Annotated in this window: 419 protein-coding genes, 4 tRNA genes, 76 pseudogenes and 1 riboswitch (2 of these 500 cut by a window edge); of the genes and pseudogenes, 210 read left to right on the top strand and 289 right to left on the bottom strand. The window is 65.8% G+C overall.

Annotation, left to right across the window (positions count from 1 at the left end):
• The 5 genes from eno to M5I08_RS07960 all read right to left on the bottom strand — a co-directional run.
• Positions 1-434: the 5' portion of a phosphopyruvate hydratase gene (gene eno / locus M5I08_RS07980; protein ID WP_219067458.1), read on the bottom strand. 856 nt of this gene lie to the left of the window's left edge; 434 of the gene's 1,290 nt are visible here — the first part of the coding sequence; it begins with the start codon at positions 432-434; the stop codon falls past the left edge of the window.
• A 91-nt stretch (positions 435-525) separates the two neighbouring features.
• The gene (locus M5I08_RS07975; protein ID WP_219067457.1) at positions 526-1,257 is read right to left on the bottom strand and encodes a lytic transglycosylase domain-containing protein; all 732 of its coding nucleotides are present in this window, start codon (positions 1,255-1,257) and stop codon (positions 526-528) included.
• Between the two features lie 53 nt (positions 1,258-1,310).
• Positions 1,311-2,402 carry a nucleoside triphosphate pyrophosphohydrolase gene (locus tag M5I08_RS07970; RefSeq protein ID WP_219067456.1) on the bottom strand — a complete coding sequence of 364 codons (1,092 nt, stop codon included), beginning with the start codon at positions 2,400-2,402 and terminating at the stop codon, positions 1,311-1,313.
• On the bottom strand, positions 2,399-6,079 hold the full coding sequence (gene mfd, locus M5I08_RS07965) for a transcription-repair coupling factor (RefSeq protein ID WP_219067455.1): 3,681 nt from the start codon (positions 6,077-6,079) through the stop codon (positions 2,399-2,401). Before mfd ends, M5I08_RS07970 begins: the two co-directional genes overlap by 4 nt.
• 187 nt (positions 6,080-6,266) lie before the next feature.
• Positions 6,267-6,860: a TetR/AcrR family transcriptional regulator gene (locus M5I08_RS07960; protein ID WP_219067503.1), complete on the bottom strand. Its 594-nt coding sequence runs from the start codon at positions 6,858-6,860 to the stop codon at positions 6,267-6,269.
• Positions 6,861-6,990: 130 nt separating this feature from the next.
• On the opposite strand from M5I08_RS07960, the gene M5I08_RS07955 reads away from it, so the two are divergent.
• The 6 genes from M5I08_RS07955 to M5I08_RS07930 all read left to right on the top strand — a co-directional run bounded on the left by M5I08_RS07955 (position 6,991) and on the right by M5I08_RS07930 (position 12,191).
• Positions 6,991-7,062: transfer RNA gene (locus M5I08_RS07955), tRNA-Gln, on the top strand.
• Positions 7,063-7,204: 142 nt separating this feature from the next.
• Positions 7,205-8,941 carry a fatty acyl-AMP ligase gene (locus M5I08_RS07950; RefSeq protein WP_219067454.1) on the top strand — a complete coding sequence of 579 codons (1,737 nt, stop codon included), beginning with the start codon at positions 7,205-7,207 and terminating at the stop codon, positions 8,939-8,941.
• Positions 8,941-9,801: an acyl-CoA desaturase gene (locus M5I08_RS07945; RefSeq protein ID WP_249763195.1), complete on the top strand. Its 861-nt coding sequence runs from the start codon at positions 8,941-8,943 to the stop codon at positions 9,799-9,801. The genes M5I08_RS07950 and M5I08_RS07945 overlap by 1 nt, the downstream gene beginning before the upstream one ends.
• Positions 9,802-10,677 carry a class I SAM-dependent methyltransferase gene (locus M5I08_RS07940; protein ID WP_219067452.1) on the top strand — a complete coding sequence of 292 codons (876 nt, stop codon included), beginning with the start codon at positions 9,802-9,804 and terminating at the stop codon, positions 10,675-10,677.
• Positions 10,678-10,766: 89 nt separating this feature from the next.
• Complete coding sequence (locus M5I08_RS07935) at positions 10,767-10,982, top strand: acyl carrier protein (RefSeq protein WP_219067451.1); 216 nt, start codon at positions 10,767-10,769, stop codon at positions 10,980-10,982.
• A gap of 483 nt (positions 10,983-11,465) precedes the next feature.
• Positions 11,466-12,191 carry a hypothetical protein gene (locus tag M5I08_RS07930; RefSeq protein ID WP_219067502.1) on the top strand — a complete coding sequence of 242 codons (726 nt, stop codon included), beginning with the start codon at positions 11,466-11,468 and terminating at the stop codon, positions 12,189-12,191.
• A 23-nt stretch (positions 12,192-12,214) separates the two neighbouring features.
• On the opposite strand, the gene M5I08_RS07925 is transcribed toward M5I08_RS07930, so the two are convergent.
• The 3 genes from M5I08_RS07925 to M5I08_RS26640 all read right to left on the bottom strand — a co-directional run bounded on the left by M5I08_RS07925 (position 12,215) and on the right by M5I08_RS26640 (position 17,111).
• The gene (locus M5I08_RS07925) at positions 12,215-14,050 is read right to left on the bottom strand and encodes a putative bifunctional diguanylate cyclase/phosphodiesterase (RefSeq protein ID WP_219067450.1); all 1,836 of its coding nucleotides are present in this window, start codon (positions 14,048-14,050) and stop codon (positions 12,215-12,217) included.
• Positions 14,051-14,066: 16 nt separating this feature from the next.
• Positions 14,067-16,187 carry an Rv1355c family protein gene (locus tag M5I08_RS07920; RefSeq protein WP_219067449.1) on the bottom strand — a complete coding sequence of 707 codons (2,121 nt, stop codon included), beginning with the start codon at positions 16,185-16,187 and terminating at the stop codon, positions 14,067-14,069.
• A gap of 81 nt (positions 16,188-16,268) precedes the next feature.
• Positions 16,269-17,111 (bottom strand): hypothetical protein, encoded by an 843-nt coding sequence (locus tag M5I08_RS26640; protein WP_219067512.1) that lies wholly within the window; start codon positions 17,109-17,111, stop codon positions 16,269-16,271.
• Positions 17,112-17,417: 306 nt separating this feature from the next.
• Here M5I08_RS26640 and M5I08_RS07905 point away from each other — a divergent pair, with 306 nt between their 5' ends.
• From M5I08_RS07905 to M5I08_RS07890, 4 genes and pseudogenes are all read left to right on the top strand, one after another.
• Positions 17,418-17,900, top strand: a complete 483-nt coding sequence (locus M5I08_RS07905; RefSeq protein WP_219067448.1) for a GAF domain-containing protein — start codon at positions 17,418-17,420, stop codon at positions 17,898-17,900.
• 96 nt (positions 17,901-17,996) lie between these two features.
• Positions 17,997-18,797: a transposase family protein gene (locus tag M5I08_RS07900; RefSeq protein ID WP_249762759.1), complete on the top strand. Its 801-nt coding sequence runs from the start codon at positions 17,997-17,999 to the stop codon at positions 18,795-18,797.
• Complete coding sequence (locus M5I08_RS07895; protein WP_219067649.1) at positions 18,739-19,470, top strand: GGDEF domain-containing protein; 732 nt, start codon at positions 18,739-18,741, stop codon at positions 19,468-19,470. The genes M5I08_RS07900 and M5I08_RS07895 overlap by 59 nt, the downstream gene beginning before the upstream one ends.
• A gap of 773 nt (positions 19,471-20,243) precedes the next feature.
• Positions 20,244-20,371: pseudogene (locus M5I08_RS07890) on the top strand (integrase core domain-containing protein); the annotation flags it as partial.
• A 34-nt stretch (positions 20,372-20,405) separates the two neighbouring features.
• On the opposite strand, the gene M5I08_RS07885 reads toward M5I08_RS07890, so the two are convergent.
• A complete protein-coding gene (locus M5I08_RS07885) occupies positions 20,406-21,095 on the bottom strand; it encodes a class I SAM-dependent methyltransferase (protein ID WP_219067650.1) in 690 nt (229 codons plus the stop codon).
• 17 nt (positions 21,096-21,112) lie between these two features.
• Entirely contained in the window at positions 21,113-22,150 is a 1,038-nt protein-coding gene (locus M5I08_RS07880; RefSeq protein WP_219067651.1) for an NAD-dependent epimerase/dehydratase family protein, read from the bottom strand.
• 378 nt (positions 22,151-22,528) lie between these two features.
• Between M5I08_RS07880 and M5I08_RS07875 the strand changes: the two are divergent.
• A pseudogene (locus M5I08_RS07875) lies at positions 22,529-22,717 on the top strand (transposase domain-containing protein); the annotation flags it as partial.
• Between the two features lie 314 nt (positions 22,718-23,031).
• On the opposite strand, the gene M5I08_RS07870 reads toward M5I08_RS07875, so the two are convergent.
• The 11 genes from M5I08_RS07870 to M5I08_RS07820 all read right to left on the bottom strand — a co-directional run bounded on the left by M5I08_RS07870 (position 23,032) and on the right by M5I08_RS07820 (position 34,989).
• Positions 23,032-23,802, bottom strand: coding sequence for a class I SAM-dependent methyltransferase (locus M5I08_RS07870; protein WP_219067652.1), 771 nt, complete (start codon positions 23,800-23,802; stop codon positions 23,032-23,034).
• A 16-nt stretch (positions 23,803-23,818) separates the two neighbouring features.
• A complete protein-coding gene (locus M5I08_RS07865) occupies positions 23,819-25,081 on the bottom strand; it encodes an MATE family efflux transporter (RefSeq protein WP_219067653.1) in 1,263 nt (420 codons plus the stop codon).
• A 355-nt stretch (positions 25,082-25,436) separates the two neighbouring features.
• On the bottom strand, positions 25,437-25,574 hold the full coding sequence (locus tag M5I08_RS07860) for a hypothetical protein (protein ID WP_219067655.1): 138 nt from the start codon (positions 25,572-25,574) through the stop codon (positions 25,437-25,439).
• A gap of 119 nt (positions 25,575-25,693) precedes the next feature.
• Complete coding sequence (locus tag M5I08_RS07855) at positions 25,694-26,005, bottom strand: hypothetical protein (RefSeq protein ID WP_219067656.1); 312 nt, start codon at positions 26,003-26,005, stop codon at positions 25,694-25,696.
• A 314-nt stretch (positions 26,006-26,319) separates the two neighbouring features.
• The gene (locus tag M5I08_RS07850; RefSeq protein ID WP_219067657.1) at positions 26,320-27,456 is read right to left on the bottom strand and encodes a glycosyltransferase family 4 protein; all 1,137 of its coding nucleotides are present in this window, start codon (positions 27,454-27,456) and stop codon (positions 26,320-26,322) included.
• Between the two features lie 48 nt (positions 27,457-27,504).
• Complete coding sequence (locus tag M5I08_RS07845; protein WP_249763193.1) at positions 27,505-28,722, bottom strand: hypothetical protein; 1,218 nt, start codon at positions 28,720-28,722, stop codon at positions 27,505-27,507.
• Positions 28,723-28,805: 83 nt separating this feature from the next.
• On the bottom strand, positions 28,806-30,197 hold the full coding sequence (locus tag M5I08_RS07840) for a hypothetical protein (protein WP_219067659.1): 1,392 nt from the start codon (positions 30,195-30,197) through the stop codon (positions 28,806-28,808).
• Complete coding sequence (locus M5I08_RS07835) at positions 30,194-30,931, bottom strand: SGNH/GDSL hydrolase family protein (protein WP_219067660.1); 738 nt, start codon at positions 30,929-30,931, stop codon at positions 30,194-30,196. The genes M5I08_RS07840 and M5I08_RS07835 overlap by 4 nt, the downstream gene beginning before the upstream one ends.
• Positions 30,918-33,653, bottom strand: a complete 2,736-nt coding sequence (locus M5I08_RS07830; protein ID WP_249763192.1) for an MATE family efflux transporter — start codon at positions 33,651-33,653, stop codon at positions 30,918-30,920. The genes M5I08_RS07835 and M5I08_RS07830 overlap by 14 nt, the downstream gene beginning before the upstream one ends.
• A gap of 108 nt (positions 33,654-33,761) precedes the next feature.
• Complete coding sequence (locus M5I08_RS07825) at positions 33,762-34,457, bottom strand: hypothetical protein (RefSeq protein ID WP_249763191.1); 696 nt, start codon at positions 34,455-34,457, stop codon at positions 33,762-33,764.
• Positions 34,458-34,623: 166 nt separating this feature from the next.
• The gene (locus M5I08_RS07820) at positions 34,624-34,989 is read right to left on the bottom strand and encodes a hypothetical protein (protein ID WP_219067663.1); all 366 of its coding nucleotides are present in this window, start codon (positions 34,987-34,989) and stop codon (positions 34,624-34,626) included.
• 300 nt (positions 34,990-35,289) lie between these two features.
• On the opposite strand from M5I08_RS07820, the gene M5I08_RS07815 reads away from it, so the two are divergent.
• The 5 genes from M5I08_RS07815 (at position 35,290) to M5I08_RS07795 (ending at position 41,379) form a co-directional block, all read left to right on the top strand.
• On the top strand, positions 35,290-36,561 hold the full coding sequence (locus M5I08_RS07815) for a glycosyltransferase family 4 protein (protein ID WP_219067664.1): 1,272 nt from the start codon (positions 35,290-35,292) through the stop codon (positions 36,559-36,561).
• A gap of 225 nt (positions 36,562-36,786) precedes the next feature.
• Positions 36,787-37,716, top strand: a complete 930-nt coding sequence (locus tag M5I08_RS07810; RefSeq protein ID WP_249763190.1) for a right-handed parallel beta-helix repeat-containing protein — start codon at positions 36,787-36,789, stop codon at positions 37,714-37,716.
• Between the two features lie 165 nt (positions 37,717-37,881).
• Entirely contained in the window at positions 37,882-38,550 is a 669-nt protein-coding gene (locus tag M5I08_RS07805) for an acyltransferase (protein ID WP_249763189.1), read from the top strand.
• Between the two features lie 52 nt (positions 38,551-38,602).
• A complete protein-coding gene (locus M5I08_RS07800; protein ID WP_219067667.1) occupies positions 38,603-39,625 on the top strand; it encodes a class I SAM-dependent methyltransferase in 1,023 nt (340 codons plus the stop codon).
• A 125-nt stretch (positions 39,626-39,750) separates the two neighbouring features.
• Positions 39,751-41,379, top strand: coding sequence for an alpha/beta hydrolase family protein (locus M5I08_RS07795; RefSeq protein WP_219067668.1), 1,629 nt, complete (start codon positions 39,751-39,753; stop codon positions 41,377-41,379).
• A 45-nt stretch (positions 41,380-41,424) separates the two neighbouring features.
• Here M5I08_RS07795 and M5I08_RS07790 read toward each other — a convergent pair whose 3' ends face one another.
• Entirely contained in the window at positions 41,425-45,021 is a 3,597-nt protein-coding gene (locus tag M5I08_RS07790) for an indolepyruvate ferredoxin oxidoreductase family protein (RefSeq protein ID WP_219067669.1), read from the bottom strand.
• A gap of 214 nt (positions 45,022-45,235) precedes the next feature.
• Here M5I08_RS07790 and M5I08_RS07785 point away from each other — a divergent pair, with 214 nt between their 5' ends.
• On the top strand, positions 45,236-46,387 hold the full coding sequence (locus M5I08_RS07785; RefSeq protein ID WP_219067710.1) for a cytochrome P450: 1,152 nt from the start codon (positions 45,236-45,238) through the stop codon (positions 46,385-46,387).
• A 32-nt stretch (positions 46,388-46,419) separates the two neighbouring features.
• Positions 46,420-47,460 (top strand): alpha/beta hydrolase, encoded by a 1,041-nt coding sequence (locus M5I08_RS07780; protein WP_249763187.1) that lies wholly within the window; start codon positions 46,420-46,422, stop codon positions 47,458-47,460.
• 170 nt (positions 47,461-47,630) lie between these two features.
• Here the strand turns inward: M5I08_RS07780 and M5I08_RS07775 are convergent, their stop codons facing one another.
• From M5I08_RS07775 to M5I08_RS07760, 4 genes are read right to left on the bottom strand one after another with little or no spacing between them, the layout of a single operon-like run.
• Complete coding sequence (locus tag M5I08_RS07775) at positions 47,631-48,221, bottom strand: hypothetical protein (protein ID WP_219067670.1); 591 nt, start codon at positions 48,219-48,221, stop codon at positions 47,631-47,633.
• Between the two features lie 29 nt (positions 48,222-48,250).
• Positions 48,251-48,676 (bottom strand): holo-ACP synthase, encoded by a 426-nt coding sequence (locus M5I08_RS07770; protein WP_219067671.1) that lies wholly within the window; start codon positions 48,674-48,676, stop codon positions 48,251-48,253.
• Positions 48,673-48,918 carry an acyl carrier protein gene (locus tag M5I08_RS07765; RefSeq protein ID WP_219067672.1) on the bottom strand — a complete coding sequence of 82 codons (246 nt, stop codon included), beginning with the start codon at positions 48,916-48,918 and terminating at the stop codon, positions 48,673-48,675. Before M5I08_RS07765 ends, M5I08_RS07770 begins: the two co-directional genes overlap by 4 nt.
• 36 nt (positions 48,919-48,954) lie before the next feature.
• Positions 48,955-49,866 carry a phytanoyl-CoA dioxygenase family protein gene (locus tag M5I08_RS07760; protein ID WP_219067673.1) on the bottom strand — a complete coding sequence of 304 codons (912 nt, stop codon included), beginning with the start codon at positions 49,864-49,866 and terminating at the stop codon, positions 48,955-48,957.
• 79 nt (positions 49,867-49,945) lie between these two features.
• Here M5I08_RS07760 and M5I08_RS07755 point away from each other — a divergent pair, with 79 nt between their 5' ends.
• Entirely contained in the window at positions 49,946-50,884 is a 939-nt protein-coding gene (locus M5I08_RS07755; protein ID WP_370328594.1) for a TIGR03621 family F420-dependent LLM class oxidoreductase, read from the top strand.
• Between the two features lie 49 nt (positions 50,885-50,933).
• Entirely contained in the window at positions 50,934-52,472 is a 1,539-nt protein-coding gene (locus tag M5I08_RS07750; protein ID WP_219067675.1) for an amino acid adenylation domain-containing protein, read from the top strand.
• A gap of 154 nt (positions 52,473-52,626) precedes the next feature.
• Here the strand turns inward: M5I08_RS07750 and M5I08_RS26635 are convergent.
• A pseudogene (locus tag M5I08_RS26635) lies at positions 52,627-52,872 on the bottom strand (glycosyltransferase); the annotation flags it as partial.
• Between the two features lie 10 nt (positions 52,873-52,882).
• Between M5I08_RS26635 and M5I08_RS07745 the strand changes: the two are divergent.
• On the top strand, positions 52,883-53,497 hold the full coding sequence (locus tag M5I08_RS07745; protein ID WP_219067676.1) for an FMN-binding negative transcriptional regulator: 615 nt from the start codon (positions 52,883-52,885) through the stop codon (positions 53,495-53,497).
• Between the two features lie 126 nt (positions 53,498-53,623).
• On the top strand, positions 53,624-55,012 hold the full coding sequence (locus M5I08_RS07740) for a phenylacetate--CoA ligase family protein (RefSeq protein ID WP_219067677.1): 1,389 nt from the start codon (positions 53,624-53,626) through the stop codon (positions 55,010-55,012).
• A 1-nt stretch (position 55,013) separates the two neighbouring features.
• Here M5I08_RS07740 and M5I08_RS07735 read toward each other — a convergent pair whose 3' ends face one another.
• The 17 genes and pseudogenes from M5I08_RS07735 to M5I08_RS26300 form a co-directional block, all read right to left on the bottom strand.
• A complete protein-coding gene (locus M5I08_RS07735) occupies positions 55,014-56,294 on the bottom strand; it encodes an O-acetylhomoserine aminocarboxypropyltransferase/cysteine synthase family protein (RefSeq protein ID WP_219067678.1) in 1,281 nt (426 codons plus the stop codon).
• A gap of 4 nt (positions 56,295-56,298) precedes the next feature.
• Positions 56,299-57,294, bottom strand: a complete 996-nt coding sequence (locus M5I08_RS07730) for a homoserine O-acetyltransferase/O-succinyltransferase family protein (RefSeq protein WP_219067679.1) — start codon at positions 57,292-57,294, stop codon at positions 56,299-56,301.
• Between the two features lie 3 nt (positions 57,295-57,297).
• On the bottom strand, positions 57,298-58,572 hold the full coding sequence (locus M5I08_RS07725) for an ATP-grasp domain-containing protein (RefSeq protein WP_249763186.1): 1,275 nt from the start codon (positions 58,570-58,572) through the stop codon (positions 57,298-57,300).
• A gap of 4 nt (positions 58,573-58,576) precedes the next feature.
• On the bottom strand, positions 58,577-60,394 hold the full coding sequence (locus tag M5I08_RS07720; RefSeq protein WP_219067681.1) for an FAD/NAD(P)-binding protein: 1,818 nt from the start codon (positions 60,392-60,394) through the stop codon (positions 58,577-58,579).
• Positions 60,391-61,554, bottom strand: coding sequence for a threonine aldolase family protein (locus M5I08_RS07715; RefSeq protein ID WP_219067682.1), 1,164 nt, complete (start codon positions 61,552-61,554; stop codon positions 60,391-60,393). The genes M5I08_RS07720 and M5I08_RS07715 overlap by 4 nt, the downstream gene beginning before the upstream one ends.
• A 215-nt stretch (positions 61,555-61,769) precedes the next feature.
• Entirely contained in the window at positions 61,770-62,054 is a 285-nt protein-coding gene (locus M5I08_RS07710) for a WXG100 family type VII secretion target (RefSeq protein WP_219067683.1), read from the bottom strand.
• A 34-nt stretch (positions 62,055-62,088) separates the two neighbouring features.
• A complete protein-coding gene (locus M5I08_RS07705) occupies positions 62,089-62,385 on the bottom strand; it encodes a WXG100 family type VII secretion target (protein ID WP_219067684.1) in 297 nt (98 codons plus the stop codon).
• Positions 62,386-62,470: 85 nt separating this feature from the next.
• Entirely contained in the window at positions 62,471-63,895 is a 1,425-nt protein-coding gene (locus tag M5I08_RS07700) for a PPE family protein (protein ID WP_219067685.1), read from the bottom strand.
• Between the two features lie 18 nt (positions 63,896-63,913).
• Complete coding sequence (locus M5I08_RS07695; protein WP_219067686.1) at positions 63,914-64,213, bottom strand: PE family protein; 300 nt, start codon at positions 64,211-64,213, stop codon at positions 63,914-63,916.
• A gap of 396 nt (positions 64,214-64,609) precedes the next feature.
• Positions 64,610-65,578, bottom strand: a complete 969-nt coding sequence (locus tag M5I08_RS07690; RefSeq protein ID WP_219067687.1) for a phosphotransferase family protein — start codon at positions 65,576-65,578, stop codon at positions 64,610-64,612.
• A gap of 320 nt (positions 65,579-65,898) precedes the next feature.
• Positions 65,899-66,414 (bottom strand): annotated as a pseudogene (locus tag M5I08_RS07685) (hypothetical protein); the annotation flags it as partial.
• Positions 66,415-66,511: 97 nt separating this feature from the next.
• Positions 66,512-66,874 (bottom strand): hypothetical protein, encoded by a 363-nt coding sequence (locus M5I08_RS26630; RefSeq protein WP_370328593.1) that lies wholly within the window; start codon positions 66,872-66,874, stop codon positions 66,512-66,514.
• A 244-nt stretch (positions 66,875-67,118) separates the two neighbouring features.
• Positions 67,119-68,636: a sugar transferase gene (locus tag M5I08_RS07670; RefSeq protein ID WP_219067689.1), complete on the bottom strand. Its 1,518-nt coding sequence runs from the start codon at positions 68,634-68,636 to the stop codon at positions 67,119-67,121.
• On the bottom strand, positions 68,633-68,983 hold the full coding sequence (locus tag M5I08_RS26625; RefSeq protein WP_370328592.1) for a hypothetical protein: 351 nt from the start codon (positions 68,981-68,983) through the stop codon (positions 68,633-68,635). The genes M5I08_RS07670 and M5I08_RS26625 overlap by 4 nt, the downstream gene beginning before the upstream one ends.
• Before the next feature lie 71 nt (positions 68,984-69,054).
• Positions 69,055-69,324 (bottom strand): annotated as a pseudogene (locus M5I08_RS27270) (hypothetical protein); the annotation flags it as partial.
• A 125-nt stretch (positions 69,325-69,449) separates the two neighbouring features.
• Positions 69,450-69,998: a dTDP-4-dehydrorhamnose 3,5-epimerase gene (gene rfbC / locus M5I08_RS07660; RefSeq protein WP_219067691.1), complete on the bottom strand. Its 549-nt coding sequence runs from the start codon at positions 69,996-69,998 to the stop codon at positions 69,450-69,452.
• A 369-nt stretch (positions 69,999-70,367) separates the two neighbouring features.
• Positions 70,368-71,624, bottom strand: coding sequence for a PPE family protein (locus tag M5I08_RS26300; protein WP_219067692.1), 1,257 nt, complete (start codon positions 71,622-71,624; stop codon positions 70,368-70,370).
• 484 nt (positions 71,625-72,108) lie between these two features.
• Between M5I08_RS26300 and M5I08_RS07645 the strand changes: the two genes are divergently transcribed.
• Together M5I08_RS07645 and M5I08_RS07640 are read left to right on the top strand one after the other, a co-directional pair.
• The gene (locus M5I08_RS07645; RefSeq protein ID WP_219067693.1) at positions 72,109-72,795 is read left to right on the top strand and encodes a TetR family transcriptional regulator; all 687 of its coding nucleotides are present in this window, start codon (positions 72,109-72,111) and stop codon (positions 72,793-72,795) included.
• 136 nt (positions 72,796-72,931) lie between these two features.
• On the top strand, positions 72,932-73,591 hold the full coding sequence (locus tag M5I08_RS07640; protein WP_219067694.1) for a ScbR family autoregulator-binding transcription factor: 660 nt from the start codon (positions 72,932-72,934) through the stop codon (positions 73,589-73,591).
• A 19-nt stretch (positions 73,592-73,610) separates the two neighbouring features.
• Here the strand turns inward: M5I08_RS07640 and M5I08_RS07635 are convergent, their stop codons facing one another.
• Positions 73,611-73,970: a PAS domain S-box protein gene (locus M5I08_RS07635; protein ID WP_219067712.1), complete on the bottom strand. Its 360-nt coding sequence runs from the start codon at positions 73,968-73,970 to the stop codon at positions 73,611-73,613.
• Between the two features lie 155 nt (positions 73,971-74,125).
• Between M5I08_RS07635 and glmU the strand changes: the two genes are divergently transcribed.
• From glmU to pth, 7 genes are all read left to right on the top strand, one after another.
• Positions 74,126-75,598 (top strand): bifunctional UDP-N-acetylglucosamine diphosphorylase/glucosamine-1-phosphate N-acetyltransferase GlmU, encoded by a 1,473-nt coding sequence (gene glmU / locus M5I08_RS07630; protein WP_219067695.1) that lies wholly within the window; start codon positions 74,126-74,128, stop codon positions 75,596-75,598.
• Between the two features lie 89 nt (positions 75,599-75,687).
• Positions 75,688-76,668, top strand: coding sequence for a ribose-phosphate diphosphokinase (locus tag M5I08_RS07625; protein WP_219067696.1), 981 nt, complete (start codon positions 75,688-75,690; stop codon positions 76,666-76,668).
• Complete coding sequence (gene arsC / locus M5I08_RS07620; protein ID WP_219067697.1) at positions 76,669-77,016, top strand: arsenate reductase (glutaredoxin); 348 nt, start codon at positions 76,669-76,671, stop codon at positions 77,014-77,016.
• Positions 77,017-77,042: 26 nt separating this feature from the next.
• Positions 77,043-77,663, top strand: a complete 621-nt coding sequence (locus M5I08_RS07615; RefSeq protein WP_219067698.1) for an LpqN/LpqT family lipoprotein — start codon at positions 77,043-77,045, stop codon at positions 77,661-77,663.
• A gap of 39 nt (positions 77,664-77,702) precedes the next feature.
• Positions 77,703-78,572, top strand: a complete 870-nt coding sequence (locus M5I08_RS07610; RefSeq protein ID WP_219067699.1) for an oxidoreductase — start codon at positions 77,703-77,705, stop codon at positions 78,570-78,572.
• Positions 78,573-78,722: 150 nt separating this feature from the next.
• Positions 78,723-79,388, top strand: coding sequence for a 50S ribosomal protein L25/general stress protein Ctc (locus M5I08_RS07605; protein WP_219067700.1), 666 nt, complete (start codon positions 78,723-78,725; stop codon positions 79,386-79,388).
• Positions 79,389-79,391: 3 nt separating this feature from the next.
• Complete coding sequence (gene pth, locus M5I08_RS07600; RefSeq protein WP_219067701.1) at positions 79,392-79,967, top strand: aminoacyl-tRNA hydrolase; 576 nt, start codon at positions 79,392-79,394, stop codon at positions 79,965-79,967.
• A gap of 72 nt (positions 79,968-80,039) precedes the next feature.
• On the opposite strand, the gene M5I08_RS07595 is transcribed toward pth, so the two are convergent.
• The 5 genes from M5I08_RS07595 to M5I08_RS07575 all read right to left on the bottom strand — a co-directional run bounded on the left by M5I08_RS07595 (position 80,040) and on the right by M5I08_RS07575 (position 86,041).
• Positions 80,040-81,677 (bottom strand): fatty acyl-AMP ligase, encoded by a 1,638-nt coding sequence (locus M5I08_RS07595; protein WP_219067702.1) that lies wholly within the window; start codon positions 81,675-81,677, stop codon positions 80,040-80,042.
• A gap of 304 nt (positions 81,678-81,981) precedes the next feature.
• Positions 81,982-82,938 (bottom strand): 4-(cytidine 5'-diphospho)-2-C-methyl-D-erythritol kinase, encoded by a 957-nt coding sequence (locus M5I08_RS07590; protein ID WP_219067703.1) that lies wholly within the window; start codon positions 82,936-82,938, stop codon positions 81,982-81,984.
• A 50-nt stretch (positions 82,939-82,988) separates the two neighbouring features.
• Positions 82,989-83,924 (bottom strand): 16S rRNA (adenine(1518)-N(6)/adenine(1519)-N(6))-dimethyltransferase RsmA, encoded by a 936-nt coding sequence (rsmA, locus tag M5I08_RS07585; protein WP_219067704.1) that lies wholly within the window; start codon positions 83,922-83,924, stop codon positions 82,989-82,991.
• Positions 83,897-85,015, bottom strand: a complete 1,119-nt coding sequence (locus M5I08_RS07580; protein ID WP_219067705.1) for a resuscitation-promoting factor — start codon at positions 85,013-85,015, stop codon at positions 83,897-83,899. Before M5I08_RS07580 ends, rsmA begins: the two co-directional genes overlap by 28 nt.
• Before the next feature lie 180 nt (positions 85,016-85,195).
• Positions 85,196-86,041, bottom strand: a complete 846-nt coding sequence (locus tag M5I08_RS07575; RefSeq protein WP_219067706.1) for a TatD family hydrolase — start codon at positions 86,039-86,041, stop codon at positions 85,196-85,198.
• Between the two features lie 18 nt (positions 86,042-86,059).
• Here M5I08_RS07575 and metG point away from each other — a divergent pair, with 18 nt between their 5' ends.
• From metG to M5I08_RS07560, 3 genes are all read left to right on the top strand, one after another.
• Positions 86,060-87,604, top strand: coding sequence for a methionine--tRNA ligase (gene metG / locus M5I08_RS07570; protein WP_219067707.1), 1,545 nt, complete (start codon positions 86,060-86,062; stop codon positions 87,602-87,604).
• A 44-nt stretch (positions 87,605-87,648) separates the two neighbouring features.
• Positions 87,649-88,428, top strand: coding sequence for a sigma factor-like helix-turn-helix DNA-binding protein (locus M5I08_RS07565; RefSeq protein ID WP_249763183.1), 780 nt, complete (start codon positions 87,649-87,651; stop codon positions 88,426-88,428).
• 90 nt (positions 88,429-88,518) lie between these two features.
• Complete coding sequence (locus M5I08_RS07560; RefSeq protein WP_219067708.1) at positions 88,519-89,835, top strand: aminodeoxychorismate synthase component I; 1,317 nt, start codon at positions 88,519-88,521, stop codon at positions 89,833-89,835.
• On the opposite strand, the gene rsmI is transcribed toward M5I08_RS07560, so the two are convergent.
• On the bottom strand, positions 89,779-90,627 hold the full coding sequence (gene rsmI, locus M5I08_RS07555; RefSeq protein WP_219067709.1) for a 16S rRNA (cytidine(1402)-2'-O)-methyltransferase: 849 nt from the start codon (positions 90,625-90,627) through the stop codon (positions 89,779-89,781). The genes M5I08_RS07560 and rsmI overlap by 57 nt on opposite strands.
• A gap of 596 nt (positions 90,628-91,223) precedes the next feature.
• Between rsmI and M5I08_RS07550 the strand changes: the two genes are divergently transcribed.
• The gene (locus tag M5I08_RS07550) at positions 91,224-92,774 is read left to right on the top strand and encodes a dolichyl-phosphate-mannose--protein mannosyltransferase (protein WP_249763182.1); all 1,551 of its coding nucleotides are present in this window, start codon (positions 91,224-91,226) and stop codon (positions 92,772-92,774) included.
• A gap of 125 nt (positions 92,775-92,899) precedes the next feature.
• Here the strand turns inward: M5I08_RS07550 and arcA are convergent, their stop codons facing one another.
• A complete protein-coding gene (gene arcA, locus M5I08_RS07545; protein ID WP_219066261.1) occupies positions 92,900-94,108 on the bottom strand; it encodes an arginine deiminase in 1,209 nt (402 codons plus the stop codon).
• Positions 94,109-94,394: 286 nt separating this feature from the next.
• Between arcA and M5I08_RS07540 the strand changes: the two genes are divergently transcribed.
• Positions 94,395-95,000 (top strand): alpha-ketoglutarate-dependent dioxygenase AlkB, encoded by a 606-nt coding sequence (locus M5I08_RS07540; RefSeq protein WP_219066262.1) that lies wholly within the window; start codon positions 94,395-94,397, stop codon positions 94,998-95,000.
• 3 nt (positions 95,001-95,003) lie between these two features.
• Here M5I08_RS07540 and M5I08_RS07535 read toward each other — a convergent pair whose 3' ends face one another.
• Genes M5I08_RS07535 through pat form a run of 3 tightly spaced genes read right to left on the bottom strand, consistent with a single transcriptional unit; the run spans position 95,004 to position 97,338 of the window.
• Positions 95,004-95,663: a DUF5642 family protein gene (locus M5I08_RS07535; RefSeq protein WP_219066263.1), complete on the bottom strand. Its 660-nt coding sequence runs from the start codon at positions 95,661-95,663 to the stop codon at positions 95,004-95,006.
• Between the two features lie 15 nt (positions 95,664-95,678).
• Positions 95,679-96,347: a DUF5642 family protein gene (locus M5I08_RS07530; RefSeq protein WP_219066264.1), complete on the bottom strand. Its 669-nt coding sequence runs from the start codon at positions 96,345-96,347 to the stop codon at positions 95,679-95,681.
• A 1-nt stretch (position 96,348) separates the two neighbouring features.
• Complete coding sequence (gene pat / locus M5I08_RS07525) at positions 96,349-97,338, bottom strand: acetyltransferase Pat (RefSeq protein ID WP_249763181.1); 990 nt, start codon at positions 97,336-97,338, stop codon at positions 96,349-96,351.
• Positions 97,339-97,462: 124 nt separating this feature from the next.
• Here pat and M5I08_RS07520 point away from each other — a divergent pair, with 124 nt between their 5' ends.
• On the top strand, positions 97,463-98,002 hold the full coding sequence (locus M5I08_RS07520; protein WP_219066265.1) for a class I SAM-dependent methyltransferase: 540 nt from the start codon (positions 97,463-97,465) through the stop codon (positions 98,000-98,002).
• A gap of 110 nt (positions 98,003-98,112) precedes the next feature.
• On the opposite strand, the pseudogene M5I08_RS07515 reads toward M5I08_RS07520, so the two are convergent.
• A pseudogene (locus M5I08_RS07515) lies at positions 98,113-98,430 on the bottom strand (M24 family metallopeptidase); the annotation flags it as partial.
• On the opposite strand from M5I08_RS07515, the pseudogene M5I08_RS27425 reads away from it, so the two are divergent.
• Together M5I08_RS27425 and M5I08_RS07510 are read left to right on the top strand one after the other, a co-directional pair.
• Positions 98,374-98,490, top strand: a pseudogene (locus M5I08_RS27425) (hypothetical protein); the annotation flags it as partial. The pseudogenes M5I08_RS07515 and M5I08_RS27425 sit on opposite strands and share 57 nt — an antisense overlap.
• A gap of 87 nt (positions 98,491-98,577) precedes the next feature.
• Entirely contained in the window at positions 98,578-99,246 is a 669-nt protein-coding gene (locus M5I08_RS07510; protein ID WP_249763180.1) for a tyrosine-type recombinase/integrase, read from the top strand.
• 303 nt (positions 99,247-99,549) lie between these two features.
• On the opposite strand, the pseudogene M5I08_RS07505 reads toward M5I08_RS07510, so the two are convergent.
• The 6 genes and pseudogenes from M5I08_RS07505 to M5I08_RS07480 form a co-directional block, all read right to left on the bottom strand.
• Positions 99,550-99,951: pseudogene (locus tag M5I08_RS07505) on the bottom strand (DISARM system helicase DrmA); the annotation flags it as partial.
• A gap of 430 nt (positions 99,952-100,381) precedes the next feature.
• On the bottom strand, positions 100,382-100,573 hold the full coding sequence (locus M5I08_RS07500; RefSeq protein ID WP_219066268.1) for a hypothetical protein: 192 nt from the start codon (positions 100,571-100,573) through the stop codon (positions 100,382-100,384).
• A 5-nt stretch (positions 100,574-100,578) separates the two neighbouring features.
• Positions 100,579-101,010 (bottom strand): hypothetical protein, encoded by a 432-nt coding sequence (locus M5I08_RS07495; protein ID WP_219066269.1) that lies wholly within the window; start codon positions 101,008-101,010, stop codon positions 100,579-100,581.
• Positions 101,007-101,222 (bottom strand): hypothetical protein, encoded by a 216-nt coding sequence (locus M5I08_RS07490; RefSeq protein WP_219066270.1) that lies wholly within the window; start codon positions 101,220-101,222, stop codon positions 101,007-101,009. The genes M5I08_RS07495 and M5I08_RS07490 overlap by 4 nt, the downstream gene beginning before the upstream one ends.
• Before the next feature lie 548 nt (positions 101,223-101,770).
• On the bottom strand, positions 101,771-103,222 hold the full coding sequence (locus M5I08_RS07485; protein ID WP_249763318.1) for a hypothetical protein: 1,452 nt from the start codon (positions 103,220-103,222) through the stop codon (positions 101,771-101,773).
• 130 nt (positions 103,223-103,352) lie between these two features.
• Positions 103,353-104,102, bottom strand: coding sequence for a hypothetical protein (locus tag M5I08_RS07480; RefSeq protein WP_219066272.1), 750 nt, complete (start codon positions 104,100-104,102; stop codon positions 103,353-103,355).
• Positions 104,103-104,398: 296 nt separating this feature from the next.
• Here M5I08_RS07480 and M5I08_RS07475 point away from each other — a divergent pair, with 296 nt between their 5' ends.
• Positions 104,399-107,011, top strand: coding sequence for a DUF4236 domain-containing protein (locus M5I08_RS07475; RefSeq protein ID WP_219066273.1), 2,613 nt, complete (start codon positions 104,399-104,401; stop codon positions 107,009-107,011).
• 501 nt (positions 107,012-107,512) lie between these two features.
• On the opposite strand, the gene M5I08_RS07470 is transcribed toward M5I08_RS07475, so the two are convergent.
• From M5I08_RS07470 to M5I08_RS07450, 5 genes are all read right to left on the bottom strand, one after another.
• Positions 107,513-107,585 (bottom strand) — tRNA-Ala (locus M5I08_RS07470).
• A 45-nt stretch (positions 107,586-107,630) separates the two neighbouring features.
• Positions 107,631-108,608 (bottom strand): divisome protein SepX/GlpR, encoded by a 978-nt coding sequence (gene sepX / locus M5I08_RS07465; protein ID WP_219066274.1) that lies wholly within the window; start codon positions 108,606-108,608, stop codon positions 107,631-107,633.
• Positions 108,609-108,744: 136 nt separating this feature from the next.
• Positions 108,745-109,356, bottom strand: a complete 612-nt coding sequence (locus tag M5I08_RS07460; RefSeq protein ID WP_370328625.1) for a GNAT family N-acetyltransferase — start codon at positions 109,354-109,356, stop codon at positions 108,745-108,747.
• A 63-nt stretch (positions 109,357-109,419) separates the two neighbouring features.
• Positions 109,420-110,730, bottom strand: coding sequence for a molybdotransferase-like divisome protein Glp (glp, locus tag M5I08_RS07455; protein ID WP_219066276.1), 1,311 nt, complete (start codon positions 110,728-110,730; stop codon positions 109,420-109,422).
• 56 nt (positions 110,731-110,786) lie between these two features.
• Positions 110,787-111,695, bottom strand: a complete 909-nt coding sequence (locus M5I08_RS07450) for a UTP--glucose-1-phosphate uridylyltransferase (RefSeq protein ID WP_219066277.1) — start codon at positions 111,693-111,695, stop codon at positions 110,787-110,789.
• Positions 111,696-111,771: 76 nt separating this feature from the next.
• On the opposite strand from M5I08_RS07450, the gene M5I08_RS07445 reads away from it, so the two are divergent.
• From M5I08_RS07445 to M5I08_RS07435, 3 genes are all read left to right on the top strand, one after another.
• Positions 111,772-112,383 carry a 5-formyltetrahydrofolate cyclo-ligase gene (locus M5I08_RS07445; protein WP_219066278.1) on the top strand — a complete coding sequence of 204 codons (612 nt, stop codon included), beginning with the start codon at positions 111,772-111,774 and terminating at the stop codon, positions 112,381-112,383.
• 72 nt (positions 112,384-112,455) lie between these two features.
• Positions 112,456-112,788 carry an FmdB family zinc ribbon protein gene (locus M5I08_RS07440; protein WP_219066279.1) on the top strand — a complete coding sequence of 111 codons (333 nt, stop codon included), beginning with the start codon at positions 112,456-112,458 and terminating at the stop codon, positions 112,786-112,788.
• A 65-nt stretch (positions 112,789-112,853) separates the two neighbouring features.
• Entirely contained in the window at positions 112,854-113,516 is a 663-nt protein-coding gene (locus M5I08_RS07435) for an SAF domain-containing protein (protein ID WP_219066280.1), read from the top strand.
• Between the two features lie 19 nt (positions 113,517-113,535).
• Here the strand turns inward: M5I08_RS07435 and M5I08_RS07430 are convergent, their stop codons facing one another.
• The 6 genes from M5I08_RS07430 to rpmF form a co-directional block, all read right to left on the bottom strand.
• On the bottom strand, positions 113,536-113,955 hold the full coding sequence (locus M5I08_RS07430; protein ID WP_219066364.1) for a large conductance mechanosensitive channel protein MscL: 420 nt from the start codon (positions 113,953-113,955) through the stop codon (positions 113,536-113,538).
• 307 nt (positions 113,956-114,262) lie between these two features.
• The gene (locus M5I08_RS07425) at positions 114,263-114,757 is read right to left on the bottom strand and encodes a MogA/MoaB family molybdenum cofactor biosynthesis protein (protein ID WP_219066281.1); all 495 of its coding nucleotides are present in this window, start codon (positions 114,755-114,757) and stop codon (positions 114,263-114,265) included.
• A 47-nt stretch (positions 114,758-114,804) separates the two neighbouring features.
• Entirely contained in the window at positions 114,805-116,223 is a 1,419-nt protein-coding gene (locus M5I08_RS07420; RefSeq protein ID WP_219066282.1) for a S1C family serine protease, read from the bottom strand.
• A gap of 56 nt (positions 116,224-116,279) precedes the next feature.
• Positions 116,280-117,809, bottom strand: a complete 1,530-nt coding sequence (locus M5I08_RS07415) for a HAMP domain-containing sensor histidine kinase (protein ID WP_219066283.1) — start codon at positions 117,807-117,809, stop codon at positions 116,280-116,282.
• A complete protein-coding gene (locus M5I08_RS07410) occupies positions 117,809-118,495 on the bottom strand; it encodes a response regulator transcription factor (protein WP_219066365.1) in 687 nt (228 codons plus the stop codon). The genes M5I08_RS07415 and M5I08_RS07410 overlap by 1 nt, the downstream gene beginning before the upstream one ends.
• A 124-nt stretch (positions 118,496-118,619) precedes the next feature.
• Positions 118,620-118,793 carry a 50S ribosomal protein L32 gene (gene rpmF / locus M5I08_RS07405; RefSeq protein ID WP_219066284.1) on the bottom strand — a complete coding sequence of 58 codons (174 nt, stop codon included), beginning with the start codon at positions 118,791-118,793 and terminating at the stop codon, positions 118,620-118,622.
• 206 nt (positions 118,794-118,999) lie between these two features.
• Between rpmF and M5I08_RS07400 the strand changes: the two are divergent.
• The 5 genes and pseudogenes from M5I08_RS07400 to M5I08_RS07380 all read left to right on the top strand — a co-directional run bounded on the left by M5I08_RS07400 (position 119,000) and on the right by M5I08_RS07380 (position 122,409).
• Positions 119,000-119,832 (top strand): annotated as a pseudogene (locus tag M5I08_RS07400) (acyclic terpene utilization AtuA family protein).
• Positions 119,829-120,461: pseudogene (locus tag M5I08_RS07395) on the top strand (acyl-CoA dehydrogenase family protein); the annotation flags it as partial. The pseudogenes M5I08_RS07400 and M5I08_RS07395, both read left to right, overlap by 4 nt.
• Positions 120,454-120,897: pseudogene (locus M5I08_RS07390) on the top strand (acyl-CoA dehydrogenase family protein); the annotation flags it as partial. The pseudogenes M5I08_RS07395 and M5I08_RS07390, both read left to right, overlap by 8 nt.
• Complete coding sequence (locus tag M5I08_RS07385; protein WP_219066285.1) at positions 120,897-121,760, top strand: enoyl-CoA hydratase family protein; 864 nt, start codon at positions 120,897-120,899, stop codon at positions 121,758-121,760. The pseudogene M5I08_RS07390 and the gene M5I08_RS07385, both read left to right, overlap by 1 nt.
• A gap of 46 nt (positions 121,761-121,806) precedes the next feature.
• Positions 121,807-122,409, top strand: a complete 603-nt coding sequence (locus M5I08_RS07380) for a DUF1707 SHOCT-like domain-containing protein (protein WP_219066286.1) — start codon at positions 121,807-121,809, stop codon at positions 122,407-122,409.
• 197 nt (positions 122,410-122,606) lie between these two features.
• Here M5I08_RS07380 and M5I08_RS07375 read toward each other — a convergent pair whose 3' ends face one another.
• The 6 genes and pseudogenes from M5I08_RS07375 to M5I08_RS07350 form a co-directional block, all read right to left on the bottom strand.
• Positions 122,607-124,598 (bottom strand): vWA domain-containing protein, encoded by a 1,992-nt coding sequence (locus M5I08_RS07375; RefSeq protein WP_219066287.1) that lies wholly within the window; start codon positions 124,596-124,598, stop codon positions 122,607-122,609.
• Positions 124,591-125,976 carry a sigma 54-interacting transcriptional regulator gene (locus M5I08_RS07370; protein WP_219066288.1) on the bottom strand — a complete coding sequence of 462 codons (1,386 nt, stop codon included), beginning with the start codon at positions 125,974-125,976 and terminating at the stop codon, positions 124,591-124,593. The genes M5I08_RS07375 and M5I08_RS07370 overlap by 8 nt, the downstream gene beginning before the upstream one ends.
• Positions 125,977-126,080: 104 nt before the next feature.
• Positions 126,081-127,673: a bifunctional phosphoribosylaminoimidazolecarboxamide formyltransferase/IMP cyclohydrolase gene (gene purH / locus M5I08_RS07365; RefSeq protein WP_219066289.1), complete on the bottom strand. Its 1,593-nt coding sequence runs from the start codon at positions 127,671-127,673 to the stop codon at positions 126,081-126,083.
• Positions 127,670-128,299: a phosphoribosylglycinamide formyltransferase gene (gene purN / locus M5I08_RS07360; protein WP_219066290.1), complete on the bottom strand. Its 630-nt coding sequence runs from the start codon at positions 128,297-128,299 to the stop codon at positions 127,670-127,672. The genes purH and purN overlap by 4 nt, the downstream gene beginning before the upstream one ends.
• A gap of 103 nt (positions 128,300-128,402) precedes the next feature.
• Positions 128,403-129,581 (bottom strand): annotated as a pseudogene (locus tag M5I08_RS07355) (cell division protein PerM); the annotation flags it as partial.
• Between the two features lie 72 nt (positions 129,582-129,653).
• Positions 129,654-130,508 (bottom strand): DUF5336 domain-containing protein, encoded by an 855-nt coding sequence (locus tag M5I08_RS07350; protein ID WP_219066292.1) that lies wholly within the window; start codon positions 130,506-130,508, stop codon positions 129,654-129,656.
• A 197-nt stretch (positions 130,509-130,705) separates the two neighbouring features.
• Here M5I08_RS07350 and M5I08_RS07345 point away from each other — a divergent pair.
• Positions 130,706-131,151 (top strand): annotated as a pseudogene (locus tag M5I08_RS07345) (LLM class flavin-dependent oxidoreductase); the annotation flags it as partial.
• On the opposite strand, the pseudogene M5I08_RS07340 reads toward M5I08_RS07345, so the two are convergent.
• The 3 genes and pseudogenes from M5I08_RS07340 to sucC all read right to left on the bottom strand — a co-directional run.
• Positions 131,107-131,400: pseudogene (locus M5I08_RS07340) on the bottom strand (acetyl-CoA acetyltransferase); the annotation flags it as partial. The pseudogenes M5I08_RS07345 and M5I08_RS07340 sit on opposite strands and share 45 nt — an antisense overlap.
• A gap of 8 nt (positions 131,401-131,408) precedes the next feature.
• Entirely contained in the window at positions 131,409-132,323 is a 915-nt protein-coding gene (gene sucD, locus M5I08_RS07335) for a succinate--CoA ligase subunit alpha (RefSeq protein ID WP_219066293.1), read from the bottom strand.
• Positions 132,324-132,339: 16 nt separating this feature from the next.
• Entirely contained in the window at positions 132,340-133,521 is a 1,182-nt protein-coding gene (sucC, locus tag M5I08_RS07330; protein WP_219066294.1) for an ADP-forming succinate--CoA ligase subunit beta, read from the bottom strand.
• A 228-nt stretch (positions 133,522-133,749) separates the two neighbouring features.
• Here sucC and M5I08_RS07325 point away from each other — a divergent pair, with 228 nt between their 5' ends.
• Together M5I08_RS07325 and M5I08_RS07320 are read left to right on the top strand one after the other, a co-directional pair.
• A complete protein-coding gene (locus M5I08_RS07325; RefSeq protein WP_249763179.1) occupies positions 133,750-134,811 on the top strand; it encodes a M23 family metallopeptidase in 1,062 nt (353 codons plus the stop codon).
• Positions 134,812-134,814: 3 nt separating this feature from the next.
• A complete protein-coding gene (locus M5I08_RS07320) occupies positions 134,815-135,432 on the top strand; it encodes a hypothetical protein (protein WP_370328590.1) in 618 nt (205 codons plus the stop codon).
• A gap of 94 nt (positions 135,433-135,526) precedes the next feature.
• Here the strand turns inward: M5I08_RS07320 and pcrA are convergent, their stop codons facing one another.
• Positions 135,527-137,899 (bottom strand): DNA helicase PcrA, encoded by a 2,373-nt coding sequence (gene pcrA, locus M5I08_RS07315; protein WP_219066367.1) that lies wholly within the window; start codon positions 137,897-137,899, stop codon positions 135,527-135,529.
• 318 nt (positions 137,900-138,217) lie between these two features.
• Here pcrA and M5I08_RS07310 point away from each other — a divergent pair, with 318 nt between their 5' ends.
• Together M5I08_RS07310 and pgi are read left to right on the top strand one after the other, a co-directional pair.
• A complete protein-coding gene (locus tag M5I08_RS07310; protein ID WP_249763178.1) occupies positions 138,218-138,481 on the top strand; it encodes a chorismate mutase in 264 nt (87 codons plus the stop codon).
• Between the two features lie 82 nt (positions 138,482-138,563).
• Positions 138,564-140,228, top strand: coding sequence for a glucose-6-phosphate isomerase (gene pgi, locus M5I08_RS07305; RefSeq protein ID WP_219066297.1), 1,665 nt, complete (start codon positions 138,564-138,566; stop codon positions 140,226-140,228).
• A 95-nt stretch (positions 140,229-140,323) separates the two neighbouring features.
• On the opposite strand, the gene M5I08_RS07300 is transcribed toward pgi, so the two are convergent.
• From M5I08_RS07300 to cobF, 4 genes and pseudogenes are all read right to left on the bottom strand, one after another.
• Positions 140,324-140,791, bottom strand: a complete 468-nt coding sequence (locus M5I08_RS07300) for a zinc finger domain-containing protein (RefSeq protein WP_249763316.1) — start codon at positions 140,789-140,791, stop codon at positions 140,324-140,326.
• A gap of 201 nt (positions 140,792-140,992) precedes the next feature.
• Positions 140,993-141,187 (bottom strand): annotated as a pseudogene (locus tag M5I08_RS07295) (DNA-formamidopyrimidine glycosylase family protein); the annotation flags it as partial.
• Between the two features lie 17 nt (positions 141,188-141,204).
• Positions 141,205-141,606, bottom strand: coding sequence for a phage holin family protein (locus M5I08_RS07290; RefSeq protein ID WP_219066299.1), 402 nt, complete (start codon positions 141,604-141,606; stop codon positions 141,205-141,207).
• 5 nt (positions 141,607-141,611) lie between these two features.
• Entirely contained in the window at positions 141,612-142,361 is a 750-nt protein-coding gene (cobF, locus tag M5I08_RS07285; protein WP_219066300.1) for a precorrin-6A synthase (deacetylating), read from the bottom strand.
• Between the two features lie 89 nt (positions 142,362-142,450).
• Between cobF and M5I08_RS07280 the strand changes: the two genes are divergently transcribed.
• The 5 genes and pseudogenes from M5I08_RS07280 to M5I08_RS07260 all read left to right on the top strand — a co-directional run bounded on the left by M5I08_RS07280 (position 142,451) and on the right by M5I08_RS07260 (position 148,289).
• On the top strand, positions 142,451-143,353 hold the full coding sequence (locus M5I08_RS07280) for an AurF N-oxygenase family protein (RefSeq protein ID WP_219066301.1): 903 nt from the start codon (positions 142,451-142,453) through the stop codon (positions 143,351-143,353).
• On the top strand, positions 143,350-144,486 hold the full coding sequence (locus M5I08_RS07275; RefSeq protein WP_249763177.1) for a DUF4873 domain-containing protein: 1,137 nt from the start codon (positions 143,350-143,352) through the stop codon (positions 144,484-144,486). Before M5I08_RS07280 ends, M5I08_RS07275 begins: the two co-directional genes overlap by 4 nt.
• 105 nt (positions 144,487-144,591) lie before the next feature.
• Positions 144,592-145,598: pseudogene (locus M5I08_RS07270) on the top strand (chemotaxis protein CheB).
• Positions 145,591-146,346, top strand: a pseudogene (locus tag M5I08_RS07265) (STAS domain-containing protein). The pseudogenes M5I08_RS07270 and M5I08_RS07265 overlap by 8 nt, the downstream one beginning before the upstream one ends.
• A 103-nt stretch (positions 146,347-146,449) precedes the next feature.
• Positions 146,450-148,289 (top strand): annotated as a pseudogene (locus M5I08_RS07260) (CheR family methyltransferase).
• 8 nt (positions 148,290-148,297) lie between these two features.
• Here the strand turns inward: M5I08_RS07260 and M5I08_RS07255 are convergent.
• Positions 148,298-149,014: a Crp/Fnr family transcriptional regulator gene (locus M5I08_RS07255; RefSeq protein WP_219066302.1), complete on the bottom strand. Its 717-nt coding sequence runs from the start codon at positions 149,012-149,014 to the stop codon at positions 148,298-148,300.
• A 67-nt stretch (positions 149,015-149,081) separates the two neighbouring features.
• Here M5I08_RS07255 and M5I08_RS07250 point away from each other — a divergent pair, with 67 nt between their 5' ends.
• Complete coding sequence (locus M5I08_RS07250; protein ID WP_219066303.1) at positions 149,082-149,723, top strand: chemotaxis protein CheB; 642 nt, start codon at positions 149,082-149,084, stop codon at positions 149,721-149,723.
• 12 nt (positions 149,724-149,735) lie between these two features.
• On the opposite strand, the gene M5I08_RS07245 is transcribed toward M5I08_RS07250, so the two are convergent.
• Entirely contained in the window at positions 149,736-150,431 is a 696-nt protein-coding gene (locus M5I08_RS07245; RefSeq protein WP_219066304.1) for a GAF and ANTAR domain-containing protein, read from the bottom strand.
• Between the two features lie 255 nt (positions 150,432-150,686).
• Here M5I08_RS07245 and M5I08_RS07240 point away from each other — a divergent pair.
• Both M5I08_RS07240 and M5I08_RS07235 read left to right on the top strand, forming a co-directional pair.
• Positions 150,687-151,428 (top strand): annotated as a pseudogene (locus M5I08_RS07240) (class I SAM-dependent methyltransferase).
• A 57-nt stretch (positions 151,429-151,485) separates the two neighbouring features.
• Positions 151,486-151,986 (top strand): PAS domain-containing protein, encoded by a 501-nt coding sequence (locus tag M5I08_RS07235; RefSeq protein ID WP_219066369.1) that lies wholly within the window; start codon positions 151,486-151,488, stop codon positions 151,984-151,986.
• Positions 151,987-152,008: 22 nt separating this feature from the next.
• Here M5I08_RS07235 and M5I08_RS07230 read toward each other — a convergent pair whose 3' ends face one another.
• Positions 152,009-154,261 (bottom strand): ATP-dependent DNA ligase, encoded by a 2,253-nt coding sequence (locus M5I08_RS07230; RefSeq protein ID WP_219066305.1) that lies wholly within the window; start codon positions 154,259-154,261, stop codon positions 152,009-152,011.
• 140 nt (positions 154,262-154,401) lie between these two features.
• Between M5I08_RS07230 and M5I08_RS07225 the strand changes: the two genes are divergently transcribed.
• The 5 genes from M5I08_RS07225 to ku are packed head-to-tail and all read left to right on the top strand — an operon-like array spanning position 154,402 to position 160,087.
• Positions 154,402-155,940: a mannitol dehydrogenase family protein gene (locus M5I08_RS07225; RefSeq protein WP_219066306.1), complete on the top strand. Its 1,539-nt coding sequence runs from the start codon at positions 154,402-154,404 to the stop codon at positions 155,938-155,940.
• The gene (locus tag M5I08_RS07220) at positions 155,937-156,794 is read left to right on the top strand and encodes an HAD family hydrolase (protein WP_219066370.1); all 858 of its coding nucleotides are present in this window, start codon (positions 155,937-155,939) and stop codon (positions 156,792-156,794) included. Before M5I08_RS07225 ends, M5I08_RS07220 begins: the two co-directional genes overlap by 4 nt.
• A 13-nt stretch (positions 156,795-156,807) precedes the next feature.
• Positions 156,808-158,217: a mannitol dehydrogenase family protein gene (locus M5I08_RS07215; protein WP_370328589.1), complete on the top strand. Its 1,410-nt coding sequence runs from the start codon at positions 156,808-156,810 to the stop codon at positions 158,215-158,217.
• Complete coding sequence (locus M5I08_RS07210) at positions 158,214-159,146, top strand: carbohydrate kinase family protein (protein WP_219066307.1); 933 nt, start codon at positions 158,214-158,216, stop codon at positions 159,144-159,146. The genes M5I08_RS07215 and M5I08_RS07210 overlap by 4 nt, the downstream gene beginning before the upstream one ends.
• A gap of 38 nt (positions 159,147-159,184) precedes the next feature.
• On the top strand, positions 159,185-160,087 hold the full coding sequence (gene ku, locus M5I08_RS07205; RefSeq protein WP_219066308.1) for a non-homologous end joining protein Ku: 903 nt from the start codon (positions 159,185-159,187) through the stop codon (positions 160,085-160,087).
• A gap of 184 nt (positions 160,088-160,271) precedes the next feature.
• Here the strand turns inward: ku and M5I08_RS07200 are convergent, their stop codons facing one another.
• From M5I08_RS07200 to M5I08_RS07150, 10 genes and pseudogenes are all read right to left on the bottom strand, one after another.
• Positions 160,272-160,601 carry a type II toxin-antitoxin system PemK/MazF family toxin gene (locus M5I08_RS07200; protein ID WP_219066309.1) on the bottom strand — a complete coding sequence of 110 codons (330 nt, stop codon included), beginning with the start codon at positions 160,599-160,601 and terminating at the stop codon, positions 160,272-160,274.
• Positions 160,598-160,849: pseudogene (locus tag M5I08_RS07195) on the bottom strand (type II toxin-antitoxin system antitoxin MazE5); the annotation flags it as partial. The gene M5I08_RS07200 and the pseudogene M5I08_RS07195, both read right to left, overlap by 4 nt.
• Positions 160,850-161,202: 353 nt before the next feature.
• Positions 161,203-162,144: a class I SAM-dependent methyltransferase gene (locus M5I08_RS07190; protein ID WP_219066372.1), complete on the bottom strand. Its 942-nt coding sequence runs from the start codon at positions 162,142-162,144 to the stop codon at positions 161,203-161,205.
• Between the two features lie 98 nt (positions 162,145-162,242).
• A pseudogene (locus tag M5I08_RS07185) lies at positions 162,243-162,371 on the bottom strand (hypothetical protein); the annotation flags it as partial.
• Positions 162,358-162,615: pseudogene (locus tag M5I08_RS07180) on the bottom strand (type II toxin-antitoxin system Phd/YefM family antitoxin); the annotation flags it as partial. The pseudogenes M5I08_RS07185 and M5I08_RS07180, both read right to left, overlap by 14 nt.
• 180 nt (positions 162,616-162,795) lie before the next feature.
• Positions 162,796-165,105 (bottom strand): annotated as a pseudogene (locus tag M5I08_RS07175) (GH92 family glycosyl hydrolase); the annotation flags it as partial.
• A gap of 89 nt (positions 165,106-165,194) precedes the next feature.
• Entirely contained in the window at positions 165,195-165,686 is a 492-nt protein-coding gene (locus M5I08_RS07170) for a DUF309 domain-containing protein (protein ID WP_219066312.1), read from the bottom strand.
• Positions 165,687-166,181: 495 nt separating this feature from the next.
• On the bottom strand, positions 166,182-167,126 hold the full coding sequence (locus M5I08_RS07160; protein WP_219066313.1) for a class I SAM-dependent methyltransferase: 945 nt from the start codon (positions 167,124-167,126) through the stop codon (positions 166,182-166,184).
• Between the two features lie 257 nt (positions 167,127-167,383).
• A complete protein-coding gene (locus M5I08_RS07155) occupies positions 167,384-167,614 on the bottom strand; it encodes a hypothetical protein (RefSeq protein ID WP_219066314.1) in 231 nt (76 codons plus the stop codon).
• Complete coding sequence (locus M5I08_RS07150) at positions 167,604-167,984, bottom strand: nucleotidyltransferase domain-containing protein (RefSeq protein WP_249763176.1); 381 nt, start codon at positions 167,982-167,984, stop codon at positions 167,604-167,606. Before M5I08_RS07150 ends, M5I08_RS07155 begins: the two co-directional genes overlap by 11 nt.
• Positions 167,985-168,085: 101 nt before the next feature.
• Between M5I08_RS07150 and M5I08_RS07145 the strand changes: the two genes are divergently transcribed.
• The 3 genes and pseudogenes from M5I08_RS07145 to M5I08_RS07135 all read left to right on the top strand — a co-directional run bounded on the left by M5I08_RS07145 (position 168,086) and on the right by M5I08_RS07135 (position 169,845).
• On the top strand, positions 168,086-168,244 hold the full coding sequence (locus M5I08_RS07145; RefSeq protein ID WP_219066315.1) for a hypothetical protein: 159 nt from the start codon (positions 168,086-168,088) through the stop codon (positions 168,242-168,244).
• A gap of 372 nt (positions 168,245-168,616) precedes the next feature.
• Positions 168,617-168,736: pseudogene (locus tag M5I08_RS26615) on the top strand (SEC-C metal-binding domain-containing protein); the annotation flags it as partial.
• Positions 168,733-169,845 carry a plasmid pRiA4b ORF-3 family protein gene (locus M5I08_RS07135; protein ID WP_219066316.1) on the top strand — a complete coding sequence of 371 codons (1,113 nt, stop codon included), beginning with the start codon at positions 168,733-168,735 and terminating at the stop codon, positions 169,843-169,845. The pseudogene M5I08_RS26615 and the gene M5I08_RS07135, both read left to right, overlap by 4 nt.
• Before the next feature lie 9 nt (positions 169,846-169,854).
• Here the strand turns inward: M5I08_RS07135 and M5I08_RS07130 are convergent, their stop codons facing one another.
• Positions 169,855-170,190 (bottom strand): type II toxin-antitoxin system PemK/MazF family toxin, encoded by a 336-nt coding sequence (locus M5I08_RS07130; protein ID WP_219066375.1) that lies wholly within the window; start codon positions 170,188-170,190, stop codon positions 169,855-169,857.
• Positions 170,150-170,386, bottom strand: coding sequence for a ribbon-helix-helix protein, CopG family (locus M5I08_RS07125; RefSeq protein WP_219066376.1), 237 nt, complete (start codon positions 170,384-170,386; stop codon positions 170,150-170,152). Before M5I08_RS07125 ends, M5I08_RS07130 begins: the two co-directional genes overlap by 41 nt.
• Positions 170,387-170,616: 230 nt before the next feature.
• Here M5I08_RS07125 and M5I08_RS07120 point away from each other — a divergent pair, with 230 nt between their 5' ends.
• Positions 170,617-172,992, top strand: a complete 2,376-nt coding sequence (locus M5I08_RS07120) for a lysylphosphatidylglycerol synthase transmembrane domain-containing protein (RefSeq protein WP_219066317.1) — start codon at positions 170,617-170,619, stop codon at positions 172,990-172,992.
• Positions 172,965-173,334 (top strand): annotated as a pseudogene (locus tag M5I08_RS07115) (SPFH domain-containing protein); the annotation flags it as partial. The gene M5I08_RS07120 and the pseudogene M5I08_RS07115, both read left to right, overlap by 28 nt.
• Before the next feature lie 54 nt (positions 173,335-173,388).
• Here M5I08_RS07115 and M5I08_RS07110 read toward each other — a convergent pair.
• Positions 173,389-173,631, bottom strand: coding sequence for a DUF1918 domain-containing protein (locus tag M5I08_RS07110; protein ID WP_219066318.1), 243 nt, complete (start codon positions 173,629-173,631; stop codon positions 173,389-173,391).
• 22 nt (positions 173,632-173,653) lie between these two features.
• A complete protein-coding gene (locus M5I08_RS26145; RefSeq protein WP_256469592.1) occupies positions 173,654-173,788 on the bottom strand; it encodes a hypothetical protein in 135 nt (44 codons plus the stop codon).
• Positions 173,789-173,967: 179 nt separating this feature from the next.
• Between M5I08_RS26145 and M5I08_RS07105 the strand changes: the two genes are divergently transcribed.
• The 3 genes from M5I08_RS07105 to M5I08_RS07095 are packed head-to-tail and all read left to right on the top strand — an operon-like array spanning position 173,968 to position 176,458.
• On the top strand, positions 173,968-175,269 hold the full coding sequence (locus tag M5I08_RS07105; RefSeq protein ID WP_219066319.1) for a DEAD/DEAH box helicase: 1,302 nt from the start codon (positions 173,968-173,970) through the stop codon (positions 175,267-175,269).
• 51 nt (positions 175,270-175,320) lie between these two features.
• The gene (locus M5I08_RS07100; RefSeq protein WP_219066320.1) at positions 175,321-175,836 is read left to right on the top strand and encodes a hypothetical protein; all 516 of its coding nucleotides are present in this window, start codon (positions 175,321-175,323) and stop codon (positions 175,834-175,836) included.
• Positions 175,829-176,458: an RES domain-containing protein gene (locus M5I08_RS07095; RefSeq protein ID WP_219066321.1), complete on the top strand. Its 630-nt coding sequence runs from the start codon at positions 175,829-175,831 to the stop codon at positions 176,456-176,458. The genes M5I08_RS07100 and M5I08_RS07095 overlap by 8 nt, the downstream gene beginning before the upstream one ends.
• On the opposite strand, the gene M5I08_RS07090 is transcribed toward M5I08_RS07095, so the two are convergent.
• From M5I08_RS07090 to galT, 4 genes are all read right to left on the bottom strand, one after another.
• Entirely contained in the window at positions 176,459-176,680 is a 222-nt protein-coding gene (locus tag M5I08_RS07090) for a hypothetical protein (RefSeq protein WP_249763471.1), read from the bottom strand. It abuts the gene before it with no gap.
• 138 nt (positions 176,681-176,818) lie between these two features.
• Positions 176,819-177,031 carry a type II toxin-antitoxin system VapB family antitoxin gene (locus M5I08_RS07080; RefSeq protein WP_219066322.1) on the bottom strand — a complete coding sequence of 71 codons (213 nt, stop codon included), beginning with the start codon at positions 177,029-177,031 and terminating at the stop codon, positions 176,819-176,821.
• Between the two features lie 31 nt (positions 177,032-177,062).
• On the bottom strand, positions 177,063-178,151 hold the full coding sequence (locus M5I08_RS07075; RefSeq protein WP_219066323.1) for a galactokinase: 1,089 nt from the start codon (positions 178,149-178,151) through the stop codon (positions 177,063-177,065).
• Positions 178,148-179,224 (bottom strand): galactose-1-phosphate uridylyltransferase, encoded by a 1,077-nt coding sequence (gene galT, locus M5I08_RS07070; protein ID WP_219066377.1) that lies wholly within the window; start codon positions 179,222-179,224, stop codon positions 178,148-178,150. Before galT ends, M5I08_RS07075 begins: the two co-directional genes overlap by 4 nt.
• Before the next feature lie 126 nt (positions 179,225-179,350).
• Between galT and M5I08_RS07065 the strand changes: the two are divergent.
• From M5I08_RS07065 to M5I08_RS07055, 3 genes and pseudogenes are all read left to right on the top strand, one after another.
• A pseudogene (locus M5I08_RS07065) lies at positions 179,351-180,232 on the top strand (FUSC family protein); the annotation flags it as partial.
• Entirely contained in the window at positions 180,206-180,706 is a 501-nt protein-coding gene (locus M5I08_RS07060; RefSeq protein ID WP_370328624.1) for a VOC family protein, read from the top strand. The pseudogene M5I08_RS07065 and the gene M5I08_RS07060, both read left to right, overlap by 27 nt.
• A 34-nt stretch (positions 180,707-180,740) precedes the next feature.
• On the top strand, positions 180,741-181,559 hold the full coding sequence (locus M5I08_RS07055) for a polysaccharide deacetylase family protein (RefSeq protein WP_219066325.1): 819 nt from the start codon (positions 180,741-180,743) through the stop codon (positions 181,557-181,559).
• 10 nt (positions 181,560-181,569) lie between these two features.
• Here M5I08_RS07055 and M5I08_RS07050 read toward each other — a convergent pair.
• A tRNA-Tyr gene (locus M5I08_RS07050) sits at positions 181,570-181,655 on the bottom strand.
• Positions 181,656-181,737: 82 nt separating this feature from the next.
• Here M5I08_RS07050 and M5I08_RS07045 point away from each other — a divergent pair.
• Genes M5I08_RS07045 through M5I08_RS07025 form a run of 5 tightly spaced genes read left to right on the top strand, consistent with a single transcriptional unit; the run spans position 181,738 to position 185,959 of the window.
• Positions 181,738-182,229 (top strand): YajQ family cyclic di-GMP-binding protein, encoded by a 492-nt coding sequence (locus tag M5I08_RS07045; RefSeq protein WP_219066326.1) that lies wholly within the window; start codon positions 181,738-181,740, stop codon positions 182,227-182,229.
• Between the two features lie 55 nt (positions 182,230-182,284).
• Positions 182,285-182,791 carry a hypothetical protein gene (locus M5I08_RS07040; protein ID WP_219066327.1) on the top strand — a complete coding sequence of 169 codons (507 nt, stop codon included), beginning with the start codon at positions 182,285-182,287 and terminating at the stop codon, positions 182,789-182,791.
• Positions 182,785-183,402, top strand: a complete 618-nt coding sequence (locus M5I08_RS07035) for an RES family NAD+ phosphorylase (protein ID WP_249763173.1) — start codon at positions 182,785-182,787, stop codon at positions 183,400-183,402. The genes M5I08_RS07040 and M5I08_RS07035 overlap by 7 nt, the downstream gene beginning before the upstream one ends.
• A 21-nt stretch (positions 183,403-183,423) precedes the next feature.
• Complete coding sequence (locus M5I08_RS07030; RefSeq protein WP_219066329.1) at positions 183,424-184,914, top strand: flavin-containing monooxygenase; 1,491 nt, start codon at positions 183,424-183,426, stop codon at positions 184,912-184,914.
• Between the two features lie 19 nt (positions 184,915-184,933).
• The gene (locus tag M5I08_RS07025; RefSeq protein WP_219066330.1) at positions 184,934-185,959 is read left to right on the top strand and encodes an NAD(P)H-dependent glycerol-3-phosphate dehydrogenase; all 1,026 of its coding nucleotides are present in this window, start codon (positions 184,934-184,936) and stop codon (positions 185,957-185,959) included.
• A 66-nt stretch (positions 185,960-186,025) separates the two neighbouring features.
• On the opposite strand, the gene M5I08_RS07020 is transcribed toward M5I08_RS07025, so the two are convergent.
• The 3 genes from M5I08_RS07020 to grcC1 form a co-directional block, all read right to left on the bottom strand.
• A complete protein-coding gene (locus M5I08_RS07020) occupies positions 186,026-186,238 on the bottom strand; it encodes a type II toxin-antitoxin system HicB family antitoxin (protein ID WP_219066331.1) in 213 nt (70 codons plus the stop codon).
• A gap of 79 nt (positions 186,239-186,317) precedes the next feature.
• Complete coding sequence (gene htpX / locus M5I08_RS07015) at positions 186,318-187,181, bottom strand: zinc metalloprotease HtpX (RefSeq protein WP_219066332.1); 864 nt, start codon at positions 187,179-187,181, stop codon at positions 186,318-186,320.
• Between the two features lie 69 nt (positions 187,182-187,250).
• The gene (gene grcC1 / locus M5I08_RS07010) at positions 187,251-188,267 is read right to left on the bottom strand and encodes a nonaprenyl/(2E,6E)-farnesyl/geranylgeranyl diphosphat synthase (protein ID WP_219066333.1); all 1,017 of its coding nucleotides are present in this window, start codon (positions 188,265-188,267) and stop codon (positions 187,251-187,253) included.
• Positions 188,268-188,288: 21 nt separating this feature from the next.
• Here grcC1 and menJ point away from each other — a divergent pair, with 21 nt between their 5' ends.
• Positions 188,289-189,500, top strand: a complete 1,212-nt coding sequence (gene menJ / locus M5I08_RS07005) for a menaquinone reductase MenJ (RefSeq protein ID WP_370328588.1) — start codon at positions 188,289-188,291, stop codon at positions 189,498-189,500.
• Between the two features lie 83 nt (positions 189,501-189,583).
• Here the strand turns inward: menJ and M5I08_RS07000 are convergent, their stop codons facing one another.
• Both M5I08_RS07000 and M5I08_RS06995 read right to left on the bottom strand, forming a co-directional pair.
• Complete coding sequence (locus M5I08_RS07000; RefSeq protein ID WP_219066335.1) at positions 189,584-190,276, bottom strand: demethylmenaquinone methyltransferase; 693 nt, start codon at positions 190,274-190,276, stop codon at positions 189,584-189,586.
• Between the two features lie 27 nt (positions 190,277-190,303).
• The gene (locus tag M5I08_RS06995; RefSeq protein ID WP_219066336.1) at positions 190,304-191,431 is read right to left on the bottom strand and encodes a glycosyltransferase family 4 protein; all 1,128 of its coding nucleotides are present in this window, start codon (positions 191,429-191,431) and stop codon (positions 190,304-190,306) included.
• Between the two features lie 130 nt (positions 191,432-191,561).
• Here M5I08_RS06995 and M5I08_RS06990 point away from each other — a divergent pair, with 130 nt between their 5' ends.
• On the top strand, positions 191,562-191,933 hold the full coding sequence (locus M5I08_RS06990) for a hypothetical protein (RefSeq protein ID WP_219066337.1): 372 nt from the start codon (positions 191,562-191,564) through the stop codon (positions 191,931-191,933).
• Here M5I08_RS06990 and M5I08_RS06985 read toward each other — a convergent pair.
• The 3 genes from M5I08_RS06985 to M5I08_RS06975 all read right to left on the bottom strand — a co-directional run bounded on the left by M5I08_RS06985 (position 191,897) and on the right by M5I08_RS06975 (position 194,939).
• The gene (locus M5I08_RS06985) at positions 191,897-192,418 is read right to left on the bottom strand and encodes a DUF3592 domain-containing protein (protein ID WP_370328623.1); all 522 of its coding nucleotides are present in this window, start codon (positions 192,416-192,418) and stop codon (positions 191,897-191,899) included. The genes M5I08_RS06990 and M5I08_RS06985 overlap by 37 nt on opposite strands.
• A 26-nt stretch (positions 192,419-192,444) precedes the next feature.
• Positions 192,445-194,076, bottom strand: a complete 1,632-nt coding sequence (gene menD / locus M5I08_RS06980) for a 2-succinyl-5-enolpyruvyl-6-hydroxy-3-cyclohexene-1-carboxylic-acid synthase (protein ID WP_219066338.1) — start codon at positions 194,074-194,076, stop codon at positions 192,445-192,447.
• 74 nt (positions 194,077-194,150) lie between these two features.
• Complete coding sequence (locus M5I08_RS06975) at positions 194,151-194,939, bottom strand: alpha/beta fold hydrolase (protein ID WP_219066339.1); 789 nt, start codon at positions 194,937-194,939, stop codon at positions 194,151-194,153.
• 121 nt (positions 194,940-195,060) lie between these two features.
• Between M5I08_RS06975 and M5I08_RS06970 the strand changes: the two genes are divergently transcribed.
• Complete coding sequence (locus tag M5I08_RS06970; protein WP_219066340.1) at positions 195,061-195,888, top strand: alpha/beta fold hydrolase; 828 nt, start codon at positions 195,061-195,063, stop codon at positions 195,886-195,888.
• Between the two features lie 396 nt (positions 195,889-196,284).
• Here M5I08_RS06970 and M5I08_RS06965 read toward each other — a convergent pair.
• From M5I08_RS06965 to M5I08_RS06940, 6 genes and pseudogenes are all read right to left on the bottom strand, one after another.
• Positions 196,285-196,766: pseudogene (locus M5I08_RS06965) on the bottom strand (helix-turn-helix domain-containing protein); the annotation flags it as partial.
• A gap of 44 nt (positions 196,767-196,810) precedes the next feature.
• Positions 196,811-198,484: a hypothetical protein gene (locus tag M5I08_RS06960; RefSeq protein WP_219066341.1), complete on the bottom strand. Its 1,674-nt coding sequence runs from the start codon at positions 198,482-198,484 to the stop codon at positions 196,811-196,813.
• A gap of 698 nt (positions 198,485-199,182) precedes the next feature.
• Positions 199,183-199,569: pseudogene (locus M5I08_RS06955) on the bottom strand (IS607 family transposase); the annotation flags it as partial.
• Between the two features lie 131 nt (positions 199,570-199,700).
• The gene (locus tag M5I08_RS06950; protein ID WP_219066342.1) at positions 199,701-200,246 is read right to left on the bottom strand and encodes a DoxX family membrane protein; all 546 of its coding nucleotides are present in this window, start codon (positions 200,244-200,246) and stop codon (positions 199,701-199,703) included.
• A gap of 10 nt (positions 200,247-200,256) precedes the next feature.
• A complete protein-coding gene (locus tag M5I08_RS06945; RefSeq protein WP_219066343.1) occupies positions 200,257-201,225 on the bottom strand; it encodes an o-succinylbenzoate synthase in 969 nt (322 codons plus the stop codon).
• A gap of 197 nt (positions 201,226-201,422) precedes the next feature.
• Positions 201,423-202,133, bottom strand: coding sequence for a VIT1/CCC1 transporter family protein (locus tag M5I08_RS06940; protein WP_249763172.1), 711 nt, complete (start codon positions 202,131-202,133; stop codon positions 201,423-201,425).
• A gap of 203 nt (positions 202,134-202,336) precedes the next feature.
• Here M5I08_RS06940 and M5I08_RS06935 point away from each other — a divergent pair, with 203 nt between their 5' ends.
• The 9 genes and pseudogenes from M5I08_RS06935 (at position 202,337) to M5I08_RS06895 (ending at position 210,878) form a co-directional block, all read left to right on the top strand.
• A complete protein-coding gene (locus tag M5I08_RS06935; protein ID WP_219066344.1) occupies positions 202,337-203,239 on the top strand; it encodes a 1,4-dihydroxy-2-naphthoyl-CoA synthase in 903 nt (300 codons plus the stop codon).
• A gap of 97 nt (positions 203,240-203,336) precedes the next feature.
• Entirely contained in the window at positions 203,337-204,230 is an 894-nt protein-coding gene (locus M5I08_RS06930; protein ID WP_219066345.1) for an SDR family oxidoreductase, read from the top strand.
• A 13-nt stretch (positions 204,231-204,243) separates the two neighbouring features.
• Entirely contained in the window at positions 204,244-204,669 is a 426-nt protein-coding gene (locus tag M5I08_RS06925; protein ID WP_219066346.1) for a VOC family protein, read from the top strand.
• A 77-nt stretch (positions 204,670-204,746) separates the two neighbouring features.
• A complete protein-coding gene (locus M5I08_RS06920) occupies positions 204,747-206,000 on the top strand; it encodes an inorganic phosphate transporter (protein ID WP_219066347.1) in 1,254 nt (417 codons plus the stop codon).
• Positions 205,997-206,287 carry a hypothetical protein gene (locus M5I08_RS06915; RefSeq protein WP_219066348.1) on the top strand — a complete coding sequence of 97 codons (291 nt, stop codon included), beginning with the start codon at positions 205,997-205,999 and terminating at the stop codon, positions 206,285-206,287. The genes M5I08_RS06920 and M5I08_RS06915 overlap by 4 nt, the downstream gene beginning before the upstream one ends.
• A 59-nt stretch (positions 206,288-206,346) precedes the next feature.
• A complete protein-coding gene (locus tag M5I08_RS06910) occupies positions 206,347-206,649 on the top strand; it encodes a DUF3349 domain-containing protein (RefSeq protein WP_219066381.1) in 303 nt (100 codons plus the stop codon).
• 68 nt (positions 206,650-206,717) lie between these two features.
• Positions 206,718-207,809 (top strand): o-succinylbenzoate--CoA ligase, encoded by a 1,092-nt coding sequence (gene menE / locus M5I08_RS06905; protein WP_370328622.1) that lies wholly within the window; start codon positions 206,718-206,720, stop codon positions 207,807-207,809.
• 29 nt (positions 207,810-207,838) lie between these two features.
• Entirely contained in the window at positions 207,839-209,575 is a 1,737-nt protein-coding gene (locus tag M5I08_RS06900; RefSeq protein ID WP_219066349.1) for an NAD-binding protein, read from the top strand.
• An 11-nt stretch (positions 209,576-209,586) separates the two neighbouring features.
• Positions 209,587-210,878 (top strand): annotated as a pseudogene (locus M5I08_RS06895) (hypothetical protein).
• Between the two features lie 53 nt (positions 210,879-210,931).
• Here the strand turns inward: M5I08_RS06895 and M5I08_RS06890 are convergent.
• Both M5I08_RS06890 and M5I08_RS26610 read right to left on the bottom strand, forming a co-directional pair.
• Positions 210,932-212,098, bottom strand: coding sequence for a hypothetical protein (locus tag M5I08_RS06890; protein WP_249763171.1), 1,167 nt, complete (start codon positions 212,096-212,098; stop codon positions 210,932-210,934).
• A 248-nt stretch (positions 212,099-212,346) separates the two neighbouring features.
• Positions 212,347-212,484, bottom strand: a pseudogene (locus tag M5I08_RS26610) (tRNA-binding protein); the annotation flags it as partial.
• 516 nt (positions 212,485-213,000) lie between these two features.
• On the opposite strand from M5I08_RS26610, the gene M5I08_RS26140 reads away from it, so the two are divergent.
• Positions 213,001-213,342, top strand: a complete 342-nt coding sequence (locus M5I08_RS26140) for a cysteine hydrolase family protein (protein WP_255564665.1) — start codon at positions 213,001-213,003, stop codon at positions 213,340-213,342.
• A 67-nt stretch (positions 213,343-213,409) separates the two neighbouring features.
• A complete protein-coding gene (ltaE, locus tag M5I08_RS06880) occupies positions 213,410-214,423 on the top strand; it encodes a low-specificity L-threonine aldolase (RefSeq protein WP_219066351.1) in 1,014 nt (337 codons plus the stop codon).
• A gap of 431 nt (positions 214,424-214,854) precedes the next feature.
• On the opposite strand, the pseudogene M5I08_RS06875 reads toward ltaE, so the two are convergent.
• Positions 214,855-215,690 (bottom strand): annotated as a pseudogene (locus M5I08_RS06875) (class I SAM-dependent methyltransferase).
• A 218-nt stretch (positions 215,691-215,908) separates the two neighbouring features.
• Between M5I08_RS06875 and M5I08_RS06870 the strand changes: the two are divergent.
• The 4 genes from M5I08_RS06870 to M5I08_RS06855 all read left to right on the top strand — a co-directional run bounded on the left by M5I08_RS06870 (position 215,909) and on the right by M5I08_RS06855 (position 217,680).
• Positions 215,909-216,505, top strand: coding sequence for a DUF6431 domain-containing protein (locus M5I08_RS06870; protein ID WP_249763170.1), 597 nt, complete (start codon positions 215,909-215,911; stop codon positions 216,503-216,505).
• Between the two features lie 235 nt (positions 216,506-216,740).
• A complete protein-coding gene (locus M5I08_RS06865; protein ID WP_219066352.1) occupies positions 216,741-217,016 on the top strand; it encodes a type II toxin-antitoxin system Phd/YefM family antitoxin in 276 nt (91 codons plus the stop codon).
• Positions 217,013-217,279, top strand: coding sequence for a type II toxin-antitoxin system RelE family toxin (locus M5I08_RS06860; RefSeq protein ID WP_219066353.1), 267 nt, complete (start codon positions 217,013-217,015; stop codon positions 217,277-217,279). The genes M5I08_RS06865 and M5I08_RS06860 overlap by 4 nt, the downstream gene beginning before the upstream one ends.
• 158 nt (positions 217,280-217,437) lie before the next feature.
• Positions 217,438-217,680: a hypothetical protein gene (locus M5I08_RS06855; protein WP_219066354.1), complete on the top strand. Its 243-nt coding sequence runs from the start codon at positions 217,438-217,440 to the stop codon at positions 217,678-217,680.
• Positions 217,681-217,847: 167 nt separating this feature from the next.
• Here the strand turns inward: M5I08_RS06855 and M5I08_RS06850 are convergent, their stop codons facing one another.
• Together M5I08_RS06850 and M5I08_RS06845 are read right to left on the bottom strand one after the other, a co-directional pair.
• Positions 217,848-219,443 carry a Na+/H+ antiporter gene (locus M5I08_RS06850; protein WP_219066355.1) on the bottom strand — a complete coding sequence of 532 codons (1,596 nt, stop codon included), beginning with the start codon at positions 219,441-219,443 and terminating at the stop codon, positions 217,848-217,850.
• Between the two features lie 917 nt (positions 219,444-220,360).
• A pseudogene (locus tag M5I08_RS06845) lies at positions 220,361-220,664 on the bottom strand (IS5/IS1182 family transposase); the annotation flags it as partial.
• On the opposite strand from M5I08_RS06845, the pseudogene M5I08_RS06840 reads away from it, so the two are divergent.
• A pseudogene (locus M5I08_RS06840) lies at positions 220,663-220,788 on the top strand (IS21-like element helper ATPase IstB); the annotation flags it as partial. The pseudogenes M5I08_RS06845 and M5I08_RS06840 sit on opposite strands and share 2 nt — an antisense overlap.
• 110 nt (positions 220,789-220,898) lie before the next feature.
• Positions 220,899-221,369, top strand: a complete 471-nt coding sequence (locus M5I08_RS06835; RefSeq protein WP_219066356.1) for a transposase — start codon at positions 220,899-220,901, stop codon at positions 221,367-221,369.
• Here M5I08_RS06835 and M5I08_RS06830 read toward each other — a convergent pair.
• The 3 genes and pseudogenes from M5I08_RS06830 to M5I08_RS06820 all read right to left on the bottom strand — a co-directional run.
• Positions 221,366-221,638, bottom strand: a pseudogene (locus M5I08_RS06830) (ATP-binding protein); the annotation flags it as partial. The gene M5I08_RS06835 and the pseudogene M5I08_RS06830 sit on opposite strands and share 4 nt — an antisense overlap.
• Positions 221,639-221,653: 15 nt before the next feature.
• Complete coding sequence (locus M5I08_RS06825) at positions 221,654-222,559, bottom strand: hypothetical protein (RefSeq protein ID WP_219066357.1); 906 nt, start codon at positions 222,557-222,559, stop codon at positions 221,654-221,656.
• A 353-nt stretch (positions 222,560-222,912) separates the two neighbouring features.
• Positions 222,913-223,065, bottom strand: coding sequence for a hypothetical protein (locus M5I08_RS06820; RefSeq protein WP_219066358.1), 153 nt, complete (start codon positions 223,063-223,065; stop codon positions 222,913-222,915).
• 218 nt (positions 223,066-223,283) lie between these two features.
• On the opposite strand from M5I08_RS06820, the gene M5I08_RS06815 reads away from it, so the two are divergent.
• Positions 223,284-223,538: a type II toxin-antitoxin system Phd/YefM family antitoxin gene (locus tag M5I08_RS06815; protein WP_219066359.1), complete on the top strand. Its 255-nt coding sequence runs from the start codon at positions 223,284-223,286 to the stop codon at positions 223,536-223,538.
• Positions 223,535-223,927, top strand: coding sequence for a type II toxin-antitoxin system VapC family toxin (locus M5I08_RS06810; RefSeq protein ID WP_219066360.1), 393 nt, complete (start codon positions 223,535-223,537; stop codon positions 223,925-223,927). Before M5I08_RS06815 ends, M5I08_RS06810 begins: the two co-directional genes overlap by 4 nt.
• Here the strand turns inward: M5I08_RS06810 and M5I08_RS06805 are convergent.
• Positions 223,924-224,235, bottom strand: a pseudogene (locus tag M5I08_RS06805) (NAD-dependent epimerase/dehydratase family protein); the annotation flags it as partial. The gene M5I08_RS06810 and the pseudogene M5I08_RS06805 sit on opposite strands and share 4 nt — an antisense overlap.
• A gap of 146 nt (positions 224,236-224,381) precedes the next feature.
• Between M5I08_RS06805 and M5I08_RS26605 the strand changes: the two are divergent.
• Genes M5I08_RS26605 through M5I08_RS26600 form a run of 4 tightly spaced genes read left to right on the top strand, consistent with a single transcriptional unit; the run spans position 224,382 to position 225,601 of the window.
• Positions 224,382-224,705, top strand: coding sequence for a transposase family protein (locus tag M5I08_RS26605; protein ID WP_370328621.1), 324 nt, complete (start codon positions 224,382-224,384; stop codon positions 224,703-224,705).
• Positions 224,642-225,205, top strand: coding sequence for a transposase (locus tag M5I08_RS06800; protein WP_249763169.1), 564 nt, complete (start codon positions 224,642-224,644; stop codon positions 225,203-225,205). The genes M5I08_RS26605 and M5I08_RS06800 overlap by 64 nt, the downstream gene beginning before the upstream one ends.
• Positions 225,087-225,485, top strand: coding sequence for a transposase (locus tag M5I08_RS06795; RefSeq protein WP_256469591.1), 399 nt, complete (start codon positions 225,087-225,089; stop codon positions 225,483-225,485). Before M5I08_RS06800 ends, M5I08_RS06795 begins: the two co-directional genes overlap by 119 nt.
• Entirely contained in the window at positions 225,413-225,601 is a 189-nt protein-coding gene (locus M5I08_RS26600; protein WP_370328620.1) for a transposase, read from the top strand. The genes M5I08_RS06795 and M5I08_RS26600 overlap by 73 nt, the downstream gene beginning before the upstream one ends.
• On the opposite strand, the pseudogene M5I08_RS06790 reads toward M5I08_RS26600, so the two are convergent.
• Both M5I08_RS06790 and M5I08_RS06785 read right to left on the bottom strand, forming a co-directional pair.
• Positions 225,514-225,858 (bottom strand): annotated as a pseudogene (locus tag M5I08_RS06790) (NAD-dependent epimerase/dehydratase family protein); the annotation flags it as partial. The gene M5I08_RS26600 and the pseudogene M5I08_RS06790 sit on opposite strands and share 88 nt — an antisense overlap.
• A complete protein-coding gene (locus M5I08_RS06785) occupies positions 225,855-226,631 on the bottom strand; it encodes an S-methyl-5'-thioadenosine phosphorylase (protein ID WP_219065731.1) in 777 nt (258 codons plus the stop codon). The pseudogene M5I08_RS06790 and the gene M5I08_RS06785, both read right to left, overlap by 4 nt.
• Positions 226,632-226,685: 54 nt before the next feature.
• Here M5I08_RS06785 and M5I08_RS06780 point away from each other — a divergent pair, with 54 nt between their 5' ends.
• Positions 226,686-227,558 (top strand): 1,4-dihydroxy-2-naphthoate polyprenyltransferase, encoded by an 873-nt coding sequence (locus M5I08_RS06780; protein WP_219065730.1) that lies wholly within the window; start codon positions 226,686-226,688, stop codon positions 227,556-227,558.
• 73 nt (positions 227,559-227,631) lie between these two features.
• Here the strand turns inward: M5I08_RS06780 and M5I08_RS06775 are convergent, their stop codons facing one another.
• From M5I08_RS06775 to M5I08_RS06765, 3 genes are all read right to left on the bottom strand, one after another.
• The gene (locus M5I08_RS06775; RefSeq protein WP_219065729.1) at positions 227,632-228,180 is read right to left on the bottom strand and encodes a Clp protease N-terminal domain-containing protein; all 549 of its coding nucleotides are present in this window, start codon (positions 228,178-228,180) and stop codon (positions 227,632-227,634) included.
• A gap of 3 nt (positions 228,181-228,183) precedes the next feature.
• Positions 228,184-228,396, bottom strand: coding sequence for a helix-turn-helix domain-containing protein (locus M5I08_RS06770; protein ID WP_219065728.1), 213 nt, complete (start codon positions 228,394-228,396; stop codon positions 228,184-228,186).
• A 73-nt stretch (positions 228,397-228,469) separates the two neighbouring features.
• The gene (locus M5I08_RS06765; protein ID WP_219065752.1) at positions 228,470-228,751 is read right to left on the bottom strand and encodes a DUF4229 domain-containing protein; all 282 of its coding nucleotides are present in this window, start codon (positions 228,749-228,751) and stop codon (positions 228,470-228,472) included.
• Between the two features lie 116 nt (positions 228,752-228,867).
• Here M5I08_RS06765 and M5I08_RS06760 point away from each other — a divergent pair, with 116 nt between their 5' ends.
• On the top strand, positions 228,868-229,029 hold the full coding sequence (locus M5I08_RS06760) for a hypothetical protein (RefSeq protein WP_219065727.1): 162 nt from the start codon (positions 228,868-228,870) through the stop codon (positions 229,027-229,029).
• Positions 229,030-229,042: 13 nt separating this feature from the next.
• Here M5I08_RS06760 and M5I08_RS06755 read toward each other — a convergent pair whose 3' ends face one another.
• The 7 genes from M5I08_RS06755 to hemL form a co-directional block, all read right to left on the bottom strand.
• Entirely contained in the window at positions 229,043-230,326 is a 1,284-nt protein-coding gene (locus M5I08_RS06755; protein ID WP_249763168.1) for a MinD/ParA family ATP-binding protein, read from the bottom strand.
• Between the two features lie 76 nt (positions 230,327-230,402).
• Positions 230,403-231,377, bottom strand: coding sequence for a c-type cytochrome biogenesis protein CcsB (gene ccsB, locus M5I08_RS06750; protein ID WP_219065725.1), 975 nt, complete (start codon positions 231,375-231,377; stop codon positions 230,403-230,405).
• Positions 231,374-232,933, bottom strand: a complete 1,560-nt coding sequence (gene resB / locus M5I08_RS06745; protein WP_219065751.1) for a cytochrome c biogenesis protein ResB — start codon at positions 232,931-232,933, stop codon at positions 231,374-231,376. The genes ccsB and resB overlap by 4 nt, the downstream gene beginning before the upstream one ends.
• A gap of 101 nt (positions 232,934-233,034) precedes the next feature.
• Positions 233,035-233,799, bottom strand: a complete 765-nt coding sequence (locus tag M5I08_RS06740) for a cytochrome c biogenesis CcdA family protein (protein ID WP_219065724.1) — start codon at positions 233,797-233,799, stop codon at positions 233,035-233,037.
• The gene (locus M5I08_RS06735) at positions 233,796-234,398 is read right to left on the bottom strand and encodes a TlpA disulfide reductase family protein (RefSeq protein WP_219065723.1); all 603 of its coding nucleotides are present in this window, start codon (positions 234,396-234,398) and stop codon (positions 233,796-233,798) included. The genes M5I08_RS06740 and M5I08_RS06735 overlap by 4 nt, the downstream gene beginning before the upstream one ends.
• Positions 234,395-235,003, bottom strand: a complete 609-nt coding sequence (locus M5I08_RS06730; protein WP_219065722.1) for a histidine phosphatase family protein — start codon at positions 235,001-235,003, stop codon at positions 234,395-234,397. Before M5I08_RS06730 ends, M5I08_RS06735 begins: the two co-directional genes overlap by 4 nt.
• On the bottom strand, positions 235,003-236,301 hold the full coding sequence (gene hemL, locus M5I08_RS06725) for a glutamate-1-semialdehyde 2,1-aminomutase (protein ID WP_249763167.1): 1,299 nt from the start codon (positions 236,299-236,301) through the stop codon (positions 235,003-235,005). Before hemL ends, M5I08_RS06730 begins: the two co-directional genes overlap by 1 nt.
• A 178-nt stretch (positions 236,302-236,479) precedes the next feature.
• Here hemL and M5I08_RS26135 point away from each other — a divergent pair, with 178 nt between their 5' ends.
• The 3 genes from M5I08_RS26135 (at position 236,480) to M5I08_RS06715 (ending at position 237,544) form a co-directional block, all read left to right on the top strand.
• Positions 236,480-236,614 carry a hypothetical protein gene (locus M5I08_RS26135; RefSeq protein ID WP_255564646.1) on the top strand — a complete coding sequence of 45 codons (135 nt, stop codon included), beginning with the start codon at positions 236,480-236,482 and terminating at the stop codon, positions 236,612-236,614.
• A 96-nt stretch (positions 236,615-236,710) separates the two neighbouring features.
• A complete protein-coding gene (locus tag M5I08_RS06720) occupies positions 236,711-237,127 on the top strand; it encodes a hypothetical protein (protein WP_249763166.1) in 417 nt (138 codons plus the stop codon).
• 21 nt (positions 237,128-237,148) lie between these two features.
• The gene (locus tag M5I08_RS06715) at positions 237,149-237,544 is read left to right on the top strand and encodes a nitroreductase family deazaflavin-dependent oxidoreductase (protein ID WP_219065720.1); all 396 of its coding nucleotides are present in this window, start codon (positions 237,149-237,151) and stop codon (positions 237,542-237,544) included.
• Between the two features lie 35 nt (positions 237,545-237,579).
• Here the strand turns inward: M5I08_RS06715 and M5I08_RS06710 are convergent, their stop codons facing one another.
• The 6 genes and pseudogenes from M5I08_RS06710 to M5I08_RS06685 all read right to left on the bottom strand — a co-directional run bounded on the left by M5I08_RS06710 (position 237,580) and on the right by M5I08_RS06685 (position 240,831).
• Positions 237,580-237,888 carry a hypothetical protein gene (locus M5I08_RS06710; RefSeq protein ID WP_370328587.1) on the bottom strand — a complete coding sequence of 103 codons (309 nt, stop codon included), beginning with the start codon at positions 237,886-237,888 and terminating at the stop codon, positions 237,580-237,582.
• 117 nt (positions 237,889-238,005) lie between these two features.
• Positions 238,006-238,275: an SHOCT domain-containing protein gene (locus tag M5I08_RS06705; RefSeq protein ID WP_249763313.1), complete on the bottom strand. Its 270-nt coding sequence runs from the start codon at positions 238,273-238,275 to the stop codon at positions 238,006-238,008.
• A gap of 60 nt (positions 238,276-238,335) precedes the next feature.
• Positions 238,336-239,241 (bottom strand): annotated as a pseudogene (locus M5I08_RS06700) (M56 family metallopeptidase); the annotation flags it as partial.
• On the bottom strand, positions 239,238-239,621 hold the full coding sequence (locus M5I08_RS06695; RefSeq protein ID WP_219065717.1) for a BlaI/MecI/CopY family transcriptional regulator: 384 nt from the start codon (positions 239,619-239,621) through the stop codon (positions 239,238-239,240). The gene M5I08_RS06695 and the pseudogene M5I08_RS06700, both read right to left, overlap by 4 nt.
• Positions 239,622-239,638: 17 nt before the next feature.
• Positions 239,639-240,289, bottom strand: coding sequence for a class I SAM-dependent methyltransferase (locus M5I08_RS06690; protein WP_219065749.1), 651 nt, complete (start codon positions 240,287-240,289; stop codon positions 239,639-239,641).
• A 194-nt stretch (positions 240,290-240,483) separates the two neighbouring features.
• A complete protein-coding gene (locus M5I08_RS06685) occupies positions 240,484-240,831 on the bottom strand; it encodes a hypothetical protein (RefSeq protein WP_219065716.1) in 348 nt (115 codons plus the stop codon).
• Between the two features lie 105 nt (positions 240,832-240,936).
• On the opposite strand from M5I08_RS06685, the gene M5I08_RS06680 reads away from it, so the two are divergent.
• Positions 240,937-241,425: a hypothetical protein gene (locus M5I08_RS06680; protein ID WP_249763164.1), complete on the top strand. Its 489-nt coding sequence runs from the start codon at positions 240,937-240,939 to the stop codon at positions 241,423-241,425.
• 61 nt (positions 241,426-241,486) lie between these two features.
• Here M5I08_RS06680 and M5I08_RS06675 read toward each other — a convergent pair whose 3' ends face one another.
• The gene (locus M5I08_RS06675; RefSeq protein WP_249763163.1) at positions 241,487-241,747 is read right to left on the bottom strand and encodes a hypothetical protein; all 261 of its coding nucleotides are present in this window, start codon (positions 241,745-241,747) and stop codon (positions 241,487-241,489) included.
• Positions 241,748-241,848: 101 nt separating this feature from the next.
• On the opposite strand from M5I08_RS06675, the gene M5I08_RS06670 reads away from it, so the two are divergent.
• Both M5I08_RS06670 and M5I08_RS06665 read left to right on the top strand, forming a co-directional pair.
• The gene (locus M5I08_RS06670) at positions 241,849-242,382 is read left to right on the top strand and encodes an LGFP repeat-containing protein (protein WP_219065713.1); all 534 of its coding nucleotides are present in this window, start codon (positions 241,849-241,851) and stop codon (positions 242,380-242,382) included.
• A 104-nt stretch (positions 242,383-242,486) separates the two neighbouring features.
• Positions 242,487-242,723 (top strand): hypothetical protein, encoded by a 237-nt coding sequence (locus tag M5I08_RS06665; protein WP_219065712.1) that lies wholly within the window; start codon positions 242,487-242,489, stop codon positions 242,721-242,723.
• A 45-nt stretch (positions 242,724-242,768) separates the two neighbouring features.
• On the opposite strand, the gene M5I08_RS06660 is transcribed toward M5I08_RS06665, so the two are convergent.
• The 3 genes and pseudogenes from M5I08_RS06660 to M5I08_RS06650 form a co-directional block, all read right to left on the bottom strand.
• Positions 242,769-244,625 carry an amino acid permease gene (locus M5I08_RS06660; RefSeq protein WP_219065711.1) on the bottom strand — a complete coding sequence of 619 codons (1,857 nt, stop codon included), beginning with the start codon at positions 244,623-244,625 and terminating at the stop codon, positions 242,769-242,771.
• A 39-nt stretch (positions 244,626-244,664) separates the two neighbouring features.
• Positions 244,665-245,264 carry a TetR/AcrR family transcriptional regulator gene (locus M5I08_RS06655; protein WP_219065710.1) on the bottom strand — a complete coding sequence of 200 codons (600 nt, stop codon included), beginning with the start codon at positions 245,262-245,264 and terminating at the stop codon, positions 244,665-244,667.
• Positions 245,245-245,850: pseudogene (locus tag M5I08_RS06650) on the bottom strand (oxygenase MpaB family protein); the annotation flags it as partial. The pseudogene M5I08_RS06650 and the gene M5I08_RS06655, both read right to left, overlap by 20 nt.
• Positions 245,851-245,917: 67 nt before the next feature.
• Between M5I08_RS06650 and M5I08_RS06645 the strand changes: the two are divergent.
• The 3 genes from M5I08_RS06645 to M5I08_RS06635 all read left to right on the top strand — a co-directional run bounded on the left by M5I08_RS06645 (position 245,918) and on the right by M5I08_RS06635 (position 249,157).
• Positions 245,918-246,070, top strand: coding sequence for a hypothetical protein (locus M5I08_RS06645; protein ID WP_219065709.1), 153 nt, complete (start codon positions 245,918-245,920; stop codon positions 246,068-246,070).
• A 91-nt stretch (positions 246,071-246,161) separates the two neighbouring features.
• A complete protein-coding gene (locus tag M5I08_RS06640; RefSeq protein ID WP_219065708.1) occupies positions 246,162-247,010 on the top strand; it encodes an alpha/beta hydrolase in 849 nt (282 codons plus the stop codon).
• A 56-nt stretch (positions 247,011-247,066) separates the two neighbouring features.
• The gene (locus M5I08_RS06635; RefSeq protein WP_249763312.1) at positions 247,067-249,157 is read left to right on the top strand and encodes an acyltransferase family protein; all 2,091 of its coding nucleotides are present in this window, start codon (positions 247,067-247,069) and stop codon (positions 249,155-249,157) included.
• Here the strand turns inward: M5I08_RS06635 and M5I08_RS06630 are convergent.
• From M5I08_RS06630 to M5I08_RS06595, 8 genes and pseudogenes are all read right to left on the bottom strand, one after another.
• A pseudogene (locus M5I08_RS06630) lies at positions 249,144-249,419 on the bottom strand (hypothetical protein); the annotation flags it as partial. The gene M5I08_RS06635 and the pseudogene M5I08_RS06630 overlap by 14 nt on opposite strands.
• Positions 249,416-249,964: a transport-regulating membrane protein Mce1N gene (mce1N, locus tag M5I08_RS06625; RefSeq protein WP_219065707.1), complete on the bottom strand. Its 549-nt coding sequence runs from the start codon at positions 249,962-249,964 to the stop codon at positions 249,416-249,418. The pseudogene M5I08_RS06630 and the gene mce1N, both read right to left, overlap by 4 nt.
• A 57-nt stretch (positions 249,965-250,021) precedes the next feature.
• Positions 250,022-250,462: a hypothetical protein gene (locus tag M5I08_RS06620; protein WP_219065706.1), complete on the bottom strand. Its 441-nt coding sequence runs from the start codon at positions 250,460-250,462 to the stop codon at positions 250,022-250,024.
• Positions 250,459-251,448: a porphobilinogen synthase gene (gene hemB / locus M5I08_RS06615; RefSeq protein WP_219065705.1), complete on the bottom strand. Its 990-nt coding sequence runs from the start codon at positions 251,446-251,448 to the stop codon at positions 250,459-250,461. The genes M5I08_RS06620 and hemB overlap by 4 nt, the downstream gene beginning before the upstream one ends.
• Before the next feature lie 103 nt (positions 251,449-251,551).
• A complete protein-coding gene (locus tag M5I08_RS06610) occupies positions 251,552-253,219 on the bottom strand; it encodes a bifunctional uroporphyrinogen-III C-methyltransferase/uroporphyrinogen-III synthase (RefSeq protein WP_219065704.1) in 1,668 nt (555 codons plus the stop codon).
• Between the two features lie 34 nt (positions 253,220-253,253).
• Positions 253,254-254,180: a hydroxymethylbilane synthase gene (gene hemC, locus M5I08_RS06605; protein ID WP_219065748.1), complete on the bottom strand. Its 927-nt coding sequence runs from the start codon at positions 254,178-254,180 to the stop codon at positions 253,254-253,256.
• A 13-nt stretch (positions 254,181-254,193) separates the two neighbouring features.
• Complete coding sequence (locus M5I08_RS06600) at positions 254,194-255,549, bottom strand: glutamyl-tRNA reductase (RefSeq protein ID WP_219065703.1); 1,356 nt, start codon at positions 255,547-255,549, stop codon at positions 254,194-254,196.
• Positions 255,550-255,646: 97 nt separating this feature from the next.
• A complete protein-coding gene (locus M5I08_RS06595; protein ID WP_219065702.1) occupies positions 255,647-255,910 on the bottom strand; it encodes a glutaredoxin family protein in 264 nt (87 codons plus the stop codon).
• A 71-nt stretch (positions 255,911-255,981) separates the two neighbouring features.
• Between M5I08_RS06595 and M5I08_RS06590 the strand changes: the two genes are divergently transcribed.
• The 4 genes from M5I08_RS06590 to M5I08_RS06575 are packed head-to-tail and all read left to right on the top strand — an operon-like array spanning position 255,982 to position 260,118.
• On the top strand, positions 255,982-256,293 hold the full coding sequence (locus tag M5I08_RS06590) for a WXG100 family type VII secretion target (RefSeq protein ID WP_219065701.1): 312 nt from the start codon (positions 255,982-255,984) through the stop codon (positions 256,291-256,293).
• A complete protein-coding gene (locus tag M5I08_RS06585; protein WP_219065700.1) occupies positions 256,286-256,576 on the top strand; it encodes a WXG100 family type VII secretion target in 291 nt (96 codons plus the stop codon). The genes M5I08_RS06590 and M5I08_RS06585 overlap by 8 nt, the downstream gene beginning before the upstream one ends.
• Positions 256,577-256,580: 4 nt before the next feature.
• Positions 256,581-259,481 (top strand): glycohydrolase toxin TNT-related protein, encoded by a 2,901-nt coding sequence (locus M5I08_RS06580; protein WP_219065699.1) that lies wholly within the window; start codon positions 256,581-256,583, stop codon positions 259,479-259,481.
• A gap of 1 nt (position 259,482) precedes the next feature.
• Positions 259,483-260,118 carry a hypothetical protein gene (locus M5I08_RS06575; protein ID WP_219065756.1) on the top strand — a complete coding sequence of 212 codons (636 nt, stop codon included), beginning with the start codon at positions 259,483-259,485 and terminating at the stop codon, positions 260,116-260,118.
• 1,297 nt (positions 260,119-261,415) lie between these two features.
• Here M5I08_RS06575 and M5I08_RS06570 read toward each other — a convergent pair.
• A complete protein-coding gene (locus tag M5I08_RS06570; RefSeq protein WP_219065698.1) occupies positions 261,416-261,715 on the bottom strand; it encodes a hypothetical protein in 300 nt (99 codons plus the stop codon).
• 732 nt (positions 261,716-262,447) lie between these two features.
• Here M5I08_RS06570 and M5I08_RS06565 point away from each other — a divergent pair.
• The 5 genes and pseudogenes from M5I08_RS06565 to M5I08_RS06545 all read left to right on the top strand — a co-directional run.
• Positions 262,448-263,632, top strand: coding sequence for a DUF5631 domain-containing protein (locus M5I08_RS06565; RefSeq protein ID WP_219065697.1), 1,185 nt, complete (start codon positions 262,448-262,450; stop codon positions 263,630-263,632).
• Positions 263,633-263,652: 20 nt separating this feature from the next.
• A complete protein-coding gene (locus M5I08_RS06560) occupies positions 263,653-264,171 on the top strand; it encodes a hypothetical protein (protein WP_219065696.1) in 519 nt (172 codons plus the stop codon).
• Between the two features lie 211 nt (positions 264,172-264,382).
• On the top strand, positions 264,383-265,285 hold the full coding sequence (locus tag M5I08_RS06555) for an HAD family hydrolase (RefSeq protein WP_219065747.1): 903 nt from the start codon (positions 264,383-264,385) through the stop codon (positions 265,283-265,285).
• A gap of 42 nt (positions 265,286-265,327) precedes the next feature.
• A complete protein-coding gene (locus M5I08_RS06550; RefSeq protein ID WP_219065695.1) occupies positions 265,328-265,840 on the top strand; it encodes an FAS1-like dehydratase domain-containing protein in 513 nt (170 codons plus the stop codon).
• A gap of 36 nt (positions 265,841-265,876) precedes the next feature.
• A pseudogene (locus tag M5I08_RS06545) lies at positions 265,877-266,164 on the top strand (class I SAM-dependent methyltransferase); the annotation flags it as partial.
• An 18-nt stretch (positions 266,165-266,182) separates the two neighbouring features.
• Here the strand turns inward: M5I08_RS06545 and M5I08_RS06540 are convergent.
• From M5I08_RS06540 to M5I08_RS06500, 9 genes and pseudogenes are all read right to left on the bottom strand, one after another.
• Positions 266,183-267,247 (bottom strand): lysophospholipid acyltransferase family protein, encoded by a 1,065-nt coding sequence (locus M5I08_RS06540; protein ID WP_219065694.1) that lies wholly within the window; start codon positions 267,245-267,247, stop codon positions 266,183-266,185.
• 19 nt (positions 267,248-267,266) lie between these two features.
• A complete protein-coding gene (locus M5I08_RS06535) occupies positions 267,267-268,325 on the bottom strand; it encodes an SDR family oxidoreductase (protein ID WP_249763310.1) in 1,059 nt (352 codons plus the stop codon).
• A 135-nt stretch (positions 268,326-268,460) separates the two neighbouring features.
• Positions 268,461-268,562, bottom strand: coding sequence for a 30S ribosomal protein bS22 (locus M5I08_RS06530; protein WP_003402602.1), 102 nt, complete (start codon positions 268,560-268,562; stop codon positions 268,461-268,463).
• 221 nt (positions 268,563-268,783) lie between these two features.
• On the bottom strand, positions 268,784-269,047 hold the full coding sequence (locus tag M5I08_RS06525) for a helix-turn-helix domain-containing protein (RefSeq protein WP_219065692.1): 264 nt from the start codon (positions 269,045-269,047) through the stop codon (positions 268,784-268,786).
• 139 nt (positions 269,048-269,186) lie between these two features.
• Positions 269,187-270,062, bottom strand: coding sequence for a pyrroline-5-carboxylate reductase (proC, locus tag M5I08_RS06520; RefSeq protein ID WP_219065691.1), 876 nt, complete (start codon positions 270,060-270,062; stop codon positions 269,187-269,189).
• Between the two features lie 37 nt (positions 270,063-270,099).
• Positions 270,100-270,264 (bottom strand): annotated as a pseudogene (locus M5I08_RS06515) (thioesterase family protein); the annotation flags it as partial.
• A gap of 52 nt (positions 270,265-270,316) precedes the next feature.
• Positions 270,317-271,159, bottom strand: a complete 843-nt coding sequence (locus tag M5I08_RS06510; protein WP_219065690.1) for a sugar phosphate isomerase/epimerase family protein — start codon at positions 271,157-271,159, stop codon at positions 270,317-270,319.
• A 17-nt stretch (positions 271,160-271,176) separates the two neighbouring features.
• Positions 271,177-272,064 (bottom strand): Rv0497 family membrane protein, encoded by an 888-nt coding sequence (locus M5I08_RS06505; protein WP_219065689.1) that lies wholly within the window; start codon positions 272,062-272,064, stop codon positions 271,177-271,179.
• Complete coding sequence (locus M5I08_RS06500) at positions 272,061-273,080, bottom strand: Ppx/GppA family phosphatase (protein ID WP_219065688.1); 1,020 nt, start codon at positions 273,078-273,080, stop codon at positions 272,061-272,063. Before M5I08_RS06500 ends, M5I08_RS06505 begins: the two co-directional genes overlap by 4 nt.
• A 107-nt stretch (positions 273,081-273,187) precedes the next feature.
• Here M5I08_RS06500 and M5I08_RS06495 point away from each other — a divergent pair, with 107 nt between their 5' ends.
• Complete coding sequence (locus tag M5I08_RS06495) at positions 273,188-273,982, top strand: DUF3109 family protein (protein WP_219065687.1); 795 nt, start codon at positions 273,188-273,190, stop codon at positions 273,980-273,982.
• 147 nt (positions 273,983-274,129) lie between these two features.
• Positions 274,130-274,294, top strand: a pseudogene (locus M5I08_RS06490) (AarF/ABC1/UbiB kinase family protein); the annotation flags it as partial.
• 134 nt (positions 274,295-274,428) lie between these two features.
• On the opposite strand, the gene regX reads toward M5I08_RS06490, so the two are convergent.
• The 6 genes from regX to M5I08_RS06460 all read right to left on the bottom strand — a co-directional run bounded on the left by regX (position 274,429) and on the right by M5I08_RS06460 (position 280,584).
• Positions 274,429-275,112: a two-component sensory transduction protein RegX gene (regX, locus tag M5I08_RS06485; RefSeq protein WP_219065686.1), complete on the bottom strand. Its 684-nt coding sequence runs from the start codon at positions 275,110-275,112 to the stop codon at positions 274,429-274,431.
• A complete protein-coding gene (locus M5I08_RS06480) occupies positions 275,109-276,389 on the bottom strand; it encodes a sensor histidine kinase (RefSeq protein ID WP_219065685.1) in 1,281 nt (426 codons plus the stop codon). Before M5I08_RS06480 ends, regX begins: the two co-directional genes overlap by 4 nt.
• A 130-nt stretch (positions 276,390-276,519) precedes the next feature.
• Complete coding sequence (locus tag M5I08_RS06475) at positions 276,520-277,272, bottom strand: phosphoglyceromutase (protein ID WP_219065684.1); 753 nt, start codon at positions 277,270-277,272, stop codon at positions 276,520-276,522.
• A gap of 13 nt (positions 277,273-277,285) precedes the next feature.
• Positions 277,286-277,924: a type III secretion system chaperone family protein gene (locus M5I08_RS06470; protein ID WP_249763162.1), complete on the bottom strand. Its 639-nt coding sequence runs from the start codon at positions 277,922-277,924 to the stop codon at positions 277,286-277,288.
• A 52-nt stretch (positions 277,925-277,976) separates the two neighbouring features.
• Complete coding sequence (gene mshA, locus M5I08_RS06465; protein ID WP_440271473.1) at positions 277,977-279,320, bottom strand: D-inositol-3-phosphate glycosyltransferase; 1,344 nt, start codon at positions 279,318-279,320, stop codon at positions 277,977-277,979.
• Between the two features lie 46 nt (positions 279,321-279,366).
• On the bottom strand, positions 279,367-280,584 hold the full coding sequence (locus M5I08_RS06460; RefSeq protein ID WP_249763309.1) for an ROK family protein: 1,218 nt from the start codon (positions 280,582-280,584) through the stop codon (positions 279,367-279,369).
• A 276-nt stretch (positions 280,585-280,860) separates the two neighbouring features.
• Between M5I08_RS06460 and M5I08_RS06455 the strand changes: the two genes are divergently transcribed.
• Positions 280,861-281,604 carry an SDR family NAD(P)-dependent oxidoreductase gene (locus M5I08_RS06455; RefSeq protein ID WP_219065681.1) on the top strand — a complete coding sequence of 248 codons (744 nt, stop codon included), beginning with the start codon at positions 280,861-280,863 and terminating at the stop codon, positions 281,602-281,604.
• On the opposite strand, the gene M5I08_RS06450 is transcribed toward M5I08_RS06455, so the two are convergent.
• Together M5I08_RS06450 and M5I08_RS06445 are read right to left on the bottom strand one after the other, a co-directional pair.
• Positions 281,579-282,892, bottom strand: coding sequence for a L,D-transpeptidase (locus tag M5I08_RS06450; protein WP_249763161.1), 1,314 nt, complete (start codon positions 282,890-282,892; stop codon positions 281,579-281,581). The two genes, M5I08_RS06455 and M5I08_RS06450, sit on opposite strands and share 26 nt — an antisense overlap.
• Before the next feature lie 57 nt (positions 282,893-282,949).
• The gene (locus tag M5I08_RS06445) at positions 282,950-284,026 is read right to left on the bottom strand and encodes a UDP-N-acetylmuramate dehydrogenase (protein ID WP_219065679.1); all 1,077 of its coding nucleotides are present in this window, start codon (positions 284,024-284,026) and stop codon (positions 282,950-282,952) included.
• A gap of 301 nt (positions 284,027-284,327) precedes the next feature.
• Between M5I08_RS06445 and M5I08_RS06440 the strand changes: the two genes are divergently transcribed.
• The 3 genes and pseudogenes from M5I08_RS06440 to M5I08_RS06430 all read left to right on the top strand — a co-directional run.
• The gene (locus M5I08_RS06440; protein ID WP_255564645.1) at positions 284,328-284,858 is read left to right on the top strand and encodes a transposase; all 531 of its coding nucleotides are present in this window, start codon (positions 284,328-284,330) and stop codon (positions 284,856-284,858) included.
• Positions 284,764-285,222, top strand: coding sequence for a DUF2505 domain-containing protein (locus M5I08_RS06435; protein ID WP_249763308.1), 459 nt, complete (start codon positions 284,764-284,766; stop codon positions 285,220-285,222). Before M5I08_RS06440 ends, M5I08_RS06435 begins: the two co-directional genes overlap by 95 nt.
• A 37-nt stretch (positions 285,223-285,259) precedes the next feature.
• Positions 285,260-285,675, top strand: a pseudogene (locus tag M5I08_RS06430) (protein kinase domain-containing protein); the annotation flags it as partial.
• 9 nt (positions 285,676-285,684) lie between these two features.
• Here M5I08_RS06430 and M5I08_RS06425 read toward each other — a convergent pair.
• Together M5I08_RS06425 and M5I08_RS06420 are read right to left on the bottom strand one after the other, a co-directional pair.
• Positions 285,685-286,878: pseudogene (locus tag M5I08_RS06425) on the bottom strand (IS110 family RNA-guided transposase); the annotation flags it as partial.
• A gap of 203 nt (positions 286,879-287,081) precedes the next feature.
• Positions 287,082-287,231, bottom strand: coding sequence for a hypothetical protein (locus M5I08_RS06420; protein ID WP_249763159.1), 150 nt, complete (start codon positions 287,229-287,231; stop codon positions 287,082-287,084).
• Between the two features lie 45 nt (positions 287,232-287,276).
• Here M5I08_RS06420 and M5I08_RS06415 point away from each other — a divergent pair, with 45 nt between their 5' ends.
• From M5I08_RS06415 to M5I08_RS06405, 3 genes are all read left to right on the top strand, one after another.
• Positions 287,277-288,092, top strand: coding sequence for a carbon-nitrogen hydrolase family protein (locus tag M5I08_RS06415; protein WP_219065677.1), 816 nt, complete (start codon positions 287,277-287,279; stop codon positions 288,090-288,092).
• On the top strand, positions 288,089-289,066 hold the full coding sequence (locus M5I08_RS06410) for an LmeA family phospholipid-binding protein (protein ID WP_219065676.1): 978 nt from the start codon (positions 288,089-288,091) through the stop codon (positions 289,064-289,066). The genes M5I08_RS06415 and M5I08_RS06410 overlap by 4 nt, the downstream gene beginning before the upstream one ends.
• 537 nt (positions 289,067-289,603) lie before the next feature.
• Positions 289,604-290,311: an LmeA family phospholipid-binding protein gene (locus M5I08_RS06405; RefSeq protein ID WP_249763158.1), complete on the top strand. Its 708-nt coding sequence runs from the start codon at positions 289,604-289,606 to the stop codon at positions 290,309-290,311.
• On the opposite strand, the gene deoC is transcribed toward M5I08_RS06405, so the two are convergent.
• The 6 genes from deoC to M5I08_RS06375 all read right to left on the bottom strand — a co-directional run bounded on the left by deoC (position 290,308) and on the right by M5I08_RS06375 (position 294,256).
• Positions 290,308-290,985 carry a deoxyribose-phosphate aldolase gene (gene deoC, locus M5I08_RS06400; RefSeq protein WP_219065674.1) on the bottom strand — a complete coding sequence of 226 codons (678 nt, stop codon included), beginning with the start codon at positions 290,983-290,985 and terminating at the stop codon, positions 290,308-290,310. The two genes, M5I08_RS06405 and deoC, sit on opposite strands and share 4 nt — an antisense overlap.
• Positions 290,985-291,416: a DUF2599 domain-containing protein gene (locus tag M5I08_RS06395; protein WP_219065673.1), complete on the bottom strand. Its 432-nt coding sequence runs from the start codon at positions 291,414-291,416 to the stop codon at positions 290,985-290,987. Before M5I08_RS06395 ends, deoC begins: the two co-directional genes overlap by 1 nt.
• Positions 291,417-291,420: 4 nt before the next feature.
• On the bottom strand, positions 291,421-291,660 hold the full coding sequence (locus tag M5I08_RS06390; RefSeq protein ID WP_249763307.1) for a DUF2516 family protein: 240 nt from the start codon (positions 291,658-291,660) through the stop codon (positions 291,421-291,423).
• Positions 291,661-291,776: 116 nt separating this feature from the next.
• Positions 291,777-292,355 carry a heparin-binding hemagglutinin gene (locus tag M5I08_RS06385; RefSeq protein ID WP_219065672.1) on the bottom strand — a complete coding sequence of 193 codons (579 nt, stop codon included), beginning with the start codon at positions 292,353-292,355 and terminating at the stop codon, positions 291,777-291,779.
• An 86-nt stretch (positions 292,356-292,441) separates the two neighbouring features.
• Complete coding sequence (locus M5I08_RS06380) at positions 292,442-292,834, bottom strand: helix-turn-helix domain-containing protein (protein ID WP_219065671.1); 393 nt, start codon at positions 292,832-292,834, stop codon at positions 292,442-292,444.
• A gap of 96 nt (positions 292,835-292,930) precedes the next feature.
• A complete protein-coding gene (locus M5I08_RS06375) occupies positions 292,931-294,256 on the bottom strand; it encodes a DUF445 domain-containing protein (RefSeq protein WP_219065670.1) in 1,326 nt (441 codons plus the stop codon).
• Positions 294,257-294,486: 230 nt separating this feature from the next.
• On the opposite strand from M5I08_RS06375, the gene M5I08_RS06370 reads away from it, so the two are divergent.
• The gene (locus M5I08_RS06370; protein ID WP_370328583.1) at positions 294,487-295,224 is read left to right on the top strand and encodes a TetR/AcrR family transcriptional regulator; all 738 of its coding nucleotides are present in this window, start codon (positions 294,487-294,489) and stop codon (positions 295,222-295,224) included.
• 77 nt (positions 295,225-295,301) lie between these two features.
• Positions 295,302-295,454 carry a 1,4-dihydroxy-2-naphthoate prenyltransferase gene (locus M5I08_RS06365; protein ID WP_249763157.1) on the top strand — a complete coding sequence of 51 codons (153 nt, stop codon included), beginning with the start codon at positions 295,302-295,304 and terminating at the stop codon, positions 295,452-295,454.
• Position 295,455: 1 nt separating this feature from the next.
• Here M5I08_RS06365 and M5I08_RS06360 read toward each other — a convergent pair whose 3' ends face one another.
• Together M5I08_RS06360 and M5I08_RS06355 are read right to left on the bottom strand one after the other, a co-directional pair.
• On the bottom strand, positions 295,456-296,343 hold the full coding sequence (locus M5I08_RS06360) for a cyclopropane mycolic acid synthase family methyltransferase (RefSeq protein WP_219065668.1): 888 nt from the start codon (positions 296,341-296,343) through the stop codon (positions 295,456-295,458).
• A 183-nt stretch (positions 296,344-296,526) separates the two neighbouring features.
• Positions 296,527-297,777, bottom strand: coding sequence for a KasA/KasB family beta-ketoacyl-ACP synthase (locus M5I08_RS06355; RefSeq protein ID WP_219065667.1), 1,251 nt, complete (start codon positions 297,775-297,777; stop codon positions 296,527-296,529).
• Between the two features lie 175 nt (positions 297,778-297,952).
• On the opposite strand from M5I08_RS06355, the gene M5I08_RS06350 reads away from it, so the two are divergent.
• Positions 297,953-298,867, top strand: a complete 915-nt coding sequence (locus M5I08_RS06350; protein WP_370328582.1) for a cyclopropane mycolic acid synthase family methyltransferase — start codon at positions 297,953-297,955, stop codon at positions 298,865-298,867.
• A gap of 9 nt (positions 298,868-298,876) precedes the next feature.
• Here the strand turns inward: M5I08_RS06350 and M5I08_RS06345 are convergent, their stop codons facing one another.
• The 4 genes from M5I08_RS06345 to M5I08_RS06330 all read right to left on the bottom strand — a co-directional run bounded on the left by M5I08_RS06345 (position 298,877) and on the right by M5I08_RS06330 (position 303,225).
• Positions 298,877-299,740, bottom strand: a complete 864-nt coding sequence (locus tag M5I08_RS06345; protein ID WP_219065666.1) for a cyclopropane mycolic acid synthase family methyltransferase — start codon at positions 299,738-299,740, stop codon at positions 298,877-298,879.
• Between the two features lie 133 nt (positions 299,741-299,873).
• Complete coding sequence (locus M5I08_RS06340) at positions 299,874-300,689, bottom strand: 3-hydroxybutyryl-CoA dehydrogenase (protein WP_249763306.1); 816 nt, start codon at positions 300,687-300,689, stop codon at positions 299,874-299,876.
• Between the two features lie 132 nt (positions 300,690-300,821).
• Positions 300,822-302,108, bottom strand: a complete 1,287-nt coding sequence (aceA, locus tag M5I08_RS06335) for an isocitrate lyase (protein WP_219065664.1) — start codon at positions 302,106-302,108, stop codon at positions 300,822-300,824.
• A 319-nt stretch (positions 302,109-302,427) separates the two neighbouring features.
• The gene (locus M5I08_RS06330) at positions 302,428-303,225 is read right to left on the bottom strand and encodes an acyl-[acyl-carrier-protein] thioesterase (protein ID WP_219065663.1); all 798 of its coding nucleotides are present in this window, start codon (positions 303,223-303,225) and stop codon (positions 302,428-302,430) included.
• 169 nt (positions 303,226-303,394) lie between these two features.
• Here M5I08_RS06330 and ramB point away from each other — a divergent pair, with 169 nt between their 5' ends.
• Entirely contained in the window at positions 303,395-304,810 is a 1,416-nt protein-coding gene (gene ramB / locus M5I08_RS06325; protein ID WP_219065662.1) for an acetate metabolism transcriptional regulator RamB, read from the top strand.
• On the top strand, positions 304,807-305,358 hold the full coding sequence (locus tag M5I08_RS06320) for a carboxymuconolactone decarboxylase family protein (RefSeq protein WP_219065661.1): 552 nt from the start codon (positions 304,807-304,809) through the stop codon (positions 305,356-305,358). The genes ramB and M5I08_RS06320 overlap by 4 nt, the downstream gene beginning before the upstream one ends.
• A gap of 7 nt (positions 305,359-305,365) precedes the next feature.
• Here M5I08_RS06320 and M5I08_RS06315 read toward each other — a convergent pair whose 3' ends face one another.
• The 6 genes from M5I08_RS06315 to exaC form a co-directional block, all read right to left on the bottom strand.
• Positions 305,366-305,638 carry a hypothetical protein gene (locus M5I08_RS06315; RefSeq protein ID WP_219065660.1) on the bottom strand — a complete coding sequence of 91 codons (273 nt, stop codon included), beginning with the start codon at positions 305,636-305,638 and terminating at the stop codon, positions 305,366-305,368.
• A gap of 5 nt (positions 305,639-305,643) precedes the next feature.
• A complete protein-coding gene (gene lpdA / locus M5I08_RS06310) occupies positions 305,644-307,038 on the bottom strand; it encodes a dihydrolipoyl dehydrogenase (protein ID WP_219065659.1) in 1,395 nt (464 codons plus the stop codon).
• A 286-nt stretch (positions 307,039-307,324) separates the two neighbouring features.
• Entirely contained in the window at positions 307,325-307,909 is a 585-nt protein-coding gene (locus tag M5I08_RS06305; RefSeq protein ID WP_249763156.1) for a hypothetical protein, read from the bottom strand.
• Positions 307,910-307,919: 10 nt separating this feature from the next.
• On the bottom strand, positions 307,920-308,198 hold the full coding sequence (locus tag M5I08_RS06300; RefSeq protein WP_219065658.1) for a putative holin: 279 nt from the start codon (positions 308,196-308,198) through the stop codon (positions 307,920-307,922).
• 28 nt (positions 308,199-308,226) lie between these two features.
• Entirely contained in the window at positions 308,227-308,715 is a 489-nt protein-coding gene (locus tag M5I08_RS06295; protein ID WP_219065657.1) for a DUF779 domain-containing protein, read from the bottom strand.
• Positions 308,715-310,238 carry an acetaldehyde dehydrogenase ExaC gene (gene exaC / locus M5I08_RS06290; RefSeq protein ID WP_219065656.1) on the bottom strand — a complete coding sequence of 508 codons (1,524 nt, stop codon included), beginning with the start codon at positions 310,236-310,238 and terminating at the stop codon, positions 308,715-308,717. Before exaC ends, M5I08_RS06295 begins: the two co-directional genes overlap by 1 nt.
• Before the next feature lie 64 nt (positions 310,239-310,302).
• On the opposite strand from exaC, the gene M5I08_RS06285 reads away from it, so the two are divergent.
• Both M5I08_RS06285 and M5I08_RS06280 read left to right on the top strand, forming a co-directional pair.
• On the top strand, positions 310,303-312,300 hold the full coding sequence (locus tag M5I08_RS06285; RefSeq protein ID WP_219065655.1) for a prolyl oligopeptidase family serine peptidase: 1,998 nt from the start codon (positions 310,303-310,305) through the stop codon (positions 312,298-312,300).
• Positions 312,301-312,611: 311 nt separating this feature from the next.
• Positions 312,612-312,701, top strand: a pseudogene (locus M5I08_RS06280) (crotonase/enoyl-CoA hydratase family protein); the annotation flags it as partial.
• 95 nt (positions 312,702-312,796) lie between these two features.
• Here M5I08_RS06280 and M5I08_RS06275 read toward each other — a convergent pair.
• The 3 genes and pseudogenes from M5I08_RS06275 to M5I08_RS06265 form a co-directional block, all read right to left on the bottom strand.
• On the bottom strand, positions 312,797-313,036 hold the full coding sequence (locus M5I08_RS06275) for a hypothetical protein (protein WP_219065654.1): 240 nt from the start codon (positions 313,034-313,036) through the stop codon (positions 312,797-312,799).
• 329 nt (positions 313,037-313,365) lie between these two features.
• Positions 313,366-314,103: pseudogene (locus M5I08_RS06270) on the bottom strand (aldehyde dehydrogenase family protein); the annotation flags it as partial.
• The gene (locus M5I08_RS06265; protein WP_219065653.1) at positions 314,046-314,570 is read right to left on the bottom strand and encodes a mycothiol transferase; all 525 of its coding nucleotides are present in this window, start codon (positions 314,568-314,570) and stop codon (positions 314,046-314,048) included. The gene M5I08_RS06265 and the pseudogene M5I08_RS06270, both read right to left, overlap by 58 nt.
• Positions 314,571-314,616: 46 nt before the next feature.
• On the opposite strand from M5I08_RS06265, the pseudogene M5I08_RS06260 reads away from it, so the two are divergent.
• Positions 314,617-316,345: pseudogene (locus M5I08_RS06260) on the top strand (N-acyl-D-amino-acid deacylase family protein).
• Positions 316,346-316,421: 76 nt separating this feature from the next.
• On the opposite strand, the gene M5I08_RS06255 reads toward M5I08_RS06260, so the two are convergent.
• From M5I08_RS06255 to M5I08_RS06240, 4 genes and pseudogenes are all read right to left on the bottom strand, one after another.
• The gene (locus M5I08_RS06255) at positions 316,422-317,075 is read right to left on the bottom strand and encodes a hypothetical protein (RefSeq protein ID WP_219065652.1); all 654 of its coding nucleotides are present in this window, start codon (positions 317,073-317,075) and stop codon (positions 316,422-316,424) included.
• Positions 317,076-317,154: 79 nt separating this feature from the next.
• Positions 317,155-317,397, bottom strand: coding sequence for a hemophore-related protein (locus M5I08_RS06250; RefSeq protein WP_249763305.1), 243 nt, complete (start codon positions 317,395-317,397; stop codon positions 317,155-317,157).
• A 259-nt stretch (positions 317,398-317,656) separates the two neighbouring features.
• A pseudogene (locus M5I08_RS06245) lies at positions 317,657-318,004 on the bottom strand (TCP-1/cpn60 chaperonin family protein); the annotation flags it as partial.
• A pseudogene (locus tag M5I08_RS06240) lies at positions 318,005-318,607 on the bottom strand (M24 family metallopeptidase); the annotation flags it as partial. It lies immediately after the preceding pseudogene.
• On the opposite strand from M5I08_RS06240, the pseudogene M5I08_RS06235 reads away from it, so the two are divergent.
• Positions 318,607-318,738 (top strand): annotated as a pseudogene (locus M5I08_RS06235) (cupin domain-containing protein); the annotation flags it as partial. The pseudogenes M5I08_RS06240 and M5I08_RS06235 sit on opposite strands and share 1 nt — an antisense overlap.
• A gap of 111 nt (positions 318,739-318,849) precedes the next feature.
• On the top strand, positions 318,850-320,544 hold the full coding sequence (locus M5I08_RS06230) for a DEAD/DEAH box helicase (RefSeq protein ID WP_219065651.1): 1,695 nt from the start codon (positions 318,850-318,852) through the stop codon (positions 320,542-320,544).
• Here M5I08_RS06230 and M5I08_RS06225 read toward each other — a convergent pair.
• Both M5I08_RS06225 and M5I08_RS06220 read right to left on the bottom strand, forming a co-directional pair.
• Complete coding sequence (locus tag M5I08_RS06225; RefSeq protein ID WP_219065650.1) at positions 320,541-322,040, bottom strand: PH domain-containing protein; 1,500 nt, start codon at positions 322,038-322,040, stop codon at positions 320,541-320,543. The two genes, M5I08_RS06230 and M5I08_RS06225, sit on opposite strands and share 4 nt — an antisense overlap.
• On the bottom strand, positions 322,040-322,516 hold the full coding sequence (locus tag M5I08_RS06220) for a PH domain-containing protein (protein ID WP_219065649.1): 477 nt from the start codon (positions 322,514-322,516) through the stop codon (positions 322,040-322,042). Before M5I08_RS06220 ends, M5I08_RS06225 begins: the two co-directional genes overlap by 1 nt.
• 112 nt (positions 322,517-322,628) lie before the next feature.
• Here M5I08_RS06220 and M5I08_RS06215 point away from each other — a divergent pair, with 112 nt between their 5' ends.
• The 4 genes from M5I08_RS06215 to M5I08_RS06200 all read left to right on the top strand — a co-directional run bounded on the left by M5I08_RS06215 (position 322,629) and on the right by M5I08_RS06200 (position 327,449).
• Positions 322,629-323,552: an SDR family NAD(P)-dependent oxidoreductase gene (locus M5I08_RS06215; protein WP_219065648.1), complete on the top strand. Its 924-nt coding sequence runs from the start codon at positions 322,629-322,631 to the stop codon at positions 323,550-323,552.
• A gap of 97 nt (positions 323,553-323,649) precedes the next feature.
• Positions 323,650-324,372 carry a phosphatidylserine decarboxylase gene (locus tag M5I08_RS06210; RefSeq protein WP_219065647.1) on the top strand — a complete coding sequence of 241 codons (723 nt, stop codon included), beginning with the start codon at positions 323,650-323,652 and terminating at the stop codon, positions 324,370-324,372.
• A gap of 78 nt (positions 324,373-324,450) precedes the next feature.
• Positions 324,451-325,308, top strand: coding sequence for a CDP-alcohol phosphatidyltransferase family protein (locus M5I08_RS06205; RefSeq protein ID WP_219065646.1), 858 nt, complete (start codon positions 324,451-324,453; stop codon positions 325,306-325,308).
• Positions 325,305-327,449, top strand: coding sequence for an AAA family ATPase (locus tag M5I08_RS06200; RefSeq protein ID WP_219065645.1), 2,145 nt, complete (start codon positions 325,305-325,307; stop codon positions 327,447-327,449). The genes M5I08_RS06205 and M5I08_RS06200 overlap by 4 nt, the downstream gene beginning before the upstream one ends.
• Positions 327,450-327,453: 4 nt before the next feature.
• Here M5I08_RS06200 and M5I08_RS26595 read toward each other — a convergent pair whose 3' ends face one another.
• Together M5I08_RS26595 and M5I08_RS06195 are read right to left on the bottom strand one after the other, a co-directional pair.
• Positions 327,454-327,561, bottom strand: coding sequence for a hypothetical protein (locus M5I08_RS26595; RefSeq protein ID WP_370328581.1), 108 nt, complete (start codon positions 327,559-327,561; stop codon positions 327,454-327,456).
• Positions 327,554-327,787, bottom strand: coding sequence for a TetR family transcriptional regulator (locus M5I08_RS06195; RefSeq protein ID WP_249763155.1), 234 nt, complete (start codon positions 327,785-327,787; stop codon positions 327,554-327,556). The genes M5I08_RS26595 and M5I08_RS06195 overlap by 8 nt, the downstream gene beginning before the upstream one ends.
• Before the next feature lie 344 nt (positions 327,788-328,131).
• On the opposite strand from M5I08_RS06195, the pseudogene M5I08_RS06190 reads away from it, so the two are divergent.
• From M5I08_RS06190 to M5I08_RS06155, 8 genes and pseudogenes are all read left to right on the top strand, one after another.
• Positions 328,132-329,801, top strand: a pseudogene (locus M5I08_RS06190) (nitrite/sulfite reductase).
• A gap of 15 nt (positions 329,802-329,816) precedes the next feature.
• Complete coding sequence (locus tag M5I08_RS06185) at positions 329,817-330,569, top strand: phosphoadenylyl-sulfate reductase (RefSeq protein WP_219065644.1); 753 nt, start codon at positions 329,817-329,819, stop codon at positions 330,567-330,569.
• Positions 330,570-330,639: 70 nt separating this feature from the next.
• A complete protein-coding gene (locus M5I08_RS06180; protein ID WP_219065643.1) occupies positions 330,640-331,998 on the top strand; it encodes an FAD-dependent oxidoreductase in 1,359 nt (452 codons plus the stop codon).
• Positions 331,999-332,062: 64 nt separating this feature from the next.
• A pseudogene (gene fdxA, locus M5I08_RS06175) lies at positions 332,063-332,393 on the top strand (ferredoxin).
• Between the two features lie 228 nt (positions 332,394-332,621).
• The gene (locus M5I08_RS06170) at positions 332,622-332,906 is read left to right on the top strand and encodes a YgaP family membrane protein (protein WP_249763154.1); all 285 of its coding nucleotides are present in this window, start codon (positions 332,622-332,624) and stop codon (positions 332,904-332,906) included.
• Positions 332,907-333,109: 203 nt separating this feature from the next.
• The gene (locus M5I08_RS06165; protein ID WP_219065642.1) at positions 333,110-334,390 is read left to right on the top strand and encodes an NAD(P)/FAD-dependent oxidoreductase; all 1,281 of its coding nucleotides are present in this window, start codon (positions 333,110-333,112) and stop codon (positions 334,388-334,390) included.
• Positions 334,391-334,487: 97 nt separating this feature from the next.
• Positions 334,488-335,117 carry a class I SAM-dependent methyltransferase gene (locus M5I08_RS06160; RefSeq protein WP_219065641.1) on the top strand — a complete coding sequence of 210 codons (630 nt, stop codon included), beginning with the start codon at positions 334,488-334,490 and terminating at the stop codon, positions 335,115-335,117.
• Between the two features lie 500 nt (positions 335,118-335,617).
• Positions 335,618-336,523, top strand: coding sequence for an SAM-dependent methyltransferase (locus M5I08_RS06155; protein ID WP_219065640.1), 906 nt, complete (start codon positions 335,618-335,620; stop codon positions 336,521-336,523).
• Positions 336,524-336,527: 4 nt separating this feature from the next.
• On the opposite strand, the gene M5I08_RS06150 is transcribed toward M5I08_RS06155, so the two are convergent.
• From M5I08_RS06150 to sodC, 3 genes are read right to left on the bottom strand one after another with little or no spacing between them, the layout of a single operon-like run.
• Positions 336,528-337,175 carry an LON peptidase substrate-binding domain-containing protein gene (locus tag M5I08_RS06150; protein WP_219065639.1) on the bottom strand — a complete coding sequence of 216 codons (648 nt, stop codon included), beginning with the start codon at positions 337,173-337,175 and terminating at the stop codon, positions 336,528-336,530.
• Complete coding sequence (locus M5I08_RS06145) at positions 337,175-338,350, bottom strand: glutamate--cysteine ligase (protein ID WP_219065638.1); 1,176 nt, start codon at positions 338,348-338,350, stop codon at positions 337,175-337,177. Before M5I08_RS06145 ends, M5I08_RS06150 begins: the two co-directional genes overlap by 1 nt.
• Complete coding sequence (gene sodC / locus M5I08_RS06140; protein ID WP_219065637.1) at positions 338,307-339,014, bottom strand: superoxide dismutase[Cu-Zn]; 708 nt, start codon at positions 339,012-339,014, stop codon at positions 338,307-338,309. Before sodC ends, M5I08_RS06145 begins: the two co-directional genes overlap by 44 nt.
• 236 nt (positions 339,015-339,250) lie before the next feature.
• Between sodC and M5I08_RS06135 the strand changes: the two genes are divergently transcribed.
• Positions 339,251-339,520 carry a metal-sensitive transcriptional regulator gene (locus M5I08_RS06135; RefSeq protein ID WP_219065636.1) on the top strand — a complete coding sequence of 90 codons (270 nt, stop codon included), beginning with the start codon at positions 339,251-339,253 and terminating at the stop codon, positions 339,518-339,520.
• A gap of 220 nt (positions 339,521-339,740) precedes the next feature.
• Here the strand turns inward: M5I08_RS06135 and M5I08_RS06130 are convergent, their stop codons facing one another.
• The 6 genes from M5I08_RS06130 to M5I08_RS06110 form a co-directional block, all read right to left on the bottom strand.
• Positions 339,741-342,620, bottom strand: coding sequence for an MMPL/RND family transporter (locus M5I08_RS06130; protein ID WP_249763153.1), 2,880 nt, complete (start codon positions 342,618-342,620; stop codon positions 339,741-339,743).
• Positions 342,617-343,048, bottom strand: coding sequence for an MmpS family transport accessory protein (locus M5I08_RS06125; protein WP_219065741.1), 432 nt, complete (start codon positions 343,046-343,048; stop codon positions 342,617-342,619). Before M5I08_RS06125 ends, M5I08_RS06130 begins: the two co-directional genes overlap by 4 nt.
• A 61-nt stretch (positions 343,049-343,109) precedes the next feature.
• On the bottom strand, positions 343,110-343,358 hold the full coding sequence (locus M5I08_RS06120) for a metal-sensitive transcriptional regulator (protein WP_219065739.1): 249 nt from the start codon (positions 343,356-343,358) through the stop codon (positions 343,110-343,112).
• Positions 343,359-343,410: 52 nt separating this feature from the next.
• Positions 343,411-343,560: a DUF8730 family Cys-rich protein gene (locus M5I08_RS27420; protein WP_502213839.1), complete on the bottom strand. Its 150-nt coding sequence runs from the start codon at positions 343,558-343,560 to the stop codon at positions 343,411-343,413.
• Positions 343,560-344,174 (bottom strand): mycothiol-dependent nitroreductase Rv2466c family protein, encoded by a 615-nt coding sequence (locus M5I08_RS06115; protein ID WP_219065635.1) that lies wholly within the window; start codon positions 344,172-344,174, stop codon positions 343,560-343,562. Before M5I08_RS06115 ends, M5I08_RS27420 begins: the two co-directional genes overlap by 1 nt.
• Positions 344,171-344,581, bottom strand: coding sequence for a DUF302 domain-containing protein (locus M5I08_RS06110; RefSeq protein ID WP_219065634.1), 411 nt, complete (start codon positions 344,579-344,581; stop codon positions 344,171-344,173). The genes M5I08_RS06115 and M5I08_RS06110 overlap by 4 nt, the downstream gene beginning before the upstream one ends.
• Before the next feature lie 676 nt (positions 344,582-345,257).
• Between M5I08_RS06110 and M5I08_RS06105 the strand changes: the two genes are divergently transcribed.
• Complete coding sequence (locus M5I08_RS06105) at positions 345,258-346,715, top strand: NAD(P)/FAD-dependent oxidoreductase (RefSeq protein ID WP_219065633.1); 1,458 nt, start codon at positions 345,258-345,260, stop codon at positions 346,713-346,715.
• Positions 346,716-346,735: 20 nt separating this feature from the next.
• The gene (locus M5I08_RS06100; RefSeq protein ID WP_219065754.1) at positions 346,736-346,912 is read left to right on the top strand and encodes a hypothetical protein; all 177 of its coding nucleotides are present in this window, start codon (positions 346,736-346,738) and stop codon (positions 346,910-346,912) included.
• A 304-nt stretch (positions 346,913-347,216) separates the two neighbouring features.
• Here the strand turns inward: M5I08_RS06100 and M5I08_RS06095 are convergent, their stop codons facing one another.
• Together M5I08_RS06095 and napA are read right to left on the bottom strand one after the other, a co-directional pair.
• Entirely contained in the window at positions 347,217-347,681 is a 465-nt protein-coding gene (locus M5I08_RS06095) for a LytR C-terminal domain-containing protein (protein WP_219065632.1), read from the bottom strand.
• Positions 347,682-347,745: 64 nt separating this feature from the next.
• Positions 347,746-348,054, bottom strand: a complete 309-nt coding sequence (gene napA, locus M5I08_RS06090) for a nucleoid-associated protein NapA (protein ID WP_219065631.1) — start codon at positions 348,052-348,054, stop codon at positions 347,746-347,748.
• Positions 348,055-348,292: 238 nt separating this feature from the next.
• On the opposite strand from napA, the gene M5I08_RS06085 reads away from it, so the two are divergent.
• From M5I08_RS06085 to M5I08_RS06065, 5 genes and pseudogenes are all read left to right on the top strand, one after another.
• Positions 348,293-348,886, top strand: coding sequence for a peptide deformylase (locus M5I08_RS06085; RefSeq protein WP_219065630.1), 594 nt, complete (start codon positions 348,293-348,295; stop codon positions 348,884-348,886).
• The gene (locus M5I08_RS06080) at positions 348,886-349,761 is read left to right on the top strand and encodes an N-acetylglutamate synthase, CG3035 family (RefSeq protein WP_219065629.1); all 876 of its coding nucleotides are present in this window, start codon (positions 348,886-348,888) and stop codon (positions 349,759-349,761) included. The genes M5I08_RS06085 and M5I08_RS06080 overlap by 1 nt, the downstream gene beginning before the upstream one ends.
• A 67-nt stretch (positions 349,762-349,828) precedes the next feature.
• On the top strand, positions 349,829-350,716 hold the full coding sequence (locus M5I08_RS06075; protein WP_219065628.1) for an exodeoxyribonuclease III: 888 nt from the start codon (positions 349,829-349,831) through the stop codon (positions 350,714-350,716).
• 201 nt (positions 350,717-350,917) lie between these two features.
• Positions 350,918-351,358 carry a hypothetical protein gene (locus M5I08_RS06070; RefSeq protein ID WP_219065627.1) on the top strand — a complete coding sequence of 147 codons (441 nt, stop codon included), beginning with the start codon at positions 350,918-350,920 and terminating at the stop codon, positions 351,356-351,358.
• Between the two features lie 155 nt (positions 351,359-351,513).
• Positions 351,514-355,674: pseudogene (locus tag M5I08_RS06065) on the top strand (cation-translocating P-type ATPase); the annotation flags it as partial.
• Here M5I08_RS06065 and M5I08_RS06060 read toward each other — a convergent pair.
• Positions 355,643-355,921, bottom strand: coding sequence for an Rv1535 domain-containing protein (locus M5I08_RS06060; protein WP_249763304.1), 279 nt, complete (start codon positions 355,919-355,921; stop codon positions 355,643-355,645). The pseudogene M5I08_RS06065 and the gene M5I08_RS06060 sit on opposite strands and share 32 nt — an antisense overlap.
• A 63-nt stretch (positions 355,922-355,984) precedes the next feature.
• Between M5I08_RS06060 and M5I08_RS06055 the strand changes: the two genes are divergently transcribed.
• Positions 355,985-356,260: a hypothetical protein gene (locus tag M5I08_RS06055; RefSeq protein WP_219065738.1), complete on the top strand. Its 276-nt coding sequence runs from the start codon at positions 355,985-355,987 to the stop codon at positions 356,258-356,260.
• On the opposite strand, the gene M5I08_RS06050 is transcribed toward M5I08_RS06055, so the two are convergent.
• The 3 genes from M5I08_RS06050 to M5I08_RS06040 all read right to left on the bottom strand — a co-directional run bounded on the left by M5I08_RS06050 (position 356,257) and on the right by M5I08_RS06040 (position 357,792).
• A complete protein-coding gene (locus tag M5I08_RS06050) occupies positions 356,257-356,502 on the bottom strand; it encodes a hypothetical protein (RefSeq protein ID WP_219065625.1) in 246 nt (81 codons plus the stop codon). The genes M5I08_RS06055 and M5I08_RS06050 overlap by 4 nt on opposite strands.
• Positions 356,503-356,657: 155 nt before the next feature.
• Positions 356,658-357,029 carry an STAS domain-containing protein gene (locus tag M5I08_RS06045; RefSeq protein ID WP_219065623.1) on the bottom strand — a complete coding sequence of 124 codons (372 nt, stop codon included), beginning with the start codon at positions 357,027-357,029 and terminating at the stop codon, positions 356,658-356,660.
• 76 nt (positions 357,030-357,105) lie between these two features.
• Complete coding sequence (locus tag M5I08_RS06040) at positions 357,106-357,792, bottom strand: PAS and ANTAR domain-containing protein (RefSeq protein ID WP_219065622.1); 687 nt, start codon at positions 357,790-357,792, stop codon at positions 357,106-357,108.
• Between the two features lie 141 nt (positions 357,793-357,933).
• Positions 357,934-358,043: riboswitch (TPP riboswitch) on the top strand.
• Here M5I08_RS06040 and thiC point away from each other — a divergent pair.
• From thiC to M5I08_RS06025, 3 genes are all read left to right on the top strand, one after another.
• Positions 358,036-359,685: a phosphomethylpyrimidine synthase ThiC gene (gene thiC / locus M5I08_RS06035; RefSeq protein WP_219065621.1), complete on the top strand. Its 1,650-nt coding sequence runs from the start codon at positions 358,036-358,038 to the stop codon at positions 359,683-359,685. It overlaps the preceding riboswitch by 8 nt.
• Positions 359,682-360,509: a bifunctional hydroxymethylpyrimidine kinase/phosphomethylpyrimidine kinase gene (thiD, locus tag M5I08_RS06030; RefSeq protein WP_219065620.1), complete on the top strand. Its 828-nt coding sequence runs from the start codon at positions 359,682-359,684 to the stop codon at positions 360,507-360,509. Before thiC ends, thiD begins: the two co-directional genes overlap by 4 nt.
• Positions 360,506-361,183, top strand: coding sequence for an alpha/beta hydrolase family protein (locus M5I08_RS06025; RefSeq protein ID WP_219065619.1), 678 nt, complete (start codon positions 360,506-360,508; stop codon positions 361,181-361,183). The genes thiD and M5I08_RS06025 overlap by 4 nt, the downstream gene beginning before the upstream one ends.
• On the opposite strand, the gene M5I08_RS06020 is transcribed toward M5I08_RS06025, so the two are convergent.
• Positions 361,166-361,870, bottom strand: coding sequence for a GAF and ANTAR domain-containing protein (locus tag M5I08_RS06020; protein ID WP_249763152.1), 705 nt, complete (start codon positions 361,868-361,870; stop codon positions 361,166-361,168). The two genes, M5I08_RS06025 and M5I08_RS06020, sit on opposite strands and share 18 nt — an antisense overlap.
• A gap of 82 nt (positions 361,871-361,952) precedes the next feature.
• Entirely contained in the window at positions 361,953-362,402 is a 450-nt protein-coding gene (locus tag M5I08_RS06015; RefSeq protein ID WP_219065618.1) for an Hsp20/alpha crystallin family protein, read from the bottom strand.
• A gap of 172 nt (positions 362,403-362,574) precedes the next feature.
• On the opposite strand from M5I08_RS06015, the pseudogene M5I08_RS06010 reads away from it, so the two are divergent.
• Positions 362,575-362,733: pseudogene (locus M5I08_RS06010) on the top strand (MerR family DNA-binding transcriptional regulator); the annotation flags it as partial.
• Positions 362,734-362,837: 104 nt separating this feature from the next.
• On the top strand, positions 362,838-364,322 hold the full coding sequence (locus tag M5I08_RS06005) for a flavin-containing monooxygenase (RefSeq protein ID WP_219065616.1): 1,485 nt from the start codon (positions 362,838-362,840) through the stop codon (positions 364,320-364,322).
• Between the two features lie 120 nt (positions 364,323-364,442).
• Here M5I08_RS06005 and M5I08_RS06000 read toward each other — a convergent pair whose 3' ends face one another.
• Entirely contained in the window at positions 364,443-364,838 is a 396-nt protein-coding gene (locus tag M5I08_RS06000; protein ID WP_219065615.1) for a helix-turn-helix domain-containing protein, read from the bottom strand.
• Between the two features lie 47 nt (positions 364,839-364,885).
• On the opposite strand from M5I08_RS06000, the gene M5I08_RS05995 reads away from it, so the two are divergent.
• Positions 364,886-365,653, top strand: a complete 768-nt coding sequence (locus M5I08_RS05995) for an LLM class flavin-dependent oxidoreductase (RefSeq protein ID WP_219065614.1) — start codon at positions 364,886-364,888, stop codon at positions 365,651-365,653.
• A gap of 86 nt (positions 365,654-365,739) precedes the next feature.
• On the opposite strand, the gene M5I08_RS05990 is transcribed toward M5I08_RS05995, so the two are convergent.
• The 6 genes and pseudogenes from M5I08_RS05990 to thiO form a co-directional block, all read right to left on the bottom strand.
• The gene (locus M5I08_RS05990) at positions 365,740-367,230 is read right to left on the bottom strand and encodes a M28 family metallopeptidase (protein WP_219065613.1); all 1,491 of its coding nucleotides are present in this window, start codon (positions 367,228-367,230) and stop codon (positions 365,740-365,742) included.
• Between the two features lie 11 nt (positions 367,231-367,241).
• Complete coding sequence (locus tag M5I08_RS05985) at positions 367,242-368,204, bottom strand: anti-sigma factor RsbA family regulatory protein (protein WP_219065612.1); 963 nt, start codon at positions 368,202-368,204, stop codon at positions 367,242-367,244.
• Positions 368,205-368,238: 34 nt separating this feature from the next.
• Positions 368,239-368,860, bottom strand: a pseudogene (locus M5I08_RS05980) (SGNH/GDSL hydrolase family protein).
• On the bottom strand, positions 368,857-369,615 hold the full coding sequence (locus tag M5I08_RS05975) for a thiazole synthase (protein WP_219065611.1): 759 nt from the start codon (positions 369,613-369,615) through the stop codon (positions 368,857-368,859). The pseudogene M5I08_RS05980 and the gene M5I08_RS05975 overlap by 4 nt, the downstream one beginning before the upstream one ends.
• Positions 369,608-369,805 carry a sulfur carrier protein ThiS gene (gene thiS, locus M5I08_RS05970; protein WP_219065610.1) on the bottom strand — a complete coding sequence of 66 codons (198 nt, stop codon included), beginning with the start codon at positions 369,803-369,805 and terminating at the stop codon, positions 369,608-369,610. The genes M5I08_RS05975 and thiS overlap by 8 nt, the downstream gene beginning before the upstream one ends.
• A complete protein-coding gene (gene thiO / locus M5I08_RS05965; RefSeq protein ID WP_219065609.1) occupies positions 369,802-370,881 on the bottom strand; it encodes a glycine oxidase ThiO in 1,080 nt (359 codons plus the stop codon). The genes thiS and thiO overlap by 4 nt, the downstream gene beginning before the upstream one ends.
• Positions 370,882-370,911: 30 nt before the next feature.
• Between thiO and thiE the strand changes: the two genes are divergently transcribed.
• The gene (thiE, locus tag M5I08_RS05960) at positions 370,912-371,583 is read left to right on the top strand and encodes a thiamine phosphate synthase (RefSeq protein ID WP_219065608.1); all 672 of its coding nucleotides are present in this window, start codon (positions 370,912-370,914) and stop codon (positions 371,581-371,583) included.
• On the opposite strand, the gene M5I08_RS05955 is transcribed toward thiE, so the two are convergent.
• Positions 371,555-372,178, bottom strand: a complete 624-nt coding sequence (locus M5I08_RS05955) for an NUDIX hydrolase (protein ID WP_219065607.1) — start codon at positions 372,176-372,178, stop codon at positions 371,555-371,557. The two genes, thiE and M5I08_RS05955, sit on opposite strands and share 29 nt — an antisense overlap.
• Positions 372,179-372,345: 167 nt before the next feature.
• Between M5I08_RS05955 and glnX the strand changes: the two genes are divergently transcribed.
• The 3 genes from glnX to M5I08_RS05940 are packed head-to-tail and all read left to right on the top strand — an operon-like array spanning position 372,346 to position 376,978.
• A complete protein-coding gene (glnX, locus tag M5I08_RS05950; RefSeq protein WP_219065606.1) occupies positions 372,346-373,665 on the top strand; it encodes a protein kinase G-activating protein GlnX in 1,320 nt (439 codons plus the stop codon).
• Entirely contained in the window at positions 373,662-374,690 is a 1,029-nt protein-coding gene (locus M5I08_RS05945) for a glutamate ABC transporter substrate-binding protein (RefSeq protein WP_249763151.1), read from the top strand. The genes glnX and M5I08_RS05945 overlap by 4 nt, the downstream gene beginning before the upstream one ends.
• Positions 374,690-376,978: a serine/threonine-protein kinase PknG gene (locus tag M5I08_RS05940; protein WP_219065605.1), complete on the top strand. Its 2,289-nt coding sequence runs from the start codon at positions 374,690-374,692 to the stop codon at positions 376,976-376,978. Before M5I08_RS05945 ends, M5I08_RS05940 begins: the two co-directional genes overlap by 1 nt.
• A 91-nt stretch (positions 376,979-377,069) precedes the next feature.
• Here M5I08_RS05940 and M5I08_RS05935 read toward each other — a convergent pair.
• Positions 377,070-377,601: pseudogene (locus M5I08_RS05935) on the bottom strand (putative endonuclease domain-containing protein); the annotation flags it as partial.
• Between the two features lie 63 nt (positions 377,602-377,664).
• Between M5I08_RS05935 and M5I08_RS05930 the strand changes: the two are divergent.
• Positions 377,665-377,817 (top strand): annotated as a pseudogene (locus M5I08_RS05930) (hypothetical protein); the annotation flags it as partial.
• Between the two features lie 59 nt (positions 377,818-377,876).
• Positions 377,877-379,427 carry an acetolactate synthase large subunit gene (locus M5I08_RS05925; protein WP_219065604.1) on the top strand — a complete coding sequence of 517 codons (1,551 nt, stop codon included), beginning with the start codon at positions 377,877-377,879 and terminating at the stop codon, positions 379,425-379,427.
• Here the strand turns inward: M5I08_RS05925 and M5I08_RS05920 are convergent.
• From M5I08_RS05920 to M5I08_RS05905, 4 genes and pseudogenes are all read right to left on the bottom strand, one after another.
• Positions 379,413-380,111, bottom strand: a complete 699-nt coding sequence (locus M5I08_RS05920; RefSeq protein ID WP_219065735.1) for a serine hydrolase — start codon at positions 380,109-380,111, stop codon at positions 379,413-379,415. The genes M5I08_RS05925 and M5I08_RS05920 overlap by 15 nt on opposite strands.
• A 423-nt stretch (positions 380,112-380,534) precedes the next feature.
• On the bottom strand, positions 380,535-382,049 hold the full coding sequence (gene fadD17, locus M5I08_RS05915) for a long-chain-fatty-acid--CoA ligase FadD17 (RefSeq protein WP_219065603.1): 1,515 nt from the start codon (positions 382,047-382,049) through the stop codon (positions 380,535-380,537).
• A gap of 3 nt (positions 382,050-382,052) precedes the next feature.
• Positions 382,053-383,151, bottom strand: a pseudogene (locus M5I08_RS05910) (acyl-CoA dehydrogenase family protein).
• A 43-nt stretch (positions 383,152-383,194) separates the two neighbouring features.
• A pseudogene (locus M5I08_RS05905) lies at positions 383,195-383,562 on the bottom strand (acyl-CoA dehydrogenase family protein); the annotation flags it as partial.
• A 156-nt stretch (positions 383,563-383,718) separates the two neighbouring features.
• On the opposite strand from M5I08_RS05905, the gene M5I08_RS05900 reads away from it, so the two are divergent.
• Complete coding sequence (locus tag M5I08_RS05900) at positions 383,719-383,910, top strand: ferredoxin (RefSeq protein ID WP_219065602.1); 192 nt, start codon at positions 383,719-383,721, stop codon at positions 383,908-383,910.
• A 128-nt stretch (positions 383,911-384,038) separates the two neighbouring features.
• Positions 384,039-384,808, top strand: a pseudogene (locus M5I08_RS05895) (3-oxoacyl-ACP reductase); the annotation flags it as partial.
• A gap of 309 nt (positions 384,809-385,117) precedes the next feature.
• Here the strand turns inward: M5I08_RS05895 and M5I08_RS05890 are convergent.
• The 4 genes and pseudogenes from M5I08_RS05890 to M5I08_RS05875 form a co-directional block, all read right to left on the bottom strand.
• Positions 385,118-385,624: pseudogene (locus M5I08_RS05890) on the bottom strand (IS110 family transposase); the annotation flags it as partial.
• A 750-nt stretch (positions 385,625-386,374) separates the two neighbouring features.
• A complete protein-coding gene (locus M5I08_RS05885; RefSeq protein WP_219065601.1) occupies positions 386,375-386,515 on the bottom strand; it encodes a hypothetical protein in 141 nt (46 codons plus the stop codon).
• 40 nt (positions 386,516-386,555) lie between these two features.
• A complete protein-coding gene (locus M5I08_RS05880) occupies positions 386,556-388,034 on the bottom strand; it encodes an alpha,alpha-trehalose-phosphate synthase (UDP-forming) (protein WP_219065600.1) in 1,479 nt (492 codons plus the stop codon).
• The gene (locus tag M5I08_RS05875; RefSeq protein ID WP_219065599.1) at positions 388,035-388,199 is read right to left on the bottom strand and encodes a hypothetical protein; all 165 of its coding nucleotides are present in this window, start codon (positions 388,197-388,199) and stop codon (positions 388,035-388,037) included.
• Positions 388,200-388,334: 135 nt separating this feature from the next.
• On the opposite strand from M5I08_RS05875, the pseudogene M5I08_RS05870 reads away from it, so the two are divergent.
• Together M5I08_RS05870 and M5I08_RS05865 are read left to right on the top strand one after the other, a co-directional pair.
• Positions 388,335-388,982: pseudogene (locus tag M5I08_RS05870) on the top strand (enoyl-CoA hydratase); the annotation flags it as partial.
• A 147-nt stretch (positions 388,983-389,129) separates the two neighbouring features.
• Positions 389,130-389,958, top strand: a pseudogene (locus M5I08_RS05865) (SDR family oxidoreductase).
• Here the strand turns inward: M5I08_RS05865 and M5I08_RS05860 are convergent.
• Positions 389,941-390,662 (bottom strand): annotated as a pseudogene (locus M5I08_RS05860) (NAD(P)-dependent oxidoreductase). The pseudogenes M5I08_RS05865 and M5I08_RS05860 overlap by 18 nt on opposite strands.
• A gap of 84 nt (positions 390,663-390,746) precedes the next feature.
• On the opposite strand from M5I08_RS05860, the pseudogene M5I08_RS05855 reads away from it, so the two are divergent.
• Positions 390,747-391,139: pseudogene (locus M5I08_RS05855) on the top strand (hydroxylase); the annotation flags it as partial.
• Positions 391,085-391,564 (top strand): annotated as a pseudogene (locus M5I08_RS05850) (alpha/beta fold hydrolase); the annotation flags it as partial. The pseudogenes M5I08_RS05855 and M5I08_RS05850, both read left to right, overlap by 55 nt.
• Here M5I08_RS05850 and M5I08_RS05845 read toward each other — a convergent pair.
• Both M5I08_RS05845 and M5I08_RS05840 read right to left on the bottom strand, forming a co-directional pair.
• Positions 391,519-393,060, bottom strand: coding sequence for an LCP family protein (locus tag M5I08_RS05845; RefSeq protein ID WP_370328619.1), 1,542 nt, complete (start codon positions 393,058-393,060; stop codon positions 391,519-391,521). The pseudogene M5I08_RS05850 and the gene M5I08_RS05845 overlap by 46 nt on opposite strands.
• 250 nt (positions 393,061-393,310) lie before the next feature.
• Complete coding sequence (locus tag M5I08_RS05840; protein ID WP_219065598.1) at positions 393,311-394,057, bottom strand: MBL fold metallo-hydrolase; 747 nt, start codon at positions 394,055-394,057, stop codon at positions 393,311-393,313.
• A gap of 179 nt (positions 394,058-394,236) precedes the next feature.
• Between M5I08_RS05840 and M5I08_RS05835 the strand changes: the two genes are divergently transcribed.
• On the top strand, positions 394,237-394,620 hold the full coding sequence (locus M5I08_RS05835; RefSeq protein WP_219065597.1) for a hypothetical protein: 384 nt from the start codon (positions 394,237-394,239) through the stop codon (positions 394,618-394,620).
• A 340-nt stretch (positions 394,621-394,960) separates the two neighbouring features.
• On the opposite strand, the gene M5I08_RS05830 is transcribed toward M5I08_RS05835, so the two are convergent.
• Positions 394,961-395,035, bottom strand: a tRNA-Thr gene (locus tag M5I08_RS05830).
• Positions 395,036-395,223: 188 nt separating this feature from the next.
• Here M5I08_RS05830 and M5I08_RS05825 point away from each other — a divergent pair.
• Positions 395,224-396,516: a hypothetical protein gene (locus M5I08_RS05825; RefSeq protein ID WP_249763150.1), complete on the top strand. Its 1,293-nt coding sequence runs from the start codon at positions 395,224-395,226 to the stop codon at positions 396,514-396,516.
• Entirely contained in the window at positions 396,513-396,695 is a 183-nt protein-coding gene (locus tag M5I08_RS05820) for a hypothetical protein (protein ID WP_249763149.1), read from the top strand. The genes M5I08_RS05825 and M5I08_RS05820 overlap by 4 nt, the downstream gene beginning before the upstream one ends.
• Before the next feature lie 69 nt (positions 396,696-396,764).
• Here the strand turns inward: M5I08_RS05820 and M5I08_RS05815 are convergent, their stop codons facing one another.
• The gene (locus tag M5I08_RS05815; protein WP_219065732.1) at positions 396,765-397,493 is read right to left on the bottom strand and encodes a hypothetical protein; all 729 of its coding nucleotides are present in this window, start codon (positions 397,491-397,493) and stop codon (positions 396,765-396,767) included.
• Between the two features lie 115 nt (positions 397,494-397,608).
• Here M5I08_RS05815 and M5I08_RS05810 point away from each other — a divergent pair, with 115 nt between their 5' ends.
• Together M5I08_RS05810 and M5I08_RS05805 are read left to right on the top strand one after the other, a co-directional pair.
• Positions 397,609-398,328, top strand: coding sequence for a response regulator transcription factor (locus M5I08_RS05810; protein WP_219065596.1), 720 nt, complete (start codon positions 397,609-397,611; stop codon positions 398,326-398,328).
• A gap of 21 nt (positions 398,329-398,349) precedes the next feature.
• On the top strand, positions 398,350-399,810 hold the full coding sequence (locus M5I08_RS05805) for a sensor histidine kinase (protein WP_219065595.1): 1,461 nt from the start codon (positions 398,350-398,352) through the stop codon (positions 399,808-399,810).
• A 42-nt stretch (positions 399,811-399,852) separates the two neighbouring features.
• Here the strand turns inward: M5I08_RS05805 and M5I08_RS05800 are convergent, their stop codons facing one another.
• Positions 399,853-400,257, bottom strand: a complete 405-nt coding sequence (locus M5I08_RS05800) for an HIT family protein (RefSeq protein WP_219065594.1) — start codon at positions 400,255-400,257, stop codon at positions 399,853-399,855.
• Positions 400,258-400,429: 172 nt separating this feature from the next.
• On the opposite strand from M5I08_RS05800, the gene M5I08_RS05795 reads away from it, so the two are divergent.
• Positions 400,430-400,978, top strand: a complete 549-nt coding sequence (locus M5I08_RS05795; RefSeq protein WP_219065593.1) for a YceI family protein — start codon at positions 400,430-400,432, stop codon at positions 400,976-400,978.
• An 81-nt stretch (positions 400,979-401,059) separates the two neighbouring features.
• On the opposite strand, the pseudogene M5I08_RS05790 reads toward M5I08_RS05795, so the two are convergent.
• The 3 genes and pseudogenes from M5I08_RS05790 to M5I08_RS05780 form a co-directional block, all read right to left on the bottom strand.
• A pseudogene (locus M5I08_RS05790) lies at positions 401,060-401,505 on the bottom strand (ketosteroid isomerase family protein).
• 101 nt (positions 401,506-401,606) lie between these two features.
• Positions 401,607-402,734, bottom strand: a complete 1,128-nt coding sequence (locus M5I08_RS05785) for an NDMA-dependent alcohol dehydrogenase (protein ID WP_219065592.1) — start codon at positions 402,732-402,734, stop codon at positions 401,607-401,609.
• Between the two features lie 132 nt (positions 402,735-402,866).
• Positions 402,867-403,150: pseudogene (locus M5I08_RS05780) on the bottom strand (nuclear transport factor 2 family protein); the annotation flags it as partial.
• A gap of 24 nt (positions 403,151-403,174) precedes the next feature.
• Between M5I08_RS05780 and M5I08_RS05775 the strand changes: the two are divergent.
• The 3 pseudogenes from M5I08_RS05775 to M5I08_RS05765 form a co-directional block, all read left to right on the top strand.
• Positions 403,175-403,640: pseudogene (locus M5I08_RS05775) on the top strand (SDR family oxidoreductase).
• Positions 403,637-404,262: pseudogene (locus tag M5I08_RS05770) on the top strand (NAD(P)-dependent oxidoreductase); the annotation flags it as partial. The pseudogenes M5I08_RS05775 and M5I08_RS05770, both read left to right, overlap by 4 nt.
• Positions 404,258-404,356, top strand: a pseudogene (locus M5I08_RS05765) (carboxymuconolactone decarboxylase family protein); the annotation flags it as partial. The pseudogenes M5I08_RS05770 and M5I08_RS05765, both read left to right, overlap by 5 nt.
• 113 nt (positions 404,357-404,469) lie before the next feature.
• On the opposite strand, the pseudogene M5I08_RS05760 reads toward M5I08_RS05765, so the two are convergent.
• Positions 404,470-404,808 (bottom strand): annotated as a pseudogene (locus M5I08_RS05760) (cytochrome P450); the annotation flags it as partial.
• Positions 404,809-405,052: 244 nt separating this feature from the next.
• On the opposite strand from M5I08_RS05760, the gene purD reads away from it, so the two are divergent.
• Entirely contained in the window at positions 405,053-406,321 is a 1,269-nt protein-coding gene (gene purD / locus M5I08_RS05755; protein ID WP_219065590.1) for a phosphoribosylamine--glycine ligase, read from the top strand.
• Here purD and M5I08_RS05750 read toward each other — a convergent pair.
• Both M5I08_RS05750 and M5I08_RS05745 read right to left on the bottom strand, forming a co-directional pair.
• On the bottom strand, positions 406,318-407,991 hold the full coding sequence (locus tag M5I08_RS05750; RefSeq protein WP_219065589.1) for a YhgE/Pip family protein: 1,674 nt from the start codon (positions 407,989-407,991) through the stop codon (positions 406,318-406,320). The two genes, purD and M5I08_RS05750, sit on opposite strands and share 4 nt — an antisense overlap.
• Positions 407,988-408,674 (bottom strand): ATP-binding cassette domain-containing protein, encoded by a 687-nt coding sequence (locus M5I08_RS05745; RefSeq protein WP_219065588.1) that lies wholly within the window; start codon positions 408,672-408,674, stop codon positions 407,988-407,990. Before M5I08_RS05745 ends, M5I08_RS05750 begins: the two co-directional genes overlap by 4 nt.
• A 1,391-nt stretch (positions 408,675-410,065) precedes the next feature.
• Between M5I08_RS05745 and M5I08_RS05740 the strand changes: the two genes are divergently transcribed.
• The 5 genes from M5I08_RS05740 to M5I08_RS05720 all read left to right on the top strand — a co-directional run bounded on the left by M5I08_RS05740 (position 410,066) and on the right by M5I08_RS05720 (position 412,641).
• Positions 410,066-410,308, top strand: coding sequence for a hypothetical protein (locus M5I08_RS05740; RefSeq protein ID WP_219065587.1), 243 nt, complete (start codon positions 410,066-410,068; stop codon positions 410,306-410,308).
• Between the two features lie 221 nt (positions 410,309-410,529).
• A complete protein-coding gene (locus tag M5I08_RS05735) occupies positions 410,530-410,817 on the top strand; it encodes a transposase (RefSeq protein WP_249763148.1) in 288 nt (95 codons plus the stop codon).
• Complete coding sequence (locus tag M5I08_RS05730) at positions 410,706-411,413, top strand: IS3 family transposase (protein ID WP_370328618.1); 708 nt, start codon at positions 410,706-410,708, stop codon at positions 411,411-411,413. Before M5I08_RS05735 ends, M5I08_RS05730 begins: the two co-directional genes overlap by 112 nt.
• A gap of 131 nt (positions 411,414-411,544) precedes the next feature.
• A complete protein-coding gene (locus M5I08_RS05725; RefSeq protein ID WP_249762759.1) occupies positions 411,545-412,345 on the top strand; it encodes a transposase family protein in 801 nt (266 codons plus the stop codon).
• Positions 412,273-412,641 carry an integrase core domain-containing protein gene (locus M5I08_RS05720; RefSeq protein ID WP_370328580.1) on the top strand — a complete coding sequence of 123 codons (369 nt, stop codon included), beginning with the start codon at positions 412,273-412,275 and terminating at the stop codon, positions 412,639-412,641. The genes M5I08_RS05725 and M5I08_RS05720 overlap by 73 nt, the downstream gene beginning before the upstream one ends.
• Positions 412,642-413,015: 374 nt before the next feature.
• On the opposite strand, the gene tnpC is transcribed toward M5I08_RS05720, so the two are convergent.
• Both tnpC and M5I08_RS05710 read right to left on the bottom strand, forming a co-directional pair.
• Positions 413,016-414,512 (bottom strand): IS66 family transposase, encoded by a 1,497-nt coding sequence (gene tnpC / locus M5I08_RS05715; protein WP_249762911.1) that lies wholly within the window; start codon positions 414,510-414,512, stop codon positions 413,016-413,018.
• A 241-nt stretch (positions 414,513-414,753) separates the two neighbouring features.
• Positions 414,754-415,254: a hypothetical protein gene (locus M5I08_RS05710; protein ID WP_219070893.1), complete on the bottom strand. Its 501-nt coding sequence runs from the start codon at positions 415,252-415,254 to the stop codon at positions 414,754-414,756.
• 329 nt (positions 415,255-415,583) lie between these two features.
• On the opposite strand from M5I08_RS05710, the gene M5I08_RS05705 reads away from it, so the two are divergent.
• Both M5I08_RS05705 and M5I08_RS05700 read left to right on the top strand, forming a co-directional pair.
• Positions 415,584-415,889 (top strand): transposase, encoded by a 306-nt coding sequence (locus tag M5I08_RS05705; protein WP_219070894.1) that lies wholly within the window; start codon positions 415,584-415,586, stop codon positions 415,887-415,889.
• Complete coding sequence (locus tag M5I08_RS05700; protein WP_219070895.1) at positions 415,886-416,194, top strand: plasmid mobilization protein; 309 nt, start codon at positions 415,886-415,888, stop codon at positions 416,192-416,194. The genes M5I08_RS05705 and M5I08_RS05700 overlap by 4 nt, the downstream gene beginning before the upstream one ends.
• 72 nt (positions 416,195-416,266) lie before the next feature.
• On the opposite strand, the gene M5I08_RS05695 is transcribed toward M5I08_RS05700, so the two are convergent.
• Positions 416,267-417,702, bottom strand: a protein-coding gene (locus tag M5I08_RS05695; RefSeq protein ID WP_370328484.1) for an IS3 family transposase whose coding sequence is annotated in 2 segments (ribosomal slippage) — positions 416,267-417,342 and positions 417,342-417,702 — 1,437 coding nt in all. Because the reading frame shifts where the segments join, the coding sequence is not laid out codon by codon here.
• Between the two features lie 109 nt (positions 417,703-417,811).
• On the opposite strand from M5I08_RS05695, the pseudogene M5I08_RS05685 reads away from it, so the two are divergent.
• Positions 417,812-418,060 (top strand): annotated as a pseudogene (locus M5I08_RS05685) (hypothetical protein); the annotation flags it as partial.
• Between the two features lie 224 nt (positions 418,061-418,284).
• Here M5I08_RS05685 and M5I08_RS05680 read toward each other — a convergent pair.
• Complete coding sequence (locus M5I08_RS05680) at positions 418,285-419,085, bottom strand: transposase family protein (protein WP_249762759.1); 801 nt, start codon at positions 419,083-419,085, stop codon at positions 418,285-418,287.
• A 1,278-nt stretch (positions 419,086-420,363) separates the two neighbouring features.
• Here M5I08_RS05680 and M5I08_RS05675 point away from each other — a divergent pair.
• Positions 420,364-420,489 (top strand): annotated as a pseudogene (locus tag M5I08_RS05675) (DinB family protein); the annotation flags it as partial.
• Between the two features lie 74 nt (positions 420,490-420,563).
• Here the strand turns inward: M5I08_RS05675 and M5I08_RS05670 are convergent.
• Positions 420,564-420,692 (bottom strand): annotated as a pseudogene (locus M5I08_RS05670) (mycothiol transferase); the annotation flags it as partial.
• Positions 420,693-420,993: 301 nt separating this feature from the next.
• Between M5I08_RS05670 and M5I08_RS05665 the strand changes: the two are divergent.
• Entirely contained in the window at positions 420,994-421,722 is a 729-nt protein-coding gene (locus M5I08_RS05665) for a CTP synthase C-terminal region-related (seleno)protein (protein WP_219067160.1), read from the top strand.
• Between the two features lie 5 nt (positions 421,723-421,727).
• Here M5I08_RS05665 and M5I08_RS05660 read toward each other — a convergent pair whose 3' ends face one another.
• The 16 genes from M5I08_RS05660 to sepIVA form a co-directional block, all read right to left on the bottom strand.
• A complete protein-coding gene (locus M5I08_RS05660) occupies positions 421,728-422,234 on the bottom strand; it encodes an NUDIX hydrolase (RefSeq protein WP_219067161.1) in 507 nt (168 codons plus the stop codon).
• A gap of 22 nt (positions 422,235-422,256) precedes the next feature.
• A complete protein-coding gene (locus M5I08_RS05655) occupies positions 422,257-423,555 on the bottom strand; it encodes an FAD-dependent oxidoreductase (protein WP_219067162.1) in 1,299 nt (432 codons plus the stop codon).
• A 115-nt stretch (positions 423,556-423,670) separates the two neighbouring features.
• The gene (locus M5I08_RS05650) at positions 423,671-424,741 is read right to left on the bottom strand and encodes a metal-dependent hydrolase family protein (RefSeq protein ID WP_219067163.1); all 1,071 of its coding nucleotides are present in this window, start codon (positions 424,739-424,741) and stop codon (positions 423,671-423,673) included.
• Positions 424,742-424,749: 8 nt separating this feature from the next.
• Positions 424,750-426,321: a signal recognition particle protein gene (ffh, locus tag M5I08_RS05645; RefSeq protein ID WP_219067164.1), complete on the bottom strand. Its 1,572-nt coding sequence runs from the start codon at positions 426,319-426,321 to the stop codon at positions 424,750-424,752.
• A gap of 129 nt (positions 426,322-426,450) precedes the next feature.
• Complete coding sequence (locus tag M5I08_RS05640) at positions 426,451-426,903, bottom strand: hypothetical protein (protein WP_219067165.1); 453 nt, start codon at positions 426,901-426,903, stop codon at positions 426,451-426,453.
• Between the two features lie 534 nt (positions 426,904-427,437).
• Entirely contained in the window at positions 427,438-429,900 is a 2,463-nt protein-coding gene (locus M5I08_RS05635) for a [protein-PII] uridylyltransferase (RefSeq protein ID WP_219067166.1), read from the bottom strand.
• A gap of 51 nt (positions 429,901-429,951) precedes the next feature.
• Entirely contained in the window at positions 429,952-430,290 is a 339-nt protein-coding gene (locus M5I08_RS05630) for a P-II family nitrogen regulator (RefSeq protein WP_219067167.1), read from the bottom strand.
• Positions 430,287-431,702 (bottom strand): ammonium transporter, encoded by a 1,416-nt coding sequence (locus tag M5I08_RS05625; protein ID WP_219067217.1) that lies wholly within the window; start codon positions 431,700-431,702, stop codon positions 430,287-430,289. Before M5I08_RS05625 ends, M5I08_RS05630 begins: the two co-directional genes overlap by 4 nt.
• Before the next feature lie 213 nt (positions 431,703-431,915).
• Positions 431,916-433,196, bottom strand: coding sequence for a signal recognition particle-docking protein FtsY (ftsY, locus tag M5I08_RS05620; protein ID WP_219067168.1), 1,281 nt, complete (start codon positions 433,194-433,196; stop codon positions 431,916-431,918).
• Between the two features lie 56 nt (positions 433,197-433,252).
• Positions 433,253-436,876, bottom strand: coding sequence for a chromosome segregation protein SMC (smc, locus tag M5I08_RS05615; RefSeq protein WP_219067169.1), 3,624 nt, complete (start codon positions 436,874-436,876; stop codon positions 433,253-433,255).
• A gap of 11 nt (positions 436,877-436,887) precedes the next feature.
• Positions 436,888-437,178: an acylphosphatase gene (locus tag M5I08_RS05610; protein ID WP_219067170.1), complete on the bottom strand. Its 291-nt coding sequence runs from the start codon at positions 437,176-437,178 to the stop codon at positions 436,888-436,890.
• The gene (locus M5I08_RS05605; RefSeq protein WP_219067171.1) at positions 437,156-437,578 is read right to left on the bottom strand and encodes an OsmC family protein; all 423 of its coding nucleotides are present in this window, start codon (positions 437,576-437,578) and stop codon (positions 437,156-437,158) included. The genes M5I08_RS05610 and M5I08_RS05605 overlap by 23 nt, the downstream gene beginning before the upstream one ends.
• Positions 437,579-437,689: 111 nt before the next feature.
• Positions 437,690-438,541 carry a DNA-formamidopyrimidine glycosylase gene (gene mutM / locus M5I08_RS05600; protein WP_219067172.1) on the bottom strand — a complete coding sequence of 284 codons (852 nt, stop codon included), beginning with the start codon at positions 438,539-438,541 and terminating at the stop codon, positions 437,690-437,692.
• A 16-nt stretch (positions 438,542-438,557) separates the two neighbouring features.
• On the bottom strand, positions 438,558-439,247 hold the full coding sequence (gene rnc / locus M5I08_RS05595; protein ID WP_249763147.1) for a ribonuclease III: 690 nt from the start codon (positions 439,245-439,247) through the stop codon (positions 438,558-438,560).
• Positions 439,240-439,827 carry a YceD family protein gene (locus M5I08_RS05590; RefSeq protein ID WP_219067173.1) on the bottom strand — a complete coding sequence of 196 codons (588 nt, stop codon included), beginning with the start codon at positions 439,825-439,827 and terminating at the stop codon, positions 439,240-439,242. Before M5I08_RS05590 ends, rnc begins: the two co-directional genes overlap by 8 nt.
• A 54-nt stretch (positions 439,828-439,881) precedes the next feature.
• Positions 439,882-440,619, bottom strand: coding sequence for a cell division protein SepIVA (sepIVA, locus tag M5I08_RS05585; RefSeq protein WP_219067174.1), 738 nt, complete (start codon positions 440,617-440,619; stop codon positions 439,882-439,884).
• 313 nt (positions 440,620-440,932) lie between these two features.
• Between sepIVA and M5I08_RS05580 the strand changes: the two genes are divergently transcribed.
• Together M5I08_RS05580 and purU are read left to right on the top strand one after the other, a co-directional pair.
• Positions 440,933-442,066: a permease gene (locus tag M5I08_RS05580; RefSeq protein WP_249763300.1), complete on the top strand. Its 1,134-nt coding sequence runs from the start codon at positions 440,933-440,935 to the stop codon at positions 442,064-442,066.
• Between the two features lie 73 nt (positions 442,067-442,139).
• Positions 442,140-443,060, top strand: a complete 921-nt coding sequence (gene purU / locus M5I08_RS05575) for a formyltetrahydrofolate deformylase (RefSeq protein ID WP_219067176.1) — start codon at positions 442,140-442,142, stop codon at positions 443,058-443,060.
• 20 nt (positions 443,061-443,080) lie between these two features.
• On the opposite strand, the gene M5I08_RS05570 is transcribed toward purU, so the two are convergent.
• The 5 genes and pseudogenes from M5I08_RS05570 to M5I08_RS05550 form a co-directional block, all read right to left on the bottom strand.
• A complete protein-coding gene (locus M5I08_RS05570; RefSeq protein ID WP_249763470.1) occupies positions 443,081-443,299 on the bottom strand; it encodes a thiamine pyrophosphate-dependent enzyme in 219 nt (72 codons plus the stop codon).
• A 16-nt stretch (positions 443,300-443,315) separates the two neighbouring features.
• Positions 443,316-443,609: pseudogene (locus M5I08_RS26130) on the bottom strand (thiamine pyrophosphate-dependent enzyme); the annotation flags it as partial.
• A 542-nt stretch (positions 443,610-444,151) separates the two neighbouring features.
• Positions 444,152-444,547 (bottom strand): thiamine pyrophosphate-binding protein, encoded by a 396-nt coding sequence (locus M5I08_RS26125; RefSeq protein ID WP_256469590.1) that lies wholly within the window; start codon positions 444,545-444,547, stop codon positions 444,152-444,154.
• Between the two features lie 32 nt (positions 444,548-444,579).
• Positions 444,580-445,533, bottom strand: coding sequence for an amidohydrolase family protein (locus M5I08_RS05555; RefSeq protein ID WP_219067177.1), 954 nt, complete (start codon positions 445,531-445,533; stop codon positions 444,580-444,582).
• Between the two features lie 72 nt (positions 445,534-445,605).
• A complete protein-coding gene (locus tag M5I08_RS05550) occupies positions 445,606-446,082 on the bottom strand; it encodes a MarR family winged helix-turn-helix transcriptional regulator (RefSeq protein ID WP_219067178.1) in 477 nt (158 codons plus the stop codon).
• 191 nt (positions 446,083-446,273) lie between these two features.
• On the opposite strand from M5I08_RS05550, the gene M5I08_RS05545 reads away from it, so the two are divergent.
• The gene (locus tag M5I08_RS05545) at positions 446,274-446,981 is read left to right on the top strand and encodes a hypothetical protein (protein WP_249763146.1); all 708 of its coding nucleotides are present in this window, start codon (positions 446,274-446,276) and stop codon (positions 446,979-446,981) included.
• 51 nt (positions 446,982-447,032) lie between these two features.
• On the opposite strand, the gene coaD is transcribed toward M5I08_RS05545, so the two are convergent.
• The 6 genes from coaD to M5I08_RS05515 form a co-directional block, all read right to left on the bottom strand.
• On the bottom strand, positions 447,033-447,527 hold the full coding sequence (gene coaD, locus M5I08_RS05540) for a pantetheine-phosphate adenylyltransferase (RefSeq protein WP_219067179.1): 495 nt from the start codon (positions 447,525-447,527) through the stop codon (positions 447,033-447,035).
• 100 nt (positions 447,528-447,627) lie between these two features.
• Complete coding sequence (gene rsmD / locus M5I08_RS05535) at positions 447,628-448,182, bottom strand: 16S rRNA (guanine(966)-N(2))-methyltransferase RsmD (protein ID WP_219067220.1); 555 nt, start codon at positions 448,180-448,182, stop codon at positions 447,628-447,630.
• Complete coding sequence (locus tag M5I08_RS05530; RefSeq protein ID WP_219067180.1) at positions 448,179-451,571, bottom strand: pyruvate carboxylase; 3,393 nt, start codon at positions 451,569-451,571, stop codon at positions 448,179-448,181. Before M5I08_RS05530 ends, rsmD begins: the two co-directional genes overlap by 4 nt.
• A 22-nt stretch (positions 451,572-451,593) precedes the next feature.
• Positions 451,594-452,241 (bottom strand): vitamin K epoxide reductase family protein, encoded by a 648-nt coding sequence (locus M5I08_RS05525; RefSeq protein WP_219067181.1) that lies wholly within the window; start codon positions 452,239-452,241, stop codon positions 451,594-451,596.
• Positions 452,238-452,996, bottom strand: coding sequence for a DsbA family protein (locus M5I08_RS05520; RefSeq protein WP_219067182.1), 759 nt, complete (start codon positions 452,994-452,996; stop codon positions 452,238-452,240). Before M5I08_RS05520 ends, M5I08_RS05525 begins: the two co-directional genes overlap by 4 nt.
• 89 nt (positions 452,997-453,085) lie before the next feature.
• Positions 453,086-454,201, bottom strand: a complete 1,116-nt coding sequence (locus tag M5I08_RS05515) for an alpha/beta hydrolase (RefSeq protein ID WP_219067183.1) — start codon at positions 454,199-454,201, stop codon at positions 453,086-453,088.
• A 10-nt stretch (positions 454,202-454,211) separates the two neighbouring features.
• Here M5I08_RS05515 and M5I08_RS05510 point away from each other — a divergent pair, with 10 nt between their 5' ends.
• A protein-coding gene (locus M5I08_RS05510; RefSeq protein WP_370328617.1) for an aldo/keto reductase crosses the window boundary here: on the top strand, positions 454,212-454,943 show its 5' portion. 111 nt of this gene lie beyond the right edge of the window; 732 of the gene's 843 nt are visible here — the first part of the coding sequence; the start codon lies at positions 454,212-454,214; its stop codon lies beyond the right edge, outside the window.

Raw genomic sequence — 454,943 nt, 5'->3', positions numbered from 1 at the left:
ATCGGCACCGGCAGGATGTGCGCGTTGGGACCGCCGAGATAGCGGAACAGCGGCAACTCGGCGGAATCGGCGGCCGCCTTGCTGACCGCCAGGGATACCCCGAGGATGGCGTTGGCGCCCAACCGCGACTTGTCCGGGGTGCCGTCCAGGTCGAGCAGCGCCTGATCGACCAGCCGCTGATCGTCGGCGGACAGCCCGATGACAGCCGGTGCGATTTCGTCGAGCACAGCCTGCACGGCCTTCTTCACACCCTTGCCGCCGTAGCGGTCGCCGCCGTCGCGCAATTCGACGGCCTCATGCTCGCCGGTCGACGCTCCGGACGGCACCGCGGCCCGTGCGAATGTCCCGTCGATGAGGGCCACCTCGACCTCGACCGTCGGGTTGCCGCGCGAGTCCAGGATCTCGCGGGCTCCGACCTGCTCGATAATCGGCACTGAGTTCTCCTTAGCGTGGTAAGGGCGTGGTAAGGGCTAAGTACTGCCATCGGTAGCCTAGAGGTACTGCCATCGGTAGCCTAGAGCCTGCTCAGAGCGGGCGCCCCGCGGCATAGGCGGTCGCCCAGTCGCGTACGGCTCGGGCATACACGTCGGAGTAGTTGTACGCCCGCAGCGCCTCCATCCACCCTCGCGGTGTGGCGAGGTCCTTCCCGCGCCAACAGAGATAACCCGCGGCCGACAACGCGGCATCGTCAATGTTGTCCACGCTGACCACGCCGTCGTTGTTGGCATCCACCCCGTACTCACGCCACGTCTCGGGGATGAACTGCATCGGTCCCATGGCCCGCACGGCATTGAAGCCGGCGTCCATGCCGCCCGCCTCGCTGTCGACGATGCGCAAGGTGCCATTGCTCCCGTCGAGCACCACGCCCCTGATCGGGGGGCGCACATCTCCGTTGGCAGACAGGACCGCGTGGTGGTAAGTGCCGTGGTGGCTCTCGACCTCACCGATACCGGCCAGGGTCGTCCACGCGACGTGGCAGCTCGGGTTTTCCACCTCGGCGACCCGCGCGGCGTAGCCGTAGGCCTCCAGCGCGGTGACCGGGATTTTCAGTGCCGGAGCATGTGCAATGGCCCACTGGCGCAGCTGATCGGCGGGCCGGCCTTTGACGTGGGTGCCGACCGGTGGCACTGCAGCCCCCGGGGGCGGCGGCACACCCTTGAGAATGTAGGGGCCCAGCTGCCAGCTACAGCTTGATGCCAAGAGCAGCGCTGTCGCCCCCACGACGGCGAACGCCCGCAGCCAACGCACCGGCGACACGACAGCCCCCTACATACGATTACCCGACCATGGTCCCACGGGATTCGAGTAGGTCAGCAGCCCCTCGCCGCCGCGTCTGGGCCAATCCCCAGTTGTCCAGCGACGATGCCCGACGATTTATTGAGGTTCGCTGAGCCGATTGGCTCGTCGTCCGCCGGCTCCTCGGCCTCGTCGGCGACCACCTGCGCCTCGGCGTCAGGCAGCCAGTGAACCCGCCACTCCTTCTCGGTGATCACGCCGACTGGAGCCACATCGAGCTCTGCGGGTACGTCGTCTCCGCGGCGGTCAGCCGTGATCGCTTTCTCGGCACTTCGGACAGTATCCATGAATCCCAAAACTACTGCGCGTAAAGCATTTTCAGCGTCGACATCCGCAGTAACCGTGATCGAGGTAACTTCCGATGGGATCAGATCGGCCGGTAAGCCCGCCCGGGTGACGCGTTGAACCACCTTGTGCGCCAACGCTAGAGCCGGCTGAGCGGTCGGCAGGTCGTCAAACACCGAGGGCGTCGCTTTCTTTGCCCTTTTTGCCCGCTTCTCTACGGCCTTGCGCTCCTCCCACTGAGCCAACTGGTCGTGGAGCGAAATCTCTTCTCCGGCGAGGACCCGTGGAGCCCGGTTGCCCAATTTGCGGAGCAGTGTATCGGCGACATCGTCAATGCCGAACGGATGCTGCGGCGCGTCCTCGGCGATGCGGGCGTGGAACAGCACCTGCAGCAGCACGTCGCCGAGCTCTTCGCGCAACGCGTCGGCATCGCCGCTACGCACGGCGTCGAAGACCTCGTAGGTCTCTTCCAACAGGAACCGGCGCAGCGAGTCGTGAGTCTGCTCACGTTCCCACGGTCCGGCGGTTCGCAGTTTGTCCATCATCGCGACCGCGTCGAGCAGCCGCTCCCCTGGCTGTTGATCGGGCGCAGAAATCAGTCGCTCGCCGGCGGCTAATCGAGCCTTGACCGACGGGTGGTCGGGGTCTGAGGACAGCAGCACCGGGGCGTCGCGTCCGGTGTGCGCGGGGCGTGCTGCCGGCAGCGTCCAAGGCACCGCGACCGGCATCTCCTCGGTGTACTGCACATCACCGGCGAGCAACTCGACGGCTTCCACCGGGACCAGCGACGGTCGGCGAGGGTCGGCCAAGACGACAGTCACCTTGCTCGCCGCTCCTCACTGCGCATAGCCGACGGTTTTGTTATATCAACCCTGCTGGAATCTCCCGGCTTTCCATCCAGCGCCGATACCAAATCGGCCACCATTTGCACCAGCTCGAGATCACGGATTCGTGGGGCGCCGACGCCACCGGCGCGCGGAATCGGTACCTGCACCGTCGACGTCGTCGCCCGGTAACGCGCACCCGGATACATCCGCGCCAATCGCACCTGCGCGGAGTCCGGCAGGGTGATCGGCGCCAGCCGCACCGTGGCCGCCGACGCCGCCGACACTTCGGTGATGCCGACGGCCCGGCACAACAGCCGGAGCCGTGCCACCGCCACCAGCCGCTGCGCGGTTTCGGGCAGCGTGCCGTAGCGGTCAAAAAGCTCTTCGACAACAGCATCGACTTGGGCGTTGTCGGCCGCGGCGGCCAGCCGTCGGTAGCCCTCCAGCCGGAGCCGATCGCTGGGGATGTAGTCCGGCGGCAGGTGCGCGTCGACCGGCAAGTCGATCCGCACGTCTTTGGGTTCCTCGGCAGTAGTGACGGTCTTTCCGTCAGCCGCGGCGCGATAAGCCTCGACGGCCTCGCCCACCAGTCGCACATACAGATCAAAGCCGACCCCAGCGACATGTCCGGACTGCTCGACACCCAGCACATTGCCGGCGCCGCGAATCTCCAAATCCTTCATCGCCACCGCCATGCCGGCGCCGAGTTCGTTGTTCTGTGCGATCGTCGCCAACCGGTCGTAGGCGGTCTCCGTCAGCGGGGCGTGTTGGGGATAAAGGAAATAGGCGTAACCACGTTCGCGGCTCCGGCCCACCCGGCCTCGTAGCTGGTGCAGCTGGGCCAGCCCGAAGGTGTCGGCGCGCTCGACGATCAAGGTGTTGGCGTTGGCGATGTCCAGACCGGTCTCGATGATCGTGGTGCACACCAGGATGTCGATTTCGCGGTTCCAGAAACCTTCGACGGTGGTTTCCAGCAGGTCCTCGGGCATTTGTCCATGCGCGACGGCAACTTTCGCCTCGGGCACCATCTGCCGCACCCGAGCCGCCGCCTGGTCGATGGAGCTGACCCGGTTGTGCACGTAGAAAGCCTGCCCGTCGCGCAGCAGTTCTCTGCGCAGCGCCGCGGCGACTTGCTTGTCGTCGTGCGGCCCGACGTAGGTCAGCACCGGGTAGCGGTCCTCGGGCGGCGTCAAAATAGTTGACATCTCGTGGATCCCGGCCAAGCTCATCTCCAGCGTGCGCGGGATGGGGGTGGCGCTCATCGTCAGCACGTCGACATGGGTGCGCAGCGACTTGATGTGCTCCTTGTGCTCGACGCCGAAGCGCTGTTCCTCGTCGACGACCACCAAGCCGAGGTCCTTCCACCGCACCCCGGTCTGCAACAGCCGATGGGTGCCGATGACGATGTCCACTGAACCGTCGGCCAGCCCGTCGAGCACCGCGCGCGATTCGCTGCCATCGGTGAAGCGCGACAAGCTTTTGATCCGGACCGGGAAGCCTGCCATCCGTTCGGTGAAGGTCTGCAGATGCTGATCGGCCAGCAGCGTGGTGGGCACCAGCACCGCGACCTGCTTGCCGTCCTGCACCGCCTTGAACGCCGCCCGCACCGCGATCTCGGTCTTGCCGTAGCCGACGTCGCCGCAGATCACCCGGTCCATCGGGATCGGTTTCTCCATGTCTGCTTTGACCTCGGTGATCGCAGTCAGCTGGTCATGAGTTTCGGTGAAGCCGAAGGCATCCTCCATTTCGGCCTGCCACGGGGTGTCCGTGCCGAACGCGTGTCCCGCCGAGGCCTGCCGCTTGGCGTACAGCGACACCAGCTCGCCGGCGATCTCCCTGACCGCTTTGCGGGCCTTGGTCTTGGTGTTGGTCCAGTCGCTGCCGCCGAACCGGCTCAGCGCCGGCGCCTGCCCACCGACATAGCGGGACAGCTGGTCCAGCGAATCCATTGGCACATAAAGCTTGTCGGTGTCATTGCGGCCTCTTTTGCTCGACGCGTACTCCAGCACCAGATACTCTCGCCGGGCTCCGCCGACGGTGCGCTCGGTCATCTCCACGAATCGGCCGATGCCGTGCTGGTCGTGGACCACCAAGTCGCCGGCGGTCAAAGCCAGCGGGTCGACAGTGTTACGGCGTTTAGCGGCAAGCCTTTTCCCGTCCGTTGCGGTTATCCGGTTGCCGGTCAGATCGGTCTCCGTGATGATGACCAGCCCTGCACCCGGCGGCCCGCCGACTATCAAGCCGTCGCGCAGCGGGCCTTTGAGCACCCCGACCACGCCCGGCTGGGGTTCAGCTCCCGGCTCCAACGTCGTCGCGGGCGTGTCAGATTCGGCCAGCTGCTCGACCACCCGGTGTGCGGTCCCGGTTCCCGGCGCGACAACCGCGGCGACCCCACCCGTCGACACATGGGCACGCAGCATCGCAAAGATCTCGTCGATGTCGCGCTGATGACCGCGGGCCGACGGCGCGGCCCGGACGTCCAGCTCGATCGCCGACTCATCGGAAAGCTGGCTCAGCGTCCACCACGGGTGGCCGGATCGCCGGGTAGCGGCCCGCACCTCGTCGAGTTCGCGGAATCCCGAGCCGCCGAGCTGCTCGACGTCGATGGGCGAATCGCCGCCTAACGCGGCCACCGACCAGGACGCCTCGAGGAACTCGCGCCCGGTCTTGATCAGGTCGGCCGCCCGGGTGCGGACCTTTTCCGGGTCGCAGACCAGCACCGGTGCGCCGTCGGCCAGCTGGTCGGTCAGCAGCGACAAGTCGTCGGGCCTTAGCATCGGCAGCAACGCCTCCATCCCATCGACCGGGATGCCCTCGGCGAGTTTGGCCAGCATGTCGGCGACACCGCCGCTGCCGCCGTGCTCGGGTGGCGGCTGCTGCCGGGCCAGCTCGGCGGCCCGGGCCCGCGCCTCGCCGGTCAACAACAGCTCGCGGCAGGCGACCGCGACCAGGTGCCCGACGCTGATCTCGGGCATCGACCGCTGGTCGGCAACCGAGAACATCCGCATCTCGGTGACCTCGTCGCCCCAGAACTCGACCCGCACCGGGTGCTCGGCGGTCGGGGCGAAGATGTCGAGGATGCCCCCGCGGACGGCGAATTCGCCGCGTCCAGCGACCATGTCCACCCGGGTGTAGGCCAGCTCGACCAGCCGGGTGACAACCCCTTCGAACCCCCCGTCGGCGGCGGTGTCCTCGCCGACGGCCAAGTTGAGCGGCTCCAGCAAGCCCAGCTGCGGGGCCATCGGCTGCAGCAGCGAGCGGACCGCGGTGACCACCACCCGCAGCGGCGGGCCCAGCCGGGCGTCGTCGGGGTGGGCCAGCCGGCGCAGCAGCATCAGCCGGGCGCCGACGGTGTCGACACCCGGTGAGAGCCGTTCGTGGGGCAGCGTCTCCCAGGACGGGAACATTGCGGCGGAGTCGCCGAAGACGCCGCGCAGTTCTGCGGTCAGGTCATCGGCCTCGCGGCCGGTCGCGGTGACCACCAGTATTGGACCGTGTCGGGCCAGCGCGCTGGCAACGACCAGCCGGGCGCCGGCCGGGCCGACCAGCGTCAGGTCGTCGGGTCGATCGGCGGCGAGGTCGACGAGTCGCTGCAGCGTCGGCGCGCGCAACGCGAATTCGACGAGCCCCGCGATCGGGGTCGTGGTTCCGGCAGGCCCCGGTGCGGTCATGATGGCGCCATTCTATGCGGGCGAAGTTGAGGGCCGAACGTCGTCAATTTCTAGCCCGGCGGGCGCAACTTCGTAGCCGTCGAAGGCGGAATGAGCGACAAGCAGCGGGTCTCAACATGCGGCGCGAAATACGAAATACACTGTCGCGCCCGCAAATACCCAGTCCCTTGCACGCGCGGCCGCAAGCTCATTCGTCCTGCAGGTGCGGGTCGGCTTCCAGATGGGTCAGGCCATTCCACATCAGGTTGACCAGATGCGCGGCCACGACTTCCTTCTTGGGTTCGCGGGTGTCGAGCCACCACTGGGCGGTCATCGACACCGAGCCGACCAATGCCTGGGCGTACAGCGGCGCAAGACCGGGATCCAGGCCCCGACGGGCGAAATCGCCGGCCAGGATCGAGCTGACCTGGCTGACAGCGTCGTTGAGCAGACTGGAATAGGTGCCCGAGCTGATGGCCGCCGGCGAGTCGCGGATCATGATGCGAAAGCCGTCGGTGCGTTCCTCGACGTAGGTCAGCAACGCCAGCGCCACCCGCTCGACCCGCACCCGCGATCGATTGTTGGTCAGCGACGACGTGATGCCATCCAGCAGGGCCGACATCTCCCGGTCGACGACGACCGCGTACAGCCCCTCCTTGCCGCCGAAGTGCTCGTAGACGACGGGTTTGGACACGTTGGCGCGCAGCGCGACCTCCTCGATCGAGGTGCCCTCGTAGCCGCGCTCGGCAAACAGCGACCGGGCAATATCGATGAGCTGATGCCGCCGCTCGCTGCCGGTCATCCTGGCGCGCGGGGCACGCACCTCTTTCTCCGGCGCTGCCACGCCTACCACGTTATCGGTTGCACTACAGTCTGACGAAGGCAGCAGCGTGCGTAGCCGGCTGGCAGGCCTGCTCGCCGCGGGCGCACGGTCCGTCGTGGTGTAATCGGCAGCACATCAGATTTTGGTTCTGAGAGTTCAGGTTCGAGTCCTGGCGACGGAGCGAGCACGGTGCGCGATCCACCACATCCGGGCCTCGTCGGCGCAATCTGTGCCGCGATCCGGCCCGCGTCGCTCCATAACTGTGGGTATGCTGTGTGTTTAACGCAGCCGTTGGGGGCCCGGCTGTTACAGGGGAGACGGACATGACGGCATTGCCAACCGCAAACCAGGCGCGAGGCTCCGGCGCGGGCGCGCACACCGACGACGGCATCACCATCGCGCATCTCCTCGAGCAGCATGCCCTCGCGCACCCGGATCGCCGCGCGTTCTCCTTTCTCGGCGACGGCGACGGCGACGGCGTCAGCACCCGCACTTGGTCCGAGCTCGCCGCCGGTGCACGGGCGGTGGCCGTCGAACTGAAACGCCTTGCACGCACCGGGGAGCAGCCGCGCGCGCTGTTGCTGCTGCCGCAGGACACGACCTTTCTCGACGCGCTGTTCGGCTGCCTGTCGGCCGGAGTATGCGCGGTTCCCGCGCACGTCCCGATCCCGTCGCGGCTCGCGCAGGCACTGCCGCGGCTGCGCTCAATCGCCGCCGATGCCCGACCGCACGTCCTGCTCACCACCCGCGAACTCCTCGCCGCGCGGGACCTGGTTCCCGAGCTGGCGCAAGTCCCGTGCGTCGCGATCGACGAGGTAAGCACGACGCACGCACCGGCGGAGCCGTTGACCGTCGCGCCGGAGGATCTGGCCATCCTGCAGTATTCGTCAGGCTCGTCCGGCGTGCCGCGGGGCGTGATGGTGACCCACGCGAATCTGATCGCCAACGAGGTGATGATCCGGGACGCGTTCGGGCACGGCCCGTCGACGGTGGTTCTGGGCTGGCTGCCGTTCCAGCACGACATGGGGCTCATCGGCAACGTCCTGCAACCGGCGTTCGCCGGTTTCGAATGCGTGATCATGACGCCGCTGCAGTTCCTCAAGCACCCGCTGCGCTGGTTGCGGGAGGTCACCCGGTATCGCGCCAACACCAGCGGCGGGCCGAACTTCGCCTTCGAGATGTGCGTCGCCGCCGTGGCGCGCCACGGCGACAAAGCCCTGGCCGGGCTGGATTTGTCGAGCTGGAACCTCGCGTTCGTCGGCGCCGAGCCGGTGCGCGCGGCCACGCTCGACCGGTTCGCGGCGACGTTCGCCGAAGTCGGCTTTCGCCGCGAGGCGTTCTACCCGTGCTACGGGCTCGCCGAGGCGACGCTGATCGTGTCGGGCGGACAGCACGGCAAGCCGTCGCCGGTGTGGCGCGACCCCAGCGGCCGCGCCCGGGTGAGCTGTGGACACGCGCGTAGCGGCCTGCAGCTCGCGGTCGTCGACAATGACAATGGGGTGCGCTGCGACGACGGCGTCGAGGGCGAGATCTGGGTAACCGGAGCGAGCGTCGCGCGCGGCTACTTCGGCCGGGAGCAGGCCTCGCGGGAGACGTTCGGCGCCGAGTTCGACGGCGGGACCTGGCTGCGCACCGGTGATCTGGGCTGCGTCGTCGACGGCGAGCTGTACATCACCGGCCGCGCCAAAGACGTCGTGGTCAAAAACGGCGTCAACTATGCCGCCGAAGATCTTGAGCACACCGTTGACGAGCTGCGCCTGCCGCCGTTGCACCCGAGCGGATGCGCGGCGTTCGGCTACGACGACGGCACCCACGAACGGCTGGTGATCGTCACCGAGATCGCGCGTGACGCGGTCGCCGCCTGGAACGACGTGGCAGATCAGGTCGTCGCTGCGATCGCCGCCGCACACGGGACACCGCCCGACGCGGTCATGTTCGTTCACCGCGGCAGCATCCCCCGCACCACCAGCGGCAAAATCCGGCGCAGCGAGTGCCGGGCGCACTATGCCCGCGACGAGCTCGCCGAGGTCCACCACCACCTGACGGCAGCGACGCCGTGATGCGCGGCTACCTGCTGGCGGCCTTCGCGGTCTTCGCGCCGGCCGCGAGCCTGATCGCGGCAGTGGCGTTGTGCTTTGTCGGGATCGGACCGTCGCGGACCGACCTGATCGTGTTCGTCGTCGGGACGCTGGCCACGATGGCGGGCGTGGAGCTGGGCTTGCACCGCTACTTCGCGCACCGCGCGTTCACCGCTGCGCCCGCGCTGGTCTGGGTGCTGGGTGCGCTCGGCTCGAGCGCCTTCCTCGGCCCGGTGATGTGGTGGGTGGCGACGCATCGACGCCACCACGCGTCCACCGACCGCGAGGGCGATCCGCACTCGCCGCACTGGCCGGTCGGTGGCGTGCGCGGGCTGCTGCACGCGCACGTCGGGTGGCTGTTTCGGCCCGAACACACCGCAATGACGATTTCCGCGCGCGACGTGAAGGACCTGTGGCAAAGCCCACGCGCCATGTCGCTGCACCGGAGCTACTTGTGGTGGGGCGCGCTTGGGTTGGCGATCCCGACGTTGATCGGTTGGGCCGCCGGCGGCCCACGAGGCGCTCTGACCGGTTTTCTGTGGGGCGGAATGACCCGGATATTCGTGGTGAGCCATCTCACGTGGGCCGTCAACTCCTTCGGCCATGCGCTCGGCGGCCGCGCGCGGTTGCCACACTCGGGGCAGGCGCGCAACAATTTCTGGCTCACGCTGCCCGCCCTCGGCGGCGGCAACCACGGCAATCATCACGACGCGCCGCGCTCATACACCACCCGGGTGCGCTGGTGGCAGGTCGACCCGGGCGGCGCGTTGATCCGCGGGTTGTCGTGGTGCGGATTGGCCGGTGACCTCAAGCAGCCCGAGCGCAGCAGGACGGAGTCCTGAATGGGCGAGACCTATCTGGGCGCCGGCTCGGCCGCGATCCGCCACCATTACGACATCGGCAACGAATTCTGGCAGGTGTGGCTCGATCCCACGATGACGTACTCGTGCGCGATGTGGGAGACCGCGGACGACGATCTCGAGCAGGCACAGCGCCGCAAGCTCGACTACCACGTCGCGCAGGCAGGCGCGGCCGGGACGGCGCGGGTGCTCGACGTCGGCTGCGGCTGGGGTTCCCTGCTCACCCATTTAGTGGACTCGTCGGACGTCGAGCAGGTGGTGGGCCTCACCCTGTCCGAGGCGCAAGCCGAGTACCTGCGTGCGAGCGCCCCGGCCAACGCCGAGGTCTTGGTGCGCAATTGGACTGACTACGAACCGGACGCGCCGTTCGATGCCATCATCTCGATCGGCGCTTTCGAGCATTTCGCGCGTCAAGGCTTGTCGTCGGAGGAGCAAATCGAGGCTTACCGCCGGTTCTTTTGCGCTTGCCGCAGCTGGCTCAAGCCGGGCGGACGGCTCTCGCTGCAGACCATCGCCTACGGCGACGTCCCGCGCGATCGACCGCTGCGGGATCGGTTCATCGTCGATGAGATCTTTCCCGAGTCGGAGCTGCCGCGGCTGGCCGACATCGCCCGCGCCGCCGAGATGGTGCTCGAGATCGAACGAGTGCGCAACGATCGCGCCGACTATGTCAAGACCTTGCGTGCGTGGTTCGACCGCCTGCGCACGCGACGAGCCGATGCGGTCGTGGCGTCGAGCGAGGAGATGGTCGTGCGCTACGAGCGTTACCTGCGCATGTTCGCCTACTCGATGGAGCTGGGCGCGTTCACGTTGCTGCGCTTGACGATGCGACGGATCGACCTGCCAGGCCGCTGGTAGCGGTGAACACCCCCGGCGCAGCCAGCTAACGGCGCCCTATCGACAATCCGCAGGAGGACGAGATTAAGAGCTACCAGGAGATCGAAGCGATGCTGGCCGCATATGTCGCGCAGCGGACGAAGACCCGGGCTGACGAGGTCGATCGCAGTCGCCGCTTCGACCACCTAGGCCTCGATTCGGCCGATGCGGTCGCGCTGATGGGCGAGCTGGAAGACTTCGTCGGCCGCCCGCTATCTGCCTTTCTGCCGTACACGTTTCCAACGATCGAGCAGCTCGCTCGTGAGGTCGCCGCCGGCGCGGCCTGACCGCACCGGCGGCCGACCCGGCTGCCCTCGGTTGGTTTGCTGGCTGCCCCTGCCCGTCACGACCCGCATGTGTGGTGCGGCGGGGAAGCTCTGCGCGCGCCGGCGGGAAACCTGAGTTGATTCTTAACCCCGGCTGAGTATATGTCCGGCCTCCATTCAGCTAACTATCGCCGATGGGGGCGCCGCGGTACATTGGCACCGGCAGGGAGCACCCTTGGTAAGTTTTCGGGTCATCGTTCGCCGATACAGCGGCCCTACTTTTATTTACCGTTGTTGCCTGCACGTTCGTGGCAGAATATCGCCGACCCGCACAGTGTTTTTTCTTAGCAGAAACGGCCGCGAGTTAGAATTCAATTCGCGGAGAGAATTAAGTAGGCAAGAGGCCGTATTAGATCCGATTCGTACCTAGATCGGGGAATAACAATACTGGAGTTCGGCAAAATGCATCAACGGATACCAAACAGTGATTTTCCGGTGGATTCTATGGCTGGCGGTAGCTTCGAGCTGCGCCAGCGACTTAGCTGGCCCGACCCCGACATCGGCTGCACGTTGATCTTGTCCCAACCGACGATCGACCCCGATTTGTGGGCCGAGTTCTGCTCAGGCGCTGAGGGCAGTTATCGCCAGCACGGCGTCGAGTGCGCCCTTGACATCGACGTGCTGCGGACCGGGGCCGACACGATCATGTTCTGCGCGGCGATCGACGACGACGGACGGATGGCCGGCGGATTGCGTGCCATCGGACCGCTGCGGTCGCCCGACGACTCACATGCGGTCGTCGAATGGGCGGGACAGCCCGGGGAACAGGCGGTTCGCGACATGATCGGCGACCGGATCCCGTTCGGCGTCATGGAGATGAAGACGGGCTGGGTCGCCGACGATTGGGATCGGGATCGTCCGGTGACCACTGCGCTGGCCCGCAGTGGTTTCTACATGGCCACATTTCTCGGTTTCCAGTTCTTCATGGCGACCGCAGCCACCTACGTGCTGAACCGCTGGCGGTCGTCTGGCGGCGTGGTGGCGCCGATTCCAGCAACCCCCTATCCCGACGATCGCTACCGAACCAAGATGATCTGGTGGGACCGGTACGATTTCATCAACCACGCCGAGCCCAAGCAAGCTGCCAGGATCCTTACCGAGAACGATCAGCTGACCAGCGAACTCTACCGTCGAGGTGATCTCGCGTTCACCCGCCAACATGTGGTCTAGGAATTCGCCGGTCTACACCAGGTCTAAAGCTTTATCGGTATGCGACGTTGGGCGAGCAGCGACTCCATCGCAACCCTGTGCAGCGGACGGGACAGCAGAAAACCCTGTGCCCGATAGCAACCCAATTCGAGTAGGGCTCGGGCCGCCCCAGCGGTCTCGACGCCTTCGGCGATCACGCCGAGCCCGAAGGCATCGGCCAAGGCGACAACCTGCCGCAGGATCGCCAGGTCGGCCGAGTCGGTCCCCAGGTCGCGGACGAATTCCTTGTCGATCTTGAGCGTGTCGACAGGCAGTGACTTCAGATATGTCAAAGCACTGTAACCCGTGCCGAAGTCATCGATCGCCACCCGCACGCCGATCTCCTTCAAGCCCGCCAAGGTCTTGCGGGTGGTTTCGACATCTTTGACGACGACATGCTCGGTGACCTCCAAACACACTGTGCCAGGGTCGAGAGCGAACTCGTCCAGCGTTGCGGCGACCATGGCGACAAAGCCGTCGGTGACGAGTTGCGCGGGCGACACGTTGATGCTCAACACGATGTCGCGTCCGAGGCCCTGGTCATGCCAATCACTGAACTGCGCGCAGGCTGTGCGCATAACGAGGCGCCCGAGCTTGCCGGCCAAGTTGATGGATTCCACCACACCCAGGAACGAGTCCGGCATCAGTAGCCCACGCGTGGGGTGTCGCCACCGGATGAGCGCTTCGGTGCCGAGAATCTCACCGGTGCGCATGTCGAACTCCGGGAGATAGTGCAGGACCAGGGCGCTGCTGTCCCTGTCGATGGCGCCTTCCAAGTGCAGCTCGATATCGTTGCGAATGGCGTACTTTTCCGCCATCTCCGGGTCAAAGGCCACCACCGTGTTTCCGCCGACACTCTTGACGGATAGCAGGGCCTGGTCGGCTCGGCGGAGTAGGTCTGATGCGTCGTCTCTGCCGGGCACACCCACCGCGACGCCGATGCTCGCGGTCCGAGTGACCTTCTCGCCATCGACTGCCACCTGCCGGTGAACTCGCTGCTGCAGCTGTTGGGCCAACGATTCGGCGGCCGCAGCATCCATGGAAACCGCTGGCACAATGGCGAACTCGTCACCGCCGAAGCGTGCCACGATCGCCGACGGGCCAGCGGCTTCGCGCAGCAGCGCAGCAAAGGCCTCGATGAACCGGTCGCCGGCCTTGTGGCCGAGGTGGTCGTTGACTGCCTTGAGGCGGTCGAGATTGAGAAACACCAGCGCCACGGGCCCCGGCTGGCCCTCAGCGAGCCGGTCGTCGAGGCATTCGATCAGCGCCCTGCGATTCAGCAGCCCGGTCAGGTCATCGTGTTCGGCGAGATAGTGAAGTCGTTCTTCGGCCAGGATGCGCGCCTGCACCTGAGCGAACAGTGTCGCGATAGCCTGCAGTGCACTGAGCTCCTCCGGCAGCCATTCGCGGTCACCGAACTTGACGAAACCCAGGATTCCGATGGTGAGGTCGCCGGACAGCAGCGGCACGCAGGCCAGCGAACTAGCCGGGATACCGGTTCCCTTCTCGATATTGCGTTGGTAGTCGGCGTTCCCAACGTCGGGACGCACAACCTTTGGCGCCTTGAGGTTTTCAGCAATCGCGAAGACGGAGTCGGCCTCGGCGAAGTAGACCACACCGATCGGGTCGGGGTCGGGAACATTCTCGCGTGGTGGCCATTCGGCGACGAGCACGGTCGCGCGGATCCTGTGGTCGTTATGGCGCAGAAAGCCATTATCGACATTGAAGTGGCTCACCAAATTGCGGAGCACGCGCTGGCTGATCGCCGCGTGGTTGTATGCGGTGGCAGCCATCAACTCGGTGGCCGCCGCTGTCACCAACTGGTCCAGCGTGCGGGGCATACCCCCACGATAGTCGCTACCGGCCCCCCAGCAAGTGAACGCGGCCGACGCTGCGGCGGCTGCGCACCGAAGCCGGGTCGCTCACCGCGAATCGCAAGACCAGCGCGGCAAACTCGTCCGCAGGCATGCCGACCAGCTTCCGAAATTCGCGATGAAGCTCCGTCAACTCGCCGGCCCAGGGCGCCGACAACACGGTGAGGTCGTCGGCGTCCCGGGCGTACAAAAAGACCGGCGAGACCGGCTGCACGGCCAGCCCGTCGCGCTGTGCGGCAATCCACACCGCCTCGACCGCGGCCCCCCCGCGCGCGTAGTCAGTCAGGGCGCCACCATGCACCGAGATCACCGCGATCGCAGAACTCGCCGCAATTCGGCGCAGGGTGTCCTCGCCCAAGGCGCTTCCCCCGCGCCACTGCGCCAAGAGGGTCATCACGTCCGCGCGACGCAAGATGCCCAGCGCGGCGAGATTGCCCGGGTCGAGTTCAAGGCCGTGCACATCGATTCCGGTGTCGGGACACGGGTCACCGGGCCAGCGCAGTTCGCAGACAATCTCGGCATGCAACCCTGGCGTCAGATAGCGAGTCCGGTCGGTCGCGGCGAGAATCGTTGCAGCCCGGGCAATGTCATCGCGCGAGGTCAGCAGGTACAGCCGCGCACCTTCCCGCCGCGCGATGGTGTGCAGCAGTTCGATCGTGTCGGCGGCCATCGCCCGGGGGCGCCCGAGGCGTCGATTGGTCTCCCGCGCCAGCATCGGGGCGTACAACGCGGCCAGGTCGGGGTCAGCGCCGGGACGCAAATCCAGTGTCACCTGCAACGGGATGCCGTCAACATCCTCCCGCACGCTCACCGGTCCCAGCATCTGCTGGCTGGCGGCGGCCACTTTGGCGTTGAACAGCGCCGCTCCGAGCGCGACTGCGCTGCCACGGAATTCAACGTCCATCATCGAGGTGTATTGCGGCGCCAGGCGAATAGTGACGGCGTCAGGAGTGGCATCGATATGCCAGGGCTGTGCGTTGCCGCCCGAAGGCGCCCGAAGAGCGGCCCCGGCGACGATGCCCGGCAGCCCTGGCAGCGCAGGATCTGAATACTGTTCGGCAGCAAAGTGATCCGTCGTCATTTCCGGCGTGTCGAGCTGATCGAGGCGGCCGCTGACGTCAATACGCGCACGGCCCGAACACAGATCTTCACCTAAACCGATCCGGCGCACCGCCTCGCCAACTGCCGTCGCCCCCAACACCACATCGCCGGCCAATTGCGGCCACGTCGAGAGTTGGCGATCGATCTCGACCACCGACGCCGCCAGGCGGGGCGACAGTTTGTCCGCCTCGAGAAAACGCAACAGGTACGGAACCTTCTCCCGGCTACTCATCTGCGGGAGCCGGGCAAAATCGACGTCGCCGAGCAGGCCGTGCAGAATCGGACGCCGCGGTTCGCAGTCGAAGCGTTCCACGTCCACCATGCCACGGTCGCTGGTCGCCATCAGCACCGGAATCCCACGCGCGCGAGCGCCCTGCCGTACGACGACCTTCATATCCAGCGAATCGCACTCCTCGACAACGATGTCGAGGCCGTCGAGGAATTCGTCGACGGTATCGATTGTCAGACCCGCGTCGAGAACGCGAACCGGCACATAGGGATCCAGCTCGGCAATCCTGCGGGCCGCCAACTCTGCTTTGTTGACCCCGAGATCGAGCACCGTCGCCGGCACCCGGTTGAGGTTGGAGAGCTCGAGGTGGTCGAAATCCGCCAACCGCAGCTCGCCGCACATGCCCTGCGCGGCCAGGGTGTGGGCGATGACATGCCCGACGCTCAGGCCGGCGACACCGATGCGCAGCGCACCCAGGCGGCGCTGCTCCTCGGTCGTGATCATGTTCCGGTTGCGGTCCAACCGCACCGCCCGGAACGCCCGGGGAGCCAATACCGACACCACGGTCCGCCGCCACGGGTAGTACGCCCACCGAAAGGGCTCGGCGACAAGTTGCGGGTCGGGTGGTGGCAGCAGCTTCCGCAATTCCTCGAGTTGTCGCTCGCTATCGTCGATGAGCTCGATGACGGGATCGGCACGCAGCTGCTCCAAGACCACTCTGTCAGCCGGGTCTGCGGCGTCCAGAACCAGTGCCGTGCAGGATCCTATGGTCATCTCCGTGACTTCGAAGTTGTGCCCAAGCCCATGCCCAGGATGGCAGGCCTTAACCCAGCCGACACATCGATACCCGGCGGCTCATCGACCGGCCCAGCTGGGGTGGACAAAGCATACCCGAGATGCACGGAATAGGGTGCGCGACAGATTTGTAGGTAGATTCAGGATCGATAGTCGTTGATCTTGATTTGCGCCTGTCAGGCGCTGGCGGCGGTGAGCCCGGCGGCTAGGCCGTGGAGGTGTTCGCGGGCGTGGTAGAGGTCCACGATGGGGGTGGCTTCGGGTGCGATCGTGGTGGCCAGGTTCCAGATCCGCGCGCTTGTCGATCGGGATGAGGACTCGGGTGGGCGGCCCTGCTGTCGCGCTGCGCAGCTCGACGGCTCCGAGATCGTGGATCTCGATCGTGCCGCCCGACGCCCGATGTTGTCGCTGCCATTCGTCGACCGCTTCGTGCGCGGCATGGTCGATGAAGTCGACCGCCAATTCGATGGTGGCATCCGCGCCGGGTGGAATCGGTGCCAGCACGCCGGAGAGACGGGGGAGTGACAGGAACGTGCGCCAGGTGTCTGCGCCGATGTGCTCGGCGTGGATGGACGCCTGCGTCTTGTGCTTGCCCGGATAGCACCGGTGATTGCCCTCCTCGGTGCGCTCACCGGCCCGGTCGATTTCGATCGGGGTCCCGTCCAACGTGAGGTGCGACCATCCTTCACGCTTGGCCTGATCGAGCACTTCGTGCAGGTCAGGTGCGTGCTCGGCGATGACGTCGATCGCCTCGTGCAGATAGCGATAACAGGTGGAGATCCCCAGAGTGGCCTCGGCGGCCAGTATGCGGATCGCCGCGCCGTCGCGAAACCACCGCAACAACCAGCTTCGCCTGGGCGCGGGCCGTGCCGGCACGTCGTCCGGCCCGGGCGCCGATCTCACGTCGATGCGTGCGCAACACGGCGGTGACACACAGCAGGGTTTGTTCGGGCACGTCGCAGACGGCAGAGTAGGCGAACACGCGGAATCCTCCTGAGGCGCAGTCGATTTCGTGGTAGAATCCGATCCTCAGGCAAGGACCCCGCGTCCATCAGTTAGACACGCCGGCATCACCAATCACACCAGCATCACAAGCCCCAAGTGAGAAATTCTCACTTGTCGTACTGCAGCATTTCATGCATGATGCACACTAGCCAGACGCCGAGTTTGGGCGGACCAGGCCTAAACATTCGCCCGCAGGAGGCTACCGTGGCGCGCAACTTGGTCGTCGCTGTCGCGGAAAGACTAATGGAGGCAACGGCATCCACCGCTGCCCAAGTGAGCGAACAAGTGCTAGCCCAGTTAATCGAGCACTTCAATGCGGACGCCAGCTTCTTGCGCCACAACGACCACGGTCTCCGAGCCTCGGTGTTGGTCGCCGAGTGGCCACCGCGATCCGACGTTCCAGACCCCGACCCGCACGCAGTTATCCACTTCGCCAATGCTGACCCCGCCTTCGCGGCGTGTGAAAACGGCAAGGAGCCGGTCGTGATTGGGCCCAAACAGGCGGAGGGTGCCTACCGACAGTGGACCACCGTCATCGTCGTACCGATGGTCTCGGGAGAACTGACCACCGGAACGATTGGCGTCGTCAAATTCGGTCGCAAGAAGTGGAAACCGGAAGCGATCAACACCCTTGAGGCAATCGCCTCACTGAGGTTTTCTCACTTGGGGCTCGTGAGTCTGGTGTGACTGGAGTTTTCGGCGTGTCGTAGTGGCTGGGCGTGGGGTCCTTGCTCAAGGATTCGGTTTCGACGAGGAAACCCGCTCCGCTGCAAAGGACCCCACGTGTTCACCTACTCTGCCATCTGCGACGTGCCGGAGGAAACCCTGCTGCATGTGACCGCGCTGCTGCACGTTCACCGGCGCGAGATCAGAACGCGGGCCGGGCGGCGGTCGGGTACGGTGCGCACGCAGGCCAAGCTGGTGCTGCGGTGGTTCCGCGACGACGCCCCGATCCGGTTGTTGGCGATGGAGGCCGGGCTGCCGATCTCCACCAGCTACCGCTATCTGCACGAGGCGATCGACGTGATCGCCGAACAAGCTCCTGACCTGCACGAAGTGCTCGACCGGGCCAAGGCCGAACAGTGGTCGCACGTGACGCTGGACGGGACGCTGATCGCCATCGACCGGGTGGACGAGCGCAACGAGGCCGGCCATCACCGGTGGTATTCGGGCAAGCACAAAACCCAGGGCGGCAATGTGCAGATACTGGCCGACCCGGGCGGGTTCCCGGTGTGGTCGAGCGAGGTCGAGCCGGGCAGCGTGCACGACATCACCGCCGCCCGCGCGCACTGCCTGGGCGCGCTGTACAAGTCCGCGGCCGACGGGGTGCCGACGCTGGCCGACAAGGGCTACGAAGGAGCGGGGATCGGGGTGCACACTCCGGTCAAGGGCCGCGGCCTGGCCGTGGAGAATCAGAGCTACAACATGCTGCTCACCGCGGCGCGTGCCATCGGTGAACGCGCCAACGCCGAACTCAAACAGCGTTGGCGCTGCCTCCGTCGAATCCGCCTGTGTCCAACCAGGATTGGCGCAGTTGTTGCCGCCGCGATCGTACTATCGACTCTCCAACGCGGAAATTACTGAGAAAACGTCACTGTTTGCGCGGTTGCATGCCCGTATTGCCGCTGAAGAGCGGCTCCAATACCTCGTCGACCATGATGACTTGACCGCTCTGCATAATCGCCGGGCTCTCATTGCGTACCTTTCCGAGAGGCTGGAAGCGGGACGACCCGGACCCGTCTCCGTCTTGTATCTCGACCTCGACCGACTGAAGTCAATCAACGATCGCTTTGGTCACACCGCCGGCGATGGGTTCATCGAGGTATTCGCCGAACGGCTGAGGATGAGCGCGGGAAAGAGCATGACTGCCCGAATCGGTGGGGACGAGTTCGTCGTGGTTCCGGACCGGGCCATGCCGATCAGTGCTGCAGAAGCATTTGCTCAGCGGCTCAGGACGACGCTGTGTCCTTGCATCACGATTGGCGACGAGTCGATCACCCTCGCTGTCAGCATTGGGGTGGCGGCGGGCATCCCAGGACGTGTTGAGGTCATTGATTTGCTCAACCGTGCCGACGAAGCCGTCCTGGCAGCGAAACGCGCCGGCGGCGACCAAGTCGCGATGACCACCGGCTCCAGCTCGCTCAAGAATGCGCTGCACAAAGATATCGGACCGCATCTACTGGGTGACAGATACATCGAGGTTTTCTCACTTGGGGCTTGTGATGCTGGTGTGATTGGTGATGCCGGCGTGTCTTAACTGATCGACGCGGGATCCTTGCCTGAGGATCGGTTTTTACCACGAATTCGACTGCCCCTCAGGAGGATCCCGCGTGTTCACCTACTCTGCCGTCTGCGACGTGCCCGAACAAACCTGCTGTATGTCACCGCCCTGTTGCGCACGCGTCGACGTGAGATCGGCGCCCGGGCCGGACGACGGGCCGGACGACGTGCCGGCACGGCCCGCGCCCAGGCGAAGCTGGTTGTTGCGGTGGTTTCGCGACGGCGCGGCGATCCGCATACTGGCCTGTCAATGGCCATCTGAAATTGCCCACCGGTGGCCACGAGAACTGCCCGTTGGTGGCCAATAAGAACTGCCCGGTGGCCGGCGGGGCCTTATCGGCGAACGTGATGTAGCACGTCAACGGTGAGGCTCTTCTGCTGTTTCCGTGGGTGCCCGACGGAGCGCTGGTCACGGGTTCGGTTGGGTGAACGCGGATCTGGGCCGCGCCTGCTACGGACGCACCCCTCACGCGTCAAGGGCGCTGCGCGTCGCTTCGCGATGGCCTTTGGCCACCCTTGACCCGCGAGCCTCTATGCGCCCTCCCGGCAGGCGAAAGGGCAGGTCACAGACCTGCCCTGGCCACTGGCGCGGCCCAGAGAACAAGCCTGTCCGGGCCTCGAAAGCCACCCACGGAAACGTCAGTAGATCCAACGGTGATTGGTAGGTTCCGGAGTAGTTGTTCCGTCAGGGCGTCGCCGAGTTTCGGAACATCATGTGTGCAAGAGGCGCGAACTAGACTAGGTGACTGCAATTTCGGCAGCTTCTGGTCACTGGCGCATGCCCGCGTGATTATCAGCCGCCGGAAACACGACTACAACCACCATCGCCGGCCCCATCACTGGGCTACTTACCCCCCGCTCGCATGGCCGTATCCTGCCCGCCGCTTAAGGGCAACCGTCGTTTGGCGATTTTCAGGCTTTTTGGAACAGCATCAAGACTTGGCTTTGCCAGTAGGGACTCTTAAACGGCAGCGGGGAAAACTCGATATTGACGCACCCAAAGCTCCCGAGAAGAGTTCGCTGCGTTGCACGCCAGTCAAAACCGCGGTGCGATGCCTTGATATCGTCGGCGCGGCGCGCAGGAATTCCTAGAAATGCCGCTTTGAATAGCTCTGATCCGGTCATGTCCGAACGCCGACGGAAAAGAATACTTCGACTCAGCTCCTTCAACAGGACGGCGGGGCCAGTCATAATCGGAACGGTTACCAAGAGCTTGCCGTTCGGTGCGAGGGCATTCAGAGCGAAGTCTATGAACTCTTGCGTTTCCGAATCCGTCAAATGCTCGCAAACTTCTAAGCATGTGAGAATAGTGACCGATTGTGCCGCGATAGCAGTTGGATCAGAGACGATGCGGTAGCCGTCGTACTGCGCGTTCATATAAGGGTCGTATCCCAGGAGCTCTACGCGCGGTCTTTGTTCGTTGATATCAGTAGCGATATCGTGCAGAAATCTCCCTTGGCCACAGCCGTAGTCCAGCAGCACAGCCGACTCCGTCAAAAAGGGCATCAGAAGTCGTTTCGACTTCTTCAGCCGTGTGCGATGGGCGAAGCGTGCGATCGGATTCGGATTATCGACGGTCTGCTTCTCGTAGGAAACGTCCATCCGTACCCCCTCCTTGGCTAAGCGACGGTGCGATCTCCTGCTGAGGCGTTGACTCGTGTGGTGCGATCGCCAGTGGCACCGCTGGCTGAGAGCTGGTCGAAGATCCACCGATATGTGCGTTCGAGGCCGTCCGCAAGAGTGATCGACGGCTCCCAGCCGTAGATCTCTTTAATCAGCGTGTTGTCGCTGTTGCGGCCGCGCACGCCCTTGGGGGCGTCCAGGTTGTACTTGCGCTTGACGGTGATCCCGGCGATCTGCTCGATGATGCTGACCATCTGGTTGATGCTCACCAATTCGGAGCTGCCGACGTTGACCGGCAGGGCGCTGTCTCCGGCGGTTATACGCAGTGTCCCCTCGATGCAGTCGTCGACGTACATGAAGCTGCGGGTCTGCTCGCCGTCCCCCCAGACTTCGATCTCATGGCAGCCGGTCAGCGCAGCCGTCGCAATCTTGCGGCAGAGGGCGGCGGGAGCCTTCTCCCGGCCACCGTCGAAAGTACCGTCGACGCCGTACACGTTGTGGTAGCGGGCGACACGCGTCTGTAGGCCGAAGTCCTCGCGGAAATGCCGACACATGCGCTCGCTGAAAAGTTTCTCCCAGCCATAGCCGTCTTCTGGCATAGCGGGATACGCATCGCACTCGTTGAGCGCCGTCACGTCGGCGTTCACCTGCTTGTCGGCGGCGTAGACACAGGCCGAGCTGGAGAAGAAGAACCGACCCACGTTTGCCTCTTGCGCCGCGATCAACAGATGGGTGTTGATGAGCACCGAGAGCATGCAATCGGCCTTGTGCGTTTCGATGAAACCCATCCCGCCCATGTCGGCCGCGAGATTGTAGACAGTGTCGATGCCACGCAGGGCCTCACGGCAGTCGGCTAGCACGGACAGGTCGAGCTGACGGGCCTCAACGTCCAGGAGAATCTGATACCAGTCGTCGAGGGGTTTTTTGTCCACACTTCGGACCCGAAAACCTTGCTCGCACAAAGTCCTGGTGAGATGACCCCCGATAAAGCCACCTCCCCCGGCGACCAAGACGGTTCCTCGCCCTCCAACCATGTTCTAGTCCTCCTAGATGAAGCAGGGGCTGGCCCGGCAAGCGGGCCGCGGTTACTACGGAAGGCTCCTGCGGGCCGATAGCCAGATACCAATAGTATTATCTATACGCATTATACATACCAGTTGAAGGTATACAAGCGATCTACCAACTTCCAGTCTTTGCGCGTTAGCGAAGCTTAGCGTCAATGCCAGGAGTTAAGGGTGTGACTGTTGCGTCAAGCGCGGCACGCGGGGCATTTGGGGCTGTTGCGGTGAGATAGGCGCGGCTCCTGGTAGAAGAACGATCGCCAAGATCACGTTCTACCCAGGAGCCGCGATGCGGGATTGTGCCATGCCCGTCGAGCCCGGGGCCGGGCCGGGCGTGATGCCCGTGGCGCGTTGAGGCGGGTTGTCGAGACCGTGACCAGGACGACCACCGTCGCGGCTGGCGTGTTCGCGCCCGGGCACCTGGGTGAGCTGACCGGGCAGGCGCCGTTCGAGTTGGTGGATTCGGTGTTGGAGCAGGCCCGGGCCGCCCAGCGGCGGTTGCGGGAGCTGCCGTCGCGGGTGGGGGTGACCAGAGTCCTCGGGCCTTAACTTCCCGGCATTGAGCTTAGGCGGGAAGGCGCGCTTGGACTGGTTTCCCTGGAGAACGACCGTCGGAAGCAACTGAAGCCCTCGGGCCGGCGGCGGCGCAACGGAAAGTCAAATGCTAAAGCCAGTGCTCGAATACATGAGCAAAGTCGCGTACCTGTCCGTCCCTCGGCCGCCCAGTTGGAGAAGCCACGCGGCGACCGCGGCAAATTTTGCGGAAGACCGACACCGCGAACAGGGTCTGCGCCAGCGGACCTTCCGTTCGGCCGCCTATCACGTGTGGCAGGTAGCGGGCCCAGCGAAGATGCTCAGACGCGCTTCATCTCCGTCGGCGATTCCATCCACGGATGGAGTTTCGCGAGGCCTTTGCGGATGATGGCCGCGAAGATGTTGCCCTGCCACGGGATGGCAGCGTTGAGAACCCGATAAGCCCAGCCAAAGCCTTGTTGCGCCTGCTCATCCGACAGGTGCAGTTTGCGCTGGAGGAGTCGGGTGGCGACCCGGCCCGAGCCGAGGTTCCATTCGCAGTGAAACTCAATCGGGACGTCGTAGGCCGGGTCGAATGACGCGACAGCCTTGCGGACCTCCCGGCGAGTCCATCGATAGACGAAGTTCGGGACTCCTGTGCCGTCGACGCCACCTGACTTGTACTCTGCGTCGATCACCGCAACCAGCTCGTGCCAGGTGACAACTCCGGCCCGCGTGGCTGCACGCATCATGAGTGAGTCCTGATTCTCGACAAAGATCACCGTCTTGCGGGCGAGTCGATACATCTCGTGTAGCGCCTCATGCGGGCGAGAACAGTGGTGCAGGCCGGAGTGTCCCATCACATGGTCGAACGACCCGGGCGGCTGCGGCATCCGGTGGGCATCGAACTTTACCGCCGATGTCTGGCCAGTGCTGCGGCTATGGGGCGCGATGTTGCTGAAACTGCAATTGGTTAGGCCCACCTCGGCGCATACAGCTTCATCGAATGACCCAGCGAACTGAACTAACACGGAGTCGTCCGTACGAATGGTTCCATCACCGATGAGCCGCCGGAGCAGCTTTGTGAACGTTGCAGCGCTTGGCTCTTCCATACCGTCTCAGTGCTCCCTAGAGTTCTGCGGCATCAAGTCTCAGGCTGCGATTGTCCACGGACGACATGCCAGTACGTACCTCCCAGGGCGCGTAATAAGCTAGTGCGAGGAAGGACATCAGAATCGCTGCCACAGCCAGTCCGACAGCGACGCCACTTGCGCTGTGAAATAACAACGTGGCGCCGGTGGCGCCCACGAGCGTTACCATCGTCGATGCGATTTTCCACCGCATCAAATCCGAACTCCGATTGAACGTCTTGAAAAACACACTCACCACGAGACCGATTGCGGTCGCGAAATACCCGACTAGCACGATGGGAAGCACATGCTGGGCCGGTTCGAACGACTGGCCCAAGAGATAAGCCCCCACGCTGGCCGGCAATGCACACAGCACCACGCCTACCAGCACAGACAACGCTGCGATGCCAGCCATGTATCGCAATGCCGCGTACCAGACGTCCCGGGGTTGCGCGGAATTGCGGGTGCTTTCTGAGATGACGATTAGCTGCAGGGCCCCTGCCAGTATCGCAAGCGGAGACAACAGGACCGTTGCGCCGCGAAGGGCCGCCGTGGCTGTGGGGCTCAGCAGAGCCGCCACCATCGAAAGAACCAGGAAGCCACCAGTCAGCTCGGCCCCTGCGTCGATGCCGAACCTGGCGCGGTGTTGCCAGCCGGCTCTGGCCCAGCGCCCGAAGCCCTCGAGTTGGGGCATCATCCGAAGATCCGCCGCCATACCTGCGAAGGCCATCAGGCCGAGGACTGCCCACCCTCCGATCAACCACGGCACGGTCGAAAGCTTCAGCCAGGCCGAAACGAGGAGCAAAAGACTTCCAAGGAACCAGGCGCCATCCCACGTCGCCGCAACATGGGGTCTTCCTTCAGCGAACGTGACATACCTCAAGACGTCTTGGCACAGCAGGATCGGCGCAGAAACGCCGAGCAGGACCGCGGGCAGCCCGACTGCGTGCCCGAAGGTCACCATCGCGCCGAGTACGGCGCAGCCGGTCGCCAAGCCTGCGACCAGCGCGAAGGAACCGTCTCGGCGTATTTGCTCGGGCGTTTGATCGGATTTCAGCAGCAGTGGAGTTCCCACCGCGCCGCGCTGAACTCCCAGTACGGTGAGAAGGGCCGTTAACATCAGAACGATCTCGCCGAACGATTGCGTCGGAGACGCGACTGCGACGGCGAATGTGAAGATCCCGTTGCTGGCGCTGGAGAAGACTTGGTCGATCACCGTAGACCAGACACGTGCCTTGCGGTTCAGCGTCGAGATGGTCACTTTACCTCGCACATGTCATTCACTGACCGGCATCGGATATCGGAGACTTGCGGCTTCTGACGCTGGTGAATATCTGAGGTAGTGGTCTGTGGGCTGCACCTCGCTGTCAGCAGGGCGTTTACCGTGGAGGAAAACGAAGTACAACGTCAGCGCCGCCAACACCGTGAGGACGATCGCCGCAATCATCCGCGTCATGAGCCCCATGTTTGTCGAGCCCACCCTCTTCCGTTGCATGGTGATTAGTCCCCTGTTACCGGTGAACCCGGGCCGAAATCGAATATACCGATGATGCATCCAGACGGCACACTTTACGCACGTTGTCATGCTATACCGTGAGATATCAGACTTAAAGTCTTTAGATCAGGCCAACGCTGCCCTTTCCGTACGCGCCGGCCATCGACGAGACGAAGGCGAGTGCGGGACCCAGTACCTCGAAGTTGTCGAGGAAGCTGGCCCCGGTACGCAGGCGCACTTCTGCGCGGACGGGTCCCACAGGTGCATCCAGCGGCGCAGTAGCGAGGTGACCATGCCGACATCGACCGAGTGGCCAGATCGGTCAGGACGTGGGTCTACGACTTAAGGCCGTAGTCCAATCTTGCGGCGGTGTGTCGCTCACTGGCGCTTTTCCGTAATGTCGAGGTTTTCGGTAGCGGACTGGTCGCTGCGCACGTCCCGGCGGAGCCTCATCGCCTGAATGAGCGCGATCACCGCTGCCAGGACCGACAACAAGTCCGACACCGTAATTCCGTTGGTGCTGTTGAGCTTAAGAAGGATGTTTCCTTCCAGGGGCCCGTTGACAAACGGCCAAATGAGCGCAAACGCCAAGACTGCCAGTATCGACCATTGATCGGGTTTGGCTGCACACCATGCTATTGAGGAGAAGAGCGCGTTCATTGCCAAGATGCTGTAGAAAAGCTGGTTCATTAGTAGCCTCCTGAGAGTTCGACGCGCCGAACGATTCTCGTCAGCTCAGCGAATCGAACGGGGCTGCGTCGAGACTAGCAGCCTAACCGTCACATACCTTGTCTTCGAACCAGAAGCCTTGACCTGCTCTGTGATTCGCGAGTGGGCGCTCAGGCCCAGGACTCCTGCCACGGAAACCCGATCAGCGCTAGTGCTGGAAACCGGACCATCGGATAGTCCGAATATACCTGTGGCAGTGTATCTTTCACGTCTACGGAACTCGCAAACGCCGAATTAAGGTATCTGAAATCGAGGTCACCAACCACGAACGGCAGTCAGCCGGCCATAGCCAGGACGTCGCCGTAGACGCCCTGCACCGCGCTCACCCATGCCGCTTCGGTGTAGAACTTCTCATAGACATTGCGGCAGTGGGCAATCAACCCGGGGAATTCGGCGTCGGCTCTGTCGATGTCGTCGGCCACCGACCCCGACATGACGATTCCGGTGCCATCGCGCTCGACGAGCTGACCGACGATCGATCGAGCTCCTGCAATCACCGGTAGACCGGTGGCCAGCGCCTCTAGGTACACCGTCGGCAGTCCTTCGGGCCAGATACTGGGGAAGAACAAACCGCGTGCTGCTGCCATCAGCGCGCGCACCTCCGTGGGCGACCGGTGCCCGAGCAGCTCGACGTTATGACGCGCCATCCGGCGTAAGTCCTCGTCGAGCGGGCCGCAGCCCACGACCTTGAGCCTTGGCCCGTTAGGCCAGTCGCGCACAAGCGGCAGGATGCCTTTCTCGTGACTGATTCGGCCGACGAAGAGCCAGAAGTCACCGTGCTTGTCGCCACCACGCGTTCCCGGTGAGGTTGCGGCCGACGTGAAGTTGGGCACCGTCACGACCTTGTGTTCGGGCAAACCCAAGGCGGTGTAGCGCGACCGCATGTCGTCGTTGATGGTGATGACCCTGGCCGCGGCGGCCAGCAGCGGGTCGCGGTCGAATCTCATGCCCAGGGCGACCGGGAGCGTCGCGACCCGACTGCCCTTGAAGCAGCGGTATTTCAGGGCAGGAAGGGCGCTGTGGCGCTCCGGGCACAGGGTGCAGGACTCACCGTCGCGCAGCAACGTCGCCGCCGCACAGAGCGGCCGGTAATTGTGAACCGTGGTGACAAGACGTGATGAATACCGTGATGCCCAACTGCGTCCGAAATTGGGGAACAGGTTGTGCACATGCACGATGTCGGGGTCGAATCGGTTGATCTCGTCGACGGGACGCGGTCCCCGGTTGGTTGCCACACCTACGGCAGTCACAGCAGGGTAGGCCCTCGACTTCTCGACGTCTTCCTGGTGCCGACTTATCAATCGGACGTCGTGCCCGGCGCGGCGAAGCGCCTCAACCTGCAAATCGACGATAACGTTTTCGCCGCTGGGAACCCGGTTCGAATAGTAGCTGTGTACCACCGCGATGCGCATGACCAAGCAACTCCCTCAACCTAATTCGCGCGGCTTAGTCGAATTCCATCAGAGGTAAAATCCTTCTACCGTCGCGGACTCAGTCGCCAGATTGACGACAACACCGAGCACCGGCATATCGAGCGCCTTGACCGCGGCGACCAGTCGATATAGCGAAAGTGTCGTGTTAGCGATCGGCCGCACGACGAGCACCACGGCATCCGCCGCGCAGAGCGCCAGTTGGGCCTCGATCGACTCGTGGAACGCAGGTGTGTCGATCAAAATGACGTCGCTCTCCAGGAGCTGGGCGTCTCGACCGCGGATCTCGGCAGTCAGCGCCGCTGTTGAGCAAGACACGGTCGTCACCGGATCGATTCGGTTGTCCTTCTCCGCCAACGCAGACCCCGCAACAACCGGCTCGGCCTCCTCCAACTCCCGGTTGGGTGCGTCCAAACTCACGACGCCTGCCGCACGTCCACGTTCGGCGAACGCCCGCGCAAGCGCCCGCGTCGCGACAGTGCTTCCATCTCCGCGATGGCCGGCCACAACGGCGACGACGGGTGGGATTTCGGCTTTGATTCTGGGCAGGCGATGCAGCACGGACTCGACATTCAGGCTGAGTCGCAATGCCGCCTGTTTGAATTCCTCAGACTCGTCGAAGGCTTGGAGGACGTTGCAATTGGAACCGAGCGCCCGGGTTTTGGGCAGCTTGCCGACGACGTCGCATCCGGTGATCTCCTCGACCTGGCGTCGCGACCTCACCCTGGTGTCGAAACGGTCAAGGAACCAGATGATGCCGGTCGCAACGAGCAGAGCCATAATGACCGCCGCAAACAGGACCATCGACATCGGATATCCCGAAGCCGTTGCACTGGCCGGATTCGCCTTTGTCACCACCTGGACCAGAGGCCCAACCTTCGGGTCACCGACGACGTTTTCGAGCTTGGCAACGTAGGTTGGCAGGACTTGCCCGTATCCGTTGGCGATATTGGCCGCGTGCTGGGCATTGCCGTCGGTGACTGAAACAACGATCAGCACCGTGTTTTTCACCGTAGTCGCTGAGACCTTGGACGCTAACTCTTGTGCTGTTATGGACAGGCCGAGCTTGTCGACCACCATCTGCGCCAGATCGTCGCTGTGAAACATCTTGACGTATGTTTGCGCCCTCTGCCGAGAGAACAGGTCACCCTGGTACGCACCCACGGATGTCTTGACATCCGGGGCCCGGAGGAACAACTCGGTGGACGCGGTGTAATCGTTGCCGGCGTCAACGTGGTAGACCGTCACACCCATGATGGCGACGGCCAGGCATGCAGCCACGATCGGCCATCGCTGCCGGACCTTAGTCCAGACTCGTGTCAATAGCTCCATCATTCTCCGCTCACGGTGGTTGACTGGCTCATGCGGCTAGACGTCGGCTGGTCGAACTGCGGCAACCCGACATGCTTTGCGAACGCCCGAGCGGCAACAATCACCCGTCCCAGGCAGGTGCCCCGGGCTAGGCTCAGCAGCCTTTCGCTTTCGCGGAGCTCCGCCGCGGTGGTTTCCGGGACGAGGTCGACCAGAATCGATGCGCCGACTTGGCTCGCCAGGTCCACGGCATCGGCTGACTCCAGTACGCCCGGGCCGACAACGATGACATGCCGGTAGCGGCGGGACAGCTCGATCAGAAGGCCACGCATCTTCGCGCCCATAAGTTCCCTCGTCGGATTTGCCGGCGCCGTGCCGGCCGGAATCCAGCTGATTCCGCTCTGCTCATCCGACTGGATGGCCGAGTCCAAAGCCAAAGGCGTACAGAGCAGTTCGCCCAGGCCGACGGTCGAGTCGTCGTGTCCGGCGGTGAAGTCGGCGCTTACAACGACGGTGGGCGATCCTGCTTCCGTTAAGGCGGTCGCGAGTACTGCGGCGAGGATGCTGGTGGCCGGGGTAGCTCGCGGCGATGTCATCACGAGCGAGTGAGCCTCGGCCTCAATTAGGCGGTCCGCAATTTCCAGGCGAAGCAACTTGGCGTCGCCGTGGACCTCGTCGAGCGTTAGGTGGTCTTCGGCGGTGAGCACACCGAGCACGCCCGCGAATTCATCGGTACCGGTGCCGTCGCCCCGGAACCGCACTAGCTCTGGACTTGCGCGCCGGGCGGCATACACGGCGAGCCAGGTCAGACCCAACAAAAACCCCACGATCGCTCCGCAGACGATGTTCGACAGTGTTCGCGGCGAGATGGGTTGTGACGGAACGGCCGCGGGTTCGCCGAGCACCGGTTGAACCGGAGACACCACGCTGTAGGGCGGGCGCTCAAGTTCTTTGATGGCTTCGGCGGTCTGCTGCGCTGCCGCATCGGCGATCGTCGCCGCTCGCACCGGGGAGGCGTCTTGGGCCAGCACTTGCAATATCACCGTGTCAGGGACCATGTGGCCGCTTAGCTTCTTGGCAAGGCCTTCCCCGGAAGTCCCCAACCGCAATCGTTCGTTAACGCGGTTGGTGACGAGCGGTGTTGTCACCAGCCGTACATAGCTCGCCATGCGCTGCTGGGTGAATTCGTCACCGTACGACTGGGGCGTTTTGCCGGCAAAGCTCGGATCGGGGATAACCGCGGTGGTGTCGTTCCAGTACGGCGTCGCGATGACAATTTTCGCGGTTGCCTCGTAGACCACCGGCAGCAGCAGGTTGATCACGCCGGCAGCGGCAGCACCCAACAAGGTCCAGGTGATCAGCACCAGGGACTTGCTGCGCGCGACGGCGAGCAACGCGACCATACTCGTCATGATCCGAACCCCATTAGCTTCAGGCTTTCGGTGATCTTGTCTGCGTAGTAGGTCTCGCCGACGTCGCCGGCCAGGTGGATGCCGTCCTGCCACAGCAGCGGCTTCACATCAATGTCGCGATACCAGCCCTGCGCCACCGGATCGATCACATGAGCTCCCACGCTTTCGGCCGTCCGGCGAAGTCCGTCCGCCACGGCGGGGTAGTTCGCGTTCTCATTCGGGGTGGCGGAGGCGGGAAGCACGATGACGATCTTGGCGTTTGGCCAGTCCGAGCGAACCTTCTTGACGTACTCATCGGCCGCCGCCACCACCGGCTCCGCTGGTTCGCCAAGATCATTCCGACCGCCGTCGATGAGAACGTAGTCGACGTGATAGGTGGCCGCATCGCCGTCCAGGCGATCGATGAACGGCACACGCCCAGGATTGCGCGTGTCGATACCGCTCACAAAGCCGGTCCCGTCTTGGCCATCGAGGGCCAAAGTCCAATCCATTCGATCGGCGACCAAATCGGGATAGGCGACGGCGTACGAGTCGCGCACGACGAGCAAGATGGGCTTGTGGTCGAACTTCAGTGCTACCGGCGGCGCGACGTCGTGAGCTTCGACTTGGCTGCGAGGGGACTCGGTGCTGTGCAACTCATAGCAGGCCAGGCCGACGACGGTCGACGCCAACGCCGCGACGGCAGCGACCTTGATTCCGCGGCGCGCGCCGCGCAGCGTGCTACGCGCCGACACAATCGGTCCTTAGCTGCGCCATGCCCAAACCGGGCAGTGGTTCAGGGACGACGCCAGGCGCACGAGGTCGCGTCTTGAGCTTCTTTCGCTGCGAAACGAAAGCCGCGAACGCCAGAACGCAAGCCAGGAAAGAAGCGGCCTGCAGAAGAGAGCCGCGCAGCAGGATCATCGAGTAGAACGGCAGAATGCATCCAAGCAGACCTGGCATTCGGTAGAAGTTGAGTTCAGCGTTCAGCCGGGTGTCCCAGCGGTGCACGGCGTAGCCCACGGCGAACATACCGACGGCGAGCAGCAGCCAGCTACCATTCAGATACAACTCGATCCACAAGGGTGCAGATAAATTAGTGAAGAAGTAGCCGCGCCCCTCCGCGATGTATGGCCCCGTATCCATCGGCTTGGTGGTCCACAAAGTCCTCGGCACCCAAAACAGCAGTACACCGGAGAATTGCCTGAAGGGCACAATTCCGTCCCGCGCGCCAACCAGGTATCCGTTCATCAATTGCGCGAAAGAGTCGTAATCGCCTTGCAGGAGCGACTCGATGGGATTCGTCGACTTCAGGGTCGCCTCGCGGCTGACGCGGAATGCATCAGCGAGCGGGAAGATTAGGAGCATCCCGACCAGAAACCCGCACGCGGTAAAGCGGAAACGCTGCCTGGTGGCAAACAGTCCAAACGCCGTGGCGACGGCAAGCATTGCCGTGCCGAAGAAGTAACGCGCGTTGGATACCGGGTTCATGACGACGGCCAGGACAATTCCCACGACGACGAGGAGAACCGTGTTGCTGCCCATGACACGTGAGGAAATATTCTCGCCCAGCATGCGTGCGCTCTTCGCTTCTCTCCGGAAGCGAATCAGCGCCAGGAAGGCTACGAGCGGCGCCGTCGCGGCGGCCCCTCGCATGATCGCGAATGTGCTGGATTGCCCCCAGACATCGCTTTGGCCTTCCACTACTTCCGTACGGCTCTGCAGAAAGATCGTCCAGCCGAGCATTGAGAGGAAGTAGGTGTCGATGGCGAGGGCAATAACCGAAAGCACAATGGCGCGTGGATAATTGATGGTGAATACCTGCTTGACGACGTCATAGGTGCGCTCGGCGTTCCGGCGCCGCCGCACTGAAGCGACGCCGTCAAAACCGGCCCCGCAAAGGAATGCGCCACATCCGACCAGGACGATCAGCGTGGCCGCGGCGACGTAGGTGTTGTCGATGCGGGGAACGCTGAAGGGCCAGAAGTCTTCTCGCAGCTGAGCCAGCGGGGCCAAGCCCAGAAATGTGTAGGTGAAGCACCAGAACATCATTTCGAACAGCCGCCGTTCGCCCTTGCCAATCAGGAAGGCGAACCGTGCGGCTGAGATTGCTATCGCCGGAAGCGACCACAACCAGGACGCGTTAGTGGGAATTCCGGTGTAGCGGATGATCGCTGCGGGGCCGAAAACTGCCAATGCGGCAAAAACCCACAGCGCGATAAGCGCCTCGTTCACCTGTGTCGTCTCGCCCAAGCGCAGGCTTGTCGCGCGTGGCAGCGGTCTCGGCCCGCCGACGTCCACAAGGTCGCGGGCGGCGCCGAAAGCCGGCGCCGACTGGCGGCGTTCGGGTCTGGCGGGGTGGGTCGGCGTGGCCCACGGCTTGAACCGGAGCAGTGTCATCGCGCTGATGAACGTGGTCGCTGTCGCGATACCAACCGCGACCCCCGCCGCTGTGTGGAAGAGCACCGCACCGCCGAGTGCCATCACGAGTACGACCAATGCGTCACAGGCCCTGAGCTTGAGCGCACTCAGGCTTCGGTTGAAGCATCGCAGCCAGATTGCGACCGCGAAGAGCCACACGCCAATTGCGTATTGGAAGGCGACGACGGGAATGATGGCTCGCGCTGCTTCGAATGTCGGGCCGAGGACCAGTCGTTCACCGACCGGGCCAGGCAGGAAGGACAGCGCCAGGCCAAGGAGGATTGTCGCCGAAATCGAGACCAGAGCGATTCGGGCCAGAGAGCTCCAGACCTGCGCCGGTGGCATGCCTAGTCGTTTGCTCTCTGCGATCACCCTCAATTGGTTTGCACTCACTGCGATGACCACGGGCGCCAGTAATGCCGTGGCGCCGCGCAGTGCGGCGGCGGCCTCGGGACTCAAAACGACAGCGGTGAGGAGCAGCACCGCGAACGCCGTCGTTTGCTGGAGGCCGGAGTCGGTGCCATACCGCGCGCGGTGCCGCCAACTCTTGGAGATCCAAGCCGGGTACTGTCTGAGCCGCGGGGCGATGCGAACTGCGACCAGCAATCCGACTAAAGCAAGGACGGCAAGGGCCGTCCAGCCACCAATGAGGTAAGTGGTGGTTGCCACCGACAAGTGCAACCATGCCGCCACCAACAACGCGGCCGAACCGGCGAAAAACACGCTGTCCCAGAGGGTCGCAACGTGTGCACGGCCTTCCGCGATGGCGACGGACCGTAGCACCTCTTTTACGAGCGCGCTCGGTGTCGCAACGATGATCAAGAGTGTCGGCAGACGGATCCCTGACCCCTCAACTGCCCACATGACGATCCCGACAATGGGGCTGACCAGTAGGGCACTGGTGAACGCGAACGAGCCCTCACGCCGGATGTCAGACCGGGCGCTTCCCGCCATCAGCAGCAGGGGTGTTCCCAACGCACCGCGAAGGACGCCGACAGCCGCGGCGAGCAGCGTCAAAAGCACCGCGATTTGGCCGAACTTCTGGGCGACCGTCACCACTGCGACGGCACAGATGATCGGGCCGTTGCTGAGACCGGAGAAGACTTGGTGGGCGCCGCTCGAGAGGGCGCGGACCTTGCTCATCGAGGAACCGTCGGTCATGGCTCAGTCCCTGTTGCCCGCGGCCCAGATCTTCTCGAAAGCTCCGATCGGGTCGGTGGCTCCGTGATTCGAGAAGAGGTCGAACGTGGCGTAACTTCCTTGCCACTCCGAAAACCGCGGATCTGACACGTGCTTGTGGATGCCCGGCAAATCCACGGTGACTTGAGCGCCGTCGATGGTCAGGCGTGCCTCGTAGACAGTGTTTCCGTCTTGGCGCAGCGGTCGTGGAAAACTATCGGCCGCGACCACTTCAAGTGGAGCGTTCTCGGTCCGCGAGACGCTGATGTTCCAGTTGATCGGCGTCACCACGAAGTAAATCGGCACCGCCCCGACGACCGGTGGAGCGCGTTTCCCGATGCCTCGCGACACCGCAAGTCCGATTGCGCCACCGGTCCCGGATCCGGACCGGAAGACGAACCGCGCACCCATACTCTTCACCGGCGAACCGAGGTCGGGAGAACTGAAGTATGCCGTGGCAGTGCCTCGCGTTGTGGGTTGGTAGGTCAACCTGCCGTGCTGAATTCTGAGTTGGTCGCCCGGGTCGTCGGGACTAGCCAGTACGCTCGCAGGCTGGCCGCCGTCGAAATGGTCGGGCGCCGGCCCGTCGGGCATGGCGGTGAAGTCTGCTTGGACCCGAATGCCCCGAGCGCCCATCGGCGCGTTCTCACGCAGAAACCCCCACCAAAGTGTCACGGCCACAATAACTGTCAGCGTTATGGCGAAGGCAACTTGCAACGCTGTGCCGTCTCTGCGGCCGGTTGTGAGCGTTATCATTCAGACCCCTCTTCGGGAGTCTGGGTGTAGATCTGTTCCAAGTCGCAACGCCTCTGACGATGCCGAAGTCGGATCACCACATGAAGAACTTTCATGCGACAGCATTCCGGACAGCGGCGCGCGGGCTCCCTTGCGCCGTGCGCAGATTTTGTGATGTGAACGCCCTCCGCAGAGCGCTTCGCACGGTGTCGGGATCCACCAACGCCGCTGAGAAAGTTGCCGTTGCCGCGTCCGGCAGAAAGCGCCGAAGATCGACCGGCACCTCGCAATCGTCGGCCAGTGTGATATCGGCGTCTCGCAGCGCGCGGTAGATCGACGACATGACCAGCCCGGTCACGGAAGCACGCGTGTTGGTGGCGTCTCGCCAGGCGCGCAACTCGTCGGCGAAGTGCGGCTCACTCTCGACGAAGGCCGGCAAGCGCTCGACAGCCGAGGAAACGTCATCGCGCCATGTCATCAGTAGTGCACCATCCTTGTGCTCCTCCTGGCGAAAGCCCGGGTGGACCAACCATCCCGGGGCGACTCGGGTATACCGATGATCTACTTGAATGGCGACGATACATACTATACGGTGGTAGTATCCTATTTAACAAACTTATAGTATTCCCACGATGCCAACACATCCATAGATTCGGGATACCAGGTGCAAAGCAGACCGCAAGCCGCAGAGGTGTCTCGACCGCGCGAGCGTCGCTCCCCAGGGGGAGCTACGCGCACCGTCCTATCGCCCTGCCCCTCACAAGGCCAAAAGGCTGATTTGAGGCTGGTCATCCACGATTACTCCGGCCACCCCGGCCAGATACACCTAAGCCGGGAGCTCGCCCGCCGAGGGCATCATGTCGAGCACCAATATTGTGCGTCGTACACGACCGGTCGGGGCGCGACAGAGCGACGTGACGGAGATCCCGAGTCGTTTGCCGTCCTTGCTATCGAGCTAGGTAGCGAGTTTGCGCGCTACTCACCGCTCGTCCGACTGCGCCAGGAGTTGGAGTACGCCCGGATGTCGTCGCGTGCCATCCTGGCCGCGCGGCCGGACGTTGCGGTTCTATCCAACATCCCCTTGCTGTCATTGTTCATGCTCACCTTCTTGCTCCGGATGCGACGGGTGCCGTACGTCTTTTGGCAGCAAGACATTTACAGCGAAGCGATCAGGGTCATTGCTCGTGATCGGTTCGGCTGGCCGGGTCGCCTCATCGGCTGGGTTGCGGGACGTGTCGAGCGTCGGGTCGCGCGCGGTGCGGCCGCCATCGTCGCCATCAGCGACACGTTCGTCGAACAACTCGAAGCCTGGGGAGTCCAGACGAGCAAGGTACACATCGTGCCGAACTGGGCCGCGGTCGACGAGATGCCATTGCGGCCGCGGGACAATGCCTGGGCGAAAGCTCACGATCTCGTCGGCATGCCCGTCGTGATGTACGCGGGAACGCTTGGCGCGAAGCACGACCCATCCGTGATATCCGACCTCGCTCGGATGGCGCCGACGGGTAGCCGCATGGTGGTTGTGTCCGAAGGCCGGGGCCGCGAGTGGCTCGAGCCGAAAGTGGACGAGCTCCCCGGGCTGATGCTCCTCGACTATCAGCCCTACGAGCAGCTGCCCGACATGCTCGCGAGCGCAGATGTGCTGCTCGTCGTGCTGGAAAGTAACGCCAGCCGCTACTCGGTGCCGTCAAAGGTTCTCAACTACTTCTGCGCCGGCCGCCCCGTGCTGGCGCTGCTACCGCCGGACAACGCGGTGGCCAAGATGGTCGAAGCGGCAGAGGCGGGGCTAACGGTGGCCCCGGGAGACGCCGATGCGGCGTCTGCCGCGCTGAGAAGTCTGCTGGCTTCTCCCGTCGCACGAGCAGCGATGGGGACCGCGGCCCGCCGCTATGCCGAACGCACATTCGACGTAGAACGCGTGGGTGATCGCTTTGAATCGTTGCTCAATGGCGTCTGCGACGGCCGAGTTTCATTGCCCGACAAGCGAAGGGGACACGTGAACATCGAGATTGCACATTTGTCTGGGGCGAACGAGGCTGAAGGTGTTTAGCGGGCGAGGTACAGTCCTGGTTCGCCGGGGACCGCGATGAGTAAGCCGGCGCTAGGGACGGTCGCGATGATCTCCTTCGTCGCCGCCGGTATCGCCTTCGGGTGCGGCCAGCCCGCCCGAAGTGACACGTCCGATGACGGCACGGCAGCTCTGCAGGCGATGCTCAACAATGTGCAGCCCGGCTCCACCCTGACGCTGGACCGCAGGGTTTACCCGCACGGTGGCGTGGTCACCATCACCGTGCCGAAGGTGCACATCGAAGGAAACGGCGCGACGTTGGCGGCCACCAACGACCTCACCTCGTCGGTGCAGATCCGTGCGGACGGCGTCTCGGTCTCGAACCTGAACCTCACCGCGCCGATCGGCGGCCCGCGCTACAACGGGCTCGAACAACAAAAGCTCTACGTTCACGGCGACGGAGTCCGACTCGATGACATCACGGTCACAGGCTCCGCGGCCGCAGGTGTGCTCCTCGACGGCGCAAGCAATTTTGTGCTCAACCGCGTGACGGTGCGCGACAGCCGCGCCGACGGTATCCACATGACGCGCGGGTCGAACCACGGCCAGGTCAACAACCCGGTGACCGAGCGCACCGGCGACGACGGTGTCGCGGTCGTTTCCTATGGCCCACAGTTCGGCGTCAACGACCCGCCGTGCCGCAACATCACCATCGAATCGCCGGTCGTCAACGGCACCACGTTTGGCCATGGCGTGACGGTACGGGGCGGCGAGAACATCGCGTATCGCAACGTGCGAGTGTCCGGCACCAGCGGCGCCGGGGTGTACATCTCCACCGAGGGCGACCCGTTCTTCCTGCAGTCGGTCAACGGTGTCACCGTCGAGGGCGGAACAGTGACCGGGGCCAATACCACCCCGGGCGGCGCGGCGGGAGCGCTCGTCGCCTACGGCGAGAACCCCGGCGCGGTTACCGGTAACGTCACTTTTTCCGATCTCACGGTCGTCGACACTTCCGAGCCGGCGCAGAGCAATCTCGCGGTGGTGATCGCAAACGGGGGCGCGGTCAGCAATATCGTGTTCCGTAACATCGCCATCCGGCAGCAATCGCAGAAGCCGGTTCTATTTGCGAACGCGCCGCGGGAGACCTACGCGCTGTCGGGCATCACGCTCAATGGGTCGCCGGACAATGCGCCCTGAGAACCAATCAGGCTCCACGGCAGCAAATGTGCCGGGAAAGGTCCGGGTCAACCTACCGCTAATTGCGATAAGTTTTCCGGGTATGGCGATGATCCAACAAGAGCGGATCCGTAAAGCAAAAGGCTGGGGATGGCCCACTTGCGATCGATCAACGAAGGACTGCACATGATTGTACGTGGCGCGCTGGTGACTTTTGTTGCGTTACTCCCTGGCAGTGAGCTAAAAAACTCTCTCCTCCGTCACTTGGGGTGGGCCATTGGCGACGGCGTGCGCATCGGCCCATGTTTAGTCTTTGGGGTCGAGCGCGTCGACATTGGCGGCGGAGCATATATCGGCTCGTTCAACGTCATAAGGGACCTGGCGTCGCTCAAGCTTGAGGAACACGCAGAGCTCTGTCATTGGAACTGGGTGACTGCTTCTCGACGGCTGGGCGAAGCGGGCGCCGCTTGTCTGCTGCATCTGGGACCCCATTCCAACATAACTTCTCGCCACTACATCGACTGCACCGGCGGCGTACGTGTCGGGTCGCACACCGCAATCGCTGGTGTGCGGTCGACGTTTCTCACCCACGGAATCTCCTGGAAGAGCAGCGCTCACACTTGCAGCCCCATAGAGATAGGCGATTACTGCCTCATTTCGTCGAACGTGCAAGTTTCCCCAGGGACGGTAGTCGGCAGCAGGATTGTCGTCGGAATGGGAGCAACCATTTCCGGCCGACTCCTGGACCCGGGGTTGTACATACAATCCCGTGCGACACTAGTGAAGTCGAACCTGGACGGCGAGTACTTCCACAGAGAGGAAGGGCATATCGACACTGTTCAGGCCCACGAATGAAATTGGCGGGCGCCTCGACCGGCTTGCCGCTTAGGAGATAGGTTTTCCTGGTATGGCCCTGATCCAACAGGCGCGGATCCGTAAAGCAAAAGACTGGGGAAAGGCCCGCTGGCGAGGGGTCTTTGAAATGGGTCAGCGCGTCGGCGTCGATGTGTTGCCTCGGCACTTCTACAGTGAGATCCCGAACATTCGCGCCCTGAAGCAAAACCGCGGCTGGCAGCGACCGTATTCGCTGGTGGGCGTGGCCGGCACGGATATCGATCACCAATTGCAATGGCTTCGCGAGATTTGCCAGCCCGAGTTGGCGTCGACGCTGCCGAGCCTCGAATTGCAACGACGGGCCGGCGAGGCCAACGGCGCCCTGGGTTACGGACCGATCGAAGCAGATCTCTTGTACTGCTTCGTTCGGAAACACGCACCGCGTCGCATGGTCCAAGTGGGCGCCGGTGCTTCGACATGGGTCGCATTGCAGGCAGCGCAGGACGCGGGCAACAATATAGACATAACCTGCATTGATCCCTTTCCAACCGAATACCTTAAACAATTGTCCGCCAACGGTTCGATCGAACTGCGCGATGTTGCCGTCCAGCAGTTAAGCCTGGCCGAATTGAGCGATCTTGGGCCGGGGGATTTGCTGTTTATCGATTCAACGCACACCGTGTCTACGGGCAGTGATGTCAACTACCTGATCCTGGAGGTGCTGCCGCGGCTGAAGAAAGGCGTGTTCGTCCATTTCCACGATGTGTCGATACCGTACGACTACACACCTTACGTGCTCACCAGTGACATGTTCTTCTGGACAGAAAGCGTTCTGCTACACGCGTTTCTCATCGGTAACCCGCGGTTTGAAATTAGGTTGGGATGCGCGATGGTGCACAGTGCGGCCCTCGAGCGAGCGCAAGAGATCCTACCGACGTATGGTTCGCCGATGAGCACAGAGCGCGGGCTTGCTGTAGGGAATGAAAGCGGCATGTTCCCTTCCTCGATGTGGCTTGAGGTGGTTGCAGAACGTCAAGAGCACGACGATCCGCTAGCGGCGGAAGCCGACCGTGGAGCCAGGGCAACATGCCGTTGACGACGACAGAGGCGCCGACATTTTTCGGACCGCCTGATTCGCCATTGTTCGGCGTGATTCATCTGCCGGTCGATAACCAGATCAGGGGCGGGGTACTGATCTGTGGTTCGCTCGGAAAGGAGGGGATGGACAGTGTCCGCCTACAACGGGTCCTCGCCGGCGACTTGGCGCGCCGCGGTTTCGGCGTGCTGCGGTTTGACTATCTGGGCTGGGGTGATTCTGCATACGCTCAGGGCCGTGATGACGCCGTGGCCAACTGGGCGGCAAGTGTGGGCCACGCGCTCGACTACCTCACGCTGATCGGCGCGGAGTTCGCGACCGCTATCGGCATACGTGCCGGATGCTTGATCCTCGACCAGTACCTGGCCCAATCCCACACGGTCAACCGCGTGGTCTACCTCGATCCCTATGGAACGGGCAGGCGTTACCTTCGGGAACACGCTGCGCTCTACCGGTTTTCGATGGGCGAGGACGCTGCTACTCCCGGCGAAGTGACAATCATGGGTGGGCGGTTCAGCGACCACGCCGCCGCAGAATTCGCCGCGCTGCGGATGGGCGCCAATCCCGTCAGCGCCTATGGCGTCGACAACGCACTTCTGGTGGGACGCCCGGCCGAGACCGACAAGCACATCACCGCCCTGGCGTCGGCCGAGGGAGTTGATTCGATCGTTACCGGCGGTCTGCCGGAATGCGCCGCGCCGACGCCAATTCCGTTACCGATCCCGTTCACCGCGGTCGATTCGGTCATCGAGTGGATCGACCGGCAGGTTCCCACTCGCACCCATCGTGCCGTACCCCAATACCTGACAACGGTAACGATGCCGGCCGAAGGGCCCGACGGGGCCGACGTTTTCGAGAGCATCGAACGCATCGAGCCGAACGGCATCTTCGCCGTGCGCACGCTGCCCCGCTACCCCAGCCCCGCGCCCGCAAAGACCGTGGTGTTCTTCGTGACCGCCAACGACCTGCACGTAGGACCCGCCCGGGAGTGGGTCGAATTGTCACGTCGCATTGCAGCGGCCGGGTCACAGGCGGTGCGCTGGGACCCTGCTCGACAGGGCTTATCGGGCCCGGCCAGCCGGAACCGGTGGCGCAGAGTGTATTCCAAAGCTGACATCACCGACTCGATGGCGGTGGCCAGACATGCGTGCCAAGACGCCGGCGAACTCGAGCTTGTCGGTATCTGCTCCGGCGCGTGGTACGCCGCTCAGGCCGCCCGCGGTATCGGTGCGCGCTCGGCGATCCTTGTCAACCTGCTGGTGTGGAATTGGCGCGTCACCCCCACCTTGCTGTCGCAGTGGGGCTTTCGGGCGGAAACGCGAAACACCAACGCGCCCAGTGACACCGGCGGTCCCTCCGAATCCAGCGCAAAGCGCCTCAAAGCACTTCTCGACCCGGCTCGGGAGCCGACGAAAAGCTCCCTGCACAACCACCTTCCGGGATACGTCCTGCGGGTGTTGAGCCGGGTCGGACTCGTGTACCTGCCGGAGGATGTTCTGACAGCGCTTGTCCACCGTGGAACCGAGGTGACGCTGATTGCCTCGCCTGAGGATGCGGACCAGTTCACTGCCAAAGGCGGTCGGGCAGCCCTTGACCGGCTGCAACGAACGTCGCATCCGCCCCGCCTGGTCGTTACACGCGCCGGCGATCATTCTGCCCATCACCCGGCGATGTTGGCTGCGATCCGCAACGCAGTGTCGCCGCTAGCCACCGTTCCCCATCGGAGCACATCCCCGTATCGGGCATCACGTTGATTGAGAGTTGCCGAATTCCCTAGTGCCCGTGATGGAGTTCGCCGCTCATCGCACCGCAGTCGCAGTCGTCATGTACCGATCGTGTTCTCGCATCGAGTTGTCTCGGTATGCGGACACATTGGCCATCTTCACCTTTTCGTACCCGCGCACGATGTCTGGCAGCTCCGCTATCGCGACGGCGTGCGCGTGGTTATGGGGGGACAGATGTGGCAGCAATGTCTCCAAAGACCTGCGGTACTCATCGATCAATGCGCGCTCAGTGCGCCGTATTCGACCGTATCCGAACACATTCAGAGGCGTGCCGCGCAGTCGCCGGGCGGCATAAAGCACCGCGAAAACGGGACGGATCCACGATCCCAGAGAGATTTTCGACCTCATCCCGAGCGCCCGCAGGATCGGCGGATGCAGCCGGTACGCGATCTTGGCGCCCGACCCGAACTGCTCGTTGATCTGCTGGCGCAGTTCGGGGACAAGGCTAAGTCGCGCCACTTCGTATTCATCCTTGTAGGCCATCAGCTTGTGGAGGTAGCGCGCAACCGATTCGGTAAGTTCGGTCGATCCTGGCACCGTGGCGGTCTCGGCTGCCCGCACGCGCTCGACAAATTCGGCGTAACGCTCAGCGTACTTAGTGTTTTGGTAGGCCACGAGATCACCTACCCTCTGGACCACCAGGCGTTCGAGTTTAGAGCCAGAAGCCGCCCGCACTATCGAACTCAGTGACGTATACGCGGGCACGCCCTCCTCGTCGCAAGACGCACGGTTATCCCCCGGCCCAGGAACGCTTTGCGGATCAGCTATCACCTGACGACCCAAGCGGAAGGCTTGGATATTGGCCTCGACCTGGACACCATTGGCACGGATCGCGGCTTCAATCGCGCTCGCCGGGACAGGGATGTGACCGGCCTGGTAGGCGGTGCCAGCGAGCATCACGTTGGCGAGGTGATCATGGCCGAAGACCTCGGTGGTTACGCGGCGCGCATCAACAAAGATGGCGTCGGATCGCACTGTCGCAGATTTGATGCGCTCCACCAGTTGGTCTCGGTCGGGAAATGTCACGGTCGGGTCCGAAACCATGGCTCCGGTGGCCACCTCGCCACTCGATACGACGGCTACCGTGCGGTCCGGATCCGCCTGGGCCAGGTTGTCGGGCGCCGCCGCCACCAACAGGTCGCATCCAAGCAGCAGATCGGCTTCGCCCTTCGCGGCTTTGTTCGCGAGGGGACGTTGTTCACGGGTGAGCTTGACATCTGAGATGACGGCGCCACCCTTCTGCGACAATCCCGTCTGATCAAGTGCACGGACCTCAAAGCCTGCGGTCGCGGCTGCGGTTGCAAGTAGCTGAGACAGCGTGGCCACCCCGGTGCCGCCGATACCCGCCATGCGGATCGTGTACTGGTCGCCGGAAAAGTGACATTCGGGCTCGGGAAAGTGTTCGGTCGTCAAGACTGCTCCCACGGCAGGCGCCGGGGCGCTGCTTGGCACAACCGATATGAATGCCGGGCAGTCACCCTCGAGGCACGTGTAGTCCTTGTTACAGGACGATTGGTCGATCTGCGTCTTGCGACCGTAGTCGGTCGTCACCGGTCGCACGGACAGACAATTGGACTTGCGCCCGCAATCGCCGCACCCCTCGCACACGCGTTCATTGATGTATATCCTCTTGGGCGGCTCCGGGGCCAGGCCGCGCTTGCGCTTCCGGCGCAACTCCGTCGCACATTCCTGGTCGTGAATGAGAACCGTTACCCCGGGTACCCGAGAGAGGCGTCTTTGGGCTTCGATCAACCGGTTCCGATGCCAGACCTCGACGTTAAGTCGGCGGCTGAGCCTACGCAGGGAGCGTGGATCGTCGGATGTGATGAGTACTTCGGCTACGCCCTCGGCGCGAAGCGAGTTCACGATCTGCGGCAGCGCAAGCTCACCTGCAGGCCGTTGGCCACCGGTCATTGCGACCGCCGAGTTGCGTAATAGCTTGTATGTGACGTTGACTCCTGCCGCGACGCTTGCCCGGACCGCCAGGCTAGCTGAATGGTGATAAGTGCCGTCTCCCAGATTTTGGATGAAGTGGTCGTCATGGACGAAGGGCGCCATACCGATCCACTGCGCGCCCTCACCGCCCATCTGGGTGAGCCCCGTTACGTTGCCGAACTCGCTGGGATCCATGCCAAGAACCAAGCCGCTGCAACCAATCCCACCTCCGACCTGGCTGCCGGCTGGCGCCTTCGCCGAGCTGTTGTGCGGACAGCCCGAGCAGAAGTACGGCGTGCGTGACACAAGCGGGAGCTCGATGCGTGTGCCGATGTCCGTCGATGTCTGGACCCAGTGTTCGACCGATGGAAACTCACCCAGCGGCAGCAGGATTGATGAAAGCCAGCGGGCGATTGTGTCGGTGTCCAGTTCGCCGTTGAGCGGCAAGGTTGCAGCCGGTCCCATGCCCAGCTTCCCGATGACACGCGGAGAATGAGGGCCGCCGTACAAGATCTCCTTGAGCGCCGTTTCCAGGAGGGGTCGCTTCTCCTCGACAACGATGATCTGGTCAAGACCCTGGGCGAATCGCGAAAGTGCGTCCCGGTCAAGAGGATAGATCATGGCAAGCTTCATCAGGCGAACGCCGCGTCGGGCAAGTTCGCGGTCGTCGAGCCCCATTGCGCGCAGCGCCTGCCGAAGGTCGGCGGAGGTTTTCCCCGCAGCGAGGATACCGACGCGGTCGTCGATATGGCCATCGACCCTGTTGAGGCCGTTAGCTGTGCAGTACTGACGGGCGAGTTCAAGACGAACCGTATCGCGCGAGATCTCGAGCCTGTCGAGCGTCGGCTGTACGACATGCGCGTTGACCTCATGTCTGTATGGTTTGCCTTCGTATTCGACCGTCGGAATGATTGGTGTTATCCGCAGCGGACTCACGCCGGCGACACCGGAACCATCCGCTACATTGGTGGCGATTTTCAGGGCAGTCCACAGCCCGCTGCACCGCGACAGGGCCACTGCATGTAATCCCAGATCGAGCACATCCTGAACATCGGCGGGATATAGCGTTGGCACGCCGAGATCGGCGAGCAGTGCGTCCGATGACCCGGGGACTGTGGAGGATTTGGCAGCCGGGTCGTCGCCGACCAACGCGATAGCTCCGCCGAGGGGGTGTGTGCCCATCAGGTTGTTATGCCGTATTGCATCGGCCGCTCGGTCCAGGCCAGGCGACTTCCCGTACCACCAGCCAGTGACTCCGATGATTCGGGACCGAGACGACGCCGACGCTAGCTGGGTGCCTTGGACGGATGTCGCGGCGAGCTCCTCGTTTACCGCGGGGCGAAATACTATGTCGTGCGCTTCCAGCAGATCGCTTTGCCGGCCTAGTTCCAGGTCATACCCGGCCAGTGGGGAGCCCTCGTAGCCGGAGATGAAGCCGGCGGTGTTGAAGTTCGCCCGAAGATCTGCGCGTCGACTGTCGACTGGCAGCCGCGCCAGCGCCTGGATGCCGGTCAGATATATCCGGCCGGATTCGCGGCCGAACCGATCGTCGACCGCGATACCGCCCTCGGAAACGAGCACGAACGATCCACCTTCCTGTGCGTTGCTGTTGGTGGCCGTGCCGCATACCACATGGTGGTTGTCGTACTCTACGCACGTGATTTGACTTGTACCCATTTGAAAAGTATGTAATACTGCCGATATCTGAATCGCCGGTTTTGGGTGGTTCACTGCTCGATTGCCCACGACAAGGAAGACGAAGGGGCTGGGCGATGTCGCACGACATGCTGGCGCTCCCTCGCCGGCGCCTGGTATCGGCCGGGACGTGACCGAAGACGCGATCAACATCGGCGGTGTCGACCTCGCTGATCCGTACACATACGGGGCAGGAATGCCCTTCGATTCGTTCCGGAAGCTCCGCGAGTGCGCACCTGTGGCATGGCACCCGTACAAGGATGGGCCTGGGTTCTTCGCGCTCACCGGCTACGACGAGGTCTACGCCGTGTCCCGCGACAGCGCCACGTGGTCGTCGGAGGCGACGGCAGTGTACTTCGACGTGCCCGGTCCCGACGCCATCGCCGACCAGCGGGGCGTGATGATGTTGACGATGGACCCGCCGCGGCACACCGCGCTGCGCGCTCTGGTCAGCAAGGGCTTCAGGCCGCGCCAGGTAGCGAAGCTGAACGAGCGCATCACGGAGATAGCGCGCGACGTGGTCGACAGCGTCATCGAGCGGGGCGAGTGCGACTTCGTCTCCGACGTCGCCGGGGCGCTGCCCTCATACGTCATCGCCGAACTGCTCGGCATTCCGCTGGAAGACGGCTACCGGCTTTACGAGCTGACCGAGATCATGAACACCGGTCTGATAGGCGGCTCGCATGCCATAAGGGCGGGCGCCGAGATGTTCAGGTACTCAACGGAACTCGTGGCCCGCAAACGTGCGGATCCTTGCGATGACATCGCGACATCCCTGCTGCATGCCGAGGTCGACGGACAGCGCCTCACCGAAAGGGAGTTCCACTTCTTGTTCACGCTGCTGATCAATGCGGGTGGCGACACGACCCGTAACCTGGTCGCCGGAGGCGCGTGCGCGCTGATGGACCATCCGGAGGAGCGGGCAAAGCTGGAGGCGGATCCGTCGCTGCTGCCGACTGCAGTTGAAGAAATGCTCCGCTACGTCAGCCCGGTCAACGCGTTCTTCCGCACGGCCACGAAGGACACCGAACTAGGCGGGGTGCCCGTGAAGGAGGGCGACCGGGTGGCGATGTTCTACCCGGCGGCCAATCGGGACGAGGCCCACTTCGTCGACCCCGAACGCTTCGATGTGACCCGTAAGCCCAACCCGCACTTGGCATTTGGCGGCGGCGGCAGCCATTTCTGCCTAGGGGCGAACCTGGCCCGGGTGGAGGCGGCCGCCCTCGTGTCGGAGGTGCTGAGCCGGATGAAGAACATGGAGTTGGCCGGGCCGGTCGAGCGCATGCCGTCGACACTGATCAACGGGATTCACTCCATGCCTGTTCGGTTCACACGGAGGCAGCCATAGCACACAAGCGGCCCAAACCCCGCCCTCTCGCGGTGAAAAACGCGGCGCGTGACGTCGGTGTCAAGGTCATGCCGTGGATTCCGCCATGGCTAAAACGCCTCCTGGCTGGCGGCAGACGGATCACCATCGACGGCAACACTCTTGACGCCACGCTTCAGTTGATACTGATCGCCCAACGAAGCACGCGTACTGGCGGTTTCTCGGCTGACGGCGATCCGGGCGTTGCCCGCGCCTTGATGCGGAAATCGCATGCGGCGATGAACAACCACGTAGGAGTCCCCACCACCGATCTCACGATTCCCGGCCCCGACAGCCCCCTTCGAGCGCGACACTATCGACCGGGCGTCGCGGAGGCGGCCCCGTTACTTCTCTTCTTCCACGGCGGTGGTTTTGTTGTGGGCGACATCGAATCCCCCGACGGGCTGTGTCGGATGATTTGCAGAGACGCCGCGATACACGTGTTGTCGGTGGACTACCGGCTCGCACCCGAGCACAGGGCCCCGGCTGCGGTCGATGACTGCGTCGCGGCCTATCGATGGGCACGTGGACACGCCGCCGAACTGGGCGCTGACCCGTCCCGAATCGGCGTCGGCGGTGACAGCGCCGGCGGAAATCTGGCAGCCCTCGTCGCGCTGCGTAGCCGCGAAGAGGGTATTCCGCAGCCGACGCTGCAAGTGCTGCTCTATCCGCTCCTCGACCTCTCCGCGAAGACCCGGTCGCGCACCTTGTTCTCGGACGGGTTCTTCCTGTCCAAGCTGCAGGAGGACCGGTTCGTAGACCTGTATCTGGGCGGCACGGGCCTTGCCGCCGACGACGCACGGGTATCGCCGCTGAAGGCCGCTGATTTATCTGGATTGGCCCCCGCTCTGGTGCTCACGGCAGGATTCGATCCACTGCGCGACGAGGGTAACGAATACGCCGTGGCGCTACGCTCGGCCGGCGTCACGGTCGATCACCGGCAGTTCGATGCACTTACGCACGGCTTTGCCAGTATCGCCCCATTTGGAGGCGGCAGCGCGGACGCCACCACGGCCACCATCTCTGCCATCCGGGCCCACCTCAGCCGCGGCTGATTGCGCGTCGCTCCCGGTTACGTCAACCGAATTGGAAGTGGCAACTGATCGTCGGGCTGACGCCATACCTCTCATTTCCATTCGGTTTCGTCGACGACTAGCAGCGTGCCGGCGAAGACAACCTGCCGTATCGGGTCGTGCACGGCGGGCAAACAGTTTGGCGAGGTGCGTCAGGGCGTGGCGGAACGCAAGCCGAAGCGCTGGCGAAGAAACGCGGCAAGGCGCAGCGGGATTGCAATAAGGCTCAACAGGGCGAACGGCACATATTCGGCGAAGTAGCGCCAATGCTGTGTCTTCTGGTCGAGTGCGCCCAGCACAAAATCCCGGCCGAAGGCGATCAGAATATAAGTCGTGCCCAGGAAGAGCAGTGGCCGCCACAGACGTCCCAGGTTGCGCATTCCGATTCCGAAGGACAGCAGCACCAGCACATAGGTGAAGAACAGTGCGACCAGGAAGAACCACAACACACGGCCCTGCAGCGGAATCTGGCCGATAACGATGCCCAGCCAGACGACCAATCCGATATGGACCTGAAGCGCGGTGGCGAAGGCCAGGCCCAAGGCTCGCGCCTGGCGCGCCAGCCCGGCAAAGGCTGGGCCGAACAGGATGGCCATCGCGCCGCCGGCATAGGAAAGCCAGAAACAAAGGAACGACCAGCGCGCCGTGGCGCGCACCGCCAGCCTGAGGCCATCGGGACCGGTGCCGTAATGGGCCAGAACGGCCACGGCAAGCGCGAGCGCGCCGCCGAACGCGCCGATCATCCAAACCCACACCGGATCATGTCTGCGGGTCATCGCGGGCCCGCCCCGGCGTCGCCGCCGCAGACCACGAGAACGACGGCCATTGCGTGGCAATCGGCGTGCGAAAGCGACAGACACGAGCTGTGCCAGCCTTGATGCTGTGCCCGCTCGGCAAGCCCCCCACTCAAACGAAGCAGAGGCAGCGGACCGTCCCGCGTTACCTCGATCTCGCGCCAGGGAAACGGCATGTCGGGTTCTGCGAATGCCTTGATCACTGCTTCCTTGGCCGCGAACCGGGCCGCGAGTCTGTGCACCCGGTTGCGGCCCTGGCAGTCGTTGATTTCGCCCGCCGTAAAAACCTTGCGCAGGTACCGGTCCCCGAACGCCGCCAGCGAGTCCTGGACGTCCTCAATGGCCACGACATCGCACCCGACGCGGACGCGGCGCCCGTCAACCTCGCTCGGCAAGGTGATCATGCAACCGCTTTGACAAGGCCTTCAACTACCAGCTCGATGTTGCGTACGGAAGCGAAGGTGGACTTCTTGAGCACTTCATCGGGGAACTCGATGTCGAATGCGTCCTCAAGCGCAAGCATGACATCGACCGACGCATGCGACGTCAGGCCGAGCTCGTAGAGGTCGGCCTGATCGTCCACCTCGCGTGGATCGACCGCCATGCGGCCATGAGCGGCTAAGACTTCACGAATTTGGTCCTGCATCGCGCTTTCCTCATATTTCTCTCGTAGGTCAACCTGTTAATTTGTGCGGGTTCCAGTGGGCGGGACGTAGCTCCCGGTTGCCTTGAGTCGCTTGCGAGCGGCGCGGCGGTAACCCAAGAAGTCCGACATAAATGCCGGACTGCCGTACAGCCAGTCCAAGGGTTCTCGCATGTCGTCCGCGTAGCCGATGGAGTAGGAGCCGCGCTGGTAGCCCATCAGCCTGAGTAGCCCCTCGGGGAGGGTGCGGGCGATCTCGGGCGGGCAGGCGAGATATTGGTTTTCCTCCTGGCGCAGCCACCCGAGCGAGTAGCCCACGTTCATCCCGATCCGGCTGGTCTTCGTTGCGTTGGCGCCCCCGCCGTGGAATATCGAGCCCGTGTACAAGAGGACCGAACCCTTGGTCATGACCGCCGGGGTGGACAGGGCGGAGTCCACATCGTCGGGATCGTCCTCCCAACGGTGGCTGCCCACCACCATCCGTGTCGCACCCATTTCATCGGTGAAGTCGGTCACGGCCCACATGGTGGCGACTTCGGCTTCGAAGCCCCTCGGGAACTGGTAGCGATCGAACGACCACTGGTCCCGATGAATCATCTGCGCCGGCTCACCAGGTCCGATGGTGACCAGCTGGGTCAGGTCGATCTGGAAGGTGCTGGCGTGGTCGCCCAACACGAGGTCGAGCGTGTCGATGATCGTCGGGTTGGTAATGAGTGAGCGAGAGGTCGGCGAACGGGCGATCAGGGCGCCGGTACGTCGGGTGCTTTCGCCCAGGAAGTCAGTGTTGCCTCCGCTGGTGGCAGTGAGGTGCTGCTCCAGCTCGGCCCGTATCTGATCCATCGTCTGGGGAGCTGCAAGGTCGCGAATGACCACACACCCGTCTTCGTCGAGCACCTTCGCAATATCGGCCGGCGAGGAACCCGAACCGACTGTACGTACTGCTGCTGGCATAGATTGTACTGTACGGGATGATATACGGATGATTCAATGAGTATAGGTTTGTTCTTATCCCGGCTTTCATGACTGAGCAATGGAGGTGTGTCGACAGATGCTTTCGTTTCGATTCGGCGTGCAGGCGGCGGTCGCGCCAACCATGCCGGCTTGGCGGGACCAGGCCCGCAAGGCCGAGGGTCTCGGTTACTCGACCCTGTACGTTTCTGACCACCTTGACGCCCAGTTCGGACCTCTCGTAGCTACGACCGTGGCCGCCGAAGCGACCTCCACCCTGCATGTGGGGTTCGGCGTGCTGAACAACGACCTCCGCAACCCTGTGGTCTTGGCCAAGGAGATCGCCACGCTCGGCTTGGCGGCCGAAGGGCGGGTCGAGGTGGGTCTTGGAGCGGGCTGGCTCCGGAGCGACTACGAGGAAGCGGGGATCGCGTTCGACGCCCCAGCTGTCCGCGTGGACCGGCTGGCCGAGAGCCTCGCTGTCATGAAGGCCCTGTGGAGCGAGGGGAAGGCGACATCCGCAGGGACGCATTACACGGCGGGCGATGCCCACTGTGATCCTCGCCCGGCTTCGCCGCCTCGCGTCATCGTCGGGGGCGGAAGTAGGCGGATACTTACGGTTGCTGCCGAACACGCGGACACCGTGGGCGTGAACACCAGCCTGGCTTCGGGCGACAAAGGTGGCGACCTGGCGAGCCAAGCCACCTTCGATCATTTCGATCGCTGCTTGGCATGGGTGCGCGAGGGGGCCGGTGACCGCTTCGATTCGATCGAGCTCCAGATTGTGGCCTTCGCCACCAGAGTCGTCGCCAGCCGCCGCGCTGCCGCTCGCACCGCAACCATGCTCGGTCTTCCGGGTGAGGACGCGCTCGAGCTTCCGATCGTCCTGCTCGGCACCGAGGACGAACTGTGTGAGCGGCTTGTGGAGCGCCGCGAGAGGTGGGGCTTTTCCAACATCGTGGTGCCGGGCGAGGCGATGGAGTCCTTCGCACCTGTGGTCGCTCGGCTCACGGGCACCTAGCTCACGGCGTGTTTCGATGACCTCCACCGGCGAGCGAGAAATAGTGAGCATGCCGCACCGAGAGGGCGTGACGGGCCACGGTGTGCTCGGTGCGGTGCTGGACCACGCCGATCGAGCCCCGGATCGGCCCGCTGTCAAGGACCTGGATCGCGCGTTGACCCGGGGCGAGTTGCGCGCCGCGGCTGGCAGAGTGGCCGCTGGCTTGCTTCAGAAAGGCGTCGAGCCCGGGGACCGGGTCGCTCTGCTGATCGGCAATTCTGTGGACTTCGTGGTGGCGGCGCTGGGCTGTCTGTGGGCGGGGGTCACGTTCGTACCGTTGGCAATCACCGATCCAGATCTCCGCCGTGCGCAGGTCGTGGCTGACTGCCGGCCCGCGCTGGTGATCACCGCAGGCTCGGACCAAACGGCGCCGTCGGGACTTCCCTTCGGCACGGCGTGGACCTCCCTTTCGGCGTTGAGCGTCGCAGATGGGTGCACGCCACCACCCGTGACGGGCCCAATCTCCTACATCATTTACACCTCGGGGACGACCGGTATCCCCAAAGGAGTGCAGATTTCCCCGGAGGCCTTTTTCACCGCGCTCGAAGCATGCGCCGACGCCGTGGGACTCACCACGGACGACCGGGCCCTATGCGTTTCGCCCGTGCACTTCGACGGGTCCTTCTCTGCCATCTTTCCGCCGCTGGTGCGCGGCGTCCCCCTCGTCATCCCCGACCGGGAAGCCCTTCTGTTCCCCCGCAGGTTCTTCTCGATCGTTATCAGCGAGGGAATCACGGCGACCAGCTTCTCTCCCAGCTACCTCCGGTTGCTCCGGGCCAGCGGCCGGCTGGCGCGGTTGGCTGACACCCCGCTGAGAGTGATGGCCCTGGGCGGCGAAGCGCCGTCCACCGCCGATATCAGGGCGGTGTGGGCCGCCAGTCCGGGACTGCGGGTAGTGAACCGCTACGGCCCGACCGAAACGACCATCGCCGTCGCGCATCTGGAACTCACGCCCGAGTTGCTCGATGCGGGCCAGGTACCGATAGGTCATCCTCATGCCGGGAGCTCGTTCCACCTCGTTGATGAGCACGGAAGGCTGGTGGATCGTCCCGGAGTGGTCGGCGAGCTGTACGTCGGCGGACCGCAGCTCATGGCTGGATACCTGAACGACCCGGCGCTGAGCGCAGCCGCGCTGCGAACCGACGTCGTCGAAGAAGCCACCCTCTACCGCACCGGTGACCTCGTCTTCCGCGACGACCGGGGCAACCACGTATACGTGGGGCGTTCGGACCGCGTCATCAAGCGACACGGTGTGAGGATGTCGCTTGTCGAGGTGACCGAGGCGCTCGGTGGTGTCGACGGGGTCGCATCCGTCGCGTGCACGACCTTCGACCGGGAGGGCGATCTGGGGGTCGTCGCATTCGTGGTGCCGGACGCCGAGCTCACCCCTGTCGCCGTCCGCCAGGCCGCCAGCGCAAGGCTCCCGGAGACGATGCTGCCCGATCAATTCGTCTTGGTGGCCGACTTGCCCTTGACGTCGTCCAGCAAGGTCGACGAGCGGCGGCTGCTAACGGACGCCGGCTTGTCTCCGCCGAACGAAGGAGCCTGAGCCGTCGGTGTCGTTGCAACTCAGCTATAGGGAGATCGACTCGCTGTGCCGAGTCCTTCCACGAGAACTTGCTTGCATTCGCGAGCCCCAACGTGATGAGACGCGACTGCAGGTCTCGGTCGAGCAGAACTCGTTCTATTGATCGAGAAATTTCCGCGGTCGACAGGGGATCAAAGTAGTCGGCCGACTCTCTTAGTGTCTCTGGAATGGCTGCCGCATCCGACGCGATAACTGGGCACCCACACTTCTGCGCCTCGATCGCTGGGAGCACGTAGCCGTCATACAACGACGGCAATACGAACGCGGTCGCCTCCTGATACTCGTTGACGACCTGCGTCTCAGAAACTCGGCCAAGATACTCGACGTTAGGACGGGCACCGACGATCGACCCGGCCGACATACTGGACAACATGTACATTCCCGCCCATTTCGCCGCCGACGAGCAGGCCGTCGGCGACCTGCTCACTCACCACGGCGCCGCTGACCTGATCACTGCAACGCCGGAGGGCGTGGTCGCTACTATGCTGCCGTTCGTCTATGACCCGGGCATGAGAACCCTTCGTGGTCATCTCGCCCGCAACAATGACCAGTGGCGGCGCCCGGTGGTTGGCGAGGCTCTGGTCATCGTGCGGGGACCCGATGCGTACATTTCCCCGACCTGGTATCCGAGCAAGGCCGAGCACGGACGTGTGGTGCCCACTTGGAACTACGTCACTGCGCACGTCTATGGGCGACTCGCAGTGCACGATGACCCGGCCTGGGTCGAACGGAATGTGCGTGACCTAACCGAACGCCACGAGGCTGGACGGCCGCAGCCATGGTCCGTCGACGACGCGCCGCCACAGTTCATCGAGGGTCAGCTGCGCGCCATCGTAGGAGTCGAACTGGCGATCACTCGCATCGAGGCAGCGTTCAAGCTCAGCCAGAATCGGTCGGCTGCCGACATCAACGGCGTGATCTCGGGATTGACCATCGACGGACACGAAGACGCTGCCCAAGCGGTGCAGCGAGCGCGAACGGCATGAGGCTGGCTTGTCTCCGCCGAATCAAGGGCCCTGAACCTCACACCAGAAACAAACCGAACGCTAGTGTAACCAGCTTTTTGGCTACTAATTGTATGAACTTAGGCCAATTAGGGTACTATCGGTTAGGTGCAAACCTTAGTAACCAGCGCCACGCTGGAGGGGCATTACGAGCAGCTGGTCCGGCGCCAGCGTGCCGAATTGCAAGATGCGTACTTGAAGGGGGTGCGCCGGCTGCGTTGGGACGCAGGGCGTCTCGCCGCAGAACGCGAACGGCGGCTTCGGGAGCTGCTGGTGCACGCCGCCGATCGTTCGCCGTTCTGGCGGGAGCGACTGGCAGGCCGCGATCTGGCGAACTTCACCGAGGCCGACCTCCCCTCTCTGCCGGTCCTGACCAGAGCCGAGATGATGGCGCAGTTCGACCGGGTGCTCACGGTCCCCGGGTTAACTCTTGGCCGGATCCAACAACACCTCGATCAGTCGAACGGAGACGCGTACCTGGACGACGAGTACCGGGCAATCGTCACGTCTGGGTATATCGGAACCGAAGCACTCCATGTCTACGGCTGGGACGCGTTTGTCACCTTCGTGATGCAGGGCTCCCGCTGGACCGGGCGACGCGGCGAAGACCCGGACGCGGTGCTGGCGCAGGTTTTCGCCACCAGCACTCGGCATGAGTCGGGGATATTTCACGCCTTCAGCACTTTTGAAAGCGGAGGGCCGGCAGCGCACTGCTCCGGCGGCACGCAACCCCTGGACGAGATTGTCGACGACCTCAACAACGCGCGTCCCGCGGTGCAGGCGCTCCAAGCGTGGCCGAGCCTCATCCGGGAGCTAGCTTTAGAGGCGATCGCAGGACGACTCACCATAAAACCGACCTGGGTCAGTGTCGCGGGCGAGGTCTGCACCCCGGCCGTGCGAGAGGCCATTCGGTCCGCATGGGGGATCGAGACTTCGGAGTTCTGGGGCTGCTCAGAGGGGACCTATGCCTTTCCATGCGGCGTCGGAGAAGGCATGCACGTCGCCGACGATCTGGTCATTCTCGAGCCGGCGGATGCCGATGGCAACGTCGTGCCCTACGGGCAACCTGCGAAGCGGCTGCTGTTGACCAACCTGTTCAACCTGACGCAGCCGCTGATCCGCTACGACCTCGTCGACGCGGTGACGATGTCCGACGAGCCGTGTCCGTGTGGGTGTGCTCATCGCCGCATCACCGCGGTCAACGGTCGGATCGACGGAGCCTTCGAGTACGAAAACGGTGCTCGGGTGCCCCGGGCCGCCTTCGAGCAGACAGTGCTTGCCGCCCCCGGCGTCGCCGACTTCTTCGTAGGCAAGACGCAGCATGGTGTCGACCTGTCCGTGGTGACCGACGGTTCAAGCGACCTCCAGCATCTGCGGACGGACCTCATCGACGTGCTCCGCCGGCACGGCGGGCCGGAGTCGGAAGTCGTTGTGCACGAGGTCAGCTCCATAGACCGACTGTGGTCTGGAAAGTCGAAGCAGTTCGACGCCAAATGATCTAGCGGCCGGCCGTTGCCTTGTCCAGGGCCTGGTCGATGTCGTCGATGATGTCGTCGATGTGCTCGATCCCGATGGACAGGCGGATCGTCTCCGGCCGGATACCGGCCTTCACCAGCTCCTCGTCGGACAGCTGGCGGTGGGTGGTGGAGGCCGGATGGATGGCCAGGGTCTTGGCGTCCCCCAGATTCAGCAGCCGCTTGACGAGCTGGAGTCCATCGAAGAAGGCCAGTCCCGCCTCATAGCCCCCCTCGGCCCCAAAGGTGACGATGGACGGCACGCGCCCGTGCAGGTAGCGCTCGACCAGGTGGTGATACGGATGGTCGGGGAAGCCGGCGAAGCTCACCCAGGCCACCCGGGGATCGGTGGCCAGGTAGTCGGCCACGGCCCGGGCGTTGGCTTCGTGGCGCTCGAGCCGCACGGCCATCGTCTCGAGGCCCTGCAGGAGCAGGAAGGCGTTGAAGGGGGATAGGGTGGCGCCGCTGTTGCGCAGCTGCGTGGAGCGGGCCCGCACGGTGAAGGGCCGCTCGGGGAAGTCGCGGGCGAACACGACGCCGTGGAAGGCGGGCTCGGGCTGGTTGAACATGGGGAAGCGGTCGGGATGGTCGGCCCACGGGAACCGGCCGCCGTCCACGATGGCCCCACCGAGGGTGGTGCCGTGGCCGCCCACGAACTTGGTCAGCGAGTGGACGACCACATCGGCCCCGTGCTCGAAGGGCTTGAGCACGAGCGGCGTGGCCACCGTATTGTCCACGATGAGGGGGACGCCGGCGGCATGGGCCACAGCGGCCACGGCCTCGAGGTCCACGATGTTGCCGGCCGGGTTGCCGATGGTCTCGCAGAAGACGGCGCGGGTGTTCTCGTCGATGAGCGGGGCGATCGACTCGGCTCGGTCGTCGCCGGCGAAGCGGGCCTCGATGCCCAGGGTGGGCAGTACGTGGGCGAAGTAGGTGAAGGTGGCCCCGTAGAGCTGGGGGGCCACCACGAAGTTCGAGCCGGCACTGGCCACCGTCAGGATGGCGTAGCTGACGGCGGCCATGCCCGAAGCCACCGCCAGGGCCGCCGTCCCCCCTTCGAGGGCGCAGATGCGCTGCTCGAGGACGTCGAGGGTTGGGTTGTTGAGCCGGTTGTAGTGGAAGCCGGGCGTCTCCAGGTCGAGCACGGCACCGGCGTGGGCGGCGTTGATGAAGTCGTGGGCCACCGTCTGGTAGATGGGCACGGCCACGGCCCGCGTCCCGTCGGGTGTGTAGCCGCCGTGGATGGCGATGGTCTCGTCGTGCATGGCCTCAGGCGCTCCTCTTCTGGAGGGTGCCCAACAGCCTATTCGGGATGGCGTCCAACAGGTTGGCGTACAGAGCCAGGGCCGCGCCCCGCCACGGCCAGGGGGCGCGGGCGCCGACTTCGTCGAAGGGGAACGCGGCCACCAGGGCTGGATCCCGCTCGCCGCCCACCACTCGCTCGTGTAGCCGGCGGAGCCCGTCCCGGTCCGGGCCGGCCACGCAGTCCAGGGGCAGGCAGGGCAGTTCGTCGCGCTCGTGGCCGGCGTAGCGGCGCACGTCCCGGCTGTACTCGCGCACCAGGCTCGAGGGATCGTACTCGGGGTGGGCCTGAACCAGCACGACCTCGGACCGGCCCACCGTCCTCGTGACCACGCTCCACCCCGCCTCTTCTGATTGCAGGGCCACCGCGTAGCCAGCGGCGGCCACCGCCTCGACTGGCACAGCGTTGAGCCGCGAGTGCGGCAGCACGACGGGACCGTCGAACCCGGCGGTCAGAGGGTGAGTCGGGTCGGTCTGCTGGGCGAAGACGCCCGTGCACTTGACCGGCAGGGTAACCCGTTCGACGCCGTCGAAGACAGCCAGGGCGGCGTGGGCCGACAGGCAGGACAGCACCATGGCCGGCACGTTGTCACTCGCCCACCGCAGCAGACCGCCCAGATCCGACCAGTAGGGCTCGTCCTGGATGCGGGATTCGATCGGGTTGGAGCCGGTCACCACCAGCAGGTCGGGGGGGTCCGAGGCGAGATCCTCGAGGGGACGGTACATGGCGGCGATACGGGCCCGGATCCGCTCGCCCCGTGGCACCCCGGCCATGGTGTAGCGGGTCAGGACGACCGTCTCACACCCGGACCCGGCGTCCAGAAGGCCCACGAACTGTCGCTCGGTGGCGCCGAAGGCGGCGTCGGGCATGTTGTTGACCAGGGCGCACGTCCACCCCACGGGTCCCTCGGCCCCGTCCCGCGCCGTCCCCGGGTCGAGGGCCCCGGCCAGTCGAACGCCCATCGCTCAATGCCTCACGTCGGTGTAGGTGACCGTGACCTCCTGGTGGAGGAGCCGGTAGGCCGCCTGCAACTGCTTCTCGTCGTCGGTCGAGCCGACCACGGCCACGATGTGGTTGCCGGAGCCGTCCCGCCAGTCGAGGGCGGCCCCCGGGCGCTGGTGGACGCTCACCGTGTCCACCCCGGCGTGGTCGCTGAAGTCGTTGATGCCCTCGATGGCCGTCACCGTGGCCGAGACTGTCGGCGGCTGGAGGAAGAAGCGGTAGCCGATGCGGTCCGTGGCCACGGGCCCGTCGATGGACACCGGCTCGCCCAGGGCCACCCGCAGGGTGAGGTCTAACAGGCTGACGCCGGCGGCCCGCTCCAGCATCTCGGGCACACCCCCGCCCAGCCGTCCGTTGACCTCGATGATGCGGGGTCCGTCGGGTGTGAACTTGACCTCGGTGTGCAGGCACCCGGTGCGCACCCCGAGGGCGTCGATGGCCCGGGTGGCCAGGTCCAGGACGGCCGAGCGGCTCGCGGCGTCGAGGGCGGCGGGGATGAAGAACCCGGTCTCACGGAAGTTTTCGGCCGGCGGGAAGCGGCCGGTCAGGGCCAGGTGGCTGATGGCGCCGTCGGCCACCACGCTCTCGACCGACACGTAGCCGGCGTAGGGGCCGCCGACCCGGGCCGGATCGTCGGGCAGGTAACCCTCGAGGACCATGCCGGGACGACCGGGGCCGAGGGCGTCGAGCAGCTTCTCGAGCTCGGCACAGTCGCGGACCAGGAAGGTGCAGCGGCTGCCCTGGGCCGAGCGGGGCTTGAGGATCGCGGGCCACCCCACCTCGGCCTCGACGGTCGAGAGCTCGGGCTCGGACTGGCCGGGGCGAACGAGGTGGCAGGGGGGAATGTCGAGGCCAGCGTCGGCCAGGGCCCGCCGCTGGCGGGCCTTATCGGTGAGGGCGGCGGCGGTCGCCGGGCTGTGGAAGGGCAGACCCAGCTTTTCGGCCATACGGGCCAGTTCGACCATGCCGGCATCGAGGTAGGTGGTCATGCCGTGGGGCTCCCAGTCGGCCAGGGTCTTGACCGCCTCCTCGGCACTCATGCCCTCGAGGTCGACGATGGGGCCGAACCGGTTGAGGAGATCGGCCATCTCGGCCATCCCCGGCACGGCCGTGTCGATGATCCATAGCAGGTCGCAGAGGCCGGCGGCCGCTTCGGCCAGCTGCATCACCGGCACGCAACGCGGCCCGTAGCGCACCGCCACCAGCGGCCGCGCCCTTCCGGTCGTGGAATGCATCATGTGCTCAGCCGATCACGGCCTCGACGCAGTCGTGGGCGTCGTAGACAGCCCGGAGGCGGCTGCGGGGCGAGGGCAGGTAGTGGGTGAAGTAGCGCACCCCCTCAGTCAGCACGCCCAGCAAGGACAGGTTGGGCTGGAGCCGGCCCTCGGTGTCGTAGGGGTGGAAGTCCTCATTGATGGCCACGCTGCCGACTGGCGTGTCACCGTAGCTGAGCTGGGTCAACCTTCCCTTGGCATAGAGACGGTTGAGCAGGGGCGAGCCCGACCGGGCCAGCGAGGGCATGTCGAGATAGCCCCGCAGCGCCCTGTCGACCGTCACGGCCGTCGGCTCGTCGAGGGCCGTGGAGCTCAGGCGGACGCCGTCGGGGCAGGAGGCCAACTCCGGGTTAGGTCCGAGCGGGATGCGCACCACTCCGGCGTCGAGCAGCGCCAGCAGCTGCTGGGAGCGCATAGGTGGCACGCCCGCCTCCAGGCGGTTGATGCGGCCCCGGACGTTGGACTGGAACTCGACGTAGGAGTCGAGGGAGAGACCACCGAACTCGATGACCGAACGCAGCTGGTCCCGGAGGATGCGCAGCACCTCCTGGGCCGCCTTGACCGGGCTCCCCCCGGGTTGCAGGGCCGCGGTGAGGTCGTCCTCGATCATGTCGTAGACCTGGCCCTGGTAGTCGGTGGCCGACAGGTAGTAGCAGTCCGACCCGGCGAAGAGGTGAGTGGCCGGGTCGAAGCGGCCGTAGCGCGGCTCGAGACCGTCGACGACCTTCTCGTAGTGTCCGTCGACCCAGCCTTGGCGGAGGACCGTGCGGACCTCGGTCGACTCGACGTCGCCCCCGGCCAGCAAGGCGGCTTGTATGTAGTAGCGCGCCTGCATCTCGGCGAAGACGAGCGGGAGAAGCTCGGCCCGGAAGTCCACATGGCGCCGCACCGGCGACCCGCCCGGATTTGTCAGCGCCGCGAACTCCTCGGGGGTGCACACCACGGGCTGGTACTGGCCGCAGGGGTCGACGCCGGTGGCCGACTTGGCGCAGTACGGCGCGCCCGAACGCGAGTAGAGGGTGATGGTCGGCTCCCGGCCCGAGGGCACGTACCGCTTGCGGTCGGCTCGGTCACACCGGTCCTCGAAGGTCCCGCCTCGTCCGATGGTGAGGGCGGCGAGGACGTCGAAGCCGACCAGGCCCATGCCGGCCACGGCCAGCGAGGATCCGGCCGGAGCGCTCTGCTCGAGGCACTCGATGGGGTAGGGCTGCAGGTAGTGCACGCCCCCGTCGCCCTCGCGCTCATGGTTCCAGGTGTGCCCCGAGGTCAGCACCACATGGTCGACGGCGAGGGTGGTGCCGTTGTCGAGCAGCACCGCCTCCCGTCCCGCCAGCGCCGGTGAGATGTCGACAGCCGCCGCGTAATGCCGGACGATCTCGAGGTTGGGCGGGGCGTAGTCCACCAGCGTGTTGTAGAACCAGCCCAGATACTCGCCCATCAATCGCCGAGGCAGGTAGTCGGTGGGCAGGATGGGGTCCCCCCCGGCGCCGATGCGGCACTCGTAGCCGACCCAGCGGTAGCCGCATGCCACCGCCCACTGGTACAGGCCTACGGCGTAGGGGGGTAGGGCGTCCCCGTCGGGGGCGACGTAGAGGGAGAGCTGACCGCAGGCGTTGTTGAGCACCAGGAAGTCGGGTTGCTCGGCGGAGTAAACCCCGCCGCCGAGCTGAGCGGGCTCGATCACGTGCACCCGCACCGGCGTCCCTACCCGCCGGGCCCGGTTCACCGTCCGCTCCAGGACGCACAGACCCCATGCGCCGAGCCCCACGATGGCCAGCTCGATCATCGGACGCGTCCGATACGCGCCAGCTCGGATCGGCGGCCGCCGGCTGATCTCTGCGTTCGAGCCCGTTTAGACCGGCTTTCCTCGATCGCGGCCGCGGTGAGTCGGCGGACCGCGTGTATCAGCTCGTCGACATCGTGGGTCGTGGTGGCAAAAGAGGTGACGAAACGGACGACACCTGGCTCCCAACGGCCGTGGTAAAAGCCGAAACCCTGGTCCAGAAGTCCGTCGATGACCTGCTGGGGCAGGCGGCAGAAGATGATGTTCGCCTCTGGCGTGCCCGCAAGGCGAGTGCCGGAAATGGACTTCAGCCCCTCTTCGAGCCGCGCGGTCATGGCATTGGCGTGCCGGGCATTGCGCAGCCACAGATCGTCGGCGAGGTAGGCGTCGAGTTGGGCGGCGGCGAAACGCATCTTGGCGGCGAGTTGTCCGGCCCGCTTCGCCCGGAAGCTGAGCTCGGTGGTCAACGAGCGGTCGAAGACGACGATCGCGTCGGCGGTGATGCTCCCGTTCTTGATGGCGCCGAAGGACAGCACGTCCACGCCGGCGCTCCAGGTCAGCTCGGCGGGGTGGCAGCCCAATGCGGCGACGGCGTTGGCGAGGCGGGCGCCATCCATGTGAACGCGCAGGCCCGCCTGCTTGGCAATGCAGGCCAGGTGTTTGATCTCGGCGGGGCTGTATACCGCGCCAGTCTCGGTCGCCTGGGTGAGGCCCAACACGGAGGGTTGCACGCTGTGCACGTCTCCGACCTTGCGGTGTACTGCGGCCTGCAGCTCGTCGGCGTCGATCTTGGCGTTTTCCCCGCCCAGGGCAACGAGTTTGGCGCCCCCTGTGAAGAACTCCGGTGCGCCGCACTCGTCGTTGTTGATGTGGCTGTCGCGGTGGCATAACACGCTGCCCCATGGTGGGGTCAGCGCGGCCAAGCTCAATGCGTTCGCCGCCGAGCCGGTGGAAACGGGAAGCAGGTCGACGTCGCAATCAAAGATCTCGCTGAAGCGGCGTCGGGCGCTCAAAGTCCAACTGTCGGTGCCATAGGGCGGCGCCTGCCCGCAGGCTGCCGCTGCAAGCGCTGCGATGACCTCGGGTGCGCCACCGGCGGTGTTGTCGCTGGTGAAGCAGCGACTTTCCCCACGCTCGACTACCTCTATCGGGACAGCGCTCATGTGCCGTCACCGTCTCCGCGCGTCGAAGGCGGCCTCGCGCCCCTGCATCCCCTGTCTTGTGAATCCTGATGCGCTAGTTGTGCGCGGGTGAATCCGGCTCGCGCTGGCTGAGATACCCCAGCCAAGTGCGCGAAATCGCCTGTGGCAGCGAGGCTTCCCCGGTCAGCCCACCTGGGACGGGCCGGCTCGCGGGATCGCACGATTAACATTTCGCGTCAGGCCCAGCTGGAGCCGACGGCGCTGTCGGTGGAGTACATGTTGTTGCCGGCGGTTTGCACCTTTTGGCCGTGGGCGTTGGCTTGTTCGTAGATGACCTGGAAGTTGCGGCCCAACTGGGTGATGAATTCCTGGCAGGCCACCGAACCCGCACCGCCCCAGAAGTCACCGGCGGCCAGCACATCGCGCACGATGGCCTGGTGCTCAGCTTCCAGCGAGGCGGCCTGGGCGCGAATCAGGGCGCCGTGGGCATCCACGTCGCCGAACTGGTAGTTGATCGACATTTCGACGTTCTCCTAAATGGCTTTCGGCGTTGGGCTAGCTGGACAGGATCTGTTGGGAGGCCTGCTCTTGGGTTTCGTAGTTGTTGGCGTCGCGGATCAAACCGTCGCGCACACCGTGGAGCATGTTGACGATGTTGCGGAAGGCCTGGTTCATCTGGCCCATGGTGTCGTACGACGTCATCTGGGCCGTCCCACTCCAGCCGGCGCCGGCGATGTTCTGCGAGGATGCCCACATCTTGCGGGCCTCGTCCTCCACCGTCTGAGCGTGCACATCGAAACGTCCTGCCATCGCCCGCATCTCGTGCGGGTCAGTCATAAAACGCGTCGGCATGATCCTGTCCCCTTATGTGATGCTGATCTGAAATTTCCGATCGATGTGACCCAACGAAACGAATGCCACTCCCTGCTCGTTCGCATCAATGAGGCCCATGTCCGTTGCCGTTGCCGTTAGTCGGCAGATACACGATGGCCGGCGTGTATCCGGGCGGCGACGGCATTCCGGGCGGGGCCGCATACGTCCCGGCTGGCGCCATGGGGACCGCTGAGTAGCCGGCCCCTGGCGAGCGCGTCAGCACCCTGAGGCGCGGCCCGTATTTGGAAGCAACTGCGCCGCCGACGCCCGCTGCGGCGGCGGCCCCTGCGACCCGCCCTGCCCCGGGTGGGAACATCGGCAGGCCAGCCGCCAGCGGCAACCCACCTCCCGCGAGCGGACTGAGGCCGGGCAGCGCCGACGCCAACGGCATGCCACCGAGCAACGCCGGTGTCGCGGCCAGGCCCCAGCTCGGCGGCACCGACAACGCGCCGACTGAAGCCGCTGCGCCTACTCCCCCTAACGCGCCCAAGCCTGCAAAACCGCCCAACCCCCCGGCAGCCCCCAGGCCCGCGGCCGCCGCCGGGGCCGCAGCCGCCGCGCCCCCGGCGGCGGCGGCGACGGGGGTCATTGCTTGGGTGAGCGCGACGTTCATCGGCGTACCAATAAGGGGCTGCAAGGCGTCGAGCCCCATAAACAGGGCAAAAAACCCCGTGTAGGAGAAGGGCAAAATAGCCAGACTTTCCAAGAAGCTGCCCGTCGTGGACCCAAGCCCCGCTATCCCTGTGGTGGACCCGGAGGAAGAAGTCAGACCAAGGCCGTTCAGGAGGCCGGAAAACAACGTCGACAACGACGTCGACGACGTCGACGACGCAGCCGGCGACGCGAGGCTCTGTAGCGACGTGGGAACTGAGGAGAGCAGCTGCGACAGCGTTGACTGCACGCCCGTGCCAGTCGCTGTGCCGGCTGCCTGCGCGACGGCAGCGGACTGACCGGCGGCGCCGGACGGGTTAGTTGTCGACGGCGGCGCCGCGAACGGCGTGACACGCGAAGCGGCCGCCGAGCTGCCGGCATAGCCGTACATCGCGGTAGCGTCCTGGGCCCACATTTCGCCGTACTGAGCCTCGGTCGTGGCAATCGCGGGGGTGTTTTGGCCAAAAACGTTGGTCGCGGTGAGCGCCGCCAATTGAGTGCGGTTGGCCGCGATCTCCGGCAGCGGCACCATCGCTGTCAACGCCACCTGATAGGCGCTTGCCGCAGCCCTCGCCTGGGCGGCCGTCTGCTCAGCTTGCCCGGCGGCGGCAGTCAGCCACTCCACGTAGGGCGCCGCGGCGTCCTCCATAAATGCCGACGACGGGCCCTGCCATTCGCTGGTCAACTCCGAGATCACCGAGCCGTAAGACGATGCCCCAGACTGCAATTCGGCGGCCAGCGTGTCCCACGCGCTCGCGGCGGCCAGCATCGGCGCCGATCCTGGCCCCGAATACATCCGCGCGGAGTTGACCTCTGGCGGTAACGCCCCGAAATCCATCGCTGATCCTTCAGCTGCTTAGAGGGCCGCGGCCGCATTGGCGGCCTCGGTGGCCGCATACGATCCGGCGCTGATACCCAGCGCGCTCACGAACATCTCGTGAATCGCCGCGGCTTGAGCGCTGATCGCCTGGTACATCTCGGCGTGTGCAGCGAACTGCGCCGCGGTCAGCGCGGATACCTCGTCGGCGGCGGCGGGAACCACCCCGGTGGTGGGAGCCGCAGCGGCCGCATTTCCGGCTGTCATCGCAGCACCGATGCCCTGCAAGTTGCCCGCCGCCTCCGTCAACAACTCTGGCTGCGTGGTCACAAACGACATGTGCTCCTCCTAGCGGAAGCAGGCCCCGCAACTACCCGCGGCGCCTGGCACGATCGGTAGATACCGCTGATATGTCTAGAGGGGATTTTACATACTATTTGGCGTAATTCAAGGTTAATCACAGATATAAGGTCTTCTCTAGGGGTTAAAGTATCCATGCAACCGGCACCTGCCATTAGGTGCGGACCGCGCGCCCCTGCGTGACCGCGAAAAACCGCTTCCGACCAGCCTGCGCGTTTGCATGGGTCACCTGGCCGCTCGCACGCGGCGGGTCACCGCATCGGCGGCTCCGATAGTCGACAAGGTGGAACCGATGAATCCGGCAGCGCCGGTGACGCGGGCGCGCATTACCAGCTATCTCGAAGTTTGAGGGTGGACTGCCGACGGAGTGCAAGGTCAGCCATCGGCCTCGTTTCCTCGGGCCGGCTCCGCGTCCTCGACGTGCGGTGAGGTGGCTATCGGTGCACTGCTTGCGCCTGGCCGCCCGCTTGAAACATCAAATCCGCGCCACGCAGCGACGGTCTCGAGCACCGGAGTCACGTTGGTGCGCCACCAGATCTGGTCATTTGGCTGGGTGGCACGCTTGCGCCAAAACGCGGCAGCATGGTGCAGCCAGGCAAGCAAAACGGCCAGGCGCTCGCCGACGCGTTCACGGTCGCCAACGTCGATGCCCGACTGGCCGCATGCGGCACGTAGCGCATTCCGCTCGGATTCTGCGAGGCCGCCCGCCCGTAGTCGCTCGCTGACGACTGCGCCCAGATTGGCTCGCTCCACCTGACAGCTCGCCGTCAAGATCATGAGGTACTCGTCGATCAGCGCCGGCCTGTCCCACTGCGCCCCGCCCCAGCCGACGATGCTGTTGACCGGGCCCTCCATCCCGGCGACCCGAATGTTGCCGGGTGTGTAGTCGCCGTGCGTCCAGCTCACCGGCATACGCCGGCCAACGAGCGCCCGCCCCAACATCGTTTCTAGCCGGTCCAGCTGCGGAACCAGGTGGGGATCCAGCCGCCGGCAGATGTGCGTCAGATCCGACACCGGTTCGAAGACGCATTGTCTAAACAAGCAGGCGTTGTCGACGACAATGAACCTGGCAGTCGCCTGGTGCAGCGGTGCGATGGCCCGCAGGGCCGTAGCGGTCAGCTCCTCGACACGGTTGGGGTAGTGCGCCAGCACCTCGGCCAGATCTATTCCGGGCCGGTAGGACTCGACGGACACGGCTGCGTCGGTGCGCTCGTCGAATGCCAGGATCCTCGGCAGCAGTTCGCGCCATTTTTCGTCGAGTCCAGGGTGGCTGGCGATTTCGGCGAGCACGCGGCGCTGCGTGCGCAGTTCCTCAGCTCCAGGCAGGCCGCGGGCAACCTTCAAAACCGCCGCGTTCGGTCCTTTCTCGACACGCAGCAGGCTAAGCCGAATAACCCGGCTGACCGTTTGATCCGCGACTGTCGATGGTCTCGGGCGAGAGCGAGAGAGCAGAGTGAGCAGATCCTCAGTTGTAGCCGTGAGTTCTATCGGCTGCGGCGCCGGCACGCCGTATCCCAATTTGGTTGACTTCGAGGATGAATCGCCGGTCAATTGCGAATACTCGGCGCTTAACGCTGCGGGGCGTCCCGCGTGATCCCCTCCGGTGGATATCCTCATAGCCATCTCACTGTCCCAAGCCCGATTCCTACTTTTGCTTTGCCGATTCAACGACCCACCTCGGTGAGCACCTCCAAAAGACCGTCCACGGCGCGATCGACAGCGAAGCAGTCCGCGTAGTGACGCGCCGCCGCTCCCCCGCGCAAGGTCGCGGTGAGCGGATCGGACAGATCATCGAAAGCGGCAGCCCGCCCGTCGACGTCGTCGACCCCGAGCCGTCCGGCCACAACAAAATCGTGCCGCCCGTCGGGACCGACGAACGGAGGAACCAGCATCGGATCCAGGTCGCTGCATAGCGGCGCCACATTCAGCTGGGCGCCAACCACGTCGCGCCGCGTAGGGACAGCTATTGCGGCGTAATTGCTGTAGGTCACGGTAGCCGCCGAGTGGGCGCCCCACCTGTCGAATACGGCGCGTGCGAAGACTTGTCGATGCCGGCCGTCATCTCGGCGTTCGTCGTGCACCAGCTGAACACGCGGCGCCCGGCCAGCCAGTGCGATCCAGCGTGGATCGGGGACCGATTCTGCGATCACCATGTCAGGCCGGTGTTCGCGAATGCGGCGCTGGTCAAAGCCGCTTCCATCGGGCCAATCTGGACTCGAAAGTCGTCTGCTGCGGACACATTACGCAGATAAGTGCCGCCAGGGCCCCGGCAGACACTCATGACAGCACCATCCCAATGTGGTTGGATGCCAACGGCGTCGCATCGTGCAGGCTCGGAAGAGAAAACACGAGTTGACCGCCCCAGTCGGCGATGTAGCTCAGCTGATCGGTGAGTTCGGTTTCCAGGTTCCAGGGCAGCGCCAGCACCAGATCTGGTCGATCCAAGGTAAGAAGCTCGCACAGCCGCAGGTGGGGCGGGAACGTCAGTTCGGGTAGATCGAGTTCGTCGACGGTGAGGAACTTTTCGCACGGCAGAGTCGCACCGAGGTCTAAGATGCCAAGCAGTCGGTCTGCGTCGCATAAGCGGCGACGCAACCGGGCCGCCGCCATTGGTACGTTACCGCTTTCGCCGCGTGTCACTTCGCACCCCGTGCGCGACAGCTGTTTTCGTAGACACGTATCGGTAACACAGGCGGCTGCGCGGTCGTGCCGGCACGGCACCGGTACGTCACGAACGCCACGACCAGCGGAGGGGCCCGGACCGCGGCGGGGGCACACCGCGGTCCGGGCGTTTCAGATAGGCCCGGTCCGACGCGCGAGTCACGCGATCACCTGCCTCCGACGCAGCGAGGCGCCGCTGCTACCGTCGACCCAATCCCGATCATCAATATGCCCCGTCGCTGACTACGACGGCTTTAAGCGTCTTGGCGATGAGCAAGAGGTCATTGGCCATCGACCAATTGTCGACATAAGACAAATCTAGGCGTACTGATTCATCCCACGGAAGGTCTGAACGGCCATTTACTTGCCATAATCCGGTAATGCCCGGTTTGACCAATAGCCTACGCTTGACATCTCCGTTGTACTTCACCACTTCTCGCCGCAGCGGCGGCCGTGGCCCGACGACGCTCATATCCTGCTTCAGCACGTTGAGGAATTGCGGCAACTCATCGATGCTAAATCTGCGAAGTATCCTGCCCACGGTTGTGATCCGGGGATCGTCCCGTATTTTGAAGAGCATCCCGCCCTGGCTTTCATTCAGATGCAGCACGCTCTCAATTTGGCTGTCCGCATCTTGCGCCATCGTTCGGAATTTAATCATCGTGAAGGGCTTCCCATCGAGGCCGATACGCTCAGAGGGGTAAAAGACAGGTCCCTTGCTCGTGAGTTTGATAGCGATAGCCGATGCGATGAGCAACGGTGATGTTCCGATGAGGGCGGCCAGCGCGAAACAGAAGTCGAAGGCACGCTTCTGAAAGCACTTGGCCCCCTCATATTGCGGTTTTTCGACGTGGAGCAACGGGAAGCCCGCGACCGGCCGCAGCGTCAGCCGTCCTTCCGCGACGTCCATTACGCCGGGAGCGACCACAAGGTCGACATCCATGGTTTCCAGCCGCCACATCAGCTGCCTAATCCCCTGTGCACCAAAACGTTCCGCCCCGGTCAATGCCACCGTGTCCGCGCCGGAGCGACTGATTGCGGCGAGCGCGTGGGTCTCGTCGCCGAGAATCGGGATCTCCCGGCCGTGGACCAGAAGCGTCTTATCGCGGGATGGCCCGTAACCAGGAATGCCGGCCCCGACCACAACGTAGCCGTCTCGGGGATTGCGGGTCAGTTCCTGCGCAAGCTGGGAAACCCCCTTGCGGTCCCCGATTGCCAAAACCCTCGTCTGGCATTTGCCATGTGCTCGCTTACCAGCGATGTAGGAACGCCATAAGCGGCGGCTTACCAGTAATCCGAGTGTGCCGACCGGAAGTGCAACCGCCAGATAGCCGCGCGCCAGGAAGATTCTGGCGAGAAGAGTTGCCATCGCGATGATTCCGAAAGTCCAGACTGACGCGCTGACTATGCGCCGATATTCCTCGATCCCCGCGCCGATGACACGGATCGATCGAGCGTGAAACATTGCGATTGACGACAGCCACAGTGCGGCGAACAGAACGGAAAACAGCGTCATCACTTCACCCCGGTAACCTGAGGTATACGGGGAATCGCCGAACCGGATGTACTGGGCGAGCGCGACCGATCCGCAGACGATCAGCGAATCGGTTATACGCAAACGTCTCGAATACTGGTGATGCCAGCGCGGGGCGGTGTTGGCGTTATATGTCGGGGCCGGTCGCACGGTGACTGGCGACTGACCGTTTCGGGTGGGAACCGACCTAGAAAGTGACGTTGTCATGCTAAGCCTGATTTCTCGAGCGGTCGTGGGTCATGGCTCGGCCTAAACGGCCAATTGCTCGAGGCGCAGCACAGATTGGCCGTGTCGCCCATCAGCACCGCCCGCGCCGCGGTCATCGGGACTTCGAAATGGCAGAGGCGATACGGGATGTAGAAGCCGTACAACGGGCCTGTTCCCGGCTGGTACAGTTCGAGGTAGTGCTGTTGCTTCGGATCATCATGTGTCCCGAGGCAATAGATTTCCGGATTTGGTTTGGCGTGCACCACATAGTCGACGGCGCCGCCGAGGGCGCGTAATTCGTCGACGTCGTAACAATGAGTCGCGCGCCAGGCTGATCGCCGTCGCATCCGGTGAGCACAACACCTGCTGCGTCGGCCAGCCGCCCCAACTCGGCGCCTACGGTTGCGTCGAGCTCGGCGTTCATCAAGACCAGATGCTTGCGTCCGGCAACGCAGTCCCGGGCAAGATGACAGCCGAATTCGACCGCTCCCGTTACGTCGATCACGACGTCGACGCCCCCCGTTTGGGTGATCGCGTGGAAATCCCCGGTGACTGCTGTAACGCCTTGTCGGATCGCCTGCTTCGGCGCCGGTGCGCCTTCCGCAGCGATCGCATCACCGACACCGGCGTCGATCAGCGCTTTGAACGCTTTGTCGGGGCTGCGCACGGCGATCGCGGCCAGCGTCATTCCGCCATCACAATTAACGATCAGATTGACTAGGCCGCGGCCCATGAACCCACACCCGGCCATCGCGACGCGCACCGGATCGCCTCGGACCGCCCGTTCGGCCAGCAATTTATCGACGCCCATCATCATGACGCCGCGCTCGCGACCGGCGCCAAGAGCGGCCAGCTGGAGTCTTCCTCGGAAATGACGGCGACCCGCAACGGCCATGCGATGCCGAATTTCGGGTCATCCCAACGGAAGCCCTGCTCACTGGCAGGTGCGTAGGAACCGCTGACCTGGCAGAGGACTTCGGTGTTGTCAGCCAACGTTTGAAAGCCATGTGCGACATAAGGCGGTAAGAACAGGGCCCGACGGTTGTCAGCGCTGAGCTGCACCATGACGTGCTCGCCGTAGGTACGCGACTCGGGTCGGACGTCGACCGCGACGTCGACAATCGCGCCGCGCGTGCAGCGCACCAACTTGGCCTCGGCGTACGGAGGTCCCTGACGATGCAGGCCTCGAAGCGTCCCGCGGGCGTAGTTGTAGGAGATGTTCGTCTGCGCGACAGCCGAAATCAACCCGTGAGTGCCGAATTCGTCGGAACAGAACGAACGCGAGAAGAAACCGCGGTCGTCGCGGTGCGGATCGATGTCGACGATCATCACACCTGCGACTTCAGTGGCCGTATACATCACTTCAGCCGACCCTGGCATGGCGAACGCACAAACCGGTGATCAGCATGAAAGGCATCATACATACTTTTTAGATGTTGTTAAGCTTTTCTGTCCACTTAAGGTATTTCCTCTCGCGTTAGGCCCGAGTGGCAGCCAGCACATTGCGGGAACTTCAAGGACAACCAAGGGCCGGCGCGGTTCACGCAAGATCAGCTAACTACCCGCTGGGCCTCAATGCGGACGTCAGGCAGACAGTCGAGGGAGCACAGCAAATGCGCGGCAGGGCCGGGTACGCAGACGCGGTGTCTTCACGGCCGCGACGTGCGTCCAGCAAGGCGCCTAATCCGACAACCCGCCGGGACAGTCACCACTGGGGTAACGGCCCCTTGCTCAACCGGCGTAGACCGGGCGTTGCACCATGGCGGGACGGAAATAGTAGCGGGCAGCCAGCGGAGAACTCCTGCCTCCGCTCTCGGCCGCGTTCGCCATCGGAGCACCGAACGGGGCTGCGGGCCCGCCCGGCACGACCGGCGACGTGGCCCCCAGCCCGCTGGCGGCCGGTATCGCCGAGGCGACCTGGCTGAATGCCGGAGCGGCAGAGGTCCACCCCTGCGGCACCGACAACACGCCGAGCGAGGCCGCCCGACCCACACCCGCGGTCACGGCGGCTTCGCCCATTCCGGGTGAGCCCACGGCACCTGCTCCGGATCCCCGGCCGCTGCTCAGCACGGATCCGAACGCCTGGAATCCCTTGCCGAAGGTGCTGGTCGTCGACCCAATCGGGTTCATAAGCGAACCCGCCGAGCCGAGCATCGAGATGCCCGACGTAGACATCGATGCAGACGAGGCGGCCCCTGACACCAGGCTCGTCCCCGAGGCTAACGCCGTCGACGACGACGTCATGGTCGCCAGCGGCGACGTTGTTGACGAAACCGAGGTCGCCGCCGACGCGAGCCCCTCCAATGCGCTGGGCATCGCCGCAGAGGTCAGCGGCGTGGACAACACAGAACTCAGCGGTGTCGACACCGCAGAGGTTAGCGGTGACACGACCTGCAAGCCTGTGCCTGCCGACGTGCCGGCGCCTTGCGTGACCGCGGCGGCCAGCCCCGCCAACCCGCCCGAGTTGGTGGTCGGCAGCGGAGTCGTGAACGGTGTCAACGTCGCTGCAGCCGAAGACGCGCCGGCATAGCCGTACATCGCCGCGGCATCCTGTGCCCACATCTCGATGTACTGCGCCTCAGTGGCCATGATTGCCGGGGTGTTTTGACCGAAGAAGTTCGTCGCGACCAGCATCAGCAACAACGCGCGGTTGGCCGCAATCACCGGCGGAGGCACCGTCATCGCGAACGCCGCCTCGTAGGCAGCCGCGGCCGCCTTGGCCTGAGCGGCCGCCTGTTCAACCTGGGCGGCCGTGGCGCTTATCCACGACACATAGGAGGCGGCCGCGGCCGCCATGGATGTCGATGACGGGCCGAGCCACGATGACGTGAGGTCTGAGATCGCCAACCCATAGGAAGTCGCGGTCGAATACAGGTTGTCGGCCAACGCATCCCAAGCCACGGAGACGGCCAACATTGGCCCCAACCCAGGGCCGGTGTACATCAGCCCGGAATTGATCTCTGGCGGTAGGGCCCCGTAGTCGAGCATCTATGAACCGGCGTAGTTGCCAGCCGGAGCATTGTCCGCGCCGACCGAGGCTGCTACCGCCCTCGGGGCAGCTGCGGCAACGGATGCGGCTGTCATTGCATTAGCCATTGCAGTATCAGAGGCGGAGATCCCGCCAAGGCTGTGTCGTCACGATCGACATGTGCTCCTCCTAGCGGATCGCTCGGGGACAGGCCGCGGCCGCTTCTGCCTTGGCCGAATGCGCGAGCAGGGCCCAGCCGGTTGCGCAGACCGCCCGTCCACATGACAGGATATATTACATACTTTTGAACTGATATTACCAGTATGCCGCAACTCATAGTATTTTGAAACGCGTGGCCAACAGGCAACGCATCGAGAGTGGGCTGGTAACCTTACGTACGCATAGCGTTATGTATGCGATTCGGCCGAAGTCAGCGGGTCGGTCGAACCCCGGTGCCACCAGTACATATAACGGACGATCGACCACCAAAGGCGACTCATCTCGATGACCAGCCCGACATCAGCCCAGCCTGACAAACGAGCGGACACGACCCGCCAACAGCTCTTGAATGCCGCCGCGCACCAGTTCGCTCGACGCGCCTACCACAACGTCGGGCTGGACGACATCCTCGGGGAAGCTGAATTGACCAAGGGCGCAATGTATTTCCACTTCCGCTCTAAGCATGCGTTAGCGTTGGCCGTCATCGAAGACCAGAACGCCCAGGCCAGAGAGTTGGCCGCAGAGCTGGCAGCCCGGAAGCTCTCCGGGCTGGAAACGCTCATTGACTTCTCCTATCAGCTAGCCATTCAGGACATCACCGAGGACACCGTCCGAGCGGGATTCACTCTGCTTGAGTCGATCGGCCGGCTCGACGGGCTCCGGATGGATCTGTTAGGCGCATGGATCCAAACCGGCGCCGGCACCGTCGAGCGTGCCATCGCCGAGGGCGACATCTTCGATGCGTGCAACCCGCACGATGTGGGGCAGCTGCTCGTGTCGATATACCTGGGCCTGCGCCAGACCAGCAGCCTCGACGAACCGGAGCAGTTCCTCTCGGACTTCGAGAAGGCATGGGCGTTGGTGCTCCCCGGCATCGTGCGTCCAGAGCGGATCGATTACTTCCGGCAATTCATCGGCCGACGCACGGCAATCGCGGTCGGCAGCACCTCCGCGCTAGCGGGTTCGCGTTAACCACAACGCGGTCGCGCCTCCCGCGATCGACCGGGAACCAACCGCTGCCTGTTAGGCTTTTCCGCCTAGTGAGGACTTGTGAGACACCAAGGGTCCGGAGTCTAACCACATAGGCGTAACTCCGGAGGTATAGGCGATGGCCCGCCAGGTGCGGTCGGAAGCGACACGTCGAAAGATTCTCGACGCCGCGATCGACGTGTTCAACGAGGTCGGCTATGCGGCCGCCGATCGGGGCACGATCATCGAGCGCACCGGCATGACCAAGGGCGCTTTTTATCACCACTTCGATTCGATGGAATCGCTTGCATCGGCGATCATCGAGGAAGGCGCCAAGCTGCTCCTCGATGTCCTAGGCGCCCCGTCTGACTCATTCTCGCCGGCATTGGAGAACATGGTGCACAGGTCGTTCGTGGTTGCGGATCTGTTCGCTTCCAACAGGGTGGCTCGTACGGCCGAGCAGTTGACGCTTGCCTTCGGCAAGTTCAATGACACTCGCGCCCGCGTCTACGCCAACTGGGTGCAGGAGATGGCCGCCGAGGTGAGCCGAGCAATCACCGAAGGGGACCTCCGAGAGGGCCTCGACCCGAACACGGTCAGCGAATCCATCATCGGCGCCACGTTCGGCACCCGGATACTGTCCCAGTCGACGCAGAGCGGCAATGACCTCGTCGGGCGATTGACCCGGATGTGGGAGCTGTTGTTCCCCGCCATCGTCACTGATACATCTTTGTCGTATTACCGCGAGTACCTTGCCCGCGAGGCACTGCGGCACCTCAACCACGACTCCGCGCCGTAACGGCGCGGAGTCAGCGGAATCACCCGCTAACCCAGAGCTGTTCGGTCAGATCCTGGAACGTCGCCAGGGCAATCTCATCATCGCTGCGCCACAGCGCCGACCTGTTCATCAGCGCACGCACCGTTGAGCCGTCTTTGTGGGCTAATTCGACGACCATGTTCGCCAATCCGTCCACGACCGAGAGCGCCGATTCCGTTGTCGATGCGCCGTAGAAAACATCGTGGAATTTCAGCGAAACGACCTCCTCAGCGTCACAGCCCACCATCTCGGCGAACGCGCAGTTAGCGAACACGATCGTGCCGTCCTGCAGGACCGCCAGGGTGGGAACCGGGATCCGCTCCAACAACACGAGCGCAGGCAGCCGCGCAAGTGTCTCCATCGGAGACTGGTTGACGTGTACGGCTCGGCGCCGGTCCATCGGTTGATTATGGTCCATCGTTCGGGGCGCCGCACCTGCTTTGGTGCGTCGGCGCGGATAATGACACGCTGGAGGTACACGCTCGCGGCGGGAACGGCCAGAGCCGAGGAGGTTGGATGGGAACGCAAGCCGAATCGGCGGTCCTCATCCTGGCGGCCGGGGCTGGGACGCGGATGCGCTCGGACAGCCCGAAGGTGCTGCATCCCCTTGCCGGCCGCAGCATGCTGGCGCATTCGCTGCATTCGATCGCCAAGATGGCGCCGCAGCACCTGGTCGTGGTGCTGGGTCAAGACCACGGACGTATCGAGCAGATTGTCGGTGAATTAGCCCGCGCAGTGGGCCGTTCCGTCGATGTGGCGATACAGGATCAGCAGCTCGGCACCGGCCACGCCGTGCTGTGCGGGCTGTCGGCGCTGCCGGACGATTTTGCCGGCGTCGTGGTCGTGGCCTCTGGGGACATCCCGTTGCTCGATGCCGACACGCTGGCCGACTTGGTCGCAACCCACAATTCCGGGCCCGCGGCGGTCACCATGCTGACCACGACGCTGACCGATCCGACCGGATACGGCCGAATACTGCGCACTCAGGACCATGAAGTGATCGGGATCGTCGAGCAGGCTGACGCAACGGCCTCTCAGCAGGAAATCCGCGAGGTCAACGCCGGGGTGTACGCCTTCGGCATCGCGCCGCTGCGCTCAGCGCTGAGTCGACTGTCAGCCGACAATGCCCAACACGAGCTGTATCTGACCGACGTCGTCTCGATCGTGCGGCAGGATGGGCACGCGGTGCAGGCCAGGCATGTCGATGACAGCGCGCTGGTGGCCGGCGTCAACAACCGGGTGCAGCTGGCCGAGCTGGCCGCTGAGCTCAACCGTCGCATCGTCGCCGCCCACCAGCTGGCCGGGGTGACGATCATCGATCCGCTGACCACCTGGATCGACGTCGACGTGACGATCGGGCGCGACACCGTCATCCAGCCCGGGACACAGCTGCTCGGCGCCACCAGCATTGGCGGTTGCTGCGAGATCGGCCCGGGCACCACACTGGTCGACGTCGCCGTCGGCGACCGCGCGTCGGTGGTCCGCACGCACGGGGCCGGCGCCTCGATCGGCGACGGCGCGGTGGTCGGTCCGTTCACCTACCTGCGGCCCGGCACCGTGCTGGGCGCCGGGGGCAAGTTGGGGGCATTCGTCGAAACCAAGAACTCCACCATCGGCACGGGCACCAAGGTGCCGCACTTGACCTATGTGGGCGACGCCGACATCGGCGAGCACAGCAATATCGGCGCCGCCAGCGTCTTCGTGAACTACGACGGCGCCTCGAAGCACCGCACCACGGTCGGCTCGCATGTGCGCACCGGCTCAGACACCATGTTCGTGGCCCCCGTCACCGTCGGCGATGGCGCGTACACCGGCGCCGGCACGGTGGTGCGCGAAGATGTTCCGCCGGGTGCGCTGGCGGTTTCCGGCGGCCGGCAACGCAATATCGAGGGCTGGGTCGCGCGCAAGCGTCCGGGCAGCTCGGCCGCAGAAGCCGCGGCCGCCGCCGCAGAGGCCGCCCGAGAACGCGAGGCCGGCTCGGCGCGGTGAGCCCACCAGACGGTCGGTCGGCGGCCCGCCGCGGCACTTCGCTTACGATGAGACATCTAATTCGACCCCGAAACGGTGAGGGCGGCACGGTGAGCCACGACTGGACCGATAACCGCAAGAACCTGATGCTGTTCTCCGGCCGCGCACATCCCGAGCTGGCCGAGCAGGTGGCCAAGGAACTCGACGTCCACGTCACCGCACAGACCGCGCGGGAGTTCGCCAACGGCGAGATTTTCGTGCGCTTCCACGAGTCGGTGCGCGGCTGCGACGCGTTTGTCCTGCAATCGGCGCCCGCGCCGGTGAACAGCTGGCTGATGGAACAGCTGATCATGATCGACGCGCTCAAGCGGGGCAGCGCCAAGCGGATCACCGCCGTCATGCCGTTTTACCCCTACGCCCGCCAAGACAAGAAGCATCGCGGCCGCGAACCGATCTCGGCGCGGCTGGTCGCCGACCTGCTCAAGACCGCCGGCGCCGACCGGATCGTAAGCGTCGACCTGCACACCGACCAGATCCAGGGCTTTTTCGACGGGCCCGTCGACCATATGCGCGCGCAGAACCTGCTGACCGGCTACATCAAGGACAACTACCCCGAAGGCAACATGGTGGTGGTCTCCCCCGACTCCGGCCGGGTGCGCGTCGCCGAGAAGTGGGCCGACGCGCTGGGCGGCGTCCCGCTGGCCTTCATCCACAAAACCCGCGACCCGCGGGCGCCCAACCAGGTGGTATCCAACCGGGTCGTCGGCGAGGTGGCCGGCCGGACTTGTGTGCTGATCGACGACATGATCGACACCGGCGGCACCATCGCCGGCGCGATCAACCTGCTGCGCGACGCCGGCGCCAAGGACGTGGTCATCGCGGCCACCCACGGCGTGCTGTCCGAGCCCGCCTCCGAACGGCTCGCCGCGTGCGGGGCCCGCGAAGTGATCGTCACCAACACGCTGCCGATCGGCGAGGAAAAGCGGTTCGGCCAACTCACGGTTTTGTCGATCGCGCCACTGCTGGCCAGCACAATCCGCGCGGTGTTCGAAAACGGTTCGGTCACCGGGCTATTCGACGGGGACGCATAGATGGCAAGTGACGCCATCATCTACCACAATCCCAAGTGCAGCACATCGCGCAAGACGCTGGGCTTGCTGCGCGACAGTGGTGTTGAGCCGCGGATCGTGCATTATCTGAAGACACCGCCATCCCGCGCCGAGCTGGTGAGCATGATCCGCGCCGCCGGGATCGAGGTGCGCAGCGCAGTCCGCAAACGCGAGCTACTGTACGCGGAGCTCAACCTGGCCGACGCCAGCGATGACCAATTGCTGGACGCCATGGCCGAACATCCGATCCTGATCGAAAGGCCGTTTGTCGTGACATCGAAAGGCACGCGGCTGGCCCGGCCGATTGACCGGGTGCGCGAAATCCTGTGAGGCCCGGGTTAGGCGCAGCCGCGGTCATGGCCCTGGCTTTGACCGTGTTGCCAGTCGGCTGCGGCCCGAAAAACCCTGACTACCAAGCGATTTGGACCTCGACAAGCGCGACGTCGGCGACGTCGACGGAAGCGCCGGTACCGTTTGCGCAGTATCTGGAAAGCAGCGGGGTAACCGGGGAGGCGGTGGCGCCCGACAAGCTGACCGACTTGACCGTGTCGATCCCGATACCGCCGGGCTGGGCGAAGGTCGAAAAGCCGAACGTCGCGACCACCACCGAGATGATCGCCAAGGGCGGCAAGATTCCCACCGCCATGCTGACGGTGTTCAAGCTGAACGGGGATTTCGACCCCGCCGAGGTGGTCAGGCACTGCAACGCCGATGCCACGCTCGCGGAAAACTTCAAACTGCTCAACCAGTCCGGCGCCAACTTCAATGGCTTTCCGTCGTCGATGATCGAGGGCAGCTACGACCTGAAGGGCCAGCGGATGCACACCTACAACCGGATCGTCATTGCCACCGGGCCGGCGCCCGCTCGCCAGCGCTACCTGGCCCAGCTCGCGGTCACCAGCCTGGCCGAGCAGGCCGCTCCGGACGCGGCCGACATCCAGTCGATCATCCACGGATTCACCGTCGCCGCAGCGTAGCTGCCGGCGCTCTTGCACCGCGGCATTAATGTGTTTGCCATGACACAGTGGACCGCCGCAGACCTGCCCTCGTTTGCCGGGCGCACCGTGATCGTCACCGGCGCCAACAGCGGCCTCGGAGCGGTGACGGCGCGCGAGCTGGCCCGGGTCGGCGCCCAGGTCGTCCTCGCCGTGCGCAACACCGCAAAGGGCGATGCCGCCGCCCGGGACATGAGCGGAGACGTCGATGTGCGCCGGCTCGACCTGCAAAACCTGGCCTCGGTGCGGCGGTTCGCCGACGGGGTGGACACCGTCGACGTCCTGATCAACAACGCCGGTGTGATGGCGGTGCCGCATGCGGTGACCGCGGACGGCTTCGAAAGCCAGATCGGCACCAATCATCTCGGTCATTTCGCGCTGACCAACCTGTTGTTGCCCAAGCTCACCGACCGGGTGGTGACGGTGTCGTCGTTGATGCACTGGATGGGCTACATCAGTCTTCGCGACCTGAACTGGACCTCGCGGCCCTACTCGGCCTGGGTGGCCTACGGCCAGTCCAAGCTCGCCAACCTGATGTTCACCAGCGAGCTGCAGCGGCGCCTGGACGCTGCCGGCTCGCCGGTGCGTGCGCTGGCCGCCCACCCCGGTTACTCGCGCACCAACCTGCAAGGGCGAACCGGTCGCAAATTCAGCGACGCGCTGATGTCATTTGGTACCCGCGTGTTTGCCTCCGACGCCGACTTCGGCGCCCGGCAAACGCTGTATGCCGCCTCGCAGGACTTACCGGGCAACAGCTTCATCGGCCCGAGCTTCGGCATGGCCGGCCGCAGCCGGCCGGTCGGGCGCAGTCCACTTGCTAAACGCGCCGCCACCGCCAACGCGCTGTGGGACCTGTCTGAGCGGCTCACGGAGACGAAATTTCCGCTCTGAGGCGCCGATGCGTTAACCTGACCGGGCGTCACGGCGAGGGTGGGCCTGCATCGGCAGGCCACCGTTATCGACGGGGACCGATTCAGACCGATTGAGCGGTTTGTCGCGATTCTCGCCATGCCCGGAAAACTGACACAGGAGCTCTTCACCATGGCCAAATCTAAGACTTCGCCGGTCAACCAGCTAAGCGTTTCGGTACGCACCCAGACGGGCAAAGGCGCGTCCCGGCGGGCCCGGCGTGACGGCAAGGTTCCCGCGGTTCTCTACGGTCACGGCGCCGACCCCCAGCACTTGGAGTTGCCCGGACACGACTTCGCCGCGGTGCTGCGGCACTCCGGCGCCAATGCGGTGCTGACCCTCGACGTCGACGGCACAGAGCAGCTCGCGCTGACCAAGGCGCTCGCGATCCACCCGATCCGCCGCACCATCCAGCACGCTGATCTGCTGGTGGTGCGTCGCGGCGAGAAGGTGGTCGTCGAGGTCGGCGTCGACGTCCAGGGCGAGGCGGCATACGGCACTCTGGTCACCCAGGAGGCCAACACCGTCGAGATCGAGGCCGAGGCGTTCTCGATTCCCGAGGAGTTGGTCGTATCGGTCGAAGGCGCCGAACCGGGCACCCAGTTCGCCGCCCGGCAGATCACGCTGCCTCCGGGGGTCAGCTTGGTGTCCGACCCGGACATGCTGGTGGTCAACGTGGTGAACGCGCCGACCGCCGCGGATCTCGAGAGCGAAGGCGCCGGCGAGGCGCCGGAGGGCGAGGAGCCGGCAGCGGAGGTCTCCGCAGACAGGGCAGCCGAGGCGCCCGGGTCCGAATAGCTCATGGCCGACCCGCTGTTGGTGGTCGGCCTGGGCAACCCGGGATCAACCTATGCCCAGACCCGGCACAATCTGGGGTTCATGGTGGCCGACCGGCTTGGCGCGCGGCTGGGTTCAACCTTCAAGGCGCACAAGCGTTCAGGCGCGGAGATTGTCACCGGCAGACTCGGTGGACGGTCGGTGGTGCTGGCCAAGCCGCGCTGCTATATGAACGAGTCCGGCCGCCAAGTGGGCCCACTGGCCAAGTTCTATTCGGTGGACGCCGCCGACCTGGTGGTCATCCACGACGACCTGGACATCGACTTCGGGCAGATCCGGCTGAAAATCGGCGGCGGCGAGGGTGGTCACAACGGGCTGCGCTCGGTTGCGGCCGCGTTGGGCAACAAGGACTTTCAGCGGGTGCGGGTCGGGATCGGCCGACCGCCGGGGCGCAAGGACCCGGCGGCATTCGTGCTGGAGAACTTCACCGCCGCCGAACGCCCTGAGGTGCCGACGATTTGCGAGCAGGCCGCCGATGCCACCGAGTTGCTCGTCGAGCTGGGTCTGGTGCCTGCCCAAAACCGCGTACACGCCTGGTAATCCGCGCGAGCAGACGCAGAATCGCACGTTCGACGACCAATTCGTGCGATTCTGCGTCTGTTCGCCGCAGCTTTAGGTGACCAGTGTGACCGAGTTGGCCCGTCGCAGCTTGCCCGACGGCGTCTTCGGGATCGTCCCGGGGCCCAGCACCACGACGTTGCGCGGCCGCATGTCGACCTCTCTGACCACCTCGTGGGCCACCTGGTGCTCGATGCGACGCACTTCGGCGGGATCCTGGTGCGCGTTGGATTCGACTGCGACGGCGAAGGTCTCGCGGGCATGACCGGCGTCAAGGCGCACGGCCACCGCGCAACCAGGTCGGACGCCCTCGACCCGGCAAGCGGCGCGCTCGATGTCGGTCGGATAGATGTTGCGGCCGGCCATGATGATGACGTCCTTGACCCGACCGCACACCACGATGTGGCCGTTCTCCATCAGGTAGCCGAGGTCGCCGGTGTCATACCAGCCGTGCTCATCCTGCGCCGGGATGAACCCGCCCATCGTGGTGTAGCCCGGGGTGACCGGCTCACCGCGCAACTCGATGACGCCGACCCCGCGCGGCGGCAACACCGCGCCGTTCTCATCGACGATGCGGGCCTCGATGCCGTGCAGCAGCGGCCCGAGTGAGGCCAGCCGACGGGTATTGCCCTTGGTGGCGGGCACGGCGCGGCGCAACGCGGCCAACAGATCGGCATCCACGTCGTCGACCACCAGCCCGTCGCCGAGTTCGGAGAACGACACCGCCAGCGTGGTTTCGGCCATCCCGTAGGCGGGCATGACGGCCTCGGGTCGCAACCCGAAAGGCTTTCCGGCGTCGATCAGATCCTCGACGTCGGCGGGGTCCACCGGCTCGGCGCCGGAGAGCGCGAAGCGCAGAGTCGACAGGTCGAACTGGCCCGGGGTGGCCTGGTTGCGCAGCCGTTTGGCGAACAGGGCGTAGGCGAAGTTGGGGGCGGCCGTCATGGTGCCGCCGTACTTGTCGATGAGCTTGGCCCACAACAACGTGTCGCGCAGGAAGTCCATCGGCGTGACCTTGACCAGTTCGACACCGAAGTACATCGGCACGGTCAAGAAGCCGACCATGCCCATGTCGTGAAAACACGGCAGCCAGCTGAGCATCACATCGTTGCCGCTGGGATCCATCTTGGCGGCGACGAACATCGCCTCGGCGTTGGAGTAGATGTTGCGGTGGGTGATGTGCACGGCCTTCGGCGAACCGGTGGAGCCCGACGTCAGCTGCATCAACGCCAGGTCGTCCTCATCGGTGTCGACAGGGTCGATCGGGTCGGACGCCAGCAGTTGCTCGATGGTCAGCACTTTGAGACCGCGTCCCGCGAGCACCGGCACGGCCGGCATGAACGGCTCGGAGACAACCACCGCCTTGGCCTCGATCATGTCGACGACGATCGTGGTGTCCTTGGCCCACGACTCGAGGTCGGTGCGCGGTGTGGGCTGGTGCAGCATGGTCAGGCTGGCGCCGCGCATCCACAGCCCCTGAGCGGTCGGCGCGATTTCCACCGGCGCTCCAGCGAGCACGCCGATCGCGTCACCGTGGCCGATCCCGGCCGCCGCCAGGCCGCCGGCCACGCGGCGGGCACGCTCGTGCACCTCGAGCCAGGTGCGCCGAACCGGGTGGTGCGGCTCGCCGGTCACCATGCCCTTTGTGCTCTCGTGAGCGTTGCGGAACATGTTCTCGGTAAACCTGCTCACGGTAGCCTCCTCGGTTCCGGTGCCAACGCCCAGCATCTAATGCTGCTCCTGCTCAACCACACTTTGGTGCAGCCGCCTGCCCACGATTGGGGAGCAATTTCGTCTCGAAACGGTGATGAATCAGTAACCTCGCGCAACGTCGCAGTTGCAGCGGGGACACCACCGGTTGCGTTCACACAACGCCCGCCGGCATGGCCGGCGGGCGGGAGAACCAGGCGCTTTTCTTCACCGGTATCCGTCACCGTCCAACATCTTAAACTCCTCTTAAGGGACTGCCAAACTCACGCACCGATTCTGGCCGATGTCACACACTGGTGCCGGGCGCCGACACCACCCGCGCGCCGTGCACCGGCCCGCTGGCGACGCGCACCGTGCGGCAAACACCGACCCCGGACAGCTCGGTGCCCACGTCCACCGCAGCGGGTGCAGACCGGCACAGAAACGTACATGTCGGTCCGGAACCGGACACGATTCCGGCCAGCGCCCCCGCCTCGATGCCGGCGCGTAGGACGCGGCGTAACGCCGGAGCCTTGCTCAGCGCGGCCGCCTGCAGTTCATTGCCCAGCAGCGGCGCCAGCCGCTCCGGGTCACCGGCCGCCAGCGCCGCCAGAAGCGGGCCGGGCTCGTCGAGCGTTGGCGGCTGCCCAACTTCCCTGAGCCGGTCCAGCTCGGCGAACACCGCCGGGGTGGACAACCCACCCTCGGCGAACGCCAGCACCCAATGGAAGGTGTTGCGGGCCAGCACAGTAGCCAGTTCCTCGCCGCGACCGGTGCCCAGCGCGGTGCCCCCGTTCAGCGCGAACGGCACGTCGCTGCCCAGCTTCGCGGCGAGCATGTGCAGGTCGCGGCGCGGCACGCCGAGTTCCCATAGCGCGTTGACCGCGACCAGCACCGCCGCCGCGTCCGCACTGCCACCCCCCATACCGCCGGCCACCGGGATGGACTTGTCGATCGCGATCGAGACATCGGACGCCCGGCCGACGTGGTCAGCCATCAGCTCGGCGGCCTGCCACGCGAGATTGCGCTCGTCGAGGGGTAGCTGACCGGCGCCCTCGCCGCTGATCTCGAGCGACAGCACGTCGGCGTTGCGGACCGTGATCTCGTCGACCAGGGAAACCGCGTGGAACACCGTCGTCAGGTCGTGATAGCCGTTCTCCCGCCGAGCGCCGACGGCCAAATAGAGGTTGATCTTGCCGGGCGCCCGAACGGTAACCGACCCAGTGGGCGCCCACTGAGCGGCGGTGTTCGGGTCCGTCGGCATCGCACGCGACTTTATCGCTCGCGGCCGGCAAACCCCTACCCGTTGAGCGGTTAGCTCGCCGGGGCGTGCCGATGCTGGCCGCCCGCGGCGTCGGTGTGGCCAGCATCACCGGAGCGCTGATACAGCCGCACGAATTCGTCGATAGTCAGCGTCTCGCCCCGACGTGCCGGGTCGATGCTGGCGGCCAGCAAGCGGCTCGCCGATTCGTTGCCCGAACCCGCCCACTCGGCGAACGCGTTGCGAGATGTCTTGCGCCGTTGGGCGAATGCGATATCGACGAGTTTGAACACGTTTCGACGAAAGGCCGCGTCGGTCGGCCAGGGCGGGTTTGCATGCCGGTCAATGCGCACCAGGCCCGAATAAACACGCGGAATGGGCCAAAAGACGGTCGGCGACACCGTGCCGTGACGGCGAACCTGGCCGTAATAGCGGACCTTGACGCTGGGAACGCCGTACTCCTTGCCGCCCGGTTCGGCCGCCAGTCGTTCGGCGACTTCGGCCTGCACCATCACCATCACGGTGCGCAGCGACGGGAATTCGGCCAGCAGGTGCAGCAGCGCGGGAACGGCGACGTTGTAGGGCAGGTTCGCCACGACTGCTGTCGGCTCGGCAGCAAGATCGCCGGGTCCGATCGACAAGACGCCGCGGTTGATCACCGTCAGCCGGTGGACTTCGCTGTGTGAATGCTCGGCAACGGTCTGGGGCAGCCTAGCGGCCAGCACGGGGTCGATCTCGACGGCGCTGACGGTGGCCCCGCGGTCCAGCAGCGCGAGCGTGAGCGAGCCCAGGCCGGGGCCGACCTCCAGGATGTGATCGTGCCGGTTGACCCCGGACGCCGACACCACCCGTCGCACCGTGTTCGCATCGTGGACGAAGTTCTGTCCCAACGCTTTGCGGGGCCGCAGTTCGAGTTCTTCGGCCAACCTTCGGATCTCGGTGCGCCCGAGCAACCGGATGGTCAGCGCCGACCCCCGCACACCGGCCACGGCGATACCCCACGGGCAGCCCGTACCGACTCGGCAATGGCGATCTGTTCTTCGCGCGTGGCGAGGTCGGCGCGTGGGGCATACCGCAGCCCGCCGTTGCGCTCCCAGGTGCTTTGGTCGAATTGCACCCCGCCGTAGTACCCGTTTCCGGTGTTGATCGCCCAGTTTCCGCCGGACTCGCAGCGCGCGATGGCGTCCCAGATTTCTCTGTTGCCCACCGGCGGAGTCTCGGTGCCGGGTTTGGCGCCGACCCGCACGACCGCCTCGCGGGCGGGTGTAATCACGTGGCTGGCAACCGGCAGCCGGCCGGTTTCGACGCCGTTGACCTTGGACACCGCGAACGTCACATCCTGGGCGCCTGGGGCACCTGGGTCCTCGACGACCTGGCGGTCCATGTTCATATCCGGGTCCTCGATCCGGCGCCTCGGCGGGTCCAGCGGAACCCGCGCGGTGATCTTCTCGATGCGGTTGCGGGTCACCTGGATGTGCATGCCGTCGATCACCGGTGCGGCCGCGCCCGGAGTGACCTGGTCGCTCTGTAACAGCGGCGCGCCGATGCTGCCCAGCAGGTCCCCGACCCTGGCCGCGGCCAGGTGCACGTTGCGCACCGCACCGCCGTCGTCGAGTTCGACCGTCTTGGCGCTGACCACCGGCAACGCCATGCCGGCCAGCGGGACCCGGCTGCCGCGCGAGGCCGCGGCGGGAGCCGTGTCGGTCATCGCCAGTTGCGCCAACGCCTCGTCGACCGTCGACGCCGTCGTCCAGACCTGCTCGGCATTCTGGCCGTCCAGCGAGATCTGCAGCGGTCGGCTGCGCCGCAACACGATGTTCTCGTCGTTGCGGGCCCGCTCGCCGGCTGCGGGATAAAGGTCGTCACGCTCGCTGACGCTGAACCCGTTCTCCCTGATGATGTCGATCACCCGCGACTTCATGGTGGTCACGGTCATGGCGGTTCCGTCGACGGTCAGCGTCACCGTCTTGTAGTCGGCGACGGCATAGCCGCCGGCGAACGCCAACACCAGCAAGAAGCCCGCGACCAAAAGCCGCAGAGCCGGTGAGGGAGCCTGGTGGAGTTTCGCAACTACGTTCAATGTTCGTGTATCCCCGACTTCAGCAACCACTTCAGTAACAGTCCGTCAACAAAGCAATCCGTCAACAAAGCAATCCGTCAACAAAGCAAAAGGCCCACCTGGGGCCTCACCGTTCGATCACAAGACGGTAACGAACCGGCCTCGATAGAGCAACTCCGCGGCCACCGCATTAACGGACTATTAACCCTCTGCGGCCAGTCGGTAGGCCCGCCGGGCATTGCCGGTGGTCGCCTCGGCCAGTTCGTCGGCCGGCCGATCAACGAGTTCGGCCAGCGCCCGAACAGTGTAAGGCAGGCAGTATGGCTCGTTGGGCGCACCGCGATGCGGATGCGGGGTCAAAAACGGTGCGTCGGTCTCCACCAGCAGCTGCGCCAACGGGACGAGTGGGACGGCTTCGCGCAGCTCACGGGCGTTACGGAAACTCACCGTCCCGGACAGGCTGACCAACCAGCCGCCGTCGACGCACGCGCGAGCCATATCGCTATCCGAGGAGAAGCAATGGAAGATCACGGTGTCCGGCGCGCCCTCGGCACGCAGCACGTCGAGCACCGCGGCGTCGGCGTCCCGGTTGTGGATCATCAGCGGCTTACCGGTCCGTTTGGCCAGATCGATGTGCCACGCGAAGGCCTCCCGCTGCAGCGCCGGCTCCGCGCACCCCTCCAGCCGGCCCGGCCAGTACAAGTCCATCCCGGTCTCGCCGATGGCCACCACGCGCGGGTAGTCGGCTAACCGTTCGATCTCGGCTCGGGCGGCATCGGTGAGCGCGCCGGCGCGGGTCGGGTGCAGCGCGACCGCGGCGTAGACCCGCGGATCCCACTCGGCGGCCTGTGTCGCCCACCGCGCCGAGGCCAGGTCGTCGGCGACGGTGACCACCGCGACGACGCCGACCGCCGCGGCGCGGCTGACGATCGCGCGCACGTCGTCACCGTCCTGCGCGCCGCACGCGTCGAGGTGGGTGTGCGCGTCGATCAGCGGGCTCAACGGCTCGGGAGCCGGCGGCGGCTGGCGTTTGGAACTCACCCGCACACAATAGGGTGAGTCTCGATGAGGCCCTACTACGTCACCACCGCGATCACGTACCCGAACGGCGACCCGCACATCGGGCACGCTTACGAGTACATCGCCACGGACGCCATCGCGCGCTTCAAGCGGCTCGATGGCTTCGACGTGCGCTTCCTGACCGGAACCGATGAGCACGGCCTGAAAATGGCGCAGGCAGCCGCCGCCGAAGGCCTGTCGCCGCGAGACCTTGCCAAGCGGAACTCCGACGTGTTTCAGCGGCTGCAAGACAAGCTCAACATCTCGTTCGACCGGTTCATCCGCACCACCGATGCCGACCACCACGCGGCGTCGGTGGCCATCTGGCAGCGGATGGCCGATGCCGGCGACATCTACCTGGACACCTACTCCGGCTGGTATTCGGTGCGCGACGAGCGCTACTTCACCGAAGACGAAACGGCTCTCGACGCCACCGGTACCCGCATCGCCGTCGAAACCGGCACCCCGGTCACCTGGACAGAAGAGCAGACCTATTTCTTCCGGCTGTCAGCGTACGGCGACAAGCTGCTGGCTCACTACCAGGCCAATCCGGACTTCATCGGACCCCAGGTGCGCCGCAACGAGGTGGTCAGCTTCGTCTCCGGCGGGTTGAAAGATCTGTCGATCTCGCGCACGTCGTTCGACTGGGGGGTGCCGGTTCCGGACCACCCCGACCACGTCATGTACGTCTGGGTCGACGCGCTGACCAACTACCTCACCGGAGTCGGCTACCCACACACCGACTCCGAGCTGTTCCGCCGCTATTGGCCGGCCGACGTACACATGATCGGCAAGGACATCATCCGATTCCACGCCGTCTACTGGCCGGCATTTCTGATGTCCGCCGGAATTGAGCTGCCGAGAAGGGTTTTCGCGCACGGCTTCGTGCTTAACAGCGGCGAGAAGATGAGCAAATCGGTCGGCAACGTAATCGATCCCGTCGCTCTGGTCGACGAGTTCGGCGTGGACCAGGTGCGCTACTTCTTCCTGCGCGAAGTGCCCTTCGGCCAGGACGGCAGCTACAGCGAAGAGGCGATCATCGCCCGGACCAACGCCGACCTGGCCAATGAGTTGGGCAACCTGGCGCAGCGATCGCTGTCGATGGTGGCGAAGAATCTCGACGGAATCGTCCCGACGCCAGGTGATTTCACCGCCGACGACACCGAATTGCTGGCTGCCGCCGATGGCCTGCTCGACCGGGTGCGCACCGAGTTCAATTGCCAGGCAATGCATTTGGCACTTGAGGCGATTTGGCTGATGCTCGGCGGTGCGAACAGATACTTCTCCGCGCAGCAGCCGTGGGTGTTGCGCAAGAGCGACTCGGAAGCAGACCAGATCCGTTTCGCTACCGTGCTTTACACCACGTGCGAGGTGGTGCGAATCGCAGCGTTGTTGATCCAGCCGGTGATGCCCGAGTCGGCGGGCAAGCTGTTGGAATTGCTTGGCCAGCCGGAGGACCAGTGGACATTCGCCGCGGTCGGTGCGCGCCTGGCGCCCGGCACGGTGCTGCCGGCGCCCACCGGCGTGTTCCCGCGCTACCAAGCCGAATGAGTCGCCCTGTGCGCACGAAGGAATTACGCTGATGCGCTAGCGATTTGGGGCCTGCCGTCATCAGTGGCCGGATCACCGCGTCGCTCAAGGAGACCATCTGCAAGGCGACGGTGTGGGCGATCCGCCGTGAGGCCACCGAGCCCGGCTCGTACTTCTGGTTCAAGGGCGGCAAGCGGCCCGAGCCGCTGCTGCTCGAGGAGCAGGACGCCTCGGCGGACGTCATACTGGCCGAATCGGTTTCGATGGCAATGCTGGTACTGCTGGAGACGTTGGGCCCTGACGAACGTGCAGTGTTCGTGCTGCGCGAGGTGTTCGGCTTCGATTATGACGAAATCGCCGCCGCAGTAGGCAAATCCGTGGCGGCGGTGCGGCAAGTCGCCCATCGGGCCCGCGAACACGTGCAGGCCCGGCGCAGGCGCTTTTCGCCGGTGGACCCGGAGCAGAGCGCGCGTATCACCGCAGAGTTCATGGCCGCAGCGGCCAGCGGCGACGTCGAGACCGTGATGGCAACGCTGGCACCCGACGTGGCATGGACCGCCGACAGCGGCGGTAAGGCCAGCGCGGCGCGCCGACCGGTGCTCGGAGCCGAAAAAGTCGCTCGGGCTGTCGTCGGGCTGGTGGGCCGAGCCGCCCAAATTCCCGAGGTCCGCGTGGAGATGGTGGTGTGCAACGCCGCCCCGGCCGTCCTGATGTACCGCGGCGACCTGCTCGAGGGCGTGTTCACCATCGAGATCCTCGACGGCAAGATCACCAACTTCTACGCGATGCGCAACCCCGACAAGCTGACCAGACTGACAACTCCACACGAGCTCAGCCGCGGCTGAGCTTCCTCGGCAGAGCAGACACAAAAGCCCTTTTAGCTCGGCGTGTCGGGGGCTTTTGCGTCTGCTCGCCCAACACACCAAGCTGGACAGGTGAGAATCGACCGGCTCGGCGATCTTGGCGGCGCTCCCGAGGTGCTGCGCGCCATCGGCGACGCCACCAACCGGCTGGATCTGCCGCCGCCGGCTGCGCTGACCGGTGACTGGTTCGGTGCGCTGGCGGTGATCGCGCCGAGTGTGTCGGTGCGACCCGTCGATACCGCCGATGCGTTCGCCGTGCGACCGGGTGCAGACCGCACGACAGTGGGCGGTGGCTGGATCGGCTACCTGTCTTACCCCGATCCGGGCGCCGACGGACGGCCCCCGCGAATACCCGACGCCGCGGGCGGATGGACGGACTGCGTACTGCGCCTCGATCGTGACCGGCAGTGGTGGTACGAGAGCCTGTCCGGTGCCCCGATGCCGGCGTGGCTATCGGAGGCCCTGACGGGCCCGGTGTCGCCGCGGCCCTACCGCATCGACTGGGACGCCGCCGACCGTCGGGCGCATCGCAGCGGAGTGCTGGCCTGCCTGGAGGCGATCCGCGCGGGCGAGGTCTACCAGGCCTGCGTGTGCACCCGGTTCGCCGGCACGATCACCGGCGAACCGCTGGATTTCTTCCTCGACGGTGTTGCGCGCACCGCACCGGCGCGGGCCGCGTTCGTCGCCGGACCGTGGGGGGCGGTGGCCTCGCTGTCGCCGGAGCTGTTTTTGCGCCGTCGCGGTGAGGTCGTCACATCGAGCCCGATCAAAGGCACGCTGCCGCTCGACGCCCCGCCCTCGTCGCTGCGAGCCTCGGTCAAGGACGTCGCCGAGAACATCATGATCGTGGACCTGGTCCGCAATGACCTGGGTCGCGTCGCCGTCACCGGCTCGGTGGCCGTGCCCGAGCTGCTGGTGGTGCGGCCCGCGCCGGGCGTATGGCACCTGGTGTCCACTGTGTCGGCGCTGGTGCCGGTCGAGCTGCCGACATCGGTATTGCTCGACGCCGCCTTCCCGCCGGCTTCGGTTACCGGTACTCCTAAACTCCGTGCCCGACAACTGATTTCGCAGTGGGAGCAGGCTAGGCGTGGAGTATATTGCGGCACAGTCGGTTTGGCATCGCCGGTCGCCGGCTGTGAGCTGAACGTCGCGATCCGCACCGTGGAATTCGACCCGGCCGGTAACCCGGTGCTGGGCTCTGGCGGCGGAATCACCGCCGACTCAGACGCCGACGCCGAATGGGACGAATGCCTGCACAAAGCGGCGCCCATTCTCGAGGCGGGTGCCGGCTCAGCTGCGCGAACCAATTGCCCGCCTCCTCAGCCCGCCGCTTCACGGCGCGCATCGTCGCCCGGCGCGCAGCACCGCGTCGTAGAGCTCACGCCGTGACGGTGCTCCCGGCGTAGCGGCAATCACCTGCGCGCAGGCGTCTTTGACGCCCATCCCCGCATCGACCAGAGCACTCACCTGGGTCACCACCGCCGACAGGTCGGCGCGCGGGATGGCGCCGGCCAGCACGACGGTGATCTCGCCCAGCACGCCGTCGGCCGCCCACGCCGCCAGTTCGGCCAGCGCTCCGCGCACCACTTCCTCGTGCACCTTGGTCAGCTCTCGGCACACCGCGGCCCGCCGGTCGCCGCCGAGTTGTTCGACTGCATCACGCAGGCATGCGGGTATCCGGCGCGGCGATTCGAAGAACACCGTCGTGCGCCGCTCGTCGGCCAGCGATGCCAGCCAAGCCCTGCGCGCCGAATGCTTGCGCGGCGCAAATCCCTCGAAGCAGAACTTGTCCGACGGCATGCCCGAGACCGCCAGCGCGGTGGTCACCGCCGACGGCCCCGGCAGACACCGCACCGGCAGACCGGCGTCGAGGCACGCCGCCACCAGCCGGTGGCCGGGGTCGTTGATCAGCGGCATCCCGGCGTCGCTGACCACCAGCACCGTAGCGCCCGCGCCGATCGCGTCGACCAGCTCAGGCACGCGGGACGCCTCGACGTGATCGAAGAAGCTGACGATATTGCCGCCGATCCGAACATCGAGCGCCTTGGCCAGTGTTCGCACCCGGCGGGTGTCCTCGGCGGCCACTATGTCGGCCGACGACAGCGCGGCGATCAGCCGCGGTGAGGCATCGGACGGCTGACCGAGCGGCGTCGCACCCAGCAACAGTCGACCACCGGTCATGCGCCGCTCCTCCTCATCGCTTCGCCCTGCATCGTCGCCGGCGCGCGGTCATGCGCCGCTCCTCCTCATCGCTTCGCCCTGCATCGTCGCCGGCGCGCGGTCATGCGCCGCTCCTCCTCATCGCTTCGCCCTGCATCGTCGCCGGCGCGCGGTCATGCGCCGCTCCTCCTCATCGCTTCGCCCTGCATCGTCGCCGGCGCGCGGTCATGCGCCGCTCCTCCTCATCGCTTCGCCCTGCATCGTCGCCGGCGCGCGGTCATGCGCCGCTCCTCCTCATCGCTTCGCCCTGCATCGTCGCCGGCGCGCGGTCATGCGCCGCTCCTCCTCATCGCTTCGCCCTGCATCGTCGCCGGCGCGCGGTCATGCGCCGCTCCTCCTCATCGCTTCGCCCTGCATCGTCGCCGGCGCGCGGTCATGCGCCGCTCCTCCTCATCGCTTCGCCCTGCATCGTCGCCGGCGCGCGGTCATGCGCCGCTCCTCCTCATCGCTTCGCCCTGCATCGTCGCCGGCGCGCGGTCATGCGCCGCTCCTCCTCATCGCTTCGCCCTGCATCGTCGCCGGCGCGCGGTCATCGCCCACAGCCTACGATCGGTCGCGTGACCGCTCCTCCCGATGAACTCGTCGCTACCGAGCGGTCCGTTCCCCTCGTCAGCCCCGGGCCGGTGACACCAAGGCCCGATTTCGGGCCCGTCGACCGGTTAGAGGGCTGGGTCGTGACGGTGGTGATCACTGCTCTTGCAGCGGTTACCCGGACGATAAACCTCGGTTCACCGACCGATGCCGGCACACCGATTTTCGACGAAAAGCATTACGCGCCGCAGGCGTGGCAGATGCTGCACAACCACGGCGTGGAGGACAACCCCGGCTATGGTCTGGTCGTTCATCCGCCGGTGGGCAAGCAACTGACCGCGATCGGTGAAGCGATCTTCGGCTACAACGGGCTGGGCTGGCGGTCCACCGGCGCGGTCCTCGGCATTGTGCTGGTCGGCCTGGTCGTGCGGATCGTGCGACGGATCAGCCGCTCGACGTTGGTCGGCGCCATCGCCGGACTGCTGCTGATCGGCGACGGGGTCAGCTTTGTCGTGGCGCGCACCGCACTGCTGGACGGCTTCCTGGCTTTTTTCGTGGTGGCGGCGTTCGGCGCGTTGATCGTCGACCGGGACCAGGTGCGCGAGCGGATGCACGTGGCGCTGACCGAGGGCCGCAGCAACGAGACGGTGTGGGGACCGCGGCTAGGTGTACGTTGGTGGCGGTTCGGCGCCGGCGTGCTGCTCGGTTTGGCTTGTGGGACAAAGTGGTCCGGGCTGTACTTCGTGGTGTTCTTCGGGTTGCTGTCATTGGCGTTCGACGCTGCTGCACGCCGCCAATACCAAGTGCTGCGCCCGTGGCTCGGCGTCGTCCGCCGCGACGTCGTCCCTACTGCCTACGCTTTTCTAGTCATCCCGCTGGCGGTGTATCTGGCCAGCTATGCACCCTGGTTCGCCTCCGAGACCGCCATCGATCGACACGAGGTCGGCCAATCGATTGGGCCGCAAACGAATTTCCCGCTACCCGATGCCATCCGATCACTGTGGCATTACACCGCCAAGGCCTACCAGTTCCATGCCGGCCTGACGAATTCGGCGGGCAACTACCATCCTTGGGAATCCAAACCGTGGGCGTGGCCGATGTCGCTGCGACCGGTGCTCTACGCCATCGACCAGCAAAACGTCCCCGGTTGCGGCGCGCAGTCGTGCGTCAAAGCGGTGATGCTGGTCGGCACACCGGCGATGTGGTGGCTTTCGGCGCCAGTCCTCGGCTACGCATGCTGGCGGATGATCGTGCGCCGCGACTGGCGCTACGCCGCGGTACTGGTCGGCTACTGCGCCGGGTGGCTGCCGTGGCTCGCCGACATCGACCGGCAGATGTACTTCTTCTACGCGGCCACCATGGCGCCGTTTCTGGTGATGGCGATCGCACTGATCCTCGGCGACATCCTCTACAAACCGGGTCAGAGCGCTGAGCGCCGCACCCTCGGCGTGATCGCGGTATCCTGCTACGTCGCATTGGTTTTGACCAACTTCGCGTGGCTGTTTCCGGTGCTCACCGGTCAGCCGATTTCGCAGTCCACCTGGAACATGGAGATCTGGCTGCCCAGTTGGCGGTAGCGCTGGGCGCCGAAACAGCAGCCAGGGCTGTGATCCTCGCCCTCGACTCGCGCGAACCATTGAAATTGCACACACGGTCGTGAAATCGCCCAAAGCACAGCCATGAGCGCAATCTCAATGCGGCCCTACAGCGGATCGCGGGCCGCGGGACAGGACATGCACCGCGGGCCGCCGCGACCGGCGCCCAGTTCCGAGACGGCGATCGTCAGTACCTCGACCCCGGCGTCCTCAAGACGAGCGTTGGTCCGCGCGTTGCGCTCATAGGCGACGACGACGCCGGGCGCCAGCGCCAACGTGTTGTTACCGTCGTCCCACTGTTCACGTTCGGCGACAAGGGCATCGGGCCCGGTGTCGATGACGCGCAACTCGTCGATACCCATCGCGGCGGCCGCGGCTTCGACGAACGGCGCTTCGTCGAAAATCTTCACACCATCGGGCGTGCACTCAATCGTGAAGGCGGACAACGCGTCGACGATGCTGGCGTACATCACCACCGCATCGGTGTCGACCATCGTGCACACCGCGTCGAGGTGCATCTGCGCTCGTTTTCTGGCCAGCGGCACGGCCAATACCGTGCTGGCCAGGTTGTCGGCGAACAGGCTGCGCGCCAAGGCTTCCGCTCCGGCCGGAGTGGTCCGCTCGCCTACTCCGACGGCGATCACACCCGGCGCCAGCAACAACACGTCACCGCCTTCCACGGGCGCGGTGCGCGACTCGTAGGCCCGGCGCACACCGGTGAACCGCGGGTGGTGCGCATAGATCAGGTCGGTCAACGACGCCTCACGCGCACGCGCAGGAAGCGCCAGCGACGGGATGACGACCCGGGGTCCGACCCAGATCGACGAGTCGCGGGTGAACACCAGGTTAGGCAGCGGCTCGATGACATAGTCGTTGTCGTGATGCATCCGATGCACCAGCGAGTCATCCGCGCGCGCATCTGAAGGCAACTCGGCGAACGTCATGCCGGCCATCAGCACATGCGCCAACGCGGCCGGGTCAAGGCCCCGCAGATAGGCCGAGAGCTCATGCGCTAAAGGCACTCCAAGCCGCAGCGCGTCAACTGACGCGGCGATGCCCTGCATCCTGGCAGCGCCACTGACCAGAGCTTCGGTCAGCAGGTCGGACAGCAGCAGCACCTCGACGCCGCGGGATCGCAGCAATTCGGCGAACATATCGTGTTCTTCCTGCGCCCTTGCGACCCAGGGCAATCCGTCGAACAGCAGATCATCGTTGTTGCGCGGCGTGAGTCGGCGCAGTTCGGCGCCTGGTCGGTGCAGGATGGCTACCCTGAGCCTGCCCAGTTCGGAGTTGCACCCCAGCTCGCCACTACTCACACTTAGCACGGTAACCGGAACCGCCACCTCAAGTTTGGTTCAGGTTGCCGACACCGAGGAACTGCTTCCGCGCGAACTGTCGGCTCGGGCCGGCGTTGCGGTGTCGAACGTTGCACTTCGACGGTGGGCGAGGCTGTCGGCCGGCTGGCGCGACAACCTCGCCAAGTCTGCGCAGTTGCGCGTTGTCCAATCCGGGGCGACGTGCTCGCCAGGCCGGCTGTGGTTCGGGTGGCGCTCTGCATCGTCGCCGCGCGAGTTCGAACGAGTGTGCGATAGACTTGAGCCCGTGGCGATTGCGGTCCAAGAATCGTTGTTCGAGTGCAACGAACGCAGGCCGCTGGGCAACGGAGCCTGGATCGACATCCGGTCCGGTTGGCTGACCGGCGCCGACGACTTGTTGAGCGAACTGCTGACGGCAGTGCCATGGCGAGCCGATCGCCGGAAGATGTACGACCGCGTGCTCGATGTGCCCCGCCTGGTGAGTTTTCACGACCTCGCCGTCGAGGATCCGCCGCATCCGCGGCTGGGCCGGTTACGCCGGCGGCTCAACGACATCTATGCCGGCGAGTTGGGCGAGCCGTTCACCACCGTGGGCCTGTGCTGGTATCGCGACGGCTCGGACAGCGTCGCGTGGCACGGTGACACCATCGGCCGCAGCAGCACCCAGGACACCATGGTGGCGATCGTCAGCCTGGGCGCCACCCGCACCTTCGCGCTGCGGCCGCGCGCCCGGCCTTCCCAGGGGCGCTCGTTGCGGCTGCCGCAGGCTCATGGCGATCTGCTCGTGATGGGCGGTTCCTGTCAGCGAACCTGGGAGCACTCGGTTCCCAAAACGTCGTCGGCTATCGGCGCCCGGGTCAGTATCCAGTTCCGGCCGAACGACGTGCGCTAAAAATCAGCTTCGGATTGCCGCGACGGATTTGACCAGCAAGTCGCGCGCCCGATTGGTGTCGACGGCAGTGACCGGCTTGTCCGGTTGCAGCAGCGGGTTGGCGGTGATGATCACCTGATAGTCGCCGAAACGCGCCGAGTAGTTGTAAAGCTCGCCGCTACGCGGCTTTCCGTTGACCACCGTTTGCAGGACACGGTGCACGCCCAGGGTCCGTGCCCCCTTGATCTGCGGCGCATCGACGACCTCGATCAGACCGCGCACCCGGCCGCCCTGGAATGCCACTTTCCTGCAGTTGCGTCCGGGCTCGTTGAACGGCACGGGCTGCGACGTCTGCACGGCCATGACAATGAAGCGGTTGCCGGCGCCCTCGGCGGCGACGGCGGCCATGTTCCCCTGCAGACCCGGCGGCATGTCCTCGCCGACCACAAACGATGAGCAATCGGGAGGGTCGAACCTCAGCCCCGGCGGAAGCTTGTGGGTTGAGAGCACCTTGGGATCAATTCCGGTTTTCGGGACGTCCTTGACCTTATATCCGGGTCCGAAGCTCGATTCCACCTGCGAAATCTTGGAGATGTCCGCGGAAGGGGCCTTGCCCGAGGAGCCGTGTGCGCAGGCCACCAGCAAGCACGCACTTCCGACCGCTATCCGCATCATCCGCGTCAATCTAACGCACCGCCTTCAGGCGCGTAACGTCGACGCGGTTTTCACCAGCAGGTCGGCCGCGAACTGCGGCCCCAGCGGCGACTGCGGTGAACCGGGGTCACTGATCAGCGTGGTGAACGCGTAGTAATCGCCAAGATAAGCCGTGAAGGTGTTTGCCCGGTAGCCGATTTCGTTGCCGCCTTCAACCGACGTGGTGATGTCGGTAGCCATGCCCAGAGTGACGGCGCCGTCGATGCGAGGAGCGTCGACCAGGTGTACGCGGGCAGTGGCGCGCCTGCTGGTCATGGTCCACGTTCGGCACTGGGCAACCAGGGACTGATCCAGCGAGACGGAACCGCTCGGCGCGGCCGCGACCACCGCGTACAGGATGCCGCCTGCACCGGAACCCGAAATGCCTTGAGCGGATTGCCCGTGACCGCCGCCCGGGTCGGCCAGCGCCGCGCAGCGCGCGGGGGTCGACGCGGTATTCCCGCCAAGGCCCCAGATCGCCGGTGGAGCGGCCTGGCCCGAAACGGCGGTCACCTCATAGCCAGGCGGCAGGTCGCGTCGCATCCGTCTGATGTTGCCGGGGTCGATATGGCGAGCCGAAGCGGTACGCGACGGCGCCTGTGCGGGTTGGCGTGGCTGCGCACATGACCCGAGCAGCAGAATAACGACACCCACCGCAGCGGCCAAGAGCCGCATGCTAGCCCACAGCCCGAATAACTTGGCGTGCAGCGTGTTTGATCTTGTCCGTCATTTCATCGCTCAACGACGTATCACGCGGCACGTCGATGACAGTGGTGACCACCCCGACGTCGTCGCGCTGCCAGAAAGCGCCGTAGTGGTCCATGATCGTCCGCATCGCCACGTTGTCGGCGAGCATCCGGCCGGAGAACTTTTCGACTCCGTCGACCCGGGCGGCCACCGAGAGTGCGGCGACCAGGAAGGAACCGATACCGCGTCCCTGAAAGGCGTCGGCAACGGTAAACGCGATCTCGGCGATGCCGGGGTGGTGATCGTCTCGAACGAAGCGGGCGTCCGCAACCGGGTTGCCCTGCTGATCGGTCATCACCCACACGAAGTGGTCGACATAGTCCACCTCGGCCAAGTAGTCCATCAACGCCGGACTGGGAACCCGCGGTGACATGAACCGCCGATACAGCGTCTCGCTGGAGAACCGGACATGCCCCTGCATGGTTCGCTCGCTGTCGCCGGGCAACACCGGACGGAGCAGTAATTTTGTTCCGTCGCGAACCGTGACCGGGATCGGCGTCAGGAAAGCGGCGAGTCGCTGGCGCACGGTGCGCGCCAGCCGGCCCATGATTCCCGGGATGTGCACCAACCGGGCGAACGCGTCGTTGTCACCGATCCAGCCGGTCAACGGCTCGGTCGTGATCACGGTCGCCGTCCGCGGGATGTCGCGCAGCAGGGCAATCTCGCCGACGATCGTGCCGGCCGACACGTGCTCGAGGGTCACCGCGTCGTCGTCCCCGACGTGCTTGATCTCGGCGGTGCCCGACGAGATGAGCAGAAACGACACCGCCTGCTCACCTTGGCGCATGAGCACTTGGCCGGCAGTGGCCTGCAACGGTTGCAGGCTCGCCGCCAGCGGCATCAGATCCTCCGGCGGACATCCAGTGAAGATGTCCAATGCGGCGAGCTCGTCGGCGCGCAGCGCGGTCAATTCGGTCACGATGCCCGCTCCGCCCCTGTCGCCGTCTCACACGCGCCGGGCGGCGACGCCCGGTCGCGGTCCGATGTTGCCCAGGTTATGGGTTGCGTTCGGGTCGCAGCAAGGTCGGGTCCAGACTCACGGGATGGACATCGCCGGCGATCCGCTGGAGACAACCCGCAACCTGCTCGACCGCACAGCTACCCTGCGGCACGGTTTCCTCGACGTGCTGGGCGAATCAACGGCGGTGGGTGTCCCCACGTTCGCCCAGCGCGCGATGAACAGCCCGTTCGTCGCTGGCGTGTACGAACGACGGTGGCGCCCGGTTGCGTTCTACATTGCCAGCGGTGTCACCACCGGTGCCGAGCAACGCCGCGCGGCCGAGGCACTACATCTGTCCGGCGCGCGCAGGTTGCTCGACATCGCTTGTGGCCCAGGCAATTTCACCGGGCCTTTGGCGCGACGACTGCCCGCCGGCGGCCTCGCCGTCGGGCAGGACATCTCCGAGCCGACGCTGGCTCGCGCCGTGCTGGACAACAGCGGACCGCGCACCTGTTACGTCCGCGGCGACGCGAGCACGCTGCCGTTCGGCGATGAAACATTCGACGCCGTCTGCTGTTTCGGCGCCCTTTATCTGATGCCCGAACCGTTCCGGGTGGCGATACTCACCAGCTATGCCGCGTAACCGGCGCTGCTGCGGTCCGCGATGACCGCACCCGCTCGGCACTGCTGCACGCGGTCGCCGATCGGAGGTGGCGGCTTAGCCGCTCGGGACGCGACGAGCCTTCGTGTTGGCTACTGCCAGGACGGGCTGGCGGTGAGCACCTCGGGCCCGCTGTCGGTGATGAGCACAGTGTCGCGGTGCAGAACCCCGCCGACGCCTTCCTGCCACACGTAGCCGGTGAGCGCCAACTCCATTCCGGGGTCGAGATGTTCGTGTTCGGCGGTGTCCGGAAGCTGCCGCGAGATCACCGGCGGATCGAAGCCCAGGCCCAGTCCGTGCGCGACGGACGTCAGCGGCAGCGGCTCGGCGGCCAGGTCGTAAGCCGCGAGCAGATCGCTGGCCCGTGCTCCGGGGCGGCAGGCGGCAATCAGCCGGCACGCCACGGCGTCGGCAAGCGTTGGCGCGCAAGGTATTTCGACGACAACGGTAAGGAATACACCCAGCACTTCGAGCGCAAGACCGACGCGAAGCAATGGCTCGCCGGGGTCAGCGCCAGCATGGTGACCGGTACCTACACGGCACCGGAGGCCGGTCGGGTGACCGTCGGGGCTATCTACTCCAGCTGGTCAGCGGCGCAGGCCCACATCAGCGCCAAGACCGCCGCGACCAGGCGCTCGACCTGGGGCAGGCGGGTCGAACCGCGGTGGGGGCACGTCGCCGTCGTCGACGTCAAGACCAGCGCGGCGCGCGCCTGGGTCGCGCAGCTGGTCGCCGACGGCGTCGGCGTGCCCGGTATCGAAACCTGCTTCGGGCTGCTGCGGCAGATCATGGGCGCGGCCGTCGAGGACCGCGCGATCCCCCGCAATCCGACGACGGGGGTGAAGCTGCCGAAGCGTCAGCACGCCGACCGCGGATACCTCTCGCATCGTCAGCTGGCGACCTTGGCCGACGCCGTCGAGCGCGACGGCATCGTGGTCCGGTTCCTGGCCTACACCGGTCTGCGGTACGGCGAGATGGCGGCGCTGCGCGTGGCCGATTTCGACATGCTGCGGCGGCGGGTCAACGTCAGCCGCAGCGTGACCGACGCTGCCGGGGCGGGTCTGGTCTGGTCGACGCCGAAGACCTGGGAGCGGCGCTCGGTGCCATTCCCGGCTGCCCTGGCCGACGACTTGGCCGCGCTGATGGTCGGCAAGGGTCGCGACGATCTGGTGTCCGGCGACCAGCGCGGCGGGGGTGCTGATGCGAACGAGTCCGAAAACGGGTAATTTTTCGCTCAACAGCCATTTCTCACGGAACCACCCGGGTGGGGGTCTTGGGGTTTCGTGAGGGATAGCTCTGTGCTGCGGCATCTTTGCGGCACATCGGCTCCCGTGCGGCCCGCATGCCACAGTGCAAAATCGCGGCTACATGCCGCGAAAGACATTGACGTCACCGATGTCTCCGACACTGACTTGACCGCTGCGGTGAACGACGTCCTGGCCCCACCGGAATCCGATGAACAGCGTGGCGCAAGGCGAGCCGCCTGGGACGGCTATCAGCGGTTGCAGACCGGTGCGCAGCTGATCCGGTGTCACGCAGGCCAGGGCGTCCATGGACAGCAGTGCGCCCTCGACAGCCAGCGCCCTGGTTTGCGGGGTCTCGGTGACCGGCAGCCAGGTGGTCTCCACCGCTGATGCGCGGCGCGCACCGTCCCGGACGGTCCAATCGACTGAGCAGGTACGCCCGATCGCGTACTCCAACCGGTTGCGGTACTGCAGGTTGAGCAGCCGAACCTCTTCGTCGTGTTCGGGCAGGTCTTGTTCCAGCACATCACGGACGGGCAGAAACGCCTCCGCCCCGCCGGCCTCAACATGGAGTTTGGTCTGAAACATCCACACGCTCAGCGGGATTGGTGACGGTGTCTCCTGGTCGTTGCATAGTGCGATCTCCACTAGCACCCGCCCGAAGTCGGGGTCGTCGTAGCGGTCGATGCGCAGGCAGACCGCATCCCGTAGCGCCACGGTGGCGGTGTGGCCGGGCTGCAGACTGGCCAGCGCAATGTCGCGGCGGAACTCGATCGGGGTGCGCTGATAGTGGTAGACGGTGCGGCCGGCCTTGGTGACCTGATCGGTCTTGACGGCTTCGTAGGTGCCCCAGGTCGCGGTGACGGTGAACGACGCCAGATCCGCCGGGACCTGAAACCGCAGGCCCATCGACGCTGGAATCATCAAGCCCTGCTTGGGGGCCCGGTCTTCGGCGTCCTCGTCGGCGGCATCGGTGCCGTTGTCGTCATCGGAGGCGAACGCCGGCACCCCGCGCCCCGCAGCCAACCCCTCGGCGTCGGAGCGGGCCTCGGCCAGCTCGCCGCGCTGGTCGTCGGCTTCCTCGTCGCCATCACTGCCCGAGGCGACGGTGGTGTTTTCACCGGGGCGATGTAGCCGACCAGATAATGTGAGCGCGGGCTGAACGGCAACACCTCCTCGGGCCGTGCACCGGGCCCAGCAGCTCGCGTTGCAGGATGTCGACGAGGTTCTCCCGGACGGTGAACGATGTGCCGTCGGGCTGGTGGTTCAACGCGTAACTGTCACTGATGAACTCGGCCGTTGCGGTCATGGCGGTTAGGTTCCGCTGGCCATAGCCGTGTTGCGGAACGTTGCCTTGGCCGAGACCAGTTGATGCGCCCGCTGATAGGAAATGCCCAGCGCCTTGCCGATGTCGCGCACCGTCAATCCACCACCTTTGAGTTCGGTTGCCGCACGCCGGTATTCCTCGGCGGCACCGGCTTGCGCATCGGCGGCCTCCCGACGCAGCTTTGCCGCCAGTTCGAGGTGGTGATGAACAGACTCCGGTAGCTCAACCTGCACCTCAACAGTGAACGAGTCCGCCGGTACGTCGAGCCACAACGCGATCAGGTCGCGCGCGGTCGGTTCAACCTGATCGAGATTGCGAGCCTGGGCGGGCAGCCCGTATTCGGGACGGTTGCCCAGTCCGGGCAGTCGGACATGCCAGCACTTGCCGTCCGGGCTTGCGATCGCGGTATAGGTACTCACCGCCACCACCCCTTCCCCAATTTTGCTTCGCATTCTCGGTACACGTCCTCGGCATAACGGTTGGTCAACTCGTTGTGCCGGCCGACCGGGATCATCAAGCCGTCGAGACTGTAGATCGTATGGTTGGCGCCTTCACGCAGTTCAGCGAATGTCATCCCCCGAGCCTGTGCTGCCCGCCTGATCTTCTTGATGACCTCGGTCCGCTTCGGCATCGTATCGTTCTATCCAAGGCTAGACAAGCTTAGTCAAGGCTACGCTAGACAAACCGAGTCGTGGAAGTTCGTCATGGGCCTTCGGCATCGGCTCATCTGATGGAAATGATGTCCGGGCGCTCGGACCCCTCGGGCGCATCGGGGCACTGCTTGGCTCCGGTGATGCTGGTGCGTTTTCCGACATGCCCTTCAGGCTTGAACTCGGCGATTCCATAACACGATTCGAGATCCTCGTCGGTATCCTCAACCCGCGCCCCGGCAGGGTCCGCACACACTTTCCGATGTAGCACCGCGTACGCGCAGATCGGCATATGGCATACAACCCACCCGATAGCCGGATTTCACAGCCCTCGAACTGCATTGGCGCCGGGGGCGCGAGCCCTCGTCATGTGAAAAAGGTCGGCTGCACCCCGGGCATTTTGTCCCCGAAGGGTTTTCCCTTCAGTTTGGTCGCGTGGGCTTCTGCGGCAGCACGGGGCTGGTTCTCCTGCAGCACCCGGTCCAAAATCTGCCACCGGGCTGACCGCCCAGCGCGGTCCTGGAGAGCCTCAGTCGGGCTCATAGGACTCGGCGAACTGCAGCACCCGCGGCGCAAGAGGTAACTGCGACGGCACCAACTGACGGCGGGTGAAGCCCGGGCTGGCTTGCAGGAAGTACATGCCATGCCTTCCCCCGAATCGGCCGATGAGTTCTTTCACCGTCGCGGCGTCCTCTACAACATTCGGGTACAGCACCTTGTCCAGCTTCTCCTGCAGCGGCCCCATAAGTGGCTGAATCGCTTTGATCATGTCCAGCACACTGGGGTCAGAGTCGAGCTCCTCGAGCTCGCGGCGCTTGAGCCAGGGCTTGTTCCGGTTGTCGTTGATGAAGTCCAGCATGAACGCGCGGTCCAGGTTAATCTTCACCTCCGGATCGACCCGGACGCTGACGTTGAAACTCCACTTGAACGCGTTGATATCGCCGTGCTGCAAGGCATCACGCACTGCCTCCAGCCACCGGTATTCGAACGAATTCCGCTTGAGGTCGTCGAACAGCGCTTTGACGGCCTCCACCTGCGCGCGGCCCAAACCCAGCGTTTCCCGCACGCTGCGAACTGTCTGGTACTCGTGAATCTGCAGCGCAGCCGTGAACGAGATCAGCGCTGAACGGATTCTGCGCCGTCGTTCATCCATGGCGTCTTGGTCGGACAGCGACACGCGTTGACTCTGAAGCTCGCGGAGCACACCGATCAGCACGTCGCATAACCGATCGCTTTCATCCGAGATGTGCTGCAACAACTCGCTGTCGATCATCCGCCAAAGCCGTTCGTAAGCCTTCACGTACCGAGCGTTTTCCTCCTCGGTGAACGAACACACCTTCTCGAAGATCGGTGCGTCAGACCGGGTGGGGTCGCGGTGCAACAGAATCGCGCCGTACTGGTCTGCTTCCGCTGCCGCATCCTGAGCGTCCAGCTCTGCGTTCTTCCTTTCATTCGCGTCCAAGGCCGCTTTCACGCCCGCACTCGCAGCCGCAGTACGCCGCCTGATCTCGTCATTTGATGGCAGCCCGGCCGTCAGCCAACGTTGACCGTCACGCACAATGCGGTTCAGCTCATCCTTGACTAGCCTCTCAACATCACTGCGAGTCAGACGGTCCCGGACGTCGGGCGTGTCCGCCCAGTCCATCGACACTGTCGTCATCACGTGAGACAACGCGGCGAACGATTCAAGGATGATCAGAATGGCCGGACTTGTCGACGGCGGACTGCCAGTCATGGCGATGGACTTCCACGCGTCACAGACGCTTTCGCAGAAGTCCGTCGGCGTTTCACCATCCAGGGCATCCAGCGTCGACGTGAACGAGTCCAGCCGGTCAATCCAGTCCCATACGCGTTCCACTTCTTCCTGATCGCCGTCCTCCACTTCGGCGCCTTTCCTCCTACGCCACAGCATGTGCGGTCCGCTTCTCGTGGGTAGCCAGGCAGAATCGCACAGCGCCACCTTGAATGCATGCAGCGACACGCGCAAACCGCGGAGGTGCGCAAAGACTTGTGCCGCACGATAAGTTCGAGGCTGACGGGTCGATACGGCTCAGCATGGCGATGGGCCTGGGCCGTAGCTGATGCGGACCGCCTTGCCGACTGTGGTCATGTCATGATCCCAACTGAGCGCTACAACCTTGCAGTTGTCGGTGCCGGCTCGGTCGAGAAATATCGCACTGGGTCGGTGGACCACGATCGCACCGCCTCCCCCGGTCAAAACTCCCGAAGCTGAAGCACAGCTCCACCCCGCCGACGAGCATCGACCCACCCCACAGTTCACCGTCGATATTCTCCAATCCGACCGACAGCGACTGGTCGGGGTTGCTTGCACGGCCGGTCTGCAGCCCCTTCACGTACAGACCCCAGTCCGCGGGCAGTTCACCGTCGCGAAAGAGGTAGTTCGCCAACATCTTCCGATCTACGTTGGCGCGCAGCGGTGGAACCGTTGGAAACGCCGCCGTGGCACCCCATATCATCTTCAACAGCCACCGTTCGAGCTGTTCGCCGCTGATCAGATCGAATTCGCTCCCGCTAATGTCTTCGCGACTGATCTGGTCCAGGTAGAACTGATCCAGGGTCTTGAAGGTACAGGCCGCAGCTATGCCCAGAGGTGACAGGGCGTGGTCATGCCTCTCGCACAGCATCTTTGAGCCGAGGCTGCTCGGTGACAACTCGTCGACGCGTCCCTGCGGCTGCCACGGCGGGCCGCCGATCCGAACCACCGTGCCATCGCCGGCCCCGATCAGAATCCCCTCGCTCAGCCAATGCTCGTTCGACAGCTTCCCGCTGCAGTCGTTGGTGAACGCCGCAAAGCAGCCAGGAACCAAGTGTCCCGTGCGGGCATCGGTGAGCAGTGGCATCTACGCCGACAGCTGCCACCGCTGCGTTCGCGGATTGAAGTGACTTGCCGCCGTGGGCGACCGGATCACGTTCGTTCTTGGTGGCGTCCGCCCAGAGAACCTCGTTTTTTCCAGACGTCGCTGCTGGGCCCTGCTAGTGTTTCTCATCTCGGGCCCACGTTTTCTTTGTCGAGTCGAGTTCTTTCGAGGATGCGTTCATGGCGACCGCAACGGTTCACAGGTCCTACTTAATCGGGAACACACACGGGTTAACAGCTGCATCTGGGCGCCTTCATCTCTCGAACTGAGGCAGTAACGTGGGCTTTTACATCCGCAAGAGCGTCAAAGCCGGACCGTTTCGGTTCAACCTGAGCAAGTCGGGGATCGGGGTAAGCGCCGGCGTTCCGGGCTTTCGCGTTGGCTCGGGTCCGCGGGGCAACTACGTCCACATGGGCCGCAAAGGCGTCTATTACCGGGCCTCGCTGAACGGGCGTCACACGTCGTCATCGCCGCGACAGCAACATCCATCGCCCGCCACCCCGCCCGATTTTCGCCCTAGCGACATTATCCTGCAGGACGTCACCGGTGCCACTGCCACTACCTTGGAGCCCACCGGTCGAGGCGATCTGATCGACCAGCTGAACATGGCGACCGCGCGTTTCGTGTGGTGGTGGCCGACGGCAATTCTGGTTCTGCTGCTGGGCCTGCTGACAATGCCGTGGGGATTGCTCATCTGGTTGCTCGGCGGCGCTGGCTGCATCTGGCTCTACCTTTATGACCGGGCACGACGCACGGTCGTTCTTTTCTATGACGTGAACGACGACGCTCAATCGTGGTTCGACTCCGTGGTAACCCAGTGGCGCTGGCTAACTGAGTCGCAGCGAGTTTGGCGAATCGTTCAAGCCGGCGACGTGGTGGGAACCAACGCCTTCAAAACGAACTCCGGGGCCAGCACACTGGTCAAGACGATTCCCGCGACCGTAGGCACATCGGTCAAGAACAAACAATTGGCGACTAACATCGCCGTACCCTCAATCACCGCCGGTAACTCTGCGCTATACCTGCTGCCAGACCGGCTCCTGGTTCGAGAGGGCAAGCGCTACAGCAACATCGACTACCAGGCGCTGCGCATTTTTCACCAAACCCAACGCTCCATCGAGAGTTCTTCCCCTCCACGAGACGCCTCCCAAGTAGACACCACATGGCAGATCGTCAACGTCAAGGGCGGCCCGGACCGCCGCTACAAAAACAACAGGATGCTCCCGATCATGCTGTACGGGCGGCTTGTCATCACTTCGGTAAGCGGCCTCTATTGGATCATTCAGATATCCCGCGCCGACGCCGCCGAACCACTTGCTCACGTCATCTCAGCGGCGCCCGCGCAACTCGATGAGGACACGGGACATGTGGCAGCACCGGCACATGCCCCGCGGCCGCCACAATCCCCGCCTCCTACGGAGCGCCCGCCAGCCCGACGACAGCACACAACCACTGGCCAGCGCCCGAATGTAACTTCCAGCTTCATCGAGCGTTCGCTACTGACCCGGGCTACCACCAAATACCTCGCAGCCGAGCAGGTGTTCACCGCAGTCGATCTGGAAACCACGGGTTTGTACCCCTCGGCGGATCGCATCATGGAGATCGGACTAGTGAAATTCCGCGGCGACGGAAAGGTTCTCGATGAATTCGCCACCTTGGTAAACAACCCCGGATCCTCGCCAGAGGCCAGAACGCACCACCAGATCGATGACGCCGATCTCATCGGCGCTCCAACGATTGATAACGTGCTCCCTGAGGCCTTCGCGTTTATGGTCGACACAGTTGTAGTCGCGCATAACCTCGACTTCGAAGCAGGGTTCCTTACCTCGGCAGCACAACGGAACAGCATCAGCGTTCCGCGGTTGACCGGTGTGTGCATGCTTCAGGCGGCACGACGTCAACTCGATGCCCGCGCCTACAGCCTCATGTCGTTGTACAAGAGCGCCACTGGTCATTGGGCTGAGAACAGCCACACGGCGCTGGGTGATGCCCGTGCCGTCCGTGAGGTTCTGCTGTGGATGCTGCGAACTGCGCCGCAGCCGCTGCACCTCACCTCGGCGGCGATCCCGGCTCCGGTCTCAGGCCCAGCGCCACAGCCGTGCGCGATTAGTTGCCGGCCCGTGCCCATGACGAGAGCCTCGGTCGCTGCACTGCTGGAGTCCTTCCCGCAGTCGTCAACCCCGCGGTATGGCGACCCAGTCGAAATCGAGCGATACCGGATTTTGCTCGGTGATTGCGTCAAAGATGGACGGCTCACCTTCGAAGAGGCCACCGCACTGTCGAGCCAAGCCCGGCGCACGCGCCTTAGCGGCACCCAGCTACGTTCATTGCACTACGAAGCGTGGCGGTCGGCATACGGCGCGACCTCCGGAATGGACTGGACGGCCCTCGCTCCAGGTCATCGACGCGAGATGTGGTTGCTCGCTGACGAATTAGGGTTACCCGACCTCGCTGGGGAGATTGGCGCCGCAATCGATCAATGCACCGAAACGCCCCCGCCGCCGCAAGCGCGCTACCTACGCGGGGTCCGAGTTGGCATCCTGGGTCATGGGCCCGAATTCGACCGGTTGCGCATACGTGCCAAAGACTACGGAGCAAGCATCGCGAAGAACATCACCAAGACGGTCGTCTGGGTTGCGACCACAACGCCCGACGCGAACGACGCGCCCCACCGTGCCGCACGCACCCACCAAATACCGATGCTGCCTCCCGCAGTCGCACGCCAACGACTCGACGACGCCATCCGCGACGCCGAGGCAACGGCCGCCGAACGACAACGCGCAATTGATGAATGGGCCGCCCAGCGCCAAGCCCGCGACGAGTACTGGCGACCAGCCTGGCGGCCTAGCGAACTCGAATATGACGCAGATCCCGGGCAGGCTGCCGATTAGCAGGCAGCGCCTTACTCACTCTCAGGCGCAGGGGCGACGGTGGCTCGGCGATCCACGATCCGTCGTTCCCCCGGTGACAGCGGGTGGCCTGTCGATGCGATCCGCACGGACAGTCGTCCGCGGGCGGCGGCCCGTACCAGTGGCTAGCACGCACGTCGGCGTCTCGGACGACCCATTCATCGAGTGGTCTGACAGCCTGCTCTAGTCCGTCACTCACCGTTCCGACGATAGCGTCGCGCACCGATATCAAACCGCAAGCGACGGGTGCGCATTGTGAGGCCCGAAAGCCCACCACCACGCGTAACTTACCCTAGTGCGCTCGGTTATTTAGAGCGCCCAGCTGTCATCATCTCTCCGCCGTCGCCGACGACAGCCGACGTGGGATGTTGCCGTCGGCTGACCTGGCCACACAACTTGTTGCGGCATCCGTGCGGCACGTAACATCCGATGGAGATTCAACAGCGAAGTAGAAAAATAAAGGCCAACTGCATACTTTCACTGTGGAGCTAAGGGGATTCGAACCCCTGACCTACTCGATGCGAACGAGTCGCGCTACCAACTGCGCCATAGCCCCTGATCGCTAGCAGGCTACCAGTCGCGACGTCCGTCGCCGAACCGGTTACTGCCCGGCGGCTCGCGGCAAGTCCCCGTGCCAGCGGTGATCCCGCGCGTACGGCGCGTAGTCGAGGTGCTCGAAGGTGGGATCCTCGTCGTCGATCTCCAGCACTACGGCCCCCGGGCGTCGCAGTCTCGACGGGACCACGTCGAATTCACGGTCATAGGTGTTTTCAACGCCCAGCCGCGACCGCGCCATCCGCTGCATCCGCCGCCGCTGCACCCGCTCCTCGATCCGGGTCTGCCGGCGCAGATACCCCAGGTAGAGCATCGTCGCCGCGGCGACGCTGCTGAAGATCCACCAGGCCCCAGGGGTCAGCAGGAAGGCGGCCGCCGCCGATCCCACCAATGCCAGCGCCATGACCATCAGAACCCGCCTGCGAAACGCATACTTGCGGGCGCTGACCGCCGCCGCGGTATCCGAGTCGTAGCGATGCCGAGAAGACGCGCGCGCAACCCTCGCGGGCGGTTCCTCGCCGACCGGTATCCCCGATGTGTCGTCGACGTATTCGTACTGGTCACTCGCGGGATCGGAGTCGTCGGTGTCCTCGGTGTCCCGGCCATCGGAAGTCTCGCCGTCGGCCACCGGCTCGGGTTGCTCCTCGGCCGAGGGCAGGGTTTCGGAGTCTGTGGCGGGCACTTCGGCGCCCGGAGCGGTCTCGTCCGCCGCCACCGCGTCCGTGGCCCTGACAACTACGTCGTGGGCTTGCGGCATCTCCTCGGTCTCGTCCGAGTCGAGGTCGTCGCGGTCCTCGTATTCGTCCTCGTCCGGCTGCCAGTCCGGGTCACTGCGATGCCCGGCCGCCGGTCTGGACCGCCTGAGCAGCCGCGCCGCGGCGCCGCTGTTGAGCACGCGGGTCGCCAAGGCCACATCGCTGGTGCGCCGCACCGCGTCGCGCTTACTGACCAGCATGGGAACCAACACGAACAGCCAGAGCACCACGAGCGATATCCACAACAATGACTGCGGGATGCTTGGCATGATGACCTGCTCCTTTCCGCACCAGGCTAAGCCGGTGGCCAGCGCATACGGTCGAGGCGCGCCAGGGACAATTACACACCTGTAATTTGCTGCTGACAAGCACCGCCAGCCACAAATGTCACATTTGCAACAGAAATCAGGCCCAGTTGGCGTGCCCGTCGCGCACCAGAGCCGACGTCACCGACCCGTAGATCTCCTCGGCTGTCAGACCCACTAACAGGTGATCGCGCCAATCGCCGTCGACTTGGAGGTACCGGCGCAACAGCCCCTCCTCGCGGAACCCGACCTTTGCCAACACCGCCCGGCTTGCCGCATTCTCCGGACGCACGGTGGCTTCCACGCGATGCAACCTGACCGGGCCGAAGCAATGATCCAGGCCCAGCGCCAACGCTCCGGTCGCGACCCCGCCACCGGTGACCGAGCTGGACACCCAGTAGCCGATCCATGCCGACCGCAGCGCGCCGTGCGTGACGTTACCGACGGTCAGCTGCCCACAGAACCGACCTGCCAGCTCGATCGCGTACGGCAGCGTGCGGCCCTTACGGGCTTCTGCCCGCAAACTCGAACACACGGCGGGCCACGACGACTTCGAGTGCCGCGCAGTCCAATCGGCTTCGGTGCTGGGCTCCCAGGGCTCCAGGTGCGCACGGTCAGCCAATCGGGCGCGGCTCCACGCAGCGGCGTCGCGCAGGCGTACCGGCCGCAGCAGGATCACGCCGGCCGCCACCCGCAGCGGACCCACGCGCATCGGCCAGCCGGGATGCTGGGAGCTGGCGCGCCACACGTTCACGAGCAGAGGCCGCCGTGTTGCTCAGCCACGCTGAGCCAGAAACGCAACGTCGACGATCTCGCCGATGCGGATCTGCTCGGCCTCACGAGGAATCACGACCAGACAGTTTGCCTCGCCCAGCGTTGCCAGCAGATGCGACGACGCGCCGGGCGCGCCCAGCGCCTGCACCAAATATTCACCGGTGTCCCGGTCACGCATCAGCTGCCCGCGTAGAAAGCCTTTGCGGCCGACCACCGAGGTGATCGGCGACAGCGTGCGGGCCTGCACAATTCGGCGCATCGGCTGCCGCTTACCCAGCGACAGCCGGATCAGCGGTCGGACCATCACCTCGAAGACCACCAATGCGCTGACCGGATTCGCCGGCAACAAAAACGTCGGCACACCTTCGCGGCCCAGCTGCCCGAAACCTTGGACCGAGCCGGGATGCATTGCGACCCTGGTGACTTCCATCTCGCCGAGCTGACAGAGCACCGAGCGCACGGCTTCGGCCGCTGCCCCGCCAACCGCGCCGGCGATCACCACGATCTCGGCGCGGTTGATCTGCCCCTCGACGACTTCGCCCAGCGTCTTCGGGTCGTTGCTGACGATGCCGATCCGGTTCACCTCTGCGCCCGCGTCCCGGCCCGCGGCCGCCAACGCGTAAGAGTTGACGTCGTAAACCTGCCCGTTGCCGGGCGTACGCGACACATCGACCAGCTCACCACCGACCGCCAGCACCGACAGCCGCGGCCGCGGGTGGACCAAAACCCGGTCGCGGCCAACCGCGGCCAGCAGCCCGACCTGGGCTGCCGCGATGATCGTGCCGGCCCGCACCGCGACATCGCCCGGCTGCACGTCGTCGCCGGTGCGCCGCACGTAGGCACCCGATCGCACGCCGCGCAGCACCCGCACCCGCGACTGGCCGCCGTCGGTCCAGCGCAGCGGCAGCACCGCGTCGGCCAGGGTCGGCAACGGGGCGCCGGTTTCCACCCGCACGGCCTGCCCCGGCTGCAGCCTGCTGGGTGTGCGCGCGCCGGCTTCGATGTTGCCCATCACCGGCAGCGTCACTCCACCGGGCCCGGACGGCGACGCCTCCGCTTCCTCCGGGACGGCGCGCAGATAGTCGTCGCCGGTTTGACCGTCGGACGGCTCGGACTCGCCGACGTCGAGCACATCGACACTGCGGACCGCATAGCCGTCGATTGCGGCCTGGTCGAAACCGGGCAGCGGACGCTCGGCCACCACCTCTTCGGCGCACATCAGCCCCTGCGCCTCGGCAATGGCAACCCGCACCGGCCTCGGCGCGACCGCGGCGGCCGACACCCGGGCTTGTTGCTCTTCCACCGAACGCACAGCGCGCCTTTCTGCCGTCAACCGGTATCCGACAGCACGAGCCGAGCTGACAGCCCCTAGCCTTCGGCCAGGCCCAATCGAGTCACCAGCCACCGCCGTAATTCCGGGCCGTAATCGTCCCGGTCCAATGCAAAGTCAACCGCAGCCTTGAGGTAGCCGCCGGGATTTCCCAAGTCGTGTCGGGAGCCACGGTGCACGACGACATGTACCGGATGCCCCTCGCGGATCAGCAACGCGATTGCGTCGGTGAGCTGCATTTCACCGCCTGCGCCTCGATCGATCCGGCGCAAGGCGTCAAAGATGGCGCGGTCGAGAACATAGCGGCCGGCCGCGGCATACATCGACGGAGCGTCTTGCGGCTTCGGCTTTTCCACCATGCCGTTGACCTTCAACACGTCTTTGTCGGCGCCCGGCACCGCCTCGACGTCGAAAACCCCGTAGGAGCTGATCTCTTCCGGAGAAACCTCGATCGCACACAACACCGTGCCGCCGTGGGCGAGGCGCACCTTCGACATCGTCTCCAGCACGCCGGTCGGCAACACCAGGTCATCGGGGAGAAGGACCGCGACAGCATCTTCGTCGTCCGACAGCACCGGCTCCACGCAGCTGATCGCGTGCCCCAGGCCCAGCGGCTCGGCCTGCACCACCGACTCGACCTTGATCAGCCCCGGCGCGCGACGGACTTTCGCCAGCATGGCCTTCTTGCCGCGCGCCTCCAGCGTCCCCTCGAGCACCAAGTCTTCGACGAAATGGGCGACGACACCGTCCTTGCCCTCCGAGGTGATGATCACCAGCCGCTCGGCGCCGGCCTCGGCCGCTTCGGCCGCCACCAATTCGATGCCAGGCGTGTCGACGACGGGCAACAGCTCCTTGGGCACCGTTTTGGTCGCCGGCAGAAAACGGGTGCCCAAACCGGCCGCGGGAACGATCGCGGTGCGCGGAACCGGAGCGGGTGAGCGTGACATCGTTCACACCATAATCGCAGCAGATCCTCTCGCCCGGTGTGGCGGGGTGAAAGCAACGGCTGTAATCGTTGACCGTATGGCGAGCGCGGGCAAGGCCGTATTGCGGGAGCGGCTGCTGGCGGCCCGGCGTTCGGTCGCCGACGAGGTGCGGGCCGACGAAGCGCGGTCGGTGACCGAACACCTCGCTGCGGTGGTGAGCAGCGGCAGCACCGTATGCGCCTACGTGCCAGTGGGCACCGAGCCGGGGTCAATCGAGATGCTGGATGAGCTGATGCGACGAGCCGGCCGCGTGCTGCTGCCGATCGCCCGTACCATCGCCGACGGCTCGCCGGTGGCGCTGCAATGGGGTGAATACCGGCCTGGGCAGCTGGTGGCTGCTCGCTTCGGTCTGCTCGAACCGGTCGAGCCGTGGCTGCCGGCGACAACCCTGACGGAGGCAAGCGTGGTGCTGGTTCCCGCTCTCGCCGTCGATCGCGCGGGCGTGCGACTGGGCCGTGGTCGGGGTTTCTATGACCGCACGTTGGTGTACCGGGATCCGCAAGCGCCTCTGATCGCCGTGATCCGCGACCAGGAGCTGCTCGACGAGTTGCCGCGCGAGCCGCACGACGTGGCGATGACGCACGCGCTCACCCCCGGCCGCGGCCTCGTCGAGCTGGGCAACGCCAGCGACGGCGCCGCGCGGGAATGACGCGCACCGCATAGCGGTTCCAGCACTTGAGACTGTAGAGTGCTAATTGTTTAGACCATTACGGAGGTTTGTGTGCCGACTTACAGCTACACGTGCACCGAGTGCGATGACCGCTTCGATGTGGTTCAGGCCTTCACCGACGACACCCTGACCACCTGCGAGAAGTGCTCGGGTCGGCTGCGCAAACTGTTCAAGTCGGTCGGAGTGGTGTTCAAGGGCAGCGGGTTTTACCGCACCGACAGCCGTGAGCGGGCGAAAAGCTCGACCAACGGCTCCGCCAAGGCCGACTCGTCGAGCACCGCCACCTCGAGTAGCAGCGACAGGCCCAGTTCCTCGGAAAACTCGAGCACGTCGAGCGCCACGTCGGATTCGGCAACCGCCAAGTCGGCGGCCGCCGCCAGCTAGCCGATTATCCACAACCGGTTTGCCGGTGGCCGCAAAGGCCCGCCAGGCCCCCTTACCGTTGCGGCATGGCGGAATCCCTCACATCGCTGAATCCGTCGCTACCGACCCGAATGTCGCAGTGGCTGCGCCCGGACTGGTCACGAACCGTGCTGGCCCGCCGAATTCTGGCGGCCGGGCTCGTCGTCCTCGCCGGTGTCGCGGCACTGCGCCCCGACCCGGAGGGTGACCGTGCTCAGGTGGTGGTCGCGGCCCGGGATCTCAGCCCGGGCACCGCGTTGACCGCCGACGATCTTCGACTCGAAAAGCGTTTGGTGCCAACAATTCCCGACGGGTCGCAGTCAGACATCGATACGGTTGTCGGGTCCACACTGGCCGGCCCGGCGCGGCGCGGCGAAGTGCTGACCGACGTCCGGTTGCTGAGCCGCCGACTGGCTGAATCAGCGGCGGGACCGGACGCGCGGATAGTGCCGTTGCATCCCGCAGACGGCGCCCTGGCCGACCTGGTCCGCCCCGGCGATGTCGTCGACGTCGTCGTGGCGTCAGATACCGCCGCCGAGTCGGCCCCGAGGGTCCTTGCCACCGACGCGATCGTGGTCCTGGTCTCGGCCAAGCAGAAGGCAGCGGCCGCGGCAGGTGACCGGGTGGTACTGGTAGCGCTGCCGGCGGCCTCCGCCCACGCCGTAGCGGGCGCCACACTGACGCAGACCGTGACCCTCACCCTGCATTGACGCCCGGGCGCGGATTGCGTCAGGCGGCCTGCTCGCTGGCGCAGAACTTGCACTTGTGCGCGGCCTCGGGGATGTCAGAGCAGCACTCCGAGCATGCCTTGGTCGCCGGCTCCTGACCGAATACGCTGACACCGCGGCGTTTTTGGACGTGGCGATAAGGCAAGACGATCGCGAAGTAAATGGTCCCCAGGAATACCAAGAAGTAGATGATCGCCGAGAGGAACACTCCGAAGTCGATGAAAGTCGCCTTATTGCCCGCGTCGCCGACCTGCACGCCTAAACCGAAAGTGGCATGTGGCTGGGCCGCCGCCACCAGCGGGTTGATCACGCTGTCGGTGAAGGCTTTGACCAGGTTTGAAAAAGCTAAGGCCACCACCAACCCCACAGCGACAGTGATCACGTCACCGCGCATGATGAAATCTCTGAATCCTTTGAGCACGCGAGCCACCTCCGTCACCACAGAATTACAGTGCGTAGCAGGGCGATCTGAGTTCGCCCGCAAAAACGGTACGTCCGTGAGTCGGCGATCGCGGGCTTTGCGGCAAATTAGTCATGCACGGGTATTCATGCTGTGACATCGGCGAGCCGTTCAAATGTGGTGCGGAGGTACGTTCTCCCGCAGCCACTGCTCGCGATTATCCCGGTTGTCCCGATCACTCTCGTCGGTCGATTCCTGCGGCAGCTCCGCCCCGAATACCTGGTGGAGCACACCTCGGACGTCGCCGCCTGGCCGGGTCATTGCGGAGTCAGATCTCCAGGCTGGACAGTTGGCCGATGATCCCGACCGCCAGTGGATTCAGTGTCGCCATACCGTCGCGCAACGCGGATCGAGAACCGGCGAGGTTGACCACCAGCGTGCTCCCGGAGATCCCGGCCAGACCCCGTGACAAGCCGGCATCGATGATGCCGGAGGACAAGCCGGAGGCGCGGATGGCCTCGGCGATGCCGAGGAGCTCGCGATCGAGGATGTCCTTGGTCGCTTCAGGGGTTACATCGCGCGGCGTCACGCCCGTGCCACCGACCGATACCACCAGGTCCACCCCCCCGATCACCGCGGTGTTCAGTGCGTTGCGGATCTCGACCTCGTCGGCGGTGACGGCCACTACGCCGTCGACGACGAATCCCGCTTCGCTGAGCAGCTCGGTGACCAGTGGCCCGTTGTGGTCCTCGTCGCCGTGCGCGGTCCGGTCGTCGACGACGACGACAAGTGCCCTACCGACCAACTCCGCGCCCTGTTCCATAGTTGCAACCGTATATGTGGGGTCCGACCACGATGCGGGGACTCTTATCACTGCTGCGCCTTGCCCAGGGTGACCTGCACGGTCTTGCTGTCGCCCGAGGGATCTCTGAACGTGAGCCTCACTTTGTCGCCGGGCGCCTTGGACCGCACGGCGGCAACCAAGCCGTCGGCGCTGTTGATCGGACGGTCGTCGATCTTGGTCACCACGACTCCGCTGGGCAGGCCGGCGGCTGCCGCCGCTCCGTTCGGCACCACCTCAACGACTTTGGCGCCCGGGGTGCCCTTGTCGTTGGTGACCTGGATGCCCAGTGACGCGTGCGACGCGGTTCCGGTCTTGATCAGCTCGTCGGCGATACGCTTGGCCTGATCGACCGGAATCGCGAAGCCAAGTCCGATCGAACCGCTTTGCGCATCGGGCGAATCGCCGCCCAGCGTGGCAATCGCAGAGTTGACGCCGACCAGCTGTCCGCTCATGTTGACCAACGCGCCGCCGGAGTTACCGGGGTTGATCGCGGCGTCGGTCTGAATCGCATCGATCACGGTGTTCTGGTTGCCGGTCTCGCCGGTGGTCGACACCGGCCGGTTGAGTGCGCTGACAATGCCGGTGGTCACCGTGCCCTCCAGGCCCAGCGGTGACCCGACCGCCATCACCGGCTGGCCGACACGCAAATTCGCTGACGACCCGAGGGTGATCGGGGTCAACCCGGAAACGCCTTGCGCCCGAACGACTGCGATGTCGGTGGTGGGGTCTGCCCCCACCACGGTGAACTCCGCATGGCGCCCGTCAGAGAAGGTCACCGTGGTCTTCGGGGGTCCGCTGGGAGGAGGCCCGCTGTCCGGGTCCTGCGGGGCGCGTGGTTCCCGCGGGCCACCACGCTCGCGCGGCGCATTGGGGTGACCAGGGTTGGCCGCGGTGGCGACGACGTGGTTGTTGGTCAGGATCAGGCCATCGGAAGACAGGATGATGCCCGAACCCTCCTCGGACTGCCGGCCGAGATCGGTCTCGAGCATGACCACGCTGGGCACCACCTTGGCGGCGACCTGCTCGACGGTGCCTACCGGAGCGTTGGCGGCCGGCACGCTGGGAGCCGCCCCGCCCAATGACGTTCCGTCGGCGATGGAAGCCAGCTGCCCGTGGTGATCGATCACCGACGCCGCCGCGCCGCCGATGCCGGCCGATACTACCGCGATTGCGAGTGCGCTGGCAGCCAATGCCCCCGCGCGAGAACGCTTTCCGGGCATGCCGGGTTGCAGCGGCGGAAGACCGCCGGCCGGGCCGGCCGGGCGCCCACCAAACGAACCGTACGGCTGCCCGTAGGGCGGCTGCTGGCCATAACGCCAGTCGAAGCGCTGAGGATATGTTTGCTGCTGCCCACGGCTGGAATAGCCTGGGGCGCCGCGCTGATCGGGCAGCGGGGGGTACCCGGGCTGCTGCGGCGGTGGCGAATACCTCGGGTGATTCGTCATGTCGCTAGGTCGCTCTTTCCTTGGACAGTCGGTTCAGACGTAACAGTAGCTGGTGGTTACAACCCTGCCTGCGTGGTCTGAGATTCGACTGAGATAACGTTCGCTGGACCTGCAGAGTTCCCCGGCTGTAACGAAGCCTCGACATCCGGCGCCGTTTCCTCCGCGGCCGGGTACTCCGGCGTGGGAATCGACCGTCCGGGCAGCAACACGTAGATCGACGTTCCCGGGGGGTCGCCGCCCGGGACGGTGTCTTCGACGCGAAGCGCCCCGCCGTGATTGAGCATGACCTTTTTGACGATCGCCAACCCAAGACCTGAGCCTGGCATCGCCCGCGCCGTGGTCGAGCGGAAGAACCGCTCGAACACCAGCGCCCGCTCAGCCACCGGGATGCCCGGTCCATGGTCGGACACCACCAACTCGGCGTGCGTCGGGTCCAACTGCCGGAGCTTGACGGAAACGGTCTCCCCCGACGGACTCCACTTGGCGGCGTTGTCCATCAGGTTCAGCACTGCGCGAGACAGGCCCGCAGAGTCACCGTAGATCTGCCACGGCGTCACGTCGACGTCGAACTCAATGTCGTTGCGGCGCCGTCGTACTCGCTCCAAACAACGGTCGATGACTTCGCCGACGTCGACCGGTTCGTGAATTACTTCCCCGGCGTCGTCTCGGGTCAGGTCCACCAAATCGCCTACCAGCGTGGATAATTCCTCGATCTGCGCGATCACATCGGCACGCAGATCGGCCATCTCCTGCTCGGGCAACGGCGGCGCACCGGGAGCCGATGACGCGATCAGCAGCTCGACGTTCGTGCGCAGCGATGTCAGCGGGGTCCGCAGCTCGTGCCCCGCATCCGCGACAAGGCGGGTCTGACGTTCCCGGGATTCGGCCAGAGCACGCAGCATCAAGTTGAATGCTTCGGTTAGCCGGGCCAATTCGTCGCTGCCGAATACCGGGATGGGCCGCAGGTCGTCGGTGCGTGCCACCCGTTCGGCCGCCTCGGTCAGCCGGCCCACCGGACGCAGCCCAGCCCGGGTGACCATCCCGCCGGCGACCGCGGCGACCGCCGCGCCTAAGCCGCCGACGATCAACAGCACCCAGCGCAGCTTCGTCATCACCGCGTCGGTCGGCGCCAGGCTCTTGGAGATCAGCAGCGAGCTCCCGTTCGGCAGATGCACTGCCAGCACCCGCTGATCGGCCGCCGTGCGCCGCGATATGAAAAGGTCACCGCGGATGACCGCCTTTTCCGGCGGACCGACGGGCAGTGTCTGGCCTTCCTGGTTGGCCGTGAAGATCGATCGGCCGGGGTTCACCAGCATCGCGTTGACATCCGAATAGGCCGTGCCCTCAATGGCTTTCGCGGGATCGGCCGCCAAGGATCCGCTGGCGATCAGCAGCTGAGCCCGGCTCTGCAGCTGGTTGTCGATGTCCTTGTAGAGCGCCGCGGAGATCACCGCGTATACGGCGACGGCCATCAGGACGACCACCATCGCCACCATCGACATCGCCAGCAGCATGACCCGCCATCGCAGCGACAACGAGGTACTGGCTCGCAGCTGACCTCGACTTCGCCGGTGGAACAAAGGCATTAGGGGGGTGTTTCGCGCAGCACGTAACCCACTCCTCGCACGGTGTGGATCAACCGCGGCTCTCCATTTGCTTCGGTCTTGCGACGCAGATACCCGACATAGACTTCTAGCGCGTTGCCTGAGGTGGGAAAATCGAAGCCCCACACCTCCTCAAGGATCCGGCTGCGAGTCAGTACCCGTCGCGGGTTGGCGATCAACATTTCCAGCAGCGCGAATTCGGTTCGGGTGAGGCTGATCTGGCGGTGGCCACGAGTGACTTCGCGGGTCACCGGGTCGAGAGTGAGGTCCGCGAACGTCATCGCCACGGATTCGCCTGCATCGTCGATCTTTGTGCGGCGCAGCAGAGCCCGCACCCGGGCCAGCAACTCCTCGAGCGCGAACGGCTTGGGCAGATAATCGTCGGCGCCGGCGTCGAGGCCGGCGACCCGCTCGGAAATGGTGTCGCGAGCGGTTAGCACCAGAATCGGTAGATCGTCCCCGGTGCTGCGTAGCTGACGGCATACCTCCAGGCCGTCCAACCGGGGCATCATGACGTCGAGAACGAGCGCGTCGGGCGGATCGGCGGAGATCATCTCGAGGGCTTCTACCCCGTCTTCCGCCAACGACACCGCATAGCCATTGAAGGAAAGCGATCGGCGCAGCGACTCGCGCACCGCTCGATCGTCGTCAACGACAAGAATTCGCACGGCCACCAGTTTCATCCTCTCGCCTGAGAGCGGCCTGAGAGGCGCAGCGGCTCAAGCCCTGCTCGTCGTCGGGTCGCGATGCTGCCGGCGTCGTCGCCGGGCGGCGGGACTCACAGCGAAAAAGTTAGCGGCGATCGAGGTCGATCAGTCCGAGGCGCGCCGCCTTGAGCAGTCGGCGGGGCACCCTGCGCTGCCGGCCGGCCACCGTTACACCGACAAGCTCCGGCTTGGCGGCCTTCCACTGCGCGCGTCGGCTCCGGGTGTTCGCGCGCGACATCCTGCGCTTTGGCACAGCCATAATCGGGCCTTACTACTGGTAGGGAGTCGCCACCCGAGCAGGCTCGAAGGCGAAGTTGCTCTCGATAGTAGTCGGTGACCTGGTGTTGGTAAAAATCGGCATCCGGGTGTCGCGGATAGGTAAGGGAGCATCCTTGACGTGACATCTGCGGTACCCGCTAACCTACCGGTTGGTTGGTAACGGCCGGCGGAAGGAGGACGACGCGCATGGCTTCTGTTCCTGGCCCCTCCGGGCCGGTCCGGATCGGGAACTGCTCGGGGTTCTACGGCGACCGGCACTCCGCGATGCGCGAGATGCTCACTGGCGGCGCCCTGGACTACGTCACCGGCGACTACCTGGCCGAACTGACCATGCTGATCCTCGGCCGCGACCGGATGAAACACCCTGACCGCGGCTACGCCAAGACCTTCCTGACGCAACTGGAGGAGTGCCTGGGGCTGGGCGCGCCGTTGACCGCCAATGCCTACCTCGGCGCCTGGGGCGTCGTTGACTGCCTGGCCAGCGGCGCCGACGTGGTGGTGACCGGCCGGGTCACCGACGCATCGCTGACCGTCGGACCGGCGGCCGCTCATTTCGGCTGGGGCCGCACCGACTACCGCCAACTGGCCGGCGCGGTGGTCGCCGGCCTTACATCCCCTGTGCCACAGAAACTCTCGATCTGACGCCGGCCGCCCCGCCGGCGCTGCCGCAGCCATTGCCGGTCGGGCCGACCCGGCGGGTGCCGCTGGGCCGGATCGCGGGGGCCCGCAGCGGCGACAAGGGCGGGTCGGCCAACGTCGGAGTGTGGGTGCGCTCCGACGAGCAGTGGCGCTGGCTGGCCAACACCCTGACCGTCGAGCTGCTCAAGGAGCTGCTGCCCGAAACCGCCGACCTGCCGGTCACCCGGCACCTGCTGCCCAACCTGCGCGCGGTGAACTTCGTCGTCGACGACATCCTCGGCCAGGGCGTCGCCTACCAGGCGCGTTTCGACCCCCAGGCCAAGGGGCTCGGCGAATGGCTGCGTAGCCGCCACGTCGACATTCCCGAAGGGGTGCTGTGAGTATCTGGACCACGCCCGAGCGTGACCAGCTCCGCAAGACGGTGCGTTCCTTCGCCGAGCGAGAGATCTTGCCCCACATCGACGAATGGGAGCGCATCGGTGAGTTGCCGCGCGAGCTGCGCCGGCGCGCGGGCGCGGCCGGGCTGCTGGGAGCGAGCTTTCCCGAGATAGCCGGCGGCGGCGGCGGAGACGGCGCCGACGCGGTGGTCGTCTGCGACGTCCGGCGATGCGCGGCTGATCGAGAAGTTCGTCCGCCCGACATTGGCCGCGCCAAGACCTACATCACCTCCGGTGTGCGCGCCGACTACGTCGTCACCGCGGCACGCACCGGCGGCGTTGGCGCTGCAGGTGTTTCGTTGCTGGTAGTGGAACGCGGCACTCCCGGTTTTCAGGTCAGCCGCAAGCTGGACAAGATGGGTTGGCGTTCGTCGGACACCGCAGAGCTGTCCGACGTTGACGCTGCCGTGCCGGCGGCCAACCTGGTCGGCGCGCAGAACAACGGCTTTGCCCAGATCGCGCAGGCATTCGTCGCCGAGCGTATCAGCCTTGCCGCGCAGGCCTATTCGAGCGCTCAGCGATGCCTCCATATCACCGCACAGTGGCGCCGTGACCGCGAGACGTTCGGCCGAGCGCATCATGGGCGCCGCCAGCTCGGTCGGCATGGGACGGTTCGCGCTCGACCGGGCCGCGGACTACGTCAAGACTCGCCAGGTGTGGTCCGCCCCGATCGGCACCCACCAAGGCCTGTCACACCCGTTGGCGCAGTGCCACATCGAGGTTCAACTCGCCAAACTGATGATGCGCAACGCCGCGACGCTTTATGACAGCGGCGACGACGCCGGCGCGGCCGAGGCGGCCAACATGGCCAAATATGCTGCCGCCGAAGCGGCGACACGCTCGGTGGACCAGGCTGTGCAGTCGATGGGCGGCAACGGTCTGACCAAGGAGTACGGCGTTGCCGCGATGCTGGCGTCGGCCCGGCTGGATCGTATCGCACCGGTCATCCGGGAGATGGTGCTCAACTTCGTGGCGCAGACATCGCTGGGCCTGCCCCGGTCGTACTAATGGACAGGCTGGTCGAATACACCGGGCCGGGCACCGGAAAACCCTATGTGCGCCTGACACTGAACTCCCCGCACAATCGCAACGCGCTCTCGGCGACCCTGGTCAACCAGTTGCACCAGGGCTTGCGCGATGCCGCTGCCGATCCTGCGGTGCGAGCCGTGGTGCTGGGCCACACCGGCAACACCTTCTGCGCGGGCGCTGACCTGTCCGAAGGCGCGGCAGCAACGGGCGCGGATCCGTTCGAGGCGGCCGCCGAGCGGGCCAGGGAGATGGCCGCCCTGCTGCGCGCGATCATCGAGTCACCGCTGCCTGTGATCGTCGCCGTCGACGGCCACGTCCGTGCCGGCGGCATGGGACTGGTCGGCGCATGCGATATCGCCGTGGCCGGTCCACGCAGCACCTTCGCGTTGACCGAGGCGCGGATCGGAGTCGCGCCGGCGCTCATCTCGCTGACGCTGCTGCCGAAAATGTCCGCCCGCGCCGCCGCCCGCTACTACCTGACCGGCGAGACGTTCGACGCCGCCACCGCAGCCGCGATCGGGCTGATCACGGTGGCCGTCAACACCGGGGCCGAGGTCGACGCCGCGGTGGCATCGCTCGTCGCCGACATCGGGCGCGCCTCACCGCAGGGGTTGGCCGCGTCGAAGGCACTGACCACCGCCGCCATCCTGGACGGCTTCGACCGCAACGCCGAGCAGCTCAGCGCGGACTCGGCGCGGCTGTTCGTCTCCGACGAGGCGCGCGAGGGCATGCTCGCCTTCCTGCAGAAACGCCCGCCACAATGGGCAGCCAGAGAGGGCCCCAAAGAAGGGCCCAAAGAAGGGCCCAAAGAAGGGCCCAAAGAAGGGAGAGTAACAGTTTAGCGAAGTCGCCTTGCAGCAAATTCTGATCGTCGTACGCTCGTAAGTGATGAGCGACGCAGCGCAGCGAGGCGCGCGAGACCAGCGGAACGCGGTGATGCGTGCCGCAGACACCGATCGCATACAGGTCGCGCAGTTGCTCACTGATGCCGCCGCCGCTGGCCGCCTGCAGATGAGCGACTACGAGGACCGGCTCACCAGGGCCTATTCCGCGCAGACCTATGACGAGCTGGACCGCTTGCGGTCCGATTTGCTCGGCTCGTCGGTGAGTCCGCGCCGCGGCGGCGCCTGCGAACCCGCACCGTCGATGCTGCTGCTGGCCATCATGAGCGCGTTCGAGCGGCGCGGCCGGTGGAACGTGCCGAGGAAGCTGACGACGTTCGCGTTGTGCGGTGGCGGCGTGATAGACCTGCGCTACGCCGACTTCACCTCCCCCGAGGTCGAGATCCACGCGTATTCGATCATGGGCGGACAAACCATCCTGCTGCCACCCGAAGTCAGCGTCGAGATCAACGGCCATGGCGTGATGGGCGGTTTCGAGCACGGTGTTGCCGGCGAAGGCACACCCGGTGCGCCGACCGTGCGGATCCGCGGTTTCTCCCTGTGGGGCGGTGTCGGCATCAAGCGCAAAACCCGCCAACCCCAGCGCTAGGCTCCGCCGAAAGGCCTGGTCACACCCGCTATTAGTGAGTGGTTGGCGGCTGCGGTTATGCGATACTTGGCCGATGGCAGGCAAGCTGCGGGTGAATCCGACGGCACTGTCTGCGGCCGCCAACGATGCGGCCGATCACGCAGATGAGCTGCTGGCCAAGCAGCAGTCGTGTCACGGCGAGGCCAACAACGACCGAATTACTTTCGACGGCGGGACCGCAGATAGTCGCCGACCACGGCTGCACCCAGCCCATCGAGGTCGGGAACCACGACCCGGCCCTCCACCCGACGTGCAACCTGATCGATGAACCGGGCCAGCCCCGGGTCGCTGCCCAACCGGAAGATGGTCACCTGCGCGCCCAGCCGCGCCATATCGTCGAAGCCGCGCACGGTGTGAGCGATGGTCCGCGGATGCGGCGGGTAGTCAAAGAACACCGCACACCCGTCGCCGTCGAAGTCTTCCAGGTGCGCGGTCGGCTCACCGTCGGTGACCACCAACAAAACGGGCTGCGCGTTGGGGTGTCGCCGCAGATGCCGCCCCGCCAACGCCAGCGCGTGATGCAGGTTGGTGCCCTGCTCGTACACCCCTTCCAGGCCCATCAGCTCTGCGGTGCTGATCCTGCGGGCGTAGCGGCCAAACGCGATAATCTGCAACGCATCCGAACGAAATCGCGTGCGCACCAAGTGGTCGAGTGCCAGTGCGGTTCGCTTCATCGGCAGCCAGCGGTTCTCCATCACCATCGAGAAGGAGGTATCGACCAGCAGCGCCACCGCAGCCTGGGTTCGAGTTTCGGTCTCAGAGACCTCGACGTCGTCGAGGGTGATCTTGATGGCCGGGTTCGGGCCGTCGAGAGTCGAGGTTCCCGCCTGCCGGAGCACCGCGTTGGTCAGCGTCCGGGTGACGTTCCACGGCTCGGTGTCACCGAACTGCCAGGGCCGGGTGGCGCCGGTCAGTTCGCCGGCTGCCCCCGCACGCCGGTGGTCACGCTCACCGCGGCGGCTGGAAAGTTGTTGTGCCACATCGCGTAACGCCGTCTCGCCGAGCCTGCGCATCGCCTTCGGCGACAACCGCCACTGGCCATCCGAGCTGCGGTCCAGGAAGCCTTGATTAACCAGCGCACGCTCGAGCTCGGCAAGCGTCTGTGCGTCCACGGCGGCCTGATCACCGAGTTGGCGCGCGAGCGCGTCGAGGTCGACGTCGTCCATGGTCGCGCCGGGATAACTCTGCGAGAGCTGCTCGGCAAGTTGCTCCAGCTCACCGATGTCGGCGAGTGCCTGGGCGCCCTCGCCCATGCCCAGCGGGTTGTCGCCGGAGAACTGCGCCGACCCCTCCCAGTCCTCGCCGGGCCGGGCCGCCTGCAGGTGGGCATCAAGTCGATTCAGCGCCTGCATCAGCGCCGGCGATCCGAATGCCTGCTGCGCCAATGCATCCAGCTCCGCACGCTGGTCGGCACTCAAGCTGTTACGGAACCGCTGCGCGGCGGCGGCGCGCTTGGCCAGCGAATCAAGCAGCTCGTCGACGTTGCGCGGATTCTCCGGGAAGAACTCACCGTGGGAGTCCATGAAGTGTTCGAAATCTTGCTGGGTGTCCTCGCCACGGGCGTGCTTGTCCAACAAGTCGTTCAGATCGTCAAGCATCTCGCCGACGCGCTGGCGGTCCTCGTCGCTGGCGCCTTCGAGCGCCTGCTTCATGCCGGCGAAGCGCTGATCGAGCATCTCCCGACCGAGCAGATCCTTGATCTGCTCGTATTTCTCCCGCGCCTCGCTGCTGCGCCAGTTGTAGTCGGAGAGCTCCTGAACGGCCTTAGCCGGTGACGGCGAGAGCGCATCCAATTGCAGCTCACCGAACCGGGCGTCGTCGTCCAGCGCGCGGGCCAGTTCCTTGCGTTCAGCCAGCACCGCCTCGTCGAGAAGCCTCTTGATCTCTTGCAAAGTCCCGCCTAAGTTGTTGCGACGCAACAGCTCTCGTCGTCGGCGGTTGGCCTCGGCAGCCAGCCGGTCGGCCCCGAACATATTCTTGGTGCCGCGACGCAGCAGCTCGGAGAGCGCCCGGCGCGGCGAGGTGCCCGCCATGACGTCCTGCCCGATCTGCTCGAGGGCCTCGCGCAGATCCACCGGCGGGGCCAGCGGGTCGGGACCGCCGGTATACGCCGAGTACCGTAGCGAGTGGCCGCTAACCGGTTCAGCCATAGACGGTTTCGCCTTCTCCGGACACCTTGTCGATACGCTTGGCCAAATACAGCGCCTCCAACGCCAATTCCAGCGCCGCGGCGCGCTCACCCTCGGATCGCGCGCCGAGCCGCTGGGCGATCGCCTCGATGATCGGAAGATCTTGCAGCGCCGCCAGCACATCCTTCGCCGAAACCCGCTCGCCCGTCGTCACCGCGCAACCGCCTTCGACTGCGGTGACCAGCGAACCGACGTCGAGACCGCCGAGTGCCCGAGACGCGGTGTCGGCGGTGGCGCGGCGCAACAAGTGCTCCAGCACGGCCTGCTCGCGTCCTTCCTCCCCGGACTCGAATTCCAACTTGCCGCGCAGCACGTCGATCACGGTCCCCAGGTCGACGACCCGGGCCACCGGATCGGTCTCACCGAGTACTGCTCCGCGATGCCGCGCAGCCGCGGCAACCGTCTCAGCGGCCGCGATCGCAAACCGCGCCGAAACCCCGGAGCGCTGGTCGACCGAGTTGGAGTCCCGAAGGTAGCGGGCGAACCGGGCGATCACCTGGATCAGATGCTCGGGCACCTGGGCGCTCAGATGCGCCTCTTGCAGAATGACTCCCACCTCGGCATCCAGCTCAAGCGGGTAATGCGTGCGGATCTCGGCGCCGAACCGGTCCTTGAGCGGGGTGATGATGCGACCGCGGTTGGTGTAGTCCTCGGGGTTGGCGCTGGCGACCACCAGCACGTCAAGCGGCAGGCGCAGGGTGTAGCCGCGGACCTGAATGTCGCGCTCCTCCATCACGTTGAGCATCGACACCTGGATGCGCTCGGCGAGGTCGGGCAACTCGTTGACCGCGACGATGCCGCGGTGCGCCCGCGGGATCAGACCGTAGGCGATGGTCTCGGGGTCGCCCAGGCTGCGGCCCTCGGCAACCTTGATCGGGTCGATGTCGCCGACCAGGTCGGCCACGCTGGTGTCGGGGGTGGCCAGCTTCTCGGTGTAGCGCTCGCTGCGGTGCTTCCACTCCACCGGCAGATCGCCACCGAGGGTGGCGGCCCGCCGGACCGACTCCGGGGTGATCGGCGAGTAGGGATGCTCGCCGAGCTCGGCGCCGCCGATCACCGGGGTCCACTCGTCGAGCAGGCCAACCAGCGCTCGCAGCAACCGGGTCTTGCCCTGACCGCGCTCGCCCAGCAGGACGAAGTCGTGGCCCGCGATCAGCGCCCGCTCCAGCTGCGGCAGCACGGTGTCGTCGAAGCCCAGAATTCCCGGCCAGACCTCGTCACCCTCGGCCAGCGCGGTGAGCAGGTTCTCCCGGATTTCCTGCTTGACGGCGCGTTCATGGTGTCCGGCGGCACGCAGTTCACCGACGGTGCGGGGCAGATGGGTCGGTGCGGTCACCACTCCACGCTACCCCGCAGTTCAACGTGGGTCGCGCCGCTGCTGAGTGTGGGGTTGACGCACGCTTTTCGCGATTTCGCGTAACACAATCACACGCTCGACGCGCGCTAGTGCGCGAAGTGCCGCGCGCCCGTGAGGTACAACGTGACGCCGGCGTTGGCGGCCGCTGCGGTCACCTCGTCGTCGCGCACCGAGCCGCCCGGATGCACGATCGCCCTGACACCTCCGGCCGCCAACGTCTCCAGGCCGTCGGGGAACGGGAAGAACGCATCAGAGGCCGCGACGGCACCGCGGACCCGGTCGCCCCCACGTTCGACGGCCAGCCGCGCCGCGTCGACGCGATTGACTTGGCCCATACCGATTCCGACGGTGGCACCGCCGGTGGCGATGACGATCGCGTTGGATTTGACGGCCCGACAGGTCCGCCACGCGAAGGCCAGATCCGCCAGCGTGGCCGGTGGCGCCGCCGCACCCGCGGCCAGCGTCCAGTTCGCTGGATTGTCCCCCCGCGCGTCGATACGGTCGCGTTCCTGCATCAGCAGGCCACCGCTGATCGCTCGGCGGTCGATGGCGTCGCCGAGCGGCGCCTGATCGTCAGCGGCCACCAGCACCCGGATGTTCTTCTTGCCGGCCAGGATGTCGACGGCGCCGGGCGCGTAGGCGGGCGCCACGATCACCTCGGTGAAAATCGTGCTCACATACTCGGCCATCTCGACGCTGACCTCGGTGTTGGCCGCGATCACTCCGCCGAATGCGCTCAGCGGATCGCATTCATGCGCCTTGCGGTGCGCGTCGGCGACCGAGACTGACGAGATCGCGATCCCACACGGGTTGGCATGTTTGATGATCGCCACACAGGTCTGCTCGTGGTCGAACGCTGCCCGCCAGGCGGCGTCAGCGTCGGTGAAGTTGTTGTAGGACATCTCTTTCCCGTGCAGCTGCTCGGCCTGCGCCAGGCCGGGCCACGCGCCAGCGTCGGCGTACAGCGCGGCCTGCTGATGCGGGTTCTCGCCGTAACGCAGCATCGCCGCGCGGCGCCATGTCCCGGCGAACCACTCCGGGAACGCGGTTGCCGGCTGCTCGGGCGCCAGTGTCGAACCCATCCAGCCGGCGACCGCGACGTCATACTCGGCTGTGTGCCGAAAAGCCAACGCGGCCAGCCTCTTTCGCTCAGCGAGTGTGAACCCGCCGCTTCGCACCGCGGCCAGCAAACCGTCGTACCCCAGCGGGTCTACCACCACCGCGACGCTGGGATGATTCTTGGCCGCCGCCCGCACCATCGACGGCCCCCCGATGTCAATCTGCTCGATGCATTCGTCGACACTCGCACCGGAGTCGACTGTCTCGCTGAACGGATACAAGTTGACCACCACAAGCTCGAACGCCGCGATCCCGAGCTGCTCCAGTGCCGCGGCATGCTCGGGTTTGCGCAGGTCGGCCAGCAGCCCGGCGTGCACATGCGGATGTAAGGTCTTGACTCGGCCGTCGAGCACCTCGGGAAAACCGGTCACCTCTTCGACCGGAGTTACCGGAATTCCATGATCGGCAATGGTTTTTGCGGTCGAGCCGGTCGAGACGATGTCGACGCCGGCCGCGTGCAGGCCGCTGGCGAGTTCGACCAGCCCGGTCTTGTCGTACACACTGATCAGTGCACGGTGGATCGGCCTTCTGCCTGAATCGCGCCGGTCGTCGCTGCTCATCCGATAGTCGCCTTTCGTCCGTTCCAGGTCACGCCGCCGGTCGCCACCGCGGCCACCACGTCCACCAACAGCCGCCGTTCGGTGACCTTGATGCGCTCGTGCAGGGTTTCTTCGTCGTCATCGTCAAGCACGGCAATAGGTTGCTGGGCCAGTATCGGGCCGGTGTCGGTGCCGGCATCCACCAGGTGCACCGTGCAGCCGGTGACCTTGACGCCGTAGGCCAACGCTTCGGCCACCCCGTGCGCGCCGGGAAACGCCGGCAGCAGCGTCGGGTGGGTGTTGAGAATACGGCCGCCAAACCGGGCAAAGAACTGCGCCCCAAGGATTTTCATGAATCCCACTGAGACGACGAGGTCGGGCGAATGCGCGGCGACGGCTTCGGTCAACGCGGCGTCCCACCCGTCGCGGTCAACGTGATCGGCCAGCCGCACTGTGAAGGTCGGCAACGATGCCGCGGTGGCGATTTCGACGGCCCGACAGTTGCGGTCCGCACCGACCGCGACCACCCGTGCCGGATAATCACCGACGGCGGCCTCCAATAAAGAGGCCAGCAAGGAACCGGTACCTGACGCCAGGACCACCAATCGTGCCGGCGCGCTGGGAGGCACGCGGAACGGTTGCTGCACAGGGCGAGCCTAATCCGTCCGCCGACGATGCGGGCCGTCGGCGGCCCGAGGAGGAAGCGGACGATCAATCACCGTCCTCGGCCGGCGACGACGCGGGCGGATCCTCGTCGGCGATTTCGACGGTCGGCTCGGCCGGTTTCGGCTTCCTCGGCCGGTATCGGATGCCGCCGGCCATCGCGACGGTGACGGCGCCGACGACGGCGAACCAGAGAAACACCGCAAACCCGAAGGTGCCCTGGTCTATCCCGACGTCGCCAAAGTTGCCCAACTGCCCCCCGCCGGCGTAACCGAGCAGCGCCGTCGTCAGCGCCGCGGCCAGGGCCGCGGTCAACAACTTGGCCATCGCCTCGATCATCGGCAGCGGCCGGCGCGCACACTGCTGTCCGAGAGCCACCCCGGACGACGCGCCGATGATCAGCAGCGCAACCCAGGCCGGCCCCAGCGGCGGGTTGGGCGCCGCGGCCAGCACCGGCAGCGCGGGAATATCGCCGCCGAACACGGTGAACGAACTGAACGTCGCAAAGCCCAGATGGGCGCTGGATCCCACGGCCATCGCGGCGGCGCCGACGATGACGTTGGGCACATACAGCACCGACAGTACGGTCAGGCTCAACTGGCCGAATATCGAATTGGTGATCGCATAGAGCTCCTGCATCGTCGCCCAATGCACGATCAGCGAGCCGGCGGTCACCACGCCGGACAGTCCCAGCAACGCCAGCACGCCGGCCGTCGCGGCCCGTAAGGAGTCGGCCAGCCAGTCCGGCAGTGGCGACACCCCCAGGGCCCGGCGGCCGACCCGGGAGCCCACGCCGATCGACGCACCGATGGCATGGACTGCAAGAACGCTCGCGAAAGCCCGCAACGCACTCGGCGTCTGCAGTTCGGTGATCACCGATGCGGCGTCGTGGACGACCGCCAGTGTGATCGCGGCGATGAGCAGCGGTCCGCCCAGCGCCGACGCCACAATCCAGCGGGTGACAAACCAGGAAGCCGTGGCGGGGGTGGCCTGCGCGGTAGTACGTGCAGTGCCCCACACTATCAGCAGCACCGGCAGCAGCGGCATCACGCTAAGTTCGCGACCGCCGATCGAGATCGGCACCTGGTGCATGCCCAGCCACATACTGGCGATCGCACCTAGCGCGCCGGTCATGTCGCTATTGGCCATCAACAACTGCAGCAGTGTCACGGCCGCGATGACGACCAACGCCACGAGGGCAGGGCCGAACGCGACCCGCAAGAGGGCGCGGGCCTGCCGGGCGCCCGCTGCTGGACTGTCCTGCACCCGCGTCACGCTTCGAGCACGTTACCGCGCGACCCGTCTAAGTGGCGACCCGCCGCGCCCGAGTGCGCACGATTAGGACTGTGACGGCGGCGAGGACGGCACCTGTGGCTCCTGACCCTGGCCATATGACGGCTGGCTCTGGCCGGAGCTGGCGTGGTTTGCGGAGTTTCCCTGATCCTGGCTGCCGGAGCCGGACGGCGGCGGCGGGCTGAAGCTCGGAAAACCCGTTGGCGGAGTAGGCGATCCCTGCTGCGAGCCTTGCTGGTGTCCGGACTGCGAAGACTGGATAGGTCCAGACTGCGGGCCGGGCGAGCTGAAGCCGCCGGTCGAAGGCCCCGAGGGGTAGCCGCCGTATTGCGAGCCGTATCCGGACTGCTGGTAGGGATTCTGCTGACCGTAGTAGCCGCCATACTGACCGTAGTGTCCATATTGGTCGTACTTCTGCCGCGGCGCGGGTGGGGTGATCACACCCGCGTCCAGCAATAAGGCGCTGACGGCAAGGATGGCCTGGATCACCCCGGAGCCCAGGGCGAACCACAGCGCCCAGCCCCGGCCAGAGGCGCCGATCGTGTCCTCGATCAGCAGTAGCCCGCCCAGTGCGGCGACCGCCGCCACCACCCCGGCGTAGTACTTGGCCTTGGGCAACAGACTCACCCCTGCCAGCAGCGCCGCCAGCAATGCCAGGTCAATCGGCAAAGTGCTGCCGCTTTCGACGACCTCGTCGCCGTTGGGCAGGATCCGGGTGATCATTGGGCCGTAACTCAGCAGGTAGCTGGCCAACCCGAGAGCCGCCACACCGATGGTCAGGTAGAGCTTCAGGTTGCTCTTGCCGTCATCGGATTTCGTGAACGAGGATGCAGCGGAGGCCCCGTAGCCGCCCTGCGACTGCGCGGGCGGATATCCGGGACTGGTGGGTGGATAGGTCATGGCTTCTCCTGTGCCTTCCAGTGCTGTTGCGGCGCCGCTGTCGTGCGGCGCTGGTACTCCCCAGGCGGACCGCGTGCCGATCATCAACGCTAGCGCACCTTGGCCAGTAGGCGCGGGAGTCAACGTGCCGTCGACCGGGTCGCGCGCCTTGCACGACGCGCCGCTCTTGCCCGCTGGAACACGTTCTAATTCTCGGCATGGGCTACGGGCTTGTGCTGTTCACCAGCGATCGCGGTATCACACCGGCTGCAGCGGCCAGGCTGGCCGACGATCACGGCTTCACAACCTTCTACGTACCCGAGCTTCTACGCACCCGAGCTTCTACGTACCCGAGCACACCCACATCCCGGTCAAGCGCCAGGCCGCCCATCCGACGACCGGTGACGAGTCGCTGCCCGACGACCGCTACCTGCGCACGCTGGACCCCTGGGTCAGCCTCGGTGCGGCGTGTGCGGTCACCTCGCGGGTCCGGCTGTCCACCGCGGTGGCGTTGCCGGTTGAGCATGATCCGATCACGCTGGCGAAATCTGTCGCGACCCGCGATCACCTCTCTGGTGGGCGAGTCAGCCTGGGCGTCGGGTTCGGCTGGAATACCGACGAGCTCGCCGCGAGAGGGGTCCGCGCCGAGCCGGTTGGCCACCGACCGCGGGTAGTTGTTCGACTTGCCCAGCACCGCCTCGGCCGGCCCGGAGATCTCGAATTGCCTTACGCCGGCGATGGCGTCGGTCGACGCGGCAACTTTCGCGGGGTCGGCGACACAATCCTCGAGTGCTGCACGGGCTGCGGCTGCCGCCAGCTCGACAGCCGACATGCCCCGGTAGTGCGCGTCGTCGATGCGCTCGGCGGCCTGGCCGGCGCCGACCACCGCCGGGGTGTGCGCGTCGACGACCATTTTCGCGCTTACAGGCTCTGCAGGATCTGCCGGGCGAGCGCAGCGGTTTCCGAGGGAGTCTTACCGACCTTGACTCCGGCCGCTTCCAGGGCCGCTTTCTTAGCGGCCGCGGTCCCCGATGATCCGGACACGATGGCGCCGGCGTGGCCCATCGTCTTGCCCTCCGGCGCGGTGAATCCCGCGACATAGCCGACGACCGGCTTGGACACGTTGGCCTTGATGTAGTCGGCCGCACGCTCCTCGGCGTCACCACCGATCTCGCCGATCATCACGATGACCTTGGTCTCCGGGTCCTTCTCGAACGCCTCGATGGCGTCGATGTGGGTGGTGCCGATCACCGGGTCGCCGCCAATACCGATCGACGTGGAGAACCCGAAATCGCGTAGCTCGTACATCATTTGGTAGGTGAGCGTGCCGGACTTGGACACCAGCCCGACGGGCCCCGACCCGGTGATGTTGGCCGGGGTAATGCCCGCCAGCGCCTCGCCCGGTGTGATGATGCCGGGACAGTTCGGGCCGATGATGCGGGTTCTAGGGGTCGTGTTGCCGCCCTTAGAAAGGTTGTAGGCCCAGACATATGCACTGTCCTGTACGGGGATTCCCTCGGTAATGACCACCAGCAGCGGAATCTCGGCGTCGATGGCCTCCATAATGGCGTCCTTGGCGAACTTCGGCGGGACGAAGACGATCGACACGTCGGCGCCGGTCTTTTCCATCGCTTCGGAGACGTGGGCGAACACCGGCAGCTTGATGATTCGGCCGCCTTTGTCCTCGTGGGTGACGGTGGCGCCGGCCTTGCGCGCGTTCACCCCGCCGACGATCTGGGTGCCCGCTTTGAGCATTCGGGCGGTGTGCACGGTGGCCTCGCTGCCGGTGATGCCTTGGACGATGACCTTGTTGTCCTTGTTCAGGAGGATCGACATTGTCAGAAGTCCCTTCTCAGGCACTCGCCAGCTCGGCGGCCTTGTCGGCGGCCTCGTCCATCGTGGGTACCAGCGTCACCAACGGGTGGTTAGCTTCGGCCAGAATGCGCCGACCTTCGTCGACGTTGCTGCCGTCGAGGCGCACCACTAGCGGCTTGTTGGCGTCGTCGCCCAGGATCTGCAGCGCCTTGACGATGCCGGTGGCGACCGCGTCACACGAGGTGATCCCGCCGAAGACATTGACGAACACACTTTTGACCTGTGCGTCGTTCAAAATCACGTCCAACCCGGCCGCCATCACCTCCGCGGAGGCGCCGCCGCCGATGTCCAGGAAGTTGGCGGGCTTGACTCCGCCGTGTTTCTCGCCGGCATAGGCCACCACGTCCAGCGTCGACATCACCAGCCCGGCGCCGTTGCCGATGATGCCGACCTGGCCGTCGAGTTTGACATAGTTCAGGCCGTGCTCCTTGGCTTTGAGCTCCAGCGGATCGGTGGCGTCGCGGTCCTCGAACTCGGCGTGGCCGGGCTGACGGAAGTCGGCGTTGGCGTCCAGAGTGATCTTGGCGTCCAGCGCCAGGATCTGGCCTGGGTCGTCTTCACCGCGTGAAGGTGTCCGCACCAGGGGGTTGACCTCGACCAGGGTGGCGTCCTCGGCGACGAACAGCTCCCACAGCTTCGAGATGGTGACCGCTGCGGCGTCGAGTACCTCGGCCGGCAGGTGGCCCTGCGCGGCGATCGAACGCGCGAAGGCCAGATCGACTCCCTTGACCGCATCCACCGGCACCTTGGCCAGGCGCTCGGGCTTGGTGGCGGCGACCTCTTCGATCTCCACGCCGCCCTCCACCGAGCACATCGCCAGGTAGGTGCGATTGGCCCGGTCCAGCAGGAAGGAGATGTAGTACTCCTGGGCAATGTCGCTGGCCTCGGCCACCAGCAGCTTCTTGACGACGTGGCCTTTGATGTCCAGACCGAGGATGTTCTTCGCTTGGGTGTACGCGTCCTCGGCCGTCGCAGCGTACTTCACACCGCCCGCCTTGCCGCGGCCACCTGTCTTGACCTGAGCTTTCACCATGACAGGCCGACCGATCTCCTCGGCGATGGCCTTGGCCCCTTCCGGGGTGTCGGCCACCCGACCGGGCGTTGTCGGGACGTTGTGCTTGGCGAACAGTTCTTTAGCCTGATATTCGAAAAGATCCATGGGCTCACTTCTATGTGTCGGCCTGTTTGTCAGCGAACCGGTTTTGCGACGCCCGCTTGCGGGAACTGTATCGACACGGCCGGGAGGTTCCGTCTCAACGCACCGCCCGAAGTGAGTCAAATCACAATCACGCGGCAGATTTCCGGCTCGGCTTGCGATGCGGCGCGCTCGCGGTTACCGTCTCAGGGTCCAGATAACGCTTTGGTTACGGTCCGAGGGACAATCAGGTTGACCCAGCTCACGCCCGCACGGTCTCCTGCGCCACGACGCGCCCGGCAATCGCCCGACCGCGAGTGGGAGCCGAACCGCAACGAGGTCACGGACATCATCCCGTTCAATGAGTTTGGAGATCTCGGCAACCTCGATGACCTGGACTTCAGCGACAATTGCGCCTTCCCCAAAGAAGCCCAGGTCCTGCAGGCGCCCGAGCTCGATGACTTGGACGACGCCGACAACCTCGCCGTCCTGACGCTGACTGGACCCAGCGTCGGCGAGCCGAGCGTGGCCAGCCCCGCACGCCGTGCCGACGCCTACCGGCATGAGCGGCGCAGCCCTCGAAACGGTTTAGATCCGGTCGCCCGCCGCGGGCAGCATCGCAAGCAGCTGACCGGCCCGGCGCGAGGCCGGGTGTTGATCGGCGCCATGGCCGCCGGCGCTGCGGTCGCCGCGGCGTACACCGGCACTCACACTTCCGATCACTCAAAGGCCCAGACCGTGCTCGCCGCCGCCGCGGCGACCATGGACGGCGGCGCCGTCAGCATGTCGGCGCGGGGTATGCAGATGGTCACCGTGCAGCCGGCCGCGAACGTCGCCGTGCACAACGCGGAGCTGGCCAAAGGCGTCGCGTTCGCCCAGGAGCGCGCCCAGCGCGAGGCCAGATTGGCCCAGCCACTGTTCGTCATGCCGACCACAGGCATATTCACTTCCGGTTTCGGGTACCGCTGGGGTGTGCTACACGCCGGCATCGACATCGCGAACTCGATAGGGACCCCGATCCGCGCGGTGTCTGACGGGGTTGTGATCGATGCCGGTCCGACCGCCGGCTACGGAATGTGGGTCAAACTGCGCCACGTGGACGGCACGGTCACGCTCTACGGTCACATCAACTCCACGATGGTCAGCGTGGGCGAGCGCGTGCTGGCGGGCGACCAGATCGCTATCATGGGCAACCGTGGCAATTCGACCGGCCCGCATCTGCATTTCGAGGTTCTGCTGGGCGGTGGCCAACGAATCGACCCGGTGCCGTGGCTGGCCAAGCGCGGGCTGTCCGTGGGCACGTTCGCCGGGTGACCGGTGACCGGTCCGAACTACCCCACACCCGGCGATTACTCGTCGCCTCAGACGCCGAGCGGGCCTATGCCGGGCGCCGACAGCGGTGCTGCGAGCGCGCCGCACACGCGGATTATCCGGCGAGCGCCGACCGCGGCGATGCCGCAGATAGCGGATGACGCCCACACCACCCACATCCCGCGCCAGCCGCCGCCGTCCCGCTACGGTGTCCCGAGCCAGCGGCCGGGCACGGCGGGCAAGCTGTTCGATCAATCCAGCAGCGCGACGGCGGTGGCCGCCTCCGCGGTCAGCATCGTCAGCGGCTGGGCGACCTCGGTGGTGGCGACCGATCTGATCGCCGGCTGGTGGAAAACCGACCGCCTGTTCTGCGTCGCGGTGGCGTTTCTCACGCTGGTGTTCGCGTTCGCGACGATCATCGGTGTGATCCAGCTATTGCTGCGGCGGTCCCTCGGCCGCTACCTGATCGTGGCCGGCGCCGTGGTCGCCCTACTGACCTACGGCGGCGTCTTCATCGCCGGCGCCCGTGTCGCCTGGATCGTTCACGCTTTGCCCTTGCTACCGATTTCCAGCGCGGTGCTGGCGCTGATTCCGCGCACCAAGGACTGGATGCTGGACGACTGAGCGCGGCTTTTTTAGTGCCCGGCGCCAAAGCTTGATTGCCCGGCTCGCCCTCTCGCCGCTTCGCGGCCGGGGATGCCCCAGCCCCCCATACGGTCTAAAGCTTGCTGACGGGGGCGTGGTTATGCATCAGCTTGACCCTCCCCGAGCTGCCGAAGTCGATCAGCGACATCGCCGATTCGCCAATACCGGAAACCTCTTCCACACGGCCCAACCCGTACTTGTCGTGGGTCACCCGGTCACCGGGTTCGAGCACCAGCAGCGGACGTTTGCTTGCCGACGCACGAGCCGGCGATGGGCGCGGGGAGCCGAATCGTCCGGGGCCGCTGCTCGGCGCGCGCAGCGACGGGGCGGGGTCGAGGCGCCGCCAATCGATGAGTTCCTGGGGGATTTCCCGCAAAAACCGCGACTCCGGGTTGAGCATCGGCTGTCCCCACGACGAGCGGACTTTGGCCCGGCTGACATAGAGCCGCTGACGGGCCCGGGTGATCCCGACGTAGGCTAGCCGGCGCTCCTCGGAGAGCTCCTTGGGATCGCCCAATGCCCGCATGTGCGGGAACATGCCGTCTTCCCAACCGGTCGCGAACACCACCGGGAATTCCAGCCCCTTCGCAGTGTGCAGTGTCATCAGCGCGACCACACCGGCGCTGTGCTCGGGGATTTCGTCGGCGTCGGCGACCAGCGAGACCCGCTCCAGGAATTGCGCCAGCACACCGGTGTCCGGGACGTCTTCGTCGTCGGGCGTGCCGACAGTCTCGTCGAGCGCCTCAGCGTTCTGAAGGTCCGTGGCGAATTCATGTGCGGCGCTGACGAGTTCGTTGAGGTTGTCCAGCCGGGCGAGGTCTTGCGGGTCGGAGGAGGACTCCAGCTCTGCGCGGTATCCGGTGCGGTCCAGCACCGCCTCGATCAGGTCCCCGAGCTCGCCGCCAAGGCGACCACGCAGATCTTCGAGCATCTCGACGAAACCGGCAATCGCCTTGGCGGACCGGGTGTTAAGCATGGGCACCTTCCCTTCGGCGGCGGCCTCGAGCGCGTCGGCGAAACTGGAACCGGTGTTCTCGGCGTACACCGCCACGCAGGCCTCGGCCCGGTCACCGATACCGCGCCGCGGCGTGTTGAGAATGCGCCGCATGCTGACCGCGTCACCGGGATTGTCCAGCACCCGAAGGTAGGCGACGATGTCGCGAATCTCCCTGCGCTCGTAAAACCGCACGCCCCCAACGACTTTGTACGGAATACCAGCGCGGATGAACACCTCTTCCAGCGGCCGTGACGAGTTGTTGGTGCGGTAGAAAATCGCCACGTCGTTGTAGGTGAGCTCACCACCGGCGACCAGCGCCTCGATCTCCTCAGCGACGAATCGCGCCTCGTCGTGCTCGTTGTCGGCGACATAACCGACGACCAGCTCGCCGTCGCCGGCGTCGGTCCACAGCCGCTTTTCCCGGCGTCCTGAATTGCGCGAGATCACCGAGTTTGCCGCCGACAGGATGTTCTGCGTGGATCGGTAATTCTGTTCGAGCAGGATCGTCGTGGCGTTGGGGTAGTCGCGCTCGAAGTCTTCGATGTTGCGAATCGTGGCGCCGCGGAACGCATAGATCGACTGGTCGGCGTCTCCGACAACGCACAGCTCTGCCTGCGGGACGCCGTCGGGGTCGTCGGCGGTGTCGCGCGCCGGATGCCCCACCAGCTCGCGGACCAGCACATACTGGGCATGGTTGGTGTCCTGATACTCATCGACCAGGATGTGCCGGAATCGCCGACGGTAGTGCTGGGCAATCTGTGGGAAGGACTGCAGTACCGCGACCGTCTCGCCGATGAGGTCGTCGAAGTCGAGTGCGTTGGCCGCCCGCAGCCGGTGCTGGTATTCGGAGTAAACGGCGGCCACTGTGCGCGCCAAGTCGTCGGCCTGGTCGGGATCGGGCAGGTTGGCCATCGCCTGCTGCGGGTCGATCAGCTCGTTCTTCAGGTTGGAGATGGCATTGGCGAACAGCCGCGGCGAGTACCGCTTGACGTCAAGGCCCATGTCCTTGGCGATCATCTGCAGCAGCCGGCGCGAATCGTCGGCGTCGTAAATGGAGAAGTTGGAGTTGAGCCCGGCAATCAGGGAAGCCTGGTTGCGCAGAATCCGCACGCATGCGGAGTGAAATGTCGACACCCACATAGGAAGCGCAGCGCGTGCTCCGATCAGCGCCGCCACCCGCTCCCGCATCTCCGCGGCGGCCTTGTTGGTGAAGGTGATGGCCAGAATCTGGCCAGGGCTGACGTCGCGCGCAGCCAACAGGTACGCGATGCGCCGGGTCAGCACGGCCGTCTTACCCGAGCCCGCGCCGGCGACGATCAGCAGCGGCGAACCCTCGTGCAGTACTGCCTGGCGTTGTTGGGGGTTGAGTCCGTCGAACAACTGATCTGCTCCGGCCTCCACGTGCACACTCAATCTGCGCCGCTCCTCCTCATCGCATCGCTGAAGCATCGTCGTCGGCGGCCAGGACTTTCCAGGACTTTCCAGGAGTTTCCAGGACTTTCCAGGACTTTCCAAACTTACCGCTGTTCGGCGACACCTTTGCGCTGGCAGGCCTTCAGGTGGCACACTCGATTGGTGCTCAACCTGCGGCGGCGATTTTTCTACGGGTACCGGCCAGCGGTGCCCGTGGCTTAGCTGCTTGAAGAGCCCCGTGGTCCACTTCTGGGATCCGGGGCTCGTCTCTTGTGTGAGGCCCGATACCGGATGAGACCACGATCTCCAAAACCCGCACACAACGAGATTCCAAACGAGATTCCGGAGTCCCCGATGACTATAGAAACTGAACAACTCATCGACATCGACGACCTGCGCCAACAGATCGACCGCCTCGACGCCGAGATCCTGGCCGCGGTGAAGCTTCGCACCGAGGTGTCCAAGGCAATCGGCAAAGCCCGAATGGCCTCTGGCGGCACCCGGCTTGTGCACAGTCGCGAGATGAAGGTCATCGAGCGCTACAGCGAGCTTGGCCCGGACGGCAAGGACCTGGCGATCCTGCTCCTGAGAATGGGTCGCGGCCGACTCGGCCACTGATCCATCCCGGTCAGCAGCTCGTTCACGTGCCTGATCGACGGCCGTCAACCCGGCCCTGGCCAACCTGACTAGGGTCGAGGCCATGACTGTGGTTGAACAGACCCCCGACGTCTCGGCGACCCCGGCCTGGACCGCCCTGCGCAAGCATCACGAGCAGATCAAAGACATCCACCTGCGCGAGCTTTTCGCCGACGACCCCGACCGCGGCAGCGAGTTCACGGCCACCGTCGGCGACCTCTACATCGACTACAGCAAACACCGCGTCACCCGCGAGACCCTCGAACTGCTCACCGACCTGGCCCGGGCCGCGCGGCTCGAGCAGCATCGCGACGCGATGTTCGCGGGCGTGCACATCAACACCTCGGAGAATCGGGCGGTGCTGCACACCGCGCTGCGGCTGCCGCGCGACGCGAAGCTGATCGTCGATGGGCAAAACGTCGTCGAGGACGTGCACGCGGTGCTCGACGCGACGGGCGACTTCACCGACCGGCTGCGCAGCGGCCAGTGGACCGGCGCCACCGGGAAACGGATCAGCACCGTCGTCAACATCGGGATCGGAGGGTCAGACCTCGGACCGGTGATGGTCTACCAGGCGCTGCGCCATTACGCCGACGCCGGCGTCTCGGCGCGGTTTGTCTCCAATGTCGATCCCGCCGACCTGGTCGCGACGTTGGCCGATTTAGACCCGGCGACAACGCTTTTCATCGTCGCCTCCAAAACGTTCTCGACGCTGGAGACGCTCACCAACGCCACTGCGGCTCGGCGCTGGCTGACCGACGCGCTCGGCGACGACGCGGTGGCAAAGCATTTCGTCGCCGTCTCGACCAACAAGAAGCTGGTCGACGAGTTCGGCATCGACACCGACGACATGTTCGAATTCTGGGACTGGGTCGGCGGACGCTATTCGGTCGACTCGGCGATCGGGCTCTCGGTGATGGCCGCGATCGGCCGGGACGCTTTCGCGGACTTCCTGTCCGGTTTCCACCTCGTCGACGAGCATTTTCGGACCGCCCCGCTTCAGGCCAACGCGCCGGCGCTGCTCGGGCTGATCGAACTGTGGTACTCGAACTTCTTTGGCGCGCAATCGCGTGCGGTGCTGCCCTATTCCAACGACCTCGCGCGCTTCGCGGCGTATCTGCAGCAGCTGACGATGGAATCCAACGGCAAGTCAACGCGTGCAGACGGCAGCCCCGCCGTCACCGACACTGGCGAAATCTATTGGGGCGAGCCAGGAACCAACGGCCAGCACGCCTTCTACCAGTTGCTGCATCAGGGGACACGGCTGGTGCCGGCCGACTTCATTGGTTTTTCCCAACCGACCGACGACCTGGCGACCGCCGACGGCACGGGCAGCATGCACGACCTGCTGATGAGCAACTTCTTCGCGCAGACCCAAGTGCTGGCATTCGGCAAGACGGCCGAGGAGATCGCCGCCGAAGGCACGGCTGCGGATGTGGTGCCGCACAAGGTGATGCCGGGCAACCGACCGACCACATCCATTTTGGCCACCAGGCTCACCCCATCGGTACTGGGCCAGTTGATCGCCCTTTACGAGCATCAGGTCTTCACCGAAGGCGTGGTGTGGGGCATCGACTCATTCGACCAATGGGGCGTCGAGCTGGGCAAGACGCAGGCCAAGGCGCTGCTACCGGTCATCACCGACGACGCATCACCGGACAAGCAATCAGACAGCTCGACCGATGCGCTGGTGCGCCGCTACCGGCTCGAACGCGGGCGCGCGGGCTGATTTCCCCCCGCCCCCCGCGAGCAGACGCAGAGTCGCACAAAATTGGCCGCGCGAATGCGAGTCTGCGTCTGCTCGCACCAGAGCCAGCGCCAGAGCTACTTGAGCAGACGCGACATGCGCCGGTCGGCCAGCACCTTGCCGCCGGTCTGACACGTCGGGCAGTACTGAAACGACTTGTCGGCGAACGAGACTTCCCGCACGGTGTCTGCGCACACCGGACATGGCAAACCGGTGCGCGCGTGCACCCGCAAACCCGAGCGCTTCTCCCCCTTCAGCGTCGCGGCCTGCTGGCCGACGCAGCGGCTCACCGCGTCGGTCAGGACCGACACCATCGCGTCGTGCAATGCGGCCAGCTGTCCGTCCGCGAGTTTGCCCGCGGTGGCGAACGGCGAGATCTTGGCGACGTGCAGGATCTCGTCGCTGTAGGCGTTGCCGATGCCGGCGATCACCTTCTGGTCGGTGACGACGGACTTGATCCGGCCGGTGTTGCCCGCCAGCAGCCCGGCCAACTCGTCGACCGAGAGCTGCAGTGCATCCGGCCCGAGCGCGGCGATGCCGGGCACCTGCGTCGGCTCGTCGACCAGCCAGACCGCCAGCCGCTTCTGGGTGCCCGCCTCGGTCAGGTCGAAGCCCGGCGCCTGCCCAGGCGTGCCCAAGTGAACACGCAGCGCAATCGGCCCTTTGCCCGGCCGCAGCGGCGCGGTGGCCAGCTTGTCCGACCACCGCAGCCAGCCGGCCCGCGACAGATGCGCGATCAAGATCAGCTGGCCTGCCCGTAAACCGAGATATTTGCCCCACCGGTCGGCGCCGGTAACAGTCAGTCCGTGCAGGGCGGCCACGGCCGGGTCGAAGGTTTTGAGCACCGAGAACGCGACGACGTCAACGCGCCCGACGGTTTTACCGACGGCGTGGCGACGCAGATGATCGGCCAGCGCTTCGATTTCGGGCAGTTCAGGCATGCATCCTCCTGTCCCGCTCAGCGTCGCCCCGTGCGCTGCACGTCACGGACCACCAACGACAGCACCCAGCTGACGATCGACAAGACGATCGCGGCCCAGATCGCGGTCCACCAGAAGTGGTCGATCGCCAGGCCCCAATGAGTGGTGTGAGCGGTGATCCATGCCGTGATCCACAGCATGAGCCCGTTGATGACGATGTGGATCAGGCCCAACGTGAGGATGTACAGCGGGATCGACAGGATCTGCACGATCGGCTTGATGAACGCGTTGACCAGACCGAAGATCACCGCGACGACGAAGATGATGCCGGCCCTCTGCAGCCCGGTGTCGCCGCCGACGAAGCTGAGCCCATGAACGACGAGGGTGACCACCCAGAGGGCGAATCCCGTCAACGCGGCGCGGATGAGAAATGGCCCCATGGGCGTCAAACTACTCCGCGGAACCGCAACAAATAGATGTCCATGATCCAACCGTGACGCGCGCGGGCGTCGGCCCGCAGCGCGGCGATCCGCTCGCCGACCTCGCCGACCGTCCCCGCGACTAGCAGTTCGGCGTCGGTGCCGAGGTAGGCGCCCCACCAGATCCGGGTTTCGGGTGGGCACGGGCGAAACGAACACTCGCTGTCGAGCATGACCACTGCCGACCCGGACAGCTCGCGGTCTCGAAGCTGGCGACCGGTGGTGATCAGCACCGGTTCGCCGACATCGTTGAGTGGGATGCGGTGCCGTGCCGTCAGCGCCTGGATGGCGGTGATACCCGGGATGACGTCGTAGCTGATGTCGATCTCGGCGGTAACGGCGTCCAGGATGCGCAGCGTGCTGTCGTACAGCGACGGATCTCCCCAGGCCAGGAAGGCCCCGACGCCGTCCGGACCGAGTTCGGCGGCAATCGCCGTCGCCCAGATCCGCGCGCGCGCCGCGTGCCAGTCGGACACCGCCTCGCGGTATTCAGCGTCTTTAGCCCGTCGCGGATCGGGCAGCTCGACGAATCGGTAGCCGGGCCCTCGGATGTACCGGTCGCAGATCGCTCGCCGCAGCCCAACCAAGTCGCTTTTCGCCGGGCCCTTGTCCATCGCGAAGAACACCTGGGTCCGGTTGAGCGCCTCGATCGCCGCGACGGTGACGTACTCGGGGTCGCCCGCCCCAATGCCGATGACGTGGATGTGCCGGGTCATGCAGGCAAAGCCTAACGAGGACTGGTCGAAACCATAGGTACCCAGTACCATCGGTATCGAGTCTTCAGCGGTGAGGAGGAGTGGCGCCAATGATTAACGCGGTGAAGCCGGTCGGGCCGAGTCGTGAAGAGTTCGCCGAACGCCTGCTCAAAGGATCGGCGAAGAAGTCTTATTTCCCGGTCGTCGACATCGACTGGGATGCGCCGCTGGACCCGGACAAGTTTTACCTCCCACCGCGAACCGTGTCGCTGTACGGCACGCCGATCTGGGATGAGATGACGCGCGCTCAGCGCATCGAGTTGTCCCGGCAGGAGCTGGTGAACACCCTGTCGGCCGGTATCTGGTTCGAAAACATCCTCAGCCAGGCGCTGCTGCGCAAACTCATGCACAAGGACCCCACCAGCCGGTCCTCGCACTACGCGCTGACCGAACTGGGCGACGAAACGCGTCACATGGTGATGTTCGGCAAGGCCATCGAGCGGGTCGGCGCCAAGCCCGTTCGCCCGCGCCGCTACCACCGGATCATCATCAACACGCTGCCGTTGTTTTTCCGCGGGTCGGTCCTCTGGATGGCCGCGCTGATCGGCGAGGAGATCTTCGACTCGCTGCAGCGCCAAATGATGGACGACCCCGAGCTGCAGCCGATCATCCAGCGGCTGATGCGAATTCACGTCACCGAAGAGGCCCGTCACATCCAGTTCGCCCGCGACGGCCTGCGCAGGCGGGCGCCGCAAATGCGTCGGCCGGAGCGGTGGTTCGTCGGCAACATCAACGGCTTAGGCGGCTGGTTCTTCCGTTACCTGTTCACCAACCCGATCTCCTATCGGCGGGCGGGTCTCGACGCCCGGCAGGCACGCGCCGCCGCACGCAACAGCGCGCATCACCACCAAGTCCAGGTCGCGGGATTCGCCCCGCTGGCCGCGTTTTTGACCGAGGTGGGCTTGATGGGACCGTTGGCGCGCCGCGGCTGGGCGCGCACCAAGTTCCTGTGATCCACCACGTCATCGCCGTCGGGGGCGAGGTCGCCGGCTTCCCGACGCTGGACGGCGAGGTGATCAGCTCGGTGTTCGACGACGGCGCCGACACCTGGACACTGACCACCGCCGACGGCCAGACCTGCCGAAGCCGGATAGTGCTCGCCGGCCAGCCGCCGTTCGTCCCGTGGATCCCAGACCTGTTCGGCCGCAGAGACTTTCGCGGTGACTCCTTCCACGCGGCAGCCGCACCCGCCGACTTCGACCCCGCCGGCCGCCGCATCGCGGTGATCGGCGCCGACTCCAGCGCCGGGCGGTTGATCGGCCGATTCGCCGGTTCGGCGGCCACCGTCAAGGTATTTCCCCTGCCGCCGCGCCGGATCGTCCCGCCACCCCCCCGCATGGGGCGCTACCTGCGTCGCCGTCACGCCAAGGTGGTCGAATCTCCCGTCAACGAGGTGACCGCGGCGGGCGTCCGCACCGCCGACGGTGTCCACCACGACGCCGACGTCGTCGTCTACGGGACCGGCTTCGCAGTCCGCGCTGGTCTGCCACCCCAGACACTGGTCGGCGCCCGCGGCCAAACCATTCAGCAAGCCTGGATCAACGGCACAGAGCCCTACCTTGGGATCGCGCTGCACGGCGTCCCCAACTACTTCGCCGTGGGCGGGCCGGACCCGCAGGCAGCATTGCACTATGTCGTCGAATGCCTGCGGCTTGTGGAAGGGCACACTCGCATCGAGGTGCGCCGCAGCGATCAGCAGGTATTCAATGAGCGGGTTTACCTACACCGACCACGTCCGAGGGGATTCGCTTCGGCATTCGAAGTTTCCTCGCCGGGCGAAGGCGTGCAGGACGACACCTATGACGGCCCGGCAACGCTGAGCTCAGCAGAAACGTGCGCCCATGCGCGGGTCCGACTGATCGGCCACGTCGACCCGCTCGACGGCCAATACCATTGGCAGGGAACAGTTTTCGATCTGCTTCCAGCAGAGCTGACGCGGGCCCGCACGGTCACTTTAGTGGTGGGCGAGCGTAGCGCGTCGGCGCGCCTCACCGAAGAAACGCCGCAGGGCACGCACTCGATCGCCGGAGTGGGCGCACCGCCGTTCGCCATGGCGGACCTCGAATTCAGCACCCCGCGGCGCTAAAACGCGACTGTCGGATCACCGGGGGCGCGCGTAGTCTGATCGGAGGCCCGTAACCCCGATTACCTCGGCATTCGTGCGGGTAACCGACGAACGGTGGCGGTGGTAATGGCAACCGAAAACAGCGCCCTTAATGTGGTCGCGGTCGGCGCCTCGGCCGGTGGGGTGGAGGCCTTGACCAACTTCGCTGCCGGCCTGCCGCCTGACCTCCCATATGCGGTTTTGGTCGTGCTGCATGTGCCGGTCGGAGCGCCAAGCGTTTTGGCCCGCATTTTGGATCGCGCCGGGCCGCTACCGGCGGCGCAAGCCGTCGACGGCGAAGCTTTGCAAGCCGGCACGATCCGGGTGGCGGTGCCCAATCGCCACCTGCTCACCTACGGCCGCAAAATTGCATTATCTGACGGTCCGACCGAAAACGGCCATCGGCCGGCGATTAACGCGTTGTTCCGCTCGGTGGCGCTGGCATTTGGTCATCGCGCGGTCAGTGTGCTGATGTCCGGTGTGCTCGACGACGGCACGCTGGGGACAGCGGCCATCCGCTCGCGCGGCGGCACGACGATCGCGCAGTCACCCGATGAGGCACTGTTTCCGGCCATGCCGCTCAACGCCATCGACGCCGGCGTGGTGGATCACCAAGTCGGGGCGGTTGAAGTGGGCGGCCTGCTGAAGCAGTTGGCCGATCGAGAATTCGAGGAGCGCGCGATGGAGCCCGACGCACGCATGGATTTGGAGAACCAGATTGCGATGGCGCGACGGTTCTCGACGGACTTCGACACACCGAGACCCTGGGCCAGCCATCCGGATACACCTGCCCGGACTGCAATGGGACGCTGATCTCGGTGAGTGAAAACAATTACCGCTGTCATGTCGGACACGCGTGGACAGCCGATGCGCTGCTGCGCGCACGCGACAACGAGATCGAAAGCGCGCTTTGAGTAGCCATTCGCAGCCTGCAGGAAAAAGCCAAGCTGTCGCGCCGGCTGGCCGGACAAGTCAGTCCCGGAGGGCTCAGCGCGCGCTATGAGACGATCGCCGACGAGGCTGAACGCGCGATGACCGTGCTCGGCCACCGGTTATCCGAGGCCTACCTCAAACACCGGGAGCCTGATGGGTAGGCCGGCGAGTTCGATAGTGGTTTCCGCGGACTCCGCCGGAACCGTCTGTGTGCTCACCGTTGACGGCGTGCTCGACAACAGCACGTACCTGAGCCTGCGCGACGCCGTCATCAAGGCGGCGCTGGATGAACCGCGGGCGGTGCTTGTCGACGTCAACCGGCTCGACGTTCCCGTGGGCTCGGCGTGATCGGTGTTTACCAGTGCACGCTGGCATGTCAGCACATGGCCCGATGTTCCGATCATCCTGGTGTGCGGCCACCCCGGTTTGCGGAGAACCATCGCACGCACCGGCGTGACGCGTTACGTGCCGGTGCGCGCCACGATCGATGCGGCACGGGCCGCGCTGACCGATGCTCACCCCGCCCGGTTGCGGGCTCGTACCGAATTGCCCGCCTCGCTCGCCAGCCTGCGCGCGGCCCGCGAATTCGTGGCCGAATGGCTCGCAGCCTGGTCTCACCATGAGCTGATCCCGGTGGCTACCGTCGTCGCCAACGTCTTTGTCGAGAACGTGTTGCAGCACACCCTCACCGGGCCCGTGCTGGTCCTGGAATCCGACGGCACGGCAGTCTTCGTCTCGGTGCAGGACAACAGTTCGACACCGGCGGCGCGCCATGAGGATCCCTATCGCGGGGGAGAGCGGGTCTCCGGGTTGGCGATCGTCGCCTCGGTGTGCCGCGCCTGGGGAAGCACGCCGACGCCGTCGGGAAAGACGGTCTGGGCAGTTGTTGGCCCCGAAAATCGGCTTTAGCCGCTCGATGACGACGAGCGCTGGGACAGCGCGAGAAGGAGTCGGGCCATCAGCTTCCGAGTAATGTTGCGTCTCGCGACCGGTTGTCGGCAGACGGGACGAAATGGACACCAAGACAGACGAATCCTTCGAAGCCCTGCTGCGCTACATGCGAGATACCCGGGGATTCGATTTCACCGGGTATAAGCGCACCACGCTGATACGGCGAGTTCGTCACCGCATGGCACAAGCCGGTTATGAGAAAACGTCAATATCTCGACGTGCTGCAGGCCAGCTCCGATGAGTTCTCGGCCCTGTTCAACACCATCCTGATCAATGTCACCGCATTTTTCCGCGACCCCGACGCATGGGAGTACATCGCCAGCGACGTCATCCCGCAAATGCTGGCAGAGCGCGGCCCCGACGACCCGATTCGGGTCTGGAGCGCCGGCTGCGCTTCCGGGCAGGAGGCCTACACGCTGGCCATGCTGCTGGCCGAGACGCTCGGGCCGGACGCGTTCCGCCGGCGGGTGAAGATCTACGCGACCGACGTCGACGAGGACGCCCTGACCGAGGCGCGAGCCGCCGACTACGAGGCCAAGGCCGTCGAGTCGGTGCCGGAAGAATTGCTGGACAAGTACTTCGACCGACAAAATGGCCGCTACATCTTCCACAAGGACCTTCGCCGCGCGGTGATTTTCGGCCGTAACGACTTGGTCAAAGATGCGCCCATCTCCCGGGTCGATCTGCTGGTGTGCCGCAACACCCTGATGTACATGAACGCGGATACGCAGCGAAATGTGCTGGGCCGCTTGCATTATGCGTTGGCCGTCCAGGGCACGCTGTTCCTCGGCCACGCCGAGATGCTGCTCAGCCACACCGATCGGTTTAAGCCGTTGAACATCAAACATCGAATCTTCCGGAAAACGCCGGGGTCACATGGCGGGTTGCAGCGTTACGATCCAGCCGCGGCGATGTATGAGCGACATGGCGATCAAACAGGTCTGACCACCGTGCGCGAGTTGGCTTTTCGGGCGAACCCGGTGGCCCAGGTTGTGGTGACGGGCGAGGACACCGTCGCGATGATCAACCAGCAGGCCGAAACCATGTTCGGGCTCTCGGCGCGCGACATCGGCCGGCTGCTGCGCGACCTGGAGGTGTCCTACCGACCGGTGGAGTTGCGCGCCTACCTGGAACAGGCCAAGGTCGAGCGCCGCTCTGCCCGCATTCAAGACGTCAAGTGGCAACGTCCGGGTGCGGAAACCGTCTGGTTCGAAATCCACGTCAACCCGCTGATCGACGCGGAGAACGGGCTGCTGGGTGTGTCGATCGTTTTCTTCGACGTGACCGCGACCAGGGCGCTGTTGGACAAGGTGGTGGCCACCAACCGACAACTCGAAGCGGCCTACGAGGAATTGCAGTCCACCAACGAAGAACTCGAGACCACCAACGAGGAATTGCAGTCGACGGTCGAGGAGCTGGAGACCACCAACGAGGAATTGCAGTCCACCAACGAAGAACTCGAGACGATGAACGAGGAGTTGCAGTCCACCAACGACGAGCTGCACATGATCAACGACACCTTGCGCGAACGCAGCGTCGAACTACACGACGCGCGTACCTTCCTCGACTCGCTGGTCAACTCGGCGCACTTCGGCATGGTCGTTATCGATCGGGAGATGCGTGTTGTGGTGTGGAACCGGAGTTGCGAAGAGCTGTGGGGGCTGCGGGCCGACGAGACCACCGGCCAAATCCTGACAAGTTTGGACATCGGGCTACCGATGGACACCATCCGCCCGCTGATCGGCAACGCGTTCGTGGATCCGGAAAACCCGGGCGAGTCCGTCGTCGAGGCGATCAACCGCCGAGGCCGGCCCACTCACGTTCGCGTGACCTGCACCGGCTTCCAAGGCCCCGAGGGTGGCGTGAACGGCGCGCTGTTGTCGATGGAGGTGCAATCCTGATCGGTGATTCACCCACCCCGGCGGTGATTCCGTAGATCGTCGAATTCTGCCTTCACGATGCGGTAGCACTCGCAGGCCTTCTGCTCCAGCCCGCCCCGGTCGGCGATCACGACGACGCCCCGGCGGTAGCGGATCAGCCCGTCGGCTTGGATCCGGTGGGCCGTATCGGAGACGGTGGGCCGGCGCACGCCGAGCATCTGGGCCAGAAAATCCTGAGTGAGCGGGAACTCGTCGCGTCCCACCCGGTCCTGCGTGGTTAACAACCACCTTGCCATCCGGACGTCGGTCGAGTGGCTGCGGTTGCAAACGACGTTCTGAGCAACCTGCACCATGGTGGCCTGGGTGAACCGGTTCATCAGGGCACGCAGTGCGCCGCCGCGACCCAGCGCCTGGCGGAAATCTTCCACCCCGATTCCAACGGTGTCACCGGCCACCTGGCAAAACGCCGCCTGCAGACTGCTGCCGGCGCCGAGGTATGCGGGCAGGCCCACCATTCCCTCGTAACCGACGGTGGCGACCTCCAGCCGAAACTTGCCGTCGGCGATCGCGACCAGCGAGTAGACCGACGTCAGCGGGAAGTAGATGTCGGTGATCGGCTTCCCCGGCGCGTAGCCGACGTGCTTGATTTCCGTCCGCTCCAGCCGCAGGCGCCGCGCAAGCTCGTCGAACTCCGATTCGGGCAGCTGAGCCAAAATCGCATTGCGCCGAACTCCTTCTTCGGTCACTGTCCCTGACTACCCGATCTGTTCGCGGATACGTCGCTGACCTGACATAGCGACTACCGTGGGGCTGGTGAACCTGCCCCGCGATCCCGCTACGGTGGCGAGCTTCGGGCGCGTCGTCGTCGTCGCATCGCTCGGCGGGATCCAGGCCATTACCGCTGTCCTATCGGGGCTGCCCGCCACGTACCCGATCCCGATAGCAGTCGTGCAGCACCGGCGGCGCACTGGCGCCCGCGACCTGCTCGTACCCATCCTGGCCCGCCGAACGAAGCTACCCACGCGGGTCGCCGAAAGCGGTTGTGCGGCAGATCAATTCGGGATCACCGTCGTGCCCGGGCAGACCGTCGCAACCATCGACAACGCGGGCCGGTGGGTGCTGAACGACGCCGTGGCAGGCGCCGCGCCAGGCAACGAGCTGCTGGTCAGCTCGGCGCGCACGACGCCGACCGTCGCGGTGATCTTGACAGGGGCGCTGGGCGACGGCGCCGACGGCTGTCGCGCGGTCAAGCGCAGCGGCGGACGCGTGCTGGTCCAGGATCCGGCCACCGCTCAGGCGGGCAGTATGCCCGCCAATGCGATCGCCACCGGCTGCGCCGACTTCGTGCTGCCGCTGGACCGGCTCGCGTCCGCGCTGCTGGCCCTTACCACCGCGCCGGGCGCCGCGGAGCTGCTTGCGGTGCCGCTGCCGCCGTGGGCCAGGCTCACCTCCTAAGCGCGCCACCCCTCAGCCGTGGTGTTCTGATTTCACCAGCTCGCGGGCGACGACCGCCAGCGGCGTATTCGAGCTCTGCGATAGCCGCTTGAGCAGTTCGAACGCCTGCACCGCATCGATCTTGAATCGTTCCATGATCATGCCCTTGGCCTGGCCGATGATGTCGCGGGAGGCCAACGCGCTGCGGAACTGCTCATCGCGGCGCGCCATGTTCCACGCCACGGCGGTGTGGGTGGCCAGGACTAGCCCCATTTCCGCCGCTTCCTCGTCAAATGCACGCGGCTGTTGCGCGTAAAAGTTCAACGCACCCATGGTGCGGTGGTCGGCGAACAACTGGAACGAGATGATCGACCGGATGGGGGTCTGCCTCACTTCACGGCAGAACGCGGGCCAGCGGTCTTCGAGCTGCGTGTCGTCAATCCGGATCACGTGATGCTCCCAGGCTGCCGACAGGCACGGACCCTGCTTGTGTCGTTGCTGGATTTCGTCGAGCAGCCGGGGGTAACGGTCGGTCGCCGCGGCTGTCCGCACCTTCCCGCCGCGAGACGCGATCGTGATGCCGGCATGCTGCGCACGGGGCATGGCGCTGACAGCGCTTTCGGTTAATTCCGCCAAGGCGGCGTCGACGTCGGTGTTCTCCTGCCGCTGCAGGGTCTGCGCCAACTCCGCGACTTCATGGATGAGCCCACTAGATCGGCTTACCAACATGTCATCACTCCGACCGTCTGCTTCGACCGCGACGTCGCCATTGCCCCCCCCCGCCACAAATCGGGCAACAATCAGTTCACGGCGGCGGCGACGGTCCCGCGGCCTAGTATTCGGTCGGAATTGGACAGCCCGCTCGCGAGGGAGACGGCGTGCGGTTTAGGTTCCACAGCAGTCATACAGCAAACGTAGAGGAGACCCGCATGATTCGGGACCTACCGTGGATTGCGAAGCCGAAAATCTTTTGCGAGGAGCATCATGGCACGAACCGAAAGCGACAGCTGGGATTTGGCCAGCAGCGTCGGCGCCACTGCGACCATGGTGGCGGCCACACGGGCGGCGGCCAGCCGACGTCCGGACCCGGTGATCAACGACCCGTTCGCCGAGCCGCTGGTCCGTCGTGGTCGGACTGGACCTGTTCACCAAGGTGGCCTCCGGCGAGCTGAACTTCGGCGACGTCGACGACAACGCCGGTTTCCCTCGGATGATCGACACGTTTGCTGCCCGGACCCGGTTTTACGACGAGTACTTCGCCGAGGCCGCCGGCATCGACCTGCGTGCGGACTGGCCGGCGGCTCTGCGGCAGGCGGGTTTTGAAGCCACCCAACCGACGGCCTGGCTGGCCGAGGGGGTTCTCATCGGTTTCTTGCCGCCCGAGGCCGAAGTTCGCTTGCTGGACCACGTGAACGCGCTCAGTTCACCGGCAAGCAGGTTCGCCGGGGACTACGGATCGGTGCGCGGTCAAACCGAGGAGGAGCAGCGCCAGGCGCAGATCGTGACCGACCGCTGGCGCGAACACGGCCTGGATCTGCACATTCCCGATTTGACGTATCCGGGCGAGCACACCGACGTCGCGGCCCATCTGCACGCTCACGGCTGGGACACCGCCACCTTCGTGCTGGCCGACCTGTTCGACAGAGCGGCGCTGGCGCCGCTGGAGGCCGAAGCGCAGGCGAGCGCGCCCGCTTCGATCAGCTTCGTCCGGGCGACTCGGCGATAAAAGCTGGATCGGCCGGGTACTCACAACGCACGGGACTGGAATTAGGGAAAGGTTTTGATGAATCCGCGGAATCCTTTGGTTTCAACCGATGGCGTCGTCGGTCAGGCCGCTACGGGCGCCCAACTGCTGGCGGCGGATTGGTCGCAGCATCTGGGCTGGTTTCGGTTCTATTTCGACGACGATCGATGGACATGGTCACCGCAGGTCGAGCGTATGCACGGCTACCCGCCGGGGGCCACGGCGCCGAGCACTTTGTTGGTCCTCTCGCACGTGCATCTCGACGATTACCGCAAGGTGGCCGTAACTCTGCAGGACGCGCGCCGCGGTGAGCATCCGTTCAGCTCACGTCACCGCATCCTGGACACCGGGCATCGCCTGCATCATGTGGTGATGGTTGGCGCCCCGTTCTACGACATTGAAGGAGCGGTGGCCGGCCTGCAAGGTTTCTGTCTCGACGTGACCGCGGTGAACTTGAAGCCGAGCCGAGATGGCCACCCCGCTCAGTCCAACGGCCACGGTGCAAATGGCCGGCGACGGGTCCGCGCCGCACGCTCATGAATGTGTGGCGAAGTCACCCATTTCATTCCCGCATCACCTCGCGCGATTCTTTGTCGGGCCGCAGCCCACGCCAGCTGGGCTGACGCAGCCGACCGTCAGACGTCCACTCGCTGTACCGGACTTCCCCGACCAGCGTAGGTTTCACGAAGGTCACGCCCTTGGCGTCCTTTGTGGGAAGTGGTGCGTCGAAGGGTGATTCGTCGGTGTGCAACGGCTTGAGCGTCTTCTTCAGCGCGGCCAAGTCTCGTTCGGTGAACCCGGTGCCGACCCGCCCCGCGAAATGCAGCCCGTCCGCAGTCGGCATCCCCATCAGTAACGACCCGATCCCGCTGGTGCGCCCGCCCTCGCCGGCGCGCCATCCGCCGATGACGACTTCCTGGGTGTTCCAATACTTGTGCTTGAGCCACGACGCCGAGCGGCGACCCGGCCGGTAGGTGGAGTCGCGCTTTTTGGCGATCACACCCTCCCACTGGTGCTTACGTGAGTAGTCCAGCGCCTCGGCGCCGTCGCCGGCTAGTAGCTCGGGAACGTTCACACCGCCCACGCCGGCAAGCGTTTCCAGCAGTTGGCGCCGATCAGAGTAGCGCGCCCGCAATAACGACCGCCCGTCCAAATACAGCAGGTCGAATGCCCAGAACTCGATTCTGGTGGACCGCGCCCTGTTCTGCATTTCAGTAAATCGCGGAACACCGGAAGCGTCGAGCGCGACGACTTCGCCGTCGAGAACAACACGGTGATCGCCGAGATCGCGTGCCAGTGAACGCAGTTGAGGATATTCCTTGGTGACGTCACGCCCGTTGCGCGAACGCAGCCGTACGGCGCCATAATCAGCGTCGACCAGCAACCGGTAACCGTCCCACTTGCCCTCGAATGCCCATTGCGGTGCTTTCAGGTTCGCCACCGAACCCTCTGTGGCGAGCATCGGGACCAGTTCATCGAATTGGAAAACCTTTTGGTCTTTCATCCGATGCGCCAGCCACTGGTCGCCGTCGGTTTGAATCAGCGCGTAGCGCCCGGAGATCCGCTGACCATGCAGCGTGACAATCACTTCATCCTCTCGGAACTTCTCCGCGTCATAGGTGCCGGAGTCCCAGATGATCACCTCGCCGGCGCCGTATTCTCCTTTCGGGATGCCGCCTTCGAAGCTGCCGTACTCCAGCGGATGGTCCTCGGTGTGAACCGCCAGGTGGTTGACCGCGGTGGTCTCCGGCAGGTTCTTCGGCACCGCCCAGGACACGAGTACACCGTCGCGTTCGAGGCGGAAGTCGTAGTGCAGCCGGCGGGCGTGGTGCTCCTGAATGACAAAGGTATTACCTCGTCCGATAGACGGTTTCGAGGTGGGCACGGGTTCCGGCGTTTTCGACGGGTCTCGCATGCTGCGGTATTTGCTCAGCCGATCCGGGGTCCGCGCGTCGGCGTCCAGCGGCGCCAGCAAGTCTCCGTCGCGCTCGACCCTTTTCAGCACTTCGTCGTACCGCAGATGGCGAAGCTTCTTGTCGTCGAGCTCCTCCCAGCTGCGCGGTGCGGCGACTGTCGGATGCTCGCGACCCCGCAGCGAATAGGGCGCGATGGTGGTCTTCGACGCGTTGTTCTGGCTCCAGTCCAGGAAAACCTTACCCGCTCGCAGGCTCTTGGTCATCGTCGCGGTGACCAGTTTCGGCATCGACTTTTCCAATTGCTGCGCCACACGTTTGGCCAACACCACCGCGCCGCGGCTGCTCACCGGCTTGTCCAGCGGGCTATACAGATGCAGCCCCTTGCTGCCGCTGGTGAGCGGGAACGTGGCCAGGCCGACGTCGGTCATCAGGTCCCGAACGGCGCGGGCCACCGTGGCCAGCTGGGCCATCGTCACACCTTCGCCGGGGTCGAGGTCGAACACCAGGCGGGTCGCCGGGCCGGGCTTGAGTTCTTCGCCTTTGCGCGTCCACTCGGCTTCGAAGCGCCACTGCGGCGCATGCACCTCCAGGGAGGCCTGTTGGGCGATCCACGCCAGCCCGTCGATGCTGTCGATGATCGGATATGTGGTTGTCCCGGACCGGTGTGCAACGCTGGCGCGCGGCAGCCAGTCCGGCGCTGACGAGGCCAGCTGCTTTTCGAAGAACGACGCCTCGTCCACGCCGTTGGGCCAGCGCTTGCGGGTGGCCGGGCGGCCGGCAATGTGCGGCACCATCACCGCGGCGATGCTGGTGTAGTAGGCGAAGACGTCGCCTTTTGTGGTCCCGGTTGCCGGGTAGAGCACCTTGTCGGCGTTGGTCAGCTTCACCCGCGGCGCCACAGCGGTAAACCTACGCCGCCGGTACCGGTGTGACGCATTTCACCGGGCCAGTTAAACGCCTGCTGACGCCGGCAATGTTCGGCGTAGCGGAGTCCTGCTCCCGTGCCTGCTGCGTTGATGCGCGGTATGTTCGGTAACCGATGCGCTTCGATGACAGCCTCACGAGTCTTGTCCCCGAGCGCCGTAGCGGCGGCGTCCCGCTGAGTGACGCCACATTGCCCCTGCATTCGCAACGGATCGACGTGCCGACCTATGACAGGTCGGCCCTTCGGCGTGGTGTCGTTCATATCGGATTGGGGAACTTTCACCGTGCGCATCAGGCTGTCTACCTCGACGACCTTGCTTCCCTTGGTATTTCGCACCAGTGGGGGGTGACCGCCGTCAGTCTTCATTCCCGCGACGTAAAAGATGTACTGTCGGCTCAAGATGGGCTTTATACCGTCGTGCAACGCGGCCACGACCGCCAAACCGCCCGGGTGGTCGGCTCGATCGGCTCCTGTCACTACGCACCGAACGACAGCGCTGCTGTCCGTCGGGCTCTGGTTGATCCCCAGACCCGCGTCGTCAGCCTAACGATTACCGGCAACGGATACTTCCTTGACCCGGTCACCGGTGAGTTCGACGCCAGCCACCCCGATGTGCGTGCCGATCTTGTGGTGTCGAATTGCTTTGTCACTGCGTGGGGATATCTCGCCGAGGCGCTTCACCGGCGCCGCCACGCCGGTGTAGCCCCGTTCACGGTGCTCTGCTGCGACAACATTCCCGATAACACACAAGCCGCGCGAACCGCGCTGGTGTCGTTCGCCGCGTTACGCGATCCTCAACTCGCCGGTTGGATCGACAGACATGTCGCATTCCCGTCGACCATGGTCGACCGCATCACTCCCGCGACCTCCGACTCGGGGCGCAAATTCGTCGAACGCACGTTTGGCATCGCCGACAAGTGGCCGGTGCTGACCGAACCGCATCGCCAATGGATCATCGAGGACACCTTCAGCGCCGGCCGTCCGCCCCTCGATGAGGTCGGCGCCCAGTTCGTAAGCGACGTCGGCGACCACAAGTTGGTGAAAACACGTCTGCTCAACGGAACCCATATCGCGCTCGGGATTTTGGCGACGCTGGCCGGCTACCAGCGCACCGACGAAGCGATGGCAGACCACGTCATCTTCGATTACGTCGAGCAGCTGATGCGCGATGAGATTCAGCCACTGCTGCCCCCGGTGCCCGGAATGAACACCCCCGGCTATCGCAACACGTTGCTGATTCGGCTCAGTAATCCGCGCATGGGCGACCAGTTGTCCCGCTTGGCTCGCCGGGGATCGGCAAAGATTTCATCATTTCTGCTGCCGTCCCTGCAGGAGGCGATCGCCCAGGGCAGATCGCACACGCTGTTGATGTTGGCTTTGGCCGGGTGGGCCCGCTACCTGCGCGGCTACGACCTCAAGGGTGGCAAGATCCGCATCCAGGATCCGGAGTCGGAATTGCTGACCCGGTTGGCGACCACGGCAGGCAACGACCCCGGTCCGTTGCTGCGGCATCAGATGTTCATCGGGCTACGGTCGGTTCCGACCTTCAAGGAGCGTATCGGCGACATGATTGCGGATATCGACGAGCGTGGTGTGCTATCCGCAATGCGCCAGGCGTTGCGCGACGAGGTGCGGGAGCTGGTGTGGCGATGACCTCCCAGGGGCTAAAATTTGTGGGCCAGTTTGACCCGGCATCGATTACCACGTTGCTCTGCGACGCAGACGACAACCTCTTTCCTTCCGAGAAACCAGCATTCGATGCCTCGGCCGAGGTGATCAGTCGCTTTCTAGCCAGGTTCGGCGTGCCGGCGCCTTTCACCGCAGAGGAACTGCGCAAGCAGGCGGTCGGAAAAAATTTCCGCAGCATCGCTCTGGACCTTGCTGTGCTGTCGGAAGTGCCCATGGAGCAGACGCTGGCGAACGGCCGTGGTGCTGCCGTTGTCGCTTCGGAGCGCGACGTGGCAGCCGGTCGCGCATTGTGCGCCGACGAGCTCGAGCGGTGGGTACGCGAAGAACGCGAACAGGTCACCGCACATCTGGCCGCCACGCTGAAGCCAGACCCCGAAGTGCTTGGTCCGTTGCAAACTCTCGCATCGCGCTATGCACTGGCAGCGGTCAGCTCCAGTGCCACCAAGCGACTGGATGCCTGTTTCACCGCCACCGGTCTTCATCCGCTCATCCCGGCGGCCCTGCGCTTCAGCGCGGAAGATTCCCTGCCCGTGCCGACGAGCAAACCCAACCCCGCGGTATATCTGCACGCCGGCCAGGTGATGGAGATCAACGCCGGCCACGGCCTGGCCATCGAAGACTCGGTGCCCGGCGTGAAATCCGCGGTGGAGGCCGGCTACCTCACCGTCGGCAATGCGATGTTCGTGCCGGCCGCCGAACGGCCTCGCCGCACTGCGGAACTGATCGACGCCGGCGCCGTCGCGATAACCGACTCCTGGCGCGCTCTCGCAGATGCCCTGATGTTGTCGCCCGTGACAGGTGGAGGCTCGCGGATCTAGGAGCTGCGCAATCGTGCCTAACGCAATCAATCTGAAAAATGTGGCGGCGGCAAGGTTGCCGATCGCAGCCTTGAACTACGACCGCGGCAGCATCAGCGTCGGAATCGCCCATATCGGGACGGGCCACTTTCACCGGGCGCACCAGGCCATGTACATCGACCGGTTGCTGGGAAAAGGCTTGGCGCGCGAGTGGGGAATCTGCGGGGTGGGGGTGCTGCCCGCCGACTGGCCGATGCGCGACGTCTTGCGTGACCAGGACGGTCTCTACACTCTGGTTCTAGAAAGCCCCGACGGTGGCCGGAAGGCACAGGTGATCGGTTCGATCGTCGACTATCGCTACGCGCCCGACGAGCCGCAGGCAACGCTCGACGTGCTGGCCGCGCCATCGACCCGGATCATTTCGTTGACTATCACCGAAGGCGGTTACCGCGATCCCGATGGGCCGGCGTTCGCGTTGATCACCGAGGCCCTGGCCAGGCGCCGCGACCGCGGCATCGCCGCGCCGACGATTCTCTCGTGCGACAACATCGAAGGCAATGGCGAGGTCGCGCGGCGGGTGGTCCTGGCGAACGCCGAACACCGGGATCCCGGGCTCGCCGAGTGGGTGGCCGAACACGCCCGGTTCCCGAATTCGATGGTGGACCGGATCACCCCGGCCACGACACTCGAAATGGCCGCGGGCGTGCGCCGCGACTTCGGTGTCGATGACCGCTGGCCGGTCGTGGCCGAGGCATTCGCCGCCTGGGTCATCGAAGACTGCTTCGCCGACGGCAGGCCGCCGTTGGAACAGGCGGGCGCGCTGCTGGTCGACGACGTCGTCCCGTACGAGATGATGAAGCTGCGGCTGCTCAACGCCGGGCATCAAAGCCTGGCCTACTTCGCACGGTTATGCGGCGTCGAGTTCGTTCACGACGCTGCCCGTGATCCGTTGTTCGCCGAATTCTTGCTCGCCTACTTCGATTTCGAGGCCATCCCGACGCTGGGGCCGGTGCCGGGAATCGACCTGCATGACTACAGCCGCACCCTGATCGACCGGTTCACCAACCCAGGCGTGAGCGACACCGTTTCACGACTGTGCGCCTACTCGTCGGATCGCATCCCGAAGTTTCTGTTTCCGGTCATCTGCGCCAACCTGGCCAACGACGGACCCGTCCGGTTGGCGGCGGCAACGGTTGCGAGCTGGGCCCGCTACGCGGAAGGTGTCGACGAGTGGGGTAAGCCGTTCGAAGTGGTAGACCAGCTTGCGGACTCGCTGGTGCCGATCGCCCGGTCGCAGCACGAGAATCCCACCGCATTCATCGACGTCAGCGCTGTGTTCGGTAACCTGGCCCATGAGCCGCGCTTTGTCGAGGCGTACCGCTGGGCGTTGGATTCGTTGCACCGCAAGGGAGCTCGGGCAACGCTGGAGGCTTTAGTGCGATGACCCGCGGGCTGGTGATCGGCGAGTCGCTGATCGACATCGTCGAGCACCACAGCCGGATCAGTGCCGAGCACGTCGGCGGCAGCCCGCTCAACGTCGCCGTCGGGCTGGCCCGGCTGGGCCGCGACGTCGACTTCCTGACCCACATCGGCGACGACCCGCACGGCCGACGTATCGCCGAATACGTCAATGCTGCAGGGGTGCAACTTGTTCCGGGCAGTCGATCCGCTGACCGGACGGCGACCGCGCGAGCGGCTATCGGCGACAACGGATCGGCCGACTACGTGTTCGATCTGGACTGGCAGCTCTCCGGCACACCGATGGTGGCACCGCCGCTGTTCGTCCACACGGGTTCGATTGCCGCCGTGCAGGAGCCGGGCTGCCTGGCCGTCGCGGCGCTCGTCGACACCTACCACGTCTCGGCCACAATCAGTTTCGACCCCAACGTGCGCCCGTCGCTGATCGTCGATCGGGGTCTGGCCCGCCAACGCATCGAGCGCCTCGTCGAGCGCAGCGACGTCGTCAAGGTCAGCGAGGAGGACTTGCGCTGGATCGACCCTGATCATCCGCCCGAGCGGACGGCCCAAACCTGGCTCGCGTTGGGTCCCGCCGTTGTCGTGGTGACGATGGGTGACCGGGGAGCGGCGGCGGTCTGCGCGGCCGGCGAAGTGCGGGTGACAGCACGAGCCGTCCAGGTGGTCGACACCGTCGGCGCCGGCGACGCGTTCATGGTCGGCCTGATCGACGCGCTCTGGGAATCGGGCTTGTTAGGCGCGCAGCGACGTGCCGAGCTGGCCGGGATGGACCTCGATACGCTGACGTCGGCAATCGAGGCCGCCAGCACGGCGGCGGCGCTGACCGTAACCCGGGCGGGTGCTGACCTGCCGGACCGCGCCGCGCTGGACGAAGCGAAGCTGGCGAGCGGCGCTTAGGCGCTTATCAGTATGCCCATATGGGCATACTGATACCTATGCGTTCCATCTGGAAGGGTTCGATCTCCTTTGGGCTGGTCAACGTCCCGGTCAAGGTGTACAGCGCGACCGAGGACCACGACATCAAGTTTCATCAGGTGCACGCCAAGGACAACGGCCGCATTCGATACAAGCGCGTCTGTGAGGTATGCGGCGAAGTTGTCGAGTACCGCGACATCGCGCGGGCCTACGAATCCGACGACGGCCAAATGGTGGTGATCACCGACGAGGACATCGCGACGCTGCCCGAAGAGCGCAGCCGTGAGATCGATGTGCTGGAATTCGTTCCGGCCAGCGACCTCGACCCGATGATGTATGACCGCAGCTACTTCCTCGAGCCGGAGGGCAAGTCAACCAAATCGTATGTGCTGCTCGCCAAGACGCTGGCCGAAACCGATCGGGTGGCGATCGTGCATTTCGCCTTGCGCAACAAGACCCGGCTTGCGGCGTTGCGGGTCAGGGATTTCAGCAAGCGCGACGTGATGGTGATCCACACGCTGCTGTGGCCCGACGAAATTCGTGACCCGGACTTCCCGGTGCTGGACAAGAAGGTCGACATCAAGCCCGCGGAGCTGAAAATGGCCGGGCAGGTGGTCGAGTCGATGGCCGATGACTTCAACCCGGACCGCTATCACGACGACTACCAGGAGCAGCTGCACGAGTTGGTGCAAGCCAAACTTGAAGGCGGAGAAGCATTTACCACTGAGGAGCACCCTAAAGAGCTGGATGAGACCGAAGACGTCTCCGATCTGCTGGCCAAGCTGGAGGCCAGCGTGAAAGCGCGCTCGGACGGCGGAAAGTCGCCGGCGAAAAAGACTGCCAAGAAAGCTTCGGCGAAGAAGGCTCCAGCCAAAAAGGCGGCCGCCAAAAAGGCACCCGCCACGGCGGGCTCAAAGTCCTGACTGCACGCCGACGCGACTCGACAACCGGGTACGACAGCAGCGGGCTGCAAGGCCCGGCATCATCGCGCAGATTGAACGACCGCTTCCTCATCGGCGCGCCGGCCTGCCGGCGTGGATCCCCGGCGCCCTGCGGTCAGGTCGCTGAGCCCGGCCGCGCTTCTCGTAGCGATTGCAGCCATTCAGATCAGCCAGTGCAGTCGACCGCGACCTCGAGGGCTCCGCAGATCTCACGCATCCGGGTATCGGCAAGCCGGCCAAGTCGACTGCCCAGGACTGCGACCGAGACGCTCTCGACTGAGTCCAGGTTGGCCGCCGAGCGGCGCGGGACCGGGTCGAGGCCCGGCTCAAGGACAACCTCGCTGGCAAGTCCCCGGATCGTTGTCGTGCAGGGTGCGACGAGGGCGCGTCGCAGCCGCGGGATCGCGGCGTCACGCGACAGGACAACCACCGGACGGCGGCCGATCTCAGCCAATTCGCACCACCACACCTCTCCGCGAGCGGGCAGCGTCCTCACGAGGCGCCCGCCGCCCGCCGCCACGATGCCAGGTCGCCCCACTCGTCCGGCTCATCGGCTGGATGCTCGTCATAGGCCGCGTAGGCGGCGTCGACCTGGACGGATCGATGCTGGGCGAGCAGTGCCGCCAGGGCCTCGTCGATGAGGGCGGCGTCGGTGATTCCCGACCGTACGCTCCGTGCACTCCCGAGGAGTTGGGGATCCACAGTCGTACTCAAGCGTATGCGATTCATGCCATCATTATGCCACTCAACGGCCTGTAACGACACGCCCACGGCAGGACACCAACCGGTAACGATCCGGCGACCACCCTGTATTCGCGATACCAGCGGTGCCAGTGTGTTGCATGTGACGACGGACGTCGACGACCATCGCGTCGGCTCGCAATTGGGGGCAGCAGATGGACACACGACCACATCGCTGTACGAGAGGCCACTGGCTGCTGCCGGGGCACATGATCGTCGGAAACCTGCCGTGCTCCTGTGGGCGGCACACCACCTGGGAATGCGAATGCAGCGACGTCACCTATGAGCCGGTGCTCACCGAATCGTGCACCTTGTTCAGGCGTCGTCGCCCTGTTCGCAGGCGCTGAGCCCGCTTCCTACCTGCGCTGGGCAGCGACGAACAGGTTCTGCGGCGTGGTGTCCTCAACCTCTTCGGGTGTCCGGCGGTCATAGCTGGCCATCAGCTCAGGCGTCGTTGTCACCGTGACGTCCCAGCCGTGGCGGCCGAACCATTCGCCGACGTCTTCGCGCTCCTCGAAGTACCACAGCTCGTCGGTTCGGGGGATTTCTCGCTGCGGGTCGACTTCGGCCATCACCGCGCGCACCCGATCCATCCGCTCACGCCGCTTGGCACGCAACTCGGGATCAAGGAAGCTCGGACCCAGCGCCTCAACGGCGGCCCGGCTGCCGGCGACGGAGAGTTCGCGAATGCGTTGCAGCAGCAGATCTTGGGCCGCAGCAGGCAAATACGGCGTGATCCCTTCGGCCGACCAGACGCTGGCCGCGGAGGTGTCAAAACCCGCCTCCTGCAACGCTGTTGGCCAGTCGTGACGAAGGTCGACCGGGACAGCGACCCGTCTGCAGGCGGGTTCGGCCCCGTGCTCGGCCAACGTCGAGGCCTTGAAGTCCAACACCTTGGGCTGGTCAAGCTCATAGATCGTCACCCCGTCCGGCCACGGCAACCGCCACGACCGGGCATCCAAGCCCGCCGCCAGAATCACCGCCTGGCGGATTCCGCTACGGGTGGCGTCGAGGAAGAAATTATCGAAAAACGCCGTGCGGCAGGCCATGTAGCTGACCATCGCCTGCATCTGCAGCGGAATCTCCGGCTCGGCTTCGATGACCTCCGGCGGCAACTGCTCAGCCGAGTGCCAGTTCCACACCCCTTCACCGGCGGCATCCAGAAAATGCTGTGCGAACGGATCGCGGATCAACGGATTCTCACTGCGCGTTTCCGCCGCCCGCGACGACGCCACACCCAGCGCCGTCGCACCCACACTCTCGGTGATCTCCCAGGTGTCGTTGTCGGTCCTCGCCACGCTTTCTCCCTCCACCTCGGCACCGAGCCTACGTGAAGCGGCTTGCCCAACCGCATGCGGCATCGCTTTCAAACCACTTGTCATGGTTGGTTTCTGGCCGTGATCACAGTCGTCGCGACCTCGGCGGGGATCAGCGACTCGTCGAGTTGCCGGCCCGTTTCGGTGGCTATGAACACCGACGTGTCGAGGAGGCCCGCTGCCGGCGTCGCGCCATCGGAGCGGCCCAAGATCGTCGGTGGTGTCGGCGGCGAGAGCCGCCAGGTCGTCGCGCAACCCGGGATCAGCTTGCGCCCGGTGCAAGCCCGCCAAGAACTCCGCTTTGGTCAACCAACGCCGACGCTGCGCCTGAACCGCGCTGAGCACGGCGACGGGCCGACCCTTGACGGTCACTGTGATGTCTTCTCCGGCTTGGACGCGGCGAAGCACTCCCGCCGTGTCGTTGCGCAGGTCACGGGACGCAACTTCAGACATGCTACAAATGTACTACGTACGTAGCACCAATTCCTTCGCGACAGCTGAGCCGCAGCCAAGCGGAAAGTGATCGACCGTATGAGAATCTTCAATTCACCGATCTCACGAGCTCACCTGCCAGTGAGGCGGTAGCCACCTGGTTGGCGCGATCGCGACAATGGCGGTCGACGTCAGCGGTCACGCGGAGCTTCCCGCACCGAACGACGGCGGCGCGGAGGACTCGGCCGTGCCCCAGACCGTGTCGGGGACCTCGGAGAGCGAGAACGTGAGGTCACCCCCAGTGCGGACGATCGACTCCGGGACAAACGTTTGATCGGTGGGCCGGGCGTCGATGTCCAGGCCGTTGATGTACTTCCAGCCATTCGATGCGCCGGGCGCGGAGATCCGGATGAATCTGCCCGCGGGAAGGGCGATCTCGGCTCGATCGAACAGCGGCGTATTCACCGTCAGGATCGCAGTCCCCGGTGTGCTCGGGTACAGGCCAAGCGCAGCCCAGACGTACCAGCTGGACATCGCGCCCAGGTCGTCGTTGCCCGGCTCGCCCGCGGGCGTCGGGCCGAACAGTTCACTACGGACCCGGTCCACCGTCTCCTGGGTCTTCCACGGTTGACCGACGTAGTTGTACAGCCACGGCACCCCAAAGCCCGGCTCGTTACCGAGCCACAGAAGGGGCTCGTCCGGCCCCGCGTTCAGCTCGGTCGTGAACCGGTCCAGCCGCTCGGCCGCCGCCGCCCGTCCGCCGAGGGCCGTCACCAGCCCGGCGATGTTTTGCGGCACCAACCAGGTGTACTGCGCGGCGTTGCCCTCGTCGAATCCATCCTGCCCCAAATCCGAAGTGGGCCCGGAGGACCCGGGCCACGGCAGGAAAAGGCCCGCGTCGCTGCGCGGTGTGATGTATCGGGTCAGCGGATTGAACAGGTTCTGCCAATACTGCGCCCTGTTTTGGAATTCCGCGGCAATCGCGGACTCGCCGAGTGCGTCGGCGAATCGGGAGATGGTGAAGTCGTCGACCGACCACTCCAGTGTGATCGACGCGCCGTCGGGCCCATGATCGCCGCGGAACTCCTCAGTCTGCGGCGCATAACCGCGCTGCAGATACGTGGCGATTCCCGGCCGCTCCACATAGCCGCCGCGCCCGGCACCGCCGTCGGTCGCCGCTTTCAGCATGTAGTACAGCGCCGTGTTGAGGTCAAAGTCCTTCGCCCCGAACATGTAAAGGTTGACGATCAGCGGCACCACATTGTCTCCGGTCATCTCGCCGGTCGCCGAATTCGCCAGCGCCCAACGCGGAAACGACCCGCTCTGCCCGGCATCGTTCACCAGCGATTGAGCCATGTCGCTGGCCCGCTGAGGAAACAGCAGTGCCTGCAAGGCGGCCAGACAACGGTAGGTATCCCAGTCAGAAAAGTTGGCGTACTGGGTGCGCCCCTTGGCAACGGTGTGGACCACACCGTCGAATCCGAGGTAGCGCCCGTCTGCGTCGTTAAAAGTATTGGGGTGCAACAGCGAATGATACAGCGCGGTGTAGAAGGTTTTCACGCCATCACTGTTGGCGCCGGCCACCGCGACGCGCGACAGCGCGGCATTCCATTCGCTCGATGCGGCCGCGCGAACCTGCTCGAAGCTTGATCCACCCTCGGCCGCGAGGTTCGCCCGCGCGCCGTCGACGCTGACGTAGGAGATCGCGGTCCGCACTTCGAGCGCCGTGCCCGGCGGAAACTGCACCCATCCCCCGCTCCACCGCGAATCCGCACTACGGGCCCCGGGGAAGACCGAGTCGCCGTCGAAGGTGCCGTAGGAGGTGAACGGCAGGTTGAACGTCATCGCAAAATACACGGTGTAGGCGTTGTTTTTACCGCAGAAGTCGCCCGTTGTCGCCGATCCGGTGATCGTGGTGTCGTCCGCGCCGATCCGGACATTGGCCGCGGAGTTGCCCGCGAGCGACCCGCCGGTACGCACATGAAACAGCGCGGGCCGACCGTCGTGAGGGTATGTGAACCGGCCGACGCCGGTGCGGGTGGTGGCGGTCAGCTCCGCCGTCACGCCGGTGTCGGGAAACCGCACCCTGTAGTAGCCCGGCATGCCCACCTCGGTGTCGTCGTGGGCGATCCTCTCCCACGCCCACCACGGCTGCGAGCCGACCGGCGTGGTGGTCGGCAGCATCGGGATGTCGCCGAACGCATTACAGCCCACCGAGGCATGGGTCATGGAAAACCCGGTCGAGCGCGCGTTGCCGTGGTCGTAGCCGGCGTAGGTGTCGGTGGTATCCGGCGAGTACTGCACCATCCCGAACGGCACCGCAGCGCCCGGGAAGTTGTTGATCTCCCCACCCGACTCGCTCGACCCGGTGCCGATCAGCGTGTCGACCTGACCCACCGGGTTCGTCACGAACGCCGGCTCCTCGGCGCGCGCCACGCGCGGAACGCCGACCAGCATCGTGCAGCCAACCGCCACCACCGCCACCGCGGCGAGAACCTTTCGCAACCGCATAGCAGTCTCTTACTGCATGCCGTCGCTGCCGGTGGGCGTTTCGAGATAGCTCGGCGGAGCCGGAGATTCGGCCCGCATTCAAAAAGCCGCTACCTGCGACCGGATTCGTCGGCGACCAGACGTGGCCGCAGCCGCCGCCGCGGGATCTGGACACCCGCCGCAAGACCGTCGATCAGCGCATCGGCAAAGTCCACCAAACCGGCGACGTCGATCCCGTAGCGTCCCGGGCGGTCGGCGCGAGCAAGGCGGGCCGACGCGCTGCGCAGCAGGCTCGTCGCCCCCTTGACGTTGCCGCGCTCGACGTGGGTGATGCCAACCGCGAGCTGCGCCAGGCCCTGCCACAGCATCCGGTCATCATCGGGACCGTGCTTCCAGGCCGCCTCGAGCACCTCGTGCGCGCCGAACGCCAAGCCCTGGTCCAGCAGGTCCTGGGCATAGGCCAGGGTTTCGGCCGGTGCCAGCTCGAGGTCATCGGGGATCCGTGCAACGCCCTCACTGCCATAGGGCAGCGGCCGGCCCAACGAATCCCGCGGGCGGGCACTTCGGGGTCGCCCTGAATCGTCGCGATCACGCTCGGCCATACGCCCATCATGGCTGCGGATTGTCCACGTCGCGACCATCACTGCTGGCGATGAAGTCCTCGATCAGCTCGACCACCTCGGTGGGTGCCTCGGCCTGCGGGTGGTGGCCGACGTCGGGCAGCACCTCAACCCGCTCATGGAACCGCCACCGTTCCTAGTTACTAAGGTCGGGTACCCGCTACCTCGCGAAAACCTGCGCGCGCGTCGCGGCAGACTTCGGCATGACCCGTGAAATCGCAACCTGCGCTTCGTACAAGATCTCACAGGCCTGGGCGACGGCCAATTTTCGGCGGCGGCAAGCACTCGGGCATCCGTTGCCAAACGGGTTTCAGCACCGCAGCGGCGTGCAACGCGGTCGCGTTATTCGACCTTGCGGGACAACACGATTGGCCCAACGACCCGCGGCCGACTCCCGCTGTCAAAGCCTGCGTGGACGTCGGCCTCAGCGTGCTCCATCCGCCTACCCGCAAGCAAGTGCGCGTAGTTCAGCCGCCACTATGACCGCAGTGCCCACACGAACAACGTATCGGGCGACCCGTCCTCAATGCCCTCGGGCGGACGCCGGTCGTAGCGGGCCATCATCTCCACGGTGGTCAGCACCGACACATCCCAGCCGTGTTCGCGCAACCAGTCGCCGACGTCGGTGCGGTCCTCGAAATACCACAGCTCTTCGAAGTCGGGGAAGTCGTGTTCCCCGTGACCGAGCCGGGCGGCCAGTTCGCGGTAGCGCTGCATCTGCGCTCGCTGCCGGTCGCGGAAGTCGGGATTGTTGAATTCGGGGCCCGGCACCTCGGCGGCGGCTCGGCTGCCGGGCGCGGTGAGCGCCTGGATCCGCTCGAACAGCAGATCCTGGGCGGCCGACGGCAGAAACGGCAACAGTCCCTCCGCCGTGAACACGCTGGGCGCGTCGGGGTCAAAACCGGCCTGCCGCAACGCCGTTGGCCAATCGTGGCGCAGATCGACCGGCACGTTGACCAGCTTGGCGGTCGGCTGCGCGCCCCGCTCCTGCAACGTCGAGGATTTGAACTCCAGCACCTTGGGCTGGTCAAGCTCGTAGACCGTCACCCCGGCGGGCCACGGCAGCCGCCACGACCGCGCGTCCAGGCCGGCGGCCAGGATCACCACCTGCTGCACACCCGCGTTGGCGGCGTCGAGGACGAATTGGTCGAAAAACATTGTCCGCGACGCCATATAGTCGCGCATGCCCTGCATCCGCAGCGGCACGTCAGGCTCGGCCTCGATGACCTCGGGTGGCAGATCGCCGCTGGCGAACCAGTTCCACATGCCCTCGCCGGCGGCCTCCAGAAACACCCGCGCGAACGGATCGTGGATCAGCGGATTGTCACTCTCGGTGTCCGCCATGCGGGCCGCCGCCACACCCAGCGCCGTCGCACCCACGCTCTCGGTGATCTCCCAGCTGTCGTTGTCAGTTCTCGGCACGTCCACTTCCTCCCGGTCACCAGCACGCCTCCCGCGGAGGCTACCCGCGATTTCTGTGAGCAAAGCTAAGAATCTAGGCGCTGGCCGCAAGCAGGGCGGCCAGGCGGCGACGATACCGGGTGCGTCCGTCGGGCGGACGACTGACTTGAGCGGCTCAATGCCTGAGCGGCCCAACATCGACATCGCCGCAGCTGCGCGATTGGTAGCGCCCGAGATAGCTGGTAGGCCATATCCTTTGGTGCGCTCGTTGCGATCTCTTAGTGAGACCCAGACGTTTCAGTGATGAACGCGACCACTTGCTCGACGAAGACCTCGAGGTCGTCGAGATCGCCAAGGCGGGCGCTGACAATATCGTCCGAGACCTCGACGTACTCGTGAACGATCGGGTCGGCTCGTCGGGTCTCGTCGGCCACGGATTCGCGACGCAGAATTGCCAAGTCGTCAGTGATACCGCGCAGCAGTCGAAGGATTCGGGCCTCATCGACCACGGCGCACCGCTTCACCGAACTCCAGATGGGCCCGTATGATTCGCGGCAATTCGTCGAGGTAGATCTTCCGGGTGGTCGCTTCCCAAGCCACCCGCGTCGCCTGATCCGTCTCGAAGAGAAGCGTCCCGTACATCGCGACCCGGCCGGCAAGCTCGAGGGGGGCGTCGTCTAGAACCAGCAGGTCGACGCCGCTAGGCAGAAGAACCTCGAACGCCTGTGGTGGTTGTGCGCCGAAGTACGCGGCTACGTCGATGTCCGAGGTTGGTTTTGCCGTATTGTTCGCTCGGCTGCCGTGCAGATAGGCGAACACAGCGCCGTGACGCCGCAGCACTGTGATGGCTTCAGCGGTTTGTTTCGCGACGTTGGTCACGTGGGCAATTGTCTCATCGCCGCCCAGCTACGCGGGGAAGCGGCGCGACACTCGTTACCTGCCCTTGAAGCGCGTCGTCGCGGTGCGAGAGGATGCGGACCATGATGAGTCTGATCGATCGCTTGGAGCGCGAGTTGTACACGACTGCCACCGCGCGCCCGAGAGATTCGGCTCGGTACGCCGCCGTGCTGGAGCGAGCAGTGCGGGTGTGCGACGCCGATCCGGAGGTCGCTGAGGCGTTTGATCTGGTCGACCTGTAATTGGAGTCGGCGACGGAGTACCAGGCCCTGGAGCGGTGGGAAGACGCGCTGGCGGCGGCCGACGCGGCCGTCGACGCCGGCCTGCAAACGACCCCCGACCCACGCTGTCTCCGGGCGGAGATCCTGATGCAAGCGGGCCGGGCCGCCGAGGCGGAACCAATCTGGGCAGCGGTGCTGGCCGACACGCCCCACGATGTGTGGCTCTACAACAACGCCGGGTTCGAGTACGCGCACGCCGGTGACCATGACACGGCGCTGCGCTGGTTGACCGATGGCCTGCGACTGGCGCTGCGTACCGGCGATCCCGAGCGGCTAGTGGACCAGCTCGCCGATCTGCGACAGGTGAGCCTGGACAACCTCGGCCGGCCGGCCGATCCTGATCTGACCGCCTGGTCGCCGGGCCGCAACCACTCGTGCTGGTGCGGGTCAGGTCGTAAGTACAAGAAGTGCTGCGCTGCAGCGTCTTACGTCGACACGGAATCGTCGCGGTGAAGACGACCCGGCTGCGGGTGGAGTTGCGCTACGTCGAGCCGGCGGTTGTCCGGGTGATCGACGTGCCCGCTACGGCAACCCTGCCGGAGCTGCACGACGCGCTGCAGGCGGTGATCGGGTGGACCGATTCGCATCTGCACCAGTTCGTCACTCCAGAGGCGACCTACGGGATGGAGATTCCCGGTGAGGAGGTGTGGCCGGAGGATCAGCGTGACGAAACCGGCGCGCTAATAAGCGATCTCGGCACGGAGTTCGAATACCTCTACGACTTCGGCGACGGCTGGACCCACCGTGTCGAGGTGCTCGGTCCGGGTGATTCGGCGCCGGGCTGCGTGGACGGGTACGGCGCCTGCCCGCCCGAGGACTGCGGCGGGCCCGGCGGTTACACTGAGCTGCTCGATGCCCTCGCCGACCCTACTCACCCCGAACATGAGCACCTGCGCGGGTGGGTCGGTAACCGGTTGCGTCCGTTCGACCGCGCCGCCACCGACCAACGAGTGCGCCAGGTCGTCGGCGTGGCGCCCGAGAGCGTCCGGCTACTGCTCGACCTCGCCGCCGAAAGGATCAAGCTCACTCCGGGCGGGCGGCTGCCGAGGACCGTGGTGCGCGGCATGCAACAGCACCGCCCCCGCTGGCATCCGCTCGGCCGACCCGCCGCCACCGAGGACGACCTGTGGCCGCTGGTGGCGCTGCATGACCTGCTGCGTCGCGTCGGGCTGCTGCGGCTGCGCCACGGCGTCCTTGCTCCGACCCGCGCAGCCGGCGATGATCTCGCCGTCGTGCGCCGACTCAGAACGGCGTTCGAGCCCAACACGTTTGCCACCGAGATCACCGAACTAACGATCGGGGTGGTCGCCGCGCACGGCTCCCTACCGCGCACACAGCTGGCGGCCCAAGTGCATCAGCTGCTTGGCCGCGGCTGGCAGCGCGACGGGCAACCCGTCACCGAGCAGGACGTCGCGGACGCGATCGTCCATGTGTCACCGATCATGAGGGGACTGGACCTGATTGACGACACCAACTGGCACGCATGGACGCTCGGCCCTTCGGCCCGATCGCTACTTCCCCGCGCCAGCATGCTCGCCGAGTTCTTGACCAACGACGAGTGAGTCCCGAAGTCAGCATCCGGTACTTGCCCACAGCGTGCGGCACACCTGGTGAAGACGTGCTGGAGACAAGCGTGTGATCTTGCGGCGGAACGCGGTACGCGGCAGCGTGTGAACATTGTCGAAGTTGACGACGCAGTCGCTTGGCACTCGGTCCTCGGCGGCGGTCAGCTCCAGCTCCGACAGGAGTCCTCTGCGGGTCCGGGTCAGCGCCGCCACCACGACCGCGCCGATCCGGTCTGCGACCGGATCCCTGGCGAGGACCAGCACAGGTCGGTCACCACCAGGTGTGGCGGCGAACCAGAGTTCACCGCGCCGCGTCGGCCCAGTCCTCCGCCGGTCCCCAATCGGCGATCTGGGCGAGCGACTTTTCGTCGGCCGTCACGGGCTTTTCGTCGTACGCGTGCATGTCTGCATAGGCCGCGAGCTCAGCCAAGTGGCGTCGCACCGCGTCACGAAGCAGCTCAGAGCGGTCGATGTGGAGCCGCCGCGCCCACTGCTCGACCTGCGCTGCGTCCGCGTCGTCGATGCGGAAGCTGATCATCGTCATACGTTTGATCGTAATCTGTATGACGCTCAGCGACCACGACCCTCACTACAACATCAGTTGTCGCTCGGAGGCGGGCACAAAGCGCCACCCGACTCTTGGCGTGACTCCTGTGACAAACGAGGCAAGCTACCGGTCGTCGCCTGCAAATCAGGCTCACGACGCCAGTCTCCGGTTATGTTGTCGGCGAGCCGCCGGACAGACGCGGACCGGAGGGTACCTGAAACATGCAAGTCGACGGGCGCGAGATCACCGTTTCGGGGAGTTTGCTGCAACCGCCCACCCGTCGCACCAACGACATCCTTCGGGTCGTGCTGTCGGCGATGCTTCTGGCGGTCGTGATCACCAGTTCGGTGGTCACCCGCACCCGGTGGGACACGCTGGAGAAATACATCTCCCGCATCATCGGGGTGCTCTCCCCTACCCAATCCGATGTGGTCTACCTCGTCTACGGCCTGGCGATCTTGGCGCTGCCGTTCATGATCCTGATCGGGCTGATCCTCTCCCGCCAGTGGAAACTGCTGCCTCCCTACGCGGCCGCCGCGTTTATCGCCTTTGTCGCGCTGTCGGTCACCGGCAGGCGCATCGCGGCGTGGCAATGGCACTTCGATCTCTCCGACCGGCTGCGCACGGTGTTGGCCCAATTCCTCGATGACCCGCGCTGGATCGGCATGCTCGCCGCGGTGCTCACCGTGTCGGGCCCGTGGCTGCCCGCGCGCTGGCGGCACTGGTGGTGGACGCTGCTGCTGGCGTTCGTGCCGATCCACCTCGTGGTCAGCGCCGTCGTGCCGGCCCGCGCTCTGCTGGGCCTGGCGGTGGGCTGGTTCGTCGGCGCGCTGGTGGTCCTGGTCAGCGGCACTCCGGCGCTCGAGGTGCCGCTGGACGGCGCGGTCCGCGCGCTGACCAAACGCGGAATCATGGTGTCCGGGCTGACGGTGGTCCGGCCGGCCGGCGCCGGGCCGTTGACGCTCTCGGCCGCATCGGATGGTCGAGCCGCCGACGCGGTGATCGAGTTGTACGGCCCGCATCAAAGCAGCGGCGGCGCGCTGCGCCAGCTGTGGGGCAAGCTGCGGCTGCGCCGCAGCGAGGCCGCGCCCTTTCAGGCGTCCATGCGCCGCGCCGTCGAGCATCGCGCGCTGATGGCGATTGCCATCGGTGACCTGGGCGTGGCCAACACGTCGACGATTACCGTCGGCGCACTCGACCGCGGCTGGACGGTGTACGCGCACAAGCCCATTTGCGGAGCGCCGCTGAAGCAATGCTGCTCGACGACGCCGGTCGCCCGGGTGTGGGAATCGCTGCGAAAGCTGCAGGACCACCAGATCTCGCACGGCGACCTGCGCGACGCGGTGATCACCGTCGCCGACGGTACCGTCCTTTTTGGCGGGTTCGGCAGCGCCGAATACGGCGCCACCGACAACCAGCTGCAATCCGACATTGCCCAGCTGTTGGTGACGACGTCAGCGCTCTATGGCGCCGAGTCCGCGGTGAACGCGGCGATCGACGTGCTGGGTAAAGACGTCGTGCTGACCGCGTCCCGCCGGCTTACGAAATCGGCTGTGCCGAAACGTATTCGGGACTCACTCGAAGATTCAGGTGCGGTCATCTCCCGAAGCCGCGCGGCCGTGATGCGCCAGACTCACACCGACAAGATCCAGGCTGAAACGATCACCCGGTTCACCCGCAGCCAGCTCATCCAACTGGTGCTGCTCGGCGGTCTGGTCTATGTCGCGTATCCGTTCATCAGCACTGTCCCGGCGTTCGCCACCGAGCTGGGCAAAACCAACTATTGGTGGGCGCTGCTGGGGCTGGTTGTCTCGGCGATGACCTATGTCGGCGCGGCGGGCACATTGTGGGCCTGCGCCAGTGCCGCGGTGGCCTACTGGAAGCTGTTGATCACCCAGGTGGCCAACACTTTCGCCGCGACCACCACGCCGGCGGGCGTCGGCGGGCTGGCGCTGAGCGTGCGGTTGCTACAGAAGGGCGGAATGAGCACCGTGCGAGCCACCACGGCGGTGGCACTGCAGCAGTCGGTGCAGGTGATCGTCCACATCATTTTGCTGATCTTCTTCAGCGCCGCCGCGGGCGCCGGAACCGACCTGAAGCACTTCGTCCCGAAAGCCACGATGCTCTACTTGATCGCGGGCGTGGCGCTGGGCATCATCGGGACATTTCTGTTCGTGCCGAGGTTGCGGCGCTGGCTGGCGACGGACGTCCGCCCGAAACTCAAGGAAGTCAGCACCGATTTCGTGGCGCTTGCCCGCGAGCCGAAGCGACTGGGGTTGATCCTGCTCGGTTGTGCCGGAACGACTCTGGGCGCGGCGATGGCGCTGTGGGTCAGTGTGCAAGCCTTCGGCGGCGGCGCGACTTTCGTCACCGTCACCGTGGTGACGATGGTCGGTGGCACCCTCGCCTCGGCCGCCCCCACTCCCGGCGGTGTCGGCGCAGTCGAAGCCGCACTGATTGGTGGGCTCGCCGCGTTTGGCGTCCCCGCGGCCGTCGGTGTGCCGTCGGTGCTGCTTTATCGGGTGCTGACCTGCTGGCTACCGGTGTTCGTCGGCTGGCCGGTGATGCGATGGCTGAGCCGCAAAGACCTGGTGTAGCGGCTGCATCGGCACATACTGGAGGGACGGTCGCTTTTTATGCACTGGCCTCAGCGTTCGGTCTTGGTGCGCTCTGGCTGGGCACAAGCGTTCGCGTCATTCAAGCAATTCGAACGAGGAGTCGTCTTTCGTTTCGGACGTGTGCAAACCGGTATCCGCGGACCGGGGCTCACGCTGCTGATTCCGATCGCCGATCGCCTTGAGAAGGCGGACATGCAGATCATCACGATGCCGGTGCCCGCACAGGATGGCATCGCCCGCGGCAACGTGACCGTGCGCGTCGATGCAGTCATCGATTTCAGCGTCGCGGACCCGGCCCGTGTGGTTGTCGGCGTGCAGGAAGCCGGACCCGCCACAGATCCCCGACGACGCCAGCGGTCTACCGCTGCTGCGCCGCTAGTTCGCGGCGTGGCCCGCCCGCGCAGCAGCGCGTCGTGAGGCTTCTGTGTGCTCGGCGGCGCTGACGACCACCGCATCAGACCCGGGGTAGACCGTCGCCTCGCGCCCGGTCACCAGCCAACGCACCACGTATGGCGGAGATCCGTCTGACGAGCACACCTCGATGATCTCAGCATGTTGATCATGCCGTTCAGTGGTTGTGCCCTTAACCACGAGGTAGTCGCCGACATTCGCCTTCATCGCCCCTCCGTTCTCATCCTGGTCAGATCTCGGCCCCTTCTATTCTGCGCGCGTTCGTCGCGTAACGGTAGCCGTGAAACTGTTGTCCTTTCTTCACGCTGAAAGGTTGAAAATCAGCAATCCCGGGCGCCGAGACAACGCTGGTGTCGTTGCTCACACCGATTGTCGAAAATCCGGGTTCGTGGGCTAGAGTGACAAACAACGTTGGCGTCAAGGAGATGCCGGCACGTCGTGAAATGCCCCTTCTGGGATTTCGACTCCAAAGCCTTTTCGCGGCGATCGATTTTGCCCACCGGCAATCTCGCCCTCTCGATGCCTGAAAGGCACCGCACACCCGTGACTACCGAAACCACCTTTGCCGATCTCGGCGTGCCCGCACCACTTGTCAATGTGCTCGCAGCCGGCGGCATTACCGCCCCCTTCCCCATCCAGATCGACACCCTGCCCGACACCCTTGCCGGCCGTGACGTGCTGGGCCGCGGCAAAACCGGCAGCGGTAAAACGTTGGCCTTCTCAATTCCTTTGGTGGCGCGCCTCGCATCGGCCAAGCGGCGACCCGCTCGCCCGACCGGCCTTGTGCTGGCCCCCACCCGCGAGCTGGCAACCCAGATCACCGCAACACTGGCGCCGCTGGGCGCCGGCTACGGCCTGACGGTCACCACGATCTTCGGCGGCGTACCACAAACCCGTCAGGCCGCGGCGCTGCGCTCCGGCGTCGACATCGTGGTCGCCTGCCCCGGACGGCTGGAAGACCTGATGCGTCAACGGCTTATCAGCCTCGACGCGGTCGAAATCACGGTGCTCGACGAGGCCGACCACATGGCCGACCTCGGGTTTTTGCCGGGCGTCACCCGTATTCTGGCTGCCACGCCGGCAGATGGTCAGCGGATGATGTTCTCCGCCACACTGGATAACGGCGTCGACAAGCTTGTCAAACGGTTTCTGCGCAACCATGTCTTGCATTCTGTCGACGGGGCCAACTCGCCCGTCTCGGAGATGACCCACCACGTCTTCCACGTCGCCAGTAGCGACGCCAAAACGGAATTGGTGCACAGGCTGGCCTCCGGCACTGGGCGGCGAATCCTGTTCATGCGCACCAAGCATCACGCCCGCAAGCTCGCCCGTCAACTCACTGAAGCCGGCGTGCCCTCAGTTGACTTGCACGGCAACCTCTCTCAACCTGCCCGCGACCGCAACCTGGCCGCCTTCGCCGCAGGAACCGCTCGGGTGTTGGTCGCCACCGACATCGCCGCCCGCGGCGTACACGTCGACGGGGTGCAGCTAGTGGTGCACGTGGACCCACCCACCGAGCACAAGGCGTATCTGCACCGCTCGGGCCGCACCGCGCGGGCGGGCAGCGCCGGTGACGTCGTCACCGTCGTGCTGCCCGAACAGCGCAAAGACACCTCGGCACTGATGCGCAAAGCCGGCATCAGCGTAAGCCCGCAACTGGTGACCGCGGCGTCGGATCCCGTCGTTCAGTTGGTCGGCGATATTGCGCCGCACCAGGCTCCGGCCGTTAAACCCGCCAGTGTCCCGACCGCTCAGCCGCGAGCTCGCCGCTCGGGCCGCTCGGTCCGGTCGGGCCGCGGACAACGGGCGGGCCGCGGACAACGGGCGGGCGTGGGCCGTCGCTGACGGCTTGTTTTGATTGTTTCAATGGCGCGAGACGACTGCTAGCATGAAGGCATGTCTACCGCCGTCCTCCCGCTGGCTCGTCAGGTCGCCGAACGTGCCAGCAACGACGCCCGTTTCGCCGAGGTACTCGACGCCATCCTGGCGGCGCCGACTGAGCCGCACGGCACCCTGGAGCGCGTCGCCGCCGGCAGCCTGAACGACGAGCGGCGCGGCGCGCTGGTCCGCGACTTCGTCGAGGGCTCGCTACCGACGCCGAAGGCGCAGGAGCGGCTGGCTCTGCATTCGCCGCAGGCAGTGCACCGGCTGCGCAGCCGGGGCAAGCTGCTGGGCTCGGCCATCGGCAACCAAACCTGGTTTCCGGCTTGGCAATTCGACGACGGCCGGCTGCGGCCCGATCTGCCGCGGATTCTTGAGCGGCTGAGCGAGTTCACGTCGGACCCGCTGGCCGCCGACCGCATCATGCGGTTGACCCATGACGAGCTCGGCGGCTCGTCGATCGCCGAGGCGCTGCGCCGCCCGAAGACCGCCGACGCCGCGTGGCGGATGCTCGCCGCCGTCGGTGCCTGACCTTCCCGCCGGTTACCGGGCGCCGCTGCCCGATGCTCGGCCCACCGGTCTGCGCGGTCGCCGCGTGGGCGCGGGCGCCGAGCTGTGGCGGGTCGAGGCTGTGGCGCCTGCACAGTGGACCTGGACCGGTTTCCCGCACCCGCGCTTCAGATTCGACCCGGAGTCCGGTGCATTCCGAACCCGGTATGCCGCAAGCACACTCGTCGGCGCATTCCGCGAGCGCTACCGGCCCACCGGGCTGATGATTCCGGCCGACCACGCCGGCCACCATCTGGTGCGACTGGTCGCCGCCCGCCACCTGCGGGTCCTGGACCTGCGCACCGAGGCCAACCTCGATGTCCTCGGCGTCGACGACCAGATCAGCACCGGCCGGCACTCCGACGTGTGGCAAACCTGCCACCGGCTCGCCGATGCCGTCAAGCGGTGGTGGCCGCCGCCCGACACCCTGGACGCGCTGGCGTACCGGCCGCGCACCACACCGGAGACCTCGGTCAACTACGCGTTCTTTGCCCCGGAGGCGTTTTCGGCCTCGTCGCGGCCGGTGGAGGCACGCGTTGATGTGCTCACCAATCTCGTGCTGCGCCATGGCTTTACCGTCGGCTGGGAGCTCGACGGTAAGTAGCTACCGCGGTCGTCGCACCCCGTTCGCGGGAGCGGCACGCAACCAGCTCATGGTCGTCGACTTCACCGGCCGCAAAAGCGGACGCCACGGCGTGCAGAGCGCGCGACGGGACTGGGACTCCGCGGCCACCACATCCCGACCCGCGATCAGTTCGCCGAGGCGGTCGATCAGCGCCACCTGACGGCGATTCGAGCCTTGCGTGCCGGCTCTCGTCGACGGCACCCGACAGAATCTGCATCGCGACGGGCTCACACATTGCGATCTCAGATGTCTCGTCGGATAGAAGCCGCCGTACCTCGACGGCGGCGGGCGATCCGGTCCCTCGGAAGTACTCGATCCACGCGGAGCTGTCGACGAGAATCATTCGAATTCGTCTGGTCGCTCACGTCGAAGTCCGCCAAGATCGCCGTCCCAGCCGACTCCTTCGAGACCGAGGAGGAACTCACGGCTCAGCGGGGCGCCGACGAGCCGACGCAGCGCAAGGTCAACGGCCGCTTTCTTTGTGGTCACGCCGGACCTGCGCATCACCTCAGCAGTCAACTCGTCATCGAGATCGATGTTCGTGCGAGACATACACCAGCTATACACCTTCGATGCACATCGGTCAGATCACGCCTGCGCCGCGGGCAGCTTGGGTGCGGCTGATCACCGGCTCCGCATAGCCCGCCAAAAGCACCGCAGCGCGCACCGCGGCAACGACCGCCTCCACCCGCTCGGCCGGCACCAATGCGATCGCACAGCCGCCGAACCCGCCACCAGTCATCCGCGCCCCCAGCGCGCCCGCCCCCACCGCGGTTTCGGTGATCAGATCGATATTCTCAGTGGTGATTTCGAAATCGTCCCGCATCGACGCATGGGAGGCATTGAAGATGCGACCGGCCTCGGCGTAGTCCGAAACCTTCACGGCCGCAACGAAGTCGAACACCCGCTGGTTCTCGGTCAGCACATGACCGGCCCGGCGAGCATCGACGGCGTCGGTGACCCCGCCTAGGACCGAGAGCCCACGATCCTGGATCTCCCGCAACGACACCACGCCCACATCGGCGGCCGCCCGCTCACACGACAAGCGACGCGCCGCGTATTCACCCCCGACATGACCGTGGCGCTCCCGGGAGTCGATCAACACCAGCACCACACCGGACGCTGACGGCTCGAATGCCACCGGCTCGAGGGCCAACGTCCGAAAGTCGATCAGCAGCGCCTTCGACTCCGCGCCGAACAGCGACGACAGCTGGTCGAGCAAACCTGTTGGCGCGCCGACGTACTCGTTCTCGGCACGCTGCGCCAGCCGCGCCTGCTCAAGCCGGTCAATCCGCCAGCCGGCAGCCGTCACGAACGCCCCCAGCGCAGCGCACTCCAGCGCCGCCGACGACGACAGGCCCGAGCCCATCTCGACGTCGCTGGTGATCGACATGCTTCCGCCTGGCACCGGATGCCCCGCCATGCGCAGCGCCCACGCCACGCCGGCCACATAGCTGGCCCACCCGGTCACCCCGCCGGGCTTGGTGCGCAGCGGAATTCGCACCGCGTCGTCGACGCGGTCGCTGCACACCGTGATCGCATCGGCATCCGACGGCTCAAACGTCACCACCGTGCGTTGCGGCAACGCGATCGGCAACGCCCACCCGAGGTTGTAGTCGGTGTGTTCGCCGATCAGGTTGATCCGTCCCGGCGCGGCGTATCGGACCGTCACGCGAGCCCTCGCAGCCGCTCGGCCACGGCCTCGGGCGTCACGTCGCTGACGAAGGCATCCATCGCCGACTCGGAAGCCGCCAGATACTTCAGCGCAACCGCACTGCGCCGAATCGACATCAGCTCGACGTGAAAGAAGCCGTCGCGCTGCGCGTCGGTGTCGGCGAACTGATGCAACGCCGAAATATAGGGCAGCGGGCCGGAATACATCCCGTCGAAGCGGCGCAACACGTCAAGGTAGATCCGCGCGAAGTCGTCCAGCTCAGCATCGGCGAGATCAACCAGGTTGTGCACGAACCGGTTCGGATAGATGTGCACCTCCACCGGCCAACGCGCAGCGAACGGCACAAAGGCGGTGAACAGATCGGTGCGCGCGACAATGCGACGGCCGTCATGGACCTCGCGCGCCAGCAGATCACCAAACAGGTTGCTACCGGGCGCGTTGCGATATTCACGGGCCTGCTGCAACATGACTGCGGTTCGCGGCGTCAGATACGGGTAGCCGTAGATCTGGCCGTGCGGATGGGTCAGGGTCACGCCGATCTCCTCACCGCGGTTCTCGAAGCAGAACACCTGCTCGACGCCGGGCATCGCCATCAGCTCGGAGGTCCGGTGCCGCCACGCGTCGACAACAAGCCGGGCATGGGCCGTCTCCAAATCCGCGAACGACCCGGTGTGGTTGCTAGAGAAGCAAATCACCTCACAGCGGCCGTTACCGGGGGCCGAGACGAACCCGTCGCGCACCGCGGGCATCTCTCCCGCGCCGGACAGGCTCGGGAACCGGTTTTCGAAGACGACGACGTCGTAGTCGACTGCGGGCACCTCGCTGGTCAATCCGGTCGGTCCCGGGCACAGCGGGCACTGATCCGGCGGCGGCTTATAGGTGCGGTCCTGGCGCAACGCTGCGATGATCACCCACTGCCCGGTCGTCCGGTCGTAGCGCAATTCGGTTTGGTTCGGGCTGCGCGCCGGCAGCGGCCGGCGGTCGTCGACCGGTGCCGCGGTGTGGCCGGGCAGCGAGAAGAACAGCAATTCACGGCCATCAGCCAGCTTCGTCCGCGTCACGTTCACTATTGGCTCATTTTGGCCGATTGGCGCGGGTACGTCACGATAGACACCGTGCCGGATTCGCTCGCCACGCTGTGCGTGCGGGCGAGGAATTGGGCGATCGCATCCGATCCCGGATTGCTGCGGCTGCGGATGGCCTGCCGGACGACGGCCGCGTTGGCGTTGGCGCTGCTGATGCTGTTCCTGCTGACCAGGGCCACGCACCAGCCGCTGACCGTCGCACTGTTGGGTGTGCTGATCACGATGACCTCGTCGCGCTCGGTCAACGAGCCCGGTCCGCACCGGCAGAGAGTCACCATGGCGCTGCTGCCGCTCCCCGCCGCGGCGGCCATCAGCACTGCTGTGGAGCTGGCGCCACACCGGTTGGCCGCCGATGGGGTGTTCGTGGCGGTGGTGTTCACCGCGGTCTACATCCGCCGATTCGGCCCACGTGGCACCGCGCTGGGAATGGTCACGTTCATGGCCTACTTCTTCACGCTGTTGCGGGCGCGGATGGCCATCGTCATCGATACCACGGCCGATCTGGTGCGGACCGGGGAGATCGACGAACGGCGCCGGCGCCGCCTGAGAATCCGGACCGCTCGCCTCAACGAAACGGCGTTGCTGGCCCAAGCGCAGATCGAAGACCGGGTCAATCCCGGAGCGCTGTGGCCCGGCGTCACCGCCGAGGACCTCGGCATGTGGTTGTTCGACGCCGAGCTGACCGCCGAGCGCGTCGCGAGTGCCGGCGCCCGGGCCGCAGAGGCAGACTTGCCCGCCGCCACCCGCATCGAACTGGCCGCGGCGGTCAGCCAGCTGAGCAGGGCAATCCGGCTACCACACCCCGACAGGCTTCGCCGGGCCGCAGAGATGGCTCAGCGGCTGGTCGATCGGTCGTCACGCCCCGCCGACCTGCCGGTGCGCCGCCTGGCCCTGGCCATCATCGAGAGCGCACAAGCAACTGCCGACGTCCGTGCGATTGTTCAGCGCGTCGAGACCCGAGCTGCCATGCAGGTTGGCAACGGTAGGCCGGCACCGAAGGCCGTCGACGAGACGCAAGTCCAGCCCCCGCTGCTGCACGGGGATACCTGGCTGATCAAGCACCGCAAGGTGTCGACGGACTGGGCGGCCCCCGACTCGGCGATGGCTCATAAGGCAACAGTGGAACTGGTGCTCGACTGTGCAGATCCGGAGACGCTCGCTGTGTTCTGGCGCGAGGCGCTCAACTACCGCCAGTACTACACGAACGCAAAGCTGATTGTGCTGGTCCCGAAAAACGGCATCGCCTCACCGCTTCTCCTGCAGTGCGTGCCCGAACCCAAAGCGGGCAAGAACCGCATGCACCTCGACATCGTGGTCGACGACATCGAGGCCGAGGCACACCGGTTGCAGGCACTCGGCGCTCAGCGCATCGACGAAGGCGTACACGCCGTCGGGGACACCCGATGGGTGCGAATGGCTGACCCCGAGCAGAACGAGTTCTGCGTCTCCACCGGCGTGGAGTGGTAAGAACGTGCACCTGGCCGTGGCACCATGGACGGCTATGTCCGACGTAAACCGGCGCCGCTTTCTCGGGGCGCTCTCTGCCACCGTTCTCGGCGGCATGGGCATGGCGCGCGCGGTACTCGGCGATCCGTTACAAACTCCCAAGGCCAGGGCTGCTCCGGCGGCGCCACGCCCACCAGGGGGCAAGGTCGTTCCTGCTCCGTTGCCGCCGCAGCCTGCGCCGATCGTGCGGGTACCGCTGCCCGGTGGCGGCGTGCTCACCAAGTTGCCCGGCGACGGCAATCTGCTGGCACTGACCGTTGATGACGGCGTCAACACCGACGTCGTGCGCCTCTACACAGAGTTCGCCAGAGATACCGGCGTACGGCTGACCTACTTCGTCAACGGCGTGTACCGCTCGTGGACCGAAAACGTGGCGTTGCTGCGTCCGTTGGTCGAATCAGGCCAGATTCAGCTGGGCAACCACACGTGGTCGCATCCGAACCTGACCAAGATGCCGGCAAGTCGAGTGGCTCAAGAGATTTCCCGCAACGACGACTTCTTGAAACGAACGTTCGGCGTGGCCGCGAGGCCGTACTTTCGACCGCCGTACGGAAGGCACAACGCGACCGTCGATGCCGTGGCCGCCGATCTCGGCTACACCGCAATCACGCTGTGGTCGGGCTCGCTGTCGGATTCCACCGTGATCACCGAGGACTACATCGTCCAGATGGCCGGGAAATACTTCACGGGGCAGGCGATCGTGCTCGGTCACCTCAACCACCCGCCGGTCACCCACGTCTACGGGCAACTCTGCGATCTGATACGGGCCCGCAACTTGCGCACCGTTACCCTCAACGATGTCTTTCTCGCATAGCCTCTGACGCTGGTGGCAGGTCCAGGATTCGAACCTGGGTAGGCATACGCCGACGGATTTACAGTCCGCTCCCATTGGCCGCTCGGGCAACCTGCCGTTGTGGTACGGGTAGCAAGAGTACAACGAGGATGTACCCGGGGCGCAAACGGCCAACCTCAACCGGAAGGGGACTGATCCAGTGGCGGATTCATCGTTCGACGTCGTCAGCAAGATTGATCGCCAGGAGGTCGACAACGCCCTCAACCAGGCCGCCAAGGAACTGGCCACGCGGTTCGACTTCCGCGGCACCGACACCAAGATCGCCTGGAAGGGCGACGAGGCGATCGAGCTGACCAGCTCGACCGAGGAGCGTGTCAAGGCCGCCCTCGACGTGTTCAAGGAGAAGCTGATCCGTCGCGACATCAGCCTCAAGGCCTTCGACGCCGGTGAGCCGCAGGCCTCCGGCAAGACCTACAAGGTCACGGGCACCCTCAAACAGGGCATCAGCAGCGAAAACGCCAAGAAGATCACCAAGCTCATCCGCGACGAGGGTCCCAAGACCGTCAAGACCCAGATCCAGGGCGACGAGGTCCGCGTAAGCAGCAAAAAGCGAGACGACCTGCAGGCCGTGATCGCGATGCTCAAGAACGCCGACCTCGACGCGGCTTTGCAGTTCGTGAACTATCGGTAGGCGTGCGATTCTTGCAACCATGCCAACTGCATGAATCGCATGTAGCATGGTGGGCATGACCACTGCCGACGACCTGGTCGTCGCGACGCGACGCGTTCGGGAAAGTGCCCAAGCCGTAGGCGCTGCACTGTCATCGGTCGCGGTGTACGCCGAGCCCGCTATTGCTCGCGCCGTACAGGCCGAGCAGAACCTCTACACGCGCATCGAGGCCGAGTTCGGAATGCTGACCAGTACCGACGCTGGCAAGCAGATGGGGTCTCGGTCACGTGCTCCGCGTAACCTCGCCACCACCGCCCATCGCAACAACACACTTATCGCTGTCCGGCAAGGCAACAGCCTCGTCTACCCCGGGTTTCAATTCGGGCCAGACGGGCAGCCACTTGCCGTGATCGGCTGCTTGCGCGAAATCGCGGAAGCCAATGAATGGTCGGAAGCGGGCCTTGTGCAGTGGCTGTGCTCGCCGACGACCTACTTCGACGGGGATCGGCCCGTTGACCGCCTCGCCGAGGATCCGGACCAAGTTGTCACCGTGGCGGCGGATGCCCTGGCCGTTTCGTGGTGAAAGGGCCGCCAACCCCCTTCAAGCCCGCCATCGAATGTCTGCCGTCCGGACACCTGCTGTATCGGGTCTTCACCGCGGCCCGCAAACCGACTGAATTCAACCCTGGTGTGGGTGCTCCGACCCGGTTCGGCTTCTTCGGCCAACCGGTGGTGCCCATCATGTACACGGCCGACAACGAAACGGCCGCCGTCGCCGAGACCCTTCTGCACGACATCCCGGTCGAAGGCGGCCTTTTGCCCTACGACAATTACTCGCGCAAAGCTCTCGCCCGCCTGAAGGACACCCGCGAGTTGCGCCTCGCTGTTTTGCACGGCATCGATTTACGCCGCCTCAAGGTCGGCCCCGAGGACGTCACGTCCAGCCCCGCATCCACTTACGCGAACACTGTGCATTGGGCGAAAGCAGCGCACGGAATCGGCCTGGACGGCATGGTGTGGATGTCACGATTGTGCAATAACACGAAGTCGTACGCCTTCTTCGGCGACCGGTGCGCTGATGCGTTCACTCAAGACACGTCGCACGCGCGGATCTTCGCCAGTCCCGCCGACCAGACCTGGCTGATCGACCTATGCGCACCACTGCATGTCGACGTCCTGCTTCAGGCTCGATAATCGGGTGCCTAATCTAGTGACATGAGCGTGGCGCCACCGGACATGGAAGACGTTGACGTCGTCATCATCGGCGCCGGCTTCTCGGGGCTGGGCGCGGCCTACCGCATCATCGAGCGCAACCCCGGCACGCGCTACGTCATCTTGGAGCGGCGCGCGCAGATCGGCGGCACCTGGGACCTGTTCCGCTATCCGGGCGTCCGCTCCGACAGCAGCATCTTCACCTTGTGTTTCCCGTGGGAGCCGTGGACCCGGAAAGAAGGGGTGGCCGACGGGGTGCACATCCGCGAATACCTGTGCGCCACCGCGCACAAGCACGGCATCGACCGCCACATCCGGTTCAACAGCTACGTTCGCTCGGCGGACTGGGATTCCTCGACCGACACCTGGACGGTCACCGTTGAACAGGAAGGTGGGGCCGGCGCGCTCTACCGCGGGCGCTTCGTGTTCTTCGGGTCCGGCTACTACAACTACGACGAGGGCTACACCCCGGGCTTCCCCGGCATCAAAGAATTCGGCGGGACCGTCGTGCATCCGCAGCACTGGCCCCAAGGCCTCGACTACGCCGCCAAGAAGATGGTGGTCATCGGCAGCGGCGCCACCGCCATGTCGCTGATCCCGTCGCTGGCCGAAAAGGCGTCCAAGGTGACCATGCTGCAGCGGTCGCCGACTTATCTATTCTCGGCGTCCAGATACAGCCCGTCCGCGGATTTGTTGCGGACAGTGTTGCCGGGCAAGGTTGCTCATCAGATCATCAGGCTGCGCAACGCCCTCCTGGAAGGAATGATCTGGTTCTTGGCGCGTAAAACACCGGGCTTCATTAGATGGGTGATCCGCCGTATCGCGATCAGCAAGCTGCCCGTGGGCTACGACGTCGACACCCATTTCAAGCCGCGCTACAACCCGTGGGATCAGCGGCTGTGCCTGATCCCTGATGCCGACCTGTACGTCGCGATCAGTGACGGCCGCGCCGAAGTGGTCACCGACCGCATCGACCACTTCGATTCCACCGGAATCGTTCTGAAGTCCGGTGGGCACCTCGACGCCGACATCATCGTCACCGCCACCGGCCTGCAACTGCAGGCGCTCGGCGGCGTCACGGTGTCCGTGGACGGCGGCGAGATCAAGCCGCAGCACCGCTTCGTCTACAAGGCCCACATGTTGGAGGGTGTGCCGAACCTGTTCTGGTGCGTCGGGTATACCAACGCGTCGTGGACGCTGCGCGCTGACATGACCGCCCGTGCGACGGCAAAGTTGCTGGCGTACATGGAATCTCATGGCTACACGCATGCCTATCCGCATCTCGACGGTAAGCCGATGCCCGAAAAGCCGTCGTGGGACATCCAGGCCGGTTACGTGCTGCGCTCGCCGCACGCGCTGCCCAAATCCGGCACCAAGCGGCCGTGGAACGTTCGGCAGAACTACTTCGCCGACGCCATCGACTACCGGTTCGACCGGGTCGAGGAGGCCATGGTGTTCGGCCGGGCAGACGAAAAGGCGGCGCTGACGGGGTAGGCGCAATACGCTGGTCGCCATGGCTGCTGCTTTGCGCGAACCGAACGTCGTCGTTTTGGGTGGCGGTTCCTGGGGCACCACCGTCGCTTCCATCTGCGCGCGCCGCGCACCGACGCTGCAATGGGTCCGCTCGGAAGCTACCGCCAAGGACATCAACGAAAACCACCGCAACACCCGCTATCTGGGCAAGGACGTCGTTCTCAGCGAAACGTTGCACGCCACTACCGACTTCAGCGAAGCCGCCAATGCCGCCGACGTCGTCGTCATGGGCGTGCCGTCGCACGGGTTCCGCGACGTGCTCACCGAACTGGCGGCCGAGCTGCGGCCGTGGGTGCCGGTGGTGTCTTTGGTCAAAGGCCTCGAGCAAGGCACCAACATGCGGATGTCGCAGGTCATTGAGGAAGTGCTGCCCGGGCATCCGGCCGGCATCCTTGCCGGCCCCAACATCGCCCGCGAGGTAGGCGAGGGATACGCAGCCGCCGCAGTGCTGGCGATGCCCGACAGCCACCTGGCCGCGCATTTGGCACAACTGTTCAGCACCAGGCGGTTTCGCGTGTACACCACCGACGACGTGATCGGCGTTGAGATGGCCGGCGCGCTGAAGAACGTCTACGCGATCGCCGTCGGCATGGGCTACTCGTTGGGCATCGGCGAGAACACCCGCGCCTTGGTGATGGCGCGCTCGGTGCGCGAGATGTCAAAGCTGGGCGAGGCTATGGGCGGGCAACGCGACACCTTCGCCGGGTTGGCCGGCATGGGCGATCTGATCGTCACCTGCACCAGCCAGCGCAGCCGCAACCGCCACGTCGGTGAGCAGCTCGGTGCCGGCAAACCGATCGACGAGATCATCAAGTCGATGAACCAAGTCGCCGAGGGTGTCAAGGCGGCCAGCGTGATCATGGAGTTCGCCGACGAGTACGGGTTGAACATGCCGATCGCGCGTGAGGTCGACGCCGTCATCAACCACGGCGCAACCGTCGAAGACGCCTACCGCGGATTGACCGCGGAGAGGCCTGGCCACGAGGTGCACGGCGCGGGTTTCTGACTCATCAGTCACAGCAGTACCGCGAGCTGGGGCCAACCCGTTTCGCAAAAGAGGCCGTATGCGATATCAGAGGTCGAAGAGCCCGGTTGGCGGCCGATCGGCGAGCTTCTGCACTGCCCACTGATTCAGCGACACGTGCTGCTCGGCGGCCTGCTCGACGTCGGCGATGGCCTGCTGCATCGTCGGCGCCCACCTTGGCAGCCAAGACAATTCAAGGCAGCGACCGACGTATTCGCCGTGCTCAGCAGACCACTCCGCGCGGTACGTGTAACGATTCATAGGGGCGTGATATCACATGCGGGGTGAAACGCAGATTCACCACAGGCCTGGCTTGTGGAGACTCATGGGGCCGCCGCGGCTAACGCCCGGCCATTTCCTCGAGCCGGCGGATCCGGTCGGCGATCGGCGGGTGCGTCGAGAACAGCGACCCGATTCGTTCGCCGTTGCGAAACGGGTTGGCGATCATCAGATGCGCCTGGGCGGCCAGCTGGGGCTCGGGGGGCAGCGGCGCGGCCTGCACGCCACCGGAGATCTTGCGCAGCGCCGAGGCCAACGCCAACGGATCGCCGGTCAGCAGCGCACCCGACTCGTCGGCCTGGTATTCCCGCGAACGCGAAACCGCCATCCTCACCACCGTCGCCGCGATCGGGCCGAGCATCGAAACAAACAGCAGCGCAAAGGGGTTGGCGCCATCGCGGTTGTTGCCGCCGAACATGCCGGCGAACATCGCCATGTTCGCCAATGCGGTGATCACCGATGCCAGCGCGCCGGCCACACACGAGATCAGGATGTCGCGGTTGTAGACGTGCGAAAGCTCATGACCCAAGACCGCACGCAGCTCACGCTCGTTGAGGATGTTCAGAATCCCGGTGGTGCAGCACACCGCGGCGTTGCGCGGGTTGCGCCCGGTGGCGAACGCGTTGGGCGCGACAGTGTCGCTGATGAACAGCCGCGGCATCGGCTGGTGGGCCGCGGTGGCCAGCTCACGCACGATCCGGTAGATCACCGGCTCCTGCACCTCCGACACCGGCTGAGCATGCATCGCCCGCAGTGCCAGCTTGTCGCTGTTGAAGTACGTGTAGACGTTCATGCCGACGGCAAACAGCACAGCGATCCACAGCGCCGTTCGGCCGAACAGCCCGCCGACGAACACGATCAGCGCCGACATGCCTACCAGCAACGCAAACGTCTTGAACGTGTTGTGGTGCGGATGCCAGGTCATCAAATTCCTCCTACGAACATCCGGGACTCGCTCATTCAACGCGCACAACATGCCAGCAGGTTCCCGAAGCTAGCCGTGTCGGCTGATCGTGTAGTCGACCAGCGTCGCCAGCGCCCGCCGCCCGGGGCTGTCGGGCAGCCCCGCTAACTCCTCACCCGCCTGCACCGCATATCGCGCCACGGTGGCCTTGGCCTCGGCCATGCCCGCCGAGGCCCGTAACAGCGCCAACGCCTCGGCCAGCCGCGCGTCGTCGTCGATGGGGCCGACCAGCAGTTCGTGCAGCCGATCCACCTCCGGTCCGCTGTCGTGCAACGCGTAGAGCACTGGCAACGTGTGGACGCCTTCACGCAAGTCGGTGCCGGGCAGCTTGCCGGACTCGTCGGGGTCGCTGTCGATGTCGATGATGTCGTCGGAGATCTGAAACGCCGTACCGAGGATGCCGCCCAGTCGGCTTAGCCGCTGGATCTGATCATCGTCGGCGCCGGAGAACTTCGCGCCGAACTGCCCTGCCGCCCCGATCAGACAGGCCGTCTTCTCGTGCACCACCTTCAGGTAGTGCTCGATGGGATCGGCGCCGTCGGCCGCTCCGCGCGTCTCGCGCATCTGACCGGTCACCAGCTGGGCGAATGTCTCGGCGATGATCCGCACCGCGTCGGGGCCCAGCCGCGATACCAGCCGCGAGGCCGTCGCGAACAGGTAGTCGCCGGCCAAGATCGCGACGTTGTTGTCCCACCGCACGTTGGCGCTGGGCGCGCCGCGGCGCACCTCGGCCTCGTCCATCACGTCGTCGTGGTAGAGCGTGGCCAGATGCACCAGTTCGATGACGGCCCCGGCAATGGTGACCTCGTCGGCGTCCGGCCGCGGTCCCAGCTGCGCCGACAGCACTGTGAACAGCGGGCGGAAGCGTTTGCCGCCGGCCTCGAACAGGTGCAGCACGGCCTCGGTCATCAGGCCATCAGAGCCGCGCAGCTCGGTTTCCATCACTTGCTCGATGCGAGCAACCCCGTCCCGCACTCCGGTGGCAAACGCGGCGTCGCCCAAGTCGCTGAGATCTAGGCCCGCCACCACAGTCGCCGGAGTCCTCACGGCACCAACATACTGGTGAACATGGGATCGGATGCCGACGTGGTGGTCGTGGGCGCCGGACCGGCCGGGTCGGCGGCGGCCGCCTGGGCCGCTCGGGCGGGCCGTGACGTGCTGGCGATCGACGCGGCGAACTTTCCCCGCGACAAGGCCTGCGGCGACGGGTTGACGCCCCGCGCGGTCGCCGAGCTGGAGCGGTTGGGCCTGGGCGACTGGCTAAATGCCCGAATCCGGCATCGCGGGCTTCGCATGAGCGGCTTCGGCGGCGAGGTGGAAGTCGACTGGCCCGGCCCGTCGTTCCCGTCGACCGGCAGCGCGGTGGCCCGCGTCGAGCTGGATGACCGGATCCGCAAAGTCGCCGAGGACGCCGGTGCGCGGATGCGTCTCGGCGTCAAAGCGGTTGGGGTGCGTCATGATTCGTCAGCCAGGGTGGTGTCGGTCGCGCTGGCCGACGGGACCGAGGTCGGGTGCCGCGAGCTGATCGTCGCCGACGGCGCCCGCTCGCCGTTGGGGCGCGTTCTGGGCCGGCGCTGGCATCAGGACACCGTCTACGGCATTGCCGCCCGCGGCTACCTGGCCACGCCGCGCAGCGACGAGCCGTGGCTGACCTCGCACCTGGAACTGCGTTCCCCCGACGGCGCGGTGCTGCCGGGCTACGGCTGGATCTTCCCGCTGGGCAACGGCGAGGTGAACGTCGGCGTGGGTGCACTGTCGACCTCCAAGCGGCCAGCTGAGCTGGCGCTGCGACCGCTGATGTCGTATTACACCGACCTGCGCCGCGACGAGTGGGGGTTCAGCGGCCAGCCGCGCGCAGTGTCGTCTGCCCTGCTGCCGATGGGCGGTGCGGTGTCGGGGGTGGCCGGCCGGAACTGGATGCTGATCGGCGACGCCGCCGCCTGTGTCAACCCGCTGAACGGCGAGGGCATCGACTACGGGCTGGAGACCGGGCGGCTGGCCGTCGAGCTGCTGGGTTCGGCCGGCCTGTGGCCGTCGGTGTTGCAGTCGCATTACGGGCGCGGGTTTTCGGTGGCTCGCCGGCTGGCATTGCTGTTGACGTTCCCGCGGTTCTTGCCGGCGACCGGTCCGATCGCGATGCGCTCGACGGCGCTGATGGGCGTCGCGGTGCGGGTGATGGGCAACCTGGTCACCGACGACGACGCCGACTGGGTCGCTCGGGTGTGGCGCGGCGGTGGGCTGGCCTCGCGGCTGATCGACCGCCGAAAGCCGTTCAGCTAGTCGGCCTCTGCGCCGAGCGTGCGCAGCTGTCCGCCCGTCACGGCGTGTCGGCGTACAGCTGCGCACGCTCGCGGCAAGAAAAGTCAGCTGGGCGCCTTGTAGGCGGCGTGCAATGCGACGATGCCGCCGGTCAGGTTGCGCCACCGCACCGCCGACCATCCGGCAGCTGAAATCTGACGCGCCAGCGCGGGCTGGTCGGGCCAGGCCCGAATCGACTCGGCCAGGTACACATACGCCTCCGGATTGCTCGACACCACCCGCGCTAACCGCGGCAGCGCCCGCATCAAATACTCCTTGTAGGCCGTCGCCAATAGCCGGTTGGTGGGCGTGGAGAATTCGCACACCGCCAACCGCCCGCCGGGACGGGTGACCCGAGCCATCTCGCGCAGCGCCGCGTCGCGGTCGGCGATATTGCGCAGCCCGAAACTGATCGTGACGGCGTCGAACACGTTGTCGCCGAATGGCAATCGGGTCGCATCACCGGCGACCTTCGGCACGATGCGCGCCCGTCCGGCTGCCAACATTCCGATCGAAAAGTCCGTCGCCACGCACCACGCGCCGGAGCCGGCCAGCTCCACCGTCGACACCGCGGTGCCCGCGGCCAGATCTAGCACCTTCTGACCCGATCTGATGTCCAGCGCCAACCGGGTGGCGCGACGCCAATACCGGTCCTGGCCGAGCGACAACACGGTGTTGGTCAGATCGTAGCGCCGGGCCACGCCGTCGAACATCGACGCGACGTCTCGGGGGTCCTTGTCCAAGGCAGCACGACTCACGAGTCGACGGTACAGCCCGGGGCTAGCTCAGGCGGCCACTGCACGCCGGTTGCCCCGCACCGCGTCGTAGTGGCCGAGCAGCTCGTCGCAGATCGCCGACCAGCTGCGGTGCAGCACGCTGCGCCGGGCTGCCAACGCGTAGCGCTGTCGTTCGGCCAGCAGGTGCGCGACAGCCGAGGGCAGCTGCGCCTCGAACTCGTTGACCCCCAACAACAGTCCGGTGCGCCACGGGATAACCAGATCGCGCGGTCCGCCGGCGTCGGGGGCTATCACCGGCAACCCCGACGCCAGCGCTTCCTGCACGACTTGGCAGAACGTCTCGTGCTCGCCGGCGTGCACGAAGACATCCATGCTGGCATACGCTTCGGCGAGCTCGTCGCCGTACAGCGCGCCAGTGAATACAGCTGTGGGCATTGCTGATCGCAGCTTGGCACGGTCGACCCCGTCGCCGACGATGACCACCTGCACCGTGTCGCTGGAAGCCAACCCGATCAGCCGCTCGACATGCTTCTCCGGCGCCAGCCGCCCGACAAACCCGACGATTGGCTTGCCGTCCGGGGACCAGTGCTGCCGCAGGACCTCATTGCGAGCCGACGGTACATAGCGGATCACGTCGACGCCGCGTGCCCACTGGTACACTCGCGGAACACCGTGTGCAACAAGGGATTCCATTGTAGCAGTGGACGGCGCCAGGGTGCGGTCGGCGAGGCCGTGCAAGTGACGGAACCACGTCCATGCCGCCCGCGCGGTGATCCCGACCCCGTAGCTCTGCGCGAAACCCGGTACGTCGGTCTGATATACCGCGACCGTTGGCACGCCGAGACGCCGGGCCGCCCGCAGCCCGCCGTAGCCGAGCAGCGCCGGTGAGGCCAAATGCACGACGTCAGGGTCGAATCCGCGCAGGACGCTCACCAGCCGAGGCGTGGGCACTCCGAGGGGCAGCGTCGTCACCTTCGGAAACATTCGCGACGGCGTCCGGTGCACCCGGATACCGTCGTGGATCCGATCGGCCGGCGGCTGTCCCGGCGGCGTGTCGGGTGCTATGACAAGGGCTTCGTGACCGGTGCGGCGCAGGTGCTCGAGTATCCGAACCACCGAGTTGCTGACGCCGTTGATGTGCGGGAGGAAAGACTCCGTGACAATCGATACGCGCACACCATCACGGTGGCAGCGTCGCCTGTCGATATGGTTACCGACGGGCATACGTCATGCGAACTCTGCCGCAAAGAGGGCTGGACAATGCGGTTCTGCCTGCAGGCATGGGCGGTGGCGGCGCTGACCTTCCTTGACGCCAAGCATCGCAACGACCGTTTCCGCCCGAATCGCCAATGCGCTGTTCTTGGCGGCCGGTCCGGCGACATCGCCGACGGGGTATCAGGCTTTCGTGCAAGACCTCTTTCGCCACCAAAGTAAAGACGGCCAGAACAACAACGACATCGCGGCGATGGCCCGCCAAAGCGGGCTATCGCAGGTGGTCGCCGACCGGATCGCCGCCGGCGATCACGCTGTCGATACCGGCGCGCTCAACGACGCCAACAGAGCACGACTGGTTCAGGTCAATCCGGATCAGTCAGGCACGCCAACAGTTTACGACCTCAAAGCGAATAGGCTGGTCGATATTCACGACTCGAGTTGGCTGGACACCTTGCCCAGCTGACGGTCCAGCCGTTTGTCCGCCAAGGCCAGCCCGCCCAGCGCGACGGCGGCGATCAGCCAGCCGAACATCGCGATGGATCCGGCCGGGACGATGGACAGCTTGGAGTTACGGTGTTGCACTCGCACCAGATTGGGGTTGAGTTTGTCGTATTCGACGTAAATCCGCATGCCCGTTGCCAATTCGGACGGATACAGCACACCGAGCTCCGGACGGTAGGTGACCCGGTCCGGCGTCACGAATTCGACGGTGGAGCGCCGCGGTCCAGCGCTGAGCACCTCGGCCTCCGCCACTCCCATATTGCGTTGGATGGCAATGTCGTTGCGCCAGGCACCGGCTACCAGCAGCAACGACTGCAGCGTGACCAGCCCGGCCACGGTCAGCACCCCGATCCGTGCCCAGTGCACCACGCGATGCCCGCGAGTATCGGGCATGGCGCCGCTGCGATCGTGGATCAGGCTGCGCGCCAGGGCTTTAAATGATGCCAGCGCCGCCGCCGCTCTAGCGGGCACCTTCACAGCGCTGCCTTGATCGCTGCGTGCAGCTGCCGCAACGAGGACCGGTCGGCCTTGACCTCGAGCACCCGCATGCCGGCAGCGGTTTCGTCGAGCGCTGGGCCGAGCTCATCGATCTCGATCTGCCGGCTGTCGACATGGTAGGCGCGGCACAGCGCGCCGACGTCGACGTCGTGCGGGGTGCCGAACACCCGGCAGGACACGTCAGAAAATCGCGGGTCGCCCTGCTCGAGCAGCTCGAAGATGCCGCCGCCGTTGTCGTTCGACACCACGATGGCCAGGTCGGCCGGCACCGGCTCGGTCGGCCCGATCAGCAACCCGGAGCTGTCGTGGATGAAGGTCAAGTCGCCGATCAATGCCACCGTGCGCCCGTCGTGGGCCAAAGCCGCGCCGATTGCGGTGGACACCGTGCCGTCGATGCCGGCGACCCCGCGGTTGGAGCGCACTTTGATCTTTCCGCGATGCTCCGCGGCCCCTAGGCCCACCAGCGCGGCGTCGCGCACCGGGTTCGACGCACCGAGCACCAGTTGGTCACCGGGGCGTAGCGCATCGGCGACGGCGGCGGCGACGTGCAGGCCGGTGGTCAGCGGATGGCCCTTCAGCTGCTCACGCACCGCGGTGAGCGCGTGCCGGTTGAGCTCGGCGCAACGGCCCAGCCAGGCCGGGTTCGGTTCGCCGGTGGTGACTGCCCGGGTGCCGGTGGCTTGGGAGTTACCCGACACATCGGGCCAGCGCGGGCCGGTGGTCAGCGCGTAGACGGGCACTTTCGCGTCGGCCAGTAGCGCCGAGACCGGTCGGTGCAGGGTCGGACGGCCGAGCATGATCACCTGCTGCGGGCGCAGCAGCGGCAGCGCCAGCGGGTGCAGCGGGTTGGCGGCCGGCGGGGCGGTCGGCTCGGCGACGGTCGGCAATGCCGCCAGCTCTGGCTGCGCACCGGCGCCGTGGCCGGCGATGACGACGGTGTCGCGGCTCAGGTCGAGGTCCAGCGGCTGGTCGAAGCTGACCTGCGGGAAGTAAGTCCATGGTTTGCCGCCCAGGCGCCCCGGCGGGGTGGGGCCGGGATCGGGGTCGGGTACCAGCGGCTCGCGCAGCGGGATGTCGAATTGCACCGGCCCGGCGTTGGCGCTACGGGCGCCGGTAGCCGCTGCCAGCACCCGGCAGGTGGCCGATCGCCAGGTCGCGTTGAAGGTGTCCATCCGCTCCGGCGCATCCTCGGCCAGCCCGAGACTGATCGTGGCGCGGACCTGGGTGCCGAAGTAGCCCAGCTGCTCCATGGTCTGGTTGGCGCCGGTGCCCAGCAGTTCATAGGGCCGGTTGGCCGACAGCACGATCAGCGGCACCCGCGCGTAGTTGGCCTCCACCACGGCGGGACCCAGGTTGGCCACGGCCGTGCCCGACGTCATCGCCACACACACCGGCGCACCCGCGGCGATCGCCAGCCCGATCGCCAGGTACCCGGCGGTCCGCTCGTCGATGCGCACATGCAGCCGAAGCCCGCCTGCCCGGTCGGCGTCTTGCAGCGCAAACGCCAACGGCGCGTTGCGTGAGCCCGGGCACAACACCACGTCGCGGACGCCGCCACGGGTCAATTCATCGACGACGACACGGGCCTGGGCCGTCGACGGATTCACCAGGCCAGCCTACGTCGGGCGACGATGCGAGCCGACGGCCCGCTGAGGAGGTCGACAGGCAACTCCCGTGACCGTTAGACCCCCATAAAGCCGAAGTACTGCAGGATCGCGGAGTTGACCGACTCGGGACGCTCCAGGAACCCGAGGTGCCCGGTGTCGGCGAGCTGCAGGAACTGGCCGTGGGGTATGGCCTCGGCGACCTCTCGGCCAAGATGCGGCGGGGTCACCACATCGTCGGCAAAGCCGAGTACCAGCACCTGCGCGGTGATGCCGCGGTAGGCCGGCAACCGGCTCTCGCGCGGCCACACCACGCCTTGGCGGATCAGCCCGGGGGTGACCTTGACGGGCCAGATGGTGAACATGCCGATCCACTCCGCGACGGCGTCGTCGTTGCTCAGCGTTTTTGGTGAAAAGTTCTCCAGCAGGCGGACTTTCGCATCGTAGGAAACGGGCAGTTGAACCCCGGAGGCGCCGAAGTCGTCTTCGGCGGTGCGGAAGAAGTCACGTGCCCGGTCCAGCCGGCCGAGGGTGGCCATCAGCACGGCCTGACTGACCAGGTCGGGTCGGGCCACCATGAGCTCTTGGGCGATGAATGCCCCCATCGACACTGCGACGATGCGCGCTGGGGCGGCTCCGAGGGATTCGATCAGCGCTGCGGTGTCGGCGACCATGGTCTCCGTCGTGAAGCCGTCGGCGTTGGCCGTCGCGCCCACCCCGCGATTGTCGAAGGTGATGACGCGGTAGCCCGCTTTCACGAAAGCCGGTACCTGATGCAGGTGCCAGGTGCGTCCGGCACCGCCGCGGCCGGCGATGAACACGACGGGCTCTCCGGCACCTTGGTCATCGTAAGCCAGGTTGATCACGACGACGAACCTACGCGACGCCCGCGCGGTGGCAGTATCTGGCAGTTCGCAGCGTCGACTGGCAGGCGCTTTGCGCTCTACTTTCAGTGACGGAATCGAGCAGTTCGAGGAGGACAAACCCATGGCACAGCTGGCGCTCGCGAAGGCCACCATCGAATACCAGGAGTTCGGGCCGCAAAATTCGGCGTACCCGCCGGTCTTGTTCGTCCACGGCATCCTGGTGGACGGGCAACTGTGGCGCGACGTCGCTGAAGACCTGGGGCGGCTCGGGTATCGCTGCATCGCGCCGACTTTGCCGTTGGGCTCACACACCATCCCGGTCAACGACACGGGCGTGCTATCGCTGCCCGGTGTCGCGGAGCTGATCAACGACGCGATCATCGCCCTCGACCTTTCCGGCGTGACGCTGGTCGGCAGCAACACCGGCGGAGGCCTGTGCCAACTGGTCATCGACGCCCATCCGGACCGGATCGGCCGCCTGGTGCTAACCAACTGCGACGCGTTCGACAAATGCCCTCCTGCCCCATTCGACCTGGTGTTCGCCGCGCTTCGCGGTCCCATCTCGATCAAGGCGCTCATCGGACCGATGCGGCTGGGCGCGCTGCGCCGCTCCCCGCTTGGATACGGCCTGCTGACCAACCACCCCGACCAGGACATGACGGCCGGCTGGCTGCAACCGTGCCGGGGCGACTCACGCATCTGCCGCGACCTGGCGGCACTGCTGCGTCAGGTGGCCAAGACCGATCTCACCGACGTGGCCACCCGGCTAGCGCGGTTCAACAAGCCGGTCACGCTGGTCTGGGGCCAGGCGGATCGCTGCTTCACGCCGAGCCTGGGCCGCCGGCTCGCTGAGGCGTTCGGCAACGCCCAGTTGATCGAGGTGCCTGACGCGAAAACTTTTGTCGCCCTTGATAAGCCCGAAGCAGTGATCGACGCGATCGCAGCTTAGCGTCGCGAGTCGTTGATTAAAAAGCAGCTCGTCCGCTATGACGAAGCGCCATCGAGATTGACGTTGAAGCGAAAACGTGCGAGTGACCGGCACGCTGGCGTCGATCTCGTTGAGCGAAGCCAAGCATATGGGCAGTAGCGGCCGTTGCGCCGCAGCAATTCAGCGACGCGCCACCTTGGCCCGCGCGACCGACAGCGCGCGGTCCCACAGCAGCAGCGTCCCGGCCTTGAGCTGAGCCGGTTTGGCGATACCCCTGGCCATCAGCGCGGTTGCGGCGGCTTTGGTCTTCACCGACGCCTTGGACATGTGGCCGCAGTCGAGCTTGCCATTGAGCAATCCCGCCGCCGCCAGGATGATCGAACCCGAGCACACCGACGCCGTCCAGGTCGCGCCCCGAGGTTCGGATTCGATCGCATCTTGGACGGCGCGGATGGGTTCGCGCTTGGCCCGAGCCACCCACACCGGCGCGGCGAACTGCGTCTGCCCGCCGGGCCGGCGCAGATGCAGCACCAGGTAACGGGCCACTGTTTGGGCCAGCGCGGCGCCGTGATCCTCCTCCACCAGCGCCAGCGCCAAATCGATGCCCGCACAGACGCCGGCCGCGGTCCACACGCTGGCCGAGCTGCGCACGAAAATCGGGTCCGGGTCGACGTCGACCGCCGGGAATTCCCGCGCCAACGCGCAGTTCGACGGTGGCGAAGGTCAACCCGGTCTCGGTGGACACCGGTTTCCCGTCGATCGACGCCCGAAACGGCTGGATAGGGCTCCTTGCCGTGGGCGGACAAAGCCAGTGATGCGCCGGCGAACACATTGAACGGCCCGACCACGTCCAGGGCCTGCACGCCGGGAAACCCGAGGGTCACGACTTTTCGCGTCATACCGCTCAGTGTTGGCCCTATGTCGCCTACGCCTCACACCGTTCCTAGACACTGAGCGGAACTGAGTTTCGCCCGGTGGGCGGCCCCGAACGGTCGTGGGTCGCCTGGATTCTCGCCGTGGTCCTGTGAGCACGTCTGGTCTTGGTGCCTGTCGGCTGCCGGTTGCCTCGTGGGGTGGCGGGTTTCCTGGGTGCTCGCTGGGTTGCCGGGGTTGTCCGGGTGTCGCGGTTGTTGACCCGGCTCGCCTCCGCTGGGGCGGGCGGGTTCGTGTTCACGCGACGCCGGGCCCGGTGACCGAGTCCGCGTCTGCCGATCACCAACGCGGCTGCGTGGTGCCCGGAAGTCTGGGGGTGATGGTTTTTCATGGGGGCCAGCCAGTGTTGGGCGGCCCATTTCGACGTGTAAGCGGAATCCACGACGATGACCGCGAGCCCGGTGTTTGACGCCATCTGGGTCAGCCGGTCCCGGAATTTGGCGGTGGGGATGCCGGCGATCTGCCGGCGGAACCGGCGGCCCTTTCGTCCTCGGCTGGGCCGGTTGCCGGTCTTCTCGCGGCCCTGTGTTCGGGCGTCGACGAAGTCGAGGTTTTCGATCACGATCGCTTTGGCGCCGACCGCGTGAGCGTGGGTGAGCAGGCCGGTGATCGCAGCCCGCAGCCGGCCGTCACGAGTCCTAGCCGACTGTCCTGTCAGATTGAGGACGAGGGTGCGGGCGGCGCCGAGGATGTTGCCGTCCGGGCAGACGCTGGTGACAGCGAGGTGTCCATCGTTGACATCGACCGCCGCGACCGGATGTTGACGCAATTCGTCGAGCGACGGTGCAGGGGACGGCGCTGCCCTCCAGGAGGCATCCACATACCAGCGCCCCGATTCGGGGTCGCAGCTGATGTCGTAGCGGACCGCCCCGGCAGCGGCCTGTGCAGCGACCTCCTCACCGCGGTAGGTGAACTCGACTGGACACGAAAGTCGATACCGGCCGTGGGGACGATTCGCCAAGTGTGTCAGCGGAGCGGGGAGTTTCAGTTCCAGCCACCGCTCATCGGGGTTCCAGCGGATTGTTTCGTTGCCCCACGCTTTGTCCTTTTCCCCGTCAGCGGTCAGGAACAACCGCGCCGCCGCCCACTGTTGGCGCCATTGCTGCACAGTCAGTCCCGCGTCGTCGAGGTTATTCCGCTTGTGCAGCAACGCTTTCCCGCCCCGCACCACATGAACGGTCCCGGCCATCAGGCCGGCGTCGACCGCGTCCAGGCGCGTGGTGAGCGTTTGCAACCGGACCGTCTTCGCGTGCCGCTCCGACTTGCTCGCATACCCGCGCGCCGCCTTCTTACCGGCGCCGACCTGATCGCCGCCGACCGGGGCCGCTAAACGGGTAGTGATGGTTCGTATCCGCGCGGCGAGGCTGGCGCGTTCAGCCCACAGGTTCTGTTCAGCCAACCGGTACTGGTCCTCGCTGGTGCGGGTGATCGCCCCTGCCCACCGCGACGACGACTCGCTCGTTAACGCCTTCTTCCGCTTCTGACGCGACTGCGCTTTACCTTTCGCATCCAACCGGCCCTCCCGGCGCCGCGCGGCCAGGTCACGACCCGCAAGCTCGCCCAGTAACCCACCAACTTGGGTGAGCACCACCGCATCAGTGTCGTTGACGCGCAACCGGGCGCGTACCCGTGCACCAGACGACACAGCGGCGACAAACGGATCAGCAATCGCGCGCAGGTTCATCAGCGGTATGCCTGTTGGCGGGCGCACTCTGCTGCCAGATACGGGTACTGGGCGGCGATACCGTTGAGTACCCGCTCACGGATGAGCTGGCGAGCTTCGGTGACGCCCACCCGGCCGGTCACACTGTCCAATAACCAGTCGTAATCGGTCTCGACATGGCGCAGATAATTGACCGCCCACCGCCGCGGCGCAGCGGGATCAACCGAGGACACCGTGGCGGGATCGTGGTTGTAGCGGCCCCTTTCGGCCGCGTGCCATGCTGACTGGGCGTTACGGTCGGCGACCGCCACACCGAACAGCTCGTCCTTCGCCAAGTGCGGAATACGGATCACGACCGCGCTGATCTGTGCGGCCAGTTCCACGCGAGAAGCGTTCATCCGCTCACTTTGTTGAGCCGACGCCTTCACCCGCCGCGTCTTGGTCTTGTCAAACCATGTACACCAGCGCTCACTGCGCTCGGCCGCCTCCACACGAGGCAGGCCGTAGAGGCGCATCTTCGGACCACTTCGATAATTCGGGTTCGCCACCAGGGCATCCGGCTCGCCTAGGAACCGTTTGACAGCGCCATCGGTCCAACCCCGCTGTGTGAGCGTGGACAACGTGACACGCTCAATCTTCTCCACGGTCTTACTCATGGCCGCCATCATTCCCCCGGCCACCGACAACCGCCTGCGGGCCGACATCACGCTGTGCCACCCGACCGCCTTGAGCGCTCTGTTCCGCGCGCTGCGCCGGCCGTAGAGACGAGCACAGAAACTTGTGAGCACCTCCACCATGTCGCGCACCAGGTCGTCGTCAACCTCGCCGTCGTCGAGCACCACCAGCCGGCGGCCGTGCGCCGCCAGCGCGGCCCAGCCGGTAAGCCGCGCGACCTGGCGATCCAAGTCCGACTTCTGATCATGCGAGGACACCCGCGCATACAACCCGAACGCGGTGTCCCCCGGCCCGCCCACCGCGGCGGGGGACACCAACACCGTCCGCTCGTTCACCCGCACCGCCGGAACCGGCAACACCCCTTCCCGAAACCAGCGGTACGCCGTCTGCGGATGCACACCCTGAGACCGCGCCCACTCAGTCAAATTCACGCCAACGGCATACTCACTAGAACGTTCATGCGCTCACTACAGCTCAGTATCCTGCCAACTGTTCGCAACCCCACAAATCAGGACAACGGCGCACCGCGAGCCGTCGGCGATCACCGAATGCGGCGCGCTGTCTATGGTCGCCGACGCGCCGCGGCGCCGCCCCGGTCCACCGGTCCGGCGAGCCGGGACCACAGCGAGAAGCGGCGGACGATCGCGGCATCCAGCGACAGACGACTGCTGTGACCGCGTTCAAGCATGACCAGCAGTGCGAGAAAAACCATGGCGTAGATGATGCTCGGTCCGATGTCGGTCGCGCCGGGACCGTACGGCGCGCCGAAACCGTCTGCCGTGCACCAGATCGTCAGGGCATACAGCGCGCCGCCGACGAAGACGACGCGGCGGGCGAAGCCCAGAATCAACGTGATCGCCAGCAACGTCTCGGTGACGGCACCGATGTAGACGAATAATGCCGGCGCGGAACGCTCCAGCGCGACAACGAAATCGAACCACCATTTGATCCAGTGCGGCTCGGCGTCGGCGGTACTGATCATGTTCGGCAGGAAGGTCGCGCGGAAACCGGGTTGCCACTTCAGCCATGCGTCAACCGCCCAGATGATGCCGAATGCGATCCGCACCCCGGCAACGTCCCAGTTCCGCCAATCTCTGGGTACGCCCACCCCTTGCACGCTACGGCACCCAGGACACCATCGGATAGCAGGCCCTGACCCGGTCGATCCACCACTGGCGGCGCCGCGGCTCAGCGGTCAGCGCCTGCAGCCGGGCCGGATCCGGGGTCGCCGGCGCGACCGGCAGGTAGCCGTCGACCGGCGTGACAGGCTCGGCGACGTCCTCGGCGAACAGCCGGCCGGTGCCCAGGCCGCAGGCGTGATGCAGTTGCGGCAAGGCGGCGGCGGCGGCCAGGCCAATACCGATCCCGACCGCCGAATCCAGCGCGCTGGAGATCACGACCGGGATGTCGATCTGGGCGGCGATCTTCAGCAGCGCCGAAATACCGCCCAGCGGAGCAACTTTCAGCACCGCGATGTCGGCGGCGCCGGCGCGGACCACGGCCAACGGGTCGCCGGCTTTGCGAATGCTCTCATCGGCGGCGATCGGAACGTCGACCCGACGACGCACTTCGGCCAGCTCCTCGATGCTGCCGCAGGGCTGCTCGAGATACTCCAGCGGACCGCTCGCGGTCAGCGCGGCGGCGGCTTCGACGGCCTGCGCGACGGTCCAGGCGCCGTTGGCGTCGACCCGCACCGCGGGAATCAGTGCACGGACGGCGTCGACCCGGGCGACGTCGTCGGCCAGCGTTTGGCCCGGTTCGGCGACCTTGACCTTTGCGGTGCCCGCGCCGGGAAAACGGGCGAGCATTTCCGGCACCTGCGCTGCGGGAACGGCCGGGACCGTGGCGTTGATCGCGATACGGTCTCGCCGCGCGGGCGGCGCCGGGCGGTAGGCCGAGTCGAGAGCGGCGGCCAGCCAGTGCGCGGCTTCGGGGTGGTCGTATTCGGTGAAGGCGCCGAATTCGCCCCAGCCGGCCGGGCCGTCGAGCAATGCCAGCTCGCGGGTGGTGATGCCGCGGAAGCGCACCCGCATCGGCAGGGCCACCACGTGCAGGCGGTCGAGAACGTCGGCTAAGGCTGGAGACATTGCTCTGTCCGGGCGGCCATGTGCTCGGATACTAGTGAGCTTGCGGGCATCGACAGGGTGCGACAGACTCGAATTGCAACACGTTCTAGTCTTGGCCACATGACGGACGACGGTCGATCCCACATCTCGAAGAGAACACGCGCAGCGCACGTTGCGCTGCGCGCCGACGCGAACGCCCGGCTGGACGCCGTTGGAGCTCAGGAGACTACAGCCCCCACCAGATGACCTATCAGGTAGGTGACCGCCAGGGCCAGACCGCCGCCGACGAAGTTCCGCAGTATTGCCCGATGCTGCACCGCCCCGCCGAGGCGGGCCGACACCGCCCCAGTCATCACCAGGGCCGCCAGCACCGCCGCGACCGTGACTGGAATTCGCAGCGCGACCGGTGCAGCCAAGATCGCTATCAGTGGCAGCAGCGCGCCGACGCTGAACGCCAACGCCGACGAGAGCGCCGCCTGCCACGGGTTGGTCAGGTCCTCGGGATCGAAGCCAAGCTCCACCTCGGCGTGCGCGGCGACCGGATTGTGGTCGGTGAGTTCGTCGGCGACAGTGCGTGCCGTCGCCACCGACAGGCCCTTGGCTTCATATAGCGCCGCGAGTTCGTCGAGCTCGGCGAGCGGATCCTCATCCAGCTCCCGGAGCTCCTTGTGCAGCAGCGCCTGCTCGGTGTCGCGCTGAGCACTCACTGATACGTATTCGCCCAGTGCCATCGACACCGCGCCCGCCGCCAACCCGGCGACTCCGGCGGTCATGATCGGGCCGCGTGCGACGGTCGCCGCGGCAACGCCGACGACGATGCCGGCGGTTGACACGATCCCGTCGTTGGCGCCGAGCACGCCGGCGCGCAGCCAATTCAACCTGGCCGACACCGAACCCAAGTGCGGCTCGCGCGGATGCAATCTGGGCACGGAGCCACACCCTAAGCGGCGCACGCCGCCGGCGCCAGGAAACCGAGCCTTGCCAAAGTGTGCGCCAGGCTGCCGGGTACCGTCGCCGGTATGGCCAGCAGCAAACCAGTCCGGCCACCGTGGTGGCTGAAACCGGCGAACAAGATCCTTGATCCAGATGTCGAGCGAAGGCAGGCCCGAAGCGCGGGGCGCGCTGTAATACGATGAGCGACACTCCTTTTCGAGCTGAGGACTGGAAGCCGGTCGACGGGTTCAGCGAACTGACCGATATCACCTATCATCGCCACCTCGCCGACGCCACGGTGCGGGTCGCGTTCAACCGGCCCGAGGTGCGCAACGCGTTTCGCCCGCACACCGTCGACGAGCTCTACCGGGTGCTCGACCATGCCCGGATGTCGCCCGATATCGGCGTGGTGCTGTTGACCGGAAACGGGCCGTCGCCCAAAGACGGCGGTTGGGCGTTCTGCTCGGGCGGCGATCAGCGCATCCGCGGGCGCAGCGGCTACCAGTACGCCGCCGGCGAGACCGCGGACACCGTCGACACCGCCCGCGCCGGTCGACTGCACATCCTGGAAGTGCAGCGGCTGATCAGGTTCATGCCCAAGGTGGTGATCTGCCTGGTCAACGGTTGGGCGGCGGGCGGCGGGCATAGCCTGCACGTGGTCTGTGACCTCACCCTGGCCAGCCGCGAGCACGCCCGGTTCAAGCAGACCGACGCCGATGTCGGCAGCTTCGACGGCGGCTACGGCAGCGCATACCTGGCCCGGCAGGTGGGCCAGAAGTTCGCGCGCGAGATCTTCTTCCTGGGCCGCGACTACACCGCCGAGCAGATGCACGCGATGGGCGCGGTCAACGCCGTAGTCGACCACGCAGAACTGGAATCGGCGGGTATGCAATGGGCTGCCGAGATCAACGCGAAATCACCTCAAGCACAACGGATGCTGAAGTACGCGTTCAACCTGCTCGACGACGGGCTGGTAGGCCAGCAGCTGTTCGCCGGTGAGGCCACCCGGCTGGCGTACATGACCGACGAAGCCGTCGAGGGCCGCGACGCGTTCCTGGAAAAGCGGCCGCCCGATTGGAGCCGGTTCCCGCGCTACTTCTAAAGGCGCCTCGTCGAGATCGACGCTAGCGCTCAAACTGCGTGAGCTAATGGCGCTAACGTCAATCTCGGTGCGAGAGGGCGCACACTAGACTCCCGGCGTGAGCAGAAGTCCACTGAGACGATTGGCCGACAAGTTCGCGCTGGCCACGATGCGCCCGCCCCTGGCGCCGCAACTAGCGGCATACCGCCCGGCCGCCAAACCCGTCGACCTCGACGGCAAGCGCATCCTGCTCACCGGGGCGTCGTCGGGGATCGGCGAGAGCGCCGCCGAGGAGTTCGCAAAGCGCGGCGCCACCGTGGTCGCCGTGGCCCGCCGTCAAGAACTGCTGGATGCGCTGGTGGGCCGGATCGAAGACCGCGGCGGCACCGCGATCGCGATCCCCTGCGATCTGTCGGACATGGATGCCGTCGATGCCCTGGCCGCCGACGTCGAGCAGCGTCTGGGCGGCGTGGACATCTTGGTCAACAACGCCGGTCGCTCGATTCGCCGTCCGTTGGTCGAGTCGCTGGAACGCTGGCATGACGTCGAGCGGACGATGGTGCTCAACTACTACTCACCACTGCGCCTGATCCGCGCGATCGCGCCCGGGATGCTGCAGCGCCGCGACGGGCACATCATCAACGTCGCCACCTGGGGGGTGTTCAGCGAGGCATCACCGCTGTTCTCGGTGTACAACGCGTCGAAGGCCGCGCTGTCAGCAGTCAGCCGGGTGATTGAAACCGAGTGGGGCACCAAGGGTGTGCACTCGACCACGTTGTATTACCCGCTGGTGGCCACCCCGATGATCGCGCCGACCAAGGAATACCAGGGGTTGCCCGCGTTGACGCCACGCGAGGCAGCCGGCTGGATGCTCACCGCCGCCCGCACCCGGCCGGTCCGCATCGCGCCGCGAATGGCGGTCGTCGCCCAGGCACTGGACACCATCGGTCCCGGTTTAGCGACCACGCTGATAAGACGCCAGCGGCTTCAGCCCAACAAGCCGAACGCGTGATAGACACGATGGCATGGAAATCCTTGCCAGCCGGATACTGTTTCGGCCGGCGGACTACCAGCGATCGCTGAGCTTCTATCGCGACCAGCTTCGATTGGCAATCGCCCGCGAGTACGGAGCGGGCACCGTGTTCTACGCCGGCCAGTCGCTGATCGAGCTGGCCGGTCACGGGGCCCCGGACCGCCCTGCCGGGCCGTTTCCGGGCGCGCTGTGGCTGCAGGTGCGCGATCTCGCCGCGACGCAAGCGGAGCTGGAGGCCAGAGGGGTGCCGATCGCCCGCGAAGCCCGGCGCGAACCATGGGGTCTGCACGAAATGCACGTCACCGATCCCGACGGCGTGACCCTGATCTTCGTCCAGGTACCCGGCGATCACCCGCTGCGCCGCGACACTCGCCGTAAACGCCCCAAAGCCACGGGTGAACCGCACGCCAACATCTGACGACGAGCGCAAGATGCTAGCGAATCACGCGACCGTTCTTTCGACAACCGGGTCTTCATACCACCAGAATTAGCGCCGTGAACCTTCAGCTGTTCCTTCTGATTATCGTCGTGATCACAGCGCTCGCGTTCGATTTCACCAACGGGTTCCATGACACGGGCAACGCCATGGCCACCTCCATCGCCAGCGGCGCGCTCGCACCGAAGGCCGCGGTGACACTCTCGGCTGTGCTGAACTTGGCAGGTGCATTCCTGTCCACCGCTGTCGCCGCGACGATCGCCAAGGATCTGATCGACGGTCATCTGGTGACTCTCGACCTGGTCTTCGCCGGTTTAGTCGGCGGAATCGTCTGGAACTTGCTGACCTGGCTCCTGGGTATCCCGTCGAGCTCGTCACACGCCCTGGTCGGCGGGATCGTCGGCGCCACGATCGCCGCGGTCGGTGGACACGGGGTGATCTGGACCGGCGTGGTGTCCCGCGTGCTCATCCCGGCCCTGGTGTCGGTGGTGTTGGCCGGACTGGTCGGCGCGATCGGCACCTGGCTGGTGTACCGCTTCACCCGCGGCGTCCCGCAGCAGCGCACCGACGGAGCCTTCCGCCGGGGCCAAATCTTCTCCGCGTCGCTGGTGTCGCTGGCACACGGCACCAACGACGCGCAGAAAACCATGGGCATCATCTTCCTGGCGCTGATCTCCTACGGCGCCGTCAGCAGAACCGCCGCCTTGCCCCCGTTCTGGGTCATCCTGGCCTGCGCGACGGCGATGGCGTTGGGCACCTATTTCGGCGGCTGGCGAATCATCCGCACCATGGGTAAGGGGATCGTCGAGATCAAGCCACCACAGGGGATGGCCGCCGAAACCTCCTCTGCCGCAGTCATTTTGCTGTCTGCTCAATTCGGTTACGCGCTGTCCACCACCCAGGTGGTGACCGGATCCGTGCTGGGCAGCGGGGTAGGCAAACCCGGCGCGGAGGTGCGCTGGGGAGTGGCCGGCCGGATGGCGACGGCATGGCTCATCACGCTGCCGTCGGCCGGTCTGGTCGGTGCGATCACCTACTGGACAGTCCACGAGATCGGCGGCTTCCTCGGCGCGATCATCGGCTTTTGCCTGCTAATCGCGACGGCGTCGGCCATTTACCTGCGGTCGCGCCAGACGAAGATCGACCACACGAACGTCAACGCCGAGTGGAAGGGCAACCTGACAGCCGGGTTGGACGAGGCCACCGAGGCAGTCACCGTCACTGCAGGCGCTCCCCAAACAAACGGCGAGATCCCCGTATTCGACGTCGTGGCGCCCAAGACCGTTGCCGCAAAGAAGGCGGGCATGCAGTGAGCCACTGGTTCAACTACCAGGCTAGCTTGAAGATCCTGATCTTCGGCTTGCTCATCGGCAGTGCCTTGCCTGCGCTGTTCGCGCTGGCGGTGCGGCTGGGCGCCGCCGGCGCCGGTGTCAGCGGCGCAGGCGAGGCCGTCGAACACAAGAAGCCGGCGCTGACCGCAATCAGCTGGCTGATATACGGATTGGTGCTGACTGCGGTCTTCATCGGCGTGGTGTACATCGCCCGGGACTTCATCGGGCTGCACACCGGCTGGTACATCCTCGGAGCCAAACCCGGATAAAATCAAAGTCCATTCGCTACTCAGGCTTAACACCGGCCCGGCGGGGAGGTTGACGCACCCTGAACCGATTCCTGTCCTCAATAGTCGCCTGGCTGCGTGCCGGGTATCCGGACGGAATTCCGCCCACCGACTACTTTCCGGTACTCGCCCTGCTGTGCCGACAGCTGAGCGGCGAGGAGGTCAAGGCGGTGGCCCGCGATCTGATGCATCGTGACGGGTTCGATGACATCGACATCGGTGTGTTGATTATCCAGATGACCGACGAACTGCCAACCTTGCAGGACGTCGAACGGGTGCGGGAACGGCTGGTCGCCAGGGGTTGGCCGTTAGACAACGCCCGCGACGGCGAGGAGGCCGGATAGCCGTTCTGCGCGCATTCGCCGTGGCGCACGGCTCCTCCGCGCGCCCGCTGCTCGCGGCCCTTGAGCAGGTGCTGGACGGGCGGGCATCCGCACTGCTGCCGGTGCCTGCCGATGGCGATCGCCGATCCACGTTGGCGGAGCTGCGGGCGGACCTGGGGGTGGGACAAGCCATCGACGACGACATCGCCCTGGTGGTGACGACGTCCGGAACTACCGGCGCGCCCAAGGGTGCTCTGTTGACCGCCGCCGCGCTGACCGCCAGCGCGGCGGCCACCCATGACCGGCTGGGCGGGCCGGGCCGATGGCTGTTGGCTTTGCCGCCGTACCACATCGCCGGTGTCCAGGTGCTGGTGCGCAGCCTGCTGGCCGATACCGTTCCGGTCGAGCTGGACGTCTCGGCCGGCTTCGACGTCACCGAATTACCCTCTGCGGTAGCCCAACTTGGCTCTGGTCGCCGGTACACGGCGCTGGTGGCCGCCCAGTTGGCCAAGGCGCTGACCGATCCGGCGGCCGCCGCGGCGCTGGCCGACCTGGACGCCGTGCTGATCGGCGGCGGGCCGGCGCCGCGACCGGTCCTGGACGCTGCCACGACCGCGGGTATCACGGTGGTCCGCACCTATGGGATGAGCGAAACCGCCGGCGGCTGCGTGTACGACGGTGTCCCCCTCGACGGGGTCCGGCTGCGGCTGGGGGCCGACGGCCGGATAGTGATCGGCGGCCCGACACTGGCCAACGGTTATCGCAACCCGCCCGACCCCGACCCGTTCGCCGACTCCGGCTGGTTTCACACCGATGACATTGGAGCTGTGGATGATTCGGGTGTCCTGCGTGTGCTGGGCCGGGTCGACGAGGCGATCAGCACGGGTGGGTTGACGGTGCTGCCGCACCCGGTGGAGGCCGCGCTGCGGACCCACCCTGCCGTGGCGGACTGCGCGGTGTTCGGGGTCGACGACGAGCGGCTGGGTCAGCGGGTGGTCGCTGCCGTCGTGGTCGCCGACGGTAGTGGGCAACCGTCGCTCGAGGTGCTCCGGGCGCACCTGACGCACACCCTGGACCGAACCGCCGCGCCCCGCGAGCTGCATATCGTCGATGCGCTGCCGATGCGCGGAATCGGCAAGGTGGACCGACAAGCACTGGCACGCCGGTGTCAGCGCCGCTAGGTCTTGATACCGGATGACATAATGTGCCGATGCACCGCCACATCATTGTTAGTGGTGACGACGCGCTGGCCATGACGATCATCGACGAGCTGAAAAATGCCGGCGTGACCGTCGCCCGGTTGGCCAACATCGAGACCTCCGATGCCGGGGTCGCCCGCGAGCTCGCCTTGGCCGAGGTCACTCATGCACTCGCGGTGGTCTGCGCCGGCGACGACGACGCGATTAACCTCGAGATCGCGCTGCTGGCAAGGAAGGCCAACCCGAACGCACGGGTGGTCGCACGGGTCTCCAACGACGTGCTGCGTGAAGCGATCGCCGACGACAACGGGCCAGGCGCGATCCTCAACGTCGCCGAACTCGCGGCGCCGTCGATCGTCGAGGCATGTTTGGGGCGACGAACTCACCAATTCGAGGCCGCGGGAATGCAATTCGTCGTCGCCGGTAGCGAGGCGTACCGCGACGCGACGCTGCGCGAACTCTTCGGCGATTTGGCGCCGGTGGCGGTGATCCAGGGCGAAAACTCCCCCACCCCCGGCGAGATCGACGTCTGCCCGGGCCGGGATCAGCGGGTGCAGGCCGGTGACTGGACGATGATGGTCGGCACCGCCGACGAAGTGGCCGCCCAGGGCATCAGGATTCCGCGCACAACTCGCACGCGGTCGCATCGGCCCTGGCCACGCCGCGCGGTCGATGCCGTCTGGGCCTTGGTCGACGATTTCAACCCCACGTTTTATCCGGTAGTGGCCGGGGCGCTGATGTTGCTGACGACCTGCGCGGTGGTGCTGCGTCTCAACTACAAAGCCCCGCCGCGGATGGGCTGGGTGGACGCGTTCTATTTCAGCGTCGAGACCATGACCACGACCGGCTACGGCGACTTCAGCTTCGTGCACCAACCCACCTGGCTGCGGCTGTTTGCGGCCTTCATGATGTTCAGCGGGGTGACGACCAGCGCTTTGCTGGTCGCTTTCATAGCCGACGTGTTGCTGTCCCGCCGCGTCATCCTCGCGGCCGCACGGCCCCGAATACGTCATCTGCGCAACCACATCCTGGTCGTCGGATTGAGCGCACTCGCGATGCGCGTCGTCACCGACCTGACCACCGCCGGATACGACGTTGCGGTGATCGAGCAAAACGAGGAAAACCGCTTTTTGTCGGCGGTACGCAAACTCGACGTGCCGGTGATCTTCGGCGACGCCACCTTGCGTCAAACTCTGCAATCGGCACGGATGGACGGTGCCCGCGCCGTGGCGGTGCTGACGCGCGACGACATGATCAACATCGAAACCGGCATCGTGCTGACCGAAATGCTGGGAACGGAAATACGGCCCGGGCTCAACTGGACCGACACTCCGCTGGTGCTGCGGGTCTTTGACCGCACGCTGGGTTTCGCGGTCGCGCAGCGGTTCGGTTTCGAAAACGTACGCTCGACCGTCGAGCTCGCCGCGCCGTGGTTCATCGGCGCCGCCGTCGGCCTGCAGGTGCTGGGGACATTCTCGGTGGGGCAACGCTCGTTCGTGCTCGGCGCCATGCAGGTGGCGCCCGGCAGCGAACTCGACGGCCTGCGCATGTTCGACATGTCCACCCAAACTCGGGTCATCGCCATCGGCCGGCCCAATGCATTGGTCAAGCTGCACCCACGCCGCGACGCCCGACTGCACGCCGACGACACCGTCTACCTTGTCGGGCCCTACCGCGAATTGCTCGCCACCCTGCGCAAAGGACGGCCGCCCCGACAGCCCGGGGCCGACGCGGCCGCCGGCCAATAGGCTCGCCGGTCGTGAGGATCGCTCGCCGGGAGGCGACCGCGGCTGCAATCGGCCCTGGTTGCGGCGGCGTTCATCGGCCCCCGCATGCACCGGGGCATCGTGGCGCGCCGGCATGCCGCGCCGGACCGTTTCGGCTGGCATGCCGGCGCCGCTCCGATTTTCGGCTGGTTCGAGGCGCACGTCGGCTGGGGCACGGCGCCGGCGATCATGCTGCCTTTCGTCGCCTGGGCTACGTCGTGTGTGTGGGCGTTCTCGCTCGCGATGATCGACGGCTGGCAGCGCGGTTTCGCCGGTCGGTTGGCCGACAAGGACGAGTATCTGGCGCAAGTACCGGACATCACCGACATCCCGAAGACACTGCATACGTTCTCCAGTCGGATTCTTGATTTCCAACCGAATTCGTGGGTCACCCATGTCTCCGGTCACCCGCCGGGGGCGCTGCTGACGTTTGTCCTGGCTGGACCGCGTTGGCCTGGGCGGCGGCGCGTGGGCCGGATTGCTGTGCCTGCTGGTCGGGTCGAGCACGGCTGCTGCAATCGTGATCGCGCTGCGAACTCTGGCCGACGAGTCGACCGCGCGACGTGCCGCGCCGTTCGTCGCCGTTGCGCCGACGGCGATCTTGGATCGCGGTCTCCGCCGACGGGTACTTCGTCGGGATCGCCGCCTGGGGCATCACCCTGCTGGCGTTGGCGGTACACGGCACTATTCGATTCCCGACGCTGGTCGCGGCCGCAGCGGGGTTGTTGCTCGGCTGGGCGGTGTTCCTCAGCTACGGCCTGACGTTGACGGCGATTCCGGCGTTGGCGGTGCTGGTGTGCGCGACCAACTGGCGCTCGGCGCTGCGGGCACTGGGCCCGGCAACACTAGGGGCAACCGCGGTGGCGGCAGTGTGCTCATCGCCACCGGCTTCTGCCGGTTTGACGGCTATACCCTTGTGCAGCAGCGCTATTGGCAGGGCATTGCGCATGACCGGCTGTTTCAGTATTGGGGCTGGGCCAACCTGGCATCAGCGGTGTGCGCGATCGGCGTAGGCAGCCCCGCGAGACTCGGCGGCGTCTTCGACCTGAGCGCGCTCCGCCGGCGGTCCGGCCTGCAGCTACTGATGTTGGCGATGCTGGTTGCCATTGTCTGCGCGGACTTGAGCACGCTGAGCAAGGCCGAGACCGAACGCATTTGGCTGCCGCACACCGTCTGGCTGACCGCCGCGCCTGCGCTGTTGCCGTCGCGTTCGGTACGGCTGTGGCTGGCCGTTAATGTCATCGGGGCACTTTTGTTGAACAGCCTGATCTTTACCCGCTGGTAGGACAGCCTGAAGAAGCTGTCGACGATCGGCCATCGCTACGGGGGGTGGTGGGATCAAACCTTGAGGGCGTTCCATGCGGCCTTACCGAGGACCGGCGCTGCGGCGAGGATGTCGAACTCCGTCGCCCGCGCAAGCCACAGCCTGGCGTATTCGACGCTGGGTCCCGTCCAGAGTGCTTGGCACAACCGGGACGCGAGAGGTTTGATGCGGCGCCTTTGCACGTGCGGCTGCAGCCAAACGCTGGCTTCGGTGTAGAACCGTTCGTTGAGGGCGGAGATCGCCGGCCGAGACTCCTCGATTATCACGCCCTGGGTGATCACCCGGGTGCGAAATGGACCGGGTGCGCGGTGTGGTCCCCGGCGCATCAGGCGGCGGCCGACGACCAGGGCGACCTGGTCGGGGCGGCCGATGCCGAGGTTGTCGCGGATGACGTGTTCGAAAAACATCCGGCCCGCCACGGGTTTGTCCAGCATCTGGGTCAAGGAGAATTCGGCCTGCAGGATCGAGAGCTCGTAGCGGTAGCCCGCGGCCCGGTCGCTCGCGGTGAACGGGTGCGGCGGGATGGCCAGCCGCTTGCGCAGCAGCGCGTCGATCTGCTCTTCGCCGAGCCGATCGCAGATCGCCTGCGGCGCGGCGGGATCATCGACGGCGGCGAACCCGTTGTCTAGCGCGGTGAATCCGATGCCGGCCTTGGCCGTCTGGCGCTGGGCCCAATGGTCGCCGTTGATACACAGCTTGGCGCTGTAAGGGAAATACGAGCAGAACTTGATGAAGAACGGGCCGAAATCGCCGTCGTAGCAATAAAAATAGAAATGGTTCACCAGCCCGGTGCTCGCCACGATCCACGGATAGGTATCCCCGTGGGCGTCGCGGCGTTTCTCGGTGCGAAACAGCTTGGTCTTCTCCTGCGCCCGCCCGACGAACAGCACCCCTTCGCTGCCGGTGAACCCCGCCAGGTACTCGTGGGCGATGTCGTCTTTGCGCTGCCCCTTGGCGAAATCGACCCACGGGATGGCGTTGTCGCGGGCGAACCGGTGCACGGCCTTGTCGAACGCCTCGGTGATACGGGCCAGCGGCGCGGTCGAGGCGATCGGCAGACCCAACTGTTGGTGCACATAGCCCACCAGGCCGGGCGCGTACTGCAACCCCGGCACGTAGACGTTGCAGAACATGCGGTCGATGCATTCGACCTCAAAGACCACATGGCTCGGCCAAGACATCGGCGACGGATCGCGCTACGGTCATGATGGGCTCCGGGCGGAGACGGGACGGCCAGTCGGCCAACCAACCGTGATGACGGTTCATCCACCGGGCCGGTCCGCCGGTCACGGTCTTCACCCGCCGACCGCAGCCCCCAAACCAACGGTGACCAACGGCATGCCTCGTCGGGCTGGGGCGAAGCCCCGGGTAGAACTTCTGAGATGAAGTCGGCGACTTGGCGCGGCGGCAGGTTAACCACTGCCAACACTAACCGGCCCACAAGCTCATCGGTGGTGTAGAGATCGGTGATCTGGGCGCTGGACTTGCGTATGCCCAGATCACCGAAATCGACCCACAACTTATAGGCGGGCTTGCGGGCGCGCGGGAATTCTTTGGCTTCGACCACACGCCCGACGCGAATGTCGACACCGAGAAACGCTTCGATCGTCGTGGATGGCACCTGCTCTCCTGTTCAAAATTGCTCGTGAAGCACACTAGCGCAACCGCTTTCGACCATTCTCGGGCTCCCGGTTGCACACTTGCTGGCGCCAAAGCGGCATCGGTACGCGCGCGTCTGAATGTGTACCTATGCTATGAAAATGCAGTCCCTCATCGAGCCGCACTTTGATGCTGTAGCTCTGCTGACGATCGATGTTCAAGCTGACACCCTCGATGGGGCGCCGCTCGAGATTCCAGGGACTTCGACGCCCGTGCCTCGGATCGCCGGTCTGTGCCAGGCGTTTCGCAACGCTGGCTTGCCGATCGTGCACATAGTCCGGCTCTACCTAGCCGATGGAAGCAACGCCGAGCCCATACGCAAGAATCTCGTCACCGGCCCAACTCCGATGCTGCGCCCGGGCACACCAGGACGGTTATTGGCCCCGGCCTGCTGCCTGACCCACCCGCACAACTCGACGATCAATTGCTGCTCTCGGGACAACCCCAGCAGCTCGGCAACCACGAAATCGTTCTCTACAAGCCCCGGTGGGGCGCCTTCTTCGCCACCACCCTCAACGACCATCTCCGCCAGCAGAACATCGACACTGTGGTGGTCGCCGGATGCAACTACCCCAACTGCCCACGCACGACCATCTACGAGGCCAGCGAGCGTGATTACCGGGTCATCCTCGTCGAGGATGCGGTATCCGGGCGCTACGAGCGCGGCCGCGCGGAAATGACGAACATCGGCGTGACACTGGATCGTGCCGACTCGGTCATCGCACGCCTCGGGAAGACGACACGCGACCCAGCCGGCCAGCAATAACAATGGCAGCGGCCAGCATTTGTTTGGGCAGGTCCGTTCCAGTCCGCATTTACTCGGGGTACAAACGATGATCGATTTGCGCAGCGATACCGTGACGCGTCCCAGTCAGGCAATGCTGGCGGCGATGATTGGCGCCGAAGTCGGTGACGACGTATGGGGCGACGACCCGACCGTGCTGCGCCTGCAGGCGGTGGTGGCCGAGCGCGCGGGCAAGGAGGCGAGCCTGTTCTTTCCGAGCGGCACGCAGAGTAATCTCGCCGCGCTGATGGCGCATTGCGAGCGCGGCGACGAATACCTCGTCGGTCAGCTCGCGCACACGTACAAGTACGAAGGCGGCGGCGCGGCCGTGCTCGGCAGCATCCAGCCGCAGCCGATCGAGAACTCGCCGGATGGCACCCTGCCGCTCGAGAAGATCGCCGCCGCGATCAAGCCGATCGACAACCATTTCGCGCGCACACGTCTGCTCGCGCTCGAGAACACGATGAACGGCCGTGTGCTGCCGGAAGACTACGTGCAGGAGGCCGTCACGCTGGCGCGCAGCCACGGCCTGTCCGCACACCTCGACGGCGCACGCGTCTGCAACGCAGCAGTCGCGTCGGGCCGTCCGATTGCCGGCCTTTGCGCACCATTCGACACGGTGTCGATCTGCTTCTCGAAAGGACTCGGTGCGCCGGTCGGCTCGGCGCTGATCGGCAGCCGGCCGCTGATCGAACGCGCGCAGCGCTGGCGCAAGGTGCTCGGCGGCGGGATGCGGCAGTCGGGCATCCTCGCGGCGGCCTGCCTGTATGCGCTCGAACACAACGTCGAGCGCCTCGCGGACGATCACGCGAACGCCGCGCATCTCGCCAAAGGGCTCGCGGGGATCGCACCGGTGAAGGTGCTGTCGCAGGCGACGAACATGGTGTTCGCCCAATTCCCCGAAGCTGATTGCGCGCCGCTCGATGCGTGGCTCAAGGAACGCGGAATCCTCACCCAGATGCTGTATGAGTCGCGCTTCGTCACCCACTGCGACGTCTCGCGCGACGACATCGACATGTTCATCGACGCAGTCGGCACGTATTTCGCGCAGCGGCGCGGCTAACAGGTGGGCGATCCGGACAGCAAACGACCAGTCCCAAATCTCGATAATGCGAGGCACGACACCCGGTACGGGGCTGGCATCTAACCCCAGCCCGACGACCACCACTCGTCACACGGACGGCGTTCCCGACGAGATGCGTGCGTTAGCAATCGAAGTCACCAAATGAGTTCCGACCAACCCTGCAAGACCGGGATGGGATCTGATCGCTCCCATTTCACCAAATGCGAGACCGCCGCCGTGGCATAGGGCCACCTGGCAAGCGAAGCAGCAAACAAAGGCTCCGCTGGCCACAACTCGTCGAGATAACAGCGCCTCTGCGACTTCTGGGTCGATCACGTTCATACCGCCGAACCACATCGACCCCCATACTTGACAGCCTCTCTTAACCCTTGGCATCTGAAAGCATCTGTCGGCAAAAACCGCAGCGGCGGTCAGAACGCGTATCGGTAAAACCGTTGCGCCTTTCTCACCGGCGGCAGCGGCGTCAAGAGTCGTGCTGCCAACCGGTAGCGGCGTGGCGCACGGGCGAGTAGCTCGGCGTCCAGCGCCGGGATTGACGACAACAGTCGGGCGCCCGGGACGGCGCGCAAGATGTCGCTTGGGCTGTTGACAGCCCAGTGCAAGGTCGATCCAGATTGACGCACGACGGGAAGCAGCTTTTGTGAGGACCTAATGCCCAGCCGGGTCAAAGCATCAAACTACAACTCTCCGGACGGGAAACGCTGCACAACCCGGCGCAGCAACGCGATACCGCCCGACTCTTCGAGATACATGGTCAGCCCTCGGCCAGCAACAACACTGGTCGGTCGTTGGAGACCGCGGCCAGCCAGGCCGGATCGGTTACCGACGCCGCGACGAGCCGGTAGCCGCCGTCAGAGGGATAGAACCGCTCACGCAGAGCAATAACCTCGGGGCAGTCGACGTCATACCAATCCACGCCAGGGCCCGGCTGCAACCGCAACCTTCTGGCGTCGAGACCACATCCCAAGTGCAGCACTACCGACTCGGGATGCGCCGCAAGGAACTGGTGCGCCCACTCATCGAAGTGCGCACTACGCACGGCGGCGAAGAACGCTTTCTTGTTTCGTGCGGTGATTTTCGTCCGACGCCAGTCGTAGTCGAGTTGCCGCACCAATGCCGGGGCGTGGGTGTCTCCCAGGATGGGATTATCGGCGGCAGCATCCAACGCCTTCGCGTAGAGCATGTCCAGCATGGTCTGAGCCGGGCCGGCCAGATCGACACGAACCTTGTCGGGCTTATCCCGCATCCGCCAAGGCTATCCGCCAATGTTCACCGTCCCTCTGTGTGACGACCACGGAGGCGGTATTCGTCATTGTGGTCGCACCGTCAACTCCCCAGATTCGGCCCCGACGCGATGGGGATTCGTCTGGTCGTCACGGTCAGCGACGGCGACCGACCCAAATCTGGTGTCGCCCAACACGAACTGACCCCTATCCCCGCCCCGGGGTGGTAGGTAAGGCTGATGTGTCATGGACTGGCTCCACGGTGATCGTCGCTCGCACCACCGAACTCGCCGAGCAACTACTCGCCGACCGAGAACTGCGCTGCCCGCTCTGTCGCACCGGCCAGCTGGTCGGCTGGGGATACGGCCGGCGGCGCACCGTGCGCGACCGCGACGGCACCACGGTGACGGTGCGGCCCCGCCGCACCCGATGCCAATCGTGCTCATCAACGCACATCGTGATGCCCGCGGCGTTGCAACCACGTCACGCCGACACCACGGCGGTGATCGGAACAGCGTTGCTACACAAGCTAAAAGGACTCGGGTACCGCAGCATCGCGGCCACCATCGACCGGCCCGTGTCCACGGTGCGGCGCTGGCTGCGCCGCCTCCCCCCAGCACACCTGGAACGCCTCTACCAAGACGGCACCCGGCAGCTACTGGCACTGAACCCTGACACGTTCTCCGCGCTGCGCAACACCGGCAACATGCTGCATCACGCGTTGGCGATCCTGTCGGCAGCCGCCCACTGGGACCGCCACCGATACGCCATCGACGACCCGCCCTGGACCCTGATCGGCATGTACACCCGAGGCCGCCTGCTGGCCCCACCGGCCTGACCCTCATTGCAGCGCTCCCGCGAGCCATCGGGGGCGTCCGTGACCGCGGTGGTACACCTCGTCACTCGCCTCCAAAAGCTGATAGCTTCACGGGCCCAACTTGCCCGCCGTTCGGCCTCGAAGCGGCGCCGACCTGCATCCCCCTTTTCCAAGTAGTCGAAAATCGCAGCCTTGTCGGCGCTGTATTCGGCTCTGCTCGGCTCCGTATTCGGTGCCGTTGTGATACCCTGACGGCATGACTACCTTGCCGCTGACCGAAGCAAAGGCGAAGTTGAACGAGTTGATCGACAGTGCCATCAACACCCACGAACGCGTGACCATTACCAGGCACGGCAAGCCCGCGGCGGTACTGATGTCTGTTGAGGATCTAGAGGCTCTTGAAGAGACGCTCTACTGGCAGTCGCAGCCCGGCGTACATGAGGACATCGCGAAGGCGCGCGAGCAAGCCGAGGCGGGTTTGCTGATGACCGAGGGCGAGGTCCGGCGCCGTTATGGCGTTGGCCACCGGTGAGTTGGACAGTGGGCCTTGCCAGCAGTGCGCGCCGCGACATCGACAAGCTGCCGCCGAGGGTAATACCCGCTGTGGTGGAGTTCATCTATGGCCCTCTTGCTAGTGATCCGCGCCGCATCGGCAAGCCGCTGCGCGAAAATTTTCACGGACACTGGTCTGCGCGCCGCGGCGACTACCGTGTGCTGTACATGCTTGATGAGCACCGTCAGCAGATCGTGATCATTAGAGTCGGCCACCGCTCCCAAGTCTACAGGCCCGGATGACGATGGGTATGTCGCAATGGCCCTCTAGCGCAGACGATTTGGTGAACTGCTGCTACTGCGGCAGGGCCGTTCAACGAGTCGACTGCGTATCGCCGAACTCGCCCGGCGCGCGGTCGCCGCCGGGCTGCGCACCGTCAGCCTCGACGAGGTGCTCTGCGTTGATCGCGCTCACTGAAACTGCCCAGTTCTGCTCATCGAAAATGCTCACCGCGTGGCTGCGCCGCGGGGCCACCGTCGCCACGCCTGAGCTGCTCAAGTCCGAGCTGGACAAGCTGGAATTCCTGCGACGTCACGGCGCCGATCACCTCGACTTGTCTCGGCTGCCGGTTGGGCGACGACGCATGCTCGCCGAGATCGGTCGCCGCTCGCGCCGGCGAACAAGGGAGGTTGGGACAGATTGACGGAAACCGCTTCTGCCTCCTCACAGACAAAACGGCGGTCAACAAACGCGTCGCCGTCGCCAAGGAGACCAAAGCCAACACCCCCGCGCTACCAGCTGTCTGGAATCTTGCTACCAGCAACCCAGACCACCGCTACCAATTCGGGCTATACGCCATCCCTGGGGTTCTCAGCGACCGCTGATATGGGATTCCTCGAGGTCGAAGCCTCGCTCGATGGTGCGCCAAACGGACGCGTTGATGCGGCCCAGGCGTTTTAAGCTCAACACTTCTGAACGCTCCACTTCGAGCAACTCCAGTCGCAGGTCCACGTATCCGCTCTGCTCGTTGACGGCTTTATCGGCGTCGTCTGGCGCCTGGCCGTTCGCACTGGCCCTCTCCAGGTGCTGCACTTTGGCCGCGTAGAGGGCCCGGATCGGTTCCACAGCGCCATTGGCGCTTTGATGAAAATCTTCTCTTCGCGTGTCCAACCACTGCAGTGCGGCGCGGGCAGCACGCAGCCGGGCTCGGTCCTCGTCGCTGCGAAAGTCCTCGGGCCTGAATCCGAGTCGGCGCAGCAACCGAGGCATGGAGACGCCCTGCAGGACCAGCGTTGAGACGATGACTATCCCCGTGATGAGCACCACAAGCTCGCGATCGGGGAAAGGCGAGCCGTCCGCGCGTCTCAGCGGAACGGCAAGCGCGGCTGCAAGCGATATCCCACCACGCATGCCGGACCACCCGACGACGGCCCGCTCCCGCCAGAGATCGGCGCTCACCGATCGACCCCGCAGCTTGGCGATGGCAGGTCCGGCCAGCGTGAATATCAGCCGCGTGACGATCACCACGGCGACCACCGCTGACGCCACCAGCAGCAGATGCAGAATAGATTTGTCCGCGGCCCAGTTGACTTGCTGGTGAAGTTGGATGCCCACCAGGATGAACAGCACCGCGTTGAGCAAGAAGACCAGCACGTCGAGAAACGCCATGGCCTGCAGTCGGGTAGCCGGGGTGTAGACATCGCTGAGCCGGGTGCCGATGTACACGCCGGCGACAGCGGTGGCCAACACCCCCGACATGCCAACGGCGTCCGCCGCAGCATAGGTGAAGTACGGAGTCGCCAGCGAAATGGTGATCTCCAGCGACGGGTGGTCCATGCGCCGCCGCAGTTTGACTGTCAGCCAGGCAATGGCCAAGCCGAGTGCCGCGCCGCCGACCGGGCCCAGGACGAACGTGATCACCAGTTGGCCGGGGTGCACCGTACCCGCCACCGCGGTGGCGACGGCGCCGGTGTAGAGAACGAGCGCGGAGCCGTCGTTGGTCAGTCCTTCGCCTTCGACGATGGTCGAGATCTGCTCGGGTGTTTCGAGTCGCTGGAAGATAGCCAGGGCCGAAACCGTATCGGTCGGCGCGACGATCGCTCCGGCCACGACGGCCGCCATCAGCGAAAAGCCCAACAGACTGGTCAAAACACCGGTGACAGCAGCCGCGGTCGCCAGCACCAATCCCACCGACAAAAGCGCAACAAGCCGGCCGTGCCTGCGCAAATCAGCTGGGTCCACGAAGAACGCCGCGTAAAAGACCAACGGAGGCAAGAAAATGTAGAACACGACTTCGGGCGAGATCTCCGGTGACGGCGTCCAGGGAAACCAACTGAGGAACACACCGACGCCAACCAGCAAGACCGGATACGGCACACGCGCCCGATCAGCCCCCCACACCGCGGCGATGGCCATCGCCGGGCCGCAGAGCAGAAGGATGGTGTAGGTGACCGGGATCAAATCCACACCTCCTGCTTCGTGGCGGGCTAAGGACAACGCGTGGCGCAACTACGGGCACAGCTCAGTCAGCGACAACGATGTCGAAAGCCGGTGAGGCGATGGCCGTGGTCAGGCCGGCGGCGGCCGAACACTCGCCGACAAACGAGCTGCCGATCCCCTTCAGCTAGGTCGTCGAACGCCGGTGCCGTTGAGACGGCGTCGACGTCCAGCGTGCCAGCCTTTCCGGCGTACAACGGTTATCGACTGGCAAACACCGGCCGAACGTCTCGATAAGCTAATCGCATAAGCGCATTGACCACCCATGTGCAACGACTGCTGGAATTCGCCCCGGCAATCAGGTGGTCCTATCAGCCTTGGCTCCGGCAGGCACTGGGCGCGCGAAGCCGTATCGCGGCTGGCCGCGCCGCCGCCGCACTTGACACCGCGATCCGCACGCGCAGGTCCGCATCTCCGTACCCTGTCAACCGAAACGCCATCTGTTCACCGAGCCCCCGGCGCGCCGAGGGCGCGAGCTGGCGGCCTTCTTGTTCATCGCCCTGCGCATTCGAAGAACTGTGTGTGTGCGCGAAGGGAGGGTTGTTGGCGTGGTCAGGCCCAATGGAAGTGCCGGTCATCTTGGTTGCGGGGGGCTTGTTCTTGAGTTTCGCAGTTAGGCGGGTGGGGCCAGTGTGATTTATGGGACGATTGTGGTCAGGCCGTGACCGTAGCGAAGCATCGGCGTGTTCATGGATTCGCTCGAATGTTCGAGGTCCCGCCGATGCTTCGCTCGTTGACCGTACCCGCCTCATGGTGTGGGTTGCTGGATACGTTTCGTCCCGCGTTCCGCCGATCAGCGACTTTCGCGGTGTTCGCGCTGCGGGCCACCGGACTGGTCGCGCAAGCCGCGCTTCGCACGGTGGTGGGTATGCTCGCCGGCACCGGTGTGGCGCGGCGGTCACATGCCCGCGAAAACCCATCACGGCGCGCCGACTTGGATTTGCGGGTGTGGCGAGCCTGCGGATCGACGGTGGAGATCACCCGATCGCACGCCACCCTCCGCGCGATGCGCCAGCGCCCGTCGCTACCATCGCAATCCTCGGCCGGTTCCCCGTCCTGGCCGGCCACCAGCGCCAACAGCCCCAACGCGTCCGCCGCGGCGTTCTCACGTTCGGGCGCGTCGTCACCGGTGAACTCGGCCAGCACCGCCAACGCGTCGTTGACCAGATCCGACACCAGATTCGCCTTTGCCGCCGAAGCCGGCTACCGGGTGCGCTACACGCTGGCCAGCAAGTTGGTCAACGAGCTCGCCGAAGCCGCCGACGACAAGCAACTCACCAAACTGATAACCCATTACGGCAAAGTAGATTTGATCTCGACTTTCGCAGTTATGCGGCGGCTGCGGCGGGTGTGACTGGTGAGTCAGTTGTGACTTGATCGGCGTGTCGTCGTGATCAGGCCGTGATCATGACGAAGCATCGGCGGATGACATGTACTCGCCCAGATGTTCGAGACGCCGCCGATGCTTCTGGCCTGACCTTACCGGCCTCGTGGCGTGAACTGCTGCAGACACTGCGGCCGGTGTTTGGCGGGTCCTCGACCTTCGGGATGTTCACGCTGCTGGCAGCCGGGCTTGTCGCCCGCACTATGCGGCGCGCCGTGGTCGGCATGCTCGCCGGGGCGGGAATGGCCGCGCTGGTGTCGATTCACTCGGCCTGCCGGTTCTTTTCCACCTATCGCTGGGACACCGACCGGCTGGGCCTGGCGATCGCGCGGCTGATCGTCGAGCGGTTGCTCGACACCGACGCGGCGATCACCGTCGCGGTCGATGACACCTTGTTTCGCCGCTGGGGCCGCAAGGTGCATCACGCGTTTTGGACCCACGACGGCGCCGCACAAGGACCGGCCAAACTCAGCTGGGCGTTCGTCAGCGACTGGCTTGGCCAGCGACCCTAACCGGAGGCCTTCGCCGCCTTGACGTTGCGGGTGTGGGCGAGTCGGTAAGAGGTGCTGCCGGTTTCGATGATTCGTCCGCCGAACGTCAACCTGCCGGCAACTGCCGCGCAGAGCCGCGGATCGGTGAATGTCTTTGTCCACGAAGAGAATGGCTCGTTGGAGGCAATGGCAATCGCTGAGCGCTCTTCGCGCTCGGCGAGAACTTGGAACAGCAGTTCCGCCCCGCGCCGATCCAGCTGCAGGTACCCCAATTCGTCAATGAGTATCAAACTCGACTTTCGCAGTTATGCGGCGGCTGCGGCGCAGGCCAGTTCGTAGTCGCGGTATTTGTGGGGATCGGGTTGAGCTGGGCCAATGCCGTTAAATCGGGCGGCGATCAGGGCGCGGCGGAGCTTGGCGAGCATGTCTTCGAAGGCGGGTTCGGCCTTGTGGTCATACCAGGGCCCGGCGGCGTGGCGGGCCGTGAGGTCGTCGGGGTGATAGCCGAACAGGGCGTGCCAGATGATCACCAAGGTCTGCACGAGGAACCCGAAAGGTACGGTGCGCTCCACGGCGCGTTGCACACGGTTGCGGGCTTGGCCGGCCCCGAGCAGTTGTTTGCCGGTGGCGTTGGCGGGTTCGATCGACCAGCGCTCGGCGTAGCGGGCGATGATGCCCGCGGCGTCGGTGGTGGTGGTGGTGTCGGTGGTGAACACCGCGAGGTCATAGCCGGTGGCGGTGTCGGGTTCGCGGGCCAGCACCACCCGGGCGGGGGTGTCGCCGAAGGCGCCGTACCACAGGCAGTCGCGTTCGGTGATCGTGATGGTGTCGCTGCGGCCGTAGCGGTTCACCGGGGTGGTGCGCCAGGTTGCGGTGGCGGCCAGCTCGGCTGGCCGGGGCAGTCGTGAGCCCTTTTTGGCGGGTCGGCCACGGCGGCCGGTGCGCGGCGGCGCCAGCGTGTGCAGGGACGCGTTGGCCGGCAGCCGGGTGGTGATGGTGGTGCCGGGCACCAGCAGCGGCTTGCCGTGGTAGGCGGCATCGCCCACAGCGTGGATCTGCTTGTGCGAGAACGCTTGCGCAAGCACGGTGATCATGTCGCCGGCCAGCTCCACCGGGGAGGCGGTGCCCTTGCCGGCCCAGAGCCGAAACAGCACCGGCAAGCAGACTGGGTGGCTGCAGAACGGCAGCCGCACCACGATCCCGGCGATCACCCACCGGTTTCCGCGGCCGAAGCTTCACCAAGCTCAACCGGCTCGCCAACATCAAGACCCCGAAAAAGGCCGATCCGAGGCTCACGCCACGAACACCAAGCCTACCGACCCCTGGCACCATCGATGAGGCTCGCCTTGGCCACGCCGGTCACCTCCGCCGAGCGCCGCGCGAGGCTACGGGGCCGCCCCTCACGCGTCAAGGGCGCTACCGCGTCGCTTCGCGATGGCCCTTTCGGCCACCCTTGACCCGCTTGACCCGCGAGCCTCTGCAACCCCTCATCGCGCAGTGGCACGGGCAGGGGTCAGGCCCCTGCCCGTCGAATCGCACGGCGCTCGGCTCGCACCAACAGCGATTAGTGGCCCACGTCCGCCAACCCGCTCCACGAAGATTTCAGATGGGGCCAATCCGCGCCGTCACGGTGGGGCCACTTCAAGTTGACATAGCCAGGCAGCGGCTCGGCCTCGTTCAGATAGGGCAGCACCACCGTGACCAGAGCGTCGGGCATGGCCTTCGACAGTAGAGGAACCGCGCACCTTTTGTGCAGTCAGAAGTGGAAGTGGCCACCGGTCGTGCCTGTCGTGGCGCCGGTCATGCCGGTCGTGCCACGGCCAACACGGCAACCCCGCATCCGGAGCCCGGCCCAAGATCTATCCGACGCCGTAAGCCTGAAGTCCGGTCGTTTGCCTATTGCTACGATCGTCGAACTATGACTACGATTATAGCATGGCTGCTATTCCGGCGCGCGACCTCCGCAATCACACCGCCCAGGTTTTGCGGCGGGTTGAGGCCGGCGAGGAGATCGAGGTGTTCAAAGACAATCGCCCGGTGGCGAAGCTCGTTCCGTTGCCGCGGCGCCGTCAGTGGTTGCCGGCATCCGAGGTGATCGGCGAACTATCGCGTCTCGGCCCTGACACCACAGGACTTAATGCGGAACTTGGAGAAGCGCTGACGGACACGACGGATGATGTGTCGTCATGACGGCTCGGCGAGCGGTGGTCGATACGTCTGTTCTGATCGGCCTTGAATCGGCGCGAGTCGACGCCGCCCGGTTTGCGGAGTATGAATTCGGTGTCTCGGTGATCACGCTGGGTGAGCTGCGGCTCGGAGTGCTGCAGGCCTCCGGTCCTGAGGCGAGTGCGCGTCGACTGTCGACCTATCAGCTCGCCCAGCGGTTCGAACCGCTTACCATCGATGAGGCCGTTTCCGAAGCCTGGGCACTGCTGGTCTCCCGGCTCCGAGCAGCGAATCGGCGTGTGCCGATTAATGATAGCTGGATCGCAGCGACCGCCATGGCCCACAACCTTCCTATCCTGACGCAGGATAGCGATTACGACGCAATGACAGATGTCGCGGTCATCAAGCTCTAGCCGCGCACCGGTGCAAAAGCGAAGTCGCGCAATCCTTCCCGCGGATCGACGGCCGCGCGGAAACCCAACACGTCGGCGGCGCGAGCCGAATTAGCGACAATGTGGCGCACATCGCCGCTGCGATATCGGCCGGTGACAACCGGCGACACGGCGCCATCACGCGCTTGGCAGAGCATCGTGGCGACCTGCATGATCGAAATTGGTTGTCCGGAGCAGATATTGGCGGCGATGAACCCGGCCCGATCAGTGGCAGCCGCCGCCACGTTGGCGGTGGCCACGTCGTCGACGTGCACGAAGTGGCTCTTCTGCCATAGTCGTGGGTCTGTGAGCAGGGGTTTTGGGGCACAACGCCGTGTCCTGCCTACGTTTTGGACTGCAATCTGGTTCAAGACGGAAGGGATGTACGGCGTTGCGCAAATCCAGGGTATTCGCGACGGTCCCCGGTGGCCAGGAGATGGTCATTGAAGACGTCATGATCGAGACTGAGACCTCGCGCGGCAGGCGGCCGGTGACTAGCGAAGCGCTGGTGTTTGCGGTGCGGCCCAGGGCAAACCAGGCCAGCCGGTGCTCGCGGCGCCAAAAGCGCTGCCCTGGCTATGACGGCGGGGACGGGATCAGGCGCTGGCGCAGCCTGGATCTGGGGACGGCGAAGGCCTATCTGCGGGCCGCCGCGCCGCGGGCGGCATGCCCCGAGCATGGCGCGGTGGTGGCCACGTGCCCTGGGCGCGGCCCGGCGCCCGCCACACCTGGGCGTTTGAGGACACCTGCGCGTGGCTGAGCGCGCACGCCGCCATCAGTGTGGTCGCGGTGTTTTTGCGGGTGGCCTGGCGCGCCATCGCCGCGATCGTTGCTCAGGTGCTAGCCGATGGCCGCGACACCAGCGACCTGCTCGCCGGGCTGACCCGCATCGGCGTCGACGAGATCGCCTACCGCAAGGGACATCGCTACGTGACGTGCGTGCTCGAGCATACGACCGGGAGGCTGGTGTGGGCCGGCGAGGGCCGAAACCAAGACACCCTGGGGAAGTTCTTCGACCAGCTGGGCGCCCAACGTTGCGCGGCGTTGACCCGCGTCAGCTGCGATGGGGCCGAGTGGATTCACACCGTGCTGCGAGCACGCGGCGCCGCAGGCGGCGGTCTGCCTGCATCCGTTTCATGTCGTGGCCTGGGCGCTCAAGGCCCTCGACCGGGCGCGGGTGCGCACCATGGCCCACGCCGGCGTCCGCGACCGTCACGCGATGCGGGCGACCCGCAAGAACCCGGCCGACCTGACCGGTGAGCAGCGCACCAGCCTCGCCGAGACCACCGACACCAACCGCACCCTCTGCCGCGCCTACCTTCTCAAAGAGCAACTCCGCGAGGTGTTTCGAGTTAAAGGCCAAACCGGGCGGCAGCTGTTGGCCGGCTGGTTGTCGTGGGCGTCGCACTCGCGTATCCCCGAGTTCGTCGCGCTCGCCCGCACCATCCGCCACTACCGGGAGTTGATCTGCAACACCCCCTTGATCACGGCCTGTCGAATGCGCGCTCAGAGGCGACGAACACCCACCTGCGAACACTGACCAAGCGGGCGTATGGATTTCACAGCCCCGACGATGCCAGCACCAGTCGCACCACCCCCGCGCGAAACATCTGCGCCAGCAGCACCGCAGTCCCGAAGTCGTTGTGGCTGCCGTAATCCGGAGCATCGGCGGCGTTCACACCCGCCCCGGCCATCGCGGCCTGATGGCACACCAGGTCGACACCGTCGAGCAGCGGGGCCAGCGTGTCGGCGTCGCGGATGTCACGGCGGCGATCGCCCGGCAGCGCCGCATCGCCGCCGTGCGCCGCGGGCAGCATGGCATCCACCGCGACCACACCGTGGCCAGCGGCCCGCAGTGCCGCGTCCACCCGCAGCCCGATGAAACCGGCAGCGCCGGCCAGCAGCACCCTCACGGCTGGTCGAACGGCAGCGGGGTGCCGGTATGCGACAGACACTCGGTGCAGGTGTACTCGGCGGCGATCTGACCGATTGCCTCGGCGACAAGTTTCTTGAACGGCTCGATGTTCTTCTCGAATTCGCCGATGACGTCGATGACCTTCACCCCGGCCCCCACGTGAATGCCGGCATCCAAGTCTGTCACCAAAGCGATTGTCGCGTAGCATATGTCGAGTTCACGCGCGAGCACCGCCTCCGGGTAGCCGGTCATGTTTATCAGGCTGAAGCCGGCGGCGGCCAACCACTGGCTTTCCGCACGAGTAGAAAAGCGCGGGCCCTCGATGACCACCATGGTGCCGCCGTCGACCACGCCGGGCAGTCCGGTGACCGCGGTCCGCAATGTCCGGCAGTACGGATCGGCGAAGGACACGTGCGCCGCACCGGAGTCGAAGTATGTGTCGACGCGGCGACGGGTCCGGTCCACCAATTGATCGGGCACCACGATCGCGCCCGGCTGCAGCTGCGGCGTCAGGCTGCCGACTGCGCACGGGGCCAAGACTTGGCGCACCCCCAGTGAACGCAGCGCCCACATGTTGGCCCGATACGGCACCTTGTGCGCCGGATACTCGTGGCTGGCACCGTGGCGGGGCAGGAACGCGACCTCATGCTGGCCAACAGTACCGACCGTGACCGGGGCGCTGGGCTCGCCGAACGGGGTGTCTAGCTTGACGCTGCGGGCATCCGCGTCGAAGAACGTGTAGAAGCCGCTGCCGCCGATTACCGCAAGCATCCCGTCATTATCTTTCCCCAGGCGGCATGCGCCGCGTCATGGAACGATCGACGGGTGGCCAGTTTTGCGCAATGGATCGCGGGCGCGCGACCGCGCACCCTTCCCAACGCCATCGCACCGGTAATCGCGGGTACCGGCGCCGCCGCCTGGTTGCACTCCGCGAACTGGTGGAAGGCGCTACTCGCATTGGCCGTCGCGGTGGCATTGATCATCGGGGTGAACTTCGCCAATGACTACTCCGACGGTATCCGCGGCACCGACGACATTCGCGCCGGCCCGTTGCGTCTGGTCGGTTCCCAATTAGCGACCCCGCGGTCGGTGCTGACGGCGGCCGTGGTCAGCATGAGCATCGGCGCGGCGGCCGGGGTGGCGCTCGCGGTGATCAGCGCGCCGTGGCTGATTCTGGTCGGCGCGTTGTGCATCGCCGGGGCATGGTTGTACACCGGAGGCTCAAAACCATACGGCTATGCGGGTTTTGGTGAACTCGCGGTGTTCGTGTTCTTCGGGCTGGTTGCGGTGCTCGGCACTCAGTACAGCCAGGCGTTGCGGGTCGACTGGGTGGGTCTGGTGCTGGCGGTGACGATGGGAGCGCTCTCGTCGGCGGTGTTGGCGGCCAACAACCTGCGGGACATCCCCACCGACGCACAGTCCGGCAAGCTCACCCTGGCGGTGCGGCTGGGCGACACCGGGACACGCAGCTTCTACCAGGCGCTGCTGGCGCTCGCCGCGGTGTTAACCCTGACGCTGACGGCGGCCAGCCTATGGTGTGCGGCCGGGTTGGTAGCCGCGCCGCTGGCGGTGCGGGCGGCGGCCCCGGTGCGATCCCGCGCGGAGGGAGCCGACCTGATTCCGGTGCTGCGCGACACCGGGCTGGCGATGCTGGTGTGGTCGGTCGCGGTGGCAGCCGCGTTGACGCTGGCGGGCTGAGTTGCCTTCGACCGTGCGCTCAGGGCTTCGAGCGTGTCGTCGCCGTCGATGCGCACGCGACGAGCAGCCACGGCTAGGCGGCGCGCTCCAGCAGTCCGGCCACCGCCGTGCGTAATTGTCCGGTGTCGCCGCGCTCGGTGATCACGTCGATGGCCGCCTTATCGCCGCCTCGAAGTATGCCGAGCATGACCTGCTCGCACCGGATAGCTTTGTCCTTGTGCGCCAATGCTTCTCGCAACGCGAGTTCCAGCGCCTTTTTGGCCGCGCGGATAAAGGGCATGTGCCCATGCCCGCGAGAGCGTCGACCCGACCTACGTAGGGCGTTGTCGAAGGCATCTGCACTGAAGGTGCGGGCCACGCCGTCGCGGACGGCGCGCAAGTCGATACCGATGGCGCGCAGCGCGTCGGCGTCCTCGCCGAACGACTCGTCGCCGGTCGAGGCTTCCGCCAGCCGTCCCCGCACCACCTCGGCGGCGAGCCCGTAACCGCTCAACACCGCGGACAGGTCCTGCCCCGCCGCCCGAAGGACCCCGAGGAGCAGGTGCGGCGCACCGATCTCACTGGCCAATTCGCGGGCCAGCACGACGGCAGCCCGGGTGTCGAGGGCGAATCGTTCAAACATCCGTCATCTCCTCCGGTTGTACTTCTGGTGCACCGCCTGCCGGCTCACGCCGAGCGTTTCGGCGATCGCCCGCCAACTCCAGCCCTGTTCGCGGGCGTTGGCGACGTGGATCGCCTCCAATCTCTGCTGCAACCGCTGCAAGGCGCGCACCGCGCGCAAACCAACTGCAGGATCGACGCTACCGAGATCGGCCGGCACCTCGCTGACCTCGCTCACCGTGTCAAGGTAGCTTGACACGGTGAATTGTGTCAAGAGATGTTGACACCCGCGATGCCCTCACCCGGGCTAGCTAGCTGTCCTCAGCCTGACAAAAGCCATCCTCTTCGGCTTGCCCGTCGGGCGGTGCCTCGCCTCGCAACCTGGCCCGTAGCTGCTCGCGGTCCCGACGCCGGCGCGCAGTGGTCACCTCGAGGCCGGCAGTGGCCCGGCGACGCAGGGGCGCGAACAGCCAGATGCCCAGCGGCATCGCGATGACGAGCGCGAACAACACGGCGACGATTAGCGGGAATTCCTGGACGCCAAGCAGTCTGCCCACTACGTAGATCGCCGCGCTGAGCACGACCACCAACATCAGCCGGGCCGCCGCGTACAGCAGGACGCCAAGGGCAGCACGACCGACGGAGTTCTCTGCCTTTGGCACAGTGCGAGCCTAAGACGCCGCGTATATTCGGACCAAGGAGGTGTTGAGTGCTGTATCTGCTCCTCGTTCTCGTTATGGGGACACTGATCTACGTCGGCTGGCGCGCGGCCCGTGCACAGGTCAACCGGCAGAAGACTCGCGTCATCGGACCCGACGACGATCCGGAGTTCCTGTGGCGGCTAGGCCACGGCGATAACAACCCGGGCTAGCTGACGGCCCGGGCTAGATGAAATGCTCGTTGAACCGGCGCTGATCGCTCGGAAAACCCTCGGCGGCAACTGCTGCCAGCTCAATGAGCGCCTCGCGCGTTTCCCGCTTGAGGCGGTCCAGGCTGATCTCAGCACCCTCCTCGAGATGCGGATCAAACGGCACCAGGCGTACCGCGCGGCACCGCCGCGAGAAGTGATCGACCACCTTCTGCATGTCGACTTTGCCCGACCGCGGCCGCACCGCGTTGATGACTGCGATCGAATTGCGGACCAGATCCTCGTGGCCGTGCGCGTCGAGCCAGTCCAGCGTCGCTGACGCGCTGCGCGCGCCGTCAATCGATCCCGAGCTGATTACGATCAGCGCGTCGGCCTTCTCCAGCACCGACTTCATAGCCGAATGCAAAAGTCCGGTCCCGCAGTCGGTGAGCACCAAGCCGTAGAACCGCTCCAGGATTTCCAGTGTCTGCGAGTAGTCCTCCGCGCTGAACGCCTCGGACATGGCCGGATCGCTTTCGGATGCCAGCACCTCCAGCCGGCTCGGGCCCTGCGAGGTGTAGCTGCGAACATCGCTGTACCGCTCGATGCCCTCGGCGTCGCGCAACAGGTGGCGCACGGTGGCCGGCGTCTCCAACGGCACCTTCTGACTCAGCGTGCCGCGATCGGGATTGGCGTCCACGGCTACCACCCGGTCTCCGCGAATCGACGCGAAAGTCGCGCCCAGCGCGGCGGTGATGGTGGTTTTACCGACGCCGCCCTTCAGCGACAGCATCGCGATCCGATAGCAACCCCGTAGCGGCCTATTGACCTGCACCGTCAGGTCGTTGTACCGCATGACCCGTGGACTTTCGCCGACGTTGATCAATTGTCCCGACAAGATGTAGAGCCACCGACGCCAGCCCTCCGACGGCGCCGGCTTGACCTGCCGCAGCAGGGTGCTGGTGGACAGTTCCGGATACGGCGAAGGATGCACGGCCGGCCGTTGCGCGGTGTTGGCCTGCGCGACGGACGGCGCTCCGCCGTAGTAACCGCCGTAGGTCTGCGCCGGCGAATCGACCACTCGCGGCAGGCCTTTCTGCGGTGTGGCGGCCCAAGCCCGCGGCTCCACGCGAGTCTCTGGCGGCGGCACACCGCGCGTCGCAGTCTCGCTGAAGCGCCGTTCGGTGCGGAACCCGGCAAACGCCCTGGTCGGCGGCTCGTTGGCCGGTGGCGGGGGCTGCGGCGGCAACCCGGTGGTCGGATGGTTTCCGCGGTCACCCGATGCCCCGAGGTTCGCGCTCTGCGTGGGATGGTCAGACACGTCACTTTCCCCTCGTTGCAACACTTCGGTCGCCTCTTGACGGATGGTCGTGTTAGGCGATTCCCCCGATGTCGGCCTAACCCACCCCAGCATAGGAGTGCAGGCCAACTGTCACCAGGTTGACGAAGAACAGGTTGAACACCATGGCGACGAAGCCGACCACGTTGATCCAGGCCGCTTTCCTGTCCCGCCAGCTCGCCGTCGAGCGAGCATGCAGGTAGGCGGCGTAAACCACCCAAGCTATGAACGCGACCGTCTCCTTGGGATCCCAGCCCCAATACCGGCCCCAGGCTTCCTCGGCCCAGATCGCACCGAAGATCACACCGAAGCCGAATACCGGGAACGCGAAGATCGTGGTTCGGTAGGCGATCCGATCCAACGTCTGCGCGTCGGGCAACCGCTGGACCGTCCGAGCAAACGCGCCCGGGGTATCAGGCTCGCCCAGCCGAGAAGTCCGGAGCAGGAACAGAATGCTGGCCACCCCCGCCACCAGGAACACCCCCGAGCCCAGACTGACCACGGATACGTGGATGGGCAGCCAGTAGGACTGCAGCGCGGGCATCACCGGTGCGGCGTTGGTGTAGAGCCAGCGACCCGATACCGTCAGCAAAATCAGGACCGGCAACAGCAAGAAAACCCACAGCGGACGGTACTGCGGTCGGCGCAACACGATCGCCCCGGCGGCCAGGCCGCAAAAGCAGGTCAAGTTGATGAACTCGTACATGTTGCCCCACGGCACCCGCACGGTGGCCAGACCGCGCAACACGATGCAGAGCAGCAACAGGCCGATGCCGGCATAGACCAGGATCAGCCCGGCCCGGCCCACGCGTTCGTCGAACGGCCGCCGCGGGCCGTCCAGCACGACGCCTGGCGTCGCGCCGTCGGCAACCACCAGGCCGGCGCTGACCAACTCACGCTCTGCACGCCGGCTGCGGGTGTAGGCCAGTTCGACGGCCAGCAGCACTAAGGCCACCACCAGCACAACTACCGCGGAAGTGAACGCCCAGTCCGAGTTGCGCGCCAAGTCGAAGTCGACGTGCGCCGTGTTCATTGGACGCTCCTTCCGGCGGTCCCGGCGGGCTCGCTAGCCGCGGCTGCCGGCGTTGGCAATCCGTCCTGCAACTTCTCGACTAGCCGCTCGAATTCGTCGCCCCAGCCGGAATTGTCCGTCCGAGCCAGGCCGCCTAGCTCGACGTTCACCGTACCGGCCGCACGTGGGCTCAGCCGGACCCATATCCGCCGTCGGCGCACCAGCAGCGACACCACCAGCCCGGCCATCATGGTGATCGCGAATACCAGCACCCAGATTTGCCCGGGATCATGCGAAACCTGCAGGTTGACGAACGGCACGGCGCCGTCGAAACGCACGACGGTGCCCGCCGCCGGCCCCTGATCGAGCCGCACCTGTTCGCCCGCCCGCAGGTTGACCCGCTTGGCCCTGGTCAGCCGGTGCTGGTCGATGAGACGCGGATCCAGGGTGTAGAGCGATTGCGGCCGACCGGTGTCCAGCCCGGTGTCACCGGAATAGATGTCGACGGCGACGGCCGGGGCGCTCAGCGCGGGAAAGCTCGACGATAGCAGGGTGCCCTCCAGCTGCTCGGTGGGCGCCAGCAGCCCCTGGATGGCGATCTGGTGTTTGCGGCGGTCGGCGGCGTCGGGATAGGCGCCGGCTGGCGGGTCGATGCGCGCCACGCCCGACGACAGCAGGGTGCGGGGGTTGTCGGGTCGCCATTGCACGGTCGAGGTGCGGGTCTGCCCGTCGGGGAAGGTGACGGAGAATGTGGGCGCATAGCCATGACCCTGCAGGTAGACCCGGTCGCCGGCGACGCGCAGCGGGTGGTTGACCTCCAGCCGGTAGCGCCGCCAACTGTTGTTCGCCAGGTCGCGCCCGGCTTGGTAGTCGACGTTGGCGGCGAACGACGTGGCCTGCCCGTTCGCCAGGTAGTGCGCGGCAAAATCGTTGACACGCAAGCAGATTGGATGCAGCGATGTGCCGTCGACGGTATTGCCGGCCCGGAACGAGTCGAATGCGGCCGGCGACGCCGAGCAGAAACCGGGACCGCCGTCGGCGATGACGACGACGTTGCCCTCGTAGCCGAACAGCTTGCCGACGGCCACCGCGACCAGCAGGCCCACCAGCGAGAAGTGGAAGACCAAGTTGCCGAATTCGCGCAGGTAGCCCTTCTCGGCGGAGATTTCGATGTCGCCGTCGGCGCTGCGGGTGACCGTGCGCCAACCCCGCAGCCGAGCGGCCATCCTCGCGGCCAGCTGGTCAGGTTCGCCGACGGTCGTCGCGCTGGCGTGTTTGGGCAGCCGAGCCAGATTGCGGGGCGCCGGCACCGGCGTTGCCCGCAGGCTGCGGGCATGCTCGATCGTCCGCGGGGTCAGACAGCCCACCAGCGACACGAACAGCAGCGTGTAGATGGCGGTGAACCAGAAGCTGCCGAACACGTTGAACGCCTGCAATCGATCCAGCCACGGCCCGATCAGCGGGTGAGCGACCAGGTAGTCGGCGACCTTGCCGGCGTTGAGGCTGCGTTGCGGTAGCAGCGCCCCGGGCATTGCGCCGAGGGCGAGCAGGAACAGCAGCACCAGCGCGGTGCCCATCGAGGTCAGCGCGCGCCACGTGTTGCGGGCTCTCTGGCCGAGCAGACGCAGAATCGCACGATTCGGGCCCCGCGCGTGCGATTCTGCGTCTGCTCGCGCGGTCAAATCGGCAGCCTCACGTCGGATACGAACGCGTCGCGCACCCAGGAGATGAACTCGTTCCATAGACCGCTGACCAGCGCGACGCCGACGGCGATCAGCAGCACGCCGCCGAAGATCTGCAGCGACCGAGTGTGCCGGCGCAGCCAGTCCAGGCCCGCAACCGCGGCCGCCGAACCGAACGCCAACAGCACGAACGGGATGCCCAAGCCCAGGCAGTAGGCGATAGTCAACACGATCCCGCGAGCCACGCTCGCGCCGTCGGTGGCCGAAGCGACGGTGATCACCCCCGTCAGCGTCGGGCCCAGACACGGCGTCCAGCCGAGCGCGAACACCGCGCCCAGCAGCGGCGCCCCCGCCACCGTCGACAACTGCTGCGGCGCGAACCGGAGCTGACGCTGCAGCACCGGAACGTACCCGACGAACACCAAGCCCATCACGATGGTCAACGCGCCGCCGACCCGTTGCAGCACAAGCTGATCGGTGATCAACGTGGTTGTCATGCCCAGCACGGCGACCGTGCCGAGCAGGAACACCACGGTGAACCCGGCGACGAACAACGCCGCCGACCCGGCGACTCGCCACCGCGCAACGGGCGGGGTGTTGGTTGCCTCGTCGACCCCGACGACGGCGGCCAGGTATGACAGGTAACCCGGCACCAGCGGCACCACGCACGGCGAGGCGAACGACACCAGCCCGGCCAGTAAGCACACGGCCAGCGCCAGCAATATCGGTCCGGCAGAAGCGATTTCGGTGAAGTTGGTCATTGCTGTCCGGCGGGTTCGGAGGCGATCCGTTGCACCACCCGCTGCAGATCCTCGGCCAGCAGTTCACGCAGGAAGACCGCCGCGACGCGGTGCTGACGGTCAAGAACCAGGGTGGACGGAATGACACTCGTGGGATACTTGCCGCCGAAGGCGATCATGGTGCGCATCGCCGGGTCGTAGATCGACGGGAACGTCACAATGCGGTCTTTGACGAAGTCCTGGGCCGCCTGTCGGTTGTTGTCGCGGACGTCGATGCCCAGCAGCGCGACGCCGTTAGCTCGGTTGGCGTTGTAGACCTGCTGCAGCTGGGTGGCCTCGGCCCGGCACGGCCCACACCACTGGCCCCAGACGTTGATGACGACGACCTGGCCGGCAAAGTCGGCGACGGACACCGTGCGGGACGGGTCCATCAGCTCAGGGCCGGCGACCGGTCCGAGTCGACCGCGGTGATCGGGCGGGTCGTAGTAGATGTCGGTTTTGCCGCCGGGAGAGACGAATTCGAAGGTGCCGCCCTGGGCGACCGCGTCGTGGCCGCTGGCGCAGCCGGCCAGCAGACCGGCCACCGCCGCGGCGACACACGCCAGCCGCCGTAGGCTCATCCGCCCGCCGGCTCCCTGTAGCGCACGTCGACCAGTCGGTCGCCGTCGAACACCAAGGACGTAATCGAGCCCACCGCGCACTGGCGCCGGCGCGGGTCATGCCAGAGCCGGTGGCCGGTCAGCGCCATCCGCACGGTCCACACTGGCAGCTGGTGGCTGACGCACACCGCCTCGTGACCGGCGGCCCGCGCGCGGGCCTTGTCCACTGCCGTCGTCATTCGCGCAGCGATCTGCTTGTACGGCTCACCCCAGGACGGAGTGAACGGGTTGCGCAGCTGCCACCAGAACCGCGGGTCCCGCCAGGCGCCATCGCCGGGGCCTAACCGCTTGCCCTCGAAGAAGTTTGACGACTCGATCAGGTCAGGGTCGGTATCCACCGGCAGGTCGTGGCGGGCGGCGATCGGCGCGGCGGTCTCCTGCGCCCGCTGCAACGGGGAGGCGATGACGGCGACGATGTCGCGGTCGGCCAGGGTGTCAGCCACCGCCTCAGCTTGCGCAATCCCCTTGTCGGACAAGCTGAAACCGGACAACCTCCCATACAGCACGCCGTCAGCGTTGTGCACCTCGCCGTGGCGGATCAGGTGGATCCGGGTCTGCTCGCCCATCAGTGTTTGCTCTCCTTGGCCGCTGCGGCGGCCGCAGGCAACGCGTCGGCGATCCGGGCGAACGCGGCGTCGTCGAGTGCCGCCGAGACAAACCACGCCTCGAAGGCGCTGCACGGCGGGTAGACACCGCCGTGCAGCAGCGCGTGAAAGAAGGCTGGGAAGCGCCACGTCTCGCTGGCGCGCGCCGACGCGAAATCGGTGACCGGGGCCTCGCCGAAGAATACGCTGAGCATGTTGCCGGCCCGCGGAATCTGGTGCGGCACACCGGCGTCCGTCAACGCCTCGGATAGCAGCCCGGCCAGCCGGTCGGCATTGGCATCCAACGCCGCGTAGACGGTGTCGTCGGCGTTGCGCAGCGTCGCCAACCCGGCGGCCATCGCCACCGGGTTGCCGGACAGCGTGCCAGCTTGATACACCGGCCCCAGCGGCGCCAACCGTTCCATCACCTCGGCGCGTCCGCCGAACGCCGCAGCGGGCAGCCCGCCGCTCATCACCTTGCCGAAGGTGAACAGGTCGGCGTCGACCGGATCGATTCCGTACCAACCGCTTCGGCTGACCCGGAATCCGGTCATCACCTCATCGACGATCAGCAGTGCGCCGTGTGAGGCGGTGATTTCGCGCAGTGCGGCGTTGTATCCCGGCGCGGGCGGGACGACGCCCATGTTGCCGGGGCTCGCCTCGGTGATCACCGCAGCGATCTGGTCGCCGAATCGGGCGAACGTCTGCTGGATGGCGTCAACATCGTTGTAAGGCAACACAATCGTGTCCGCGGCGGTGGCGCCGGTGACTCCGGGCGAGGACGGCAGGCCCAGCGTCGCAACCCCGGAGCCAGCGTCGGCGAGCAATGCGTCGACGTGGCCGTGGTAGCAGCCGGAGAACTTGACGATCTTGGCGCGGCCGGTGAACCCGCGGGCCAGGCGCACCGCGCTCATGGTGGCCTCGGTGCCGGAGTTGACCAACCGGATCCGCTGCACCGGCGGCATGCGATCGATGATCTCGGCCGCCAGTTCGGTTTCGGCGGGTGTCGGCGCCCCGAACGACAACCCGCGGGCGGCGGCCTTAGCAACGGCGCCCACCACCGACGGGTGAGCGTGGCCCAGGATCATCGGCCCCCACGAGCAGACCAGGTCGACGTAGCGGTTGCCGTCGGCGTCGGTGAGCCAGCAGCCGTGGGCTTCGGTGATGAAGCGCGGGGCGCCGCCGACTGCCTTGAACGCCCGCACGGGTGAGTTCACCCCGCCGGGGATGACGGCGCAGGCGTCGTCGAACAGCTTCGCCGAGATGGCTGTACCGTGCACGTCCACCAGTGTCCCAGCCGCCGCGAGCGGCTTCACTACAGGGTGTAGTTGTCACCGAGGCGGCCGAGCGCCCACGCCCGCGCCGAGATCGACGTCAGAGCCACATCTCCACCGAAAATCTGCACTGACGTCGATCTCGAGGAGACAAACGCCGCGCCACGCTTGGAACAATCGAGTGGTGACCCGGCAATCGGCCCGCGACGTCGCCCTCGCCAGCGTCGACGCCGTCCGGGATGACCCAGACGGACGGCTGGCCCGGCGACGGTCGCCGCGTGGCTGGAGTTCATCCGACGTCCCGGCGCCGCAGGGCTAGTATCGGGCGCACAACTCCAGCGTCGTCGGCGCCTACCTCGACCACGAGCAGCTGGCCGCGCGCGAAGGCCGGATCGAACGGTTCTTCATCAACCTGGTGCTAGTGGGGGTGCTCTACGCCCATGCGATGGTCGCCGCGCCGCGGCCGGCGCTTGGCTGGCTGGCTCCCGCTGGCCGGTTTCTCGGCGATCCACGGCTGGGCATGACCGGCATCTTCCTCTCACTTTCGCGTGTACTGCCAGACCGTTATCCCCTCGGTGACGACGTCGAGCCGTACGTGCACGTCGAACATGGATTAGGCCATCTGCTCGACGTCGGCGTCATTACACGTCGGGTGGAACACCTTTACACCTGGTGGGCGCGTGAGCTGGACCACCCGGATCTGCCACAGCTGCTGTCGGGCCACACGCCGTGTTACGCCTGGCCGGCCGACGACCAGCAGCCCTGGAACCCGGTCCCGTCGCGGTTGGCCCGGTTGTCCCGAAGGCTTTTGCCTGTCACGTCGCCGGCCTGAAATGGGCCATATGCTACGAGCATGCAACTACCGCAACGGCTCGCCCGGTTCAATCGGCACGTCACCAATCCCATTCAGCGGATGTGGGCAGGTTGGGCCCCATCGTTCGGAATTCTCGAGCACGTCGGGCGGCGCTCCGGCAAGCCCTACCGCACCCCACTGACGGTGTTCAACGCCGACGTCGACGGCGAGCCGGGCGTGGCGATCCTGTTGACCTACGGACCGGACCGCGACTGGCTGAAGAACCTCAACGCCGCCGGCAGCGGCCGGATGCGACGCCACGGCAAGACCTTCGGCGTCCGCGACTCCCGAACTGTCACGAAGGCCGAGGCCGCGCGACACATCAGCGGCGCGACCCGGCGGGTCTTCGCCAGGTTGCCGTTCGAGCAAGCGGTTCTGCTGACCAAGACCGGCTAAACGCCAAGACGTGCCGTCGCGGGTGGCGCGAAAAGTCATCCACCGGAATCCAGTTGCCCTGGTGCTGAATTCGCGGTCGCCAACGGCTCGGCCCCGGGTCCGGCCGGTCCCCGCCACTTGCCAACAAAGTACAGCCCGACCACCACTACCAAGGACAGAATGCTAAGCCAAAACTGGCCTCGCGCAGAGCTGTCGAGCGCCATTTGCACCAGCACGCCGATGATCCCGACTACCGTCAGGATCGAGAGCACCGGGAAGAGCCACATCTTGACGCGCAATGTTTCTGGCGGCGTCATGAGGCGCAAAACGATCTGCGACAGTGCAATCAACAAGTAGACGAACAACACAACGGCGCCCGACAGGTCGCAGCCCAGTGCTAACCGGCTAAGCGTAACGACTGGGGCAACGAGGCGCAGGTGAGGAAGCGGCAAAGGGCGTCGACGAACTTCCGATGCGCTGCCTCAGGACGACGCGGTCGAGGCCAGATTTTGACGAAGCAGCGCCAGGCGCCGCTTGTATTCGTCGTCGTCGATCTCTCCGCGCGCGTAGCGCTCGGCGAGGACCTGCTCTGCGCTGCTCGCCCCTGCACTGCGCGTTGCGGTGGGCCGCTGTGACAGTGTCAGCAGATACCGCGCGACGAGCACCACGGCGGTGATCACCAGCGCCCAGAAAATAACCGATATGCCGGTCGTGAGGATCCAGCTGCCCCATCCCCAATGACCCTCGCCCATCATCATCATCGAAATATCCTTTCTAGATCCACTGTGCCCCAAACTCTTCGGTGGCAACGACGCTGTAATTTTCGCCGCGGCGATCAACGGCACGGCAGCCATGACAGCCATGGCACCGACCAGGGCCGCGCGCGCCTTAACTCTCGCCGATTCCTGCGGCGGCGTCGCCAGCCGCTCGGCTCGTGCCAGCACAGCCACATCGGCGGCCGCGAGCGCTTCTGTTGGTGCCGCGGCGACCAGCGCGATCAACCCGGACAGCAACGCACGGCGGCTGTGCCGTCGCGCCGCAACGTCGTCGGCACACATTTCCAACAGCCGTGAAACTTGTTGCGCCCCATCGGTCATTAAGCTCAGGCGAGGAAACACCGTCGCGAGACTGCGAAGCGCCGCGACAATCATCGCATGGTGGCCGGTGAGGTGGGCGCGTTCGTGGGCGAGCACAGCGGCCAGCTGGCGGTCGTCAAGGGCGGCTCGGGCCGCGCTGGTGACGACGATCGCGGGCGGCCGCCCCGCGACACAGTAGGCGGCCGGTTTGGCGGCCTCGACCATCACCACATCTGCCTCGCCGGCGCGATAGCCGACTAGCCGCACCGCCTGAGCGTGGTCATGGGCGCGCGCACGCATCCGGAGCACGGCCCGCACCAATCGCACACCGGTGATCGCCGCGGCCAGCGTTATCGCCCAGGCGAGCACGATCGGCGCAATCCCGACACCGCCGACCATGGTCTGCAAACGGGCCAGACACGACCCAACCACCATGCGGGGGTAGACTTTACGATCGACTACTTCGACGATGAGCATCACCGCGACCACCAGCCAAGAACCCAACACAGTGCCGATCGCGGTCAACCATGCCGCCGCGCCCAGGCGGGGGGCGACTCCGCTGGAGGTGAGCCCACGCAGCAGCAGCGGTCCCGCGACGAGCACGGCCACGGTATAAAGCAGCAGCCACAACACCATGGTCATCGCCGCTTCGTTCGTTTGGCCAGCCGTCGCAAAGCGTCGTGCAGGCGCGCCGATTCCTCGACGCCGATCTGCTCGACGAAGTGATGCAGCACCAATTCGGGACGACCCCCGCCGTCGAGGGCCTCGCGCATCAACCGGGCACTGTGTTCCTCACGCGACAAGGTCGGCCAATATCGGTACGCCTTACCGTCGCGTTCCCGCGCGAGCCAGCCCTTGGTGTGCAAGTTGTCCATCGTGGACATCACAGTCGTGTAGGCGATGTCGCGTTCAGCCGAAAGCTCGTCGAACACTTCACGCACCGTTGTTGGCGACTCGGGATCACGACTCCAGATTCGGTCCATGATGACCGCCTCGAGTTCACCGAATCCTCGAATCCGCATTCCTGGCCTCCTGGGTATCACTGAGTCGTCGGGCGCGGCCGTGCCCGCCCCAGCACATGAGCGTGGGACGGAAAAAACCGAAGGGGCGCGAAAGAAAACCGGTCAAGTTCGTCAATGTCGAATCCTGCGGCGCTGACCGCCGCGGCAGTATCACGATTCGGATGACAGCCCCCACCCACTCGTGACCATAACGGGGTGATCGTGTCCTGAAGGAGCACGAACCATGGCTTGTCGGAGCGCACGTGTTCAAAGAACCGAAGCTCGCCATCGGGTTTCAGCGCTCGCCGTAGCTCGGCCAGCGCGGCCGACACATCGGATACCGAACACAACACCAGCGACGCGACGGCCGCGTCGAAGCTGGCAGCCGCGACCGGCAGCGCGGTGGCGTGGCCCGCCATTACGCGCACCGGCACTTCGGCGCGGGCCGCAGCTTGCTCCGCAAGGCAACGCAGGTGATCGTCAGGCTCAACCGCCACCACCTCGGTGACCGTGTCGGGATAGTGCCCAAAGTTCATGCCATTGCCGGCGCCAACCTCGATCACCCGGCCGGCCAGCCCACTCAGCAGCCGATCGCGATGTTCGGCGGTCCCACGCCGCTCAGACTCGGCACTGATCCGCTCATACATCCGCGCAAACCGTGGATGCTGAAACTGCGCCAGATCGGACACGTCTGCTCCTACCATCTACGTACCATGATAGTAGACCACGATAGCGACGCGGAGCCAACCGCAGGCGGATGCCCGATCTCGCTAGCCCAGTCGCCACCCCGTCACCTCAAAGTTCGGGTTGCGTGTCCTCTCAATCAGCGTCTACGATCTACGTAGCTAGATAGTAGAAGGGCCCGAGGTGCATACCGGCGACGTCATTCGTTTGTCGAGGCGCCTCTTCGCTTCAACCGAGAGGAATCGATCATGGGATTTTTCAGCGAACTGGGTAGCAATCTCCGCGGGCGTAAGCGGATGATCGCTGCCGTCTTCGCCTTCGCCTGTATCGGAGTGGCGATCTTCTTCGTCGGAACATGGGCCGGCTCTTCGGGAATGTTCACGCTGCGCCCGGCGACAGCCTCGGCCCCGCACCCCAACAACGCGCCCCCGCCGGGGGCGCCTAAGCCCGACGGCATGTGCGGCGACATGAAAATGCCCGCCGGCAAAATGATGCCTGAGATGCCGATGCCCAGCGGCATGCCCATGCCGAGCGGGATGATGCCCAATATGCCTAGTGGCATGCCGATGCCCAGCGCTATGCCGACGCCCGGCCAAACACGCTAGTGCTCAATACGGTCAACGGTCTGCCGGCGCATCCTCTGCTTGGGCACGTGGTCGCAATCTTCGTGCCGCTGACGGCCCTGCTTGCCATCCTTATCGTCGCCTGGCCAGCAGCGCGCCGCCGCGTGGGTGGGGCCTCGTTGTTCGTAGCCGCGGGCACCCTGGTAGCAATCCCGCTGACCACGGCGGCTGGTAACTGGCTACGGCAGCGCGTGATGGGCGGCGAGGCCCTCAGCCGTCACGCCGCACTGGGCGGGCAGCTCGTTCTGTGGTCCGCGCTGCTGACCATCGCCATGGTGGTTTGGTGGGTTCTACACACTCCACTTTTCGCCAATGAAGTCGCCACGCTGTCGCCGCTGGCGCAGCGCAGTCGCCGTCGCCGGAGTGGCCACATTGTTGTTCGCACTTACAGCGACATGGTCCATAATGCTAGTTGGTCACACCGGCACCGAGGCCGCGTGGGGTGGCATGACCTGCTGCAGATGACGGCAGCTCCGCTGGCGATCGACGCCGCGCCGATCTACTATCTATGTACGTAGACAATAGATTGCCCGGTCCGCAGCCGACACCGCATCGAACGCCGAAGGGACACAATATGAGTCAGATATTGTGGCCAGCCGCAGAGTGGCGCAGTAGATACGCATGCAGACACGTTGTTTTCGCGTGCAACACGGGCCGGCAAGGGTAGCGCACAGCGGCTGGCCGACCGGGTATCACCGCGACCGCGCCCGGGGTCAAGCCCGAGGCGCTGGAGCGCACGCGCACCAGCGGAATGAGGACCTCGCTGCCGTCGCGGACGACGCGCGCCTGCTTGGCACCGAGTTCGAGCAGCGAGCGTAAAGCGTTGACCACGAACTCCATCGCCGTAAGCCGCCGCCCAGACTCGGCAGCCCTTCTGCTCAATCGCCGCCACTACCGCATCGGACGCAGTTGTCGCAGGAGATGCCCGATACCGAGAGCACATGAGTCGTCAAGACGCTCGCGTCCTCGGTCGGGGCTCGCCTATCGCGCTAGCCGACGGCGCCATCACGATAAGCGTTGCCTCAGGGGCAAGGTCAACTGCCCAGCGGCGCCGGCGAACCGGGTACTTCCAACCTTCGAGATGCAATCCTCGCCGGCGCGCAGCCAGTTGGTGTCCGCAAGGTCTTGACCTTGCCCCAAGGGCAACCCCTACCGTTGGGGCTCGCCGTCGGCGAAGCCGTCGTGCGGTCGCGGATCCGTCGGCCATCTCTGCATCGGCAGCGAGTCGCGGATCCTGTCCAATTCGAGAGGAACGAGATGCGCGCGACAACGAAACGGGTAGCGGTATTCTCCACGGCAACGGGCCCATTCTCGACAAGTATCAGTCCCTTGACGCCGCCACACGGAAATCACTCGGGCAACCGAAGGGCAACGAGCAGAAACACCCCGACGACGGCGGCGGCTACCAGGAGTTTGAGCACGACAGGATCACGTGGAAACCCGGCGACGCCGAGGCGACCGTCGTCAACAGCTAACTGCCAACGTTGACGTCGCTCGCTTCGATGCAAGCCGTCTGCAATTCACCGAGAAAGGAGGCCGAGGGAAACCGGCGCGCTACGCGGGCACCCCCGGATAACTAATGAGTCAATCACCTGAATCCGAAATCGACTCGGAAGTGCAAGCTCTAAAGCCGAACAGGCTGCGCCGAGCGCTGACGTGGGTCGGGATCGTCGCCGGAGCAGTCGTGATCGTCGGGGCCATCTTCGTTGCCGGCGCGGCGATGGGCTGGTTGCCTGCCGGTCATGATCACCATGGGCAGCAACCGATTTCGGTGGCCCCAGAAGGGTGGCCCGCCGATGGGCCCGGCCGGCGGTGACAAGTGCTGCTGCGAGAAGATGGCCAAAAAGTAGTCAACCCGAAGTCAGGTAGCCGAAAGCGGCGCCGCGGCCAAATCCGCTGCCCGCTGGCCAGATAGCACGTGCGTGACCGGGATCGGATACGCCGCGCGGGCTTTGTCGACCAGCCCGAGCCGCAGCCACGACGAGCGGGCCTCGGCGATGACCAGGTGATCGGGCTGGAAACTTTGCACCGCAGCGGCCAGCGCGCGCAACGGCCGGTAGTCGCCGAGGTCTCCGGCGGCGGACAACCCGATGTTGCCTATCGCGGTCAGGATGGCGTCCAGCCGTTGCTGTGCCGCCGCAACAGTGGCGTCCAGGACGAAGACCGGACCGGTGCGCTCGGCCTGGCCGGTGTCGACCGGGTTGACCGGGACACAGATGAAGTATTCGGCGCGCTGCTGGGCGTCGATGCGCTGGACGACGTCGAAAAGCTCACTGGTGGAGACGTTCTTGTTGGCCAGCACCAGCACGCGGGTGGCCCTGCCCGCCATCGGCGCTGCTGCGGGCTCCGGCTTGGGGGACCCGCGCCACCACTTGGGTACGAAGTACAGCGCCAAGATGACCGTCCAGGACACCACGCCCAACCAAAGCTCGGTGCGAGCCCGGGCGTCCAGCGCCATCAACACCAGCACGCCGACAATTCCGGCCAGGGTGAGCACCGACAGTCCCGGGAAAAACCACATCTTGACGCGCAGCCTTTTTTCCGGCGTCCGCCGGCGCAACACGATCTGGGCGAGAGCTATCAGCAGATAAACCGAAAGCACCAGTGAGCCAGATGATTTCAGTAGGAAGACGAAAACTGCGCCGGGAGCGGCCCAGGCCATGACGACGCACAGGAAGCCCACCATCGACGAGCACAAGATGGCGATGTAGGGCACCCCCCGTCGACCCACCTTGACCAACTCCATCGGAGCCTCGTTGCGGGCGGCCAGCACGAACAGCATCCGGGATGCGGTGTAGAGCCCGGAGTTCAAACACGACAGCACCGCGGTGAGCACCACCGCATTCATGATGTGGCCCGCCGCGGGAATCCCCATCTGCCCCAACGCAGCAACATAAGGCGAAGCGCCAGCCTGGTGTGAGTTCCACGGCACGATCACCGCGAGCAAAAACACCGACCCCAGGTAGAAGATCACGATCCGGACCACAACCGATCTGGTCGCCCGCGCGACGGCACGCTCGGGGTCTGCTGTCTCGGCAGCCGCGATGGTGGCAACCTCGGCGCCGACCATCGCAGGAATGACCACGGGGACGGCACTGAAGATCGCGCCGATGCCATGGGGGAAGAACCCCCCGTATGCGGTCAGGTTGGAAAAGTCGATACCGTGGCGCGGCCAAGCGCCCAGCACGAACAGCGACCCAAGCCCTAAAAAAACCACGATCGCTGCGACTTTGATTCCGGCGAACCAGAATTCGAACTCACCGAAGGTGGCCACCGAGAACAGGTTGGTCGCCGTCATCCCGACCATCAGGATCAGCGACAGCAACCACAGCGGCGCACGAATCCAGTAGGACAGCACCGCACCGCCGGCGATGGCCTCGAACCCGACTACGACGACCCAGAAGTACCAATACAGCCACCCCACCGAGAACCCCGCCCAGCCGCCGAGGGCTTGCCGGGCGTAATCGGCGAACGAACCCGTCGACGGGTCCGCGGTAGCCATCTCCCCGAGCATGCGCATCACCAAGATGACGAAGATCCCGCACACCGCGTAGGTGATGAAGGCGCCGGGGCCGGTCTCACCGATGATGACGCCGGAGCCGACGAACAAGCCGGCGCCGATCACACCCCCGAGTGCGATCATGTTGAGCTGCCGTTGCGAGAGTCCCCGGTGCAGCCGCGACGGCGAACTCTGATGGGCTCCGTGCGCCTGCAGCATGACGAGACGTTAACACCGCTACACGCAGTCCCGCTCGATTCAAACCGGCACGGCGCGTAGCGCGACGGGCAGGCTGGGCAGGAAGTGTTCAGTAGCGAATGCGCGAATATCGTCGGCGTCCGTACGGGGTTTGCGGCTAGGCAACAACAGCACCGTCGCCGCATAGCGCAGGATGGTGTCGGCCAGTTCATCGACTGCCTGGTTCCCGACCCGCTCGGCGAAGCCGTCAGGGAAGATGATCCGCAGTGCTGCCGCCATCCGTTCGACCGCGGCGTCCCAATGCTGGCGGGCCAACTCGAGCGTCAGGCCCGGCTCGTCGGCAAGCATCCGGGTCAGCACACGGTGCTGCCGGAAGCGCAGGATCGACAGCGTGAACGCCTCGATATAGCAATTCGATTGGGGCCGGCGGTTTTTCAGTTCCTCGGCGATGTCGGCGAAAAGCGCCGTGTTTTCCCGGTCGATGACGGCCCCGACCAGCTCGTCGCGGCCGGCGAATCGCCGGTAGATGGTGGTGCGGCTGACCCGGGCGCGACGGGCCACGTCGTCGGGCGCGACCCGGCGCAAGCCGTGCTGTTCGAACTCGACGACGGCAGCGTCGAGGATAGCAGTGGTCGCGGGATCAGCGCGCGTAACCGGCACGGGCAAACTCGTTGTAGCGCAGCCGCATCGGGAGATGCTCCCACAGCCAGTTGACCGGCCGGGACCGCCACGCTGCGGCGAAACGCTGATAGCGGCGCTCCTGACGCTCGCTCCAGGGCAGACCAAGCAGCGTGCGTGCCCGCGGCGGCAGGCCTCCAGTCGTCAGAAACGCCGCGGCCGGATTAAATACCACCGACGCCGCGCGCCAAACCAGCGGCGGCACACCCTTGGGACAGGGGAATCCTTTAGTCACATATCCGACACCGTATTTGGCGGTCGGATGGGCGATCATAACGTTGTCGAGCATTTGGTCCCAGTACCGCTGAAACTCGGCGTAATCGGCCGGCATCGGCCGGTCGCTGACCCCGTAGCGGCGATACCACGTCTTCGACTCGAGGTAGATCTGCTCCTTCTCCTCATCGTTCAGGCGTTTGACGAAGGTGTCGGTGAAGTACAGCACCTGCTCGACGAAGGTGGCGTGCGCCCAATAGTAGGTGTCGGGGTCCAACGCGTGATATCTAGCACCGTCGGGCATTTCGCCTTTGATGCCGTGATGGAAATCACGCACCTGCCGGCCGGGATGATCGCTCGTCCACGCCGAGACGCGGGCAGCGCGCGAGCATCACCGCCGTGCTCGAGCGCGCCGTCCAGCGGTGCCAAGTCGGCCCGCAAGCCCTAAGCCGCAACTGGTTTCGCTGCCCCCGACCCTGCTGAGTCACCATTATCTGCTCCACGGCGCCCCGATCGCCGACCAGACCATCGACGAGATCCGAGACCACGTCGTCATGCCGTTGATCCGTCCCTGACCGGTGGCGCCGAGACCGTGACGTCACAGTGTCATAACTGATCCGGCGTGCCGTTGCGGGCCCGGCTACGAGGGACGGCAAGATTCCGCGCATGCCCGAGCTTTCGCGCCGTGCTGCGCTGAGACTTGGCCTGGGGGCGTTTACGGGTGCGGTTGGCATTACGGCAGTGAACTCCGTGTTGGACCCATTCGAACTCCAAGCGTCGCCCAGCCAGTTCGATCCGACCCCGGCCGGCAACGATGCCCCGACCAAGATTTCCGGCTCGTTCGTCTCGGCGGCTCGCGGCGGTGTGTTGACCAACTGGATCATTGCCCGGCCGCCCGGCCAGACCGGGCCGCTGCGCCCCGTGATCGCACTGCACGGGATTCGCGGCAACGCCAAGCAAGTGATGGATCTCGGCGTCGAGGACGGCCTCGCCGAGCTGGTCAAGGCCGGTCGGCCGCCGTTCGCGATGGTCGCTGTCGACGGCGGCGACAGTTACTGGCATCGACGGGCCAGCGGCGAGGACTCGGGAGCGATGGTGCTCACCGAGCTGATCCCGCTGCTGGCGACGATGGGCCTGGATATCTCGCGGGTGGGGTTCATCGGCTGGTCGATGGGCGGATACGGGGCGATGTTGCTCGGCTCCAGGCTGGGTCCGCAGCGCACCGCCGGGATCTGCGCGGTGAGCCCGGCGCTGTATCAGTCGTTCACCGGCAGCACCCGCGGGGCGTTCGACAGCTATGACGACTGGACGCGCAATACCGTCTTCGGGCTGCCGGCGCTGTCGTCGATTCCGCTGCGCGTGGATTGCGGTAACAACGATCGCTTCGCCCCGGCCACCCATCAATTCATCGCCCAGCTGCGCAGGGCGCCGTCGGGTGGATTCTCGGCGGGCGGACACGACGTCTCGTTCTGGCGTGAACAGCTACCCGGGGAGCTAGCCTGGTTGGCGTCCTGAGTTCAGGTGGCGCGTCACAGCCAGTCAGCATCATCGGCTCGTCCCGCGGGGCGGAGCTGGGTTCGGCGACGCCGCCGGCGGGCTTCCGCCCGGACATTGAAGGCCTGCGTGCCATCGCTGTGCTGGCCGTCGTGCTGTTTCATGCCGGGATGCCGGGGGTGGGCGGCGGCTACGTCGGCGTCGACGTCTTCTTCGTCATCTCCGGTTTCCTGATCACCGGGCTGCTCTGGCGCGAGGTTGCCGCCGCCGGAACCGTGCGGCTGCGCCGCTTCTACGGGGCACGGGCCCGGCGGCTGTTGCCGGCCTCTGCGACGGTCGGCATCGCCACTGCGATCGGCTCGGCGCTGTTGCTGCCGCCGTTGCAGGCCAGGACCGTCCTCGGTGACGGCATCGCCAGCGCGCTGTATGTCGGCAACTACCGCTTCGCCATGCAGGGCACCGACTACCTGGCCGCCGACGTCCCGCCGTCGCCGTTCCAGCATTACTGGTCGCTGGGTGTAGAAGAGCAGTTCTATCTGCTCTGGCCGGCGCTGATCATCGCGACGGCCTGGCTGGCGCGCCGCATCCGCTTGCGGGCTGCACTGCTCACGGCCGTCGCCGCAGGCTCTTTCGCGTTATCGCTGGCGTGGACCCACAGCTCGCCGCCGTGGGCGTTCTTCTCGTTGCCTACCCGAGCCTGGGAACTGGCCGTCGGCGGCCTGGTGGCGCTGTCGGCCGCACGCTGGCAACAACTTCCGGCGCGCGCGGCCGCGATTGCCAGCGGGGGCGGGCTGGGTGTGATCGTGCTGAGCTGCATCACACTGGGGACCGGCACCGCCTACCCGGGCACCGCGGCGCTGCTGCCGGTGCTGGGCACGGCGCTGGTGATTGGCGGGGGTTGTGCCAGCGGCGCCGGAGCGGGCCGGCTGCTGTCCATGCCGCCGATGCGGGCCATCGGCCGAATATCGTATTCCTGGTATCTGTGGCACTGGCCGGTGCTATTGCTCATGCCGCACATGTTGGGTCATCGCGCGGGACTGGCGGATCGTGTTGCCGCCAGCGTCGTCTCGGCGGGCCTGGCAGTGATCACGCTGCACCTGGTGGAGAACCCCGCCCGGTTCGCTCGTCCGCTGCGCCGGTCTGCCGGGCGCAGTCTGGCGTTGGGCGGGGCCGTCACCGCGGCGGCGGTCTGCGTGGCCACCACGCTGCTCTTCGTGGTGCCGGCACCGGTCGGCCACGGGACTGCTGTTGCAGCACCGAAGATTTCGATCACGCCGACGCCCAGCCGCGCCGCAGATCCGCGCGATGCTGGCGTGGCACAGGCGTTCGCGCAAGCTCAGGCCGCGGTCGCGGCGGCGGCGAACACGACCGCGGTCCCGTCGAATCTGACTCCGCCGCTTGCCGATGCGGCCGCCGACAAACCTGCGGTGTTCCTCAACGGATGCGTGCGCTCATGGCGCGATGTCGGGCAGGCCGAATGCGCGAGCGCCGATACCGCCTCGACGACGACGGCGGTGCTGGTCGGCGATTCGCATGCCGGCATGTGGAGCCCGGCGCTAGAAGAGGTTGCTGCGCAACGTCATTGGCGACTGGAGACGCTGGGCAAGGTCACCTGTCCGCTGCAGGACCTGCCGATCACCAGCCCGTACCTGGGCCGCGAGTACACCGAGTGCGAGCAGTGGCGCCGCGAGATCGTCGACCGGCTGCGGGCCGAGCATCCGCGGCTGGTCGTGCTCGGAGCGGGCCGACGCTACGGCGCGGACTTCGGCTTCACCTCCTATGACCCGGCGTGGGTCGACAGCCTTGGCCGTCTGGTGGCCCAGCTGCGCAGCACCGGCGCAACGGTGCTGGTGCTCGGGCCAATCCCCGATCCGCACAGCACGGTGCCCACCTGCTTGTCCGAGCACCTGGCCGACGCCGGCGCCTGCTCACCGGCGCGGTCGGCGGCCGTCGATGACGCCGGCATCGCGACCGAGAAGGCCGCGGCGACGGCCAGCGGCGGCCATTACGCCGATCTGACCCCGCTGTTCTGCACGGCCGAGCGCTGTCCGGTCATCGTGGGCAACGACCTGGTGTACCGCGACGACAATCACCTGACGATCGCCTACGCCAAGACGCTGGCACCGGTGATCGGCGCACTGGCCGATCAGGCGCTGGCGGTCGGCTGAGCACGCGTCGGACCGTCGAGCGCCGCCCGGCTCGCCACATCCGGGCCACCCCGATCACGGCCAGCATCCCGGCCGCGGTCGCCAGCAGCAGCGTCAACAGCAGCAGCGCAGGATCGTAGACCACCGACGTGGTCACCGGCTGGCCATGAGCTACCGGTGCGACGGCCACGGTGCAGCGCGCCCCCGACCAGCTGAACGCGCAGCCCGCCGCCGCGGCGCAGGCCAGGGCGAGCTCGACAACCGCCCGAAATCGGCCCGTCACCAAGGTGATCCGGCGTCGTCGTCGTCCTGCGACTCGAGGGCAGGGCCGTTCGGCCCGACGCGCTCCTCGACCAACGGGGTCAGCGCGGCACGCAAGTGCCGGTGTTTGCGGGCCCAAGCTTGCGCGGTGAGACAGCCGGTGAGTCGCAGACCGATGCCGATCCGGCCCTTGGGCACCCCGACCAGCTCACCGAGCGCACGTGCCGACTGCCAACGCGCCAGGTCCTTCCGCGACGTCAGCGGATGGTCGGCTGGCGGGTAGACCTTCACGATCTCAGCCACTTTGATGGTTTCGGTGCCCTGACGCAGCGTCTGACCGGTCAGTTCCACCGATGTATGGATGCGCGCCGCCTTTACCTGCAGCCCCACGAAACTGCTCACCAGTACCAAAAACAGCAGCGGCACCGCGGGTTGCCAGCCGTAACCGTTGGACTTCTCGATCCACAGCGTGGCCACCGCCGACAGTGGGCCGGCCAGCACCCAGTACCAGCTGGCGCCGACTTCCCGAAAGAGCGGAGCCGGCTCGGTATCCGTGCTTCCGGTCACAGAAGCATCTTCCCCCGGCGTGCCCGACACCAAATCACCTGGGGCCCTCGCGGCCGCTCATCTGGTGAAGTACTCGTGGGCGTCGCTGCGGTGCAGCAGGAACATCCCGCCGGCGATCAGCACCGAGCCGACGATGCCGGCGACGCCGCAGATCACCGCGAACATCGGTGGCCAGGTCACGGTGAACAGCCTGGTTCCGACGTAGACGACGGTCGCGATGCCGCCGCCGCTCAACACCGTGCGAGCCCAGCGGTAACCGGCCCGCATCAGGATCAGAAAAGTCACCACGATCGCACCCAACACGACGGTGAAAAGCCCCGATGCGAGATAGAGAAGCCCTGATCCGCGACCGGCCGATGACCCGACCATGTCGGCGACATAGCCGATCACCATCAGCGGCGTCGCGACCAGCCACAGCCAAAAGCCGGTGTCGACGTCGACGGGCCGGGTGCATGGCTGCGGCCGCTCGGGCGGCGGTGCCGGGACGGGGCCCGTCACGACAGCCAGGCCGCCGCCTCGGCGGCCCAATACGTCAGCACGATGTCCGCGCCGGCCCGCCGGATACCGGTCAGGGACTCCAGTGCGGCGGCGCGCTCGTCGATCCAGCCGTTGGCGGCCGCTGCGCGGATCATCGCGTACTCCCCTGACACCTGGTAGGCGGCGACCGGCACCGGCGAAACTTCGGCGGCGGCTGCTACTACATCGAGGTACGCCGTCGCGGGTTTGACCATGATGATGTCGGCGCCCTCGTCGAGGTCCAACTGCACCTCGCGCAGCGCTTCCTGGGCATTGCCCGGCTCCTGCTGGTAGGTCCGTCGATCACCGGACAGGCTCGAGCTCACGGCTTCACGGAACGGGCCGTAAAACGCCGAGGCGAACTTGGCGGCGTAGGCCAGGATCACCGCGTCGGCGTGGCCTGCGGCGTCCAAGCCATCACGGATCGCCGCGACCTGACCGTCCATCATCCCGCTGGGACCGACCACGTGCGCACCCGAATCCGCCTGTGCAACAGCCAATTTCACGTATCGTTCCAGGGTCGCGTCGTTGTCCACCCGGCCGCGCTCATCCAGCACACCGCAGTGCCCGTGGTCGGTGAATTCGTCCAGACAGGTGTCGGCCATCAGCACGGTGGCATCGCCGAGGTCGTTGGCCAGGTCGCGCAGCGCGACGTTGAGGATGCCGTCGGGATTGCAGCCCGCCGACCCCGCGGCGTCCTTGTCCTCGTCGCGGGGCACGCCGAAGAGCATCAGCCCGCCGACCCCGGCGGCCACCGCCGCTGCGGCGGCGGCACGCAACGATCCGCGGGTGTGCTGCACCACGCCGGGCATCGAAGTGATCGGCCGCGGCTCGTCGATGCCGTGGGCGACGAACATCGGCAGCACCAAATGCCTTGGCTCCAACGATGTTTGCGCCACCAACCGGCGCATCGCCGGCGTGGAGCGTAGCCGCCGCGGGCGCTGCCGAGGATACCCGCTACCGCTCAAGTCGCGATCCCCGGCGCGCCGATGTAGCCGCGAGCGTGCGCAGAATGCCAGCTTCGACGGCGTGTCGTCGCACAAACACGCACGCTCGGCTGTCTGCCGGCCACTAGCGCCTGCGGCTCTTCTTACGCGGCGGCGGCAATGCGCCCTCGGCGCGCAGCCGGGCGGCGTGCTCAGCCAGCGCTTCGATCAGCGGGCCCACCGCGGCGGTCTCGGGTTGCACGTCGACGCGCAAGCCGAATTCGGCGGCGGTCTCGGCGGTTTTGGGACCGATGCACGCGACGATGGTGCGTGCATGCGGCTTGCCGGCGATGCCGACCAGGTTGCGCACGGTCGAGCTGGACGTGAAGCACACCGCGTCAAAATCACCGGCCTTGATCATTTCCCGGGTGGCCGCCGGCGGCGGGGCCGCGCGCACCGTCCGGTAGGCGGTGACATCCTCGATCTCCCAGCCACGTTCGCGCAGGCCCTCGGCCAGCGTCTCGGTGGCGATGTCGGCGCGCGGCAGCAGGACCCGGTTCACCGGGTCGAAAATGCTGTCATACGGCGGGAATTCGTCCAGCAGGCCCAGCGACGACTGCTCGCCGCAAGGCACCAGCTCTGGGCTGATCCCGAACGCGCGCACCCGGTCAGCCGTCGATTCGCCAACGCAGGCGATCTTCACACCGGAGAACGCGCGCGCGTCAAGTCCGAATTCGCCGAACTTCTCCCACACTGCGCGTACGGCGTTGGTGGAGGTGAACACGACCCACTGGTAGCGGCCATCGACCAGGCCCTTGACCGCGCGCTCCATCTGGGCGGGGCTGCGCGGCGGCTCGACGGCGATGGTCGGCACCTCGATCGGCAATGCGCCATGCGCGGTCAGCCGCTCGCTCATCTCGCCGGCCTGATCCTTGGTCCGCGGCACCAGCACGGTCCAGCCGTAGAGTGCCCGGCTCTCCCACCAGTTCAGCTTGGCCCGGTTGTGCACCGTCTTGCCGATCGTCACCACCACCGGCGCCGGTGCGGCGGGGTCGGTGCCTACAGAGCCCATCTGGAGGGCCGAATCGGTCAACCCGCCCAGCGTGGACTCCACCGAGCGCTGCGCGCAGGTGGTGCCCGAGGACGTCACCACGCAGGGGGTGGTGTCGGCAAGCCCGTACTCGATGAGCGTGCGCGCCGCGTCGGCCACGCGCGATGACGTGGCCTGCAAAATCAGCGGGCCCGGCGCCGCCGCCAAAGCGGCCCAATCCACATGTGGGTCGCGCACGTCGGCAACGGTGTGCGACGAGCCCAGCGGCAACCCCGCGTAGGTCGGCACCGCGGAGGTGGCGGCCAGCGCGGGCACGACCTCGAAGTGCAAGTGCGTGCGAGCGACGGCGTTCACCTCGGCGATCACCGAGTCCACCGACAGCGGATCACCGGCGACGAGCCGCACCACGTCGGTCCCGTTACGGGCCTCTGCGACCAACGTTTTGGCCACTTCGGCCGGATCACCGAGAGCGGGGCGGATGTCGGGTCCGACCCACACCACGGCGGCGGGCTGTTCGTCGGTACCAGCCGCATCGGCGGCTCCGCCGTCCGGCTGTGCGCTCAGCTCCGCCGGCCCGGACACCGGCGGCAGGTCCTTGCCGATCAGCGCCAACGCCGGCTCGGGCACGTCGGGGTCGATGAACACCAGGGAGGCATTCGCCAGCACCGTAGCGGCCCGCGTGGTCAGCAGAGCCGGGTCCCCCGGACCCGAGCCCACGAACGTGATGCGGCCGGGCCGCGGCTTGCGCCCTCGCGTCGTCATCTGTGTCTCCCAGTCACTTCGTCGTGCGGGTGTCTCACCGCGCAGTCGACATGAGTTCCCGTGCGCCCAGCGCGAACAGCTCGGCGGCCACCGAGAGCCCGAGCTCTCGTGCCCGATCCGGACTGCCGATTCCGGACGCACGGATCACGTCGGATCCGTCCAGCGCCGCCACGCAGCTGCGCAGCGACAGCTCCTCGAAGACGCGGCCGTCCTCGTCAATGGACTCGACCACCTCCGCGATCGCCCCCACTGGCGCGGAGCAACCCGCCTCCAGTTCGGCGAGCAGGGCACGCTCGGCGGTGACGGCCGCGCGGGTGTCGGCGTCGTCGAGCTCCGCCAGCAGTGCCGCCAGCCGGGTGTCCCCGGAGCGGCACTCCACAGCGAGCGCGCCTTGAGCCGGCGCCGGCAACACCTGTACCGGCTCCAACGTCTCGGTGACGTCATCGAGGCGCCCTAGTCGGGCCAAACCCGCCCGGGCTACCACAATTGCGTCCAGATCACCGCTGCTTACCCTGTTCAACCTGGTATCTAGGTTGCCTCTTAGGGGGCGGATTTCCAAACCGAGACCCAGTGCTCTAAGCTGTGCCGCCCGCCGGGGCGACGATGTGCCGACCGTCGAGCCGCTCGGCAGCTGTGCCAGCACCAACCCGGCACGGGCCACGACAGCGTCGCGGGGATCCTCTCGCGGCGGTATCGCGGCGATCACGAACCGCGGATCGTCGGCGGTCGGCAAGTCCTTGTGCGAATGCACCGCCACATCGACACGGCCGTCGTGGACGGCCTCCCGCAGCGCGGCGGTGAAGACCCCGACGCCGATGCTGGCGACCGGATCCGCCGAGCGGTCGCCTTCGGTGCTGATCGTCACCAGCTCGGCGGCACAACCATTGGCGAGCAATGTGTCGCGGATGCCACCGGCTTGAGCGGTGGCCAGCAGGCTGCCCCGGGTACCTATCCGGATCACGTCGGACAAGCGGCTACTCAGCGGATTCGCTTGGTATAACGGGCAATTCACCCGCTGTAGCGACGGCGTCGACGGCGGTCTGGTCCAGTTCGAACAGCTCGCGCAGCGCCTCGGCGTAGCTGTCGCCGCCCGGTGCGCTGGCCAACTGCTTGATCCGGACGGTGGGCGCGTGCAGCAGCTTGTCCACCACCCGCCGCACGGTCCGGGCCACCTCGTCGCGGTGGGCGGCGTCGAGGTCCGGCAACCGGTTGTGCAGCCGCAGCAACTCGGCCTCGACGACGTCGGCGGCGCGCTGTCGCAGCGCAGTCACCGTCGGGGTGACCTCGGCCATCCGCTGCCCCGCGAGGTAGGTGGCGACTTCGGTGGCGACAATGCGGCGGGCGGCCTCGGCGTCAGCGGCCGCGGCCCGAGCCGACGGTTCCCGTTGCACACGATCCATGTCCACGACCCAAACGCCCGGCAGCCCGGCCACCGCCGGGTCGACGTCGCGCGGCATGCCCAGGTCGCAGATCACCAGCGGCTGGTCCGATTCGTCGCGGTGGGCGGCGGCCAGCCCGTGGTGCACGTCGGCCAGTGACACCACCGGGCGCACGGCCCCGGTGCAGCTCACCACCACGTCGGCGTCGGCCAGCGCGGACGCCAGGCGATCGAAGCTCAGCGCTTCGGCCCCCACGCCCGATTCGCGGATCTTGCGGGCCAGCCGCTGCGCGCGGGGCATTGACCGGTTGACGACGTGGATGTCCCGGACGCCGGCGCGGGCCAGGTGAGCCGTCGACAGGGCGCCCATTGCCCCCGCGCCCACGACCACCGCGGTCTTGCCTTTCAGCCCAGCTTGACCCAGTTTCTTATCGGCCATACCCAGCGCGACCGAGACCACCGACGCACCTGCGGCGTCGATCGCGGTGTCGGTATGCACGCGTTTGCCGACCGCCAGCGCGCGCTGGGCAAGCTCGTGCAGCACCCGGCCGACCGTACGGTTGGCCTCGGCGGCGGCGTAGGCGCGGCGCACCTGACCGAGCACCTGCTGCTCGCCGACCACAGCGGAATCCAGGCCGCTGGTCACCGCGAACAAATGCTCGACGGCGGCCTCGCTGTAGCGGACGTAGGCGTACCTGGTGAGCTCGCCCAGCGACATCCCGCAATGCTCGGAAAGCACCTGACCGATGACCGCCAGACCGCCGTGGAAGGCGTCGACGACGGCGTAGACCTCGACCCGGTTGCAGGTGGACAGCACCATGGCCTCGGTGACCAGCGGCGACTGCATCATCGCGTCGATGATCTTGATTTGGTCGGATTCGTCGGTGCTCAGCTGTTCCAGAACGGAGACCGGCGCGCTGCGGTGCGACACCCCGAAGAGCAGGACGCTCACGGCTGCATCACCTGGCCTGCTCCCTTGCTATCACCAGTGATCGAACTGAGCTCCACGGTAGACGTTTTACAGTTGGGCCACCAAATTTGCGCGGTCGTCACCTGCGCCCCTCTAAGTCTTTGCGCAGCCGGGGCTCGTCGACATCCCAGTAACTGTGTTCGCGGCCGTCGAGCAGCACCACCGGCAGCCGGTCGCCGAACTCGGCGCGCAGCCCGGTGTTGCCGGCCGCGGCGGCGGCGTCGACGTCGGCGGTCGACAGCTCGAAGTCGAGTTCGGCGGCCAGCTTCTCCAGCTGCCCGTGCGCCCGATCGCAGATCAGGCAGCCGGCACGGGTCAACAGCTGGACATGCGCGCGGCTCATAGCTCCAGTGTGGCAGTTGGTCTCGTGCCGGTGAATTGTGCGGTGTGCCCTTGGCCATTAGGTTTGCTGCCATGGCTGAGCGGGAGCCGTTGCGGGTTAGCCCTGAGGTGATGGGCGGGGTTTCGCAGGCGTTATCGGGTGCGGCAAAGGACTTGCATACCAGGCTTTCTGAGCTTGATGGTCAGGTCCGCGACATGCTGGCAGGGTGGCAGGGTGGTGCGGGCGGCGCCTTCGGCCAGGCGTGGGATCTGTGGCATCGCGGGGCCGGCGAGGTGCAGCTGGGACTGTCGAAGTTGGCGGAGGCGGTCGGTATCGCCGGCGTTGACTTCCAGGGTATGGATTCGGCGTCGGCCCACGTGATGTCGGCTGTCAAGATTGAGTGATGCATTTAGCGTAGATCCCGACGCGCTGGCCGATGCGCTGGAGCGGATGGGTGAGTTTGTGCGCCACGCCGAGAGCCTGGTCGCTGAAATCGACACGTTGGTGACGCACCTGCACGGGACGTGGTCGGGGCAGGCGGCCGCAGCTCATGCCGAGGCGCACCAGCATTGGTCGCGTGGTGAAGCGATGATGCGGGAAGCGTTGGGGCAGTTGAAGACTGCTGGGGCCACGGCACATCACAACTACACGGGCGCGGTAGCGACGAATACGGCCATGTGGTCGTGAGCTGATGGCGCCGCTTGCCGTTGATCCGGCGGCACTGGATGGCGCGGGCACCGCTGTGGTTACGACCGGCGAGAATTTGGGTTCGGTCGTCTCGACATTGACCTCCGCGCTGTCCGGATGCGACGGGATGGCCGGTGATGATCCCGCCGGTGCGGCGTTCGGACGAACCTATAACAGTTCGGCGTCCAGGCTGTTCGAGGCGATGGCGACCACCCGCAATGGGTTGTGCGGGCTGGGCTATGGCGTGCGGATGTCGGCGCACAACTATTCGGTGGCCGACACGTCGTCGAATATCTCCGGGCACGGCGAGGCTCTTCCCGTCCCGCATCGGACCGCCCCGGTGCCGGCGGGCTCGGCGCCCTCGGCGGTTGGCAGCGGTGTCGGCGCCCCGGCAGGCTGGGGCTGGGTGGCTCCCTTCATCGGAATGATCTGGCCGAACGGGGATTCGGCCGAGCTGCGGGTCGCCGCGGCGGCTTGGATCAGCGCCGGCGCAAACTTCGAAGTCGGCGAAATAGCCAGTGCCGTCGGGCCGATGGGCGCCATTGGCGCCCAGCAGATGCCCGAAGGACCGATGGTGGCGGCGGCGTTCGGTGACGCTCATCGCAGCGCGGCCGCAATCTTGCAGCAGTGCACGCTAATTGCGAGCCAGCTCACCGCGTATGCGGCAAAGATCGACAACGTCCACGCGGCGATCAGGGATCTGTTGTCGCGCATCTGCGACCCGATGACGGGCTTGAAAGAAGTTTGGGAGTTTTTGACCGCCCAGGACGAAGACGAGATCAAAAAGATCGCCAACGACATTCGCACGATCGTCAACAACTTCACCGCCGAAGTCGATGCGCTGCGCCACCAAGTCGCCACCACGCTCACCGAAGCGGAGACGATTCTGACCACCATGGGCCGCTACGCCGAAAAGGAATGGGATCAGTTCCTGCACCACACCGACGTCGGCCGGGCGCTCAACCAAGTGGGCCAGTTCGGTAAAGGGCTGGGCGAGGAGGCCGGCGGTCTGGTCAAAGACGGCTGGGACTACGGGCTGGTTCGGGCTTACGTCGAGCCGCAAGGCTGGTACCAGTCCTGGTCACAGATGATCGACGGGATGGCCCCGCTGGTCGGTCTCGGTGGCGAGCACGCGCCCGGGGTCGCGCAGGCGTGGAAAGACCTGGGTAAAAACGCCGTCCACTGGGACGAATGGACGACCAACCCTGCCGAGGCCGCCGGCAAGAGCACATTCGACCTTGCGACGCTGTTTGTTCCTGGTGGCGGCGAAGCCGCGGCGGCGGGCAAGGGTGCTCGCACTGCCGTTGACGGGGCGGCAGCCGCGGCCAAGGCAGCCCCCAAGGAAGCCGCGATTCCGCGAGCGCTCGAGGACGCACCGAAACCCGGCGCTCACCTGCCAGAGCCGCACCCTGCACCGCCTCACGAACCGCCGGCACCGCCGCACGACCTGACGCCCTACGGCTCAACGCCGCACGGCCCAGCCGAGGCCAAACCCGCATCAGCGCCCCATAACACGCCGCCGCACAGCCCAACCGAGGCCAAGCCGCTGGTCACCGACAGTCCCGGGCCGGGTGAGAGCCCCAGGCCCCCGGTCGAGCCAGCGCCTCCAGGCCACGGCTCACCGCCACCGCCAGGCGGTGGCCCACCGCATCCATCCGGCGACGACATCCCACCGCTGGCCGAGTCCCCACCACCTCCAGCAACTCCGCCGCCGGCCGAAGCTCCCCCGCCAGCGGCCGAGGCAACGCCACCTGCAGCGGCGACTCCATCAGGCGAGGGGCCGCCGCCCGCAGCAGAGCCGCACCCGCAAGCGGCGGCAACTTCACCAGTTGGAGACGCTCCGCCGGCAGAAGTGCCCCACCAACCAGCTCCGTCGACTCCGCCACCAGACAGCGATCTGCCAGCGACTGAGGCGCCGCAACCCGCGGCATCGGTTCCCTCTGGCGATGTCCATATACCGGCAGACGACGTACCCCAACTCGTGGCTGCGGGCTCAGGTTCGGCCCACCTACCGATCGTTGGGGAAGCCTTCCCGGCCTCCGCTCTTTCGACACACGCAGCAGTGTCAGCCGGTCAAGATTCGGGTGAACTCGCGTCCAAGGCCGCTGACGCAGCGCAGCCCCGAGCTGGAGTGGCGCCTGGGCGTCCGGACTCTTTGCCATCGTCAGGGCAGCCACACGAACCACCGTTGACCCACAACCCCGGGCCGCACAGCGGGCCCCCCGCCGAAGCACCACCAGTACGGCCACACGGCGGTAGTGGCGGCGCCGTCGACGGCCATGGCGGCAGTCGCCACGGCGACGGCCACGGGGGTGGCGGCCACAGAGGGCATGGACAAAGTGACGTCGGTGGCGGTGATGGTCACGGCGGCGACGGTGGTGCTGGCAGCGGTGGCGATCACCACCCACCGACAGCGAGCGAAATCTTTCCAGATGCCAAACCGTTCGGCGACCTCACGAGAGAGCAGTATCACGAACACTTTGTTGACGACAAAGGTCAACTGATATATCCGGATGCCGACGACCCGGCTAAGCCTTACGCCATGCCTGGAACTGCCCACAACTTGACGGAAGCCGAGATTGCGCGGCTCGACGGCAGCACAGTAGACAGGATTGGGCATCCGGGTGGCGCATGGCTGGCACCTGAAGGGACTCCTTACGAGGCCCGTGCTCTTCCGCACGATAGTTTAGGTAAAGAAATGCACCAATATATTGTTCACGCGGAAAGCGGTCTTCCACCCGGTTGGAAGATCGACGAATCTCTCGCCGCACCATGGTTCGGCCACCCGGGCGGCGGACCCCAATATCGGTTAATTGCACCGCGCGGCTCGAAGGCGCGTGTACAAGATCTTATCGATAGAGGCTTTTTAGAGGATATGTGCGACCAATATTACGGGGTAGGATAGCATGACCGATTACCATATTGACTTGCGCAAATTCCACCCAAGCATGCACCGGATTGTGAAGGCATGGTATTTTTGGCAGGAAGTGGACCTACGAAAACGCGGAAGATACCCAGGCCAAGAAAAACGTACGCCAGAGCCATGGGAAACGGCGGAGCAGGTCTTCTGGGGGGCGCGCCCTCCGGAAATGGTTAGCGAGTCCGAATTAGCCTTTTTTGAGAACGGAGATGCTTTTTGCTACATCGTTTGTGAGGACGGTGTCTACTATATTGATGAGCAAGAGCGGGGTTCGCGAGGCCGATACTGGATGTTTAGAAACCTCGAGGATGCTGAAAAATGCATACTTTTTATCCTCAGCCAACGGGCTCGTCCCGGCAGTTATTCTGATTCACCAAGATCGCGTTGGTACAAACAAGGCCTTGATGCCCGAGTATTTTTAAGTCAGCCCGATCCCGTGAACTATCCAGGGCGCGTGAGTATGACTGTGGATCACGAGCTCGTTGATCGCGGGTGGTTGGGAGAGAATGATGCTGTACCCTTTTCGCACGCTATTGTTCAAACCTACGACGAGCTTGACGCTAACTTGCGCGAAGGGATCTCCGAAGACTGGTTTGACTTAAATCTCATAACTGATTTCTAGGAGGCTGGACTTTTTTTCCGGTACAGCACGGCCGCATCTGAGGCATGGCCGGCTGTCTTCTTGAATTCGGCTTGGCTCAAATTAATCGCCGACTGTGTGGACGAATTTATTCGACATTTGTTAAAGGTAAGCAATCATGAAGATGCTAACGACGGCAGCGGTAGCGAGGCGCTGCCAACCCAGCTTCAATATCCCCTTTCGCATGCGCCCGTAACCCGGGGCGGAGCGAGCAGCACAATAATCGACGTTTCCCCGGCCTAACCGCCGATACCATCCATTTAGGCAGCGGCGCAAATAACAAACCGATACAAGATGCAATCGAAACTGCCAGCTGAAGTTCGCTGCAATTTTGCCGCGAACCGCGACATGTACTCACGAATGACCTTGGTCCCTCAAGAGAAGGTGACTACCGCAACTCGGGTTCAGCGGTAGCATCCAACACTGTGTCGAGTGTGCCTCCGAATCCGTCTGCGCCGACGCCTGCCCAGCCGCCTTGGCCGCGGAGAGCGGTGCCCCGCTCGCCGCGGTGGCCGGTGCTCGCTTCGCTAGCGATCGCCCTAGCGGCGATCGGGCTTGCGATCGGGTGCTGGCTTAGGCCAGGCACCAAGGCATCGCCAACGTCGTCCGCGCCCATCTACACAGAACAGCAGACCGCGGATGCGAAGGCCCACATATGCACTGCCTTCGGAAATGTGGAACGTGCGCTGGACCTGGCTGACGCGCGAGGCGGCGACAACAGTGACCCGATGGCGCAACTCACCATAGCTACGAGCACGCGGCAAGCGTTAGATTTCGGCAGCCGCTATCTACTGATAAGACTCTCCGAGGAACCCGCAACGCCGCCTGAGTTGGCGAGCACGGTCCGCAGGCAGGCGAACCTATACCAGGAAGTCCTTATGTACTACTTAGATGGGTTAACTTATTCCGATTCCGGCCTAAAGTCGGCGGGCAATGCCTCCAATGAGGCGACCGCATCAATCAAACAGATGTGCAAATGACTCCCGATTACCCGCCCGGTGAATGGTCGGCGCTGCTAGTCGGTCTCCAATGGGTCAGCCAAGAAACGATAATGATCCTCGGTAATGCTATTGCTAATCGCAAATCGGTCGCAGCAAATTATACGCGTCTTCACGATATGCTCCAAAAGGCCATCGATATTACCCTAGCGCAACAGGAGGGAGCCACCGCCAGCGCCATTCGCGAAGCTTTTCGCGAAGGAGCGGACCAAGCGTTCAGCGTGGTCGAGAAGAACGAAGTCTACGAGAAGGCCTTGCAGCAGGGCCACAACAACGCGGTGTTACTTCGCGCCATTCTGACAGGAATTGCTGATCGAGGTAATGGAAAGATCGACGAGATCATAAATTCCAAAAAAGACTTTGAGACTAAAGTTGCCGAGATTTCCGAAGAAATCGCCGAATGCCAGCGGGACGCCAACCAGGCCGCCGCAGCGTGTTCCGACAACATAATGGACGCAGGCCAGGAAGTCCTGACCGCGCAGGGCAACGATCAATCGTTTCGCGGGTTGGCCCATAATGCTGGGCTCGGGGGAAAGCAGCAGCCCGACCTTAATGCAATTAAGGACCAGGTCCGAGGCCAACTTGACCAGAAGCCGGGCGCACCTGGATCCGACCCATTTCCGGACGGTAGCGCCGCGAAAGGTGACGGCACACTGGTGCCGAGGGATATGCCCGATTCGACGGAAATCGGTGACGCCGGCAATGGTGTCGGAGCTATGGCGCCCGGGGGACCCGCAGGTTCGACGGCGGACCGCGGAGCTGGCGCTCTGCCTGCTGCGTCGACATCCGCGGGACCTGCCGGCTCGATGACAGGCGGCGGATCTGGGGCGTCCGGTGCCCCGGCACCTGCCGCAGCGGCGAGCAGCGTAACGCCGGGTCCCGGGGCCAGTGGCGTAGTAGCCGCTCTCCATCCGTCGGCTGGGGCTGCGCCAACCGGCCCCACGCCTGGCGCTCCCGCATCGGCCGGCCTGACACCAACTGGGCAGGCGCCAGCCGGGCCGCCACCAGGCCCAGGGGCCAGCGGCGTAGTCGCTGCGCCAACGGGTGCCGTCGGGCCCCAACACGGTATTGCGATGCCAGGTCCCGGGACTAGTGGCATGGTGGGCGCTCCGTCGGCGCCCGCACCACCGCTAGGCGGAATGGGTTCCGGCGGAGCCGGGAGCCCAGGGGGTGTAGGCGGCTTCGCCGGAGGACTTCCAATGCAACCCGGGTCCTTCTCACCACCATCGTCGATGGCGAACGTGGCTCCGCCTGGGCTGGCGGGTAGCCCCGCCGCTGCAGTTCCGGCCACTGGCAGCCCGTTAAGCGCGCCGATGTCGCCCGGGGCGCCAGGCCTGCTGTCCGGGGGCACGGTGCAGGCGATGGCGTCGCAGGTGCCGCCGTCTCCCCCCACCGCGCCGACCTTCCCGTCTGCCGCAGGGGGTATACCGGTCACGATGGGCGATGCGCCCACTCCACCGCAACAGGCGCCGGTCCCGCCTGTCGCACCGTCGCCACCGCCGGTGGCGTACCCCTCCGAGCCGGCCGCGCCGATGGTGACCGGGCCCGCCGCCGGCCCCTTCGTAGCGCCATCCGCGCCGTCGGGCTCGTTGCCGACCTACGGCTCCGACCTACGGCCACCGGCCGCAGCAGCGCCGCCAACCGCACTGTCAGCGCCGTCAACGCCGATAAGCGGACCGCCGTCACCGGCCGCGTCGGCGCCGGTTCATCCCTCGGCGGGAGGGCCAGGTCCCAGTCAGCCCACCGCGATGGTGCGTCAACCCGCCCCGCCGAGTCCGTCGCCGTCGCCACCCGGCGTCGGGGGCCAAAGCGCCATGGCTGCCACTGGCGGCGCCCTGGCCGGTGCATTGTCCGCAGATGCGACGGCGCGCACGCGGTTACAGCGCCTGCTGGCCGCGGTGACCCGCCAGCAACCGCGGCTGGCCTGGGCTATCGGGGATCGCCCCGATGACACCACGGTGTTGGTGACCGATGTGGCCAGCGGCTGGATCCCGCCCGGTATCGAAATACCTGCTGCCGTAACGCTTCTCGAACCAGCGCATCGCCGCGGTGACCTTGAGGCGCTGTTGGGCGAGGTGAAGCTTTCTGTCGCCTACACCCCGATCCACTATCTTCCAGATCCCGATGACGAGCCGGTGCCGACCTCGACCCGAGCCCGTCGCGCACCCGAGGTCGAAGAGCTGGGCTGGCAGCTGAGCCAAGCCACCCACTGGCGCGACGGGCTGCCGATGCTGGCGCACACTTTGGCCAAGGCCGCCTCGCGGGGCACCGGCGTGCTCGAATCCGAAGCCGAGTTGCTGCACGGCGAACTGGTCAAGATCGCCGCGCGCGTCCTGGACAGTTATCCCGAGGACATCGAGGTGCCCGCAGTCGGCAACTGGCAGCTGTTGGCCGCCATCGAGGCGCTGGTGGCCGGAGAGAAAGCCGTCGCCAACTACCACCTGGCTTGGTTTCTGGCGTGCAATACCGCCGCCGCAGCGGATGGCAGTCGGCGGTGACCGGTATCGACGTGGGGGGTTTGATTGCCGCCGCCGCGTCCGATCTTCGACCTGCCGCGTTTGTGCGCTGGGATGTCCCCGGCGGGGACTCCCCGGCCGAGCAGGCGGCCACCGGCTACGTGATGGCGGTCAATCTGATCGTCCGCACCGCCGCGTTGGACTGCGAGAGCGCCTGGGAGAAGCGCCAGAAGATCTATGCCGCCGAGATCGCCCGCCTGCACTCCGCGGATGCCACCGCCGATCCGGAGGTCGTCGAGCAGCTCAACAGCGAACAGTTGCGCGGCAAACTCGACGACCGCTATCGCGCCGACCTGATCTCGATGGCCGAGGAAGGCTATCGGCGCGTCGTCGAGCTGACGGCCGCGCTTGACAACGACGTGCGTCACCTCGCCCGCACCGAGGTGCTCGAACGTGTTGGCACCGCGGTCGATGAGATCAACGCGCTCACTCAACGCCTCTTCGATATCGACCGCCCCGGAGGAACCGTCCACGACTTCCTGGCCAGCCGCAACCTCGATACCATCGTCCCTCGGCGCTAAGCCCGCGCCGTCGGCGCCCCGGATCTGCCGATGACGGCGCCGAGATCGACGTCAGCGCCAAAAATCGCGGGCGGGAATGCGCTGGCGTCGATCTCGGCGGCATGCCGGCGCTAAGCGCCGACGTCCCTGACTACAGCGCCTCCGCCGACCGGTCCAACGCGCCAACGGCGGATACTGTTGAACCGTGAGTGCTCCCGGCGGCTCGGGCACCGTGGAACCCGGTCCCAACGCAGGATCCAGTCCGGCTGAACTGGACCTGGAGAGCCTGGCTGCCAACGCCAGCGCCGACCGCGCGCTGATCGACATCCAGGCCGACGAAACCCCCGGGGCAGAGCAACCGCCGGTGGACCTGACCGCGGCCGCATTCTTCGACGTCGACAACACGCTGGTGCAAGGCTCGTCCGCATTGCATTTTGGCCGCGGCCTGGCCGCCCGCAAATACTTCACCTACCGCGATGTGCTGGGGTTCATTTACGCGCAGGCCAAGTTTCAGCTCACCGGCCGGGAGAGCAGCGACGACGTCGCCGCGGGGCGGCGCAAGGCGCTGGCCTTCATCGAGGGCCGCTCAACCGCGGAGCTGACCGCTCTCGGCGAGGAGATTTACGACGAGATCATCGCCGACAAGATCTGGACTGGCACTCGCGATTTGGCCCAGATGCACCTTGATGCCGGCCAGCAGGTCTGGCTGGTCACCGCCACGCCGTATGAGCTCGCGATCACGATCGCCCGCCGACTCGGCCTGACCGGTGCGCTGGGCACCGTCGCCGAATCGGTCGACGGCGTGTTCACCGGCCGGCTGGTGGGCGAGATCCTGCACGGCGCAGGCAAGGCGCACGCGGTGCGCTCGCTGGCCATCCGCGAGGGGCTCAACCTCAAGCGCTGCACCGCCTACTCCGACAGCTGCAACGACGTCCCGCTGCTCTCCCTGGTCGGGACCGCCGTCGCTATCAACCCCGACAGCCATTTGCGGGATCTGGCTCGCAAGCGCGGCTGGGAGATCCGCGATTTCCGGACGGGGCGCAAGGCGGCCCGGATCGGCGTCCCGTCGGCCCTGGCGCTGGGTGCAGCGGGTGGTGCACTGGCCGCGGTGGCCTCTCGTCGGCAATCACGCTGATAAGCTGCGCCGCTGAGCACCTATCAGAGTGGAGAACAGGGCATGGCAGTTCACGAAGGCGCCCAAGGACTCATCGGAACGCACTACCGGTACCCGGATTACTTCGAGGTCGGACGCGAAAAGGTCCGCGAGTTTGCGCAGGCCGTCATGGACGAGCACCCGTCGCACTACTCGGAGGAGTCGGCCGCCCAGGCTGGTTACGACGGCACTCTGGCGTCGCTGACCTTCCTTGCGGTTGCCGGACGGCGTGTCCAACTGGAGGTCTTCACCAAGTTCGACATCCCGATCAACCTCGCCCGGGTGTTGCACCGCGACCAGAAGTTCGTGTTCCACCGGCCGATCATGGCCGGCGACCGGCTGTACTTCGACACGTATCTGGATTCGGTCATCGAATCGCACGGCACGGTGATCGCCGAGATTCGCAGCGAGGTCACCGACGACGACGCCAACCCGGTGATCACCAGCATCGTCACCATGCTCGGCGAGTCGTCCCACCCCGGCGCAAACGCGGAAGCGACAATTGCGGCAATTGCATCGATCCGAGGCTCCGCCTAGTCTCAGCCCGGAGCTTTTTAGGGGGCGAGCAGACCGATGAGCGCCAATCTCATGCCGCACTTTGACGACGTCCAGTCCCACTACGACCTGTCTGACGAGTTCTACCGGCTGTTCCTGGACTCCAGCCAGACCTGCAGTTGCGCGTACTTCGAGCGCGACGACATGACGCTGGACGAAGCCCAGCTGGCCAAGATCGACCTGTCGCTGGGCAAACTCGGCCTCGAGCCTGGCATGACCCTGCCCGACATCGGCTGTGGCTGGGGTACCGCACTGCGGCGCACCGTCGAGCGCTACGACGTGAACGTGATCGGCTTGACGCTCAGCATCACCGGCCGTTAGACCTCAGCCGAAGAAAATGTTGCGGCGCCCGGCCAGTAGTTGATACAGCGTCTGCTGGATGGTCTCGCGCACCTGGTCGGTGAGCTCGAAGGTGATCATGGGATCGTCGGCGTCGCCGCCGTCGTAATGAGCAGTGGGGATCGGCTCGCCGAAGGCGATATGCCATTTCGACGGCAGCGGCACCAGCCCGGCCGGACCCGCCAGCGGGAACAGCGGGGTGATCGGGAAGTACGGCAGGCCGAACAGTCGCGCCAGCAGTCGGACGTCGGCCAGCATCGGGTAGATCTCCTCGGAGCCGACGATCGAGCACGGCACGATCGGCGCCTTAGTGTGCAGCGCCGCCGCCACGAAGCCGCCGCGGCCGAACCGCTGCAGCTTGTAGCGGTCCTGGAACCGCTTACCCAGGCCCTTGTATCCCTCCGGGAACACCGCGGTCAGCTCTCCGGAGGCCAGCAGCCGATGGGCGTCGGCGGTGCACGCCATGGTGTGTCCGGCTTTGCGGGCAGCCTCGCCGATCATCGGCAGGTCGAACACCATGTCGGCGGCCAGCAGTCGCAGGTCCCGATGGGCCGGGTGCTCGTCGTGAACAGCCACCGAGGTCATCAGCCCGTCGAACGGCAGCACGCCGGCGTGGTTGGCGACCACCAGGGCCGCGCCGGAGTCGGGCAAGTTCTCGACGCCGCTGACCTCGACGCGGAACCATGACCTGAAGAAGAACCTCAGCATCGGCCGCAGGATCGCGTCGTTGAAATGCGGATCGAACCCGAAGTCGTCGACCCGGTAATCGCCGGTGAGGCGCTGCCGTAGAAACTCGGCGACGGCGCTGACCTTGTGCACGAGCTCGTTGCCCAACTCCGGGGCATCGGATTTGCCGCTGGCCGCGCGCCGGTGCTGATCGATTTCGCGGACGACGGCGGCGATCTGATCGGCCGACGCTCGGGTGCCCGGTTCGGTGAGCAATGAGGTGTGTTGACGAGATGTCTGGGTACGTTGGCCGGCGCGCCGCTGCGCCGCAGCACGACCTGTATTCGAATGTAGCGGAATGACTTTGGCCTTCGAGCCCGCCATTAAGTTAACCTCCCCAGCGCTAGTTGATTTTGGTTCGACCACCAAAGCGCTGCGCTGCTGCCACGGCCCGACCTTCAATGGAGCGTACCCACTCCGGATCGATAACGGGAGTTAAACCTCGGCCGCGTACGTAATCGTCAAAGGCCTCTGCAGTCGACCACCTGGGATGGTATCGGACTTCCTGTCGCATCCTGGTCGTGTCCATCACCCGGCCGTAGCTGAGGTAGTCGAGTTGCTCACGGTTGATCTCGGTGTAGCGGTTAGCTCGCCGTAGTGAACCCAGTGCCCACAGCCCGAATCCGGGCACCGGAAGCGGGATTCGGCCGGCCCGCCGGATCGCTTGCGAGAGCATGATGATGCCGCTGGCGCCGATGTTGAAGGTACCGGCCTTACCGGCCATCACGGCCCGCTCCAAAGCACCCAGCGCGTCCTGCTCGTGCAGCAGCTGAAGCCGTGCGTCCCGGCCGAGCACCGTCGGACACAGCGGCCCGGCCATATACCGCGACAACGTGGTTTCCATCGCCGGACCGATCATGTTCGCCAACCGCAGGATCGTCACCGCGATATCAGGCCGGCGCCGCCCGAGCCCGCGCGCGTAACCTTCGATGTCCAGGCTGTCTTTGGGGAAGCCCTCCCGAAACGGACGACGGCTGCTGCTGTCCTCGGTGAACATCATCGGATCGCGCGGATGTGACCCGTAGACCTCAGAGGTTGACTTGAGCACCACTCGACGCACCGACGGCGCTTTCTGGCACGCCGCGAACAGCTGCATCGCGCCCAGGACGTTGATTTCCTTCAACGCCGTGCCGCCACCGGACCGGGGTTCAAACGACGCCGCCGCGGCGTGCACCACCGTGTCGACATCGCCATTTCGAATCACCTTGGCGACGAAGGGGTTGCGGATGTCGGCGCGGACGAACTCGGCGCGGCCCATCCGGCGGAGCATGTCCTTGCTGGGCGCGACCGCGTCCACGGCGATGATCCGGTTGACCAATGGATTCTGCGCCAGCCTGGCGGTCAGGTAGCCGCCCAGAAACCGGCAGGCGCCAGTGACCAGCACGACCTTCGGGTAATGCACGGAATCGCTGGTGTTGCTGCCGGCGCCAGTTGTCCGGGTGCCCGGCTGACCGTCCCGCGAATCCACCTCGCTAGCCTAGCGGCTACTGCTGCGCGCCGCGGCTTGCCTGCGAGCTGCGGCAGCCGTTTGGGGCAGTTACTTTCCGAGTTTTCTGCGCTGCACCCGGGTACGGCGAAGCAGCTTCCGGTGCTTCTTCTTCGACATCCGTTTGCGCCGCTTCTTTATTACTGAACCCATAACTCCGCTATCTGTGTGGCGGCCCGAGTCCGCCGTGGCCGGGCATGTGCAATAACCCGCACACTCTACCCAAGAAGGCGTCTCGAACGGAAAAATACACCACGCGTCACCGCTAGGTCGTGTCCCGCGCGCCGCGCAGCACCCGATGGACGCCAGAGTCAAGCCACCGCGACGCCTACCGGCGTGTCCTCGCGAACGTTTAAGTGTCGCGGTCCAGCCGCTCAGCCGGCGTCGAAGTAGGAGCTCTCCAGCATGTCGTGCACCGCCTTCGCGTGCACCCGGAAGGAGCGCCCCACCCGAACTGCGGGCAGCTCGCCGTTGTGAACCAGCCGGTAGACGGTCATCTTGCTAACCCGCATTAGCGCTGCAACTTCGGCCACAGTCAGGAATTGCGTCCGGGGGGGCTGGCCGTCTGCGGAACCAGAATCTCGTCCCGATTTGCCGCCAGCCGAATCCCGTGCCGATGGCCCGTTTATAGACGTCATCGCAACCCAATCAGTCGGGCATCTGCAGTCCCAGCGGCTTCCCCTCCGCTGGCAACACACAGGTGCATACCAAGAGGAGAATAGCGGGACTAGTGGGGTTACTGCGACTGCTGGGGGCAAATAAATAAAATTCTATAAATTACTCGGATGTAATTCTTAGCTGCTCAGAGCGGGTTTTTGCGGCCCGCACCGCCTCGTCGACGGCGGCCCGCAAACCGCGGCCTTCCAGTTCCCGCAGCGCAGCGCAGGTAGTGCCGCCGGGTGAGGTAATAACCGCGCGCAGCCTTGCGGCGCTGGTGTCCAAGGACAGGTCCGACCCCCTGTCGCCGGCTGCTCCCCGGTCCTGTTCCATTCTGTCCAGCAACATTGCCGCCGAGCCCGCCATCGTGTGAGCGACCAGCTCGGTGGACACCGAGCGGCCCAATCCGACGCCGACGGCGGCGTCCACCAATGCCTCGACCATCAAGAAGAAATACGCTGGCCCGGAGCCCGACACCGCTGTCACGGCGTCCATGTGTTCCTCGGGAACCATCAGCACTGTGCCGACCGAGTCCAACAGCGCACCGACCTCCTTGAGCTGCTCGTGGGTCGTGAATCGGCCCTTGGCGATGGCACTGACCCCGGCGCCGACCAGCGCCGGCGCGTTCGGCATCACCCGCACCACCGGCGTGCCGGCCGGCAGCTTGGATTCCAGGTAGCTCGTGGTCACCCCGGCCGCGACGGAGATCAACACCCGATCGGGGACGTCGTGACTGGACTCGGCCGCCAGCTGGGTGATCTCCGCGACCACCGAAGAGACATCGGATGGTTTCACCGCGACGATGACGAACGTCGCGTTTTCCACCGCATCATGCACGGATGTCACCAGCACCGAATACGTCTCGGCGAGATACCGCGCGCGGTCGGGCATCCGCTCGGCCACCACCAGGTCCTTGACTTGGCGCCCGGACCGCAGCAAGCCCGATAGCAGGGCTTCGCCGATGCTGCCCCCGCCGACGATTGCGATTCTCGCCATGCCGCACAGCATGGCAGACCGCGACGGGTGCCGGCGACTAGCGCGCCGTGGGCACCATCGCCAACTGGCGGGCCTGCACCACGATGCGGCCTTCGCAGTCGACCACGGTATGGTCCTCGTCGAACCAGCCCTGCCCGATCTGCATGCAGGTGCACACCACCCGCAACCAGCCGTCCGCCGGCAGCGCGCGCAGGTAGGCGGTGTAGCGCCATCGCGCTGCTGAATAACGCGGTCATTCGGGCTCCTATGGCGTGTCAGCGCAGCAGGTGCGTGCGGGCGAATTGCAACGACTCGGCCAGCATGGCCCCCCGCTCATGGGCGGAACGCGCTGTGGACGTCGACACCTCCAACACAACGTGGCCGGCGAAATCTCCGCCGGCCAGCATCTCGCACACCTCGACCACCGGCTGGTTACCGCGGCCCGGCGTCAGATGCTCGTCGGCGGGCAGCCCGGTGCCGTCGCACAAGTGCAAGTGCACCAGACCCGAACCCATCCGCCGCGCCATGTCCAACGCATCGGTGCCCGCCGTCGCGGTATGCGACAGGTCCAGCGTGTAGTGCGCGTGATTGCCGTCCAGCGGGTCGTAGGACGGCGCGAACGCCGAGATTCCCGGCCCGGGCCCGCCGCCGCGCCTGCGCATCCGTTCCTTGAGCTGCTCGGCCCGGAAGAACCGGTCCGCCCGGAACGGGAACATGTTCTCCACGGCCACCAGCACATCCCTGGACGCCTCCAGATGAGCAACCTGCTCGCTGAATCCCTCGCCGTAACGCCGTTGCCAGCGGAACGGCGGATGCACGACGACGGTCTGGGCGCCGAGTTTCTCAGCGGCCCGCACGCTGCGATCCAGCTTGGCAATCGGGTTGGCGCCCCACACCCGCTGCGAGATCAGCAGACACGGCGCGTGTACCGACAACACCGGCATCTGATAGCGCCGCGACAGCTTGGCCACCGCGTCGATGTTCTGGCTGACCGACTCGCCCCACACCATCAGCTCGACACCGTCGTAGCCGAGCTTGACCGCATATTCGAAAGCGGCCTCGGTCCTCATCGGGTAGACCGAGGCCGTCGAAAGACCGACCTTGATGGCTGGGCGCACGCGGGTTCTGGTGGCGTCTAGCCGGATTGCAACAACGCTAACGGGCCCAACGTGACCAGCGCCCCCACCGCGACCGCGATCAGCGTGCTGCCGATGTCCTCGGTTTTGCGGACCACTCGCACGCCAACAACCAGGCCCAGGATGACGAGCACCGAAAGCGCCAGCGCCACAATGTTGTTCCACCGCCACAGCTGGTCGAACGCGATGAACAGCCCGGCCCCGAATCCAACAGCCAGAATCGACTGCAGCACAACCGTTCCCCCGACCCGCAGGGCTTCGACCCGGGACCACGGCTGGGAATCCCCGATCTGATCGTGGAACTCGCCGGCGAGGTCGTCTGGGTAATCCTGCTCGTCGACAATGTCGGCGGCGTCCCGGTAGATGGCGTCGGGAGGCGATTCGACGTCGCTAACCGCGCCCTTGCCGCGCGACTGACCCGCGGACGAACCCAGGTACGAGCGCACATAGGCGGAGTCTTCGCTGGCAAGTTCGACGTCCCGCACGTCGGCGTCCATCACGTCTACCGACATCCCCGCGTAGCCCTCCAGCGGGTCCGGGTTCATCCCCTCGGCACCGGAACGGTCCGCCGGCTGGTCTTGCGCATCGACCCGGACGTTGTTGCGCGACGGCAGCGGATACGGGCCGGGCTCGGGGCGTCGTTCCCGCGATTGCGGCCGTGGCTCACGGGGACGAGGCGATGCGGATTGCGGCCAGCGCGGTTCGGGTTCGATGTCCTCGTCAATGATCGGGATTTCGCCGGTCAGCTCGGCCACGGTGACTGCATCGGAGTTGCCGCGACGATGCCGACGGCGGTTGGGCACCGGGGCGCCGATCGTGCCGTTCTTGGCCAGCAACTCGGCAACCGAGATGGGTCGGGTATCCGCGCTGTCGTGTGATTCGGTCATCGTGTCTTGCCTCTCGATCGGTCAACTGCATTCCGATCAACTCGCTGGCTCATAGCATCCCGCACAGAGGTCTCGACGAGGGCGGTTCCGTCAGCTTCGCTATCGAGTTTGCGCAAAATGAGACCTTCGCGCAGCGCCCACGGACAGATGTCCACTGTTTCTATCGACAGCGCTCGCATACTCGCCTCTGCGACCAAAGCTCCCGCCACGATTTGCGGCGCTCGCTCGGCGCTCACTCCTTCCAGTTCAGCACGGTCGGCGGTCGTCATCCTAGAGATGAAAGATATGAGTTGTCTGAGGCCGTTGGCCGTGAGTGCGCGCTTGACGCGCGGCCCGGCGGCCGAGGGCGCCGCACCGGTTAGTCGCGCCAGTGAACGGAAGGTCTTCGACGTTGCTACCGCGAGGTCGGGGCCACCGGCCTCCAGCATTTTGGCGCTGGCTTCGGCGAGTTCGGAATCCAGCCAGTCGCGCAGCATCGCCACCCGGCGCCGGCCGGGCGGATCGTCGCTGAGCCATTCGCGGGTTAGCCGTCCGGCGCCCAGCGGCAACGACATAGCGACTTCGGGTTCCTCGTCGACGCCGTTGGACAACTCCAGCGAACCGCCGCCGATGTCGAGGTTGATGATCCGGCCCGCGCTCCAGCCATACCAGCGACGCACCGCGAGGAAGGTCAGCCGCGACTCGTCGACACCTCGCAGCACTTGCAGCTCGACGCCGGTCTCTTTGCGCACTCGGGCCAGCACGTCCTCGCAGTTCTTGGCATCGCGGACCGCGGAGGTGGCGAACGCCATCAGTTCGACGCAGCCCGAACTGTCCGCGATCTGTTCGAACTCGTCGATGGTCTCGATCAGCTTGTCGGCGCCACGCCGGGTAATTTTGCCGGAGTTGTCGATCGACTCGGCCAATCGCAGAGTGGCCTTGGTTGAGCTCATCGGCGTCGGATGTCCACCGCGGCGCGCATCCACCACCAGCAGATTGACCGTGTTGCTGCCGACGTCGAGCACTCCTAATCGCACGAAACACAACTTAGACCGGTGGCGATGCAGATCGCGTAGCGGTCGGAGGATGAGGCGGAAAAATGTAGCCGAGCGGCTGAGGCGCCTGAAGCAAGGAGTCGTCTACCGTGAGAACCGTGGCAAGTGCGCAGGCAGATCATCCCGGTGAAGTCGAATTGGACTTCGCGCGCGAATGGGTGGAGTTCTACGACCCGGACAATCCCGAGCATCTGATCGCCGCAGACCTGACCTGGCTGCTGTCCCGCTGGACGTGCGTGTTCGGCACGCCGGCCTGCCAGGGCACGGTGGCAGGACGTCCCGATGACGGGTGTTGCTCGCACGGCGCGTTTTTGTCCGACGACGACGACCGGGCCCGCCTCGACGAGGCGGTGTCCAAGCTGACCGATGAGGATTGGCAGTTTCGCGAAAAGGGCTTGAGCCGCAAGGGCTACCTCGAACTCGACGAGCACGAGGGCGAACAGCAGTTCCGCACTCGCAAACACAAGGGCGCATGTATCTTCTTGAACCGGCCCGGGTTCGAAGGCGGCCCGGGCTGTGCGCTGCACAGCAAAGCACTAAAGCTCGGCGTTGCACCGCTGACGATGAAACCCGACGTCTGCTGGCAGTTGCCGATCCGGCGCAGCCAGGAGTGGGTTACCCGCCCGGACGGCACCGAGATCCTGAAGACCACTGTCACCGAGTACGACCGCCGCGGCTGGGGCGCCGGCGGTGCCGACCTGCACTGGTACTGCACCGGTGATCCGGCCGCCCATGTCGGCGCCGAGCCGGTGTGGGTGAGCCTCGGCGACGAGCTCACCGAGTTGCTCGGCGAGAAGGCCTACGCCGTGCTGGCCGCAATGTGCAAGCGGCGCAGCGCATTAGGGCTCGTCGCCATCCACCCGGCAACGCGGGCAGCCGAATAGCGCCGGCGGGCCGAGACTGCGCTGAGCGCGCGGCCGTGAGTCTCGAACCCGCTCTCAATGCAGTTTGGGCGCCGTGTGCGCAGTCTCGGGCGCCTAGCGCGGGTTCGCCTCCTTGTACGACTCGAGCATGCGCCGCGCGCTGGCTCGCGAGCGTTCGCCAAGGCGTATCACAGTGACCCGCATTTCGTAATTCCTGCCATCGTGGCAAGCGCACCCAAGGTGGTGATTCAGGAGTGGATCGAGGGCGTCCCGCTTTCACGGATCATCGCGAAAGGCACAGTCGCGCAGCGCGGCCTCTGCGGTGCACGGCTAGGCCGATTCCCACTGCGAGAGCACGGACCAAGTCGCAGACCGACATGGATGCGGTAGTGGTCCTATGTCGCTTAAGTGTTCGGTGTCGCGCCGGAGGTAACCCCCACCACCAATCGTCAAGACGCTGCGACCGGTCAGCTCTCCAGTTTGTAGCCCAGCCCGCGCACCGTCAGCAGGTGGATAGGATTGGCCGGGTCGGCCTCGATTTTCGACCGCAACCGCTTGACGTGGACGTCGAGTGTCTTGGTGTCACCGACATAGTCGGCGCCCCACACGCGATCGATGAGCTGCCCGCGAGTCAGTACCCGCCCGCTGTTGCGCATCAGGTACTCCAGCAAGTCGAACTCTTTGAGCGGCAACATGATTGGCTCACCATTGACCGAGACCACATGGCGCTCGACGTCCATTCGCACCGGCCCGGATTCCAGCACCCCGTCGGTGATCTCGGAGTCGTCGTCGCCGTGGCGGCGCAACACCGCCCGGATCCGGGCGATCAGCTCACGTGCCGAATACGGCTTGGTCACATAGTCATCCGCGCCCAGCTCCAGGCCGACGACTTTGTCGATCTCGCTGTCCCGCGCGGTCACCATGATCACCGGCACACTGGACCGCGATCGCAGCTGCTTGCACACGTCGGTGCCAGACATCCCCGGCAGCATCAGATCGAGCAGCACGATATCGGCGCCCGACCGGTCGAACTCGGCCAGCGCCGACGGACCGTCGGTCACCACGGTGGTCTCGAAGCCCTCCTTGCGTAGCAGAAACGCCAGCGGATCAGCCAGCGATTCTTCGTCCTCCACGATCAGGACACTTGTCACGGGCGCAACTCCTTCTCATCGCTTCGCACTGCAGCGTCGTATGCGCGGGTCATCGCGGTAGTTTTTTCCTTCCGTTGGGGCGTCTTGGATCGGGTTTCGCGCTCGGGTGCCTGGTCGGATTGTTCGGTCTCGCTGCCGTAGGCCGGAATGGACAAGGTGAACGTGGACCCGGTTCCCAGCTGGCTCCACAACCCGATCGTGCCGTTGTGATTGGCGGCGACATGCTTGGCGATGGCAAGGCCGAGTCCGGTGCCGCCAGTGGCCCGCGAGCGCGCTTTATCGGCGCGGAAGAACCGCTCGAAGACCCGCTCCTGGTCTTTGCGGGCGATTCCGATGCCCCGGTCGGTGACGGCGATCTCGATGTTGTCGCCGCGGCGGCGGCGGCTGATGGAGACCAGCGAACCGCGCGGCGAATACGCGATCGCGTTGGACACCAGGTTGGCCAGCGCGGTCACCAACAGGGCTTGCTCGCCCAGCATTCGCAGGCCGCTCGGTTCGTCGGTGCAAACCGTGATATCGGCGTTGTCGGCCGGTACCTTGTGGCGTGAAATCGCTTCGGATACAACGGTGTCGACGTCGACGGCACCCATGTCCGGCAACCGCTCGGCGCCCTGCAGCCGGGACAGCTCGATCAGCTCGCTGACCATGCCCCCCAGCCGGTTGGCCTCAACGAGCACTTTCTCGCCGAACCGCCGCACCGTCTCCGGGTCGTCCGCGGAGGAGAGTAGAGCCTCGGCGAGCACGGCCATGGCGCCGACGGGGGTCTTGAGCTCGTGGCTGACGTTGGCCACGAAGTCGCGCCTGGTGGCTTCCATCCGCGCGTATTCGGAGTGGTCGTAGACGAAGACCACGGCGAACCGGCGGTCCTCCTCGCTCAGCAGCCGCGCCTGCCCGTGCACCGCCAGGCCCGATCGGCCCGGGACCAACCGCTTGTCCGGCAGCAGGTCGAATTCGACATCGGCGCCGTCGGCCAGCGTCTGGCACGCGGCCGTCCAGGCTTCGTCGTCGAGCTGACGCTCGTGCACCAGGCCAAGCTCCTTGGCCTGGCTGTTGTGATAGACCACGTCGCGGTGACGGTCCACGACGGCGGTGCCCAGCGGCATCAGCACAACCATGCGTTCCAACATCTGAGCGACGGTGATGCCGGCCGCTTCGACGGCCGCCCGGTGGCGTCGCTCCAGCGCATGCGGCGCCAGCCGCGCCCCGGCCGTGACACCCACGACCAACGCCACCAGACCCAACACCCCGGCCACTGACAGGGCCGAGAACACAGTCACATAAAAATCCTACAAATCGAGTGAACGCCAACCCAGCAGCGCGAGGCCGAAATCGGATATGTCACACACAACCAAACATGTGTTCCGCCGCTGTTCACGTCGCGTTTGCCATGGTGCCAGCAAAACCCGCTTACCGGGCGCCTTGGCTGGCCACCGCCGCCGCGCCGGCAGCCGCGGCTTCCGGATCCAGATAGCTGCCGCCGATGACCGTCGGCCGCATCTGCGCGTCCAAGTCATAGCGCAGCGGAATACCGGTGGGAATGTTCAGGCTCACGACTTCCTCGCCGGACATGCCATCGAGGTACTTGACCAGCGCACGCAGCGAGTTGCCGTGAGCGGCCACCAGCACCGTCTTGCCGACCCGCAGATCCGGCACGATGACGTCGGTGAAAAACGGCAAGAACCTGGCCACCACGTCGGCCAGGCATTCGGTCAGCGGGCCGCCGCCGATGTCGGCGTAGCGGGGATCGGCGTCCTGACTGAACCGGCTGCCCTTCTCGATCGGCGGCGGCGGGGTGTCATAGCTGCGCCGCCACGCCATGAACTGCTCGTCCCCGTAGCGGTCCTTGATCTCAGCTTTGTCCAGGCCCTGCAGCGCGCCGTAGTGGCGTTCGTTGAGCCGCCAGCTGCGCCGTACCGGGATCCACAGCCGGTCGGCGGTGTCCAGAGCCATGTGCGCAGTGGTGATGGCTCGGCGCAGCAGCGAGGTGTAGACGACGTCCGGCAGCAGGTTGTGCTCGGTAAGCAGCTCGCCGCTGCGCACCGCTTCGGCACGGCCCTTGTCGGTCAGGTCGACGTCCACCCAGCCGGTGAACTGATTGCTCGCATTCCATTCGCTCTCGCCGTGGCGGAGCAGTACCAGCGTGGCTGCCGCGTTCTCCATGACGGCCAGTCTCTCACGCGTCCCCGTCGTCCTCGTCGTCGATCTGATTGCCCGACTCTGCCCCTCGCCGCTGCGCGGCTGGGGGTGCCCCCACCTCATCGCGCTGCGCGCTCTGCACCGTCGTCGGGCGCAAATGCGCGAACGCCTGCAGGTTCTTCAGCGATTCACCGCGGGAAACTCGCCACTCCCATTCCTTCTGGATCGACGACCGAAAACCCAACTCCAGCAACGTATTGAAGTCCTGATCCACTGCTTCGAGCACCTGCCCGAGCACCCGGTCGATCTCGGCGGCGTCCACCGACGCCAACGACATTCGGCCCACCAGGTAGATGTCGCCGACGTTGTCGAGCGTGTAGGCCACGCCGTAGAGGCGGCGGTTGCGTCTGAGCAGAAATCGGTAGACGCCCTCGTGGTTCTCGTCGGGCTTGCGGCAGACGAACGCCTCGATGCGCACCGAGTGCTCGCCGATGCTCAGGATCGTGTTGGTCTTGAGCTTGCGTTCGCCGGGCAACTCCACGATCAGTCCCGGCAACCCGCCGTGCGCGCCGGGATGCCGAGAATACGTCAGCTTGTTGGCGTCCAGCGTGGCCTCGATCACCTGCTGGACGTGGGCCACCGGCGCTGCACCGCGGGCTCGGTCCGCAGGGTTCATTGGCGCCACTCCTCGATCCCGGCTGTACCGGCATCATCGTCGTCGGCGCGCGTCAAGCCCACGCCTCCCATCGCGACGGCCGCTGCCAGGGACGGCGCGCAGATGCCAGACTGCGCACCGAGCGGCGGGCAGTGAACTCGCCGATCGCGCGCCGGTAGCTGGCCAGCAGCGCATCGACGGTGTTGTCCCAGGAAAACGTTGCCGCGTGCTCGACCGCCGAGCGGCCCATCGCCCACGCCCGCCGCCCACCGCGAAGCCGCAGCAGCTCGTCGATAGCGTGCGCCCACCGGTCGACGTCGTGACCGGACACCAGCGTGCCGCTGAGCCCGTCACGCACCGCGACCGGCAAACCACCGACCGCGGCCGCCACCACCGGTGTCCCGCACGCCTGCGCCTCGATGGCGACCAGACCGAAGGACTCCGAATAGCTGGGCACCGCAACCAGGTCGACGGCCCGGAACAATCGGGCGAGGTCGTCGCGCGATTGCGGGGGCAGGAACGTCACCCGGCCACTGATACCCAATTCGTCGGCGAGCCGAACGAGGCCGTCCGGCGCGGCCCGTCCGCTGCCCGATGGCCCGCCGGCGACAACGACGTGCACCCGCGGCAGTTTGGCTGCCGCACGGAGTAAGACGTCGGGTCCCTTCAGCGGTTGGATACGGCCGACAAACGCCACCACTTCCACGTCGGGCTCTAGCCCCAGCCCGGCCCTTGCGGCCAGGCGGTCGCCGGGCCGGAACACATCCAGATCGACGCCGGGGTACGCGACGTCGATCCCGGCGGGGTCGGCCTGATGCAGTGAAACTAGTTGTCCCACTTCGTCTTCGGTGTTGGCGATCAACCGGTCGGCTTCGTCGACCACCTGCTGCTCGCCGACGATACGCAGCTGTGGCTCGGGTGTGTCACCGTCGGCCAACGCGGCGTTCTTCACCGCGGCCAGCGTGTGCGCGGTGTGCACCAACGGCACCGACCACCGATCACGGGCCAGCCAGCCGACCTGACCGGACAGCCAATAGTGCGAGTGGACGATGTCGTAGTAACCGGGCTCGTGGGCGGCTTCGGCGCGCAGCACCCCGGCGGCGAACGCACATAGCTGCGTCGGCAGATCGTATTTGTCCAAGCCTTCGAACGGCCCGGCCGCCACGTTGCGCACCAGCACACCGGGCGCCACCTGCACGATCGGCAGATCGGTGGACGCGGTGGCCCTGGTGAAGATCTCCACCTGCACACCCCGGCGAGCCAGACGAAGCGCGCTCTGCAGCACGTAGACGTTCATGCCACCGGCGTCCCCGATGCCGGGCTGAGCCAGCGGCGAGGTGTGCACCGCCAGCACCGCGACGCGGCGCGGATCGGTCAACCCAGGGGTGTCCAGCCGAGAAAAGTCGAAGTGGCCCACCCGGTCATCTTTGCAGTACCGCATTGAGGTGCCCGGAAGGCGCCGGTCAGGCGGGTGTCTCGGTAGCGACCTCGAGCCCGGCCACCGGCGGTTGGGCGCGGCGCATGGCGCCGAGCGGATCGGCGTACAGCCCGGCCAGCGACACGATGCCCGCACCGGCCTCCTGCACCCGGTTGCCGAACGCGGTGACCCGGATGTCGCGCGGCGGCAACGCCGAGCGCGCGGCGTATGCCGCCTCCACGTGCGCCATGCCCTCCGGATATTCGGTGAAAGCCTGCCCGCCGACCACCAGGTCGTCGGGGTTGAGCACATCGCGCAGCAACGCGACTGCGCCGCCGAGCACCCTGGCGCGCTCGACGAGCAGGTCCTTTGCCTGCTGGTTGCCGTTGCGCGCCACCCGCACCAGCTCGGTGACGCCCGTCTGGGACCCGTCGCTGCGGGCCGCCAAGACGCGCATCCGGCGCGCCGCGGCGAGCACGGCCTCGTCGCTGACGGTGGATTCCAACAGCCCGGAGCCGCCGAGCAGCTCCGATTGCGCGGGCAGACGGGCGATGGTGCCCGGTCCGCTGCCCGGGCTGTGCACCCGTCCGCCGATCGACAGCGCGTAACCCACCGTCTCTCGCGCATAGATGTACAGGCTGGTTGTCGCGTTCGGTCCGAACCGGCGCATGCCAAGCAGCAGTTCCGCCGCGGCCATCGCGTCGACGTGGGACGCCACCGAAACCGGCAGACCCAGCGCCTCGGCGAATACCGGTCCGACCGGTGCATCCCGCCAGCCCAGCCGGGCATGGTCGACGTGCCCGCTGGGCGCATCCACCGTCCCGCCAATTGCCACCCCGGCCCACAGGGCGCGCCGTCGGTGCCACCGCCTCAGGTAGCGCCGGGCTCCGTTGGCCAACGACGCCAACGCCGGCCGCTGGATGCTGCGCGGTGTCGGCATCTCGACGGCGTCCAGCGTGCGGCCGAACAGGTCGGTGGCCACGATGCTGGTGGTTCGTGCGCCGATGTGGATGCCCAGCGTCAGATACGGCTCGTGGTCGACCTCGACCGGCACCCGCGGACGCCCGATCGCACCGGAAACCGACAGGTCGGCGCGCTCGCGCAGCAAATTGGCATCCAGCAGGGCGGTGACCTGGCGGTTTACCGTCGCGATCGACAGCGAGGTGACCTGGGCGATGACGTCGCGGCCAATCGGGCCGCGCAGCCGCACGGCCCGAAATACCGACGCTGCAGCAGCGTCGGACAACCGCAGCGACGGCGCCACGACCCGGTGAGCCGGTCGAGCGCCGCGCCGACCTTGAAGCTGGCCGGAATGACTGTGAGGGGAGGTGAAAGTGGTTGAGCGCACGTGGGATGTCCTTGTCCGAGTTCCGATGGCGGGTCTCCGACCGCACCGTCGCGAGCGCTTGCGGTTCGCTCAGGCGCGGCTAGCTGCGCGGCAACAACACGCACAGTCCGCGAACAGACAAGCGGACGTGTAGCCAAACAAGGCACCGATGTACACACGGGGGAATTTAGCACGCTTACTACAGTTGTCCAGATGATGTCCGCTGAACAACCGGTCGCAGTGGTCACCGGCGCCAGCGCCGGAATCGGTGAGGCAACCGCGAAAATACTTGGTGCGCAAGGCTTTCACGTGGTAGCGGTGGCGCGACGGGCCGAACGGATCAATGCGGTCGCCGCAGAAATTGGTGGGACCGCCATCGTGGCCGACGTCACCGATGGCGCCGCGGTCCACGCGCTGGCCGCTCAACTCGACCGAGTCGATGTGCTGGTCAACAATGCCGGCGGCGCCAAGGGCCTGGAGCCGGTGGCCGACGCCGACCTGGAGCACTGGCGCTGGATGTGGGAGACCAACGTGCTGGGCACGCTGCGCGTCACCCGTGCGCTGCTGCCAAAGCTGATCGACTCCGGCGACGGCCTGATCGTCACCGTCACCTCGGTGGCGGCGATGGAGGTCTACGACGGCGGCGCCGGCTACACCGCGGCCAAACACGCGCAGGGCGCGCTGCACCGCACCCTGCGCGGCGAACTATTGGGAAAACCGGTGCGACTCACCGAGATTGCCCCCGGAGCTGTCGAAACCGAGTTCTCACTGGTCCGTTTCGGCGGTGATCAGCAGCGAGCCGACGCCGTGTACGCGGGAATGACGCCGCTGGTGGCCGGCGACATCGCCGAGGTGATCGGGTTTGTGGCGTCCCGGCCGTCGCACGTCAACCTCGACCAGGTCGTCATCCGGCCGCGGGATCAGGCAACCGCTAGCCGCCGGGTCGCCCGCTCGTAGCCGGGGTGCCCGACAACGTCGGCGCATCGTGCGGAGTGGCCGGGGCGCTGCGCGGTATGGATACCGGCGACGGCTTGGCCCCGTTGGCCGGCGGCAGCGCCGACATCCCCACCCAGGTGTCCCAGTCGATCGCCCAGTCCCAGATGTCACCGTCGCTGTAGGACAGCTCGATCGAGCTGCCGGTCACCTCGACCGGGTCGCCGTAAATCGCACTGCCGAAGTACTGCTGAGCGTCCGACGTCGACAGGTTGATGCAGCCGTTGGTGACGTTGGTGTTGCCTTGCGCGCCGGAGCTGGCCGGGTTGGCGTGGATGAACTCGCCGTTGTTGGAAATCCGCACCGCCCAGCGTTCGTGGATGTGGTTGTAGCCGGCGGCCGGGTTGGACATGTAGAAGTCGGCGTACTTCTCGCTGACCACGTGGATGCCGTTGCGGGTGACGTTGCGGGGCTTGTCGGCTTCGCCGTAGCTGCATGGGAAGTCCATGATGACGCCCTCGTCGCGGACCACCTGGATGCGGTGTGAGGTCACTTCGGCTTTGACCACTTGGCGGCGAGCGATGTCGAATTTCAGGCTCATGTCCTGCTTGCCGTAGGCGCCGTCGCCGAACGCCAGCCCGTAGAGCTTGGCGTCGACGCTGACTTTGGCGCCCGCCGGGTAGTACTCGCGGGTGCGCCAGTGCACGCGGGCACCTTGGGCTTCGTCGGGCAGCCACGCCCAACTGCCTTCGACGGCCGGCTCGGTGGTCACCTTCAGCGCCCGCTCGACGGCGGCCTTGTCGGTGATCGGCGCGTCGAACTGAATGATGATCGGCGCCGCGATCCCGACGGTCTGTCCGTCGGCGAGCTGGAGCCCACCGTCGACCACCTTGGTCGGCGTGACCGTGGTGAGCTTGCCCTGCACCGGGACGGCCTTGCCGTCGTGGCCGACCGCCGATCCCTTCCAGGTGTAGGTCGCGTCGTAGCCGAGCGGCTCGGTGATGGTGTAGATGGTGCGGTCCCGGTTCAGTGCACCCGTGACCACCTTGCCCGACGAGTTGGTCAACGCGACGTGCTGGAACCAGCCGTCGCGCACCTCAACGCTGATCGGGGCGGTCGGGACCACATCGGTGGCCTGGTCGGCCGGCCGGAACGTCACGCTGGCCTGCGCAGGCGGTTTGGCCTTCTCGGGTTGTTGGCTCGACCCGCCGCCGACACAGGCGGCCAACACGTTGGGCGCGAAAACGCCGACCGCGAGGGTCGCCAAGGCCCGGCGCCGGTTGACCGGCGAGAGGCCGCGCTCGGTGCTCACGACAACAAGATACCGGCGACAGTGACCCCTCTTAGGCCTCACCCGTGCACGCGCGACCTACAGGCAGCAGCCGACCAGCACCGGTTCGGGTGTCAGTGTGACACCAAACACATCGTGGACCCCGTCGCGCACAATGCGCGCCAGCGCCACCACGTCGGCAGCGCTGGCTGCACCACGGTTCGTCAAAGCAAGCGCATGCTTGGTCGACAGTCGACAACGCGCGGTTGAGACATCCGGGTAACCCTTGCCGAAGCCGGCTTGCTCGACTAGCCAGCCGGCAGCCAGCTTGATGCCGTCGGGAGCCGGATAGTGCGGCACTGCACAATCGACGCTGCCGGCCAGGTTCTGGTAAAACTCAAGCGCGACAACCGGATTGGTGAAGAACGAGCCGACGCTCCAGGTGTCGTGGTCGCTCCCGTCGAGCACCATGCCCTTTCGGCTGCGCAACTTCAGCACGGCCTCGCGGACCGCCGCCGGATTCGCGCGCTGCCCGGTCGTCGCGCCAAGCGTCGCAACCAATTCGCCGTAACGCAGGGGCGCACTGCGATTCAACGGGTCCAGCGCGAACTCCACCTCCAAGACGATGGCCGCGTCGCAGTGTTTGAGCACGCTGGTGCGATACCCGAATCCCAGTTCGCTGGGCGGCAGCCAGCGCACCTCGCCGCTGCCCCGGTCCAGCAGCCGGACCCGGGTCAGGGTGTCGGCCACCTCAGCTCCGTATGCGCCGACATTTTGCACCGGGGTGGCCCCGGCCGACCCGGGGATGCCCGACAGGCACTCGAGCCCGCCCAGGCCCGCGGCGATCGCGGCGACAACCACGTCGTCCCACACCGCCCCGGCCTCGGCCCGCACGATGTTGCCGTCAATGCTGATGCGCTCGGTGGCCAACCGCACCACGGTCAGGTCGGTCAGCGTCTCGGCGATCACCACATTCGAGCCCCCGGCCAACACCAGCAGCGACTGGCAGCCCTCGCCGTCGAGCCGGCGCAGCGTGGCGACCACCTGCTCGGTGCTGGTGCAGGTGATGACACGCTGTGCGAGCGGGCCGACCCGCAAGGTGGTCAGCGGCGCGAGCGGCACCGCCTCGTCGACCCGCGCGCCGGCGAAAAGCGTTCCCACATCACCTCTTTTCACGGGATTTGCGGCGTGGAGCCCTTGGCATTTAGCCGGAGGAGGAAACGTCACGTTCCTGTTTTCGCGGTGTTGTCGGTGTTCGAGCTTAGGTTGCAGGCGTGTGCAGGTTCGGTTGCTTCCTAGTATTGAGCAGGCGGCAGTGTGGCCGAGCACGTCTTACCGCGTCACGTTAGATCGATCGCGAAGTTGGCATATCGCTTTTGCCGCCATCTCCGAAGCTGTACCGGGACCCGACGACGGCAGCGTGGTTGGTCTTGATCGTGGCGTGACCTTCTCGGCGGCGCTGTCCACCGGCGAGTAGTTGCACGTCCGTGGCCTGCGCGCTGGTGAAACCAAGCGACTGCGGCGGTTGCAACAGCGGCTGGCCCGGGCGCACCGCGGGTCGCACCGGCGGGCAAGAACGAAGCTGGCCATTGCCAGGGTGCGTGCTCGTGAAACGGATCGTCGCCGTGACTGGGTGGAAAAGACCGCCACTGATGTGGCGCGCCGCTTCGACACCATCCGCGTCGAGGATCTGAATGCGCGCAACATCGCCGCCGGACGGGCGGTGACAGCACGGGGAGACCTCGGCGCTAGCCAGTCTGCGAACCGTGAACCTCAACCCTGTTCTCCCGCTGCGCGGGTGCGCGGGGTCGAAATCCACCGGCTCACACCGGTGGGACGTCAAGGTAGCCTGACCTGCTATGCCACGTTCGTTCGACATGTGCACCGACTATGCGGTCACGGTCGAAGAGGTTCTGCGGGCCTTCAGCGAACAGGAGTATTGGCTGGCCCGGCTCGCCGATTCGGGCGCCGACGACACCGCCCTGGATTCATTGCAAGTCGGCGATGATGGCGGCATCGACGTGATCACCACGCAAGTGCTGCGCCGCGATCGGCTCCCGGGCGTCGTCACCCAATTCCACCGCGGCGATCTAAGGATCCGGCGCGAGGAGCGATGGGAGCCGGTCGCCAACGGTTCGGTGATCGGGACCGCCACCGGGTCGATCCTGGACGCGCCGGCGTCGTTGACCGGCACCGCGGCGTTGGAGCCGCTGGCGGAGTCGAGCGGCGCGCGGCTGAAGCTTCGGGCCACCGTCGAGGTGCGCATTCCGCTGATCGGCGGCAAGTTGGAGAACTTCATCGGCAACCAACTCGCCGAGTTGCTGATCGCCGAGCAGCGATTCACCACCACGTGGATCGGCCAAACCGCCTGATCAGCCGGTCCCTGCCTTCAGCGGCTCTGACGGCGCAGACTTCCGTCAAAGGTTCCACCGCGAAGCCGACCTGGCGGCGACACGCTGGCACCCGAACATCGTCGGGATGCATGACCGCGGCGAGTTCGCTGGTCACCTGTGGGTCTCGATGGACTACGTGGAAGGCGCCGATGCCGCGCAGCTGGTCAAAAACCACTATCCAGCCGGGATGCCGACAAGCGACGTGTGCGCCATCGTCACCGCCGTCGCGGACGCACTCGACCACGCCCACACTCGGGTCCTTTTGCACCGCGACGTCAAGCCCGCCAACATCTTGCTCACCGAGCTGAAGACGGCAAGCGACGAATCCTGCTGGACGACTTCGGGGTTGCGCGACCACTCGGCGACATCAGCGGGCTTACCGCGACCAATTTCACCGTCGGTACGCTCGCCTACGCCGCGCCCGAACAGTTGATCGTTGGCTTGGTGGACGATGCGGCGCATGGCGCGTTCGGGGTCGAGGCGGGCGAAGTAGTCGCCGCCGAGGTCGGTGTAGTCGACGTCGTCGGTGAGCATGTGCCAGACCGCGGTCAGGATCGAATGTTCCACAGCGACGATCGCTTTCTTCTTGCCCAGTCGTGGGGCCAGCCGGCGGTAGCGGGCTCCGAGATAGGTGGCGTCTTTGGTGCGGGCCGAGGCCATCGCCGCGGCACCTAGCGCGCCGACCAGCCATCGGTCGCCGTGACGGGTCTTGCCCGATTTGCGTTTGCCGGCCGATTCGCGATGACCGGGGCAGACCCCGGCCCAAGACACCAGGTGCGCGGCGGTGCGGAAGCGGCTCATGTCTCCACCGGTTTCGGCGATGATGACCTCGGCCACGGCTTGGCCCGCACCCGGGATCGTCGCCGACTGTTCAAGCTGGCGGGCAAAAGGGAGCATCCGCTCCTCGATCCGCGCCGACAATTGCCCGACCGTAGCGGTGAGCTCGTCGACGCGTTGCAGATGCAGCCGGCACAAAAACGCGTGGTGTTCACCGAAGTTGCCGGTGAGCGCCTCCACCAGCTGTGGGATCTTGGGCCGCATCCGCGCCTTGGCCATCTCGGCGAGCACATGCCCACCGCGTTCGCCGTCGATCAACGCGGTCAGCGTCGCCCGCCCGGAGACGCCGAGGATGCCGGCGGCCACGCTCGACAGCTCGATCCCGGCGTCCTCGAGTTCCTTCTCCAACCGTTGGGCCTCCCGAGTCCGTTCGGTGGTCAGGGTGCTGCGATAGCGGGTGAGGTCCCGCAGCGGGCGGATCGGCTCCGGCGGCACGAACGACGCCCGCAGCAGCCCGCACTCGCCCATCTGACACAACCAGGCGGCATCGCAAACGTCGGTTTTGCGCCCGGGCAGACCCTTGGCGTGCGCGGCGTTGACCAACGCGCCCCGCCAGTGATCTCCGGTCCCTTCCATCACCACCAGGCTGACCTGCTCGGCGACCAGCCAGTCCCGTAGCTCCAGTAGCGCATTGGTGGTCGTGGCGAACGTGCCGATCTCCTGGCGGCGAGACCGCTTGCCCTTCGGGCCAGGTGCGCGCACGCACCCCTTGAGGTCCTTCTTGCCGATATCCAACGCGGCGCGCCGATCATGCAACGGTTCCGTCGAAATCCCTCCAACCACAACACCTTCCAACATTGAATGTCCGTCCGGAGGAACCACAGGTCCTAAAGAATCTGGTCCGCGTGCTCACGGCAACAATCGACAACTCCTGTCGGTGGCTCCCAACCCCATGCTGACCGACGAGCTCAGCGCATCAAGGTCAAACACAACCCACGGCGCCAAGCGGGACGCGCGCCAACCGACTGTCGACGATTGCTTACTCGCCCACCGGGCGAAACTCAGTTTCGCTCAGTGTCTAGGAACAGTCCAACCACCTCGATGCGCCGGCACGCCCACACGTAGTCGGCGATCGCGCGGTGGTCGGCGAGGGCGTGCAACACCGTCTCGATCGGCGCCGTCGTGGTCCGCGTGAGAATGAACTCGATCATCAACGCGTTCGGGCATCCGGGGGCAACCGTCCTACGCTAGCGGTCATGCGGATTGCGGTGGCGCAGCTGCTGTCCGGCACCGATCCGGCGGCCAACCTGCAACTGGTGCAGGGCTACGCCGGCCGGGCCGCCGACGCCGGCGCCCGGTTGGTGGTTTTCCCCGAAGCGACCATGTGCCGGTTCGGGGTACCGCTGGCGCCGATCGCCGAGCCGGTCGACGGCCCCTGGGCCGACGGGGTACGCCGGATCGCCGCCGACGCGAACATCACCGTCATCGTGGGCATGTTCAGCCCGGCCGATGACGGGCGCGTCTTCAACACGCTGCTCGCGACCGGCCCCGCCACCGACGCCCACTACGACAAGATCCACCTCTACGACGCGTTCGGCTTCACCGAGTCGCAGACCGTCGCGCCGGGCCGCGAGCCGGTGGTGGTCACCGTCGACGGCGCCGGGGTCGGCCTGACCACCTGCTATGACCTGCGCTTTCCCGAACTCTTCACCACGCTGGCGCGTCGCGGCGCCCAGCTGAACACCGTCAGCGCGTCATGGGCGTCCGGCCGCGGCAAGCTCGAGCAGTGGACGCTGCTGGCCCGCGCCCGGGCGTTGGACTCCACCAGCTACATCGCCGCCGCCGGGCAGGCCTACCCGGGCGAACCGCTGGCGTCCTCCGCGCCGACCGGGGCGGGCGGCAGCCTGGTGGTTTCGCCGTTCGGCGACGTGGTGGCCTCCGCCGGAGCCAACCCGCAGTTGCTGATCACCGACATCGCCCTCGACCGGGTGACCGAAGCCCGCGACACGATCGCTGTGCTGCGTAACCACTCAGCTTTCGCTCATGGGCATAAGGCAGAATCGCGCAGGTGACCGATCCGCAAGGACCGCCGCAGCAGGACCCGTCGATATGGGCTCGTCCCGGCAACGAGAATCCGCCGACCGAACCGGCGGCGCCCGACGCGTCGCCAACCGCCCAGGTGGCCGCGCATCAGCCGCCGGTCCAGCCGGCGCACCAGGCCGTTCCGCCCACACTGGAATTTCCGGCTGCGTCGCCTGGCGACCAGCAGCCCCCGTCGCAGGACCCGGTAGCTCCCGTGAAAGCCAAACGCCGCTTCCTCGGCGATCCGGTATCGATCCTCCTGGTATTGGTCATTGTGGTGGCGCTAGCCGTCGCCGGTCTGATCGCCGGCGAGCTCTATGCCCGCAACCGCGCCGACAGCGTCGTGGCCGCGGCCACCGAATGCGTGGTACACGACCAGGCCAAAGTGTCCTTCGGCCCCAGCCCGTTCCTGCTGCAACACCTCACCGGCCACTACCGCGATATCTCCATCCACACCGCAGGCAACCAGATCCGCGACGCCAAAGGCATGACCGCCGACATCAACATCAACAACGTCGACCTGCACGGCAGCGGCGACTCAAAGGGCACCATCGGCGCGCTGGACGCCACCATCACCTGGACGTCGGACGGCATCAAGAAAACCGTGCAGAGCGGCGTTCCATTCGTCGGCGCCCTGATCGACAGCGTCAGCACCAACAGCAGTGCCGGCACCGTCGAACTCGGCGGGGCGCTGGGTCTGGGCAGCGTCACCGTCAAGCCGGCGGTCGCCGGCAGTGGGCTGTCGCTGCGGGTGGTCAAGGTCACCGCTATGGGCGCCGCGCTGCCGCGCGAGACCGCGCAGTCGGCGCTGGACACCTTTACCTCCGGGCTCACCAAGGACTATCCGCTGGGGATCCACGCCGATAGCGTGCAGGTCACCAATGACGGTGTGGTGGCTCACTTTTCGACACGAAATGCCTCGATCCCAGCCGGCCGGACCGACCCCTGCTTCGCCCATGTTTAGCACCGAGCGTCGCCGGTATGGGGCTGGCGCCATGATGCGGCGACTTGGGTGGCTTCGACGCCGCCGTGATAATGCGGAACAATCGCACGGATGACGAACACTCGAGGTCCATCGAGCGGCGACCCGTCCGAATGGGCTCGTCCCGCAAACCCGGCCGGACCCCCCAACCAAGGTGCGCCGCCACGCCGTCCGCCCGCGGCGCCGCCGTCGGAATCGCCGACCCGCCACATCCGCCAGTCCGGCCGCGCGCCGGACCCAGCGACCCGTGGCATGCCGCGGCCGCAGCAACAACCGGCGCCGCCCGCGAACCGGCCACCGCAACAACCGGGCCCGCCGCCGAACTATCCCGGTCACCCACAGAATCGGCCGCCGCAACGGCCCGGTCTGCCGCCCAATCCGCGGCCGCATCAGCCCGGTCCTCCACCGCCGCGCGAAAACAGCCCCACCACCCGGATAGCTACACCGCCGCCCTCGTCGCAGACACCGGTGAACAGCAAACACGGTTTTTTCGCCAACCGGACACCGATCCTGTTGATCGTGGTGATCGTGGTGCTCGTGGTCCTCGCGGCGGCGATCGGCACCGAGCTGTATACCCGCCATTTGGCGAGCAGCAAGGTCGCAAGCGCGGTGCAGTGCGAGGTGCAAGACAGCGCCAGCGTGTCCTTCGCTGCGTTCCCGCCCGTGCTGTGGCAATACCTCACCAGCAACTACCCCGACATCTCCGTGCAGACGGCGGGCAATCAGGTCCGCTCGGCCAAAGGCATGAAGGTCAGCATCGACATCCGCAACATTAAACTGAGTAATACCAACAACTCTCAGGGCACCATCGGGTCGCTGAACGGCACCATCACTTGGTCGGCTGACGGCATCAAGCAGTCGATCCAGGACGCCGTCCCGGTGCTGGGCAAGTTTGTCACCGGCGAAGTCACTACCAACCCCAGTGACGGCACCGTCTCGCTGAAGGGCTTGTTGGACAGCGCTACCGTCAAGCCGCAGATCGTCAACAACGGGCTCTCGCTGCACGTGGTCAGCCTGAGTGCGCTGGGTTCGAAGATGTCAACGGCCACAGTCCAGAAGAAACTCGACGACCTCACTTCGAAAGCGACCCAGAACTACCCGCTGGGCATCCGCGCCGACAATGTGGCGGTCACCAATTCCGGCGTGCAGGCGACCTTCTCGAGCAGCAACGCCACCATCCCCGCGAGCAGCGGCAGCGGCCAGGATCCCTGCTTCGCGAACCTCTAACCGGCCTCCAGACCGTCGAGCACGGCGCGCGTCGCCGACAGGCCCAGCCGGGTGGCGCCCGCGTCAAGCATCGCCAACGCATCGGCGGCCGTGCGGATGCCGCCGCTGGCCTTGATGCCCAGCCGGCCGCCGACGGCGCCGGCCATCAGCGCGACGGCGGCCACCGAAGCCCCACCGGCGGGATGAAAACCCGTCGAGGTCTTGACGATGTCCGCGCCGGCGTCTTCGGCGACGCGGCAGACGTCGACCAGGGTCTGCTCGCCGGCCCGCGCCAACAGCACCGCAGCCTCGACGATCACCTTGAGCAGGGCGTTGGGTACGGCAGCGCGTACCGCCGCGATCTCCGATCGCACCGCGTCGACGTCGCCGCCGACCGCGGCGCCAATATCGATGACCATGTCGATCTCGCTGGCGCCGGACGCCACGGCCAGCGTCGCTTCGCCGGCCTTGATCTCGGGCAGGTGCTTACCCGACGGGAACCCCGCAACCGCGGCCACCGGCACCCCCGCGCCGTTGGCGTAGGGCACCATCGAAGCTGACACGCACACGGCGTAGGCGCCCAGTGCTGCGGCTTCGGCTGCGGCGGCGGCCACGTCAGCGGCGGTGGCCTCGGGTTTGAGCAGGGTGTGATCGACGACGGCCGCCAGTTGGGCGCGGGTCGGTCGGCCGGGCATCAATAGCTCTCTTCGGAACCGCCGGGGTTGCACCCGGCGTCGATCATCGTGGGGGCGTCGACGACCGGCCGCCACGGCTCGAGGTTCCAGCTGGTCTTGCCGGGCTGGAGGACTTCGGCCACCTCCCAATGACAGAGAAACTGTTCGCGCATACCCGGGGTGGCGGCGTCGGGCGCCAGGGCGAGCACCTCGATCCACGCCTCATCGGCGTCGGGACCGGTCGAACCGAGTTGCCTGGCGGCCGCTCGGCCGGACGCCGTCGGATACACCCGCAGGCTGGGCAGCTGGTTCCACTGGATCCAAGCAACGTGGTCGACGAACGGCGGCGGATAGGACGGCGCGCTTGCCCCCGCGGCGTCTGGATCTGCCGATGCCGGAGCGGCACCCGACAGCGCGACGATAGCGGTCGCCGCGAGCGTCAAAGCTCGCATCCTGCTATCGCGACTTACCCTGAATTTCAAGAAGTTTGGGCCGAACGTCGACCAAGTAGACGCCCGCCGCGCAGGCGGCGATCGCCATGCCGAGTACCTGGAGCAGGTATGCCAACGGTATCGCAACGCCCAGGATCACCAACCAGACCGGCTTGGTCATCTTGTCCGCGGCGGTATAGGCGTCCGGCCGCTGCATTGCTGCGTGCACGAACGCGTACACCGTCGTGATCATCACCGCGATCATCAAGACGGCCAGGACGCTATCCACAAGGTTCACGCAACAAGCGTACGGGGGCCACGCCGGAAACGTCGACTCCGAGCCGTCCGTCCGGACGGCTCGGAGTCGAGGTGTATGCCGTCTTACTTCTGGGTGACGTCCCTGGCCGGAGCCTTCTTGGCCGGAGCCTTCTTGGCCGCAGCCTTCTTGGGCGGAGCCTTCTTGGCCGCAGCCTTGTTGCCGGGCAGCTCGATGCCGACCAGCTTGGCGGCGCGCTCACCGACCACACGGGTCTGCGACGCGACGGTGCCCAGAGCCTCCTGGGTCAACTCGACCGCCTGGTCGACGTAGCCCTCGGCGCGCGCGGACGCGTCCTCGAAGCCGGCCTGGCTGCGCAGCCGCTCGAGAGCGGCCTCGCCGCGCTCGACCAGCTCGTTGTACCGAGAGGTCGCGGCCTCGACATAGCCTTCCGCGGCGCTGCGCAGCTCATCAGCGGTGAACCGCTCGCGCAAATCGCGCAATTGCTCGGGCAGGTCGTCTTGCAGCTTGCTCAGCCGGGCGCGACGCTCTTTGACCCGGCTACGGGTTTCGGCGCGGGTCTCCTCGGCCCGGTCGCGCAACTCGACGAGCAGGTCGTTGACCGTCGCCAGGGCCAGGTCAGCGGCGCCCAACGCGGCAAGCAGCGGAGCCTTCAGGTCGTCAATGGTCGGGTTGTCGGCCATCGTGTTTCCTTTCGTGGTTTCGTCGTGTGTCAATTGGTTGCATTGCTCAATCACGAGCTGGGCAGGTTTCGAGGGTTCAGGGAGGTCTAAGCAGAATTAGTCTCCTCACGGGCAGCTTCGTTCTGCTGCACGAACGACGTGTAGATGTCCAGCAGCACCTGTTTCTGCCGTTCGGTGATCGCCGTGTCGGTGATGATGGCGTCGCGGACTTCGCTGGGATCGCTCGGCTCGAGAATCCCGGCCTGCACGTAGAGAACCTCGGCGGAGACCCGCAGCGCCTTGGCGATCTGATTGAGCACACCAGCGGACGGTTTACGCAACCCGCGCTCGATTTGGCTGAGGTAGGGGTTGCTGACGCCGGCCTTTTCCGCCAACTGCCGCACCGAGACCTGCGCCGCCTCACGCTGCGCTTTGATGAAGCTGCCGATGTCGGACGCAGCGGTGGACACCACAGCGGAAAGTTTCTCCTCCTGCGGCATGGCTGCTTCCTTGAGTCCTGATGTCGGATTGTTCGGTACGGACGCGTGCCACACTAGAACCAAGCGCTAACTTTTGCAAGCGCTAGTTAGCAGCGCTCAGAACAGCAGCTGCGCCACCCCGTAGATGGCCAGCCCGGCCAGCGACCCCACCACCGTTCCGTTGATCCGAATAAACTGCAGGTCACGACCGACGTGCAGCTCGATGCGCCGGCTAGCCTCCTCGGCGTTCCAGCGCTCGACGGTGTCGGTAATGATCGCGGTGATCTCTACCCCGTACTGCGCAACCAGGTGTTCGGCAGCCCGCACAATCCAGTTGTCGACCTTGTCCCGCAGATCGGCGTCGTCGCGCAGCGACCCCCCGATGCGGACCACCGCGTCGGCTATGCGGGTTCGAAGGGCGCTGGACGGGTCGGATAATCCTTCTGGACCCTCGAGCACCAGGCGTTTCAGCGTCTTCCAGGCCGTCGCCGCGGCGTTGGTGACCTCGTCGCGGGACATCAGCTGCTCTTTGACCGCCTCGGCCCGCGCCATCGTCGACTCGTCGTGCTGCAGGTCGTCGGCGAACTCGAACAGGAAGCGCGTCGCCGACCGCCGCAGCTCGTGATCCGGGTTGCGGCGCACCTTGTCGGTGAAGTCCATCAGCTCGCGGTGGATGCGCTCTCCGACGAGGTGGTCGATGAACCGCGGCGACCAGCTCGGCGAATCCCGTTCGACGACTCGCTGGATGACCTCGCCGGCGTTCAGCGACCACCGAAATGCCCGATCGGCCAGTAGTTGGATGAGCGCCTCTTGCCGGTGCTCGGCCAGCAGCGTCGCCAACACCCGGCCCACCGGCGGCCCCCACTGCGGCTCGGCGATACGCCGCACAATCATCCGGTCGATCACGAGCTGGACGTCGTCGTCGCGCAGCAGCTCCACCAGGACTCGCAGCACGGTGGCCGTCTCGGCGGCCACTCGCGGGGCATGCAAGGTCTCCGATAGCCACTTGCCTAGCCGGCCCGGAATCTGCGCGTCGCGAAGCTTGGTTTCCACCACCGGCGGCGAAAGGAAGTTCTCCCGCACGAATGTTCCCAGGCCTTCCCCGAGCTGGTCTTTCTTGCGCTTGATGATCGCGGTGTGCGGTATCGGGATCCCCAGTGGGTGCTTGAACAGCGCCGTCACCGCAAACCAGTCCGCCAACGCACCGACCATGCCGGCTTCTGCGGCGGCCCCCACGTAGCCGACCCAGGTGGGGGTAAGGCCGCTGGACTGGGCCCATCGGCAGCCGAGGAACAGCCCGGTGGCGCCGACCAGAAAACTCAGCGCCACCACTTTCATCCGGCGCAGTGCCCGACGCCGCTGGGCATCGGCCCGCGGATCGGCCCCGGCGAACGATTCCGCCAGCGAGGCAGGTTTGCCGGTCTGGGGCGCCGTCGGCGTCATCGGATCTGTCTGCGCCGCCCGCGGGCCTCGGCTATCAGCTCGGCACCTGGGTTCCGGTGCGGTGCAAGTGCCACCCGACCATCATCCGCCATCGAGGTAGCTGCGGACCGTACAACACCCGGCGCATTGGGGGCGGTAACAGTTACCGATCCCACGGCGAAGCCGCATACGGTGAGGTGCAGGCCGAGAAAACGTCGTCGATAACCCGTACTATGAACAGCACCTAGCGAATGGGATTGTCGATAGTGGCACAGCAGGCCCGAGCCGGTGCGGTGAAATCCGATGGCCGGAAGCGGCGTTGGCACCGGCACAAGGTGGAACGTCGCAATGAGCTGATCGACGGGACAATCGACGCGATTCGACGGCGCGGTCGCTTCGTGAGCATGGACGAGATCGCCAGTGAAATCGGCGTCTCCAAGACCGTGCTCTACCGCTATTTCGTCGACAAGAACGATCTGACCACCGCGGTGATGATGCGGTTCGCGCAGATCACGCTGATCCCCAACATGACGGCGGCACTGTCGTCGAACCTCGACGGCTTCGACCTGACCCGCGAAATCATCCGGGTATACGTGCACACCGTGGCCAACGAACCCGAACCGTACCGGTTCGTGATGGCCAACAGCTCGGCCAGCAAAAGCAAGGTGATCGCCGACTCCGAGCGGATCATTGCCCGGATGCTCGCGGTGATGCTGCGCCGCCGGATGAAAGCGGCCGGGATGGACATCGGCGGGGTGGAGCCGTGGGCGTACCACATTGTCGGCGGGGTCCAGCTGGCTACTCACTCGTGGCTGCTCGACCCGCGGATGAGTGCCGACGAGCTGATCGACTATCTGACCATGCTGAGCTGGAGCGCGCTGTGCGGGATCGTGGAGGTCGGCGGATCGTTGGAGAAGTTCCGCGGGCAACCGCATCCGTCGCCGATCGTGCCGCCGCTGCCCGGCTCAACGAGCGGTACTGATGACTGACATGGCGGTTCGGTCCGGCTGCGCTCCTGGGCTCGCTCCTGGTCCTATGCCCCGCGCACGACGCGACTTGTCAAGGTGTGGCCGTATTTTCGCCGCCTGCCCCCGACGAGCCGCCGGCCAGCTTCCCGGTATGGCCACTGTGGTACGCGGCGCTGGCCTGGGTGCATGTGCGCCAAGCCGGCGCACTGCTGATGGTGGGCCTGGCAATCGGCGCGCCGCCCGGCGTTTGACCTACCGCTTCACCAGGGTGAACTGTCCCACCTCAGAGATGTTCCGCCGGAAGAAATCCGAACATCCGGTCAGATAGCGCATGTAGTGGTCGTACACCTGGGCGGAGGTCACCGCAATAGCGTCGTCGCGGGCGGCCTGCAACTTGGTCGACCAGGTATCGAGTGTCCGAACATAATGGGTGGTCATTTTTTGCAATTCTTCAGCCGAAAACCCTGCGGCTGTTGAGTACTCGACGACGTCTTCGTCGCACGGCACGGAGCCGCCAGGAAAAATTTCTGCGGCGATGAACCGCATGAACTTCAGATCGGTCATAGTGATGGGGATGCCCATCTCGGGCCAGCGCTTGAGCGGGTGACCCATGATCGTCTGCAGGACCATTCGACCGTCGCTGGGCATGACGCGGTAGCACAGATCGAAGAAGGCTTTGTAGCGCGATTTGGGGAAAGCCTCGAACGCCTCGATGCTGACAATGCGGTCGACGGGCTCGTCGAACTCCTCCCAGCCGCGCAGCAACATTCGCCGAGAGCGAACAGTGTCGACCTGATCGAGCAATTGTTCGCCCAGAGCACATTGGTTCTTGCTCAAGGTCAGCCCGACGACGTTGACGTCGTATCGTTCGACTGCCCGCTTCATCACCGAGCCCCAACCGCAGCCGACGTCGAGCAGCGTCATTCCGGGCTCTAGGCCAAGCTTGCCGAGGGCGAGGTCGATCTTGGCGAGCTGGGCTTCTTCCAGCGTCATGTCATCGCGTTCGTAGTACGCGCAGCTGTAGGTGCGCGTCGGGTCCTGGAACAGTCCGAAGAAATCGTTGGAGATGTCGTAATGGGCTTGAACGTCCTCGTAGGCCGGCCGCAATTTCGGCGAACCGCCCACGCCGGTGTGCGTCATCTGAGGTTGACCTTTCAAGTTGTGTTCAGGTCGTCAGGGTCTGCTTTTGGTGAACGACTATATAACGCACCCTTCTCAATCGCGGCACACGCACGCCTCTGACGCGCCGCCCGAGGCGGCGACGCACTGCGTCCTTGCTCACCAAAAAGCCTGTGGCCCAAGACTTGAGGGGACGGCGGCTCGTCAATACTTTCCGAAGGCCAAGGCTACGTTGTGGCCACCGAAACTGAACGCATTGTTGATCGCGTACCGGTAATTGCCAGCGCGTGGCTCATCGGCCACCACGTCCAGATCGATCTGCGGGTCCAAATTGCGCAGGTTCAACGTCGGCGGGACGATGCCGTCCCGCAGCGCCAGCACGGTCAGAACCGACTCCACCGCACCAACAGCGCCAATCGAACAGCCCAGTGCCGCCTTCGCTGCGTAGACTGCCGGCCGATGGGCGCCGAATGCGTTGTTTATCGCCCTCGCCTCGGCCAGGTCGCCGACTGCGGTGCCGGCCGCGTGCGCGTTGACGTGATCGATGTCGCCCGCAGTCAGCCCGGCAAGCTCGATCGCCCGAGTGATCGCGTGGCCGGCCCGTTCGCCACTTGGATCGGGAGCCACGATGTGGTGAGCGTCCGAGGTGATACCGGCGCCCATCAGCCGAGCCAAAATGTTGGCGCCGCGGGCTTTCGCGTGCTCCTCGGTCTCGATGACCATCAGCGCACCGGCTTCGCCGAACACCATACCGTCGCGGTCCTTGTCGAACGGGCGGCACGCGCCCGCCGGATCGGCGTTGTTCGTGGATAACAGGTGCAGTTGAGCGAACGCGGCGATCGGCACTGCCTCGATTCTGGTTTCAACACCGCCACAGATCGCGATGTCGGCCTCGCCGAGCACGATTTGGCGCCACGCCTGGGCGATGGCCTCGGCCCCGGAGGCATCGGCAGAAACCGGCGTGACGATGCCGGCTTTGGCGCCACGTTCCAGGCCGACCCCCGCGGCCGGCGCGTTGGGCATGGCTTTCTGCACCCCCAATGGCGGGATAGCTCGAACGCCGCGTTCGCGGATATCGTCGTACGCGTCCACCATCTCGTCAGTCGAGCCCATCCCCAATCCGATGGAAACCATCAACCGAGTGGTGTCAACCTCGGGCGACCCGGCGTTGGCCCACACTCGCCGGCCCAGCACTGTCGACATCTTCTGCACACGCAGAAACCGGCGCAGTTCCGTCCGCGTTAGTTCATGGTCGAAATCCTCGAGCAGGCGCCCACCGATGCGAACCGGTAGGTCGAACTCGTCGATGAAAGCATCATCGAGCACGCGGATCCCGCTCTGTTCGTCCAGCAACTTCTTCCAGGTGCTGTCGGCCTCTGTAGCCAGTGCAGTCGTCATTGCGACGCCGGCGACCACCACGTCGGGGAAACCATCTCCAGTCGAGAGCGCCGCCATAGCGTTACCTCGTCCCGTCCTCCGGGGCGTCAAAGCCCGTTTGCCCCAATGGGGTACCCCGTAGCTACGAATAAACCATAGATCTGCTCACCTGGACCGCCAAATATTGATAAGGTTGGAACCCGCAGTAATTGCCGTGCCGGGACGAGGGGTGACGAGGGGTATAGATTCGGCAATGATGACGCACGGAAGTGAAAACACTGGTCAGACCGGCTTAAAGCCGAACGTCGGCCATATCCGGTCGCACTACGATCGGTCCAACGAATTCTTCAAGCTGTGGCTCGACCCGTCGATGACCTACAGCTGCGCGTACTTCGAGCGCGACGACATGACGCTCGAAGAGGCGCAGCGAGCAAAGATTGATCTGTCGCTGGACAAGCTGGGGCTACAGCCCGGGATGACGCTGCTCGACATCGGCTGCGGCTGGGGTTCCACCATGCGCCGGGCGGTCGAGAAGCACGACGTCAACGTCATCGGGTTGACGTTGAGCGAAAACCAGTTGGCTCACAACGAGCAGCAGTTCGCCGAAATGCACAGTCCGCGTACCAGAGACGTCCGGCTGCAAGGCTGGGAGCAATTCGACGAGCCGGCGGACCGCATTATTTCCCTGGGAGCATTCGAGCACTTCGCCGACGGTGTAGGCACTTTCGAGCGATACGCGGACTTTTTCAAGATGTGCTACCACGTGCTGCCCGACGATGGCGTCATGCTGCTGCAGTCCATCGTGGTGCCCACTGAAGAAGAAGGCGCGAAGATGGGGCTGAAGCGGACGATGTCGCTGTTGCGGTTCATCAGCTTCATCCGAAAAGAGATCTACCCCGGCGGGCGGTTGCCGACGACCGGTGTCGTCGACGACTACGCGGCCGCGGCCGGTTTCCACATCAGCCGTCATCACATGATCGGACACAACTATGTCCGCACCTTGGACACGTGGGCCAAAGAGCTGGAAGCACACAAGGACCAGGCGATCGAACTGAAGGGCGAAGACGTCTACAACACCTTCATGAAGTATCTGACCGGCTGCCGGGAGCTGTTCCGCGACGGCTACACCAACGTGTGCCAGTTCACCATGGAAAAACAACCCGCGTAGTCGCGGGCGCTACTTCGTCAGCGTGAACTGGGCGACCTCGGTAATTCCGCGGCGGAAGAAATCCGCGCAGCCCCTCAGATAGCGCATGTAGCGCTCGTAAAGTTCCTCGGACTGCACCGCTATCGCGCGTTCGCGATTGGCAGCCAGATTGTCCGCCCAGAGGTCCAGGGTCCGTGCATAGTGCGGACGCAGCATGTCAACCTGCTCGCATGCGAAGCCGGCGGCCTCGGAAAACCCGAGGATGTCCTCTTTCGACGGCAGTTGGCCGCCTGGGAAGATTTCATTCTGGATGAACCGCACGAATCTCAGGTCGCTCATCGTCACCTTGACCCCGTGCTCATGCCAATAGGTCAAGGGATGGGTGTAAATGCTGTGCAGGAGCATTCGACCGTCATCGGGCATGATCTTGTGGGCGCGTTCGAAGAATGCCGGATAGCGTTCCTTCTTGAACGCGTCGAAAGCCTCGACGGTGACGATCCGGTCGACTTTTTCGTCGAACTCTTCCCAGCCTTGCAGCCGCGCCTCCGCAGTGCGCTCGGTGCGGAGGCTGGCCAGCTTGGCCTGGCTGTAGCTGGCCTGGTTGCGGCTGAGCGTGATGCCGATGACGTTGACGTCGTAGCGCTCCACTGCCCGGACCAATGCCCCGCCCCAGCCGCAGCCGACGTCGAGCAGCGTCATTCCCGGCTCCAGGTTCAACTTGCTCAGTGCCAAGTCCCACTTGGCGTTTTGCGCCTCTTCGAGGGTCATGTCGTCGCGCTCGAAGTACGCGCAGGTGTAAGTCATGCTGGGATCGAGAAACAATGAGAAGAACTCGTCGGAAAGGTCGTAGATCGCCTGCGACTCTTCGTAGAACGGCCTCAACGTTGTCGTCATTTCACACCTGGCCTATCAAACTCCGTCCCGTTCCGGTGGACAGCACTTTACCGCAGCCGCAAAAGACACGCAGCCGCAAAGGTGTGTTCCTCACCGCAACTCGGAGCGGGAGAGTCGCCGCGAGTAGTCCCATCTAGTACGTGTAGAAGCCTTCACCCGATTTCTTGCCGAGCAAACCTGCCTCCACCATCCGCAGCAACAGGGGTGGTGCGCCGTATTGCGGGTCTTTGAACTCTTGGAACATCTTGTCTGCTATCAGATTCAAGGTGTCCAGGCCGACCAGATCGGATAACCGCAGCGGCCCCATCGGATGCGACAGCCCGGCGACAACCGCCTTGTCGACATCTTCGACGGTGGCAAAACCGGCCTCGACCATCCGGATCGCCGAAAGCAGGTAGGGCACCAGCAGCGCATTAACCACGAAGCCCGACCGGTCCGAGCACCGCACAACCTGCTTCTTGAGCACCGCGCTGGCAAATTCCTCGGCGCGGGCGGCGGCGGCCTCGTCGGTGACCAGCGTGCTGACCAACTCCACCAGCGGCAACACCGGCACAGGGTTGAAGAAATGCAAACCCAGCACCCGGCCCGGATTGGCGGTGGCGGCAGCCACCTTCATGATCGGGATGCTCGACGTGTTGGACGCCAAGACGGCGTCCGGGTCGGTGATCACGCGATCCAGTTCGGCGAAGATGGCGGTTTTGACATCCTCGTCCTCGACCACGGCCTCGATCACCAGCTGTCGATCGGCCAGCTCGGAAAGGTCAGTGGTGAATTTCAGCTTGGCGACGGCGGCGTCGCGCTCGCGCTCGGTGACCTTGCCTGCGCTGACCCCGCGCCCGACCGATTTGACGATCCGATTGCGTCCGGCCGTGGTCAAGGCCTCGGTCGGCTCGTAGATGAGCACGTCAACCCCGGCACGGGCTGACACTTCGGCGATGCCGGCGCCCATTTGGCCGGCCCCGATAACTCCGACTCGTTCGATCGACACGTTTCTCCTTACGACAGGTGCGCGAGCAGACACAAACTCGCATTATCGCCGCCTTGGCGATGCGATTCTGCGTCTGCTCGGCGGACAGCCCGCTCAGTGGAACTGACCCTCTTCGGTCGAGCCGGCGAGAGCGATCGTCGACGAGGTCGGGTCTACCGTGGTCGCGATGCGGTCGAAGTAACCCGCACCGACCTCGCGCTGGTGCTTGGTCGCGGTGTAGCCGCGCTCCTCGGCGGCGAACTCGCGCTCCTGCAGCTCGACGTAAGCGCTCATCTGGTTGCGGGCGTAGCCGTATGCCAGGTCGAACATCGAGTAGTTCAGCGCGTGGAAGCCGGCCAGCGTAATGAACTGGAACTTGAATCCCATCGCGGCAAGCTCTTTTTGGAACCGTGCGATGGTCGAGTCGTCGAGGTGCTGGCGCCAGTTGAACGACGGTGAGCAGTTGTAGGCCAGCAACTGGTCACCGAACTCGCTCTTGACGCCCTCGGCGAACTTGCGCGCCAGCTCGAGGTCCGGTGTGCTGGTCTCCATCCAGATAAGGTCGGCGTACGGCGCGTATGCCTTCGCCCGGGCGATGCACGATGCCAGGCCGTTGCGCACCCGGTAGAAGCCCTCGGCGGTGCGCTCACCGGTGATGAACGGCCGGTCGCGCTCGTCGACGTCGGAGGTGATCAGCGTGGCCGCCTCGGCGTCGGTGCGGGCGATGACGACGGTCGGCACGCCGGCAACGTCGGCGGCCAGGCGGGCGGAGGTCAGCGTGCGGATGTGCTGCTGAGTCGGGATCAGCACCTTGCCACCGAGATGACCACACTTCTTCTCCGAAGCCAGCTGGTCTTCCCAGTGCGTACCGGCGGCACCCGCGCCGATCATCGCCTTCTGCAGTTCGTAGACGTTCAGCGCGCCACCGAAACCGGCCTCACCGTCGGCGACGATCGGGGCGAGCCAGTTCTCGACGGAGGTGTCGCCCTCGACCTTGGCGACCTCGTCGGCGCGCAGCAGCGCGTTGTTGATGCGGCGCACCACCTGCGGCACCGAGTTGGCCGGATACAGGCTCTGGTCGGGATAGGTGTGGCCGGACAGGTTCGCATCACCGGCGACCTGCCAGCCCGACAGGTAGATGGCCTTCAGGCCGGCGCGGACCTGCTGCACGGCCATGTTGCCAGTCAGGGCGCCGAGCGCGTTGACGAACTCCAGGTCGTGCAGCTGGTTCCACAGCACCTCTGCGCCGCGGCGGGCCAGGGTGTGCTCCTCGACCACGCTGCCCTGCAGGGCGACGACGTCGGCAGCCTTGTAAGTACGGGTGACGTCCTTCCAGCGCGGGTTGCTGTCCCAGTCGTGCTGGATCTGTTCTGCGGTCTTCGGCATGCCAACGCTCGACATTGCGTGCTCCTCAAAGGTATCGAAAAGGTGTCGAAAAGGTATCGAAAAGGTGTCGAAAAGGTGTCGAAAGGTTACTGATCATCAGCTCCTGGATTTCCAGGCTTGTTAAGGCGCTGAACCATCTTTGCTGATCTGCTAAGTCGACGATGGCACAGGTTAGCTTCGCAGGTCCACCCGTTTCAGTTGCCAATTTTGGCTAGGGCTTTGCGTATTTTTGCAAAGTTTGCGAAGACTGGTCGGAACCGGACCGGCACAGTTGCTACCCGCAAGTAACATAAACGCGCAGATCAGGGCACGGGTTTGCAGGACAAGCCTACGGCTAGAGCTGGAAGATCGACGCAACCGCTTTGGTCTCGTCGCCGACGGCATATGTGAGCGTTGTAACAGTGCGATCAGCCAGGTCAGCGCCGAATCGATCGGTCGATCCGGCGGGGTGAACGTGCGTGATGATCTCCAGCTTGTCGCCCAGCGCGACAGGAGCGTCGTGCTCGACGGCCACCCGCAACGGCGCCGCGAGCAGCTCCGGGCAGGACGCCAGGTAGTCCTCGACCACACTCCAGTACACGGAGTTGTTCATGTGGTCGAACAGGTCGATGTCGGTGACCCGAACCGGGAACTCGTGAATCTCCGTAGCATCTTCACGACTGCCGGCGCTGAGATAGGCCTTCCAGCGCAGCCGGTCGATATCCGTGGTGGCCCGCAGCCCATCGAGAAAGTCGTCGGCGATGCGTGCCGGCATCTGGGTATCGCGGTTGATGTTGATCCAAAACGCCTCGGACTCCATGAGGCCGCGACCGCGCTTCCCATCTATACGGACCCGCATTTCGCACCACCGGTTCGACGTTCCTGAGCACCACCGGCGCATCCGCAGCATGTCGGCGAACTCGACTGGACGGATCAGGTCGACCATGGTTCGGCGGACGACCCAGAGCGGATGAGTTTCCTCGAACCCCATCTCACGCAATTGATCCTGACCGATGTCCTGGATATGGCGGGCGGCCGCATCGAAACGCAGGCGACCCTGGCGGTCGATGTCGCCGACGCGCAGCGGCCACTCCCGGTCGAACACGTCGGGATGGCCGTCGGGCACCGGCATCATCACTTTGTCCAGGCTCACGGCTTCACTTCCAAACTCGCCCAACGCGACGTAATCCCGAACTGCTAGGTGGCCCAGCGTAGGCTCCCCCAAGCAAGAATGATGCCAAACCACCTTGCCGCATCGCCAATTCCTCGGACATTGCCAACTCTGCAAACCAGGTCTTCGCAACTGAAGATAAGCTAGGCGGATGTCGAAGACCTTCGTCGGCTCACGGGTTCGGCAGCTGCGCAACGAGCGTGGCTTCAGCCAGGCCGCGCTGGCGCAGATGCTGGAGATCTCGCCGAGCTATCTCAATCAGATCGAGCACGACGTGCGGCCCCTGACGGTGGCAGTGCTGCTGCGGATCACCGAAGTCTTCGGCGTCGACGCCACTTTCTTCGCCTCGCAGGACGACACCCGGCTGGTCGCCGAATTGCGCGAAGTGACCATGGACCGCGATCTCGGCATCGACGTCGACCTGTCCGAGGTCGCCGAGATCGTCAACGGATACCCCGGTTTTGCGCGGGCCATGGTCAACCTGCACCGGCGCTACCGGATCACCACCGCCCAGCTGGCCGCCGCCACCGAGGAGCGGTTCTCCGACGGCAGCGGCAGCGGCTCGATCACCATGCCGCACGAAGAGGTCCGCGACTACTTCTATCAGCGCCAGAACTACCTCCACGAGCTGGACACCGCAGCCGAAGAGCTGGCCACCCGGTTGCGGATGCACCATGGCGATCTGGCCGGCGAGTTGTCCCGCCGGCTGACAGAGGTGCACGGCGTGCACATCACCAAGCGCATCGACCTGGGTGACACCGTGCTGCACCGCTACGACCCGGCGTCCAAGACGCTGGAGATCAGCAATCACCTCTCGTCGGGCCAGCAGGTGTTCAAGCTGGCCGCCGAGCTGGCGTTTCTGGAGTTCGGCGACCTCATCGATGCCATGGTCACCGAAGGCAAGTTCACCAGCGACGAGTCCCGCACCCTGGCCCGGCTCGGGCTGGCGAACTACTTCGCCGCGGCCGCGGTGCTGCCCTACCGGCAATTTCACGATGTCGCGGAGAACTTCCGTTACGACATCGAGCGGCTCTCGGCGTTCTACTCGGTGAGCTACGAGACCATCGGACACCGGCTGTCCACCCTGCAGCGGCCGTCGATGCGGGGCGTCCCGTTCTCGTTCATCCGGGTCGACCGGGCCGGGAACATGTCCAAACGCCAGTCGGCCACCGGCTTTCACTTCTCCTCCAGCGCAGGAACCTGCCCGCTGTGGAACGTTTATGAAACCTTCGCCAATCCGGGCAAGATTTTGGTGCAGATCGCCCAGATGCCCGACGGCCGTAATTACATGTGGGTGGCCCGCACCGTCGAGCGGCGGGCATCACGGTATGGTCAGCCCGGTAAAACCTTCGCGATCGGGCTGGGCTGCGAACTCCGGCACGCCCACCGGCTCGTCTACTCGGAAGGACTCGACTTGTCCGGGAATGTCGCCACACCGATCGGCGCGGGCTGCCGGGTCTGCGAGCGCGACAACTGCCCACAACGGGCATTCCCCGCTCTGGGCCGCGCACTCGACCTCGACGAGCACCGCAGCACGGTCTCGCCCTACCTGGTGAAGCAGGCATGACCGCCGGTGAGGTGGGCCGCATCCCGTCGTCGGGCAGGATTCGAGACCTCGGGCTGATCAACTGGATCCTGGGAAAGTTCGCCGCCCGTACGGTCGGCGCGCCGCAGATGCACCTATTCGGCACGCTGGGTCAACACAAGCGACTGTTCCTGGCGATGATGCCCTATTCCGGCGCACTGCTGCGGGGTCGGCTGCCCGCGATCGACACCGAGTTGGTGATCTTGCGTGTCGCGCATCTGCGGTCCTCCGAATACGAGCTGCAGCAGCACCGTCGGCTGGGGCGCCGTCGCGGGCTCAACGACCAGACCCAGAAGAGCATCTTCGCCTGGCCTGCCGCCTCGGATCGGCTGTCGGAGCGTCAACAAGCGCTGCTGTCGGCGACCGATGAGTACATTCACAACCGCTCGATCGGCGACGAAACCTGGCAACGGCTGTCCGCGCACCTGGATCGGCGTCAGCTCATCGAATTCTGCATGCTGGCAGGGCAATACGACGGTCTGGCCGCCACCATGTCGGCGCTGAAGATTCCGCTGGACCACCCGCGGTAGCGGTCCGTCACAGGTAGATGTCGGCCAGCACCAACAACGACAGCAGCACCGGAAGAACCGGCAACGCGAAAACAAACGACGCCAGCGGATAGTTTCGCCGCCGCCGAACCTGCCGTCCACGTAATAGCGCCCACAATGCGAACGCGGGTGATACGACTAGCAGGGCCAGACTCCAGATGCTCACCGTACTGATGGCGTCGCCGACCGAATACGCCACCAGCCACAGCAGATAGCCGGCGAGCACTCCGCCGATGGCAGCCCAAATCGACTCGGTACGCATCGGCCTCAGAAGTTGATCATGTGCCCGGTTAGACCGTGGAAGCACTCTTGCAGCGCCTCTGACATCGTCGGGTGGGTGTGAACGTTGCGCGCCAACTCGTTTGCCGTCAGGTCCCACTTCTGCGCGAGCGTCAGCTCGGGCAGCAACTCGGAGACGTCGTGGCCGATCAGATGTCCGCCCAGCAGCTCGCCGTGTCGGGAATCGGCGATGAGTTTGACGAAACCGCTGGGGTCACCGAGGCCGTGCGCTTTGCCGTTGGCGGTGAACGGGAACTTGGCGACCGCGACGTCATAGCCCTCGTCGCGGGCCTGCTCCTCGGTCAGTCCGAAGCTTGCCACCTGCGGCTGGAAGAACGTCGCGCGCGGCAACATGCGGTAGTCACCGAGAGCCAAAGTCTCTGCGCCCGCAATGGTTTCGGCGGCCACCACGCCCTGAGCCTCGGCGACGTGGGCCAGCTGCAGCAGCCCGGTCACGTCGCCGATGGCGTAGATGTGGTTGACGTTGGTCTGCATGTAGTCGGTGATCCCGATCGCTTTGCGGTCAGTCAGGGCCACCCCCGCGTTGTCCAACCCGTAGCCCTCGACGTTGGGCGCAAAGCCGATGGCCTGCAACACTTTTTGTGTCTTGAGTTCTTCCGGCTTGCCATTGTTACTGACGGTCACGGTGACGACGGACCCGTCGTCGGCGATCGATTCGACGCATGTGCCGGTGAGGATTTTCACGCCGAGCTTTTTGAACTGCTTCTCAGCCTCCTTGGACACCTCGGCGTCTTCGTTGGGCAACGCGCGCGGCAGGAATTCGACGATAGTCACCTCGACCCCGTAGTTCTTCAGCACATAGCCGAATTCCATGCCGATGGCGCCCGCGCCGGCGATCACGATCGATTCCGGGAGTTCGCGAGAAAGGATTTGCTCTTCGTAGGTGACGACATTCGCCGACAGCGACGTGCCGGGAACGAGCCGGGCGCTGCTGCCGGTCGCGATGATCGCGTTGTCGAAGGTGACCGTTTCGGCGCCACCGTCGTTGAGTTCGACCGCCAGCGTGTGAGCGTCGGTGAACCTGCCGTATCCGTGGATCTCGGTGATCTTGTTCTTCTTCATCAGGAAATGCACACCGGCGACCCGGCCCTCGGCCACCTTGCGGCTTCGGTCGTACGCGACGCCGTAGTCGAATGTCGCCTCGCCGTTGATGCCGAAGGTCTTGGCTTCCTTGGCGAAGATGTGCACGAGTTCAGCATTGCGCAGCAACGCCTTCGACGGGATGCAGCCGACGTTGAGACAGACTCCGCCCCAGTATTTGGGTTCGACGACGGCGGTGTTCAGCCCCAGCTGTGCGGCGCGGATGGCGGCCACGTATCCGCCGGGTCCGGCGCCGAGGACGACAACGTCATAGTGGGTCACGGCCACTACCCTAGTGGCCGCCGGCCCGCGTCAGCTGGCCAGCCAGCCTTCGAGGTGGTCGTCGTAGTCGGCGGCGACGCACAGGCCGCGGCCAGGCCCGCGGGTCAGCCGTCGTCGGGCGAGGAACTCGCTGGTGATCGCCGCGGGCAGCGCTCCGGCCAGGTGGAACCGGCGATCGGTCCAGTCGACGCAGCAGCGGGCGGCGTGTCGCCGCCCTCAGCGCAGAATCAAAACCCGACCCAGCACTACACGCCACCAACACCACCGGAAGTCTTACCGACCCAGGCTAGTACGGGATGAGCCCCAGCAGGCACTGCCCCTGAATGTGGTCGCAATAGAACGCGCCGTACAACGGGGCCGCGGCGATGACCGAGGCGAACACCGCCGACAGCATCGCAATGCCCAACGCTGACAGCAGTGCGCGGTCGGGCACCATCGCCAGCATCAAACCCGCGAGCACGCACACGACGACGTAGACCAAAACCACGAAAACAACCGGGGTCTTGTGCGCGGAGCGGTCGTGGATCCACCAATAGAACAGGCCCGCACCGATCGCGCCCGCGGGAACCCAGACCGCGGCGACCACCAAAACGAACTGCCACCACCGCAGGTAGTGGTAGCGGCCGGGCACGGCGGTCGGCGGCACCGGCGCGTGCAACGGCCCGGACGTCGGCGCCTGGGCCTTCGGGGCCGCTTCCGCCGGGTCGCGGCCGCCTGGCGGCTCCTCGGCGATTTCCGAATCCGACGGATCCGACCGCCGACGCCACCATCGGCGTCGCGTGGCCGACGGTTCGGGTTCGGCTTTGTGGTGCACGCCGGTGTCGAAGGTCGGCACGTAGGGCTCGGTCTTCGGGAATGCGTCAGTGTCCATCAGGTCCTCGTCAGGCAGGAGTGGTCACCTCGATCACCGTGAGCACACCGAACCATCCTGGCGCCAGCGCCAGGATGAACACACCCAGCGCCGTCAGCCATCGGCGCCGAGAGGCCAGGATCACCAGCAGACCGATCGCGCTGGGCACGCCGACCACCAGCGCGATCACGACATCAGGACGGACGCGGGCCGAAACCAGCACGGTGGCCGCCGTACCGGCCAGCACCCCGACGGCGATACCAACCAGCATTGCGCTAGTCAGCAGCCAGGTTCGCGGCAGCGGTATCACGCTTTGACGATAACGCCGCGCCCACCCGCTACGGCTTTACCTGCCCGGCGCGCCCCGCAGGTGCTTGGCAAGCATCGGCGGCGGCAGCCACCACCGGTGCACGCGCCGGTGGGCGCTCACCGTCGGCGTAGTCGGCGCCGGTGATCACCGGGATGGCTACCAGCTCCGCGTTTTCCGCCTCGGTAAACGCGCGCCCACGGGACAAAAACCGCATCCCCTCGGGTGCTTCCAGGCTGAAGCCGCCGCCGCGGCCGGGCACCACGTCGATGACAAGCTGGGTGTGCTTCCAGGCCTGGAATTGGGGCCCGGAGATCCACACCGGCACCCCCGGGCCGACATCCAATACGCCCAGCAGCACGTCGCGGTCGCCCACGATGAAATCCCCGTCCGGATAGCACATCGGCGACGACCCGTCGCAGCAGCCGCCGGACTGGTGGAACATCACCGGACCGTGCCGGCCAGCCAGCTCATCGAGCAGCGTGGCGGCGGCGGCGGTGATCACCACCCGGGGCGTCATCAGAAGAATCCTTGGGCCTTGTTGGAGTAGGACACCATCAGGTTCTTGGTCTGCTGATAGTGGTCGAGCATCATCTTGTGGTTCTCCCGGCCGATACCGGATTGCTTGTAGCCGCCGAACGCCGCATGCGCCGGATAGACGTGATAGCAGTTGACCCAGACCCGGCCGGCCTGGATGTCGCGGCCCGCGCGGTAGGCGGTGTTGCCGTCGCGGCTCCACACCCCCGCACCCAGACCGTAGAGGGTGTCGTTGGCGATTGAGATCGCGTCGTCGTAGTCGGTGAACGACGCCACCGACACCACCGGGCCGAAAATCTCCTCCTGGAAAATCCGCATCTTGTTGTTGCCAGCGAAGATGGTGGGCTGCACGTAGTAGCCGCCGGAGAGGTCGCCACCCAACTCGGCGCGCTCTCCGCCGGTGATGATCACCGCACCCTCGTCCTTGCCGATTTCGATGTAGGACAACACCTTTTCCAGCTGGTCGTTGGAGGCCTGCGAACCGATCATCGTCTCGGTGTCCAGCGGGTCGCCCTGCCGAACCGCCTTGGTGCGGATGGCGGCCAGTTCCAGAAACTCGTCGTAAATGTCGGCCTGGACCAGGCTGCGCGACGGACACGTGCACACCTCGCCCTGGTTGAGGGCGAACATGGTGAACCCTTCCAGCGCCTTGTCGCAGAAGTCGTCGCCCTTGGCCATCACGTCGGCGAAGAAGATGTTGGGGCTCTTGCCGCCGAGCTCCAGGGTGACCGGGATCAGGTTCTGGCTGGCGTACTGCATGATCAGTCGCCCGGTGGTGGTCTCGCCGGTGAACGCGATCTTGGCGATCCGGTTGCTCGACGCCAGCGGCTTGCCGGCCTCGGCGCCGAACCCGTTGACCACGTTGACCACCCCGGGTGGTAGCAGGTCGCCGATCAGCGACATCAGATACAGCACCGACGCCGGGGTCTGCTCGGCCGGCTTGAGCACCGCGGCATTGCCGGCGGCCACTGCCGGCGCCAGCTTCCAGGTGGCCATCAGGATCGGGAAGTTCCACGGAATGATCTGCCCCACCACGCCCAGCGGCTCGTGGAAGTGATAGGCGACGGTGTCCTCGTCGATCTGGCTCAGCGTGCCTTCTTGGGCGCGGATCGCCGCGGCGAAGTACCGGAAATGGTCTGCGGCCAACGGGATGTCGGCGGCGAGCGCCTCCCGGATCGGCTTGCCGTTGTCCCAGGCTTCGGCCAGCGCCAGCGACTCGCGGTTGGCGTCGATGCGGTCGGCGATCTTGTTCAGGATCGCCGCGCGCTCGGCGGGCGCGGTCTTACCCCACGCCGGCGCGGCGGCGTGCGCGGCGTCGAGGGCCTGGTCGACGTCGGCCTCGTCAGAACGCGGCACTTCGCAGAACGTGTGGCCGGTGATGGGCGTCGGGTTCTCGAAATACCGGCCCCGGGCCGGCGGCACCCACTCGCCCCCGATGAAGTTGCCGTACCGCGATTCGTAGCTCATCAGCGCCGCAGCGGAACCCGGACGTGCGTAGACGGTCATCGGGTCACCTCCTCGTTTGACGGTGTTATACAAGTCACAGTACCGCCGCGGTCACAATGGCCCCATGTCTGGTGACGACCCGTATCTGTGGCTGGAGGACATCCTCGGCGAGGACGCGCTGGACTGGGTGCGCGCGCGCAACGAGCCGACGGTGGCCGAGTTTTCCGGCGCGGAGTTCGAACGGATGCGCGCGCAAGCACTCGAGGTGCTCGACACTGATGCCCGCATTCCCTACGTGCGCCGTCGCGGCGATTTTCTGTACAACTTCTGGCGCGACGCCGCCAACCCGCGCGGGCTGTGGCGGCGGACCACACTGGAGGACTACCGCACCGATTCGCCGGAGTGGGATGTGCTGATCGACGTCGACGAACTGGCTCGCGCTGACGCCGAGAACTGGGTGTGGGCGGGCGCCAACGTCATCGAACCCGATCACACACGGGCCCTGATCAGCCTGTCCCGTGGCGGGTCGGACGCAGCGATCATGCGTGAATTCGACATGGCCACAAGAGAATTCGTCGACGGCGGGTTCGCGCTTGCCGAGGCTAAGTCCGGATTCAGCTGGGTCGACCCGGACACTCTGCTGATCGGCACCGACTTCGGCGCCGGCTCGCTGACCGAATCCGGCTACCCGCGCATCATCAAGCGGTGGCGTCGCGAGCAACCGCTGGAGGATGCCCAGACGGTGTTCGAAGGCTCGCCCAGCGACGTCGTCGTGGCCGCGGGAGTCGACCGCACGCCGGGCTTCGAGCGGACCATGCTGCGACGAGCTGTCGACTTCTTCAACGACCAGGTGTACGAACTGCGCGGTGAGAAACTGATCCGCATCGATGCGCCGACCGACGCATCGATATCAGTGCACCGGCAATGGCTGCTGATCGAGCTGCGCACCGACTGGATCACCGGCACCGCCAGCTATACCGCGGGCTCGCTTCTGGCCGCAGACTATGACGAATTCCTTGCCGGCACAGCGCAGTTGCACGTGGCGTTCGAGCCTGACGCGCACACCAGCCTGCTGCACTACTCGTGGACGCGCGAGCGGCTCGTCGTCGTCACGCTGGCCGACGTGGTCAGCCGGGTCGAGATCGTCGCACCTGGCACCTGGGCGCGTCGACCGGTGACCGATGCGCCGGCCAACACCAACACCGTCATCGCCGCAACCGACGACACCGGCGACGAAATCTTCTTGGACTGCAGCGGATTCACGACGCCGTCGCGGCTACTGCACGGGTCCGTCGACGGAGAGCTGAAACAGATCAAATCCGCACCGGCGTTCTTTGACGCCGAAGGCATCACCGTCGCACAGTATTTCGCTACGTCAAAGGATGGCACCGCGATCCCGTATTTCGTGGTGCGCCCGCGGGCCGCGACTGGCGCCACGCTGCTGAGCGGCTACGGCGGGTTCGAGGTGTCGCGCACGCCCGGCTACGACGGTGTGCTGGGCCGGCTGTGGCTCGCCCGCGGCGGCACGTACGTGCTGGCCAATATCCGCGGCGGCGGCGAGTACGGCCCCGGCTGGCACACCCAGGCGGTGCGCGCGGGGCGTCACCTGGTCGCCGAGGACTTCGCCTCGGTGGCAACAGATTTGGTGGACCGTGAAATCGCAAGTGTGCAGCAGCTCGGCGCGCAGGGTGGTAGTAACGGAGGCCTGCTGATGGGCATCATGTTGACCCAGTACCCGCAGCTGTTCGGCGCACTGGTCTGTCAGGTCCCGTTGCTGGACATGCGCCGCTTCCATCTACTGCTGGCGGGTGCGTCGTGGGTTGCCGAGTACGGCAACCCCGACGATCCGGACGATTGGAAGTTTATCGCCGAATACTCGCCGTACCAACATATTTCGGCTGACGTTGATTATCCGCCGGTGCTGATTACCACCTCGGCCCGTGATGACCGGGTGCATCCGGGTCACGCCCGCAAGATGACGGCGGCGCTGCAAGCCGCGGGCCATCGGGTCTGGTACTACGAAAACATCGAGGGCGGCCACGCCGGCGCCGCCGACAACGCGCAGACCGCATTCAAGTCGGCGCTGATTTTCTCGTTTCTGTGGCGGATGCTGAGTACGTGATGCGCGGCTGGCCAGCTGCTCGCACCACGTCCGCCGCAGGCGGGCGCGAAAATAACTTTTTCGGCAGCTGCGGGGCAAAATCGGGCGGATTGGCTTTCCTGATGACTAGCTAAGCGTACCTTAAACAGACCTAAGAAAGGCGTGCGGAGAAGGCTAGGGTCGGGAGAGCCCGCTAGGAGGTCCAGATGACTCCACTCACGGTGGTGTGTGTCTTTTTCATCGCCGCTCCGGTCGCTGGGGTCGGCCTGCTCGAGTTGCAGGCGCGGCTTGAACGCTGGGATCAGCGCCGGCACGCTGGGCCGGTCGCCACCATCACGTTGAACCGCCCCGACCAGTTCTACACGATCGTCTTGGCCATCCCCGATGAAATCGGAGCCGCCGGTGGCCTGGCCGAACAGGACCCGTCGCACGTGATCACGCCCTAGCGCTTGCACCGCTTCCGCGAGATTGCGTCTATGGCTGTGATTTTCGTCAGATCACAGCCGTAGGCGCATTTTCACGATGCCGGCAGGCTGCCCAGAAGCGCGGTCAATACGCCGAGCACCACCAGCGCTTCGCCGGCGGCCATTGTCAGGTCGAGCCAGTGATGCATGCTGCTTTCGGCTTCGCCGACCATGACGTCGGCGATTCGGCGAATGTTGCCGCCTGCGTGACTCAGCGCATCGTTGATGCGACGGCGGGCGAGTTCGATGGCCGCCCATCCGGCGCCGCCGACCAGCAACCCGGAGACACCCAAGGCCGCCAGCGATCGGCCGCGATCGCCGGCGACGGGTCAGTATCAGCAGCTCACCCGCCCCGGTCAGTACCGTCGCGACGATGCTCACCCACAGGCCCCAGGTAGAAACTAGCCGTAATCTGCTCGGCTGCGATGCTTTTGGTGTCGCCACTGGCAATGGAACGGCTACCGCGGCGGGCACCTGTACGTGGCGACCGATCAGCAGCCGGTCGAGCACAGGGTCGTCGAGCATCGGCGCCACGTCAACGACCCACTGATCGGACTGCGCGCCGGCGCGGCTGAACAGCCACTCGTTCAGCTGCCGACTGGCTTGCGCGAAGTCCGGCGGCGGTCATACACGTCATCGAGTGGTCCACGTCGGCGAGCACCGTCGGCTCGAAGAAACTGCCCGGCTTGTCGGCGCGCTTGCCGCCGGTCAACACCCGGGCGCCCGCCGCCACTGCCTCGCGGACGTGACGCTCGGTCACGGCCAGCTGCTGCTCGTCGATCAGCCCGCCAAGGCTGTGCCCGTCGCCGGCGCCGACCTCCAACGCCTGCACGTCGCGCACCACGGCCTTGACGAACTGGTCGTGCACCGGCTCCAGCACGTAGACCCGCCCGACCGATACACAGGTCTGCCCGGCGTTGAACATCGCGCCCCACACCGCGGCGTGCGCGGCCAACTCGACGTCGGCGTCGTCGAGGACGATCATCGGGTCTTTGCCGCCCGACTCCAGGCTGACCGGCGTCAACCGGCGGGCGGCGCGCTCCATCACTTTGCGCCCGGTGGCGGTGGATCCGGTGAACTGCACGACATCGACGTTGTCGATGACGGCTTCGGAGACTTCGCGGGCGCCCTGAGCCAGTGCGAACACCTCGGGGCCCGCGATGGCCGGCACGTCGGCCGGATCGGTCCACTGCACTTCGCCGGCGGCGACGCCGGTGGCCGGGTTCAAGATGGTGCCGGTACCCGAGAAGTCGGGCGTGACGGGTGTGAGGGCCGTCACGGCGCCCATGCTATCGACACCCGTCAAGTTCTTCGGGGCGCGATGCCTAGGACGTAGGCCGCCTGGCCGAGGTGCTGGGCGCAGTCGTCGATGGTGCTGACCAGCCGGGCGCTGGCGATCACCGGCGGATCCCAGCTGCGGTCCACGATGCGCGCCAAGTCCTCTGCGGTGACGCCGGCGACGAAGTGCAGCGTCACCCTGTGCACGGCGTGGTAGTAACCGGCCAGCAGATCGGCCGATGCCTGCACCTTGGCCACGTCTTCGGGGCTGTGCCCGTAGCCGGTGTCGTTTCGTGGCAGGTCCAGCCCGAAGCGGTCCACCCAGCCTTCGGCGGTCCACACCTGGTCGATACCGGCGATCGGGGCGAGCTGAATATCCTGCACCCGAGCGCTGTGCCAAATCAGCCAGGCGATGCTGTTGGCATTGGGGCTCGGCCGGTAGTTAGCCTGTTCGTCAGTGAGGCCGTCGGCGATTTCGTCGACGTGTTCGATCAACCGAGTGAACGCGTCGCGTAGCAATTCCCGGGTGGCTGCGTCGGCATTGGGCATATTTCGATCCTGGCATGAGCCACCGACATGATCGTAGATTATTTAGGTGACCTACGACCTCATCATCCGCAACGGCACTATCGTCGACGGCCTGGGGGGTGAGCCGCACATCGGTGACGTCGCGGTGCGCGACGGCGTCATAGCGGCCGTCGGTCACGTCAACGGCGCCGACGCGAAGCGCAAGATCGACGCCACTGGGCTGCTGGTCACCCCCGGCTTCGTCGACCTGCACACCCACTACGACGGCCAGTCCATCTGGTCGGAGCGCCTGACTCCGTCGTCGGCGCACGGGGTGACCACTGTGGTGATGGGCAACTGTGGCGTCGGGTTTGCGCCCTGCCGCCGGGAAGACCACGACGTGCTGGTCGACGTGATGGCCGGGGTAGAGGACATTCCCGGTGTCGTGATGACCGACGGTCTGCCATGGACGTGGGAAACCTTCCCCGAATACCTCGACGCGCTGGAAGCGGGCAAGCGCGATATTGATGTGGCCGCCTACCTCCCACACTCGCCGCTGCGGGTCTACGTGATGGGGCAGCGCGGCGCCGACCGTGAGCCGGCCACTCCCGAAGACCTCGCCAAGATGCGCGCGCTGGCAAAAGAGGCGATAGAAGTCGGGGCGGTGGGCTTCGCGTCGTCGCGGCTGACCATTCACAAGACCGAAAGCGGCTCGCCCATTCCGAGCTACGACGCCGCCCGCGAGGAGATCGAACAGATCGCCAGAGGCGTGGTCGACGGCGGCGGCGGTCTGCTGCAATTCGTGCCCGACATTCCGGCCGGCGGTTATCAGCCGGTGCTGCAGACGGTGTTCGACGTCGCCGAGGACGTGGGGCTGCCGGTGACCTTTACGCTCGTCGTCGCCAACGCCGGCGAGCCGACCTGGCCCGACGCCATCACGATGATCGAGAAGGCCAATAAAAATTCGGGGGCCGTCCGCTTTACCGCGCAACTGCTGCCGCGCCCGATCGGCCTCATCATCGGGCTGCAGTTGACCGCCAACCCATTCGTGCTCTACCCCAGCTACCGCGGGATCGCTCACCTGCCGCTGGCCGAGCGGGTCGCCGAGATGCGCAAGCCGGAGGTCCGGGCCCGCGTCCTCGCCGACAAGCCCGGCCAGGGTCACCCGATCCTCTACCTGGCCCAGATGTGGGACTGGACCTTCCCGCTGGGCGACAACCCGGACTACGAGCCCGACCCGTCGACCAGCATCGGGGCCCGGGCGCGGGCCCGCGGAGTGGACCCGATGGAAGAGGCCTACGACCGGCTGCTCGACGACGACGGTCGCGCCATGCTGTTGGTCGCTGCCAGCAACCTGGAGAACGACTCGCTGAACACCGTCGGCGAGCTTCTGCGTCGCGACGACGTGGTGCTCGGTCTCGGCGACGGCGGTGCCCACTACGGGATGATCTGCGACGCCCAGCTACTCCACGTACTTCCTGGCGCACTGGGCGCGCGACCGGAAGTCCGGGCGGTTCACGGTACCGCAGGCCGTGCGGGAGCTGACGTCGGTGCCGGCCCGCATCGCCGGATTAGGTGACCGTGGCCGGATCGCGGTGGGGTACAAGGCCGACCTCAACGTCATCGACCATGCGGCGTTGCGGCTGCATAAGCCGGTTATCAGCCATGACCTGCCGGCCGGTGGGCGGCGGCTCGACCAGACCGCCGACGGCTATGTGGCGACGGTCGTGGCCGGTGAGGTGATCGCCGAGAACGGCGTGCCCACCGACGCCCGGCCCGGCAAGCTGGTCCGCGGCCGCCAGCCCATTCCCGGCTAGGCGCCCTTCGTCGCCGACTGTGCGACTTGTGCACGCAGGATCGGCGTAATCGCACAAAGAGCCTGCACACTCGGCGCTAGATGGGGCGCCCAGCCGCGCGTGGCTTGCGGCGGACCCGCTCGATAATCACGCTGGGCCTGGACAGCATCTCCGCGCTGACCCTGACGCGCGCTCGGCGCTCTTGCGCAGATTCCGCGCCGCCGTCAACCAGCGGTAGCGTCCGCCGTAGCCGCCGAACATTGCGAACGCCGGGTTTGACATCGGCTAGAGTCACGACATCACCGGTCTTCAGATTGGTGATGTTCGCCAGCGCATCGAGGACTGGAACAGCACTGCTCCACGGCAGAACCCGGCCAATATCAAACGCGGTGCGTTCCGGGGAAGTGATCCGAATACCGTTGACAATGCACTCTTCTCCACTGCCCAGATCGTAGGAATGAACGATGATCCCGGGTGCAGCGTGCCGATCGGGGCGGTTCAACTCTGCTGGATCGTCTGCATTGAGCCATTTGGTGCCCAACACCGCAGCTGCGGAAACTCCCGTCAAGGTCGCGTTGCCACCAGACCAGAGCCAGGCTGCGCGGGCTCGGGTAAGTGCTGTCAACGTCGCATCCTTGGCCACGTAGACATTGCGATAGATAGGTCGGTATTGCTGATGCAGTTGATATGCCGAAATCTCCCCGCGCCGCACGGCCTGACGCCCTAGAAACGGCCATTCGTCCCCGCCCATGGCCATATTCTCAGTGCGGGTATCAAAAGATTCTCAGTGCGGGTATCAAAAGCGGCGAGCGGTTATCCACAGGGCGCCGCTACCCAGACAGCGCGTCAAAAAGCGCAGCCAGCTGGTCCGGTGACACCGACGTGTTGCATTGCCCGCGTAGATCGCTCAGCGGCTGCGCAATGTTTTTCAGGTCCAGCAGTTCGCCCGGATGGCCGATGAAATAGCCCCGCACGGACGACCGCGCATCCGCCGGCGATTGACTGACCGCGGCGGTGAGCACATTGTTGGCGTCAGGGTGGCTATCCAGGTATCCGCTTGCCGCATTCAGCACTCCGCTGGCGGTGGCAGCCACCCCGCTTGCCGTGCACGGGTTGGGCGCAGCAGCCGCCGTCGGCGCGATGATGACGCAAAGGGCGCAGCCGGGAATGACTCCAAAAATTGTGCGCCATACCGATTTTCTCACTGTGCGGTCCCTTCGTCCCCGCGACGATCAATTCTTCAGTACAACAGCCGGAAAGCGAAAGGAAAAGCCCGGCCCCACCCGGGGACCCGGCTTTCCGTTGTCGAGTCGGACTAGAAGTCCATACCGCCATGCCACCGGTCGGGTCGCCGGCGGGTGCCGCGGCCTTCTCCGGCTTGTCGGCGACGACGGCCTCGGTGGTCAGGAACAGGGCCGCGATGGACGCCGCGTTCTGCAGCGCCCAACGGGTCACCTTGACCGGGTCGGCAACGCCGGCCTTCAGCAGGTCCTCGTACTCGCCGGTCTGCGCGTTGAGGCCGTGACCTGCGGGCAAGTTGCGCACCTTCTCGGCGACCACGCCGGGCTCCAGCCCGGAGTTGAAGGCGATCTGCTTCAGCGGAGCCTCCAGCGCCACGCGGACGATGTTGGCGCCGGTGGCCTCGTCACCGCTCAGTTTGAGCTCGTTGAGGACCGGGGCCTCCTTGCGCCGCATTGGCTTGTCCGATCCCGGCGTGATGTACCACTCGACGCCGTTGCCAACGATCTTCTCGTGTGGAAACTCCCCGAGCAGGTGGCCGGCGATCGGGCTGCCGAACTCGAAACCCTCGGCGTGGGCCAACCCGACGACGTGGCCGTACAACTCGGCGCCGGTGATGGCGGGATGGCTTTCGAAATGTTCGCGCCCGGCCCGCCACACCCGCGGTAACGCATCTCGGATGGCCAGCTTGTCCGGGTCGTCGCCAAGCACAAATGTGCGGCCGAAGTCGGCCTCCCACTCCTCGAAGATAGGGCCCAGATCCAGGAACACGATGTCGCCGTCGGCGACAACCCGATCCGGCGGATGCTCCTGAAAAGGCTGCAGGGTGTTCTCGCCGGCACGCACGACCCGCCGATGCCAATGGCCCGTCACACCGAGCAGCTGCGTGGCCAGGTGGCGGACCTCGTCGGACAACTGCCGCTCTCCGACGCCAGGGCGGATCATTTCGCAGCGCTCGATCTCGCCGAACAACTGCGCCGCTTTATCCTGGGCATCCAGAAGCTTTTCCGCGCGGACGTTTTCGTCGGCGGTCGGCCTCGACACTACCACCCAGCGGAGCACACAGGCCTGGTGCGCCGCGGCGGACCTACTTCGAGGGTTTCAGCGCGTTGGCCGACATGGCTGACGACGAACGCCGAGAGTGGTTCGTCCGCCACGACAACTTCATCGTCTAGCGTGCGCCAGTCGGGCGATCACGATCTGAGGATAGGCCTACCGTGCGCGTTCCGATATCGTTGCCCTAGACTGCATTTCCTCGCTATCTCAACGAGATTAGGAGTCTTCGGGTGCGGGCTAGTGAAGCGCCCAGCACCCGGGCTTTGCGGGGCTGGCAGCGGCGAGCCTTGGTGCGGTACTTGACCGCCAAGCCGCGTGATTTCTTGCTGGTCGCTACCCCCGGCGCGGGTAAGACGGCGTTTGCTCTGCGGATCGCCACCGAGCTGCTGGCCGACCGCAGCGTCGACACGATCACCGTGGTGGTGCCCACCGAGCATCTCAAGACACAGTGGGCGCTGGCGGCCGCCGCCGACGGCATCGCGCTGGATCCCAAGTTCCGCAACGCCGCCGCGCACACCTCGGCGGAGTACCACGGCATCGTCGTCACCTACGCCCAGGTGGCCAGCCATCCCGCCCGGCATCGGGTGCGCACCGAGAGCAGGCGCACGCTGGTGATCTTCGACGAGATCCATCACGGCGGGGACGCCAAGAGCTGGGGTGAGAGCATCCGCGAGGCTTTCGGCGACGCCGCGCGGCGACTGGCGTTGACCGGCACACCGTTTCGCAGTGACGATGCCGCGATTCCGTTCGTTCGCTACGAGCCCGACGGCAACGGCGTGCTGCGCTCGGCGGCCGATCACACCTACGGCTACGCCGACGCGCTGGCTGACGGCGTCGTGCGCCCGGTGGTGTTCCTGGCCTACTCCGGTGAAACCCGCTGGCGCGACAGCGCCGGCGGGGAGTACGCCGCGCGGCTCGGCGAGCCGGCCAGCGCCGAGCACGCCGTCCGGGCGTGGCGTACCGCGCTCGATCCGGCCGGCGAGTGGATGCCTGCGGTGGTCTCCGCTGCCGACATCCGGCTGCGGCAACTCCGCGACGGCGGAGTACCCGACGCCGGCGGCATGATCATCGCGTCGGACCAAAAGGCTGCCCGCGCCTATGCCCTTCTGCTGCAACGGATTACCGGCGAAGCGCCCACCGTGGTCGTTTCCGACGACAGCAGCTCGTCAGACCGCATCGCAAAGTTCTCCACGGGCACCAGCCGCTGGCTGGTCGCAGTACGGATGGTGAGCGAGGGTGTCGACGTGCCGCGGCTGGCCGTGGGGGTGTATGCCACCAGCGCGTCGACCCCGCTGTACTTCGCCCAGGCGATCGGCCGCTTCGTGCGCTCGCGGCGGCCGGGCGAGACGGCGAGCATCTTCCTGCCATCGGTGCCGTCGCTGCTGCAGCTGGCCAGCGAGCTTGAGGCGCAACGCAATCATGTGCTCGGCGAGCCGCACCGCGAGACCGACGGGCTGGAGGCCGCGCAGCGCCGCCAGACCGAACCGTCCGAACCGGAGAACGGGTTCATCTCGTTGGGCGCCGACGCGGAACTCGACCAGGTGATTTTCGATGGCTCGTCGTTCGGCACCGCTGAGATTTTGGCGCCCGCGGGTAGCGACGAAGAAGCCGACTACTTGGGTCTGCCTGGCCTGTTGGACGCCAACCAGATGCGAGAACTGTTGTTGCGCCGCCAAGTTCAGCAGCTCGACCGTCGCGCCCGCAACGGCGCCGCCGTGGCCCAACCGGTCACCCGGCACGGGCAATTGCGCGACCTGCGCCGCGAACTCAACGCGCTGGTCTCGGCGGCACACCATCGAACAGGCAAGCCGCACGGCTGGATTCACAACGAGCTGCGGCGCATCTGCGGCGGCCCGCCGGTGGCCGCGGCCACCTCTGACCAGCTTAGGACCCGCATCGAAGCGGTGCGCGGATTGACCGCCTAGCGGATCGCCCAGATGCTGTCGGCCACCCATGGCGATGCTTCCGCCGCCACGGCCCACGCCTGGTCTTCTGGGACGTCGATCAGCGGGTAGCGCTTGACGCCGGCGGCAGTCGCCGCGACCAGGGTGGCCACTCCGGCCCGGCGTTGCAGCGGCGACTGCCGCACGGTCCAGCCGATGACGCCCGCCGTGGCGAGGCAGTCGCGTCGGCGGTCCAGGCTGCCGGAACGCATCACCAGCCACCGGCTGTCGACCCGGTGCCCGAGTGCGCCCACCCTGTCGGCAGCCAGCAACGCACACCACGCCGTGACCGCCACCCACGCCGTCCACAACCACAGCGGCACAGCCGAAATCCCGAGCAGCGCAGTGGCCGCCAGCGCGACACCGATCAGCACCGGAATCCCCAGTGCGCGCGTCCACCGCCGAGACGCTGCCCGACCGCCGTGACCACGCAACGGCCCGACGACGACCCAGGCGCTTTCGGGACCGCCGACCAGCCCCGCCAGCACCGCTTCCGCGGTGGCGGCCGGACATGGCGGCAGCAGCACCGACGACTCGCCTGCACCATGCACGCCGGTCATCACCGCATCCAGCCGGGCGCCGCCGAAGACTCGCACCAGCAGCGGCTGCCGCAGCGTCCCGCCGCGCAGCCGGCTCATGTCGTAGGTGTGTTCGCGCAGCCGCAGCAGACCGTGCCGCAGATGCAAGACGTCGGCCCGACGCGTCAGCACCAGGTTTCCGTAGACGAGCAGCGACCGCAGCACCGCCAGCAGCACCGAAGCGATCAGCACCACCGCCGCGATCACCGCGACGGTCGCGACCACACCCAGCCGCGCAGCCGCCGCCAACCCCGAGGAAACCAGCCGTGAATGCTGCAACGGCCCAACGGCTCCGCTCTGATAGACCACGCCAGCGGCGGCAACCACGATCAGCAGCCCGGACAGGCTCAACGGCGCGTACCGCAACCATGACGGCTGCCAGCGCGCCAGCACCGTGCTCGACGCCGCGGGCTCCGCGGTCGCCGCATCGCCCGGCTGCGGTGAGTCGGCCAGCAGGATGGCTCGCAGCCGCGGTACCTGGTCGGCCCTGACCGCGTTGAGCTCGAAACCATGCTCGGCCGTGGCTTGTTGGCCGGTGCTCAACCGCAGCACGGTCAGCCCCAACAGCCGGTGCAGCAGTCGCGCATCGGTCTGCACCGAACGGATTCGGTTGCGCGGCACCGACAGAACCTTGCGCTGCAGCAGGCCGGACCGCAGCTGCACCTGGCCAGACTCGCGGTCGGATTCGATGCGGTAGCTGGTGGTGAACCAACGCGCGACGCCCACTCCTACGCTAAGCACGAGCACCGCCACCGTCCAGGACTGGTTGCCGGTGGTCGAACCGAGCACCAGTACCCCGATCAACAACGGCAGTTCGCGCAGCAACTCGTGCGCCGGATGCACCAGCAGCATCCTGGGACTTAGTCGCTGCCAAGCGATTTGGGGCCGCTGCTGGGTCATCACGTGGCGTCCTCGACACCGAGCGCGGCGATGTCGGTTAATTGGGCGACGAGGTGGTCGGCCACCGCGAGGTCGAGCGCGGCGATGTGGACCGCTCCCGCCGAGGAGGCGGTGGTGACGGTGACGTTGGCCAGACCGAACAACCGGTCCAGCGGGCCGCGGTAGGTGTCGACGGTCTGCACCCGCGATATCGGCGCGATGCGCCGTTCCTGGACCAACCAACCCGTGCGGGTATATACCGCCTGCGGGCCGATCTCCCACCGGTGCACCCGGTAGCGCCATAACGGCACGACGGCGAGCGAGATCGCCGCCCCTAACACGGTGACGGCGGCGACCAGTAGGTGCAGCCAGGGCAGCCGCTGATCGAAGCCGATCCACACCACCTGACCGGCCGCCAGCACCAGCCACGGCGCCACACCGCCGATCGCCCACCGCAGCGGCGCACGCCGGCTGGGCGGATATGCCGGATCGATCATGCCCGCCACCCGCGGCCTGGGCTGGGGATTGTCCACTCATCGAGAATGCCACCGACCCTGCGACGGATCGCACCGACACGGCGCCGACCATCAGTCGGTATCGTTTTCGGCAATGACTGCCAACCGCAAATGGACGACGGCCGACATACCCGACCAAAGCGACCGAATCGCCATCGTCACCGGCGCGAACACCGGTCTGGGCTACCAGACCGCCGCCGTGCTCGCCGAAAGCGGCGCACACGTGGTGTTGGCGGTTCGCAATTTGGAGAAGGGCAACCTGGCCCTGGCGCGGATCGTGGCCGCCCATCCCGAGGCTGATGTGACGTTGCAGGGGCTCGACCTCAGCTCGTTGGATTCGGTGCGGGACGCCGCCACCGCGCTGCGCAAGGCCTATCCGCGCATCGACCTGCTGATCAACAACGCCGGCGTGATGTGGACGCCGAAGCAGGTCACCGCTGACGGGTTCGAAATGCAGTTCGGCACCAACCATCTGGGCCACTTCGCGCTGACCGGGCTGCTGCTGGGCAATCTGCTGGGGGTCCGGGGCTCGCGGGTGGTGACCGTCAGCAGCATGGGCCACCGCGTCCGCGCCGCCATCCACTTCGATGATCTGCAGTGGGAACAGCGCTACGACCGAATCGCCGCGTACGGCCAATCCAAGCTGGCCAACCTGCTGTTCACTTACCAGCTGCAGCGCCGGCTGGCCGCTAAGCAGGCGAACACCGTCGCGACCGCCGCGCACCCGGGCGCCTCGAACACCGAGTTGGTGCGCAACCTGCCCGCCGTGCTCAAACCCGCCGTCGCGGTGCTCGGCCCGCTGCTGTTTCAGAACGCGGCGATGGGTGCCCTACCGACGCTGCGCGCCGCCACCGACCCGGATGTCCAGGGTGGGCAGTATTACGGCCCGGACGGCCTCGGCGAGCAGCGTGGCCACCCGAAGCTGGTGTCCTCGAGCGCGCAGTCCCATGACGAGGACTTGCAGCGCCGGCTGTGGAAGGTCTCCGAAGAGCTGACCGGTGTGACGTATCCGGTCTGACGCCGGCCGGCCACAGTTGATTGTGGGCTTAACGCACGCTGATGTTCGTTTTGCGTGCATCAAGCCCACGCTCGCTGCGGCTCCGTAAGATGACCGCGTGGCACGACGCCCCCGCTCGACCGGAGAGAACCTGACGTTCGGCCCGCAGCGGCTGCTGTCGTTGCTGCGGTCGACCGTTCCGCCCGTGCATCCCGCCGGCCTGCCGTTCATCTCGGTGGGGCTGGCCGTGGCCGTGGGGGGAAGACTTGCCGGACGCCGCTATCGATGGCTGCGCCGAGCCGGCCTGCTGACCGCCGGTGCGTGTGCCGGGTTCTTCCGGCACCCGCCGCGGGTAGCGCCCACGCGGCCCGGCGTCGTCGTCGCTCCCGCCGACGGCCTAATCTGCGTCATCGACACCGCCGCCCCGCCCGCCGAGCTCGGGTTGGGTAACGCAGAGCTGCCACGGATCAGCGTCTTCCTGTCTCTCTTGGACGCCCATGTCCAGCGGGCGCCGGTGAGCGGCGAAGTGGTTGCCGTGCGGCACCGGCCGGGTCGCTTCGGCTCGGCCGACCTGGCCGCCGCCAGTGACGACAACGAACGCGTCAGCATGCAAATCCGCACCGCCGACGGCGCGGACGTCGTGGCGGTGCAGATCGCCGGTCTCCTGGCGCGGCGCATCGTCTGCGACGCTCACGCCGGCGACAAACTGTCAATCGGTGACACTTACGGCCTGATCCGGTTCGGGTCCCGCCTCGACACCTACCTGCCCGCCGGGGCAGAGGTGCTGGTCAGCGTCGGCCAGCGGGCGGTCGGGGGCGAAACGGTGCTGGCAGAGCTGTGATGGTCACCGCGCCGGCGACGATATACAAAGCAGCGACGCGGTGGGGGCGCTTCCCGCTGGCGGGGGAGAGCGGCGCAGATGACTAGGCCTCGCGGCAGGCGAGTGGTCAACTTGCGCATCCTGCCCAGCTCGATGAGCGTGCTGGCTATCTGCGCCGGGCTGACCTCGATCCGGTTCGCGCTGGAGGGTCAGCCGCATGTGGCGATAGCGCTGATCGCCGCCGCCGCGATCCTGGACGGACTCGACGGCCGGGTGGCCCGCATCCTGGACGCCGAGTCGCGGATGGGCGAGGAGATCGATTCGCTCGCCGACGCGGTGAACTTCGGGGTGGCCCCGGCGGTGGTGATCTACGTGACGTTACTGCCCTCGCAGCCGGCCGGCTGGGTCGTGGTGCTGCTGTACGCGGTGTCAATCGTGTTGCGGCTAGCCAGATTTAACGCGCTGTTGGACGCTGCCAGCCAACCAGCCTTCACGCGGGAGTATTTCGTCGGGATACCAGCGCCCGCCGGCGCCATCGCAGCGCTCGGCCCGCTGGCCGCCAAGCTGCAGTTCGGTGCGGGCTGGTGGACGTCACCGTGGTTCGTCTGCGCATGGGTGGCGGCCTGCTCGATGCTGGTGGTCAGCCGCATCCCGATGCGCAAGATGCATGCCGTGTCGGTGCCGCCGAACCTGGCCGCGCTGCTGCTGGCCACGCTGACGATCGTTGCGGCAGCGGCCTTTTTGTTCCCCTACATCCTGATCATGGTGCTGATCGCGGCCTACCTGTTTCACATTCCGTTCTCCGTGCACAGCTACCACTGGCTGGCGGCGCATCCCGAGGCGTGGGGCGAGAAACCCAAGCAGCGACGCGCTACCCGACGCGCGATCCGCCGCGCGCAGCCCAATCGCCGGTCAATGGCCAGGTTGGGCCTCCGCCGGCCCACCGGCCGGACATGACTTCGCCGCAGCTCACGCTGACCGCGCGGCTGAACACGGCGGCCGTCGACTCTCGCCGCGGCGTTGTCCGGCTGCATCCCAATGCCATCGCGGCCCTTGGGATTCGGGAGTGGGACGCAGTGTCGCTGACCGGAGCGCGAACCACGACGGCCGTGGCCGCCGTGGCTGGCCCGCAAACCCCGTTCGGCATCGTTCTGCTGGACGACGTCACGCTTTCCAACGCCGGGCTGAGCCAGGACAACGCCGCGATCGTGACCGCCGCGGTGGTACACGGCGCTCGGTCGGTGACGTTGAGCGGCTCGGCGCTGACCAGTCGATCGGTTCCACCCGCCACCCTGCGGCGGGCCCTGCTAGGCAAGGTGCTGACCGTCGGCGACGCCGTGTCCCTGCTGCCACGCGACCTTGGACCAGGCACCTCGACATCCGCAGCTGCCGCCGCACTGGCGTCGGCGGTCGGCATCAGCTGGACGTCCGAGCTGTTGACCGTTACCGGCGTCGATCCCGCCGGACCGGTGAGCGTGCAGCCAAACTCGTTGGTGACGTGGGGAACCGGTGTCCCGCTGGCGCCAGCGCAGGCCAATGCCAAAACGTCCTCGCTCACGGTCAACGACCTCGAGGGCGTCAGCGCGCAGGCCGCCAAGCTGGCCGAGTGGCTCAAGCTCGCGCTCGATGAGCCGCACCTGCTGCAAACCCTCGGCGCCGGAACGAATTTGGGTGTCCTGGTATTAGGTCCGGCGGGCGTCGGGAAGGCCACGCTCGTGCGCGCAGTCTGCGCAGGCCGACGGCTGGTGGAGCTCGACGGCCCGGAGGTCGGCGCGCTGGCCGCCGACGACCGGCTGAAGCGGGTGGCCGCCGCGGCGGCGGATGTCAGCGACGGCGGCGGCGTGCTGCTGATCACCGACATCGACGCGCTGCTGCCCGCCGTAGGCGAACCGGTGGCGACGCTGATCCTGGCCGAACTGCGTAAGGCGGTCGCGGCCACCCGGGTCGCGGTGGTCGTCACGTCCGCGGTGCCGGAGAACCTCGACCCGCGACTGCACGCACCGGAGCTGTGCGACCGTGAGCTGGTGCTGAGTCTTCCCGACGCCGCCGCTCGCACGGCATTGCTGCAGGGACTACTGAAGTCGGTGCCGACCGAGAATATCGGCTTTAGCGAAATCGCCGGTCGCACACCGGGTTTCGTGGTTGCCGATCTGGCCGCACTGATGCGGGAGGCGGCATTGCGCGCGGCGGCCAGGGCCAGTTCCGACGGCACGCCGCCGAAGCTGATCCAGGACGACCTGCTCGGTGCGCTTACCGTGATCAGGCCGCTGTCACGCTCAGCCGCAGTGGAAGTCACGCTCGGCTCGGTCACACTCGACGATGTCGGCGATATGACCGCCACCAAGCAGGCGCTGACCGAAGCGGTGCTGTGGCCGCTGCAACATCCCGACACCTTTGCCCGACTCGGCGTGCAGCCGCCGCGCGGAGTCCTGCTGTACGGACCACCAGGCTGCGGCAAAACCTTCGTGGTGCGCGCACTGGCCAGCACCGGACGGCTTTCGGTGCACGCTGTCAAAGGCGCTGAGCTGATGGACAAATGGGTCGGATCGTCGGAGAAGGCCGTGCGGGAACTGTTCGGCAGGGCCCGCGATTCGGCGCCGTCACTGGTATTTCTCGACGAGGTCGACGCGCTGACCCCGCGGCGTGGGCAGAGCTTCGACTCCGGCGTCACCGATCGGGTGGTCGCCGCGCTGCTCACCGAGCTCGACGGCATCGAGCCGCTACGCGAGGTCGTGGTGGTCGGCGCCACCAACAGGCCCGACCTGATCGATCCGGGGCTGTTGCGCCCCGGTCGGCTGGAGAAGCTGGTGTTCGTCGAACCGCCTGATGCACAAGGCCGTCTGGAGATCTTGCACGCCGCAGGCAAGTCGGTTCCGCTGCGCGACGTCGACCTGGCCGCGCTGGCAGCCGACCTGGACGGCTACAGCGCCGCAGACTGCGTGGCGCTGCTGCGCGAGGCTGCGCTCACCGCGATGCGCCGCTCGGTCGACGCCGCCGAAATCACCGCCGCCGACGTAGCTGCCGCGCGCGAAATCGTCCGCCCTTCACTGGATCCTGCGCAACTGGCCGCGCTGCGCGCCTTCGCCGGCCAGCGGTGAAAAGTCAGTCGGCGCTGAGCGCTTGGATCAGTCGGTTCATGACGGCGCCGGCTTCGTCGCGCGCCTGATCGCGATCTTGTGCCCGTGCCACGTAGAGGGTCGCTTCACGCATCGCGCCGAGCATCGTCAAATCGGTCGCCTCGATTGGCTGCGTCGGCCACTTCGCCGTCGGCTTGTTCGAAGACCGCCGCAAACAGCTCCGTCTTGTCGGCGAAGTGATGATACAGGGCGCCGCGGGTCACGCCTGCGGCACGCACGATCGTCTCCAGCGCCACCTCGGCGAAACCCTGCGCAGCCAATAGCGGACGCGCCGCCTGCGTACGACGGCTTGTATCCATTCCATCCCATTGGTTTCGCGCAACGATGCCCACCGCTAGGCTCGCCCGTAGAATCGGGACGTGACCAGCACGCACAACTCGTCGAGCATCCGGCCCTTACCAGCTAGTTCTAAATGACCTGCACAATAGGACGACCTTTCGCTTGTCTGCATGCTTCAGACGCCGCTGTCGTCATGCAACGAACGCTTGGGCGGTTACAGGTTCGCTCGATGCGGGTACCACACCCCTTGGGGATACCGTGGCCGAGAAGCCCGATGGCTCGGGCGGCCAATCGGTGTTGGCGTTTGGCGTGCCCTGCCCGCGCCGACAACTTCGTGAAGGACGTGGAAGGAGAGGTCCAAAAGATGAGCACCACGCGGTCCGGTAAGACGCGCAGTGAAGGCCAGTGGGCGCTGGGTGAGCGTGCGCCGCTCAACGACAAGGAACGGCTCAAACACGACGACGCCCCGCTGAATGTGCGCGCGCGGATTTTGGACGTCTACGCCAAGCAGGGCTTCGACAGCATCGACAAAAGCGACTTGCGCGGGACCGGTTTCGCTGGATGGGGCTGTACACCCAGCGTGAGCAGGGCTATGACGGGTCTTGGACCGGGGACGAGAACATCGACACGATCGAGGCCCGCTACTTCATGATGCGGATCCGTTCCGACGGCAAGGCACTCTCGGCGACCGCGTTGCGTACCCTGGGTGAAATTTCTACCGAGTTCGCCCGCGACACCGCTGACATCGGTGATCGGGAGAATCTGCAGATCCACTGGGTAGAAATCGAGAATGTTCCCGAGATTTGGCGGCGGCTCGACGAGGTGGGCTTGCAGACCACCGAGGCGTGCGGGGATTGCCCGCGCGGCTTCCACGGTTCACCGCTGGCCGGCGAGTCGCTGGACGAGGTGCTTGATCCCACCCCGGCCATCGAGGAGATCACCCGAAGGTTTTTGGGCAATCCCGCATACGCGGATTTGCCCCGCAAGTACAAGACCGCGATCTCGGGATTGCAGGACGTCTCGCATGAGACCCACGATGTGGCGTTCATCGGTGTCAACCATCCCGAGCATGGCCCCGGCATGGACCTGTGGGTCGGCGGCGGCCTGTCGACCAACCCGATGCTGGCCCAACGGGTGGGCGCCTGGGTGCCGTTGGCCGAGGTCCCCGACGTGTGGGAGGCGGTGACCGCGCTGTTCCGCGATTACGGCTATCGGCGGCTGCGGTCCAAGGCGCGGCTGAAGTTCTTGGTCAAGGACTGGGGGGTGGAAAAATTCCGGGAGGTGCTCGAAACCGAGTATCTCAAGCGACGTCTTATTGACGGGCCGGCCCCGCAGCCGATCACCCACCCGGTCGATCACGTGGGGGTGCAGCGCCAAAAAAACGGGCTCAACGCGATCGGCGTCGCCGCGATCGCGGGGCGGGTTTCAGGCACCGTGCTGTCGGCGGTGGCCGACCTGATGGAGCAGGCGGGCTCGGATCGGGTCCGGTTCAGCCCGTATCAGAAGCTGATCATCCTGGACGTGCCCGACGAAAAGGTCCAGCAGATGGTGGCCGGCCTCGATGCGTTGGGGTTGCCGTCGCGGCCGTCGCGCTGGCACCGAAACCTTATGGGCTGCACCAGGATCGAGTTTTGCAAGCTTTCGTTCACCGAGACCCGGGTCCGCGCGCAGGCGCTGGTGCCGGAGTTGGAGGATCGCCTGGCCGACATCAACGACGGGCTGGACGTGCCGATCAGCGTCGGGCTCAACGGCTGCCCCAATTCGTGTGCCCGCATCCAGGTCAGCGACATCGGGTTGAAGGGACAGATGCTCGACGACGGCCACGGCGGATCGGTCGAGGGTTTCCAAGTGCATCTGGGTGGAGGTCTTGGCCAAGACGCGGGTTTTGGCCGCAAACTGCGCGGGCACAAAATCTACAGCCACGAGCTCGGCGACTACCTCGACCGCGTGGTGCGCAATTTCCTCGATAAGCATGACCCCGGCGAGCGTTTCGCCAACTGGGCGTTGCGCGCCGACGAGGAGGATCTGCGATGACAACAGGACAACCAGATGAGCGGAGAGGATGACCTTTTGACCGAGGCGCAATTTCGAGAGCTCGCCGCGCGGGGTGCCGCCGAACTCGACGGCGCCGGCGCCACCGAGCTGCTGGGCTGGACCGACCGAACCTTCCCCGGCAAATGGGTGGTCGCCTGCAATATGCAAGACGCCGTCCTAGTGGATCTGGCCGCCACGGTGCGCCCGGGTGTGCCGGTGATCTTCATCGACACCGGTAACGAATTCCCGGAGACCATCGGCATGCGCGATGCGGTCGCGGCGACCTATGACATCCGATTGATCACCATCACCCCCGAGCCTTCGGTGCTCGAGTTGGGCACGAGCCTGTGCTACACCGATCCCGGCGAGTGCTGCCGGCTGCGTAAGGTCGTCCCGCTGGCCAAAGCACTGCCCGAGTATTGCGCGTGGGTGACCGGGCTGCGCCGCGCCGACGCGTCGACCCGCTCCGACGCCCCGCTGGTCAGCTTCGACGAGAAGTTCAAGTTGGTGAAGGTCAACCCGCTGGCCGCGTGGTCCGACCAGGACATGACCGACTACATCACACAGCACAACGTGCTGGTCAACCCGCTGGTGCACGAAGGCTACCCGTCGATCGGTTGCGCACCCAACACCACCAAACCGGCGCCCGGCGCTGACAAGCGCAGCGGTCGCTTTGCCGGATTCAACAAGACCGAATGCGGCCTGCACGTCACGTCACCGCGCCTTCGCCCAGCCGGTCCCGACGTACGTCATACCGGAGGCTTGTAATGACTTTGAGGTTCGAAATGGCAAACCGGCCTCGTCGCCGCGATGTTCACCATTTCAAGAGGTCTTGACCGTGCGTGCGTATTACGTCGCGATTGTGGGTTCTGGCCCGTCAGCGTTTTTCGCCGCCGCAGCGCTGCTGAGGGCCGCCGACTCGTCCGCGGATTTCGACGTCATGGTGGACATGCTCGAGATGCTGCCGACACCGGGGGGACTGGTGCGCTCCGGCGTGGCGCCTGATCATCCGAAGATCAAATCGGTGAGCAACCAGTTCGACAAGACCGCCGCAGACCCGCGCTACCGCTTCTTCGGCAACATACGGGTAGGCGAACACATCGCGGCTGGTGAGCTCGCCGAGCGCTACGACGCGGTGATCTATGCGGTGGGCGCGCAGGCGGATCGGGCGCTGAATATTCCCGGCGAAGAGTTACCGGGCAGCATCGCCGCGGTCGACTTCGTGGGCTGGTACAACGCGCACCCCGACTTTGCGCAGCTGGTTCCCGACCTGTCCGGTGCCCGCGCCGTGGTGGTCGGCAACGGCAACGTCGCGCTGGATGTCGCCCGCATCCTGGTCACCGATCCCGAGGTGCTCGCGCTCACCGATATCGCCGATCACGCATTGGAGTCGCTGCGCCCGTGCGGCGTGCAGGAGGTGCTGATCATCGGTCGGCGCGGTCCGCTGCAGGCAGCATTCACCACGGTGGAGTTGCGTGAGTTGGGCAACCTGGACCAAGTCGACGTGGTGATCGATCCCGCTGAATTGGCCGGTATCACCGACGACGAGGCCGCCGCCGTGGGCAAGATCGCCAAACAGAATATCAAGGTGCTGCGCGACTACGCGGGTCGCCAACCGCGCCCCGGATATCGGCGAATTGTGTTCCGGTTCATGACTTCCCCGATCGAGATCCAAGGCGAGGAGAAAGTCGAGCGGATCGTGTTGGGCCGCAACGAGCTGGTCTGCGACCAAAGTGGGCGGATGGTGGCCACCGACACCGGCGTGCGCGAGGAGCTGTCGGCCCAGCTGGTGGTGCGCGCGGTCGGGTATCGCGGCATACCCATCGCGGGCCTGCCGTTCGACGCCAAGACCGCAACCATTCCCAACACCCACGGCCGAATCGCGGGCAGCCGCAACGAATATGTCGTCGGGTGGATCAAACGCGGCCCAACCGGCGTGATCGGCACCAACAAGAAGGACGCCCAAGACACCGTCGATGCCCTGCTGGCCGACGTGGCCGACAGTGCGCCGGCCGGTTTCGGGCAAGACCACGCCGACAGGCTCGCCGACTGGCTGAGGTCACGTCAACCGGAGCTGGTCACCGGCGCGCATTGGCAGCTTATCGACGACTACGAGCGAGCAGCCGGTGAGCCGCACGGCCGGCCCCGCGTCAAACTCGCGGCTCTCGAAGAACTGCTGCGGATAGCTCACGGCTGACCGGCGAACACCAACGCTTCGGCGTTGGATGCCCTGAAAATCAGAAAAGTAAGGGAGATGTCTTGTGACCTATGTGATCACCGAACCCTGTGTCGACATCAAAGACAAATCGTGCATCGATGAATGCCCGGTCGACTGTATCTATGAGGGTGATCGGATGCTTTACATCCAGCCCGACGAATGCATCGACTGCGGCGCCTGCGAGCCGGTATGCCCGGTCGAGGCCATCTACACCGAACATCTACACCGAAGAGGATGTGCCAGACGAGTGGAGCGACTACACCCAGTTCAACGCCGACTTTTTCGCAGAACTCGGCTCACCCGGCGGTGCGGCGAGAGTCGGCCTCACCGAAAACGATCCCGCCGCTGTCAAAAATCTCGAGAGCAAGGCTTGACCAGTTTGGTGGATACCGGCCCGGCCGCTGGAGCGTCATATGCCAGCCCTGGAATCGTTTTCTAGGCGGCCGACGTGGCGGCCACCGACGGCTTAGCCGGCAGCGGCAATTTCAACAAGGCGCCGGATATGGTTTGTTTTCATACCCCTGGGGGAATGCATCGTGGCGATGGCGGGGAAATTCGGATTCGCGCGTTATCGACGCCGACACGAAAGGAGTGAAGTTTTCATGCAGACCGAACAACGCACGGCCGCGATCGAGCGGGGAGCGTTCGGGATGCCGCGGCCGCAAGGATGGACACTCGAGCGCACCATTCACCTGCTGGCGGGAGGCGTGGTGTTGGTGAGTTTGCTTCTGGGGCATAAAGTTTCGGCCCGGTGGAGGATGCTCACCGGCTTCGTGGGAGCCAACCTGCTGCTCGAGGCCGCAGTGGGCTGGTGCCCGACCAGTGTTTTGCTGCATCGACTCGGCATCCCGACGGCGGCCGAGCGGGCGTCTGGCTGCGGCGCTTAGCCCACAAAGTCCGACGCGGCGGACGCCTCGCTTGGGTTTCTGCAGCGTGACAGAAAAGTCGCCGGTGGCGTTGACGGTCTGTAAGCCGGCAGGCACCGAAGTCAGTGCAAGTCGAAGTAAACATTGAGGAGATGCAACGTGTTTCGCATACCAGTCACGGTGAACCGAATGTTGGGCGTCACCCCCAGCGCCGCAGGAGCGTCGTGAGCCGCGCGCGCCCCCGGGTGCTGATCCTGGGTAGCAGCTTCGCGGGGCTGACCACCGCACGTTTTATCCGGGCACACTGCGGCGATGCGGTGGAGCTGACGGTAATCGACCGCAACCCGTATCTGATCTTCGTGCCGAACATCCCGATGGAGGTGTTCGCCGACCACGATCCGTTGGTGTCGATGCACATGCAAACCGTCCGGTTTCATGACCGCGACGGCAACGAGTTCATCAACGCCGCGGTCACCGCGATCCACCCCGACACCAAGCGGGTGACCTTCACCCCGACCGACCGTGCCGGCTCGGCGCCCGAGACGATCGGCTATGACTATCTGGTGGTGGCCCTGGGCAACCAACTGGCCTATGACCGGATCGAAGGTTTCGGGGAGTTCGGCGACACCGTCTCCAGCGGATACTACGGTAACAAGCTGCGCCGCAAGCTTTTCGGAGGCGGCTACAAGGGCGGCCCGATCGCTATCGGCTCTGCCCGCTTCCATCAAGGCCTCGAGCACAAGCCCGACTGGCTGCCGGTCGCCGAAGCGGCCTGTGAAGGCCCCCCGCTGGAGCTGGCGTTGTCGATGGCGCACTGGCTCGGTGAGCACTCGATGGGCGATGCCCACAAAATCACCTTGTTCACCCCGGCAAAAACCATCGCCGAGGACGCCGGGGAAAAAATCGTCAAAGAGTTCCTGAACCTGGCCACCGACATGGGTTTCGGATACCTGCCCGCAACCCAGGACGTCGCACGCATCACCGCGGACGGCATTGAGTTCGCCAACGGCCAGAGCATGGAAGCCGAGCTGAAGATCCTCATGCCCGACTGGGTGCCGCACGCGTTTGTCAAGGATCTGCCGATCACCGACGAATACGGCTTCGTGCTCACCGGCACCGACATGCGCAACCGCGACCACCCGGAGGTTTTCGCCGTGGGTGACGCGGCCGCGCTGACCGTGCCCAAGCTCGGTTCCCTTGGCCATCAGCAGGCCGAGATCGTCGCCCGCCAGATCGCGGTCGAGGTCGGAAGCCTCGACCGCGCCCGAGTCGGCGGACCCTATCGACCCGAGATCATCTGCTTCGGCGACATGGGCGCACACAAGGGCTTCTACATCCACTCCGACACCTGGTACGGAGGCAAGACCAGCGTCTTCAAAATGGGGTACGCGTCGTGGGCGATGAAGATGGCGTTCAAAGAGATGTACTTCCGCACTGGCGGCAAACCCGTTTCCTGGGGGATGCCCGCCACCGAGTTCGCCATGGACCGGCTGCCGCTTCCGTGACGAACCGCAGCTCGATTTCGGTGAGCACGGCCCACAATGGGCGATCGGCGAGCCTGGGATCCGACACCGCCCCCTAACAGCTGGATCGGAGCAACATATGGATGCGCAGGCTTGGGATGCTCGCTACGGTGGGGCTGAACCGCTGTGGGGCGTCGAGCCGAACAGGTTCGTCGCCGCTGAAATGTCGGCAGCAACCCCGGGACGGGCGCTAGACGTGGCCTGCGGTGAGGGCCGAAACGCAATCTGGCTTGCCAGCCGCGGCTGGCAAGCCGTCGGCGTCGATTTCTCCAAACAGGGACTCGAGCGCGCGGCGCAACTGGCCAGGCGTGCCGGAGTCGCCGACCGGGTCGACTTCCAGGTCGTCGATGTGGTGCACGAGACGCTGCCGGCCGGATCGTTCGACGCGGTCATCGTCGCTTATCTGCAGCTGCCGCAAACCCCGCGCCGCGCCGCATTGCGCAACGCGGCTGCAGCGGTTGCACCCGGCGGCACCCTACTCGTAGTGGGCCATGACAGCACCAACCTCGCCGACGGGGTCGGCGGGCCGCAGGACATCGAGGTGTTGTTCACCCCGCAGGACGTGGTCGCCGACCTGGCCGGCCTGACGGAATTTGTGGTGCAGAAAGCGCAAAAGGTCCGGCGGCCGGTGCCCGACGCCGACCGCGACGCAATCGACGCGTTGGTGCGGCTGCGACGCGAAACGCGCGACGGCGAGAGCCGCAAATGATGCGCGGACGGGCGTTGGCGGCGAGGAGCCGGCAGACGAGAACGGCCGGCCCCACCCCGGGGCGGACCCCGTGCATGTGATGGCTCCCCTGTGGGTGGGGTTTCTGATTGGGGCCGCGTTCGGCGTGCCGGCTTCGCTATGGGGAATCGGCAACCCCGAGACTGTTATTCGCACGGCCACGCTGGTGGACCGGCTGCTCGTCGGATGCTTTGCCTACGTGACGGCGGTCGGCGCGGCGAAGGCCACCGCGACGTGCTTTATGCGATCCGGGGTGGCCGCTGGGCGCGCGGCGCGCTCACGCTGCGACTTCAGGACAGCCGGCGCGCGGTGCTCACGACTAGCGTGCACTATCAGCACAGGATCGCCGCCCGAGCCGTTTGGGCACTGATTGGCCCACCGCATCGGGTCATCGCACCACGTCTGGTGGAGCGCACGGCCCGTCGTGGCCACACTGCGGCGCCGCCCTGACTACCCACCGCGGAAGCGGGTAGACAGGGAGGATGGCGCGCACTGACGACGACAGCTGGGACATCACCGAGACCGTCGGCGCGACCGCACTCGGTGTGGCGATGGCCCGCGCCGCTGAATCCACCCAGGAATGCCCGCTGTTCACCGACCCCTACGCGCAGCTCTTCGTCGACGCCGCGCGCGAAAACGGCTGGGAGCCAACGGCTTCGATGACCGGGCGGGTGCGAATCATCGGAGGCTATGCCGCGGCGCGCACCAAGTGGTTCGACGAGTTCTTCATCGCCGCCGGCGCGAACGGCATCGAACAGGCGGTGATCCTGGCCTCGGGCCTGGATGCTCGGGCCTGGCGGCTGCCGTGGGTGCAGGGCAGCGTCGTCTATGAGATCGACCAGCCTCGGGTGCTGGCGTTCAAGGCCAACACGCTCGCGGCACACGGCGCCCAGCCTTCCGTCACGTATCAGGCGGTGCAAATCGATCTGCGGTCGGACTGGCCGACAGCATTGCGTGAAGCCGGTTTTGATGCGTCGACGCCGACGGCATGGTCTGCCGAGGGGGTGTTGCCGTACTTGCCTGCGGCCGGTCAGGATGTGCTGTTCGAGCGGGTCGCCGCGCTCAGCGCCGACGGGAGCCGACTTGCTGTTGAGGCGTTGGGCCCCAACAACTTCGACCCGGAGTATCTGGAGCGCCGCCGCGAACACCTACGGCGTGTCCTCTCCGACGCGGGGCAGGAAAGTGACGCGAACGTACCGGACATCGCAGATCTGTGGTTCACCGAGGAACGTGCCGACCTCGCGGAGTGGCTGGCCGGCCGCGGCTGGACGGTCACCGTGATTGAGCCGCTGAATCTGATGGAGCGCTACGGTCGCAGGCCGACGGGCGACGTCGAGGATCTCACGCCGCGCAGCGTGTTCCTCGAGGCCCGGCTCAACACGACATAGCGGATTACTCCGAGAGCTGGAATTCGACCACGGCCGCAACGGAATCCACCGCCTCGCTCAGCGCGGCAAGCCGTTCGGCGGCAGACGGTGCCGCCAGCACGGAGTAGCGGTCCGCCGCGCCGATCGGAACACGCGAGGCCAGCGCATACAGCCGCGCGCCGGGATCGACGGTGTCCGCGTCGATACCCAGCACCACCGCCCGCGTCGGCAACGAAAAGTTGCGGGCCGCCGCGATTCGCTCGAACAACGCCATCACCCGGTCTTCGAGCTCTTCCAGTTGCCCGGCAGTCACGGGTTCGCCCGGCTCGTCCGGCCAGACCTGCGTAAGAGCCCGCGGGTAGGGATCGTCGGGCAACCACTCGGACACCCGGATCCGTTCACCGGTACGGCAACGCAACACGAACCGGCCCGAGCCAGCGATTTCCGCGCACTCGGTGATCCTGGCGACCGTCCCGACGTCGCAGCGCACGTCGCCGCCGCCGATCTCGCGGCCCTGCGAGATCAGCACGACACCGAAACGAGGGTCGTCGTCGCGCATGCAGTCCCGTACCAGCGCGGTATAGCGCTGTTCGAAAATTTGCATCGGCAGCTCTTCGTCGGGCAGCAGCGCCGACTGGAGTGGAAACATCGCCATCGGAACGGCTGTTGCCATCAGATATCCAGCTCACCGATCAGCGCGTCGACAACAGCGCGCAGGTCTCCGTCGTGCTCCTCGGCGACCCGGCGCTGACGCCGATACGACGCGCCAAGCCGCCAGATGTCGGCCACCGAGGCCAATTCGTCGACGCAGTGCAGCGACCTCGCGACCGGCTCGAGGCGGTCAAGTAGGTCGGTTAGGTCGTCGGTGACCAGGCGTTCATTGCTTTCGGCGTCGAGGATGATCACCGCGTCCAGCCCGTATCGGGCGGCGCGCCATTTGTTCTCTTGAACGTGCCAGGGCGGCATGGTCGGCAGGGTTTCGCCGGCATCGAGCCGACGGTCCAGGTCGACGACCAGACAGTGCGTCAACGCCACCAACGCAGCAAGCTCGCGCAAGTTGGACACGCCGTCGCAGATCCGCACTTCGAGTGTGCCCAGATGCGGCGACGGCCTTATGTCCCAACGGATCTCGTCCGTATGGTCGATGATGCCGGTCTTCTTCTGGTCGTAGACGAAATCTTCGAATTCCGCCCACTTCTGGAAGTGGAACGGCAACCCTGCGGTGGGTAGCTGCTGGAACATCATGGCCCGATTGCTCGCGTAGCCGGTGTCCTCCCCACCCCACCACGGCGACGAGGCGGACAGCGCCAGCAGATGCGGGTAGTACTGTAGCAGCGAGGTCATGATCGGCATTACTTTGGCGGCCGACGACATTCCGACGTGCACGTGCACACCCCAGATCAGCATCTGCCGGCCCCACCACTGGGTACGCTTGATCAGCTCGGCGTAGCGCGGCGCGTCGGTGAGCTTCTGGGTGGACCACCGCGCGAAGGGGTGGGTGCCCGCGCAGAACAACTCCATGCCGCGGTCGCGGACGACCCGCCGTGCGGGGCCGAGGGTTTCGCGCAGATCCTCCACCGCCTGCGCGGTGGAATCGCAGATGCCGCTGACCACCTCGACGGTGTTGCGCAGCAATTCCTTGTGCACACGTGGGTTTTCGCCGATCTCGGCGATGACGGCGGTGGCTTCGTTGCTCAGGTCGCGCGTCTGCGCGTCGACGAGCGCGAACTCCCACTCCACCCCGATCGTCGACCGAGACGACCCGGCGAAGTCGATATGGGCCTGCGCCCTGCTGGCTGGCGCGCTAGCCGGCACCAATGACACCGCACGCCACCCGCTTGCCGGCATCACCGGTGGACATCGTGGTTTGGTCGGGGCCCGGTGGCCCGTTGACCTGGGTGTAGCGATCGGCCGGGATGTTGGCGAAGTTGTCGGCGCCGGCGTGAATGACGATCGCAGTCCCCGCGCCGGCCAGCAGTTGGTCCTTGGTGAACGCGTCGGTTGTCGTCACCAACAAGGCCCCGCCGTCCTTGCGGACCTCCAGCGAGGTCAGGTCGCCGCTTTCGGGGTCACCGGTATGCCCCGGCGCCTGGAAATGCCCACCGGCCGAGAGGAAGTCGCCCGGTGCCCCGCCGGTCGGGGCGACCGAGTTGGCCTCACACTTGCCCGCCGAGTGGATGTGTAGGCCATGGAATCCGGGCGTCAACGAGCCCTGTCCGGTGGTCTCGACAGTGATCGTCGCGTAGCCGTTGGCGAATTCGAACTTGGCCGTCGCCACCTTGGCGCCGTCCGGCGCGATCAGGTGGGCGGTCAGACTCTCCGGTGCCACCGGCCCCCCAGGTTGTTGGGTCCCCGACGGCGGCGGCGACCCGGTCCAGATCGCCGGCGTCGTCCCGGGGGAGGTCGCTGGTGGCTGGTTGGGCTTGCATGCGCTCGAGAGCGCGGCCGACGCGACGAGCGGAACCAATGCGGTGACAACGGCGACGTTTCGGCGTGTGGCGGGCTTAACCATGGGGAGAGCCTATCCCGGCGACGACGCGGCCCGGAACGGGCCGAGGAGTGAGCGGGATCGCCGCCGTGCATGCACGCGGGATCGCCCGCCGCAGCCACATTTTTTGAAGCAAGAACCGTGGCATGATCGCATGTATGTTCGGGCCGTCGGTACCCATAGAGGTATTCTCCGCTCGCAACCTGGCGCGGATATACCCCAGGGGGTACGATAAACCCAGCTTGGATGTGAGGGAACCGATGATAGGCGACAAGGAAACCATCACCGCGGTGCTCAACAGGTTGCGGCGCGCTCAAGGGCAGCTCGCCGGGGTGATTGCCATGATCGAGCAGGGCCGCGACCGTAACGACGTGGTGACCCAGCTGGCGGCGGTGTCGCGCGCCCTTGACCGGGCCGGCTTAAAGATCGTCGCTTCAGGTCTGCGGGGTTGCATCATGGGCGGCAGCCCAGGCGGCGGGCCACGATTGACCGAAGCCGAACTGGAAAAGCTTTTTCTGACCCTGGCCTAGTCCCGCCACGTGCGCAATCACCAACCGGCACCGTGACATCGAGGAGCAGAACCAATGACCCGTACCTGATGGTGCAGCTGTCCGACTAGTCCGGCCTGCACGACATCGCCGATCACACCGCCGCCAAGCTACGCGCCGCCATCAGCGCCTCTGAGCCGATCTCTGATGCAAATTCGGTGAGAAACGGTGCCAACGTTCGACGGCCTCGGGAGCTTCACAGTTACCGCGCATCCGTCTCCTCACCCAGAAGAAGGGAGCGAACCAGCCGGCGCGGCCCGAAGGGTCGAAGCATGAAGCTGGCCGGGCGCGGGCGCACCCGCAGCGGCCACCAGAACCAGCGTCCCAACAGCGCGGCGATCGACGGCGTCATCAGCGAGCGCACGACCAGGGTGTCGAACAGCAGACCTAGCCCAATCGTGCTGCCGGCCTGGCCGATTGAAATCAGGTCGCTGGCGACCATGGACATCATGGTGAAGGCGAACACCAGGCCCGCCGCGGTGACGACCCCACCGGTGCTGCCCATGGAGCGGATGATGCCGGTTTTCAGCCCGGCGCCGATCTCCTCCTGGAACCGCGACACCAGCAGAAGGTTGTAGTCGGAGCCGACAGCGAGCAGGATGATCAGCCCGAACACCGGCGCGATCCAGTTCAACTGCAGGCCCATGATGTGCTGCCACACCAGCACCGACAGCCCGAAGGCAGCGCCCAGCGACACCAGCACCGTCCCGATGATCACCAACGAAGCGACCAGCGCACGGGTGATGATCACCATGACGACGAAAATCAAGGTCAGCGCAGCGATTCCCACGATCAGCAGGTCGTAACGGGAGCCCGACTCGATGTCGCGGTATATCGCCGCAGTCCCGGCGAGGTAAAACTTCGCGTCGGTCAGCGCCGTTCCCTTGACCGCTTGATGCGCGGCAGCGAGTTCCGGCAGGACCGCGGAAATACCTGCCGGAGTCGCCGGATCCGCGCCGTGGGTGATGATGAATCGCGCGGCCTTGCCGTCCGGGGACAGAAACAGCTTCAAGCCGCGCTGGAAGTCGGCATTCTGGAACGCTTCCGGCGGCAGGTAGAAGTAGTCGCCGCTGCGCGAGGCGTCGAAGGCCTGGCCCATCGCGCTGGCGGTGTCGGTCATCTGCGCCATCTGCGTGAGCAGGCCCGAGAAGCTGCTGTGCATGGTCAGCAGGGTGCCCTGCATGGATTTGGCGACGGCGATGATCGGCGGGAACTCGGCGAGCATCTGCGGCAAGATCGCGTCGATGTTGTGGATGTCGGTGATCAGCGCGCTCATGTTCTCGCTGAACTGGTCCACGCCGTCGATCGCCTCGAACAGCGATTTGGTCGCCCAACAGATCGGGATGTCGAAACAGTGTTGTTCCCAATACAAGTAGCTGCGCAGCGGCCTGGCGAAATCGTCGAAGTCCGCCAGGTGGTCGCGCATCTCGTTCAGCGTGGACTGCAAATCGCCCATATCACCGACCATGTGATGCGTCGTGTTACTCATCTGGGCGAGCAAGGCCTGCATCCGTTGCATCGAGGCGATCATGACGCCGAGATCGTCGCTCATCTTGAGCATGTCGGCCGCCCGGTCCTTCATGAATCGCAGGTTTTCCTGGATCGGAATCGACTGGGCACTGATTTGGAACGGTATCGAGGTGTGCTCGATCGGCCCGCCCAGCGGCCGGGTGATGCTTTGCACCATGGCGATTCCCGGTGAACGGAAGACGTCCTTGGCGATCCGGTCGAGGATGATCATGTCACCGCTGTTGCGCATGTCGTGATCGCTTTCGATCATGAGGATGTCGGGATTCATGGTGGCGGCGCTGAAATGACGCTCTGCGGCGGCATAGCCGACATTCGACGGCAGGCTGGGGGGGATGTAGAAGCGGTCGTTGTAGCTGACCGACATGCTCGGCATGAACAGGATGCCGACGATCGCCAGGGCCAGCGAGGCCGCAAGCACCGGAGCGGGCCAGCGCACGGTGGCGGTGCCGATGCGCCGCCACCCGCGCGTCTTGATCATCCGTCTGGGGTCGAGCAAGCTAAACCGAGTGGCCAGGACGACAACGGCCGGCGCCGCGGTCATCGCTCCCGCGACGACGACGAGCAGCCCCACAGCAGATGGAATGCCGAGCGCCTTGAAATATGACAGGCGCGCCAGGTGCAGGCAGAACGTGGCGCCGGCGATGGTCAGTCCCGAGCCCAAGACGATGTGAAAGGTGCCGCGAAACATCGAGTAATAGGCGGTTTCTCGATCCTCGCCGGCCTGACGAGCCTCTTGGTAGCGGCCGACGAGAAAGATCGCATAATCGGTTCCCGCCGCGATCGCCAGTGAGGACAGCATGGCCACCACGAACGTCGAAAAACCCAGCCAGTTGTTGTTCCCGAGAAGCGCGACAAGTCCTCTGGCCGTGCCCATCTCGAAGCCGACCATGACCAGAATCAGCAGTACCGTGCTGATCGATCGATAAGCGATAAAGAGCATGATCATGATGACCACGCCCGTCACACCCATCATTTTCAGCATGCTCTTGTCGGCAGCCTCGTTCATGTCGGTGTTCAGCGGCGCCGGACCGGTCTCGTAGACCTTGAGCCCGGTGGGCGGCGCTGATTTGTCGATAATCTCGCGCACCGCTTTCACCGACTCGTTTCCCAGGGTGCTGCCCTGGTCGCCGGCCAGATTGAGTTCGGCGTAAGCGGCTTTGCCGTCCCGGCTCTGCACACCGGCGGCCGTCAGGGGATCTCCCCAGACGTTTTGGACGTGCTGGACGTGCTTGGTGTCGGCCCGCAACTTGCGCACCAGACCGTCGTAATAGCGATGCGCCTGCTCGCCGAGCGGCTTGTCGCTCTCCAAGACGATCATCGCGATGCTGTCGGAGTTCGACTCGTGAAACGTGGCGCCGATCTGCTTGGCGGCGATCATCGCCGGGGCATCCTTTGGCGACATCGTCAGCGCGTGGTTTCGCGCCACCGACTCGATCGGCGGCACAAGCACATTCAGGGCCACAGTCAACAGCAGCCAGGCGATGAGGATCGGCACGGCGAACCGGCGCACGAACCGCATGAATTTCGGCCGGTCTTGGTTATCGGTGTTCATGCCGCTTTCACCAAGCAGGAAGTCTGAGCGTGATGCCCGGCCGAGGATTGCTCGGCTTTGACCACACCGTTGACGGTGATGCGACATCCGATGTTGTCGCTGCTGCCTTGGGCCACGACGTTGGCGATGACGGCCGGCGTCGTCGTGGCGATGGTGAAGGTCCAGGGCAGGCCGGTGAAGCTGGCCTGTTGCGGCTGGGCGTTTTGGTCCAAGTAGCTCACGCTTCCGGCGGTGTTGCCGGGCCCGTAGACGTCGTATGTCACCCGCTTGACGTGAGAGGGCTCAAGAGGTTCGGCAGTGCTGCCGGTCGCGGTGAAGATCGCCTCAGAGCCGAAAACACCGCGCAGCCGGGCCACGGCAATACCGCCGAGGGCGACCGCGACCACGACGACGAGCGGCACCCAAGCTCGCTTGAGAATGTTGAAAATCGAAGTACCCCTTCGCTCGTGGCCTGGACCTGGGCGGCGTGACTCGGCGCGAGGGGCAACCTCAGGCCAAAGACAGGAACAGCTTTTCGAGCTCTGCTTCGGTGAGCGTCTTACCGAGTCTGCTGTCGGTTCCGGTGATGCAACACCGCATCCCGGAGGCGACGATCTTGAACCCGGCACGGTCGAGCGCTCGGGAGACGGCGGCCAGTTGCGTGACAACGTCCCTGCAGTCACGGCCCGCTTCGATCATCGCAATGACCCCGGCGAGTTGGCCTTGCGCGCGCCGTAGCCGCCTGAGTACCAGATCCATTGCGTCGGCGTCATGGGAATTCACGATTGGGGCTTCTTTCTACGGGAGTGGATTATCGCCGCCGCCACGGGCGGGCTTTCGCTTCCGGATGGCCGTCACACCACTGCGACGGCGGTATCTGAGCCTTCACTTCGGCGATGTGCCGACCGCAGCCCGACCAGGTCACCAGGCCGCAAGTCCGGCACCGAACGGCGTGGCACATCAACGGTCCTCCGCACTGTCCGTTGATGGCGGCCCCTGATAGGGACGTTGCAGTACGGCGAATCCGGGGGTCGACGCCGCTGTCACCACGGCGTCAAGCAGCGCCGCGCCGGCGTCTCGAGTAGGCCGATCCGTCAGCACCGGTCCGAAAAATCCCCTGTTGTCGACGGCGATGATCGGGCTGCCGCTCCTGCCGCCGAGCGCGTCCTGACTGCGTTGATGAGCCGCGCGCACGGCATCGTCCCATGCCGGGTGGTCGAGCGCGTCCAGCAATGCCGGACTGCAGCTCGTCGCCGCTAGCGCCTCTTTGACCGTGCTCTCGGCCAGCTCCCGGCCGCCGTCGTGCACCAAGGCGCCTAAAGCTTCATACAGGTCGCTGAATGCTCCGGGCCCGCCTCCGGCCGTCGCCGCGGCCAAGACCCGGCCCACCCGACGTGACCAGCCGAGTTTGGCCCGCTGCGCGGGCGCCGTGTCGTGGCCGTCGTTAAGCACTGCGAGGTTCATTTGCCGCAGCGTGACACTGCGTCCGGTGGCGGTGGCCGCATCCAGTAACCAGCGGGACGTCACCCAGGCGAACGGGCATACCGGGTCGACGTAAAGGTCGATCGCTGTCATCGCAGTTCCTCGGTGAGAGTGCTGATCGCGGCGTGTAGTTGTCGTGTCGCTTGCTCGGCGACCGGGGACAATGCCGCATCGTGGACGACGTCCACCATCATCTGGGGGTTCATCGCCTCGATGTGCACTGTTGCCGGGTTCTCTACATCTTCTCGGACCACGACATTGCAAGGCAACAGCAATCCGACCTGCTTGTTCGCCGACAAAGCCCGGTGCGCCAGTGTGGGGTTGCAGGCACCGAGAATCAGGTAGCGCTCCATCGACTCTCCCAGCTTGTCTTTGAGAGTCGCTTGCACGTCAATCTCGGTTAGGACGCCAAAGCCATTGTCCTTCAAGACTTCCCGAGTCCGTGAGACAACCTTGTCGAAGTCGGCTGTGTGGATCGATGTGCTTATGGCAATGGACATGGTTCTGCCTCTCCTGGTAGCGGTTGCGTGCTGATCAACAGCAAAAGACGTGGTGCATAGTAGGTTTCGTGCTCATGGCGGTGAGTTGCGCGACGCCTGAGCCGCCCGACTGCGCAGGCCCGCCAGCGACGGGGCCGCAGCCTAAGCGAACCGCGAGCCTGCCATGCTGGCGCGGCGGTAGTCGACGAGCCGGCGGGCACCCGTGCCGGCCCTCCCGCCTGCCGGTCATCGCCACCTCCTCAGCTGGTGTGAACGTACAACGTACGAAGTATAGCCGATACCCGGCCGGGTATATTCCATGGGCGCTGGCATGGGCGCGGCTTTGAGTCACTCGCGTTCGCGGCCGTTGAAGCCGGCGTGCCTTTTGCATGGCCGCCGACGCATCGGCACACAAACCCGCCCACAGAGCCGATCGTCGAGCGAGGGCGTCGCCGTGGCTTGTTTGACAAATCGTCGGTTAGCTCGGCGGGTCCATCAGCGGCTAGCTGAACCGATTCTTGAGTGAGCGGGGCCGGCGGTTTGGGGCGGCTTTGCGTTGCCCTCCCCTGCGCGCTGGGAGCAAGACCGGCTCGTTGCGGCGTCCATGCCTGTATCGCTTATACCCACGCGGGTATATGATGACATGAGATTAGAGCCGCATCACCCCAACGGGCCTGGTCTCAACGAGGAGCGTCACATGGCACGAGTAGTCATCCTAGGCGCGGGCATCGCCGGACACACCGCCGCACTGCACCTGCGCCGATGGCTGGCCCGCAAACACGAGGTCGTCGTGATTTCGCCCAACGCCGACTGGAACTGGATTCCGTCGAACATCTGGGTCGGCGTAGGCCGGATGCAACCGGCGAAGGTGCTGATTCCGCTCAAGCCGATCTACGAGCGCAAGGGCATCGTCTTCCACCAGGGGCTCGCGACCGCGATCCGCCCCGAGGGCACCGGCGCACAGTCGTCGCCGTCGGTGGATTTCACCTACACCGGCGGCGAGGCGCGCGACGGGGAGACCGGGACGCTTACCTACGACTACCTCATCAACGCCACCGGCCCGCAACTGAACTTCACGGCCACGCCCGGCCTCGGACCCGATGGACACTCCTACTCGGTGTGCACCCCAGCTCACGCTGTCGAGGCAGCCAAGGCGCTCGATCGGGTCATCGCCAAGCTGAAGGCCGGCGAGAAGCAGCGCCTGGTCGTCGGCGTCGGGCATGGCACCTGCACGTGTGAGGGCGCGGCGTTCGAGTACGCGTTCAACGTCGAGCACACGCTCCGCGCGGCCGGCGTGCGCGACCTCGCCGAGATCTACTACCTCACCAACGAGTACGAACTGGGCGACTTCGGCGTCGACGGGATGCATTTCCAAGACAAGGGCTTCTTGCAGTCCAGCCGGATGTGGACCGAGTCGCTGTTCCGCGAGCGCGGCGTCAAAGCCATCACGCAGGCCGCCGTGCACGAGGTGATGGACGGCAAGCTGCGCTACGAGCAGCTCGACGGCAAAGAATACGACCTGGACTTCGACTTCGCGATGCTGCTGCCGCCATTTCGGGGCGTCGACCTCGCCGCCTACGACAAGGACGGCAACGACATCACCTCCGTGCTCTTCGCGCCGTCGGGCTTCCTCAAGGTCGACGCCGACTACTCGGGCAAGCCGTACGAGGAGTGGTCCGCCGGGGACTGGCCGCACACCTACGAGTCGCCCGCCTATCCCAATATCTTCGCGCCGGGTATCGCTTTCGCGCCCCCGCACCCGATCTCCAAGCCGCGCAAGAGCGCCAACGGCACGGTCATCACGCCCAGCCCGCCGCGCACCGGGATGCCGTCGGGAGTCATGGCCAAGACGGTCGCCGAGACCATCCGCGACCGCATCAAAAACCCGGAAGCGTCCGCCCACCGCGCCTCGATGGCGACCATGGGCGCCGCGTGCGTCGCCTCGGCCGGTACCGGGTTAACCAAGGGCTCGGCCGCCGCGATGACGATGTTCCCGGTAGTCCCCGACCCGGTGAAGTACCCGCAGACCGGCCGCGACATCCCCGGCACGTACGGTGAGCTCGGCCTGGCCGGCCACTGGATCAAGCTGACGCTGCATTACATGTTCATCTACAAGGCCAAGGCCAAGCCGTTCTGGTGGTTGATTCCGGAATGACCCGAATGAAAGGCATACCCATGGACGACCGCGACATCTATTCGGAGATGGACACGCGAACGGCCGAAAGCATCGCCGACGCCCCACTGCCCACGCGCGCGACGCTGCGAATGCGCCAAAACCTCCTCGTCCAGTTCTGGCGCTTCGCCCGCCTCAATCTCAAGATGATGCGGGTCATCTTCAGCGGCCACGACTGACCCGTGACCGGGTTTGCTAGGCAGCTGTCGGCGGCCTCGATGCACAGGCGCCGGCGCCTGGCCAACTTCACGGCGCGATCACCGGCCACTGAATCTATCCGCAAGGGCGAGTCCGGCCATGGGCCGTCGGGTCGGATGTGTACCCGCTGGCATCATCGGGTCAAAAACCTTCCGGGGCTGGCGTGACCGACAACCGCCCAACGGCACCGCGATCCTGACCTCGCCGTCGGGGCAGACCTATGCCCGGGATTCCTGACCCCACGCCGACCACGACCCCACCTTCGTTTTAGATCGGGTCAGGCCCTTAGCGCACGACCACCACGATGACGCCGGGCGGCTGATCGGCGACTTCGCGCGTCCGCGGTTCAACGTGCGCTTTCAATAGCTGGCCCACGCCGTCCGCGGTTTCGCGCTCGCCGGGCGCATCGGTGAAGTACACCGTGGTGGCCGAAACGTCGGGCAACGACAGATTTCCGACGTCGGTGACGTTGAAGCCGCCGTGCTTGAGCTGGTCCGCGGTGTGCCCGGCCACGCCCTGTCGGCCCGAGATGTTGTAGACGCGTACATCGGCGTTCGGCGCGGGCTTCACCGAGGTTTTCGACGGCATTGCGCTCGCCGTCACAGTTGAGCCCGCCGAGTCATCCTCGGAGTTAGTACCTGATCCCATTGCCTGAAAACCGACCAGCAGGAAAATGACACCGAGAAACAGCAACACCATCACCATGGCCCGCAGGGGTAGCCCGGTCGAATCGGGAAGCCGCTCACTCATATGCCGCCACTTTATCTGGGACTGCGCCAAAACCCACACCGACGCTCAGCGGGCCGGTGATACCTCAGGTGACTTCGAAGCCCAGCCGTCTTGCCGCCCGCGCCTTCTGACGACTAGCGCGCAGCCGTCGTAGCCGCTTGACCAGCATCGGGTCGGCTGCCAATGCCTCGGGCCGGTCGACTAACGCGTTCAACACCTGGTAGTAGCGCGTGGCGGACATTGAAAACAACTCTTTGACGGCTTCTTCTTTGGCGCCGGCGTATTTCCACCATTGGCGCTCGAACGCCAAAATGTCGTGCTCGCGACGGGTCAGCCCATCGGCGAGTGCAGAGTCGTCCCCTGATCGATTAGCCCGCGCCTCGGCGCTGTCCATATCGCTTCCACGACCCTTTCGGCGAATTCTCGAATGCTCGCTGCTCCAGCGAATATTCAACCATGCTCGCAACTGTTGATCCGTAACCCAGGCCCGCGAGTCGGCTGACCCGCTGAGATTGTCCGCCGCGCCTCAGGCCGCAACCCGAGCGCATCGTCGGCGGGCTTAAGCCCGATTGCCCGCCTCCTCCTCACGCCGCAAGCGGCGTGCATCGTCGGCGGGCTTAAGCTTGCCGGTCATGGCAGTCGTACCCATTCGCATCGTGGGAGATCCGGTCTTGCACACCCCAACCAGGCCAGTTCCCGTCGCCGCGGACGGATCGCTCCCGGGCGATCTGGCCGATTTGATCTCCACGCTTTATGACACCATGGACGCCGCTTACGGAGTTGGCCTGGCCGCCAACCAGATCGGCGTCGACTTGCGAGTGTTCGTCTACGACTGCGCCGACGACCGTGGGCAATCGGCACGCCGTCGCGGCGTGGTGGTCAATCCGGTGCTCGAAACCTCGGAGATTCCCGAGACCATGCCTGATCCAGACGACGACGACGAGGGTTGCCTCTCGGTACCGGGTGAGTCGTTTCCGACCGGGCGCGCCGAGTGGGCCCGGGTCACCGGGCTCGACGCCGACGGCAGCCCGATCACGCTCGAGGGCTCAGGGTTGTTCGCTCGCATGCTCCAGCACGAGACCGGACATCTGGATGGCTTCCTGTATCTGGACCGCTTGATCGGACGCCATGCCCGGGCCGCAAAACGGGCGGTGAAATCCCACGGCTGGGGTGTTCCCGGGCTGTCGTGGACACCGGGTGAGGATCCGGACCCGTTCGGTCACTGATGGTTTCGTGGCCACCACCCGGCACCAGGGTCATGGTGCGGTACCGTCGGCCCGCTGGGTCGAGCCCGCCGCTGACCGACGCGGTCGGCCATCTCCTGGACATCGAGCCGCTGGTGCGGGTCCAAACGAAAACCGGGGCGGTGGTGCAGTTCGCGTCCGCGGACGTGGTCGCAGTGCGGGCGCTAACCGATACGCCGGTGCGCACCTCGCAGATCCGCGCGCTCGAGCATGCCGCCGCCTTCGCCTGGCCGGGCGTCGAGCAGCAGTGGCTGGACGGTTGGCTGCTGCGCGCCGGGCACGGCGTCACCTCATGCGCGAACTCCGCTGTCCCGCTCGACATCACAGCCCGCATAGCGACGATCCCGGCAATAGTCGACTGGTACGCCCAACGCAGGTTGACCCCGCGGCTGGCGATCGCCGACCGCTTGCTGCGGCTGCCCGGTACGGGTGGACAGGCGAACGCCGTGCTGGTACGCGATGTGCGCACCGCCGAGCCCGACCCGTCGGTCCGGCTGTCGGACCATCCGGACGACGCCTGGCTGCGGCTCTACCGCCGCGACGTCCCCGTCGACGTCCTCACCGCCGTCGTCGACGGCGAGGCCGTGTTCGGTAGGCACACCGACGTCGCGGTGGCGCGAGCTTCGGTGACCGCCGCCCCGGATGGCAGCCGGTGGGTGGGCCTGTCGGCGATGCGGGTGGCCGACCAGGATGCCGCCCGGGCGGTCTCCGAAGCGCTGCTGGCGTGGGGCGCGGCTCGGGGTGCGACCCGTGGGTATGTCCGGGTCCGCGACGACGATTCCACCGCAGCCGGCCTGGCCCAGTCGCTGGGCTTTGCGCTGCATCACCGCGCGCGCTACGTCACGGCAGCCACGTAGTTCGGCGACGATGCGGGCAGCGAAGCGGCCCGGGGAGGAGGCGAACAATTCACGTAGGGTTCGGGCCATGCCCGACGGCGGTGTTGACGGCGGTGTCGATGGCGGCGACCCGCTGCGCCCGGCTGCGCCGCGCTTGCGATCGCCGTGCCTTCGGCTGGCCACCTGGAACGTCAATTCGATCCGCGCTCGGTTAGACCGGGTGCTCGATTGGCTGGGGCGCGCCGAGGTGGACGTGCTGGCCATGCAAGAAACCAAGTGCGCCGACGACCAGTTCCCGACGATGCCGTTCTTGGAGCTCGGCTACGAGGTGGCGCACTGCGGGTTCAACCAGTGGAACGGCGTGGCGATCGCATCACGGGTTGGCCTGGATGCGATCGAAGTCGGCTTCGAGGGCCAGCCGAGCTGGAGCAGCAAGCCGGACCTGGCGGCCGCGGCCGAAGCCCGCGCGCTGGCCGCCACCTGCGCAGGGGTACGGGTGTGGAGTCTGTACGTACCCAACGGCCGCGCCGTGGGCGACCCTCATTACACGTACAAGCTGAATTGGCTTGCCGCACTGCGCGGTACAGCCGCAGGCTGGCTTCGCGACGATCCCTCGGCGCAAATCGCGCTCGTCGGCGACTGGAATATCGCCCCGACCGACGACGACGTGTGGAGCGTCGAATTCTTCCAGGGCGCCACACATGTCTCGGAGCCGGAACGCAAGGCGTTCAACGCTATTGTCGACGCTCAATTCGCCGACGTGGTAAGGCCTTTCGCCCCCGGCCCCGGCGTCTACACATATTGGGATTACACCCAACTGCGATTTCCCAAGCGACAAGGCATGCGCATCGACTTCATTCTCGCCTCTCCCGCGCTAGCCGGGCGGGTTGTCGACGCGCAGATCGTCCGGGACGAACGTAAGGGCCAGGCACCCAGCGACCACGTGCCGGTTTTGGTGGATCTGCGCCGAACTTGACGCCCGCGATAACAGGTTTGGGTATTCATTGTCTGTTCATCTGCCGGACAACGTCATAGGATTGCGAGATGCTGCCCCAATTGCGCCCTATTGTGACGGTTCCATGAACTTTACGAGTTTGCGCGTATGCAACCCCCGCCCGTATGGCGTTCACTGGGTATCAGATTCACGACCTCAACAACAAATCATCAGGGAGTCATCATGAGTGTCGTTGGCGGCGCTGTACGCAGCCTTACTCGAACGGTGGGTCGTGCCGCTGAGGCCACCACCGAGGCCGCAGGCGCAGTGGGCGGTGCCGCGGTCAACGGTGCCGTCGGCGCCGCGACCGGCGCGGTCGCCGGTGTGCAGCGGGGCATTGGCCGCGGCAGCCATTCGGTGCCGGCCGCCGCGTTGACGTTGGGCGCGCTTGGTGTCGCCGGCCTCGTCGAGTGGCCGGTGCTGTTGGCCGTCGGCGGCGGCGCGTTACTGCTGCGGCAGCTGAACAACGGGCATGCCGACGGCTCCCATAAAGCGTCGGCCTCGCCGGTGAAGGCAGTTCCGAACACGTCGACCAGTTCGGCCAGTTCGCCGAAGCCACGCAACTCACCGGCTAAACGGGCACCGGCCCGGTCGCGCGGCACACAGTCGCGCACCCGCCGCTAATTCTTCGGTTGGGTACCGTCGGAACAGTGCGAGCATCTCCGCTCCGCGCGGTCGCGCTGGGCATACAGGTAACGTCTGCGCTCGTCGGCGCCACCGTACAAACCGCGGCGAATGCCGCAGGATCATTAGGCACGGTCGCCTCGACCAGCCTGGCCATGGCCGCGATTCCGATTCGCGAAGGCGCCAAAGCGCTGTCCGACGGGCTGCCTGCGCCGACGTTGACTCGGCATAGTTGGCGCGGCGAAGAACGCGCATGGATCGAGGTCCGCGGCCTCGACGGCCCCGGCGGCGCGGAGCTTGGACTTGTCGTCGTCGACGCCGTCCGGTCGCGCCCCGGGGTCACGTCGGTCAGCCTGAACCGGCCGTTGTCGCGGGTTGTCGTCACCCTGAACGGTGAGCTGACCTCGCTGCGTGAGCTGTGCAAGGTAATAGCCGAGGCCGAAAAGCGCTGCCGTCCGATCGGCGACGCCAAAGACCGGCGGGGCGCTCGCCCGAAACCGTTGCCCGGCGACGGCCTGCTGCTGGCGACAAGGGCGGCGACGGTGAGCGCCAACGCCGCAGGGCTGGGCGTGTCGCTCGCAGGTCGTGCGCTGCTGTGGCCGCGGCTACCGAGCACTGTCGGTGCGGCTAATTCGCTGCTGAACTACCAGCCCCTGCTGCGGCGCATGGTGGAGGGCCGACTCGGTGAGCCCGCAACGGATATCACGCTCACGCTGCTGACCGCGGCGGCACACACCGGTTCCTTCGGGCTGCCATCGCTGGCCGTCGACCTGACGACGGAAATCATCAAAGCCGCCGAGTGCCGCGCCGAAGCGCAAGCATGGCGCCGACACGAGCCGGAGTTGGCGCGTCACGCCGACACCTCCGCCCACCACCCGCCGTCCCGGCCGGTGCCGGCTCCCGATGGTCCGGCCGAACGCCACACCCGGCGGACAGCGTTCGCGCAAGCGATCGGTGGTGCCGGGGTGGGCCTGGCGAGTCGTAACCTCGATACCGCTTCCAACGCGGTGATGGTGGCTGCGCCCAAAGCGATGCGCACCTCGCGCGAGGCATTCGCCGCGACGCTTGGACAAGGGCTGGCCGATCGGCATGCGGTGTTGCCCATGCGCCCGGAGAGCCTGCGCCGACTGGATCGGGTGGACGCGCTGTTGGTCGATCCCCGGGTGTTGTGTACCGACACCTTGCGGGTGGTGCGGGTCCGCGGCGCTGACGACGACGAGCTTCCCCCGGCGTGGAACCGCGCGCAGCTGCTGTTGGAGAACAGCGACGTGAGCGCAGGCTGGCATCCGGTGCCCGGGCTGTCGGCCCGCGGATCGGATTCCGTCGAGGCGCTGGTGGGGACCGCGCACGATCCGCTGGCCTCGGCCGTACTGGCCGAGGCACGGCGGGCCGGCCTGGATCTGATCTCCGTGGAGAACGACGACCTTGGCGACCTGCGGTCCGCGTTCGATGAATTACACCCTGCCGCAACCGGATCCGTCGACGATGCACTCGTCGCGGCGCTGACCGCTGTGCAACAGTCCGGCCACACTGTCGCGGTGCTGTCTTCGGCTGCCGCACAAGCGCTTTCGTCGGCCGACATCGGCCTGGGCGTGATGCCCAACGCCGACACCGAGCCGCCACCCTGGACGGCTGATCTGATCCTGACTGACCTCGCCGGCGCCTGGCGGACCTTGCACGCGCTGCCGGCGGCCAAGACGGCCACCCAGCGCGGGATCGAGATTGCCAACAGCGCCTCGGCGCTCGGCGCCCTGTTGATGCTGCCCGGTGTGCAGACCCGCCTGCCGAGCGCAGTGGCCACCGGTGCGGCGGCAGGCCTGCTCTCCGGCTACTTGCTGGCCCGCCGGGTGGTTCGTGCGCCGGCTCCGTTGCCGGCGCCGATGCACGAATGGCACGCGATGTCGGTCGAGCAGGCCCGCAAGATGTTGCCGCCACCGGAGACGCAAGAATCGACGACGCCCGACAGCCGCCCGCTGGCCAGCCGCGCGCTGGAAACGGCCCGGCGCGGCGCCGAGCTGACCGGACGACCGCGGCGGGCGGTCTGGCAGTTCGTCAAGGCAGTGCAAGCTGAGTTGTCCGACCCGCTGACCCCGGTGCTGGCCCTCGGCTCGGCAGCAAGCGCGATCTTGGGCTCACCGGTCGACGCGGTCTTGGTCGGTTCGGTGCTCACCGGAAACTCGATCCTCGCTGCCAGCCAGCGATTACGCGCCGAAAGCCGGCTGAACGAATTGCTGGCCCTACAGATTCCGCCGGCCCGCAAAGTCACCACCGGCCCCGACGGTGCGCCGGTGTACACCGACGTCGTTGCAAAGCAACTGCGGCCCGGCGATGTCATCGAGGTCCGCACCCACGAGGTGATCCCGGCCGACGCACGGCTGATCGAAGAAGAAGACCTCGAGGTCGACGAGTCGAGCCTCACCGGTGAGTCGCTGCCGGTGGAGAAGCAGGTCGAGGCCACACCCGGCGCCGACCTCGCCGACCGTCGCTGCATGCTGTTCGGCGGAACCACAATTGTCGCGGGCACCGCGGTGGCGCTGGTGACCGCCGTCGGCGCCGACACCCAAGCGCGTCGCGCCGCCGAGCTCGCGTCCGGCGAACTGCCGCAGGTGGGGCTGCAACACCAGCTCAGCAAGCTGACCAACCAGGCATTCCCGGTCAGCGCGGCCGGCGGCGCCGCCGTCGGCCTCATGGGGCTGCTGCGCGGTCGGGGGTTGCGCGAAGCCGTCGCCAGTGGCATCGCCATCACCGTGGCCGCGGTCCCGGAAGGGATGCCGCTGGTGGCCACCCTCGCGCAAGCCGCGTCGGCCCGGCGCCTGACCGAGTACGGCGCGCTGGTGCGCATCCCTCGTTCAGTCGAGGCGCTGGGCCGCGTCGACGTCGTGTGCTTCGACAAGACGGGAACGCTGTCGGAAAACCGGCTGCGGGTCGCTCAGGTGCATCCGATGGATGGCTACTCCCGTGACGATGTGTTGCGGTTTGCGGCGCACGCAGCGCCGGCGGCAAACGGCGTCGCGCACGTGCATGCCACCGACCGGGCCATCATCGAGGCGGCGCTGGCGGTGGATTCGTCCAACGGCTTCCAGCCCGCCGATGAAGCCGACGCCCATTTGCCGTTCCGGTCCGGTAGGTCGTTCTCGGCGTCGGTCTCCGACGACGAGTTGACCGTCAAAGGCGCGCCCGAAGTGGTTCTCGCGGCTTGCCGGGATGCCGGTCCGGACGTCGAGGACATGGTGCGGCAGCTGGCGGCCGAAGGGCTTCGGGTGATCGCTGTCGCGCGGCGCCGGCTGAGCCCGCAACAGGCCAAACTGGTCGCCGACGACGAAGATACCATCGCTGGCCTGGCCGACGACGGGTTGTCGTTTGCAGGATTCCTCGGACTGTCCGACACCCTGCGGGCCGAAGCACCCGCGCTGCTCAAGGCCCTGTCCGACCGAGAAGTCGGCATCCGGTTGATCACCGGCGATCACCCGGTCACCGCCACCGCGATCGCGCGCGAAATGGGTATGTCGGTGACCGTGGAGCAGGTCATCAGCGGTGCGGAGTGGGACGCCTTGTCGCGCAAGGACCAGGAGCGCGTCGTCACCGAGCGGGTGATCTTCGCCCGGATGTCACCGGAGAACAAGGTGCAGGTGGTCCAGACGCTGGAACGTAGCGGCAAGGTGTGCGCGATGGTCGGCGACGGCTCCAACGACGCGGCCGCGATCCGCGCCGCCACCGTCGGGATCGCCGTCGTGGCCCGGGGCAGCGATCCGGCCAGCATCGCCGCCGACGTGGTGCTGGTCGACGGCCGGATCGAAGCATTGGTCGCAGCAATCGACGAGGGACACCAGCTCTGGCAGCGGGTGCACGCCGCGGTGTCGGTGCTGTTAGGTGGCAACGCCGGCGAGGTGGCGTTCGCCATCATCGGCAGCGTGATCACCGGCAGCTCACCGCTGAACACCCGCCAGCTGCTGCTGGTGAACATGTTCACCGACGCGCTACCGGCCGCGGCTCTCGCGGTGAGCACGCCCGGCGGCCCGGTGCAAGACGGGGCGCGCGGGCCCGATCAGCGGGCGCTGTGGCGCGCGGTCGCCATCCGCGGGACGACCACCGCGGCAGCGGCGACGGCGGCGTGGACGATGGCGGGGTTCACCGGACGGCCGCAGCGCGCGTCGACCGTGGCGCTGGTCTCGCTGGTAACCGCTCAGCTGGGTCAGACGCTGCTGGATTCACGCGCCCCGCTGGTCGTGTTGACCGCGGGCGGGTCGCTGGCCGTGCTCGGGACGCTGATCAGCATCCCGGGCGTCAGCCAGCTGCTCGGCTGCACGCCGCTCGGGCCGGTCGGGTGGGCGCAGGCGCTGGGCTCAGCCGGGGCGGCGACCGCCGCGGTTGCCGTGGCAACCCGCATGCTCGACAGTAAGAGTCCATTGCAGCTAGAAGCCGCCGCTCGCTCGATGGCTGGGTCTGAACCTCCACCAGACCCAGCCGCCACAGAACGGCGTACAACTCGACCAACGGAATCGCCAGAAGGACAGCGGCCCCTGAGGCTAGTGGGTCGGCGAGAGAATCCGTCGTCGACGTCATAGCTTCCACGGTGACCGGGCCATCCGGCGGCGCGGCAAACCTCTAGTTACTGAAAGGCAAATGATGGCCGAAAAGAAGACACCACGCGCCACCTCTCAGCGCGACGCCGTCGAACACATCCGCGAAGGTGAAACGTTTTTTGTGAACCTGCCCATCGTTGGTCGGGTGGAGATTCCGCGGCCTGATCAGCTCGCCTACTATGGCGCGCTGGCCGCCCTGGCCGCGTTCGAACTGATCGACTGGCCGGTCGCGGTCGTCATCGCCGCCGGCCACATCATGGCCAGTAACCACCACAACAAACTCCTCGAGGAACTCGGCGAGGCGATGGAAGCCGTTTAGCTGGCGTTCTCCTGTAGGACGCGGCGCGCGGACTCGGCGTCGTGGTGCATCGGCAGTTCCATCGGCTCGGCCACCCGGTAGATGAAACTGTCCGGCGATAGAACGAGGACGATGGTGTCCTGTTCGAGCAGCGGATCCAACGCCGCGAATGCGGCGCTGCCCAAGTATTTGACCTCGCTCAATTCGGGGATGGCGGGCCGCGCGCCCGGCGAGGTCAACACCAATGCGACAGCGGACCGCACTTCGGCCACCTATCCTACGGGTGAGCCCAATGCGTGTGTGGCCCAATCGAATTCCGCGAACAGCTGGCCCATCTCGCCGTCCAGTGCGACGGCCTTGGCAAGGTCGGGCGGGAGCAGCTCCTGCGGCTCGCTTTTCCAGTCGCGACGGCGGCCGCTCACTGCCCGTGCCCGGGATCGCGGCCTCGCATTGCATCAGGCAACGTGGGGTAGAGCTCGAGCACGCTGTCCAAGTTCGTCACGTCGATCGGACGAACCACCAGTTGGTTGTCGGCAACCAGCCGGACGGAGGTCCCGGCCGCCGACCCTTGTCTATGGCAGTCGAGCACGGCGTTCAGCCCTGCGCTGCCGAAATAGGTCACGGACTGCAAATCGACGATGAGCAGTCGGCAGGCTTGATTGCCGGCCTCCTTCAGGGCCGCACGCAGCTGTGCGGTGAGGTTGCCGACCGTGCTGGAATCCACTTCGCCCTTGGCCTGCACCACGACAGCTTCCGGCCGCACCTCGTAGTCGACCATCAACAAATCCATCGCGTTCACCCGCTTCCATACACCGCTCGTGGCGGCTCGCCGTCCACAGCTTTGTCGAGCCTAATCGCCGAGGAGATTATGTGTTGTGTTCGTCGCGAATACGCTCGTGCAACTTCAACAACAGGTGGTCGAAGGCGCTTTGCACTTCCGCCGACGGCGGTGGCAGCGTGGTGATTTCGGCGAGGAGCTGCTTGGCTAACGCGCGCAGTTTGGTGTTGGTCTCCTGCGAGCGCCACCGCAGCACACTGAAGGCTTGTTGGGCGCTGACCCGGTAGACGGTCATCAGGACACCTTTGACCTGCTCGATCTCCGCGCGGGACTCGAACAGTTCCGGCAGCACCTTGTCCAGGGTCGCGCGGCGGGTCTCGACGAAGGCGTCGGTCAGGTCGACGTAATAGCCGGCGGTTCCCACGACCGCGCCCGCCTCGTCAGACATCCGATCGGCCACCACGATCGCATCGTGCACATTGCCCGCGGTGTCAAGAAAGCGGTGTCGGCTGGAAAACGAGCCCTCGGAGTGCAGTGCCCGGTCGAGCAGATCTTGAACGTGCTGCCGGTCTTCTGGATGTTTGTGCGATAGCACTAGTTCCGTCGTCGGCTCCACCGAGCCGGGTGCATAGCCGTGCATGAGGGCTACCTCGTCGGACCATTCCCAACGCTGGCCCACAAACCAGAACCGGAAGGAACCGACGCGGACGGCGTCAGCGTCAGCGTCGGTGGTCCCGGCAAGAGTTTTAGAAGCCTCGCGCACGTTGACGATCATTCCACCGTGCCCACGGGTTGAGAACAGGATGCGCAGACATTCTGTCTTCGCCTCTGCGCACCGCTGCGCTAGCGTAGTCAGCACGGCGACGATGCGGACCGTGCAAACGGTCCGAGGAGGAGCCGGGCAATCAAGCACAGCACGACCCCACGCGGGAGCGCACTACCAGTGCGCTGAGAGGACGGCTAGGGCCGTCGACCGTACGAACCTGATCGGGTAATGCCGACGTAGGGAGGATGACCAATGACTCAGTCCCCGTCCACGACCGTGGACCGCCTGTCGGTGACCACCGGGCCCATCGCGGGCAGCAGCAAGGCTTATCACGACCTGGACGCGGCGCCGGGCGCCAAAGTGCCGTTTCGGCGGGTGAATCTGTCGAACGGAGAGCACTTCGACCTCTATGACACCTCCGGCCCCTACACCGATCCCGAAGCGGTGATCGACGTGACGGCCGGGCTGCCGCCGCGCCCCGGCGTGATGCGCGACCGCGGCACCCAGCTGCAGCGGGCCCGCGCCGGTGAGATCACCGCAGAAATGGCGTTCATCGCCGCCCGCGAAGGCATGCCCGCGGAGCTGGTTCGCGACGAGGTTGCCCGCGGCCGCGCGGTGATCCCGGCCAACCACAACCATCCCGAGAGCGAGCCGATGATCATCGGCAAGGCGTTCGCGGTCAAGGTCAACGCCAACATCGGCAACTCCGCGGTCACGTCGTCGATCGCCGAGGAGGTCGACAAGATGGTGTGGGCCACCCGCTGGGGGGCCGACACCATCATGGATTTGTCGACAGGCAAGGACATTCATGCCACCCGCGAGTGGATCCTGCGCAATTCACCGGTGCCGGTCGGCACAGTGCCGATCTATCAGGCGCTGGAAAAGGTCAAAGGCGATCCGACAGAGTTGACCTGGGAGGTATACCGCGACACCGTGATCGAACAGTGCGAGCAGGGCGTGGACTACATGACCGTGCACGCCGGGGTGTTGCTGCGCTATGTGCCGCTTACTGCCAAGCGGGTCACCGGCATCGTATCCCGCGGCGGCTCCATCATGGCGGCATGGTGCTTGGCGCGTCATCAGGAATCGTTCCTCTACACCAACTTCGAAGAGCTCTGCGACATCTTCGCCCGCTACGACGTCACCTTCTCGCTGGGCGACGGGCTGCGGCCGGGATCGATCGCCGACGCCAATGACGCCGCCCAGTTCGCCGAGCTACGCACATTGGGTGAGCTCACTAAGATCGCGAAAGCCCATGGCGCACAAGTGATGATAGAGGGCCCCGGCCATATCCCGATGCACAAGATCGTCGAGAACGTCCGGCTGGAAGAGGAGCTCTGCGAGGAGGCCCCGTTTTACACCCTGGGGCCGCTGGCCACCGACATCGCGCCCGCCTACGACCACATCACCTCGGCGATCGGCGCGGCCATCATCGCCCAAGCCGGCACCGCGATGCTGTGTTATGTGACACCGAAGGAGCACCTCGGGCTGCCGGATCGCAAGGACGTCAAGGACGGGGTGATCGCCTACAAGATCGCGGCGCACGCGGCCGATTTGGCTAAGGGCCACCCGCGCGCGCAGGAGCGGGACGACGCGCTGTCGACGGCGCGGTTCGAGTTCCGCTGGAACGACCAGTTCGCGCTGTCGCTGGACCCTGACACCGCACGGCAATACCACGACGAGACGCTGCCGGCCGAACCGGCCAAGACCGCACACTTCTGCTCGATGTGCGGCCCGAAGTTCTGCTCGATGCGGATTACTCAGGACGTCCGCGACTACGCCGCCGAGCACGGGCTCGACAGCGAGGAAGCCATCGAGGCGGCGTTGCGGCAAGGTATGGCGGAGAAGTCGGCCGAGTTCGCCGAGCATGGCAATCGGGTATATCTGCCGATCGCCCAGTGAGCTACCTTCCGCTGGCGCCGCGCGGTAGCACACCGCTGCGGGTGCTGGCGATCGCCGGATCAGATTCCGGCGGTGGTGCCGGTATTCAGGCCGACATCCGCACCTGCACGCTGTTAGGGCTGCATGCACTGTGCGCGGTGACCGCGGTGACGGTGCAGAACTCCTTGGGCGTCAGGGGTTTTCACAAGGTGCCCGGCAATGTCATCGCCGCCCAGATCGAGGTGGTATGCCACGACATCGGGCTGCAGGCCGCCAAAACCGGCATGCTGGCGTCAGCCGAGATCATCGCCGCGGTCGCCGAGAGTTGGCGTGAGCACGCCGCCGACGCGCCACTGGTGGTCGATCCCGTCTGCGCGTCGATGCACGGTGATCCATTGCTCGACTCCCATGCACTGGATTCCCTTCGCGCCGAATTGTTTCCGTTGGCGACGTTGGTGACACCGAATCTGCACGAAGTGCGGCTATTGGTCGACATCGACGTTGTCGACTCGACGTCGCAGGCCGAGGCGGCCCGCGCATTGCACGCGCTGGGGCCGAAGTGGGCGCTGGTGAAGGGCGGACATCTGCGCGGATCTGCCAGCAGCACCGATCTGCTATTCGACGGCACCGACTTTCACGAATTCGAGTCGCCCCGAATGGGCACTATCCACGACCACGGCGCTGGCGACACACTGGCCGCAGCGAGCGCCTGCGCCCTGGCCCACGGCTACCCCGTGCCGGATGCGGTCGCGTTCGCCAAGGGCTGGGTGACCGAGTGCCTGCGTGCCGCCTATCCGCTCGGGCACGGTCACGGCCCGGTGTCTCCGCTATTCAGATTGTCGTGAACCTCGACTCGATCGCGGGCATCGCGCATGAGCCCGAGCGCGTTCCAAAAGGAATTGTGGTGTTGACGCACGGCGCCGGTGGCAGCAGGGAATCCCCGCTGCTGCAACGACTTTGCGACGAGTGGGCCCGACGCGGCTGGGTGGCCGTCCGCTACGACCTGCCTTACCGACGGCGCCGGCCCAAAGGCCCGCCGTCGGGTTCGGCGGCCGCTGATCGCGCCGGCATCGTCGAGGCGATCGCCTTGTGCCGGGGCCTTGCCGACGGTCCGCTGATCGCCGGCGGCCATTCCTACGGCGGCCGTCAGACGTCGATGGTGGCGGCCTCGTCGGCGGCGGGCGCACCCGGGCTGGACCTGTTGACATTGTTCTCCTATCCGCTGCACCCGCCGGGTAATCGGCGCCGCTCCTCCTCATCGCTTCGCTCTGCATCGTCGCCGGCGGGTAATCCCGAACGCGCCCGCACCGAGCACCTGCCGGACATCACGGTGCCCACGGTGTTCACCCACGGCACGTCGGACCCGTTCGGCACCCCGGATGAGCTGCGCAGCGCCGCGTCGCTGATCCCGGCGCCCACCGAGATCGTCGAGATCACCGGCGCCCGACACGACTTGGCCTCGAAAACCCTTGACGTTCCGGCATTAGCGATCGACGCCGCGTTAAAGTTGCTGAACTGACCGACAGCGAATCAAGTCGGCTGCCAGATCGGCGACCTTGACGTTCGTGTCTTGCGAGGTTCGACGGAGGATGTCGAACGCCTCGTCGTCGGAGACATCGTTGAGCACCATCAGCATGCCGACGGCCTTGCCGATCGCCCGGTTTCTCGCCAGCCCACGGCGCAGCGCCACGGCGTCTTCGCCATGCGCTGCGGCATTGGTTGCGACCGTGGCGAACGCCGCCAACACGGCGGCCCGTTCGACCGACTTGGTGTCGAATGCATTAGCGGTGTCGGAAAATAGGTTGAGCGCAGCCACTTTGGCGCGATCTACCGGCATCCGAACACTGATGGTGCCGCGTACCTGCGTCTCGGCGACCACGCGAGCGGCGAATACCGGCCACCGGTCGGCGGTGCGCAGATCCGACGCTATTTGCGCGGTTTCCTCCCGGAAAACATCGGGACACGGCCCACTGCCCAGCGCCAGCTCGAGTTTATCGATCTTGTGCGCTATCGCGTCGCTGACAGCCGCCGTGCTGCAAGCGCCGTGACTGCTGATCATCAGGCTGGCATGGTCGCAGCCGGGAACCATCAACGTGGCCGCTACACACATTGCGGCATACATTTCTTTCGGTGTCGAACCCTGCGTGACGATGTCGGCCAGCGACGTGAACACGCGTGCCGAATCGACATGCGAGCGGGGCAGCACGGTAGTCTCCTGACTCTTTCAAGGTGTCGACCGGTGGGCGGCAGCGGGTCAGCGCTGCGTTGCGCTGCCGCCCACCGCCCGCTCAGGCGTCGATCAACTCGGGCGTGGCAGGCCCGTCGCTGAGGGCCTTGTGTCCGTCGCCGCGGTCGATCGTGACCTTGCGGGGCTTGGCCTTTTCGGCCACCGGAATTTGTAGCCGCAGCACGCCCTGGTGGTATGCGGCCTCGATCCGGTCGGTGTCGAGGTTCTCGCCCAGAACCAGTTGCCTGCTGAATACTCCGCGCGGCCGCTCGGTCGCCAGCATCTCGCGGTTCGGATCGATGGCTGGACGCTCCGCGTGGACAGTCACTACATTGCGTTCGATGTCGAGGTCCAGCGAGTCCTGGTCGATGCCGGGCAGGTCGAACTCGACGACGAACGCATCGCCGTCACGCCACGCGTCCATCGGCATCACGGCCGGGCGCGCGGCAGTACCCAGCACCTGCTGGGTGAAGCGGTCCAGTTCGCGGAACGGGTCGGTACGCATCAACATGCTGGTCACCTCCAACTCTGAAGACCTTGTGTGGAATGTCGTCTATAACATGTGTTGCTAGACATATATTTCATATACTACCTACGTACGAATAGCGCAAGTACCTTACATAGGTTTCTTGTAAGCACAGCCAAGGATGACCCCCATGTTCGATTGATCGGACCCGCCAGGCATGCCCCGCCCCGACCGAGGTGTCTACGGCATCTCCGTGGCCGCCGAGCCCTCCGGCATCCCAGTGCAGTCGCTGCGCCTCTATGAACGGCACGGTTTGCTGAGTCCCTCACACAGCGATGGGGGCACCCGCCGCTACAGCGCCGAGGACCTGGCCCAAGCCGAACCCCAAACCGACAGCGGCTGAGGCTTTACCACGCTCGATATCATCGAGGTGAAGTCCACCAACTACAAACTTACTCTGAAGTAAGGGACGGTATTTTCATGGGTTCGGAGTATCTCGACGTCATCGTCGTGGGGGCCGGCTTCGGTGGCATCGGGGCGGCGATCCAGCTCAAGCGCCTCGGCTACGACGACATCGCCATCCTCGACCGCGAGGCCGACTTGGGCGGAACCTGGCACGTGAACCGCTATCCCGGTCTGGCCGTCGACGTCCCGTCGACCACCTATTCCTACTGGTTTGAGCCCAACCCGTACTGGTCACGACTGTTCGCCACCGGCCCAGAGCTCAAGCAGTACGCCAACCACGTCGCTGACAAGTACGACGTGCGGCGTCACATGCGGTTCAACACGATTGTGCAAAGCGCGCACTGGGACGAGGATGCCCAGTTGTGGCGGGTCGCGCTGGCCGGCGGCGAAACGCTGACCACTCGCTTCCTGATCACGGCAACCGGCTTCCTCTCCCAACCGCACACGCCGGACATCCCCGGCGTCACCACCTTCGATGGCAAGGTCGTGCACACCACCGCGTGGGATGACACCCACGACTTCACCGGTCGTCGGGTCGCCTTGATCGGCACTGGCGCCACCGCGGTCCAACTCATTCCCGAATTGGCAAAGACCGTCGCCGACTTAACGGTGTATCAGCGCACCGCGATTTGGGTGGCGCCAAAGCCGGACTTCGGGATCGCTCCGGCCATACAGCGGCTGTTCGCGCGCGTCCCGCTTACTCAACGCGCGGTGCGCTGGGTCACCGACGGCCTGCTGGAGTTCATGACCTTCACCGGCGTGCTGAATTACCGCTACTTCCGGCGGCTGTCTATCGCCGCGATGGACCTTTGCAAGATTCACCGGTTCGTGTCGGTCCGCGACGCGGAGCTACGCCGCAAGCTGACGCCCAGCTACGACATCGGCTGCAAGCGGCCGAGTTGGTCGAACGACTACTACCGCAGCTTCACCAAACCGCATGTGCACCTGGAGACCAGCGGCATAAACCGAATCGAACCTGATGGCATCGTCACCGACGACGGGCACAAAACCGTTATCGACACCCTGGTCTTGGCCACCGGATTCGATCTGTGGGACGCCAACTTCCCCGCTATCGAGGTGGTCGGCCGTGAAGGCAGGAACCTGGGAAAGTGGTGGCGGGAAAACAGGTTCCAGGCCTACCAAGGTGTGTCGATGCCGTACTTCCCCAACTACCTGAGCCTGGCCAGCCCATACGCGTTTTCCGGACTGTCGTTTTTCAATACCATGGAATATCAAATGAGGCACATGGACCGGCTGTTAGGCGAGGTAAAGCGCAGGGGTGCAACCATATTCGAGGTCACCGAAGAAGCCAATGCACGGTTCCTGGAGCGGATGACAAAGAATCTGGACAGCTCGGTGTTCTACGCCGGTGACTGTGCCACGTCGCGGTCCTACTACTTCAACCACAGCGGCGAGGCGACCCTGCTACGACCTACCTCTGTGCGCAACGCCGTACGGGACGGCTCGCGATTCCCGCTGAGCGACTACGCAATCGCCTGAGGAGCAGCATGTCTCGAACCCGATCGTCAAGCTGATATCTCCTCGCGGCGCCCGCCGGCACATCGACATCAACGGCGGCGTCGAAGCGCTATCCGCCGCTCGCAAACAGCGTAAGCTCCATCAGTTTTCGCACGCAGGCCTGCGGGTGAGGATGTCGCACTTGCCGGGGAAATACCGGTATATCCCGGACACCGGGATGCCAACGGACGAGGCGATCTCCGCCATGCTGGTCTCGGGGTAACCCTTGGCGTTGAACAACGCCATCGCCGCCTGCAGCAGAGCTTCGTAAACTCCGGTGTCCGATTCGAAGATCCGCCAGGACGCAGGTCGGCTCAGCGCATCTTCGGGGTTCGGGAGCTCGGCGCGCAGCACCGCCGACCCGGCCTGCGCCAGCCGCGCACGGATCTCGTCGCACGATAGCGCCACCCTGTGGTCGACAATGCTGCCGATCACGCTGAGCACCCCTGCCGACAGCATCCACCGATGCGACGAGGTCAACGTCGGCCGAATCGCCATGAGCGGCCGTTGGAAGCGTTTGACCGATTAACGAAGGGGTCTAGAAAATGGAATTGGGAATCCACTTCATCGACTTTCTGCCGGGGGATCCGGCGCGTTTGGCTCCGACATTGGCAGCAACCGCCAAGGCCGCCGAAGATGCCGGGGCCACGATGTTCACGATGGCGGATCATTTCTTTCAGATGGAAGCCGTTGGGCGCGCGGAAGATCCGTTCCTGGAGGGTTACACGTCGCTGGGCCTTCTGGCGGGCCGAACGACCAGCATCGCGCTGGCAATGTTGGTCACCGGAGTCACCTATCGCCATCCCGGCCTGCTCGCCAAAACAGTCGCCACACTCGACGTGCTCCCCCAAGGCCGGTCGATGCTCGGTATCGGCGCCGCCTGGTATGAGCGCGAGCCCTACCACGGCAAGCACTACCAGCTGGCCGAAACACTCTGTGTGCCCCAGCCGATTCGCCGGCCGCCGATCCTGATCGGCGGTGGCGGTGAGAAGAAGACACTGCGACTGGTCGCACAGTACGCCGACGCCTGGAACAGCTCGGATTCCGAGTCCGACGTACTCAAGCGCAAGATCGAGGTGTTGACGCGCCATTGCGAGACGACGGGCCGCGACGTCACCCAGATCCGCAAAACCGTTGGCCTGTTCGCCGACCCGTTCGCCGACGTTGCCGGATACCTGAAGATGCTCGAACGCTACGCCGAAATGGGCATCGAGATGGTCATCACCGGTCCCGTGCCGGGGAATCCCGACCCAGCCGGGTCCGTGCAACGTTTCGGAGAAGAGCTGATGCCCAACGTCTCTGAAATCTGTTGACCCGCAGTGGATCAGATGTCGGCAATGATCCGGGCACGCCTGTCGCCGCATTCGATGGCCTGTAGCCGGCCCGCGGCCAAGTGAGATTACTTGGCCAGCTCGTGGCGGGTGCGGTCTTCGCGAATCGGAACGCCGTTGCGGCCGGTTAAATCCTGGGCGTACAGACCGGTCACGTACGCCACACCGCCGCCGTTGATGCCAAGCGCGGTGCGGTCGATGTGATCCAAGGTGTCGGTGCTCTTGTGGTAGTTCGGGTCGAACGGCTGGTCCGCAGTCCCGCCCCACAGCTTCGCCTCCTCCGCGGACTTCTTCACTTCCGCGCCGGAGAACAACCCGCCCGACGGGATACCGGCCAACGTAAAGCCGTCGTAGTCGGACCGGCCGTCGAACGAGGTGTCCCGCGGCGACTTGCCGGCCGAGTTCAGGTAGGCGGCCAGCGAACGCTCGATCCCGGCCGAGCCCTCGGGCACCACCGGATAACCCCGCTTGTCGAGTGGCAACGACTGGTCCCCGTCGTAGGTGAAGTAGCCCGGATTCGGCGACGCGAGCATGTCGAAGTTCAAATACAACGCAATATCGTTGAGCGCGTTGACATCTAATGACTCGACATACTTCCGCGACCCGATCAGCCCGAGTTCTTCTGCGCCCCAGAAGCCGAAGCGCACCGCGTTGTGGACCTCCGGGGAGCTGCCCAACTGCAGCGCGGTCTCCAGGATCGCGGCCACGCCGGACCCGTTGTCGTTGATGCCCGGCCCCTCGGGAACGCTGTCGAGGTGCGCGCCGGCCATCACCACGTCGCTGGTCAGGCCGATCTTGGTCTGCGCGATAACGTTGCGGGCTTTTATGGTCTTGGTTTCCGCGGAGAGCTTCACCGTCGCCGGTCCCGAGGCAAGGCGCAGCGCGGTCCCGTCGGGCTTGGTCACGCTGACCACCGGGATCTTCACGTCGGTCTGCTCGCCTAAAGTGCCGCCCATATGCTCTTCGACGACGTTGTCGACGACGACCATCGCCACGGCACCGCGCTGCACGGCGGCGGCTTCCTTCTGGGCGAACGGGCAGGTGCCGCGGTCCACCAACACCACCGCGCCGTTGACCGGCAGGCCACCGTAGTCGGAGGCATTGCACGCCGGGTTGCCATCGGGGGCAGCGACCAGTGGACCGGTCACCCCGATGGGCGGGGTGGCGAGGCTGAATTCCAGTGCCCGCGCGTCCACCGTCCGCTCGCCAACGGTCACCGACCCAGGGTCGGAGTGGAATACCCTCGCTTCGAACTGCGGGGTTTGTACGTCAAAACCCTTGTCCCGCAGCTTGCGTGCGACGTAGTCGAGGCTGGCGTCGTAGCCGGGAGTGCCGACCGCGCGGGTGTTGCCGTTGGCGTTGGCGATGTCCTGCAGCTTGGTCAAGTGCGCCATCATCGCGTCGGTGCTGACCCGCCCGCGCAGGGCGGCGGCGAAATCGGGGGCTGATATCCGCTTCAGCGGCTGGACGGTATCGGACGATGCACACCCGCCGACCGCCAACACAATGGCCGCAACGGCGGCGGTCCCAGCGAGCAACGGTCTTGATTTGTTAGCCATCGCGCCCCAGGTTAGACGGCCCCTGCTTCGCGCGCGTCGTCAAGCCGCAGGTAAGCATGAATAGTGGTGCCGGCCGACGTCGTATAGGTACGCACCAGATCCGCGATCGCGTTGACCACGAAGAGCCCGCAGGCGCTTAATCCGTTGACGGTGGGTGGCCGGCGGCCCGCGAGCGGATCATTCCAATGGCCGCTATCGCGCGCCTCGCAGATTACGTGCCCCGCGTCGTACCAGAACGCCAGTCGGCATGCGCCGCCGGCATGGTGGAGGCTGTTGGTTGCCAGCTCGGTGAGGATCAAAAGGAGGTCGGTGACTCGATCGGCGGACATGCCCAGCAGCCGGCCATAGCGGTCACCGCATTTGCGAGCGCCGGCTAGATCGGTCGCTTCGCCGACGGGGAACGTCACTGCGGCCGGGTTCGCCGCCAGCGGCTGATTGCACTGGTCGAGCGCAGCGTCGAGGGCGTAATCGGGGCTGTGATGGCGAGATCCTCCCTGCCAGATCAGCGGATGCGTGAGGCGGGCATCCGCTAAGACGCTTGTGTCCAGACAGGACGCATCGTAGGGACACACGACGGTCGCGTTACAGTCCGCGAAGGCAATGTTGACTAACGCTTCATGCTGCACGCACGCGGGATATTCGAAGGGGGTGCGGCCCGCCCAGACCGGTTCGCCAACGATGCATACATGCTGGCCCAGGTGCCGTTGGACGAAGTCGAGTTCGACAGCGATAATCCGGCCGGGATTGCGGCCAAATCCGGTGATGTCAGCCATCGTCACGTCCGCCGCTGCGTCACCCAACGCGGTACGCAACGACGCCAGCCTGTCCCCCGGTACTGCGACCAACACCGGCTGCGCCCGGTTCAAGCCCTCGGAGATGAACCGCGCAAGCCACTCGACGTATTCGCGTTCCGAGTAATAGAGGAAAGCGGAATGGTCGTAGGCCGGGTGCTGTGCGTGTCTCGTAAGTGTCATGGCGCCGATCTAGTTCTACCCAGGCGGGCGAAAACTAACCGTTTCCGATCAGCTCGACGATCAAATCGGCCACCGCGCGCATGCCCGCGGCGTTGGGGTGAAACGGCGCCGGTCGCCATAGCAGCGGCCAGCCCGCATCCAGCGCCCACGGCTCCGCTGACCACCCGTGATGGTCTCGACTGGCTTGCCCGGCAGGCACGCGCTCGCAGCCAGTCGCCTGAGCGGCTGCCGCGGTGGCTTCTTCCAGCCGGGCGGCGACATGACGACCAAGTTGGGCGTCCGCCGTCGACACCGGCGGTGCCGGTATCCGATCCGGTGGCAGCAGGGTCGGGTAGTCGATGAACACCACTCGGGCTCGCGCGTGCTCGCGGCACGCATCCGACGTCGTTGCCGCCGACGGTGATGGTGACCAGCTCTTCGGAGCCGTCCAGCGCCTCGATTTGCGGTCGCGCTCCGCGCTGACGCTCGGCCAGCACGTGCGCAGTGGTGGCGCCGGAGAACGTGACGTCGATCAGGTCGAGGTTGAGTTGTTCGGCGACCAGGTGAGCGTAGTTGCGCGCCGACCGGCCCGAACCGCACGGCGCGCCCGGCGCACGAGGCCGAATACCGGGACCGGCCGCCATCGAACTGCCGAGCGCCACATAGCGCCCACTCATAAGGTGGGGCTGGAAGCCTGCGCCCAGAACCGTTTCGGAATCCGCCCGGCGCGGCGGGCCAGATAGCCGGCGGCGACGGCGGCGGCCATCGCCGCGGCCATCGCCGGCGGGTCGCCCGCCCGCGTTACCGCGGTCGCCAACAGCACCGCGTCACAGCCCAACTCCATCGCCAGCGCCGCGTCGCTGGCGGTCCCGATTCCGGCGTCGAGGACGACGGGAACGCCGGCCTGGGCGACAATCATCTCGATGTTGTGCGGGTTGGCGATACCCAGGCCCGTACCAATCGGCGAGCCCAGCGGCATCACCGCCGCGCAGCCGGCGTCCTCCAATCGTTTGGCCAGCACCGGATCATCGTTGGTGTATGGCAGGACCACAAACCCTTCATCGGCCAATTGCTCTGCCGCCCTGACTAATTCGACGGCATCAGGCAGCAGTGTGCGTTCGTCGGCGATGACTTCCAGCTTTATCCATTCGGTGCCCAGCGCTTCGCGGGCCAGCGCAGCGGTCAGCACCGCCTCTGCCGCACCACGACAGCCCGCGGTGTTGGGCAGCGGGGTGATACCTAGTCGGCTCAACAGGTTAAGCATGCCGGTGCCACCCTCGGCGTCTACCCGCCGCATGGCCACGGTGGTCAGCTCGGTGCCGGACGCGACGAGGGCCTTTTCGAGCACGGCGAGGCTAGTCGCACCGCCGGTGCCCATGATCAGCCGCGACGTGAAGCTGCGGCCGGCAATCGTGAGTTTTGAGTCAACCACCCTGCACCGCCGTCACCACCTCGAGTTGGGCACCATCGGAAAGCGTTGTCGTCCAGGCAGACCGGGGTAGCACCGCCTGGTCCACAGCCACCGCGATGCCGCGGTCAGGATACCCCAGCGAAGCCAGCAGCGCCGCAACGGTGGTCTGGTCGTCGACTTCGATTTGCTCGGCGTTGACGCGGATTTTCATGGATTAGCTCCGACCGGGGTCAATTCGGACACAATCTGTTCGGCGGTCCAGGGCGCCAGCAGGAAACCGGACCGGCCGTGCCCGGCGGCGATCAGCGTTCGCGCGTCCAGCCGTCCCACCAGCGGCAGGTTGTCCGGTGTCATCGGGCGCAGGCCGGCGGCACACTCCGCCAGCTCATACTCACCGAGCGCAGGCATTACCGTGCACGCGTCGTCGAGCAGGTCACGCACACCGGATACGGCCGGCGCAGTGTCACGACCATGCTCGTACTGGGTGGCGCCCACGACGACGCCATCGGCACGTGGTACCAGGTACACCGGCCGTCCGTGGACGCGGGCACGAATTACTCGCTGCGGCAACGGCATACAGCCCTTACGCCAGCGAAGCCGCAATACCTCGCCCTTCACCGGCCGGATCGGCAGGCCGGGCCACAAAGTGGGGGCGTCGATGCCGTTGGCGATCACGACCGCGTCAGCCTGCAGAGAACCGAGGTCGCCTACCGGCCCGTCCCATTGGACGCCGAGCCTCTCGCATGCCGCCGCCAGCCCATCGAGCAGCGCACGGTTGTCCACCGCCAGTTCGGTGGGTGCCCGGAAGCCATGTCGAATGCCTTGTGCGAGCATCGGTTCCACGTCGCGGGCAGCCGACTCCCAGATCACCGGGTGGCCCTGGCCGGACAGCCAGTCGGCGACGGTATGCAGGTCGGCGACGTCAGCGCGGTCGACGGCGACCACCAACGACTCCCGCGCGGTGATCACCTGCTCCGGCAGCCCGTCGGTGAATTCACCCTGGCGCCACATCCGCAGCGACTCCAGACCCAGCTGCAGCAACCGCTCCTCCCCCGGCCAGCCTTCGCTGTGCGGCGCCAGCATTCCGGCGGCCACCCAGGACGCGCCCGGTTGCCCGCTGCGATGCACCCGCACCGACCAGCCGGCCTGCGCCGCGCGCCGCGCCACCGACAGCCCGATGACGCCGCCGCCGACGACGGCTAGCGATTCTGCGCTGACGGCGTCGAGACTGCGCCGTGCGCGGGATTGCTGCGAATTCGTCGGGCTGGACACAGTCTCGGTGGGCATGCACCCGACGCTAGCCGCTAGCGTCGCGATATGCACCAAACCTCTGCTCGGTTGGCAAGCGCACGGTTGTATCTGTGTACCGACGCGCGCCGCGATCGCGGCGACCTGGCCGAGTTCGCCGACGCCGCCCTGGCCGGCGGGGTGGACATCATTCAGCTCCGCGACAAGGGCTCGCCGGGTGAGCAGCAACTGGGTCCGTTAGAGGCGCGCGACGAGCTGGCGGCGCTGGAGATTCTGGCCGACGCAGCCCGCCGGCATGGCGCGCTGGTGGCCGTCAACGACCGCGCCGACGTCGCCCGTGCCGCCGGCGCTGACGTGCTGCACCTAGGCCAAGACGATCTGCCGCTGGCGGTGGCGCGCGACATCGTCGGACCAGACACGCTGGTCGGCAGGTCCGCGCACGATCGCGACCAGGTGACCGCGGCGATCGCCGAGGACGTCGACTACTTCTGCGTCGGACCGTGCTGGCCGACCCCGACCAAACCGGGACGCCCGGCGCCGGGCCTGCTGCTGGTGCGTGTGGTCGCCGGCCTGGCGCCCGCCAAACCGTGGTTCGCCATTGGCGGTGTCGACGCCGATCGGGTGTCAAAGGTGCTGGAGGCCGGTGCCCGCCGCATCGTCGTGGTCCGGGCCATCACGGCAGCCGAGGATCCGCGGGCTGCGGCCGAGCGGCTCAGTTCGGCCCTGGCAGCAGCGAGCTGATCCGCGAACTCAACTGCGACGGCTCGTCGTCGGGTCTGCCCGCGGTGCACCACACGAAAACACCCGCCTCGATCTGGAGCGTGCGAGGCAGGTGACGTCGCCGCTCGTCGCCGCGACTCAACGGCACGATCGCCGGCGCGGTGCGCAGCCGACACCAACTGGCGGCGAACCCCGGGTGCAACGGCAGCTCGGCCACCTCGTCTTCGGCGACCCAGCGCATCTCGGCGCTCTCATAGTTGGCCACGGTCGGCAGCAGTTCACCTGCGTCGGCGACGACGGTGGTGTAGGTCCAGTGGGTGCCGCTCACGGTCGCGGTGATCACGGTGCCCCGCACTGCGAGGCGCTCACCGGCAAGACCGGCTTCCTCGTACGCCTCCCGGACCGCGGCCTGCTCGGCGGTCTCATGGCTGTCGCGGGCGCCGCCGGGCAGGCCCCACGTCCCGCCCTGATGACTCCACGGCGCCCGGTGCTGCAGCAACACCGCCGGAGTGCCGTCGGGCCGGGGCGCTCTCAGCAGCAAACCGGCCGCGCCGTGCCGGCCCCAGTAATGCATTCCGGTGTCGGACGCCACCCATCCATCACCGTCACCGCGCACGCATTCAAGGATAGGGCTGGCCAGTCCGACGACGATGCGGCCAGCGCGGCGGGCCGCGCAGGAATCGGGCAATCCAGCCGCCGATCCCCGCGTCCGGGCAAAACGCTCTTAGACTTCGCTTATACCGTTCGTGACACATATGCCGCAGAGATGAGGTCCGAACAGCCGTGACCGTTGAGTTGGCGCATCCGTCGACCGAGCCCCTGGGTTCGCGGTCGCCGGCCGAACCGGCCCACCCTCGCTGGTGGTTCGTCGCGACGACGCCTGGCCGCATCCTGACCATCGGTGTCATCCTGGCGATCCTCGGCGGGCTCAGCGCGTTCGCCACGTCGACCACCATCAACCAGCGGCAGCAGGCGCTGACCACCGTGTTGAAGCACACCGAGCCGCTGGCCTACGCCGCCGGCCGGCTCTACACCACGTTGTCGGTGGCCGACGCGGCAGCCGCGACGGCCTTCATCGCCCGAGCCGAACCGCGCGCCGTGCGGCAGCGTTACGAGCAGGCGATCACCGATGCTGCCGTCGCGGTGACCCGGGCGTCGAGCGGGCTGACCGACGAGCCGCTGGTGCAGCTGCTCGGGCGGATCAACGCCGAATTGGCCGTTTACACCGGGCTGATCGAGATCGCGCGCACGAACAACCGGGCCGGCAACCCCGTCGGGTCGTCGTATCTTTCGGAGGCGTCGACGTTGATGCAGTCGACGATTCTGCCCGACGCTCAACAGCTCTACCGCCAGACGTCGGTCCGGGTGGACGTCGAGACCACGGCATCCACCCAGATCCCGGCTCCGGTGATCCTCGTCGTCACCGCGACCGCGGTGTTCGGCGCGTTCGCCCACCGCTGGCTGGCGCGGCGGACCAAACGGCGCATCAACGTCGGTCTTGTCGCGGGCGCACTGGCGATCCTGGTTATGGTGGTCTGGGTGGGCACGGCTCTCGCGATTTCCACCAGCGGCAGCCGCAGCGCCAAAAATACCGCGGCAGAGTCGCTGAAGACGATCACCGATATGTCCATCAATGCCCAGCAGGCCCGTGCTGACGAGACGCTGTCGTTGATCCGGCGCGGGGACGAAGAGGTCCGCAAACAGTCCTTTCACGAACGTATCGACGCCATGCACAAGCAACTCGACGAATACCTGGCTCGCAGCGACGCCGTCGACAAGAGCGACTTGCGCGGCGCCGACGAGCTGCTGATGAAGTGGCGTCGGGCCAACGACAGGATCAACGCCTTCATCTCGGTGGGCAACTATGTGGCCGCCACCCAGGTCGTAGCGGGCAACGGCGAGAACGACTCCACGTCCGCGTTCGAGAAACTCGACCGCGACCTGGGCAAGGCGATGGAGCAGAGCCGCAACGAGCTGCGCGACGACATCCTCAACGCGCGCCGCGGGCTGGCCGGCGCGACGGTCGGTGGTGTGGTGCTCAGCCTCGGCGCGGCCGTCGCGGTCGCACTCGGGCTGTGGCCCCGGCTGAGCGAGTACCGATGACAACGCGGCGATCGCAAGCGCGGGGGAGCCGGGCGCAGCGGGTCGCCGCGATCGGCTGTCGACCGCTGCGGATACTGTGCGCCGCCCTCGCGGCGACCACGGTACTGGCCGGGTGTGGCCAGCCGGGCGCCATGGTGGTGGCGCCGGTGCCGACCCTTCCCCCGCCCACACCGGCCGGTATGCAGCAGATGCCACCGGAGCCGCCCCTGCCGCCGGACAACTCCGCCGACAGCTGCAACCCCACCGCCAGCCTGCGGCCCTTCACCAACCCGGTCGATGCTGACGCTGCGGTGGCGAATATCCGTACCCGCGGCAGGCTGATCGTCGGCCTGGACATCGGCAGCAACCTGTTCAGTTTCCGGGACCCGATCACCGGTGAGATCACCGGGTTTGACGTCGACATTGCCGGCGAGGTGGCACGCGATATCTTCGGCAACCCCTCGCAGGTCGAGTACCGAATCCTGTCGTCTGACGAGCGCATCACCGCGCTGCAACGCTCGGAGGTCGACGTCGTGGTCAAGACCATGACGATCACCTGCGAGCGGCGCAAGCAGATCACCTTCTCCACCGTTTACCTCGATGCCAGCCAGCGCATCCTGGCGCCGCGCGACTCCCCGATCACCAAGCCGTCCGACCTGTCCGGCAAACGGGTATGCGTCGCCAGGGGCACCACGTCCCTGCACCGGATACGGGAGATCGCGCCGCCGCCGATCATCGTTGATGTGGTGAACTGGGCGGACTGTCTAGTGGCGCTGCAGCAGCGGGAGGTCGACGCGGTCAGCACCGATGACTCCATCCTGGCTGGACTGGTGTCTCAAGATCCGTATATGCACATCGTCGGACCCAATATGGGCACTCAGCCCTACGGCATCGGGATCAAGCTGGACAACACCGGACTGGTCCGGTTCGTCAACGGCACCTTGGAGCGCATCCGCCGCGACGGCACCTGGAACGCCTTGTACCGCAAGTGGTTAACCGTGCTCGGCCCAGCGCCTGCGCCGCCGAGCCCGAGATATGTGGACTGATGAGCGAGCAGCCGGCTCAGCCGGAACACCAACATGGCGACGACGGCTTGCAAGACAGCGAGGCGGGCCCGGACATCCCGCTTCCCGACGCGACAGCGGACTCATCGTCGCAAAGCCGCCTGCCAACCACGCAGGCCGTCTTCCGCCCCGATTTCGACGATGATTCCGAAGCCACGCCGGTGCACATCCTGCACACCGTGCCGCAAGAACGGGTGAAGCCGGCAAGGCGGGCGCCGGTCCGGCGCCTCGGCGGCGGCCTTGTCGAGATTCCGCGGGTGCCCGACATCGACCCGCTCGAAGCATTGATGCCCAATCCGGTTGTCCCGGAGTCGAAACGGTTCTGCTGGAACTGCGGGCGGCCGGTGGGTCGCTCCAGCGCGGAGGGCAAGGCTTTGTCGGAGGGCTGGTGCCCTTACTGCGGAAGCGCGTATTCGTTTCTGCCGCAACTGAGTCCAGGCGACGTGGTCGCGGGCCAGTACGAAATCAGCGGCTGCATCGCACACGGTGGGCTGGGCTGGGTGTATCTGGCGCTCGACCGCAACGTCAACGATCGTCCGGTGGTGCTCAAGGGTTTGGTGCATTCCGGCGACGCCGAAGCCCAAGCGATAGCGATGGCCGAGCGGCGGTTTCTCGCCGAGGTGGTGCACCCGTCGATCGTGCAGATCTTCAACTTCGTCGAGCACACCGACCGGCACGGCGAGCCCGTCGGCTACATCGTCATGGAGTACGTCGGTGGGCAATCGCTCAAACGGCGCAGAGGCGAGAGGCTGCCCGTCGCCGAAGCCATCGCCTACGTGTTGGAAATCCTGCCGGCGCTGAGCTATCTGCATTCCCTGGGCTTGGTCTACAACGACCTCAAGCCGGAGAACATCATGCTCACCGAGGAGCAGCTCAAGCTGATCGACCTGGGCGCGGTGTCGCGGATCAACTCGTTTGGATACCTTTATGGCACACCGGGTTACCAGGCCCCCGAGATCGTGCGAACCGGCCCGACGGTGGCCAGCGACATCTACACGGTCGGGCGGACACTGGCGGCCCTGACGTTGAAGCTGCGCACCCGCGGCGGACGCTACGTCGATGGGCTTCCCGAAGACGACCCGGTGCTCACCGAGTACGACTCGTTCGGCCGGTTGTTGCGTCGTGCGATCGATCCCGATCCGCGGCGGCGGTTCGCCAGCGCTGAGGAGATATCCGGGCAGCTGTCCGGTGTCCTGCGGGAGGTGGTCGCCCAGGACACCGGTGTGCGACGGCCAGGCTTGTCGACGATCTTTTCCCGCAGCCGCGCCACATTCGGGGAAGACCTATTGGTGGCGCACACCGACGTATACCTCGACGGCCAAGTGCATGCGGAGAAGCTGACCGCCAAGGAGATCGTCACGGCGCTGCAGGTACCGCTGGTCGACCCGGCTGATGTCGCCGCGCCGCTGCTGGGAGCGACGGTGCTATCCCAACCGGTGCAGACGCTGGACTCGCTGCGCGCGTTTCGCTATGGCGCAATGGATTCCGACGACATCGACTTGTCCGAGTCCGTCGAGCTGCCGCTGATGGAGGTGCGGGCACTACTGGACCTTGGCGATGTCGCCAAGGCCACCCGCAAACTCGACGACCTGGCCGACCTGGCCGACCGGGTCGGCTGGCGATGGCGGCTGGTGTGGTACCGCGCAGTATCGGAACTGCTCACCGGCGATTACGACTCGGCGATCAAACATTTCAGTGAGGTGTTGGACACCTTTCCCGGTGAGCTGGCGCCCAAGATGGCCTTGGCCGCCACCGCCGAATTAGCCGGCAGCTCGGACGAACACAAGTATTACGAACAGGTGTGGAAAACCGACGACGGGGTGATCTCCGCGGCCTTCGGACTGGCCCGTGCGCAAGCGGCCGAGGGAGATCGAACGGCAGCGGTACGCACTCTCGACGAAGTACCCGCCACCTCACGGCATTTCACCACTGCACGACTGACCAGTGCTGTGACGCTACTGTCCGGCCGGTCAGCGCGCGATATCACCGAAGAGGAGATCCGCGATGCCGCGCGGCGGGTGGAGGCGCTGCCCCCGACCGAGCCGAGGGTGCTGCAGATCCGGGCGCTGGTACTGGGCGGCGCGCTGGACTGGCTGCAGGACCACGAGGCAAGCACCAATCACATCCTGGGCTTTCCGTTCACCGAGCACGGCCTGCGACTCGGCGTCGAGGCGTCGCTGCGCGGGCTGGCCCGCGCAGCGCCCACCCAGGCGCACCGCTACACGCTGGTCGATATGGCCAACCGGGTACGGCCGACCAGCACGTTTTAGCTGGGCTGACGGCTACCTCGGCGTCGAGTGTCAAGCCTCGGCGTCGAGAGTGAACGTAGGGCGGGATTTCGGTCGTTGGATCTCCCTGACTTCACACTGAAAACTCCGTGCTCACAGTCGATCTCCTCGCGTCGCGGGCATATCGCACGCGCCGCAGGATAGCGGCGGGAGGGTCTGCGGCGACCAACCCGGATCACGATCCACCCCAGACGCTGCAGCGTCTCGAGCCGCCGAATGTCCTTGCGGTATTGCAGCGGGTCGGTGCGATGGTGTTCGCCGTCGTACTCGACGGCGAACATGCATTCCTCCCAACCCATGTCGAGGACGGCGATGAGCTGGCCATACTCGTCGTAGACCGGAATTTGTGTCTGCGGCCGAGGGAAGCCGGCGCGGATGAGGAGTAGGCGCAGCCACGTCTCGCGCGGCGACTCGGCACCGGCGTCTACGAGGTCGACTGCTTTGCGCGCTTTTCGAATACCACGTCGGCCTTTGTAGCGTTCAGCGAGCAGTTCGACGTCGGCGATCTTGAGATGTGTGGCGCGAGCCAGCGAATCAACGGCGGCGACCGCCTTGCCGACCGGGTAGCGGCACGCTATGTCAAGGGCGGTGCGCGACGGCGTGGTGACGGCCAGCCACCGCCCCGGATGCGACGGCCTCACTGCCGATAAATGGCTCCGCCATGGGGCACCGAGATCGCGGGATACAAAGTGCCGCGCAGCCTTTGGCTGGTCGACGAGGTCAAGCGTTCGCCAGCCGGCAAGCCCGACTATCGCTGGGCCAAGGAGCAGACTGAGGCACGCCCGGCCGACGACGTGCATGCCGCGCACGTAACTGCGTGATTCGCCGGACTGTGTGACCGTCTTCTTCCCTTGCGAAGCCGCGAGGCTACAGTCGAAGCGTGAACGGCGCCCAATCCCTGGTCAACGCCCTCGTCGACGGTGGCGTCGACGTTTGTTTCGCCAACCCCGGAACATCCGAGATGCACTTCGTGGCGGCGCTGGACGCCGTCCCGCCAATGCGGGCCGTGCTGGCACTATTCGAGGGAGTTGCCACCGGCGCGGCTGACGGCTATGCCCGTATCGCCGGCCGTCCCGCCGCAGTGCTGCTGCACCTCGGGCCCGGGCTGGGCAACGGGCTGGCCAACCTGCACAACGCCCGGCGCGCCAGGGTGCCGATGGTGGTGGTCGTCGGCGACCACGCCACGTACCACAAGAAGTACGACGCGCCACTGGAATCCGACATCGAGTCGGTGGCCGCCAGCGTGTCGGGCTGGCTGCGGCGATCTGACGGCGACGTCGCGGCCGACGCCGCCGAGGCGATCGCCGCCAGCCAGAGCGGCGGACAGATCGCGACACTGATCCTGCCCGCGGACATTTCATGGACCGACGATGCCCACGCCGGCCAGTCGGTCTCGGCCCGGCGACCTTCCTCGACCGTCGACACGGACGCGGTCGCGTTGGCGGCAAAAGTATTGCGCTCCGGCGAATCCACGGCACTCCTGGTCGGCGGCGACGCCACCCGCAGCGCCGGGTTGACGGCGGGTGCCCGGATCGCCGCGGCCACGGGCGCCCGCCGGTACTGCGAGCTCTTCCCGACGCGGCTGGAGCGTGGCGCCGGCGTCCCCGCCGTCGAACGGATCGCCTACTTCGCTGAGGCCGTCGCTGCGCAACTCGACGGCGCCAAACATCTGATCTTGGCGGGGGCTGTGTCGCCGGTGTCGTTCTTCGCCTATCCCGGCAAGCCGAGCGATCTGGTGCCGGAGGGCTGCCAAGTGCATGTGCTCGCCGAACATGCCGGCGCCGCTGAGGCTTTGGCGGCGCTGGCCGACGAGCTCGCACCCGGCACGCGCGCCGCTCTTGCGGCACCGTCACGTCCACAACTGCCGTCCGGCGCGTTGACCGCAGCAGCGGTGGCCGACGCGGTCGGCGCGCTCATGCCGGAACGGGCGATCGTCGTCGACGAGTCCAACACGTCCGGCGTGTCGTTGGCAGCGGCGACCGCCGGTGCGCCGGCGCATGATTGGCTGACCCTGGCCGGCGGCGCCATCGGCTTTGGCATACCGTGCGCGGTGGGCGCTGCGGTCGCCGCGCCGGACCGGCCTGTGCTGTGCCTGGAATCCGACGGCTCGGCGATGTACACGATTTCGGGTTTGTGGACTTTAGCCCGGGAGAACCTGAACGTCACCACGGTGATCTACAACAACGCCGCGTACGACATTTTGCGGATCGAGCTGCAGCGGGTCGGCGTCGGTTCGGCTCCGGGCCCCAAAGCGCTTGATCTCCTTGACTTATCGCGTCCGACCTTGGATTTCGTGAAGATCGCCGAAGGGATGGGCGTTGCGGCGCGGCGGGTAATCACTGCCGAAGACTTCGCCCAAGCCTTGCGCGCGGCCTTCGCTGAACCGGGTCCGCACCTGATTGACGCCGTGGTGCCGTCAATCCTCGGTTAGCTCGGCGAGGTGGTCGACGAGCCAGTCGGTCAGGCTGTCGGCCACCCCGACCCCGGTCTCGAATACTCCGTCGTGTGCCTGCGCCGCCAGTGCGACACCGACATGCCCGGCTTCGACCGGCACGATCGCGAACTGGCGGACCAGGTAGTCGCCGCCGATGCCGGGACCCCAACCTCCTTTTGCGGCAAAGCCTTTCGCGGCCAGGCCCCAGCGATGCTCGGCGCAGAGGTTGCGCATCAGATCGACGACGTCTGCCGCATCGGGGACGCCTGGCAGCCGCGCGGCGAACTGCGCTTGCCGGACCAGCGACCAGTGCGTCTGACCGAATGCCGTGTAACCGGAGCGAAGTCGTCGGGCCTCGACCACGGTCGTGGTGTCATCCGCATCGCGGATGACGGCTTGCACCTTTTGTGCCGCCTCGGCCGGCTTCCCGAGCTGCGACCACAGTGCCTCGGCGGCCGCGTTATCGGATTGTGCAATGGCCTCGGTCACCAGCTCGTGGCTACCCACTCCTGCGCGAAAGGCTGCAATTGCCAACGGCACCTTGATCGTCGACCATGCGACGCCACTGAACCAGCTTCCGTAGGACGCTAGGGGAGTTCCGTCGACGCCGGCGATCGCCACGCCGACCCTCGCGGGCACCGTCGCCGACAACTCGTCAAAGCCGTTGTCATGCCCGCGCATCACAATGCGTCAAGGCTACGACGGCCGTCAGAACACTAAAGCGGTTTGTTCACCAACCGGGCGACCCCCCGGGACCCATCGGTCCGGGCCCAGGTAGAGGAGGTGGACCCCAGGGTCCCGGTCCAGGAGGCGGTGGCCCCCAGGGTCCCGGACCCGGACCCGGTCCGCCGGGGCCCCAGGCCCCTGGACCGCCCGGCCCGCCCGGGTCGCCCGGGCCAGGACCCCACGGGTCGGCGGCAGCAAGACCCACTCCCAGCCCGAGCCCGCCCGAGCCAAGCGCTCCGGCGAGCACCGCACCGGCAAGTATCTTCTTGAGGTTCATGGTGATGATGCTACCCCGACTGCAGGCACCTGCCACCTACCGAAAATCAAAATCAAAAATCAACCGACACAACCGAACCTCAGCCCGTCCGTGGATTCAGGCTAAACCTGACGGCGAATCGGCCACACCGGGTCGGAGCAGTCGAGGCCCTCGGCCGACAGCTGCCGCTTGAGCACTTTGAAGGTTGCGGTGCGCGGCAGTGTCGTGCTCACCCGAACGTAGGACGGCCACTGCTTGGGCCCGAGGTCATCCTGCCCGGCCAGGAAGGCGCGGAACTTGTCCGCGTCGAACTCTGCGCCGGGCGCCATCACCAGTGCGGCCATCACCTGGTCGCCGACGGCCGGATCCGGCACCGCATACACCGCCGCTTCGGTCACGTCCGGATGGCGCAGCAGCACCCGCTCGATGGGCGCAGTTCCGAGATTCTCCCCGTCGACGCGTAGCCAGTCACCGAGCCGGCCGGCGAAGTATGCATAGCCGGCCTCGTCGCGGTAGGCCAGGTCACCGCTGTGATAAACACCGCCGGCCATGCGCTGCGCATTGGCCTCGGCGTCGTTGTAGTATCCCTCGAAACGTCCTGGTCCACCGGCATTTACCAGCTCGCCCACCACCCCGACCGGGCAAGGCTGACCCGTGTCGACATCGATGATCTCGATGCCGTCGGGCAGCGGACCCAGTGCGCCCGTCGGCGTATCGGGCGTCCGGCTGATCGCCACCCCGCCCTCAGTCGATCCGAAGCCGTCGATGACAAGGCAGCCGAACCTGTCCGCGAATCGCTGGATGTCGTCGGGCGCCCCCTCATTGCCGTAGACCGCCCGCAGCGGATTGTCGGCGTCGTCCGGACGTTCGGGCGTGGCGAGCACATAGGACAACGGCTTGCCGACGTAGTTGGCGTAGGTGGTGCCGTAGCGGCGGATGTCCGGCAGGAATCCAGACGCAGAGAACTTGCGTCGCAACACCATTGAGCCGCGACAGGCTAGGGCTACCGCCCAGCCGACCAGAACCGCGTTGGAATGGAACAGCGGCATCGACGCGTAGCACACGTCGGACGGGCCGAGGCCGAACCGCTCAGTCATCGTCACCCCGGCGATACCAACCTTGCCGTGGCTACACATGACCGCCTTGGGGTCACCGCTGGTGCCCGAGGTGAAGATCAGCATGAACAGATCGTCGGGCGCCGCGGACTGGAATCGCACGTCGGTGCCGTGATGGGCGGCCACCTCGTCGGTCCATTCGGCTGCATCGACATTGATGTGGTCGATATCGCCCAGCGTCGCAGCACAATTCGAGTCGGCCAGTACCAGCTGGCAATCGGCGTGGTCAATGTCTCGGGTCAGCGCGGCGCCGCGGCGCACCGGGTTGAGGCCCACCGGCACGATTCCCGACATTCCCGCGGCGACCAAGACCGCGGAGAAAAACGGCGTGTTCCCCAGCAGGACTCCGACGTGCGGGCGCCGGGCCGGGTCCAGGCGCGCGCGCAGCGCTGCTGCCACCGCGGCGCCGTGCCGAAGATGATCACGCCAGTTGACGAACGAATCCTCGAAATAGACGCCCCGATCCTCGACATCGACGAGCGGTCGCAGCAAGTCGACGACGGTGGGCAGCGGTGCGGTCACTGGCTAAGCGGGGGTGTCCGCCAGTTCGCGACCGATGCGCAGCAGCGCTCCGGTGGCACCGCCCAGCGCGAACTCCGTCTGCTTGGCGGCCAAGAAGTAGCGGTGCACCGGATGGTCGGTGTCGATTCCGACACCGCCGTGCAGGTGAACGATGGTGTGGGCTACCCGATGTCCGGCGTCGGCAGCCCAGAATGCCGCGGTGGCGACCTCGTTGTCGGCCGGGAGGTCCTCGCTGAGTCGCCAGGCGGCCTGGGTCAGCGTCAGTCGCAGTCCCTTGACGTCGATGTAAGCCGTCCGCCAGCCGTTGTCCGACCGCTTGGAAGCTGCCGATCGGGCGGTCGAACTGCTCACGGGTGCGCGCGTATTCGGCGGTCATGTTCAGCCCGCGGTCCAGGACACCGAGCTGAAACGCGCTGCGGCCCAGCGTATCCAGCGTGGAAATCCAGCCGACCACGTCCTGGCCGTCGACCAGTCGTCCGCTAGCCACCTCGACCCCGTCCAGTCGGAGGTGCCCGATGCTGCCCAGCCCGGTGGTCTGCAGCGCCGTCATCGTCACCCCCGGGTCGCTGGCGGCGACCATGAAAACCGCAGTGCCGGAATCGGTTTCGGCCGGCACCAAAAAGCCGTCGGCCACCGGGCCGTAACCAACCTGGGTGCGGGTTCCGGACAAGCGGTAGCCGTCACCGGAACGGGCAGCCTGCACTGGGCCGTCGCCCATCTCGCCATGCACCGCGACCGTGAGGATCTTGGCGCCGCCGACCGCGGGCTGGGCCCACTCCTTCTGCAGTTCCGGTGAACCGAACCGGGCCAGGGCGCCCGCAGCCAGAACGACGGAATCCAGGTAGGGAACAGCCGCGAGCTGCCGGCCGAGACCGACAAGTACGGCGGTCTGCTCGAGCACCCCGAAACCGGCTCCGCCCAACGACTCCGGCGCGGCGGCGGACAGGATGTCGGCGTCGATCAACTTTCTCCACAACTCGCGGTCGAACCGTTGATCCAGACCGTCGAGCTGACGTTGGTGCTGCGGCGTGCACACCGAATCGACGATCGTGGTCACCAGATCGCCGAGGTCGTGCGCCGCTTCGGTTGTTGAGAAATCCATGATCTGAGAATCCTTTTGGAGGTTAGCGGTTGGCTCGGGGCAGGCCCAACGCCACCATGCCGATGATGTCGCGCTGCACTTCGTTGGTGCCGCCGCCGAAGACCATGATCGTGAGCGCGACGCTGTTGATGGTCAGGAACGGCACCGGCGCGCCGGCGATCGCGGCCTCGTCGGCGAAGATCAGCGAGTCCATCGGCGAGCGGTCCTGGCCACCGTATTCGTTGGGCCAGTTCAGAGTGAGCCAGCCGTCTTTGCCCATCTGTGCCACCGTCTCGCGGTAGACGTTGCCTTCGCTGACCTCACCTGACGTCGAGCTCAACGCCTCGCGGCGCTCGGGGTCATCAGCTTGGCGGAGTACGACCGCAGTTCGCGACGCAGCTCCTCCTGCTCCGGGGTGTAACTGATGCGCATTGCGGCCACCTTTCAGTCCCTAGGTGCTACCCATTCGCCAACCCTGGTTGTAACACGTTCTAGTCTCGACCGCCCAGCGACCGTCACGCCGAGCGCGTTCACAGCTGGTCGTATGTTGGGTCTACGTAGCCACAGCTCACGTTCAAGGAGGATCCCGTGCGGGTGATAGTCGACCACGACCGCTGCGAGGGCAACGCGGTGTGCCTGGGAATCGCGCCCGAACTCTTCGACCCCGACGACGAGGACTACGCGGTGGTGAAGACCGATCCGATTCCCACCGATCAGGAGGCGCTGGCCGAGCAGGCGATCCTCGAATGCCCGCGCGCGGCGCTCAAACGCGAAGACTAAACACCGACTAGAGGTATCCATAACCGCCGGCGGCGATGCAGCGCCCGACGACGATGCAGTCCCCGGAGCGGGCGATGAGGAGTCGGGCAATCAGAACCGCCAGCGATGAGGAGGAGTGGCGTACAAGCATGAGTAGCAGCACGCGAGCAACCGATCTGTCCGGAAAGGTCGCCGTGGTGACCGGTGCGGCCGCAGGGCTGGGCCGCGCCGAAGCGATCGGCTTGGCTCGCGCCGGTGCCACTGTCGTGGTCAACGACATCGCCGCCGCGCTGGATGTGTCCGATGTCATCGACGAGATCGCCGCCGCCGGCGCTGACACGGGTTCAAAAGCGATGGCGGTCCCGGGCGACATCAGTCAACGTGCGACCGCCGACGAGTTGGTCAGCTGCGCCGACGGGTTGGGCGGCTTGAGCATTGTGGTGAACAACGCCGGGCTCACATGCGACCGGATGCTGTTCAACATGTCCGACGAGGAGTGGGACGCGGTCATCGTTGTGCGCCTGCGGGGTCATTTCCTGCTGACTCGCAACGCCGCCACTTAAATTAATGGCGATCGAAGGCTAAGGAGTCCGATGGCTCGGTCTATGGCTGCATCGTCAACACGTCGTCGGAAGCGGGGCTGGTGGGCCCGGTGGGCCCGGTGGGCCAAGCCAACTATGGTGCGGCCAAAGCCGGTATCACCGCGCTGACCTTGACGGCGGCCCGCGCGCTGGGCCGCTACGGGGTTTGCGCGAATGCGATCTGCCCGCGGGCCCGGACCGCGATGACGGCCGATGTGTTCGGCGAGGCCCCCGAGTTCGGCGACGGGCAGATCGATCCGCTATCGTCCGAGCATGTGGCCACCCTGGTCCGCTTTCTGGCATCACCCGCCGCCGGCGCCGTCAACGGGGATCTCTTCGGCGGTTTTCTTCCAGACGAACGGCTTGGGGCCGGCGTTCCAGTGCTTGATCCAATTCTTGATGTCCTTCTCTAGTGCCGCAACGCTTTTGTGGACGCCACGTCGCAGGAGGCTAATGCCTGCGACGACTTCGCCCGCCGTGACCACCGAACCAGAGTCTGACGCTCCTCCTCGGTCAACGCCAACTCCGCCGTCGGTCGCCCGCGTGATGCCATACACCAATCATCCTATCCACCAACGTGATTCGTCGTGCAACGGCGCCGAAGCCCATCGATTAAAATTATGTAACGAATTAACGGCGCAGAACACTAGATCCTCGAACGCCTCCAGCGCCGCGGGGTAGTACTCACGCAGCGCCGAGCGCAGACCGTCGGTGTGGCGGGTGCGGGCCCAGATCAGGTTCTGATGGGCCCGGGCCAGCACCTTGATGGCCTCGGCTGCACCGCTGTCGCCGGCGATCGGGCGGTGATTGTGCCGATCGGTGCGCACCAGGTCAGCCAAGAGTTTGGCGTCGCTGGTATCGGACTTGGCTCCCGAAATATGGTGGCGGTCGCGGTAGCGGGCGACCGCGAGCGGGTTGACCGCGAACACCTGGTAGCCGGCCGCGGTCAGCGCGTCCACCCACAGGCCGCGGTCGGTTTCGATGCCGACCACCACCTGGGCGGGGTCCTCGGCGTGGGCGGCCACCAGTTCGTGCAACCGTCCGATCCCGGCCAGTCCTTCGGGCAGCCGCCGCGACGCCAGCCGCTCGCCGGTCTCGTTCATCAGACATACATCGTGGTGGTCTTCTGCCCAGTCGTCTCCGACGAACAGCATCGATTGGCCTCCCTTGGTTCAGCGTGGATGAATCCTGTTCGAGCCCAAGGGCATCCGGCGGCGACCTAATGGATCAGCGCTCGAACCGGCACGACATCCCATGAGCGCTACAGATGACCTCACCAACCGGCCGGGGCACGATCTAACCCTAGAAGTTGACCATCACTTCAGGCGGCAACAGTGCTCACCGGCCGGCGGCTCGGTGATCAGCCTCTCGCCCAAGAACCAAGATCCCCGTCAAGGACACGCTGATCGAGTCATTAGGCGGTTCGCCTGCGGTCATGGGGGTGTCGAGTGGGCGGTCCGACACCGGCCTCGGCGGCTTCGCTTTCTGACCGCCGAGTCCTGTGGCTCCCTGAATCAGCGCAAGCTCACGCAGAACCTGCGACGGACCGCCGCAACCCGCTGCGCCGAAGTCCGGTCGTTCCGATGACCGGCCATACCACCAACGTGGCTGGTCAGGACATCATTCCTGCACAAGTGGAGCGGGCACAGCGAACGTTACGCCGTAGAAAAACTCAAGACAAGCGCATTAGTTTCGGCCACCAAGGGTCCTTAGACTTAGACGTCCGACCGGGTTCGCCGACGACTAGAACGCGTTTCAGGATGGCCTGCGTCACAATGGGCTTTGACCTGGCAAAACTACTACCATTTGTCTAAATTTGCTGTGCGTTGACACTCCGAACGGGCGTCGGTGAAATCCGAAATGGCCCGCTGACGCGACGGCGCATCGCACAGCGCAGCGACCTTTCAGGTCGTCGGCGGCCCTCCGGGTTCGCTGAAGGTGTACATGCCGTCCGGCGGCGGCCCGAGCGCGTTGGCGGGGCTCGCCGTTCCCAGCGCCACCAGGGCCATTACAGCAGCGGCGATCAGGCTACGGGAGATGATCACCCGGCGATTATTGCAGCGCACCGGCAACCGCACCATCGGTTCAGCCGTTACGTGGATGCGCCTCGCTCAGCGCGTCGAGGAACGAGCGGGCCCAACGGTCGAGGTCGTGGGCGAGGACCTGGCGCCGCAACGCCCGCATCCGGCGCCGTCCCTGCTCGACCGACTGGTTGAGCGCTGCCTCGATCGCGTCTTTGACGCCTTCGGTGTCGTGCGGATTGACCAGGTAGGCCTGTCGGAGTTCGGCCGCCGCACCGGTAAATTCGCTTAGCACCAGTGCGCCGCCCAGATCGCTGCGGCACGCGACGTACTCCTTGGCCACCAGGTTCATCCCGTCCCGCAGCGGGGTGACCAGCATAACGTCACTGGCCACAAAGAACGCGACGAGTTCATCGCGGGGGACCGGGCGGTGCAGATAATGCACCACCGGATGCCCGACTTCGCCGTATTCGCCGTTGATGTGGCCGACCTGGCGTTCGATATCGTTGCGCAGCACCTGGTAGCTTTCCACCCGCTCACGGCTGGGCGTGGCAAGCTGGACCAGCACGGTGTCGTCACCCTTGACGCGGCCCTCCGCGAGCAACTCGGCGAATGCCTTGAGCCGCACGTCGATGCCTTTGGTGTAGTCGAGCCGGTCGACGCCAAGCAGAACCTTGCGGGGATTGCCGACCTCGGCCCGGATTTCTTTGGCGCGCTTGCGGATGCTGCGGTCGCGGCCCTTTTTGTCGAGCTCACTCGAATCGATGGAGATAGGGAAGGCGCCCACCCGGGTGGTGCGCCCGTCGACCTCCACCTCACCGAATCGTGACCGAACGCCGATCGAACCGCGGGAGGTGTTCGCACTTACCAGGCGCCGCGACAGGATCAGAAAATTCTGGGCACCCCCTGTCAGATGGAAGCCCACCAAGTCTGCGCCGAGCAGTCCTTGCACGATCTCAGTGCGCCAGGGCAACTGCATGAACAACTCGACCGGCGGAAACGGGATGTGCAAAAAGAAACCGATCGTCAAATCAGGCCGCAGTTCGCGCAGCATCGCTGGCACCAGCTGCAACTGGTAGTCCTGTACCCAGACGGTCGCCCCCGGGGCGGCGGCGTGTGAGGCGGCGTTGGCGAATCGGTGGTTGACCTCGACGTAGCGCTCCCACCAGTCCCGGTGGTAGTTCGGTTTGACGATGACATCGTGATACAGCGGCCACAGTGTGGCGTTCGAGAACCCCTCGTAGTACTGGGCGACGTCGTCGGCGGACAGCCGCACGGGGTGTAGCCGAAGGTCGTCGGCGCCGATGGGCTGCTCGGCCTCGTTTTTTCCCAAGTCGACGATCCCCGGCCAGCCGACCCAGGCGCCGTGACGGCGCCGCAGCAGTGGCTCTAATGCCGTGACCAACCCGCCGGGACTGCGCTTCCACGTGGTGCTGCCGTCGGGCAGCCGCTCCATGTCGATCGGCAGTCGGTTGGCGACCACCACGAAGTCGGACTCCCCGGCGGCAGATTGCTCCGAGCCTTGGCCTCCCGCGGGGGGCATTTACACCTCGATCTTTGCCGGCCCAATACCGAGCATCGACAAGAACACGCGGCATTCGTCGGCGTCGTTGGCGTAAGCCGCTACGACGCGCCTGGCGTGCCTTGCAGTGGTGTCGGCTAGCGGTTCCACATCTTCGATTTCGTGAGGGTCAGGTTTAGCGGCCATGACATAACTGTATGCGACGTGCGTGTTCGCCCGCAGCCGACGGCTAACCCGCTGATGAGCGCATTACGGGCCGGCCGTAATGTGTAAGGATCCAACCAGTGGCGAGTGAGGTGACGAATGGCAGTCCCCAACTAGGTGGGCACCAGCACGGTTGCCACAAAGTCACACGACCTGGTGGCCTACGAAACGCTCGACGACGGCCGCATCGCCCGGATCTGGCTTAACCGGCCGGACGCGCACAACGCGCAGAGCCGCGGCCTGCTTGTTCAGCTCGACGAGGCGTTCTTGCGAGCCGAGGCCGACGACGCCGTTCGGGTGGTGATCTTGGCTGCGCGCGGTAGGAATTTCTCCGCCGGCCACGACCTGGGCTCGGAGTTGGCATTGGCCGAGCGGGCGCCCGGGCCGGACCAATTGCCGAGCTTCCGGATAAACCGCGCCACCCGTGATCCGGTCGCGGAGAAGACGTACCTTCAGGAATGGCATTACTTATTCCAGAACACCTGCCGTTGGCGCGATTCGCGGAAGATCACCATCGCCCAGGTGCAGGGCAACGCGATTTCCGCGGGCTTGATGCTGATCTGGGCCTGCGATCTGATCGTCGCCGCCGACAATGCGAAGTTCAGTGACGTGGTCGGCGTCCGCATGGGCATGACCGGCGTCGAATACTATGCTCACCCTTGGGAATTCGGCCCACGTAAAGCCAAAGAGCTTTTGCTGACCGGTGATTCGCTAGACGCCGACGAGGCCTATCGGCTCGGCATGGTGCCCAAGGTCTCTGCCGCCCGATGTCGAGGACTGGCGCACGGCAAAGCCGTCGAAACCGGCCCGCCGCGACGAGCCGTAAACCCCGGGCGGGCAGACGCAGAATCGCACGATTCGGCGCTCGAGCGTGCGATTCTGCGTCTGCTCGCGCAACCTGACGGAGCTGGCGTGCAGCTTTCGTTCGAAGACCGGACATACCTGGTTACCGGCGGCGGCAGTGGAATCGGCAAAGGGGTGGCCGCCGGGCTGGTAGCCGCCGGGGCCGCAGTGATGATCATCGGCCGCAATGCCGACCGGCTGGCGGCGGCCGTCGAGGAGATCGAGGCGCACAAAGGCGGCGGCGCGATTCGATACGAGCCGGCTGACGTCACCAACGAAGACGAGGTCGCGCGCGGTCGACGCCGTCACGGCGTGGCATGGCCGGCTGCACGGCGTGGTGCATTGTGCGGGCGGGTCGCAGACCATCGGGCCGATCACCCAGATCGACTCCGAGGCCTGGCGTTGCACCGTCGACCTCAACGTCAACGGCACCATGTACGTGCTCAAGCACGCCGCCCGCGAACTGGTGCGCGGCGGAGGCGGGTCGTTCGTCGGCATTTCGTCGCTCGCGGCCAGCAACACCCACCGCTGGTTCGGCGCCTACGGGGTGACCAAGTCCGGCGTCGACCACCTGATGCAGCTGGCTGCTGACGAACTCGGCCCGTCCTGGGTGCGGGTCAACGGTATCCGTCCCGGCCTGATCCGCACCGATCTGGTTGCGGCGATCACGGACTCGCCGGAACTGTCCGAGGATTACCGGAGCTGCACCCCGCTGCCGCGGGTCGGTGAGGTCGAAGACATCGCCAACGCGGCGATGTTTTTGCTGAGCGAGGCGGCCGGCTGGATCACCGGCCAGATCATCAACGTCGACGGCGGGCACCTGCTGCGACGCGGCCCGGACTTCACCGCGATGCTGGAACCGGTGTTCGGCGCCGATGGGCTAAGAGGCGTGGTCTGACCCGACTCCTGCGTCGCGACCGGCCAGCGTGGCGATTGCCGACCAATCCAAATCTCCGCCACCGTTGGCCACCAGCGTGAGGAAACGGTCGCGCAGCAGGCTGGCGATCGGCAACGGCACCGCCAACTCCTCGGCGGCGGCCAGCGCCAGCCGGACGTCTTTAAGCCCGAGCCTCGCAGAGAAGCCCGCCGGCTCGAATTCCTGCCGCGCGATCAGCCCGCCGTAGGTCTGATAGGCCGGGGCGGTGAACAGGGTCGACGTCAGAATGTCGACGTAGTGCAGCGGCTCGACGCCGGCTTGGCGATGACGAAAAGCTTTGCCGCAGCAGCTGCTTCGGGGCGACCGAACACCGGCGCGGCGACGTAGTGCTGATCGGCGGCGCTATGCGCGGCGGTCAGGCGTCTCGACAAATCCACGCTGATCGTGCTCGACGAGACGTGGGTGGCGCCGGGCGCCAATGCTGCCAGCATGCCATGCTCGCCGAACACGACCGCTTCGACGGCCGCGTCGTCGGCGAGCATCGTGATGACGACGTCCCCGCCGCAGGCCTCCGCAACGCTGTGCGCCGGCCTTGCGCCCCGGCGGGCCAGCGTCTCGGCCTTGGCGGGCGTTCGGTTGTAGACCGTGACGGTATGACCCGCGTCGACGAGATTGGCGGCCATGCCGTGGCCCATCTTGCCCAGGCCGATGAATCCGATGTCCATGGCTTCCACAATGCCGCAGTTTCCTTACGGGGGAATCCGCCAAACCTGTCCTCTGAACGGGACGGCGCGCCGCCGCCGCGCTAGGCGCCGACCGGCGTCGCCGTCCCGACCGACGGCGGCTACGTCTTCAACGGCCGCTGGCCGTTCAGCTCCGGCGCCGACCACTGCCACTGGGTTTTCCTCGGCGCCATGCTGGGCATTTCGGACGGCAGCGTCGCTGACCCGTCGACGATGCTGCACATGATCCTGCCCGCAGCGACTACCAGATCGTGGATGACTCCTGGAATGTGTTGGGGCTGAAGGGGACCGGTTCCAAGGACATCATCGTCCGCGACGCATTCGTGCCGTCCTACCGGGGTCGTGAACGGCAACCAGGTCATCGACGGCACCGCGCAGAAGCAAGCCGGTGTCAGCGAAGCGCTTTACAACATGCCGTGGTCGACGAAACCCGGGAGCGGTTGGTCCGCTGGCTGCATTCGATGGTCTATGCCCCGGCGACAGTGGCCGAGGAGCTCATCGAGGAGCGATGGGCCCACGCCGCCGATCCGCAGACACTGGCCCGGGCGCGGCGGATGTACGGCAGCGAAGCCTTCGCGCAGATGATGAAGGCTCTTGCGTCGTCCAAGGGGCCGCAGCCGTGGGCGATGATGCACCGGGTCACGGCGCCGACGCTGACCACCTGGGGCCGCGACGACCGGGTCAGCCCGCTGGACATGGCGTCGCTGCCGATGCGCACCATTCCCAACGCCGAATTGCACATGTTCCCCGACTGCGGGCACTGGACCATGATCGAGGCGAAGGAGGCGTTCGAGAGCGCCGTGTTGGCGTTTTTACTCCAGAACGGACGGCGCCGAACTCAGTTGACGCAGGGCACGCCGCCGCCGTCGATCGGGGCGCCCTGATCGGGGGTCGGCTCGGTGGTGTCGGTGGTTGATCGGTGGTAGCTGTAACCGTCGGAAAGGCTTGAGGACGAGCTGGAACTGGACGTGGATTCGTCCTGCGACGGGCCGGAGTAATTGTCGTCGACGACGACCTCGACGTGGCCGAACTCGAGCTTGCGATTCGATTTGTCCGGTGCATCGATGCCCAGCAGCGCCGCCACGTTGCGTGCGTCGCTCTCGGCGCCGGGTCCGTATTCGATTGTCGTCGTGCTGGGTTCGCCGCGGATGCGGCCGCGTATCGCGCCGGTGGTGTAGCCGCCCTTCGTCAGCGCACGTGCCACCTGGCTGGCAAGGCCGCTGCTGTTGCCGGCGTTGATCACGTCGACCACAGTCGTCGCGTTCGGTACTGCAGAGGTGGTCGCCGTCGTGGCTGCCGAGGAGGTGCCGAAGGCGGCCGCCACTTCGGCCTTGATCGCGGCGGGGTCGACGATGTTGACGTCTTGGCCGTTGATGTTGTCGTAGCGCACGACGGGCAGGGTCCGGTATTCGACAGAGCCGCCCGCCAGCGCGCCCATCCGGCGGAACTGGTCCTCGTCCCAGCCCGAGGACAAGACGACGTCTTTGCGCGCCACCGCCATCAGGCTCTTGAGCTTGCCGAAATCGGTGAAGGTGCCCGCATCCTGAAGCTGGCGCATGACCGCCGAGAGGAATGCCTGCTGACGGTGGGTACGGTCCAGGTCGCCGTTTTCCAGGCCGTGGCGCTGCCGCACGAACGCCAGCGCCTGGGCGGCATCCAGCGTCTGGCGCCCGGCGGCGAAGTCGGCGCCGGAATAGGAGTCGTAGACGGCGTGCTTCAGGCACACGTCCACACCGCCCAGGCTTTGGGTCAGGTCGTAGAAACCGGCCAGATTGACCTCGGCGAAGTAGTCGATCGGTACGCCGGTGAGGTTTCGCACCGCCTTCAACGTCGCCGCGCGGCCGGCTTCGCGACCCTTGGTCTCGAGCTCTTTTTCGTCGCTCACACCTTTGTTGATGAGTCCCTGCTCGACGTGCTGCTTGGTGAGCCCGTAGGCCTCTTTGATCTTGATGTGGTTGTAGCCGGGCACGCCGTTGAAGCGCACCCAGTCGTCACGGGGGATCGAGAACGCGGTAACCCGGTCGTCGGCGCCGACATGCGCAAGGATCAGCGTGTTGGTGTTGTAGCCGCCGTCGTCGGAGTCGCCGGCGTGCAGGTGTTTGAGCACGGCCCACGGCAGGTCGTTGCCGTTCTGGTCCTTTCGCGAGTCGAGCCCGATGAGCAGGACGTTCATCGCGTCACCGGTGGACTTTGGATCCTCCGAACTCAGCGCCTGAGAAACCGTGATCCCGCCCAGTACGCCGTGGGCCATCCACCACCCCGACCCGGTAGCTAGCAGCGCGGCCACCGCCACCAACGCCGAACAGGCGTGCGCCAGCGCGCGCCGCCGCGCCGCCACCGGGCTGGCGCGATGGCGGTGCTTAGCGCTGGATCGCTGCAGGTCAGCCACCACAACCTCGATTGCCTATGGGTGCCGCGCGTGACCCCCGGGCTGCAGTTTGCGCGGACGTTTAATGCCTGACGTCTAGCATGCGGCAGGCTGCTGTGTAACGCGTTTTGAGCCAGATACCGGGACAAGCCTACAGCGCGGGTATAAAGCAGCTGCTACCAGCGATAACACCTCTTAGCAGGTGGCAACGTTCGGCGGATGGAACCGCCTGTTCGTGACCAAATCTTGGTGTTCCGGCTGGCTACAGCTCCAGAACCGCCCCATCGGTGGCGCAGACAGCGGCGGCGAACTGTGCTTGCGCGGCAGCCGCGGTGCGTTCGGGCACGCCGGGCAGTGGATGGTTGTGAGTGATGATCAGGCGTGCAACACCGGCCTGCGCGGCGATGACGCCGACCTCGTCACCGGAGGTGTGGCCGCGCTCGGCGTCGACCGGTTGCCACGCTTCGTGCAGCAGTGTGGTCACGCCCGCTGTGCGGCGGATGGTCTCCGGGTCGAACTCGGTGTCGGTGCAGTAGGCGAAACGGTCGCCCACCCGCAAGCCAGCCGAGGGCAAACTATGTCGAGTCTGCTCCCACGTCACCACCTCGTGACCGGCGAAACTCAAAGTTTCCCAACCCAACTCAGCCCAACGTGCCGGCGCAACCGGCGAGGCCGTCTGAAGCGGGGAAGCGAGTAGCTGTTCCTCCAGGATCGAGCGGGTGGGCCGGCCGTAACACAGCGAGCCGGGGCCGGCGATCGTCAGTTCCCGGTCGCCCAGCCCCCGCGCGCTGACCAAGCCGAGCCCCGTTACGTGATCGAGATGAAAGTGGCTGAGCACCACGGTCACCGTCTCGACACCATCCAGCAGCGACGGGTTGATGTGCAGCGTGCCCAGGCCGGTTCCGGCATCCAGCACCAGAGCTTGGGTGCCGGAGGTGATCAGGTAGCAACTCGTCTGCCGCGAGCTGGTGGGAATCCAGCCACCGCTACCGAGAACCGTCAACCTCATGGGTAGAGAACCTAATGGGTCCGAAACCAATTGGGCGCCAAAGCAGCTGATGATCATTACAAAGAGACGTCCCTCTGTAAAGCAGGCCAGCCCGCCCTCGGCGCTACCGCCGCGATCTCGTGGATGAACGTCGCGCCAATCTCAGAACGGCGCACCAGTGTTCACGCATACTGGGGAGCATGAGGATAAGCGGGGCGTTCCTGGCCGAGAAGACCGAAGCGTTTGACAACAAGCTAAACGTAGTGGGCGGCGTGATATCCAAGTACAAAGTCGGCCCCGACCGAGTAGCGCAGTTTGACCTCGCGGTGTTGACGCAAGGGGACACCGGCGATGCGGATCGCCTAGTGGTCATCGAGGTCTTGCCACCCGACGGCGGACAACTCATCCATATGCACCGCGAGCTGCCGGCAAACCTCACGAACGCGGATGCGGGCTTTGCCTGCTTCCAGCTCCGGCTTACGTTGAATTCGAATGGGCGGTGGACCGTTGCGATGCGTGGAGCAGCGGGAGAAGTGTCGCTGCCGCTGACGGTGAGTGGTCCCCTGCCGCGCAGTAGGCCCTAGACACCTCGCAGCGGGGCGTGCGGGCAGGGATTCGACGATGTCAGCGGCGGCGCGTCCAGATGACGATGCCGATGACGGCTGCCAAGACGACTACGGCCACGACATCGCCTACATGGCCATTGACATCCTCGCAATCCGATCTTCTCGGCGACGTGCTAGATCGACAGGCCATCACTAATCACGGCCATCACGGCCCGTCACCTCTGCTCGGCCACGCTTAACTCCCTCATCTAGGGAGTGTCAAGGATCAACCGAAACTGCTGTAAAGGATCAGCCGAAACACTGTCAGGCGTCACCCGGAACTGAAATGTCACGCATCATCCGAGATAACACAGAAGCTTGGAGCCTCCTGTCAGGATTGAACTGACGACCGCTCGCTTACAAGGCGAGTGCTCTACCACTGAGCTAAGGAGGCCGGTTTTAACCGGTGCCAAGCCTAGCCGGGCTTCGCCCCATCCCGATGGGCATGCTGGCTGGTGTCGCTTTGGGGGCTTGGGTTCGGACGGGATGAAGACCCTGGTCGAAATGTGTCGATCGGGTGTATGAACCGCCTGTAGCGGTTGGTGGGCCGTTGCCGACCGCCCGTCCGAACCGGAGCCCATCATGACCGTAGCGCGCAGTGCCGGGGCTGTCTTGTCCGATCACGCGGTGTTCGAGATCGAGTCGATCGACCGGATGTACTGCAATGTGCGGGTGCCGCGGCTGGCCTACGGCGCCGGGGTGCAGGGCTTCTTCGTGGGCCATCGCGGCCACAACTACGCCTGCGCCGCGTTGATGGATCCGATGACCAAGGCGTTCGTCGCCGACGTCCACGGCTTCATCGCCGCACGAGGCCTGGAGTTGGTGTCGTTCGGCAAGGAACGCAAGGACGATGCGGCCCAGGAGTTCCTGGCCCGATTCACCGGCGCCGAGGGCGTGTTGTTCGTCGGGCGGGCGCAGGACAAGGCGCTGGCGTGGCGCACTCAGCGCCGTTACAACCAGGCTGGGGAACCCTACGCCTGGCTGGTGCGCTCCGCGGCGTTCATCAACAACTTCTACTTCTATTGCGTCGATGAAGATTTCGGGCCGTTCTTCCTCAAGTTCAGCACGTACTTCCCCTACACCGCCAAGCTGTGCATCAACGGCAACGAATGCGCCAAACGCCAGGCCGCGCACGCCGGCATCGGGTTTACCGCGCTGGATAACGGGTTCGCCGCGGTCGACGACGCGGCGGGGTTGCAGGCGATCTGCGACAGCCTGAGGCCCGAGCAGATCGACGCGCTGCTGCGCAAGTGGCTGGCCATCCTGCCCAACCCGTTCACCGACGAGGATGAGGCCCCCGGCTACCGCTACGAACTGTCGATCCTGCAGGCCGGGTTCTCGCTCACCCAGATGCTCGACGCGCCGGTGTCCGGGCGGATCTTTTTCGAGCAGGTCATCCGCGACAACCTCGACATCGGCCGCCCCGATCACGTCGCGTTGATCTTCGACCGCCGAATCATCAACGGCCGCAAACGCAAAACCCCGGGCCGGTTCCGCACCCGGGTGATCACCAACGGTGTCACCGCGAGCCTGCACGTCGACTACAAGAACACCAACATCAAGCAGTACCACAAGCAAGGGAGGGCGCTGCGCACCGAGACCACCATCAACAACCCCCACGACTTCGGGGTCGCCAAACGGCTGACCAGCCTGCCCGCCCTGCGGCAGCCCGGCTTTTCCGCCAACCGGCGCCTGCTCGGCGTCCAAACCATCAGCCGCGACCCGATCCGCGGCGCGCAAGCCTTCACCGACCTGACCACCCCCGCCGTCACCGACTCCGCCACCCGCATCGCCGGGTTGCGTTTCGGCGACAACCGTGTTCACGCCCTGCTGCGGGTCCTGCTCGTCTCCCCCGCACCCGCCACTACCACGTGACCGACACCGGACTCCAGCACGCGTTGCTGTTCACCCACGCCCACGACCACCTACTGCGCACCGGCCTCGCCCAGGTCCACGACTCCAGCCCGCCACGAAAAACCAACCTGCACAACGCCGCCCGCGCCTACCAAGCTGACTTCGACGAACTCACCCACCAGGCTCGACTCGCCGCCTGACCCCTCGCGGCTCGACGGGTGTACTTGACTCAAAACTCACGGCTGCGCCGCTTAAGCTTCGCTAACGGCTTACTCGTCGTGATCGATGACGCGCTGCGAACGCACCGCCCGCGGCGACGGGCGGCGTGATGGCCGGCGGCCGGGCAGCGGAATCCGGTCGGCAATGTTGCTGAGCGGGTTAACCACCATGGTCAGCGACATCACGGCGTCCTGCAGCGTGGCGATGGCCGGCTCCAGCGCTTCCATCCCCGGCGCCAGCCGGCTCAGGGTGTCGGCGACGTCGGCGAGCTGCTCGAGCGGCCCGTGGCGGGCGGTCAGCTTGTCGATCAGCCCGCCCTCGGCCAACAGCCGATCTGCCAGGCCGTTCTCGGCGAGCACCCGTTCGATCAGTCCGTCGTCGGCGGTGAGCTGATCCACCAGGCCACCGGGCTTGAGCGCCCGCTCCAGCCCGCCGCCCTCGGCGGTCAGCCGGTCAAGCAGGCCGCCCGGCGCCGTCAGCATGTCGACCACCCCACCTGGGCGCAAAAGCCGGTCGAACGGCCCGTCGGTAGCCAGCGCGCGTCCCAGCGGGGCATCGTCGTCCAACAACCGGGCCAGCCGGTTGGCCCGGATAATCGCGTCATCGATACCCAGCATGTGCGCGACAGCATTAGAACCGACCGGCGTGGCCACCTCCCCCAATGTTCGATGCGCCAGGCCAAGCGCCGACGTCGCGGCGGCGAGGCACGCATCGGCGGCCGCGAGTCCGACGCGCACAGGCGCGGCGGCGAGGGTGGCCAGGTTTTTGCCGAGATTCATCCCCCGAGCGTATTCGCGCCGGTCGCGGCCGTCAGGGACGCTCATAAAACGAACTGACAGCAAGTCCACAGCGTTTGCCGAGGCTATCTTGAGCTAAGTGCGAGCAAATGGACAGATGGCAGCGGCAATCACAGAAGAAACCACTCCCGAGGCGCGGGTACTCGTCGTCGACGACGAAGACAACATTGTCGAGCTTCTGTCGGTGAGCCTGAAGTTCCAGGGTTTCGAGGTGCACACCGCGACGAACGGGCCGGCGGCGCTGGATTTGGCCCGCGACGTCAAGCCGGATGCGGTGATCCTCGACGTGATGATGCCCGGTATGGACGGCTTCGGGGTGTTGCGGCGGCTGCGCGCCGATGGCATCGATGCGCCAGCGCTGTTCCTCACCGCCCGCGACTCGCTGCAGGACAAGATCGCCGGGCTGACGCTCGGTGGCGACGACTACGTCACCAAACCGTTCAGCCTCGAAGAGGTTGTCGCTCGGTTGCGAGTGATATTGCGGCGCACCGGCAAAGGCGTCACCGAGCGTCGCAACGCCCGGCTGACATTCGCCGATATCGAACTCGACGAGGACACCCGCGAAGTGTGGAAGGCCGGCGAACCGGTGTCGTTGTCGCCCACCGAGTTCACGCTGCTGCGCTACTTCGTGATCAATGCCGGCACCGTGCTGAGCAAGCCGAAGATCCTCGACCACGTCTGGCGCTACGACTTCGGTGGTGACGTCAACGTCGTCGAGTCCTATGTGTCGTATCTGCGCCGCAAGATCGACACCGGGGAAAAGCGCCTGCTGCACACGCTGCGCGGTGTCGGCTATGTGCTGCGCGAACCTCGGTAACACTCGGCGCAGAATAACGGGATGCCGAGAAGGCTTCGGGGCTCGCTGTCGCTCCGCCTCGCACTGGTCGCCGCGCTGCTGCTGCTGGCGGCATGTGGGCTGACAGCCTCCGGCATCGCGGTCACCGCAATCCTGCAGCACAGCCTGATCAAGCGGGTCGACCAGACGCTGTTGGAGGCGTCGCGCGGCTGGGCACAGGCGCCGCGGGGGTCGTTGCCGGTGCGCCGGGGGCCGACGCTGGAACGCCCGCCGTCGAACTTCTACGTCCGTTACATCACCATGGACCGACGCACCACGACGGTCGTCAACGACCGCAACGCAGAACCTGCATTGCCCGCCAACAACGACGTCGGCCCCGAGCCGACGACGATCGGATCAGTGGACAACTCCGGCGTGCAATGGCGGGTGGTGTCGGTACGCGGACCGACCGGTCGGCTGGTCACCGTCGCCTACGACCTGTCCGACATCCAGCAGACGGTCCGTTCCCTGGTTTTGCTGCAATTCGGCATCGGCGCGGCGGTGTTGCTGATCCTGGGCTTGGCCGGGTCGTGGGTGGTGCACCGAAGCCTGAAACCACTGACGGAGGTCGAAAAGACCGCTGCGGCGATTGCCGCTGGCCAGCTCGATCGCCGTGTGCCCGAACGTGATCCGCGGACCGAGGTGGGTCGGCTTTCCCAGGCGCTCAATGGAATGCTCGCTCAGATCCAACAGGCGTTCGCGTCGTCTGAAGCCTCGGCGGAGAAGGCGCGGAGTTCGGAGGAACGGATGCGACGCTTCATCACCGATGCCAGCCATGAACTGCGCACCCCGCTGACCACCATGCGCGGCTTCGCCGAGCTGTACCGCCAAGGCGCCGCCCGCGACATGGAAATGGTGATGTCGCGAATTGAAAGCGAATCGCGCAGGATGGGCCTGCTGGTTGATGATCTCCTGCTGTTGGCCCGGCTTGACGCGCAGCGGCCGATCGAGCACCACCGGGTGGACCTGTTGGCGCTTACCAGCGATGCCGTACACGACGCGCAGGCGGTCGCGCCGAACCGCAAGATCACCATGGAGGTGCTCGACGGTCCCGGCATCCCCGAGGTGCTGGGCGACGAGCCCCGGCTGCGTCAGGTGCTTGGCAACCTGGTGACCAATGCTCTGCAACACACGCCGGAATCCGCCGACATCACTGTGCGGGTCGGCACCGACGCCGACGACGCGATCCTGGAGGTCATCGACGAAGGCCCCGGCATGAGCCAGCAGGACGCGCTCCGCATCTTCGAACGGTTCTATCGCACCGACTCGTCGCGCGCGCGCACCAGCGGCGGCAGCGGCCTGGGGCTCTCGATCGTCGACTCCGTCGTCAATACTCACGGCGGCATCGTCACCGTGACCACGGCGCCAGGGCAGGGCTGCCGCTTTTACGTCAGCCTGCCGCGCATCGCCGACGTGCCCAACCGCGCCACCCGCTCGGCGCGCAGAGTCGGACAATCACGCTGAACGGCTGCCCGCAGACAACGGATCTAACCCACCGGTCCGGGCTCAGGTTAGCTCGGCAAGCGCTGCCTTGATCTTGGCCTGCGCTTCGTCGAGAGATGCCGGCGACGGATTCTTGTCGACGTTGGCGAAGCCGAAATCGCTCAAGCTGCGCGTCGGGAAGACGTGGATGTGCAGGTGCGGGACCTCAAGCCCGGCGATGATCACGCCGGCGCGCTTTACGTCGAACGCCCGGCAAACGGCCCTACCGATCAGCTGTGCCACCGACATCACCCGGCCAAACACGGCTGAGTCGATCTCCTGCCATTGATCAAGCTCTGCTCGGGGCACGACGAGCGTGTGTCCCTGCGTCATCGGCTGGATGGTCAAGAAACCGACGACCTCGTCGTCCTCATAGACGAACCGGCCCGGCAGTTCCCTGTTGATGATCTTAGTGAAGACACTGGCCATGCGTCCCAGCTTATGAGTCCCGCCGCACCTGCTGTTGTCGCCACGGCATCTGACGCACTTCGCTGTTACGGACCGCCCCCGAGGACTATCGTCGATTGTTAGCTGGTGCGAATGCCGTCGGGTTGGCAGCGGCGCTGCACAATCAACCCGCGCTGATACGCAGGGAGATGACATGTTAGCTGTCACAACGTTTCTCAGCAGCCCCGAATCGGTGGGCATTTGGACCGCGGTTCCGCAGCGATCCCGCATCCGGTTCGAAAACAAGACGATGTGGGGCGCGATGAAGGTGCGCGGCGAATTCACCGAATTCAGCGGCAGCGGGCAAATTGAGGACGCTCGAACGGTATCCGGCCGAATCGAAGTCAAGGCCGCCTCGGTGCGCACCGGGTTGGGGAAACGTGACGAGGATCTGCGTTCGGCGGCCTTCTTCGATGTGGAGAGGTACCCGAACATCACCGTTGACGTCGCCGGCGGTGAGCCCATCGATGACGACACCGTCCGCCTGAACGCCACTTTGACCGCCAAAGGCATCACAGCCCCGCTGCCGCTGCAGGCCCACGTCGAGGTGCTCGGCGACGGCGAGGTGTGCCTGACGGCGCAGACGACGGTTGCGCGCAAGCAGTTCGCGGTGGAAGGGAACATGTTCGGCATGGTGGGCGCCAAGACGACATTGAAGGTCAGCCTGGTGTTCGCTCACGAGAGCGCCCAGGCGCCCAAGTGAGCAGCTTACGCCGCCCCGCCGATCGACGCCGAAAGTTGGTCACCGACCACGGCGGTGAGTCGTGGTGGTCTCGGTATCCGATCAAGACCGGCACTCCTGTGAGCCGAATGTCATCGTGTCGAGGCTCCAGTAGCCGCGCATATTCGTGATCAGGCCGGCGTCGTTGACCTTATAGGTGAACACGCCGCGCACCTTGCTGGTGATTCCATTGTCAAACTTGCTGCGCAGCACCAGGATATGCGCGATCTCGCATACGTCGCTGGATGGAAATGTCTCTTCGCAGGTGATCGTCAGCTGGTTTGCGGCGATGTTGGTGTCGTAGAACCCGGCGACCCCGTCCTTCCCGCACACGCCGGCGCCATCGGGGTTGGTGATGGCCCGCCCGATCGGGTCCTCGACCGGTCCTCGACGACGACGTCGTCGGCCATCAGCGCCAGCCAGCCCTCCCGGTCGTGGGCCTGCACGCAACGCCACGACGACTGTGAGGCCCTCAGCGCGGGGGACTGTTGAACGGTTTCGGCGGACATTTCGTTTTCCTATCGCTAACGTCGAGCGTCCACTTATTGCACGCTTCGGGCGAATCGGGTCTCATAACCGGCCACTCGACAGAGAGCGGAACGCCCCGCGACTACCGGTCGGCGTCGGTGTAGCGGATGACGCCGCGAATGTTCTTGCCGTCCAGCATGTCCTGGTAGCCGTCGTTGATCTGCTCCAGCTTGTACTGACGGGTGATCATGTCGTCGAGGTTGAGCCTGCCGGCCTTGTACATCGACAACAGCTGCGGGATGTCGTACTGCGGGTTCCCGCCGCCGAAGATGCTGCCCTGCAGGTTCTTTTGCGTCAGAGTCAGCATCGCCAGGTTCAGATTGACCTTGTTGTCCAGCAGGCTGCCGATGGCGGTCAGCACGCAGGTGCCGCCCTTGGCGGTCATGATCATGTAGTTCTCGATGTCGGCGCCGTGCAGTTCACCGACAGTGACGATCACTTTCTTGGCCATCAGGCCGTAGGTGACTTCCATGATGCCGCCGAGCCCGGTGTTGATGTCGGGGTAGACGTGGGTGGCGCCGAACTTGAGCGCCTGGTCACGCTTCCACTCGACCGGGTCGATAGCGAAAACGTGGCGGGCGCCGGCGTTGACCGCCCCCTGCAGGGCGGCCGTCCCGACCCCGCCGATCCCCACGATCGCGACATCGTCGCCGGGGCGGATGTCGGCGGTGCGGACCGCCGAGCCGTAGCCGGTGGTCACGCCGCAACCCACCAGGGCGGCCACATCGAACGGCACCGAGGGATCGATCTTCACCACCGAACTCTTGTGCACAACCATGTACGGGGAGAACGTCCCCAGCAGGGTCATCGGAAACACGTTTTGGCCGCGGGCCTGGATCCGGAACGTCCCATCGCTTACCGCGGCGCCGTTGAGCAGTCCGGCCCCCAAGTCGCAGAGATTGCGCATGCCCGACTGACAGGTCGCACAGCTGCCGCAGGACGGGATGAAGGACAGCACCACATGGTCGCCCGGTGCGATGCCTTCCACGCCGGGGCCCACCTCAGCGACGATGCCGGCGCCCTCGTGGCCACCGAGAACCGGAAAGCCGCCCATCGGGATGCCACCGGTCACCAGGTGGTGGTCGGAGTGGCACATCCCGGCCGCTTCCATCTCGATCTTGACCTCGTCCTTCTGTGGGTCGCCGATCTCGATTTCCTCGATGGACCACGGCTGGTTGAACTCCCAGATCAGCGCGCCCTTTGTTTTCATGCAAGACCTTCAGTCGGCGGAAGGGACCGCCCTGGACCGGACGGCAATTTAGAACGTGTTATTATTCGCAGCTCATTATGACCTGCGTCACTGTGCGGTAAGCAAGGGGGGAAGCGTCAGCTGTGGCGGTGATCACCAGCTGGGTACCGGGGCCGGTCCCAGCGGGTAGTAGCCGGGTAGCTTCTCGCCGGCCATGCTGCGTGCGATCCGCTTCTGCAAGCCGGCGCTCAGATCGCCGGACTCGATGAGGGTCGCGAACATCTTCGCGACATGGCCGAAGTCGAAGAAATCGGGCTGCCAGTCGATGAGTTTGTCGGCGTTGAGCCGGAACCAGCTGCCCCCGATGCCGTAGATCTCGTCTTGGCTGCCGTCGGTCTGGTTGACAATCCGCTTCAGAAGCCGACGATTTCACCCTGAGCAACGCTGCGATCTTCGGGGGCATGAAGCTGGAGTTTCTGCTCACTGTCGATCCTGAGTACTTCAAGAAGTTCATCAGCGTGAACCTCGACGGCGCGCTGTGGTGTACCCGCGCGGTGTACAAGAAGATGGCCAAGCACGGCGGCGGCGCAATTGTCAACCAGTCGTCCACCGCGGCGTGGTTGTACGCGAATTTCTACGGCCCGGCCAAGGTCGGCATCAACGGTCTGACCCGACAACTCTCCCGCGAGCTGGGTGGCCAGAAGATCCGAATCAACGCGATCGCACCCGGGCACATCGATACCGAGGGCCAGTCGCACCACTACGCCCAAGCAGATTGTCGACGACATCGTCAAAGGTCTTCCGTTGTCGCGCATAAGTACGCCTGCGGATCTGGTCGGCATGTGGCTTTTCCTGTTGTCCGATGAGGCGTCGTGGATCACCGGGCAGATCTGCAATGTCGGCGGCGGGCAGATAATTCGATCATGACCGGCACTGTGAAGCTCGGCTACATCGGGCTGGGCAATATGGGTGCCCCAATGGCCGAACGGCTGGTCGATTGGCCCGGCGGTGCGACGGTCTACGACATCAGCACCGAGGCGATGACGCTGCTGGCGAAGCGGGTGCGACGCTGGTGGACAGCGTGGCCGACGTCGCGGCCGCGGACATCATCAGCGTGACCGTTCTCGACGATGCCCAGGTGCGGGAGGTCGTCGGCGAGCTGGCCGCCAACGCAAAACCGGGCACCGTCATCGCGATCCACTCGACGATCAGTGACGCGACAGCCGTCGAACTTGCCGAGCAGCTGCAACCGCAAGGCATTCACATTGCCGACGCACCGGTCAGTGGCGGCGCCGCGGCTGCCGAGAAGGGCGAGCTCGCCACCATGGTGGGTGCCCAGCGTGACGTCTACGAAAAGATCAAGCCGGCGTTCAAGCTGTGGGCGTCGATGGTCATCCGCGCCGGCGGCCCGGGAGCCAGAACCCGAATGAAGTTGGCCCGCAACATGTTGACGTTCACCTCCTACGCCGCGGCGTGCGAAGCCATGAAGCTGGCCGAGGCGACCGGCCTGGATTTGCAGGCGCTGGGCAAGGTGGTGCGCCATGTTGACTGCGGTGACCGCCATCGGAAATCGCGGCCTGGCCGAGATTCAGATCAACGCCGCACTGCTCAACGGCGAACTCACCGAGACCGATCTCAAGGAGACGTTCTGCGCACTGAGAACTCCGCGGTGCGCCACCACCGCGCCGACCCAACGCCGCAGCTCGTCGTCGCGCCGTGCCGGCCGGCCCGGATCGACGACGAACGACTGGATGATCAGATTCGCACCAATACAGCAGTGGGCGCCGTTGCCGCCGAATGCCAAGTGCGGATTGCGATTACGCAAAATATTGAATTCGAATGGCCGGTCGAAGACCTCTTCGTCAAAGTTGGCTGAGCTGTAGAACAGACCGGCTCGCTGGCCTTTTCGGATCGTGACACCGCCGACCTCGACATCTTTGCGCGCGACGCGCTGGCAGCAATGCATTGGCGTAGCCCAGCGGACGATCTCGTCGACGGCGGTGTCGGAGCGCTGGTGTTTAGACAGCTCCCACTGGTCGGGATACTCGAAAAAGGCGTTGCGGCCGTGGGCCAGGGCGTTGCGGGCGGTCTGATTCCACCAGACCGGCGCGGTCTTGCGGAGCTCAGCGTATTCGGTGATGGGCACCCGCGTCGGAGCACGTCGGGATCGGTGAAGTCGAAGCCTGCCCCGAACGGGCACACGCTCGGTGTGGTTGCCATGTGCGCATCTCTCTGGATGATCTGGCACACACACCGCGGACGACGATACACCCAGGCATCCAGTGTATGCCCGTCCGTTCCTCGCCGCGTCCTGCGTCGGGCCGATAGGGTGAGCTTTTGTGCGAGTCCTGGTGATCGGTTCCGGCGCCCGTGAACATGCGCTGCTGGTAGCGCTCCGCAAGGATCCGCAGGTCGAGTCACTGGCGATCGCGCCGGGCAATGCCGGGACCGCGTTGGTGGCCGACCAATACCAGGTCGACATCACGTCCGGCGATGACGTCGTCGCGCTGGCCCGCCACGTCCGGGCCGATCTGGTGGTCATCGGCCCCGAGGTGCCACTGGTGCTCGGGGTAGCCGACGTCGTGCGCGACGCCGGGATCGCCTGTTTCGGGCCCAGCAAAGGCGCGGCCCGCATCGAAGGCTCGAAAGCATTCGCCAAAGACGTGATGGTGGCGGCGGGTGTTCCCACCGCGGCGAGCGAGATCGTCGATAGCCCGGCACGTTTGGACGCGGCGCTGGACCGATTTGGGTCGGCCGCCGGCGAACTCGCCTGGGTGGTGAAAGACGATCGGCTGGCCGCCGGCAAGGGCGTGGTGGTCACGCCGAACCGCGGTTTCGCGCGTGCTCATGCCGCTGGCCTGCTCGAAGCCGGGCATCCCGTGCTGTTGGAGTCCTACCTCGACGGCCCCGAGGTGTCGCTGTTCTGTGTCGTCGACGGCCAGACCGTCGTGCCGCTGTTGGCCGCTCAAGACTTCAAGCGTGTCGGTGACGGCGACACCGGTCCCAACACCGGCGGTATGGGGGCCTATGCGCCGGTACCTTGGCTGCCCGACGACGTCCGCCGCCTCATGGTCGAACAGATCGTGAAACCCGTTGCGGCCGAACTCGTCCGGCGAGATAGCTGGTTTTCTGGATTGTTGTATGCTGGGTTGGCCATCACCGCAAAGGGTCCGGCGGTGATCGAATTCAATTGCCGGTTCGGCGACCCGGAAACTCAGTCGGTGCTCGCGTTGCTCGATTCACCGCTGGGTCAGCTGCTCTATGCGACAGCTAACGGGGAGCTGGCCGATTTCGGCGATCTGCGTTGGCATGACGGCGCGGCAGTGACGGTGGTGCTCGCGGCGGAAAACTATCCGGGCCGACCGCGGGTCGGCGACGTCGTCGTCGGATCAGAGGCCCGAGAGGTGCTCCACGCAGGAACGGCCCGGCGCGACGACGGCGCGATCGTGTCGTCGGGAGGCCGAGTGCTCTCGGTGGTGGGTACTGGCGCAGACCTGGCGGCGGCCCGTGCTGCCGCCTATGACGTCATGGGATCAATTCGCCTGCCCGGCAGCCACTTTCGTACCGATATAGGTCTGGCCGCCGCCGGAGGCGAGATTCGCATCTAGATGGTCTCGATCTCGGGATGCAGCCGGCTAAGGGTCCATAGTCGTTGCCGCTGCACCATGCGCGCGGTGGCGCCAACGAAAACTACGAGGAACGCGGCGAGCATGAACGCGTCGCGCGTCATGTTGCCGGTGAGCCCGCCAGAGACGGCGACGCGCAGGCCGTCGACCAGGTATGTCATTGGTATGAGCGGATGAACTGCGCGAAACGGCGCCGGCGTAGTTTCCATCGGGTAGAGACCGCCACAACTGGTCAACTGGATGATCAGCAGGGCTAGCGACAGCGCCGAGCCGATCACACCGAACGCTATGCGCAAGAAATGGTCGATCGCCACGAACGCCCCGGCGGCCACCACGAGCAATCCGGCCATCCACAAGGGGTGTTTGGGGTCGAGTCGAAGACCCACCCAGACAACACCAAGGAGGATGAGGCCACCGACCGCGGTCAGTGTCGCGACGGGCAGCCATCCGGCGACGGCGACGGCGAGCGCGTTGACCCGCCCGGCCAGAGCGCGCAAGTTGACCGGACGGAAGAACAGATACGCCAACAAGCCGACGACCCACAGCGCGATCGCGAAGAAGAACGGCGCGAACCCGCGGCCGTACTCGTGGGCTGGATTCAGATTGTCCACCTTGATGCCGACGGGTGAGCCGAGAACATCAGCGGCCGTCGCGGTCTGCTGCGGGTTAGTATCGGGTACTTTACGGAGGGTGTCGTCAATCACGCGAGCGATATCGATTGCGCCGCTGTTAGATTGGTCAGCGCCGCTCTGCAGGACCCTGCTTCCTGAGTCCAGCGCCTGTAACGCAGCCGAGATTTGTTTCGCGCCGTCGACGACTTGGCCCGCCCCGGTCGTCAGCGTGTGCGAAAGGTTCTTCGCCGACAGCAACGCCTGCCTGACCTCATCCGTACCAGGCTGGTTCTGCGGGATCAGCGTCAGTGCCAGATCGATGACCCGCTCGAAAGCCGCGTCGGCGGCGGCGTTGACGCTCTGCACCTGCGTCGCACCGCTGTCGATGGACGTCGCACCGGAACGCGCAGCGTCGATCCCCTGCGTGAGCGCAGCGCTGCCCTGCTGGGCGAGCGCGGTGCCATCGACCAGTCGGTGTGCGCCGTCGGAGGCAATCTTGAGTTGTTGTTTGACTTGGCTGAGGTCGGTGTAAAGAGCACTGGCATAGGCCGAGTGGGCCGCGCTATTGATTCTTTCTTGCAGTTCGGCCTTCGCCGCTTGCGCAACGATGCCGGCGATGAAGTTGTTCGCGTCGTTGAGTGTGACGGCCATGCTCGCCCGCTCTGGGACGGGGTCTTGCGCGCTGGCGAGCTTCTCGCTGAAGTCGGCCGGAATGGTGATGGTGAAGTAGTAACGGCCGTGAACGAGTCCGTCGTGTGCGTCCCGCTCATCGGTGAAATGCCATTGGAAGGCGTTCAATGCCCGAAGTTGCTGGCTGAATTGCTTTCCCGCATCGATCATCTGGCCATTGGCCACTGCGGGGCGGTCTTGATCGACCACCGCAACGGGAATCTGGCTCGTTCTCCCGTAGGGATCCCAATTCGCCCACAGATACAACGATCCGTACAGCAACGGGATCAGTAACAGTCCGACCGGTACCAGCCAGCGCAGCGGCCGACGGAACCGGCGGAATTCAAGAACGGCCAGACGCAACGCGGTCACCTATTTGCTCCTCCATCGGCACCGGGGATTGGGTCGCTGCCGAACGGGTGAGGCAGTGGCGTGACGGCGATGTCGATCTGGTCGAGGGCTTCGGGAATGTCCGTACTGCTGGCCACCACCGTGCAGCCGAGCTCGGCCAGTGCGCTCAGCCCGGACCACACCCGCCGGCTTTCGGCCGGGCCACAACCACTGTCCACATCGTCGATGACGATCGCAGCGGGCCGCTCGGCCGCGGCTAGGGCCGCTGCCAGCAGGACGCGGTCACTGGCACGCAATTCACCAACCCGCGAATGGCCCGCCGCGACGAAGCCGAGAACGTCTAGAGCCTCCGACACCGCCGGCGCCCGCGCGCGGCCGAAGACCGCGCGTTCAGCGACGTGTTCGTCGACGCGGAGAAACTCGTCGAGATCCACTGCAGGAGGGGCGGCCGCGACCGCGACGAGCTGCTGCACCCGCCTTGAATCGCCGGGCAATCGATAGCGCCCGACGGCCACCGTCCCGGTTACCAGTCGCATCCGCCCGGCAAGCGCAAGCAACAGCGCCGTTCGCCCCGAACCGGCCTGGCCAGCAACGACCGCCAGCTGCGCGGCAGCGACGTCAAGGGACACGTTGGCGAACGCACATCCCCGCGGACCGCGCACACTGATTCCCCGCGCCGCGATCTGGACACCCTCGAATTCCATGACCTACCTTCCGACGGCCTTCCGACGGCATCAAAATCCGGCTCCCGGGATGCGCGCATGTCTCGGCTGCAAGTCTTACCGCGCGCTCAAGCGATCAAACACTGGCCTCATCGGTCTACGGCGGCACCCGACGGTGGGACCGGTGACGCCCCCGGCGAGGTGGCCGGAGTAACAGTTCCGCGACCGCCGGTCGACCCCGGAAATCGAGCGGCGTTTCCGCACGGGCAGCCCGTGGCGGCACTTGACTGGCGGATTTCGCTCCCTGGCAAGAAAGTAGAAAGATGGACGACCTTAAATTTGTCGCCGGCGACCGTGGCTGCACCCGCCCCAACTGTCCCGAACCCGGCTATCGCTGCGAGGTTCACCACTCACCGGGTTGGGCCGGAGGCGGTAGGACTGACGCGGAAAACGTCGGCGATCGCTCGCAGCTTCGCGTGAATGACGGTCGACACACGTGTCTAAACGATCGGGGAATGCTTGCCATCACCCGACAGCGACTTACCGCCCGGGATCAAGTTCGCAGCTCGTGTGTTCAGGCGCCGCTCAGCTTCCGCAGCCATCCGCTCTGCACTGGCGTTCGTGACACGTGGCCAGTCACGGTGTGGATCTCCGCTCGATCGAGGTCGATGTCGTCGGCGGTCGGTTTCGTAGTCCACCACTCCAACGGTTGTGCGTGAAAAATGATCAGATTTGTTCGTTTTCGCGTGCCTCGAACACGCCGATGTTCAGATCAGACGCCCTTTGGCGTCGCGACCCGTGAAATAGAGCGCGCCAGTCGCTTCGTCGACCTCCGGGCAACCGCTGTGGTGCGTCACCGCGCGAACCCGGTGCATTGCGACGCGGTGCTTGCGTCCGCTCTGCGCGAACCGAAGCTTCTGGGGGCATGCATCCAGAATTCCGTGCTAGCTTGTCGGACATACTCGACGTGATAAGCCTCAGGCCACAGACACGCGACGCCCCACTCAGGCGGGGCCCACATCAGACGAATACCGGATCCCGCCGTCGGGTATCGATACCTCCGGTGGGGGTAGATGAACAACTTCTCACCAAGCACAAGTGGCCACCATCGCCCGGCGGGCGCGGGGTGACAACCGGCGACGCAACAAGCCTTGACAACAGCCGGGACGCAAGGACACTTGACAGTGTGAAGGTGCGGCGCAGCGCGTGCAAGCACGGCGTCACCGAGCAGGACGTAGCCCACGCCTTCCGCAACGCAGTCAAATTCATACCGTACGAGTACGACCGGCGAGGAACGATTACTGGTCATCGGACCGGCACGCAACGGGGCGATGCTGGAGCTGACGGCGGTTCCCGCCGACGATCCCGACCGCATCATCCATGCCGACGATCTCAGGCCGTCGTTTTACCACTACTTGAAATGAGGTGAGCACATGCCCGTCACCCACGACCACACCGGACTCGACCGCTTGGACCCCGCAACCCGTCCGGCACGGGACGCGACGGCGTTTCGCCGCATTGTCGCCGCAACCGAAGCCGTGCATAACGCCGAAACCGAGCTGATCGCCGCCGTGACCGAGGCCCGGCAGCGCGGAGACTCTTGGACCGTTATCGCTGTGGCACTGGGCACGACTCGTCAGGCCGCCCAGCAGCGGTTCGGAAAGCTGACGGGCTGACCGGTCCCGCTGCACCCGCGCGGCAACAGCGACGACACGCAGGATTTCACAAGGCGTTCGAGACTATGCCCTACACCGCCCATTCCCGCCGGCCTGGTCGATTGTTGACCGGCGGTCAGGATGAGCATGTTGGCGGCGTTGTCGGTGAGGATGACCCGCCCGGCGACTTTCGGACAACGCCTTGACTATTGTTGAGGCCGAGCCGAATTGGAGTCGCAAGTATGGAACGTCGCCGGTTCTCCGCTGGGTTTAAAGCCAGTATTGCACTGGAGGTGATCGAGCATTCGCGTGCGATTGCTGATATTGCACGCGAAAACAACGTGTCGGAACAGTCTGTCTCGCGATGGGTCCGCCAGTATAAGGAGGAACATCCCGAGATTGGCGATAAATTGACAGAATCAGAAATGGACGAGTTGCGTCGGCTGCGACGACGTGTGAAATCACTGGAACAGGAGGTCGAGTTCCTGGGAAAAGCTACCGCCTTCTTCGCGAAGAAACAGCAACCGTAGACGTTTACGCAGCTATTTCCGCTGAAGAAGGCGACTATTCGGTGGCCATGATGTGCAATGCCGTATCAGTGTCCCGGTCGGGCTATTACGCGTGGAAAAACCATGTACCGTGTGCCCGGGACCTCGAACGGCGTCGCTTGGAGAACCTGATCGTGGCGATCTTCGACGATTCCGACCACACGTATGGCTACCGGCGTGTGCATGCCCAGCTGGCGCGCCAGGGTGAGCAGATCGACGACGACACCGTCCGCCAGATCATGGGTGATCTGCACCTGGTGGCCTGCCAGCCACGGCCGTTTAGGCCTGTCACCACGATCGCTGGCGATATCGCCGGCCTGCCTGATCTGGTCAACCGGGACTTCACCGCGACCGCGCCCGGGGCCAAGCTTGTCGGGGACATCACCTACATCCGCACCTGGGAAGGATGGTTGTACCTGGCGACCGTGCTGGATTGTTTCAGCAAGAAAGTCCTCGGATATGCGATGGACTCCACCATGACGTCGGCACTCACCTGCGACGCATTATCCATGGCTGCTGACAGAATTCCTATCACTGCCGGAATGACAATTTTCCATTCGGACCGCGGGACTCAGTGAGGTTTTCTCACTTGGGGCTCGTGAGTCTGGTGTGACTGGAGTTTTCGGCGTGTCGTAGTGGCTGGGCGTGGGGTCCTTGCTCAAGGATTCGGTTTCGACGAGGAAACCCGCTCCGCTGCAAAGGACCCCACGTGTTCACCTACTCTGCCATCTGCGACGTGCCGGAGGAAACCCTGCTGCATGTGACCGCGCTGCTGCACGTTCACCGGCGCGAGATCAGAACGCGGGCCGGGCGGCGGTCGGGTACGGTGCGCACGCAGGCCAAGCTGGTGCTGCGGTGGTTCCGCGACGACGCCCCGATCCGGTTGTTGGCGATGGAGGCCGGGCTGCCGATCTCCACCAGCTACCGCTATCTGCACGAGGCGATCGACGTGATCGCCGAACAAGCTCCTGACCTGCACGAAGTGCTCGACCGGGCCAAGGCCGAACAGTGGTCGCACGTGACGCTGGACGGGACGCTGATCGCCATCGACCGGGTGGACGAGCGCAACGAGGCCGGCCATCACCGGTGGTATTCGGGCAAGCACAAAACCCAGGGCGGCAATGTGCAGATACTGGCCGACCCGGGCGGGTTCCCGGTGTGGTCGAGCGAGGTCGAGCCGGGCAGCGTGCACGACATCACCGCCGCCCGCGCGCACTGCCTGGGCGCGCTGTACAAGTCCGCGGCCGACGGGGTGCCGACGCTGGCCGACAAGGGCTACGAAGGAGCGGGGATCGGGGTGCACACTCCGGTCAAGGGCCGCGGCCTGGCCGTGGAGAATCAGAGCTACAACATGCTGCTCACCGCGGCGCGTGCCATCGGTGAACGCGCCAACGCCGAACTCAAACAGCGTTGGCGCTGCCTCCGTCGAATCCGCCTGTGTCCAACCAGGATTGGCGCAGTTGTTGCCGCCGCGATCGTACTATCGACTCTCCAACGCGGAAATTACTGAGAAAACGTCAGTATACTTCCAGGGATTTCGCCGATCACGCGAAAGGGCTTGGCATCCTGCGCTCCGTCGGCCGCACCGGTGTGTGTTACGACAACGCCTGGGCCGAATCGTTTAACGGCACCCTGAAAAACGAGCGAGTGAATCGCACCGTCTATCCCACACGTGAACACGCACGAAAGGACATCACCAAATACATCGAACTGCGCTACAACAACAAACGACTTCATTCAGCACTGGACTACTGCACGCCGAATGAGGTAGAATCCGAATGGTTCAATAACCACAGGGCCGCCTAAAACGATAAATAAACAACTGTCCGAAAACGGCCGGGCAGGTCAGGGTCCACTGGTCGGCAGGGCCAAACAATGCGACTAAGATTCGGAAGACGAGGACCCCGATGGACTACATCAACACGCCGAGTAGGCCGATCCTGGCACATGTGTCCAGGATTTGCCCGGGTTCAGTGCTGCCACGGGTGATCCAGGCGTAAACGAGTCCCACGAATGCGCTGATCACCGTTGCATACGGAAATGCTGTAAGCGTCAACTTCACAATGACCGTGGCTGTAAACATTCAGCCCCGACGTTGACCTGTGGTTCGACTTGTGTGATTGCGCCCCGCGGCGCCCCCGCCGGAATGGTTGGATTCGGTGGTGGCGGTCGGGCCGCGGTCAGGCCGGGGCTGGGTCGGGTGGCATCCAGGGTTGGCCGATGATGGCCTCGCGCAACGCGCCGAAAGTGTTGCGGCCGTGCTTGGCCGCGGTGGACAGGTAGCCGCGGATGCGGTAGCGGTCTTCGGTGCGTTTCTCGCTGGTGAGCCGCCCGGAGATGTTCTGCTGGATCTTGGCCGGCCGCAGGTCGCGTTCGGCCTGGTTGGAGGTGGGCGGCACACGCAGGTCGAAGGCGAAGCGCAGCGTGTCGGCCTCGCGGTCGCGCAGGGTTTCCAGCAGCAGCCGAGCCTTGCGTTCGCCCGGACGGTCGCCGCCGCTGGTTGTCTCCGAAAGCCCTACCAGCACTCCGTGTTTGAACTCGCCGACAAGGTTGTCACGCACGGCGGGGTCGATGCCGTCGGCACCGGCGGCGCGGGCGAGGTTGGCCTGGTGGATCAGCGAGCGCAGCGCCCGAGCGACCTGGGGCGGCCATTCCGCGTCGGGGTAGACCTCGCCGGCATCGCCCAGATCCCGCCCGAGGTGCTGACAGCACAGCTGATGGGTGTGATCGCCGAGCGCGGCAGAGTCGTAGTTCTGGTAGCGGTCGTGCACGAGCACCGCGCCGTCCAGCTCGGTGATCACGGACCTCTTGAACGTGTCCAGATCCCGGTCGCCGACCAGATAACTGGTGCACCACTCGGTGCAGGCGACCAGCAGATACTTCTCGGCCTTCTTCCGGCCGAGCTTGGGGGTCCTGGGTCCGACCCGCAGCGGGGTCTCGTCGCAGCACACCGCGTACGCCAGGGTGATCAGGGCGCGGATCCGTTTGTCCACCTCGGCCAGCAACGCGGAGGCGCGCGCGAGCATGCCGTGCACGAACCCCACCGAGGGGGCGGCGCCGGTCAGCGAGTCCAGCAGCTCCACCACCCGGTGCGCGGGGATGAACTGCACCACCATCAGATACACCGCGAGAGCCTGCAGGTTCGGCCCGTACCCGACCGGCCCGGACCGGGCACCGTCGGGGCGGGTCGCGGTGTGCACCCGGCCGCAGCCGCACATCACCCGATGCTGGTCGTACTGGGTGATCCGCACTTCGATCGCGGGGATCTCGTGCTGCTGGTAGCGGTCCACGATCCCCAGATCCGCCGCCCCGGCCAGCTCCGCGCCGCACCCGCACCGCCCCTGCGGGAACCGGTCCACTCGCTCAGCCGGGCCGTCGGTCCAGGCCAGATGCGTCCCCGGGGCTCCGGGCTGCTTGCCCCTCTTCCGCCCCGACCCGCTCCGACGCTTCGGCTTCACCGGCGCCACGCGGCCTGGGGCATCGTCCTGCGACGGCGGCATCGACGAGTTGCCGCTGTTGCGCGAGAGCAGATGCTCCAGTCTGGCCAGCCTCGCCGCGGATTCCTCGTTGGCCGCGGCCAGTTCGGCGATCCGCGCGTCCTGTTCGGCGATCCGCGCCGCCTGGCCAGCGACGAGCGCGATCAGCTCCTCACGCGACATCTCCTCGGGCGCGGCCACTCCGAGATCACACCAGCCCCACCACCAACATCACCGGCGACACGCCGAGACCACACCAGCCACACCAGCACCGACAGTCACCACTGTCGCAGCGGCGCGTTCACACCCCTGACGTCGACGCGGCTGCCAATCAGCCAGCGCATCGACCACTGCACGAGCTTCCCTGATAGCCACAAACACCGACCATAGCTACGACCCGTAACGGCCTCGGCGCCACCACCCAGGCGCAGATGCCGCGACCTCACCGCCTCCGCGAAACGGCTGAATGTTTACCCGTGGCTGTCTTTGGCGCCAGCCAGATGATTCCCCGAACCGCCACCTCCGCGCGGCTCAAAAATTGCTGGACTACCCAGACTCGTGACACCCACTCGACGGTGCTGATGTCCTTCACTCGCATCAGCTGGCGTTCACGCATCCGATCCAGCAGCGCCTGACGTTGCTGTTCGATATCGGTGATAAAGCCGGCCATATCGGTGCTGCCGCTGAACACTGCCAGTGTCACGAGCGTCAGCTCACCCAGTTCAGAGGTCGTGGGTTCTGGCCCCAGTATTCTGCCGATGGCATCCGCGTCACGCAGCGAAATCTGGCGACATGGGAAACCTCGCTGTTGCACCTCCGAAAACGCCGCGTCGCGAAAGACGATATCCCACAGCGGTGCCCGCAATGCAACACTGCCTGTGACCAACACCGTCGCCACAAACGCAAAGCCGACAAATAACACCGGTAAATACATCCATGCCATAGATCGCAGAGTAAGCCGACTTGTCAGCAAGGTACCTGTGTTGTTTTTGGCCGTAGAAATCGGCAAAATCGCTGGTAAAAGCGTCGGCGGGGGCATGGGGGGTTGTTTGCGACATGGGAGGTGGCCCGTGTGCGTGGGTCTACTTGAGCGCCGTTGAGTGCGGAACCGGAGGGCGTGGGCCGAGTGCTGGCTAAGCGAATCCGCCCCTCATGTACTTGAGCTAAAGCGTCGCGGCGGATGTCGGTAACCGCACGGGAGGGCGAGTAGCGCCGTCTCGTACCTGAATGACGCATCCGAAGTATCGTAGTTGTTCGTAGTATATTGTAGGCGTGCGGGTTGACTGGAGTAAGCGGGCCGGCTACATCGGGGAGCGGCACGGCATCTCTGCGACCTGGGCGGATGAAGCGGTTAACGACCGTCACGCCGTCTGGCAAGCGCCTGACCCAGCCAGCCGGTCGGGCCTGTCGATTCGGGTGATCGGTTATTCGCCGTCAGTACGAGCGGTGCTGACAGTGATTTTGATATCCCCCGACGCGGACCCTAATGAGCGCCCCGACGGCGATTGGTGGGGCAGCAATGCCTGGATGGCGAATGAGCAGGACCGGAGTCTCTACAGTGAGGAGCAGCAAGAATGAGCCGGATTGATGATTTGCTCGCCGACGAAGGCGCGCGTGCGGAGGCCTACCAGGGTGGCCCGGTGCCTGAGCACGTCACGACCAGCCGTCCCAATCTTGGCCGTCAGACCGTGGTTTCGGTGCGCTTGGCAGCCGATGAGCACGAGCGACTGAGTCAGGCCGCCCGTAAAGCGGGAATGTCGCTGTCGACCCTCATTCGGGTATGGGCCGTCGATCGGCTCCACGCCGAAGATCATGGTGAGTCGGGCACCATAGCCGAGCGGCTGGCACGGCTCGAACGCGAAGTGTTCAAGCGGCCGGCCTAACGGCGGCACCTGTCTGGCGCCACCTTCTCGGCCGAGCGCCACGGAACATGTCAAGGCCGGTGAGACAGTTTCTTACGCGGATTTGATGAGTGCTTCGGGGGTTGGCTGGTTGATCCAGGCGATGGTGGGCAGTTTCGGCGGGGTGGGCCGGCGATGCCGGAACCTGGCGGGGTTGGCGGCATAAGCCGCGTCGAGTGTGGCGGCGCGTTGGGCCTGTACCTGGGTTGCAGTGCCGTAGTGCACCGAGGCCGCGGTGTGTAGCGCGACGCCGCTGTGACGATGTTCATGGTTGTAGTAATCGAAGAATGCGCTGCAGAAGGCGCGGGCGTCTTCGATCGAGCCGAACCGGCCCGGGAACGCCGGGCAGTACTTGAGGGTCTTGAAATTGGCCTCCGAGTAGGGGTTGTCGTTGGACACGTGCGGGCGGCTGTGGCTGCGGTCCACACCCAGGTCGATCAGCAGTTGGGCGACCGGCTTGGAGGTCATCGAGGTGCCGCGATCAGCATGTAGAGCCAGTTGACCGGGTTCGATGCCGTGGTGGGCCAAGGTGTCGTCGATGAACTGCTTGGCCAGCTCGCCTGTCTCGCTGGCAGCGAGGGTCCAACCGACGACGTAGCGCGAGAAGATGTCGATGATCACATACAGCTGATAGAAGATACCACGTTGTGGCCCTTGCAGTTTCGTTATATCCCACGACCAAACCTGGTTCGGCGCGGTGGCGATCAACTCGGGTTTCTTGCGCGCCGGGTGGGTGCGCTGACGGCGCCGCTCCCGGTTCTCCCCAGCAATGGCCAAAAGCCGGTACATGGTGCGAATCGAGCACAAGTAGATGCCGTCGTCGAGCAGGCGCGCCCACACCTGCGCCGGCGCCAGGTCGCAGTACTCGGCCGATCGCAGCACCGTCAGGATCTGCTGGCGTTCGGCCTCGGTGAGCTTGTTCGGCGGCTCGGGCCGCCTCCGCGGCGCCGGCCGCGGTGCTGGGTTGCGGCGCCGATAGAGCGTGGCCCGTGATGCACCCAGCAATTCACACGCCCGCTTGGTGGACGTCGCCGACTCCAGGGCGGGCAGGTGCTCGCCGATCACGGCTTCGACTTCGGCTCGAAATCCGCGCTCTCGCAGAGCATCTCCAAGAGCGCGTGTGCTTTTCCCGTGATCTCCAGGGCTAGCTTGGTCCGGTCCAGCTCGGCCTGCAATTGCTTGGTGCGCCGCCGCAGCTTGTCCAGCTCCACCTGCTCAGCGGTGCGTTTCGACTTGCCCTTGGGCGTCAGCCCGGCACGGGCACCGGCATCACGGGCCTTGCGCCATTCGGCGATGTGCGAGCTGTACAGGCCTTCGCGGCGCAGCAACGCACCACGCTCGCACGAGCCGGCCGGCAGGGCGTCGTACTCGTCGAGGATGCGGGCCTTGTACTCGGCGGTGAACGTGCGTCGCCGAGCCCGAGCACCCGGATCCGGCGTGCTGTCCACTTGGTCAGTATCGGCGCACCCCTGCAGGGATGCGATCGTCATAGTCACGGAGAATGGTGATCCTGTCTCGCCCTGTAGCGATGATCGGCTACTGCTGCTGTCTCACCTAACCCTGTCACACAGGGCCAAGGGGGTAGGTTCCCGACTTGTTACCAACCTGGTGCTGGTATGCCCGTATCACCATCGGTTGCACCATCGGGGCGTCATCACCATCACCGGACACGCCGACGATCTGATCGTCACCGATAGCTGCGATCGACGGGTCAGCGCAGGATCGCTCGCGCATCCTCCGAACCGTCCCCCGCCCGCTGTCCCACCGTGCCACGGGCCCACCGGCGAGCGCGCCGACTGGTGGTGGTACGAACCCTTCCAGCCGCAGCCGCCCCCAACAAACAACTAGGTTGGCTACCGGAGCCGGTCATTACCGGCACTGTACCGAAGCTCAAAGTGGTTGAGGCATCGAGGAATTCGTTCGCGATACCCGCTGCTATCGGATCTTGATGAACAAGGCCGACAACCAAACCCGCAACTCCGCCGGCCGGCTACCCGATGATCTCCGCCACGCCCTCATCAAGATCGCCGCTGACGCACTAATTTGAGTCAAGTCGGGGTACTGACGTTTTCTCAGTAATTTCCGCGTTGGAGAGTCGATAGTACGATCGCGGCGGCAACAACTGCGCCAATCCTGGTTGGACACAGGCGGATTCGACGGAGGCAGCGCCAACGCTGTTTGAGTTCGGCGTTGGCGCGTTCACCGATGGCACGCGCCGCGGTGAGCAGCATGTTGTAGCTCTGATTCTCCACGGCCAGGCCGCGGCCCTTGACCGGAGTGTGCACCCCGATCCCCGCTCCTTCGTAGCCCTTGTCGGCCAGCGTCGGCACCCCGTCGGCCGCGGACTTGTACAGCGCGCCCAGGCAGTGCGCGCGGGCGGCGGTGATGTCGTGCACGCTGCCCGGCTCGACCTCGCTCGACCACACCGGGAACCCGCCCGGGTCGGCCAGTATCTGCACATTGCCGCCCTGGGTTTTGTGCTTGCCCGAATACCACCGGTGATGGCCGGCCTCGTTGCGCTCGTCCACCCGGTCGATGGCGATCAGCGTCCCGTCCAGCGTCACGTGCGACCACTGTTCGGCCTTGGCCCGGTCGAGCACTTCGTGCAGGTCAGGAGCTTGTTCGGCGATCACGTCGATCGCCTCGTGCAGATAGCGGTAGCTGGTGGAGATCGGCAGCCCGGCCTCCATCGCCAACAACCGGATCGGGGCGTCGTCGCGGAACCACCGCAGCACCAGCTTGGCCTGCGTGCGCACCGTACCCGACCGCCGCCCGGCCCGCGTTCTGATCTCGCGCCGGTGAACGTGCAGCAGCGCGGTCACATGCAGCAGGGTTTCCTCCGGCACGTCGCAGATGGCAGAGTAGGTGAACACGTGGGGTCCTTTGCAGCGGAGCGGGTTTCCTCGTCGAAACCGAATCCTTGAGCAAGGACCCCACGCCCAGCCACTACGACACGCCGAAAACTCCAGTCACACCAGACTCACGAGCCCCAAGTGAGAAAACCTCAGTGCTTCAGGTAGGTCTGTTCGACGGCAGCCAGCGATCGGTCGGATGCGCGCAGGTCGATCGGTTGGTCGCACAACCCCTCAAGGTCGCCTGCGCCGTCGAAAAGCGCTCTGGGGCCTGTTATTCCGCGACCAGCAAGGATTGTGGCGTACACGGCCCGCATGCCGGTGACCCGCGATGTCAACACAAAGTGGCCCCGGCGTGACGGCGCGAATTGGCTCCGGCCGAAGAGCGCTTCTTGAACAACATGTGCCAGATAGTGGCGCAGCTGCGGGTTGCGACGCGTGGTCAGCGTTCGATGGTCGACGGCAGGGGGTGGTTCGGATGCAGTGCGGGCAGGCCATCGATGCTCTGCGGATTGTCGCCGGTAATCCGCTGAGCGAACATCTCGTCAGGTCGCCTTGGACCGCGTCGAGCATAGGTCGTTCCCCGATGAGCCCATAGCGTGGCACCGAGAACCCGCAGGAGTCCGCGACCCGATCCATTTCGATCACGATGACGGCGCGGATACCAGGATGCTGCAGCCCGAAGTGCGCTTTGAGACTGCCAAATTGAGCATCGGCTGGCCGTACGATCCGTCCAGTACCGAACAGCCGCAAGATCCGCGGAATGCGGTTGACCGAGCAGAACATCACGTGATCCGGCCGTTCTTTCGAAAGGTGTGCGATTGTTTCCACGCCGCTGCCAAAGAGATCGAGATAGGCGACGGTATGGTCGTCCAACACAACACTGCGAACGTGTCGCGGTGTCCCTTGGGCGAAAGGTTGACGTGGATCGTTGATCAACGCTGTTGATCCCGGACAATGAGGCGAAGACCTGCGTCGATAGCGTTGAGGTCAAGGAGATCTCGGTGGCGGGCATGCCAAGCACCGGTGTCGAGATCGTGGCGTAGCCGCTCGAGTCCAGGTGCAAGGTCCTTGGCGCAGAGCCGTGTGAGGCCCGAGATACGGGCGCGCACCTCGGGGCGAAGGTAGGCGTCGGGTCGACGCCAATAGGCCGGCCCGAAGCCGTCGGAACAATCGTGGGGTACGAGAACGGTATCGACCCGGTCGGCACCAATGATCTCTTCCACTTGCTCTGTAGGCAGTTCGGAGGCGGCCGAGGCGCGAGCGGCGGCTGGGAAGTACTCCTGCCAGAGCCAAAAGGATTGCCAACCATCGGGACGCGACGAGCGGGTTGTGCACGATGGGTATGCCGAGCAACAGCCCTCGGATGTGGCCCGCCAGCTCGCCGACGCGGCACAGCTGTTCAGCAATGTCCTCGCCCGACTGCCGGCACCGCGGGTGGCGTAACCGTCGCATTCGGCTTCGGGGATTCCAGCCAGATAGTGTTGGAACCAGATACGTTCAGCGGCGGCTGCATGCTTGATTAGCCCAATCGGTGTTGTGGCAGAAGCGACGAGGCGACGACGGGCCCCTTCCTCAGTGAGCCCCTGCACGGCTTCGACGAGTGCGGCTCTGTTGTAGTCGAGCATGTTCTCCAAGAGTGTCCGCTGTGCACCGACGGTGATTCGCGTTAAGGGTAACCATGAGTTTGTCTCCTTCTGACGGGTTTCTTTGTGGCCGTGCATGATTGGCCCGATGCTGTTGACACGGGGCGCTGTCACGAAAATGTGGGCGCCGATGCAGAAGAAAAGACCATTGACCGGGTAACTGCGCACCCAAATGCCATACTCAAGCCGGACATTTGACGGCGCCCGGGGGCGTGATCGGCGCTGCAAGCCTAACTCATGATCTCGGCGCTTGCGAGCATCGGTCCGTGGCAGCATGAAATCCATGGCAGAAGCTCGCATCGGCGTTGTCGGAGATTTCCGGCCGACGTATGAACCACATACCGCGATCAGCGCTGCCGTTGCTCACGCACAGGCCGCGGACCCGGCCTGCGCGTCGATTGCGTTCGAGTGGATTGCCACATCTGACGCCGAGCAGCTCAGCGAGGAACACCTCGCGGCCTACGCCGGTTGGTGGATTGCGCCGGGCAGCCCCTACCGCAGCATCAATGGTGCGCTACGGACCATCCGCTATGCCCGCGAACACGATGTGCCACTGCTGGGAACGTGTGGCGGATACCAGCATGTCGTCCTCGAATATGCTCGCAATGTCCTCGGTTTCACCGATGCCGCGCACGCTGAATACGACCCGTATGCGTCCGATCTATTCATCACAGCCCTGAGCTGCTCGCTGGTCAACCAGACGATGACGCTCACGGTGTTGTCGGACGCCGTCGCCGCTCGGCTTTACCAGAGCACGACCACCACCGAGAAGTACTACTGCAACTTCGGCCTCAACCTCGATCACCTGCCGGCGCTGACCGCAGCCGGTCTGGTCGTATCGGGCACCGACCAGGACGGTGAACCCCGTATCCTCGAGTTGCCAAATCTCCGTTACTTTCTGGCCACTTTGTTCGTCCCGCAGACGTCCAGCACGCCCGAAGCCCCGCATCCACTAATAACCGGCTTACTGCGTGCCGCAGCGATGAATCCCCGTAACCTCGGCAATTTATGACGGCATCACTTCCCTGGGTCTTGGTCCGCGTGGGTATAGGTGGTATCGAAAACCGTTGCGGCGTTACGGCTGTCGTTATTCGCCAGCTCGATCCGCCGACGCATGTTGGCAGACATATCCGGTATCTCGGCGAGGTCAAACCAGCGAGCGTCCACGCATTCATCGTCTGCTGCGAAAGGTTCGCCGCCAGACCAGTCCATGCGAAAGACATGATCGAGGTATTGAGCGTGATCGCCATTGGCATGAACTATCGGGCGAGTCACGTGGACCCAGGCCAGTCGTCGAGCAATCACATGGATACCGGCCTCTTCCAAGACTTCTCGAACGGCACAATCCGCAGGATTCTCGCCCGGGTCGACCACGCCGGTGACCGCGGTCCATGCGTGGTTATCAGAGCGCTGGATCAGAAGCACCTGCTGATTGCGGATGACCACAGCCGTCGCACCCGGCAACCACAGTGGGGCATGTCCGATGTGCCGACGAAGCTCAGCGATGAATTCGGGAATCGGCATACTCAACTGTCTAACAGAGCCGTCAGCTCTGCGGCACCGTGTTCCGCTGCCGGGCACGGCGCGCGTTCTGCCTCCCCGTGCTGACGATCTCCTTGAGCGTCGCGATCAGCAGGTCAGGCCTATCGAGGAGCGCACGCACCGCAGCCCGCGCCGCCCGAGGCCCGGTGAACAGCTGCGACGGCCGAATCTGGTGGTCGAGCACACCAAAGAACATTTGCGTGGCTTTGGGATCCACTGCCAGATCCCGCATTAACCGCGTCGCCAACGGCGATGCGGTGCCAGGAGCACCCATATCGCTTGCGAACCAATACATTTCGTATGCGTCATCGTCGCGCCACTGCCACCAGCGCCGCATGGCCGCGTCGGGACTGGTGTTGCCCAGTCCATCCTCGATCGCAAGGGCGAGCCGGTCGGCCTGCCGGAAGGCGTCGCCGATACCTTGCCCAGGCGTCGGATCTTTGAAGTGCCCGGCGTCGCCGACCAGTACCCATCCAGGGCCGGCGGCCTCGCGGAAGTATCCATGCCAGTTCGTGAGAACCCGGATTGGACCGGCACGGCGCCCGTCGGCGATCACATCGGCAAGTTCGGGCCACGCTCGTATACCCGCGGTGAAGTTGGCGTCACGATCGGTATGGAACTCGCCTTGCCCCGCCATATCAATGCCGGTCGCGGCCATGTAGAGATCGCCGTCGGTCGGGCCGGCGAGGAAAACTTGCGCACCCTGCCGGCCAATCCGCGCGCACCCCTCCCGGTCGTGAACGCCTTCGAAATAGGCCCAGGCGAACATCTTTCCCGCGGGTGCAACGTGATACTCGCGTGCGCCGACCAGGGAAGCGACCGTCGAATGGCGGCCATCAGCGCCGACAACCAGCTGCCCGTGGATAGGGCCGGCAGCCGTGTCGACTGCCGTCACGCGACCGTCCTCCCGCACCAGACCCGTGACACGCAACCCGGTGCGAACATCGGCACCCTCCGCAGCCGCGGCGTCGACGAGCAACGCATCGAGCGTGACGCGCCGAATGCACAGACTGGACTGCAAGTGCTCGGCTTCGTCAAGCTTTGCCTCGATGCGGACGGCATCGTCGATCACCATCGTGATGCGATCGAGCGGGACCGCCCCGGACGCCAAGACCACGTCGAGGAGGCCCAGCTCGCCCAGCAGCCGCACTCCGCACGGCTGGATCACATGAGTCGACGGCGTCTCCGACGGAAAATGGGCACGGTCAACAAGGCAGACGCTCAAACCGCGGCGCCTGAGCATCACTGCCAGCGGGGATCCAGCACACCGCGCACCGACAATCACCACATCAAATCGCTTCATACCGCTCCCTGTGACCGTCGAAAGACTTACTGGGCTGCGACTTTACCCGTAAATTAAGGGATTAGTAAGATTCTTTAGATAATGTTCAAACGCCGGTTGGGGCGGGCCATGGCGATCAGAACATCTGACCGCGCAAGATCACCCGGTCGGGCCGATTCAGCACCGCGGGACCCTGACGTGGATCGTCGGCGTAGCACAACAGGTCCGCCGAAGCGCCGTGATCCAGCCCCGGTCGGCCCAGCCAGCGACGAGCGTCCCAGCATGCCGCGCCCAACGCCTCGTCCGGACTCATCCCGATCCCCTTGAGCGCCTCGATCTCGTCGGCGATCCGCCCGTGGGCGACCATGCTGCCGGCGTCGGTGCCGGCATACACCGGGATGCCGGCGTCTCGGGCTGCGGCCATCCGCGGATAACACTTGGCGTACAGGTCGCGCATATGCGCGGCGTATTTCGGGTAGCGCGTAGCGGCATCGGCGATACCGGGGAAGTTTTCGATGTTGACCAGTGTGGGCACCAATGCGGTTCCGTGCTCGACCATCAGCTCGATAATGTCGTCGGTGACCCCGGTGCCGTGTTCGATGCAGTCGATTCCGGCGTTGATCAGCCCCGCCATCGCATCCTCGCCGAAGACGTGCGCGGTGACCCGTGCACCGTGGTGATGGGCAACCTCGATTGCCGTCTTGAGCACTTCGTCGGACCACAGCGGGCCCAAATCGCCTATCTCGCGGTCGATCCAGTCGCCGACGAGCTTCACCCAACCGTCGCCGCGGCGCGCCTGCTTGGCCACCAAGTCCGGCAACCGCGACTCGTCTTCGATGTCGATGGCCAAGCCGGGCGAATACCGTTTGGTTCGGGCCAGATGCCGTCCGGCGCGGATGATGCGCGGCAGATCGTCGCGGTCGTCAAGACTGCGAGTGTCGGTCGGTGAGCCGCAGTCGCGCAACAGCAGCGCGCCCGCGCCGCGTTCGGTCTCGGCCTGCACGATCGCCTCGTCGATCTCGATGGAACCGCCGTGCTCCCCCAAGCCGACGTGGCAGTGGGCGTCGACCAAACCGGGCAGAATCCAGCCGCCGTCGAAAACCGTGTTAGCACCGGAGACCGGTTCGCGGCTTATCCGGCCGTCGACGATCCACAGCTCGACGGGTTGCTGCTCGGGCAGCCCCACCCCTCGCACGTGCAAAGGCACGGCTGCGGCTACTTGTTGCCCGGGAAGTTCAGCTTGGACAGGTCGAAATCGGCCAGGCCGGGCGGCAACTCGTCGAGACCCTGCGGCATGTTCGACAGATCGGGGAACCCGGCCGGCATCCCTGGCATGCCCGCGCCCAGCGGCCCGCGGGCCCGGGGCGCTGTCGGACCGCGCTTCTTGCCCTTCTTGCCCTTGCCGCCCTTGGCTTTCGCGCTCTTTCGAGTCGCCGACTTCCGTCCCAACCCGGGTATGCCCATGCTGCCCACCATCGAGGACATCATCTTGCGGGCCTCGAAGAACCGGTCGACCAGGTTATTGACCTCCGACACGGTCGCACCGGAGCCGTTGGCGATGCGCAGCCGTCGCGAGGCATTGATGATCTTCGGATCGGCGCGCTCCTGCGGCGTCATCCCCCGGATGATCGCCTGCAGCCGGTCGAGTTGTTTGTCGTCGACGGCGGCCAGGGCCTCTTTCATCTGACCCGCGCCGGGAAGCATCCCCAGTAGATTGCCGATCGGACCCATCTTGCGGATGGCCAGCATTTGCTCGAGGAAATCCTCCAGCGTCAGCTCACCCGAGCCGATCTTGGCGGCCGTCGCTTCCGCCTGCTGGGCATCGAAGACCTGCTCGGCCTGCTCGATGAGGCTCAGCAGGTCGCCCATGCCCAAGATGCGGCTGGCCATCCGGTCCGGGTGGAAGACATCGAAGTCCTCCAGCTTCTCGCCGGCCGACGCGAAAAGGATTGGCACACCGGTGACTTCGCGAACCGACAACGCGGCGCCGCCGCGTGCGTCGCCGTCCAGCTTGGTCAGCACTGCGCCGGTGAAGCCCACGCCCTCGCGGAACGCTTCAGCGGTCGCGACCGCGTCCTGGCCGATCATCGCGTCCAGGACGAACAGCACCTCGTCGGGGTCGATGGCATTGCGGATCGCCGCGGCCTGCGACATCAGCTCCTCGTCGATGCCCAGCCGCCCGGCGGTGTCGACGATCACGACGTCGAAATGCTTGGCCCGGGCCTCGGCGAGTCCGGCCGAGGCGACGGCGACCGGATCACCCGGGCCCGCCTCCTGCGCAGCATCCGCCGACGCTCCGGGGTGTGGCGCGAACACCGCGACGCCGGCGCGCTCCCCCACGATCTGCAACTGGTTGACCGCACCCGGGCGCTGCAGGTCGCAAGCCACCAGCAGCGGGGTATGCCCTTGGCTGCGCAGCCACACCGCCAGCTTGCCGGCCAGCGTGGTCTTTCCGGAGCCTTGCAGACCGGCCAGCATCACCACGGTCGGCGGCGTCTTCGCGAACGTCAGCCGCCGGGTCTGCCCGCCCAGGATGCCGATGAGCTCGTCGTTGACGATCTTGACGACCTGCTGCGCCGGGTTGAGGGCACCGGACACCTCGGCGCCCTTGGCGCGTTCTTTGATCCGGCCGACGAACTCCCGTACCACCGGCAACGAGACGTCGGCTTCCAGCAGCGCCAGCCGAATTTCGCGCGAGGTGGCGTCGATGTCGGCGTCGGTGAGCCGGCCCTTGCCGCGCAGCCCCTGCAGGGCGCCGGTCAACCGGTCGGACAGCGATTCGAACACGCCGCCCAGCCTAGCCGGGCGACGATGCAGAGCGCGCAGCGCGATGAAAAGGAGCCCGGCAACCAGACCAAGCCGGGTGACGATGCGCGCTGCCTCAGCGGCAACGGGCGGCGCCGTAACCTGGCCCGCTTAGCGGTCGTTTCGCGGCGGCGGTGCCGGGCGGTTGTCTCTGAACCACGCCACCTTGGCGTGCCAGGATCGCGCGGACCCGTACGCGAAACCGATCGCGCCCAGACATGCGCACAACCAGACGGGCAGGATCCCCAGCACGGTCCAATCGGCCCCGAACCATGCGGTGCTGACATGAGCCGGGAACAGGTCGGGGTGATAGCCCTCGTCGGCGACGATGACCACCGCCACCGATACCGGGGCGCCCAGCGACAATGGGAGGGCGATGTGCCGGCGGAACAGTCTGCGGGATTGGCGTTCGTCGTCGAGCCGGGCCAGCCCGTGGTGGATTATCGCTGTCGCCGCGACGATCAGGCAGATGTGGCCGAGTAGGTCTTCGACATTCCACCGCCGAAAGACGGCGTGCAGCGGCGGCCCCAGGGTGGCCGATGCCCATGGCGACATGAGCAGCACCGCGCAACCGCCTCCTCTGCTCCGGTCAGACGGGCGGTTTGCTCGGGTCGGGGCGCGGGTCGCGCAGTCTCGGCAGCGCGCGTGGTGATGCCAGGTATTCGGTGATCGTCGCGGGCTGGAGCAGGCCGAACCGCAGCCGCTGCTCGCCTCCCCAGCCCGGCCGCCGGCTACGCGAGGAGCCGGAATCGCCGCTGCCGCACGGTCTCAGGCTCCCTGCGATCCGGGCGTCAAGGGGAGGCGCACAATGTGGAAATTGGCGCTACGGGCAGTGATCGCAGGCGCCGGCACGCTGGCGATCATCGGCGGCATCGGCGGTGCCGAGTCGCTTGGACAAGCTCACGCAGACAATCCAGATTGCGTCGCCAACGCGGTGGACCGATGCCCGCACCTGGTAGACGCGCCAAAGCCCGACGCGCCGCCTCAGTCCCACATTCGGGTCACTTGCCAGCCGGCGGGCAGGTTCGGGCAACACTGCACTCAACACTGGGTTTCCCTGAATCCGCAGGACTCGTCGGCCGGGCTGTGTCGCCCAGGTCATGCCGGCGCGGCCGCACCCAGCACGGCGAACAGGTCGCGTTCGATCGCCGCTCGCACATCCGAGGCGGCCTGGGATGCCCGTGCCGGCGGCACGACGCAGAACACGTCATCGACCATCGACCCCCGCGTGGTCACCTTCGCCCAGTCGATGTCCGCGCCGGCGCGCTCGAGTGCGCCGGCGAACCGCGCGAGCAAGCCGACGCGGTCGGTGGCGCGGATTTCGATGATCATGGTGCCGGATACGCCGTCGAACCACGCAATGCGTGGCGGGGCGGTGGAATGACGCGCCGGGACGGCGGTCGGTGCTTCGCGAACAGGGCCGCGAGGGGGTTCCCGGTCACGCTGCTCGAGTGTGGCCAACACATCGACTTCGCCGCCCAGCGCGCTGACCAGCTGCTGTCGCAACAATCCGGCGGCGGGGGGCGAACCGAAGTGGGGCGAGACCACGAATTCACTGATCGCGGCACCCTCGTGGTTGTTCACCGACGCCGAATGCACGCGTAACGAGTTCAGGGCCAGCACACCAGCCGTTTTGGACAGCAGCCCGCGCTGGTCCGGGGCGATCACCACGGCGTGGTAGAGGCGCTGGCTGCTGCCGGGCCGCAGCTCAACATGCACCTTGTGGTCGGCGGCCAGCGAAAGATACTCAGGATCAAGCGGATCGGCATGGGGTAACGGCTCACCGGCGATCACCATCCGGCAGCGCCGCACCAAGTCGCCCACCAGCGATGCTTTCCAGTCACTCCATACCCCGGGTCCGGTAGCCAACGAATCGGCTTCGGTCAGCGCATGCAGCACGTCGAGCAATGTCGGATCTCCGTCCAACGTCTCGCAGACATTGGCAATGGTCTGCTGGTCGTTGAGGTCTTGCCTGGTCGCGACTTTCGCCAACAACAAGTGGTGACGCACCAGCTTGGCAAGGGTCTGAACGTCGGACGGCCACATACCGAGTCTGGCGCCGATTTGCGTGGCCAACTCAGCGCCGACCACGCTGTGATCGACACCTCGCCCTTTTCCGATGTCGTGCAGCAGCGCAGACAGGACCAGCAGATCGGGACGCGCTACCCGGGTGGTGAAAATCCTTGCCCGCGAAACAGCTTCGGCCAGATGGCGATCCACCGTCCAGATATGGACGACGTCGCGGGGCGGAAGGTCGCGGATCGCGGCCCATTCGGGAAATAGGCGGACCCACAACCCGGTCCGGTCGAGCGTTTCGATTACCGCGATCGTGCCCGGGCCGGCGGCCAGCAGCACCAGCAGGTTGTTCAACGCCTCGCGCGGCCACGGCGCCGGGAGTTCGGGTGCGGTGTCGGCCAGCCGGGTCAGCGTGGACACCGCAATGGGCAGTCCGGTGACCGCGGACGCCGCCGCCACGCGCAGCACCAGCCCGGCATCGTTTTGCGGTCGGGCGTCGCGGGCCAGCACGATCTCGCCGGCGTATTCGACCACCCCCTCGTCGAGCGGTCGGCGAGGCCGCCGGCGCATTGCCGAAATCCCGCGCCGCGGTAGCGCATTAGCGGCAGTCCGAAGTCCGGCGTCGACGCGGTAGCTGATGGTGCGGCCGGAGTCGGACAGCGTGCGCGAGAGGTCGAATCTGTCCCCAATGTTCAACGCGGCGCTGATCTCGTCGGCGAACTGGGCCAACAGCAAGTCATGTCCGCGACCGGAAACCCGGTGAAGTTCGGTGCGGACGTCGAGCAGCGTCAGGTGGGCCCTGTGTGTCGGGCTCAACGAACCTGCTGAATCGTCCGGCCGCGCCATAGTGAGCCGGTCGGCGAGGTGGGCGATGGCCAGCGCGTCGAGCAGCTGCGCATCACGCAAGCCGCCACGGCCCAATTTCAGGTCGGGTTCGGCGCGGTGCGCGATCTCGCCGATGCGCCGCCACCGGGCATGCGTCTCTTCAACGAGTTCGCCGAACAGAGACTCGATTCCGGCGCGCCACTGCCGCCGCACTCCCTCAATCAGCCGGGCCGACAGCTGTTCATCGCCGGCGATGTGCCGCGCATCGAGCATGGCCACGCCGGCCGACACGTCCGCACCGGCGACCTGCAATGTCTCGGCGACGGTACGTACGCTGTGATCAAGGCGAATGTTCGCGTCCCACAACGGATACCACAGCTGGTCCGCGATTTGACGCACGGTCTCGACAGGCATGCCGTCGTGCAGCAGCAACAGATCCAGGTCAGAGTACGGAACCAGCTCGCGGCGGCCCAGTGAACCGGTCGCAACAATCGCGAAACCGCTGTCGACGGTGATACCGATTTCGGCGGCTTTCGCCGCTAACCAGGACTCGTGCAGCTCTCCCCACGCATGACGCAAGCCCGCCGAATCAAGGTCGCCCGGTCCACGGGCGAGAAGGTTTGCCCGGGCAGCGGGTAGATCGCTCGCCGGGCTGGCGGTAGTGCTTGCCGCGGCCACCGGCCAAAGAGGATCGGCTGGCTCTGGTCCGCGCTGCGTCATTCCCGTCCAGGTCGGATCGGCTACTCCGGAGGAGTCTTCATCGGGCGTGTATTAGATTGCATCGGCTCCGCGTTCGCCGGTGCGCACCCGCACCACCGTTTCCACGGCGCTGACCCACACTTTGCCGTCGCCAATCTTACCGGTACGCGCGGCCCGCACGATGCTGTCCAGAACCTTGTCCGCGTCATAGTCTTCGACTAAGACCTCGATGCGCACCTTCGGCACGAAGTCAACCGAGTACTCAGCGCCCCGGTAGACCTCGGTGTGCCCCTTCTGCCGGCCATATCCCTGAACTTCGCTGACCGTCATCCCCAGGATTCCCACCTGCTCAAGGCTGGCCTTGATGTCCTCGAGCGTGAACGGTTTCACGATCGCGGTAATCAGCTTCATTTCTGCTCCGCCTCTACTTTGTCGTCCACTCGCTCTTCCAAGCCGTTAGCGCCGTCCGGCAGACTCGCATGAGGAAGAACCGAGCCGGTGGCGGCCGCGAAGTCGTAACCGCTCTCCGCGTGCTCAGACTCATCGATACCAGCCGCTTCTGCCTCAGGACTCAGACGCAGCCCGATCGTGTATTTCAGTATCAGAGCCAGGATAAGGGTGACGATGCCAGAGTAGAAGAGAACGCTGAACGCTCCGACTGCTTGCCGTTCCAGTTGATCCCAGCCACCGCCGTAGAGCAAGCCCTTGGACACCCCCGTGACGCCGTTGATCGCCACGCTCTCCGGGGCGGCCAGCAGACCCACCAGCAGCGTGCCGGCCAGGCCGCCGACCAGGTGAACCCCGACCACGTCGAGCGAGTCATCGAAGCCGAGCCTGAATTTCATCCCGACCGCCAGCGCACACAGCACACCGGCGATCAGGCCGATCACTAGAGCGCCCAGGGCATTGACCGACGAGCAGGACGGTGTGATGGCCACCAGCCCGGCGACGATGCCCGATGCCGCTCCCAGCGTTGTCGGCTTTCCGTCGCGGATACGCTCGGTGAGCAGCCAGGCAAGCATGGCCGTGGCCGTCGCGATCGTGGTGGTCATGAATGTCGCCCCCGCGGCGCCATTGGAGCTGGTGGCCGAGCCGGCGTTGAAGCCATACCAGCCGAACCACAGCAACGCCGCACCGAGCATCACGAACGGCACATTGTGCGGGCGGAACAGCGTGGTGGGCCAGCCTTTGCGCTTGCCCAGCACGATCGCCAGCATCAGGCCCGCCACACCGGAATTGATATGGACCGCGGTGCCTCCGGCGAAGTCGATCGCGTGCAGCTTGTTGGCGATCCAGCCGCCGTGCTCGGAAGCAAATCCGTCAAACGCGAAGACCCAGTGCGCGACTGGGAAGTAGACGAACGTGGCCCACAGTCCCGCGAACAGCAGCCAGGCGCTGAACTTCAACCGATCGGACACCGCCCCCGAGATCAACGCGACCGTGATGATCGCGAACATCAGCTGGAATGCCACGAATACGGTAGCGGGCAAGGTGCCCGCCAGCGGGATATCCGTCGCCGCGAGGCCCTTGCTCGGATCGGCGGCTACAGCGTTGCCGCCGATGAGACCCTTGAGGCCCCAGTATTCGGTCGGGCTGCCGACAACGTTGCTAGTGTCGTTTCCGAACGCCATCGAGTAGCCGTACAGCACCCACAGCACCGTCACGATGCCCATCGCGCTGATGCTCATCATGAGCATGTTGAGCACGCTTCTGGCACGCACCATACCGCCGTAGAAGAACGCCAAACCTGGCGTCATCAACAGCACAAGCGCGGAACTCGCCAGCATCCAGGCGGTGTCGCCGGTATTGGGCTGGCCCAGCATCGGGAATGTCACTCGGTATCACCTCCGGTCGGCCTTCGCCTGGCCGTCAGACAAGTCGCCTGTGGCCTGAACCAGAACCTTGCGCAACGGTTGTTTCGGCAATGGGGCCAGTGTGTTTCGGCAGGATTAACCTCACAGGCCCAATGTATTTAGGGATATCAACCCCGCGGCGATCGCAAGCGCGGCGGAGCCGGGCGCAGCGGGTCGCCGCCGTCAGCCCAGCAGTGCGTCGACGAAGGCGGCGGGTTCGAACGGCGCAAGGTCGTCAGGTCCTTCCCCAAGCCCGACCAGCTTCACCGGCACCCCCAGCTCCTGCTGAACCCGGAAGACGATGCCGCCTTTGGCGGTGCCGTCCAGCTTCGTCAGCACCGCGCCGGTGATGTCGACGACCTCGGCGAACACCCGCGCCTGCGCCAGCCCGTTCTGTCCGATGGTGGCGTCGAGCACCAACAGCACCTCGTCGACCGCTGCGCGCCGCATCACCACACGCTTGACCTTCCCGAGTTCGTCCATCAGCCCGGTTTTGGTGTGCAACCGACCGGCGGTGTCGATCACCACGACGTCGGCGCCCGCGGCGATGCCCTTGTCGACGGCGTCAAACGCCACCGACGCCGGGTCCGCACCCTCAGCTCCGCCCACCACCTCGGCGCCCACCCGCGACGCCCAGGCCTGCAACTGCTCGGCGGCGGCGGCTCGGAACGTGTCCGCGGCGCCCAGCACGACCCGTCGACCATCGGCGACCAACACCCTCGCCAGTTTGCCGACGGTGGTGGTTTTACCGGTGCCGTTGACGCCGACAACCAGCAGCACTGACGGGTGGTCGTCGTGCGGCAACGCCCGCACAGAGCGGTCCAGGCCGGGTTGCAGCTCGGCGATCAGCACCTCGCGTAGCACCGCGCGGGCCTCAGCCTCGGTGCGGACATCTTTGCTGGCGAGCCGGCTGCGCAGGTGGGCCACCACCGAGGCGGTAACTGTGGGGCCCAAGTCGGCGACCAACAGGGTGTCTTCCACTTCCTCCCAGGAGCTCTCGTCGAGATCGCCGCCGCCGAGCAGCCCTAACAGGCTGCGCCCGAACGCATTCTGCGACCTGGCGAGCCGGCCGCGCAGTCGCTCCAATCGCCCGTCGGGCGGTGCGATCGCCTCGATCTCCGGCGTGACCGGCGCGGGCGCGGGCGCGGCCGGAGCGGGTGGAGTGATGACGGGTTCGGGCAGTTGCACATCCCCGATAGGACGCTTCGGGGCATCGCGCGGAATCGTCGCGTCATCCCCGACGGCCGGCAGTCCGGTGGTGTCGATCCGGTCCGCCGGTTCGGTGCGGCTGAACGTGATGCCCGACGACGCGGTATAGCCGCCCGAGCGGTCAAGGGTGCCGGTTTGCTCACCGGCCGACAGGCTGATTTGGCGACGACGGTACCGGAGCAAACCCAGGACCAGTAGAGCGATGACGACGAGCGCGACGACGACCGCGAGTGCGATCCACAGACCTTCCGACACTCCGACAGTCTCCCAGGTGCGTGACGTGACCGTCGCAGCCCCCCGGTGGCGCGACGCTAGTCGATGCTGGAGCCGGCCGCCACCAGCTGGTCGACCTGCTGGCCGCGCATCCGCTGGGAGATCACCGCGGTGATGCCGTCGTCGCGCATCGTCACGCCGTACAGCGCGTCGGCGACCTCCATCGTGGGCTTCTGGTGGGTGATGACGATCAGCTGCGACTGAGTTCTCAGCTGTTCGAACAGACCGAGCAGCCGGTGCAGGTTCATGTCGTCGAGCGCCGCTTCCACCTCGTCCATGATGTAGAACGGCGACGGGCGCGCCCGGAAGATCGCCACCAGCATCGCGACCGCGGTCAGCGCCTTTTCCCCACCGGACAGCAGCGATAGCCGCTTGACTTTCTTACCGGGCGGACGAGCTTCCACCTCGATGCCGGTGGTCAGCATGTCGTCGGGATCGGTAAGCCGCAAGCGGCCCTCCCCGCCGGGGAACAGGGCCGCGAACACTCCTTGGAATTCGCGTTCCACGTCGGCGTAGGCGTCGGCGAACACCTGCAGGATGCGGGCGTCGACATCGGCAACGACATCAAGAAGGTCCTTGCGCGCGGCCTTGACGTCCTCGAGTTGGGTAGACAGGAAGTTGTAGCGCTCCTCCAGCGCCGCGAACTCCTCGAGTGCCAACGGGTTGACCCGGCCCAGCTCGGCCAGCTCTCGTTCGGCGCGTTTGGCGCGACGCTCTTGGGTGGCCCGGTCATAGGCCATGGGCGCCGGCGCGATCACCTGCTCGCCGCGCTCACGGGCCTGCTCGTATTCGGCGAGTTCAAGCTCGGTCGGCGGCAGCGGGACGTCCGGCCCGTATTCGGCGACGAGGTCGTCTATCGCCATGCCGAACTGCTCGAGCACCATCTGCTCAAGCTGCTCGATCCGCAGCGCCGCCTGGGCCTTGGCCACCTCGTCACGGTGAAGCGACTCGGTGAGCGCGGCGATCCGGGTGCCCAGCGCGTTGACCTCTTCGCGAACGGCCGCCATGGCGGCGGACCGTTGTTGACGTTCGGCGGCGAGCATGTCGCGGTTGTGCGACGCGGCTGCGACGACCTGATTCAACCGACCGGCAAGCCGCCTCCCCGCCTCGGCCACTGACGCGGCCACTGCGGCCGCATGCTCACGTGCGGCGCGGGCCTGCTGGACACGCAACCTCGCCTCCCGCTCCGCGGCGGCCGCGCGACGCAGCGAATCTGCCCGTCCACGACCGGCATTGGCGCGCTCCTCGGCGGTGCGCACCGCCAACCGGGCTTCCACCTCAACCCCGCGGGCCGTCTCGGCCGCCCCGGCGATTTGTTGGCGGGCCTGCGCAGGACTGGGTTCGGCCTGGACGTGCTGGGTCTGTTCAACGTTGCGCAACCGGGTTTCGAGCTCGCTGAGTTGGGCCAGCGTTTCGGCGCGCCCGGCCTCTAATTCCTCGCGCTGACGCAGCAGCCGGCGCCACTCATCCTCGGCGGCGCGGGCGTCTTGGCCGAGCCGACCAAGCTGCTCGTAGACCGCCGAAATCGCGGCGTCGGATTCGTTGAGGGCGGCCAACGCCTGCTCGGCGGAGTCTTGGCGCGCGGTCTGCTCGCTCAGCGCGCCGGACAACACCGCGGCGAGTTGGCTGACCTGCGTCTCGGCTGCGGCCAGTTCGGTGCGCGCCTTGGTGATTTCGGAGGTGATCTCCAGCGTCGACGGTTTGCGGTCAGAACCCCCGCTGACCCAGCCGGCGCCGACCAGGTCGCCGTCGAGCGTGACCGCGCGCAGCCGTGGGCGGGCGGCCACCAGATCCATCGCCACGTCCAGATTGCCGACCACCGCGACGCCGGAGAGCATGGCGATCATCGCGCCGCGCAGCCGCGCTGGAGCCTCGACGAGGTCCAGCGCCCAGCGCGCGCCGTCGGGCAGAGCGCCCGTCGTCGTCTGCGCGGGGTCCTGGGTGGCCGGCCAGTCGCTGAGCACGATTGCCGCGCGGCCGCCGTCGGCCTGCTTCAGCGCGGCGACCGCCGAGGCGGCCGCGCTGAAGCTGTCGGCGGCCAGCGCATCGGCGGCCGCGCCGAGGACCGCGGCCAGCGCAGCTTCATAACCCGAAGCCACGTTGACCAGCTTTGCGAGCGAACCGAAAAGGCCCGCCCCACTGCGGTTTCGGCTGAGCCAGTCCGCCCCGTCCTTGCGCTCGAGCGTTGTCGACAACGCCTCGATCCGGGCTCGCAGCGAAGCCACCTCGCGTTCGGCGCCACGCTCAGCGGCTTGCAGCTCGGCGACCCGTTCGTCGGCCAGTCGCAACGCCGCCACCATCCGGTCGTGGTGCTCGTCGAGGCCGACTTCACCTTGGTCGAGTTCACCGACGCGACCCTGCACCGTTTCGAACTCCGCCTGCGCTTCGTGGGCGCGAGCGGCGGCGTCCTCGATGCGCTCGGACAACTTGGCCACGCTGTCATCGATCGACTCGACGCGCGCCCGCATGGTCTCCACCTGGCCGGCCAGCCGGGCCAGCCCCTCGCGGCGGTCGGCCTCTGCTTGCACCGCCGCGACGTGCGTCTGTTCGGCTTCGGCGGCGGCACGCTCGCGCTCGGCCAGCTCGGTTCGTGCGGCGTCAAGCCGGGTGCGGGTGGCCGCCAGCTCGGCCAGCAGCTGCTGCTCGGCGGCGGCGACTTGTTGGGCCTCGGCTTCCAACGCGTCGGGGTCCGGGCCGCCGGTTGTGGCCGGCTCGACGTCCAGGTGTTGCGCCCGCTCGCTGGCGATGCGCACGGTCGCGCTCACCCGCTCGGCCAACGCCGACAACCCAAACCAGGTCTGCTGAACTGATTCGGCTCGCTCCGATAGGCGGGTCAGTGCGGCTTCCTGCGCGGCCAGCTCGTCGGATGCCGCTGTCATGCGGGCCGAGGCCTCGTCGTGTTCGCGGCGCAGCGCCGCCTCGGCCTGGTTGGTGTCGTTGAGTTCGGCCTGCCGGGTGACCACGTCGTCGGCGGCCAGCCGCAGCCGGGCGTCGCGCAGGTCGGCCTGGATTCGTGCGGCCCGCTGCGCCATTTCGGCTTGACGGCCCAGCGGTTTGAGCTGGCGGCGCAGTTCGGTGGTCAGATCGCTGAGCCGGGCCAGGTTGGCCGACATCGCCTCCAGCTTGCGAACGGCTTTTTCTTTGCGCTTGCGGTGTTTGAGCACACCGGCGGCTTCCTCGATGAACGCCCGACGATCCTCCGGCCGCGATTCGAGGATCTCGTTCAGCTTGCCCTGGCCGACGATGACATGCATTTCCCGGCCGATGCCGGAGTCGCTCAGTAGCTCCTGGACATCCATCAAACGGCAACTACTGCCGTTGATTTCGTATTCGCTGGCGCCGTCGCGGAACATCCGGCGGGTGATCGACACCTCGGAGTACTCGATCGGCAACGCGTTGTCCGAGTTGTCGATCGTGACGGTGACCTCGGCGCGGCCCAGCGGGGCCCGCGACGACGTCCCGGCGAAGATGACGTCTTCCATCTTGCCGCCGCGCAGCGTTTTGGCGCCCTGCTCCCCCATCACCCAGGCCAGCGCGTCCACCACGTTGGACTTGCCCGACCCGTTGGGGCCGACCACTGCGGTGATGCCCGGCTCAAACCGCAGAGTCGTCGGCGAGGCGAAGGATTTGAAGCCCTTCAGCGTCAGGCTCTTGAGGTACACGGCGTGCCAGACTACCTTTCGCTGAAGCCCGTGATCGGTTCGCCGCGCGGCGACCAATCGACAACTACGTTGTCGACGTGGCCCGGTGTTTTTCCGCTCCGCACCAGGCGCAACAGCTGTTCACAGGCGTCACGGGAACCCTGCGCGACGACCTGCACCCGCCCGTCGGGCCGGTTGGCCGCATATCCGGTCAGACCCAACTCCAGCGCACGGCTACGGGTCCACCAACGAAAGCCGACGCCCTGCACGCGGCCGTGCACCCATGCGGTGAGCCGGACGTCAGGCTGGGTTTCCTGAGACATCGGCGACCTCGAAAGTGACTGTGGTACCGGATTTGAGGGTGCGCCCCACCGTGCACACCTGGTCGATCGCGCGCTCGACGACGGTGCGCACCCGTGCCTTCTCGGTGTCGCTCAGGCCTGACAGGTCGATCTCGAGGGTCTCCTGCAGCAACGGATAACGCTCTTGCTCGCGGTCAGCCGCGCCGGACACCCGCACTGTCGCCTGGTAATCGTCGCCGAGGCGACGGGTCAATGGCAGGTCGCTGGCCATCCCGCTACAGGCGGCGAGGGCGATCTTCATCAGCTCGCCCGGGGTGAATACGCCGTCGACGTCCTCGGAGCCGACGAGTACCTGCGCGCCCCGCGCGCTGCGTCCGGTGTAACGACGCGCCCCGGTGCGGTCCACCCACAGTTCCGTCATGGGTTCTTTTTTACCCGGTCGCGCCGAATCTACCCGGTCGCGCCGAACGCCGAGATCGACGCCAGTGCCAAAAATCCGACCCGACGCGGCGCCAGCGTCGATCTCGAGGCGTCACCGCCGCGGCCGTGGCTGACACCGCGGGCAGTAGAACGACGAGCGGTTCATGAACTTCTCCCGGCGGATCACCGCGCCGCAGCGACGGCAGTGTTTGCCTTCGCGGCCGTAGACATCCAGAGACCGGGCGAAGTGGCCGGATTGGCCGTTGACGTTGACATACAGCGAATCGAATGACGTGCCGCCCTGGGCCAATGCGTCGCGCATCACGTCCGCGGCCGCGTCCAGCACTGCCGTTAGCTGCTTGCGGGCCAAGCTGTCGGCGAGCCGGGCCCCGTTCACTTTGGCCCGCCACAAGGCTTCGTCGGCGTAGATGTTGCCGATCCCGGACACCACCGTCTGGTCGAGCAGCTGGCGTTTGATCTCGGAGTGCTTGCGCCGCAACACGTTTACTACTGCGTCGGTGTCGAATCGCGGGTCCAGCAGATCACGCGCCAGGTGGGCGACCGACGCCGCCACAACGCTGCCGCCCACATCGACGAGGTCGGCCAGTAGCCACCCGCCGAACGTGCGCTGGTCCACGAAGCTCAGCGTTGTCCCGTCGTCGAGGACGGCCGCGATACGCAGGTGGTTGGAGTTCGGCACCGTTCCGAGGAGCATCTGGCCGCTCATGCCGAGGTGCACCACGAGCGCGCACTCGCCGTCGTCGAGCGTGAGCCACAGGTATTTCCCGCGGCGGTCGGTACCCGTGATCCGGGCATCCAGCAGCCGCGCGGTCAGGTCAGCGGGGCCGGCCTCGTGGCGGCGCACCGCGCGGGGGTGATGCACGCGGACGGCGGTGATCGTTCGGCCCACCACATGAGCCTGCAAGCCGCGCCGCACCACCTCGACCTCGGGTAGTTCGGGCATCGGAAGAAAACTCAGGTCACGCGCTGTCGAGGACGCTCAGCGTTTTCCACGCCGCTGCGGCGGCATGCTGCTCGGCTTCTTTCTTGGACCGGCCCACACCCGACCCGTAGTCGGTGTCAGCGACCTTCACGACCGCAGTGAACTCCTTGTGATGGTCGGGTCCAGTCGAGCTGACCTGATACGACGGCGCTCCCAGGCCGCGGGACGCGGTCAGCTCCTGCAGGCTGGTCTTCCAGTCCAGCCCGGCGCCCAGCGTGGGCGCGGCGTCCAACAGCGGACCGAACAACCGCAGGATCACCTCCCGCGCGCTGTCCATCCCGTGATGCACGTAGATCGCTCCCAGCAGCGATTCCACGCCGTCCGCCAGGATGCTGGATTTGTCGGACCCGCCGGTGTTGATCTCGCCGCGGCCCAATAGCAGATGCGCGCCAAGGCCGTCCGCGGTCAGGTTTCGCGCGACTTCGGCCAGCGCCTGCGTGTTGACCACGCTGGCGCGCAGTTTGGCCAGGTCGCCCTCCGGGCGGTCCGGGTGGCGGTGGAACAGCTCATCGGTGACGGTCAGGCCCAGAACTGCGTCGCCGAGAAACTCCAAACGCTCGTTGGTGGGCAGACCTCCGTTTTCGTAGGCGTAGCTGCGGTGGGTCAGCGCCAAGGTCAGCAACCCATCGGGCAGCTCGACGCCGAGCGCGTCGAGCAGCTCACTCACGCCGGGCCCCGTCGTCGTCGGGCCGCAACATTGCGCCCAGCTTGGCCCAACGCGGGTCGGTCTCATCATGGTGATGACTGGGTTTGGCGGCGGCCAGCGCGACGCCGCACCGCGGGCACAGCCCGGGGCAGTCTGCCCGGCACACCGGCGAGAACGGTAGTCCCAGCCCCACCGCGTCGATGATCGGCTGCTCGAGATCGACGAAGTCGCCGACGACTCGACCGACCTCGTCTTCCTCGGTGGTGGCATCGGTGAGGGTGTCCGGATAGGCAAACAATTCAGTCAGGTCGACTTCGACGCGCCCGTGCAGTGGTGCTAGGCAGCGGGAGCATTCCCCGGCGGTGGGTGCGGCCAGCGTCCCGGTCACCAACACGCCTTCGGACACTGATTCGACTCGCAAATCGAGCTCTAACGGCGCGCCGGCCTGGATCCCGATCAGTTCCACCCCGATGCGCGACGGACTGGGCAGCACGTCGTGCAGGAGAAACATTGCGCCCGGGCGCCGTCGCAGCCGCGCGATGTTAACGGCTAGCGGCGAGCCCCGACGCGGGTGCGCTGTTTGGCTGTGCTGCCGGGCCATACCCGCAATCCTACGGGCGGCGCTGCCCCTCCTGGTGCCAGCCGGCAGCAACGGCTACCGCTGCGCGTAGTCGTGCACGCCTGCCGCCGTCCGTAGCTGATGACGGCCGCGGTTCACCGAGCGCAGCGTGCTATTGAGGTGTTCCTCGAACTCGGCCAGCTTGCCGTCGACGTAGATGTCGCATTCACCGCGCAGCCGGTCGGCTTCGGCGTGTGCCGCGTCGATGAGCCGAGTGGCCTCGGCTTTGGCCGATTCCAGGACCTCGGTCGCCGAGACCAGGCGTTGCTGTTCTTTGATGCCTTCTTGCACGGCCTTTTCGTAGGAGATGTTGCCGTTTTCGATAAGCCGGTCGCACTCGGACTTGGCCCGGCCAGTGGTGGCTTCGTACTCGCGTTTCGCGGCTGCCGCGATACGGACCGATTCCTCCCGCGCCTCGGAAACCATCCGTTCGCTGTGCTGGCGCGCCTCGCCCACCATCCGGTCGGCCTGCGCCTTGGCCTCGGCCACCATCCGGTCGGCCTCGCTACGGGCGTGGTTGAGCAATGACTCCGACTCGGTATTCGCCGAGGACATGACGGAATCGGCGTGGGCCTTGGCCTCGTGCAACAGCGAGTCTCGGGCGTCGAGCACGTCCTGGGCGTCATCCAGCTCGCCCGGGATCGCGTCCTTGATGTCGTCGATCAACTCGAGCACGTCGCCGCGGGGGACCACGCAGCCCGCGGTCATCGGCACACCACGAGCTTCTTCGACAATGGCGCCCAGCTCGTCGAGCGCCTCAAAAACTCGGTACACGGCAACACCCCTCCGGCATCGTTGTTGTTACTAGTGTGCCTGGTGTTGCGCTTGTGATTGGGTTGCCGGCGCGGTGTGTCGGCCATTAAGCGGGCGGACCTGCGCCACTTACCTGCACACTTGGCGCCATTATGTCGGGTCGGGCGAATTCACGGCAATCATGGACGGGCGCATGAACGTGATCTTCCGATTGACGCTATACCCCCTTGGGGTATATTGACGGAGCCAAGGCGGACGGACGGCCGAATTGGAGGGTCTGGTGGTAACCGAAGCGGTGCGAGCGGTCGGGCATGCGTTGGTGCTCGCTGGGTCGATGACATGGGAGATCTTGTGGGCGTTGATTCTGGGTTTCGCGCTGTCGGCTGTGGTGCAGGCGGTCGTGCGCCGATCGACCATCGTGGCTCTGCTAGGTGACGATCGTCCGCGCACCCTGGCCGTCGCGGCGGGGCTGGGCGCCGCGTCCTCGTCGTGCTCGTATGCGGCGGTGGCCTTGGCCCGGTCGTTGTTCCGCAAGGGCGCCAATTTCACCGCGGCCATGGCCTTCGAATTCGGTTCGACCAATCTGGTGGTGGAGTTGGGCATCATCCTGGCTGTGCTGATGGGCTGGCAGTTCACTGCGGCGGAGTTCGTCGGGGGCCCACTGATGATCGTGGTGCTGGCGGTGCTGTTCCGGCTTTTTGTGCGCTCGCGACTCATTGACGTCGCCCGCCGGCAGGCTGATCGAGGGCTGGCCGGCTCGATGGAAGGCCATGCCGCCATGGACATGTCGGTTCAAGGCGAGGGTTCGTTTTGGCGACGGTTGTTTTCCCGGGAGGGCTTCACCTCGGTCGCACATGTGTTTGTCATGGAGTGGACCGCGATCCTTCGCGACCTGATCCTCGGGCTGTTGATCGCGGGTACCATTGCGGCCTGGGCGCCCGAATCGTTCTGGCGGCACTTCTTTTTTACTGATCATCCAGTTTTGTCGGCGATCTGGGGACCGATCGTCGGCCCCATCGTGGCGATCGCCTCGTTCGTCTGCTCGATCGGCAATGTGCCGTTGGCCGCGGTGCTGTGGAACGGCGGCATCAGTTTCGGCGGCGTCGTCGCGTTTCTCTTCGCCGACCTGTTGATCATTCCTGTTCTGAACATTTACCGGAAGTACTACGGCACCACGATGATGCTGAGGTTGCTCGGCACGTTTTATGCCGCGATGATCACAGCCGGTTACCTTGTCGAATTGATCTTCGGCGCAACAAATCTGATTCCTTCGCAGCGGCGCGCAACGGTGATGCGCGCTGGCATCTCATGGAACTACACGACTTGGCTCAACATCGTCTTCCTGGTTATCGCGACGCTGCTGGTGATCCGTTTCGTTGCTAGCAACGGCGTCCCGATGCTGCGCATGATGGGCGGTTCCCCCGACGCCCGCGATGAATGTCACGATCACAATCACGGGCACCGCTAAAGCGGGGCTATCCTGGCCCGCGGGGCGGCAAATCGCCGTCATCGTCACGTTGAGACTTACTGGTGAAGGGGCCATGACAACGCCCTCCGCGCAGCCGCAGCCCGATAGCTACCTGCCACCACCCGGCGGGCCACGCCCGCCGGCCGATATCGGCCGGCTGCTGCTTCGCTGCCACGACCGGCCGGGCCTGATCGCCGCGGTCAGCAACTTCCTCGCCCGGGCCGGCGCCAACATCATTTCCCTGGATCAGCATTCCACCGCACCTGAGGGCGGAACGTTTCTGCAGCGCGCGATCTTTCATCTGCCCGGGCTAACAGCGGCGATCGACGGGCTGGAACGCGAGTTCGCGGCCACCGTGGCCGACAAATTCGATATCGATTATCGCTTCACCGAGGCTGCTAAGCCGAAGCGCGTCGCGATTATGGCTTCCAAGGAAGATCACTGCTTGCTAGATCTGTTGTGGCGCAATCGTCGCGGTGAACTTCCCATATCAATAGCCATGGTGATAGCCAACCATCCCCACCTAGCCGAGCACGTACGGCCCTTCGCTGTGCCTTTCGTACATATCTCCGCTACCCGCGACACTCGCGCCGAAGCCGAACAGCGTCAGCTTCAATTACTAGCCGGCAACGTCGATTTGGTGGTGCTGGCGCGCTATATGCAGGTAGTCACTCCCGAGTTTCTCGACGCAGTCGGCTGTCCGCTGATCAACATTCATCACTCGTTCCTTCCCGCCTTCACCGGCGCAGCGCCCTATAAGCGGGCGCGGGAACGCGGCGTCAAACTGGTTGGCGCAACGGCCCATTACGTCACCGAGGTGCTCGACGAAGGGCCCATCATCGAGCAAGACGTCGTGCGCGTCAACCACACCCACACCATTGACGACCTCGTGCGCGTCGGCGCCGACGTCGAGCGGGCGGTGCTTTCCCGCGCCGTGCTCTGGCACTGCCAAGACCGCGTCATCGTGCACGACAACCAGACCGTCGTTTTCTAGGCGCTGCGCGCGGAACGTCGTCACGGTCGCGGCAGGCGAACGTCGACAACCGCGCAACGACCTTGCTCGACCTCGGCAAGCGCCCATCGGATGGCGTTGTCCATACCTTCCGGCGTATGCACAATCTGCCCAGCACCTCCGCATGCCGTCGCCAGCGCGGCGTAATCGGTGTCGGGGCTGAGTTGGGTCTCGGGAAAGTCGCTGCCCTGCATGGAAAATCCGTTGGGATACAAGTCCATTACCGGGAGCTTGGTTGTTCAAAACGACCGTCACGAATGGGGCGCCGTAGCGATGGGCGGACCACAGCGCAGCCGTCGGCACACCGAAGTTGAACGAGCCGTCGCCGCATACTGCTACGACCGGCGCCTCCGGCCGGGCCAGTTTGACTCCGAGGGCGCCTCCGAGCGCCCAGCCCAGTGCCGGTGCGCCGGTGTCGAAGAGGCGTCCGGGTTGTCGAGGCACCTGTCGGCCGACAGCCGGCCGGTTGGTCACCGCCTCCTGGACGAGCACGGCGTCCTCGGGCAGCGCGCGGCCCAGCGCGGCCAGCATGGCGTCGGGTGCATCGCCCGGCCGGTCGGATGTGGCCTTGCGGCTAGCCTCGTGACGCAGTTGGGTGATCTCTGCTTCGACCTCCCGTCGGCGCGCGGTCCACTTCTGTTGCCGCTCACCGGTGGACAGCCGCAGTAACGTTTGCTCCAGTAGCGGCAACGCTACGCGGGTATCGGCGGTCAGCGCGACCTCGACCGGGTAGGACCACAGCGGCATGCTCGCCTTCACCGGATCGATGTCGATTTGCACCACGCGCGCATCGTCGGGCGGTGCCAATTGCGCCGGCACCCAAGGGACTTCGGAATCCAGCAGCAGTACCGCATTTGCCCGATCACCCTGATCAATCACGGGCGCACCCAGCAACTCAGCGATCCGCGCCAGCACGAGCACGCTGGCCGGGTCGGCGGCTGTCCGCGACGTGATGATGACGACCCGGGCTGCGGCGACCAGTATCGCCGCAAGCCGATCCAGCGCAACCGGATCCGGCCCGGGCGGCACAGCCGGATTCAGTCGCCGCGGCAATGCACCGGCGCCGGGCTCCATCAGGGCTTCTCGCGGCAGCATGACGTAGGCGGGGCCAGTCGGGCTGGACTGCGCGACCTGGAAAGCGCGACGCACGATGAGGGGCAGCTCGCGGCCCCGAGGCACTTCCATATGCCATTTCCCGTATGCCCGCATGACGGCCTGCTGGTCAAGTTGCTCTTGCTGCCACTGATCATGTGGTGACCGATGGCCGCCGCCAGCGCGACGCTTTCGTGCAGACACAGCACCGCCTGCGGCGTGGGATTGCCGGTCGCACGCGCCGCCGCCAACGCCTCCTGCAACGGAGCCGAATCGGTGCCGGGGTTGATGAAGAAGTGCGAAACCCCCTCGTCGGCCAGCAGCGCAATCAGGTTGGCTGCGGCTTCGGGTACATCAGTTGGATCCGCTGTGGGCATGGCTGCCGGCCTCCTGCGGTGATCGCCGTCGCTCAGATCTTGAGGATGCGTTCGGCGTTGCCGTGCGCGATCTTTGCGCGGTCGGTTGGGCTCAGCGTTGTCCGCTCGAACCCGTCGACGGCCTCCCGGGAGGACTCGTAAGGATAGTCGACGGAAAACATGATGGCATCGGCCCCGACTTCCAGCACGGCACCGGCAAGGGCCGCCGGGGAGAAGACACCGCTGGTGGTGAAGACGATGTTGGTACCCAGGTAGGCCGACGGCGGTCGCTGCAGTCGATAGTCGGGATTCGTGGTCGCGTAGCGAGAATCCAAGCGGCTTCGTTGGTACGGCAAAAACTCACCCATGTGACCGAGAATCAGCGTCGCCGACGGATGCCGGTCAAACACGCCGCTGCACAAGATCCGCAGCGCGTGCCCAGCGACTTCGGCGGCCCAACTCCACATTGCCCCATAGAGTTCGGGATGACCGCTGAGCACCTGCCACCGATCTGCCGGTGGAGCCCCCGGATGCAAATACAGCGGAACGCCCAAGGACCCCAACGCTTCCCACAGCGGCTCGTACATCGGCTCGTCGAGGTAGTGACCGCCTAGACGATCATTGACCAGCGCGCCGCAGAATCCAAACTCGGCGACACAGCGATTCAGTTCGGCGACCGCCGCATTCGGGTCCTGTAGCGGAAGTGCGGCAAAGCCGCGGAACCGAGTCGGGTGCTCATGCACCACTTCGGCCAAGTAGTCGTTGGCGCGTCGGCCGTTGTTCCGTGCGGTGTCGGCGTCGACGTCGACCTGCAAACCAGGAACGGTGAGCGACAACACTTGGATGTCGATGCCGGTTGCGTCCATCTCCGGTAGTCGGTACTCGGTGAAGTCGGGCAGCTTGCGCAGCCATTGCTCGGCGTAAGGCGTTGCCCGCACCGACAATTGAGGCATGGGATCGGCGATCCCGGGAACCGAGAACGCCTCCTCCAACGCAATGTATTTCACCTGCGCTCTCCTTTTCTTGCCGACCAGGACTTCAACCCATCAGGTACCCACTCCGACGCTCAGTATGCGACGTTACTTCTGTCTTACGGGGCTGCGCCTGGGAGACGCACTCGTCGCCGCGTCTTCGGCGGGCCGGTCGCCCGCCCGATACAGCAATCGTTTGAGCTGGCGTCGTTCAGCCGGGCTCAGGTGCGCCAATATCTTGTCCTCGGCAGTCCGGACGGCCGCTTCCGCCCGCTTGAGCAGCGTCTTGCCCTTGCGGGTGAGCTGAGCGGGCAATGCACGGCCCGACGGTGCCGTTTCCGGACGGGTTACCGCGCCCATGCTTTCCAGCTCGTGCAAAACCAGGTTCATCGCTTGGGCCGTGACGTGCGTGTGGCGGGCAAGGTCGGCGCTGGTGCGGCCAGGATACGTCTCGAGAATGCGCAAGCAGATGAACTCCGGCAGCCCGAGCCCGAGCGGTCGCAACGCCGTTGCCGCCTCGGGTCGCAATCGCGCCATCAGCCGACGGAGCAGAAAACCCAGCGTTTGATCCTCGATGTCGCTCATCTCACACATGCTGACATGGATCGCCTGCCCCGCGGCCCCAATCGGCCGGCGCGCCCCGATAAAATCTCGACCCGCCGATCGGGCTTTATATCAAGCTCATTGAAATGTATCGGTATCCCGCGTATCAAGGAGCTAGGTATGCAAGTGGCGCCCGGATTGGCCGGTCGCCGTTGATGACAAGGAGAACAAGAGTGTTCGGTGATGGATATTCTGGTGGACCCGGCTGGGGCGAGCCCGGCTTCGGTGGACCCGGCTGGGGCGGACCTGGTTCCGGTGGACCCGGCTGGGGCGGCGGTCAGGGCTGGGGCGATCACGGCTGCGGTGGCGGCCACGGCTGGGGCGGCGGCCACGGCTGGGGCGGCGGCCACGGCTGCGGCGGCGGCCACGGCTGGGGCGGCGGCCACGGCTGGGGCGGCGGTCAGGGCTTTGGCGGTCAGGGCTTTGCTCGACGCGGCAAGCGGGTGGTCATGGGCACCGCCGCATTGCTGCTCGAGGGCCCAGCGAACGCAGAGCAGATCGTGGCGCGTGTCGCTGACGCGACGGGCGGTGCTATGACGCCTCCGCAGCAGCTCGTCGAGTTCGCGATTGCCCGGTTGGCTTTCCGCGGCTTTGTCACGGTCGACAACGGGGTAGCTACCTTGACCGAGCGGGGAACAAGCCTGCTGGCATGGAAGGGCGTCAGCAGTGAGGGCACCCACGCGATGCTTGCCCAGATCGCGAAGTTCGCTGACTACATGAAGATCCGGTGGGGACTTGTCGAGCTGGCCGGACTCGCGCGGACCATCATGTGGAGGGGCACAGATGAGCAGAAGCAGGCATTGGTCGAGGCGCGTAGCAAGGTCTTGACCGCGATCAACGAGGCGAAGCAGTCGCTGCACAGCGCACTCGCCGAGAGCTGACCACATAACCGGCAGCGCGGCCGTGACCTCCGCACGGTCGCGCTGGCGGCGTCAGCTACGGGGGGGCCCGGCCTCGCGCAATTTTTCGGCGAGCCGACGATTCACCGGCTCGGGCAACAGCTCGGAGACGTTGCCGCCGAGCATCGCGACCTCCTTGGCCAGCGACGACGAGACGAACGAATACCGAGGCGTGGTTGCCACGAAGAAGGTGTCGACGCCGGCGACGTGTTTGTTCATTTGCGCCATCTGCAGCTCGTATTCGAAGTCGGTGCCGGTGCGCAGCCCCTTCACGATGGCCGTCATTCCGCGTGCAGTGGCGAAGTCGACCACCAGACCTTCGCCGGCCTCTACCCGCAGATTTGGCAGATGCGTGGTCGACTCCTCGATCATCGCGATCCGCTCGTCGAGGTCGAACATGCCTTTCTTGGCGGGGTTCGCCAAGACCGCCACCACCACTTCGTCGAACTGGGCCGCGGCCCGTTCGAAGACATCGATGTGGCCCAATGTCACCGGGTCGAACGATCCTGGGCAGACTGCGCCGCTCATGACCCGCGCCGTCTGCAGAACAAGGTGGAGCGATGAGGTGGGGGTACCTCCCGCTTGCGGGGGCGAGCGGCGCTCACGACGAAAAACGGTACACGGCCGTTCACGAGCATTCGGCCAGCTCCAGACGGGTGTCGCCGTAAACCCGCTGCGGCCAGGAGTGCCAACCGGCCGGCCAGCTCAGCGCATGGCTGGTGGCGGCGCGCTCCACAACGGCGAGCGTTCCTTCCCGCGTCCAGCCGCGGCTAGTCAGAACGGCCAAAACGGAGTGAATCTCGGCGGCCTCGACGTCGTAGGGCGGGTCGGCCACGATCAGGTCGACCGGCGCCGCGGCCCCGGCGGCCAGCACGGCGCCCACCAGACCGCGACGCAGCGTCGCACCGGGCAGGCCAAGGGTCGCGATGTTGCGCGCAAGCACCGCCGCCGCGCGGTGGTCTGACTCCACAAACAGCGCCGACGCGGCACCGCGCGACAGCGCCTCTAGTCCCAGCGCACCTGACCCGGCGTAAAGATCCAGGACGGACATACCGTTGAGATCCCGCCGGGCGGCCACGATGTTGAACAACGATTCCCGGGCCCGATCGGTGGTCGGCCGCGTTCCCCGCGGCGGCACCGCGATGCGCCGCCCCCCGGCGACGCCGCCGATGATGCGCGTCAGCTCAGCACCACCAGCAGGTCCCCGCCCTCTACCTGGGCGGTAGCGGACACCGCCACCCGTTCCACCGTGGCGTCGGCGGGCGCGGTGATCGGCGCCTCCATTTTCATCGCTTCGATGGTGGCGATGGTCTGGCCGGCGGTCACTTGGTCGCCGACGGAGACGCCGACGGTGACCACTCCGGCGAAGGGCGCCGCGACGTCGTTGGGATTGGCCCGGTCGGCCTTCTCCGCGGTGGGCATCTTGCTGGCGATACTGCGGTCGCGTATCTCGACTGGTCGCAGCTGGCCGTTGATTATGCACATCACCGTGCGCATGCCGCGTTCGTCGGGCTCCGAGATGGCTTCCAAGCCGATCAGCAGCTCCACGCCGGGTTCCAGTTGCACCCGGTGTTCTTCGCCTTGCCGCAAGCCATAGAAGAACTGGTTGGCAGACAGCTGCGACGTGTCGCCGTAGGTGTCCCGATGCGCCTCGAATTCCTTTGTCGGGCCGGGGAATAGCAGTCGGTTCAGCGTGGCCTGGCGTTTCGCTCCCAGGAGTGCCAATGTGGCCTCGTCGTCGGGCGTCAGTTGCTCGACGGGCCTGGCCGGACCGCGACCGGCCAGCGCCTTGGTGCGCAGCGGCTCCGGCCACCCGCCCGCGGGGTTGCCCAGCTCGCCCCGCAGAAACCCCAGCACTGATTCCGGGATGTCGAATCGCCCTGGATCTGAAGCGAATTCGTCGGCGCTCACGCCGGCGCCGACCAATGCGAGCGCCAAATCGCCTATCACCTTCGACGAGGGTGTGACTTTGATCAGCCTGCCCAGCACCCGATCGGCGCCGGCGTAAGCCTCTTCCACCTCCTCGAACCGGTCCCCCAAACCCAGCGCTATGGCCTGCTGACGCAAATTCGACAGTTGCCCACCTGGAATCTCATGGCGATACACCCGTCCCGTTGGTCCGGGTAACCCAGATTCGAAGGGCGCATACACCTTTCGCAGCGCCTCCCAATACGGCTCCAACGCACAGACCGCGGACAGCGACAAACCGGTGTCGCGCTCGGTGTGCGCGGCGGCGGCGACGATCGAACTCAGCGCGGGCTGGCTGGTGGTTCCCGCCATCGGCGCGGCGGCGCCGTCGACGGCGTCGGCGCCCGCATGCCAGGCCGCCACATAGCTGGCCAGCTGCCCGCCGGGGGTGTCGTGGGTGTGGAAGTGCACCGGCAAGTCGAAGCGGCTGCGCAGCGCACTGACCAGTTTCCGCGCGGCCTGTGGCCGCAGCAGTCCGGCCATGTCCTTGATGGCCAACACATGCGCGCCGGCATCCACGATCTGCTCGGCCAATTTCAGGTAGTAATCGAGCGTGTAGAGCTGCTCACCCGGGTCGGACAGGTCGCCGGTGTAGCACATCGCGACTTCGGCTATCGCAGCGCCTGTTTCACGGACGGCGTCGATCGCCGGGCGCATCGACTCGAGATTGTTCAGAGCGTCGAAAATTCGGAAGATGTCGATACCGGTGGCGCTCGCCTCCTCCACGAACGCCGACGTGACCAACTCCGGATACGGGGCGTAGCCAACCGTGTTGCGGCCGCGCAGCAGCATCTGCAGACAGACGTTGGGCATCGCTTCACGCAGCGTGGCCAGCCGCTCCCACGGGTCCTCCTTGAGGAAGCGCAGCGCGACGTCGTACGTCGCACCTCCCCAGCACTCCACCGAAAGCAGTTGCGGCATGGTGCGTGCCAGGTAGGGGGCGACCATCATAAGGCCGCTGGTACGCACCCGGGTGGCCAGCAGCGACTGGTGGGCGTCGCGGAACGTGGTGTCGGTGACCCCTACCGCCGGCGACTCTCGCAGCCAGCGCGCGAACCCCGCCGGCCCCAACTCGGCCAGCCGGTGCTTTGAGCCCGGCGGTGGCGCGGCCTCCAGATCGGCCGGATCTATAAAGGGCAGCTTGTCGCGCGGATACACCGTCGACGCTCGTGGGCCGTGTGGTTTGTTGACGGTCACGTCAGCCAGGTAGTTGAGGATCTTGGTGCCGCGGTCGGCCGATGATCGCGCGGTGAGCAGTTGCGGGCGCTCGTCGATGAACGAGGTGGTGATGCGGCCGGCCTGGAAGTCCGGGTCGTCCAGGACCGCTTGCAGGAAGGGGATATTCGTCGACACGCCACGGATGCGGAACTCCGCGATCGCCCGGCGGGCGCGGTTCACCGCCGTGTGGAAGTCGCGGCCCCGGCAGGTCAGCTTGACCAGCATGGAATCAAAATGCGCGCTGATCTCCGCGCCCAGATTCGTACCGCCGTCCAACCGGATGCCCGCCCCGCCCGGACTGCGGTAGGCGCTGATCCGGCCGGTGTCGGGCCGGAACCCGTTGGCCGGGTCTTCGGTGGTGATGCGGCACTGCAGCGCCGCACCGTGCGGCCGGATCGTCTCCTGCCGCAGCCCCAAATCGTCGAGCGTCTCACCGGAGGCAATGCGAAGCTGACTGGACACCAGGTCGACGTCGGTGATCTCCTCGGTCACGGTGTGCTCGACCTGAATCCGCGGATTCATCTCGATGAAGACGTGCTGCCCACGCTCGTCGAGCAGGAATTCCACCGTGCCCGCACAACTGTACCCGATGTGACGTGCGAAATCCACTGCGTCGGAACAGATTTTTACCCGCAACTCCTCCGGGAGGTTGGGAGCTGGCGCCAACTCGACGACTTTCTGGTGGCGTCGCTGCACACTGCAGTCCCGCTCGTAGAGATGGATCACGTTGCCGTGTGTGTCGGCAAGGATCTGAACTTCGATGTGGCGCGGGTTGATTACCGCATGCTCCAGGTAGACCGTCGAATCCCCGAACGCCGACTCGGCTTCTCGGCTCGCGGCTTCAATGGCCTCGGGCAGTGCGGCGGGATCGCTGACACGCCGCATTCCGCGACCTCCGCCTCCGGCAACCGCCTTGACGAAGAGCGGGAATTCCATGTTCGCGGCGGCGGACACCAGCTCATCGACCGACGCCGACGGTGCCGACGAGGCCAGTACGGCAAGACCGGCCTCGCGCGCGGTCGCGATCGCACGGGACTTATTGCCCGTCAGCTCAAGCACTTCAGCGCTTGGTCCGACGAACGTGATACCCACCTCCGCGCAGGCGGCCGCCAGCTCGGGGTTCTCCGACAAGAAACCGTATCCGGGGTACACCGCGTCGGCGCCGGAACGTCTTGCCGTGTCGACGATTTCGTCGATCGACAAATAGGCGCGCACCGGGTGGCCGATCTCGCCGACCTGATAGGACTCGTCAGCTTTGAGGCGATGTATCGAATTTCGGTCTTCGTAGGGATAGACGGCGACAGTGCCGACGCCGAGCTCGTAAGCCGCTCGAAACGCGCGGATCGCGATCTCGCCGCGATTGGCCACCAACACTTTCGAGATCACGCGCGCACCCTACCTTGGCTGTCTATAGAAGCGCCGACCAGTAGTCCCAGAATCGGGCCAGGATCAGCAGGAAGACCGCGGTGAACCAGAGCGCGGCAATCGACCAACGCCAACGGTAAAGCTCACGCATCACTGCGTTGTCAGGGCCTTCACCAGCCGGTCGGAAGGCAACCGTGCTGACCACCACCGACAACGAAATGGTGGCTGCCCACACCACCATGCAGTACGGGCACAATGCCCCGATCCGGTAAAGACTTTGGAAGATCAGCCAGTGCACGAACCCTGCACCGGCCAGGCTTCCGGCGGCTATTCCAACCCAATACCACCGGGGCAGCGGTACTTCCGCGATAGCTAAGACGCCGGTAACCGTGACGACGGTGAACGCGGCGATACCGACGAGCGAGTTGGGGAAATCCAGCACCGAGGCTTGTGGCGTTGTCATCACTGAACCGCACGACACAATCGGGTTGACGTTGCACGACGGCACGTAGGACGCGTTGAGCAGAAGTTTGATCTTCTCCACGGTCAGGGTGGTCGACGCGATCAGCCCGGTTACCCCGGCGATCAGCACCCACCATGCACTGGCCGGCGATACCCGCACGGCATGCCGGGCCGGCGAAGCCGAATCTTGCGCCGGCTCGCCAGCTTGCGCCGACACGTCGAGGGTCACGACGCCGCTGGGGTGGCCGAGTCGAGGCCGGGGACATCCCCGACAATCTCTTTGATCTTGGCCACCAGCGCCTCCGGGGTCGACCACTGGTAGTCCTGGCCGTTGATTCGGACGGTCGGTGTGGCGTGAATGCCGGTGGCCGCGGCCAATCCGTCGACCATCGGGATGTACTTGCCGGCCTTGATGCAGTCCGGGACCTTGCCCGCCACGCCGGCCTCACGGGCCAGCTCGATCAGTTTCGCATTGTCGGGGAAGGTGGTGCCGGTCTCCGACGGCTGTATTTGCTTGGTGTACAAGGCGGTGTGAAAACGCCGGAAGGCGTCGATCGACTCATCGGCGACGCAATAGGCCGCATTGGCGGCTCGTGACGAGTAGTCGTCGTTCTGTGGCCTGCTGAGGAACCCGAGCATGTAGTAGTCGGCGGCGATGGCGCCGCTGTCGATCAGCTTGGACACCGTCGGTCCGAACGTGCGCTCGAAGTTCCCGCAGGCCGGGCAGAGGAAGTCCTCGTAGAACGCCACGTCCGCCTTGGGTTTCCCGTCTTGGGTGATCAACTTGCTCGACGCCACCCGCACCGACCGCTCAGCACCGGAAGTCTTCTTGTTATGCGACGTCACAATGTAGCCGACCAGCACGACGGCGAACAGCATCACGATCGCGGTCAGCCCGATCCTGACCAGCAGGTCGCGTCTGCGCCCGGCGGGGTTCAGGTCGTAGGTGGCCGGACGTTTTCCTTTGGCGGCTTTGGCGGCCATGGGCTCGCTCACCCTCCGTCGAGTCGGTTGGTCCGGCCGTTGCGCGGTCGGCGATAGCGTCTAAGCGTACCGGCGTCGGTAACTTCAGATCAGACGCGGCTGAGGTGCGCCCGCAACGCCGAAATCAGTTCGGTGGTGGCGACGGCACTGCCGCCGCCGAGCGGGAACAGGCGGGCAAAGCCATGGGTCAGCGACCTTTCCGAGCGCAAGTCGACGGGTGTCCCGGCAACACGCAGCGCCGCCGCGTACTGGTCGCCCTCGTCACGCAGTGGGTCAAAGCCTGCGGTCGCGATCAGCGTGGGCGGCAGCCCGGCCAGCGTGTCGGCCAGCAGCGGCGATATCCGCGGATCGGTCGGCTCGACGCCCGAACCGCCCAGGTATTGAACCTCGAACCAGTCCATATCGGCCTTGGTGAGCACGAAACCGTCGGCGAACAGGCTCAACGACCTGGTCTTAGCGGTGAAGTCGGTCCGCGGGTAGAGCAGCCACTGCAATACCGGCCTAGGGCCCTGGGGATCGTCGTCGTCGCGCGCCAGCTGGGATACCACCGCGGCCAGGTTGCCGCCGGCGCTGTCGCCGCCGACGGCGACCTTGCCAGGAATCGCACCGAGGGCGGCGGCGTGTTCATGCGCCCATCGAAACGCCGCGTAGGCGTCGTCGACGGCGGCCGGCGCCGAGTGCTCCGGGGCCAGCCGGTAATCGATCGACAGCACGTGGACGCCGGCGTCGCGGCAGGTCAGCCGGCACAGGGCGTCATGGGTGTCCAAGTCCCCGATGGTCCAGCCACCGCCGTGGTAGAAGACCAGCAACGGCGCCGGCTCGGTGGTCGACGGGCGATAGTGCCGAGCTGCGATCTGCCCGGCCGGTCCTGGTATCGACAGGTCACTGACGCTGACGTGCACCTGCGGGCCGGCGAATCCAAGGGACATTTCGCGCAGCTGCGCCCGCGAGGCGGCGACGTCATCATCCTGCACCACACCATTCATGCCGAACGCCTTCATCCCCGACAGCGCCAGCTGCAACGTGGGATCCAGGGTGTTGCCGTCGATCGTCACCGAGCGGCCCCCAGCCAGCAACCGGACGGCGCCGGTCGGCACCCAGGGAATCGCCTTCATGCCGATACTCTGCAGCCGACCCGCCCAGCTTCTGGATGCCCTTAGCGCTTTGACCTGCAGGTCCGGTGTCCCTGGCAGACTTCGTGTCATGGCTAGCCCCTTGAGTCCCGTAGTCACGCTGAACGACGGCAATTGCATCCCGGCCGTCGGGTTCGGCGTTTTCAAGATCCCGCCCGAGGACACCGAACAGGCGGTGGGCGCCGCGCTGCGCGCCGGTTACCGCCATATCGACACCGCGGCGATGTACGGCAACGAACGCGAAACTGGCCGCGCGGTCGCCGAGTCCGGTGTGCCCAGAGACGAACTCTACTTGGTTACCAAACTGTGGAACGCCGACCATGGCTACGACAGCACGCTAGCGGCATTCGACGCCAGCATGGATCGGCTGGGCAGGGATTTTCTCCAGGATTACCTGGACTTGTACCTGGTGCACTGGCCCATGCCTGCGCGCAACAAATTTGTCGACACCTTCAAGGCGTTCGCGCATTTGCGTGACCAGGGCCGGATCCGGTCCATCGGGGTCAGTAATTTCGAACCCGAGCACCTCAGTGTCCTCATCGATGCCCTCGGGATCGTTCCGGCCGTCAACCAGGTCGAGTTGCATCCGCGGCTGCCGCAAACGGAGTTACGACAGGTGCATGCCCGGCTGAGCATCGCGACCGAGGCGTGGGGGCCGCTCGGGCAAGGATCGTTGCTGACTCACCCGACGATTACCGGGATCGCCGAAGCCTGTGACCGGACACCCGCTCAAGTTTTGATTAGGTGGCATATTCAGTTGGGTAATATCGTGATCCCCAAGTCGGTGAACCCTAAGCGGATTGCGAGCAACTTT

Origin of the sequence: Candidatus Mycobacterium methanotrophicum, assembly GCF_023515995.1 — a bacterium.
Classification (GTDB): Bacteria; Actinomycetota; Actinomycetes; order Mycobacteriales; family Mycobacteriaceae; genus Mycobacterium; species Mycobacterium methanotrophicum.
Note: the sequence above shows the minus strand (reverse complement) of the source record. Positions and strands in the feature narration are given on the sequence as shown.

Bases quoted from the DNA above. Each gene is read 5' to 3' on its own strand.
- M5I08_RS05800 (WP_219065594.1), bottom strand. From the start codon at position 400,257: ATGGCCAGTGTCTTCACTAAGATCATCAACAGGGAACTGCCGGGCCGG.
- M5I08_RS07080 (WP_219066322.1), bottom strand. From the start codon at position 177,031: ATGTCTCGCACGAACATCGATCTCGATGACGAGTTGACTGCTGAGGTG.
- M5I08_RS06715 (WP_219065720.1), top strand. From the start codon at position 237,149: ATGCAACTACCGCAACGGCTCGCCCGGTTCAATCGGCACGTCACCAAT.
- M5I08_RS05810 (WP_219065596.1), top strand. From the start codon at position 397,609: ATGGCAGCGGCAATCACAGAAGAAACCACTCCCGAGGCGCGGGTACTC.
- M5I08_RS06360 (WP_219065668.1), bottom strand. From the start codon at position 296,343: ATGACGCACACCGGCGTGGGCGGTTCGCCGAAATTGCGGCCGGCCTAC.
- M5I08_RS07870 (WP_219067652.1), bottom strand. From the start codon at position 23,802: ATGGAAGAGCCAAGCGCTGCAACGTTCACAAAGCTGCTCCGGCGGCTC.
- M5I08_RS06100 (WP_219065754.1), top strand. From the start codon at position 346,736: ATGGACGACCGCGACATCTATTCGGAGATGGACACGCGAACGGCCGAA.
- M5I08_RS06815 (WP_219066359.1), top strand. From the start codon at position 223,284: ATGGCTGCTATTCCGGCGCGCGACCTCCGCAATCACACCGCCCAGGTT.
- M5I08_RS06890 (WP_249763171.1), bottom strand. From the start codon at position 212,098: ATGTCTTGGCCGAGCCATGTGGTCTTTGAGGTCGAATGCATCGACCGC.
- M5I08_RS05840 (WP_219065598.1), bottom strand. From the start codon at position 394,057: ATGAGGTTGACGGTTCTCGGTAGCGGTGGCTGGATTCCCACCAGCTCG.
- M5I08_RS05710 (WP_219070893.1), bottom strand. From the start codon at position 415,254: ATGGCATGGATGTATTTACCGGTGTTATTTGTCGGCTTTGCGTTTGTG.
- M5I08_RS05700 (WP_219070895.1), top strand. From the start codon at position 415,886: ATGAGCCGGATTGATGATTTGCTCGCCGACGAAGGCGCGCGTGCGGAG.
- M5I08_RS06135 (WP_219065636.1), top strand. From the start codon at position 339,251: ATGATAGGCGACAAGGAAACCATCACCGCGGTGCTCAACAGGTTGCGG.
- M5I08_RS07775 (WP_219067670.1), bottom strand. From the start codon at position 48,221: ATGATCGGCGCGTTCGGCGGCGCGCTCGCGCTTGCCGTGGCCGTTCTG.
- aceA (WP_219065664.1), bottom strand. From the start codon at position 302,108: ATGTCGAGCGTTGGCATGCCGAAGACCGCAGAACAGATCCAGCACGAC.
- M5I08_RS06085 (WP_219065630.1), top strand. From the start codon at position 348,293: ATGGCAGTCGTACCCATTCGCATCGTGGGAGATCCGGTCTTGCACACC.
- M5I08_RS07280 (WP_219066301.1), top strand. From the start codon at position 142,451: ATGATTAACGCGGTGAAGCCGGTCGGGCCGAGTCGTGAAGAGTTCGCC.
- M5I08_RS26595 (WP_370328581.1), bottom strand. From the start codon at position 327,561: ATGCGTGAAGCGACCCTCTACGTGGCACGGGCACAAGATCGCGATCAG.
- M5I08_RS07415 (WP_219066283.1), bottom strand. From the start codon at position 117,809: ATGCCTTTGTTCCACCGGCGAAGTCGAGGTCAGCTGCGAGCCAGTACC.
- M5I08_RS06590 (WP_219065701.1), top strand. From the start codon at position 255,982: ATGGCTGAGCGGGAGCCGTTGCGGGTTAGCCCTGAGGTGATGGGCGGG.
- proC (WP_219065691.1), bottom strand. From the start codon at position 270,062: ATGGCGAGAATCGCAATCGTCGGCGGGGGCAGCATCGGCGAAGCCCTG.
- M5I08_RS05940 (WP_219065605.1), top strand. From the start codon at position 374,690: ATGAGCGAGCAGCCGGCTCAGCCGGAACACCAACATGGCGACGACGGC.
- M5I08_RS07490 (WP_219066270.1), bottom strand. From the start codon at position 101,222: ATGCCGAAGCGGACCGAGGTCATCAAGAAGATCAGGCGGGCAGCACAG.
- M5I08_RS06000 (WP_219065615.1), bottom strand. From the start codon at position 364,838: ATGGCGATTCGGCCGACGTTGACCTCGTCGCATCGGTGGATGCTGTCG.
- M5I08_RS05945 (WP_249763151.1), top strand. From the start codon at position 373,662: ATGACAACGCGGCGATCGCAAGCGCGGGGGAGCCGGGCGCAGCGGGTC.
- M5I08_RS07785 (WP_219067710.1), top strand. From the start codon at position 45,236: ATGCCCTTCGATTCGTTCCGGAAGCTCCGCGAGTGCGCACCTGTGGCA.
- M5I08_RS07750 (WP_219067675.1), top strand. From the start codon at position 50,934: ATGCCGCACCGAGAGGGCGTGACGGGCCACGGTGTGCTCGGTGCGGTG.
- purU (WP_219067176.1), top strand. From the start codon at position 442,140: ATGACAACGCCCTCCGCGCAGCCGCAGCCCGATAGCTACCTGCCACCA.
- thiS (WP_219065610.1), bottom strand. From the start codon at position 369,805: ATGAAAATCCGCGTCAACGCCGAGCAAATCGAAGTCGACGACCAGACC.
- sodC (WP_219065637.1), bottom strand. From the start codon at position 339,014: ATGGTTAAGCCCGCCACACGCCGAAACGTCGCCGTTGTCACCGCATTG.
- M5I08_RS05625 (WP_219067217.1), bottom strand. From the start codon at position 431,702: ATGCTGGGCCAGCCCAATACCGGCGACACCGCCTGGATGCTGGCGAGT.
- purH (WP_219066289.1), bottom strand. From the start codon at position 127,673: ATGAGCAGCGACGACCGGCGCGATTCAGGCAGAAGGCCGATCCACCGT.
- M5I08_RS06375 (WP_219065670.1), bottom strand. From the start codon at position 294,256: ATGACGCCGACGGCGCCCCAGACCGGCAAACCTGCCTCGCTGGCGGAA.
- rsmI (WP_219067709.1), bottom strand. From the start codon at position 90,627: ATGACCGGTGGTCGACTGTTGCTGGGTGCGACGCCGCTCGGTCAGCCG.
- pcrA (WP_219066367.1), bottom strand. From the start codon at position 137,899: ATGCTTCAGCGATGCGATGAGGAGGAGCGGCGCAGATTGAGTGTGCAC.
- M5I08_RS06320 (WP_219065661.1), top strand. From the start codon at position 304,807: ATGACCGCCGGTGAGGTGGGCCGCATCCCGTCGTCGGGCAGGATTCGA.
- M5I08_RS06395 (WP_219065673.1), bottom strand. From the start codon at position 291,416: ATGCGAGCTTTGACGCTCGCGGCGACCGCTATCGTCGCGCTGTCGGGT.
- M5I08_RS07615 (WP_219067698.1), top strand. From the start codon at position 77,043: ATGGCCCTGGCTTTGACCGTGTTGCCAGTCGGCTGCGGCCCGAAAAAC.
- sucC (WP_219066294.1), bottom strand. From the start codon at position 133,521: ATGGATCTTTTCGAATATCAGGCTAAAGAACTGTTCGCCAAGCACAAC.
- M5I08_RS07290 (WP_219066299.1), bottom strand. From the start codon at position 141,606: ATGGGGCCATTTCTCATCCGCGCCGCGTTGACGGGATTCGCCCTCTGG.
- M5I08_RS06550 (WP_219065695.1), top strand. From the start codon at position 265,328: ATGGCAGTTCACGAAGGCGCCCAAGGACTCATCGGAACGCACTACCGG.
- M5I08_RS07425 (WP_219066281.1), bottom strand. From the start codon at position 114,757: ATGGAACAGGGCGCGGAGTTGGTCGGTAGGGCACTTGTCGTCGTCGTC.
- M5I08_RS07735 (WP_219067678.1), bottom strand. From the start codon at position 56,294: ATGCACGACGAGACCATCGCCATCCACGGCGGCTACACACCCGACGGG.
- M5I08_RS07100 (WP_219066320.1), top strand. From the start codon at position 175,321: ATGTCTACCGCCGTCCTCCCGCTGGCTCGTCAGGTCGCCGAACGTGCC.
- M5I08_RS06195 (WP_249763155.1), bottom strand. From the start codon at position 327,787: ATGGATACAAGCCGTCGTACGCAGGCGGCGCGTCCGCTATTGGCTGCG.
- M5I08_RS07110 (WP_219066318.1), bottom strand. From the start codon at position 173,631: ATGAAGGCGAATGTCGGCGACTACCTCGTGGTTAAGGGCACAACCACT.
- M5I08_RS07925 (WP_219067450.1), bottom strand. From the start codon at position 14,050: ATGCCCCGCACGCTGGACCAGTTGGTGACAGCGGCGGCCACCGAGTTG.
- M5I08_RS06315 (WP_219065660.1), bottom strand. From the start codon at position 305,638: ATGCGTACCGAGTCGATTTGGGCTGCCATCGGCGGAGTGCTCGCCGGC.
- M5I08_RS26300 (WP_219067692.1), bottom strand. From the start codon at position 71,624: ATGCTCGACTACGGGGCCCTACCGCCAGAGATCAATTCCGGGCTGATG.
- M5I08_RS05520 (WP_219067182.1), bottom strand. From the start codon at position 452,996: ATGGCCGCCAAAGCCGCCAAAGGAAAACGTCCGGCCACCTACGACCTG.
- M5I08_RS07760 (WP_219067673.1), bottom strand. From the start codon at position 49,866: ATGCCAGCAGCAGTACGTACAGTCGGTTCGGGTTCCTCGCCGGCCGAT.
- M5I08_RS06945 (WP_219066343.1), bottom strand. From the start codon at position 201,225: ATGTCTCCAGCCTTAGCCGACGTTCTCGACCGCCTGCACGTGGTGGCC.
- M5I08_RS06255 (WP_219065652.1), bottom strand. From the start codon at position 317,075: ATGGGCGGGGACGAATGGCCGTTTCTAGGGCGTCAGGCCGTGCGGCGC.
- coaD (WP_219067179.1), bottom strand. From the start codon at position 447,527: ATGAGCGGCGCAGTCTGCCCAGGATCGTTCGACCCGGTGACATTGGGC.
- M5I08_RS05605 (WP_219067171.1), bottom strand. From the start codon at position 437,578: ATGACGGAACTGTGGGTGGACCGCACCGGGGCGCGTCGTTACACCGGA.
- cobF (WP_219066300.1), bottom strand. From the start codon at position 142,361: ATGACCCGGCACATCCACGTCATCGGCATTGGGGCGGGCGACCCCGAG.
- ccsB (WP_219065725.1), bottom strand. From the start codon at position 231,377: ATGAACACGGCGCACGTCGACTTCGACTTGGCGCGCAACTCGGACTGG.
- sepX (WP_219066274.1), bottom strand. From the start codon at position 108,608: ATGCCAAGCATCCCGCAGTCATTGTTGTGGATATCGCTCGTGGTGCTC.
- M5I08_RS06205 (WP_219065646.1), top strand. From the start codon at position 324,451: ATGACTAGGCCTCGCGGCAGGCGAGTGGTCAACTTGCGCATCCTGCCC.
- M5I08_RS07385 (WP_219066285.1), top strand. From the start codon at position 120,897: ATGGACAGGCTGGTCGAATACACCGGGCCGGGCACCGGAAAACCCTAT.
- M5I08_RS26605 (WP_370328621.1), top strand. From the start codon at position 224,382: ATGGTCATTGAAGACGTCATGATCGAGACTGAGACCTCGCGCGGCAGG.
- M5I08_RS06675 (WP_249763163.1), bottom strand. From the start codon at position 241,747: ATGGAGTTCGTGGTCAACGCTTTACGCTCGCTGCTCGAACTCGGTGCC.
- M5I08_RS06385 (WP_219065672.1), bottom strand. From the start codon at position 292,355: ATGGCCGACAACCCGACCATTGACGACCTGAAGGCTCCGCTGCTTGCC.
- M5I08_RS07670 (WP_219067689.1), bottom strand. From the start codon at position 68,636: ATGACAACGTCACTTTCTAGGTCGGTTCCCACCCGAAACGGTCAGTCG.
- M5I08_RS06420 (WP_249763159.1), bottom strand. From the start codon at position 287,231: ATGATCGAGTTCATTCTCACGCGGACCACGACGGCGCCGATCGAGACG.
- M5I08_RS06925 (WP_219066346.1), top strand. From the start codon at position 204,244: ATGGAAATCCTTGCCAGCCGGATACTGTTTCGGCCGGCGGACTACCAG.
- rpmF (WP_219066284.1), bottom strand. From the start codon at position 118,793: ATGGCTGTGCCAAAGCGCAGGATGTCGCGCGCGAACACCCGGAGCCGA.
- M5I08_RS07790 (WP_219067669.1), bottom strand. From the start codon at position 45,021: ATGGGTACAAGTCAAATCACGTGCGTAGAGTACGACAACCACCATGTG.
- M5I08_RS06610 (WP_219065704.1), bottom strand. From the start codon at position 253,219: ATGACGACGCGAGGGCGCAAGCCGCGGCCCGGCCGCATCACGTTCGTG.
- M5I08_RS05550 (WP_219067178.1), bottom strand. From the start codon at position 446,082: ATGAGCGACATCGAGGATCAAACGCTGGGTTTTCTGCTCCGTCGGCTG.
- M5I08_RS06120 (WP_219065739.1), bottom strand. From the start codon at position 343,358: ATGGATCTGGTACTCAGGCGGCTACGGCGCGCGCAAGGCCAACTCGCC.
- M5I08_RS07770 (WP_219067671.1), bottom strand. From the start codon at position 48,676: ATGATCACCTTGCCGAGCGAGGTTGACGGGCGCCGCGTCCGCGTCGGG.
- M5I08_RS05835 (WP_219065597.1), top strand. From the start codon at position 394,237: ATGAGGATAAGCGGGGCGTTCCTGGCCGAGAAGACCGAAGCGTTTGAC.
- sucD (WP_219066293.1), bottom strand. From the start codon at position 132,323: ATGTCGATCCTCCTGAACAAGGACAACAAGGTCATCGTCCAAGGCATC.
- M5I08_RS05635 (WP_219067166.1), bottom strand. From the start codon at position 429,900: ATGACGCAGCGCGGACCAGAGCCAGCCGATCCTCTTTGGCCGGTGGCC.
- M5I08_RS06295 (WP_219065657.1), bottom strand. From the start codon at position 308,715: ATGACGCCCCGGGTGGTGATCACCGCCGCCGCCGCCACGCTGCTCGAT.
- M5I08_RS07530 (WP_219066264.1), bottom strand. From the start codon at position 96,347: ATGCGGCTCTTGGCCGCTGCGGTGGGTGTCGTTATTCTGCTGCTCGGG.
- M5I08_RS07520 (WP_219066265.1), top strand. From the start codon at position 97,463: ATGGACATCGCCGGCGATCCGCTGGAGACAACCCGCAACCTGCTCGAC.
- napA (WP_219065631.1), bottom strand. From the start codon at position 348,054: ATGGACAGCGCCGAGGCGCGGGCTAATCGATCAGGGGACGACTCTGCA.
- M5I08_RS07125 (WP_219066376.1), bottom strand. From the start codon at position 170,386: ATGATCAGCTTCCGCATCGACGACGCGGACGCAGCGCAGGTCGAGCAG.
- menJ (WP_370328588.1), top strand. From the start codon at position 188,289: ATGGGATCGGATGCCGACGTGGTGGTCGTGGGCGCCGGACCGGCCGGG.
- M5I08_RS05515 (WP_219067183.1), bottom strand. From the start codon at position 454,201: ATGACACGAAGTCTGCCAGGGACACCGGACCTGCAGGTCAAAGCGCTA.
- M5I08_RS07590 (WP_219067703.1), bottom strand. From the start codon at position 82,938: ATGCCGACGGACCCGAACACCGCCGCTCAGTGGGCGCCCACTGGGTCG.
- M5I08_RS07020 (WP_219066331.1), bottom strand. From the start codon at position 186,238: ATGAATCGTTACACGTACCGCGCGGAGTGGTCTGCTGAGCACGGCGAA.
- M5I08_RS06145 (WP_219065638.1), bottom strand. From the start codon at position 338,350: ATGCCGGCAAGCGGGTGGCGTGCGGTGTCATTGGTGCCGGCTAGCGCG.
- M5I08_RS06530 (WP_003402602.1), bottom strand. From the start codon at position 268,562: ATGGGTTCAGTAATAAAGAAGCGGCGCAAACGGATGTCGAAGAAGAAG.
- pth (WP_219067701.1), top strand. From the start codon at position 79,392: ATGGCCGACCCGCTGTTGGTGGTCGGCCTGGGCAACCCGGGATCAACC.
- M5I08_RS06345 (WP_219065666.1), bottom strand. From the start codon at position 299,740: ATGACGACAACGTTGAGGCCGTTCTACGAAGAGTCGCAGGCGATCTAC.
- M5I08_RS06740 (WP_219065724.1), bottom strand. From the start codon at position 233,799: ATGACCAACTTCACCGAAATCGCTTCTGCCGGACCGATATTGCTGGCG.
- M5I08_RS05995 (WP_219065614.1), top strand. From the start codon at position 364,886: ATGGAATTGGGAATCCACTTCATCGACTTTCTGCCGGGGGATCCGGCG.
- M5I08_RS07935 (WP_219067451.1), top strand. From the start codon at position 10,767: ATGCTGGCCGCATATGTCGCGCAGCGGACGAAGACCCGGGCTGACGAG.
- M5I08_RS07940 (WP_219067452.1), top strand. From the start codon at position 9,802: ATGGGCGAGACCTATCTGGGCGCCGGCTCGGCCGCGATCCGCCACCAT.
- M5I08_RS05590 (WP_219067173.1), bottom strand. From the start codon at position 439,827: ATGGCCCGGCAGCACAGCCAAACAGCGCACCCGCGTCGGGGCTCGCCG.
- M5I08_RS06080 (WP_219065629.1), top strand. From the start codon at position 348,886: ATGGTTTCGTGGCCACCACCCGGCACCAGGGTCATGGTGCGGTACCGT.
- M5I08_RS06040 (WP_219065622.1), bottom strand. From the start codon at position 357,792: ATGATCGTCAACGTGCGCGAGGCTTCTAAAACTCTTGCCGGGACCACC.
- M5I08_RS06900 (WP_219066349.1), top strand. From the start codon at position 207,839: ATGCACCGCCACATCATTGTTAGTGGTGACGACGCGCTGGCCATGACG.
- M5I08_RS06380 (WP_219065671.1), bottom strand. From the start codon at position 292,834: ATGCCGCAGGAGGAGAAACTTTCCGCTGTGGTGTCCACCGCTGCGTCC.
- M5I08_RS07720 (WP_219067681.1), bottom strand. From the start codon at position 60,394: ATGATCGAGCTGGCCATCGTGGGGCTCGGCGCATGGGGTCTGTGCGTC.
- M5I08_RS06355 (WP_219065667.1), bottom strand. From the start codon at position 297,777: ATGGCGGCGCTCTCGACTGGAGATGGTTTCCCCGACGTGGTGGTCGCC.
- ltaE (WP_219066351.1), top strand. From the start codon at position 213,410: ATGATCGATTTGCGCAGCGATACCGTGACGCGTCCCAGTCAGGCAATG.
- M5I08_RS05795 (WP_219065593.1), top strand. From the start codon at position 400,430: ATGTTAGCTGTCACAACGTTTCTCAGCAGCCCCGAATCGGTGGGCATT.
- M5I08_RS06415 (WP_219065677.1), top strand. From the start codon at position 287,277: ATGCGGATTGCGGTGGCGCAGCTGCTGTCCGGCACCGATCCGGCGGCC.
- M5I08_RS06735 (WP_219065723.1), bottom strand. From the start codon at position 234,398: ATGAGCCTACGGCGGCTGGCGTGTGTCGCCGCGGCGGTGGCCGGTCTG.
- M5I08_RS05805 (WP_219065595.1), top strand. From the start codon at position 398,350: ATGCCGAGAAGGCTTCGGGGCTCGCTGTCGCTCCGCCTCGCACTGGTC.
- M5I08_RS06070 (WP_219065627.1), top strand. From the start codon at position 350,918: ATGAGTGTCGTTGGCGGCGCTGTACGCAGCCTTACTCGAACGGTGGGT.
- M5I08_RS07950 (WP_219067454.1), top strand. From the start codon at position 7,205: ATGACGGCATTGCCAACCGCAAACCAGGCGCGAGGCTCCGGCGCGGGC.
- M5I08_RS07605 (WP_219067700.1), top strand. From the start codon at position 78,723: ATGGCCAAATCTAAGACTTCGCCGGTCAACCAGCTAAGCGTTTCGGTA.
- M5I08_RS07945 (WP_249763195.1), top strand. From the start codon at position 8,941: ATGCGCGGCTACCTGCTGGCGGCCTTCGCGGTCTTCGCGCCGGCCGCG.
- M5I08_RS07460 (WP_370328625.1), bottom strand. From the start codon at position 109,356: ATGCGCGTGGGTCCGCTGCGGGTGGCGGCCGGCGTGATCCTGCTGCGG.
- M5I08_RS26125 (WP_256469590.1), bottom strand. From the start codon at position 444,547: ATGCCCACAGCGGATCCAACTGATGTACCCGAAGCCGCAGCCAACCTG.
- M5I08_RS07885 (WP_219067650.1), bottom strand. From the start codon at position 21,095: ATGGACGTTTCCTACGAGAAGCAGACCGTCGATAATCCGAATCCGATC.
- M5I08_RS06470 (WP_249763162.1), bottom strand. From the start codon at position 277,924: ATGAACCCTGCGGACCGAGCCCGCGGTGCAGCGCCGGTGGCCCACGTC.
- M5I08_RS06055 (WP_219065738.1), top strand. From the start codon at position 355,985: ATGGCCGAAAAGAAGACACCACGCGCCACCTCTCAGCGCGACGCCGTC.
- M5I08_RS06185 (WP_219065644.1), top strand. From the start codon at position 329,817: ATGAGCGGAGAGGATGACCTTTTGACCGAGGCGCAATTTCGAGAGCTC.
- M5I08_RS07635 (WP_219067712.1), bottom strand. From the start codon at position 73,970: ATGGAGACACTTGCGCGGCTGCCTGCGCTCGTGTTGTTGGAGCGGATC.
- M5I08_RS07755 (WP_370328594.1), top strand. From the start codon at position 49,946: ATGGAGGTGTGTCGACAGATGCTTTCGTTTCGATTCGGCGTGCAGGCG.
- M5I08_RS05825 (WP_249763150.1), top strand. From the start codon at position 395,224: ATGACCGTAGCGCGCAGTGCCGGGGCTGTCTTGTCCGATCACGCGGTG.
- M5I08_RS06105 (WP_219065633.1), top strand. From the start codon at position 345,258: ATGGCACGAGTAGTCATCCTAGGCGCGGGCATCGCCGGACACACCGCC.
- M5I08_RS06865 (WP_219066352.1), top strand. From the start codon at position 216,741: ATGACTACCTTGCCGCTGACCGAAGCAAAGGCGAAGTTGAACGAGTTG.
- M5I08_RS07645 (WP_219067693.1), top strand. From the start codon at position 72,109: ATGACCAGCCCGACATCAGCCCAGCCTGACAAACGAGCGGACACGACC.
- M5I08_RS06640 (WP_219065708.1), top strand. From the start codon at position 246,162: ATGCCCGAGCTTTCGCGCCGTGCTGCGCTGAGACTTGGCCTGGGGGCG.
- exaC (WP_219065656.1), bottom strand. From the start codon at position 310,238: ATGACCGTCTACGCACGTCCGGGTTCCGCTGCGGCGCTGATGAGCTAC.
- M5I08_RS07060 (WP_370328624.1), top strand. From the start codon at position 180,206: ATGCAGGTTGGCAACGGTAGGCCGGCACCGAAGGCCGTCGACGAGACG.
- M5I08_RS06200 (WP_219065645.1), top strand. From the start codon at position 325,305: ATGACTTCGCCGCAGCTCACGCTGACCGCGCGGCTGAACACGGCGGCC.
- M5I08_RS06060 (WP_249763304.1), bottom strand. From the start codon at position 355,921: ATGACGTCGACGACGGATTCTCTCGCCGACCCACTAGCCTCAGGGGCC.
- M5I08_RS07805 (WP_249763189.1), top strand. From the start codon at position 37,882: ATGATTGTACGTGGCGCGCTGGTGACTTTTGTTGCGTTACTCCCTGGC.
- M5I08_RS06580 (WP_219065699.1), top strand. From the start codon at position 256,581: ATGGCGCCGCTTGCCGTTGATCCGGCGGCACTGGATGGCGCGGGCACC.
- M5I08_RS05735 (WP_249763148.1), top strand. From the start codon at position 410,530: ATGGAACGTCGCCGGTTCTCCGCTGGGTTTAAAGCCAGTATTGCACTG.
- thiC (WP_219065621.1), top strand. From the start codon at position 358,036: ATGACTCAGTCCCCGTCCACGACCGTGGACCGCCTGTCGGTGACCACC.
- resB (WP_219065751.1), bottom strand. From the start codon at position 232,933: ATGGGCACCGCGCTGGTGCTGCTGTTCCTGCTCGCCCTCGGCGCAATG.
- M5I08_RS07715 (WP_219067682.1), bottom strand. From the start codon at position 61,554: ATGAGCGCTGTCCCGATAGAGGTAGTCGAGCGTGGGGAAAGTCGCTGC.
- M5I08_RS06455 (WP_219065681.1), top strand. From the start codon at position 280,861: ATGATGTCCGCTGAACAACCGGTCGCAGTGGTCACCGGCGCCAGCGCC.
- M5I08_RS06160 (WP_219065641.1), top strand. From the start codon at position 334,488: ATGGATGCGCAGGCTTGGGATGCTCGCTACGGTGGGGCTGAACCGCTG.
- M5I08_RS06390 (WP_249763307.1), bottom strand. From the start codon at position 291,660: ATGATCGCGGTGATGATCACGACGGTGTACGCGTTCGTGCACGCAGCA.
- metG (WP_219067707.1), top strand. From the start codon at position 86,060: ATGAGGCCCTACTACGTCACCACCGCGATCACGTACCCGAACGGCGAC.
- M5I08_RS07820 (WP_219067663.1), bottom strand. From the start codon at position 34,989: ATGACATGGCGCGATGACGTTTCCTCGGCTGTCGAGCGCTTGCCGGCC.
- M5I08_RS06765 (WP_219065752.1), bottom strand. From the start codon at position 228,751: ATGTTGGTGGTCGTGCTCAGCGCGGCGATCTACGTAGTGGGCAGACTG.
- M5I08_RS05660 (WP_219067161.1), bottom strand. From the start codon at position 422,234: ATGCCGATTCCCGAATTCATCGCTGAGCTTCGTCGGCACATCGGACAT.
- M5I08_RS06810 (WP_219066360.1), top strand. From the start codon at position 223,535: ATGACGGCTCGGCGAGCGGTGGTCGATACGTCTGTTCTGATCGGCCTT.
- M5I08_RS06110 (WP_219065634.1), bottom strand. From the start codon at position 344,581: ATGTCCATTGCCATAAGCACATCGATCCACACAGCCGACTTCGACAAG.
- M5I08_RS07055 (WP_219066325.1), top strand. From the start codon at position 180,741: ATGTCCGACGTAAACCGGCGCCGCTTTCTCGGGGCGCTCTCTGCCACC.
- pgi (WP_219066297.1), top strand. From the start codon at position 138,564: ATGACTGTGGTTGAACAGACCCCCGACGTCTCGGCGACCCCGGCCTGG.
- M5I08_RS06525 (WP_219065692.1), bottom strand. From the start codon at position 269,047: ATGACGTCTATAAACGGGCCATCGGCACGGGATTCGGCTGGCGGCAAA.
- M5I08_RS07500 (WP_219066268.1), bottom strand. From the start codon at position 100,573: ATGACCGCAACGGCCGAGTTCATCAGTGACAGTTACGCGTTGAACCAC.
- M5I08_RS07310 (WP_249763178.1), top strand. From the start codon at position 138,218: ATGACTATAGAAACTGAACAACTCATCGACATCGACGACCTGCGCCAA.
- M5I08_RS06370 (WP_370328583.1), top strand. From the start codon at position 294,487: ATGGGATTGTCGATAGTGGCACAGCAGGCCCGAGCCGGTGCGGTGAAA.
- M5I08_RS07745 (WP_219067676.1), top strand. From the start codon at position 52,883: ATGTACATTCCCGCCCATTTCGCCGCCGACGAGCAGGCCGTCGGCGAC.
- mutM (WP_219067172.1), bottom strand. From the start codon at position 438,541: ATGCCCGAACTACCCGAGGTCGAGGTGGTGCGGCGCGGCTTGCAGGCT.
- M5I08_RS06225 (WP_219065650.1), bottom strand. From the start codon at position 322,040: ATGACCCAGCAGCGGCCCCAAATCGCTTGGCAGCGACTAAGTCCCAGG.
- M5I08_RS06565 (WP_219065697.1), top strand. From the start codon at position 262,448: ATGTCGCCCGGGGCGCCAGGCCTGCTGTCCGGGGGCACGGTGCAGGCG.
- M5I08_RS06095 (WP_219065632.1), bottom strand. From the start codon at position 347,681: ATGAGTGAGCGGCTTCCCGATTCGACCGGGCTACCCCTGCGGGCCATG.
- M5I08_RS06340 (WP_249763306.1), bottom strand. From the start codon at position 300,689: ATGGGCGCCGGCATCGCCGAAGTGTCAGCCCGTGCCGGGGTTGACGTG.
- M5I08_RS07120 (WP_219066317.1), top strand. From the start codon at position 170,617: ATGCAAGTCGACGGGCGCGAGATCACCGTTTCGGGGAGTTTGCTGCAA.
- M5I08_RS06705 (WP_249763313.1), bottom strand. From the start codon at position 238,275: ATGGGCGAGGGTCATTGGGGATGGGGCAGCTGGATCCTCACGACCGGC.
- M5I08_RS06285 (WP_219065655.1), top strand. From the start codon at position 310,303: ATGTCTGGTGACGACCCGTATCTGTGGCTGGAGGACATCCTCGGCGAG.
- thiE (WP_219065608.1), top strand. From the start codon at position 370,912: ATGCACCAAACCTCTGCTCGGTTGGCAAGCGCACGGTTGTATCTGTGT.
- M5I08_RS07030 (WP_219066329.1), top strand. From the start codon at position 183,424: ATGAGCGTGGCGCCACCGGACATGGAAGACGTTGACGTCGTCATCATC.
- M5I08_RS07840 (WP_219067659.1), bottom strand. From the start codon at position 30,197: ATGACGAGTATGGTCGCGTTGCTCGCCGTCGCGCGCAGCAAGTCCCTG.
- ramB (WP_219065662.1), top strand. From the start codon at position 303,395: ATGTCGAAGACCTTCGTCGGCTCACGGGTTCGGCAGCTGCGCAACGAG.
- M5I08_RS05580 (WP_249763300.1), top strand. From the start codon at position 440,933: ATGACATGGGAGATCTTGTGGGCGTTGATTCTGGGTTTCGCGCTGTCG.
- M5I08_RS07705 (WP_219067684.1), bottom strand. From the start codon at position 62,385: ATGCCGACGCGTTTTATGACTGACCCGCACGAGATGCGGGCGATGGCA.
- M5I08_RS07920 (WP_219067449.1), bottom strand. From the start codon at position 16,187: ATGACCATAGGATCCTGCACGGCACTGGTTCTGGACGCCGCAGACCCG.
- M5I08_RS05990 (WP_219065613.1), bottom strand. From the start codon at position 367,230: ATGGCTAACAAATCAAGACCGTTGCTCGCTGGGACCGCCGCCGTTGCG.
- M5I08_RS05880 (WP_219065600.1), bottom strand. From the start codon at position 388,034: ATGCCCCCCGCGGGAGGCCAAGGCTCGGAGCAATCTGCCGCCGGGGAG.
- M5I08_RS27420 (WP_502213839.1), bottom strand. From the start codon at position 343,560: ATGTGCCACGCCGTTCGGTGCCGGACTTGCGGCCTGGTGACCTGGTCG.
- M5I08_RS05610 (WP_219067170.1), bottom strand. From the start codon at position 437,178: ATGTCTCAGGAAACCCAGCCTGACGTCCGGCTCACCGCATGGGTGCAC.
- M5I08_RS06660 (WP_219065711.1), bottom strand. From the start codon at position 244,625: ATGCTGCAGGCGCACGGAGCCCATCAGAGTTCGCCGTCGCGGCTGCAC.
- M5I08_RS07640 (WP_219067694.1), top strand. From the start codon at position 72,932: ATGGCCCGCCAGGTGCGGTCGGAAGCGACACGTCGAAAGATTCTCGAC.
- M5I08_RS05665 (WP_219067160.1), top strand. From the start codon at position 420,994: ATGGCAGAAGCTCGCATCGGCGTTGTCGGAGATTTCCGGCCGACGTAT.
- M5I08_RS07145 (WP_219066315.1), top strand. From the start codon at position 168,086: ATGATGAGTCTGATCGATCGCTTGGAGCGCGAGTTGTACACGACTGCC.
- M5I08_RS06350 (WP_370328582.1), top strand. From the start codon at position 297,953: ATGATGACGCACGGAAGTGAAAACACTGGTCAGACCGGCTTAAAGCCG.
- M5I08_RS06155 (WP_219065640.1), top strand. From the start codon at position 335,618: ATGGCGCGCACTGACGACGACAGCTGGGACATCACCGAGACCGTCGGC.
- M5I08_RS07225 (WP_219066306.1), top strand. From the start codon at position 154,402: ATGCGCTTCGATGACAGCCTCACGAGTCTTGTCCCCGAGCGCCGTAGC.
- M5I08_RS06215 (WP_219065648.1), top strand. From the start codon at position 322,629: ATGACTGCCAACCGCAAATGGACGACGGCCGACATACCCGACCAAAGC.
- M5I08_RS07710 (WP_219067683.1), bottom strand. From the start codon at position 62,054: ATGTCGATCAACTACCAGTTCGGCGACGTGGATGCCCACGGCGCCCTG.
- M5I08_RS07765 (WP_219067672.1), bottom strand. From the start codon at position 48,918: ATGCAGGACCAAATTCGTGAAGTCTTAGCCGCTCATGGCCGCATGGCG.
- M5I08_RS07800 (WP_219067667.1), top strand. From the start codon at position 38,603: ATGGCCCTGATCCAACAGGCGCGGATCCGTAAAGCAAAAGACTGGGGA.
- M5I08_RS05655 (WP_219067162.1), bottom strand. From the start codon at position 423,555: ATGAAGCGATTTGATGTGGTGATTGTCGGTGCGCGGTGTGCTGGATCC.
- thiO (WP_219065609.1), bottom strand. From the start codon at position 370,881: ATGCCCACCGAGACTGTGTCCAGCCCGACGAATTCGCAGCAATCCCGC.
- M5I08_RS07880 (WP_219067651.1), bottom strand. From the start codon at position 22,150: ATGGTTGGAGGGCGAGGAACCGTCTTGGTCGCCGGGGGAGGTGGCTTT.
- M5I08_RS07725 (WP_249763186.1), bottom strand. From the start codon at position 58,572: ATGATGCATTCCACGACCGGAAGGGCGCGGCCGCTGGTGGCGGTGCGC.
- M5I08_RS07930 (WP_219067502.1), top strand. From the start codon at position 11,466: ATGGCTGGCGGTAGCTTCGAGCTGCGCCAGCGACTTAGCTGGCCCGAC.
- M5I08_RS05740 (WP_219065587.1), top strand. From the start codon at position 410,066: ATGCCCGTCACCCACGACCACACCGGACTCGACCGCTTGGACCCCGCA.
- M5I08_RS07610 (WP_219067699.1), top strand. From the start codon at position 77,703: ATGACACAGTGGACCGCCGCAGACCTGCCCTCGTTTGCCGGGCGCACC.
- ku (WP_219066308.1), top strand. From the start codon at position 159,185: ATGCGTTCCATCTGGAAGGGTTCGATCTCCTTTGGGCTGGTCAACGTC.
- M5I08_RS05745 (WP_219065588.1), bottom strand. From the start codon at position 408,674: ATGGAATTCGAGGGTGTCCAGATCGCGGCGCGGGGAATCAGTGTGCGC.
- M5I08_RS06595 (WP_219065702.1), bottom strand. From the start codon at position 255,910: ATGAGCCGCGCGCATGTCCAGCTGTTGACCCGTGCCGGCTGCCTGATC.
- M5I08_RS06575 (WP_219065756.1), top strand. From the start codon at position 259,483: ATGACCGATTACCATATTGACTTGCGCAAATTCCACCCAAGCATGCAC.
- M5I08_RS06665 (WP_219065712.1), top strand. From the start codon at position 242,487: ATGAGTCAATCACCTGAATCCGAAATCGACTCGGAAGTGCAAGCTCTA.
- M5I08_RS07220 (WP_219066370.1), top strand. From the start codon at position 155,937: ATGACCTCCCAGGGGCTAAAATTTGTGGGCCAGTTTGACCCGGCATCG.
- M5I08_RS06960 (WP_219066341.1), bottom strand. From the start codon at position 198,484: ATGAACCTGCGCGCGATTGCTGATCCGTTTGTCGCCGCTGTGTCGTCT.
- M5I08_RS06045 (WP_219065623.1), bottom strand. From the start codon at position 357,029: ATGGATTTGTTGATGGTCGACTACGAGGTGCGGCCGGAAGCTGTCGTG.
- M5I08_RS07435 (WP_219066280.1), top strand. From the start codon at position 112,854: ATGGCGGAATCCCTCACATCGCTGAATCCGTCGCTACCGACCCGAATG.
- M5I08_RS06475 (WP_219065684.1), bottom strand. From the start codon at position 277,272: ATGGAGAACGCGGCAGCCACGCTGGTACTGCTCCGCCACGGCGAGAGC.
- M5I08_RS06820 (WP_219066358.1), bottom strand. From the start codon at position 223,065: ATGCCCGACGCTCTGGTCACGGTGGTGCTGCCCTATCTGAACGAGGCC.
- M5I08_RS07040 (WP_219066327.1), top strand. From the start codon at position 182,285: ATGACCACTGCCGACGACCTGGTCGTCGCGACGCGACGCGTTCGGGAA.
- M5I08_RS07700 (WP_219067685.1), bottom strand. From the start codon at position 63,895: ATGGATTTCGGGGCGTTACCGCCAGAGGTCAACTCCGCGCGGATGTAT.
- M5I08_RS07245 (WP_219066304.1), bottom strand. From the start codon at position 150,431: ATGTTGGTAAGCCGATCTAGTGGGCTCATCCATGAAGTCGCGGAGTTG.
- M5I08_RS06305 (WP_249763156.1), bottom strand. From the start codon at position 307,909: ATGGACACTGACGCATTCCCGAAGACCGAGCCCTACGTGCCGACCTTC.
- M5I08_RS07850 (WP_219067657.1), bottom strand. From the start codon at position 27,456: ATGCGCATCGCGGTGGTACACAGCTACTATTCGAACCGGGTTCCCAGC.
- M5I08_RS05875 (WP_219065599.1), bottom strand. From the start codon at position 388,199: ATGGCCGCTAAACCTGACCCTCACGAAATCGAAGATGTGGAACCGCTA.
- M5I08_RS06170 (WP_249763154.1), top strand. From the start codon at position 332,622: ATGCAGACCGAACAACGCACGGCCGCGATCGAGCGGGGAGCGTTCGGG.
- M5I08_RS06015 (WP_219065618.1), bottom strand. From the start codon at position 362,402: ATGTTGATGCGTACCGACCCGTTCCGCGAACTGGACCGCTTCACCCAG.
- M5I08_RS06695 (WP_219065717.1), bottom strand. From the start codon at position 239,621: ATGCGGATTCGAGGATTCGGTGAACTCGAGGCGGTCATCATGGACCGA.
- M5I08_RS07695 (WP_219067686.1), bottom strand. From the start codon at position 64,213: ATGTCGTTTGTGACCACGCAGCCAGAGTTGTTGACGGAGGCGGCGGGC.
- M5I08_RS06150 (WP_219065639.1), bottom strand. From the start codon at position 337,175: ATGGCAACAGCCGTTCCGATGGCGATGTTTCCACTCCAGTCGGCGCTG.
- htpX (WP_219066332.1), bottom strand. From the start codon at position 187,181: ATGACCTGGCATCCGCACCACAACACGTTCAAGACGTTTGCGTTGCTG.
- M5I08_RS07795 (WP_219067668.1), top strand. From the start codon at position 39,751: ATGGACAGTGTCCGCCTACAACGGGTCCTCGCCGGCGACTTGGCGCGC.
- M5I08_RS06935 (WP_219066344.1), top strand. From the start codon at position 202,337: ATGAGCGACACTCCTTTTCGAGCTGAGGACTGGAAGCCGGTCGACGGG.
- M5I08_RS06265 (WP_219065653.1), bottom strand. From the start codon at position 314,570: ATGCCCAATGCCGACGCAGCCACCCGGGAATTGCTACGCGACGCGTTC.
- M5I08_RS07730 (WP_219067679.1), bottom strand. From the start codon at position 57,294: ATGGGCGTTCGACTGGCCGGGGCCCTCGACCCGGGGACGGCGCGGGAC.
- M5I08_RS05920 (WP_219065735.1), bottom strand. From the start codon at position 380,111: ATGCGCGGGCATGACAACGGCTTTGACGAGTTGTCGGCGACGGTGCCC.
- M5I08_RS26625 (WP_370328592.1), bottom strand. From the start codon at position 68,983: ATGCGACGGCGATCAGCCTGGCGCGCGACTCATTGTTACGACGTCGAC.
- M5I08_RS07350 (WP_219066292.1), bottom strand. From the start codon at position 130,508: ATGACCTATCCACCCACCAGTCCCGGATATCCGCCCGCGCAGTCGCAG.
- M5I08_RS07025 (WP_219066330.1), top strand. From the start codon at position 184,934: ATGGCTGCTGCTTTGCGCGAACCGAACGTCGTCGTTTTGGGTGGCGGT.
- M5I08_RS06835 (WP_219066356.1), top strand. From the start codon at position 220,899: ATGACATGTACTCGCCCAGATGTTCGAGACGCCGCCGATGCTTCTGGC.
- M5I08_RS06970 (WP_219066340.1), top strand. From the start codon at position 195,061: ATGGCACAGCTGGCGCTCGCGAAGGCCACCATCGAATACCAGGAGTTC.
- M5I08_RS06505 (WP_219065689.1), bottom strand. From the start codon at position 272,064: ATGACCGAATCACACGACAGCGCGGATACCCGACCCATCTCGGTTGCC.
- M5I08_RS07450 (WP_219066277.1), bottom strand. From the start codon at position 111,695: ATGTCACGCTCACCCGCTCCGGTTCCGCGCACCGCGATCGTTCCCGCG.
- M5I08_RS05630 (WP_219067167.1), bottom strand. From the start codon at position 430,290: ATGAAGCTGATTACCGCGATCGTGAAACCGTTCACGCTCGAGGACATC.
- M5I08_RS07960 (WP_219067503.1), bottom strand. From the start codon at position 6,860: ATGACCGGCAGCGAGCGGCGGCATCAGCTCATCGATATTGCCCGGTCG.
- M5I08_RS06115 (WP_219065635.1), bottom strand. From the start codon at position 344,174: ATGACAGCGATCGACCTTTACGTCGACCCGGTATGCCCGTTCGCCTGG.
- M5I08_RS06775 (WP_219065729.1), bottom strand. From the start codon at position 228,180: ATGTTTGAACGATTCGCCCTCGACACCCGGGCTGCCGTCGTGCTGGCC.
- M5I08_RS06730 (WP_219065722.1), bottom strand. From the start codon at position 235,003: ATGGGCGAGCAGACCCGGATCCACCTGATCCGCCACGGCGAGGTGCAC.
- M5I08_RS05785 (WP_219065592.1), bottom strand. From the start codon at position 402,734: ATGAAAACAAAGGGCGCGCTGATCTGGGAGTTCAACCAGCCGTGGTCC.
- M5I08_RS06220 (WP_219065649.1), bottom strand. From the start codon at position 322,516: ATGATCGATCCGGCATATCCGCCCAGCCGGCGTGCGCCGCTGCGGTGG.
- M5I08_RS06785 (WP_219065731.1), bottom strand. From the start codon at position 226,631: ATGCTTGCGGTAATCGGCGGCAGCGGCTTCTACACGTTCTTCGACGCG.
- M5I08_RS06670 (WP_219065713.1), top strand. From the start codon at position 241,849: ATGAGTCGTCAAGACGCTCGCGTCCTCGGTCGGGGCTCGCCTATCGCG.
- M5I08_RS07480 (WP_219066272.1), bottom strand. From the start codon at position 104,102: ATGCCACTGCTCACCGATGCCCGCACGGGACACTTGGTTCCTGGCTGC.
- M5I08_RS05985 (WP_219065612.1), bottom strand. From the start codon at position 368,204: ATGACACTTACGAGACACGCACAGCACCCGGCCTACGACCATTCCGCT.
- M5I08_RS06130 (WP_249763153.1), bottom strand. From the start codon at position 342,620: ATGAACACCGATAACCAAGACCGGCCGAAATTCATGCGGTTCGTGCGC.
- M5I08_RS07420 (WP_219066282.1), bottom strand. From the start codon at position 116,223: ATGACGAATCACCCGAGGTATTCGCCACCGCCGCAGCAGCCCGGGTAC.
- M5I08_RS05570 (WP_249763470.1), bottom strand. From the start codon at position 443,299: ATGGACTTGTATCCCAACGGATTTTCCATGCAGGGCAGCGACTTTCCC.
- glmU (WP_219067695.1), top strand. From the start codon at position 74,126: ATGGGAACGCAAGCCGAATCGGCGGTCCTCATCCTGGCGGCCGGGGCT.
- M5I08_RS07170 (WP_219066312.1), bottom strand. From the start codon at position 165,686: ATGGCCGAGCGTGATCGCGACGATTCAGGGCGACCCCGAAGTGCCCGC.
- M5I08_RS07380 (WP_219066286.1), top strand. From the start codon at position 121,807: ATGAGCGACGCAGCGCAGCGAGGCGCGCGAGACCAGCGGAACGCGGTG.
- M5I08_RS06540 (WP_219065694.1), bottom strand. From the start codon at position 267,247: ATGGCGGGCTCGAAGGCCAAAGTCATTCCGCTACATTCGAATACAGGT.
- M5I08_RS05815 (WP_219065732.1), bottom strand. From the start codon at position 397,493: ATGAATCTCGGCAAAAACCTGGCCACCCTCGCCGCCGCGCCTGTGCGC.
- M5I08_RS07375 (WP_219066287.1), bottom strand. From the start codon at position 124,598: ATGGCTGAACCGGTTAGCGGCCACTCGCTACGGTACTCGGCGTATACC.
- M5I08_RS07210 (WP_219066307.1), top strand. From the start codon at position 158,214: ATGACCCGCGGGCTGGTGATCGGCGAGTCGCTGATCGACATCGTCGAG.
- arsC (WP_219067697.1), top strand. From the start codon at position 76,669: ATGGCAAGTGACGCCATCATCTACCACAATCCCAAGTGCAGCACATCG.
- M5I08_RS07855 (WP_219067656.1), bottom strand. From the start codon at position 26,005: ATGAACCAGCTTTTCTACAGCATCTTGGCAATGAACGCGCTCTTCTCC.
- M5I08_RS07235 (WP_219066369.1), top strand. From the start codon at position 151,486: ATGAATCCGCGGAATCCTTTGGTTTCAACCGATGGCGTCGTCGGTCAG.
- deoC (WP_219065674.1), bottom strand. From the start codon at position 290,985: ATGCCCGGCCGACCGACCCGCGCCCAACTGGCGGCCGTCGTCGATCAC.
- M5I08_RS06005 (WP_219065616.1), top strand. From the start codon at position 362,838: ATGGGTTCGGAGTATCTCGACGTCATCGTCGTGGGGGCCGGCTTCGGT.
- M5I08_RS06075 (WP_219065628.1), top strand. From the start codon at position 349,829: ATGCCCGACGGCGGTGTTGACGGCGGTGTCGATGGCGGCGACCCGCTG.
- M5I08_RS07445 (WP_219066278.1), top strand. From the start codon at position 111,772: ATGGCGAGCGCGGGCAAGGCCGTATTGCGGGAGCGGCTGCTGGCGGCC.
- mfd (WP_219067455.1), bottom strand. From the start codon at position 6,079: ATGACCGCACCGGGGCCTGCCGGAACCACGACCCCGATCGCGGGGCTC.